This is a genomic window from Novosphingobium sp. IK01 (assembly GCF_033242265.1).
GTDB classification, from domain to species: Bacteria; Pseudomonadota; Alphaproteobacteria; order Sphingomonadales; family Sphingomonadaceae; genus Novosphingobium; species Novosphingobium pituita.
This window is the reverse complement of the sequence record NZ_BTFW01000001.1, coordinates 2965185-3420081: the sequence shown is the minus strand read 5'-3', so window position 1 is coordinate 3420081 and position 454897 is coordinate 2965185. Positions and strand designations below refer to the sequence as shown.

Here is a 454897-nt window from a genome sequence, read left to right as displayed (position 1 = left end):
GTGGCGCGTGATCGAACCGCTGTTACCGAATAAGCCCCGAGGTGTGCCGCGCGTCGATGACCGCCGCGTGCTGAACGGCATCTTCTGGGTGTTGCGGTCCGGCGCGCCTTGGCGCGATCTGCCCGAGCGCTATGGCCCGCGCACCACCTGCTACAACCGCTTTGTAAGATGGCGGAAAGCAGGAGTGTGGGATCGGATGATGGACGCCATTACCGCCGCCCACGACGGCGACATTCAGATGATCGACAGCACATCTATCCGGGCGCACCAGCAGGCTGCGACGGCAAAAAGGGGGATCGAGATCATTGTCTCGGTCGCTCCAGGGGTGGACTCACAACCAAAATCCACGCGGTCGTCGACGGGCAAGGCCTCCCGATCCGGCTGAGCCTGACCGCAGGACAAAGCCATGACGGCCAAGCTGCCGACCATCTGCTCAAACATGTCGGTGCCGGAACAATCGTGCTGGCGGACAAGGCCTACGATGCTGATCGCATCCGGGCGTCACTGCGTGAGAAGGGAGCGTTTGCCAACATTCCGCCCAAGGCCAATCGGAGGTCGAAACCGTACTTCAGCACGTGGCTGTACCGCGAGCGGAACCTGATTGAGCGCTTCTTCTCCAAGCTGAAGCACTTCCGCCGTGTCGCAACGCGCTATGACAAGTTGGCAGAAAACTTCCTCGCCATGGTCCAACTGGCCTCAATGCGGCTGTGGCTCCGTGTTTATGAGTCTACGGCCTAATATGGCTGGAAACTCAGAATAAGGTCGACCTTTTTGAGGATTTAGACCTGCCAAAACCGATCGATCCAGAGGAATTGCTAGCGCCAGCAGGAAGCTAACCGCAACGATTGATTAAAAGGCATCAATTACGTTGAATTTCCGCCTTAATTTCGAGATAAAGACCCGGGCTTCGACAGTTCAATTTTGCGGTTTTGGCATAATCCCCCCCATAAATGATAACATTACGATAATAGTCACCCCCTAAATTGAATTAACCACAGCTATCATGTCGCCAATCCGGGGTTCCGATGACCGCAAAGAGGGCGCATCTCGCCCAAAAAACTAATGGGGTTGAAGGGGCCGATGGCCCCTTCTTTTTCCCTTTTCTTCAAACGGTTTCGGCCAGGGCGGCTTCGACGGCGGTGAGGAAGCGGGGGTCTTGGCCGAGGGGGCCGAAGATGGGGGCCATGGCGAGCACGGCGCGCCAGTCTTCGGCGCGGGCGAGGAGGTCGGGGGCCAGGGGGTCGGTGATCGGCTGGTTCTGGCGGGCGGCGCGGGCGAGGAAGCGGAGCCAGGCGGCGATGGGGATGGCGAGGCGGTCGATCGGGCGTCCGGCGGAAAGGGCGTCGCGCACGGTGTCGAGCAGGCGGTAGGGCAGTTTTTGCGAGCCGTCCCATGCGATCTGCGACAGCAGGTGGCGGATGGCGGGGTTGGCGAAGCGGGCCAGCACGTCGTCGATATAGGCCGACAGGTTCAGGCCGGGAGGGGCCTTGACCGAGGGGGCGATGTCCTCGCGCATCAGGCGCTCGACGAAGGCGGCAAGGTGCGGGTCGGCCATGGCCTGCGCCACGGTTTCGTGGCCCAGTCCCAGCCCGATATAGGCGAGCGAGGAGTGCGCGCCGTTGAGCAGGCGCAGCTTGGCGGTTTCGAACGGGCGCACGTCAGCGGCGAAGGTCACGCCTGCAAGCTCGAGCGCAGGGCGTTCCCCGGCGAATGTGTCTTCGATCACCCATTGGGTGAAGGGTTCGCGCTGGATCGGCCAGGCGTCGTCCAGCCCGATGGCCTGCGCCACTTGCGCGCGCAGGGTGTCGTCGCTGGCAGGCGTGATGGAATCGACCATGGCATTGGGGAAGCGAACGGAATCTTCGATCCAGCGGGCGGTGTCGGGGTCGATGGCTTGCGCCAGAGCCAGGGTGGCAGCTTCCAGCTTGCGCCCGTTGTCGGCCAGATTGTCGCACGAGAGCACCGTCACTCCCGGCAGCCCGGCGCGGCGGCGCGCGGCAAGGCCGCGCACCAGCCAGCCGGTGAAGCTGGCGGGGGCATTGCCCGCAAGGCCGCTGGCCACATCGGCCCTGATCGCCGGGTGGGCAAAGTCGAGCTGGCCCTCGCCGGTCAGGCAATAGCCTTTTTCGGTGACGGTCGCGCTGATAATGCGGGTGTCGGGGCTGGCCAGCGCTGCGAGGATCGCCTCAGGCTCCGCGCCGGTCAGAACTTTGCCGATGGCGCCGATCACGCGATAGCGGGTCTGCGTATCGAGCAGGGCGAGCGTGTAGAGCCCGCCTTGCGGATTGAGCGCGCGGGCGACGCCCTGTGAGTGGAGGCTGACCCCGGTGATGCCCCAGCGCGGGTCGCTTTCCAGCAGGGTGTCGAACGCGGCGGCCTGATGGGCGCGATGAAACGCGCCCGGCCCGAAGTGGACCACCCCGGCGCGCATGGCCGAACGGTCCCAGCCGGGCCGCGCGACATTTTGCGGCAAAAGCGCGAGGGTTTCGGGAGAAAGCGCGGTCATGCCACCAACTCCGCATTCTGAACGCCGCCGGGCACTGGCAGGCCATAGGCCTTGCGCACGAGGCCGGTGGTCAGTTCCACGATCAGCTCGGCCGCTTCCCAATCGGCCAGCCGGTGTTCGACCACCAGCCGGGCGAGGAAGCCGCAGTCGATCCGCCGGGCGACATCGTGGCGCGCGGGGATCGAGAGGAACGCGCGGGTATCGTCGTTGAAGCCGACGGTGTTGTAGAACCCCGCGGTTTCGGTGGTCATCTCGCGGAAGCGGCGCATGCCTTCGGGGCTGTCGTGGAACCACCACGAGGGGCCGAGCTTGAGGCACGGATAGTGCCCGGCCAGCGGCGCGAGTTCGCGGGCATAGGTCGTCTCGTCGAGGGTGAAGAGGATGACCTTGAGCGCCGGTTCGTTGCCGAACAGGTCGAGCATCGGGCGCAGCGCCTCGACATATTCGGTCGCGCGGGGGATGTCCGCCCCCTTGTCGCGCCCGTGGCTGGCGAACAGGCCCGCGTTGTGGTTGCGCGTGGCGCCGGGGTGGATCTGCATGGTCATGCCATCTTCCAGGCTCATCCGCGCCATTTCGGTCAGCATCTGGGCGCGGAACAGTTCGGCCTCCTGTGCGTCGGCCTTGCCCGAGAGGACTTTGGCGAACAGCGCCTCGCACCCGGCGCGCGAGAGGTTGGCCGTGCGCGGGGTGAGGAAGCCGTGGTCGGTGGCGGTTGCCCCCATCGCGCGGAAATCGGCGCGGCGGCGGCGATGCGCGGCCAGATAACCGTCCCAGCGGGTGACATCCTCGCCCGAGAGCGTGGCAAAGCGTTCCATGTCGCGCGCGAAGGAATCGTGTTCGGGGTCGATCACCGAATCCGGGCGATACGTCGTCACCACATTGCCCTTCCAGCCCGAGGCGCGGATGGCCTTGTGGTGGGCCAGATCATCGCCCGCGCCTTCGGTCGTGGCCAGAAGCTCGATATTGAAACGCTCGAACAGCGCGCGCGGGGCAAAGGCCGGGGTGGCCAGCGCCGCACCGATCACGTCGTAATAGTGGTCTGCCGTGGTTTCATCGAGCACCTCCTCGATCCCGAACACTTCGGCAAAGACATGGCCCAGCCACATCGCCGAAGGGGTGCCGCGAAACAGGTGCCAGTGGGCCGCGAACGTGCGCCATGCCGTGCGCGGATCGGTATCGGGCACGACACCCCCGCGCCGGGGCACGGCCAGCGAATCGAGCGCGACGCCTTGCGAATAAAGCATGCGGAACAGGTAGTGATCGGGCGCCAGCAGCAGTTCGGTCGCATTGGCGAACGGGGCATCGGTGGCGAACCATTCCGGGTCGGTATGGCCATGGGGGCTGATGATCGGAGCCCCGGCAACCAGCGCGTAGAGATCGCGCGCGATGGTGCGGGTGGCGGGATCGGCGGGGAACAGGCGGTCGGGGTGAAGGGCGATTCTGGGCATGGGAACGGGGCCTCTCCAAAGGACGTTGGCCCTGATCTACCGGCTTGTGCCAGCGCTGGCAACGGTGTATCCGAAAGCCATGAGCCAGCTTGTCCAGACTGTTCCAGACGCCCTCCAGATCGCACCGGGCGATGATGTGGCTGTTGCCCTGCGCCCGCTGCGCGCGGGTGCCACCGTCGATGTGGGCGCCGGAGAGGGCGCGCGGCGCGTGACCTTGCGCGAGGCGATCCCTGCCGGGCACAAGTTCGCCCTCGCCCCGCTGGAACAAGGCGCGCCCGTCCACCGCTATGGCGCCCGGATCGGGCTGGCGAGCGCGGCGATTGCGCAAGGCGCGCATGTTCACAGCCACAACCTGAAGACCGCGCTGGGCGGCGAACTGGCCTATGCCCCCTCCCCCCGCACCGCGCCCGCCGCGCCGGTTGCCGATGCGCGGGGGGCTGATGCCCCCGGCTTCATGGGCTTTGCCCGCGCCGATGGATCGGTGGGCACGCGCAACGAGGTGTGGATACTGCCCACGGTGGGCTGTGTGGGCCGTCTGGGCGAGCGGCTGGCCCAGCGCGGGACGGCCATGGTCGACCTCATGCGGCGCACCTCCTTGCCGGGTCTGTCGATCGACGGGGTTCATGCGTTCAACCATCCGTTCGGCTGCTCGCAACTGGGCGCCGACCTCGACGGGACCGCCGCCATTCTGGCCGCGCTGGCCAGCAATCCCAATGCGGGCGGTGTGCTGCTGCTCGGGCTGGGGTGCGAATCCAACCAGCTCGACGCGCTGCTGGCGCGCATTCCCCCGGCCCGGAGGAAGCGCTTGCGGGTCTTGCGCGCGCAATCGGAAAGCGATGAATTCGCCGCCGGGGAAGCCCATCTGGCCGAACTGCTGTCGATCATGGCGCAGGACCGGCGCACCCCCGTCCCGCTTTCGGGCTTGCGCCTCGGGGTCAAATGCGGCGGCTCGGACGCGATGAGCGGGTTGACCGCCAACCCCCTGATCGGCCGGATGACCGACGCGGTGACGCAGGCGGGCGGCAGCGCGATCCTGACCGAAATTCCCGAGATGTTCGGCGCCGAAACCCTGCTGCTCGAACGCACGACCAGCCCGGAGGTGTTTGGCAAGCTGTCCACGCTGGTCAACCGCTTCAAGCGCTACTTCCTCGACCATGGCGAGCCGGTCTCGGAAAACCCCAGCCCCGGCAATATCGCCGGGGGCATCACCACGCTGGAAGAGAAATCGCTGGGCGCAGTGCAGAAGGGCGGGCAGGCCCCGGTCTGCGACGTGATCGACTATGGCGGGCAGATCGCCACGAGCGGGCTGACCGTGCTCGAAGCGCCGGGCAACGATGCCGTCTCGACCACCGCGCTCGCCGCTGCCGGGGCGACGATCACCCTCTTTTCGACCGGGCGCGGCACCCCGCTGGGCAGCCCCGTGCCCACGGTCAAGATCGCCTCGAACGCGGCGCTGGCCGCCCACAAGCCGGGCTGGATCGACTTCGACGCGGGCACGGTCCTCGCCATCGGCATGGAGGCCGCCGCGCAAGACCTGCTCGCGCGCATCCTGGCCATCGCCAGCGGCGAACCGGCCTGCAACGAGCGCAACGAGGAACGCGCCATCGGCATCTGGAAGCGCGGCGTCACGCTTTGAGAACCCGTCCCAAAAGTCCTCGGGTCGGGCTCTGAGAGTCTGATCCGGTTACAGCATCAGGCGGTTGCGGCCCTCTGCCAGATGCCAGCGCATCGAGAGCGCCGCACGCTCGGGATCGCTGTTGCGGATGGCGGCCACGATGTCCTCGTGCTCGCGGATCATGGCCTCGATCGCGCAGACATCGCGCGAGATGTCGATGCCTGCACGCATGATCTTCGCGACGCCCGACTGGATCGCATCGAAGCTGTCGAGGAAGGCAGCATTGCCCGTGGCTCGGGCAATCGCGCGGTGGAGCGCGATGTCTTCGGCATCGGCCCGCCCGCTCGAAAGCAGAGCCTTGCGCAACGCGTCGAGGCAGGCCGTGATCTCGGCCAGATCATCGAGCGAGCGGCGCTGGGCGGCCAGCCGCGCGGCTTCGGCTTCGAGCACGAAGCGCACTTCATACGTCCCCAGCGCGGCGGGCAGGTCGCTGGCAGCCATGTGCCGTGACAGCAGGCGCGAAGGCACGCGCACGAGATAGGACCCGGCGCCCGGCCTTGCCTCGACCACTCCGTCCGAGCCGAGGCGGGCCAGCGTCTCGCGGACAATCGTGCGCGAAACGCCCAGCGCGCGGGTCAGGGCCAGTTCTGAGGGAAGCCTGTCGCCAACCTTGAGCGACTGGGCCTCGACAAGCCCCAGAATGTCGACATAGGCCCGATCGACCAGACGCAGCTTCGACATAACCCTCTCGCCTTATTGCCCGAGGCCAGCGATAGGAGCGTTTGCCCGGCACGTCCACAGACGGCAGGCACAGAAGCGCGCGCGCTATGCTTCGAGCGCGGCGCGCAGCGGGTCGAGGTAGGCCGAGAAGTGCTCCCACTGGTCGACGCCGCTGCGATAGAGCGGCTGGCGCACCTGTTGCGAGCTGGCCGTGCGCACCGCGCGTTCGGTCTGGTGGAAGCGGATGCACCCCTCCTCGAACGGCAGGCCGAGGAAATCGAGCAGGCGGCGCACCTGCCCTTCGAGGTCGTCGACCACGTCCTCGTACTGCACGCGCAAAACTTTGCCCGGCAGCACGGTGTCCCAGTGGTCCATCAGCCGCACATAGTCGCGGTAGTAGCGCCCCACTTCCTCAAGCCCATAGGTGAACTCCTGGCCCTCGGCGAAGAGTTGCTTGAAGCCCGAGAAACAGCAGCCCATCGCGCTGCGGCGCGCGTCGATGATCCGCGCATTCGGCAAGATCGCGTGAATCAGGCCGATGTGGCGAAAATTGTTGGGCATCTTGTCGATGAAGAACGGCCTGCCAAGCTTGCGGTGAATGGCCGTATCGCGAACATAGGCTTCGCCCAGCGCGCGCCGCTCGTCGCGCGAAAGATCAGCCATGTTGGCCGGATAGGCCGAAGCCTGCCCCACCCGGCGCCGCCCGCCCAGCTTGTGCGCGAGGGCCAGGATATTGGGCAGTTCCATCGTGCCCTCGACCTGGCTGTGGCTGGCGAGGATCTGTTCGAGCAGGGTCGAGCCGGCGCGCGGCAGACCGACGATGAAGATCGGATCGGGCGCGGTGTGCCCCCCCTCGCCCAGCGCGGCGATGAAACCGGCGTCGCAAATGTCGATCTGGTCCTGCATCTCGCGCGCCAGACGGCGCCAGTCATAGCCGACTTCCTCGCGCTTGAGGCGGTTTCCGCGCTCGTAACAGGCAAAGGCGCGGTCGTAGAGCCCCCGGTCTTCCAGCGCCTTGCCCAGCGCGAAGCACAAATGGTAGCGGTCGGCCAGCGCGGTGCGGGGCTGTTGCTCCTGCGCTTCCATCTGCGCCAGTTCGGCATCGTCGAAGCGGTAGGTCTTGAGGTTGGCAAGGCTCCAGTAGGCCGCGCCGAAATCGGGGCGCAGGCCATAGGCCGCGCGATAGGCGGCGAGCGCCTCGGGGATGGCATCGACCGTCTTGAGGACGTGGCCGAGGGTCAGGTGATAGCCCGGATTGCGCGGATGATCGGCCACGCGCTGGCGATAATGCTCCAGCGCCGCGTCGAAATTGCCGACGGCAAGGTTCTGGTCGGCTTCGAGCGAGGCGATCATCATCGAGCCCGGATCGATCCGGCGCAAGTGCCGGGCCTGGTCGAGCGCCTCGGCGAATTTCTGCCGCTTGTTGAGCACGCGGGCATAGTCATAGCGCGCGCCGATATTGTCAGGCTCGATCGCGATGGCGGATTCGAGCAGAAATTCAGCCTCGTCGACAACCTGAAACCGCTGCGCGATCTCGGCCAGCAGGCGCATGCCCTCGGTATGGGTGGGGTTGGCCTGAAGGAACTGGCGGCACAGCGCCTCGGCCTGCGAGAGCCGGTTTTCCTGAATCATGCCCGCCACCCCGAGCAGGGGCGGTGGCAGGGCAGCCAGATAATCGTGCTGGGCCAGCGCATAGTCGGCCGCGTCGCCCTCCTGAAGCTCGGCCAGCCGCCGCCACGCGGCGGGCAGCGCCGCATTGGTGGCCACCGCGCCCTGATAGGCGGCCAGAGCGCCCGCCCGGTCGCCCTGCGCCAGAAGGCAGTGCCCGCGCTCCTGCAAGGCGCGGCCATGGGCGGGATAGAGCGCGAGAAGGTGATCGAGCGCGGCCAGCGCCCCGGCCAGATCGTCCTGATAGCGGCGCACCACCGCGTCGAGATAGAGGCCGTCGCGATTGTCGGGCTCGCGCCGGAGAACTTGCGCAACCCGCGCCCCCGCCCCGGCCAGATCGCCGCGCTGCATGGCGCCCTGAATGTCCCGGAGCAGGCCGGGAATATCGGCAGTCTCGAACGCAAGCTGCGTCATCGTGGCAGCATTTCCTTCCGCTTGCCGGGCGCCTGAGAGCCCGACCCTCGGACTCTGAGTTCGCCACCGGCGGCCCCCGGAATCAAGGCCTGATTTTCAGCAGGCCATCCAAAAAAAGAAACCGGTCAAAAAAGCGGGGCGGCCCCGCATGGCGCCGCCCCTTGCTGGCTTCAGAAGTTGTACGAACCGCGCAGGCCCACCGTCAGCGGGCGTGCGGTCGTCGTGCGGTATTCGCCCTCGGTCAGCGAGCGGAACAGCTCGGGCCGGGCATTGGTCAGGTTCTTGCCGTAAACTTCGAGCGTCCACTTGTCGCGCGAGACACCCAGCGAAATGTCGAGCATTTCATAGCCGCCCTGCCTGAGCGAGGTGATCTGCGGCGAGATCGGATCGCCGTTGTTGACGGTCACCCCGTTGTAGGTGACGGTCGAGCCCGTCCAGCGGATCGAGGTATTGGCCACGTCGGAAGAAATCGACGACGACACATGGCGCACGCTGGCCTGGATGAATGGCTTGAAGCCATTGGCCAGTTCGCGCTGGTAGCGCCCGGTAACCGAGAACTGGAACTTCGGGCTCATCGCCAGAGGGCTGCCCAGCGGCACCAGCGCCGAGATCGGCAGGACATAGTCGGTGACCTTGGAATCGTTGTACGAGAACGACGAATTGACCGTCAGTTCGCGCGTTGCGCGCCAGGCCAGATCGCCCTCGATGCCATGGATGCGGGCATTGAGAAGGTTGTTGGTGAAAGTCTGGTTCGAGATGTTCTGGTCGAACACCGACATCTGCACGTTCGTCCAGCGGATGATGTAGGCCGCCACATTGAACTGGAGCCTGTGGTTGAGCGCCGAGAGCTTCCAGCCCACTTCATAGTTGTTGACATGGTCGGGCCGGTAATAGCGCAGGCTCACGCATTCGGGGGTATTGGTGCGGCACGGACGGCGGTTGAACCCGCCCGGACGGAACCCTTCCGAATAGGTCGCATAGATCAGCGAGCCGCTGTCGAACTTGTAGGTCAGGTTCGCCTTGGGGATCACCCCGTTGTAGTGGGCCGGGCTCAGCCCCGCGAGGGTCTGTGAAAAGTCGGCACTGATGTTGTAGTAGGCGGGCGGATTGGCCGCCGCGCTGTAAGTGCCGGTGGCCGGGTCATAGACCCCGCGCGCGCCGCCAAAGCTGCCGTCCGAAGACCCGGTCATCGAGGCCGTCTCGCGATAATAGCGCGCGCCGCCGGTCAGGGTCAGGTGATGGGGGATGATGTCGATCGACACTTCGCCATAGACCGCGAACTGCTTGTCGAGACGATAGGTGTCGTTGAAGAACGTCACCTCGGTCGGCTTGACGCCATAGTCGTTGGCCGAAAGGCTCGGGTTGACCGAACGCGGATAGATGTAGCCGGCGGCAACCTGGGAATAGAGCCAGTCGGTGTTGTCGCGCAGCTTGTTGACATCATAGAACACGCCCAGCGTGCCACGGATCCGCTTGTCGGCGGGCGAAACGATGCGCAACTCGTTGGTCAGGCGCTTGTTGACGCTCTTGATCCGGTACGACTTGCCCGGCGTGTAGCAGGTGTTCCCCGCATTGCTCATCGAATTGTAATAGACGCCCGCGTCGCACTCGTAATAGGGCAGATAGAGACCGACGTTCGAATAGCCCGAATAGTCGGCGGTCTGCTGCGCCTCGTGGTGAACATAGGACCCGGCATAGAGCACCGTGAGCGCGCCGATCCGCCCGTTGATGTTGAGCGTGGTGACGTCGAAGTTGTCCTTGAGCGTGTTGGGCCCGAACTTGTGCACCTTGAGGTCGCCGATGTCGGGCTGGTAGTCGAACACGCCATCGGAAGTCAGCTTCTGGCGCATGTGCATGACATCGATCGACCAGTCGGGGTCGATCTGGTAGGTCAGCGCCGCGCGGAAGCCCTTGTATTCGGCGTCGTTGTAGTTGTTCTTGACGTAAGCGGCATTGTTGATCTTCTGCCGGATCGGCGGCGTATACCCCGAGCCGGTGCAGTTGGTGACCCCCACGCACGAAGCCAGCGCGCGCGAGACCAGCAGCGGGTTGCCCGTGGGCAATTGCCCGGCCTCGCCGACATGGCCATCGAAGGGCATCTGGTATTCGCCGTAGACATTGTCGATGTAGCCGCCCTGATGGTCAAAATAGCCGGTGACGCGCAGGGCCAGCTTGTCCTTGACGATCGGGATGTTGATATAGCCATCGACCTCGCCGCTCATCGCCGCGCTGTAGGTCGCCGAGACCGAGCCGTTGATCCCCCCGCCCCACCTGGTCAGGTCGGGCTTGCTGGTGATGTAGCGGATCGCACCGCCCATCGAACTGGCACCGAACAGCGTGCCCTGGGGCCCGGCCAGAACCTCGACGCGGTTGAGATCGACCGGATAGATATCGAGGTTGCGCCCCGGCATCGAGCTGGGCGCATCGTTGAGATAGAGCGCGACGTTGGGCTGAACGCCCACGGTGCCCATGAACTGCGCGCCGGGCGTATCGGACGAAAGGCCGCGAATGTAGATCGAGGACACACCCGGCCCGCGCGAGGCCGACCGCACGTTCGACATCTGCGCGACGAGGTCTTCAAGGTTCGAGACATGCAGGTCGCGCAGCGCCTCGCCGCCCAGCGCCCGAATCGCCAGCGGGATCTTGTTGGCCGCTTCCGAACGGCGGGTGGCTGTCACGACGATATCGGTCAGGCCGCCATTGTCGGTGGTCGCCGGGGCCACGGACGCGGGCGTTGCAGGCGCTACGGGCGCGGATGCGGCCTCCTGCGCCCAGGCCGAAGGGCTCAGCGCAAAGGCCAGCACCCCGGCGGCGGCCGACATTTTCAGATTGGTCCCCATTTTTGAACGGATCGGCGTTCTCGAACTGTTGCGTTCGCTCATGATGCATACCCTCACGATTGCTTGATTTTTTATGCAACAGGCCCCCCTCACCGAAACGTCACCGTTCGGCGGGCCAAGTCCAACAGTAAAAAAGATCACAGATCGGCTGCGCGCCCTGTTTCGCCTCGGATCATCTGCCCGATTCCGCAAACGCGCAGAAAAAATGTACACACATGAACATTGAATGCAACGAATATGTCCGCCAGCCCCGGCCCCCGGCACATTGCGGATGCAAAGTGTGTTTATGTGAAATAAACCACAACAATCAATGTGCTTGTGCGAGGCAAAGTGCCGAATCCAGCCGGCCAGGCCCATCATTACTGCAAATTATGCCCGGCATCCGGGTTTGCTGATCAATCGTCCCATAACCCGCCCCGCCCCTTCCGGCGGCCCCTTTCCAGGCGGGAAAATCAGCGTTCCGTGCGCCGTTCCCCTCTGCGCGATGCCGCAAGGTTCACATGAGAACATTAAATTGACACATGTGAACATATGTGATGTCATCCCCCTGTCCGTTCCTTCCCCGGCCCCTTGTCCGGGCCGGACCTGCCGGGGGACGCACCAATCCGATGTCTCCATACCCAATTGCCGGAAATACCCTCTGTTTTCGCTGCCCGCCGCCCGTGATGCGGCGATGGTCCCGATGGAAAACTTGCGGAGCGTTCGACGTGATCTCCAGGCCCTCTCCTTCCGGCGTGTTCCCCACGGTTCCTGCCCAAGCCTCTCCCGCAGACGCCGATCCCGTTCCTGCGGACAATGCCCGGCAGCGCCGCTTCATCGCCCGGCTGACCTTCATGATCTCGGGCGGCATGTTCATCGACGGCTTCATCCTGGGCGCGGTCGGCATCCTGATGCCCGGCATCACCGCCGACCTGAAGCTCTCCACCAGCTGGGAAGGCCTGATCGGCGCCTCGGCGCTGATCGGCATCCTGATCGGGGGCCCCATGGGCGGGTTGCTGGCCGACAGGATCGGCCGCAAGCCGATGTTCACGATCGACCTTGCGATTTTCCTGCTGGGCTCGCTCGCCCAGTATTTCGTCGTCACGCCCGGCCAGTTGTTTGCGGTGCGCCTCGTCATGGGCATTGCCATCGGCGCCGATTATGCCGTGGGCTGGCCGATGCTGGCCGAATTCGCGCCCGCGAAGATCCGCGGATTGCTGATGTCGGTCCAGGAGATCGGCTGGTATGCGGGCTATCTGGCAGCCTATGCGCTGGCCTGGGCGCTCACCGTCCACTTTACCGTCGACTGGCACTTCATCCTCGCGCTCAGCGCGGTACCGACGCTCATCGTCCTGCTCATGCGCTTCGGCACCCCGGAATCGCCGCGCTGGCTGATGAGCGTGGGCCGGATCGACGAAGCCGAAGCCCTCGCCCTTGAATACATGCACGAGGAGGAACGCCGCGACTTGCGCTCGACCAACCCGGGCGGTGCGCTCTCGTTCCGCCACCTGTTCGCCCCGCGCTATCGCCGCGCCACGGTGTTCACCTCGGTATTCTGGGTCTGCAACGTCACTCCCTATTTCGCCATCGGCACCTTCGCGCCGGTCGTGCTGCACAAGCTGGGACTGGGCGATGGCATGGCCGGGGGGCTCGCGCTCAACGGCATCGCGCTGCTCGGCGTGCTGGCCTGCACGGCACTGGTCGACCGCTGGGGCCGCCGCCGTCTGGGCATCCCGCCGTTCTTCATTTCCGCCGCCGCGCTCGTGCTGGTGGCGGTGCCCGGCCTGCCCAGCCTGTTCGTGGCGCTCGCGGCCACGGCATTCTTCTTCTTCAACGCCGTCTCGACCGCGCTGTGCAGCCTCTATCCGACCGAAGTCTTCCCGACCGAGATCCGGGGCGCGGGGGTCGGCTTTGCCACGGCCACCTCGCGCATTGGCGCGGCGGCCGGAACCTTCCTCCTGCCCATCGCGATGGAGCGTCTGGGCACGCCGCCCACGATGCTGATCGCGGCGGCCATCTGCGTGGCGGGAGGCATCGTGTCCCACCTGCTCGCCCCGGAAACCAAAGGGCTGGCGCTGGGCGAGGCTTCAGCCCCTGCCGCCCGCCCCCCCGCATAGACACCAGCCAGCCGCCAGCGGCCCCCTCGCATCCGCGATCAGGCGCTTATCCCAGATCGCGGACCAGCCGCGCGGCAAGGTCGCGGGCGGTGCGCGCCGCGCCCATCAGGGTGGCCGAGCCGGCCCCCGTCCAGTCGCCATAGCCAGCCAGCCAGAGGCGGGGTTCCCCGAGCGCCCGCTGATCCTCGACCCGGACCCGGCCATCCTCCTCGACGAGACCAAGCCCGCGCAGATGGTCGAGCGCGGGGCGGAAGCCCGTGCACCAGATGACGGCATCGACTTGCGTCTGCGTCTGGTCGGGCCAGACCACCCCGGTCCCGGTCATCCGCTCGAACGGCCTGACGGACACCAGATCGCCGCGTGCGCGGGCTTCCTTCACAGGGGGCACGACCACGATGTCGCCGATCCCGCCGACCGGCCCATCGGGCCTGGCCGCCTTGAGGCGCGCCACCGCCCGCTCGAACAGGACATGGCCATCCACCTCGTCGGGCAGGAACAGCGGCTCGCGCAAGGTGACCCAGCGCGCCCGCGCGCGCGGGGCAACTTCGGCCATGATCTGGGCGCCGCTGTTGCCCCCGCCCACGACAAGCACGCTCTGCCCGGCAAATGAATCGGGCCCCACATAGTGCGCAGAATGGATCTGCCGCCCCCGGAACAAGTCGCGCCCGGGAATATCAGGCACATAGGGATGCGACCATGTGCCCGTCGCGCTGACCACAGCGCGGCCCGCAAAGCATCCGGCGCCAGTCTGCACCACGAGCCCGTGATCGGCCCGCGCAATCGCCGTCACCTCCAGCGGGCGCCTGATCGGCAGGTCGAAACGGGCCTCGTAGCGTTCGAGATAGTCGATCACGTCATCGCGCGTGGGATAGCCCTCGTGCGCGGGCGGCGGCATCAGCCAGCCCGGCAGCGAACTGTAGCCCGCCGGGGAAAACAGCCGCAGCGAATCCCAGCCATGGCGCCAGGCCCCGCCCGCAGCCTCGCCCGCATCCAGAATGAGGAAATCGGCCTTCGCCCGCTTCAGGTAATACCCGAGCGCAAGGCCCATCTGGCCCCCGCCGACGATGATGATATCGTGCTTTTCCATGAGGTCAGGCTTGCAGCCTGCGCCGGACATCTTCAACCCGGACGATCTCGCCCCGAACAATTTCAAACGCGCGAGGCCGCATCGGCCTGTCCGTCGTCAGAACATTCGGCACAACTCACGGCGTAAATTAGCGGAGTGCGGGCCTCGTCTGGGGTTTGATGTTAGGCGGCGAGCTTGCGGTGTTGCAAGCGCCGATGCTCGATGGTCTGTCGTTTGATCCTTTCACGCTGTTTGATGATGGCGGGGGCCCTGCCGAAGTAGGCATCGGCGGACGTCACGTTGTTCAGGCTCTCGTGGTATCGCTGGTGATTGTAGTGCTCGACGAAGGCCTTGATCTGTGCCTCGAGGTCGCCGGGCAGGAAGTAGTTTTCCAGTAGGATGCGGTTCTTCAGGGTCTGGTGCCAGCGCTCGATCTTGCCCTGGGTCTGAGGATGACACGGGGCGCCGCGCACGTGGCTCATCTTGTTGGCCTCGATATATTCGGCCAGTTCGCCCGCGATGTAGCTGGGGCCATTATCAGACAGCAGCCTTGGCTGTAAACGTTCACGCTATTTGGCGGCGCACCAATCGCGGTGTTTGTCAGTTACCCAGCTCGATAACGAGGCAATCGCGGGCCGTCTGAACTATGGCGAGCGGTAAATGGAGGTGTCCAGGTGGCTATGGCTGGCTGCCCCTTAATTCTGCCCGAACCGCGTCGCCCTTAGGGCGTTAATGCTGCTGACCTGCCCCCCGTCAGTCCCTCGATCATAACGAGAGTCCAGCAGTTAAATACGATGCCCCCTGCGCCTGCACAAGCGCGTCGTGCGTGATGGCTTCGTCCTGCTCGAACGCTCGACGCGCTTGTGCAGGCGTTCGATTTCCCAAAGATGAGTGTGGCCGGACGTGGTTGTAATCGTAGCGCCAGATGGCCAGCTTCCGGCGGGCATCGGCCAGGCTGTCGAACAGTTCCTCGTTGAGGAATTCATCGCGCAGCGAGCCGTTGAAGCTCTCGATGAACCCGTTCTGCTGAGGCTTGCCCGGGTCGATGTAATGCCACTCGATCCCATTCTTGCCGGCCCATTCGAGGATGGCCCGACTGGTGAATTCGGTGCCATTGTCGCTGACAATGCAGGCCGGTTTGCCATAGAGCCGCACCAGCGTGTCGAGTTCACGCGCCACCCGGGCACCAGAGATGCTGGTATCCGCGATCAGGCACAGGTTCTCGCGGAAGCAGTCATCATTGATGGCCAAAATCATGAACTTGCGTGATGCGCCGAAGGTGTCGGACACAAAGTCCATCGACCAGCGTGCCCCCGGTGCCAGCGGCACGGGCATCGGCGTGCGGCTGCCCCGCGCCCGTTTGCGGCCACGCCGCCGCCGCACTGACAAGCCTTCCTCCCGATAGAGCCGGTAGAGCTTCTTGTGGTTCATGATCATCCCCTTGCGTTCGAGCATGATGCCGATCCGCCGGTAGCCAAACCGGCGGCGCTTGCCCGCAACCTCCTTCATGGCGGCACGGATGGCGCTATGGTCAGGCGGGCGTTCGCGCCGGGCTCGGCTTTGGGCCATGCCCCCGGCATGGCCGTCGCCTGCGCTCTTGGGATCGACACCAATCAGCACGCAGGCCCGGCGTTGCGAGATCTCATAGTCCCGCAACACCCGCCGCACTGCGTCCCGCCGCTGGCCCGGTGTCGTCAGACTTTTCCCAGCAAGTCCTTCAGGATCGCGTTGTCGAGCATGCTGTCGGCCAGCAGGCGCTTCAACTTGCCGTTCTCGTCCTCAAGCTGGCGCAGGCGGCGGGCGGCGGATACCTCCAATCCGCCGTATTTGGCCTTCAGCTTGTAGAACGTGGCCGTGCTCAGCCCATGTTTGCGGCAAACCTCCACAGTCGGCAGCCCGGCCTCCTGCTCCTTGATCATCCCGATAATCTGCGCCTCGGTGAAACGGCTCTTCCTCATGCGTCTGCTCCTTGCAGTTGGCAGACTCTACATCAGAATGAGGGATCTTTCGGGGGGCAGGTCAGAGCGCATTGGCCGCACCGTCCGCCCGCGCCTGGTCTTCGCCTTCGACGTGGGCCGCGCAGGCGTGGAAGCGACCACCAAATATGTGAAGCGCGCCATCACCGAAGGCTGGGACGCCAGCGCCATGCAGGTCCGCCCCGATGGCGAGGGCACCAAGAAGGACTGGAACGACCTTCTCAAGGACCACCTCGACTGGGCCGGAGACCCGGACAAGGCCCCACTCTCCGACTGGGCCTTCGACCAGTACCGCTACAACGGCGCCATCACCATCGCCGAAACCGCGCGCGACAAGGCCCGGCTGATGGCCGACCACAAGATGGCCGTCTCCTCGTTCGAGTTCCGCCACAAGAACCGCCTGTGGTCGTGCAAGGTCAGCTTCGACGAGGAGAGCGAAAAGCGCCGCATCGTGGTCGAGGAAATCGCCAACTGCGCGTTCCGCCTGCTCTATCGCGAGTTTGATGAGGTCGCCAGCGAGGCGACCTATTTCCTGCAAATAGACTTCCCCCTACAATCGGAAATCCACAAAGGGCCGCTTCTCTTCCGCAGCATGTGCGAACAGCGGCGAGTTCAAGAAGCGGCTCATGACCTGGGCCGCATCGTGGAGCGGAACCAGCGAGCAATTCGACCGCATCATCCGCAACCAGACCCGCAACCTCAAGGTCGTCGAGCCGATCAAGTTCACCGGCTATTCGCGCGACCATCGTGCCTGGGTGCTGGGCGACATAGCCGTGCGCGACGGCAAGCTGATCAAAATTAACGAGGAAAGCTATTTCGACCTTGGCCGCGACGCGGTGAAGCTCAAAAGCCCCGACCGCCTGCTCGACATCACCTACGACCCTGACCAGATCGACTTCGACTGGCTGCCCGATCTGTGGACCGCCTATGGCCCCAAGGGGCTGGTTGCCCTGGGCTTCTTCGTCATGTCGCTGTTCGCGGTCCAGATCCGCGAGCGCCACAAGTCGATCGGCTTCCTCGAAATCACCGGCGATCCGGGCGCTGGCAAGTCGACCATGGTGGAATTCCTCTGGAAGACCCTCGGGCGGCCCGATCACGAAGGCAACGATCCTAACAAGGGCACCGTGGTTTTCCTCGCCCGCACGTTCATGAAGGTATCCAACCTGCCGGTCGGCCTGATCGAGGGCAAGCGCGGCGACGATGACAAGCGCTCGGGCCAGCGCCAGTACGACTACAACGAACTGCTGGTGCTCTACAACGGACGCAACCCGCGCGGCACCGGCCAGAAGTCAGACGGCTACGAGACCCACGAACCGCCATTTCTGGGCACGATCTACCTGATGCAGAACGAGCGGATCGACGCGATCCCCGCCGTTCTGGAACGCCTGATGTCGATGAAGGTCGACAAGAGCCGATGGAGCGATGCGACGAAGCTGGCTGCCGTCCGCCTCGAACGCTGGCCGATCGAGCGGGCCTCGGGCACCATCGTTCATGTCGTGCGCAATGAAGGCCGGTTCCTGCCCTACTTCTTCGAACGCTTCGACCATCACGATACCGACATGCCCCGGCGTGTTCCGGGCCTCCACAATACCCGCCCGATCAAGTGCCACAGCCAGCTTGCCGCCGCTGTCGAAGGGCTGGCCCGGATATTTCCCAACTGCCGCCAGGAATGGATCGATGAGGCCGTTGCCTTCATCGACCAGATGGCGCTCGACCGGCAGCAAAGCTGCGGCGGTGATCATCCGCTCGTGGCCGAATTTTGGGAAAAGGTGGACTTCCTCATCAGCCGCGAGGATTCCACCGCCCACACCGAAGGCAAGAGCATCAACCAGCATCGCGACCGCGACCGGCTGATCGCGATCAACATGCCCCTGTTCGAGGCCCGCTGCCATCAGGCAGGCCTGCGCCTGCCCAACATGGACATCCTCAAGAAAGTGCTGCGCGGCAGCCAGTCCCACCGCTGGGTCGCCACCAAGAACGTGAACCGCCCAGACGGCAAAGTTCTGGTCTGCTGGGTCTTTGAGCAGCCCGCCAAGGCGGAGCGGATCATATGACCGCGCCCGCCCCTGCCCCGGCCAAGGAACCCCGCCGCGTCTGGCACGGCATCGAAAGCCCCGAGCCGCCCGTCGCCGCCGCCGACTATGCCGCCATCCGCGCCATGGCCGAGCGTATGCTCGAAGCCCGCCGCAAGCGGTTCCCCCAGCTGATCGCCGCTGGCCGCATGGAGGCAGGGGATGCCGCCGCGCAGATCGCGGTGTTCGAGGCGCTGGCCGCCGAATGGCGCTGGATGGCCACCGGCACGGGCGCGCCCGCCGATCACGCCATGCTGCCCGCGATCACCGCCGCCCTCGATACCAGCATCGCCACGATCGCCGAGATCGCGATGGAAGACGGCGGCCTCTCCATGGATCTGGCCGCGCAGGCCGAATGGGTGATCGCCATGGCCTGGCACCTCGAACCGGGCCGCCGCACCCGCGCCGCCCGTGCCCAGACCTTCCTCTGGCGCCAGCTCATCGCCGCCACGCCAGCCTCCCTTTCCCGCTGACCGGAGACTTCCCATGGCCTTCGCCGACCGCGCCAAAGTCGCCGCCTTTGCCCTCTGCTTCGGTTTCGCCTGGCACATGCTCGATCGCGTCATCGCAGGCTTCGCCCGCTGCCCGCTCGAAGGATGCCTGCCCTGGTGAAAGCACCCCTTACCCACAATGAAAGAGAAGCCCCACAAATGCACGAAAGACACCATACCCCAACCACTCTGGAGGGCCTCAAGAGCCGCGCCAAGCGCATGAAACGCGAAACTGGCTGCACGCACATCTCTGCCCTTGATGCCGTTGCCCGAGAAATGGGCTTCGCCCACTATTCTGCCGCCCAGGTCCATTTCACACAGATTGGTGGTGTGGAATGACCATGGAACATCTGTGCGACCTCATGTTCGACGCCAATGTGCGCTTCGAGGGAATCTGGCCCTTCCCCGTCTACAACCCACCCGAAAGTCTGGCAGATGCTTTGGGAGTTCACAGCGCCTTGCCTGAAGAGCTTCAATCGCTCGCCGCAAGTTATGATGAAGATCAGCGAGGCCACCTCTTTGAGGGCCTGTCGCCTGATTTCCTCGAGGCATACGAAGAACTCTGCTGCAATGCGTTCAATCGACGCATGTTCGGCTTCATCGCCGTTGCGGCAACCCCGGTGCTGACACCCACTGGCCACGGGTCTGCATCGTTCTCGTGGGGACATTACCATACAACCATCCTCTTCAACGAGACGATCGACGGCCTGCTGGAGACGGCTTCCCAATGGGCAGACCGAATTTCCGATGCCGACATGGGCCGCACCCCAAAAATGGGAGACGCTGCATGACAGACCGCAATATCGATGTGCGGAAATGCTGGACGCGCCCGGCCACTCCCTGTTCGCTCGTTCCGAACTGGGAAGGTGAATTCTGTGACTTCAACGATTGGGTGAATTCTGCGTCCAGACGTCTGACTGTCGCCAGCGACAGTATTGGAATGGATCTCTCCCCGATCTGTGTCGATACGCTGGGCAGACGATGCCACAACGGGCGAGACTTCATGCGCGCCCGTGATGAGGGCACATTCCCCGTCCGCTATTTCTTTGACTGCATATTGGCGGCAGAGGGGCCTACCGAATGATCCGGGTCCTTTTCCTTGCCCTGGCCCTCACCGCCTGCTCTCCGACAGGTCGCGACCCGCAAACCAACGAAAGCGCCGCGCTCGACATGATCCGCATGGGCTATGTCCAGTGGGTTGCCGCCTGCGCATGGCAGCATGGCCGAAATCACTCCCTCCTCGCCACTGCCATCCGCCGCTGCCAGATCGATCTCGGCCTGCGCCGGACATGCCGCCCCGTCCCGCATCATCGCCCCGAAAGGTGCGCCCCATGAGCCACGAAACCCCACCCGCGCCAGAGCGACTGCTCCGCATTCAGGAGGTCATGCACATGACCTCCCTGTCCCGATCCTACATTCATGCCAAGGTGGCGCGAGGAGAATTCCCCGCGCCGATCAAACTGGGCTACAAATGCACCCGGGTCGCGTCCCGGGACGTGGTGTAGGTTCTGACGGTAGCGCTGCTGGCCGGGCGCGCGCTTTCCATATAGCGCTGTAGCGTCCGGCCAGCAGCGCGGGTGGTCACCGCGATTTTCGGATAGGTTTGGGTTGCAAAGCTCGAACCTGGAGAACCACGATGACCGATTCCATGATGCACTTGCGCACGCTGGTCGAGAAGGCCCCTGACGCGGATATTTTGCGCGAGATGATCTCGTTTGCCGCCGGGCGGCTGATGGAGATGGAGGTGGGAGGCCTGACTGGTGCCGGTCACGGCGAGAAGTCTGCCGACCGGCTCGTCCAGCGCAACGGCTATCGCAACCGCGACTGGCACACCCGCGCCGGCACGGTCGAACTGCGCATCCCCAAGTTGCGTAAAGGCAGCTATTTTCCTGGATTTCTGGAGCCGCGCCGGATGGCCGAACGGGCGCTGACGGCGGTCATCCAGGAAGCCTACGTGCATGGCATCTCGACGCGCTCGGTCGATGACCTGGTCAAAGCGCTGGGCATGGATGGCATCTCCAAAAGCCAGGTCAGCCGCCTGTGCGAAGAGCTCGACCAAAAGGTGCATGCCTTCCTCGATCGCCCGATCGAGGGCGACTGGCCCTACCTGTGGATCGACGCCACCTATGTCAAAGTCCGCCAGAATGGCCGGATCGTATCCGTTGCGGTGATCATTGCGGTGGGCGTCAACAGCGACGGTCGCCGCGAAGTGCTGGGTATGGACATCGGCCCATCGGAGGCTGAGCCATTTTGGACGGCCTTTCTGCGCAAGTTGACGCGCCGGGGCCTGCGCGGCGTGAAGCTGGTGATCTCCGATGCGCATGAGGGCATCAAGGCGGCGGTCTCCAAGCTGCTGTGCGCGACATGGCAGCGTTGCCGCGTCCACTTCATGCGCAATGCCCTGGCCCATGCCGGCAAGAGCGGTCGCCGGGTCGTCTCGGCCTTCATCGGCACCGCCTTCGCACAGGAAACGCCCGAGGCAGCCAGCCAGCAATGGCGCTCTGTCGCCGACCAGATGCGTCCGAAGCTCCCAAAACTCGCCACCTTGATGGACGATGCCGAACCCGACGTGCTGGCCTACATGACCTTCCCAAAGGAGCACCGCGCCAAGTTGCACAGCACGAATCCCATCGAGCGGCTGAACGGCGAAATCAAACGCCGCACCGAGGTTGTCGGCATCTTCCCGAACGAGGCTGCGATCACCCGCCTCATCGGCGCCATTCTCATGGAACAGTCCGATGAATGGGCCGTCCAGCGTGGACGATACATGTCGCTTGAAACCATGGCGCCGGTGAGCGACAATCCCATCGTCGTGCTCTCGGCTGTGCCAGGCGCATGATCGGCTCAAGCTGATGCCGAATTTGGCGGTGGCCCAGATAAGCTACACCATGCCGTGGGACACGATCCACCGATGAACTGATCTCAGGACGAATTCGCTTTTTTGAACTATCCGACACGTCAAGTAGGAAACATCTGGAGAGCCTTGGCCTTCCTAAAATCGATCATAAGTGGGTTCGCCTTGCTATCGGAAGCGAAGGAAAAAAACTTGTATCTGGCGACATAGACTTCTTTGAGCCGAGTTTAAAAAAGGCTTCTTCGAAGATAAAGAATCGTATTCGGAGCACCCGATCTGGTATGTGCTGCAAAAGTCTGAGGAAAGTATATGGTATTGAGGTGATGTGCCTTGAGCACGTGCCTGATGAGGTTGCCGCTTGAGCGTGGTCCGATCAAATCTCATATCAAGATAGAAAGTTTCTCGATGATCAGCACTCAGTCGCCTAACGCCCAATGGTTGCATAACTGAACTCGAGATTCCAAGCCGAAGAAATGACGGGTATTGGTCGGGGCAGTTGTCATTCGCGGAGGTACAACGAATGGCAGTTTAGTCCCACGACGCCGCGTTCCGCTGCTGGCGGCAGCCGACCAAATCGAGCCGTTTCACAACGTGCGTCAGAGTGGCTTCCCTCGCCAGTTGCCGTCAATACGCGGCAGAGTTGCTTTACGACTGAAGCGGCAGGTTCGGTCCCCCTATTTCATTTCGATGCCATCATTGGCGCCCACCTGCTTGTGCCCCTGGCTTTCTCGGTTCATGCGTCTACCATGAACCGCGCCTACCTCTCCCTGCCCGCCACCTCAATTGGCACGCTTACCGATGCTGACCTCTTCGGCCGGCTGGCTGCAAAGCTCCCCTTTGCCCTCGAGCCAACCCAGCGCTCTGCCTGGGAGTATCAAATCCAGCACTTGCGCGAACTCGCGGCGGGTCTGCCCGAAGCCCATGCGTTCATGGAGTTCCTCATCCCCCGCATGGGCCGGCGTGCCGATTTGATCCTACTGACGAGCGGCGTTGTGTTCGTGGTCGAATACAAGCTGGGCGCGCGCCAGTACGATCGATCGAGCCTCGATCAGGTCTATGGCTATGGGCTTGACCTCAAACACTTCCATGAGACCAGCCACGGCCTGCCTATCGTGCCGATCCTCGTTGCCACCCATGCGCCACACGATGACGGTCGGATGCTGCAATGGGACGACGATGGCCTCGCGAAGCCCCTGGGCGTGAACGCAGCAGGCCTCCTCCCGGCAATCCAGAGCATTTGCCGCACTCATGCGCGCCAGCCGATCGACGCGGCGGCTTGGGAAGCTGGGCGCTATCGCCCCACGCCCACGATCGTCGAGGCCGCCCAGGCTCTCTACCGTGGCCATGCCGTCGAGGAGATCTCGCGCTCGGAGGCTGGCGCCGAAAACCTCACCCACACCGCGGACTACGTGGCTAATGCGATCGAGACGGCCAAGCGCGACAAGCGCAAGATCATCTGCTTCATCACCGGTGTGCCAGGCTCGGGCAAGACGCTGGCGGGGCTCAATCTGGCAACGGCACGCCAGCGGGCCCACAGCGACGAACACGCGGTGTTCCTCTCGGGCAATGGCCCCTTGGTCGATGTGCTGCGCGAGGCGCTGTCGCTGGATGCCGTGGCAAGGGCGAAAGAGGCCGGGCGCAGCACGTCCAAGACGGTGGAGGACCGCAACGCCGCAGCCTTTATCCAAAACATCCACCACTTCCGCGATGAAGCCCTAACCTCCAGCAGCCCGCCTAACGAGAAGGTCGCCGTATTCGACGAGGCCCAGCGCGCCTGGGACGTCGAGCAGACCTCGAAATTCATGCAACAAAAGAAGGGGCAGTTGGGCTTCTCGATGTCGGAGCCCGAGTTCCTGCTGTCAGTGATGGACCGCCACGATGATTGGTGCGCGATCATCTGCCTCGTCGGGGGTGGCCAAGAGATCAACACCGGCGAGGCTGGCATCGAGGAGTGGCTGCGCGCGCTGGAGCGGAGCTTCCCGCATTGGCAGGCGCATATCCCTGACAGCCTGGCGCATTCGTGCCGGCTGGCCGATGAGGTGACGGCGCCAGCGCTGCATCTCGCCACCTCGTTGCGCTCCTTTCGCGCTGAGCGCCTCTCGGACTTCGTCGGCCACGTGATCGCGGGCGATGCCGCGGCTGCGCGACAGGTCAAAGCGGCCCTGGCCAGCTTTCCGCTCTACATCACCCGCGACCTGGATCTGGCGCGGCGCTGGCTTCGCTCTAAGCGGCGAGGCGCTGAACGCATGGGCCTTCTCGCCTCGTCCAATGCTGCGCGCCTGAAGCCTCATGGCGTGTTCGTGAAGGCCAAGATCGAGCCCGCCAAGTGGTTCTTGGCGCCGAGCGATGATGTGCGCTCCTCCGACGCGCTGGAAGACGCCGGCACGGAGTTCGACGTCCAGGGTTTGGAGCTAGACTGGACCTGCCTGTGCTGGGACGCGAACTATCGCCGTGTCGACGATGCGTGGCAGGCATTGCAGTTCAAGGGCACCCGCTGGCAGGCCGTCAATGACGAGGCGCGCAAGGCCTATGTCGCCAATGCCTATCGCGTACTGATGACGCGAGGGCGCCAGGGCATGGTCGTGTTCGTGCCAGAGGGCAGCGAGGACGACGCCACGCGCGAGCCGGAAGTGTATGACGCCATCTATGCGTTTTTGGTTGAGTGCGGATTGGAGCCGCTGGCGTAAACCAAGTTCACATTCTGTCGCTAGAGCCCCGTCGCGGTCGCGCGTGACCCGCGATGGGGTACCCCCTGGGAAGGACCCGCCCTTTGCAATGCCCGAAATTTCGATTCTGAGGCCGTTTCAGACTCACCTTGGGGACTTGAGCTACTGGGGTAGCCTGAGACACGCAGCGGCGCTCTATGAGTCTAGAAATGGCAAATTCAGACGCGTCAACTAGGCCGTAGACTCATAAACACGGAGCCACAGCCGCATTGAGGCCAGTTGGACCATGGCGAGGAAGTTTTCTGCCAACTTGTCATAGCGCGTTGCGACACGGCGGAAGTGCTTCAGCTTGGAGAAGAAGCGCTCAATCAGGTTCCGCTCGCGGTACAGCCACGTGCTGAAGTACGGTTTCGACCTCCGATTGGCCTTGGGCGGAATGTTGGCAAACGCTCCCTTCTCACGCAGTGACGCCCGGATGCGATCAGCATCGTAGGCCTTGTCCGCCAGCACGATTGTTCCGGCACCGACATGTTTGAGCAGATGGTCGGCAGCTTGGCCGTCATGGCTTTGTCCTGCGGTCAGGCTCAGCCGGATCGGGAGGCCTTGCCCGTCGACGACCGCGTGGATTTTGGTTGTGAGTCCACCCCTGGAGCGACCGAGACAATGATCTCGATCCCCCTTTTTGCCGTCGCAGCCTGCTGGTGCGCCCGGATAGATGTGCTGTCGATCATCTGAATGTCGCCGTCGTGGGCGGCGGTAATGGCGTCCATCATCCGATCCCACACTCCTGCTTTCCGCCATCTTACAAAGCGGTTGTAGCAGGTGGTGCGCGGGCCATAGCGCTCGGGCAGATCGCGCCAAGGCGCGCCGGACCGCAACACCCAGAAGATGCCGTTCAGCACGCGGCGGTCATCGACGCGCGGCACACCTCGGGGCTTATTCGGTAACAGCGGTTCGATCACGCGCCACTCGAAGTCGGTCAAGTCATATCGGCTCATGCCAAGCCTGAATCAGATTTTGACGGAAGAAGAAAGTTCGAGCCAATGCCGCTATGCCGCTCGGCTGAGCAGGTCTGCAACGATCTGCCCCAAAGCCGAGGCCGAATTAGCAGATGGAACCGCTATATCCGGCTCCGGCTCAAAGCCCTCTTTGCTACCCAAATTGCGATAGGGGGTGACTTTGAGCAAACTCCCGTCGCTCACGACACTGACATGCTTGGACAATTTCATGAACGTGGTCCACGAACGAACGCCGGCGGCCGCCAGCAATGGCTTGTCGATGCGTGCATCGGGCGGCGGCGTCGGGACGCCTTCCTGCGATCGAGCCAAAGCCTGTTCGATGGCGCGACCCAACTCATCATGCGAAGGCTGGCTGAGGCAAGCCACTTGCTCATCGTCGATCCAAAAACCCGCCGCCGTCTTGTGCGACGCCGTCACAAACAGTTGCCCCTTGCGTTCATAGATGGCGGCCAGCTTCTTCATGCCTGCACTTTGCGCTCGAAGGGCGTGCCTGTCCACACGGTGGCCGCTGGTAATCTAGCATCACAGATTTATGGGTTCACGGCCTAGGTTTACACTTACACTATGGATAGACCGTAAGTGAACCGTAAGTGCCTCAAACCCGCAGAAATCCGCCATATCTTACACTTTCACTTACACTTACGGAAATACAATACATACATACAGGAACTGTCTCACGATGTGTGATTGCCTATGTGTGTCTATATAGGTCTGTCGATTTTAGCGTAATTTCCATCTAAAACGAATTAAACGATATTTTTCAATGACTTGGAACTTATGGTTGCATGCGTTTTTTCAGTTTAATCCGTTTAATCCGTTGCATATTTTGCGCATCTCCAGCGACAACGGAGTTCTATCGTGCCTGAATTTTCACTCGGAAAGATCGTCAAGGGAACCCCGGCCAAGAAGCTCTACGGATATGAGCAGGCCATCGAAGACCACGTCCCCGGAGGGCGGGCAGCCGTTAATGCAATGCTCGATCAGCTTGAAGATGGGGATGTCTGGTCTTTTCCGCGCCCGAGCGGCCTGCGGTACCACGACTTTTTGCACTTCCTCGGCGTGACCAGCAAGAGGACCGGCAGGCACTACAAGGTCAGCTTTTCCAGCGACGAAATCTCAGTCTGGATCGACTGGGTGATCAGTGATTATTCGTGATCGCAGGGGCGGGTGGGGCAGCGCCCCACCCGCCGATCAGTGGCGCGGCAACGGAACCCATGCCGCACGGCTTTCGCTACCAGAGAAACCGAAGTAGGTCACGTCCGCAGCCTTCGCCCCCGGCAGGCGTTTCAACACCTTGTTCCAGTTGGTGGACCACGGCGTGTTTGCCAGCAGGCGCTTGAGGCCATCAGAGTTGTTCGCGATCAGCAGGCCATCCCCGGTGTTGTCGAGCCTCAGCCCGACGCGCCCGAGCGCCCGCTGCGCGCACAGGGCGTTCGACAGCTCCCCGTCGCCGGGCACCTCGTTCATGGCATAGTCGATCAGCTCGCCCACGGTGAGGTCGCGCTTGCCAAGGGACATGTCCGCGCCCTTCACCACCTGCTGCAGGATATGCTGGAGGCAGGCCTGCTCGTCGGACATGCTCTCGACTTCGGCCTTGTCCTCGGCGAGATCGAACTGGGCCAGCCATGCCTCGGCCTGCTCCACCGTGACCTTGCTGTCGCTGGAGAGGCTGTAGGCGCCTGCCAGCAGGGCGCCGTACTGGTCGCCCGCGCGCTGCTCGCCGAGCTTGGCAGCGGCCACCATCGAGAAGATCTCGGCGTTGTGGCGGATCACCGGGGCGAGTGCGATGGCCCGTGCCTGATAGCGCTGGGCGTACTCGTCGTCGGCGAGGAACTGGCCGAAGCGGTTGAACTGCTCGAGGTTGTAGCGCTGCCGGTCAGCCTTCAATTCGACCACCGTGATGCGCGAGCGGTCGGACTGCTGCACGATGCTGGCATTGATCGAGGCGAACATGAAGCAGGAGCGGATCTGGAACGACAGGGCCGCCCCGGTGGTGGTGCCCTTGGCGATCTTGGCGCCGGTTTCGCTCGAGGACTGGCGCACCGTCTCGAGGATGCGCTGGATGCGCGCGACGGCTGTCTGGTCCTGCCCCTCGGCCTCGTCGAAGAGGACGGGCACGGCGTCAGAGCCAAGCGACTGGCGCAGGCCCGCCTCGGTGGTCGAGGATGCGACGGCGAGGCAGTGCTCAGGCCCGAACAGGGGCTTCACGACGCGGTCCATGACATAGGACTTGCCGGTGCCCTTGGCGCCGACCAGCCAGATGTGCGGGCGCCAGTTGAGGACGCCGCCGATGTGGGCGCAGACGGTCCAGCCAGCCATCATCACCGCGTCCAGATCGCGGGCGAAGGGCATGCGCTGAATGTGGTCGAGGTAGAGCTTGGCCTCGTTCACCGTGAGCGGCTTGTCGATGGCGGCGCGCATGGGCAGGCCGACCTCGTACACGAACCGTGACTTGACCGCACTGGGCGCATGTGGGGTGCGGTCAACGTAGGCGCGGTCACCACAGTGCAGGACGATGCGGCCATCATCCCACCACGCGCCACGGCCACGCAGCAGCTCCATCGAGAAGATGCCCTTCTTGGCACAGGCCCGCATCATGGCATTCATGGCGGCGTCAACATCGAAGGCGCCGCGCTTGCCGGTGTCGAAGTTGGAAGCCCAGAACGACAGGTCGGCCAGACTGAGCAGGTTGTTCTTGGTGTGGGCGCCAGCTGACAGCTCGACCACCTGCTGCGTCTCGCGGGGCAGGTAGTAGTAGCTGCCCTTGTTGTAGCCGAGGCAGAGGAACGGGAAATCGCTCTCGGTGGCGACTTCCTGCCGGTTGATGATGGCTTCGACGTCAACGGACTTGGCCGGGGCGACCGGCGGCGCCCAGTCAGGCGCCCTGTCGATCAGCTCGAGCAGGGCGTCCTTGTCGTTGTCCTCGACCGCGAGCCAGTCGCTGATGTCGCCCTTTTCGGGCAGGCCGGGCAGGTGCAGGATGCGGATGCTCTTGGCAATGCCCAGCAGCGCGGCACCCACCTTGTTGGCGTGTTTCGCGCCCGGCGCGTCGTTGTCGGGCACCAGCACGACGTCCTTGTCGCGCAAGATCTCGTTGTAGTTGTCCTGCCACTTCTCGGCACCGCCGGGGTTGCAGGTGGCGACAATACCGATCTCGGCGAGGTTATCGACGTCCTTCTCGCCCTCGACGATCAGCACGACGCCCTTGGCGTTGTAGGCGCGGGCAGCGTTGTAGAGGGTGCGGCATTCGGCGGGGACGGTTCTGGCCCATTCGTTGGGGCGGTCGGGATCGGGGCGGCGCTGGCTGAAACCCTTGGGTTCATAGCGCACAACCTGCATCAAGAGTTCGCCTGTGATGTGGTCGAAGTAGTCGTAAGTCGCCACGATCTTGCCACCGCCTTGCTTGGCCTTCCCGCCACGCTGGCTGCCCAAGTTGTCGTTGGCAATTGTGGCGGTGCCTCCAGCCGAGCGCGGACGGTGATGCGGCCCAGCATCGGGCCAAAGGCCGCGCGCCTTGATGGCATCAATCACTGTGAGCGGTTCGCAGCCTGCGTGGCAATGGACGAGAAGCTTGCCCTCTTTCCCGTCCGACACCTTGAGAGAGGCGGTGTTGTCATTGTGGGCAGGGCACCGCACCATATAGCCATCCCCCGACTCGCGGACGTTGGGGTCAAGCGCTTTTGCGACGTGGGCAGCCTGGCTCATACGGCGAACACCTCGTGCTTCACATCCTCGCCGGTACGGGCCTTCACAGCAGCCTTGATGCTATCGACGGTGATGCCGGTGCGGCGCCCGAACTTCACCTTGGTGAGTTCGCCCGCGTCCATCAGTTCATAAATGGTCGAGCGGCTGAGCGAGAGGACCTCGGCTGCTTTAGTGACAGAAACAAGCATCTGTTGCATGTGTGTGTCCATTCAGTTGACGATGGACGTACCAACTCTGCAGCGATTCGATCTCTGTCTAGATGATCTTTTCAAGTCGGCCACAACTATGCCGCCACCACAGTCCGGCTGGCCATGGTGGCGGCGAAGTGAACTGCCTTAGAGCGCTTAGGCGGCGTGACTGGCGAGGTGATCAGCCCAAGCCTGCATAATGCCCTTGCGCATCTCGAGATGATCGGTGCGCAGGTAGGCCGTCACCACGCTGTTGCCGATCTTGTGGGCCAGTGCTGCTTCGATGGCGTCGAAAGCAAAGCCTTGCTCTGCCGCCCAGTCGCGAAAGGTCGAGCGGAAGCCGTGGACGGTGAAGTGCCCGAGATCCATGCGCTTCAACACCGCCGACAGCGACATATCGGACAGGGCCTGGCCCTTGCTGCCGGGGAAAATCAGCAACGAATTGGCAAAACGCGGCATCGCCCTGAGCAGGGCCACAGCCGCGCTGGAGAGCGCCACTCGGTGTTCGCGCTTGGCCTTCATGCGCGTGGCGGGGATGACCCAGAGGGCCTTCTCCAGGTCGATTTCATCCCAACGCGCGCCACGCACTTCGCCCGAGCGCGCCGCCGTCAGGATGGTGAACTCGAGCGCCCGCGCGCCCATACCCTCGCGCGCCTGCAGAGCCGCCATGAAGGCAGGTGCCGAGGCATGGGGCATGGCCGGGTGATGGCGTACCGTCTTAACCTTGCCACGGCGCGGCAGGACCGCATCGAGCCCACCCTTCCACACCGCCGGGTTCTCACCCTCGCGCCAGCCGAGCGCCTTAGCGCTGTTCAGCACCGCCTCGATGCGCATGCGCACGCGGCTGGCCGTCTCGGGCTTCTTGGCCCAGATGGGCTTCAGGATCGCCACGACGTCGGCGGTGGTGATGGCATCGACCGTCTTGCTGCCGATCTTGGGATAGACGTAGGTCTTGAGCGTGTTGGTCCACTGCTGGATGTGCTTGGCATTGCTCCAGCCCGCTTCGTGGGTCGCGATATAGGCCTCGGCCACCTTCTGGAAGGTCTGCTGCTGGCGCTCCGTCTCGACTTCGGCAGCGCGCGCGGCGGCTTCTGCGGCCAGCCGCTCGGCCTCGCGCTCGGCCAGCGGGTCGATCCCATTGGCAACCTTCAGCCTCAGCTGAGCAGCAATGGCACGGGCCTGGGGCGCCGACAGCCCTACCAATGAGCCAAGGCCCATTTCGCGGCGCCTCCCACCCATCTGATAGCGAAACATCCAGCTTTTGGAACCCTTGCGGGTCACTTCGAGGTACAGGCCATCGCCATCGCAATGCGAGCCGGGGGCTGCTGACAGGATCTGAGTATTCTTCAAAGGCATTGAGCTACCCACCACTTGACCCACCACTGACGCGCCCATTGTGTGCGAACAGTGACGGAGATTAACGAACTGTGGTGGATATTATGCCTAGGAAATTCAGTGATTTACCAGATCATCAACGGACGTTCGCGGACGCTGGCAAATGGTGAAATGGCGGAGCGGGAGGGATTCGAACCCTCGATACGCTTTTGACGTATACTCACTTTCCAGGCGAGCGCCTTCGACCACTCGGCCACCGCTCCGCATGCACTGGAAGGCGCGCACTAGCCGCCTGTGCGGGGTTGCGCAAGGGCGGTTTGGGGGTCACAACGGCAAAATGTTGATGCGCTCCCTGTCTGGCCGTCTTTCGGCTTTTTTCTCCGTGGCTTCCGGCCTGGCTGTGATGGGGGCCTTGCCGGTCCTGGCCCATCAGGCAGAGCCCGTCATGCCGCCTTCGCCCACGCAGATCGTGGAGGCTGCGCCGCCCGGTGACTGGGTGGGGATTCCGGCCGATCACCTGCTGGTGGTCGATCTGGCGCCCGATGCCGCCGGTCAGGCCCGGCGCGTGATCATCCAGTTGATGAACGGGCCCTGGTCACAGGGGTGGATCGGCAATATCCGCAAGCTGGCCACCGCGCACTGGTGGGACGGGACTTCGGTCAACCGCGTGCAGGATGGCTATGTCGTCCAGTGGGGCGATCCCCTGGGGGATGACAAGGCCCGCGCCAAGCCGCTGCCGCCCGGTCTGCTCTCGGTCCCGCAGGGGGCCTATACGCTGACGGCGGGAGCGGCCCCGGCCTTTTCCGGGCCTCGGGTGGCCGATGGGGTCTATGCCGTTGCCGAACGGTTCTATCAGGGCTGGCCGATTGCCACCGGGCCGGGGGACGAGCCCGAAACCTGGCCGGTGCATTGCTATGGCAGCGTTGGTGTCGGGCGCGACATGCCGCCTGACAGCGGGTCGGGGGCCGAACTCTATGCGGTGATCGGCAATGCGCCGCGCCAGCTCGATCGCAACATTGCGGTGGTGGGCCGGGTGATCAGCGGGATGGAGTGGCTGTCGAGCCTGCCGCGCGGCAAGGGCGATGCCGGGTTCTACCAGAAGCCCGGGGAGCGCACGGCGATCACCAGCATCCGGCTGGGAAGCGATGTGCCCGGGCTGCCCGCGTGGCAATATCTGTCGACCGACAGCGCGAGTTTTGCCGCCTATCTCGATGCGCGGGCCAATCGGCGCGATCCGTTCTACGTGCGGCCTGCCGGCGGGGTGGATATCTGCAATGTGCCGGTGCCGGTTCGGGTGACACCCGCCCGCTGAAGGCAGAGCGCCGGTCCCGAAACCGGGACCGGCGAGATACCCTGCCCGGCCTGCCCCCGCCCGGCCCTAGATGCGGTCGGCCTGGGCCACGGCGTCGCTGGCGCGCAGGGCGCTGACGATGCGGGTCAGGTGGGCCAGGTCGCGGACTTCGAGATCGACCAGATAGGTGTGGAACGGGTTTTCGCGCTGGGTCATTTCGAGGTTGACCACGTTGGCGTGGTTGTTGGCAAAGATGCCCGCCATTTCGGCGAGCGTGCCGGGGCGGTTGTAAAGTTCGGCGCGGATGCGGCCCACGGCGCCGTCGGTGCGCTTGTCCCACGAGAGGTCGATCCAGTCGGCGTCGATGCCGTCGGCCAGCGTCTCGCAGTCGATGGCGTGGACTTCGACCCCCTGCCCCGGACGGCGCAGGCCCACGATGCGGTCGCCCGGAACCGGGTGGCAGCATTCGGCCAGCTTGAAGGCCATGCCCGGTGTCAGCCCCTGCACGGCGATGGCCCGTTGCTGGCGGCGCCACTCCTCGGGATTGGGCATGGTTGCGGTACAACCGGGCACGAGCGCTTCCATGACCTGAAGATCGTCGAGCTTGGCCGTGCCGATGGCGACCATCAGGTCTTCCTCGGACGTGAGCTTGAGCCGCTTGATCGCTTCGGCCAGCGCCTTCTTGCCGACCTGGGTGGGCAGGCGCTCGATGATCTCGTCGTAGAGCTTGCGGCCGATCAGGGCGACTTCGGCGCGTTCCTTTTGCCGGACCGCGCGACGGATGGCCGCGCGCGCCTTGCCGGTCACGGCAAAGCCCAGCCACGAGAGTTGCGGCTCGGAATTGCGGCTCTTGATGATCTCGACCACATCGCCATTGCCCAGCGGGGTGCGCAAGGGGACATGGCGGCCATTGATCTTGGCCCCCACTGCCTGCGCGCCCAGATTGGTGTGGACGGCAAAGGCAAAGTCGATCGGCGTGGCGCCCTTGGGCATCTGGAACAGCGCGCCCTTGGGGGTAAACGCGAAGATGCGGTCCTGATAGATCGCCATCTTGGTGTTTTCGAGCAGTTCCTCGGCATCGTGGCTGGCATCGAGGATCTCGACCAGATCGCGCAGCCAGCCCACTTCGCCATCGGGCGTCCCGCCCTGCTTGTAGGCCCAGTGGGCGGCCAGACCATATTCGTTGCGATGATGCATCTCGCGCGTCTTGATCTGCACTTCGACGCGGCGCGCGTTGTTGTAGATCAGCGAGGTGTGCAGGCTCTTGTAGCCGTTCATCTTGGGCGTGGAGATGTAGTCCTTGAACCGGCCCGGAATCATCTGCCAGGTCTGGTGGAGCACGCCCAGCGCCTTGTAGCATTCGTCGATGTCGTCGACGAGCACGCGGAAGGCCATGATATCGGTGATCTGCTCGAACGAGACGTGCCGCTCGGCCATCTTCTTCCAGATCGAATAGGGGTGCTTCTCGCGGCCCTCCACCTCGACCCGCAGGCCCGCCTGCGCCAGCGCCTGGCTGATCGAAAGGGCGATGTCGTCGACCTCGCCGCCGCCTTCCGCGCGGATCGCGGTCAGGCGCCCCTCGATCGTGGCATAGGCTTCGGGTTCGAGCTGTTCGAAGGCGAGAAGCTGCATCTCGCGCATATATTCGTACATGCCCACGCGCTGGGCGAGCGGGGCGTAGATTTCCATCGTCTCGCGCGCGATGCGGCGGCGCTTGTCTTCGCTCTTGATGAAGTGGAGCGTGCGCATGTTGTGCAGGCGGTCGGCCAGCTTGACGAGGAGGACGCGCAAGTCCTCGCTCATCGCCAGCAGAAACTTGCGCAGGTTTTCCGCCGCGCGTTCGCTTTCCGTCATCGTCTCGATCTTGGAAAGCTTGGTCACCCCGTCGACCAGCCGGGCGACATCGGGGCCAAACAGGCGCTCGATCTCCTCGACAGTGGCCAGCGTGTCTTCCACGGTATCGTGGAGAAGCGCGGTCATGATGGTTTCCTGATCGAGCTTCAGCTCGGTCATCAGGCCCGCCACTTCGACCGGGTGCGAGAAGTAGGGATCGCCACTGGCCCGCTTCTGGGTGCCGTGCTTTTGCACGGTATAGACATAGGCACGGTTGAGCATGGCCTCGTCCGCCTGGGGGGCGTAGGCCAGCACACGTTCGACAAGTTCATATTGGCGCAGCATTTCACCCCCTAGATGGGCGAAAGGCGGCATATTGGGCAAGGGGAAAGGATCAGGATTTGCGGCGATAACCGCGATCCTGGTGACTGGCCTGGTGTCAGGCGCGCGCGCGCGGCGCCCGGCAAGGCGCGGGACGATCCAGGCCGAAGCCCCGCCGCGCCAGAGATTCCTCAGCGAAGGCGGCATCGCGCGGGCGCCTCGGGAGCGGGAAAAATGGGGCTTGGCTGCATCCTTGCAGTCTCACCCGCCAAGCCTTTCCCGAAGATGGCCGAGCCGTTCAGGATTCGTATCGCCCCTTCCCGTCACACTGGCGCCTCGTCAGGCCGCACTCAGGCAGCAGCCCCGGCCTCCAGCAGCGGCACCTGCGGCGCTTCCTCGCCCAGCAGCCTCTCTCCGCGCGCATTGGCCCCGCGCGGATCGGGAAAAACCTCGACAAAGCGGGCATAGGGTACGAACCCCTGCCCCATGTAGAACGGCAAGGCCTGCGGCCCGTCGAGCGTGCAGGTATGCACCCAGACCCGCGTGACATCCTTGTCGCCCCAGGCCATCTGCAAGGCCCGACGCATCAGCCACTTGCCAAAGCCCTTGCCCGTCGCGCCGGGGATCAGGCCGAAAAAGGCGATCTCGGCCTCGCCCGCCTTGCGGAAATCGAGTTCGAGCATCCCCACTTCGACACCCGCCCGGTCGGCCACGGCAAAGACGTGGACCTGAGGATCGTGGATGATCGCGCCCAGCGCCGCATCGTCGAGCGCGAGGCGCGACCACCACAGCCACCTGGCCCCCACCCGGCGAAACAGCAGGCGATATTTGGCCAGATCGGGCGCCTTCCAGCGCACGAGTTGCAAGGGCACATCCTGTTCCGGCACCAGCCGCCGCAAGCTGGCGGGCGCTTCGCGCATTTCGAGCGCAGTGACCACCGCCGCCAGATCGCCGGCCGCCAGCGCATGGAATCCGGGCGCAAGGCGCGCGCCGTTTTCCGCAATAGCCATCAGCTCCACACCGCGCGCGGGGGCAGGCTCATCAGGATCGCGTCGATATTGCCGCCCGTCTTGAGGCCGAACAGCGTGCCCCGGTCGTAGACGAGGTTGAATTCGGCATAGCGCCCGCGCCATTCGAGCATGGCGGTCTCGTCCTGCGGCGTAAACGCGCTGCCCATCCGCCGCCGCACGAGGCGCGGATAAATGTCGAGGAAGGCCTCGCCCACGTCGCGGGTGAATGCGAAATTGGCCTCGAAGGCGGCTTCGTCGGCACATTCGAGGTGATCGTAGAAAATCCCGCCCACGCCGCGATGGACCTTGCGGTGGGGGAGGAAGAAGTAATCGTCGGCCCAGGCCTTGAAGCGCGGGTAATAGGCCGGATCGTGCGCATCGCAGGCCGCCTGGAAGCGCGCGTGGAAATCAGCGGTGTCGTCCGCATAGGGGATCGGCGGGTTGAGGTCGCCCCCCCCGCCAAACCACGCCTTGCTGGTGGTCAGGAAGCGGGTGTTCATGTGGACGGCGGGGACATGCGGATTGGCCATATGCGCGACAAGGCTGATGCCGGTGGCCGTGAAGGTCGGGTTTTCCGGGTCCGCGCCGTTGATCGTGCGAGCAAATTCGGGGCTGAACGTGCCGTGGACGGTCGAGACATTGACGCCGACTTTCTCGAACACCCGGCCCTTCATCAGGCCCTGCACGCCGCCCCCGCCGTTCTCGACCGGCTCGCCATCATGCTCACGCGCCCAGGGGCGATAGGAAAAGCGCGCATCGCTGCCCGCTTCGGCCTCGATCGCCTCGAAGGCGCCGCAGATGCGGTCGCGCAAGGATTCGAACCAGGCGCGGGCGCGGGCGGTTTGGTCAGTCCAGTCGGTCAATGCGATCTCCTTGGGTGTCGCGCTTGCCAAATCGGCGGGGCCGGGGCAAGAGGGGCTCATGGTTCCCCTTTCGTTCGCACCGTTCGAATTTGCCGGACACGAATGGCTCATGGGCCCTGCGCGCGCGCTGTTCTGGCCTGCCGAACGCGCGCTGCTGGTGGCTGACCTTCACCTTGAAAAGGCGAGCTGGTTTGCCCGCACCGGACAGATGCTCCCCCCTTACGACAGCCGCGAAACGCTTGGGCGGATCGATGCCCTTGCCCGTGCCACCAATGCCGCGCGCGTGCTGTGCCTGGGCGACAATTTCCACGATGCGCAAGGGCCCGCCCGGCTCGATGCGGTGGCGGCCGATCTGCTGGCCGATCTCGCCCACCGGCTGGACTGGGTGTGGATCACCGGCAATCATGACGAAAAAGATGGCGCCGCCCCCGGAACAATGCTGCCCGAGGTGGCCCTGCGCGGCATCGTCCTGCGCCACGAGGCCCGCCCCGGCGAGCCTGCCCCCGAACTCTCGGGCCATTTCCATCCGCGCCTGCGGGTTCCCGCGCGCGGGCGCACGGTCACCCGGCCTTGCGCGGTGATGAGCGAGCGCAAGCTGATTCTCCCGGCCTTCGGCGCGCTGACCGGGGGGCTCGACGCGGCCCATCCGGCGCTGATCGCGGCCCTGCAACCGGCGCAAACCATCACCGCGCTGGTGCCGACAGCCGCCCGTGTGGCCCATTTCCCACTCTGGCGGGCCCAGGCGGCTTGAAATGCGCATGATTGCCCCCCAGATTGGGCACCAAGGCCCTTTATCTGTCGCGCCATTATGATATGAGCGCGCGTTGAGTCTTTCCCAAGACACGACCACACCGGATCAACGTTCAGGAGAACACACTATAGCTCCCCCGCCCCGGCGCATGTTGGCGCCCCCCGTCAAGAGCGGCCCTCGCTACAATCACATGATCAACGTGCCCAAGGTGCGCGTGATTGACGAGAACGGCGAAAATCTTGGCGTGTTGTACACGCGCGAAGCGATCGAACAGGCAGCCGACGTGGGTCTCGACCTGGTCGAAGTCTCGCCCAACGCCGATCCGCCGGTGTGCAAGTTCCTCGACGTGGGCAAGTTCCGCTACGAGGCGCAGAAGAAGGCGAACCTCGCCCGCAAGAGCCAGAAGACGCAGGAGATCAAGGAGATCAAGATGCGTCCGAACATCGATGACCACGACTACGACGTGAAGCTGCGCAACGTGCACCGCTTCCTCGAAGACGGGGACAAGGTGAAGGTGACCTTGCGCTTCCGCGGGCGCGAGCTTTCGCACCAGCAGCTGGGCATGAACCTGCTCAAGCGCGTGCAGGAAGACGTGGTGGAGATCGCCAAGGTCGAAGCCTTCCCGCGCATGGAAGGCCGCCAGATGCTGATGGTGCTGGCCCCCAAGTAAGGCCAGCCGGACAGCAAGGCTCCGGTCAAACTGCAAGGCTGCGGGAAACCGTTGCAATGCTTTACAAAAAAGGGCGCATCCCGATCGGATGCGCCCTTTTTTCATGGCGCGCGCACGCTGGCCACCCCGCCGGGCAAGCCTTGCTGGACAGGCGCTGCGCGAGGGGGCAAAGAGAGCCCCGGACAACGACCATGGCCAAGCGCGACACCGACAGATCCGCCGCGAGACCAGCCGTACCGCCAACAGCAAGGCCCGCATCCGGGCCTGCTGGTGAATCGGCCTTCTCGCAAGGCGCCAGCAGCGTGCTGGGGTCGCCCTTGCGGCTGCTGGCGGGCACGCTGCTCTTTGTCGCGGGGGTCTTTGCGGTTTCCACGATCGGGTATGTCCGCGCCGGCTGGCCGCTGGGCGATGCGGCCTACATGGTGCTGCTCACGATCTTTTCGGTCGGCTATGGCGAAGTCCGCCCGATCGACTCGACGTTCCTGCGGCTGTGGACGACGATGACGATCGTACTGGGCTGCACGGGGATGATCGTGCTCACCGGCGCGCTCGTACAGGTCTTCACCCTGTTCCAGTTTCGCCGTCTTCTGGGGCTAGAGCGCATGCATAACGAAATCGAGCGGCTGTCAGGCCATACCATCATCTGTGGCTATGGCCGCATCGGCGTGCAACTGGCGCGCGCCCTGTCCGAAGCAAAGCACCCGTTCCTGATCCTCGAACGCACGCCCATCCGGGCCGAGGAAGCCCGCTCGCGCGGCTACCTGACCCTCCTTGGCGAAGCCACCAACGAGGACATCCTCAAACAGGCCGGGGTCACCCATGCCCGCGTTCTGGCCAGCGTCCTGCCCGATGATGCGACCAATGTGTTCATCACCCTCTCGGCGCGCAGCCTCAACCCCGATATCCAGATCATCGCCCGCGGCGAGGCGCCGAGCACCGAAAGCAAGCTGTTCCACGCCGGGGCCGACAAGGTCGTCCTGCCCACCCACATCGGCGCCGAACGCATCACCGAACTGATCCTGTTTCCCGGCACGGCCCCGGCGCTGGCGGAAACGCCGCCGATGGGCGAGGTCAAGCGCCAGTTCGTCGATTTCGGGCTCGACCTCGAAGTCGTCGCCTGCCCGGCGGGCAGCGCGCTGGTCGGTGCGAGCGTCCGCGAGGCCGAACGGCGCGGCAAGGGCGCCTATTTCATCGTGCGGATCGACCGCGCGAACGGACAGGAAATCCGCCATCCGGGCGAAGACGTGCGCCTCGAAGCGGGCGACAGGGTCATGCTGGTCCTGCGCGGCAGCCGCCTGTCGGCAGGCGCGATCTTCGCGGCCCCCGCCCATCCGCACAAGCTACGCCGCTAATTCTCCCGGACACAAAAACAGGGCCCCGGCCTGACCGGAGCCCTGTTTTTTTACGCCTGTCCGGGCCAGCTTCGCTGCGCCCGCGCGCGCCCTCAGGCGGCGTGGCGGTCGAAGCCGGACTGCTGGTGCCCGCCGCCCATGTTGAACCGGCCAATCGCCGAATCGAGCGTGCGAGCCTGATCGTTGAGGCTGCGCGCGGCCGCCGTACTTTCCTCGACCATGGCCGCGTTCTGCTGGGTCATGCGCTCCATTTCGCTGACCACGGTGTTGATCTCGGCCAGATCGCGGGCCTGGACTTCGGCCGAATTGGCGATCTCGTCGATGGTTTTGCGCAGGCCCCCGATCTGCTCGATGATGTGTTCGAGCGCGCTGCCGGTCTCGGCCACCAGCGTCACCCCTTGCGTCACCTGCTGCGAACTGGCGTTGATCAGGTTCTTGATGTCCTGCGCGGCCTCGGCGCTGCGCATGGCCAGCGAGCGCACTTCGCTCGCCACCACCGCAAAGCCCTTGCCCGCATCGCCCGCGCGCGCGGCCTCGACCCCCGCGTTGAGCGCGAGCAGGTTGGTCTGGAAGGCGATGCCGTCGATCACCCCGATGATCTGGTTGATCTCGGAAGCCGACCGCTCGATCTCGCCCATCGCGGTCACCGCATTGCGGACCACCCCGCCCCCGTCGACCGCCTGCTGGTCGGTCGAGATGATCGCGCGGCGCGCTTCTGCGGCGTTTTCGGCGGTCTTACGCACGATCGCGGTCACCGAATTCATCGCCGATGCGGTCTGTTCGAGGCGGGCCGCGCCGGTTTCGGTGCGATTGGCCAGATCGATCGAAGCCTGGTTGATCTCGCCAACGCCGATGCTGATCGTCCGGCTGCTGTCTTCGACCGAACGCATGATCCTGTGCAACGAGGAAACCGCGCCATTGAAGTGCCGCTTCACGTCGGCAAATTCGGGCGAGAAATTCTCGACGATCTGGGCGGTCAGGTCGCCATTGGCCAGCCGTTCGAGGTTCTTGGACACAGTATCGACGACAAGCCGGGTGCTCGCCTGATCCTGCGTGGTGCGCTCGATGCTGGTGCGCAAGTCGTGCTGCATCTTGCGCAGCGCCTCGGCCAGCGTGCCCACTTCATCGGCCTGCTCGATGGCCAGTTGCTGGTTGAGGTTGCCCTGGGCGATCCCTTCGGCAAACTGCGCGCAGCCGCTGATCGGCTGGGCCACGCTCGATGCCATGCGCCATGTCATGAAGATGGCGACCGCCGCGATGCCCATGCCGATCACCAGTTGCAGCAGGGTGTCCACGCCCGAACGGCGGCCAAGCTGGTCGGACAGCAATTGGGCATCGGCCATGACCATCGCGCGCGGAACCGAGATCAGCACCGCCCACGATGCATCGACACGGCCAATGCGGATCGGCGCATAGACCTGGAGGTTTTCGCTTTTGGGATCATCGAGCACGACCGACTTGCCCGCCGCGATGATGCTTGCACTGTTCGCCCAGGCCGGATTGGCCTGCGACGCGGCGCCCCCGATGGTTGCCGGATTGGCACTGTTGGCCACGATCAGCCCGCTGTCGTTGATCACCGCCACGGTGCTCTTGCCGCCATAGAGCGACTTGCTGACCTGATTGGCAAGGGTCTGGAGGAAATCGAGATTGTAGTCGGCCCCGGCCACCCCGCGGAACTGGCCGTTGATCATGACCGGAACCGACATCGTCGCCAGATAGACCTGCTTGCCCTGCACGATATAAGGCAGCGGCCCGAGCAGGTTCTCGCGGTGGGTGTTGTGGGGGTTGATGTACCAGGCGCCCTTGACGAGGCCGTTGGGATGGCGCGCGCTGCTGTCATATTCGACGAGCGGCTGGATGGCGATGTTGCCGTTCGCCGCGCGCGTCCAGTAGGGCAGGAAACGCCCGGTGGCGTCCGACCCCATCGCAGTGTCGTTGACATGCGCGCCATCGTTGCCATCGAGGCCATTGGGCTCCCAGGCCGAATAGGTGCCGTTGAAGCGCGGATTGTGTTCGAGCACGTTGCGCAGCACCGCGTTGAACTGGGCGCGCCGCTCGCCCATCGGCGTGCCCGAGGCGCCCGGTGCGGCCATCTGCTCGAAGCTGTTGGCCATGTTGCGCGCCGCATCGAAGGCCGTGTCGAGTTCGGACTTGATGAACCGCGCCTCGGCATCGGCCCGGTTTTGCAGGTTCTCGTTGACCTGCCCGCTGATCATGTCGGACACACGGCTGTTGACGTAACTGTGCGTACGGAACGTCGAAAACGTGCTGTATGCGACGAGAACAGCAAAGGCGATAACGATACAGGCCCCGGCCATGACCGCGATCTTGCCTTTGACCGAGCGTAGCATCGCAAATGATTTCAACATGAACGCGTCCTCTATGCAGCCTCTAAGCAGCCTCTCGGGCCTGTTTTCCGGATTCTGCATAGGATAGAGGGGCGGATATTTGTTGCTGCGGGGTCTTCGTAGAACTCCTGATCCCCCCTGCCCCGCCTCATACTGCCAAATCGGCGGCGAATGCTGCGCAGCGCAGGGTGCGCAAGTCATCTGCGGTTCAGCCGCAAGGGGCACCAATTCCGGGCATGGCGGCTCCCTCCCTCTCTCCCGGCGCAATCGCCCTCAACCGCTTCGGCCTTGGCGCGCGCCCCGAAGATCTGCCTCCCGCCGATCCGGCCCGCGCGCTCAAAGACCAGTTCGCCCGCTTCGAGATCGCCCCCGCCCCCTTTGCCACCCTGCCCGACGCAAGAGCCGCGCTTCAGGGCTGGCTGGCCGCGCGCAAGCAGGCCCCCCAAGCCCCCGCCACGGCGATCAGGGCGCTCTATCAGCAGGAAATCGGCGCCCGCATGGCCAGCGCGCGCGCCACCCCCGCCCCCTTCGTCGAGCGCATGGTCCATTTCTGGTCCAACCACTTCGCCGTCTCGGCCGACAACACGCAAGTCATGGCCCTTGCCGGAGCCTTCGAGCGCGAGGCGATCCGCCCCCATGTGCTGGGCCGGTTCGAGACCATGCTCCAGGCCGTCGAACGCCACCCGGCCATGCTGGTCTACCTCAATCAGGTTCCCTCGACCGGCCCCCACAGCCCCGCTTCAACCCGCGCCGCAGCAGCGGGGCGCAAGGCCCCCGGCCTCAACGAGAACCTCGCGCGCGAGATCATGGAACTCCACACGCTGGGCGTGCGCTCGGGCTATACCCAGGCCGACGTGACCGAACTGGCCCGCGCGATGACCGGATGGACGCTCGATGGCCTTGGCCAGCCCGGCACGCCCGACGGCACCGTGCCCATCGCCTTCCGCTTCCGCCCCGCCCGCCACGAGCCGGGCCCGCGCACGATCATGGGCCGCACCTATCCCCCCGGAACCGGCGAAAGCCAGGCCGCGCAAGCTTTCACCACTTTCGCCCACGCGCCGCAGACCGCCACCCACATCGCCACCAAAATGGCCCGCCATTTCGCCGGGGACACCCCGCCCCCGGCCCTCGTCGAGCGCCTGTCCCGCGCCTTCACGCAAGGGCGCGGCGACCTTCCCGCGCTCTATGCCGCCCTCATCGACAGCCCCGAAGTCTGGGCACCCGTCCCGCTCAAGTTCAAGACGCCGTGGGACTGGCTGGTCTCGGCCCTGCGCGGCCTCGATACCGATGCCCTTCCCGCAGAGCGCATCGCGGGCATGCTCGAAAAACTCGGCCAGCCGGTGTGGAAACCCGGCTCGCCCGCCGGATGGGACGATACCACCGCCAGCTGGGCGGCCAGCAATGCCCTGTTGCGGCGGGTCGAAATTGCCCAGCGCCTTGCCAGCCAGACCCCGCGCGATCCCGCGCACGACGCGCGCCGCCTCGCGCCCCTGCTGCTCCCCGGCGCCTGCGCGCCGGCAACCCTGGCCGAAATCGCGCGGGCCGAAAGCCCGGCCAGCGCGCTCGCGCTCCTGCTCGTCTCGCCCGATTTCCTGCGGAGATAGCCCGATGCCGCTGCCTCTCACCCGCCGCCGCTTCGTCGCCCTTGGTGCAGCAGGCCCGCTGCTCTTTGCCCCACGCATGACCTTCGCCCGCGCCGCCACCGACCGCCGCTTCGTGTTCATCATCCAGCGCGGCGCCGCCGATGGTCTGGCCACGGTGATCCCGCAAGGCGACCCCGCGCTGATGGGCCTGCGCAGCGAGCTGACGCCCGATCTTGCCCAATGTCACCGGCTCGACGGGTTCTTCGCGCTCTATCCGGCGCTGCCCCATGTCGCGCAGCTCTATGGCCAAGGGCAGGCGCTGTTCGTCCATGCCGTTGCCTCGCCCTATCGCGACCGTTCGCATTTCGATGGCCAGAACGTGCTCGAAACCGGCGGGACGCGGCCCTATGCCCGGCAGGACGGCTGGCTCAACCGCCTGCTGGCCCTGATGCCCGGAACCCCTCCCGGCCTGGCCCTCGCGCCCACTGTCCCGCTGGCCCTGCGCGGGGCCCATGCGGTCGAATCCGCCGCGCCGACCGGCATGGCCCTCCCCCCCGACGACCTGATCGCCCGGCTCACCACGCTCTACGCCCACGACGCCCAGCTCGCCCCGCTCTGGGCCGCCGCGCGCGAGGCCATGCCGCTCGATCCGGGCAAAGTCCGTCAGGATGCGGCCACCTTCGGCCAGATGGCCGCCACTTTCCTCGCGCGCGCCTCGGGTCCGCGCATCGCCATGCTCGAAACCGGCGGCTGGGATACCCACAGCGGACAGGCCGGGCACCTGACCGACCGGCTGCGCGCGCTCGACAGCCTGATCGCCGCGCTGCAAGCCGGATTGGGCACAGATGTCTGGGCACAGACCACCGTGCTCGTCGCCACCGAATTTGGCCGCACCGCCGCCGCCAATGGCACGGGCGGCACCGATCATGGCACGGGGGCGGTGGCCATGCTGCTGGGCGGGGCCGTCAAAGGCGGGCGGGTGATCGCCGACTGGCCGGGTCTTGCCCCGGCGCAGCTTCTCGACGGACGCGACTTGCGCCCCACGCTCGGGCTCGACAGCCTGATCACGCAAGCCGCCGCCGAGACTTTCGGCCTCGATCCGGCACGGGTGAGCCGGACCCTGTTTGATGATCCGGCGTTCAGTGGACCGGCCCTTGAATCCCCGGCCCGCAACTTGTTGTCAGGACTGGTGGCGGCCTGAAAAAACAGGCGCCGCCACCAGTCGATCCTGTTTCAGCCGTGGGCGCCGAAATAGTTGGCGATGGCCACCGCCACGCGCAAGTTGAGCGCATGGGCCCGCTCGATCGGGTCGATGAAGCGCGCACGGATCGCGCCATAATCCTCGCCCGCATGGTCGGGGAAGTCGCTGGGTTCATCGACGCAGAAATCGCCCACTTCCGGGCTTGCCGCCGGATAGGCCCGGCGCAACTGCGCGAGGGCATCGTCGACCCGCAGCGAAAGCACCATTTCGAGCACGTCGTCGCGGCTCACATCGTTCGAGCGCGAGAACGGTGGCACCTGCACCGCGCGCAGGAACATGTGCATCAGCAACGACAGGCGCACGGCCTGAAGCAGGCCGATATTGCGCCGCTCCGCATCGGTCACCAGATCGCGGCTCGAAGCCGTTCCGGGCACCAGCGCCAGCAGGCGGTGGAGCTTCATCCAGTCCACCCGCAGGCGCGAGGTCAGGCGGCGGAACACGCCCGAGCGGTCATCCTTGGTCAGATATTCGGCAAGCGCCATGCACGCCTGTTCGAGCTGGGTTTCCGTGCCGCGATAGGGGCGGCTGGCCCAATAGGCCGAATTGAACAGTTCGCCATGGGCGGCCACGGTCTTGATCGAGGCAAGGCCATTGGCCGCGCGCAGCAGCCGCACGAGCTGGCGCCCGCGCTCCGACTGGCCGAGCAGTTCGGCAATCGATTCCATCTCGTCGCCCGCCGCCGTGCCCGCGCCCGCGATCACGTTGACCGGATAGCCGATCTGCTGGAGGATCGCGTTGTGCGGGATCGCGCGGATCTGGCGCAGGCTCATCGAACGGTCCGCCGCGATGTCGGACTGGCGGCGCGAAACGCGGCTGCCGGTGGGCGTGAGCATGCCCAGGCCAAAGGCGGTCACCGCGCGGGCATAGGTCGCGCTCTTGAGGTGGTCGCGCTGGACGCGGCGGATCGCACGATAAAAGTCGAGGCTGAGGTCGGTGCGCGCATAGAACGGATCGCGCTCGACCGGGGCGAGCAGGCTCGTCTCGACTTCGGTGATCCGCGCGAGCGTGGCCAGCGCCAGTTCCTCGTTGCGGAAGAACAGGTAGCCATCGCCGCCCTGGAAGCTGGCCTCGGCCTCAAGCCTGATGCCCGCCTTGGTGAAGCGGCGGCGCGCCCAGCCGCTCAGCGGCCAGGTCAAACGGTCGGCAAAACCGGCCGGGTGGGCGCCGCGGCCCATCGATTCGCCATGGGTGTCGAACACCAGCGCGGCCACGTCGGTCAGCCCGTTGGCAACCATCGCCTCGGCCAGACGGCCCTGAAGGCGCTCGATCGCCAGCGCCGCCGGGATCTGGCCGATGAAGCGGCCCGCATCGGAAAAGCCGGTCTGGATCGAAACCCGCCCGCGCCCGCGCGCATAGGCGCGATAGGCTTCTTCAGCCAGCAGGGCTTCGAGGAAACGCCCCCCGTGTTCAAGCGCGGTTTCCGTCTCGAACAGCGGCGAAACGTCGACCTTGTCGTCGATCCCGAACAGCCTGGCGAAATAGAGCGCGGCCAGCACCGTCTGGGGCTGTTCGCACTCGGCAATCAGCATGCGGATCGGCGCATCGGCATCGATGTGGTGGATGATCTGCGCCATGGCCAGAAACTGGCGCATCGCGGTCGAGGTCTCGATGGCCAGCGCGGCAAAGTTGACGCGCAGCGGCTTCACTTCGGCGAGCAGTTCGCGCAGGCGCGAGATCGCGCTCTTGCTGGCGATGTCGAGCGTGCCTTCCGGGTCGATCCGGCGGCGCAGCGCGTTGTGCAACTGCGAGGCGTTCACGCGGAAGTGGATCCAGCCCATGCCCAGCCCGTCGGCGCGCATGGCCCCGGCCAGCGTGGCAAGGCCCACGGCCACGTCGGCATCGGTGGCCGCCGCCGCATCGGCTTCGAGCACTGCGATCAGCGGCTTGAGGCTGAGCAGCTTGGCCGGATCATCGGCGGTCAGGCGGTTGGCCGCCTGCGAGAGCGCCTCGGGCGCGGTGAGCGGCTGGGCGAAGAGCGCGGCCATCTCGCTGGCATGGACCTGCGCCGCATCGAGCGTGGCAAGCAGCGCGTGCTCGGGCGCAAGGCTGCGCAGGCCCGAGGCATACGTCCCCAGACGGCGCGCCTTTTCTTGCAGGCGGAACGAAATCGACGTGTGCCAGCCGATGTCGGTCCGGCCATCCATGTCATAGCCGACCCAGGTGGCGAAACGGAACGGCAGCGGGCGGAAATCGAGCCAGCGGCCCGGCCAGCGCTGATGCGCATGGGCCAGCAGGGTCGCATTGATGCGGTCGCGCGCGGCGCCTGCCCGCTCGATCGCGTCGCAGACCTCGCCATGCTCGAATTCGAGCGTGATCGCGGGCGCCTGCGTGGGCACGGTGCAAACGGTTGCAGCCAGCGGATCGTCGGCCAGCGCGGCGCTGGCCACGGCATCGGCCTGCGCCGGATTGAGCAGGAACGTGGGATGCGCGGTAAAGACCGCGTGAAGCAGCGGCTTTTCCCAGCGGGCGCGGAACTCGCTGAAGCTGTCTTCCTCGTTGAGGAGGGCGGCAACACGGGCCAGGTTCTCGTCCGGGCTGGTCGGCGCGAGCAGGCGGCGCAGGCGCGCGGCACGGCTTTGCAGCGCCTCACACTCCAGCTCGGCGACGAGGCTCTCCATGTCGTCGAGCCCGATCCCGCCATTTTCCAGCTCGCGCGAGAGATCGTGGCTCAACTGGAACACGGGATTGAACAGCGGCGTTTCAGCCGTCCGCTCATGAAGCTTTCGCAAACGATCCCTGAGCTTTGCGACAGTCTTCATCGCGCGAAATCCCCCTTCAGCCTGCGGCGCCGCACCGGTCCCTGAGCGTGACGCCGTTTTTGTTGATGGCCGCGTCTTTTTGCGCTGCACCATGTATGTCCTCGCTCAGTCCTTGCCGAGAGTCGAGGCTTCGCGTGCAAGACGCTCGATTTCGGCCTCGTCGGGCACGCCCTTGGGCACGACCCAGCTGCCCCCCACGCAGAGCACTCGGTCAAAGCCGAGCCATTCGGGCGCGGTGGCCGCGCTGATCCCGCCGGTCGGACAAAAGCGCGCCTGATAGAAGGGCGCGGCAAGCGCCTTGAGCGCGGGCAGGCCACCCGAAGTCGAGGCAGGGAAGAACTTGAAATGGGTGAGCCCGAGGTCGAGCCCGCGCATGATGTCGGCGGCATTGGCCGTGCCGGGCAGGAACGGGATGCCCGATTCCACCGCCGCCTGACCGAGGCGCTCGGTCAGGCCGGGCGAGACGATGAATTCGGCGCCCGCGTCGATCGCGCTCTTGAGGTCCGCCGGGTTGGTGACGGTGCCCGCGCCCACGATGGCGCCTTCAACGGCCTTCATCGCGGTGATCGCCTCCAGCGCGGCGGGGGTGCGCAAGGTCACTTCGAGAACACGCAGCCCGCCCTTGACGAGCGCACGGGCCACCGGAAGGGCATGGGCCAGATCATCGATCACCAGCACGGGAATGACCGGCGCGGTGCGCATGATGGCTTCGATAGGCTTCATGAACTCTCCCCATAAGCTGGCAAGCGAGGCAAGACGCGCGCCCGGAAAATCGGGCGGGCGCGCTGCATCAGGCAGGCGGGGAGACTAGCGGCTAAGTTGCGCGTTGTGCACCCGCCTCGCGGGGGAACGCATAGCTATTTCCTCAGACAAGAAATCCTTATCAGACGGCCGAGCTGAACTGATGGCCTTGTCCGCGATAGGCGTCGAGCAGGACCGCGACGGAGCGGTGATAGGGCTCGCTGCCGGGCAGGAGTTCGAGCCGCCCCCCTTCCAGACGGGCAAGGCCGCGCGCGATGAACGGATCGAGATCGGGCGCGATGGCCTCGCGGATGTCTGCTGGCAGGTCGACCGCCTCCTGACACAGCAGGGCCTCGATCAGCGCGGCGCGGCGCTGGTCCTCGGCGGTCTGGACCACCCCGCGCGTGCCGGGCAGGCGACCGGCCTCGATCGCCTCGCGATAACGCCCGGCGTTCTTCTCGTTCTGGACCAGCAGCCCCGGCCACTGGCTGACCGAGGACGCCCCCAGCCCGACCAGAACCGGCGCGGCATCATCGGTAAACCCCTGAAAATTGCGACGCAGCGTGCCGGCATGGCGCGCGCGGGCCATAGCATCGTGGGGCAGCGCGAAATGATCAAAACCGATCGTCTCGTACCCCGCCGCGCGCAACTGGGCCGAGCCTTGCGCGGCCATGGCAAAGCGCGCGCGCTGGCCGGGCAGCGCGGCGGCATCGATCCGCCGCTGGCGCGGGATCACATGGGGGACATGGGCATAGCCGAACAGCGCCATCCGGTCGGGCTTCATGGCGATGGCCGTGGCCAGACTGCGCGCGAGCACGTCCTCGTCCTGATGGGGGAGCCCGTACATCATGTCGAAATTGATCGAATCGACACCCGCCGCGCGCAAGCCATCCATCGCGCGGGCAATGTCTGCTTCGGGCTGGACACGGCCAATCGCGGCCTGCACGCGCGGATCGAACGTCTGCACGCCCAGGCTGGCCTTGATCACCCCCACGCCGCGCAGTGCGGTAAACCATTGCGGGATCAGGCTGCGCGGATCGAGTTCGACCGAAAGAACCGGGCGGTTGAGCTGGAAATTGAGCGTGAGCGTATCGATCAGCCGCACGAAATCGGTCGGCGAAATCGCGTTGGGGCTCCCCCCGCCAAAGGCGATGCGGGTGACCCTGGCGTCGGGCCCGATGGCACGGGCAACCAGTTCGATCTCGCGATGGAGCGCCGAAAGATAGCCCGAAAGGCGCGATCCGCGATTGGCCGCCCCGGTGTTGCAGCCGCAATACCAGCAGATTTCCTGGCAATAGGGGATGTGCAGATAGAGCGAGACAGGGCCCGACAGCGCGGCCAGCCCGGCCCGCTGGGCCTCTTCCATCGGCGCATCTGCAAATTCGGCCGCCGTGGGATAGCTGGTGTAGCGCGGCACGGGCCGGGCCAGCAATTCGGGATACCAGATCCAGTCGGCAAACCGCTCGCCCGAACCGGCGTTCGAAGCAGGAAACCGCGAGGCATTGGGGGGAGTATTGGGGGCAATAGCGGTAGTGATCTGCGCAGCTGGGCCTGCATCATGCGACATCGGGATCATCCTCCTCGTCGCAACAACTAGCCCCGCCTGCCCGCTTGCGCATTGCGCTATGGCAAATCGTGCAACACGGCGCGGGGCCGGAATCGCCCGGTTTCCGGGCAGGCGTCCCGCCCCGCCCGCCAATCTTCGCGCGCCCTGCCGTCCCCAGCACGACAAAATGCCCCGGCTCGCCACAGACCGGCACGGCGATCCCCGGAACGGTCCCGTCCTGCGCCTGAACCGGCGCGGGAAGCGCAAGCCGCCCGACCGCCACCAGCGAGGCTGCCGCAATGATCCCGAGGCGTCGCTCGCGCCTCACCGTGCAGACCTCACTGGGCAGGCCTCCCCGAGCCGTCGCTTACCTCGTCCTCGTCATCGATCAGGATGCGCGCGGCGGCCCCGTCGAGGTCGACGAACTGCCCCTTGCGCAACGCCCAGAAAAAGGCCGCCAGCCCCAGCAGCCCCAGACCCAGCGCAATCGGGATCAGGAAGGCCAGCGAGGTCATGCCCGCCCCTCTTTCCCGGCGTCATTCCCCGACGCCCCGCCCAGTGAAAGCCGCAGCGAATTGGCCACCACGATCAGCGAGGATGTCGACATCGCCACCGCCGCGATCAGCGGCGTGACCAGCCCGGCCATGGCCAGCGGCACGGCCAGCAGGTTGTAGGCAATCGCCATCGCGAAATTCTGCCGCACCACGCGCATCGTGCGCCGCGCCATGCGAACACTGCGCGGCAGGGCCATGAGCGAACCGGCGGTGAACACCACGTCGGCGGCCTGCCGCCCGACATCGCTGGCGCTGCCCGGCGCGATCGAGGCATGGGCCGCGGCCAGCGCGGGCCCATCGTTGAGCCCATCGCCCACCATCAGCACATGGCGCCCGGCCTGCTCAAGCCGCGCGATGGCCTCGTGCTTGTCCTGCGGGGAGGCATTGGCCTGCGCGGTCAGTCCGGTGGCCCGCGCCACGGCAGACACGGCCTCGGTCGTATCGCCCGAGAGGATCGAGCATTCGATGCCCAGCTTGCCGAGCGCAGCCAGTGCCGCCGCGCAATCGGGGCGCAAGGCATCGGAAAAGCCGATCAGCCGCACCGGATCGCTGCCAATGGCCAGCGCGGCGGCCATGCCGCCTGTCGAACTGGCTGGACGCCCGAGCGAGACTGGCATCCCGTTCCATGTCGCGCTCATGCCCCGCCCGGCGACTTCCTCCACCGCGTCGAGCGGCTCGGCCCGCACCCCGCGCGCGGCGAGCGCCTGGGCCAGCCCCTGCGAGAGCGGATGGCGGCTGTGGCTGGCAAGCGCGAGGGCAATGCCCGCTTCCGTCCCGCCCAGCGCGGCAATCGCCGCCGGGTCGGGCACCGGGCGTCCTTGGGTAAGCGTACCGGTCTTGTCGATCAGCGCGCGGTCCACTTCGGCCAGCCGTTCGAGGGCCGAGCCGTCCTTGACGAGAATGCCCCGCTTCATCAGCGCGCCCGCCGCCACGACTTGCGCCACCGGCACGGCCAGCCCGAGCGCGCAAGGGCACGTGATGATCAGCACCGCAATCGCGATGACCAGCGCATGATAGAACCCGGCCCCGGCCAGCATCCATCCGGCAAACGTGAGCGCGGCAAGGCTGTGAACCGCCGGGGCATAGAGCCGCGAGGCCCGGTCGGCGATGCGTACATAGCGCGAGCGCGACTGTCCGGCGGCCTCCATCAACCGCGCGATCTCGGCCAGCGCGGTATCCTCGCCAATCGCCAGAACCCGCACGTCGAGCGGCGCCTCGACATTGAGCGTACCGGCATGGACGCTCTCGCCCGGCCCGGCAGCGACCGTCGCGCTTTCGCCGGTCAACAGCGAGCGATCAAGGCGGCTGGTGCCCGCCACGACCACGCCATCGGCAGCCAGCCGTTCGCCTGCCGCCACGCGCATGACCATGCCCGGCGCCAGATCGGCGGCCGCCACCCAGTCGAGCACGCCCGCCTCGCTCACCACCATCGCGCCGGGCGCGGCCTGACGCAGCAGGGCATCGACCCCGGCGCGGGCGCGGTCGCGCATCATCGCGTCGAGCGCGCGGCCCGCCAGCAGGAACAGCAGCAGCATCAGGGTGCCGTCGAACCAGGCTTCGGCCCCGTGGGTCACCGTTTCATAGAACGAGAGCGCGGTCGCCAGCGTGACCCCGATGGAGATCGGCACGTCCATGTTGGTCCGCCCGCGCCGCAGCGCGCTCCACGCCGAAGCGAAGAACGGACGCCCGGCATAAACAATCGCCGGAACCCCGATGAGCGCGGAAAGCCAGTGGAACAGGTCGCGCGTGGCGCCCCCTGCCCCCGACCACACGCTGACCGACAACAGCATGACATTCATGCAGGCAAAGCCCGCCACGGCCAGCGGCGCGAGCAGGGGCCGCACCGCCGAAGGGGCCTGATCGGTCACGCTCGCACGGGGCTGGGCGGCAAATCCGGCCCCGGCCAGCGCCTCGACCAGCGCGGGCACGCCGACCTGCGGATCGTGGACGACCCCCACGCTGCGCGCGGTCAGGTTGGCGCGGGCGGCCTCTACCCCCGGCACGGCGGCAAGCGCCCGCTCGACTTTGCCCATGCAGCCCGCGCAATGCATGCCCGGCACCGACAGCGCGGTCTGCACCGGCGCGCCAGTTTCAGCCCCGCCCCCGCCTGCGCCCGGCTCCAGACTTGCCACCCGGCTCATGCGACATCTCCGACCATGCGCCAGAGCGCGCCGCCATGACGCACCGTCAGCTTGATCCGCCAGCGCCCGGCAGGCAGCCTTGCCTCATAACGCCCGGCCCCCACCGCATGGAGCGTAACCGCGATATCGTCGCGCAGGCCCAGCGGATGCTCGGCCAGCGCCGTCACGCGCGCCCCTTCGAGCGCGCGCCCTTGCGCGTCAGACAGTACCACCTCCAGCCCGCCATCGCTTCCGCGCGCGAGGGCGCCCTTCCAGCCCAGCTTGCGTTGCGCGCGTGCCTCGTCGAGCCAGCCGTTGAAATGCTGGCTGGCGACATAGGAATTCTCGACCACCGTCCCGCCGAACGTCGCACTGGCCAGCCGCGCCATCAGCACATTGACCGCGATCACCACGCCAAAGAACGTGACCAGAATGACCGCCATGTGCCGTCCGGTAAACGCGCGCGGTGGGCGCCTGCGCGCGATGGAACCATGCGTGGAATGGCCTTCAACAGACTGGGTCATCGGCCTGCGGCTCCTGCCTGCGGGATCATGAGGGGCATCATTGCGGGGCGCCATCCACCGGGCTCAAGGCGGCGGCCGGAGCGGCAAATTCGGTCTTCACGCGGTCGCCCGCAGCCTCCTGTCCGTCTGCGGCCTGCGCTTCCAGCCGGAAGGCAAACGATTGCGGACGGGCGGCCTTCTCGGGCACCACGACATAGACGCGCAGGCGCTCCGTGGTGTCCGCCGGCACGGTGAACGCCAGCGACGTGCGCGCGGCCGAGGCTTCCATCTCGTCGGTATAGATGCGCCCTTCGGGCAGGCCGTCGAGGCTCAGCCGCGTTGCACGCGGGCGGCCTTCCATGTTGCGCAGCTTGATGGTGAACCCGTCGCGCACCGATCCGTCGGACAACTGGACAAATTCCGGGTTGCGGTCACGCGCGACCGAAAGGTCGAGACGGCTGCGCTCGCCCAGCATGAACAGCAGGCCCAGCCCGATGGCGCTCCACACGCCCAGATAGACCAGCGTGCGCGGACGTAGGATGGCATGGAGCAGGCGCCGGGGCGCGGCGCCCGCGCGTTCCTGCTCGGCATCCTCCAGCGTGCAATAGTCGATCAGCCCGCGTTCCCGGCCCACCTGCCCCATCACCCGGTCGCAGGCGTCGATGCACAGCCCGCAGGTGATGCAGCCGATCTGCGCGCCCTCGCGAATGTCGATGCCGGTCGGGCAGACCGCCACGCACTGCTTGCAATCGATGCAATCCCCCACGGCACCGGGCAGGCGCTGGGCCTGCTTGAGCGAGCCGCGCGGTTCCCCGCGCCAGTCCTTGTAGGTGACGATCAGCGACTTTTCGTCGAGCATGGCCGACTGGATGCGCGGCCAGGGGCACATGTAGACGCAGACCTGCTCGCGCATGAACCCGCCGAGCCAGAAGGTCGTGAAGGTCAGCACAGCAACGGTCGCATAAGCCACGACAGGGGCCTGCCCCGTCCAGAATTCGTGATTGAGTGTCGGCGCATCCTCGAAATAGAAGATCCACGCGCCGCCCGTGGCAAAGCTGATGGCGAGGAAAATGGCCCACTTGGTCAGCCGCTTGGCCCATTTTTTCGCCGTCCACGGCCCGCGCGCAAGGGCCAGCTGGGCATTGCGGTCGCCCTCTACCAGCCGATCGACATGTTGGAACAGGTCGGTCCAGACCGTCTGCGGACAGGCATAGCCGCACCAGGCCCGCCCCACCGCGCTCGTCACCAGAAACAGGCCGATCCCGGCCATGATCAGCAGGCCCGCCACGAAATAGAACTCGTGCGGCCAGATCTCGATGCCGAACATGTAGAAGCGGCGATGGGCCAGATCGACCAGCACCGCCTGATGGGGCGCCCAGGGTCCGCGATCCCAGCGGACCCAGGGCGTGCCCCAGTAGACGATCAGGCAAAAAGCCATGACCGCCCACTTGAAGCGGCGAAAGCGTCCTTCAACCTTGCTCGGGCAGACCGGCTCGCGCCTGGCATAGAGCGGGGCCTCCGGGGACTCCCCCGAAGGCGAGGCGCTGGCAGGGACCAGCTTGAGCTTGGGATCGCTGGACATGATGCTTTCGCTTTTCTGCTGTTAAGGTGCGGGCTGCTGGTTGTCAGACGGCTCGGCGGCGGCCTGTTCGGGAAGGGCTTCACCGCCCCCGCGCGAATGGACATAGGCCGCCAGCATCTTGACAGTGACCGGATCGAGCCGCTGCCCCCATGCCGGCATCACCCCCTGGCGGGCATTGGTGACGGTCTGGGTGAGCGTGGCGCGATCACCACCATAGAGCCAGATGTGGTCGGACAGACGCGGTGCGCCCACCGCCCGGTTGCCCTCGCCGCTCTCGCCATGGCAGGCCGCGCAGTTGTCGGCAAAGATCTGCGCGCCGCGCGTCGAGGAGGCGCTGGGCTTTTCCTGGCCGCTGATCACGCGGACATGGCTGACCACATCCTGCACTTGCGCCGGGGTCAGGATGCCGTCGCGCCCGAAGGCGGGCATCTGGCTCATCCGGGTTTCCTCGTCGCCCGGATAGCGCACGCCGTGTTCGAGCGTCTGGTGGATGGTGGCGATGTCGCCGCCCCACAGCCAGTCGTCGTCGTTGAGGTTGGGATAGCCCTTCGAGCCAGCCGCGCCCGCGCCGTGGCACTGCACGCAGTTCTGCTTGAAGGCCGCCGCCCCGCCCTCGATGGCCGCGCGCAGCAGTTTGGGATCATTGCCCAGTTGCTCGATCGGGGTCGCCGCGATAGCCGCCCGCACTTGCGCGCGCGCCGCCTCGGCTTCCTTCAGATCCTTGGCAAGCGCGCCACGGCTGCTCCAGCCCAGCACGCCCGGCGTTGCCGAATGCAACCCCGGCAGCGCCGGATAGGCCACCGCATAGCCGACCGCGAAGGCGATGCAGGCATAGAACGACCACAACCACCAGCGCGGCAGCGGATTGTTCAGTTCCTCGATGCCATCCCATTCGTGGCCGACGGTTTCAACGCCGGTTGCCTCATCGATATGCTTGTCAGCCATCGTGATCCTCCGTGAAGATCGAAGCGGCCGCTTCCTGACCGGAGGCCTTGCCCCCGCGGCGGAACGGCCAGATGCACAGGCCCAGGAAAATCGCGGCCATCACCACGAGCGCCCAGCTGTCGGCAAAGTGACGCAGGAAGTCGTAAGTGCTCACTGGCCCTTCTCCCCCGATTGCTCCTGCGCGGCAGGGGCGTTCACGTTGACGAGCGTGCCGAGCATCTGGAGATAGGCGACGAGCGCGTCCATCTCGGTCACGGTCTTGGGATCGCCGTCGTAGTCACGCACTTGCGCGGTCGGCCAGCGCGTGGCGAAATCGCCCGCGTTGTCCGGGTCGGCCTGGGCGAGCAGGTCTGCGTTGGCCTTGGCCATCTGCTCGGGCGTGTAGGGCACGCCGGTGGTGTGCAGGGTCTGGAGTTCGGTGGTCATGTTCCCGGCCTCCAGCTTGCGCCCGGCGAGGAACTGGTAGGTCGGCATGATCGATTCAGGCACGACCGAACGCGGGTCCTTCAGATGCTGGACGTGCCATTCATCCGAATACTTGCCGCCCACGCGGGCCAGATCGGGCCCGGTGCGCTTCGAGCCCCACTGGAACGGGTGGTCGTACATCGATTCGGCCGCGAGGCTGTAGTGGCCATAGCGTTCGGTCTCGTCGCGGAACGGACGGATCATCTGGCTGTGGCACACATAGCAGCCCTCGCGGACATAGATGTCGCGCCCGGCCTGTTCGAGCGGGGTATAGGGGCGCATCCCCTCCACCTTCTCGACCGTGTTGTCGATCCAGAACAGCGGGGCGATTTCCACGATCCCGCCGATCGTCACCGCAACGAAGGCGAAGATCGCCAGCAGGGTGACATTGCGCTCCAGCGTCTTGTGACGCTCGACAATGCTGGACATGTCTTGGGTTCCTGTCTCTTCGCTGCGGGATCAGGCCGGCTGGGCCAGGATCGGACGGTCCTTTTCAGGATCGAAGGCGGCGTCGGTCATGGGCGCTTCCTCGCGCAGGTCGCCCCGGATGGTGCGCACCACGTTGATCACCATGATCACCCCGCCCGTCAGGTAGAGCAGCCCGCCAAAGGCACGCAGGGCATACATCGGGTGCAGCGCGGCGACCGTTTCGGCAAAGCTGTTCACCAGATAGCCGTCGGGCCCGTATTCGCGCCACATCAGGCCTTGCGTGATGCCCGCCACCCACATCGAGGCGGCATAGAACACGATGCCCAGCGTCGCGCACCAGAAGTGCCAGTTGACCATGCGCAGCGAATAGAGCCGCTTGCGGCCCCACAGGCGCGGGACGAGATAGTAGAGCGCCCCGAAGGTCACCATGCCGTTCCAGCCCAGCGCGCCCGAGTGGACGTGGCCGATGGTCCAGTCGGTATAGTGCGAGAGCGAGTTGACGAACTTGATGCTCATCATCGGACCCTCGAACGTGCTCATGCCATAGAACGCGAGGCTCATCACCAGCATGCGCATGATCGGATCGGTGCGAATCTTGTCCCAGGCGCCGTTGAGCGTCATCAGGCCGTTGATCATGCCGCCCCAGCTGGGCATCCACAGCATGACCGAGAACACCATGCCCAGCGTCTGCGCCCAGTCGGGCAGCGCGGTATAGTGAAGGTGGTGGGGACCGGCCCAGATATAGAGGAAGATCAGCGCCCAGAAGTGGATGATCGACAGGCGGTACGAATAGACCGGCCGCTCGGCCTGCTTGGGCACGAAGTAGTACATCATGCCCAGGAAGCCCGCGGTCAGGAAGAAGCCCACCGCGTTATGGCCATACCACCACTGCACGAGCGCGCCCTGCACACCGGCAAAGACCGGCACCGAGTGCGAGCCGAACACGCTGACCGGAATGTTCAGGTTGTTGACGATGTGGAGCATCGCCACGGTCAGGATGAACGAGAGGTAGAACCAGTTCGCCACGTAGATATGCGGCTCGCTGCGCTTGACGATGGTGCCGACAAAGACCGCCAGATAGGCCACCCAGACGATCGTCAGCCAGAGGTCTACGTACCATTCCGGTTCGGCATATTCCTTACCCTGGGTGATCCCGAGCAGGTAGCCGGTCGCCGCCAGCACGATGAACAGCTGATAGCCCCAGAACACGAAGCGCGCGAGGCCGGGAAAGGCCAGCCGCGCGCGGCAGGTGCGCTGCACGACATAGAGCGAGGTGCCGATCAGGGCATTGCCGCCGAACGCAAAAATAACCGCCGAAGTGTGCAGCGGGCGCAGGCGGCCAAAGTTGATCCATTCCAGCCCGAAATTGAGCTGGGGCCAGGTCAGCTCCAGGGCGATCCACAGCCCGGCGGAAAACCCGGCGATCCCCCAGAACACCGTGGCGATGACCGCCCAGCGGATCGGGTCGTCGTCATAGCGCCCCTGATCGGGCATCCGCAGCATGCCCCGAACCGCTGCATCGACGCTCTTGCCACTGATTGTAAACCACAATGCGAGCCCTGCCGCCAATGCGCAGATCGCCATGTGAATCGCATAGCCACGGTCGAGCGCCATCGCGCAGGCGACCACCGCCAAGATAAGCGCGCCGAACCAAAGCCCGGCGCGCACGAGAACCTGTTCCATGGACCCTTCCCTTCCATGTCGTTACCAAAGCAATCGCAGACCCGGCGAAATCGGATCAAAAATCACTCCAGATACTTGTTTTTATGTGCTTTTAAGTCGCCGACGAGATCTTCGGGTCTTAAAATACTCCAAGCATTTCGCAGTGCAATATTAAGGAACAGACTGCATTGATGCGAGTCAAATAACCCGACTGGTGACCCTATTGGTCCAAAGTCTGACGCCGGATGTTTCAATTTTGCGTTGCGTCAATGAAGCGAATCGCACTGGGCCCCATTACGACTTCAACGCCGGAGGGGACGGTGCCTGCGAGGGGCAGGCCGCCTGGGCGGTGCCCGATGAGGCTAGGCCCGGATAGTCCCAGGCCTGAATTGGCGAGGAAGATCTAATGAAGAAGGTTCTTGGCAACGCTCTTGGTGCTGCGGCTCTGGCCCTGGCGTTTGCAGCCCCCGCGATGGCCGACACGGCCTCTGATGCTGCTCTGGCCAGCGATGCCCCCGCCACTGCGGAAGCTGCGGCTGTCCCGGCGGAAACCGCTGCTGTCGACTCCACCCACGCCGTCCCGGCCCGTCCCGGCAAGTGGCAGGTGAAGCTGTTCTACACCGCCGTTCTGGCGAAGGGCAAGATCACCGAAGTCCGCAAGGACCTGATCGGCCTGCCCGCCGGTTCGCAGACCGACGTCAACAACAACACGGCGACGCCCACCCTGGCGATCGAATACTTCATCAAGCCGAACATCTCGGTCGAAACGATCTGCTGCTTCACCTCGCACCACGTGACCGGCACCGGCGCGCTGGCTGGTGCCGCGCTGGTCGACCACGTGATGATCCTGCCCGCGACGCTGACCGCGAAGTATCACTTCAACCTGCCCTTCGGCCTCAAGCCCTATATCGGTGCCGGTGGCGCGTGGTTCTTCTACATCGACGAACGCGCTGGCGCGACGGCCCAGGCTCTGGGTGCCACCCGTGTCCACATGAACAACAACGCCGGTGGCGTGGTTCAGGCCGGTATCGACATCCCGCTCAACAAGCAGGGCCTGAGCTTCTCGCTCGACGCCAAGAAGTACTGGGTCGACACCACTGCCCACTTCTACACCGCCAACGGCACCGAAGCCCTGACCACGCACCACACCCTCGATCCGTGGGTGCTGAGCGCCGGTCTGGCCTTCCGCTTCTGACAGACGCCCCACGCGTTCCCAAGCCGGGTGGAAACACCCGGCGCCTTGGGGACAGGGGCACAACAAAATCTGGAGCGGTGGTCCGAAGCAGTCGGACCGCAAACCGCTCTGACCGGACAAGCCCGCCGCATCCGTCGTGTGGCAGGCTTCAGGCGGGTCAAGCCAGGGTCTGGGATCCCCTGGTTTGGCCCGCCTGTTGGTTGTTTGTGCGCTTTGAGCGAGAGGGCGCAGGCTCCTTGCCTGACCGGGCCAGCCCGGATGGACTGGTCCTGACGGCCAGTGGAGGGCCCCGGATCAAGTCCGGGACGGCGATGCGTGGCTTTTTGATTGCCCGGCTCCGGGTTTGCCGGCCTTGATCGCGGCAGGGCAACAAGGCCCCTCACCCCAATCCGGGTAACCCCAATCGGTATGCCGATTGTGCGTCGCCCCAGACTTGATCCGGGGCGCTCCCATGAAACGGAGAGGGCCCTGCCCCCTGGTCAGCCAGCCAGAGCCAGCAGCGCCGGACGGTCGAGGATTTCGACATCGCGGCGCGCGGGGAGATCGATCACGCCCTCGTTCTTCAGCTTGGTGAACTGGCGGCTGACGGTCTCGATGGTGAGGCCCAGCACGTCGGCCACCTGCTGGCGCGAGAAAGGCAGCGTGAAGCGCGTGGCCGGGCCACGCGTGATCGGGGTGTGGCCGGATTCGGCCAGACGGTCCGACATTTCGAGCAGGAAGGTGGCGATCTTCTCGGGCGCGGTCTTGCGGCCCAGCAGCATCATCCACGAGCGCGTACGGTCGAGTTCGGCCAGCGTGCGTTCGAGCAGCTTGTGTTCAAGTTCGGGATGGCTGCGCGCGAAACGGTCGAAATCGTTGCGCGAGAACACGCAGACGCGTGCATCGGTCAGCGCAACCACGCTCGCCTTGCTGGTCTGCCCGAAAGGACGGCCAATGAAATCGGACGGATAGGCCACACCCACGATCTGCTCGCGCCCGTCCTCGGTGCTCGAAGTGAGCTTGAGGACGCCCTCGATCACATTGGCGACCAGCAGGGAATCGTCATCCTCCCAGATGAGCGGCTCACCGGCAGACACACTGCGCCGTCGCCCGAGTGCATTGAGCGCAAGAATTTCCTGATTGTCGAGGCCCGCGCAAATGGCGCGATTGCGTACAACGCAGGTTTCACAAGAAGACATGAGCTATCAATTAGCACCATGTCCGCCCTGCCACAATCGCAACTTGCACGGATACGGGGCGACAGAATGTCCCACCCCCCCCGGAAAAGGGGGGCGGCGCCGCGAGGCTGGCCGCCCGAGTTGGGGAGAAATCACGCGAAACGAACAGGGTTCCGGGTCAAGAGAACCTGTCCCCTCCGGGCGAGTACCGCTCTAGCCTCTTGTCGGCGGCCCGGCTTTGACCGAAGTCAACCGGACAGAAATTTCCAGAAAACCCAGACATTTCTATTGGGCGAAAACAAGGTGCGCGCCGCGTGGATGCTGTCGGGCGGATGCTGTCGGGCGGATGCTGTCGGGCGGATGCTGCCGGACAGATACTCCAAGTCAGACGCCTTGCGCGATTTCCACCGCATCGTGATACTGCCCGCGGAAGAACAGCAGCGGGGTGCCCTCCATCCGGGCATCCATCGCCTCGACCGCGCCCACCACCAGAAAATGATCGCCCACGTCGTCCACGCGCTCGATCGAACAATCGATCCAGGCCAGCGCATTGTCGAGCAGGGGCAATCCCGAGGGGCTGTGGCCATGGGCCAGTTCGGCAAACTTGTCGTCGGCGCGCGAGGCAAAGTGGCGGCACAAGTCGAGCTGGTCGGCGCCCAGCACGTTGACGCAGAAGCGGCCCGTGGCGGCAATGCGCGGCCACGAGGACGAGCGCTTGTCGGGGAAGAAGCCGACGAGCGGCGGATCGAGCGAAATCGAGGTGAACGAGCCCACCACCAGCCCGGTGCGCGCGCCCTGGGCATCGACCGAGGTGATCACGCAGACACCGGTCGGATAGGCGCCAAGAACGGTACGGAAATGCCTGGGATCGATCATCATGCCCTCGAAAAGATGCCGCAAAAAAATGTTGCAGCGCATCAATTGCCGATTCTGGCAACTTCCTCAAGCACGCGTTGCGCCCATTGCGGGCGGCAGATCAGCAGGTCGGGCAGCCAGGTGTCGGCATTGTTGTAGACCAGCGGCGAACCGTCGATGCGCGAGACATGCAAGCCTGCCCCCGCCGCCACGGCCACGGGCGCGCAATTGTCCCATTCGTACTGGCCGCCCGAATGAAGGTAGATTTCCGCCTCGCCGCGCACGACGGCCATGGCCTTGGCCCCAGCGCTGCCCATCGGCACCAGCTCGCCGCCCAGAACCTGTGCCACGGTGACCGCCTCGCGCGCGGGGCGCGAGCGGCTGACCAGCAGGCGCGGCACGGGGGCCATCGGGGGCAGCGCAGGCGGCGCGGCACTGTCGAGCACAAGGTCGAGCCCCGGCAGCGCCACGGCGCCCAGCGCGGCCTTGCCGCCCACGCTCAGGCCGACATGGACCGCCCAGTCTGCCCGGCCCTCGCCATATTCGCGGGTGCCGTCGAGCGGGTCGATGATCCACACCCGCTCTTTCGAGAGGCGCGCGGGCGTGTCGGCGGTTTCCTCGCTGAGCACGCCATCGTCGGGGCGGTGTTGCGCGAGGGCCTCCATCAGGAAGGCATTGGCCAGCACATCGCCCTGCGCGCCCAAGGCCTTGCCCTCGTGCATGCCCGCCGCGCGCAGATCCATCAGGATGCGCCCGGCTTCCTGCGCGAGGAAGCGCGCGAGTGCCACATCGTCCATGTTCATTCCCCCCCTTTTGATGCGTCCGGGTCAGATCGTCGGCATCCAGGCGCCGATCACGCGCTCGACGATCCGCTCGGCGGCTTCTTCGGGGGTTTCGCGCGTGGTGTCGACCCGGATTTCAGGGTTTTCAGGACGTTCGTAGGGGCTGTCGATGCCGGTGAAGTTCTTCAGTTCCCCGCTGCGGGCCTTCTTGTAGAGGCCCTTCACGTCGCGCTTCTCGGCCTCTGCGAGCGGGGTGTCGATGAAGACCTCGATGAACTCGCCTGCGGGCAGCAGGCCGCGCACCAGTTCGCGTTCGGCGCGGAACGGGCTGATGAAGGCGGTCAGCACGATGAGCCCGGCATCGGTCATCAGCTTGGCCACTTCGCCCACGCGGCGGATGTTCTCGATGCGGTCGGCGTCGGAGAAGCCCAGATCCTTGTTGAGCCCGTGGCGCACATTGTCGCCATCGAGCAGGAACGTATGCTTGCCCAGCGCGTGGAGCTTCTTCTCGACCAGATTGGCGATGGTCGACTTGCCCGAGCCCGAAAGCCCGGTGAACCACAGCACTGCGGGCTGCTGCATCTTGAGCGCGGCATGAGCCGTGCGTGACACGTCGAGCGCCTGCCAGTGGACGTTCTGCGCGCGGCGCAGGCTGTGGCGCAGCATGCCCGCCGCAACGGTCGCATTGGTGATCTTGTCGATCAGGATGAAACCGCCGAGCGTGCGGCTTTCGTCATAGGCCTCGAACACCAGCGGCTTGTCGGTGACAACTTCGGCCACGCCGATGGCGTTCAATTCCAGCGTCTTGGCCGCCAGATGCTCCATCGTGTTGACGTTGACGACATATTCGGGCGCGCGCACGGTCGCCGAAACGGTCTGCGTGGCCAGCTTGAGCCAATAGGCCCGGCCCGGCGTCAGGGCCTCGTCGGCCATCCACACGAGACTCGCCTCGAACTGGTCGGCGGCCTGGGGCGGATTGTCGGCCAGCGCGATCACATCGCCGCGCGAGCAGTCGATTTCGTCGGCAAAAGTCAGCGTGACCGATTGCCCGGCCACGGCCACGTCGAGGTCGCCCTCCAGCGTGACGATCCGCGCAACCGTGCTGGTCTTGCCAGAGGGCAGCACGCGCACGGCGTCGCCCGGACGGATCGAACCCGACGCGATCAGCCCGGCAAAGCCACGGAAATCGAGGTTGGGACGGTTGACCCACTGCACCGGCATGCGGAAGGGCCGCGCCTGATCGCGGGTGGACAGCACATCAACCGTTTCGAGATGCGCGATCAGCGAGGGGCCGGTGTACCACGGCGTGTTGGCCGAGGTGCTGGTCACATTGTCGCCCGCAAAGCCCGAGATCGGCATCGCAGTGAAGCTCTCGATGCCGATGCTGGCGGCAAAGGCGGCGTAATCGGCGACGATCTCGTCGAAACGGGCCTGGCTGTAATCGACCAGATCCATCTTGTTGACCGCCAGCACGATGTTGCGGATGCCCAGCAGGTGGCACAGGTAGGAATGGCGGCGCGTCTGGACGAGCACGCCCTTGCGCGCGTCGATCAGGATCACGGCAAGGTCGGCGGTCGAGGCGCCGGTGACCATGTTGCGCGTGTACTGTTCGTGGCCGGGGCAATCGGCGACGATGAACTTGCGCTTCTCGGTGTTGAAGAAGCGATAGGCCACGTCGATGGTGATGCCCTGCTCGCGCTCGGCGGCCAGGCCATCGACCAGCAGCGCGAAGTCGATCGCCTGGCCCTGCGTGCCCACTTTCTTCGAATCGCTTTCGAGCGCGGCCAGCTGATCTTCAAAGATCATCTTGGAATCATAGAGCAGCCGCCCGATCAGCGTCGACTTGCCGTCGTCCACCGACCCGCAGGTGATGAACCGCAGCATCGTCTTGTGCTGGTGGGTTTCGAGGTAGGCGTCGATGTCTTCGGCAATGAGCGCGTCGGTGACGTAGACCGGCTCGTCCTGAAGGGTGGTCTCGCTCATCAGAAATACCCCTGCTGCTTTTTCACTTCCATGCCCGCACCGCCCGCGTCCTTGTCGATGGCGCGGCCCTGGCGCTCGGACGTGGTGGTGAGCAGGGTTTCCTGGATCACTTCGGGCAAAGTCTGCGCCGTGCTTTCGACAGCCCCGGTCAGCGGATAGCAGCCGAGCGTGCGGAAGCGGATCGAGCGCATCACCGGGGTTTCGCCCGGCTTCAACGGAAAGCGTTCATCGTCGACCATCAGCAACATGCCGTCGCGCTCCACCGTCGGGCGTTCTTCGGCAAAATAGAGCGGCACGATCGGCACGTCGTTCAGATGGATGTACTGCCAGATGTCCAGCTCGGTCCAGTTGGAGATCGGGAAGACGCGGATCGATTCGCCCTTGTTCTTGCGGGCATTGTAGAGGCTCCACAGCTCCGGGCGCTGGTTCTTGGGGTCCCAGCCGTGGCTGGCCGTGCGGAAGCTGAAGATGCGTTCCTTGGCGCGGCTCTTTTCCTCGTCGCGGCGCGCGCCGCCGAAGGCCGCGTCGAAGCCATAGAGATCGAGCGCCTGCTTGAGCCCTTCGGTCTTCCACATGTCGGTGTGGAGGCTGCCATGGTCGAACGGGTTGATCCCGCGCGCCTTGGCTTCCGGGTTCTGGTAGACGAGCAGGTCCATGCCGCTTTCGCGGGCCATGCGGTCGCGCAGATCGTACATCGCCTTGAACTTCCACGTCGTATCGACATGGAGCAGCGGGAACGGCGGGGGCGCGGGATAGAACGCCTTGCGCGCGAGGTGGAGCATGACCGCACTGTCCTTGCCCACCGAATAGAGCATGACCGGGCGTTCGGCCTCGGCCACGACTTCGCGCATGATGTGGATCGCCTCGGCCTCAAGGCGCTGGAGATGGGTCAGCGTGGCGCTCTGCATGGGGGACGGCTTGCTCATGGGGCGCCTTTGGCACAAGGCGCCCCCGCCGGGACAGGGCGATTTGATTAAGCCCCGGAAAGCCAAACTATGGGCTGGCCTTCAGGTCGGAGCCAGAGTCCCGTCCTGCACGACCACCACCGGGCTGGTCGGCTGGGCCAGAGTGATCTGCTCAGCCTCGAAGCGCTCCATAACCGTGAGCAGAACGTCCTGACGCACCTGCATCGCATTGCCGTAATCGGGACCGGCCAGATAGGACCAGACCTCGATGGTCAGCGCACTGTCGCCCATGTTGGTCAGCGTCGCGCGCAGGCCTTCGTGGATGATCCCCTCGTTGCCCAGCAGCGTCTCGCGCACGATCTCCACCGCGCGGCGAACCTTGGCCGCGCTCTGGCCATAAGCAATGCCGATGGTCGGGTTGAACAGGAAGCGGTCGCGCGTGGCGTAGTTCTCGATCTGCCGCGAGGCGAAATCACCATTGGGGATGGTCACCAGCGTGCGGTCGTTGGTGCGGATGCGGGTCGAACGGATGCCGACATCCTCGACCGTGCCCGAAACCGTGCCCACCTTGCAGAAATCGCCCACCTGCACCGGCTGGTCGATGATCACGGTGACGCTGCCCACGAGGTTCTCGACCGTCTTCTGCGCGCCGAGCGCCAGCGCGATACCACCGATACCCAGAGCCGCGATGCCGGTCGTCACGTTGATGCCGAACGTGTCGAGCACGCCAACGGCGGTGAAGGCGAGCAGCAGGATCTTGGCCGCGCGACGCAGCAGCGTGATCACCGAAAGCACCTGACGGCGCTGGCGGCTGCGCATCCGCGCAATGATCACTTCGGCCACCGCGTCGATCAGGCGCAGCGCAAACCACACCAGCGCCACGAGCGCCACAATGCCCGCATAGCGCAGCAGCGTCTGCCGGGCGACAATCGCCACGGGCAGCTTTTCAGCCCAGATGAAGAACAGCATGACCGACAGGAACAGGCTGAGCGGCGAGAGCCCGACCTGGATGAACCGGTAGACCGGATTTTCCTGATGCCGCGCCATGACCTTGCGGGCGATGACCAGAACCAGCGTGGCCGCCAGACGCAGAACCGCATAGCTGGCCGCCGCCAGCCCCAGCAACAGCGCCCAGTCCGCCAGCGGCGCCCCGGCCACCATCCACGCAGTGTGAGCGGCATGGGCGCTCCCCTTGGCCACCGGAATATGGGCAACGGCCAGCGCGGAGAGGGTTTCGGGCGCCACGCGCCAGACCGCGGCGCCCGTTGCCGCAGCAGCGCCCGGTGCGCTGCGCGCGAGCAGGACAGGCACCTGATCACCGTTCACGGTGATCGTGCCCACGTCTTCGCGGTCGAGCGCCAGATCGTCGTTGAGATCGCCCGCCGGATCGCTCGAAAGTGCGCCGAACGACTTGAGCGTACCGCCCCGATCGAGCAGGGCTTGCAGGCGATGGGCCAGCACGGCCGCGCCGCGCGCCAGACGCGGATCATCGAGCCGCACGGCCATGTAGTGGGCCGCCCGGTCGTAATCGCGCTGGCCAAGGGCATCGATCAGGCCCGAGACCGCCGAGCGGGGATTGTCGCGGCCAAACGGGTCGGTCGGGACGGCAGGGGTGGTCGCGGTGGCCGCAGTGGCGGTGACCGTCAGCGCGTTGGAGGCTGCCAGCGCGGCAGGCGCGCCCCCCAGCCCGGTCAACCCAAGCCCCATCAACAGGGCCAGCCAGACGACCAGCACGCCAGCGGCGCGGGTCAGCGAACGAAACGGAGAAACACGAAGCAAGAAGCCTCCTGAAAAAGGGCTGCACGAAGCACGTCTTGCAGCCCTCAACCAGAGGCACGGGGATCAGGTTCCCCGTTTTTTTCCGTCACATCGCTCCAGCCGCGCCCGAACCGGGCCTTATTCCTCGCCCATGCGCAGGGCGGCGATGAAGGCTTCCTGCGGAATCTGGACATTGCCATATTCGCGCATGCGCTTCTTGCCTTCCTTCTGCTTTTCCAGAAGCTTCTTCTTGCGGGTGATGTCGCCGCCATAGCACTTGGCGGTCACGTCCTTGCGCATGGCCGCGATGGTTTCGCGGGCGATCACCTTGGCGCCGATGGCGGCCTGAATCGGGATCTTGAACAGGTGGCGCGGGATCAGGTCCTTCAGGCGCTCGCACAGCGCGCGGCCACGCTGTTCGGCCTGGGAGCGGTGAACGATCATGCTCAGCGCGTCGACCGGCTCGTTGTTGACGAGGATGTTCATCTTCACGAGGTCGCCCTCGCGCAGGCCGATCTGCTCGTAGTCGAAGCTGGCATAGCCACGGCTGATCGACTTCAGGCGATCGTAGAAGTCGAACACCACTTCGTTGAGCGGAAGCTCGTAGTTCACCTGTGCGCGCCCGCCGACATAGGTCAGCCCGGTCTGGATGCCGCGACGGTCCTGACAGAGCTTGAGGATCGAACCGAGATGCTCGTCGGGGGTGTAGATGGTCGCCTTGATCCACGGCTCTTCCATCGTGTCGATCTTGACCACGTCGGGCATGTCGGCCGGGTTGTGGAGTTCGACCGTCGAACCGTCGGTCATCGTCAGGCGATAGACCACCGAAGGGGCGGTGGTGATCAGGTCGAGGTCGTATTCGCGGCTCAGGCGCTCCTGGATGATTTCCAGATGGAGCAGGCCGAGGAAGCCGCAGCGGAACCCGAAGCCGAGCGCGGCGCTGGTTTCCATTTCGAAGCTGAACGAGGCGTCGTTGAGCCGCAGCTTGCCGATCGAATCGCGCAGCTTTTCAAAGTCTGCCGCGTCGGTCGGGAAGAGGCCGCAGAACACCACCGGCTGGACTTCCTTGAAGCCCGGCAGCGGTTCGGTCGCGCCGCCCTTGACGGTGGTGATCGTGTCACCCACGCGGGCCTGCGCCACTTCCTTGATCTGCGCGGTGATGAAGCCGATTTCACCAGGGCCCAGTTCGGCCAGTTGCTCGATCTTGGGGCGCATGCAGCCCACGCGGTCGATCAGGTGCTCGGTGCCGCCGGCCATGAACTTGACCTGCAAGCCCTTCTTGATGACCCCGTCGATCACGCGCACGAGAATGACGACGCCCAGATACGGATCGTACCACGAATCGACCAGCATGGCCTTGAGCGGCGCCTCGCGGTTGCCGCCCGGCGCCGGGATGCGCTCGACCACCGCGTCGAGCACTTCCTCGATGCCGATGCCGGCCTTGGCGCTGGCCAGCACGGCATTGCTGGCGTCGATGCCGATCACTTCCTCGATCTCGGCCTTGACCTTTTCGGGTTCGGCGGCGGGAAGGTCGATCTTGTTGATCACCGGCACGATCTCGTGGTCGTGCTCGATCGACTGGTAGACGTTGGCGAGCGTCTGCGCCTCGACGCCCTGCGCCGCATCGACGACCAGCAGCGCACCCTCGCAGGCCGCGAGGCTGCGGCTCACTTCATAGGCGAAGTCGACGTGGCCGGGGGTGTCCATCAGGTTGAGCTGATAGGTCTTGCCGTCCTTGCCCTTGTAGTCGAGGCGGACGGTCTGGGCCTTGATGGTGATCCCGCGTTCGCGCTCGATGTCCATGTTGTCGAGCACTTGCGCCTGCATCTCGCGCGCGCTCAGGCCGCCGGTGAACTGGATCAGGCGGTCGGCCAGCGTCGACTTGCCGTGGTCGATGTGGGCAATGATGGAGAAATTGCGGATCAGCGCGAGGTCGGTCATGGTGCGCCGTTAGCAGGCCGTCATGCCCCTGTCATCACGCACGATGCGCCAAACAGGGGGCAAAAACGAACAGGGCCGGGCGTTTTTCAACACCCGGCCCTTCTTATCTCCTGCTGCTCATGTGCTGCTGCTCATGTGCTGACCGGCTCAGCCGACCTTGCGCTGCATCGAGCGGTCGGGCAGCGGTGCGGGCGGCCTGATCTGGACCACCGCGATGCGTCCGTCGTCCCCGGCCTTGAGCGGCTCGGTAAACTCGACCCCCATGCGGTCGTCGTTACTCCACTTGCAGGTGCCCGAGACGACATGGCCATCGGCCAACTGGATGCGAAACACCGTTCCCACCGGCACGTTCCACAGCCCCTCGACCAGCGCGCCGGTCAGCGAGAGGTTGCGGATCACCCCGTTGTAGCTGTGCCCGCCATGTTCGAGCACGACCTTGCGCAGCATCGCCTGACGGCTGGCACGCGCCGAACGCGGCCCTTGCGCCACGGCGACCAGCCCGGTGGCCAGACGTTCGGTGGCATTGGCCGCCGAAAGCGGGCGCTCGTAGATATAGCCCTGGACGTGGCTGCATCCCAGCGCGCGCACGAGATCGAGTTCGTCGTGGGTCTCCACGCCTTCGGCGGTGGTTTCCATGCCCAGCGCCTCGGCCAGACTGACGATCGAGGCGATGATCGCGCCATTGCGGCTGCCCGGCTGGGTCGCCCCGCGCACGAAGGACTGGTCGATCTTGATCTTGTCGAAGGGCGCCGAGCGCAGATAGCCAAGGCTCGAATAGCCCGTGCCGAAGTCGTCGAGCGCGAGGCGCACGCCGATGGCCTTGAGCTGCTTGAACATCTGGTCGGTGCCCTCGTCGTTGTTGAGGAACACGCTTTCGGTGATTTCCAGTTCGAGCCGCGAGGCCTCCACTTGCGCATGGGCCAGCGCCGAAGTGACGATCGAGGGCAGCGCCGGATTGGCGAACTGCAAGGGCGAGACGTTGACAGCCACGCGCACGTCTTGCGGCCAGTGGGCCATGTCCTGACAAGCCGTGCGCAGCGCCCATTCGCCGATGGCCGCGATCATGCCGGTATCCTCGGCAATCGGGATGAACCGGGCGGGCGAGATATAGCCGTGCCGCGGGTGCTTCCAGCGCAACAGCGCCTCGAACCCGGTGATCCGCTCGGTCGCGGTGTGGACCACGGGCTGGTAGAACATCTCAAGGCCGCCATGGGCGAGCGCATCGCGCAAGTCGTCTTCAAGCTGGCGGCGTTCCTGCGCGTCGCTGTGCAGGTCGGCGGCATAGAAGTGATAGCGCCCGCGCCCGCCATCCTTGGCCGCATAGAGCGCAAGGTCGGCGTTGCGGATCAGCGCCTCGCTGGTCACCCCGTCTTCGGGCGAGACGGCAATGCCGACCGAAGCCCCGATCATCACCCGGCTGCCTTCGATCGAATAGGGCGCCGAGAGCTGCTCGATCACCTGACCGGCCAGATAGGCGAGCTGCTCGCGCTCGATCTTGCCCGGAATGATCACCTGAAACTCGTCGCCGCCCAGACGGCCGACCCGGCCCACCGTGCCGATCGCGCGTTCGAGGCGCTGCGACACCTGCTTGAGCAGTGCGTCCCCCGCCGGATGGCCGAGCGTGTCGTTGACCTGCTTGAAGCGGTCGAGGTCGAGCAGGAACACCGCGCAGGCGCGATGCTGGATCTGCGGCGCGACAAGGATCTTCTCCAGCGTCTGCGACATGCGCAGCCGGTTGGACAGGCCGGTGAGCGAATCGAACTGGGCCAGCCGCGTGGCATGTTCAGCCGAGCGGCGCTTTTCGGTCAGGTCGGTGCCCGAACCGCGGAAGCCCTGAAAATTGTTGAACGTGTCATAGGTCGGGCGGCCATTGATCTGCCACCAGCGCTCTTCCATGTCGGTAGCCGCGCGCACGGCCAGTTCGGCAAAGCTGGCGCGAGCCGAGAGATGGAAAGCCAGCGTGCGCTCCCCTTCCCCGGCCTGATCGGCCAGGTTGAACAGCTCGAAAAAGGGCCGTCCAATGAGATTTTCGACCGAACGCCCGAGAATCTGGGCCACCGGGCGCGACAGATAGGTGATCTGCCCGCGCCGGTCGGTCTCCCAGAACCAGCCCTGTCCGGTTTCCTCGTAATCGGCGAGAATCTCCTGCGCACGGGTCTGGATGCGGGTCTCGATCTCGGCAGCCTCGCGCTCGCGCTGCTCGATCTCGCGCTGGCGGAAATAGGCCGCCACCGACACCACCACCCCGATCGCGAGCGTGACCATCCCGCCCACGCGGCTGGCCGCACAGGCCACCCCGGCCCAGATCGCCACTTGCGCCACCAGCACCCCGGCCAGTTGCCCGCTCTCGAACACCGTCGCCAGCAGGGAAACCGTGACCAGCAGGGCCAGCCCCTGAAGCCAGGGCAGGCTGCCCATGGTCGCCCAATGGCCGATCGCGGCCCCGAACAGGACCATCGGCATGCCCACGGCCAGAACCATCATGACCATGCGCGGCGCCGTGCCGCGCAGCAATCCGCCACTTTCGACCCGCACCGCCAGAAGCCCGAGCAGCGCGAGCAGCACGCTGGTGGTTCCCAGCGACATCACGGTCCCGTCGGGCATGCCATTGGAAACGCCCAGTCCCGCCAGCCCCAGCGCCATCGGCAAGGCCATCTGCGGCCATTCGCGGGCGATCATGCGCACGCCCTTGCGCAGTGCGGGCGCATGACTGGACGGCATACGCTCGCGCCTGCGCTGCGTACGCCCGTAATCGCGGCGCTCGGCCTGCTGAAGATCAGCGGCGGGCTGCGGATCGGGTTTGGTCTGTTCAGCGGATACGTCTGCCATGTCCGCACGATGGCCCCGGGGGCTTTGAAAAAGCGTTAAGCACACCCCTGCCAAGGCCGGAAATCGGCAGGGCATTAATCCCGAAATGGAGCAAAAACGCCCAGAATCAGCACAGGCAGGTGCCAGCGCATCCCGGTCGGGGCGGTTCTGGCACCTGCCTGTGCGCCCGATCCCGACGGGTGCTCTGCCCTCTCCCCTCAGGCAGCCCGGCGCGGGGCGGCCAGCGCCTTGCGCGGGGCGGAAGACTGCGCTTCGAGACGGAAATGCGACACGAGATTGGCCATGCGGTCGGCCTCTCCGGCCAGACTGCGCGCGGCTGCGGTCGCCTGCTCGACCATCGCCGCGTTCTGCTGGGTCATCAGGTCGAGATCGTGCACGGTCTCGTGAATTTGCTGGATATTGGTGGCCTGGCTTTGCGATCCGGCGGCAATGCCGCTGGCCAGCCCGGCGATCTCGCCCACGCGGTTGACGATTCGCTCGAAGGTCTCGCCGGTCTGGCCCACCAGCGTCACCCCGCGCTCGACCTGCTCGGAGCTTTCACTGATCAGTTTCTTGATGTCGAGCGCGGCATCGGCCGAACGCTGGGCCAGCGCGCGCACTTCGGTGGCAACAACCGCAAAGCCGCGCCCGGCATCCCCGGCGCGCGCGGCCTCGACCCCGGCATTGAGCGCCAGAAGGTTGGTCTGGAAGGCGATCCCGTCGATCACCGCGATGATCTTGCCGATCTCGGAAGCCGAACGGTGAATGTCGTTCATCGCCCTGACCGCATCTTCAAGGACACTGCCGCCCTGTTCGGCGTCGCCATGGGCTTCCTGCACCGCACCATGAAGGTTGGTCGCATCGTTGGCCGTACTTCGCACGGCACTGGCCAGCGTGGTGATCGCCGCCGAAGCTTCCTCAAGGCTGGCCGCCTGCTGTTCGGTGCGGTGGGCCAGATCGTCGGAAGCCTGCCGGATTTCCTGCGCGCCCATGTCGACCGCGCGCGAGGTACTGGCCACTTCGCGCAAGGCATCGCTGACTTTGCCGCGCATCGTCTCCAGGTCGTGTTCGAGCCCGGCATAGGCAGGGGGCAGCCCGCTGACCGGGACGGTGAAATCGCCCTCGGTCATCATCTGCACGGCATGGCCGACATCGCGGATCACCGCCACGCGCTTGGCATCTTCGGCCTCGAAATAGGCCGAGAGCGCCACTTCCATGTCGAGCAGCGCCATTTTCACCAGACTCGCCACGGCCTCTGCCCGCCGCTTGCGCCCCAGACCGATCCCGCCCGACAGGAAACGCACGATCACCTCGTCGAGCACCGAAGCATAGGCCCCGATATACCAGCCCGGCTCCAGACCGATCCGCGCATGGACATCGCCGATGCGCTGCGCACGGCCTACATAATCAGCCCCCGGTGCGCCCGAGAACATCGCGTTCCAGTGTTCGACCTGCTTGTCGCGGGCATGGGTCATGGCCTGACGGGAACTGAAGAAGCGCGCGGTTTCCGGCGTTGCACCAATCCGCTCGTAGAGACGGTCGAGCGCAGGCACCGCAACGGTGTTCATGACTTTGGTAATCTGCGCGAAACGCGCCACATCGTCAGCCGTAATATTGAAGAACGCCAACTTCTTGTCGACGTCCTGCTGGGAGAGTCCCATGATCCGCTGCCCTTTTTCAAAAGTCGGGGCAAGTGTAGGCATCGCCTGGTCAACGGCTTTCGCACTGCGGCATAGGGAGTGCCCCGCAAGGGGCCGGTCATTTTCGGCCAAGACCCAAAGGAACCACGGCCCCGGCGCGCTCAGGCCATCGCGCCCGATGATGCCGGTCCGAAGCGGGCCACCATGTCGTAGGCCTCGCCCGGAAACACCTGCCGCACATAGGTGATCCGCTCGGGCCCGCGCCACGTCCACCGCTCGACACACAGGCACGCCGTCCCTGTCGCCACGCCCAGATATTCGGCCTCCTCGCCCCGCGCGGCCACGGCGGAAATGCGGGTTTCGGCCTCGGTCCAGGGCACGTGCTGCAACAGCCATGTGCCGGGTGCGACCGTGTCGAGATCGGCCTCGACAATATCGGGCACGGCCTGCGCGCTCACCAGGCGGAACTCCACCCCCAGCGGCGCGCCATCGGCCAGATGAAGCCCGTCGACCTGCATCAGCAGGCCCCCGCCCGCCAGCAGACGCTCCTGCTCGTCGGCAACCGCAGGCCGGACCCGGCGGCGCAGCAGGCGAAACGCATAGTCCTGCCCGCGCTCGCGCACTTGCGCGGCGATGTCGGGCACGTCGAGCACCATCGAATGCACGCGCGGGCGTGCCACGAACGTGCCCGCGCGCTTGCGCCGGTCGATCAGGCCCGCCCCGGCCAGCGCGGACAGCGCCTTGTTCACGGTCATGCGCGAGCAGCCATAGTCCTGCATCAGGTCCTGCTCGGTCGGCAGCCGATCACCGGGCGCCAGCGCCCCGCCCAGTATCCGCCCCTCGAAATCAGACCGGATGCGTTCGTGCAGCGGCATGGTCACGCGATCAGTCTCTCCAGCACGCGGGCATAGACCCGGCGCACCCGGTCGCGGGCGCGGTGTTGCCCGCCCTCTACCAGTTTCTCGCCATGGCGCCACACGCAGTCGATGGCCGAACGCCCGCCCGCAAACACGAAGCTGTCGGTGATCGTGTCGCCCTGCCGATGGAGCAGCGCGGGATGATCGAGGTCGAGGCTGACAAGATCGGCGGATTGCCCCACCGCGATGCCGCCCGCTGGCCCGGTGCCCAGTGCCGCGCTGCCGCCAGCCAGCGCCCCGGCGTACAGATCCGCGCCGGTCGAATGCCCGGCCCCGCGCGCCATCACGTTGCGCGCCCGGCGCGACAGCCGCTGGCCATATTCGAGCAGGCGCAGTTCTTCGGCGCAGTCGATCAGCACGTTGGAATCGCTGCCCACGCCAAAGCGCCCGCCCGCATCGAGAAACGGCGCCACCGGGAACAGCCCGTCGCCAAGGTTCGCCTCGGTAATCGGGCACAGCCCCGCCACCGCGCCGCTGCGCGCCAGGCCAAGGGTTTCCGCATCGGTCATGTGGGTCGCATGGACGAGACACCAGGTGCCATCCACCGGTGCATTGTCGAGCAGCCATTCGACCGGACGCGCCCCGCTCCACGCAAGGCAATCGGCCACTTCCTTTTCCTGCTCGGCAATGTGGATGTGCACCGGGCGATGGCGGGCGAGCGGCACGAGCGCGCGCAACTGTTCCGGCGAGACCGCGCGCAGGCTGTGGGGGGCGACCCCGACCACCGCATCGGGCAAGGCGCGCGCATGGGCCTGCGCCCCTTCGAGCAGACGCGCATAGCCATCGAGCGCATTGAGGAAACGCGCCTGCCCCGGTTGCGGCGCCTGCGCGCCAAACCCGGCATAGCTGTACAGCACCGGCAGCAGGGTCATGCCGATCCCGGTCTCGCCCGCCGCGCTGAGAACCGCGCCGCTCATCTCGGCCCGGTCGGCAAAGGGCTGTCCGTCCAGATCGTGGTGCAGGTAGTGGAACTCGCCCACGCGGGTAAACCCGGCCTCGAGCATCTCGACATAGGCCATCGCGGCAATCGCGCGCACGTCGTCGGGCGTCATGCGGTCGACGAAGCGATACATGATCTCGCGCCAGGTCCAGAAACTGTCGCTCGACACGCCCCGCCGCTCGGCCAGACCGGCCATGCCGCGCTGGAACGCGTGGCTGTGCAGGTTGGGCATGCCGGGCAAGGCGCAACGATGGCGCTCGTCCGCGTCACCAAGGGTTGCCCCCACCTCGATCGCGGCCACGCGACCCTGATCCAGCGTCACGCGGACATCACGCGCCCAGCCATGCGCAAGCCAACACTTCTCGAAAAACAACGCCATGGCCAAGACACTCACCCGGTTGACGCAGAAATTTGCGCCTGCCCTCTCTTTTTGTCTATACATTATTTTGGAACGGTGCAATCACCACGCAACACGACACGCACCGGGGATCGCGCCAGGCATGCTCACCGATACGATTTGGAAAAACGCCCGGCTTGCCACGATGAAGGGGGCGGCAACCGGTGCAGGCGACATCGGCGCCGTGGACAACGGCGTGATCGCGGCCAGGGATGGCCGGATCGTCTATGCCGGGCCTGCGGCCGATGCCCCGGCGCTCGACGCGCGGGAGATCGTCGATTGCGCGGGCCGCTGGATCACGCCGGGCCTGATCGATTGCCACACCCACCTGATCCACGGCGGCGACCGCGCCGCCGAGTTCGAGATGCGCCTCGAAGGCGCGTCCTATGAAGAAATCGCCCGGGGCGGCGGCGGCATCGTCTCGACCATGCGCGCCACCCGCGCGGCGAGCGAGGACGATCTTGTCGCCAGCGCCCTGCCCCGCCTCGACGCGCTGATCGCCGAAGGGGCCACGACGGTCGAGGTCAAATCGGGCTATGGCCTCGATGGGACGAGCGAAATCCGCATGTTGCGCGCCGCACGCGCGCTGGGCGCGGCGCGCCCGGTCTCGATCCGCACGACATTTCTGGGCGCCCATGCCCTGCCCCCCGAATTTGCGGGCAATGCCGATGGCTATATCGCGCTGCTGTGCGACGAAGTGCTGCCCCGCGTGGCGCAGCAGGGCCTTGCCGATGCGGTCGATGCCTTTTGCGAGGGCATCGCTTTCAGCCCCGAACAGACCGCCCGGATGTTCGAGGCCGCCGCGCGCCATGGCCTGCCGGTCAAGCTCCATGCCGACCAGCTTTCCAATCTGCACGGCGCGGCGCTGGCGGCCCGTCATGGCGCGCTCTCGGCCGATCACCTCGAACATTGCGACGCGGCGGGTATTGCCGCGATGGCGCGCGCGGGCACCGTGGCGACGCTGCTGCCCGGCGCCTATTACTTCGTGCGCGAAACCCGGCTGCCCCCGGTCGCCGCCCTGCGCGCGGCGGGCGTGCCCATCGCGCTGGCGACCGACTGCAATCCGGGCACGTCGCCGCTGACCTCGCTGCTGCTGACGATGAACATGGGCGCAACACTATTCCGCCTGACCGTGGCCGAGTGCCTGGCCGGGGTGACGGCCCATGCCGCCCGCGCGCTGGGCCTGCTGGCCGACCGGGGCACGCTGGAGGCCGGCAAGCGCTGCGACCTTGCCATCTGGGACATCGAGCGCCCCGCCGAACTGGTTTACCGCATGGGGTTCAATCCGCTCCATGCCCGCATCTGGAGTGGACAATGAATTCGATCCTGCTCGTGCCCGGCGCCGTTTCGCTGGCGCAGTGGCGTGACCTCTATCGCGGGGCGGCAGCGTCCCTCGATCCGGCCTGCGCGCCGCGCGTGGCGGAAAGCGCCGCTGCGGTCGAACGCATTCTGGCCCGGGGCGAGCCGGTCTATGGCATCAACACCGGCTTTGGCAAACTGGCCAGCGTGCGCATCGGCGACGAGGATCTGGCCACGCTCCAGCGCAATATCGTGCTCAGCCACGCCGCCGGAACGGGCGCGCCCTCGCCGGTGCCGGTGATCCGCCTGATGATGGGCCTCAAGCTCGCCAGCCTCGCGCAGGGCGCCTCGGGCGTGCGCCCCGAAACGGTCGCCCTGCTCGAAGCCATGCTGGCGCGCGGGCTGACCCCGGTGGTGCCCGCGCAAGGGTCGGTCGGCGCGAGCGGCGATCTTGCCCCGCTCTCGCACATGGCCGCCACGATGATCGGCGTGGGCGACATCATCGTCGATGGCGTGCGCCTGCCCGCCACACAGGCCCTCGAACAGGCCGGGCTGGCCCCGATCCGGCTTGGCCCCAAGGAGGGCCTTGCCCTGCTCAACGGCACGCAGTTCTCCACCGCCAATGCGCTGGCCGGGCTGTTCGAGGCCGAACTGCTGTTCCGCTCCGCCCTCGTCACCGGCGCGCTCTCGACCGAGGCGGCCAAGGGCTCCGACACGCCGTTCGATCCGCGCATCCATACCTTGCGCCGCCACGCTGGCCAGATCGCGGTGGCCGATGCGCTGCGCGGGCTGATGGCGGGCAGCGCGATCCGCGCCAGCCATCTTGAAGGCGACGCGCGCGTGCAGGACCCTTACTGCCTGCGCTGCCAGCCGCAGGTGATGGGCGCCGCGCTCGATGTCCTGCGTCAGGCCGCCACCACCCTCGAAATCGAGGCCAATGGCGTTTCGGACAACCCGCTGATCTTCCCCGAAACCGATGAAGCGCTCTCGGGCGGGAACTTTCATGCCGAGCCGGTCGCCTTTGCCGCCGACATGATCGCCATGGCCATCTGCGAAATCGGCTCGATTGCCGAGCGCCGCATCGCCATGCTGGTCGACCCGGCGCTGTCGGGCCTGCCCGCGTTCCTCACCCCGCGCCCCGGCCTCAATTCGGGCTTCATGATCCCGCAAGTGACCGCCGCCGCGCTGGTGAGCGAGAACAAGCAGCGCGCCTATCCGGCCAGCGTCGATTCGATCCCCACCTCGGCCAATCAGGAAGATCACGTCTCGATGGCCGCCCATGGCGCGCGCCGCCTGCTCGACATGGCGGAAAATGCCACTGCCGTTCTGGGAATCGAGCTTCTGGCTGCCGCGCAGGGCATCGATTTCCACGCCCCGCTGGCGTCGAGCACCCCGCTCGAAGCCGCACGCGCCACCTTGCGCGCGATTGTCCCGACACTGGAAGACGACCGCCATTTCCACCCCGACATGGAAGCGGCCAATGGCCTGATCCGTTCGGGTGCGCTGCTTGGCGGCACGGGCGCCACCCTGCCGGGCGTGGCATGAACGACTGGCTGACCATCCATCGCGGGGAGGCGCCGCTCGTCGTCGCCTTTCCCCATGTCGGCAGTGGCCTTGCCGATGTGGGCGACACATTCGTTTCGCCCTGGCTCGCCCGCCGCGATGCCGACTGGTGGGTCGATCAGGTCTACGCCTTTGCCGCCGATCTTGGCGCGACACTGGTCGCCACGGGCATTTCGCGCTCGGTCATTGATTGCAACCGCGATCCTTCGGGCGCCTCGCTCTATCCGGGGCAGGCGACGACCGAACTGTGCCCGACCACGACCTTTGATGGCGAGCCGCTCTATGCAGGTGCGGTGCCTGACGAGGCCGAGATCGCCCGCCGCCGTGCGCGCTGGTTCGATCCGTATCACGCAGCGCTCGAAGCCGAAATCGCCCGCCTGCGCGCCCGCCATGGCCGCGTCGTGCTCTATGACGCGCATTCGATCCGCAGCCATGTCCCGCGCCTGTTCGAGGGCGAGTTGCCGCAGTTCAACATCGGCACCAATGGCGGGCAAACTTGCGCGCCCGACCTGCGCGAGGCGATTGCCGAAGTCTGCGCCCAATCGGGCCACAGCCACGTCGTCGATGGCCGGTTCCGCGGGGGGTGGACCACGCGCCACTATGGCCGCCCCGAACGCGGCGTCCACGCGATCCAGATGGAACTGGCGATCCGCGGCTACATGGACGAGCCGGACGAACCCACCCCCGCCAACTGGCCGACCGCCTATGACGGGCCACACGCGGCCCCGCTGATCGCGACCCTGCAAACCATCCTGAAGGCCGCGCTGGCCTTCGCCCACCCGGAGGGCTGAGCCCATGTCCCGTATCGACAATACCCGCGTGATCAAGCCGGCCACCGGCACCGAGCTTTCGGCCAAGTCGTGGCTGACCGAAGCCCCCTTGCGGATGCTGATGAACAACCTCCACCCCGACGTGGCCGAGCGCCCGGAAGAACTGGTGGTCTATGGCGGCATTGGCCGCGCCGCGCGCAACTGGGAATGCTACGACAAGATCGTCGAGACCTTGCGTCGTCTGGAAGACGACCAGACGCTGCTGGTCCAGTCGGGCAAGCCGGTCGGCGTGTTCCGCACCCATGCCGATGCGCCACGCGTGCTGATTGCCAATTCCAACCTCGTGCCCAACTGGGCAAGTTGGGAGCATTTCAACGAACTCGACCGCAAGGGGCTGGCCATGTACGGCCAGATGACGGCGGGCTCGTGGATCTACATCGGCGCGCAGGGCATCGTGCAGGGCACGTATGAGACCTTTGTCGAGATGGGCCGCCAGCACCATGGCGGCGATCTTTCGGGCAAGTGGCTGCTGACCGCCGGGCTGGGCGGCATGGGTGGCGCCCAGCCGCTGGCGGCGGTCATGGCCGGGGCCTCGTGCCTTGCCATCGAATGTCAGGCCAGCCGCATCGAGTTTCGCCTGCGCACCGGCTATCTCGACCGCAGCGCCACGACCATCGAGGAAGCCATGGCCATCCTCGACGAGGCCAAGGCCACCGGCAAGCCGGTCTCGGTCGGCCTGCTGGGCAATGCGGCGGAAGTGCTGCCCGAACTGCACCGGCGCGGCATCCGCCCCGACCTGCTGACCGACCAGACTTCGGCCCACGATCCCTTCAACGGCTACCTGCCCGCCGGGTGGACCGTGGCCGAATGGATGGAAAAGCGCGAGAGCGATCCGGCGGCCGTGGCCAAGGCCGCGCGCGCCTCGATGGCAACCCATGTGCGCGCGATGCTGGCCTTTCAGGCCGATGGCGTGCCCACGACCGACTATGGCAACAATATCCGCCAGATGGCGCTGGAAGAAGGCGTCGAAAACGCCTTCGATTTCCCCGGCTTCGTGCCCGCCTATATCCGCCCGCTGTTCTGCCGGGGGATCGGGCCGTTCCGCTGGGCCGCGCTCTCGGGCGACCCGGAAGACATCTACAAGACCGACCAGAAGGTCAAGGAACTGCTCCCCGACAATGCCGCGCTGCACACCTGGCTCGACATGGCGCGCGAGAAGATCCATTTCCAGGGCCTGCCCGCGCGGATCTGCTGGGTGGGTCTGGGCGACCGCCACCGCCTCGGCCTCGCCTTCAACGAGATGGTCGCCAACGGGGAACTGAAGGCCCCGGTGGTGATCGGGCGCGACCACCTCGACAGCGGCTCGGTCGCCTCGCCCAACCGCGAGACCGAGGCGATGGCCGACGGGTCCGATGCGGTGTCCGACTGGCCGCTGCTCAACGCCCTGCTCAACACCGCGAGCGGCGCGACGTGGGTTTCGCTCCACCATGGCGGCGGCGTGGGCATGGGCTTCTCGCAACATGCGGGCATGGTCATCGTCGCCGATGGCACCCCCGATGCGGCCCGCCGCCTCGAACGCGTGCTGTGGAACGACCCGGCCACCGGCGTCATGCGCCATGCCGATGCGGGCTATCCCATCGCGCTCGATTGCGCGCGCGAAAAGGGGCTGGACCTGCCCGGCATCCTCGGGTGAGCCCGAAAGTGATCCCCATGACCCGGATGCGGGCCATGGCATGGAAAAACGGCGGGGGGACAACGCGCGAGATCGCCGTCTTCCCGCCGGGCGCGGGCATGAACGATTTCATCTGGCGGCTGAGCATGGCCACGGTCGAACAGGCCGGGCCGTTCTCGGCCTTTCCGGGCATCGAGCGCACGCTGGCAGTGCTCGACGGCAGGCTGTCGCTTGTCGGGGAAGGTCTCGCCGCCGAACTCGACGCCGCCTCTGCGCCGCTGTGCTTCGATGCGACCCGGCCCGTGCACGGCACCCCGCTCGGCGGCCCGGTGCGCGATCTCAACGCCATGGTCCGGCGCGGCGCCTGCACGGTGTCGATGGAGCGCCTGACCCACGGGTCTGTGGTAACGGGCGCGCCCGACCGCTTTCTCGTGGCGCTGAAAGACCAGACCTGCGACGGCATCAGGCTCGGCGCCGGAGACTGCGTGGTCGTCACGCAGGATCTGCGCCACGATGGCCCGGCCCTGCTGGTGACGTTCACCCCGAACCCTGCCTGCCCGAACCCTGCCTGAAAGCAAAAGGGCCTCCCCGTCTGCCGGGGAGGCCCTTTGCATTTCCTTTGGCGCAGCGGCGCTTACACGCGCATCGGCATCAGCACATAGAGCGCCGAGGCCTTGTCGTCCTTGCGGATCAGCGTGGGCGCTCCGGCATCGGCCAGATGAAGCTCGACCAGATCGCCGTCGATCTGGCTGAGGATGTCCTTCAGGTAATTGGCGTTGAAGCCGATCTCGAAGCCCTGCGAGGTGTAGTCGGCGGGGAGTTCTTCGGCAGCAGTGCCGTTGTCGGGGCTGGTCACCGAGAGCGTCACTCGGTCGGTTTCGAGCGCCATCTTGACCGCGCGGGTCTTTTCCGTGGCGATCGTCGCCACGCGGTCCACCGCTTCGTAGAAGCTGCGCGGATCGAGGCGCAGCAGCTTGTCGTTGGCAGTCGGGATCACGCGGGTATAGTCGGGGAACGTGCCGTCGATCAGCTTGCTGGTCAGCACGACGCCATGTTCGCCGCCCAGCGTGAAGCGCACCTTGCTGGCCGAAAGGTCGAGCAGGACATTGGTGTCGAGCACTTCTTCGAGCAGCTTGCGCAACTCGCCCACGCACTTGCGCGGCACGATCACGTCAGGCATCCCCTCGGCGCCCTCGGGGCGGGCCAGCGTATAGCGCGCAAGGCGGTGGCCGTCGGTGGCCGCAGCCTTGAGCACGTCGTCGGCGACGTGGAAGAAGATCCCGTTGAGGTAATAGCGGGTTTCCTCGGTCGAGATCGCGAAACGGGTGCGGTCGATCAGTTCGGCCAGCACGCGCGCGGGGATCTCGAAGCTGGTCGGCAGGTCGCCTTCCACGATCACCGGGAAATCATCGCGCGGCAGGGTGGGCAGCTGGAAGCGGCTGCGCCCGGCCTTGACGACCATGCGGTTGTCGGCGGTTTCCAGGCTCACCTGCGAGCCATCGGGCAGCTTGCGCGCGATGTCGAACAGGAGGTGGGCCGAAACGGTGATCGCGCCGGGCGCCTCGACCGTGACGGCAGGCATCGACTCGACAATCTGGAGGTCGAGGTCGGTCGCCATCAGGCGCACCGAATTGTCCGCCGAAGCCTCGATCAGCACGTTCGAGAGGATGGGAATGGTGTTGCGGCGTTCGACAACCGACTGGACATGGGACAGGCAGCGCAGCAGCGTCGCGCGTTCGATGGTCGCCTTCATTCTCGTCTCGATCCCCAGTGTCGATCCCGGCCCCCACGGCAAAACCGGAGGAACCGAAGCTGGACGGGCAGGCGCCGTCCGGGTTTGGTTGCACGACTCCAAGCCACGGAAGAGTGGCCGTTCGCGCGTTTCGGACCATCTTTCTTAGCGCGGCATGGCCTGCCGACAAGGCTCGGCATAAGGGGGAATGGTGAATCTGTGCATAAAATGCACCAAAACTTGCAAATAATACGGGATTGTCCGGCCGTCAGGGGCCCGGTCACTCCAGATCGCGCTGGCCGCTGAACATCATCGCGGTGGCGGTGATCCAGGCGGTGATCAGTTGCCAGCCCCGGCTGGTCACGCTCGCCTGGGCCTTGCCCGCCGCGTCGAGCGCCTCGCCCACGATCCGCAAGTCGCCCTTCGTTACCTCGGCGGCCGGGTTGTTGGTATTGCCCGGGCCAATGTCGAGCGCGCGGTCGATCACCGCGCTGCCGATCCCCTCGGCAGCCAGCCGCGCGTCGAGCGCGTCGCGGCCCATGCGGCCCCACGAATAGGAAAAATAGGCCTCGTGCTGGGGCATGGTCAGCAATTGATCATAGGCACAGGCATCGGTGATCGCCCGCACATCGGCCTGTGTCGCATTCGAGGCGGGCGTACCGGGCGTCAGGAGCGCGTCGGCCACGCGCTCCTCGATGCCCGGCGGCGCGGCCTTGACCGCGCAGGCCATGACCTCGGGCGGGCGCGCCAGAACGGTCGCCGGGGCAAGCAGCCCCGACGCCGCGCCAAGCAGCACCCACCCGGCAGGCCTCATGCAAACATCGCCATGCCGCCGTTCACATGCAGGGTCTGGCCGGTCATGTAACCGGCTTCCTTGCTGGCGAGATAGGCAACCGCCGCGCCGATATCCTGGCCCTCGCCCATGCGGCCCATCGGGATACGGGCGTTGAGCGCCTCCTTCTGGGCGTCGGGCAGCACGTCGGTCATCGCGGTGCGGATGAAGCCGGGGGCCACGCAGTTGACGGTGACATTGCGGCTGGCCAGTTCCTGCGCGAGGCTCTTCGACATGCCGACAAGGCCGGCCTTGGCCGCCGCATAGTTGACCTGACCGGGGTTGCCCGTCGCGCCCACGACGCTGGTGACCGAGATGATGCGGCCAAAGCGGGCCTTCATCATCGGCTTGGTCGCGCTGCGCATCAGGCGGAAGGCCGCTTCGAGGTTCACGCGGATCACCGCGTCCCATTCCTCGTCCTTCATGCGCATGGCGAGGTTGTCGCGGGTGATCCCGGCATTGTTGACGAGAATGTCGATCTTGCCCAGCGCGGCCAGCGCCGAGGGGACGAGCTGCTCGACCTGTTCGGCATTCGACAGGTCGCACGGCAACGCGACATGGTCCTGCCCATAGGCCACGACGAGTTCATCGCGGAAGGCTTCCAGCTTGCCCGGATTCGTGCCCGAAAGGGCAAGGCGGGCACCCTGGCGGGCCAGCGCGTGGCTGATCGCCGAGCCGATGCCACCGGCAGCGCCGGTGACCAGCGCGGTCATGCCGGTCAGGTCGAAAAGACGGTTTTCCATACATTTTGCTCCGAATGAGCGCGGCAGGAGCCCCCGGCCCCGCCGCGCCGGACAATCACAGACCCTTGGCCAGCGCCTCGATGTCGGCCATGGTGATCACGCTGGTGACGGCCAGATCCGCGCCCGCCGAGCGGGTGATCATCGGCGCGAGCACCTTGCCGCCCAGTTCGACGAAGGCTTCGACGCCCGCTTCCTTCATCGCGATCGCGCTTTCGCGCCAGCGCACGCGGCCCGTCACCTGCTCGACCAGCAGCGCCTGGACTTGCGCCGGATCGGTCACCACCGCAGCGGTGACATTGGCGAACAGCGGCACGCGGAAGGCCTGCGGCGGGGTGGCGGCCAGCGCCTGCGCCATGGCATCGGCGGCAGGCTGCATCAGCGGGCAGTGGAACGGCGCGGAAACCGGCAGCAGCACGCCGCGCTTGATCCCGAAGTCCTTGACCATGGCCACCGCGCGCTCGATCGCGCCCTTGTGGCCCGAAAGGACGACCTGACCGGGGTCGTTGTCGTTGGCCACGGTGCAGACTTCACCCTGCGCGGCGGCATCGGCCAGCGCCGTCGCCTTCTCGATGTCGGCGCCCAGCAGCGCGGCCATGGCGCCCTCGCCCACCGGCACGGCAGCCTGCATCGAACGCCCGCGCAGCTTGAGCAGGCGCGCGGTATCGGCCAGCGAGAAAGCCCCGGCGGCGCAAAGCGCGGTATATTCGCCAAGGCTGTGCCCGGCGACGAAATCGGCCTTGTCGGCCAGCGCGATGCCGCCTTCCTTTTCAAGCACGCGCAGCACGGCAATGGCATGGGCCATGATCGCGGGCTGGGCGTTCTCGGTCAGGGTCAGCGCCTCGTCGGGCCCTTGCGTCATGATCTCGAACAGCTTCTGGCCCAGCGCGTCGTCGACTTCCTCGAACACTTCGCGCGCGGCGGGGCTGGCAGCGGCGAGTTCGGCGCCCATGCCCACCTTCTGGCTACCCTGCCCCGGAAAAACGAATGCCCGCATGGTGAAATGACTCCGTAAAAAAGCTGGCGATCTCAAAAAACTCGCGCGGCCCTATTGACCCCGCGCCCGTCCTGCAACCCCGAAGGGGACAATCCGGTTATCGGCATCGTGCCCGATGTCGGCCCGGCCCAGAAAGGCCAGCCCGGTCCTGTCGCACCAGTGGCGTACCATCTGATCGACGCAAAAGCCAAAAGGCCTATCGTTTTCAGGCACCTGACTGACCCTGCCGATCCGCAGTCCGGCAGCCCCCGCCTGTTGCAGGCCCGCCGTCACATGGAACAGCAGCCGGTCGACGGCATAATCGTGCTCACTCACTTCCTCGACCATCACGACATGCCCGGCCAGATCCGGCATGACCGGGGTGCCCATGATCATCGCGAGCGTCATCAGGTTGAAGGCGACCACGGGCCGTGCCTCGCTCACCAGCGAAGGCTCCAGCCCCTGCGGATCACCCGCCAGCCAGTCGAGCACGCGCCGCACCGCCGCCTCGCCCCCGGCCCGGCGCAGATCGACCGGCATCGGCGCATGGACGGGCCGCCCGATCCCGGCGCGATAGAGCGCGGCCAGCAGCACGCCGCCATCCGAATAGCCCAGATAGGTCTTGCCGCACGCCGCCGCTCCCAGCCGCCCCATCGCATCCTGCGCGATCCGCCCCGCGCCATAGCCGCCGCGCGCAAACCATACCGCATCGACCGCCCGATCATTGGCGCATTCGACGAAAGCCGCGAGGCGCAGGGCGTCGCTTCCGGCGAAATGGCCCTCGCTGGCAAAGCACTGGTCGTGGAAGGCGATGGACAGGCCGGGAACTTGCCCAACGAGCGCTTCCACGCGCGCGGCATCGTCGCGGGTAAACGGGGTGGATGGGGCGCAAACGGCGATGTGGATCATGGGGTGTTCGTAGGGGGGCTTGCGTCTGGCGTCCATTCCCCTCCACCACCCGCTATCGCGGGCGGTCCCCCTCCCCATTGCATGGGGAGGATCAGCAAGGCCGGGGTTTGATCCTCCCCATGCAATGGGGAGGTGGCAGGCCGCAGGCCTGACGGAGGGGCCCGTCTTGTCACTGCCGCCCCAATTCCTGTAGGGCCTTGCGCCATGACCACCCAGACTGCCGAGCCGCTCACCGCCCATCCCTGGTTTTTCTGCGGCATCGGCGGATCGGGCATGTTGCCCCTCGCGCTGATCCTCAAGGGGGCGGGCGCGCAAGTTTCGGGGTCCGACCGGGGGCGCGATCAGGGCCGCAGCCCCGAAAAGTTCGCCTGGCTCGAAAGCCTGGGCTTCACCCTGTTCCCGCAGGACGGCAGCGGCTTGGCCGATCCGCGCCAGACACTGGTAGCTTCTGCCGCCGTCGAAGACACCGTGCCCGAAGTGGTCCGCGCCCGCGAACTGGGCTGTGCGCGGCTGTCGCGCGCGCAACTGCTCGCGCGGCTGTTCAACGCCGCCGATTGCGGCGTGGCCGTGGGCGGAACCAGTGGCAAGTCGACCGTGACCGGCATGATCGGCTGGATCCTGACCGCGCTGGAGCGCGATCCCACGATCATGAACGGCGCGGTGATGAAGAATTTTGCGAGTGCAGACGCGCCGTTTGCCTCGGCACGAGTTGGTCAGGGCGGCGTGTTCGTGTCGGAAGTGGACGAGAGCGACGGCTCGATCGCGCTCTACCGCCCGCGCGTGGCCGTGCTCAACAATGTGAGCCTCGATCACAAAAGCCTTGAGGAACTGCGTGTCCTGTTTGGCGATTTCCTCGCCGCTGCACCCGTCGCCGTGCTCAATGCCGACGACGCAGAGAGCCTCGCCCTGCGCCCGCGCGCCCGCGCGGCGATCACCTTCGGCTTTGCGCCCGAGGCGATGATCAGCGCGCTGCCCGAAAGCATCGTGGAAGGGCCGACCAGCCTTGCCGCCACGGTCATCGACCGCCGCGATGGTTCCACCGCCCCCCTCGCCCTCAAGGTGCCGGGCCGCCACAACCTCGCCAATGCGCTGGCCGCCCTTTCCGCCGCCAGTGCGCTGGGGGTTCCGCTGGCGCAGGCCGCCGCCGCGCTGGGCACGTTCGCGGGCCTTGCCCGCCGGTTCGACATCGTGGGCACGAGCGCCTCTGGCGTGACCGTGATCGACGATTTCGGACACAACCCGGAAAAGGTGGCCGCCACGCTCGCCACGCTCAAGGCCCATCCGGGCCGCGTGCTCGCGCTGTTCCAGCCCCATGGCTATGGCCCGCTGCGCCAGATGGGCGCGGAACTGGCCGAAGTCTTCGCCACGCGACTGGGCGCGGAAGACCGCGTGATCCTGACCGATCCGGTCTATTTCGGCGGCACGGTGGACCGCACCCAGGGCTCGGAACGGATCGTCGGCCTGATCAACGACCACGGCGGCCATGCCGAACACATCGGTGACCGCGCCACAGCGGGCGAAAGGCTGCTCGCCCTCGCCCGCTCCGGCACCCGTGCTGATGACCGTATCGTGATCATGGGCGCGCGCGACGACACCCTTTCTGCCTTCGCGCGCGACCTGCTGGCAAGACTGGCCTGAAATTCAGGCCAAAAAGGTCAGCGCAGCGTCTTTTCGAGCATGACGATGTGGGGGTCGCCCTCCACGCCATGGGCCACGAAGCCGCAATCCTTTTCCAGTTCGATCGCGGCATGGTTGGCGCGATCCTCGATCGCGATCACCCGCGTAAGGCCGCGGCGCTCGCCCTCGGCGGCGACAAGGTTGAGCATGCCCCAGCCCACGCCGCGCCCGCGATAGTCGCCGCGCACCGAGATCGCCACTTCGCCGGTTTCCATCTCGGCGTCGCAGGCCAGCACCGCCGAAGCGACAAGCTCGCCGGTCGCCTGATCGAAGGCCAGGAAGCTTTCCGTGCGCCAGTGATCGACATGGGTCATCGGCGCGAGGCGATCATGGTCGAGGTGGCCGGCAGCGGCCAGAAAGCGGAAGCGGCGGTCTTCGGGAAGGACCGCATCGAAGAACACGGCCAGCGCGTGCTCGTCCTCGGCAAAGGCCTGACGGACGCTGAGCGTCACGCCGCTGCGGGTCGGAACGGTCACCGCACGGGCGATCTGGGCCAGATTGGGCGCAGGAGTAGGGGCAGGCTGGGTCATTGCTTCGTCTCCCAAGGTCCGGACGATGATGGTCGCTTGATATGACCAATTCATTAGAATCGGCGCCGTGGTGGCGCCTTGACCTTGCGCAAAGGAAACCATCGTTTCCCGCGCCGCGCCATAGGGTTTTTCTTGCATTTCGGACCTCGTGAGCCTAAGCGCGCCCGGTTCCCTTGCGTAATCGGGGGAATGCCTGCGTGGGCATCCGGCCCGCATGGGCAGATCGGCCCTTTTGGCCCGCATCCTGCATGGGGCAGGCATGCGGAGAAAAGACCGGCGGAGACAACCGCCTGGCCGGAAACATCGAAACAGGAAGACTATTTCATGTCGACCAACCCGACGCGCGACGATTTCGCCGCGCTGCTTGACGAAACGCTCGGCGCTGCCGCCAACGGTGGCTTTGAAGGCCGCGTGGTCAAGGGCACCGTTACCGCCATCGAAAACGACAAGGCCGTCATCGACGTGGGCCTGAAGAGCGAAGGCCGCGTGGCCCTGCGCGAATTCGCCGCCCCCGGCCAGCCGCACGGCCTCAAGGTCGGCGACGAAGTCGAAGTGTTCGTGGACCGCGTTGAAAACGCCGACGGCGAAGCCATGCTGTCGCGCGACCGCGCCCGCCGCGAAGCCGCCTGGGACAAGCTCGAAGCCGAATTCGGCGAAGGCAAGCGCGTTGAAGGCGTGATCTTCGGCCGCGTGAAGGGTGGCTTCACCGTCGACCTCGACGGCGCCGTAGCCTTCCTGCCCGGCTCGCAGGTCGACATCCGCCCCGTGCGCGACGTGACCCCGCTGATGGACATGCCGCAGCCTTTCCAGATCCTCAAGATGGATCGCCGCCGTGGCAACATCGTGGTTTCGCGCCGCGCCGTTCTGGAAGAAACCCGCGCCGAACAGCGCTCGGGCCTGATCCAGAACCTCAAGGAAGGCCAGATCATCGACGGCGTGGTCAAGAACATCACCGACTACGGTGCGTTCGTGGACCTGGGCGGCATCGACGGCCTGCTCCATGTCACCGACATGAGCTACAAGCGCGTCAACCACCCCTCGGAAGTGATCGCCATCGGCGACACCGTGCGCGTCCAGATCATCCGCATCAACCAGGACACGCAGCGCATCTCGCTGGGCATGAAGCAGCTTGAAAGCGATCCCTGGGATGGCGTTGCCGCCAAGTACCCGGTCGGCGCCAAGCTGCACGGCACTGTCACCAACATCACCGAATACGGCGCCTTCGTCGAACTCGAACCGGGCATCGAAGGCCTGGTGCACGTTTCGGAAATGTCGTGGACCAAGAAGAACGTCCACCCCGGCAAGATCGTTTCGACCAGCCAGGGCGTCGACGTCATGGTGCTCGAAGTCGACAGCGACAAGCGCCGCATCAGCCTCGGCCTCAAGCAGGCCCAGCAGAACCCCTGGGAAGCTTTCGCCGAAAAGCACCCGGTTGGCTCGATCGTCGAAGGCGAAGTCAAGAACGCGACCGAATTCGGTCTGTTCATCGGCCTCGATGGCGACGTGGACGGCATGGTTCACATGTCGGACATCGCCTGGGGCATCTCGGGTGAAGACGCGCTGGCCCTCCACCGCAAGGGTGAGCAGGTCAAGGCCGTGGTCCTCGACGTGGACGTCGACAAGGAACGCATCAGCCTTGGCATGAAGCAGCTCGAAAAGGGCGCTCCGGCTGCTGGCGGCGTGGCCACCTCGGGTTCGCTGCGTCGCGGCGAAGTCGTGACCGTGACCGTGCTCGAAGTGCGTGACGGCGGCCTCGAAGTTCAGGCTGGCGACGATGGCGCCACCGGCTTCATCAAGCGTTCGGACCTGGGTCGCGACCGCGACGAACAGCGCCCCGACCGCTTCCAGGTCGGTCAGAAGATCGACGCCATGGTCACCGGCTTCGACCGTTCGAAGAAGCCCAACTTCTCGATCAAGGCCCGCCAGCTGGCCGAAGAAAAGGAAGCGGTGGAACAGTACGGTTCGTCGGACTCGGGCGCTTCGCTCGGCGACATCCTCGGCGAAGCTCTCAAGGCCCGCGGCTAAGAGACTTCCGGCTGATCCTGAGATTCAGCCGGGGTTCGCCCCGGCTGGCTTTCATGGCCACCAACACGAAAGGGCCCGCCCGGCTTGTCCGGCGGGCCTTTTTGCTGCCCGCGCCCCTCGCTTTGGGGCCCGGCAATCCCTACATCACGGGCATGACTGCTTCCTCCACGCCCTCGCGCGTCCAGCGCCTGCGCGACGCCACCCACGAGGCCCACGCCACGCTCGACAAGGCGCTGATGGACCGCGACAGCTTCGCCAGCCTCGCAGGCTATGCCCCGTTCCTGACCATGCAGCACGCGTTCCACCGCGATATCGACGCGCTCTATGCCGATCGCGCGCTTGGCGCGGCCTTCCCCGGCCTTGCCGCGCGCCGCCGCCTGCCGCTGCTCGAACAGGATCTGGCCGATCTGGGGCTGACACCCGTGCCCGCCGCGCCCGCCTTCGACGGATCGCTCCCTTTCGCCACCGCCCTCGGCTGGCTCTATGTCGCCGAAGGCTCGAATCTGGGCGCGGCGGTGCTGCGCAAGCTGGTCGCGCGGATAGGCCTGTCCGATACATTCGGCGCACGCCATCTGGCCCCGGCGCAGGAAGGCCCCGCCGCCCACTGGCGCGCCTTTGTCGAGGTGCTCGACGCCCTGCCCCTGTCTCCCGAAGAGGAAGCGCAGGCCATCGCCGGGGCCCGCGCGGCCTTTGCCCATGTCGCAGCCCTCGCCCACATCACTGCCCCCGCACCCGTCGCACAGGGCTGAATTTCGCGCCGCCCCGGCAAACCCGCACGCTCAGGGCTCCTCACAGGCTTTTGCTTTGCAGCATTTGCGCTATGAGGAACCCACCGGCTGCCTGACAGCGCCGGACGGGGAATAAGGCCCAGCCAAGGGGCCAGGAGCGGGGCGATGATCGAAATTCACCAGTTTGCCTGCCTGTCGGACAACTACGGCTATCTCGTGCACGACAGTGCGAGCGGCGAAACCGTGTGCATCGATACGCCCGACGCCGGGGTCTATCTGGACGAAGCCGCCCGGCGCGGCTGGACCATCACCCAGATCTGGAACACCCACTGGCACGCCGATCACGCCGGCGGCAATGCCGCGATTGCCGCGGCCACGGGCGCGACGATCACCGCCCCGGCCATCGATGCCCCCAAAATCGCAGGGGTTACGCGTACCGTCGACGGCACGCGCGAAGGCGGCGACACGGTGACGCTTGGCGCCTTCACCATCCGCGTGCTGGCCGTGGGCGGCCACACGCTCGGCCATGTCGCCTATGTCTTCGACGACGTGCCGCTGGCTGACGGAACGACCGGCACTCTGGCTTTCGTGGGCGATTCCCTGTTCGCGCTGGGCTGTGGCCGGATGTTCGAGGGAACCCCCGTCCAGTTCTGGGACAGCCTGTCGCGGCTCAAGGCCCTGCCTGCGGCCACCCGCGTCTATTGCGCCCACGAATATACCGCCAGCAACGCCCGCTTTGCCCTCCACGCCGATCCTGACAACGCCGCGCTGATCGCCTATGCAGGCGAAGTGGAAGCGCGGCGCGCACAAGGCCTACCCACCGTTCCCACGGTGCTGGCGCGCGAGGCAGCCACCAATCCTTTCCTGCGGGCCGACGATCCGGCCTTGCAGGCCCGCTGGGGCGGCGGCGATGCCGTGGCCACCTTTGCCGCCTTGCGCGCAGCCAAAGACAGCTTCCGCTAGAGCGCCGACCGAGAAGAGAACCGACCATGGCCGAAAGGCGTCTTACCCGCGTAACCTCGTTCGACGTCGCCGAAGCGGCGGGCGTGAGCCAATCCACGGTCAGCCGCGCGCTGGCCGGCGACCCCTCGATCAGCGCCCCCACCCGCCAGCGGGTGATGGAAGCGGCGCGCAAGCTCAACTATCAGGTCGACGAGAACGCCGCCCGCCTGCGCCGGGGCAAGACCGGCACGCTCGCGGTGGTCATGGTCTGCCGCCCCGGACAGGACCGCAAGGACCTCAACCCGTTCTACTACGCGCTGCTGGGCAGCACTTGCGCGGCAGCCTCGGCGCGCGGCTACGAAGTGCTCGTCTCCTTTCAGGACAGCGAGACCAATTTCTGGGGCCACTATCAGGAACGCCGCAAGGCCGACGGCATGATCGTCATCGGCACGAGCGAGAACACCGCCGCCTGGGACTATTTCGGCAGCCTGCCCGAGGGCAGCAACTGGGTCTGCTGGGGCGCCACGCACGACAGCTTCCCGTGGGTGCGCAGCGACAACCACGCCGGGGCGACGCTCGCCACGCGCCACATGCTCGTGCGCGGCTATCGGCAGATCGTCTGCCTGGGCTCGGAAACCTCGCCCCAGCGCCAGTTCAAGGAACGCTACGACGGCTATGCCGCGGCGATGAAGAGCGCGGGCCTCGAACCCGTGCTCCAGCGCATCGAGCGCGGCCTGCCCCGCGAGGAACAGGGACGCCTGGCCACTGCCGCGCTGATCGACAGCGGGCGTCCGTTCGACGGCCTGTTCGGGGTCAGCGACGAGATCGCGCTGGGCGCGCTCAAGGAACTGGCCAGCCGGGGCTATGTCGTGCCCGACCAGATCGGCGTGGTGGGCTTCGACGGCGTGCGCGCCGGGGCCTGGTCGACGCCGCCGCTCACCACCGTCGAATCCGACTTCGAGGTCGCCGGTTCGCTGCTGGTCGAACGGCTGCTGGCCATGATCGCGGGCGAGAAACCGGCCACGCAGCGCGTGCCCGTCCGCCTTGTCGTGCGCGGCTCCACCCGCCCCTGAAGCCAGACCGCAACAGACACATAAAACGCCGGGGCACGAAAAAGGCCGGGGAAGGATACCTTCCCCGGCCTTTTTTTCAAAGGATCATCACGAAACCGGTCAGATGGCCGGATCGTCGTCCACCGGCGAGTTGAACTCGTGCCAGAGGCCATTGATCACGCCGAAACCGACGGCCAGGCCGAGGCCGAGAACCCAGGAGAAATACCACATCGTCTTGTCTCCCTGTCTCAGTAGAAGTCGGGGTTGGTGCGCACTTGCGCCAGCGTCACGCGGCCACCCATCACCTTCATCACCCACGCCGTGTAGATCAGGATCAGCGGCAGGAAGATGATCGTGCAGATCAGCATGATGAACAGCGTGAGGTGGCTGGACGAGGCGTTCCACACCGTCAGGCTCGAGTTGGGGTCGATCGAGCTAGGCAGGATGAAGGGGAACATGCTCAGACCGACGGTGGCGATGATGCCGACCGTGGCCAGCGCCGTGCCGCCGAAGTTCATCCATGCCGCGCGGCGACCGATACCCGCCAGCGCCACCAGCGGCCCGACAAAGCCGAGCACGGGCGCCAGGATCATCCAGGGATGCAGGCCATAATTGGCCATCCATGCGCCAGCAGCCGCTTCGCTGTGGCTCATCAGCGGGTTCGACGGGCCCATGGTATCGACCGTGCCGACCAGCTTCATGCCCATGCCGGTCTTGGCGACCATGACACCGCCCAGTGCAAAGAGCACCAGCGTGGCAATCGCGGCGATACGGCCATAGGCGCGGGCGCGCTGGGCCACCGGACCTTCTTCGACCTTCACGGCCAGCCAGCCAGCCCCGTGCAGCACCACCATGGCCACCGAGAGCAGCCCGGCGAGCAGGGTGAAGGGCGTGAACAGGCCCAGCAGGCTGCCTTCGTAGATCATGCGCAGGTCGCTATCGAGACGGAAGGGCGCGCCCACCAGGACATTGCCGACCGCCACGCCGAAGACCAGCGCGGGCACGAAGCCGCCCACGAAGAGCGCCCAGTCCCAGCGCGTGCGCCAAGCCGGATCGGGCTTCTTCGAGCGGTACTTGAAGGCCACCGGACGCAGGATCAGCGAGGCCAGGACCAGGAACATGGCAAGGTAGAAGCCCGAGAAGCTGACCGCATAGACGAACGGCCAGGCCGCGAAGATCGCGCCAGCGCCCAGGATCAGCCACACCTGGTGGCCTTCCCAGTGCGGAGCGATCGAATTGATCACCTGGCGGCGTTCCTCGTCGTTGCGGCCCACGAAGGGCAGCAGCGCAGCCGTGCCCAGATCGTAGCCATCGGTCAGGGCAAAGCCGATCAACAGCACGCCCAGCAGCGCCCACCAGATCAGGCGCATGGTTTCATAATCGAGCGGGATATGCATCTCACTCTACTCCTTATTCAGCCGGAACCGGGGCAAAGCCCGCGTCGTGGTGGTCGGCATCAGGCGCATGCTCGATCGGACCCTTGCGGATCGAGGCGAGCATGAGGCGCACTTCGATCACCGCCAGCGTACCATAGAGCGCGGTAAAGCCCACGATGGTTGCCCAGATCTGCGGCACGGTCAGCGAGGACGCGCCAAGGAAAGTGGGCAGAACGCCATCGACGGCCCAGGGCTGACGGCCGATTTCAGCCACGACCCAACCCGATTCAATCGCCAGCCAGGGCAGCGGAATCATGCAGACGGCCAGCTTGAGGAACCAGGTGGAGCTGAACTGGCAAGCCGAGGCGCGCCAGAAAGCGATGGCGAAGAAGGCGATGAAGCCAAAGCCGATGAGGGCCATGCCACGGAAGAGGAAGAACATCGCGGTCACGTTGGGCACGGTGCGCCATGCGGCAGCCATGATCTGCTGGTCGTTGGCCTGACGCGGGTCGGCCACTTCACGCTTGAGCAGCAGGGCATAGCCGATGTCGGCCTTGTGCGCCTCGAAAGCGGCACGGGCGGCCATGTCGTTGCGGTTGACCTTGAGCTTTTCGACCGCATCATAGGCGATCACGCCGCTGTGGATGCGTTCGTCGGCCCGCAGGACGAGTTCACGGATACCGGTCACTTCGCCGCTGAGCGAACGCGTACCGATCAGGCCCATCAGGTAGGGAATCTTGATCGCCGCATGGGTGACGTGGGCATCGTTGTCGGGGAGACCGAAGGCGGTGATCGCAGCGGGAGCCTTTTCGGTTTCCCACATGGCTTCGATCGCGGCCAGCTTCATCTTCTGGTTGTCGGAAAGGGCATAGCCGCTTTCGTCACCGAGAACGACGACCGAGAGCGAAGAGGCCAGACCGAAGGCGGCAGCAACCATCATCGAGCGGCGCGCGATATTGGTGTACTTGCCCTTGAGCATGTACCAGGCCGAAACGCCCATCACGAACGTCGCGCCGCAGACATAGCCGGCGGACACGGTGTGGACGAACTTGGCCTGCGCCACGGGGTTGAACAGCACGGCCGAAAAGTCGGTCACTTCCATGCGCATCGTTTCGGGATTGAACGCGGCACCGGCGGGGTGCTGCATCCAGCCGTTGGCGACCAGAATCCACAGGGCCGACAGGTTGGTGCCCAGTGCGGTCAGGAAGGTGACGAACAGGTGCTGCACCCGGCTCAGGCGATCCCAGCCGAAGAACATCACGCCAACCATCGTGGCTTCAAGGAAGAAGGCCATCAGACCTTCGATGGCCAGCGGCGCACCGAAGATGTCACCCACGTAGTGCGAGTAGTAGGCCCAGTTGGTGCCGAACTCGAACTCCATGGTCAGGCCCGTCGCGACCCCGAGCACGAAGTTGATGCCGAACAGCTTGCCCCAGAAACGGGTGATGATCCGCCAGATGGGCCGCTTGGTGATCACATAGATGGATTCCATGATGACCAGCATGAACGACAGCCCAAGCGTGAGCGGTACGAACAGGAAGTGGTACATGGCTGTCAGCGCAAACTGAAGCCTGGACAATTCAACGACAGCCAAATCCATGGCGGTTGTCCTCAAGTTGGGCGTGCAATCCGGGTCTGTCGGGCTTATTGGGCCAGCTGGGAAGCGCCCGGACCACGCTTGCTACAAGTAGCAGTTAACAATAAGTGGCTTTAGAATATGATCGAGCGTGCCATGCCTTCGTCCTTTCGTCCGCGCCCCGATGGACGGGCCACGCTGTGGTGGGTGGCAGAATGCCTCGGCGCCATACCCGTCGCGCTCGGCCTCGGCCTTGCCCTCGATCAAAGTTTGGCGTCTTTTATCGCATCCCACTCTCCCCTTGCCGTGGTTTGCGTGCTGTTTTTGGCCGGTTCGCTCTGGCGTGCGCTGGCACAGGCCAGCGCGGCCCTGGCCGGGCAGGCCGCTGCGGCGCGGGCCAAGACGGCCTGGCGTCAGCATCTGTTTCCGGCCCTGTTGCCCACGCGACGCACGCGCGGACGCCTGATCGGCGAAGACATGCATCTGGCCGTGGAATCGGTGGCGGCGGGCGAAGGCCTTGTCGCCCGTTTCCTGCCCCTGCGCGGGGCGGTCGGGGTGGTTCCGCTTCTGGTGGTCGCAGCAGTGGCTCCGGCCAGTTGGGTTTGCGCATTGATCATGCTTGCCACGCTGCCTCCCTTCATCATCGGGATGATCCTGGCCGGTAGTGCCACCGCGCGTCGGGCGCAAGCGCATCATACAGCACTTTCAAGACTTTCGGGTCTTTTTATTGACCGTATCCGTACTCTCCCGACGATTCTTTCGCTCGGCGCGGAAGACCGCATCGCGCGCCATCTGGGACAGGGCGCGCGCGAAGTGGCCAGCCGCACGATGGCGGTCCTCGCGCTGGCCTTCACATCGAGCGCCATTCTCGAATTCTTCGCCGCGCTCGGGGTTGCCCTCGTGGCGGTCTACTGCGGTTTTTCGCTGCTGAACCTGCTCCCCTTCCCCGCGCCCGAACACCTGACTCTGGGCCGCGCGTTCTATGCCCTCGCGCTCGCGCCCGAATTCACCCTCGGCCTGCGCCGCCTCGCGGCTGCCTATCACGAAAAGCAGACCGGCGAGGCTGCCACCGCCGCCATGCGGGCCGAATGCGCGCGTGTCTGCGCCCTGCCCGAGCCGATTCCCGCCCCCCGCCTCTGGCAGGGACAGGGCGTGATTCTCGCCCATCCCGACGGCACGCGCATCGGCCCGCTCAACTGGGCCTGGGCCATGCCGGGCCTTCACGCGGTGACCGGCCCCACGGGCGCGGGCAAAAGCTCGCTGCTGGGCGCGCTGATCGGTCAGGTGCCGATCGCGGGCGGCACGATTGCCGTCGATGGCGCAAGTTTTGCCCCCGGATCGCTCAATCCGGCCATCGGCTGGGCGGGCCAGCAGGCCGTGTTCCTGCCCGGCACTTTGCGCGAGGCGCTCACCACGGGCCCTCAAGTGGATACCCCGGCGATGACCGCCTGCCTCGAAAGCCTTGGCCTCGGGCCGATGCTGGCGCGGCGCGGCGGGCTCGACATGGTGATTGACCATCGCGGTTCAGGCCTCTCGGGCGGCGAGCGGCGGCGGCTGGCGCTGGCCCGCGCGCTGCTTTCAGGACGCCCGATGCTGATGCTCGACGAACCCACCGCCGATCTCGACGAGGACAGCGCCGCGCGCGTGCGAACCGTTCTGGCACAGGCTGCACGGGAACGCATGGTCGTCGTTGCCAGCCACGATCCGGCGCTGATCGCCATGGCCACCACCCTGTGTCCGGTCACCGGATGGGAGATCGCGGCATGATCCCGCTGCTGCGCGAAGCGCTGGCCGGTCAGGCCCGTACCGTCCGTTTTGCAATCCTGTGCGCGATGCTGGCCGCGCTGGCGGGCGTGGGCCTGCTGGCGATTGCCGGCTGGTTCCTCGCCGGGGCCGCGCTGGCGGGGCTCGCCGGGCCGGTCGCGGCGCAAGGCTTCAACTACCTGATCCCCAGCGCCGCGGTGCGCGCGGCGGCGATCCTGCGCACGGGCACGCGCTATGGCGAGCGCATGCTCGGCCACCGCGCCGCGCTCTTTGCGCTGGCCGAGGTGCGCACCGGGCTGTTCCGCCGCGTGGCGGCCAGCGCGCTGGGCGGCGATGCCGCCGGGCGCAGCGGCACCCTCGCCACCCGGCTGGGCGCCGATGTCGATGCGCTCGAAGACGCGGTGATCCGCCGCGTGGCGACCACCGGCGCCTGGGCCGCCGCGCTCATCGGCCTGGGCGCGAGCGCCGTGATCGGCTGGGGCGGGCCGCTGGTCGTGGGCGCCGGGCTGGTCGCGATGCGGCTGGCCGGGCGCGGGATGGCCCGCGCCATGCTGCCCGGAGCCGAAGACCGCGCAGCGGCCACCCACGAAGCGCTGCTGGCCGATTATGCCGACATTGCCGGTCCTTGCGCCGATATTGCGGTCTACGACATGGGCCCGGCGCTCTCGACCCACCTCGAAGGCCTTGCCGCCGCGCACGAGGCCGCCCGCCACGATCTGGCCCGCGCGCAGGCCATGATGACCGCCACCCAGACCGTGCTGGCCGGTTTCGTGCCGCTGGGCCTCGTGCTGGTCGCGCACATGCGCGCACAGCCGCCTTCGATCCCGCTGCTGGCGCTCGCGCTGCTGGCCGCGATGGCCGCGCTCGAACCCTGGGCCGGGCTGACGATGATCGACATGCGCGCCCACCGCCTGCGCGCCGCGCAGGAGCGCATCGCCGCCCTCGACAGCGCGCAAGCGACTGCCGCCGCCTCCCCTGCCGTTGCCCTGTCCGAACACCCCACCCTCACCCTCGCCGGGTTGACCGTGACAGCAGGCCAGCGCGTGCGCGTGGGCGGCCCTTCGGGCGCGGGCAAGACCCGGCTGGTCGAAACGCTCGTCGGCCTGCGCCGCGATTGCCCCCAGCCGCTCGCCGTCGATGGCCACGATCCGCGCGCGCTGGGACTGGCCGCGCTGCGCCCGGCTTTCGCGCTGGCCGGACAGGACAGCACCCTGATCGCCGGAAGCGTGCGCGACAACCTCCTGCTCGCCCGCCCCGGCCTGCCTGAAGGCGCGCTGTGGGATGCGCTGGGCGTCGCCGCGCTCGACAACGTGGTGCGCGCCCTGCCCGAAGGCCTCGACACCTGGCTGGGCGGCGATGGGGCAAGGCTCTCGGGCGGGCAGAAGCGCCGCCTCGTGCTCGCCCGCGCGCTGCTGGCGGGCAAGCCCTGGCTCGTGCTCGACGAACCGAGCGAGGGCCTCGACCCGGCGACCGAAGCCACCGTGATCGCCCGCCTCGATGGCTGGCTGGCGCGCACGGGCACCGGGCTGGTCCTTGTCAGCCACCGCCCGGCCATGGCCGCGCTGGCGGGCGACAGGGTGGTCGATCTGGCCACGCCGAGCACCAGCCCGGCCCCAGAAATGGAAGGCGTGCCAGCATGACCACGCCTGAACCGGCCCTCGCGCTCGACCGCATCGACCACCGGATCGTCGACGAACTGCGCGTCGACGGGCGGCTGAGCATCAACGAACTGGCCCGCCGCGTGGGACTGAGCAAGACACCCTGTCAGGTGCGACTCAAGCGGCTGCTCGATTCAGGGGTGATCCGGGGCTTTCGCGCAGTGGTCGATCCCCAGAAGCTGGGGCTGGCCCATATCGCCTTCACGCAAGTCAAGCTGTCGGACACCCGCGAAAAGGCCCTCGAAGCCTTCCGCCGCGCGGTCCTTCAGGTCGAGGAAGTGGAGGAGTGCCACATGATCGCCAGCCACTTCGACTACCTGCTCAAGATCCGCACCGCCGACATTCTGGCCTATCGCCGGGTGCTGGGCGAGCAGATTTCGAGCCTGCCCAACGTGGCCAGCACCTCGACCTATGTGGCGATGGAAACGATCCTCGAACACGGGGCCTGACAGGAGGCGGCCTGAAGCCTTTCAGGCCGCCAGCGCATCCCCTTGCGCCCCGCGCGCCACCGGGGCGCGGGCCAGCCCCACGACCAGCGCGACGAGGATGCCGATCCCCGCCTGACCGAGGAAATTGGGCACGAAGCTGCCGATGGTGTCATGCAGATGGCCCCCGATGCTCGGCCCCAGCGCCGCCGAGGTCGAAACCACGGTCATCACCGAATAGAGTTCAAGCCCCGCGCGCCCGCCGAACCAGTTGCGCAGCAGGAGCGCCGTCCCCACCGTGGACACCCCGATGCCAATCCCGAACGTGAGCGCGAAGAAGCCGAGCGCCATGTCCGAGAGCGGCAGCACCAGCGCCAGCGAGGAAAAGGCCGAGCCCATCAGCGCCAGCACCGTCAGGCGCCGCGCATCGACCTTCTGCCCGGCCACCCCCGCCAGCGCCGCCGCCACCGCCGCCACGAAAGCCGCCGCCGAGATGAAGCCGGTGGCCTTTTCGGGCGAAATCGCATGTTCGAGCATGTGCTGGTAGGCGAACGAATGGACGGTCGTGTTGATCAGCAGGCAGGCCGTATAGGCCGCCACGACGATCCAGAACTGCCATGTGCCCAGCGCCGCACGCGCGCTCCAGCCCTCACTCGCCGTCTGGCCTTCCTGACCGGCGGCCCCGTGGATCGCGCCGGCCATGCGTTCATAGCGCCCGCAGACCACCGCCGCGAACAGCCCGAGCACCAGCGCCCCGGCGGCGCAGGCCAGCCAATAGAGCCGCCAGTCCCCCGTGCTTGCATGGATCGCATAGAACGTGAGCGGGCCGGTCACCGCGCCGATATTGCCCGCGGTGAAATAGAAGCCGATCGCGCTCGACCGGCGCCCCTCGAAGGCATTGCCGATGGCATCGACCGCCGGGATCGTCCCGCAGAAACAGAACCCAAGGCCCAGCAGCAGCGTGCCCAGCAGGTACATGCCCACGCCCTGCATCCACGCGAGCGCGATGAAGCCCGCAATCAGCTGGACCATGCCCGCCAGCAGCGTCACCGCCACCCCGAACCGCCGAATCACCGCCGCCGGCACCAGACTGGCCGCCCCGCAGGCAATCCCCAGCACGGTAAAGCCCATTCCCGCCTGCGCCCAGGTCAGGTGGAGGTCGGCCACGATCATCGGCAGGACCTGCCCCAGCGAATTGAACGTGGACGCCATGAGCAGGAAATAAAGCGCGGAAAAAGCGCCCAAGATCACGATACGCATCGACTGGAGGCCTTTTGCCGGAAGGATCGGGGAAGAAACAGGGTCAAGCCGCCACCTCGACAGGCAGCGCCCCCCATGCGGCCAGCACGGCCTCGCTCTCGACGAGGAGCGAGCAATGCTCGGCCATGGCCTTGAGCGCATAAAGGTGCAGCCCTTCGTCGAAGGCGCCGCAGGCGTCGGACACGACGAACGTGTGATAGTCGTGATGGAAAGCGTCGCGCGTGGTCGAATCCACGCAGCAATCGGTGGTCAGCCCGGTCATCACCAGCGTGTCGATCCCGCGCGCGCGCAACTGCTGGTCGAAGTCCGTGCCCGAAAAGCCCGAATAGGCAAGCTTGCCCACCTCGATGTCGCCGGGCTGCGGAGCGACCCGGTAATAGGCCTCGCCCCCGCTGCCGATCCGGCAGATCGCCTCGGCGCCGGGGGTGCCGCGCCGCTCCATCAGCGTGCGCAGCGCGTGGCTGTCGCTCTCGGGCCGGGTCATCACGCGCAGGAACGCGACCGTCACCCCGGCCCGGCGTGCCGCCGCGATCAGCGGCTCGATCCGGTCGATCACGCGTTCGGCCACGCCCATGTCGACCCCGCACTGGCCGACGACACCCTCGGGCGCGGCGAAATCGACCTGAATGTCGACCACCACCAGCGCCGTGCGCGCGGGCGCGATCATCGCGCCGGGGGCCCCGACATGGGGCAGCGTCTGGTCAGACATCAGCCGCGACCTTCACTTTGCCGGGAAAGCGCGCGCGCAGCACCGGCAGGATCTTTTGTGCAAAGACCGGCAGCATCGCGAGGTAATCGGGGAAAATCACCATGAGCCCGTCGAGCGCGGTCTTCTCGAAAATCTCCGTCAGGCGCGCCAGCACGGTTTCGGGCGAACCGGCCACATGCGGGGCCATCAGCGCCGAGCGCGCCTTGCGGGTGAAATCGTTCTCCTTGCCGATCTCGGCATCGAGCATCCCATAGGCGCGCAACATGCCGCGCAAGGTTCCCTCGTCGAGGCCCTTGCGATAGGATTGCACCATCGCCTCGGCCTCTGCGTCGGTCTCGCCGATGACCAGGATCATCATCGAATAGGTGCGGATGGCATGGCCCAGCGCGAGGGCATCGGCCTTGGCCTTGTGGGTATTGGCGACCAGTTCGTCGAGGCCGTTGCCCGCCAGAAACAGCGCATCCATGTGATCGGCGGTGAAGCGGATGCCCGCCTTCGAGGTGCCCGCACAGACGAGGAACGGGCGCTTTTCGGGCTTGGGCCGCGAGGTGCAGTCCTCCAGCGTGAAATACTTGCCCTTCGCGGTCACGCGCTCCTCGCTCCACAGGCGCTTGATGTCCTCGATCCATTCGGTCGCCAGAACATAGCGCTCGTCGTGGTCGACGCCTTCGGGCCAGGCCCCCATCTGGGCGAACTCGTCCTTGTAGGAGCCCGTCACCACATTGAGCCCGGCGCGGCCATGGCTGATCTGGTCGAGCGTGGCGATCATCTTGGCAGCCACCGCCGGGTTTTGCAGCAGGGTGTGGATCGTCGCCCAGACCCGCACGCGGCTGGTCGCCTGGGCAAGGCCCGCCATCATCATCGGGCTGTCGAGCGAAGATTCCCAATGCTCGATTTCGCCGCCAAAGCCCTTGAACTTGGCCATCGCCATGATGAAGTCGAGGCCCATGGCATCGGCCATCTGCGCGACCTTGAGGTTGTAGTCGTACGAACCGTCGAGCCGGGGCGAATTCTTCGAGATGATCCAGCCGCCATTGGCCATGGGCATGAAAATGCCGATGTCGCGCCCGCCGGTGTCGGACGGAAGGTCGAACGGGGCAACCTGGGGGATCGTATCGGTCATGACGGGTCCATGATAAGCGTGGAAAGGATATGTGGCGACGGGCGGGATCGCAGGCAAGCTAGGATGCGCGAAGGCTCCCTTCTTGTCTGTCCGCGCCCGAAGCGTTGAACGGCGCGCGCATGAAGCGCAGCTTGCGACAATTCCATGCGCGCCCCGCCAAGACAGCCTCTTGCCCGCTGCCCTACAGCCCGCCGACACGCCCAAGAAACAGAGGCACGAAACAAAGGAAATCCTGCATGGCAAACTGGTTCATCACCGGTACGAGCTCGGGCCTCGGGCTGGCTCTGGCCCGCGCGGCACTGGCGCGCGGCGATACTGTCGTGGGCACCGTGCGTGCGCAGGCCGATGCGCAGGCCTTTGCCGCGCTCGCGCCGGGCCGCGCCCATGCGATGAAGCTCGACGTGACCGACGAGGCCGCCGTGCAGGTGGTCGTGCGCACCGCGCAAGGTCTGGTCGGGCCTCTCGACTATGTCGTCAACAATGCCGGGCGCGGATTTACCGGGGCGATCGAGGAAACCAGCCTTGAGGACGCGCGCGCGCTTTTTGCGGTCAACGTGCTGGGGCCGATGGCGGTGATCAAGGCCGTGCTGCCCGCCATGCGCGCGCGCCGCGCCGGGCATATCGTCAACGTGACCTCGGTTTCGGGGCTGGCGGCCTGGCACGGCACCGGGCTTTACGGGGCGACCAAGTTCGCGCTCGAATGCCTCGGGCGGACTTTGGCACAGGAAGTGGCGCCGCTGGGGATCAGGGTGACCAACGTGGCGCCCGGCGGCATGCGCACGGCCTTTGCCGCCACGCGCCTGCCCGGCGCGGAACCGGTGATTGCCGACTATGCCCAGACCGCCCATGTCGCGCGGGCCGTCTTGCAGGACAAGCACGGCCACGAGCCCGGCTCCCCCGAACGCGCCGCGCAAGCGATCCTGACCGCGCTCGACGCGCCCGAGCCGCCCCTGCTGCTGCTGCTGGGCGAAGACGCGCTGCACTATGCCGAGCATGAATTTGCCGGGCTCGAAGCCCAGATCGCGCAGTGGAAGGACCTGACCCTCTCGATTGCCGCCGAGCCGGAAGTGGCCGGATCATAAAGCCGCCACCCCTTGCGGAAGGCCCCGACCTTGAGCCGGGGCCTTCCGCAAATCAGTTGGTAAACAGGGCCTTGCTGATCACCGCATGGACGCCCCAGTTGCCATTGGCGACCTGGCTGATCCCGAAATCGACCCCCACCGAGAGCAGCGAGATCGCCTCGTCCTCGCTCAGGTCGCGGATGGTCATCAGGAAGCGGCGGGCCTTGCGGAAAGCGTCACGCATGGCCGCGTCGATGGACGAGCGCTTGTAGACCTCACTCTGCGCCTTGCCGCCCAGCTCGCGCAAATAGTCCGGGTTGGAAAAGCCCAGAATCACGTATTCGGTGGGCGTCTCGATCATCGGATAGTCCAGCTCGCGCACATGGGGCGCGGCGGCCTTGGCCTTGTGCAGGATCACCTGGATCACCGCCGTCATCGAGCATTCGATGGCCGTGCCGCACAGCTCGCCATCGCCCTGGCTGGCATGGGGATCGCCCAGCGACAGGAGGCCGCCGGGCACCGCCACGGGCAGGAACACACTGGCCCCCGGCCCCAGCCGCCAGTTGTCGATATTGCCGCCGAAATTGGCGGGGGGAACCGAATCGACCAGATCGGAATGGGCGGGCGCCAGCGCCACCACCCCGAAATGGGGCCGCACGGGAATCTCGATGTCGCGCAGGACGTTGAAGTTCTTCTCGGTCGTCTCGGGATCGACCGGAACGCCCGGATAATCGTACATCGGGTGGATCACCCCCGAAGGGTCGGTCTGGGGCGTCCAGCGATAGTTGTAGACCGCATGGGCGACCGGCAGCCCGGCGCCCTTCTCGATCTCGTAGATCGTGATCACCTCGCGCGGCTTGGGTTCGGTGAGCAGTTCGGCATAGTGGAAGCCCCAATAGGCCGCCACGTTGCTGCCAAAGGCGCGCCCGGCAAAGCGCGGGTTGCGGCTGGGGCGCGGGTCGATGTCGAGGATGCGCACTTGCACGACATCGCCCGGCTCGGCCCCCGAAATGGCGATGGGCCCGGTGCAGATGTGGACGCCAAAGCCCTCGCCCGGCCCGCGCCCGACCACCGAAGCATCGAGCGGCCCCGCCCCGCGCCGGTCGATCACTTTGCCTTCTGCTGTCCAGCGATAGATCGCCTCGGCGGCCGGATCGCCGTCGATCATGCGTTCGGCGTCGTCGTTGGCGTGGTGGGTGAGCGTCTCGACGGTCACATAGTCGCCCGAGCAGACTTCGAGCGCGGGCTTGAGGGTCTTGCTGAAATAGCCCCAGTGGATCGTGTCGGGACGGACCGGCAGGGCATGGTGGCGCACGCCGCGCGCGGCATCGACCTGCACGTCCTCGACCAGCCCGTCGACCAGCCCCTCAACATCGCCGAGCCCTTCGCGGGTGGAGGGGGCGGCGCTGTCCTCGCGTTCTTCGGGGCGGCCTTCCTTCTGGGCGCTCGGGCGCCCGCGCCGGGGCGCCTCGCCCATGTCCTCGGGCAAGGCGCCGACCTTGCGATATTCGCGCGGGCTCATCGCGTAGCGTTCGCGAAAGGCGCGGCTGAAGCTGGCGCTGTCGTTGAAGCCCCATTGATAGAGGATTTCGGAAATCGAGCGCTGGGCATGGAGCGGGCTGCCCAGATCGAGGCGGCAGCGTTCGAGGCGGCGGAACTTCACGAACTGGCTGAAGCTCTCACCCGCGCTCTCGAACAGTTTTTGCAGGTAGCGCGGCGAGATGCGGTGTTCGGCGGCGATCTGGTGGATCGACAGGTTGGGATCGGACAGGCGCATCTCGATCGACTGGAACACGCGTTCGAGGATCGCCGCGCGCGCGCCCGCCGCGCCCCCCAGTTCCTTGACCGGGGCCTTGTCGAGCAGGGTAGCCGCGATGAATTCGGGCAGGGCCAGTTCGACCGGGCGGATCTGGTCGTCGGACACGTCAACGATGGTATCGGCGACCGAGCGCAACAGCGCGGAGAGCATGCGCCCGATGGCCTCGTCGGCGATCAGGTTGCTGATCTGCGAAGGCAAGGCCGAGCGCGAGCGCAAGGCGGGCAGCGCATGGGGCACCTTGACCAGCAGGAACCGGTGCTCACCCGCCAGATCGACCTGCGTGCGCGAGGCACCCCCGCCATAGAGGATGTCGCCTTCGGCAAGGTCAATGGTGGTGGTGCCCTGCCGGGCGCTCAACCGGCCTTCGAGCAGGAGCACCAGCCAGAAACTGGGCGCTTCCTGCGCCATGTCGATGGCCAGGGACTGGCCATTGCCCGTCACGCGGACAAACTGGATGCCCTGCCCGCTGGTGAAGCTCACCAGCTCGCCATAGAGGTCTTCGCTGGTCGCCTGAACTTCAAGGGAAACGCGGCGCAAGGCAAAGCGCCAGGCATCCTGACGCTGCTCGCGCGGGTAGGCATTGGTGGTGAAACGCAAGGAATGCTGCCCCTCGATGTGATCGGCCCTGAACTGGCCGACTGTTCGATACCGGCCTTGCCCCCGAGCTTACGCCATTGGCCGGGCCGCGCAATCCTGCGCAGCGCCCGGCCCGGGATGAGGGCAGATCAGGCCGCCGTCACCCGATCGGCCCCCTCCGTAAGCGCCGCAGCAGAAAGCCGGGCATGGGCGGCGGCATAGCGATGGACCAGCCACTTGTTGAACTGGCCTTGCGCGCCCTCCTGCCACGAATAGCGGCCACGCGGGGCAAAGCGCGAGCGCAGGCCCTGCTGGACGAGGCCGTCGACATGGAGATCCTGCGCGATGATATGGCCCGAGGCGCGGATGTTCATGTCGAGCTTGTGGTCGAAGGCCGGGTCGGCCATCGCGCCCGGCGCGAACAGGAAACCGGTGTCCATCTCCAGCGTTTCAGGCCCGGTCGGGCGCAGGATCAGGTAGATCACCATGTCGCTCATCATCACGAGGCTGAGCGTGGGCGGGATATTGGCGAAAGTCATCCGCATCCGCCCTTCATCTCTCAGGCCCGGAAACACCGGTAGCACGGCCTTTTGCGTGGCGTTGAAGCTGGCGTCGGCATGGAGCGTGCCGTTGAAGCGCAAGAAGCCGCCATCGGCCGGGTCGCTGTCGGGAAACTCGGCCAGCCCGGAAGGCACGAAATCGTGCAGCGGCCCGTGGTGCAGGCGGCTGGCATGATAGCCGTCGTTGTTGTTCTCGAACATGACCTTCCAGTTCCACGGCAGGCTCGGCGCGGGGTCGGGGCGCGGGCCTTCGGCACGGGCAAGGTCGTAGCCGGCGATGGCCTGTTCCACCCGGGTCAGGCGCGGGGCCAGCGGGGCGGCATCGGCATCGAAATTGATGAAGATGAAACCGTTCCACAGCTCCACCCTGAAATTGGGCAGGCCATACCGGGCCTTGTCGAAATTGCAGGTCTTGCCCATCGCGGGCGCGGCGACGAGCTTGCCCTCAAGGGTATAGCTCCAGTGGTGGTAGGGGCACAGGAAGCCGCGCGCATTGCCATGCCCCTCGGCCACCAGCATCGCGCGGTGCTGGCACACCGAGGACATCGCGCGGATCTCGCCTTCGAGCGTGCGCGCCACGACCACCGGCTCGCCCACCAGCGTGGTGGTGAAATAGTCGCCCGGATTGGCCACCCAGTCGGCCCGGCCCACGCAGAGCCATTCGTGATTGTAGAGCGCCTCCTTCTCGAATTCATAGAATTCCGCGCTGGTATAGCATTCGGGCGGCAGGGTCTGGGCATCGGCCAGATCCACCGCCGAACTTGCGAGCGAGCGAATGAAGCTGTCGGTAACGAGAGGCACGGGCTCAACTCCTGATGGCAAGGGGCACAGCATAAGGCAGGATCGCAGGCTTTCTAGAGTGCCCCGCCCGCTCGGGTCTTGAGCGGGGCACCCCGAATTCTTGAGTGCAGGCTTGCGCCCGCTTACTCGCGGGTGAAGTCTGCCGGAACTTTCGGCTCCGGCCCGGCCTTGCCCCAGAGCACGATCTCGTTGCCCCACGGGTCTTCGAAGGCGTGGTTGTAGCCGTTGAAGGTCGACCAGTAGTGGTTGCGCCACAGTTCCTTTGCCCCGCGCTGCGTGGCGGCGGCCAGAATGCGTTCGGCGCTGTCGTCGTCGCTGATCAGGATCCAGATGCGCGGCTTGCGGCCCGTGGTGGACAGGGCGCGGGGTTCGACCCCGGCGCTGTCGGGATGGGGGCGGGCATTGGCCGCATCGAAGATGCCCAGATGGAGGTTGCCGATCTGGCTGTCGGTGCCATCCGGGTTGGGGAACTGGCCGCCCGGAACCATGCGGTGATAGACGCCTGCGGGCTTTTCGTCGTTCTGCCAGCCGAACACTTCGGCATAGAACCGCGCGGCGGCGGCGGGATCATCGCTGGGCAGGTCGACGAAGATGAGCGTGTTGGGCATGGGTGCGATCCCCTTTCGTGAAATGCGGACAAGCAAAGGATGGCCGCCTTCTGGCGCGCGCCCGCGCGTCCGGCTTGGGCCAGCGCGCCCCGTTTGTTGACGCGCGCGCCATGACTTGGCCTGGGGCTGGCGCGCCCGGTGCTTCCCGCAGGCCAAGTCATAGGGCGCACGCAAACAAGACCCGGGCGCCCCCCTCTCCGACAAGGATCGCGGTTTAGTCCCCTATTCAATGAGGCACATGCATGAGCTTGGTCTGCAATCACGGTCGGCAGCGGGCAGAAACGGCGCCCGGCGCGCTGCACACTCTCAAAGCCACGCCCGAGACCGTGCACTGGGGCTATTTCTCGCCCTCGATCAAGCCCGCCCTCACGATCAAAAGCGGTGATCTGGTCCATGCCGAAGCGATCACCCACCATGCCGGCGATGCCCCCGACCTGATGTTCGACGAAGGCGTCGAGCGCATCTTTACGGAAATCGACCCGACCACCCGCGCGCCGGGCGTCCACATCATGACCGGGCCGATCTATGTCGAAGGGGCCGAACCGGGCGACATGCTCGAAGTGCGCTACCTCTCGATGGAGCCGCGCAACCCCTATGGTTCAAATCTGGCGGCCAACTGGGGCCATCTCTATCAGGAATTCGACGAGAAGGAGCGCGTGACGATCTACCGGCTCGACGCGCAGACCCAGACCGCCAGCGCGCTCTATGCCTACGATTTTCCCGGCAAGTACCTCGTTCCCGGCACGATCACCAATTGCCCGGTCTGCGACCGCCAGCCCGCACTGCCCGGCGTGACCATCCCGGCCCGCCCGCATCTGGGCACGGCGGGCGTGGCCCCGGCGGTGAACGAGCCGGTCAGCACGATTCCCCCCGGCCTCCACGGCGGCAACATCGACAACTGGCGCATCGGCGCGGGCGCGACGATGTACTACAAGTGTCAGGTCAAGGGCGGGCTGTTCTCGATCGGCGATCCCCATGTCAGCCAGGGCGACGGCGAGATTTCGGGAACGGCCATCGAAAGCTCGCTCAACTGCCTGTTCCAGATCATCCTGCGCAAGGATTTCGAATTCCCCTCGCCGCTGCTCGAAACGCCAAAACACTGGATCGTCCACGGCTTTGGCGACACCCTCGACCAGGCGATGAAATCGGCCTCGATGGACATGCTCAGGCTGCTCGACGAACAGGTCGGCCTTTCGAAGAACGATGCCTATTCGCTGATGAGCGTCGCCAGCGACTTTGGCGTGACCCAGGTGGTCGACGGCACGCTGGGCGTCCATGTCCGCGTCAACCGCGACATGTTCCCGGCCCGTGGCGTGGTCAAGGACCCCGGATAAGCCCAAAAGGGTCGCAACAGGAAAGTGGGCGCCGGGTACCAGCCGCCGGGCGCCCTTTTTTGTTCGGATCACCCGAGCCCCCAAACCTTTTTGCGCCACGCGACAAGACCGCCCGCGCGCAGCATGGCAAACCATCGGCCAAACCATCTGCCAGAAAGGATGCCAGCCTTGTCCGTGATCACTCCCCCCTCCCCCGATCTGGCGCCCGTTCTGGCGCCAATCACCAGCCGGGCCGCATGGCGCGGCGACCAGCTGAGCAAGGGGCAGGACTGGATCTATCCGCTGTCAGACGCCCAGATCGCCGAACTCGAAGCGCTGGGCACCCGCTTCATGGCCGAAAACCCCGACCTGCGCACGGTCCGAGCCGAGGATTATCCCCTCGTCGAAACCGCCACGGCCTGCGAGGAATGGCGGCAGGAAGTCGAATTCGGACGCGGCTTCGTGCTCGTGCGCGGGCTGCGCGCCGATCTCTATTCCGACGCGCTGTCGAGCGCGATCTACTACATTCTGGGCCTGCACATGGGCGATCCCATCCGCCAGAACGAGATGGGCGACCTGATCGACCATATCTATGCCACCTCCGACAAGACGATGGACGATCCCACCGCGCTGTCCTCGAAAGTGCGCGACAAGCTGGTCTACCATTCGGACAGTTCGGACATCGTGGCGCTGATGTGCCTGCGCGGCGCGCGCGAAGGCGGGGCCTCGTGCCTCGTTTCGGGCGCGGAAATCTACAACGAGATCCTGCGCCGCCGCCCCGACCTCGCCCCCCTGCTGTTCGAGCCGTTCCACTGGGACTGGCGCCGGCAGGATCACGAGGCCCCCGCCGATACCTACACCTCGCCCATCGTCAGCCTCGAACAGGGCGTGTTCAGCATGTACGCGGGCTCGCTCTATATCCTGACTGCCCAGGACTACGAGGGCGTGCCCAAACTCACCGACGACCAGATCGAGGTGCTGCGCCTCTTCGACGAGATCACCTACGAGCCGGGCATGGCCATCGAGATGGATTTCCGCCCCGGCGACATCCAGTGGCTGTCGAACTATGCCGCGCTCCACGCCCGCACGACCTTTTGGGACTGGCCCGAGCCGCAGCGCCGCCGCCACCTCCTGCGCCTGTGGCTGTCGAGCAAGGGCGCCCGCCCCGTCGTCGAAGGCTTCGGCAAGAACGGCGTCGTCCAGCACCGCGCCGCCCCGCGCGATGGCGGGGCCGAACACCCCGACGCGCATTTCGACGTGCGCGGCATGGCGGTGCCCCGGCTGATTTCCTGAGGCTTGATAACGAAGGGGCCATCGGCCCCTTCTCCCCCGCAAGCCGTGCAACAAGCCTTGCCCCGTGTTGTGTCGATGAAGAGCCTTGCCGACATATTCTCCTGTCCAGCCAGAACGGGGGCGGTGCCAGAGAAAACAAAAACAAATCAGCTGTGTCACCGCTTCCGGCCAGAGGCTGTGACACACAGCATTCGCTGGATGGAAAGCGATCCGGCGCCGCCGCGATTCGTCACCGCGCCAGTGCGGCAATCCCTGCGCGCAAGGGGCCGCGTGCGCTCAGCAGCGCCAGCCCCCAGGCGACGAGGCCCGTGACGATCACCAGTGCCAGCGTGAAGGCAGGGGCCAGCCCCCAATAGCCGGCCACAAGGCGCGCGCCCCAGGCCAGCCCGAAAGTCGTCAGCGTGGGCCAGCCGATCAAGCGCAGGAGATCGCCCAGCGCGCCGCCACCCAGCATCCCGTCATCACCCCGGCGCGCCTGCCACGCCGCCCAGCCCAGCGCCCCGGCCCAGCCCACGGCCACGCATGCCGTCGCCAGCGCCGCCGCCAAAGGCCCCTTGTGGGCCAGCGCCAGCGTGAGCCCCACGGTCACGAGCGCCGCCACCGACTGAATCCACAGCACGCGATCCTGCCTGTTCTCGATCACCAGAACGGCCCCGGCCACGGCAATCGGCAGGGCCGCCATGCGAGCGAGGCAAAAGACCGCGATAATCGGCCCGGCCCCGGCCCAGGCCGGCCCCAGAACGAGCGGCGCGACCAGATCGGACACCACCACCACCCCGGCCAGCGCGGGCCAGCACAGCGCCCCGAACACGCCCGCCATCCTGAGCCAGCCCGTTCCCGCGCCCTGTTGCCCCCCTGCATGTTCGCCCCGCGCATGTTCTGCCGCCAGACCTGTCGTCACCAGCAGGGTCGCAGGCTGCACGAACATGTCGGCCAGCGCCGTCACCAGCCGGTTGCCCGCGCGATAGAGCCCCGAAGCAGCAGGCGAAAAGACCGCGCCGAGCAGGAGATCGCCACTGTAATTGGCCAGAAACCCCACGATGATCGAGCCATAGCGGCTCCACGACCAGGCCAGCACCGCGCGCGTCGTCTCCGGGTCGGCGCGCGGCAGGTCGGGCAGGGTCAACACCATCCGGTAGGCGACGATGAAGATCAGCAGCCGCGCATAGACTTGCGCGACAAGCGCCCACAGCCCCCACCCGGCCAGCAGCAGCAGCGCCGCCCCCAGCCCGGCGCCGATCTCGGTCGCCACGGTGATCGCATAATAGCGCCGCACCTTTTGCCCGCGCAGCAGCAAGGCCTCTTCCCAGCCAGCCACCGCCGCCAAAAGGTTCGAGGGCGCCAGACAGAACAGCAAAAGCGCCACCCCCGGCCCGCGAAACAGCAGCGGCGCGGCCAGCCCCAGCCCCACCAGCATCGCCACCCAGCCCAGCGCGACCAGCATGTTGGCCGCCAGCCCCGCACTCGCCACGGCAGGCCCTTCGGCCTCGGGTGCCTTGAGCACATATTCGAACGGCCCGGTGTAGAGCATCGTGCGCGAAAGCGTGAGAAAGGCCGCCGCGATGGCAAAGACGCCGAAATCGGCGGGCATCAGCGTGCGCGTGGCCACCAGCGTAACGCCGAGCAGCGCCAACTGGCTGCTCGCCCGCGCGGCCATGGCGATCACCGCCGTCAGGCTTCCCCCGCGCGCCCACCGGGCCAGCCGCGCAGCGAGCCCCACGCGCATCAGGCCATCGGGAACGGCAGCCGATGAAGCCAGCCTCATCGCGCCACCTCCAGCAGCAGGCGCAGCAGCGTCCGCCCGGCATTGGCCCAGGTATAGCGCCCGGCCCGTGCGAGCCCCGCGCGAACCGCCAGCGCGCGCGTTTCGGGATCGTCGAGCGCGGCGATCTGCGCCAGCCAGATGTCGGGCCGGTCAGGGTCGGCCATCAGGGCCGCCGCGCCGCAAACTTCGGGAACCGCGCCGCAGGGCGCCGCGATCACCGGGCAATGGCACAGCATCGCCTCCACCGGGGGCAGGCCGAAGCCTTCGGTGCGCGAGGGGAACAACAGGGCCTGCGCCCCTTCGTAGAGCGCGCGCAACACGCTGTCGTTGCAGGGACCGGCAAAGACCGTGTTCTCGGGCGGGTGAAGCCCCGCCGCTTCGAGCGCGGCACGATCCGGGCCGACGATGACCAACTGGCGCGGCGGCCAGTCCATGCCCGCCCGGCTCGCCTCTCCGGCCAAAGCCATGGCCTCGAACACGACCTGGTTGTTCTTGTAGGCCTTCACGCTGCCGAACATCAGCAGGTATTCCCCGTGGATCAGCCCCAGCCGTTCCAGCGCGCGCTCGTCAGCGGGCACTTCGAGGATGTGATCGGCGCCATTGTGCAGGATTTCGACACGCCCCGAGCCGATCACCCCGAACCGGGTGAGATCCTGCCGCGAATAGTCCGAAACCGTCAGCACCACCCGGCTCGTCCGTGCCATCAACGGGGCCAGCAGCCGATAGCCGAGGCGCTGGCGCAGCGGATAGGAGCAATCGGGACGGCAGAATTGCGCGTCGTGCAGCATGAGCACCTTGGGCCGGTGGGTGACGGGGGCCAGATTGGCGAGATTGACCAGCAGGCTCCCCCGCGCGAGGCGAGGCAGGCGGCGCTGCTCCCACTTCTGGCTGGGGCCCTGGCCGTCTTCCTCGATGGTGATCGCGCGATAGGGCTCCTCGGGCGGGCAGCCGGATGGAACGATCAGCCGGACAGGAGGCCGCTCGTCAGGCGGCATCTGCGACAGCAGGCTGTCCACCTCGCGGATCAGGCGATCGGCCACGCGCGACACGCCATTGTGCTTGCCCGCGCGAAACTTGCCATTGAACGCGATGGGCCGCACGGCGCTCACATGCTTTCGATGCGGCGCGGGTCGATCCGCCCGCGCACGAGATCGACGAGCGCCATGGCATTGCCCCGCAAGCGCCCCAGCCGGTCGACATGCGGCTCGGGAAACCCGGCGCGCAGGACATTGCTGGCCAGATTGCGCCAGAGCAGCTTGCGCGCCAGCGCGCGCGGCATCGTCCCCTTGCGCAGGAGGTAGACGATATTGGCGACTTGCGAATAGCCGAGCCTGAGCCCCGATGTCCGCCCGCCCTTCACGCCGAGGTGGACCCCGGACACCAGCCCGGTCGACACCAGACGCCCGCGCCGCGCAAGGCGCATGGTGAAATCGATATCCTCCTGCCAGCCATAGAGCGGCAGCGCCTCGTCAAAGCGCAGATCGCCGACATCGGCCATGCGCAGCGCCATGTTGCAGCCATAGAGCGCCTCGCGCGGGATGATCGCGGGGTCGAGCTGCAAGGTCCGGGCCGCGATCATCGCCTGGGCCTGGGCGATCCCGAAGCCGCCATGGCGCACGCCATCGCCCACCAGATTGCCGGTGATCCCCGCAACATCGGCCTGACCTTCGAAAATGGCCTCTACCGCAGCGAGATAATCGGGCGATGGCACGAAATCGTCGTCGAAGAAGATCACCACGTCGCAGCGCCCGGCCAGCAGTTCGAGCGCGCGGTTGCGCTGGCGGCACAGGCCGCGCGCGGCCAGCGCCACTTCGGGGTGGAGCGGGCTGTCGGCAAGACCGGCAATGTCGGCCTCCGCCGCGCCGACGACGAGAACGCCGTCAGGGCGCCGCGACTGCCCGGCCAGAAGATCGATCGTCTTGCGCGCCAGCGCGGCGCGGCCAACAGTGGCAATGGCAACATGGATTCGCAGCATATGGCGCGCTGTCCCCTCGTTGAACGGGGGGTATTGGACGGCAGGCGCCCTGTCCGGTCCACGCGCGTTGGCTCCGTTACCGACCCACTAGCCCCGCCCGCCTCCCTCCACTCACAGCCGAAAACGCAGGAAAGGCAGGGAGAATCACCGGGAACAAGGGCCCCGCCGCATGGCCGGTCCGGCGCAATTCACACCCCATCCCGCTCGCACGCAGCGACGATTCGTGCGACGGGGGCCGTGTTCGCAGGCCACGAGCCCCCTCCCCCCAAAAAAAATTTGCCCCCGCAACGCAGCAATGCGGAATTTCCAAATGGCCCCGGCCCGTGTCGCGACGGTTTCGTCCCATGCATCTTGCACCCGCGAAGCACCGCCCCGGCCATCAGGACATCCCCGCCCCGCCCCCATCGCCGCATCGCCCCGCCCGGCATGGCCCCCCAAACCGGCGGCACCCGCCTTTCTGTTTCATAATCATGACATTGCTTGACATCAGTGCACAGACCGCACGGGGAGCCCGACCGCCAAGGTCTTGAAGCGGAAGAAAAACGGTGAACCTGCAATCAACCTTGTTCGCCAGCCACGACATTGTGCAGCGCAACGCACTTGCGCGCAGCGCGCGCGCCGGAAGCCCCGCAAACAGCGCCATGCGGCGCAACAGGATGCCTGTTGCGCCGCATCGGCCTGTAAAATCAGTATTATCCGGGGGTTTACAACACGACCTCGCTGTGAAAAGCCAGTGTCAGACGGTTGAACCGCAAGGGCCCCTGGAGCCCTTTCGGCAAGGCCGGACCGACAGGAGCATGGCGAAAACAAGCCGGGCCCTGTCCAACGTTCCAAAAGGAACATGCGGCACAAAGCCGCCAAAAAGAGAAAATGCCTCGAACTGCCGAAAACAAGGCAGGAGTCAAAAAGGCAAAATGTAGCGGGAGGGCCCGTGTCACGGCACAGTCCATGTCACAATAAGCCATGTCACAACAAGACAATGCCAAGGCCGGTAAAAAGGCCAAAAAACAAGGGTTGCAGGATGTCTACTCAATCATTTCGTGAAGACAGGTTCGTCTCATTCCATGACAGCCCCGCTGCCGAGAGCACTGCTGCGGCAAAGGGGCTCCTGATCGGCCTGGCCGTGAGCCAGGTGTTCTGGATCGGGTTCGCCCTCCTCGTTTTCTAGACCTTGCTTTGCCAGACGCCCGTCTGCGCAGGGGGAGATGTGTCAGACGCAGGCGCCTGGACGCGCTGTTGCCCATTCGTGCCGGGGCAGCAGTCATTGTGAAATGACAGATTGGTCCATGTCCACACGAGTATTCCCACACAAGTCGATGTAAGCCATTCGTGCCTCGGCACGGTCGGCTAATGCGTGCTTCGGCACGTATCGCGGGGAAAGTGCCGGGGGGCGCTTTCCCCGTTCGATATTGGGCCCCGTTCGATATTCCGGCCCCGTTCGGTCTTTCGCGTCAAAAGGCTCCACGCGCCAGCAGGACACTCGGCACCGTCAAGACCATGATCTGCAAGTTGAAGCGCAAGGAGCGGCTCCGGCGATAGTAGAGATCGCAAGCAACCCGGCGGCGATACGAGGTGTCATCCCGGCGCGCGACTTGCCACAGGCCCGTCACCCCCGGCCTGACCGCGCAATAGGCAGCAAAGTGGCGGCCATAGCGGGGCACTTCGGCATCGACGATCGGGCGCGGGCCCACCAGGCTCATGTCGCCGCGCAGGACGTTGATCAGTTGCGGCAATTCATCGAGGCTGCTCTTGCGCAAAAAACGCCCGAGCGTGGTGATGCGCGGATCGCGCTGCAACTTGTGGGTGGCCTGCCATTCGGCGCGGGCTTCCGCGTCGGTCTCCAGAACATGGCGAAGCCGGGCATCGGCATCGGTACACATCGAGCGGAACTTGAGGCAGTAGAAATGGCGCCCCCCTGCCCCCACCCGGCGATGGCGGAACAGCACCGGCCCCTTGTCGGACAGCCAGACCGCAGCTGCAATCGTGATCATCAGCGGCAGGAAGAACAGGAGCGCCGCCAGCGATACGCTCACGTCCACGAAGCGGATCCATCGCTCGCCCCCCCGCCATCGCTCGTCCCCCCGACGCGGCCCGGCATCGCCCGCGTCAGGTGAGGGCCCGACGGGGGTGTCCGCAAGCAGGCCCCTCGCAAGAGAGGGCTCGCCGGGCAAAAGGCCTTCAGGTCCGGTGCGGGCAAGGATGGCACGACGCGCAGCAGACGGCTCCACCGGCACGCAGACCGGCGTGGCGGTCCAGGGCACGGTGGCGACATTGTGACGATGATTCACGGTGACAGTCCCCATCATCGAGCGGCGCCGTTTGCGGCACCCGTCACGCGACGATAGGAAGTGGCGCCCGATCCCGTCAGCGCCGGATTAACCCAAGATGGTTCGTTAGCTGACGGCGATCAGGCCTGTCGGACCTTATGGGCGAAGCAGGAGCCAGATCACGCCGCCCCAGAAGGCGCCGCAAAACGTCACCGGGAAAAGGACACGAAACCAGCCCGGAAAGCGGGCCACAGAATCCCGTTCACGCCCCTGCGCGACGCCCTGAAAATGCCAGAGGAAGGAATTTTTTTCCATTGCACCAAACAATTCCATTTCCATCTGCGGCCATTCCAGAGGTCCACTCCGGCCCTTGCACACAGCCCTTGCCCCCGCACCGCAAACAGCCGCACGGACACTGCCGCCCCCTGCCCTACATCACGCGCGCTTAAGCATTCACCCCGAGCCGCCGCGGAAGGGCATAGGAACAAACCTTAGGATAAATACTTATCCTTATTGGTTCAAATCCGCCCTGCCATATTCTCGATTGTGGATGCAAGTCCATCGTGCATCGGCGTGGCATTCAGTCGCGGATTGCCCCTCGCAGCGGTTCGCCAAGAACCGGATAGCCATGGCCGGGCGGAATCATCAGCCACTCGCATCCCTCGCGCAGCACCATGCGCGGCGAGATCGGCACGACCGGAATGGTCTGCGCATGGGCCCGGCAGGCCGCGAAATCGGGAAAATCGGCCAGACGTTCGAGATTGCGGCGCGTGGGATAGATGATGTGGATCGCGCCCTTGTCGGCCAGCGCCAGCGCATCGCGCGCACTGGCCCAGAACAGCCGCCGGTTTTCGGTGCCATCGACGGCCAGATCGACCGCACCAGTCCCCAGATCGGCCAGATAGAACCGGGTATCGAAGATCCGCCCCGGCTTGTCGCGCGGCCACCAGCGGGCCCAGGGCACCAGCCCTTCGAGATCGAGCGACCAGCCAAACCGGGCAAGCACCGGCGCCAGCGCGCCCCCTTCCTCCACCAGCATCACTCGCGCGGCCCGGGCCGAAACCGCCGTGAAGGGGGCAGCCTCTCCGCTCGCGGCGACCAGAGCGACCAGCAAGCCTGTTTCCTCCAGCGTTTCACGCACGGCGGCGATCCTGCCCGCCACGTCTTCAGGGTCCAGCCCCGCGCCTTCGCGCGCCTTGCGCGCCATCTCGTGAACGGCCAGCGCACGGTCGGCAGGATCGACCTTGCCACCGGGAAAGACCGTCGCTCCACCGGCAAAGGCCAGACGGGACGAACGCTCGACCAGCAGGATTTCCGCAGCCCCCGTTTCCCGCGCATGACGGAACACGATCACCGTTGCCGCCGGCTCGCCCATGGAGGCTGCGGAAGGGGACGGGACAGGATCAGGAGGCGGATCGATCATCATGGCACCATGATGAGCCCGGCCCCGGCACTTTCCAAGCCCCGTTCCAGCCTTGACGGCGTGCCTGCCCGGCCACGAAAAAACGCGGCTTCCCGCAAGGGAAACCGCGTCTGATCGCAAGAGGCGGGGCTGCACCGGGCAGCCCCGTGCCCTCAGGCAGCGGGCTTGACTTCGGCCTGGGCCATCAGTTCGGCCAGTTCGCCAGCCTCGAACATTTCGGTCATGATGTCCGAGCCGCCCACGAATTCGCCCTTCACATAGAGCTGGGGGATCGTCGGCCAGTCCGAATAGGCCTTGATGCCCTGGCGGATTTCCATGTCCTGAAGCACGTCCACGCTGGCATAATCGACGCCAAGGCGTTCGAGAATCGCCACGGCGCGGCTGGAGAACCCGCATTGCGGGAACAGGGGGGTGCCCTTCATGAAGAGGACAACATCATTGCCCTTGACGATTTCGTCGATGCGCGCGTGCGTAGTCATGGTGGGATCGGTTCCTTTCGGCCCTTACTTGGGGGCGGCCGTGGTCAGTTGCAAGGCATGGAGCACGCCGCCCATGCGGCCGCCCAGCGCGGCATAGACCGCCTTGTGCTGGGCCACACGGCTCATGCCCGAAAAGCTGGGGGAAACCACGTGCGCGGCATAGTGATCGCCGTCTCCGGCCAGATCGGTGATCGTCACATCGGCGTCGGGCATCGCGGCCAGAATCATCGCCTGAATATCGGCGGCAGCCATCGCCATTACAATTCTCCCATCAACTGGCGGCGCGCTTCCACCGACTTGGCATCCATGGCAGCGCGAATTTCGGCGTCCGAGCTGTCCACACCCGCAGCGATCAGGTCGCCCAGAAGCTTGCGGATCACATCCTCGTCGCCCGCTTCCTCAAAGTCGGCCTGAACGACGCCCTTGGCATAGGCCTCGGTCTCGGCCTGGTTGAGCTGCATGCGTTCGGCAGCCCACTGGCCCAGCAGGCGGTTGCGCCGGGCATGGACACGGAACACCATTTCCTCGTCATGGGCGAGGTTGCTCGCAGGAATGTGCCCGCGGTCGTGAAAAGCGGTCATGGTCGTCGATCCCATCGGTGGTTCTCATTGCGGATAGTCACGCCATGCCCGCCTCGCAAGGGGGCGTGATGCCCCGAAGAAGGGAGAAACAGGGTGGCGCATGGCCTCAGGCAGCATCACATCAGGCTGGTGTTTCGACGAGTTCGGCGATCTCGAACGCGAAACTCTTCCATCCGCGCATCCTTGCCGCCTCTGCTGCGGGTGCGCGCTTGCGTCGGGCTTCCTCCAGCGAACGGGTATGGCCCCAGAACACCTCGGTCTTGCCGTTTTCCAGCTCGGCCACGATCCGCCAGTAGTGCGTAAAGCTGTCGTTCGTCGGCCCGATGGTCTTAACATAACCATCGGGCATTGTCGCGGTGAGATAGCGGCGCTTCTTCTTCATGGGACGGCTTCTTTGCGGCGTGCGGCGGCTGGAGGCAACAGGGGCAGGTTATGGCGTTGGGGCGCCGGGGGGAGCGGGCAGGCCGGTGTAGCTGGCCAGGAAGGCCAGTACGTCGGCGCTGGTGGCAATGATCTTGTCGATGGGCTTGCCCCCGCCATGGCCGGCCCCGGCTTCCACGCGCAGCAGGCGGGGACGCGGGCCGAGGGCGGCAGCCTGGAGCGCGGCGACATATTTGAAGCTGTGGGCCGGGACCACGCGGTCGTCACCCTCTGCCGTGGTGACGAGGATGGCCGGATAGTCGGCGCCCTCGCGGATGTTGTGATAGGGGGAATAGGCGCGCAGCACCTTCCAGTCGGCCTCGCGCGCGGGGTCGCCATAATCGTCGATCCACTGGCGCCCGCCGGTGAAGCGATCGAAGCGCAGCATGTCCATCACCCCGACATCGGGATTGGCCGCCGCGAACAGGTCTGGCCGCTGGTTGACCACCGCGCCGACCAGCAGCCCGCCGTTGGAACTGCCCTGGATCGCCAGCCCCCCTTTGGGCGTGATCCCCTGTCCGATCAGGTATTCACCCGCCGCGATGAAATCATCGAAGCTGTTCTGCTTGGCGGCCCGGCGCCCGCCATCGTGCCATGCCTCGCCGAATTCGCCACCGCCGCGAATGCCCGCCAGCGCAAAGGCGCCCCCCGCCTGAAGCCAGGCCATGCGAACCGGCGACCAGCCCGGCGTGGGCGTGATGTCGAACCCGCCATAGCCATAGAGCAGCGTCGGCAATGCGCGGCCTGCCGCCTTGCGGGCACGCACGAGGTAGAGCGGCACCATCGTCCCGTCGCGCGAGCGATAGCTGCGCTGCTCGACCAGATAGTCCGCCGGGTCGAAAGACAGACGCGGGCTGGCAAAGGGGCTGGCCTGCCCGGTCCGAAGATCGAATCGATAGATCGTGGGAGGCAGGTTGAAGCTGGAAAACTGATAGAAGGTTTCCGGATCGCCCGGCCGGCCCGAAAAGCCCGTGGCAACGCCGATGCCGTTGAGCGTGATCGCGCGGGCCGGTCGGCCCCGCAAGTCGGTCACCACCGCTGTCGTCGCGCCATCGTGCCGATAGGACAGGATCAGGCGATCCCCCACGACATTGCCCCCGGCCAGAACCCAGTCACGCGGGGGCACCACCACCCGCCAGCGCGCACTGCTCTCGTCTGCGACAGCCAGCGTCCGCCGGAACGGGTCGAGCCCGGAGCCTCCCGCCGGTCCGATGTCGAGTTCCGCAACCATGCCATTGGGCGCCCCGGCATCGGTGATGAACCACAGGCGGTCCCCCTGCCCCTCGACGATCTTCCAGTCGTTCCGGAAATCATCGACCAGCGGCAGCACCGGCCAGCCTGCCCCGGCCTTGCGTTCCAGCCCGCGCACGCCCCCGCGCAGATCGACCAGATGAACCATGCGCCGGGCCTGCGTGCCCTCGTCCGTCAGGATTACCGCCCAGCGCGAATCGGAGGTAACGAAGGCCTTGTGCCCCCACCCCGGATGATCGGGCGTCGCATAGACCAGCACATCATCGGACTGGGGCGTCCCCACGCGATGAAACCACAAGGCCTTGTTAGCCAGCACCGCGCCAAAGGCCTGCCCGCCGGGCGGGACCGGATAGCGTGAATAGAGGAAGCCCTCGTCGCCCACCCATCCGATCAGGCTGTCGTTCACGCCTTCGAGGCTGTCGGCCAGAACGCGCCCGCTGTGCACCTCGACCACGCCGAGCCTGCGCCAGTCGCTCCCCCCGTCCTGCTCGCCAAAGGCCAGATAGCGGCCACTGCGCGAGGGCACCCAGGCATCGAGCGCCCTGGTGCCATCGGCCGACCAGTCATTGGGATCGAGCAGCACGCGGGGCACTTGTGCCGCCCGGTCCTGCACATAGAGCACCGACTGGTTCTGCAAGCCGCTGTTGCGCAGGGTGAAATAGCTGTGCCCGGCCTTGCGCGGCAACGAAATGCGTTCGTAATCGAACAGGCTGCGGATGCGCGCGGCAAAGGCATCGCGCCCCGGCAGGCGCGCCAGAAAGCCTGCCGTCAGGCTATTTTCACGCGCGACCCAGTTGGCCACCTCGGGGCTCGTGCGCATGTCGGCTTCGAGCCAGCGCCAGGGATCGGCCACGTTCTGGCCAAACCGCGTCTCGACCACCGGATCACGCCGCGTTTCGGGATAGGCCTGCTGCAACGCTTCGGGCGCGGCCTGAAGCGGTCCAGCGAAAAGCAGGACCAATCCAGCCCCGGCCATTGCCCGATATATGTGTTCCATCACGCGAAACGGTCGAGCATGGGCGGGCGGTGCAGACAATCGGCAAAGCTGAAGGAACGAACCTGCAAGGGCGCGACAAGAGCCGCTTGGGGATGCTCGGCATTCATCAGAATCACGTCTGCCTCAGGCAGGACCGCCGAGCGCAAGGCGGCCAGCAACGAGCGCTGTTCATGAGCCCAGGCATCGACAAAAGCGACCCGACCGGCTGGATCCAATTCCTCCGGTACCCGCTCTGCCTGTGCATCGATTTCGGTCCAGCCCAGTTCGTAAGCGTCCTCACAAGCCTGCGCGGGCCCATCAAGATAGCGCAGGCGCACCAGAACCGCCAAACCGGCCTCGCTGGCAAAAGGGACGATAGCCAACCCCGGCGAACAATACCGCCCGCCATACCGTCGCGCCCCCTCCCCATCGAGCTTGCGCTGCCCGGCCTTGACCAATCGCCATACCCTCATGCCCCGACGCTAGGCCCGACCGCAAAATAGCGCAACGCCATGATGGAGGCGTGCCGCCCCCAAAAAAAAGCAAGGTCAGCAGGCGTTCCGGGGTTGAAGGGGCGATGGCCCCTTCGTCTTCCTTTTCCTGAAAAGAAAATGGGCGGAAGCCTCGCGGCCCCGCCCACTTTCTTTTGCCATTCAGAAGGAGCCGGAAACGGCCCCTTGCGATCAGGCGTTTTCGAGTTCGTCTTCGTCGGCAACCAGCACCGGACCCGAATCGAGGCCCTTGGCGGTCACGTCGCGGTCAACCAGTTCGATCACGGCGATCGGAGCGGCGTCCGAAGCGCGGTAGCCGGCCTTGATAATGCGGGTGTAGCCACCGTCGCGGTCGGCGAAACGCGCGGCGAGGACTTCGAACAGCTTCTTTTCCTGCGCTTCGTCGAGGATGCGCGCGTGCGCCAGACGACGGTTCGACAGGCCACCATGCTTGGCAAGCGTGATCAGCTTTTCGACGTAGGGACGCAGTTCCTTCGCCTTGGGCAGGGTGGTGGTGATCTGTTCGTGCTTGATCAGGGCGGCGGCCAGGTTGCGCAGCAGCGCAATACGGTGAGCCGAAGTACGACCCAGCTTACGCTGGCCCAGCTTATGACGCATAACTCATTCTCCGTTCGTAGGGGGGCCGTGTCAGGTACCCCGATCCAGGCTGAATTGACGGGCAGCCCGTTCCCGTTTGTGCAAAAACCGGCCCGCCACTGGGGCGCGCCGGTTTCCGCGAAAAGGCGCGAGGCTTAGCCCAGCAGCTCCTGTTCGAGCTTCTTGGCCATTTCCTCGATGTTTTCCGGCGGCCAGCCGGGGATGTCCATGCCCAGGCGCAGACCCATCGACGAGAGCACTTCCTTGATCTCGTTGAGCGACTTGCGGCCGAAGTTGGGGGTACGGAGCATCTCGGCCTCGGTCTTCTGGACCAGGTCGCCGATGTAGATGATGTTATCGTTCTTGAGGCAGTTGGCCGAACGCACCGACAGTTCCAGCTCGTCCACCTTCTTGAGAAGGTAGCGGTTGAGCTGGTTGGCATCGCTTTCCTCGGGCGTGTGGGCAGCGACGCCCGCCAGCGAGGGTGCATGGCCGGTGGGAACCTGGTCGTCGAAGTGGACGAACAGGGCCAGCTGGTCCTGAAGGATGCGCGCGGCATAGGCCACGGCGTCTTCGGGCGTGACGGTGCCGTCGGTTTCGACCGTCAGGCTGAGCTTGTCGTAGTCAAGCTCCTGGCCCACGCGGGCGTTGTCGACCTTGTAGGAAACCTGGCGCACCGGCGAATAGAGCGAGTCGACCGGGATGAGCCCGATGGGCGCATCGATCGGACGGTTCGACACGGCCGGGACATAGCCCTTGCCGCTGTCGCAGGTCAGTTCCATGTTGAAGGTCGCGCCTTCGTCGAGATGACAGATCACGAGATCCTTGTTCATCACCTCGATGTCGCCGGTCACGGCGATGTCGCCAGCCTTCACTTCGCCCGGCCCGATCGCGGAGAGCTGAAGACGCTTGGGGCCTTCGCCCTGCATCTTGAGCGCGATCTGCTTGACGTTCAGAACGATGTCGGTCACGTCCTCGCGCACACCGGCGAGCGACGAGAATTCGTGCAGCACGTTCTCGATCTTGATCGAGGTCACCGCCGCGCCCTGAAGCGACGAGAGCAGCACGCGCCGCAGAGCATTGCCAAGGGTGAGACCAAAGCCCCGCTCGAGCGGTTCGGCAACGAAAGTCGCGCGACGCTTCGGATCGGTGCCGGGCTTGATCTCGAGAGTGTTGGGCTTCTTCAGTTCCTGCCAGTTCTTGATGTTGACAGTCATGGAATTCCCCTAGGGTGTTACGAAGAGCGCCGGCAGTCGGCCCGAAGGCGCCGCAACCGGTCAGGGTATTGGGCGGGTGTGGCGCGCGTGGTACCTCGCGCGCCACTCGCCAAAAGGCAGGTCAGACGCGACGGCGCTTGGACGGACGCACGCCGTTGTGGGGAATCGGGGTCACGTCGCGAATGGCGGTGATGGTGAAACCAACCGCCTGAAGCGCGCGAAGGGCGCTTTCACGACCCGAACCCGGGCCCTTCACTTCCACTTCAAGGGTGCGCACGCCGTGTTCGGCGGCCTTCTTGCCGGCGTCGTCCGCGGCCACCTGAGCGGCGTACGGGGTCGACTTACGGCTGCCCTTGAAGCCCATCATGCCGGCGGACGACCACGAGATGGCGTTGCCCTGGGCATCGGTGATGGTGATCATGGTGTTGTTGAAGCTGGCGTTCACGTGCGCAACACCGCTGGTGATGTTCTTGCGCTCGCGGCGCTTAATGCGCTGGGGTTCGCGTGCCATGTGCTGAATTCCTGTCGAGAAACCGTTGGGGAAGATCCTGGGCCATCAAAGGCCGCGCAGGGATCTTACTTCTTCTTGCCGGCGATCGGCTTGGCCTTGCCCTTGCGGGTGCGCGCATTGGTGTGCGTGCGCTGGCCACGGACCGGCAGGCCCTTGCGGTGACGCAGGCCACGATAGCAGGCCAGGTCCATCAGGCGCTTGATGTTCATCGCGGTTTCGCGACGCAGGTCGCCTTCCACGGTGTGTTCGGCGTCGATCGCTTCACGGATCTGGAGCACTTCGGCGTCCGAGAGATCCTGAACGCGGCGGGCATGGTCGATGCCGAGCTTGTCGGCGATCTGACGGGCCTTGAACGAGCCAATGCCGTGGATGTAGGTAAGCGCAATGATCACGCGCTTGTTGGTGGGGATATTGACCCCGGCAATACGAGCCACTTGTTTCTCCGTTTGCTCCACAGGGCACCGAATCGAAGCCGGCACCCTATCTCATCGCGACAACACCCGCCGAAAAACGCCCTTCCACAGCCCCGCGCAACCGTTTACACCGGACTTGCAAAGACCTTCCTCGCTCGAGTGAAAGGCGCAAGTAGGATTTTTTCAGGAAAAGGTCAACCACAAAGGCGACAGGAGCGCATGCGGCCTCCCCGTAGCATCGGGGGCCGCAGCAGCTATGGACGCTTTATAGCCGAAAAGGGGGTCTGCGTCAAAGCGAGGTTACAGCTCCACCAACCGTTTCGTGCAGCGCCCCGCCCGACAGCGCGCCTCGCACTGCTAGCGAGTCGCACAAGCAACCGGTCAAGGGTGACTATCGTCTCCGAGCGCGGCATCGAAGGCGGCCTGTGCTTTCTTACGGGCCGCCGCTTCACCGGTCAGTGGCCTGGCCACCCCCGCTTTCGCCTGGACGGCCTTGTGCGCGACAGGGTGCGTGGCGGGGGACATGGCGATATCCGGTTTGCCGGGGCCGACCTTGGCCGGGTCCATTTTAACGGGCAGGGTTTTGCCGGCTTCGGGTTTTGCAGGGTTGGGCCCGGCAGACGACGGCGCAGCGGCCCCCAGCTTGGCCACAAGCCCGGCCAGTTGCTGCCCCAGCATGCGATCGACCGCAGGCGCGATCTGTTCGGGGCGATAGCGCATATAGCCGCCCACGACATATTCGACGAGAATCCGGGTTCCCGCCGTGCTTCCGGCCTTGAGCGTAATGGTCATGGTGCCCAGCAGCGCCTCGCTCTGCAAGGGGCCCAGCGCGCCGGTCAGACGCAAGACCGCCCCCGGCTCGGCATAGACGACCCGCATGTGCTGCACGCCGCCCTGTGCCCCCTTCCCCGCCTCCCCGGAAGCGGGAAGCCGCTCGCAGAAGCAGCCATCGGGAACCGGATCGAGGGTCAGATTGGCCGCGTCGCCCGAAAAGGTATGCTCGCCCGACCACCAGACCGCGGGGCGGACCAGCGTGCGCCAGACTTCGGCGGGAGGCGCGGCCACTTCGGCCACCTCGCGCACGACGAAACCGCGTTCATCCTGCATGGCCACTTCGGCCCGCGCCGCCGTCGCGCCCGCCAACAGCGCCGAGGGCGCAAGCAAAAGGGCGGCAATCCAGCCCGCCATCCCGCCGGGATGTCCTGACCGCATTGCCGCCCTCCTCATGTCTGTGACCTCCCGTACCCGCTTGCGTCAGGACCGGGAGCCTCGCGTTCAGGCCAGAATGGCCTCGATCGCTGCGGTCACCTCGTCCATCGGCGCCATGCCGTCGACACGGGCAACGATGCCGCGCGCTTCGTAGACCGGCAGGATCGGCGCGGTCTTGGCGCGGTATTCAGCCATGCGCGTGCGCACGGTTTCTTCGTTGTCGTCGGGACGACGCTTGAATTCGTGGCCACCACACTTGTCGCAGGTGCCCTCGACCTTGGGCTTCTCGAACGTGTCGTGATAGCCCTTGCCGCAGGTGGCGCAGGTGTAGCGACCGGTGATGCGCTCGACGAGCGCGTCTTCGTCCACTTCCAGTTCGATCACATGGTCGAGCTTGCGGCCACGGCTGGCGAGAATCGCGTCGAGCGAGATCGCCTGGGCTTCCGTGCGCGGATAGCCGTCGAAAATGGCGCCGGTGCCCGCGCCCATGGCGTCGAGTTCGTCACCGATCAGGGCCGAGACGATCTCGTCGGAGACCAGCTGGCCCGCTTCCATCACCGCCTTGGCCTGAAGCCCGACGGGCGTTCCGGCCTTGACCGCGGCGCGCAGCATGTCGCCGGTGGACAGCTGCTTGAGACCGTGGCGCTCCACCAGGCGCTGGGCCTGGGTTCCCTTGCCCGCGCCCGGCGGGCCCAACAGGATGATATTCACTCTGGCATTCCCCTCGTTCTGCCCGCGTCTTAGCGCAGGCGACCCTTCAGCTTGGCCTTCTTGATCAGGTCACCGTACTGGTGGGCATACAGGTGCGACTGAATCTGCGTGATGGTATCGACCGTCACGTTGACCACAATAAGCAGGCTGGTGCCGCCAAAGAACAGCGAACCCATACCTGTTTCGGCCATGATCCACTCGGGCACAACACAGACGAAAGTAATATAGCCAGCGCCCAGCACGGTGATCCGGGTGAGGACGTAATCAAGATAGTTTTCGGTGTTCTTGCCCGGACGGATACCCGGAATGAAGCCGCCGTTGCGCTTGAGGTTCTCCGCCGTCTCCTCCGGGTTGAAGACAACCGCGGTGTAGAAGAAGCTGAAGAACACGATGCCCGCCGCATAGAGCAGCATGTAGAGCGGCTTGCCATGGCCCAGATACTGGTTGAGCGCGATGATCACCTGGCCCCAGGTGGTGTCGGGCGAGATCGACTTGCCCGCAAACTGGGTGATGGTCAGCGGCAGCAGCAGCAGCGAGCTGGCAAAGATCGGCGGAATGACGCCGGCGGTGTTGAGCTTGAGCGGCAGGTGGCTGCGGTCGGCAGTCATCCCGCGCTGGGTCATGCGCTTGGGATACTGGATCAGCAGACGGCGCGTGGCGCGCTCGAAGAAGCAGATCACGACGACCACGCCCAGCAGCAGCGCGACGACACCCACGATCACGAACCCGTTGAGCTGGCCGGTGCGGCCCTGCTCGAACATGTTGCCGATGAACTTGGGCATCTGGGCGACGATGCCGGCCATGATGATCAGCGAGGTCCCGTTGCCGATCCCGCGCGAGGTGATCTGCTCACCCAGCCACAGCAGGAACATGGTCCCGCCGATCAGGCTGATGACGGCGGTGATGCGGAACAGGAGGCCCGGCAGCACGACGGCCTGAATGCCGCTCGATGCGCCATAGGCCTCAAGCCCCGTGGCAATGGCATAGCCCTGCACGGCGGTGAGGAACACGGCGCCATAGCGGGTATACTGGTTGAGCTTCTTGCGACCGCTTTCGCCTTCCTTCTTGAGGGCGGCGAGCGCGGGGTGAAGCGAGGCGGCCAGCTGCACCACGATCGAGGCGGTGATGTAGGGCATCACGCCGAGCGCGATCAGGCTCATGCGCTGGAGCGAACCGCCCGAAAAGGCGTTGAAGATGTCGAGAATGCCGCCGCGCGTCTGGTTGTAGAGCGATTCGAGAATCAGCGGATTGACGCCGGGCAGCGGCACGAAGCTCAAGAACCGGAACACGATCAGCGCACCAACGGTGAACCAGATGCGCTTCTTGAGCTCTGTCGCCTTCGAAAAGTTCGACAGGTTGAGGTTGCTGGCGATGTTGTCGGCGCGGGATGCCATGGTCGGGTATCAAGCCTTGCTGGGGCCCGAACGGCACGAAGGCCGCGGGCAGCGCGTCACTGAGGTACGAGAAAATACCATCAGGGCCATATAGGAAGGGCGCAGGGATGCAATAACCCCCGCGCCCGACCTTCACGTCATTTAAAGGCCTCAGGCCTCCGCAGCGGCCTTGACGACGGTCACTTCGACCGCGCCGCCGAGCTTTTCAACGGCAGCCACGGCGCCCTTCGAGGCACCGGCAACCTTGAAGCTGACCTTGGTGGTCAGTTCGCCCTTGGCCAGCAGGCGCACGCCGTTCTTGCCACCACGGGCCAGACCGGCAGCCTTCAGGGCCGCGTGATCGACCACGCCCGACACGTCGAGCTTGCCCGCGTCGATGAACTTCTGGATCGCGCCCAGGTTCACTTCGGCGTAGTCCTTGGCGAAGATGTTGTTGAAGCCGCGCTTCGGGATGCGCATGTGAAGGGGCATCTGGCCGCCTTCAAAGCCGTTGATCGAAACGCCCGAACGCGCCTTGGCGCCCTTCTGGCCGCGACCGGCGGTCTTGCCCTTGCCCGAGCCGATACCACGGCCCACGCGCATGCGACCCTTGCGGGCGCCGCCATTGTCGGAAATCTGATTGAGCTTCATAATCTGCACTCGCTTTCGCTTTTGTCGCGCTTGAGGAACGGGGCCCCTAGTCGATCAGCGCGGGTTTGTCACCCCCTGTCGGGCGATTCGCATGCGGTTCGGATGGCGTAAAGGCCCCGCCCTTCCAGACCCGACCACGAAAAAGCCCCGGAACCTTGCGGCCCGGGGCTCTTCCTGAAGGCTTGCCTTATGGCAACCGGGTCAGTCGACCACGGCCACCATGTGGGGCAGCTTGGCAATGGCGCCGCGCACTTCGGCGGTGTCTTCCACCTCGACGACGCGGTTCATCTTGCCCAGGCCCAGACCGGTCAGAATCTTCTTCTGATGTTCGGGGCGACGGATCGGCGAACCGATCTGCTTGATCTTGATCGTAGCCATGACCGATTACTCCGCGATGGCTTCGGCAGCGGCTTCGGCTTCGACTTGCGAAGCGCCACCACGGCCGAGCAGATCAGCAACCTTCTTGCCACGACGCTGGGCAACCGACTTCGGCGAAGTCTGGTCGGTCAGCGCGTCGAAGGTGGCGCGGATCATGTTGTAGGGGTTCGAAGTGCCGACCGACTTGGTCACCACGTCGTGAACGCCCAGGCTTTCGAAGACGGCGCGCATCGGACCGCCCGCGATGATGCCCGTACCGGCCGGAGCCGAGCGGACATTGACCTTGCCGGCGCCAAAACGGCCCTTGCCGTCGTGGTGCAGGGTGCGGCCTTCCTTGAGCGGAACGCGGACCATCTTCTTCTTGGCCGAAGCGGTCGCCTTGGTGATGGCTTCGGGCACTTCGCGGGCCTTGCCGTGGCCGAAGCCAACGCGACCCTTGCCGTCGCCGACCACGACGAGAGCTGCAAAGCCGAAGCGCTTGCCGCCCTTCACGGTCTTCGAGACTCGGTTGATGTGAACGAGCTTTTCGATCAGCTCCTCACCCTGTTCCTCGTCGTTGTTGTTGCGGCCACGACGGTCGTCGCGACGGCCACGGCCGCCACGTTCACCGCGTTCGCCACGCTCGCCGCCACGGCCACGACCGCGACCGCGACCTTCGCGCTGCTCACCACCGGTCTGTTCGACGACGGCAGTGGCTTCGCCCTGCAGGTTGGTTTCGTCAGCCATGATCAGAACTCCAGCCCGCCTTCGCGGGCAGCGTCAGCCAGCGCCTTGACGCGGCCATGGAACAGGTAACCGCCACGGTCGAAGACGACGGTGGTGACACCGGCTTCCTTGGCCTTTTCGGCGATCTGCTTGCCAACGAGGGCAGCAGCTTCGAGGTTGGCGCCGATCGACTTCTCGCCCTTCACCAGCGACGAGGCCGAAGCCACGGTGCGGCCAGCCGCGTCGTCGATGATCTGGGCGTAGATGTGACGGCCCGTGCGGTGCACGGAGAGACGCGGGCGGCCACCCGCACGCGCCTTGAGGGCGGTGCGGACGCGGCGACGGCGGCGATCGAAGAGAGACAGCTTTGCCATTACTTCTTCTTCCCTTCCTTGCGGAAGATGAACTCGCCGCGGTACTTGATACCCTTGCCCTTGTAGGGTTCGGGCTTGCGCCAGCGACGGATCTCGGCCGCAACCTGGCCGACCTTCTGCTTGTCGATACCCGAGATTTCGACCGTGGTGTTATCCGGGGTCTTGATCTCGATGCCTTCCGGCACGGCGAAATCCACGTCGTGGCTGTAGCCGAGCTGAAGCTTCAGGTTCTTGCCCTGAATGTTCGCACGGTAGCCGACGCCGGTGATCTGAAGGACCTTGGTGTAGCCTTCGGTCACGCCGGTGACGAGGTTGGAGACGAGCGTGCGCTGCATGCCCCAGAACGCGCGAGCGCGCTTGGTGTCGTTGGCAGGCTGCACCGAGATCGCACCGTCTTCGACGGCGTAGACGATCTCGTCGACCAGGCTCAGCGTGAGGGCGCCCTTGGGGCCCTTCACGGTCAGCTGACCGTTCGCGATGTCAGCGGTGACGCCACTCGGGATCGCCACCGGCTTCTTGCCGATGCGGCTCATCAGAACACCTCCGCGAGCACTTCACCGCCGACGTTGGCAGCGCGTGCTTCGGCGTCCGAGAGCACGCCCTTGGGCGTCGAAACGATGGTGATGCCAAGGCCGTTGCGCACGATCGGGAGTTCCTTGGAACCCGAATAGACGCGGCGGCCGGGCTTGGAGACGCGGGCCACATGCTTGATCGCGGGCTGGCCTTCGAAATACTTCAGCTCGATGCGCAGCTGCGGGTGGGCGCCGGTGGCGTCCTCGCTGAAGCCGCGGATATAGCCTTCGCGCTGAAGAACTTCGAGAACGTGCGCACGCAGCTTGGAAGCGGGCGAGAGGACCGAGTCCTTCTTCGCCTGCTGGCCGTTGCGGATACGGGTGAGCATATCACCCAGGGGGTCGGTCAATGCCATCGATGAGGCTCCTTACCAGCTCGACTTCGTCACGCCGGGGATGAGCCCCTTGTTGGCGAGATCGCGCAGTTCGACGCGGCAGAGGCCGAACTTGCGGTAGTAGCCACGCGGGCGGCCGGTGGTGTTGCAACGGTTGCGGACGCGCGTCGGGTTAGCGTTACGCGGCAGCTCGGCCATCTTCAGACGGGCAATGAGGCGCTCGGTTTCATCGAGCGACTCGTCGTCGGCAGTGGCCTTGAGCGCGGCATACTTGGCCGCAAACTTTTCAACGAGCTTCTTGCGACGCTCGTTCTTGTTGATCGAACTCAGTTTCGCCATGGACTTAAGCTCTTTCCTATGACTGGCTTCAGGCGGCCTGCGCCTGTTCGGCGGCTTCCTGCGGGAACGGGAAACCGAAAAGGCGAAGCAGCTCACGCGCCTCGTCGTCGGTCTTCGCGGAGGTGGTCACGATGATGTCGAGACCGCGCACCTTGTCGATCTGGTCGTAGCTGATCTCAGGGAAAATGATCTGTTCCTTGAGACCCATCGCATAGTTGCCACGGCCGTCGAACGACTTCGGGTTGAGCCCGCGGAAGTCGCGGATGCGGGGCATCGCGATGGTGATCAGACGATCCAGGAATTCGTACATGCGTTCACGGCGCAGGGTGACCTTGCAACCGATCGGCATGCCTTCGCGCAGCTTGAACTGCGCGATCGACTTCTTGGCCTTGGTGACAACCGGCTTCTGACCGGCGATCAGTTCCATTTCGGCGGCGGCGGTCTGGACCTTCTTCTTGTCCTGGCTCGCTTCGCCAACGCCCATGTTCAGCGTGATCTTTTCGATACGCGGAATTTCAAGGTCGTTCTTGTAGCCGAACTTCGCCTTCATCGCGGCAGCGATCTCGGCGTCGTACTTGCCCTTCAGGCGCGGAGTGTACTTGTCAGCCATCGATGGCCTCCCCGGACTTGACGGCCACGCGGACCTTCTTGCCATCGCGGGTTTCGAAGCGGACGCGGGTGGGCTTGCCATCCTTGTCGGCCACGGCAACCTTCGAGATGTGCAGCGGAGCCTCGAAGCGGTCGATGCCGCCCTGCGGGTTCGACTGGCTCGGCTTGCGGTGACGGGCAGCGATGTTCACGCCACCCACGACCACCTTGTCATCCTTGGGCAGAACCTGGAGCACGGTGCCCGTGCGGCCCTTGTCCTTGCCCGTGCGAACGACGACGGTGTCGCCCTTCTTGATCTTGGCGGCAGCCATTACAGCACCTCCGGCGCGAGCGAGATGATCTTCATGAAGCCCTTGCCGCGAAGTTCGCGGACCACGGGGCCGAAGATACGGGTGCCGATGGGCTCTTCGTTCTTGCCGACGAGCACAGCAGCGTTGCCGTCAAAGCGGATGACGCTGCCATCGGGACGACGAACGTCCTTCTTGGTGCGCACGATCACCGCGCGATGGACGTCGCCCTTCTTGACACGGGCGCGGGGCTGCGCCTCCTTCACCGACACCACGATGATGTCGCCGACGCTCGCGGTACGACGCTTCGACCCGCCCAGCACCTTGATGCACTGGACGCGCTTGGCGCCGCTGTTGTCCGCGACGTCGAGATTGGATTGCATCTGGATCATTGATCCGGTTCCTTCTCACTGGCTTGCCGGAACCAGTCCGGCAGTTCCAAAAACGTGACGCTCCCTAAGACCGAGAACGGACGTTTTGTCAAACGTCCGCTTCGATCGCGGCGGTCTTGCCGGCCTGAACCCGGTCGATAACCTTCCAGGTCTTCAGCTTCGAGTAGGGCGAAGTCTCTTCGATCCGCACCGTCTCGCCGGTCTTGAAGGCATTCGCCTCGTCGTGGGCGTGATACTTCTTCGAGCGACGGATGATCTTCCCGTAGAGCGGGTGCTTCACCTTGCGCTCGACCTTCACGACCACGGTCTTGTCGGTCTTGTCGGAAACCACGGTCCCGATCAGGATACGCTTGGGCATCGTGTGTCTCCTTAAGCCTTGGCAGTGCGAGCGCGCTCGCCCTGCAAGGTCTTGATCCGCGCGATGTCGCGGCGCACTTCCTTGATGCGCGCGGGACGTTCCAGCTGGCTGGTAGCCGCCTGGAAGCGCAGGTTGAACTGTTCGCGCTTCAGCTCGGCGAGGTCAGCAGTAAGCTGGTCGTCGCTCTTGACGCGGAGGTCTTCGAACTTAGCCATCATTCCTACTCCTTACTCGCCACCAAGGTGCGAAGTGTCGCCGAGGCGAGCAACGACCTTGGTCTTGATCGGCAGCTTCATCGCTGCGCGGCTGAACGCTTCGGCGGCCAGCGGGCCGGCGACGCCATCCAGTTCGAACAGGATCTTGCCGGGCTTCACACGAGCGGCCCAGTATTCCACCGAACCCTTGCCCTTGCCCTGGCGGACTTCGGCCGGCTTCTTGGTCACCGGAAGGTCGGGGAACACGCGGATCCAGAGACGACCCTGGCGCTTGATGTGGCGGGTGATCGCGCGGCGAGCCGCTTCGATCTGACGAGCGGTGACCCGTTCCGGTTCGAGGGCCTTGAGGCCGTACGAACCGAAATTGAGGTCGGTGCCGCCCTTGGCGTTGCCGTGGAGACGGCCCTTGAACGCCTTGCGGAACTTGGTCTTCTTGGGTTGCAGCATGGTGCTAGCCTATCCTCAAGCCTCAGCGCGCCGGACGGACGCCGGAAGTCTGTGCTTCCAGCATCAGGCGATCCTGCGCCAGCGGGTCATGACCCAGGATCTCGCCCTTGAAGATCCAGGTCTTGATGCCGATCACGCCGTAGGCGGTGTGGGCTTCGGCTTCGGCGTAGTCGATGTTCGCGCGCAGGGTGTGCAGCGGAACGCGACCTTCACGGTACCATTCGACGCGGGCGATTTCCGCCCCGCCGAGACGGCCGCCGCAGGTGATCTTGATGCCTTCGGCACCAAGACGCAGGGCCGACTGAACGGCGCGCTTCATCGCACGGCGGAACGCCACGCGACGGACGAGCTGGTCGGCAATGCCCTGGGCAACGAGCTTGGCATCGATTTCCGGCTTGCGGATTTCAACGATGTTCAGCTTCACGTCGCTGTTGGTGAGCTTGGCAAGCTTGGCGCGGAGCTTTTCGATGTCCGCGCCCTTCTTGCCGATGATCACACCGGGACGGGCCGCGTAGATCGAGATGCGGCACAGCTTGGCCGGACGCTCGATCACCACCTTCGAAATCGCTGCCTGGGGCAGGCTTTCGACGATGAACTTGCGGATCTGAAGGTCTTCCTTCAGCAGCTGCTGATAGTTGCGCCCTTCGGCGTACCAGCGGCTGTCCCAGGTGCGGTTGATCTGCAGACGCAGACCGATGGGGTTCGACTTGTGACCCATGGATCAGGCCTCCTCGACTTCACGGACGACGATCCGAAGACGCGAAAACGGCTTCAGGATGCGGGTCGACTTGCCGCGACCACGGGTGTGGAAGCGCTTCATCGTGATCGACTTGCCGACCGAGGCTTCCGCCACGACCAGCGAGTCGACGTCCAGGTTGTGGTTGTTTTCCGCGTTGGCGATCGCCGAGGCGAGCACCTTGCGGGCATCAACCGCCATGGCCTTCTTCGAGAAGGTCAGGACATTGAGGGCGTCTTCCGCCTTCATGCCGCGGATGAGGGCGGCGACCAGGTTGAGCTTCTGGGCCGAACCACGGATCGTGGTGTTGACCGCAAGAGCTTCCTTTTCACCGACGCGGCGGGGAGCTGCAGACTTGCTCATCAGCGCTTGCCCTTCTTGTCAGCGGCGTGGCCGGGGAAGTTGCGCGTGGGCGCAAATTCGCCAAGCTTGTGGCCGACCATCTCTTCGCTCACGGAGACGGGGATGAACTTCTGCCCGTTGTAGACGTTGAACGTCAGGCCAACGAACTGCGGAATGATGGTCGAACGACGCGACCAGGTCTTGATCGGGCCAGCGCGGCTGCCAGCATCCTGGGCCACTTCGGCCTTCTTCAGGAGGTGCAGGTCGACGAAGGGGCCCTTCCAGACGGAACGTGCCATGTGGTCTTACCTCTTCTTCTTCGCGTGGCGCGAACGAATGATGAACTTGTCCGTCTGCTTGTTGTGACGGGTGCGGGCGCCCTTGGTCGGCTTGCCCCACGGCGTAACCGGATGACGGCCACCCGAGGTGCGGCCTTCACCACCACCGTGCGGGTGGTCGACCGGGTTCTTCGCCACACCACGCGTCAGCGGGCGACGGCCAAGCCAGCGGTTACGACCGGCCTTGGCAAGGTTCTGGTTCGAGTTGTCGGGGTTCGACACGGCGCCGACGGTGCCCATGCAGTCGCCACGCAGGTAGCGCTGCTCGCCCGAGTTCAGGCGAACGATCACCATGCCGCGGTCACGACCGACCAGCTGCACGTAAGTACCAGCCGAACGGGCGATCTGACCGCCCTTGCCCGGCTTCATTTCCACGTTGTGGATGATGGTACCAACCGGCATCTGCGACAGGAGCATCGCATTGCCCGGCTTCACGTCGGTCTTTTCACCGGCAACCACCACGTCGCCAACGGCCAGGCGCTGAGGCGCCAGGATGTAGGCCTGTTCACCGTCTTCATACGTGATGAGGGCGATGAACGCGGTGCGGTTGGGGTCGTATTCCAGACGTTCGACGGTGGCCGGCATGTCCCACTTACGACGCTTGAAGTCGATGAAGCGGTACTTCTGCTTGTGACCGCCAGCAATGCCGCGCGAAGTCACGTGGCCCTTGTTGTTACGGCCGCCGGTCTTGCTCTTGCCTTCGGTCAGAGCCTTGACAGGCTTGCCCTTCCAGAGCGCCGACTTGTCGACGAGGACCAGGCCGCGACGGGCGGGGCTGGTCGGGTTATAGCTCTTGAGTGCCATGGTCTATGCCTTCGCCTCAGATACCGCTGGTGACGTCGATCGACTGGCCAGCAGCCAGGGTCACGACGGCCTTCTTGACGTCGGTGCGCTTGTAGGGCTTGCCCTTCCAGCGCTTGGTCTTACCCTTCTGGGTCAGCGTGTTCACCTTGGTGACCGTGACATTGAAGAGGGCTTCCACCGCCGCCTTGATCTCCGGCTTGGTCGCCTTGTCGGCAACCTTGAAGACCACGGCATTGTTTTCGCTCAGCAGCGTCGCCTTTTCAGTGATGTGGGGAGCCACGATCACGTCGTAGTGACGCGTGTCGATTGCGTCCTTAGCCATTGAAACGGGCCTCCAGCTTTTCGACAGCGGCGCGGGTGAGCACCAGCGTATCATGCTTCAGGATGTCGTAGACATTGGCGCCGATCGCGGGGAGCACGTTCACGCCAACGATGTTGCGGGCAGCGCGGGCGAAGCCCTCGTTGACCTGTTCACCGTCCACGACGAGCACCTTCTTGCCGAAGCCTGCCTTGGCGAGCGTGCCGGCCAGCACCTTGGTCTTGGCATCAGCCAGTTCCAGGCTGTCGACAACGACCAGACCGCCCTGCGCCTTCGACGACAGAGCCATCTTGAGACCCAGCGCACGGACCTTCTTGTTCAGCGAAACGCTGAAGTCGCGGACGCGCGGACCGTGGGCCTTGCCACCGCCGATGAACACGGGCGCCTTGCGGTCACCGTGACGAGCGGTACCACCACCCTTTTGACGACCGAACTTCTTGCCGGTGCGAGCCACGTCCGAACGCTCGCGAGCGCCACGGGCCGTGCCACGACGGTTTTCAAGCTGCCAGGTAACGACGCGGTGGAGAATGTCGGCGCGCGGTTCGAGACCGAACACGGCATCCGAGAGTTCCACGTCGCCAGCGGCCGAACCGTCCAGATTGAGGACCTGAACCTTCATGATTAGCCCTCCTGGCCTTCGGCAGCCACGGGAGCAGCCACTTCGTTGGTGTTGGCGGCCTTGAGGCCGGCCGGATAGGGCGCATCGCCGTGACGATCGACCTTGACCGAGTCACGAACGAGGAGCCAGCCGTTCTTCGCGCCCGGGACCGAGCCCTTGACGAAGATCAGGCCACGCGCATCGTCGGTGCGGACGACTTCCAGGTTCTGCTGGGTGCGCTGACGGTCACCCATGTGACCAGCCATCTTCTTGTTCTTGAAGACGCGACCCGGATCCTGGCGGTTACCCGTCGAACCGTGGGCACGGTGCGAGATCGACACGCCGTGGGTGGCGCGCATACCGCCGAAGCCCCAACGCTTCATGGCACCCGCAAAGCCCTTGCCCTGCGTGTGGCCGGTGATGTCGACGTACTGGCCGGTGACGAAGTGCGAAGCCGCGATGGTCGAGCCGACTTCGAGAGTCGCGTCGTCGGCGACGCGGAACTCGGCGACCTGCATCTTGAGCGGCACTTCAGCCTTGGCAAAGTGCTCGCGCTGCGGCTTGGCAACGTTCTTCTGCTTGGCTTCGCCAGCACCGAGCTGGAGCGCGACATAACCGTCACGTTCAGCGGTACGAACCGAAACCACCTGGCAATCTTCGAGCGACAGGACGGTGACCGGAACGTGCCGACCATCTTCCTGGAACAGGCGGGTCATACCCACCTTCTTCGCGATCACGCCGGTGCGCATGATCTCATACTCCTACAGAGGCCTGAGGGGGCCCATCCCCCAAAGGCGTGACAGCCCGTATGTGAAACGCGCCCCGTCCGGGCTGAATGCCCCTGCCTGAACAGGAGCGAACGGGGGACGCTTTCCCGGCCCTTTTCGAAGCACCCTCCGACGAGGAGCTTTCAGGACCGGAGGTATCCCTATGTCGCGGCGCCCTCGAAAGGGTCGGCCAAACCGGCCTCAGGGCCGGAAGAGATGGTGGATCCGAAGATCCAAAACTGGGAACCGATGAGGCTCGGTCGGGCCGCCCTCCCCGCCACTCTCGTGGGGGCGGGGCCAGGGCTTGCGCTGGATCAGGCCAGCTTGATCTCGACGTTCACGCCGGCAGCGAGGTCCAGCTTCATCAGCGCGTCGACAGTGGCAGCATTGGGCTGCACGATGTCCAGCAGGCGCTTGTAGGTGCGGACTTCAAACTGTTCGCGCGACTTCTTGTCGATGTGCGGACCGCGGTTGACGCAGAACTTCTCGATGCGCGTGGGCAGCGGAATGGGGCCACGAATGAGGGCGCCGGTGCGGCGGGCGGTGTCCGCGATTTCACCAGTAGCCTGGTCAAGCACGCGATGATCGAAGGCCTTGAGGCGAATGCGGATGTTCTGGGCTTCCATGTCCGTTTACCGATGCGAAAGAGCGAAAACAAAAACCAGCCGCCCTGCCCTCCGATCCCCTCCACAGCGGATGGGGAGAAAGCGGGACGACTGATCAAAAACCGATCGGCGAGAGACGCGAATCTCTCGCCGGTTCGGCGCCTATATTACTTCGTGATCTTGCTGACAACCCCCGATCCGACGGTACGACCGCCTTCACGGATGGCGAAGCGCAGACCTTCGTCCATGGCGATCGGAGCGATCAGCTTGACCGACAGGGTCAGGTTGTCGCCCGGCATCACCATTTCGGTGCCTTCGGGAAGGATCACTTCGCCGGTCACGTCGGTGGTGCGGAAGTAGAACTGCGGGCGGTAGTTGGCGAAGAACGGCGTGTGACGGCCACCTTCGTCCTTCGACAGCACGTAGACTTCGGCCGAGAATTCGGTGTGCGGAGTCACCGAACCGGGCTTGGCCAGAACCTGGCCGCGCTCGACGTCTTCACGCTTCACGCCACGAACCAGCGCGCCGATGTTGTCGCCGGCTTCACCCTGGTCGAGCAGCTTGCGGAACATTTCGACGCCGGTGACGGTGGTCTTCGAGGTGTCCTTGAGGCCGACGATTTCGACTTCTTCACCAACCTTGATGATGCCGGTTTCGACGCGGCCGGTCACCACGGTACCACGACCCGAGATCGAGAAGACGTCTTCCACGGGCATCAGGAAGGGCTTGTCGGTCGGACGGGGGGGCTGCGGGATGTAGCTGTCGACAGCGGCCATCAGCTCGTTGATCGAGTTCTTGCCGATTTCGTCATCGCGGCCTTCGAGGGCGGCCAGAGCCGAACCCTTGATGACGGGGATGTCGTCGCCGGGGAAGTCATACGACGAGAGCAGTTCGCGAACTTCGAGTTCGACGAGCTCGAGGATTTCCGGGTCGTCGACCTGGTCAACCTTGTTCATGTACACGACCAGAGCCGGCACGCCGACCTGGCGGGCGAGCAGGATGTGTTCGCGGGTCTGCGGCATCGGGCCGTCAGCGGCGTTCACGACCAGGATCGCGCCGTCCATCTGGGCAGCACCGGTGATCATGTTCTTGACGTAGTCAGCGTGACCCGGGCAGTCGACGTGCGCGTAGTGGCGGTTGGCGGTTTCGTACTCGACGTGGGCGGTCGAGATGGTGATGCCGCGTTCGCGCTCTTCGGGAGCCTTGTCGATGTTGGCGTAGTCGGTGAATTCGGCGCCGCCGGTTTCCGCGAGGACCTTGGTGATCGCTGCGGTCAGCGTGGTCTTGCCATGGTCAACGTGACCGATGGTGCCGATGTTGCAGTGCGGCTTGTTCCGCTCAAACTTAGCCTTGGCCATTGTTCAAACCTTCTATTCGCTTGTCTGTGAATTCTGCGGGGTACGGCACCCGACGGAATCAGGCGCCGCCCCTAGCCTGATCGTGACGATCAGGCAAGCTTCTCCTTGACCTCAGCCGCGACGTTCGCCGGGACTTCGTCATAGTGAGAGAACTGCATGGTGTACTGTGCACGACCCTGCGTGAACGAGCGGAGCTGGTTCACGTAGCCGAACATGTTCGCGAGCGGGACCATGGCTTCGACAACCTGGGCATTGCCGCGGCTGTCGGTGCCCTGGATCTGGCCACGACGCGAGTTGAGGTCGCCGATGACGTCGCCCATGAATTCTTCAGGGGTGACGACTTCCACGCTCATGATCGGTTCGAGCAGCTTGATGCCGGCCTTCTGGGCGACTTCACGCATGGCACCGCGACCGGCGATTTCGAAGGCCAGGGCCGACGAGTCGACGTCGTGGTAGGCACCGTCGTAGAGCAGGATTTCGAAGTCGATGATCGGGAAGCCGACGAGCGAGCCGGTAGCGGCCGTTTCGCGCATGCCCTTTTCAATGGCGGGGATATATTCCTTGGGAATATTACCGCCCTTGATTTCATCCTTGAAGATGATGCCCGAGCCGCGTTCGCCCGGAGTCACCTTCACCTTCACGCGACCGAACTGGCCGGTACCGCCCGACTGCTTCTTGTGGGTGTAGTCGATGTCGACGGCCTTGCCCAGGTATTCGCGATAAGCGACCTGCGGGGCGCCGACATTGGCTTCCACCTTGAACTCGCGACGCATGCGGTCGACGATGATGTCGAGGTGCAGTTCGCCCATGCCCTTGATGATCGTCTGGCCCGATTCGTGATCGGTCGAGACGCGGAACGAGGGGTCTTCAGCCGAAAGGCGATTGAGCGCGATGCCCATCTTTTCCTGGTCAGCCTTGGTCTTGGGCTCAACCGACAGCTCGATGACCGGCTCGGGGAATTCCATGCGTTCGAGAACGATCGGCGCACGTTCGGCGCAGAGCGTGTCGCCCGTGGTGGTTTCCTTCATGCCGGCCAGCGCGATGATGTCGCCAGCGTAAGCTTCTTCGACGTCCTTGCGGTCGTTGGCATGCATTTCGAGCATGCGGCCGACCTTTTCCTTCTTCTGCTTCACCGAGTTCAGGTAGGTGCCCTTCGAGAGCGTACCCGAGTAGATGCGGATGAAGGTGAGCGAGCCCACGAACGGGTCGTTCATGACCTTGAACGCGAGAGCCGAGAACGGCGCGTCGTCCTTGGGGGGACGGCTGTCCTTCTCGTCGCTGTCGACCTTGACGCCCTGGACGTCTTCGATGTCGAGCGGCGAAGGCAGGTAGTCGACGACGGCGTCGAGCAGGGGCTGCACGCCCTTGTTCTTGAACGCCGAACCGCAGCACACCGGCACGAACGAGTGGTTGAGCGTACCCTTGCGGATCAGCTTCTTGAGCGTCGCGGCGTCGGGCTCGGTGCCTTCGAGATAGGCTTCCATCGCCTCGTCGTCCTGCTCGACAGCCAGTTCGATCAGTTCGGCGCGATAGACAGCGGCTTCGTCCGCCAGGTCAGCCGGGATTTCTTCGTAGAAGAATTCGGCGCCGAGCGATTCGTCCTTCCAGATGATCGCGCGGTTGTTGACCAGGTCGACCAGGCCCTTCAGGTCGGCTTCGAGACCGATCGGAATGTAGAGCACGGCAGGCTTGGCACCGAGGCGGTCGATGATCGACTGCACGCAGTACTTGAAGTTCGCGCCGGTGCGGTCGAGCTTGTTGATGAAGCACATCCGCGGCACGCCATACTTGTCAGCCTGGCGCCACACGGTTTCCGACTGCGGCTCCACGCCGGCCACGCCGTCGAAGCACGCAACGGCACCGTCGAGCACGCGCAGCGAACGTTCGACTTCGATGGTGAAGTCGACGTGGCCGGGGGTGTCGATGATGTTGATGCGGTGGTCGTTCCAGAAGCAGGTCGTCGCGGCCGACGTGATCGTGATGCCGCGTTCCTGTTCCTGCTCCATCCAGTCCATGGTCGCGGCGCCGTCGTGCACTTCGCCGATCTTGTAGGACTTGCCGGTGTAGTAGAGGATGCGCTCGGTCGTCGTCGTCTTGCCGGCGTCGATGTGCGCCATGATACCGATGTTGCGGTAACGCTCGAGCGGATGGCTGCGGGCCATGGTGGTGTTCCTTGGGTTCGGGAGGGGCCGGATTGCTCCGGCCCGCCCCATATGGTTACTGTAGTGACCGTTTGAAGACGGTCACATGACCAGTTTTTCGGAAGCTTACCAGCGGTAGTGGCTGAACGCGCGGTTGGCGTCGGCCATACGGTGGGTGTCTTCGCGCTTCTTCACGGCGTTGCCACGGTTGTTGGCAGCGTCGAGCAGCTCAGCCGAGAGGCGAGCCGACATGGTGGTTTCCGAACGGTTGCGAGCCGCCGTGATCAGCCAGCGGATGGCCAGCGCCTGGGCGCGTTCCGGGCGGACTTCGACGGGAACCTGGTAGGTCGCACCACCGACACGGCGCGAGCGCACTTCGATGTGGGGCTTCACGTTGTTCAGCGCGTCATGGAACAGCTGAACCGGATCGGCCTTGGCGCGGGTCTGCATGGTGTCGAGAGCGCCATAGACGATGCTTTCGGCAACCGACTTCTTACCATCGAGCATGAGGTTGTTCATGAACTTCGACAGAACCTGATCACCGAACTTCGGATCGGGCAGAATAACCCGCTTTTCCGGACGACGACGACGAGACATCTTGAATTCCTTCTGATCGGGCCAGTTTAACCAGCCGGTCAATCCTGCGGAGGCGCCTTCAAATCAGACTGCCACCGCATGGCCACGATTACTTGGGACGCTTGGCGCCGTACTTCGAACGGCTCTGCTTGCGGTCCTTGACACCCTGGGTATCGAGCACGCCGCGCAGCACGTGGTAGCGCACGCCGGGAAGGTCGCGCACACGGCCGCCGCGGATGAGCACGACCGAGTGCTCCTGCAGGTTGTGGCCTTCGCCGGGAATGTACGAAATGACTTCGCGGCTGTTGGTCAGACGGATCTTGGCGACCTTGCGGAGAGCCGAGTTCGGCTTCTTCGGGGTGGTCGTGTAAACGCGGGTGCAAACGCCGCGCTTCTGCGGGTTCTGCTCCATCGCAGGGACCTTGCTCTTGGCCTTCTGCGGAACGCGACCCTTGCGGATCAGCTGGTTGATCGTAGGCATGAAGTACTCTTCACCTTGGTTGTGGCGCGGCCAGGAAAGGTGAAGGGACTTGCAAGTCTCACACGGTGCAAGGCCAATGCGCGCGACCATGGGCCGGGGGCATCCTTGCACCGGATGAGCCGAAGACACTCCACCCGGCCCAATCGGCACCGGGTTACTTTGACGGCCTGCACCCCCTTGGCCACCCTGATTCGCTCAGCGTGACAACCAACGGGAAGAGGGCCACCCATGGCGGATTTCCGCCACTTGCAGCCCTGTGCGCACCGGCAATGTTCAGCTCTTGTCTGGGCCGGAGCCGCCCGAAAACGGCACCGGATCGAGGGGCCCACTACGCCAAAGCCCCCCAAGGGTCAAGCGAGCACGATTTCGCTCGACCGGCATGCCCGGCTGTGAGAGCCCGGCTTTTCCAGCCTGCCAGACCTGTCCCTCCCGCCAGAGTTGCCGCGATGTCCGTTCCACCGCCCCTCTCTCCTGTCCTCATGGCCACAGAACAGCATCTCGATGCCCTTCTCTGCCCATCCGGGCCGGATGCTGGCCCAAGCAGCGGCTTTCTCGTGCTGGGCATTTGCGGCGCGCAAGGCAGCGGCAAGTCGACCCTCGCCAGCGCCCTGGCTGCAAGACTGGCCGCGCGCGCGATCCCCTGCGCCATTCTCTCGCTCGACGATCTCTACCGGACACGGGCCGAGCGGCAGGCCATGGCCCGGCAGGTCCACCCGCTGTTTGCCACGCGCGGCGTTCCGGGCACACACGATGTCGATCTGGGACTGGCCACCATCGCGGCCCTGCGGCGCGGGGAAAGCGTCGCCCTGCCCCGCTTCGACAAGGCCCGCGACGACCGCGCCCCGTCCGGCCAATGGCCGGTCATGCGGGCCCGCGTGCTGATTTTCGAAGGCTGGTGCCTGGGCCTTGAGCCCCAGAGCGAGGAAGCCCTGACAGAACCGGTCAACGCGCTCGAAAGGAACGAAGACCCGCACGGCATCTGGCGCAAGGCCGTCAACACGGCCCTCGCAGGCCCCTATCGCGCGCTCTGGGCGACCCTCGACAGCCTGATCTTCCTTGCCGCGCCCGATTTCGAAACCGTCAGGATCTGGCGACGCGAGCAGGAAGAGCAATTGCGCGCCCGAATGGCGGGCGACGCCTCACCCCGTGGCGCGGGGAGCGCCGCCGGACCGATGCCGGGACTGATGGACCAGACGGCCCTCGCCCGCTTCATGGCCCACTACGAACGCCTGACCCGCCATGCCCTGGCCACATTGCCAGCCAGGGCAGACCTCACCCTCCCCCTCGACCGTCAACGCAATCTGACACGCTGACAGACGGGGATTGGCCGATCAGGCCGGTCAGAGCGCCTCGCCCGCCGGGAAAGCGCCAAGCTGGCCCCCGTCCGCACCAAAGCGATCGACGATGGCACTGAAGCCACCCTGCACGTGCCCCATCAACGCGATCATCGCGCGCACGCCGCATTCGGTCAGACACACGAAAGTCCGGCGCCCGTCGCGGCCATCGTCCTCGCGCTCGACCAGCCCGCGTGTTTCGAGGATGCGCAGCCAGCGCAAGGCGGTGGTCGGCGGCACATTCGCGCCGATGCAGGCGCTGGTGGTGGGCACGCGGCGCCCCTCGCCAGCCGCGATGAACAGGTCGAGCAGGATGTCCCACGTCGGCTCGCCGAACAGGTCGGCGGCCAGGAAACGCTCGCGCTTGCGGCGGCTCTGATAGATTTCCCGCGCCACGGCCAGCGCTGTTTCAGGGATCGGGACGATCCGCGCGGCAGGCGCCTTGCGGCCGATTTCTATGGGTTGAGCCCCAGTGGCAGCAGGAACGCTGCGGAGCATCGAACGGACAGTCATGCCGGAACTCCCGGTATCAAGGCTGGGTGCGGCTCGTGGGTTGCAGGCGCCATCCGGCATAGCGACCGATCCTTCGCGAACGGGCCATATGGGCCCATGTGCCAAAGATCAGCAGCGCCAACTGGATCCAGAAGGGGCCCAGCGTCATCGCCCAGTAGGCCTTGCGCGCCATGTCCAGGTTCCACAGCTTCGCCCCATGCCCGATCAGCACGAGGACTTGCGCTGCGCTGACCGCCAGTGGCCAGGCCCGGTTGGCCCGCAAGGACACCAGCAAGAGGACGATGAAGGCCCATACATCGATCACCAGATGGCCCGGATTCACCGTAAACCAGGCAGCCTCACCAAAAAGGGCGTGATTGGCGACATCCAGAACGAATGTCGCGAGCAGGATCGCCGCCACGGATTGCTCGGGTTCGCCGCCCTTGCGGGCGGCGAACAGCACCGCGAAGATCAGCAGCAGACGAGGGATCCACAACGAAACCATGGCTCGTCACGACCTGCCCGTCATGGCATCACATCCCGGTGCCCGAGCCAAGTCAGGCCGCGCGTGGCAGAGCCGCGTCATCGGTCCCGTCAGGACTTTCGAGGAACACGGCTGCGCCCGGCGTTTCCTCGGGCGAGGTCAGCGTGGCGGTCTTGGGACATGCATCGTCGCCCCCCATCGTTTCAACCGCGATGGTCTGCAAACGGCCATGTACCCGTGCCAGTTCGCCCCCGGCGTCGACCATCGCCTGCTGGCTGCGCAGCAGGCGCATGAGCGCATCCTGCCCCAGGAACGGCGGCAGGCCGGCCTCGCGACGTGCGGTCACCATCGAAGAGAGCAGATGGGCCTGGCGGATCAGCGCCTCGTCAAGCGCGGCCTCCGCGCTCTGGAGATCGCGCGTCACCCGCATCTGGGCAACGGCATGGGTCATGCCAGCCTGAGTCTGATTCTGGGCCGACCGGAGACGGGGCCCCTGCTTGATGGCCGCAGCCTCAAGCATGTCCGAAATGCGGTCTTGTTCGGTCGTAATGTCGAGCGTCATCGTCAACTTGCCTCCTCACGGCGCCAGAAGCGCCGTCCCCATGTTGAAGCGGAAGACGTCCGACAGTCAGCGATCCACGATCCGGGACAGTTGCGAGAACATCGTCAAGCCACCCAGGACGGTGAGGATCATGATCATCGCGATCAGGGCCATGGCCACAAGCCGCATCAGGGTCCCGTGAGGTCCGTCGAACACTTCCGGAAGAACACGATAAGCGGATGCAGCCTGTTGGCCGGAGTCGCCAGAGTGGATGGTGACAGAACGATCCCCACCGTCCGTTTCACCATTCAATCTGATCAAGGCTCCATCGGCGAGATGCCCGTCATCCGGCACTGTCTGGTCCGGATACACCCCGACCGGATATTCCCCGTCTGGCAGGCCACCATGTGGAACGCTGCTGTCGAGGATTTCTCCATCCGATGGAACCGCTTCCTCCGAAGCCGAAACCTCATCGTGTTCTTCCCGGCCTTTGTGCATCGCAACCGGGTCATTGGCGACATCCGGCGATCCATATACGGGTTTTTCGTATGAGTTTCCGGGAGGTTCCTGCTCCAGAAGAACGCGATAGGCCTGCGCCACTTCCGCCCGCGAAGCGACCTGCAACTTGCCTCGCGCCAGCATGATCCGCTGGTCGACCGTATGGGGGGAAATGCCCAGAATTCGGGAAATCTCTTTCGAGGTCTTGTGCTGGATCAGCAAGTCCAGCACCGCACGCTGCTTGGCCGTCAGCGCTTCGAGTGAACCGTCCGATCGCGGCGGCAAGGTCATGATCCAGATCGTTCCTATCGGCTACGTGGTACGCTTGTCGCCCCCCGGGAAGGAAAGGTCAAACATACAGCCCGTCTGTGTACGGAAAATCGACATAAAAAGCTTCAAATGAGGGTATTAACATGGTTTCTGACGGGAAAGGGAGGCTTAACGATGGTCGGGCATGGGGATGAAACCGGGATTCGCGCAGATCGCGGATTCGCCTTCGGACAGGCGCCTTCTCCTTCCAGCCACCAGCCGGGCGCCGGGAATTGCGTTTCATGATACCCTGCGTGCGGTTCCATGACCTGGCATTCCTTTTCCGCGGCACACAGGATGAAGCCTTGAACCAGCGGACCATCTTTTCGGCATGCAGTGGCAAGATCCTGGCCTCGTGCCGGACGGCGATCGCCGTGCTGTTTCTGGCCGGGATCAGCCTCTCCTTCGACGAGCCACTGCGCTATCCGCAAGGCAGCCAGTGGGTCGCGATGACATATGTGATGTGGACCGTGGTCATGCTGGCCGTGGCCTGGATCGACTGGTGGCTCGACAGCCGCCTGGCCGCCCTGGCGCAGGCCGTCGACCTGCTGGCCCTGGCCGGCGCGCTCTATGTCGCGATCAGGCCGCACGGGGCCCTGAACGGGCCTTTTCTGGCCTTTGCCACCTTCCTGCTGATCGTGGCCCTTGCCCGGTGGGGCACGTTCGGGGTGGCGGTCTCCAGCCTGTTCCTGATTCTGGCGGCCACGGCGCCCGCGCTTCTGCTCAGCGCCCTCGCCACGGGCCCGGACCCGATGCATTTCCTGCGCGGGCTGGGCTGTATCGTGCTGGTCTCCGCGCTCGTGCTGTGGCTGGCCAGCCAGCAGCGGGGCATGCGCGTGGTCACCCTGGCAGAACCGGCCGGCGCGCCCGGCAACCGCCGCAGCCGGGTCCTGTCAGGCGCGCTCGACGAAGCCTGCACGATCATGCGTGCGCGCGGCGCGGCCCTGGTGGTGAGCTGGGGCGACGAACCCTGGATCGACGTGCTGGTCACGCGCGAGGGCATCGCGACCAGCGAAAGGCTGGGTCCCGGCCTGATGGCCGAAGCCCTGTCATCGCCCGTCCCGCCCACGATGTTCAACCTGCCCCGTCACCGCCGGATCGCCCTGATCGGTGAATATCGGCTCGAAGCCAGCCGCGAGGCCTTCAGCGTTCCGCTCGCCGACTTTCTGGAGGTGGACGAGGGCATCATGGCCGCGTTCAATTCGGTGTCGAGCCAGGGCCACCTGCTGGTCTGGGGGGTTCAGGGCATGGCGGTCGACGATCTGGCGTGGATGGCCGCGCTGGCGCGAGAAATCGGCCTGGCGCTCGACCGCGAGGAGATGGCCTCGCTTGCCAAGAATTCGGCGGTGACCGAAGTGCGCAATGCCCTGGCGCGCGACCTTCACGACAGCGTCGTCCAGTTTCTGGCCGGTACGATGTTCGGGCTCGAAGCCCTGCGCCGGCGCCTGCGCGAAGGCACCGACCCGGACGGCGAAATCGTGGCGATGAAGGAATCCCTGCGGCGCGAGCAGGGCCAGCTGCGGGTGATGATCGACCGCCTGCGGCGTGGCGAGGATGGCGACCGCACCGCCGATCTGGTCGAGGAACTGCGCGGGCTCGTCGATGAACTGGCCACCCACTGGCATATCAGGGTGCTGTTCACATCCGGCCCCGGCAGCCTTCCGGTCTCAATCCATCTTGCCTATGAATTCCGCCAGATGGTCCGCGAGGCGGTCGCCAATGCGGCTCGACACGGCCATTGCAACGAAGTATCGATTCACCTTGATCATGACGGTGCGAAGTTGATTGTCTCCATCATTGATGACGGTGTCGGTTTCCCCGAAGCAGGGCAACCCCGTCGTCCGCGCTCGATCAGCGAACGCGTCGTGGCCCTTGGCGGCAGGGTCCACATCACCGAGCAGACCGGCGGCCCCCAGCGCCCCGGCGCCAGGCTGGATATCGAAGTGCCCACGCGAGCTTACGCATGATCCCCATTCTGATTGCCGACGACCACGGCTTCATCCGTGCCGGTGTCTCCTCCGTGCTGCGGGGCAGCGAGTTCCGCGTCGTGGCGGCAACCGCCGGGGGCGAGGAAACGCTCGACGCCATCGCCACCCACGACCCGGCCATCGTGCTGCTCGACATCAACATGCCCGGCATGAACGGGGTTCAGGTGCTCGAAACGCTGCGTGCGCGTGGCGACAAACGGTCGGTGGTGGTGCTCACCGCCGAACTGACCGATCGCAACCTGCTGGCCGTGATGCGCGCGGGCGTGGAGGGGATCGTCTCGAAGGAAGGCGCCGGAGACGATCTGATCGATGTGCTCGAACGGGTCCATGCAGGCCAGAAGGTGATCCCGCCCGAACTGCTCACGCGCGCGCTCGATCTTTCGCTTCACCCCGAAGGGGCAGGCCCCCTCGACCGCCTGAACCCGCGCGAGCGGCGGATCGCCCGGCTGGTCGCGCGCGGCATGCGCAACCGCGACATCGGAACAGAGATGAATATCGGCGAGGGAACAGTGAAGGTCTATCTCCACGCCATGTACCAGAAGCTGGGCACCGAACTGGCGCTGCTGGCCGTCAACGACCCCGACACCTGACAGCCGGGGGACGGATAACCGGCCTTCGCTTACGCAAGGATACGCAAGCAACACTCCGGGCTTTGCAGGACGGGACATCCCGCCCCAAGACAGCGCAATGGCCCTGAGCAATGCCGAAAGACAACGACGCTATCGCCAGAAACTCAAGGCGCGCGCCTCGGGCGAAGCGGCGGGCGATCTCGTGCGGACCATGGCCGAGCGTGCCGCCACAGCCCTGTGGACGCTGGAAAAACACCGCTCGGGAGCACCGGAAAGCGTGGGTTCCGGCACGCCCCCGCGCGCCATCGCGCAAGATTTCGCGCAATTCCGGGCCGGGCTTGCCAGCCACCCCCGCGCCCTCATCGAAGCCTGCCGACAGGCCCTGGCCACGCGCGTTCCGCTCGACACACAGGACCGGCATCTTCTGGCCAGCCTGCTCGAAATCGATGCCGCATTACGGCTGCAATCTCTTCCGGCGGTCAATGCAGGCATACCCCCGGAATAAAAGGCACATTTATACTGCCATTTTGGTTTCTTTTCGGTAATACCGCCGGCCAGAAGCCTGCCGGGGACTGGACCCTTCGCCCAGGGGGGCAGGCTCAAGGGACTTTGCGATGATGGTTTCGACCGGATTTTCCGGCTGGATTCGCGCCGCCCTGATCAAGCGGCGCAGCTTGGGTGAGCAGGCAGCCCTGGGGACAGTCCTGGTGGCAGCCCCCGTGCTGCTGCGCCTGCTGATCGACCCCGTGCCCGCAACCATGCCATTCATGGCTTTCTGGCCGACCGTCCTGATCGCAACCCTCCTGCTCGACTTGCGCCAGGCCCTTGCCACGGTGGCCGTTTCCTTTTGCGTGAGCAAGCTGGTGTTCGGCGGGCAGGTCGTGTCGGTGGACTGGTGGGCGGGCCGGGCCATCACGTTCGTGCTCGCGGTCTTCTCGCTGGGCCTGCTGATCTGCACCGCCGTGGTCACGCGCAGCACGGTGCGCGAACTCGATGCGCTGGCCAGCCGGCAGGAATCCTTCAACCGCGAATTGCGCCATCGCACGCGCAACATGCTCGCCATCATCCAGGCGCTCTCGGCGCGCGGGCCGCGTGCGGAAAACCCGCTGGACTTCTTCCGCGAATTTTCCAGCCGTCTCGAAAGCCTGGCCAAGGCCAGCGACCTCCTGCGCATCGGCACCGAGGCCGAAGGCCGCCTGCCCGACCTGATCGAGCGCACGATCCATCCATTCGGTCTGGGCCGCCGCATCCGCCTCGAAGGCACCGCCTGTGTCATCCCCGACGAAAGCTGCATCCCCCTGATCATGGCCATCCACGAATTGTGCACCAATGCCATGAAACACGGTGCGCTCTCGACCGACAGGGGCCTGGTCGACTTGCGCTGGTTCCTGGGGCCCGACGGCAACAGGCTCTACCTGCTGTGGCGCGAAACGGGTGGCCCAGCGGTCAGCGCGCCGCAGGTCCAGGGCACCGGCTCGCACCTCCTGCGCGCCCAGCCGGGTATCGAGGCCGTCGACCTGATGTTCGATCCCAAGGGAGTCTGGTGCGAAATGCTGATCATCGGAGCCCGCCCCGAAGGCGCACTGGAAGTCGCCTGAATTCCGTGAATTGCAACCCCCGGCGATTGCGTAAGGGTGCGTCCTGAGCCGGTGAAACCAAGGCTGCACAGGCTCTAAAGTTCCGCCACGGAGGTTTCTGCGCGTTGCCGGACGAACCGGCGATGCGATGCTTGTCCCCGACGACAGTGATCGGGGGTGTTTCGACGTGGATCGGCAACTGCTGCGCCTGTTCCTGCGCAGATATCGCGGCAATCTCGTGCTGGTGGGCATCGCCAGCTTTCTGCTCAATGTCCTGGTCTTTGCCGGGTCGGGCTACATGATGCTGGTCTACGATTCGGTTTTGCCGAGCCGCAGCATCCCCACCCTCGCCGGTCTCTTCGCGATGCTGGTGCTGATCTACCTGTTCCAGGCAATCTTCGAAGCAATCCGGGCCGAGGCGCTGCTGGGCGTGGCCAACGGCGTCCACGACGACCTGTTCGAGGCGGTCCACTACGCCACCGTCACACGCCCCTTGCGCTCCGGACCCGACAAGGCCGACGGGCTCCAGTTCGCGCGCGATCTCGATTCGGTGCATGCCTTCCTTGCCGGGGCCGGGCCGGTCGCGCTGATCGACCTGCCCTGGGTGCTGATGTTCCTGATCGTGCTGGCTGCGCTGCACTGGTGGCTGGGGCTTACCGCATTGGCCGGGGTCATGGTGATGGCGGCGCTCGCGCTGCTCTCCAACCGGCGCACGCAGGCCGCCTCGCTCGAACTGGCAACGATCACCGGCCAGCGCTCTGCGGCCACGCTCTCGGAAATCCGCTTTGCCGAATCGGCCTTCGCCATGGGCATGCAGGACCGGCTGGTCGCGCGCACCTCGGGCTGGGAGGGGCAGTTCATCGCGGCGCAGTCCGCGCTCTCGCGCACGGTCTCGCGGCTGGGCGGCGCCAGCCGCACGTTTCGCCTGCTCCTGCAATCGATCATCCTGACGGTCGGCGCACTGCTGGTGATCGACGACCGCGCGAGCGGGGGCGTGATCCTCGCTTCCTCGGTGCTCTCGGGCCGGGCGCTGGCGCCGGTGGATTCAGCCATTGCCAACTGGCGCGGGCTGATCGCGGCGCGCAGCGGCTGGGGTCGGCTGGCGCAGGCAATCACCACGTTCCGCCGCCCGCCCGAACGCCACGTCACGCTCGACCGTCCGCGCGGCGAACTCGTCCTTCGCGACCTGTGGGTGGCCCCACCCGGCACCCAGAGGTTCACCGTGCAGGGCGTCTCGCTCCTGCTCCAGCCGGGACAGGCCCTGGCCCTGATCGGCCCGAGTGCAGCGGGCAAGACCTCGCTCGTGCGTGGCATCCTGGGCATCTGGCACCCGGTGCGCGGCGAAGTGCGCCTCGATGGCGCCACGCCCGACCAGTGGGACGCCGAAACGCTGGGCAATGCCATCGGCTATGTCCCGCAAACGGTCGACCTGATCGAGGGCACGGTCGGCCAGAACATCGCCCGGTTCGACCCGGCGGCCACGTCGGAAGGGGTGATCGCAGCCGCGCGCGCGGCCAGCCTGCACGAGGCGATCCTGGCCCTTCCCGATGGCTATGACACGCCTGTTTCGGCTGGTGGAGGGGAGCTTTCCGCCGGGCAGCGCCAGCGCGTGGGGCTGGCCCGCGCGCTCTATGGCGCCCCGCACCTGCTCGTGCTCGACGAAGCCAATTCCAACCTCGACGCGGCGGGCGATGCCGCGCTGTCCCACTCGGTCCTCTCGGTGCGCCAGCGCGGCGGGATCGTCATCATGATCACCCACCGCCCGGCCACGCTGGGGCCGATCACCCATGTCGCGGTCATGCAGAACGGACGCATCGTCGATTTCGGCGACCGCGAGACCGTCATGCAACGCACCCTGCCCGGCGGTGAACCAGCCACGCCCGGCGCGCGCCCGGCCCCTCCGGCTCCCGGCCGCCTTGCGCAGGAGAGCGCCCGATGAACGCCCCGCTCTCGCCAGACGCCATGCGTCAGATCCTTCCCGCGCTGTGGATCGAGGCAACCGATGTGCCCCGGCCCCATGCCTCGCGCCTGCTGGTGCGGCTGCTGGGCGCGCTGGCCGGGTTGCTGGTGCTGCTGTTCGTGCTGGCTGCCCTCGTGCCGCTGGGCGGGGCCGTGATCGGCGGGGGGCAGGTCGGCGTGGAAACCCGCGTCAAGCGCATCGCCCACCCGACCGGGGGCGTGATCGCGGCCATTGCGGTCGTCAATGGCCAGCATGTGAAACAGGGCGAGCTGCTGATGCGGCTCGACGACCGCGTGACCGGGGCCGATGCGACCTATTCCAACCTCACCGTCGAGCAGTTGCTCGCCCAGAAAGCCCGGCTCGAAGCCGAGCGGCTGGGGCTGGGTCAGGTTTCCTTCCCGCCCGAGCTGACGCAATCGACCAACCCTTCGGCGCGCAAGGCCATGGCCGACGAACAGCACCTGTTCGCCATGCGCCAGACCGAAGAAAGCCAGCTCCGCGCCCAGCTTGGCGCGCGCATCGTCCAATATGACCAGCAGATCGCCGGGCTTCAGGCCCAGATCGATGCCTTGCGCCAGCAGCGCCACCTGATCGAACCCGAACGGCAGGGCGTGCGCGACTTGTGGGACAAGCAGCTGGTCACGATCAACCGGCTCAACCAGCTCGAACGCACCGCCGTCGACATCGACGGTCAGGTCGCCCAGCTCCAGTCCCAAATCGCCCAGGCCCGCGCCCGCATCACCGAGGCGCAGGAACAGTCGATCCAGACCGTGCAGACCCGCCGCGTTCAGGCCGGCACCGATCTGGCGCAAGTGAACACCGCGCTCAACCAGCAGCAACTCCGCAAGGTCAGCGCCGCCGACCAGAAGGACCGCACCGAGATCCGCGCGCCCTATTCGGGCACGATCGAGAAAATCGCGTTTGCCGCCATCGGCGACGTGGTGCGCGCCGCCGAGCCGATCATGGAAATCGTCCCCGATCATGATTTGATGGTCGTGGAAGCCTCCATCGACCCGAACGACATCGATCAGGTCCACCCCGGCCAGACCGCGCGCGTGCGCTTTACCGCGTTCAACCGCGCGGCCACGCCGGAAATCCCCGGTCGCGTGATCTATGTCGCCACCGACCGCACCGACAATCAGGAGACCCGGCAGGCCTTCTACACCGTGCGGATCGCCGTCGATCAGGCCGCCATTGCGCGCGAGGGGCTGTCCCTGCGCAGCGGAATGCCCGCCGAATCCTACATCGAGACGGGCAACCGCTCGCTGCTTTCCTACGTCACCAAGCCATTGCGCGACCAGTTCATGCGCGCCTTCCGCGACAACTGAACCAGGGGGTTCGAACCATGCGTTTGACCACGCCACGCCCTTCGTGCGCCCGCAACCGACGCCGCGCCGCGCCTCTCGCCCGTCTGGCCCCCGCCTTCGCGGGCCTGCTGATGGCCCCATGCCTCCATGCGCAGGAGAGCCTGCCGCCAGCCCTGTCCGACTTGGCTCCTCCCGAAGCGCCCGAACCGGGCAGGCCGCTGTCCTTCACGCCCGATCTGCCCGCCGATACGCCCGCCGACATCGCGCAGGGTGCGCGTCAGGGCCAGTCGGTCACTTCGCTGGGCGAGGCCTTGCGCTATGCCTACTGGACCTCGCCCGCCGTGCTCGCCCAGCGGTCGGGCGCGCGCAGCAGCGACTGGGGCGTGGCGCAGGCCCGCTCGGCCTATGGCCCGCACCTCGACTATTCACTGACGTATGGCTGGACGCGCGACAACTACGAGATCGCCCCGGCCAATTTCCTCAAGCGCCATGGCTGGACCTCCACCGCGACGGCCATTCTGACCCAGCCGCTGTTCACCTTTGGCCGCACGCTCGCCTCCGAACGCGCGGCGCGGGCGCAGGCCGCCTATCAACGCGCCGTGCTCCGTTCGACCGAGCAGCAGGCGCTGTTCGATGCGCTCGATGCCTATGTCAGCCTGCGCCGCACGCGAACGGGGGTGGGCATCGCGGCAGACAACCTTGCCGCGCTCACCCGCGAGCTGACCGACAATCGCGCGCGCCTCAAGGCCCACGAAGTCACCGCAACAGACATCCAGCAAGTCGAGACCCGCGTGGAGCTGGGCCGCGTGCAATTGCTGACCGCCCAGCGCGACGCCGGAACCGCCGAGGCCACGTTCCTGCGCATGGTCGGCACCCGTCCGGGCGAACTGACCACACCCCCTGCCCTGCAACTGCCGGTTTCGTCGCTCGAAGAAGCCTATGTCTTTGCCGAAGAGCACAACCCCGTCGTCCTCGCCGCGCAGGAGCGCGAGCGCGCCTCGCGCGCGGCGACCGAAGGCGCCAAGGCCGACTGGCGCCCGCGGATCGATCTACAAGGGAGCGCAGCCCTGATGCCCTATTCCAACGGTTTTTCGAACTATTCCGACAGCTTGCGCCAGACCGAACTGCGCGGGGTGCTCACCATTTCCGGCCCCCTGTTCGACAGTGGCGAGCGCCACGCCCGCATCCGCGCCGCGCAGGCCGCCAACGATGCCGACTGGCGGCTGGTCGATGCCAGCCTGCGCGAAAACCGCGCCGCCCTCGCCACCGCATGGAACGACTGGCAGGCCCAGAGCGAGGCGATCGACCGCCTCCAGAGTGCGGTCGATTCGGCCCAGAAAGCCTACGACGGCGCCGTCCTTCAGGAACGCGCGGGGCTGTTCACCACGCTCGACGTTCTCCAGCTCGCCCGCGAACTGCTTCAGACTCGCAGCGCCTACAACGATGGTATTGCCGGGGCCTACCTCGCCAAGGCGCAAGTTCTCGCCGCGCTCGGCGTCATGGACAGCGCCTGGCTCCTGCCCGACGCCCCGCGCCACGATGCTGAACAGGAGGCCGCGCGCATTGCCGACAATGGCGATGTCCCGCTGCTTACCAGCGCACTGCACACGCTCGACGGCGTGGCCGAAGGGCGCGGGGGCCCGCGCCCGGCGCGCGATCCGGCCCATGCCACCACGATGCCCGCCGCGCGGATCGGGGTTGATGTGCAGCCTTGAAGAACAAAGGCGACGCACACCGAACATGCACACGAAAGCGCTGAGCGATGTTCGATCCCATTTCGTCATTCCCGCGCAGGCGGGAATCCAGCTTGCCTGCTCTGCTCGCCTGTACGGCCGTCGGAACTGGATCCCCGCCTGCGCGGGGATGACGAATGGAATGATTTAAAATCGCGGAGATCCCGGTTTGCTCACGCCAGCTAATGAAACGCCGGACATGCCAGCAAGCACCAGTTCCCGGGGGTCCGGGGGCGATGGCCCCCGGGTTTCACACTTCCTTTTGAAAAATCCGTCAGTTCTTCTGCGTGCGCAAATAGGCGATGATGTCCGCGCGATCGAGCGGGTCGGAGATGCCGCCAAACTGCATGTATGTGCCGGGGACCAGCGCCTGCGGATTGCGCAGCCAGGCGTCGAGGGTGGCATCGTCCCAGTGCCCGTTGGCATCGCGCAACGCCGCCGAATAGGCAAAGGCAGGGCGGTTGCGGCCCATCGGGCTGCCATAGATACCGTGGAGGTTGGGCCCCCCCAGATCCGGGCCGCCGGCATCGAGGGTATGGCAGCCCTTGCAGGGGCCAGCCTTGACCTCGCCGATTCGCGGATCGGCCACCTTGAGCAGCGCTGGAAGGGATCGATCAGCTCCCGCCGCCTTCAGGCGGGCATCGTGGGTATCATCGCGCGACGAGCAGCCTGCCAACAGAGCGGCCAGAACCATCGCCGCGACAGACAGGACCGAAGGAGCCTTGATCATCATGGCGCGCGCATAGCGACGGCGAGGAGCATCGCAAAGCGGGCGAAATGTCCCAGCGTGGAAAACCGGGGCCACGCTTGCGCGTTACGCAATGCAAAGCGCGCCCCCCCTTTTCAGTGCCGCAGCGAAAGTCCGACGCGCTCCATCCGGCGATAGAACGTGGCCCGCCCGATCCCCAGCAGACGCGCCGCGCTGCTGACATTGCCACCGGCCCGTGCCAGCGCCTGACGCAGAACCGCGCGTTCGCCATCATCGAAGCTGGCCGGGCCCGTCTGGCCAAGAAAATCGCCCAGCGGGCGTGGCTCGATATCAGCGCCAGTGGCCAGACGGAACTGCTGGCGCGCCGCCCGAGTCGCCCCGATCACGAGATCATCGCGATCCACGGCCAACAGGACATTGCCGCGCATTGCCTGATCGCCAGCACCGGCCAGAACGATTCGCGCATCGGAGTAACGGCGGCAGAACAAGTCGCGCTCGATGCTGCGGGCGGCATCCTGCACCAGCGCCCCGATGAGTGCGGCCATCGTGCGATCATGGTCCCCGCGCGCCGAGGAAATATCGAGCGCGGCGATCAGCCGTCCATCGGGATCGAAAATCGGCGCGTCCATGCAACTGACGCCCACGTTGCGACTGGCGAAATGCTCGTCGCGATGGATCGTGACCGCACACCCTTCGACCAGGCAGGTCCCGATGCCATTGGTGCCCTGCGCGGCTTCGGCCCAGGAAACCCCCGGTGTAAGCCCAATATCTTCGAACAGGGCCGCATCCGAATCGGTCGTCCGCCAATCGAGCACCACCCCGCCCGCATCTGCAATGATCACACAGGCCCCGGCCAGCCCGACGCTGCCGTGAAGCCTGTCGAGCACGGGGGCCGCCACGGTCAGCAATTCACCGTTCGAGGCCCGCAAGGTATTGAGCTCATTGTCGCCCAGCCGCTCTGCCGAAGCCTGCGGCGCGGAAGGGTCGAGCCCGTGATGAAGGGCCGAGCGGCACCATGAGGCGGCCACGGCGGAAACGGCGGCCCGCGAGGAATGCACAGCAGTCAGAACCCGCTCGGCATGCTTGAAACCAGGGCTCAATTCCGCATTCGCCATCATTGTCAGTGCCTCTCCATCGGCTGCGGCATCCTTCATGGCGGTTCTCTTCACCGCTCACTGTGCCGCCCTTGTTTATCTCGCGCGATTTTCCCCATTTGCAAGGCATTTTGCCCGCCGTCCCTTGCGTTTTGAGCAAATGAGATTTTCGCATGCACCTTTGTGCAACACCCTCCCGCCCGGACAAAAAGAAAGGGGGCCCGAAGACCCCCTTTCCTACCGTGGATGGCTGCCCCCCGATCAGGCTGATCGTGGCAAGCCCTGGGATGGTTCAAACGGTCGCATCGGCGCCGCCTGTGCCATCATGCATCAAGGTTTCGCGGGAGCCGTATAGGTCCCATCCTTAGCCGCATCCATCTTGGTCGACACGCCGGTGAAAGTGGTATTGAGCGCAGTGCCGAGCGAGCCCATGGCGGTGATGGCAGCGACGGCGATGAGAGCAGCGATCAGGCCGTATTCGATAGCGGTGGCGCCTTCGGTGTCCTTGATCAGCTTGCGAAAAAAGGTCATGTCCATGTCTCCTGAGATGCTTAACCCCAAGGCCGCTTTTTGCAGAAACCTCCTAAACATTGGTAAATGTACTCAGGAGAAACAGGTATTTGACGCTATGAAATCCCGGTCGAAGGTCTTGCCGATAGGTTAATTTATTCGCCGCCCGCCCGAACAGCCCTGTCAGCCGCGTCCGCGATAGGCGGCCACGCCCTGATCGGGGAGCCACAGGCCCTCGGGCGCGGCGCCGGACTGCCAGAACACGTCGATGGGGATGCCCCCGCGCGGATACCAGTAGCCGCCGATGCGCAGCCAGCGGGGCTTCATCTCGTCGAACAGGCGCTGACCGATGCCCACGGTCACGTCCTCGTGAAAACCGTTGTGGTTCCGGAACGAACCCAGAAACAGCTTGAGCGACTTGGATTCGACGATGCTGTCGCCCGGCACGTAGTCGATCACCAGATGGGCGAAGTCGGGCGCGCCGGTCACCGGGCACAGCGAGGTGAACTCGGGCGAGGCGAAGCGCACGAGATAGAGCGTGCCGGGACGCGGGTTGGGGACATAATCGAGCACCGCCTCTTCGGGCGAGGCGGGCAGCGCGCTCGACTTGCCCAGATGCAGGGGCGCGGAAACGGGAGGGGTCGACATGACGGGACAATCCTTTCTTGCGGTCGGCCTGTCTTGTGGCCGGCCTTTCTCATGGCCGAGCCAATGCACACCCTGCACCACCTGAGCAAGCCACCTGCTTGCGCGCAGCCGGGGAGGCATTATGCAGCGCGGGGCCGTGGCGACAGGATCCGACCCGGCTGGCCGGCACGACCGGCCTAATCCCATGGATACCATACGAGAGGCATTTCAGGGCAAGCCATGAGCGGCACGCGCGCATTCCAGCATTCTTCATCCCGCACACTGCTGGCCGGGCTTTTGCTCTGCACGCCGATGGGGGGCGCACTGGCACAGGCCGTTCCGGCGCCTGCCTCCACCGACAGCGCCGCGCCAACGATCCAGTTGCCTGCTGTTCCCGCGGCGGACGCTGGTTCCAGCCCCTCGGCAACGGCGGCGCCCGCGCCTGCGCCCGTCGTCCTGCCCCTGCCCGCCCCAGCCGTCAAAGTCAGGCCCGCAGCCAGGCCTGCTGCGGCAAAGCCGGAGCAAGCCCCGAAACCTGCGCCGGTAGCCCGGAAAGAGCCCGTGCCTGTCAACGCGCCTGTTTTAGTGCCGTCACCCGTCGCGAGCGAAGCGCCAACTGCCCTGCCCGAAGCTTCGGCTTCGCCCGAGACGGAAAGCCCTGCCCTCGCCACGCCCGAACCGGCGCCCCGGAGCGATGCGGACTGGTTGCCATGGGCAGGGGGCATTGCGGCGGTTCTGGCTCTGGGCGGACTGGTGCTGGGGCTCTCGCGCCGACGGGTGCGGGGCGAGGCTGCGCCAGACAGCCCCCCTGCGCCTGCGGCGAAACCCGAACCGGCGCCCGCCCCTGCCCCTGCCCCTCCACCTGCACCGACACCGCCCCCTGCGGCCAAGGCGCCGGAGGCTGCCCCGGTCGCGCAGGGCCTGAGCCTCGCGCTGCTGGCCGACCGGTTCACCGCCACGCTGGCCAATGCCACGCTGGCCGCGCGTATCGTGCTCACCAACCATGGCCGTGACGCGCTGGTCGACCTTGCGCTGTCGGGCGACATGACATCGGCCCATGCCTCGCGGCCCATGGATGAACAGCTGGGGCTGGCCGGGCCGGAACTGCCGCCGCTGGCCCAGATCGCGCGGATCGAGGCCGGGGCGAGCGTGACCGTGCCGGTCGAGATGCGCCTGCCGCTGGCCGCCGTGCTGGCGATTCGCGCGGGCGAGGCGCAACTGTTCGTGCCGATCGCGCGCGCCGCGTGCTGGGCGACCCGCGAAGACACCGGCGGGGCCGAGCACGCCCATGGCGCCTTCCTGATCGGCCAACCGTCTGACACGCCGGGCGCGCGTCTGGCGCCTTTCCGGCTCGATCAGGGGCCGCGCGTGTTCGATCAGGTCGACCAGCGGGTGCTTCCCCTTCCAGAGGCCCCCGCGCTGAGCTGAATCCATTCGCCTGAAACAGGCCCATCCTGAAACACGACAGGCCCGTCGATTGGCCATTTTTCCAATCGACGTGCCCGCTTGCCGGGCCTATTCTGGTTGCAAATGAACCCGCGCCAGACGGGTCGCAGGCAGGAGAATTTCATGGAACCGCTGGTCTCCACCCAATGGCTCGCCAACGAGATGGGTGCGAGCGATCTGCGCATCGTCGATGCCAGTTGCTTTTTGCCCGAACACAAGCGCGACGCCGCGCGCGAGTACGAGGCATGTCATATCCCCGGCACCGTTTTCATGGATCTGGGCAACCTTGTCGATGGGGCCACCGGCCTTCCCAACTCGTTGCCCTCGGCGGAAAAATTCGCCAGCCGCATGCAGAGCCTGGGGCTGGGTGACGGCAGCCGCATCGTCCTTTACGACGACAGCCCGATCAAGTCGTCGACGCGCGCGTGGTTCCTGCTGACCCTGTTCGGGGCGCAGAACGTGGCCCTGCTCGATGGCGGCATCGCCAAGTGGAAGGCCGAAGGCCGCCCTTGCGCGCAAGGCAACGAAACCCTGCGCCACCGCCATTTCACCGCCTGGAGCGACTTGCGCGCGCTTCGCTCGAAGGATCAGGTTCTCGCCAACCTCGCCAGCCATGCCGAACAGCTCGTCGACGCGCGCGGCGCGGGGCGTTTTACCGGCGAGGTCAAGGAAACCAACCCCGCACTGGCCAGCGGCCACATTCCCGGCGCGCGCAACGTGCCCTATGCCAGCCTCTTTGCGCCCGACGGCACATGGAAGGCGCCCGAGGCCCTGCGCGCGGCCTTTGCCAATGCGCAAGTCGACCTCGCCCGCCCGGTCATCGCCAGTTGCGGCTCGGGGATGACGGCCAATGTCGTGATCTTCGCGCTCCATCTCCTCGGCAAGGAGGACGTGGCGCTCTATGACGGCAGCTGGAGCGAATGGGGCTCCGACCCGGCGACGCCCAAGGAAACCGGCCCGGCCGAGCCTGTAACGGCCTGACCCTTCAGATCATTTGGGCCCAGACTTGCCGGGCGGCCCCTTTCCTGCTTTGCAGCAGGTCATGAGCGCCCCGACCGACAAGAATGTCTCCCGCCCCGCCACGCGTCCTGCCACCACAATCGTTGCCGCCGGGCGCCGCCCGGAATGGACCGGAACACCCGGCCATCCCGGCGCGGTGGTCAACCCGCCGGTCTGGCGCGCCTCGACCCATCTCTATCCCGACATGGCGACGCTCAGGGCCCATCCGGGCAACGAGGACGGGCATTTCTACTATGGCCGGCGCGGCGCGCCGACCCAGTGGGCGCTGGCGCAAGCGCTGACCGAGCTGGAACCGGGCGCGCAGCATGGCGGCACCGTGCTCTATCCTTCGGGGGTCAGCGCGATCTGCGGCGCGCTGATGACCGTGCTGCGCCCCGGCGATACCCTGCTGCTCACCGACAATGCCTATGAGCCCAGCCGCGCCATGGCGCGCGGGCTGCTGGCCGATCTGGGAATCAAGACGGTCTGGTTCGATCCGATGGACAGCGGGGCCTTTGCCGCGCTGTGCCCCGGCGCGCGCGCGGTCCTGCTCGAAGCGCCCGGCAGCCTGACTATGGAAGTGCCCGACATGCCCGCGCTGATCGGCGCGGCCAAGGCGCAGGGGCTGGCGGTTCTGGTCGACAACACCTGGGCCTCGCCGCTCGGCTTTGCCCCGCTCGCCCATGGGGCCGACATTTCCATCATGTCGCTCACCAAGCATGTCAGCGGCCATTCGGACGTGATGATGGGCTCCACCACCGCCGGCGCGCAATGGTATCGGCCGCTGCGCCTCAAGGCACAGGCCATGGGGCTGGTCGTTTCGCCCGACGACGCCGCGATGATGCTGCGCGGCCTGCGCACGATGGGGCTGCGCCTGGAAAAGGCGAGCGCCAATGCCCTCGCGCTCGCGCAGTGGCTTTCGGGCCGCGCAGAAGTGGCTCAAGTGCTCTGCCCGATGCTGCCCGGCTCGCCCGGCCATGCATTCTGGGCGCGCGATTTCACCGGGGGCTGCGGGCTGTTCAGCTTCGTCCTCAAGGGGGGCACGGCCCGCGCGCGCGACGCGCTGATCGACGCGCTCTCCCTGTTCGGCATCGGCTACAGCTTCGGCGGATTCGAAAGCCTCGCCACCCCGGTCGACCCGGCGGCGATCCGCACCGCCAGCCCCTGGCCCCGCCCCCGCGAGGATGGCACCCGCGAAGAGGCCGACCGCTTTGCCGTGCGACTGGCCATTGGCCTGGAAGACGTGGCCGACCTCATGGCCGATCTCGACAACGCGCTGGCCGCCTGGAGCGCGGCCCGATGACCTGGCTGACCCGGCGCAACGAGCGCGCGGTGGCCGAATTCGTCCGTTCGCTCGACGATATCGGCTTCGATATCGGGCACTATCATGTCTCGGTGCTCAACGCGGGCAAGATGGTGCTCGTCGTTTTCGCGATGATCATGCTGGCACGGCTGGGCAGCCGGCTGGCCCGCTTCTTCTTTGCACGGGTCCACGGGCTCGATTCGACCCAGCGCGTGCTGGGCGAAAAACTGCTCTCGCTGATGGTCTGGGCGCTGGCCTTCTTCATGGGCATCGACCTGCTGGGGATCAACTTCACCGCGCTCACGGTCTTTTCCGGGGCCTTTGGTCTGGCCATCGGTTTCGGTTTGCAGAAGACTTTCGGCAACCTGATCGCCGGGCTGATCCTGCTGATGGACCGCTCGATCAAGCCGGGCGACGTGATCGCGATCGGCGATGGCACCGTAGGGCAAGTGCGCAAGATCGGCATCCGCGCGGTCTCGGTGGCCACGCGCGACCACCGCGAATACCTGATCCCGAACGAAATCCTGATGACCACCCAGGTCGAGAACTGGTCCTATTCGAACACCCAGATCGTCATCTCGATTCCGGTGAGCGTGGCCTATGATGCCGATCTCGATCTGGCCGAGCGGCTGATGCTTCAGGCAGCACGCGCTGCGCCGCGCGTGCTGGCCGATCCCGGCCCCTCGGTGGCGATGTCCGCTCTGGGCGAAAGCGGGATCGACATGGTCATCTATGTCACCATCGCCGACCCGGAAGACGGCACAGCCAATGTGCGCAGCCAGATTCTCTGGGCGGTCTGGCGCCTGTTCAAGGAGCACGACGTCGAAGTGCCCTATCCGCAACGCGACCTGCGCCTGCGCGACACGCCCGCGCTGCGCGAATTCCTCAAGAGCCGGTCACCGGACTAGAACCAGCTGCGCTGCGACGCCCGCAGGGTGGCTGCGGCCCGGCGGCGCGGCCACTTGGGGCGGGCGATCTTCTGCGAAAGATAGATGCCCCCGTGGCCCGAGGCCAGATAGGCGGCCACGCACGCCACCACCAGCACCGGCCCGAGGCCGATCCCGAACAGTTCGAGCCCCATGACCGCGCAGGCCACCGGCGTATTGGCCGCCGCGCCCAGCATCGCCACCATGCCCAGCGCGGCCATGACCGGCACTGGCACCCCGAGCAGCGGCGCAAGCGCGCTGCCCAGCCCCGCCCCGATAAAGAACAGCGGCGTCACCTCGCCCCCCTTGAACCCGGTGGACAGCGTGGCCACCGTGAACACCAGCTTGAGCAGCCAGCTCCAGCGGTCGGGCGCGGCGGTGAAGAAGCCCGGCAGCGTCGGCGCACCGGGATGGGCCGCAAGGACGCCCAGCCCGAGATAGTCCTGCGTGCCAAAAATCAGGCTCAGGGCGATCACCAGAACCCCGCCGACCACCGGACGCCACAGCGCGCCGGGCACCAGTTTGCGCACGAAGGCGCCAAGGGTGTGATTGGCCTCGGCAAAAAGCCGCGCGACGAGGCCCACGGCGATCCCGGCCACCCCCGCCTTGAGCAAAAGCAGCGCCAGTGCGCGCGCCCCTTCGGACGGCAGGTCGAGATGGGGATAGGCCGTATGATGGATGCCCCACGAGCGACAGGCCGCATCGGCCACGAGCGCGGCCACCAGACAGGGCAAGGCCGCCGCCAGATCGAGCGTGCCGAGCGCGAGAACCTCGATCCCGAAAACCGCCCCGGCCAGCGGCGTTCCGAACACCGCGCCGAACCCGGCGGCCACCCCGCCCATCAGCAGCAGGCGGCGCCAGCCGCCGGTCAGCCCGAGCCGGTCGACGAAGCCATGGGCGAGGCTTCCGCCCAGTTGGACCGCCGTTCCTTCGCGCCCCGCCGAGCCGCCGAGCAGATGGGTGACCAGCGTGCCCAGTACCACCAGCGGCGCCATGGCCAGCGGCACCCCCGCGCCCGGCTCGTGAATCTCGTCGAGGATGAGGTTGTTGCCCCCTTCGGCCCGCGTGCTGAACCGGCGATAGAGCCAGGCCACCCCGGCCCCGCCCAGCGGCAGCCCCCAGAGCAGCCATGGCGCGGCAAAGCGCACCCGCGTGACCGCATCGAGCGCCCAGAGGAACCCGGCGCAGGCCGTGCCGACCACCAGCGCCATGGCCACAAGGGCCAGCGCAAAAGTGATCCGATGACGGTGAAGGGCAAGAAAAGCGCGCACGATTCCTCCTGATGCGAACAAGCTACAGGCAGGAATCATCAGCCTCCAGCCATCCTGAAAGAAGGGACGGCATCGGGCGGTTCGGCCAGGGGCCCGGCGGAAATCCATCGCCTTGGCGCGGCTATGGCCCCCAGGCCCCTTGGCGTCAAGCCCGGCGGGCGGGCAGGATCCCGGAGCCCCCTTGGCTTCAGACTTTCAGGCTCAGACTGGCCGGATCAGGTCGGCAGAATCAGACAGCCAGACTGCGCCCGCCGATGGCGGTGTGGCAGACGACGCAATCGCGGCCCAGTTCCTTGGCACTGTAGAGCGCTTCGTCGGCACGCAGGATCGCGGCGTCGATCCTGCCATCCGGACACTGGCTGATTCCGGCCGAGAAGGTGATCGTCCGGCCATTGACCTCCCCGACGGGTGCCACGCGAAGCAAATGGGCGATGCGCGCCATGATCCGGCTGGCCTCTTCCTCAAGGCATCCGGGCAGGAAGACGATGAATTCCTCGCCGCCCCAGCGCCCGACAAGATCGACCCGGCGGGTCTGGCGCGAAAGCACCCCGGCCAGGGCGGACAGGACGCGATCCCCTTCATCGTGGCCGAGCGTATCATTGACCGACTTGAAATAATCGATGTCGAGCATGACGACGCAGCCGCGCCCGCCCTCTGCCAGCACGGGTCCGGCCGCTTCGAGGAAACCCCGCCGGTTGAGCAGGCCGGTCAACGGATCTTCATTCGCCGCGACCTGCAAGGTCTGGATCTGCGTCCCCACCGAAACCGCCGCGCGATGCACCCCGGCATAGAGCGACTGGATGACATCCATGGCCGGCGGCAAGGCTGCCCCTGCGCCCGGCGAGGCTGGCATCGCATCGCGGGCATTGAGGCTCTCGGCAAGGGCATGAATCGGGTTGAGCAGCGCGCCGATTCCCACCAGCGCCCCAATCGTTCCGATCAGGGTGGCCAGCGTCAACAGCACGAAATCGGCCAGTTCCATCCGCCCTGTTGCCAGCCCCCAGATGCAATAGCTGATCAGCGGAAGATGCGTGGTGACGAAACACAGGGTGAAAAGCCGCATCCGCAAGGACCGGGGGAAGATGAAGGACGTTGCCAGATAAAAACGCATTCAGGTTTCCCTTCAAATCTTGCCCGAACCTGTATTTCTGTCCACCTTTTCGAATTATCCATATGGCACATCAACAAAATTTTCGGGAATCTGGTTAACGGGGCCAGACCCGAAGGCAGCATGTCCGGCCCGGCGGGCCAGCTTTCGGGCGCTCCGTGCGGCCCGTGGCAGCGTTAATTCTGCCCCGTTTCGTCGCTTTGCCCCGGCGAGGCTGCGGCGGCACCCGCAGCACGGCTAAAGTTCCCCTAGCCCCGGCCCAACCCATTCTCGCTGGCAGGATGGCGCGCGCGAGGCCACATGCGCCACCATGACTGAACCTGCCCATTTCGGAACCAGCGGAACCGTGTTTCTGGTCGGCGCTGGCCCCGGCGATCCCGACCTGCTCACCTTGCGCGCCGCGCGCCTGTTGATGAACGCGCAAGTCGTGGTCCACGACGGGCTGGTCGATCCCGCCGTGCTGGCCATGGCCCCGCGCGGGGCGCGCTTCATCTCGGTGGCCAAGCGCCGCGCGCGCCACACGATGCCCCAGGAAGAAATCAACGCCCTGCTCGTGCGCGAGGCGCTGGCCGGGCATGATGTCGTGCGGCTCAAGGGTGGCGATCCGTTCATCTTCGGGCGCGGCGGGGAAGAGGCCGAGGCCTGCCATGCGGCGGGCGTGAAGGTCGAAGTCGTGCCCGGCGTGAGCGCGGCGCTCGGCGCTTCGGCTGCGGCACAAATTCCGCTGACCCATCGCGACAATGCCTCGATCGTCTCGTTCGTGGCCGGGCAGTGCAAGGGCCTGTCGGAACAGAACTGGGCGGGGCTGGCGGGCGTTGGCCGCACGCTCGTGATCTACATGGGCGTGGCCAGCGCCGCACCGATCGCCGAAAAGCTGATGGCCGATGGCCTCGCACCGACGATGCCGCTGGCCGTGATCGAGAATGCGGCGCGTCCGCAGATGCGCGTGCTGCGCGGGGAACTGGCGGGGCTGGCCGATCTGGTCGCCCGGAACCATGTCAAAAGCCCGGCGCTGATCGTCATCGGCGAAGTGGCCGCGCGGGGAGATACCATGGAATTGCAGACGATTGTGGAGGCGGCCCGATGAGTGGGGACAAGATCAAGGTGATCACGGGCAGCGACTTGCGCAGCGGCGACGTGGTCTGGTGGACGGGTGAAGGCTGGTCGCGCCATGTCGACAATGCCGTGGCCGTGGAACACGATGCCGAGGCGATCATCGCGCGCGAAAACGCCAAGCAGGTGGTGACCGATACCCATGTGATCGACGCGACCATCGAAGCGGGCGCCGTGCGGCCCGCGCATATCAAGGACCGCATCCGCGCGCTCGGGCCGACCGTGCGCCTCGACCTTTCGCTCAAGCCTGCCGATCCGCAGGCCGGTACCTGGGTGATCTGACATGTACGAATATGACCAACACGATCAGGCCATGGTCGAGGCCCGCGTCGCCGAATTTCGCGGCCAGGTCGCGCGCCGCCTGTCGGGCGAGCTGACCGAAGACCAGTTCAAGCCGCTGCGCCTCAAGAACGGCCTTTATCTTCAGCTTCACGCCTACATGCTGCGCGTGGCGGTGCCCTATGGCACGCTCAGTTCGGCGCAGATGCGCGTGCTGGGCGACATCGCCGACAAGTACGATCGCGGCTATGGCCACTTCACCACGCGCCAGAACATCCAGTACAACTGGATCAAGCTGTCCGATGCGCCGCAGATCCTCGAAGACCTCGCCAAGGTCCAGCTTCACGCGATCCAGACCAGCGGCAACTGCATCCGCAACACCACGTCCGACCATTTTGCGGGCGCGGCAGCCGATGAAGTCGTCGATCCGCGTCCCTATGCCGAACTGCTGCGCCAGTGGTCGACGTTCCACCCGGAATTCGATTACCTGCCGCGCAAGTTCAAGGTGGCGATCATCGCCAGCGACACCGACCGCGCGGCCATGCGCCTGCACGACATCGGCATCCAGATCGTGAAGAACGAGGCGGGCGAAATCGGCTGCAAGTTCTTTGCCGGGGGCGGCATGGGCCGCACGCCGATGATCGCGCCGTGCATTGCGCAATTCGTGCCCGCGCTCCAGATGATCAGCTTCCTCGAAGCGGCGCTGCGCGTCTACAACCGCCATGGCCGCCGCGACAACAAGTACAAGGCGCGCATCAAGATCCTCGTCCACGAGATCGGGGTCGATGAATATGCCCGCCAGGTGCGCGAAGAATTCGCCCATATCCTGACGCTGGGCCTCGAACCGCCGCCGGCCGAACTCGAACGGATCAAGGCGATGTTCGTCGATCCGGGTCTTGAAAGCGGCCTGTCGGACGATCTCGACCTCTCCGATCCCGATTTCGCGCTCTGGGTCGACCAGAACGTCCATGCCCACAAGCAGCCCGGCTATGCGATCGTCACGATCAGCCTCAAGCCGGTGGGCGGCATTCCGGGCGACGCCACCGCCGATCAGATCCGCCTGATGGCCGATCTCGCGCGTGACCACAGCCTCGACGAACTGCGCGTGAGCCATGCGCAGAACATCGTGCTGCCCCATGTGAAGAAGGCCGATCTCTATCGGGTCTGGCAGGCACTCGTCGAAGCCGGGCTGGCCACGCCCAACCTCGACCTGATCACCGACATCATCGCCTGCCCGGGCCTCGATTATTGCGCGCTCGCCAATGCGCGCTCGATCCCCCTCGCGCAGAAAATCACCGACCGCTTCGCCGACATCGGGCGTCAGCGCGAACTGGGCGAGCTGAAGCTCAAGATCTCGGGCTGCATCAACGCCTGTGGCCACCACCACGCGGGCCACATCGGCATTCTGGGGGTCGATCGCAAGGGACTGGAAAACTACCAGCTCCTGCTCGGCGGCGCGGAAAGCGCCGATACCTCGCTCGGCACGATCACCGGGCCGGGCTTCTCGGAAGATGGCGTCGTCGATGCCATCGAGAAGGTCACCGACGTCTACCTCGCCCGCCGCGACGAGGGCGAGCGTTTCCTCGACACCTACCGCCGCATCGGCATGGCCCCGTTCAAGGAGGCGATCTATGGTTGAGACCGTTCTGCGCTACCGCACCGACGAACCCGTCGCCGATCCGGCCGTGACGGTCGATGCCTTTGGCGCGCAAGGCAATGCCACCGCCGTCCGCATCGAGCCGGGCGACGATGCGCTCGCGCTCGTCCCGTTCCTCGACCGGATCGCGCTGATCGAGGTCAACTTCCCCTCGTTCGGCGACGGGCGCGGCTATTCCTCGGCCCGCTCGCTGCGCGAACGCGGCTACACCGGCGAGCTGCGCGCAGTGGGCGACGTGCTGATCGACCAGCTCAGCCACATGCGCCGCTGCGGGTTCGATTCCTTCGCGCCCGACAAGCCGATCAGCCCGCAGGATGCCGAGGCCGCCTTCGCGACCTGGGGTGAAGTCTACCAGAAGACCGTCGATGGCCGCGCCCCGATCTGGGCCGCCCGCCATCCCGGTGCCCAGAAAGCCTGACACCATGACCAGTCCCGCCCAAGCCACGTCCCACGTGCCCGACCGCATCGACACGTCCCCCCGCTTCACCCCCGAAGAAGTCGCCGCGCTCAACGCGCGCTTCGACGGGGTCGAGGCGCAGGACATGCTCGCCGCCGTTCTGGCCGAGGGGATCGCCCAAGGGCGTACTGGGCGGGTCGCGGTCGTCTCCAGCTTCGGCGCGGAAAGCGCGGTCCTGCTCCACCTCGTGGCGCAGGCCGACCGCAATACCCCGGTCCTGTTCCTCGACACCCACAAGCACTTCCCCGAGACGCTGGCCTATCGCGACCAGCTGATCGGCAAGCTCGGCCTGACCGACTTGCGCGTGCTCGAACCCGATGCCGCCGTCGTGGCGAAAAAGGACGAGACCGGGTTGCGCTGGTCGTGGGACCCGGACGGCTGCTGCGAAATCCGCAAGGTGATCCCGCTGGCCCGCGCGATGGCCGGGTTCGATGCCTCGATCACCGGGCGCAAGGGCTTCCAGTCCTCGACCCGCGCTGGCCTGCCCCGCTTCGAGATCGACACGGCGGACGCCGCCGGACGGCTGAAGATCAACCCGCTCGCCAACTGGCCAAAGGACCGCCTCGAAGCCTATTTCGAGGCCCATGGCCTGCCCCGGCACCCGCTGGTCGCGCAAGGCTATCCCTCGATCGGCTGCGCGCCCTGCACCAGCAAGGTCGCGCCGGGCGAAGACCCGCGCTCGGGCCGCTGGAAGGGCTGGGACAAGACCGAATGCGGCATCCACGTCCCCGGCCACGGCGATCAGGCCAGCGAGGTCGGCCAGAGCAGCCCGCTCCCGCCCGGCTACGACCCGGTCTTCTGACCTTTTTGCTGAAATTTCCCGACCGGGTTGAAGGCATGCCTTCAGCCCGGTTTTCCTGTGCAGGCTGGGCAGACAGCCCATCCTTTGCCAAAGCGGGATGCGCCAGCCGATGGAAGGATACCCGCGCTTGTCCGCACAGCCGCCTGAAATAGCTCCCGCCCCGCTCTCGCCGCTGCGCCGGCGCCTGATGATGAGCCTGGTGACCGGCGCGCTGTTCATGGAAATGCTCGACGGCACGATCCTGGTCACCGCGCTGCCCTCGATGGCGCGCACGTTCCACACCACCGCCGTCGCGCTCGACATCGGGATCAGCGCCTACATGCTCGCGCTCGGCGTGCTGATCCCGGCCAGCAGCTGGATGGCCGACCGCTTTGGCGCGCGCCGCGTGTTCATGACCGCGATCACCATCTTCACGATTGCCTCGGCCCTGTGCGGCAGCGCGCGCTCGGTGCCTGCCTTCGTAGCCTTGCGCGTGGTCCAGGGGATCGGCGGCGCGATGATGACCCCGGTCGGACGGCTCGTGGTCATCCGCCATACCCCGCGCAAGGAACTGATCGGCACGATGTCGGCGCTGATCTGGCCCGCGCTGTTCGCGCCGGTGGTCGGCCCGCCCATCGGCGGCCTCATCACCGAACATCTGGGCTGGCGCTGGATCTTCTATTTCAACGTGCCGCTGGGGCTTGTCGCGCTGGTCGCCGCGTTCTGGCTGATCCCCGACGTGCGCGGCGCGCGGCGGCGGTTCGATATGACCGGCTTCCTCCTCACCGCGCTGGGCGTCTTTTCGCTCCAGATCGGCTTCGAGCGCGGCGCCCGCGCGCTTTCGGCCCCCGCGCTGGCGCTGATCGCTGGGGGGCTTGCCGTGCTCGCCCTCGCGCTCGTCCACATGCGCCGCAGCCCGCATCCCTTGCTCGATCTGGCCGCGCTCAAGACCCATTCGTTCCGCGCGGCGGTCAGCGGCGGCACCCTTTCGCGCATGGCCATCGGCGCGGTGCCGTTCCTGCTCCCGTTGATGATGCAGGCGGGCTTCGGCTTCAGCGCGGTCCATGCCGGGCTGTTCGTGGTCGCGCTGTTTGCGGGCGACATTGCGATGAAAAGCATGGTCGGGCGCATCCTGCGCCGCTTCGGCTATCGCCGGGTGCTGCTGGTAAACGGCGTGCTCTGCGCGGGGTCGCTGGCCTCGCTGGCGCTGATCGGCATCGCCACGCCTGCCCCGCTCGTCGCCGCGATGCTCTGCGCCAATGGCCTTGTCCGCTCGCTCCAGTTCTCGGCGCTGGCCACGCTGGCCTTCGCCGATGTCGACCGGCAGGGCATGGGCGACGCCAATGGCCTGTTCAACACCGTCCTCCAACTGGGTGCGGCAGCCGGGGTGACGGCGGCGGCCATGAGTGTCCACGCCGGGGGCCTGTTCGCCCGCGTCGCGGGGCTTGGCGGGGCTGGCGCGGATTACCGCTTCGCATTCCTCGTCATGGCTGGCCTCGCTCTTGTCGGCGTGATCAGCGTCTGGCGGCTTCCGGCGGAAACCGGGCGTTCACTGACCCACGCGGCAGCCTGAGAGCCCTGAAGAACAAGGGATACCGCAGGGGGCAGGGCCCCCTGCACCCCATTAGCTCTGGATGGGGCAGTGCCTCTGGCAAAGGCCGGGCATGGCAACTGGCGCCGCTTTCAAAGCCAGCCTTCTTCCTTGTACCAGGCTGCCGTCGCATGGAGCCCGATGGCCGTTTCCACTTGCGGTTCCCACAGCGAGGCGGGCGGACGCGCGCTTTCACTCACGGTCCAGTCCGGGTGGCTCATGTAGCTCACGCGGTCGGCGGTGAGCTTGGCCTTGTCGCCGCGAATCAGACGGTCGAGCTTTGCCGCCCATTCGAGCAGCCAGCGCGGCAGCGGCAGCGGCCACACGCGGCGCCCCATCGCCATGCCGATGGCGCGTGCAAGGGCAACCTGGTCCCAGCCCCCCGGCGTCCCGTCGTCGGGCTCGAAGGTCTGGCTCGTCACATCCTCGCCACCGGGGATCAGCGCGATCAGCAGCCGCGCCAGATCGCTGACATGGATCACCGAAGCGCGCCCGCCGGGCGGCAACGGGATGATCCCGGTCTTGGCCAGCTTGAACAGTTCGAACATCTCGGTGTCGCGCGGACCATAGATCGCCGGTGGGCGCACGACCGTCCAGTCGAGGCTGGAGGCCTTGACGATCATCTCGCCCTTGCGCTTCGACGTGCCATAGTCCGAAAGCTGCGGTTCGCGCACCGAGAGCGAGGAAACGTGGATGAACCGCTCCACCCCGCCCGCCAGCGCCGCGTTCACGACATTGAGCGTGCCGGTCACATTGCCTTCATGGAAACCGGCCATATCAGGCGCATTGACCACGCCCGCGATGTGCAAAACCACCCCGGCGCCCGACAGCAGCCGCTTGAGCGCCGGGCCATCGTTGAGATCGCCGCGCACCCATTCCACGCCCTCGCGCGCAGGCTGTTCGCGGCGGGTGAGAGCGCGCACTTCCACGCCCGAACGCGCGGCCTGTTCGAGCACGGCTTGCCCGACAAACCCGGTTGCACCGGTCACGGCGAGCAGCTCGCCCGGTCGCTGACGCAAGGCCATCATTCAGGAATTCTCACAAGAGGACCAGTTGGTCGCGATGAATAAGCGCCGAGCGCGGGGCATAGCCGAGGATGGCCTCGTGCGCCGACGAGGGATGGCCGATCAGGCGCACCGCCTCCCCGGCATCGTATTCGCACAGGCCGCGCGCCAGAACCTGTCCGTCCGGGCCTTCGACCGCAACGACATCGCCGCGCGCGAATTCGCCCTCGATCCGCGTAACCCCGGCGGCCAGCAGGCTGGCCCCACCGGCCAGCGCAGCGGCGGCCCCGGCATCGACATGGACCGTGCCGCGCATCCGCAGCCGCCCGCCCAGCCAGGCCTTGCGCGCGGTATGGCGATGGCGCGGGACAAACAGCGTGCCACGCCCGGTGCCCAGCGCGGCGCCAATCGGCGCAACCGGCTGCCCGTCGATGATCGCCAGCGCCATGCCCGCCAGTTCGGCGATTTCGGCAGCCTGCAACTTGGAAGTCATGCCACCCGAGCCCAGCCCAGAAGACGAACCGCCCGTGGCCATGGCATGGATTTCAGGGGTCACCCCCTCGACCACGGGAATCCGCACCGCGCCGGGCAGACGCGGATCGCGATCATAAAGCCCGTCGATGTCGGACAGCAGCAGCACCCCTTGCGCGGCGGCGGCCTGCCCCACGCGCGCGGCAAGGCGGTCGTTGTCGCCAAAGCGGATTTCTTGCGTGGCTACCGAATCGTTCTCGTTGATCACCGGCACGGCCCCGGCGGCCAGCAGGCGCCCGAGCGTGGCCGTGACGTTGAGGTACCGGCGGCGATCCTCAAGGTCTTCGAGCGTCAGCAGAATCTGCGCGGCGGTGATGCCATGGGTGGCGAGCAGTTCGGCCCAGAGGCCCGCCAGCGCAATCTGCCCGACCGAGGCGGCGGCCTGCGCATCGGCAAGGCTCCCCCGCCCGCCCTTGGCCAGCCCCAGACGCCGCGCGCCCAGCGCAATCGCGCCCGAGGACACCACGATCACGTCCTGTCCCCGCGCGCGCGCCGCAGCGATTTCGGCGACCAGCGCAGCCAGCCATTCGCGCCTTGGCTGCCCGTCCTTGCCCACCAGCAAGGCCGAGCCGACCTTGATCACGAGGCGCGGACAATGGGCCGATTCGGCGATGTGGGAAAGCTGACTGATGGTCATGATCGCGGCGGCTTAGGCCAAATGCCGCACGACGGAAAGGCACCTTGAAGCAATTGCGCCACGGGTCGGCGCGCCCCGGTGCAAAGCGTTCCGAATTGTCGGTTTGTTGCCGTCAGAACGGTGCCAGACCGCAACTCGGCCACAATTCAGACCGGGGACAATTCAGATAGGGGACCAGGGCTTGGCCTGCGCCGCATCCTCCACCTCGCCCATCGGGCGTTCGGTGGTGGTCGCGGCGGGCAGATAGTCGAGCACGGCGTCGAGCAGGTCGTCCATGCCCTTGCCCGTCGCGCCCGAGATCGGGAAGACCCGCGTAGCCCCCGCCTCCAGCAATTCGGCGCTGAACGCGCGGACCAGTTCGGCATCGACAAGATCGATCTTGTTGAGCGCAACCAGACGCGGCTTGTCGTCGAGACCCGCGCCATAGGCTTCGAGTTCTTCCTCGACGATGGCCAGCGCCTCGGCCGGGTCGGTGCCATTGATGTCGATCAGGTGGATCAGCACGCGGCAGCGTTCGATATGGCCGAGGAAACGGTCGCCGATCCCCGCCCCTTCGGCAGCGCCCGCGATCAGGCCGGGAATGTCGGCCAGCACGAATTCACGCGCACGGTGGCGCACCACGCCCAGTTGCGGGCGCGTGGTGGTGAACGCGTAGTCGCCGACTTTGGCCTTGGTGTTGGTGATCTGGTTGATGAAGGTCGACTTGCCGGCATTGGGCAGGCCGACAAGGCCCGCATCGGCCAGCAGCTTGAGACGCAGCCAGACGTACATTTCCTGGCCCGGCCAGCCCGGCCCGCACTGGCGCGGGGCGCGATTGGTCGAGGACTTGAACGAGAGGTTGCCGCGCCCGCCATCGCCGCCGCGCAGGAAGACCACGCGCTGCCCGGCTTCGGTCAGGTCGGCCAGAACCGTCTCGCGGTCGTCATCGAGCACCTGCGTACCGACGGGAACCTTGATCACCAGATCATTGCCCCCCGCGCCCGTGCGGTTCTTGCCCGCGCCGCCATGGCCGCGCTGGGCCTTGAAGTGCTGGGTGTAGCGGAAGTCGATCAGGGTGTTGAGGCCGGGCACGGCCTCGAACACGATATCTCCGCCCTTGCCGCCATCGCCGCCATCGGGGCCGCCATATTCGACGTACTTCTCGCGGCGGAAGCTGACCGCACCGGGACCACCGGTACCCGAGCGCACGAAAATCTTGGCCTGGTCGAGAAAGTGCATGAAAAAGCGTCCGGCAGTCCTGAGGCGGCACAAGCGGCGCGAAACGGGAAAAACCCAAACGCCAACTGCGCCACAGGCCCGCGTCCTGCCCTTCCCCTTGCGAACGGCGCTTGGGGGACAGGCTGGCAGCAGGCTGGCGATCATGAGGGATCGCGCAAGAGGCCCGATCCGGTCTGTTGTATACTGGTGGAGCCGAGGGGGATCGAACCCCTGACCTCGTCATTGCGAACGACGCGCTCTCCCAGCTGAGCTACGGCCCCGTTCCAGTATCTTCCGAAAGTCCGGCTGCCTTGCGGCTTCCTTGCTTCGGGAGCGCCGCCATTAGCGCGAGTGAGGAGCCGCGCCAAGAGCAAATTTCATCTTTTTTTCAGCTCCGGGTCGACAGCCTGCCGACCCGGAGCAACAGCCTTGCCTTGCCCGGGGGCCTCAGCCCTCGGTCGGCTCAGTCTTTCCCGCCCCGCTCGCAACCACGATCTGCGCGCCGGGCTGGGCGTCGCCATACTGGGCGTGCCAGGCCGCCACGTCGGAACGATAGGCGTCGTAGCGACGATAGAACGCGTCGAACACCACCTCGATGTTGGGCAGGCTGCGCACGGCAAAAGCCTCGAACTCGACCGGCTTCACGGCGGCGGCATCATGAGCCATCGCCAGCGTCGCATCGCAGAAATCGGCCAGCGTGGGCGGCAGCGCGAAGTGGTTGTAGACCGAGGTCATGTACTGTTCGCGCGGGCCCACGAACCGGGCGCCGTACTTCGCCTTGAATTCCTGGTCGATCGTGCGGTTGGCCTTGGCCAGCGCCTTGGCATGGGTCTTGAGGAAGGCGCGGTAGAGCGGCACGAGCTGGGCATGGCGCGCGCTCGTGCAGTTGAGCGCGGCGACATTGTAGGCCGAGCGCAAGTTCCAGATCGACTGGGCATCGCTGATGTTGCGATTGACCGACTGGCGCAGCCCGCTCGAATCGAGCGGCGGCACGGTGAGATTGGCGCTTGCGCCATTGGGCGGCACCGGCAGCGGCGGCACGGTCACCACCTTGCGCGGCGGCGGCGCGGCGGGCGGCGGCGGCGCGTGCGGGCCCGAGCAACCGGCCAGGGCCGCCGCCCCGACCAGTGCGGTTCCCCCCAGCGCCCGCATGGCCCGGCGGGCAATCGCCGACCGTCCGTTCGAAGCGGGCATTTCTGCGTTATTCGTAGCGCTTGCGCGCAGCATTCGTACCATGGACAGACCCCGGATCACTCTGCCGGGGCAAGCGGCCATCCGCCCGCCCCGCTCGTAGAAGCACATCACGATTGGTAAGCGATCTTTCCCGCAAAGGAAATGCCCGGCAACCACGAGGGCCACCGGGCATATCTTTTATCTCGGGAAATAACCGGGGAGCAACAGGTCGCTCAGCGGCGGTCGCCCATCAGTTGCAGAAGCGAGGTGAACATGTTCACGAAGTCGAGGTAGAGGCTCAGCGCGCCCATCACGACGACCTTGTCGGCATAGTCCGTGCCCGCGACGTAGGCATACTGTTCCTTGAGGCGCTGCGTGTCATAGGCGGTGAGCCCGGCAAAGATCAGCACGCCCAGGAAGCTGATACCCCAGGCCAGACCCGGCGAGGCCAGCCACAGGTTGATCAGCGACGCGATGATGATGCCGAACAGGCCCATGATCATGAAGCTGCCCATCGCCGACAGGTTCTTGCCGGTGGTGTAGCCAAACAGGCTCAGACCGGCAAAGGCGCCCGCCGTGGCGAAGAACGTCGCGGCGATTGAGGGACCGGTGTAGACGAAGAACAGCGACGAGAGCGACATGCCCATCACCGCGCTGAACGCCCAGAACAGCGCCTTGAGCGCGGTCGAGGACAGGCGGTTGAGGCCAAAGCTCATCACCATCACGAAAGCGAGCGGCGCGAGCACCACCAGCCAGCGCAGCGGCGTGCCGAAAACGGCGACGGCCAGACCGCTGGTCGCGAACACAAGCGCCACGAGGCCCGAGAGCAGCACGCCCGAAGCCATGTAGTTGTAGATCGAGAGCATGTAGCGCCGCAGGCCCGCGTCGAATGCTTCGCCACGCCCATAGGCACCCGACAGGCTCGGAGACGCACCGAAGCCCGTCTGCGAGGGCCGAGGATCGTTCCAGTTTGCCATGTGCTTGCACTTTCTCCGTTGCAGGCCAAAACGGCCCATGCGGCCAATATCGGCATTCCGGCCTCGCCTTTCAAGCGAAACCGGAACCGCAATCGTGTGACAAAATGTATTGGCCTGTCGCCGGTTTTCACCCCGCCGCGCGGGCGGCCTCGGTCATCTCGGCGCCGCGGTCGCGCGAACCGCGCAAGGTGTCCTCCATCAGGCGCACGAGACGATCATCAGCATCAAGAACGTTGAGGCCGACCTGGGTCGTGCCCCCCGGACTGGCCACGCGGCGGGCCAGTTCGCTCGGGCTATGGGGCGAAGCCGCCGCCAGCGCCGAAGCACCCTCGACCATGGCCAGCGCCAGACGGTCGGCCTGATCGCGCGGCAGACCCAGTGCAGCAGCCCCGGCCGCCAGCGCGTCGATCACCCGATAGACAAAAGCCGGGCCGGACCCGGCCAGCGCAGCGACCAGATCCATCTGGTCTTCGCCCGAAAGCCATTCCGTGCTGCCCAGCGGCGCCATCAGCGTCTCGATTTCCGCGCGCAGGTCCGAACCGGCGCCAGCATCCCTGTCGGCCACCAGCGCAATCGGCGACTTGCCAAGCGCCGCCGCCAGATTGGGCATGACGCGGACAATCGCCGCCGCCTGCGGGAAACGGGCCCGCAGCGTCGCCAGATCGACCCCGGCCAGGATCGAGAGCAGGATCGTGTCCTTGCCCACGAACGGCGCGACCGTTTCGGCGGCGGCAGGCAGGCCCTGCGGCTTGAAACCGAGCAGGACGAAGCGCGGCGGCGCCTCGCCCACCGGCGCTGCGCGCAGCAGGCGCACCCCTGCCGGAGCCTGGGGCAGATGGGGATCGACCACGGTGAAAGCCGCCGGGGCGATGCCGCCCGCCAGCCAGCCATCGAGCATGGCCCCGCCCATGTTGCCACAACCGAACTGAAGGAAGGAATAGGTCATGAGAATGCTTGGCTCCAATCAGGCCCCGCCCCGAAGGCAGGAATCAGGCTTCCCCGGCAGCATCGACCAGCGCGCTGGCCAGAGCCTCCGCCGGGCTCTTGTCGCCCCAGAGAATGAACTGGAAGGCAGGATAGAAGCGGTCGCACTCGTCGACCGCCGCCTCGATCGCCACTTGCGCCTGATGGAGGCTGAGCAGGCCATCGTCGCCCAGCATCAAGCCGTGGCGATAGAGCAGGACCGATCCATTGGACCAGATGTCGAAATGGCCGATCCAGACCTGTTCGTTGATCAGGGCCATGACCTCGAACATCGGGGATTTCTTGTCGTCGGGCACGCGGATGTCGGGCAGTGAAAGGATCTGGAGCACATGATCCTCGGGCCGCCAGATGCAGCGCAACTGGTAGGTCGCCCACGATCCCTGGACTTCGCCATGGATCTCGTCGTCCGAGACGAATTCGCAGGGCCAGCCGCGCGCCTCGAACAGCGAGGCGAGCATATCCACCGGCGCCGCGTCGTCGCGTTCGCTGTCTTCGTGGCCGGTTCGCATCATCACGCCCCCTCACACGGTGCCAGGACCGGCTTTTCCGTGGTTACCCTTCGATCCATCGCCGAGCCGACTGCCCCCGACAATCGAATGGTACCCAAGCCTTGGGCAAAACTCGACAAGGACGCGCAAAAGTTGTGGACAAGCGCCGGAGCAGAGCCTGCCCCCTGCCTCCCCATCGCCTGCCCATCGCTTCCATCCGTCCCTACTTGCCCGACACGCCGTCCATGACCTGCCCGGCGGGGCTGTCGAACTGGAAGGCGCTGACATTGCTGTGCCTGAGCTTGGCCACGAATTCCTGCGCGGCGGCATTGCTCGGGAACGGCCCGGTCACGAGACGATAGACCCGGTTCCACGAAGTCACATAGGCCTTGCGCCCGCGCAGCTCGCTCGCCTTGGCCTGAAGCCCGGCCCATTCCTTGCCCATCTTGGCGCGGTCGCCCCCGGTCAGCACCTGAACCCAGGTCCGCGCCGGGTTGGCGGCCAGACGGCGCGCTTCTTCCTTGGCCTTGCGGGCTTCCTCGGCCTTCTTGGCGTCGGCAGCCTTCTTTTCGGCAAGCGCCTTGCGCTCGGCAGCGGCCTTCTTCGCGTCGGCGAGCTTTTTGGCCTGCGCCTCCTTGCGGGCTTCGGCAGCAGCCTTGGCATGGGCCGCAGCGACCGCCGCGAGGTCCACCGCCGCAACCGGACGCTCCCGCTCTTCGGCAGGCGCCGAGAAACCGGCGAAGAGAGCGGCAAAACCATCGGGCGACGGGCTCGCCTCAGCCTCGGCAGCCGCCGCGCCATTTGCGCGCGCATCAGCCGGAGCCGCTACGGGCGATGGAGCCACTGCCGAAGCCGGGACCGAGGCGGGAATTGCCTGAATCACTGGCTGCGACACGAAAGTCGGCCCTCTGGGCGCCACAGTGGCCGCAGCGATCTGGGTCGGCGCGGCAGAAACCGGCGCTGGGACCGGCGCAGGGACCGGAGCGGGAACCGATGCGGGCGCGGCCTGCGCGGGCACCACCGATGGGGAAACCGGCTGCTGAAGAGCAGGCTGGGAAACCGGCGCGGGCGGCGGGGCCGGCACTTGCGTGCGAGCCATGGCCAGGCGCTGCTCCTCGGCGGCCTTGGCCCGTGCCAGACGGTCGCGTGCGCCACGCTCCTTGCGGCCAGCCGCAGCGAGCGCGACAGGCGCCGCCTGCTGCTCGATACGCGGCGGACGGGGATGAGCAAGGGCATAGGCCATGATCTGCGGATCATCGCGGCCAATGTCGGCGGCGCGCGGGAAGCGGCCGAAATTGGCGGCAGCGGCCTGCTGCGCGGCGGTCAGGCGGGGCAGATAGCGCAGATAGGGGGCAATCCCGGCGGCCAGTTGCGGCGGCATCGAGGCATTGGCCACGGTCACCGCCTGATCGGCATTGCCGCTGATCGCCAAAATGAATGTGCGCACACGCCACGCCGCACGGTCGGACCCGGCCAGTTGCGGCGCGAGGACTTTCTCGGCCTCGTTGCGATTGCCCGAAATCGCCAGGCTGAGCGCGAGGCGACGGGTCACCTCTGCATCGTTGGAACGGGCCAGCGACTGGCGGTAATATTGCTGGGCGAGGAAGTTGTCGCCGACCAGATCGAGCGCAAGCCCGCGATCAGCGGCAAAGTCTGCCGGATTGGCGCCGCCACGCTGGGCCTCGTCGAAGGCACGGATGGCGCCCAGCGGGTCCTTGGCGCGAACCAGCGCCTTGCCCATCTGGGCCTTGACCTGACCATTGCCCGGCGCGATCTCGTCGGCCCGGCGCAGGAAGCCGAGCGCGGCATCCATGTCGCCCAGCGCCATCGCGGCCGTGCCTGCATCGAGCAGCGCCTCGACATTGCGCGGATCCCGCGCGAGGCGGGCCAGCGCGGCGTTGAGCGCCTGACTCCCCCCTGCCGCAGTTCCCTCGCTTTCAGATTGTGCCGGAACCGGCTGGACGACCGGGCGCGACACGGTGGGGACCGGCGCGGTCTGCCGCACCGGCGCCGGACCATCGAGGACCGACTGCTGCGGCATATGCGCCAGATCCTGCGCGGCCAGCGGCGCCGCCGTCCCCGCCAGCAGGGCCGCAATCAGCCCCCCGGACAGAAGCGAGGTGAAAACGGGCGCCATAAAAACGGGCGATTGGGGGAGTCGAAGCATCATCGTGCGCGCCCATAACGCATCGCGGCTGAAGCCCAAACAACAAGCCGCCCCTCTTCCCTTGAAAAGCGGCGGCCTGTTGGTCCGTGAATCAGCGCGATGGCGGATTACTGGTTGTTCTGGCGACCCAGGAAGCGGGGGATGCTGAGCGATGCTCCATCCTCGCCGTCCTCGGCCTCCTCGGTGCGGGCCACCCCGCGCGACAGGTTGGCCATGCGCTCGAACAGGGTGCTGCCACCGCCGGTCGAGACACGCGGCGCCGGGCGCTCGGGCTCGCCAGCGCCAAGGCCGACACGCGGCGCGACGGGGGCCGGAGCCTGAACCGGGGCGGCGTCATAACCGGCTTCCTCGACACCCTCGGCGCCCAGATCGAGCGTGAGATCGAGAGGATCGTCGGCTTCGGGCGCGGCAGCCGGAACGGGCGGCGTGGCCGGGGCGGCATGCCAGACCGCCTGCGGCGTCACGGACGGGGCCGAAGGCGCGGCTGCCGTCGGCGCGGCGCCGAGCGGAACAGCCGGAGCTGCCGAAGGCGCGGGCGTGGCAATCGCCGGGCGCACCGGCTGGGCCGGGAACGCCGGGCCGCGCGCGGCGCCGGGCAGGTTGACCGGACGGGCGGCCTGTTCGGCCTGCTCCATGCTCTGCTCGATCCCGGTGGCGACCACCGAGACGCGGATCTTGCCGTTGAGATCGGGATTGAAGGCCGAACCCCAGATGATGTTGGCGTTGGGATCGACCAGTTCGCGGATGTGGTTGGCCGCTTCGTCGACTTCGAGCAGCTTCATGTCGTCGCCGCCGATGATCGAGATGATCACGCCCTTGGCGCCCTGCATCGACACGCCGTCGAGCAGCGGGTTGGCAATCGCGCGTTCGGCGGCCTCAAGCGCACGGTTCGGACCATCGCCCTCGCCGGTGCCCATCATCGCCTTGCCCATCTCGCCCATGACCGAGCGGACGTCGGCGAAGTCGAGGTTGATGAGGCCGGGCATGATCATCAGGTCGGTGATCGAGCGCACGCCCTGCTGGAGCACTTCGTCGGCGAGCTGGAAGGCTTCCTTGAAGGTCGTCTCGGCCTTGGCCACCAGGAACAGGTTCTGGTTGGGGATGACGATCAGCGTATCGACGTGCTTCTGCAGCTCCTCGATCCCGCTTTCGGCCGAGCGCATGCGGCGCGTGCCCTCGAACAGGAACGGCTTGCTGACCACGCCCACGGTGAGCACGCCCTTGCGGCGTGCGGCCTCGGCGATCACCGGCGCGGCGCCGGTGCCGGTGCCCCCGCCCATCCCGGCGGCGATGAAGACCATGTGGACGCCATCGAGCACGCGTTCGAGCTCGGGCAGGGTTTCCTCGGCGGCGGCGCGGCCCACTTCGGGGCGGGCGCCCGCGCCGAGCCCTTGCGTGATCGCGGGCCCGAGCTGGATGCGGTTTTCGGCGATGGAGTTGTTGAGCGCCTGCGCGTCGGTGTTGGCGACGACGAAATCGACGCCCTCGATCCCGGCGGTGATCATGTTGGCAATCGCGTTGCCACCTGCCCCGCCAACCCCGATCACCGTGATCCGGGGCCGAAGCTCGTCAATGGCCGGCGGTCCGATGTTGATGCTCATGGTTGGTCTCCCTTTCGGGTTGGGCAGTGGATGGGATGGGACACGGGATCGAACGCGAAATGCACAGCCGGGAAAGCCCCGGTTATGGTTGCAGACGACAATGGCACGGAACGTTTCATCGAATCAAAGCCGATCCGCGCTTTTCCACAAGATCGAATGCGGATTTTGCGCGGATATCCGCCGATCCGGTCGTCCCTTGCGACAAATGCGTAGCCGCCTCGCCCATCAGAAATAGTCCTTGAGCGCGCGCATGATCCGCCGCGACAGGCCCATCAGGCTGGTTGCCCCGCCATTTTGGCCGTTTACCGTCAGTTTGCGGATGTCGACCGGGTCGGACGCGGCATGGAGGATCAATCCAACCAAAGTGGATGAACTGGGCGTGGCATGGCCTTGCGGCAACCCCAGCATCGTCGGGGGCGAACCGATTCGAACCGGCCGCCCCAGCGCCGACTGGGCATAGTCGGCAAGGCCGGGCAATTGCGCCCCGCCGCCGGTCAGTACGACCTGCTGCCCGCGCGTGCCGGTAAAGCCCATGGCCTTGAGCGCGCGGCCCAGTTCGCCGGTGAACAGCCCCAGTTGCTGGGTGATCACCGAGATCAGTTCGGCACGCGGGATGCGGTTCTTGTCGTCGGCATGGCGGGCGAGCGGCCCTGCCCCTTCCGGGTCGCCCGGCGCGTTGACGGGGATCATCTCGCGATGGTCGGCCGGGCTGGCGATGGCCGAGCCCGACATGCACTTGAGGCGTTCGGCCTGATAGCGGCGGATGCCGAAGGCCGAGGCAACCGCATCGGTGATATCACCCGAACCGAACGGAAGAACCTGCATCCCCAGCAACATGCCCCCGGCATGAACCGAAACGGTGGTCACTTCCGCCCCGAAATCGACGAGCGCCACACCCAGATCGCGTTCCTCGGGCGTCAGGCAGGCGAGCCCGGCGGCAACTGGTGCGGCCACCACCCCATCGACCTTGAGATGGGCGTTCTCGACCGTCTCGCGGATATTGCGGATCGGCGCGCCATCGGCGAGCATGACATGGATATCAACCGCGAGGCGATCGGCATGGAGGCCCTTGGGATTGGGCACGCCGTGCGCGCCATCGAGCGTGTAGTGCGCGGGCTGGGCATGGAGCACGGTGCGCCCGTCGGGCTGGATCACGTTGCGCGCGCTCACCAGCAGGTGGGCGATGTCGTCGTCCTCGATCCGGCGCCCGCCGATCTCGACCTCGACCTGGGTGCTCGTGCTTTCAAGCCCCGCCCCGGCACAGCCGAGCAGGACCTGGCTGACCGAGGTATTGGCCATCTTCTCGGCGCGCTCGATCGCGTCGCGCACCGAATGGGTGGCGGCCAGCATATCGATCACATAGCCGCGCCGGATGCCCTGGCTGGCCCGGTGGCCCGAGCCCAGCACGATCAGTTCGCCCGCCTCCGACAGCCCGGCGATCATCGCCGAGGTGCGGAACGAGCCCAGATTGACGGCGGCAAAGACCTTGGTGATGCGGGGTGCGACCACGCGGACTTATTCCTTTGCCTTATGGGCGTTGGCGGCGGCCTTGGCTTTTGCCTTGGCCGCGGCGGCATCGCGCTGTTGTTCCGCCAGTTCATCGGCATGGCCGGGCACGAGCATGTAGGTGCGATCGTGCGCGCGCATGTCGAAGCTGGCGACCTTGCCGCCCAGCAGGCGGTTGACCCCGTCGAGACGGGCGAATTCGAGCAGGGCGGCGGCGGCTTCCTCGTCGCCTTCGGGCAGGGCGAGGACCTGCCCGGTCTTGAACGTCAGGTTCCAGCGGCGGTTGCCGATCCAGTCGGCCTGCGCGACTTGCGGTTCGAGCGCGGGGGCCGCATCGAGCAGGTGGTGAAGCTCGGGCACGCGCCCGGCAGCGCCCTCGCCCGAAAGCACGAACAGGCCCTTGGCCTTGGCCGGGGTGACAGGTTCGAGTTCGTGGCCGGTCTCGTCGATCAGCACGAGCTTGTCGCCCTTGCGCAGCACGCCATGGGGCGTGCGTTCGACCACATCGACCACGAGCGTATCGGGCAACTGGCGCGAAACGCGCGCGTCCTTGACCCAGGGCAGATCGAGCAGCGTCTCGCGCAGGGCCGCCACATCAATGCGCGACATGGCCTGGTCGCGCTGGCCGAGCACTTTCTCGAAGATCGTCTGCTCGCTCATGCGCTTGACCCCGCGCACCTCGACGCGCTTGACGTCGAAGCCCGCGTCGTGGGCCACGCGCGCCACTTCGCTCTCGGCCATGTCAGGCACGCCCATCATCGAGGCAACCGCCCAGCCCGCGCCCGCCACGGCAACGAGGATGACCGTCAGGATGATCCGGTGCAGCGTCTCGTCGCTGAAAGGCTGGACGCGCATGACATGGCCGATGGCCGAGCCGGTCTGCTTGCGCGCCGTCTGGACCTTGGCCTTGGCACCGCGCGTGGCGGCGGCCCGCCGCACGCCCTTGCCCCCGCGCCGGATCGTCTGCGCCATGGCTCAGCCCGCCTGCTTCTTCCGGGCCGCGGCGGCGGCGGCATCGGCCAGCGCCTCGGCCAGAATCGCCTCGACCAGATCGGGATAGTCCATGCCCAGATGGCGCGCCTGTTCGGGCACGAGGCTCAAGGGCGTCATGCCCGGCTGGGTGTTCACTTCAAGCAGGAACAGCCCCTCGACGCCGCGCTCGTCGTCCCAGCGGAAATCGGAGCGGCTGGTGCCCTTGCAGCCCAGAAGCTGGTGCGCGCGCAGGGCGATGTCCTTGCAGGCCTGCGCGATTGCGTCGGGGATTTCCGCCGGGCAGACATGTTCGGTCATGCCGTCGGTATACTTGGCGGCAAAATCGTAGAAGCCCGACTTGGGCTTGAGTTCGGTGACCATCAGGGCCTTGTCGCCCAGCACCGCCGTGGTCAGTTCGCGGCCACGGATGAACGGCTCGGCCAGCAGTTCGTCGAATTCCTGCCAGGGGCCGGACGCGTCGGGGCTGATCGGGTTGCCGTGGTTGCCCTCCGCCGTGACGATGGCCACGCCTACCGACGAGCCTTCGTTGACGGGTTTCAGGACATAGGGCCGCGCCAGCGGATCGCGCTGGTAGAGGTCGGCGGTCTTGACCACGCGCCCGCCGGGCATCGGGATGCCGTGGGGGACCAACGTCTGCTTGGTCAGTTCCTTGTCGATGGCGATGACCGAGGTGGCAAGGCCCGAATGGGTGTAGGTCAGCCCCATGAGGTCCATCATGCCCTGCACGGTGCCGTCTTCGCCCGGCGTGCCGTGGAGCGCGTTGAACACCACGTCAGGCTTGGCCTCGGCCAGTTTCTGCGCCACGTCGCGGCCCATGTCGATCCGGGTGACGGTGTGCCCGCGCCCTTCGAGCGCGCTGGCCACGCCCTCGCCACTGGTCAGCGAGACCGCGCGTTCGCTCGACCAGCCGCCCATGAGGACCGCCACATGAAGCCGGGGCAGCGTCACGGGCGCCCCACTCGCTTGATTTCCCATTCCAACTCCACGCCTTGCGTCTGTTTTACCCGCGAACGGACCTCTTCGCCCAGCGCCTCGATTTCACTGCTGGTGGCCTCGCCGGTGTTGATGAGGAAATTGGTGTGCTTTTCGCTCACTTGCGCGCCGCCAAGGGTGAGCCCCCGGCAGCCCGCCGCATCGACCAGCGCCCAGGCCTTATGGCCATCAGGGTTCTTGAAGGTCGAGCCGCCGGTCTTGCTGCGCAGCGGTTGCGAGGCCTCGCGCGCGGCGGAAATGCGGTCCATCTCGGCCTGAATGGCCTCAGGCTCGCCCGGTTCGCCCCGGAACCGTGCGGCAACGACGACCATGCCATCGGCAAGGTCCGAATGGCGATAGGTATAGCCCAGATCGGCAAGGCCCAGCGTATGAAGCTGGCCCTTGCGGTCCACGACCTCGCAATCGACCAGCACGTCCTTGACCTCGCGGCCATAGGCCCCGCCGTTCATTCGCACGAAGCCGCCCACGGTGCCCGGAATCGAACGCAGGAACTCGAGCCCCGCGATCCCTGCATCGCGCGCGGTGGACGAGACCAGAATGCCCGAGGCCCCACCCCCGCAGGTCAGCGTCACCGCGTCGCTGGCGTTCACTTTGGCAAAAGGCTTGCCCAGACGGATCACCACGCCCGGCACCCCGCCATCGCGCACGATCAGGTTGGAACCCAGCCCCAGCGCCATGACCGGCACTTCAGGCGCAAGCGCGGCGAGAAAATCCTGAAGATCGGCAACGTCTTTTGGCTCGAACAGCCAGTCCGCCGCCCCGCCCGCCTTGAACCAGACGAGCGGCGCCAGCGGCGCCTGCGCCGTCAGCTTGCCACGAACAGGAGGAAGCGCGCTCTCGCTCATGCCTGTTCCCGAAGCGCGGTGATCGCACCGGCCAGACCGGCGGCCCACTTGGTGATGTCGCCCGCGCCAAGGCACACGATCATGTCGCCGGGCTGAAGCTGGGGCGCCAGTTCGGCAGCGAGCGCATCGGCCCCGGCGATCTGGAAGGCCGCGCGGTGGCCGCGCGCCTTGATCCCCTCGACCATCGCGGCGCTGTCGATCCCCTCGATGGGCTGCTCGCCCGCAGCATAGACCGGGGCGGCATAGACCATGTCGGCATCGTGGAAGGCGGCCTGGAAATCGTCCATGTGGTCGCGCAGGCGGGTGAAGCGGTGCGGCTGGACAACCGCGATCACGCGGCCCCGCACGCCTTCGCGCGCGGCGGCCAGCACCGCGCGGATTTCGACCGGGTGATGGCCATAGTCGTCGATCACCGCCACTTCGCCGCCCGGCACCTCGACCGTGCCGACGCGGGTAAACCGGCGCTTGACCCCGCCGAACTTGGCAAAGCCGGTGCGGATCAGATCATGCTCGACCCCCATTTCCACCGCCACGCCAATGGCCGCGAGCGCGTTCTGGACATTGTGACGGCCCGGCATCGGCAGGACGATGTCCTCGATCCGCTGGAACGAGCCATCGCGCTGGCGCAGCACGGCGGTAAAGCGGTTGCCGCCCGGAATCGGGGTCACGCTCTCGCCGCGCACGTCGGCCTGCGCGGAAAAGCCATAGGTCACCACGCGGCGGTCGCGCACTTGCGGGATGATCGCCTGAACCTCGGGATGGTCGATGCACAGCATCGCCGCGCCATAGAACGGCACGTTCTCGATAAACTCGACAAAGGCGCGCTTGACCTTGTCGAACGAGCCGTAGTGATCGAGGTGCTCGGGGTCGATATTGGTCACGACCGCGATCGTGCCATCGAGACGCAGGAACGAACCGTCGCTCTCGTCGGCCTCGACCACCATCCACTCGCTGTCGCCCAGACGGGCGTTCGAGCCATAGGAATTGATGATGCCGCCATTGATCACGGTGGGATCGACCCCGCCCGCATCGAGCAGGCAGGCGACCAGCGAGGTCGTCGTCGTCTTGCCGTGGGTGCCGGCCACGGCCACGGTGTTTTTCAGGCGCATCAGCTCGGCCAGCATTTCCGCGCGGCGGACCACCGGAATGCGCGCTTCGAGCGCGGCGACCACTTCGGGATTGTCGCGCCTGACCGCCGTGGAGGTGACGACGACCTGCGCATTGGCGACGTTCTCGGCCCGCTGGCCGATCATCACCGGAATGCCGCGCGCGCGCAGCCCTTCGACGACATAGCTTTCCGCCATGTCCGAGCCCTGCACCGCATAGCCCATGTTGTGCATCACTTCGGCAATGCCCGACATGCCGATGCCGCCGATACCGACAAAATGGATCGTGCCGATCTCGACACCGACGCCCTTCATGCTTCGTTCTCCAGAGCCAGGGCCGCGCCCTTTTTCGTCACTGATGCACCGGGCGTTTCCACCCGGATCACATCCATCAGCGGCACCCCGCCAAAACCCTCGACCAGATCGGCCAGATCCTCGACCGCATCGGGAAGGCCGCAATTCCACGCGCCATGGGCCGCATTGCCCAGCGCGCCGGGGTTCATCGCCATGGCCTGAATCTGCTTGGCCAGCTCCTTGGGGGTGAACCCGGTCTGGCGGATCGCCCGCGCGCCGCCCGCCTTGACCATCTCGCGCGTGTTGGCGGCCTGATGGTCGTCGGTGGCGATGGGCAGCGGCACGAGGATGGCCGGGCGGCCCACGGCGGTCAGTTCGGCAATCGTCGAGGCGCCCGCGCGGCCCACGAACAGGTGCGCATCGGCCAGACGGCTGGCCATGTCCTCGAAATAGGTGCCCAGTTCGGCGGGAATCTCGTGGGCGGCATAGCGCGCGCGCACGGCCTCAAGGTCTTCCGGGCGGCACTGCTGGGTGACCTGAAGCCGGTGGCGCAGCGCAGGGGGCAGCATGGCAAGGCCGTCGGGCACCACTTGCGCGAGGACCGAAGCCCCCTGACTGCCGCCCGTCACCAGCACTCGGAACAGGCTGTCTTCAGTAAATTCGGGGAACGGCTGGCCGCGCAGGGCCAAAACTTCCGGGCGCACCGGATTGCCGACGAGGTGAACCTTGCCCGCATAGCGCGGCTCCAGCCGGTCGACCTCGTGATAGGCCGTCGCAATGGCGTCGACGGTCTTGGCCAGATAGCGGTTGACCCGGCCCAGCACCGCGTTCTGCTCGTGGATCACGGTCGGAATGCGCGCCGCGCGCGCGGCCAGCAGGGCGGGAAGCGCCGGATAGCCGCCAAAGCCGATCACGCAAGCCGGCTGGAAGCTTTCGAACAGGCGCAGCGCCATCGCCCGGCCCTGCCAGATCGCCCGCAAGCCCTTGAACAGCGCAACCGGGTTCTTGCCCAGACGCCCGGCGGGCAGGACATGGGCGGTCAGGAACTCGGGCTTGCCGGGAATCTTCGCGCCGCGCGCATCGGTAATCAGCGCGACATGGTGGCCGCGCCGGTGCAGTTCGGTCGCCAGCGCAAAGGCCGGGATCAGGTGCCCGCCCGTCCCGCCGGCAGCCAGTACGAAATGGCGCGAAACGCCCGGTTGCAGGTGTGTGGTCATTTGCGCGTCAGTTCGCCCAGGTGAAAGGTCTCTCGTGTCAGATAAGGGTTGCGGCGCGTTATGGCGAGCAGGAACCCGACGGACAGCAAAAGGGCAATGGTCGATGACCCGCCATAGCTGATCAGGGGCAGCGTCATTCCCTTCGAGGGGAACAGCTGAAGGTTGACGAGGATGTTGATGAAGGCCTGCCCCGCCAATTGCGCGACAAGGCCGGTCGCCGCCAGAATCGTGAACAGGTCTTCCTCGTCGACCAGCCGCAACAGGACACGCAGCACGATGGCGCAATAGAGGATCACCACCAGACCGCAGGCCAAAAGCCCGAATTCCTCGCCGATCACCGAGAAGATATAGTCGGTATGCGCCTCGGGCAACGCGTTCTTGCGCACGCCCAGCCAGAGCCCCGCCCCGGTCCACCCGCCCGCCACCAGCGTGCGCATGGCAAGATCGACCTGATCGAACTCCGCCCCGCCCGAGATGAAGTTGTCGATGCGGTGTGTGGCATTGGGATAGAACAGATAGGCCGCAACAACGATGCCGATACCCCCGACCATCGCCCAGGCCACACGGGACAGCGGCAGGCCCGAAAGCAGCACGAGCACGAACCACACGCCGCAGAACAGCACGGTCGAACCGAAGTCCGGCTGGGCCATGAGCAGCGCGCTGACCAGCCCGATCAGCCCCATCGACAGGCGGATCACCGGCATCTGCGCGTCGCGCACCTTCCACGAGAGAATCCACGCGACCGCGATGGCAAAGCCCGGTTTCAGGAATTCGGAAGGCTGGATGCCCAGAATCCAGCGCTTGGCGCCCTTGACCTCGCTGCCCAGCACCGGAACGAGCATCAGCCCGACGATCATCACCGCCGCCAGCAGGATCGCCGCGCGCCGCGCGGTCTCCTTGGGCAGCATCGAGGCGCCGAACATGGCCACCAGCCCGACCGCCAGCCAGCGCAAGTGCAGCCAGAAGAAGTGCAGGTCGCCCAGTGCTTTCTGATGGGTCGAAAGCCGGTGCGCGCTGGCCGGAGAGGCCGCCGCCACCGCGACCGTGCCCACCACCACCAGCGCCATGACCAGCCCGAGCAACACCCGGTCGATCTCGCGCCACCAGATCATCAGCTCGCTGCGGCGCGTGCGCCGGATGCGCGGGGCCTGTCCGCCACCCAGCACGGAAGGATCGCGCACGACCGGCGCCGTTCCTCCAGACACACCGGCTGCGACACCAGAATCAGCAGGCGCGGCCTTCGCCCCCGAAACCTTCGCCATCACCTCAGCCTTCCGCCGTGAGCGCCGCCACGATCTGGCGGAAACGGTCTCCTCGCGCCTCGTAGTCGCGGAACTGGTCGAAGCTGGCGCAGGCGGGCGAGAGCATGATCACATCGCCCGGCTGTGCCTGCTCCATCGCCGCGCGCACCGCATCGCCCAGCATTTCGGCGCGGGTGACAGGCATCAGCGGTTCGAGAATCTCGGCAAAGCGGGGGCCCGCCTCGCCAATGGTATAGGCATGGACGACATGGCCGAAATGGGGGGCGCAATCATCGAGATCGTCGCCCTTGGGAACGCCCCCCAGAATCCAGTGGATGCGCGGGAACGCGGCCAGCGCGGGCGCGGTCGAGGCCGGATTGGTCGCCTTGCTGTCGTTGACGAAGAGCACCCCGTCCTTCGTCGCCACCCGCTCCATGCGGTGAGGCAGGCCGACAAAGCTTTTCAGGCCGGCCTCGATCACCTCGTCGGTCAGGCCCAGATAGCGCACCGCGCCCACGGCCGCCGCCGCATTGGCGCGGTTGTGCGGGCCTTGCAGCGAGGGCCATTGCGCCTGGTCGCCGGGCAGTTCCACCCCGTCGATGAACGCGAATGTCGCGCCATCGGGGGCAAAGCGCAGCACGTCCTCGTCCATCTCGGCCTTCATGTCGACCAGCGCGAGGTGGCCCATGGCCTGCATCCCGAACAGTCGCGCCTTGGAGGCGACATAGCCCTCGAAACCGTCGTAGCGATCGAGATGGTCGGGCGTGATGTTGAGCAGGACGGCCACGTCGGCGTCGATCCGCTGGGTCAGGTCGATCTGGTAGCTCGACAGTTCGAGCACATAGACGCCGCCTGCGGCCAACGGCTCCTGTTCGAGGATCGGCTTGCCGATATTGCCGCCCATCAGCGCGGGAATGCCCGCCTGCGCGAGCAGGTGATAGGTCAGCGCGGTGGTGGTCGACTTGCCGTTGGTTCCGGTGATCGCCACCACGCGGTGCGCAGGCAGGCTTGCCCGAGCCTGCGAAAACAGTTCGATGTCGCCGATCACCGGCACCCCCGCCGCGCGCGCATGGGCGGCGATGGGATGGCGGTTGAGCGGCACGCCGGGCGAGACGACGACGCCCGCATAGCCGGTCAGATCAATCGCCAGCGGATCGGCCAGCGTCACCCGCCCTTCGAGGGCCACGCGCGGTTCCTCGCGCGCGTCCCACGCGGTCACCTGCGCGCCGCTGGCCAGCAGCGTTTCGACCGTCGCCATGCCCGAGCGGGCAAGGCCCAGCACGGCATAACGCTTTCCGGCAAAGGCGGGCGAGACGATCATCGCACCTTCAGCGTGGCAAGGCCGAGCAGCGCGAGCACGATCGAGACGATCCAGAAGCGGATCACCACGGTCGATTCCTTCCAACCGAGCTGTTCGAAGTGATGGTGGATCGGCGCCATGCGGAAGACCCGCTTGCCGGTCCGCTTGTAGACGAAGACCTGCACGATCACCGAGACCGCTTCCATCACGAAGAGGCCGCCCACGATGGCCAGCACGATCTCGTGATGCGCGGCCACCGCGATGACGCCGAGCGTACCACCCAGCGCAAGGCTGCCGGTATCGCCCATGAACACGGCGGCAGGCGGCGCATTGAACCACAGGAACGCCAGACCGGCCCCCATCACGGCGGCGCAATAGATCGCCAGTTCGCCCGCGCCCGGCACATGGGGAATGCCCAGATAGTGCGCATAGTCGGCGCGGCCCGCCAGATAGGCGATGATCGCAAACGTGCCGCAGGCAATGATCACCGGCATGATCGCCAGCCCGTCGAGCCCGTCGGTCAGGTTGACCGCATTGCCCGCCCCCACGATCACGAAAGCCGCGAACAGGAAGTAGAACGGCCCGAGCGGAATGTAGAGGTTGCTGAAGATCGGCACATAGAGGTTGGTTTCGGTCACCACCAGCCAGGCCGCGATGCCCGCCACGACGAATTCGCCCAGCAGGCGGACTTTGGCCGGAACACCCTTGTGCGCGTACTTGGTGACCTTGTCGTAGTCGTCGAGAAAGCCGATCAGCCCGAAGCCGAGCGTGACGATCAGGCAGGCCCAGACATAGCGGCTCGACAGGTCCATCCACAACAGCAGGCCGATCACCAGCGAGGTGACGATCATCAGCCCGCCCATCGTGGGCGTGCCACGCTTGGCGAGGTGCGATTGCGGGCCGTCCTCGCGGATCGGCTGGCCCTTGCCCTGCTTCATGCGCAGCATCAGGATGAAGCGCGGGCCGACCAGCAGCCCGAACATCAGCGCCGTCAGCAGCGCCGCACCAGCCCGGAACGACTGGTAGCGGAAGAGATTGGACAGGCCTTCATAGTGCAGCCAGTGCGCCAGCAGATAGAGCATTCACCGTTCCTTGGAGACCAGCGCCTTGACCAGCGCGCCCAGGCCTACCGAATTTGAACCTTTGACGAGGATGGCGTCGCCGCCTGCAATGCCGATCCGGGCGAGCATGTCGGCGGCCTCGGCACTCGTTTGCACATGATAGACTTGCGGCCCTGCGGCAAGCGAGGGCGCGTCGTTTTTCCCCAAGGCCCGCGCCAGTGCCGCCATTTCCGCGCCGACCAGAACGACATGATCGATCCGCGCGGCCAGCAGCGGCGCAGCCAGCTCGGCGTGATAGCGATCCTCGTCGGCGCCCAGTTCACGCATCGCGCCCAGCACCGCGATGCGGCGCGTGGCAGGCGTGGCGCCAAGACCGGCGATGGTCACCGCCATCGAGGCCGGATTGGCATTGTAGCTTTCGTCGATGAGCAGGGCCGTGCCGCTGCCGTCGCCATCTTGCGCGGGCACCTGGTGGCGCGCGCCGCGCCCGGCCAGCCCTTCCATTTCCGCCAGCGCAAGCCCCGCCGCGCCCAGATCGCCGCCCACCGCACGCACGGCGGCCATGACCGCGAGCGAATTGATCACCCAGTGATCGCCGGGAGGGGCGACCGTGTAGCACAGCTTGCCCGCGTCAGCGCCATCGCCGAACCCGCCAAGCTGGGCCGTCACCAGCGAGCCGCCGCTGCTGGCGGGAACCGAATCGAGCAGCCGCACATCAGCATGATCGCTGCGCCCGAACGAAACCACCCGTCCGCCGTGTGGCCCGGTGTGGGCCAGCGCAGCCTCGCGCAGAAGCGCAAAATGGGGGCTGTCGGCCGGAATGATCGCCACCCCGCCCGGCTCCAGCCCCTCGAAGATTTCGGCCTTGGCCTGCGCAATGGCCGCCTCGCCCGAAAAATGCCCGATGTGCGCGGGCGCGATGGTGGTGACGATCGCCACATGCGGGCGCACGAGGCGGGTGAGCGCAGCCAGTTCGCCCGCGTGGTTCATGCCCATCTCGAACACGCCAAAGCGCGTGCGCGCGGGCATCCGCGCGAGGCTGAGCGGCACGCCGACATGGTTGTTGTAGCTCTTGACCGAGCGATGCGCGCGGCCCCGGCTGGCGCGGTCGAGCGCGGCGAACAGCGCCTCCTTGACCGAGGTCTTGCCCGCCGATCCTGTCACCCCGACGATCCGCGCCTCGGGGGCCACGCGCGCGCGCGCCGCGCGCGCCAGCGCATCGAGCGCGGCGGTCGTATCCTCGACCAGAACGTGCGGATGAAGCACCGGCGTCTCGACCAGCGCGCCCGCCGCGCCCCGGCCAAACGCCCCCTCGACAAAGCGGTGGCCGTCCGCACTTTCGCCGCGCAGGGCCAGGAACAGGTCACCGGCCATCACCTCGCGGCTGTCGAACGCCACCCCGCCCACTTCGAACGGCGCCGAAGCGCGCCCGCCGGTTGCCCGCGCGATCTCCTCCGCGCGCCAGAGCGCCAGCGGGGTATCGTCCTCGGCCTCGACCGGCCAGGCGAGCAGGGCGGCGGTTGCGCTCATCAGGTCAGTTCTCCCACGCATTCGCGAGCCACCTGCACGTCGTCGAACGGCAGCACCCGCATCGCTTCGCCACGGCCCACGATCTGGCCCTGTTCATGCCCCTTGCCCGCCACCAGCACGATGTCGCCCGCGCCTGCCGCGCTCACGGCGGCGGCAATCGCGGCGCGGCGTCCGGCCACTTCGCGCACGTCGCTGGCAATCGTGCATCCGGCCATGACGGCAGCGCGGATCAGCCCGGCGTCTTCGCCGCGCGGGTTGTCGTCGGTCACGATGACCATGTCCGAACCGGCGCAGGCCGCAGCGCCCATCGGCCCGCGCTTGCCACTGTCGCGGTCGCCCCCGGCGCCCAGCACGGTGATCAGCCGTCCGCCGACATGCGGGCGCAGCGCGGCAATCGCCGCCTCGATCGCGTCGGGGGTATGGGCATAATCGACATAGACCGGCGCGCCCGCGCGGTTGATCGCCGCGCGTTCGAGCCGCCCGCGGACCGGCGCGAGCCGCCCGAGCGCATCGAGCGTGCGCGCGCCATCGCCGCCACTGGCGATCACCAGCCCCGCCGCGACCAGCGCATTGGCCGCCTGATAGGCCCCGATCAGCGGCAGGGTCACCTTGCGAACGGCGCCTTCGCATTCGAGTTCGAGCACCTGCCCGAGTTGCGTGGGCGTGCGCGAGAGCAGGCGGATCGTCTCGCCCTTCCCGCCCACGGTCATCAGCTTGAGCCCGCGCGCACGCGCATGGCCGATGGCCGCCTCGCTCCACGCGTCGTCCGCCCAGATCACCGCCGTACCGCCATCCCCGACCACTTCGTCGAACAGGCGCATCTTGGCGGCGAAATAGGCCTCCATCGTGGCGTGATAATCGAGATGGTCGCGGCTCAGGTTGGTGAAGGCCCCGGCGACAACGCGCGGCCCTTCGTTGCGGAACTGCGAAAGGCCATGGCTCGACGCCTCGTAGGCGACATGGGAAACCCCCTCGCGCGCGAGGCCGTGGAGGTTCGAAAGGAACGTCACGATGTCAGGCGTGGTGAGCCCGGTCGAAACGCTTTCCTGCGCCGTCGTCACCCCGAGCGTGCCGATCGAGGCCGCCGAAAAACCCGCCACATGCCAGAGCTGGCGCACCATCTCCACGCACGAGGTCTTGCCGTTGGTACCGGTGACGGCCACCACCACATCGGGCATCGGCTCGAAGAAGGGCGCGGCCAGATGGGCGAACAGGCGGCGGGGCTCATCGCTGGCGATGTGAAGCGCGCCCTCGACCACGGCCTGGGGCCGCGCGACGACGGCCACCGCGCCCGCGGCAATCGCGGCGGGAATGAAATCCTCGCCATTGACCTGACTGCCCGGAAAGGCCCCGAACACGGTGCCCGGCGCGACTTTGCGATTGTCGATGGCAAAGCCGGTCACATTGATGCCGTCGGCCTGCGCCCCCAGCTCAAGACCGGCCACTTTGGCCATCAAACCCAGATTCATTCACCATCTCCATTGCCGATCAGCGGCGAAAGGTCGGAAATATCCACGTCGCGGCTGGCATCGGGAACGACGCCGAGCAGCGGCCCGATGCGCGGCACCACGCGGCCCACGATGGGCGCCGCGTTCCAGCCCGCCGTGCGCTGGCCCGACGTGGCCGCCGTGCCATGGGGTTCGTCGAGCATGGCGATGACCACGTAGCGCGGCTTGTCCATCGGGAAGGCAGCGGCAAAAGTCGCCACCAGCGAGGTCTTGCGATAGCCGCCCGCCGCCGACTTTTCCGCCGAGCCGGTCTTGCCGCCGACACGGAAGCCGGGCGCATCGGCCTTGCGGCCCGTCCCGTCGACCACGATCATGCGCAAAAGCTGGCGCAGGCGCGCGCTGGTCGAGGCCTTGAACACGCGCACGCCCTCGGGAATGCGCGAGGGATCGAGCTTGAACAGCGTGGCCGGACGCCAGATCCCGCCATTGACGAGCGCGGCATAGGCACAGGCCAGATGGAGCGGGGTGACCGCGATGCCGTGGCCATAGCTGACCGTCATCGTGGTGATCCGGCTCCAGTCGCCTGCCTTGTTCTCGCCGCGCGGGAAGATCGGGAAGCCGCGCGCGGGCAGCTCGATGGTCGGGCGCCGGTTCATCCCCAGCGCGATCATCGTGCGCCGCAGGGCCGGGCCACCCAGCTTGTCGGCCACTTGCGCGGTCACGATGTTGGACGAATGGATCAGCGCCTCGGGCACGTTGAGCGAGGCCCCGAACGCGTGGCTGTCGTGGATCGTGCGCCCCGCGATATGGAGCGGGGTGGCCGGATAGCGCACCGACAGGTCGGTCACCACGCCCGCGTCGATGGCCGAGGCGATGGTGATCGGCTTGAAGGCCGAGCCCAGCTCGTAGACCTGGTTCGACACGCGGTTGAACACCAGATCGTTGAATGCGCGGTCGGAACGGTTGGGATTGAAGGACGGGAGCGAAGCCATGGCGATGACCTCGCCCGAATCGACATCGAGCACGATCCCTGCCGCGCCCTTGGCCTCGGTCTCGGCCATGCCGCGCGCCAGTTCGTCTTCGAGCGCCCCTTGCGCGCGCGCGTCGATCGAGAGTTCCACCGGTTCGCCGCGCCGCGCCGGGTCGAGCAGGCGCGGTTCGAGCACCTGCTCCATGCCGACATGGCCCTTGCCCTCTTCGTCGACATAGCCCAGCACATTGGCCGCAAGCGAGCCTTGCGGATAATAGCGCTGGTTCTCGCGCGGGAATTCGAGCGCGGGCTCGCCCAGCGCGAAGACTCGGTTGGCTTCCTCGGGCAGGACGCGCTTGCGCAAGTAGCTGCCCCGGCCCGACTTCAACCGCGCGACCAGATCCTTGTAATCGGCGTCGGGGAAAATCTGGACGAGCGCATGGGCCACTTCCTCGGGCGTCTTGACCAGCGGCGAGCCCGCCGCGCCCAGCGCCTTGGGATTGAACCACAGCGAATAGGACGGGAACGCGCGGGCCAGCGCCACGCCATTGCGGTCGGTGATCTCGCCGCGCGGGGGCAGCAGCGCATCGGCCAGCGAGCCGCGATCAGGCGCCTGCTCGAACAGCCCGAGCTGGGCGATGCGGACCAGCGCGGTCAGCGTCAGGAACACGAACCCCACGGCCACCAGCAGCACGCGCTTCTTGGCCGTCACCAGCGAACGCTGGCGCACGGTGGCCAACTGGCCACGGCCAGAGGCAATGACAGCCGAGGCGCTCAGCTGGTTCACCGGTTCGTTTTCACTCCTGCCTTGCGGGCCGACTTGTGCTCGCCGCCCGAGCGGGCGTCCTTCTTTTCGCCCTTAGTCGGGCGGGCGGATTCGCGGGAAGGCTTGGGGTGGGCCTTCTCCACCGTTGCCGCATGGGCCGGGGCCGAATGGGCGCGCTTTTCGCCCTTTTCGTCGCGGGAGGCCGGATGCGCCTTTTTCGCAGCGGTCTTTTCAGACGCGCGCGCCTCATCCTTGCGCGCTGACGCAGGGCGAATCGTGCCCAGCTTTTCGGCAAGGGTCGCCGTTTCCTGCGCATGGTCGAGCGCACGCGGGCGGCCCGGCCCGAGGTCTGCATCCCTGGCATCCGCGCCATGCGAGACCGGCTCGGCCTCGTGGGTTTCGGCCAGCTTGCGCACAGCGCCGTTTTCGGCCCGGGCCAGCCCCTTGGCCTGCGTGCTGCCAGACAGTTCGGGAAAAGCCGCCGGAGCGATCACCGTGTCATCCACGCTCGCCACCCGGATCGGCGCGGGGGCACCGGGATCGGCAGGCTTGCTGAGCGCGGCCAACTGGCGCTCGTTTTCGAGATACTGGCCCGCCGTGGGCGCGACATAGCCGAATTCGAGGTCGTTCCAGGCCTTGAGCTGCTGCTGGTTGGCGCGCGTCTCGAACTCGGTCTCAAGATACATCTTCTGCTGCTTGAGCGCGACGATCTGCCCCTCGGCGCGGTGAACCTGGCTGCGCAAGGCATTGACCCGGAACGAAAGCACCATGACCGCCGCCCCGCATACCGCGAGCAGGGCAAGCCAACCGATCGAACGCAGGCGCTGGGCAGACAGGATCATGCCGACACTCTCCCGGCAGGCACGCGCGCGGGGGCGGCACTTCGCCGCGCCCAGCGCAAGGTGGCGGAGCGGGCACGCGGGTTGCGCGCCTCCTCCTCTGCCCCCGGACGGATCGCCCCCGAAGGCTTGTCGAAAACTGCCGCAAAAGCCGCAGCCTGTGGCGGAAGGTGGCGCGAACCGGCAGGCGTCGCGCCGGCTGCTTCGCGCAGGAACTGCTTGACGATGCGGTCTTCCAGACTGTGGAAGCTGACCACGACGAGGCGCCCGCCCGGTGCCAGCAGGCCTTCGGCGGCTTCGAGCGCGGTGCGCAGCTCGTCCAGCTCGCCGTTCACATGGATGCGCACGGCCTGGAACGAGCGCGTCGCCGGGTCTTTGGGCGCGCCGGGCCGATAGCCGAGCGCCTTGCGCACCACGGCGGCAAACTGGCCGGTGGTGGTCAGCGGACGGGCCGCCACGATGGCCCGCGCGATCCGGCGCGACTGGCGCTCCTCGCCATAGAGATAGAGCACGTCGGCGATTTCGGCCTCGTCGGCCTCGTTGAGGAAATCGGCCGCGCTCATGCCGTCCTGCGACATCCGCATGTCGAGCGGGCCGTCGCTGGAAAAGGCAAAGCCGCGCTCGCGCTGGTCGAGCTGCATCGAGCTGACCCCGATATCGAGCACCACGCCCTGCACCTTGTCGACGCCCGCCTGCGCCATCGCCGCCGCCATTTCGGAAAACCGGCGCGGATGGAGCACCAGCACCGGCTCGCTCCCCGGATCGCTCTTTTGCGTCTCGGGCCAGAGGCGGCCCGCGGCAATCGCGTCGGGATCGCGATCGAAGGCATGGACGCGCGCGCCGGTCGACAGGATGCGCCGGGTATAGCCGCCCGCACCAAAGGTGCCATCGACGATCACGTCGCCGGGCCCAGGGGCGAGCGCCTCCATCACCTCGTCGAGGAGGACGGGAATGTGCGGGGCTGACGTGTCAGCGGCGGTCACTTGCGCTTCCCCTTCTGGGCTGCTTCGGCCAGCAGCGCGCGACAGGTCGCCTTGGCGCTGTCCCAGCCGCTGTCCATTTCGAACAGGACTTCAGGCGACCAGATCGTGAAAAATTCACCGCCGCCGTGGAAATAGAGGGCGTCGCTCACGCGCGCCTGCTCGGCCAGATGGTCGGGAAGGATGAAACGTCCGGATTCGTCAAAACTGGCACGCAGGAAACCATAAAGCTGGGCGGCACGGGTATCGGGGTCGAAATCCTCGCCACGCTTGAAGGCCATTTCCTCTTCGCGGGCGATGCGGGCAGGAAAGGTTTCGACGCGGGAGAGCCCGAAGCCGGTGAGGCAGGGGAACTTGTGGTGGCGGTCAAGGCAGAGCAGGCGCTGTCCCTGCGAGGCATCCTTCACGGTGGCGCGGAAATCGGCAGGCAGAACGAAACGGTTCTTCTCGCCTCGCGGCGAAAAGCCCTGCCCCCAGTAGTTTGACGGTGCTCCCGCCACGTCCCGTCACCACCTTGCCCGCCGGACAACAGCTTCCCGTCGCGATTGGCGCACACACCAACCGTGCCATCCCCCGCGGATGCGACATGACAAGCTTGTCCCTATGCGAACAATCTATCGCGGGAGTACCAGGGCGGAAAGGGGAAATTGCGGGAAGATGCGGTCATAACCTGATTCTTTTGCCATTTTTCATATTTCGCAGACCCTGCCCCTAGCACCGTTCATACATTGTTCCAGCCTGAAACCCGCAGTTTTCCGCCATTTCCCGAATCAGAGACGCATCCGATCCGGTTGATCCCGTATTTTCCCGCAAATGGCCCGAACCACCCCGTTTCACCGCCGCCCCATTCCCGCGTCGGTCGGCCCTGTCGGGATGATTCGCGATAAGAATCGCTGCTGTGCCAATCTGGCACAGCAATGGTCGCGCGAAGACAGGCCGCCCCGACTCCAACCGGTGACGGCAGGCGCGCGGACGCAGGCCCTTTATTGCTGCTGGGAAGGTTGCTGCGGCTGCGGCTGCTGCTGCTGCTGGGCCGAACCGCCACCGACCGGCAGTTCGGGCGCGACCCCCATGTCGACCAGCGGGTCGTTGGCGGTTTCCGTGGTGGCGCTGGCTTCGGCCGTGGGGTCGAGCGCCGCGGCGCGCGAGATCAGCTCCGCGCGCTCCATGATCACGTTGGCAAGGCTGATCAGCAGGAGGATGGCGCCCAGCCCGAACAGGCCAACCTGAAGGCGGTGGACCGCCTGGGCGCGCATCTCGCGCGAGGAAGGGCGCACATGGTGCACGGGCTCCACCGGGGTTACCCCCTGCCCGCGCAGCGCAGGGCCCTTGCCACCACGATTGCGATCACGTTGAAAACCCAGAAGCGCCATCGCGCGACTATAGTCGATTGCGCTTATTGCTCAAGCCAGGGGAACACCGGGAGCCCCTTGGCCTTGAGCCAGGCCGGATTGTAAAGCGAGGAGAGATAGCGGAAGCCCGTGTCGCACAGGATCGTGGCGACCCGCGATCCCGGCCCGAGCGCCTTGGCCAGCGCCACCGCGCCTGCCACGTTGATCCCGCTCGACAGGCCCAGGCACAGACCTTCCTCGGCAAGCAGGCGCTCGACCCAGTAGAGGCCTTCCTGATCGGAGATGCGGAACGGCGTGTCGATCGGCGCGCCTTCGAGGTTGGCGGTGATCCTGCCCTGCCCGATGCCTTCGGCGACCGAGGAACCCTCGGCCTTGAGTTCGCCATGGGCGTAATAGTTGTAGAGCGCCGCGCCGTGCGGATCGGCAAGGCCCACGGTGATCTTTTCGTCAAAGGCCTTGAGGCCCATGCCCGTGCCCGCAATCGTGCCGCCGGTGCCCGCCGCACAGATGAAGCCGTCGATCCGGCCTTCCATCTGGGCCCAGATTTCGGGGGCCGTGCTCTCGATATGGGCGCGGCGATTGGCGATGTTGTCGAACTGGTTGGCCCAGACCGCGCCGGGCGTTTCCTCGGCAATCCGGCGCGAGGTGTGGACGAAGTGGTTGGGGTTCGAAAACGGCGCGGCCGGCACGAGCACGAGTTCGGCGCGCAGCGCGCGCAGCGTGTCCATCTTCTCGCGCGACTGGGTCTCGGGCATGACGATCACGCTCTTGTAGCCCAGCGCATTGGCGACCAGCGCCAGACCGATCCCGGTGTTCCCGGCGGTTCCCTCGACGATGGTCCCGCCCGGCTGAAGCGCGCCGCGTTCCTCGGCATCGCGCACGATCCACAGCGCCGCGCGGTCCTTGACCGAGGCGCCGGGATTGGCAAATTCGCACTTGCCGAAGATGTCGGCACCCGCCGCCTCGCTGGGCCCCTTGAGGCGCACGAGCGGGGTATTGCCGATGAGGGAAAGGCTGTCGGGCGTGATCGCGGAAACCGTCATGACGCTTGCGTTAAGGCCCCTTGGCGCGAACGGCAACCTACTTGCGCTTGGGGGTGCTAAAGCTATTCGCGGCCCGCGCGCAGCGCCGCCCCGCCCGCAAAGGGCGCCAGCGCCACGGCCACGAGGCTGCATGCCGCCAGCAGGCCCAGCCCGCCCTCGCCCCCCGGCTGGAGCGAACCGGCCCCGAAGATCAGCAGCGGCACGGCCAGCGGAATGGCCAGCAGCCCGCCCAGCGCCGCCCCCGCGCGCAGACCTGCCGTCAGCGCCGCAATTGTCACCCCGATGGCCGCCAGCCCCGGCGTGCCGAGCAGCAGCCCCAGTTCGACCATCGCCAGTTGCCCGCCATCGAGCGAGAGCAGCCCCGCCGAAATCGGCGCGGCCAGCATCAGGGGCACGCCAAAGCTGATCCAGTGGGCCAATATCCGCACGAGCAGCAGCGCTTCCTCCGACAGGCCGCGCAAGGCCCACTGGTCGAACAGCCCGGCCTCGACATCGGGTTCGACCAGCCGGTCGAGCGGCAGGATCGCGGCCAGCAGCGCGGCCACCCAGATCACCCCGGCCCCGGTGCGCGCCAGCAAGCGCGCGTCGGGGCCCACCGCGAACGGATAGAGCATCGCCACGGCCAGAAAGAACAGCAAGGGCAGCGCCGCCCCGCCGCGCCCCTGCGCCCCGCGCACGAGCAGGACCAGATCACGCCGGAAAATCGGCCAGAGCCGCGCGATCATGCCGCGTCTTCCTCTTCTTCTTCATCTTCGTGCGGAGGCGGAACATGATCGGCCATGACCAGCGTCCTGATCCCCGCCAGTCCGAGCGGCTGGTGCGAGGCGATGACCACCAGACCGCCCCCCGCGCGGTGAGCCTCGATGGCCTCCTGCGCGCGCAGGGCCCAGCCGGTGTCGAGGCCGTTGAGCGGCTCGTCGAGCAGCCAGACCGGCGCGCCCGAGGCCGCCAGCCGGGCGAGCCCCGCGCGCTTCTTCTGCCCGGTCGAGAGATAGCGCACCGGCACGTCGAACAGGTCTTCCAGACCGAACGGATCGCCTTGACCGGCCAGGGTGCCGTCGATCGCCCGCCAGAAACCGAGCGCGCGGCCCAGCGGCTGGTGCCCGTCGAGCGCCAGTCGCTCGTCGATCAGCGCCACCCCGCCCTGCCGTGTCACATGCCCGGCATAAGGCCGCATGAGCCCGGCCAGAATGCGGATCAGGCTCGACTTGCCGATACCGTTGGGCCCGGCCAGATGGAGCGCGCCGCCCGCCTCGACCCGCAGCGAGACCCCGCGAAACAGGATGCGATCCCCGCGCCGGCAGGCAAGATCATGAGCGGCAAGACAAACCGGTTCCATGAGACCGGCCTTATGCCAAAGCCCCATCCCTGCCAAGCAAGCCCAAAGGTCAATCCCGCGCCGCCTCGCCTCGCCCCGTTTCGCCCCGGCGCCGCACCCGCCTGCGCACCAGCCCCGGCACCCAGCGCGCGGCCAGAGCCAGCGCCCGCGCGGTCGGCCCGACGGTCACATGAAGCCGTGCCCCGTGGACCGCGCGCCACGCGGCCTGCGCCACGACCTCGACCGGCGTAATTTCCAGCCCGGCGCGGGTGATCACGTCGCGGATCGTGTGGCCCGAGCCTTCATGCAGACTATGCCCGAGCAGCGGGGTCTCGATGAAACCGGGCATCAGGCTGCGCACGGCAATGCCGCGCCCGCCGGGCCCATCGGCGGCCCATTCGGCGTCGAGCGCCTCGGTCAGCGCGCGCAAGGCGGCCTTGGTCGCCGCATAGACCGACGTGCCCGGCGTGCCATAGAGCGCCGCCGCGCTCGCGGTGTTGAGCAGGCAGGGACGCGTTCCGCCCCCTCCCCCCGCCTGCGCCAGCCAGCGATGGGCCGCCCGCGCGCCCAGAATGGCCCCGGTCAGGTTGATGGCAACGATGCGCTCGATCTCCTCCGGGCTGCAATCGGCCAGATCGCCCCCCAGCGGCACCCCGGCATTGTTGGCGACCACATCGAGCGAACCGCCCGCCTGCGCCGCACAGGCCACCAGCGCCGCATCCCAGCCTTGCGCATCGCGCACGTCGAGCCGGTGTGCCGACCAGCGGGCCAGCCCGAGCATCGCCCCCGTCTGCGCCATGCCTGCCTCATCAATGTCGGCCAGCCCGACGAACCACCCGTGCGCGGCAAAGTGGCAGGCGATCGCCCGCCCGATGCCCGAGGCCGCCCCGGTGATGAAGATCGCGCGCGCGCGCATCATGAGCGGGCCATCAGATGACTGGACCATCAGAGCGCCGGATTGGCATAACAATGCCACGTAAACAACGCGAGCGCACCGCGATGCGGGCGCCAGTCTTCGGCCATCGCGCGGGTTTCGCGCTCGCTCGGGCGTTCGGGCAGGCCCAGGATCTTGCCCATGCCCACTTGCACGGCCAGGTCTCCGGCGGGCCAGATGTCGGGGCGCCCTTCGGCAAAGAGCAGGTAGATTTCCGCCGACCAGCGCCCGATGCCCTTGATCTGGACGAGCCGCGCGATCGCCTCCTCGTCATCAGCCGGCAGCGCGGCCAGATCGAGCCCGCCCGAAGCGACCAGTTCGCACAGCGAGCGGGCATAGCCCTGCTTCTGGCGCGACAGGCCGCAACCGCGCAGGGCTTCTGCATCAGCCGCGAGCAGCACCTCGGGCAGGATGTCCTCGCCCAGCAGCGCCTCCATCCGCGCCCAGACCGAAGCGGCGGCGGCCACGCTCACCTGCTGGCCCACGATGGTGCGCAGCAGCGTGCGATAACCGGTCGCCCGCACGCGCGGTTCGGGATAGCCCACTTGCGCCAAAGCGCCCGCAATCCGGGGGCTGAGGCCCGCCACATGGTCGAGCCCGGCCCGGATCGCCGCAACCGAAAGTCCCATGGCCGTCCCGCTTCCCTTCGCACTTGCCAACACTTGGCGCGGGCATTAGCAGCCGGACGGTCGGGCGAATAGAGACTACCAATCCTGCCCCCATGAGGAGTTTCCAAAATGCCGAGCCTTGTTGTCGTCGATCGTGCAGGTGCCGAAAAGTCCATCGAGGCCGACACCGGCCTGACCGTGATGGAAGCCATTCGCGATAACGGCTTCGACGAACTTCTGGCGCTGTGCGGCGGCTGCTGCTCGTGCGCGACCTGCCACGTCTATATCGACCCCACCTCGGTCAGCGGGCTGCCCGAAATGAGCGCCGACGAAAACGACCTGCTCGACAGCTCGGACAACCGCACCGACGCCTCGCGCCTGGCCTGCCAGGTCCCGGTCATCGATGGCATGAAGGTCACGATCGCGCCCGAAGACTGATCTTTCGGGCCCGGACGGGCACAAAAAAACGCGCCGGGTTTTGCACCCGGCGCGTTTTTTGTTGCCTGTGAGGCCCTTCAGCCGGTCAGAGCGAAAGCCCCGCCGTCTCGGGAAGCCCGGCCATGAGGTTGAGCGACTGCACGGCAGCCCCGCTCGCGCCCTTGCCCAGATTGTCGAGCCGCGCGACGAGGCGCGCCTGCGTGCCGTCCGCGCTCGGGATCACGCTGAGCGCGAGGCCATCCCAGCTGCCCGTGCTGCGGCGCATCAGGATCTCGCCTTCCGCCGGAGCGCCCAGGCTCACGCTGACGATCGGGCTGCCCGCATAGGAGGCGGCCAGCGCATCGTAGAGCGCCTCGCCCTTGCCAATGCCCACACCGGGCAGGGCTTCGAGCGAAAGCGGCACCTCGACAACCATCCCGCGCAGCGCAGGCACGACCGCCGGGCTGAACAGCGGCGCCACGGAAAGCCCCGCATAGGCCTTCATCTCGGGCACATGCTTGTGGCCAAAGGCCAGGCCATAGCCGCGCCAGGCAATGTCGGTATCGTCTTCAAAGCGCGCGATCAGCGCCTTGCCGCCGCCCGAATAGCCCGACACCGCATGGACCACATAGGGCCAGTCCGCCGGCAGCAGCCCCGCGCGCACGAGGGGGGCGACCAGCGCGATGAAGCCGGTCGGATAGCAGCCGGGATTGGCCACGAAGCGGGCATTGGCCACCGTCTCGTGCCCGATCACCTCGGGGAAGCCATAGGTCCAGCCCGGCGCGACGCGGTGCGCGGTCGAGGCGTCGATCACGCGGGTCGTGTCGTTGGCGATCATCGCCACGGCGGCGCGCGCGGCGGCGTCGGGCAGGCACAGGATCACCACGTCGGCGGCATTGATCGCCTCGGCACGGGCGCCATCGTCCTTGCGGCGGGCCTCCTCGAGGGTGATCAGCGAAAACTCGCCGCGACCGGCCAGCCGCTCGGCGATTTCAAGCCCGGTCGTCCCGACCGCGCCATCGATGAAGACCCGCGTGCTCATGCCGCCTTCTCCAGCCCGACCGGCTCGAGCGCATCGAGCGCGACATACCCGACCAGACCGCCATCCTCGTCCGCCGCGCCCAACTGGCCCCAGGCCCAGGCCCCCGCGATGTCGAGCACGGCAAACAGCGCGCCGCCCGGCAGATCGGCCAGAACCTCGCCATCGGCGCGGCCCGCCTTGCGCAAGGCAGTCGCCGCCTTGACCCGGTGCTCCATCGGCACGGCATAGTGCGGCACGAAGACGCGGCCTGCCAGACGCACATGGGCCAGATCACCCCGCACCGGCAGGTGCAGCGCATCGATCTTGACCGAAGGACCAGACAGGGCAAGTTCGCCTTCGGGCGCAAAAGCCGGAGACACGACAAGGACAGAATCGGATTGGGCGGACAAGAGCGGGTTTCCCGAAAATCGCAAAGGCGCGCGCTTAGCCGTCCTTCCCCCGCGATTCAAGGTTTGCGCGTATTTCGCCCGCTCAGCTTGCCCCAAAACGCGCCGAAACAAGCCCCCATGCCGCCCGCAAGCCCAGCGCCTCGCCCCCCTTCGGACGCCCCGGCATCGCCACCGGGCGCCAGGCGAAAGTGTCGAAATGGAGCCAGTCGATCCCCGCGCCGACAAAGCGGTCGAGAAACAGCGCGGCCACGCTCGATCCGGCAAAGCCGTTGCTGGGCGAATTTTGCAGATCGGCCACGTCGGACTTGAGCCATTCGCGATAGCCATCGTGGAGCGGCAGGCGCCAGCACGGATCGGCACAGGCAAGCCCGGCATCGAGCACGGCCTGCGCGGTCGCATCCTCGCGCGCGAACATCGCGGGCAGATCGGGGCCGAGCGCCACGCGCGCCGCGCCCGTCAGCGTGGCGAAATCGATCACCAGCGCCGGATTCTCCTCGCTCGCCCGGCTCAGCGCGTCGCCCAGCACGAGGCGCCCTTCCGCGTCGGTATTGGTTACTTCCACGCTCAACCCTTGCCGCGAACGCAGGATGTCGCCGGGGCGGAAGGCATTGCCCGAAACCGCGTTCTCGACCGCCGGGATCAGCAGGTGCAGCCGCACGGGCAGGCCCTGCCCCATGATGAGCCCAGCCAGCGCGAGGGCATGGGCCGCCCCGCCCATGTCCTTCTTCATCAGCGCCATGCCCGAGGCCGGCTTGATGTCGAGCCCGCCCGAATCGAAGCAGACCCCCTTGCCCACCACCGCCAGACGCGGATGGGCCGGGTCGCCCCATTCCAGTTCGATCAGGCGCGGCGCATGGGATCGCGCAGCGGCCCGCCCCACGGCATGAACCATCGGAAACTCGCGTTCGAGCGCCTCGCCACTGTGGACATGGAGCGTGGCCTGATGGGCCTTGGCCAGCGCGCGGGCCTCGGCCTCGAGCGCGGCGGGGCCCATGTCTTCGGCAGGCGTGTTGACGAGATCGCGCACCATGGCAACCGCCGCCGCCTCGGCCAGCGCCAGCGGCAGGGCATCGACGTGATGGGTGAGCAGCACGCGCGGGGCTTCCTCGCGGGCAGGCGCGGTGCGGTAGCGGTCAAAGCGATACTGCGCGCTCATCCAGCCGTAAAAGGCCGGGACGCAGCCCTCCCCGAGGCCAACCGGGCGATAGGTGCCGCCGGGCAAAGTCTGGGCGGCCCGTGCCAGACACCATGTCGAAAGCTGCGTCCGGTCGGCCACGCCAACCACCGCCTGCCATTCCTCGTCCCAGCCTTCGTGATAGGGCAGAAAGGCGACCTCGCCCGCCCCGCCCTCGAACTTCTGCGCCGCGAGCATCGCGCGGACGCCCTTGTCGTGCCCGTCCAGCCATTGCGGCAGACAGGCCTTGTCGACGATGTGGAGGGGGATCGCCTGCTGGTCGCGATCGGGCTGGATCAACGCGTTGGTATCGGTCATCGTGCGCACGACCTTGCCGCAGCATGGCGCCAAGAGCGAGAGGATTTTGCCCGTCATGGCACGAATTGCCCGATTGCCGTCGATTTCGGTTCTGCCGTCCCTGATTCCGGCCCTGATTCTGGCCCCCCTGTTTCTGGCCGCCTGCTCGCCCCATGCGCCGTCCGCCCCCCCGGCCTCTCCCTCCACCCCCGCCTCCACCGGGGCGGCCCCCGGCACGGAAGCGCCAACGGCCACCGCCAGCCCGCCCCCCCCCTCCCCGGAAAGCACATCCAAAACCCCGCTCGCCCACGCGACCAAGATCGACACCGACACCTATTCGTTCGAATATGGCTGGCCCGCCGCGCCCGACGCCGTGCCGCCCTTGCGCGCCTGGCTCGCCGCCGACGAAGCGACCGCACGCCGCCATCTCGTCGCCGAATCCGCCAGCGCCAAGGCCGATGCCGCGCGCGGGGAATATCCGTTCCACCCGCTGGGCCGGTGGCAGGAATGGCAGGTCCTGGCCGACACGCCCGGCTGGCTGAGCCTGACCGCCCTGATCGGCATCGACAGCGGCGGCGCCCACCCCAACTATGCCTATGCCGCCACGCTGTGGGACAAGGCCGCCGGGCAGCGTCGCAAGACGATCGACCTGTTCACCACGCCCGCCGCGCTCGCCACCGCGATCCACACGCCGTTCTGCGCCGAGCTCCAGGCCCAGCGCGCCCACAAGCGCGGAGGGCAGGCCTCGCTCTCGCAACCTTCGATGGACATGAGCGAATTTGACACCTGCCCCGATCCGCTCGCCCAGACCCTCGCGCTGCGCGCCGACAGCAGCGCCGGTTTCAACCACCTCGTCGTGCTGATCGCGCCCTACGAAGCCGGCCCTTATGCCGAGGGCACTTATGAAATCGCCCTGCCCGTCACCCCCGCGCTGCTGGCCAGCGTGAAGCCGCAATGGCGCAATTCCTTCACGCCGATACGCAAATCGGGCGGGTGATCCTCGCAATCGGCGCGCAAGCACGCTATCTGGGGTCCATGACCGACTATGTGACCGTTGACGACACCGAGACCGTCCTGCGCGACGGGACGATCAAGCTTCATGGCCCCGCAGGCTTTGCGGGCATGCGCAAGGCCGGGTGCCTCGCCGCCGAGATCCTCGACGCGCTGGCCCCGCTGGTACAGCCCGGCGTAACGACCGCCGCCATCGACGATGTCGTGCGCCAGATGACGCTCGACGCCGGGGCGGTGCCCGCCACGCTCGGCTATCGCGGCTATGCCCATTCGTGCTGCATCTCGATCAACCATGTCGTGTGCCACGGCATCCCATCGGAAAAGACCTTCAAGGACGGCGATATCGTCAATATCGACGTGACTCCGCTGCTCGATGGCTGGCACGGCGATTCCAGCCGCATGTATCTGGTCGGCGATGTTCCGCTCAAGGCCCGCCGCCTCGTCGACGTGACCTATGAATGCCTGATGATCGGCATCGAGCAGGCCCGCCCCGGCGCGCGGCTGGGCGACATCGGCGCGGCGATCCAGGCCCATGCCGAACGCCAGCGCTATGGCGTGGTGCGCGATTTCTGCGGCCATGGCCTGGGCCGCCTGTTCCACGATGCGCCCGAGGTGATCCACGCCGGCCGTGCGGGCACCGGCCCCGAACTGCGCCCCGGCATGTTCTTCACGATCGAGCCGATGATCAACCTGGGCAAGCCGGCGGTGAAGATCCTCGACGATGGCTGGACGGCAGTCACCCGCGACCGCTCGCTCTCGGCCCAGTTCGAGCATTCGATCGGCATCACCGAAGACGGCTGCGAAATCTTCACGACCAGCCCCAAGGGCCTCCACAAGCCGCCCTACGCGGTCTGACCTGCCCCCGTACAGGCCCCGAACAGGCTTTTGCGTCGGGAATGCTTAAAATATAGGCAGCCCTGCCTTATATTTGAGCATTATTCCATCACCCCGACGCAACAACCTGCATGATTTTATTCGTTGTTGGGTTGCAATCTTTCTTGGGGCATGCATTTCGGTCTTTCGTCCGAGCCTGCGATGGCCTAGGGCAATGGATTGAACAGTGGTGCGATTCAGATCAGGATCGCACCCGGTGACACAGGGAAGCCCGTCGCCTCCTTCGCAAGGCACGGCGCGGCATCAAGTGCAGGGGTCTAAAGCCGGTGAAGAAGATCGAAGCGATCATCAAACCTTTCAAGCTCGACGAAGTGAAGGAAGCGCTGCACGAAATCGGCGTCTCGGGCATCACCGTCACCGAAGCCAAGGGTTTCGGCCGCCAGAAAGGCCACACCGAACTCTATCGCGGCGCCGAATATGTCGTCGACTTCCTGCCCAAGGTGAAGCTTGAGGTCGTCGTGGGCGACGCCCTCGTCGACCGCGTGGTCGAAGCCGTGGCCGCCGCCGCGCAGACCGGCCGCATCGGCGATGGCAAGATCTTCGTGATCCCCATCGAAAGCGCCCTGCGCATCCGCACCGGCGAACGCGACAACGACGCGATCTGAACCAGTTCAGGCCGCATGACCGGGCCCTGCCTGCGCAAGGGCATGCCCGGCATGCGGCATACAAGCGGGGGTGGCCTTGGGACGGGCGGCCTCCAATTCCATACCACCCCTGAAAGCCCGGACAGATATTCCGGAACAACAGTAAGGACCAGCGATGGCAAGTGCAAAGGACATCCTCGCCCGTATCAAGGAAGAGGAAATCGAGTGGGTTGATCTCCGCTTCACCGACCCCAAGGGCAAGTGGCAGCACCTCACCATGGTGTCGTCGGTCCTGGGCGAAGACGAGCTGGAAGACGGCCTGATGTTCGACGGTTCGTCGATCGAAGGCTGGAAGGCCATCAACGAGTCGGACATGATCCTCAAGCCCGACCTCGACTCGGTCTATGTCGATCCGTTCTCGGCGACCCCGATGCTGATCATCAACTGCGACATCGTCGAGCCCTCGACCGGCGAACTCTACGCCCGCGACCCGCGCTCGACCGCCAAGCGCGCCGAAGCCTTCCTCAAGTCGACCGGCATCGGCGACACCATCTACGTCGGCCCGGAAGCGGAATTCTTCCTGTTCGACGACGTCAAGTTCTATGACGGCTACGATGGCAACGGCTTCAAGATCGACGACATCGAGCTGCCGACCAACTCGAACAAGGAATACGAAGCCGGCAACCTGGCGCACCGTCCGCGCGTCAAGGGTGGCTACTTCCCCGTCGCTCCGGTCGACAGCTGCGTCGACATCCGCGGCGAAATGGTTTCGACCATGCTCGAAATGGGCCTGCCCTGCGACAAGCACCACCACGAAGTGGCCGCCGCGCAGCACGAACTGGGCCTGACCTTCGGCACCCTGGTGCAGACGGCCGACCGCATGCAGATCTACAAGTACGTCGTGCAGCAGGTCGCGCAGGCCTATGGCAAGACCGCAACCTTCATGCCCAAGCCGATCATGAAGGACAACGGCTCGGGCATGCACACCCACATGTCGATCTGGTCGGAAGGCAAGCCCCTGTTCGCCGGCAACGGCTATGCCGGTCTGTCGGACATGTGCCTGTACTTCATCGGCGGTGTGATCAAGCACGCCAAGGCCCTGAACGCCTTCACCAACCCGACCACCAACAGCTACAAGCGCCTGGTGCCGGGCTATGAAGCCCCCGTGCTGCTGGCCTACTCGGCCCGCAACCGTTCGGCTTCGTGCCGCATCCCCTATGGTGCAGGCACCAAGGCCAAGCGCGTGGAATTCCGCTTCCCCGACGCGATGGCCAACCCCTACCTCGCTTACGCTGCCCTGCTCATGGCCGGCCTCGACGGGATCAAGAACAAGATCCACCCGGGCGAAGCCATGGACAAGAACCTCTACGATCTGCCCCCGGCCGAACTCTCGCTGGTGCCGACCGTGTGCGGTTCGCTCCGTGAAGCGCTGGACTCGCTGGCCGCTGACCACGACTTCCTGCTCGATGGCGGCGTGTTCACCAAGGACCAGATCGAAGCCTACATCGAACTCAAGTGGCCCGAAGTGTTCCGTTGGGAAACGACGCCTTCGGCCGTTGAATTCGACATGTACTACAGCTCCTGATCGGGAGCTGCCCGGCGGCGTCCCCACTTTGCGTGGGTGCGCTGCAAGGCGGCATGGAAACGACGCCCGGACCCTTGCGGTCCGGGCGTTTTTCTTTGGGGCCCGGTACGCCATGCTGCACGCGCTGCTGCGACAATGCTGCATCACGGCAAATTATCCACAGACCGCCCGGTCGCGGGGCAAACGGTTTGTCGCACACGGTGAAGCGTGGAACCGGGCGGTTCCACAATCGGGCACAATCCCTAAGGTAGGGCCATGCTTCGCACCGCCCTTGCCGCCCTGCTCGCCCTCCTCTCGATCGCCGCCCTGCCCGATGTGGCCCAGGCCCGCCTTCAGTGCGTGACTTATGCACGCCAGGTCTCGGACGTGCAGCTTTCGGGCAATGCGCGCGACTGGTGGGGCAATGCGGAAGGCAGCTATGCCCGCGGTCAGGCGCCCAAGGCTGGCGCCGTCCTGGCGTTCCGCGCCTCGCACGCGATGCCCTATGGCCACGTCGCCGTGGTCAGCAAGGTGGTCGATGCCCGCCATGTGATGCTCGACCACGCCAACTGGTCGCGCCCCGGCATGGTCGAACGCGGCGTCATGGCGGTCGACGTCTCGCCCGAAGGCGACTGGAGCGAAGTGCGCGTGTGGTACGGTCCGACCCATTCGCTCGGCATGCGCCCCTCGCCCGCTTTCGGCTTCATCTATCCCCACACCGAAACCGCCTCGGCTGATCTGGCCACCGACAAGGCGGAAGGCTGAGACCTTTCAACGGGTTTTACCGCTTGCGAGCATGCACGAACGGAACGGGCCGCCTCCATCAGGCGGCCTTTTTTGTGTCTGCACCTTTTGCGCTCTCTTGTGGTTTTGATGGCCTGAAACAGCCCGGCTTCACCCGCGCCAAGGAAGGCGGCGGGTTCACATCGCGTGGCGAATCTGGCGGCTGATGACGGTCACGTCGCTGTCCTGATCGAGCAGCGCGCGCGCCTGGTCGGGGCAGGCAAGGCCGGCCAGAACAGATGGCCCTGCACCATCTCGCACCCGGCCATATGCACCAGACGGCGCTGGCTCTCGGTCTCCACCCCCTCGGCCACGACTTTCATGCGCAGGATATGCCCCAGCGAGGCAATCGCGCTCAGGATCGACTGGGCATCACGATCGGTCTCGATGTTCTGGACGAACGAACGGTCGATCTTGATCCGGTCGAACTGGAACGCACGCAGATAGCTGAGCGAGGAATAGCCGATCCCGAAATCATCGAGCGCGATGCGGAACCCCATGCTCTGCAAGGTGCGCAGCAAATGCGCGACATGCTCGCTGCGGTCGAGCATGACCCCTTCGGTCACTTCGAGGATCACCCGATGCGGGTCGATGCCGGTCTCGTCCACCAGCCCGGCTATCGTTTCGACGAAGCCCTGGGCCATGATCTGCAACGGCGAAAGGTTGATCGAGATGTCGCAAGCGGGCCAGTCGCGACACTGGGTGAAGACCCGCCGCATCATCCACGTACCCAGCGGCACCATCAGGCCCGACTGCTCGGCAATCGGTACGAACACCCCCGGACTGATCGCCCCGCGCCGGGGATGCGGCCAGCGCAGCAAGGCCTCGAAGCCCGATATCCGCCGCGTGGCGAGGTCGACGATGGGCTGGAAACAGGCGTCCAGTTCATTGGCGGCCAGAGCGCGGCGCAAGTCGAGTTCCAGCTCGCGCTGCATCTGTTCGCTGGCGTCCATCCCGGTCGTATAGCTGCGGAAATGGGCCCGCCCGCCCTGCTTGGCCCGATAGAGCGCGATGTCGGCCCGCCGCAGCAATTCCCCCGGATCGTCGGTCTGGGCAGGCCCCCAGCTGATCCCGCACGAACAGGTCACCCCCAGACTGTGCCCGGCGATGATGAACGGCTCGGCCATGAGCCCGATGATCTGGCGTCCCAGGGCATTGGCCGCTCCCTGCCCGCCGCTCGCCCGCCGTAGCACGACGAATTCGTCGCCGCCCAGCCGCGCAATCAGGTCGCTTTCCGGCAGCCGTCCGCTCAGTCGCCGGGCCACCTGCTTGACCAGTTCATCGCCGACATGGTGGCCCATCGTGTCGTTGACGGTCTTGAAGGCATCGAGATCGATATAGGCCACGAAAACGTCGTCTTCCCCGCCCTCTTCGACCAGAACTGCCAGTTCGGCCTTGAGGCGCTCGACGAAATGGAGACGATTGGCCAGCCCCGACAACGCATCGTGGAGGGCGTTATACTGCGCCTGCGCCTCGCTCTCGACAAGTTCGCGCGTGGTGCGCCACATCCGCCGGACGATCAGCGTTCCGCCCCCCAGCGCCAGCAGGAACAACAGGATATAGGCCACCAGCAGTGGCGCGGTCCCCCGCCAGATGGAGGGGCCGGGCAATTGCGGGGTCCACAGGAAGAAGCCGACCGGCGTGCCATCGGCGCTGTGGGCCGGTATGCTGTTGACCGTCCCGCTGCGCGGCAGGGCCGCTGCGAAGCGAAAATCGGGAAGCAACAGGTCTGCCCCCACCCCGCGCAATATGGTGCGATCGATCATTCGCACGGTGATGAAATAGTCGGGCTCGCGGGTCAGCAGCGCGTAAGTCTGGTCAGGCACGATGGCCGCCGCCGTGATCAGGAACGGGCAGCCGCCCCGCCAGATGATCGTGCCCGCCCAGCGCGAGAGCGGTGCCCCACTCGACGCCATCGGCCAGAGCGTATCATCGAGTTGCCGGAACTGGCCGAGCTTTCCGGTCAAACGGTGATTGCGGCGCGCCGCCGCCAGAACCGCCTCGACCTGCCAGCGCAGCGCGCCATAATTATAGTCCGGCGCGAACCGGCCGAAACGCCAGGCCCGGACCAGCTTTCCGTCAGCATGAACCAGCATCGATTCCTGCGCGCGCTGGTTGGTCCAGGGGAAGCTCCCCAGTTCCCGGTCCATCCACGCCAGATCCCGCCCCAGCACGGCCCGGCGCATGGTTTCATCCCAGATCAACAGCCCCGTCTGGGCCACGATCAGCCCGCGCATCCGGCCTTCCAGATAGCGCGAAACCATGACCTGCTCTTCCTTGCGGGTAAAGGCATCGGCCACGTGGATCGAATGACTGAATGCGGCCAGCAGCGCCGCCGAAAGCGCCAGCAGCGCCGCAAAAGTGGCGCCGATGATCCAGCTCGTGCGCTGTTCTTCGCTCAACACGAACTCTCCTGGCCGACAGGCAGCCCATGCCACCGTCTTTTTCTGGCCGAGAGTGACGGGAGATTACCAAGAAATGGTTATCAAACTGATATTTGCCATATCGGTTCAAGAAATGACCTTCCACAGCACCTTCGGCACGAACAATCCGAAGGCAGGGAACCGCACGGCGGCCCCACAGTTTTCCTGACACAACAAGCGCCACATACCATTCTTGCTGCGGCGTAAACCCGTCATCAGAGGCATTCTGTCCGGTGCGGGCAACCTGTCTGGGGAGATTTTTCATGCTCTTGACTATCGCTCTTGTTCTGCTTGTCCTGTGGGCACTTGGCGTTTTCGCGTTCAAGGTGACGGCGGGGCTCATTCACATCCTGCTGGTCCTCGCCCTCATCGTCGGACTGGTGCAACTGTTCACCGGCCGCAGGGTGGTCTGATTCGCTCGAACCAGCCCCACTGGCCGCCCCTCAACGAGCCGCAGGGAGAGGGCATGTGCCCTCCCCTGCCGCCGATCCGTTGCATTTCACGACCCGTCTTGCCATTGTCGCACCCCGCCCATAAAAAGTTAGCCAACCTAACTTTCCCAATCGGAGTGAGCGCGATGCGCGAGAGCCTGCAACACTATATCGACGGCCAATGGGTCGATAGCCTGGGCGGTCGCCGCCACGAGGTGATCAACCCGGCCACCGAAGAGGCCTGCGCGGTCATCACGCTGGGCACGAGCGCCGACGTCGATCGCGCCGTGGATGCTGCCACCCGCGCCTTCGCCACGTTCAGCCAGACCACGCGCGAGGAACGCCTCGCCCTGCTCGAAGCCATCGTCGCCCAATACAAGAAGCGCATTCCCGATCTGGCCCGCGCCATGGCCGAGGAAATGGGCGCGCCCGTCAGCTTTGCCGGAACCGCGCAAGTGGGCGGCGGCCTCGGGGGCTTTATCGGCACGATGAAGGCCCTGGCCAAATTCGAATTCGTCGAGGATTACGGCACCTATCAGGTCGCCCACGAGCCGGTCGGCGTCATCGGCCTGATCACCCCGTGGAACTGGCCGCTCAACCAGATCGCGCTCAAGGTCGCCCCGGCGATTGCCGCAGGCAACACGATGATCCTCAAGCCTTCGGAAGAATGCCCCGGCAATGCCGCGATCTTTGCCGAGATCATGCACGATGCGGGCGTTCCGGCGGGCGTGTTCAACCTCGTTCAGGGCGATGGCCCCGGCGTGGGCACCGCGATCAGCAGCCATCCGGGCATCGACATGGTGAGCTTCACCGGCTCGACCCGCGCCGGGATTCTCGTGGCGAAGGCGGCTGCCGACACGGTCAAGCGCGTCCATCAGGAACTGGGCGGCAAGTCGCCCAACCTCGTCCTGCCCGACGCCGATTTCGCCGCACAACTGCCCGCCACGGCCTCGGGCCCGCTGGTCAACACCGGCCAGAGCTGCATTTCGCCCACCCGCATCCTCGTGCCCCGCGCCCGGCAGGACGAAGCCGTCGCCGTGGTCAAGGCGATGTACACCGCCGCCAAAGTCGGCGATCCGCTTCAGGAAGGCGATCACCTCGGCCCGGTCGTCAACAAGGCCCAGCACGAGAAGATCCGCGCCCTGATCCAGTCGGCCATCGACGAAGGCGCCCGCCTGGAATGCGGCGGCGTGGACCTGCCCGCCGAAGTCAACCGGGGCTACTACATCGCGCCCACGCTGTTTTCCGATGTCACCCCTGCGATGCGCATCGCCCAGGAAGAGATCTTCGGCCCTGTCGCCACGATCATTCCCTACGATACCCTTGATGAAGCCATCGCCATCGCCAACGATACCCCCTATGGCCTTTCGGCCTGCATCACCGGCGATCCGGCGCAGGCAGCCAAAATCGTGCCCGCGCTGCGTGCCGGGATGGTCGCGGTCAATGGCTGGGGCCCCATGCCGGGCGCCCCGTTCGGCGGCTACAAGCAATCGGGCAATGGCCGCGAAGGCGGGCTCTATGGCCTGCGCGATTTCATGGAAGTGAAGGCCATCAGCGGCATTCCCGCCTGAGCCCGCCCAGCCTGCACACCACAGGCATGAAAGGCCGTCCTCATCCGGGGGCGGCCTTTTTTTCGTGGTATCAGGCGCCCGCCTCGCGCAGTTCGGCCGACAGGCGGTCCAGTTCGTCCTTCATCTTCACCAGTCCCTCGACCGGCATGTCGATGGCCGCCAGAACATCGAGCGGCACGCAATCGACCGCCCGGACCAGCCCTGCCCCCGCCTCGGCCAGGGTTACGCGCACGACCCGCTCGTCGCGCGGATCGCGCCGACGGGCGACCAGTCCGGCGGCTTCCATCCGCTTGAGCAGCGGGGTCAGCGTGTTCGATTCGAGAAACAGCGCCTCGCCCAGTTCGCCCACCGTCCGGTCGACACCGCGTTCCTGCGCCTCGGCCAGCGCGACCAGCACCAGATATTGCAGATAGGTCAGCCCGTGCGGGGCCAGGATCTGCTTGTAGAGGCGGTTGAACGCGAGCTGGGCCGCATAGACCGAAAAGCACAACATGTTGGAAAAAGGCCGCCCTGCCGTGCCCGGCGCGAGCCGCTCGCCGGTTTGGGCCAGATGGGCCGCCAGAATCGGGCCGGTGGGAGAGGCCGGCATCGCGGGCTCTCCTGCTTGGGTCGGAAGGGTCTCGTCCATGACGCACGAGATAAATCGCACACGATCCAATCGCAAGGTCTTGACTCCGGGCCTGCTCAGCTCCAATTAGATCGCATGCGATTTAATCGTTATCGATATTAATGCAGGAAAGGATAGTTCCATGACCATCAAGCCCCTCTACACCGCCCATGCCCATGCCACCGGTGGCCGCGACGGCCGCGCCACTATCGCGGGCAGCGACCTTGCGATCACGCTGGCCACGCCCCCCGAACTGGGCGGCAATGGCGCGGGCAACAATCCCGAACAGCTGTTTGCCGCAGGCTATGCCGCGTGCTTCATCGGCGCACTCAAGTTCGTCGCCGGGCAGGACAAGGCGCTGCCGCGCGTTCCCGCCGATGTCGCGATTGATTCTGCGGTCTCGATCGGCACGCGCGATGAAGGCGGCTTCGGACTGGCCGTGATCCTGACCATCCACCTCCCCGGCGTCGATCCGGCGGCGGCCCAGGATCTGGTCGACCGCGCCCACGCGACCTGCCCCTACAGCAACGCGACGCGCGGCAATATCGACGTGACGCTCAAGATCGCGGCCTGACCCGCGGTATCGGCCCGTTCCGCCCGAAGCCTGTCAGGCCTCGGGCGGAACGGGATAGCTTTCCAGCACCGGGCCGAGCGCGTGGCGCAGCGGATCGAGCCAGCGGTCGAACAGCTTCCAGTGGTCGACCGCATCGGTGTAGATCGGGCGGCGCACCTGCTCCGAACTGGCCGTGCGCACCGCGCGGCGGTTTTCCCAGAACGACAGGCACCCTTCCTCGAAGGGCAGACCCAGATGGTCGAGCAATGCGCGCACCTGTCCGGGCGTATCGGCGACCATGTCCTCGTAGATCACGCGGTGCACCCGTCCGGGCGCGGCGCGGTCGAACGCGGCCATCTGGCGGACATAGGCGGCATAATAGCGGCCAATCTCGCTCAGGTCATAGCTGAACACCTGCCCGCGCGCGAAATACTGCTTCCAGCCCGAGAAACAGCAGCCCAGCGGATGGCGCCGCGCGTCGATCACTTTTGCCTGCGGCAGGATCATCGCAATCAGGCCCACATGCTGCCAGTTGTTGGGCATCTTGTCGATGAAGAAGGGCCGGTCTGTCTTGCGGTGGATCCGCGTGCGCTCGATATATTCCTCGCCCAGACGGCGGCAATCGGCCGGGGACAGCGCGGCCAGCGCGGTGGGGAAATCGGGAAATTCGCCGTCTTCCACCCGCCCTTTCAGGCGATCGGCGATCAGCATCAGATCGGGCAGTTCCATCGTGCCCTCGATCTGCGAATGGCTGGCGAGAATCTGCTCGACCAGCGTCGAACCGCTGCGCGGAAGGCCGACGACAAAGATCGGGTCGGGCGCCGCACAGCCCTGCCCCGCGCGGGTGTGCAGGAAGGGCGCGGTAAACAGCCCGGCGTGATCGGACACCGCACGTTCGGTGCGCGCCGGATCATAATCGAGCCCGGCGCGGCGCAGCGCATTGCCGCGTGCATAGTGGGCAAAGGCCTGCTCGGCCTGCCCCGCGTCCTCGTGGGCCTTGCCCAGCGCGAAGTGGAGCTGCGCGATGTCGTCCGCGCGCTCGTCGCCCACGCAATCGAGCGGAAGTGCCGCACGCATGGCCGCAATATCGGCTTCATCCAGCCGCACCGTCTTGAGGTTGGCGAGGCTCCACCAGGCCTCCCCGGTCGCCGGATCGAGGGCCGCCGCCCGTCGATAGGCCTCGACCGCAGCAGCCTGATTGCCCAGCGTCTTCTCGACATGGCCGAGGTTGAGCCAGACGCGCGGACGCCCCGAATCCTGGGCGATGATCCCGCGATAGAGCGCGCGCGCGCCCTCCTGATCGCCGATCCGCACCAGGAGCGAGGCCTTGAGCATGGCATGGCCGCCATGATCCGGGTCATCGGTCACCAGCCGCGCAGCATGGTCGAGCGCCTCGCCCACATCGGGTCCGAGTGCGAGCACGCGCACCAGCAATTCACGCGCCGCGACAAAGGCAGGTGCCCGCGCCACGGCGGCCCGCAGGGGATCGAGTGCCTCCTGCACTTCGCCCTTGCGCCACAGCACTTCGCCCAGCAGGCGCAGCGCCGCCGGATCGCCGGGTGCCGCGCCAAGGCGCTGGCGCAACATGGCGAGCGCCTCGTCCAGACGCCCCTCGCCCATGGCCATGGCCGCGCGCAGCAGGAGCGGGTCGCGCGAAGCAGCCTCGATGCCCTGCACTTCGGCTTGCGCAGCCTCCCCGGCTTCCCCGGCGGCGCGCAATTGGCCCGCAAGGGCATACCAGGCATGAGCGAGATCGGGCTTGAGCGCGACCGCGCGGCGCAAGGCGGCAATGGCCTGCCTGCGCAGCGAAGCGTCCTCCGCCTCCCCCTCAAGCGCGATCAGCGCAAGGCCCAGTTCGGTGAACGCGGCAGCCGCGCTCGGCTGATCCCTGACCAATGCTTCAAGCACCACGCGGGCCTCGTTCGGGCGCCCGGCCAGGCGCAAGGCCTGCCCTTCGATCAACAGTGCATGGGGATGGCCGGGTACGACCCGCAAAATCTCGCGCGCCTGGGCAAGGGCAATCAACGGCTGGCGGGCGAGGAGGCGTCCGGCATGAACAAGAGCTGCTTCGAGCGTGCCGGTCGCCCCGCCGGCGCCCGCAGCATCATTCCCCCGTGCAACGTCCCGAGCCATCGCCGTTTCCACCATCCGCAGCCGCCTTCCACATGGTCTCCGGCACCTGTTCCCCGGCGCCCGTTCTGTGCCGCAAAGCATGACAGGCCCGGAGGATTACGCAACCGCGAAACGCACCTGCACGCATCCAAATGATGCAGATGAGTACAATCTGCGATGCCAGATTGCGATTGCATATTGACAGTGCCGGATTCGATGGCACTATTCACTCCCGAACAGTCATGCACAATCATGCCGCAACGCGGTATGCCACACGACATTCCGGGGCTCATTTAATTCTATCCTTTGCTGCACCGGCGCGGTGCAGCGCACCGTTGCGACCACGGGTCGGGACGGCATGGTTCACCCGCGCCCGCCCGCCCTTCGCGGGCGATCACAGTTCACGCCGGAATGGCCCATAACAGCAAGATCACCAACGAAGTTTCAGAAAAGCATAAAAACACAATAACAAGAACAACACCGCCGTTTGCAGGAAAGCGGACAAACAAAAACGTCAGGCCATCAGGGGGCATGAAACAATGGTGTTTGAACGACGGGCGCCGATGAGGCGCATGCTCAGCATTCTGGGCGCCTCTACCGTCCTTTCCAGCATGGCCGTGCCGATGGCCGCTTTTGCCGCAGACGCCGCGCCCGACGCGGCCCCTTCACCCGAACAGGCACCTCCCGCCGCCACTGCAGCCACCCCTGCCGAACCCCAGAGCGGAGACGGCCAAAGTGCAGGTGGATTGGGCGAGATCGTGGTCACCGCCACGCACCGCGCCGAAAGCCTCCAGAAAGTCCCGATCTCGATCCAGGCGCTCGGCGCCGAAACGCTGGCCCAGCATCAGGTCACCTCGTTCGCCGACTATGCCGGCCTGCTGCCCTCGGTCAGCTTCTCTGGGCTGGGGCCGGGCCAGAGCGAGGTCTATTTCCGCGGCATCGCGGTCGATGGCGGCTCCCTCTCGACGAGCGGCACCTATCTCGATGACGTGCCGATTTCCGCGCCCGCGCGCATGCCCGAAGTCCACATCTACGACATCGAGCGCGTCGAGGCGCTCTCGGGCCCGCAAGGCACGCTCTATGGCGCCGGCTCGCTGGCCGGCACGCTGCGCATCATCACCAACAAGGCCAAGATCGGCAAGTTCGAGGCCGGATACGATGTCCAGGTCGATGCCTATGGCAAGGGCCAGCCCGGCGCCATGGTCGAGGGCTTCGTCAACATCCCCGTGAACGACAATATCGCCATCCGCATGATGGGGTTCTACGATCACGAGGGTGGCTATATCGACAACACCCACGGCACCTACACCTACCAGCTGGGCGACAACGACCCCAATACGACCTACACCGTCGACAATGCCGCGCTCGTCCAGAAAGACTACAACCCGGTCGACAGCTATGGCGGCCGCATCAACATGACGATCGAGGCCGGGGACTGGGCATTCTACCCCTCGATCACCTTCCAGCACCTCGATGCCAAGGGCTACTTCAACTACGATCCGCGCGTGGGTGACCTCAAGGTTCACGACTACAGCCCGACCGAAAACATCGACCGCTGGCTCCAGGCCTCGCTGACCATCAAGGGCAAGATCGGCGATTTCGACCTCGTGTCCTCGTCGGGCTACTTCAAGCGCAAGATCGACAACACCAGCGACTACACCTATTATTCGGTCCACTACGACCAGCTCGGCCCGGGCTATGAAAACTACCTGAAGTTCAAGGACCACAACGGGAATTTCATCAACCCGACCCAGTCCTACATCGGCCGTATCTGGCAGAGCAAGGTCACCCAGGAACTGCGCCTTTCGGTGCCCAAGTCGTGGGGCTTCGACTTCACCGTCGGCGCCTTCTTCCAGTACCAGAAGCAGTCCAACGACGACGACTACCAGATCCCCGGTCTCTCGAAGATCGATCTGGCCACTTCGTGCGACAATGGCTGCGAATGGAACCCGGCGATCAAGCGCGACGGTTTCTACAATGTCGATCTCGACCAGAAATTCCGCGACTACGCGATCTTTGCCGAAGGCACGGTCCCGATCACCTCGACCCTCAAGGCCACGGCCGGGGTGCGCGGGTTCAAGGCCAACAACTCGGTCTATGGTTTCTCGGGGGTTGCCTCGCTCGCGCTCGGCCTGGGCTGCACGCTGCCCTTCCCGGCCGACCAGCGCCTGACCTGCATCAACAACGACAAGCCCCACTACAAGGAAACCGGCGAGACCCACAAGTTCAGCCTGGCCTGGCAGGTCACGCCCGACAAGATGGTCTACGCCACCTATTCGACCGGCTTCCGCCCCGGCGGGGTCAACTCGCTGGCTGAAATGCAGGCTTACGAGGCCGACCGGCTGACCAATTACGAAATCGGCTTCAAGACCAACTGGAACAACATCCTGCGCTGGAACGCCGCGATCTATTATGAAAAATGGACAGGCATCCAGTACACGATCATTCCGCTCGGCTATTTCGGCAATGGCGGCACGGTCAACGCGGGCGCCGCGCGGGTCTATGGCATCGAGACCGACTTCAGCCTCAAGCTGGGCAAATTCACGATCAGCGGGTCGGGCGCCTACAACAACGCCGCGCTCACGCAGGATTTCTGCGCGCTCGATCCGGCAACGCTCGTCCCCTTGAGCAACTGCTCCGACAACCCCGATGCCGTCGCCGCCGCCAAGGGCACCCGCCTGCCCCGCCAGCCGCGCTTCAAGGGCCAGCTCACGGCCCGCTACGATGGCGACTGGGGCTCGGTGAAGGACTTTGCGCAATTGACGATGCACGCCCAGACGATGTCGACGTCCAACCTCGACACCTACAAGAACAGCCTTCTGGGCAATACCCCCGGCTTCGTCAGCTTCGACATGTCGGCCGGGATCTCGCGGGACAACTGGACGCTGACCGCCTTCATCGAGAACATGTTCGACCGGCGCGGCCAGCTTTCCAAGAACACCTTCTGCGCCATCGAATACTGCTCGGGTTCATCGCGCACGATGCCGATCAAGCCACAGTATTTTGGCCTGAAGTATTCGGTCCGCTACTGACCTGCATTCCGCTCTCCTTGCACCTTCCCCGTCGCGCCTGTCGCGACGGGGACTTTTCCCGCCACGCCGGTTCATGCGCACGGCCGGGAAACGAAGGAGAGCGCATCCATGTGATGCCAGATGGCCAAAAAAGTGCCTGACACCCGTGAATGGAGCTTGACTGTACATGGGCAATCAACAAGTCTCTTCCTGTAACGAAGGATGTCATGACGGGGGCGAAATCAGGGGCGGGGGCACACTTCGAACTGCAATTCTTCCCTCGCCATCAAGCCCTTCATTCACGGGATCACTTCCGCCCTCAGAACCGCTGCGGGCTGCCACATTCAAACCGGGGTCGGCCACGATGACGTTTGCTGCCATCAAGGGACGTTTCTTCGCAACTGCAACAATGGCTCTGGCCCTGCTCGCCACCGGCCAGGCCTCTCATGCCGCACCGATCGCGTCGGTCGAGCCCGAACAGTCCGAGGTGGCAAAGCTTGAGCCACCCAAGACCAGCTGGTTCTTCATCAACCGGGGCTTCACCGAGGCCTCCTCGGCGATCTACGATACCGCCACGGGCAAGCTGCTCGGCCATGTCGAGACCCCGCAGCTCACCGACCTCGCGCTCGATCCGCTCGGCAAGTTCTACTACGTTTCCTCCACGCTCTGGACCAAGGGCATGCGCGGCACGCGGCAGGACTATGTCTCGGTCTTCGACAGCATCGACCTCAAGCATCAGGCCGACATCACCATTCCTGGCCGCCTGCTGGTCGGCGGGCGCAAGCACAATTTCGTGATCAGCCCCGATGGGCGCTTTGGCTATGTCTACAACATGAGCCCGGCCTCGTCGGTCAACATCGTCGATCTCGTCGCGCGCAAGTTCGTCAAGACCATCGAGCTGCCCGGCTGTGCCAGCCTCACCCCCAATCCGGGCGTCGGCCTCTCGGCGCTCTGTTCCGACGGGTCGCTGGCCACCCTCGCGCTGACCGGCCCGAAAAGCGAGATCACACGCAGCGAACCGTTCTTTTCGGCGACCGACGATCCGATCTTCGACAACTACATCAACGATGCCACGAAGAACGAACTGGTGATGCTCAGCTACACCGGCAATGTCTATGTCGCCAAGCTCGGCGCCAAGCCGGTCGTTGCCGCGCCCTTCTCGCTTCAGGAAGCCGCCGGCGTGCCCAAGGGAACGACCGCTCCCAACACGGTCGACTGGTTCCCCGGCGGCAGCCAGCAGATGGCGCTCCACCGCGCCAGCGGCCAGCTCTACGTGCTGATGCACATGGGTGAATTCTGGTCGCACAAGGCGGGCAACACCGAAGTCTGGCAGCTCGACATGGCCAGCCGCAAGGTCGTCAAGCGCATGACCCTGCCCGAAGAAGCCCGCCAGATCGAGGTCACCCAGGAGGCCAGCCCTCGCCTGATCACGGCGGGCGAGGACGGCAACGTCTACATTTTCGATCCGGCCACCGGCAAGCAACTCTACAAGCTCGACCATGCCGGAAGCGGCGTGATCACGGTGGTTGAACCCAAGTGACGGATCTGGCCACCCTCACCCAGGCAGGCGGGGCACTCGCCCTGATCGGGCGCACCAGCGCGGTGGGCGTGGGGCTGATCTTCGCGGGCGCAGCAACGGGCAAACTGCGCCATCGCGCGCTGTTTCCTGGTGTCGTTGCCAATTATCGCATGCTGCCCCAGGGCCTCGTTGCGCCCGTGGCCATGATCTTGCCATGGGCCGAGCTGGGTCTGGGCTGCGCGCTGGCCGGTCTGGGCGTTTCAGGCATGGCCGGGCCCGCCCTGCCGCTGGCCAGCGCCTCGGCCATCGCGCTGCTGCTGGTCTTTGCCTGGGCCATGGCCATCAACATCGCCCGCGGCCGCAGCCATATCGATTGCGGCTGCGGACACAGCGCGCTGCGCCAGCCGCTCGGAAAGCCGCTCGTGCTGCGCAACATTCTGCTCGGGCTGCTGCTGGTTCCGGCCAGCCTGCCTGCCTCGACCGGACTGCGCGCCCTGCCGGACGCCGTTCCGGGCGCGGGCTGGGTCGCGCTGGGCGGCGGCTTTGCCCTGTTCCTTCTGTTTCACCTGTTCAACGCGATTCTGGCGCTGACGGCCATGGCTGCACCAGCCTTGCTGCGGTTCCCTCGCGCGGAGGTACAAGTTCGATGATGACGGCTCTGATCGTGTCGCAAGGGATTTCCTGGGTGGTCATCGCGCTGATGGGCCTGGCCTTGCTGGCCCTTGCCCGCCAGGTTGGCGTGTTGCACATGCGCGTGGCGCCTGCCGGGGCGCTGACCACCGCCGGTGGCCCCTCCGTGGGGTCGAATGCGCAGGCCGTGGCCGCCAAAACGCTCGATGGCGCTTCGGTGAGCGTGGGCGGCACCGCCCACGACACCCCGCTGCGCCTGCTGATGTTCGTCTCGGCCAGCTGCCCCTTGTGCAAGGCGCTGATCCCGATGGCCAAGTCCTTCGCCCGCGACGAGCGCGTGGCGCTGACTTTCGTGGGCGACGACACCCCCGAAGCCCAGCGCGAGATGATCGCCCGCCATGGCCTCGAAGCCTATCCGTTCATCAACGGCCCCGAAGTGGGCCAGGCCTATGCCGTGGGCAAGCTGCCCTATGCCGTGCTGCTCGACGACCATGGCGTCGTCCTCTCCAAGGGGCTGGTGAACAGCCGCGAGCATCTCGAAAGCCTGGTGATCGCCCATGAAATGGGGGTTCACTCGGTGCAAGACTATGTCGCCCGCATCCATGGTGCAGTTGCCTGAAAAGGCGCCTGAAACGCCACTCATCGAATTCAAGCAGGGGCTTCGATCATGATCCAGTTCAACGCCGACGCCATGGGGGAAAAGATGCTGCGCCGGTTCGCCGGGGGCACATCGCGCCGTGGTATTCTGGCCCGTCTGGGCGCCGCGCTGGTCGCCGCGCCGGTCTTCCCGGTCCTTCCTGTCAGCCGGGCGCAGGCCGCGCCCGCCAAGCCTGACCGCGCCTCGGAATCGCGCACGACGTTTGCCCGCGGCGCACAGGTGACCGACGACACCAAGTGCGATTACTGGCGCTATTGCGCAATCGACGGTTCGTTGTGCACCTGCTGCGGGGGCGGCATCCACACCTGCCCGCCCGGTGCCGAGCCTTCGCCGGTTTCGTGGGTCGGCACTTGCGTCAACCCCGAGGATGGCAAGTCGTACCTGATCGCCTATCGCGATTGCTGCGGCAAATCCTACTGCAACAAGTGCAACTGCGACAACGCCGACCGCGAGACCCAGATCTACGTGCCCCAGCTCAACAACGACATCATCTGGTGCTTCGGGACACAGAGCATGGAATATCACTGCTCTACCGCCGTCCTCGTCGGCGCAGCCTGACCGCGAGCCAGCACCCATGCGTACCGCTCGCATCGCCCTGCTGATCGCCACCGCCACGCTGAGCGCGGGTCTCGCCTCGCGGCTCAGCGCCGCCCATGGCGCGGGGGCGCCCGTCGCGCCGCAGGCGGTCATGGAAGACCCGAACCAGGCCCGCGTCGATTATATCGAGAACTGCGGCGGCTGCCACGGCGTCAACGGCAGCACCGTTCCCGCGCAGTTGCCCGAGCTGATGGGCCGGGTCGGCTGGTTCATGTGCACGCCCGAATCCCGCGCCTATCTGATCCGCCTGCCCAATGTTGCCCACAGCCACCTGCACGACAACGCCGAACTGGCCGACCTGATGAACTACGTCGTCTTCGTGCTGGGCGGCAACAGCGTGCCGGCCGGAACCAAGCCCTTCACCGCGCAGGAAGTGGGGCGCGAGCGTCTGCATGCGCTGTCCAATGCCTCGCTGACCGATGAGCGGCTGCGCCATGCCACGGCGGCGGTCAAACAGTGCCATGCGCCCGAGGATATCAAGTTGCTCTATCCGGGGTATGATCCGGCGACTGCGCACTGATTTTTTCCGAAGAAGAACAAGGGGGAAGGAAGGGGCCATCGCCCCTTCGACCCCATTCATTCCGGTGCATGGGTGCCTGCTGCGGTGGGCTCTTTTCTTCGGGGGGCGCCCGTTTTACCAATCGGGCATGATTGATCCTGCTGCCCGCTGTCATCCGCTTTATGCCGCCATGCCGACCACCGTGTTCGAGCATATGTCCGGCCTTGCCCGCGAAGCGGGCGCGATCAATCTGGGGCAGGGTTTCCCCGACGATCCGCCGCCTGCCGCATTGGCCGAGGCGGCGGCGCGGGCCTTGCGCGAACGGTCGCAGCAATATCCGCCCATGGCTGGCCTGCCCGAGCTGCGCGATGCGATTGCCGCGTTCTATCGGCGGCGGCAGGGGCTGGACCTGACGCGCGAGCATGTCATCGTCACCTCCGGGGCGACCGAGGCCGTGGCTGCCGCAATTCTGGCGACGATCCAGCCGGGCGACGAAGTTCTGGTCCTCGCCCCTGCCTATGATGCCTATGCGCCGCTGGTCCGCCGGGCTGGCGGTGTTCCGGTCTTCGTGCCCCTTGCCCCGCCCGCATGGGCTCTGCCCCTCGCCGCCCTTCGCGCCGCGATCACCCCACGCACCCGCGCGCTGATCTTCAACGACCCGCTCAACCCCACTGGTACCGTCGCGAGTCCCGCCGAATGCGCAGCCCTCGCCAACTTGTGCGTCGAGGCCGACCTGCTGGCGATCTGCGACGAGGTCTGGGAAATGGTCCGTTTCGACGCTCCTGCTCACCGCTCGCTGATGGCCGAGCCGGGCATGGCCGACCGCACGATTAAGATCGGTTCGGCAGGCAAGATTTTCGGCGCGACCGGATGGAAGGTGGGCTGGATCGTGGCCGATCCGGCCCTGGCCACCGTGGTCGGCCGGGCCCACCAGTTCCTGACCTTCACCACCCCGCCGATGCTGCAATGGGCGCTGGCCGAAGGGCTGGCCGACGATGCGATGATGGATCGGCAGGTGCGCGCCTGGGCTGCCTCGCGCGCGGTGCTGAACGAAGGGCTGGCACAGGCGGGCTTTGCCGTGCTGCCCAATGTGGCGACGTGGTTTTCCTGCGTCGATCTGGCGCGCAGCGGGATCGAACTTGACGACATGACTTTCGCCGAACGCGCCGTGCGCGAAGCGGGGGTGGCAACAATCCCGCTCTCCGCGCTGTGGGAAGGGCCCGATGCGCCGCGACAGATCGTGCGGCTGTGCCACTGCAAGCCAGCCGCCATGCTGGAGGAAGCGGTGAGGCGGTTGGCAGACTTCCACCAAGCCTGACAGCCTGCGTTCCTCCCCATGCAATGGGGAGGGGGACCGCCCGCGCAGCGGGTGGCGGAAGGGGCAGCGCTGCTTCCCCTCCGTCAGCCCTGCGGGCTGCCACCTCCCCGCAAGCGGGGAGGATCTTCAGGAAAGAAAGCGGGCCTACTGAAGCGTGGAGAGCCATTCGCCGATCATGGCGCGGCCTGCGGTGACGGCGCCGGCGCCGTGGCGGTCGTGGATGGCGCGCAGGCTTTCAGGGGTGTGGCCCGCTGCCGCGATGTCTTCGGGCGACTGCTCGACCCAGGCTTCGAAGCGCGGGTCTTCGCCCATTTCGGCGTGGAATTGCAGCGCCAGCACATTGCGCCCGCAGCGAAACGCCTGATGCGGGTAGACATGGCTCGACGCCAGCAGTTCCGCGCGCGGCGGCAGGGTGAAGGTGTCGCCGTGCCAGTGCAGCACCGGCACATCGGCCAGATGGCGCAGCGGGCTTTCCGCATCGAGCACCTCGATTGCGTGGAAGCCGACTTCCTTCGCATGGCCGCGATAGACATCCGCGCCAAGCGCCGCCGCGATCATCTGCGCGCCGAAGCAGACCCCCAGCGTCGGGCGGTCGGCTTCGAGGCGCAGCGCGAGGCGGCGCATCTGGCAGCGAATCCACGGATGCTCGGCCTGTTCATAGATCCCCATCGGCCCGCCCATCATGATCAGAAGGTCGGGCTCGCGCAGGTCGAGCGAGGAGAAGGCCGGATCACAGACATCGATACGGTCGACCGTATATCCGGCCTCCTCGATCGGGCGACGATAGCCCGCCACCCCTTCGTAGGGAACGTGGCGGATGATCAGGGCAGACTTCATGGGCTTATCGTGATCAAACCATGACAGGGAGGCAAGGCGAAAAAAGCGGGAATCAAAGCCCCAGTCGGCGGAAAAAATCCTCCCCCGACCGGGGCTTGTCACCGACCGGCCGCGCTGCACCCTGAAGCCGCCACGAAGGATGCGGCAGCGGCGGGACAGCGAGGAGGGATGCCGGGCGGGAGGAACGGAGGGCGGAAGGGCGGCGACGGCCCTTGGCAAGCGCGGTGGAAACGGACATCGTCGTATTCTCCTTTTCACAGGGCCGAACACGAACCTGGCCACGCGGCCTCATTTTCGTGCGCTTTAGCGTTTGGTCTCGCGGAGCAAGCTGGCTGGATCAAAAGCCGCGACCGGTTGGAGCCGATGCATCATCTCTACTCTTTTGGTTGATATTGGTCATTCGAGAAAAACTGAAGGGGGCCCAAGAATCCCTTTTGAGCCCCTCCCCATCCCGACAGGCCCAAAAAAGAAGGCCCGCCGGGCGCGATGGCGTCCGGCGGGCCTTGCCTTTCCTCCCCAGGAAAAGCGACAGTTTGCAAAGTGCGCTTCGGATATTCGCGCGGGCTCAGCGGCCCATGGCGCTCCCGAGGCGGTGATAGAGGTGCGAGAACTTCACCGATTCAGGCTTGTCCTCGATTTCCTTGAGGTAGTGCAGCACCGCCTCACGGATCAGCTTGAAGTCCTCGGTCGAAAGGACCGCGCGGGCACGAGCAGGTTCAGCCATTGTCCTTCTCCTGTACTTGGCTGTGGGTGGCCTTGCGTCGTTTTTGCCTATGGTCTGGCGATTAACGCTTTGGCCGTTTTATCCGGGTATTCCTACAGAACGCATCGCTTGATCCGTTTCACCGATCCGGCCCCGTACCGGGAAGTCCCGGAACCGGATCGGTGATGGATGATCAGGCAGCGGCGAACTGGTTCATCGTGTTGTCGGCGCCGCCAGCCTTGAGGGCCGCATCGCCAGCGAAGTATTCCTTGTGGTCGTCGCCGATGTCCGACCCGGCCATGGCCTGGTGCTTGACGCAGGCGATGCCCTGACGGATTTCCTGGCGCTGCACGCCCTTGACGTAGCCCAGCATGCCCTGTTCGCCGAAGTATTCCTTGGCGAGGTTGTCGGTGCTGAGCGCGGCCGTGTGATAGGTCGGCAGCGTGATCAGGTGGTGGAAGATACCGGCTTCACGGGCGGCATCGCGCTGGAAGGTGCGGATGCGTTCGTCGGCTTCTGCCGCCAGATCGGTCGTATCATAGTCCACGCTCATCAGACGGGCCCGGTCATAGGCGCTCACGTCCTTGCCAGCGGCAGCCCAGGCATCGAAGACCTGCTGGCGGAAGTTGAGCGTCCAGTTGAAGCTGGGCGAGTTGTTGTAGACCAGCTTGGCGTTCGGGATCACTTCGCGGATACGCGAGACCATCCCGCCGATCTGGCCGATGTGCGGCTTTTCGGTTTCGATCCAGAGCAGGTCGGCGCCGTTCTGGAGGCTGGTGATGCAGTCGAGCACGCAACGGTCCTCGCCGGTTCCCGGACGGAACTGGTAGAGGTTCGAAGGCAGGCGCTTGGGCTTCATCAGCTGGCCGTCGCGGGTGATCAGCACGTCGCCGTGACCGATCGCAGCCGGATCGACCGGATCGCAATCGAGGAAGGCGTTGTACTGGTCGCCGATGTCGCCCGCTTCACGGGTGAAGGCGATCTGCTTGGTCAGGCCAGCGCCGAGCGAGTCGGTGCGGGCCACGATCACGCCATCGTCCACGCCCAGTTCGAGGAAGGCGTAACGCACCGCGCGGATCTTTGCGAGGAAGTCGTCGTGCGGAACGGTAACCTTGCCGTCCTGGTGGCCGCACTGCTTTTCGTCCGAGACCTGGTTCTCGATCTGGATGCAGCAGGCGCCCGCTTCGATGAACTTCTTGGCCAGCAGATAGGTCGCTTCGGCGTTGCCGAAACCGGCGTCGATGTCGGCGACGATCGGAACCACATGGGTTTCGTGGTTTTCGATCTCGCTCTGGATCTTGGCCGCCTTGACCTGGTCGCCAGCTTCACGCGCCGCATCGAGGTCGCGGAAAAGCTGGTTGAGTTCGCGGGCGTCGGCCTGGCGAAGGAACGTGTAGAGTTCTTCGATCAGGGCCGGAACGCTGGTCTTCTCGTGCATCGACTGGTCGGGCAGAGGACCGAACTCGCTGCGCAGCGCCGCGACCATCCAGCCCGAGAGGTACAGGTAGCGCCCCTTGGTGGTGCCGAAGTGCTTCTTGATCGAGATCATCTTCTGCTGGCCGATGAAGCCGTGCCAGCAACCCAGCGACTGGGTGTAGTTGGCAGGGTCGGCGTCATAGGCAGCCATGTCGCGGCGCATGATCCCGGCGGTGTAGCGGGCGATGTCGAGGCCGGTGCGGAAGCGGTTCTGAAGCCGCATGCGGGCCACCGATTCGGCCGCGATGCCATCCCAGTGGGTGTTGGGGGTGATCGTGCGGTCGGCCTCGGTGATGGCTTGCTGGTAGGTCATGGCATCTATCCCTTCCGGTGACTTCGTGTCTGTTCCGTTGAGACAGGAAATAGGCAAACGGGGTGAGTCGCGGAATGCGCTCCGGGGTCTTGTTGTCAAACTTTACAGGTTATGCTTGTAAAGTTGTGCAGGCGTGACAAGATCGCCGCGCCACACTCTTTCGGAGCATCTCCCTTGGCGCGTCCTCCTGCCCCGTCCCGCCCGCTTTACCTCGGCCCGCGCATCAAGCGCCTGCGCCGCGAACTGGGGCTCACCCAGCAGGCCATGGCCGAGGAAATGGGCGTCTCGCCCAGCTACATCGCCCTGATCGAGCGCAACCAGCGCCCGCTGACCGCCGACCTCCTGTTGCGGCTGGCCGCGACCTACCGGCTCGACATGGCCGATCTGGCCGCACAGGAACGCGACGACCACGCCCGCCGCCTGGCCGAAGCGCTGCGCGATCCGCTGTTTGCCGAAATCGACCTTCCCGCGCTCGAAGTGGCCGATGTCGCCACCAGCTATCCGGGCATTACCGAGGCTTTGCTGCGCCTGCATGGTGCCCATGCCCGCGCCAGCCAGGCGCTGGCCGAAGGGCGCGAGGCCCATGCCCCCACCCCGGCCAGCGACCCGCAGGGCGAAGCGCGGCGGTTTCTGGCCGCGCGCGGCCACTGGTTCGCCACGCTGGAAGCCGAGGCCGAGGCGCTGGCCAGCGAGATCGAGGCGATTGGCCCGGCAACAAGCGACCGCCCCGCCGAATGGCTGCGCACGCGCGGGGTGCGGGTGCGCGCCATGCCCGCCAGCGTGATGATGGGCGCGCTTTCGCGCTATGACCGCCACAACGAGCAATTGCTGCTCGACGAAAGCCTCGGCCCCCAGCGGCGGCTGTGGCAGATCGGGCTGCATCTGGCCTATACCTCGCTGCGCACGACGATTGCCCAGATCGTGCGCGGCGAAAGCTTTGCCAGCGCGACGGCGGCCCAGCTCGTGCGGCGGGCGCTGGCCGAGCGCGGCGCGGCGGCGATCCTGATGCCCTACGACCGCTTTGCCCGCGCGGCAGAAGCGCAGGCCTACGACCTCGATTCGCTGGCCGGGTTGTTCGCCCTCGAATGGGTCCATGTCGCGCGGCGCCTCGCCACGCTGGCCAAGCCCGGACAGGAAGGCGTGCCGTTCTTTCAGGTGGAAGTCGACAACGCGGGCAATGTGGTGCGCCGCATGGACGGGGCGGGCTTCCCCTTTGCGGTTCAGGGCGGCAGTTGTCCGCTCTGGAGCCTTCACAGCGCGATGCAGCGGCCCGGCGAAATGCTCTGCCAGTGGCTCGAAATGCCCCATGGCGAGCGCTTTTTCTCGATTGCGCGCACGTTCGACAGCCCCGCCGGGCCGGGCCTTCCCCCGATTCGCCGAACCCTCGCGCTGGTCTGCGCCGCCCAGCACGCCGAGCGGCTCGTCTATGCGCGCGCCATTGCGGCCGAGCCGACCCCGGTGGGCACGACCTGCCGCCTGTGCCAGCGCGCGCAGTGCCTGTCGCGCACCCAGCCGCCGCTCGGGCGCGAGATTCTGCCCGATGACTATCGCAGGCTCGCCGTGCCGTTTGTGTTCAGCGAGAGTTGATTGCCCCTCCACCACCCGCTGCGCGGGCGGTCCCCCTCCCCATTTCATGGGGAGGATCTGGAATTTGATCCGCAGGGCTGACGGAGGGGTATTCCTTGCAGCCCGCGACCATGGCCGCTATCCGCGCGCTCGAACGCGAATCCCCGCGCAAAGGCGCCCTTCCCCTTGTCCACCATCATTCCCCTGGCCGACGTCGACCCGCAACTGGTCGAAGACCTGCTCGACACCGCGTTCGAGCCGGAACGACGCCAGCGGACGGCCTATCGGCTGCGCGAAGGGCTCGACTGGCTGCCCACCCTCTCGTTCGCCGCGCTCGACGATGACGAGATGCTCGCGGGCACGATCCAGTGCTGGCCAGTGGCGCTCACCACGCCCGAAGGCCGCCGCGTGCCGATGATCATGGTCGGCCCGGTGGCGGTCATGCCCGGCCTTCAGGGGCGCGGCTTTGGCCAGGCGCTGATGACCGCCAGCCTGACCGCGATCGACCCGCGCGCGCCGCTGCCCCAGGTGCTGATCGGCGATCCGGAATACTACGAACGCTTCTTCGGCTTCAGCAACGCCCACACCGGCGGATGGCAGCTTCCCGGGCCTTTCGAGCAGCATCGCCTGCTCTGCCGGACCGCCAATCCCGCCGTCCTGCCCGAACAGGGCGTTCTGGGGCCTTGGCGCGGCTGATCAAGTCTGGCATCGGCTGGGGCGTGCCTTATGAACCGCCCCCCGAACTCGCCGGTCTTTCGCTGAGCGAAATCGCCGCCCTGGCGCACGAGCGCCGCCTGCCCCCGCTCGACCAGTGGACGCCCGCGCACAGCGGCGAAAGCCACATGGTCATCCGCGCCGATGGCACCTGGCTGCACGAGGGCGGGCCGATCAACCGCCCGGCGATGGTCCGCGCCTTTTCCTCGCTGCTGATGCGCGATGAAAACGGGCAGCACTGGCTGGTGACCCCGCACGAGCGCCTCGCCATCGCGGTCGAGGATGCCGCCTTCATCGCCATCGACATGGAAGCCCGGCCCGATCCAACCCAAAGTGGCTCCGCGCAGGGCGGCACCGTGCTGGCCTTCCGCCTCAACACCGACGACATCGTGCTGTGCGGCCCGGAAAACCCCCTGCGCGTGGCCGGTACACCCGACCAGCCCGCCTTCTACCTCGCCGTGCGCCACGGGACGGAAGCGCGCCTCAACCGCAGCACCTATGCCCAGTTGATCGAACATGCGCTGGCAAAGGCCGGGCCCGATGCCGATCCTGCCCACCTGACGGTCGAAAGCCGGGGCGCGCGCTTCCCGCTCGTGCCAGCACTGATGCCAGCCCCCGGCGCATGAGCGCGCCATGAGCGCCAGCCTGTTCGAAACCCTGAGCGCGCTCCACCGCGCCGGCCACGAAGGCCCCGCGCCCGATCTCGTGGCCGACTGGCGCGTCGTGGCGCCCGAGAACCTGCGCCCGGCCGCCGTGCTGATCGCCGTGACCGACCGCCCCGGCCACCCCGACGGGCCGGGCGCGCTGCTGATCCACCGCCCCAGCCACATGCGCGCCCACCCCGGCCAGGCCGCCTTTCCCGGCGGCAAGATCGAACCGGGCGAAACCCCGGTGGAAGCCGCCTTGCGCGAGGCGGACGAGGAACTGGGGATCAACCCGGCCTGCGTGCGCGTGATCGGGCCGACCGACCGCTATCGCACGGGCACCGGCTACGACATCACCCCCGTCCTTGCCGTCGTTCCCGATGGCCTGCCCCTGCGCCCCAATCCGGCGGAAGTCGCCGGGTGGTTCGAGCCGCCGCTCGGCCTGCTGCTCGACCGCCGCGGCCATGGCATGATCACGGCCGAATGGAACGGCCAGCGCGGCAAGACCATCGAGATCCTCTGGCAGGGCCACCGGATCTGGGGCGTCACCGCCGCCATCATCGCCAATCTCGCCCGGCGCATCGCCTGGCCAACCGCCTGACAGTCCTGCCATGACCATGCCAACGCCCATTCCGACGCCGATGCCCCAAACGCTGCCCCCCGCCCCCTGGACCGCGCGCGCCGATCTGGCCGCGCTGGTCGCCGCGCTCGATCCTGAGGGGCTCGGCCTGTGCCGCTATGTCGGCGGCGCGGTGCGCGACACGCTGCTTGGCCTCGATGTGAAGGACATCGACATGGCCACCACGCTCCTGCCCGAACAGACGCAGGCAGCGCTGGAGGCCGCAGGCATCAAGCAGGTGCCCACCGGCATCGCCCATGGCACGATCACCGCCGTCCTGCCCGGCGGCCCGGTCGAGATCACCACCCTGCGCCGCGACGTGACCACCGATGGCCGCCATGCCACCGTCGCCTTCTCGCAGGAATGGCGCGAAGACGCCGCGCGCCGCGATTTCACCATCAACGCGCTCTATGCCGATCCCCGCACCCTCGCTGTCAGCGATTATTTCGGCGGGCTGGCCGATCTGGCAACGCGCACGGTGCGCTTCATCGGCGATCCCGAACAGCGCATCCGCGAGGATTACTTGCGCATCCTGCGCTATTTCCGCTTTCAGGCGCGGTTCGGCTCGCTGCCTGCCGACGCAGCCTCGCAGGCCGCCTGCGCGGCGCTGGCGCCGGGGATGAAAGGCCTCTCGCGCGAGCGGATAGCCAGCGAACTGATGAACCTGCTGGCCCTGCCCGATCCCTCGCCCACGCTGGCGACGATGGCCGGGCTGGGCGTTCTGGGCGATGTCCTGCCCGAGGCCGCCCCGGCCGACCTTCCCGCGCTGGTCGCCACCGAAGCGCGCGAAGGGGTGGCGCCCGATGCGCTGCGGCGCATGGCCTGCCTGCTTCCCGCCGATCCGCCGCTGGCCGAACAGGTCGCCGCGCGGCTGCGCCTGTCGGTGGCCCAGCGCAAGCGACTGGCCTGCGCCGCCGCGCGCGGGGCCGACGATGCCGGGCAGTCGGCGCGCGCGCTGGCCTATGCCCTCGGGCGCGAGGAGGCGCTCGACCGGCTGCTGCTGGCGGGGCGCTCCACGGCGGACCTGGCGGGGTGGGACATTCCGCGCCTGCCGCTCAAGGGCGGGCAGATCGTGGCGCGCGGGGTCGGCGCAGGGCCGGACGTGGCGCGCACCTTGCGCGCGGTCGAGGCGCGCTGGGTTGCCGAAGGCTTCCCCGACGAGGCGCGGGTGATGGAACTGCTCGACACGGTTCTGGCGCAGGCCTGAAACCCTTCAGCTCCCGCGCGCGTTCAGCCCTTCCACTCGCGCCGCTCCTGCGCGGCGCGAAGCACTTCATAGGCCAGTTGCAGCTTCTGGAATTCCGCCGCTGCGGCCTCGTCGCCGGGGCGGACATCGGGGTGAACTTCCTTGGCGCGGGTGCGCCACGCCTTGCGGATGGCATCGAACTCGGCATCAGGGTCGAGCCCGAGCGCTTCGAGCGCGCGCAATTCGTCGCGGCTGCGGCTGCCATCGCCCGGCCCGGCCCAGGCCTGCCACGAGGCCGCGCCATAGCCTGACGAAGTCTGCCGTTCGGCCTGTTCGCGCTGCTCGGCCTCTTCCTTGTCGAGGCCCTCGAAATAGTTCCAGCCGGCGTTGTATTCCGCCGCGTGCTTCTCGCAGAAATACCAGCGGTCGGGGCTGTTGGGCGACTTGGGCGCGGGGCAATTGCCCGGCTCGTTGCACCCGGCGCGGTCGCACAGACGCACGGCCGCCGCCTCGCGGGCGCTGCCATAGCCGCGCCAGCGTGGAAAACCCCAGTCCGTCGAACGTCCCTGCCGTGCCATCGGCGCACTGTGCCCTTCTTCACGAGCAAGGGCGCCCCGGATGACCGATTCCCGATCGTCCGGCGCGCCCCCAAACACTGTGCCCATAAACGCCCGAGAGTATCGGGCGCAAGGCTGTCGTGTCGTTCTTACTGGACCGTCACGGTCACCGCACGGCGGTTCTGGGCCCATGCGGCTTCATCCGAACCCAGCGCGATCGGGCGTTCCTTGCCATAGCTCACGACGTTGATGCGCGAAGCATCGACGCCCAGGCTCACCAGATAGGCCTTGGCCGAATTGGCACGACGCTCGCCCAGGGCGAGGTTGTAGTCACGCGTGCCGCGCTCGTCGCAGTGGCCTTCGATGGTGATCTGCTTGCCCGGATAGCGGGCCAGCCACTGGGCCTGGCTCTGGAGGATGGTCTGGCTCTGCGCATCGACGTTGAAGCGGTCGGTGTCGAAGTGAATCGTGTCCGAGGTCACCGAGGCGAGGAAGTCGGCCTGGCTGCCGGGCGTCGGGCCTGCGGGCGGCGGGGTGGTGGTGGTGGTCGCGGTCGGCTGCGGGGGCAGTTCGGCGGCGGTCTTGTTGGCAGCCGAATTCGACGAACAGGCGGCCAGCGAAACACTGCCGGCAAGCACAGTAACAGCAAGAAGCACGCGATTCATGGGGAGTCTCCTCAAGCGTGAAATGCATGTCTGCATCGCACAAATCGGATCGGTAAACGGGGTTCCCGCGTACCGGGTGGGGGGAAGGTTAAAAAGATCAGGGCAAGACCGGACCCCACGCGGGGTCCGAGGCATCGACCGGGGTATTGAGCTTGCGCAAGTTCTCGCCGGTCAGGTCGACCTGCCAGATGCTGGTGTGGCCACTGTTCTTCTCGGTGCGGAAGAACTGGACAATACGGCCATTGGGCGCCCAGGTCGGGGCCTCGTCCTGCCACGAATTGGTCAGGAAGCGCATGTCGCCCCCTTGCGGGTTCATCACCGCGATGCGCAAGTTGCCGCAAATGCAGGTAAACGCGATCTGGTCGCCGCGCGGGCTCCATTCAGGCGTCGCCGCACGGCCGCCAAAGAAGCTGATCCGGTGCTGGTTGCTGCCGTCGGCATTCATCACATAGACCTGCTGCGCGCCCGAGCGATCGCTTTCGAACACGATCTTCTGCCCGTCGGGGCTGTACGAGCCGCCCACGTTGATCCCGAGCGTGTTGGTCAGGCGCACGGGCGTGCCACCGGCGGCCGGGATGCGATAGATGTCGGTGTTGCCGCCCGTGGCCATCGAGAACAGCAGCGACTTGCCATCGGGCGACCAGCGCGGCGCGAACGTCGGGTTGCGGCTCTGCAAGACCAGGTGCTGCTGCCCGGTGCCGATGTCGTAGACATAGATGCGCGGGCTGCCGTTCAGGTAGGACAGATAGGCGATCTGCTTGTAGTCGGGCGAATAGCGCGGGGTGAGCGCGGTGGCCTGACCATTGGTGATGAAGCGGTGGTTGGCGCCATCGGAATCCATGATCGCCAGCTGCTTGCGGCGGTGATCCTTGGGGCCGGTCTCGGCGATATAGGCGATCTTGCTGTCGAAGAACGGATTTTCGCCCGAGAGACGCGAATAGACCATGTCGGCGCACTTGTGCGCGGCCCGGCGCCAGTCGGCGGGCTGGACGACATAGCCCTGACGCGCCAGTTCGCTGCCCAGCGCCACGTCATAGAGGTAGCATCCCACCGTCAGCCGCCCGTCGGGGGCCGCCCGCACGAAGCCCTGCACCAGCATCTCGGCCGAGCGCGCGCGCCATGTATCGAACGCGGGCGCGGTCACGTCGGGATAGGTGATCGCGGGCAGCGCATCGGGCCCGGTCGGCTTGAACAGGCCATTGTTGCGCAAGTCGTTGAACACCACTTGCGCCAGATTCTTGCCCAGCGCAGCCGTATTGCCGCCTTCGGCAGCCGTCGGCAGCGGATTGTCGGTCGGGAAGGCGGGGATGGCGACGCCCAGATCCTGCCAGGCGCCCTCGCCCGTCACCGAGCCGGTCAACCCGCCATCGTCGGAAGATTGCGCGGCCTGCGGCGCGCCCGAGGCGGGAAGAGCGGCCTGCTGGGCCAGGGCCGGCCCGACGCCAAGCGCGAGCGCCCCGGCACAGGCTGGCGCAAACAGGGACAGAACGCGAACCGAGAGGGTCAGACGCTTCATTGCGAGAGCTTCCAGTCAAAGCGGAACGCCGTCACGCGCTTCCAGCTGTTGTAATACTTGGGCGGCAAGTCGAAGGGGGCGGCCAGTTCCACCGCGCGGATCGCCAGTTCGGCGTGGCGGCGGGCCTGGGCACGGTTGGCATCGGTGATCCCGCTTTGCGAAACGACCACGGGGCGTCCGGCCAGCGAGCCATCGGGATTGAGGTTCCACGCCACCACCGTCACCAGCTTGTCCACGTCGACACCCGAAGGGCCGACCCAGTGCGGCTTGATCTGGCGCGAGATGCCCATGGACAGCGAGGCGCGCACATCCGGGCCGATGGTCTGGCCCGGCGGCGTGCGCGAAGTGCCCGGACTGGTCGAACCGGGAACCCCGGAGAGGAAATCGCTGCCGATGCGGCTGCCGCCGGTGGGGGCCTTGTGCGTGGGCGCAGGGCCTGCGGTGCCACGACCGGGCGCGGTTTCGCCCTTGCGCGGCGCCGGAGCGGGCCTTGCAGGCGCATGTTGGGCAGGCGCATGTTGGGCCGGGGCGTGCTGGACAGGTGCCGCACGGGCCGGTTCAGGACGCGCAGGCGCGGGCCTGGCCGGGGCAGGCGCCGGCTTTGGCTGGGGCCTCGGGGCCGGCCTGGGCGCGGGCTGCGGCGCAGGGCGCCGAGGCTCCGGTTTGGGCGGCTCCGGCTTGGGCGGCTGGGGCTTTGGCGGCGCCGGTTTGGGGGGCACCGGTTTGGGAGGCACGGGTTTGGGCGGTTCTGGCCGGGGTTCCGGCTTCGGCTGGGGCGGCGCGGGTTGCGGGGCCGGCTGGGGAGGAGCGGGCTGGGGAGGAGCAGGCTGGGGCGCGGGTTCGGGCGCCGCGGCGGCCTGCTGCTCGCCCAGTTCGGGCGCGACATCGGGCGCGGCCTGCGCATTGGGATCGGGCGAGGTCGAGCGGTCGGAAATCTCGTTGGAGAGCGTCACCACCATGCGCTCGGGCGGCGCCTTGACCGTCTTGCCCAGAGGTGAGAACGCCAGCGCGCCAATCAACCCGACATGGGCCGCCAGCGCCACGCCCAGCGCAATCGCTTCCTCGCGGCGGAACCCGCCACGCGGGGGCTCATCCGGGGAGGCAGACGCCGAAGAGAGGGGGATATGCGGGTCCATGGTGCTCAGGGGTTTGCCGAAGTGCCGTTGGTGACCAGCGAGATCTGCTTGAACCCGGCGGCGTTGAGTTCGCCCATCACCGCCATGACCCGGCCATAGTCGAGCCCCTTGTCGGCCCGCAGCGTGACCAGCGGCGCTTCGCCACCGGGCCGGGCCACACCGGCCAGCCGGTCGCTCAACTCGCCCGGCGCCAGTTCCTGGTCATCGAGGAACAGACGGCCCGCCGCGTCCATGCTGATGGTGATGTCGTCCTTCTTTTCCTGCAAGGCCTCGGCCTTGCTGTCGGGCAGGTCGATCGGCACGCCCGCCTTGAGCATGGGCGCTGTGACCATGAAGATGATCAGCAGCACCAGCATCACGTCGACCAGCGGGGTGATGTTGATCTCGGCCATCGGGGCTGCGCGCGAGCGACGGCGACGCCCGCTGCAGCCACTTCCCTGCCCCAGGTTCATCGCCATCGCTTACTGCTCCAGTTCGCGGCTCAAGGTGGCGTGAAAACGGTCGGCAAAGCGGAACAGGCGCGCTTCGAAGCGGTTCACCGCATTGCTGAAGCGGTTGTAGGCGATCACCGAGGGGATCGCGGCGAACAGGCCGATGGCCGTGGCGAACAGCGCCTCGGAAATACCCGGCGCGACCACCGCCAGCGACGAATTGGCCTGGGCGCCGATGTTGAAGAAGCTGTCCATGACCCCCCAGACGGTGCCGAACAGGCCGACGAACGGCGCCACCGAACCGACCGTGGCAAGGAAGCCCAGACGGCTCGAAAGACGGTCCGTCTCGGCGGCAATCGCGCTGTCCATGGCCGAGGACAGGCGCTGGCGCGTGCCTTCGCGGTCGATGGTCTTGCCCGCCGTGCTGCGGCGCCATTCCGAAAGGGCCGCACCGACCACGCGGGCGGAGGGGATGTCTCCCTTGCCAGCCTCCTTCTGGTAGACGTCGATGTCGCGCGCCTCCCAGAAGCCGTCCTCGTAGCGCTTCGAGCGGCGCGAGGCCCCGGCCATGTGCAGGCTGAACGAGACGATGATCATCCACACCCACACGCTGGCGAGCAAAAGCCCCCCCATCACGAGCTGCACGACAATGTCGGCATGCAGGAACAGGTCAACCGGGTTGAGCCGGGTGGGCACACCGGCGGTCGCACTCGCGGCGGCGGCAAGAAGGGCCAAAGTCATGATCGGGCTTTCTCAAAGTCCGTTTCGGGAAAGGACAGGGTGGAGTCTTGAGGCGGTATTTTCAGAGCAGGATTCAGGGCATCGAGAGCTTGATGCCACGCAGGCGAGAAACGGCGCGGACGGCCACCAGGCGCGACAAAGGCGACCCGAACGCGTGCGGCGCACAAAAGAGTTTCGTGCCTGAACGCCTGCTGAAGGAGGGTGCAACTTGCGCGCGTCAATGTATCAAGACGCGTTTCCACGCGCACCACATCGTCGAGCCGCGCCGGGCTGACATAGCGCAGGCCCATGTCGGCCACGGCAAAGGCGCCCTCGCCCGCCTCGTGGGCGGCGCGCTGGTCGATCCCGACCAGCCGCAGGAGGTCCGAGCGCGCACGCTCGAACCAGCGCAGGTAATTGGCATGGTAAACCATGCCCGAAAGGTCGGTATCCTCGTAATAGACGCGCACCATCAGCAGATGCGTCGCGCCATCGAGCCGACCGGAGGGAGCATCACCACTCATCATCAGCGTTCGTATGTCTCGCCAGAAAGGTCCGACAAAAACACTAGACCAGATTGCTGCATCGCAAAAGGTTCAGCGTGCCAGCATCGGCCCCAGCGGCGCGCCACCGAACAGGTGGACATGCAAGTGCGGCACTTCCTGCCCGCCATGGTTGCCCACGTTGGCCAGCAGGCGATAGCCCGGCTCGACCAACCCCAGATCGCGCGCGACTTTGCCCACCGCGCGCACGAACCCGGCGATCAGCGCCTCGGGCGCACGGGCCGAGAAATCGTCCCAGCTCACATAGGGGCCCTTGGGGATCACCAGCACATGAACCGGCGCCTGGGGTGCGATGTCGTGGAAGGCCAGCGCGAAGTCGTCCTCGTAGACGGTCTTGGAGGGGATCTCGCCGCGCAGGATCCGGGCAAAGACGTTCTGGTCGTCGTAAGGCAGCGTGGCATCGATAGGCATGGCAAACAGTCCTGTCCGGGGCACGAAATCGGGGGAAAGCACGGGCTCGGCCAACACGGCCTCAGTCGCGCGGACGGGCCGCCTTTTCGGCAAGGCCCGAAAGGCCTTCGCGGCGGGCCAGTTCGTCCAGCACACGCGCCAGCGGCACCGCGCGCGCATCGAGCAGCACCATCAGGTGAAACAGCAGGTCCGCCGCCTCCCCGACCAGTTCATCCTCGCTGCCCGAAAGCGCGGCGATGACCGTCTCGACCCCTTCCTCGCCCACTTTCTGGGCAATCTTGCCCAGCCCCTTGGCATGAAGACGGGCGACATAGCTGGTCGCCGGATCGGCCTGGCGGCGCGCGGCGACAGTGGCTTCGAGACGGGCGAGGATGGCGTTGCTCTGATCCATGGCAGGGGCATGAAGCCCTGCGCCGCGTGGGTCAAGCCTCGATGGCGCCCGATTTTCGCTTTGCGCTGCGGGGCGGTATCACCCGCGCGCGGGCAGCCCCGCCGCACGCAGGGCCGCGTGGGCCTGCGCAATCGAATAGGTCCCGAAATGGAAGATCGAGGCGGCCAGAACCGCGCTGGCATGGCCCTGCGTCACCCCGGCGACGAGGTGATCGAGGGTGCCCACCCCGCCGCTGGCGATCACCGGCACCGGCACCGCATCGGCAATCGCGCGGGTCAGGTCGAGGTCGTAGCCCGCCTTGGTGCCATCGCCGTCCATCGAGGTGACGAGCAGTTCGCCCGCGCCCAGTTTCGCCAGACGCTCGGCATGGACCAGCGCGTCGATCCCCGTGCCCTTGCGCCCGCCGTGGGTGAAGATTTCCCACTTGCCGGGCGCCACGCGCCGTGCGTCGACCGAGCCGACCACGCACTGCGCCCCGAACTTCTCGGCGATTTCACGCACCAGTTCGGGACGGGCGACGGCGGCAGAATTGACCGCCACCTTGTCGGCCCCTGCCAGCAGCAGCGCGCGCGCGTCTTCCACGGCCCGCACGCCCCCGCCCACGGTCAGCGGCATGAAGCAGACTTCCGCCGTGCGCGCGACCACGTCGAGCAGCGTGCCGCGCCCTTCGTGGGTGGCCGAAATGTCGAGGAAGCACAACTCGTCGGCCCCGGCGGCGTCATAGGCGCGCGCCTGTTCGACCGGATCGCCCGCGTCGCGCAAGTCGACGAAGTTGACGCCCTTGACCACGCGGCCCTCGGCCACGTCGAGGCAGGGAATGACACGGACGCGAACAGTCATGGCTGGGCCTCTTTCACAAATCAGGCTTCGGCGATGGCGATCGCGGCGGCCAGATCGAGTCGCCCGTCATAGAGCGCGCGGCCCGTGATCACGCCTTCGATGCCGCCCTGTTCATGAACCTTGAGCATCGCGATGTCATCAATGCCCTTGACCCCGCCGCTGGCGATCACCGGCAGGCGCGTGGCGCGTGCCAGATCGACCGTCGCCTCGATGTTGCAGCCCTTGAGCAGCCCGTCGCGGCCCACGTCGGTAAACAGCAAGGACGCCACCCCGGCGTCCTCGAAGCGGCGCGCCATCTCGACGATCGAAACGTCCGACACATCGGCCCAGCCCGCGGTGGCCACCATGCCGTCGCGTGCATCGACCGCGACCACGATCCCGCCCGGATAGGCCTTGGCCATGTCCTTGACGAACTGCGGATCTTTCAACGCCGCCGTGCCGATCACCACGCGCGAGACGCCCAGATCAAACCAGCCGTCGACCGCCACCGGATTGCGGATGCCGCCGCCCAACTGCACATGGCCGGGAAACGCCTTGAGAATGGATTCCACCGCCTCGCGGTTGCGGGCCTCGCCCGCAAAGGCGCCGTCGAGATCGACGACATGGAGGTAGCGCGAGCCGGCCTCGGCAAACAGACGCGCCTGATGGGCAGGATCATCGCCATAGACAGTGGCACGATCCATGTCGCCTTCGGCAAGACGAACGACCTGACCTCCCTTGAGGTCGATGGCGGGAAATACGATCATGGCCGCGCGCCTAGCATCGCTTGGCCCCCCGGCCAATGGCGAATGCAGGCTGAACCGAAAGAAGGGGCCAATGGCCCCTTCCCGCCATTCCCTACTCGTTGCACGCCCCCTTCGTCATTCCCGCGCAGGCGGGAATCCAGCCGCAACGCCGGTGCGCGCAACGAGCCCCGGAAGCTGGATCCCCGCCTGCGCGGGGATGACGACGTGAAGAGAGCAGGAGGAAGGGAAATGTCCGGGGACCCTATGCCCCCGGACACTCTTCATGCGGTCCGCGCTCAGCCCTTCTTGAGGTGGCGGCGGCCCAGCAGTTCGGCGATCTGCACGGCGTTGAGCGCCGCGCCCTTGCGCAGGTTGTCCGACACACACCACAGCGCCAGGCCGTTGTCGACGGTCGAATCCTCGCGCACGCGCGACACATAGGTCGCATAGTCGCCCACGCATTCGATCGGGGTGACGTAGCCACCGTTCTCGCGCTTGTCGACGAGCATCACGCCGGGCGCCTCGCGCAGGATGTCCTGGGCTTCGGCAGCCGAGATTTCTTCCTCGAATTCGAGGTTGATGGCTTCCGAGTGGCCGATGAACACCGGCACGCGCACGCAAGTCGCGGCGACCTTGACCTTGGGGTCGAGGATCTTCTTGGTCTCGGCGACCATCTTCCACTCTTCCTTGGTCGAGCCATCGTCGAGGAAGCTGTCGATGTGGGGGATCACGTTGAAGGCAATCTGCTTGGTGAACTTCTTGGGTTCGACCGGGTCACCCACGAAGATCGCGCGGCTCTGCTCGAACAGTTCGTCCATGCCTTCCTTGCCCGCGCCGGAAACCGACTGGTAGGTGGCAACGACGACGCGCTTGATCTTCGCCTTGTCGTGCAGCGGCTTGAGCGCCACGACCATCTGCGCGGTCGAGCAGTTGGGGTTGGCGATGATGTTGCGCGCGGTATAGCCGTCGATGGCTTCCGGGTTCACTTCGGGAACGATCAGCGGAACGTCCGGGTCCATGCGGTAGAGCGACGAGTTGTCGATCACCACGCAGCCCTGCGAAGCGGCCTTGGGCGCATAGATCTTGGTCGGCGCCGAACCGGCGGCAAACAGGGCAATGTCCCAGCCGGTGAAGTCGAAGTGCTCGACATTCTGCACCTTGAGCTTGCGACCGGTCTCGCCGAAGTCGATCTCGGTGCCCTGCGAACGCGAAGAAGCCAGCGCCGCGATCTCGTCGATCGGGAATTCGCGCTCGGCCAGGATGTTGAGCATTTCCCGGCCAACGTTGCCGGTAGCACCCACCACTACAACCCGATAACCCATGTCAGTTTCACTCCATGCGCAGGCACCCAATCGCGCGCCCGCTCTTTAACCGCTGGTTCCGACCAGCCAAGCGAAAGAGGCTTTGCCGCCCCTAACCTGTTATTTCCCGCTATTCGCGCCCGCAGTTCCCGCACCATTGCGGTCGAGGAAGCGGAACATCGTCTCGTAGAGATGCTGGCTCACCTTGGGGCCGCTGATGCGGTGCGTGTAGCCGGGATAGAGCATCATCTCGAACGGCACGGCCTCGCCCTGCATCTTGGCGATCAGGGCCGAACTGTTCTCGAAGACCACGTTGTCGTCGGCCATGCCGTGGACCAGCAGGAGCGGATCGCTGATCCGCCCGGTGTTCTCCAGCGCGCCCGCCGCCTTGTAGACTTGCGGATCGACCTTGGGATTGCCCAGATAACGCTCGGTATAGGCGGTATCGTAAAGCTCCCACTTGGTGACCGGGGCCACGGCAATGCCCGCCGCCCAGACACCGGGATGCGCTTCGAGCATCTTGAGCGTCATGTAGCCGCCATAGGACCAGCCGAACGTGCTCACCCGCGCGGGGTCGACATAGGCCTGCTGCTTGAGCCACCGGGCCCCGGCCAGCTGGTCCTCGACCTCGACCGTGCCCATCGCGTGCCAGATCGCGCTGCCGAAATCGACGCCCCGGTTTTCCGAGCCGCGATTGTCGAGCGCGAAATAGATATAGCCCCTGGCCACGATCGCCTGCGCGAGCGGTCCCTGCCAGCCCTTGTGGACCACGTTCGCGGTCGGCCCGCCATAGTGATAGGTGAAGACCGGATAGCGCTTGCCCGGCTCCATCACCGGGGTGATCATCATGTAGTGGAGCGGCGTGCCGTCAGCGGCCGGAATCGTGCCGAACGTGGCCGGGCGATGCGCGGCCAGATAGGGCGCATAGGCATGGTCGCCCGCCACCCGGTTTTCCTCGATCCAGGCCAGACGCTTGCCGGTCGCATCGGCCAGATAGGATTGCGGCGGCTGTGCATCGCCACTGCGCGTGACGATCAGCGCCTGCCCCTTGGCGTCCATGGTGGCGTGGTTGTCAAAGGCCAGATCGGTCAGGCGCTCGATCTTGCCCGGCGCCTTGAGCGACAGCGCATAGACCTGCCCCGCCAGCACGTCGTCCTTCGTGCCCGCGAAATAGACGCGGCCCGCCTTCTCGTCGACACCGACCAGATCGGTGACCACCCAGTCACCCTTGGTCAGTTGCGTCCAGACGCCATCCCTGAAACGATAGAGATGACCGAACCCGTCGCGTTCCGACCACCAGATCAGGCTGCCATCGTCGAGGAAGCGATAGTTGCTGCCAAGGTTCACCCAGCTCTTCGCGCGGGCCTGTTCGGTGAACAGCACGCGCGCCTTGCCGGTGGCCGGATCGACCGCCAGCATGTCGAGCCGGGTCTGCGCGCGGTCCAGCCGCTGGACATAGACGGTCTTGCCGTCCTTGGCCCAATCGACACGGCCCAGATACATGTCCTGGCGGTCGCCCAGATCGACCGCAACGCGATGCCCGCCATCGGCATCCATCAGCCAGAGCGAGACATCGGCATTCGCGCCGCCCGCCGCCGGATAGCGCTGGTCATAGGTGCGCGTGCCATCCGCGCCGATCGCCGCGCGGGTGACCACGCCCACCCCGCTCTCGTCGAAACGCTCGACCGCCAGACGCTTTTCGTCGGGCGACCACCAGAACCCGCTCATCCGCGAGAGTTCTTCCTGCGCGACGAATTCGGCCTCGCCCCAGTGGACGGTCGCAGCCTTTTCCTCGGGGCTGATCGCACGCGCCGGGCTCTTGCCGTCGACCGGCCCCACCCACAGGCGCGAATCGCGCACGAAGGCGATCCTGTCGCCTTGCGGGCCCAGACGCGGGTTCAGCTCGGCCCCGGTCATCCCGGCCACCTTGCGCACCGTGCCGTCGAGCCCGGCCAGCAGCAGCTCACCATCGAGCGGCACCATCACCGTCTTGCTGTCGCTGGCCCAGTCATAGCTGACGATGCCCTTGAGATCGCCGATGCGCTGGCGCTCGCGCTGCATCTTCTCGGCCTCGCTCAGCACGCGGCCCGACGACAGCTTGAGCGAATCGACCAGCATCGACCACGTGCCCTTCTGGCGGTCGAAGCCCCACAGGTCGAACCGCTCGCGGTCGTCCGCGCGGTTGCGCAGCAGCGTGAGATAGCGCCCGTCGGGCGAAAGCTTGACCCCGCGCGGGGTCGGCCCGTTGAGCGAAGGGCTGGCAAACACGCGTTCGAGGCTCAGCCCCGGAACCTTGGCGGAAGCGGTCATCGGGGCATCTCCGGCAGGAGCGGCATGAACTGCAAGGGGGGCGGAAACCAGGGCAGTTGCGATCAGCAGACAGGCAAGACGCATGGCAAAAAAGGTATCCCGAACAGCAAAAAGGCGTCCTGGCGGGTATGCCAGGACGCCTCTTTACGGGTTTTTCCGTGTCGCGGCGCGGGCTTTTAGCCCTCCTGGCCGGCGCGGACATCGCGCCGTTCAGCAATACGGGCGCTTTTGCCGGTGCGGCCGCGAAGGTAGTACAGCTTCGCACGACGCACCACGCCCCGACGGACGACGGTAATCGAATCGATGTTGGGCGAGTAGAGCGGGAACACGCGTTCCACGCCTTCGCCGAACGAGATCTTGCGGACGGTGAAGTTCGAGCCGAGGCCACGGTTCGAACGCGCGATCACCACGCCTTCGTAAGCCTGAACGCGGGTGCGTTCGCCTTCAACGACGCGCACGCCAACGCGCACGGTGTCACCAGCGCGGAATTCGGGAATGGTCTTGTTCGCCTTGAATTCGGCGATGGCTTCAGCTTCAAGCTGCTGAATCAGGTTCATTTTTCAAACGTCCTGCACTTTTTGCCGCGCGCCAGAGGCAGACTGGACCCGAGCGCCGACATGACGCTCCCAAAGATCCGGCCTGCGTAACCGTGTGTCTTCCTCGGACTGGCGTTGCCGCCACTCCGCGATTTTCGCATGATCCCCCGATCGCAGCACTTGCGGGATCGTGCGCCCTTCCCATTCCTGGGGGCGGGTATAGTGCGGATATTCGAGAAGCCCGTTTTCGAACGACTCTTCATGCCCGCTGGAAGCCGCGCCCATTACGCCGGGAAGCAGCCGAATGCAAGCATCGAGCAGCATCAGCGCGGCACATTCACCGCCCGAGAGCACGATATCGCCGACCGAGACTTCCTCGACCTGACGGCCCTCGAAAATCCGCTCGTCAAACCCCTCAAACCGGCCGCACACGAGGATCACGCCCGGGCCTGCCGCCAGTTCGCGCACGCGGGCCTGGGTCAGCGGCTTGCCGCGCGGGGTCAGGGCGATGACGGGGATGGTTCCAGCCCCTCCACCACCGACCCCTCCACCACCGACTTCGTCGGCGGTCCCCCTCCCCATTGCATGGGGAGGATCAACAAGGTCCTCCCCATGCAATGGGGAGGTGTCAGGCAGCAAGCCTGACGGAGGGGTCTGAGCCATCATCTCCCGTGCATGATCAATCGCCCGCGCCAGCACATCGACCTTCAGCACCATGCCCGCTCCGCCGCCAGCAGGCGTGTCGTCGACCGTGCGATGCTTGTCGTTGGCAAAATCGCGAATCTGGACCGCATCGAGCGACCACTTGCCCTCGCCCAGCGCGCGCCCGGCCAGGCTCACGCCCAGCGGGCCGGGGAACATCTCGGGATAGAGGGTAAGGACAGCAGCCTGAAAAGTCATTCGAAGGGATCCAGCAGGGAAGAGCGCCGCTTAGCCGCGCTTGCCCCCGCGCGCCAGCCCGCGATCAGGCCCGAGGGCAGCGAAAGCAGAGCCATAACCGCCACGAGCAGCAATCCGGCCCCCAGCGCCCGCTGGGGCGCGTCGTCAAGGCTGTCGTTGCTATCGGAGATCAGCAGCGAAACATACCCAACCAGCCAGAGCGTGGCCAAAGCCCCCGGCACCAGCAAGGCGCCCACAAACGCCAGCCTGCCCCGCGACCAGTCCTGCCAGTTGCGCGCGACAACCCGCATGGCGAGAATCTGGAAAACCGCCAGCAAGGCCAGCAGAACGATCAGCACAAGGATCGCAAGGACCACGGCAACACCCCGTTTCATGCACCAAGAGGCTGAAATACCTGCCCGGCGGGGGTGTGATGATCCTACTGTGCGTAGAGCGCGTCAATGACCAGGCGCTGGGCGTTCCATTCGGGAACCGCTTCTTCGCGCATGGGGACCATGAATCGCTTGCCATCGGGGCGCTCGATGTCGAGCACGTCACCCGCGCCATAATTGTCGACCGCCACGCACGTGCCCAGCACGGTGCCATCGGTCGAATGGGCGGGAAGGCCGATCAGGTCGGCATGGTAATATTCGCCGTCGTCCAGCGGCGGCAGCTCCGCGCGGGGGACGGTGAGCGCGGTGGAGCGAAGGCCTTCCGCCGCGTTGCGCGTGGTCACTTCGGCAAAGCGGGCAATCGCCCCGCCCTTGCCGTCGTCGCGCAGCTTGACGAGGGTGAGCGTGCCACCGTTGAAGGCCTTGTAGCGCTTCAGGGCGGGCACGCCCTCACCGAACAGCTTGAGGCGCACCTCGCCGGCCACACCATGCGCGCCGGCGATGGCCGCCAGCGTGACCGGACGATCGTGCGTCATGCCGTTCCGTCAGCCTCAGGCTTCAGCCGGCTCGGCAGCGGCAGCAGCCGCGGCTTCAGCAGCCGCTGCGGCCTTTTCAGCCTTGTCTTCAGCGCGTTCCTTGGCCTTCTTGCCGGGTTCGCCGCGCTGCGGGTTGTTGGTGGGGGCGCGTTCCTTGATGCCGGCCTTGTCGAGCAGACGGGCAACGCGGTCGGTCGGCTGGGCGCCAACGCCGAGCCAGTAGCGCACGCGGTCTTCGACCAGACGCACGCGGTCTTCGGCGTCCTTGGCGAGCAGCGGGTTGTAGGTGCCGACCTGCTCCAGATACTTGCCGTCGCGGGGTGCGCGGCTGTTGGAAGCAACGATCTTGTAGTAGGGGCGCTTCTTGGAACCGCCACGCGACAGACGCAGAGAAACAGACATTTACTTACCTTTCAAACAAACCGGGAATTTTTCGAAAATCACTTCTTCTTGAGCAGGTCGGCCAGATTGGAGGGAAGCCCCCCGCTGCCCAGGCCCGGCAGGCCGCCCATTCCGCCCATGCCACCGCCCATTCCGGCGCCACCAAGGCCACCGGGCCCGGCCTGCTGGTCAAGGCCCGGCATGGCTGCACCAAGGCCGCCCTTGCCGAAGAGGGCGCCAAGGCCCTTGAGCCCGCCCATCTTCTTGATCTGCTTCATCGCCTTGCCCATTTCCTGGTGCATCTTGATGAGCTTGTTGACATCCTGCACTTGCGTGCCCGAGCCCTTGGCCACGCGGATCTTGCGCTTGGCGTTGAGCAGTTCGGGCTTGGCGCGTTCCTTGGCCGTCATCGAACCGATGATCGCGTCCATGTGGAGCAGGACCTTGTCGTCCATGCCCGACTGGGCCATCGCCTGCTTGGCCTTCTTCATGCCCGGCATCAGCCCGGCCAGCGCGCCAAGGCCGCCCATGCGCTGCATCTGCTGAAGCTGCGTGCGCAAGTCGTTCATGTCGAACTGGCCCTTGGCCATGCGCGCGGCGAGCTTCTCGGCCTCGTCCTGCTTGATCGTCGCGGCCGCCTTTTCGACGATCGAGACGATGTCGCCCATGCCCAGGATGCGGCCAGCCACGCGTTCGGGCTGGAAGGTCTCGATGGCGTCGAGCTTTTCGCCGGTCGCGGCAAACTTGATCGGCTTGCCGGTGACCGCGCGCATCGAGAGCGCGGCGCCCCCGCGGGCGTCGCCGTCCATGCGGGTGAGCACGACACCGGTGAGATCGACCTCGCCGGCAAAGGCCTGCGCCACGTTGACCGCGTCCTGACCGGTCAGCGAGTCGACCACCAGCAGCGTTTCACGCGGGGTCGAGATGGCGGCAACGGCCTTCATCTCGTCCATCAGCGCCGAATCGACGTGGAGGCGGCCCGCGGTGTCGAGCAGCAGCACGTCGACCGCCTGCAGCTTGGCCGAACTCATCGCGCGGCTGGCGATCTCGACCGGCGACTGGCCCGGAACGATCGGCAGGGTAGCCACGCCAACCTGTTCACCCAGAACGCGAAGCTGTTCCTGCGCGGCGGGGCGATTGACGTCGAGCGACGCCATCATCACCTTCTTGCCGCGCTTTTCCTTCAGCAGCTTGCCGATCTTGGCGGTGCTGGTCGTCTTGCCCGAGCCCTGAAGGCCGACCATCATGATCACGACCGGCGGGGCCGCGTTCAGATCGAGATCGGCGGCCTCGCTGCCGAGCATCTCGACCAGCGCATCGTTGACGATCTTGACGACCTGCTGGCCGGGCGTGACCGACTTGAGCACCGACTGGCCCACGGCCTCCTCGGTGACGCGGTCGACGAAGCGGCGCACCACCGGCAGGGCCACGTCGGCCTCCAGCAGGGCGATGCGCACTTCGCGCATGGCGGCGCGGACGTCTTCTTCCTGAAGCGCGCCGCGTCCGCGCAGGCGGTCGAAGACGCCGCCAAGCCGGTCGGAAAGACTGTCGAACACGCGCAGCTCCTACATTGCCAAAACCAGCCCGGCCTTCCAGAACGCGAAAAACGCCGGTGGGCGAAACCTCGCCGACCAGCGTGCGCCTTGCCGAAAGAGCGGGGGCGTACAAAACCAAAAATCACGACATACCTCGGGCGAATCCCGAAATACGTCTGGCGGGGCCTTTACCGTGCCCCCATCCCCTTTGCAAGCACCCCCTTTGCAAGCCCTCTCATCGCGCCCTGATTCGAAATTCGCCGGGGAGAAGGCGAATGCCGCTTCGCCCCCCCGACACCCCCTTCTCCGCCCGGCAACATGGTGAATATAATTAACCACGCCATGCGAACTGTTAACTGATATTTTAAGATGGCTTACGTAGACAAGGGCCATTCCAGACAACAGACCATCGGATCTTCCCCCGCATGACGAGTCCCGCAGACACGAACGGCACCGCTGCGCGTGCGCCCGCCGGAACCCACCGGGCAGAGCGCGACATCGTGGCGCTGGGGATCATCGTGGCCGCCCTCATTCTGTTTGTCAGTTCGGGCGCAACCGTGCTGCCCCGCACACTCCACCACCTGCTGTTCGGTGGCGTGCCGGCTGATGCGGTCCTGTCCAACGCCTTGCTGCTCAACATCGCGCTGATCATCTTCGGCTGGCGCCGCTATGCCGAGTTGACCGCCGAAGTGCGCGAGCGGCGCAAGGCCGAGGACGCGGCCCGTCAACTCGCCTATACCGATCCGCTGACCGGCTGCCTCAACCGGCGCAGCCTCGATGGCGCCATTACCGCGCTTGTCGAGGAAGCCCGCAGCCAGGACAAGGCCGTCGCCCTGCTCGTGCTCGATCTCGACAAGTTCAAGCGCGCCAACGACCTTCACGGCCACCAGATGGGCGACGCGGTGCTGGTCGAAACCGCCAGCCGCCTGCGCGCGATCCTGCCCGAGGAGGCGATCATCGCGCGCATCGGGGGCGACGAGTTCACCTGCGCGCTTCCCTTCGAGGCCGCCCATCCCGAGACGGTCGAACTGATGGCCGAGCAGTTGCTGGTCACGCTGTCCGAACCGATCAGCCTTGCCGGACACGCGGTCGAAGTGTCCGGCTCGCTCGGGCTGGCCCGCAGCGACACGCCCGACATCGCGCCCCAGACCCCCTCGCCGCAAGTGGCCAGCCAGCTCCAGCACTTTGCCGATCTGGCGATGTATTACGCCAAGAGCTGCGGACGCGGGCGCTATGCGTGGTTCGAGCCGACGATGGAAAAGGAACTGCGCTTCCGCGCGGAACTGGAAACCGGCATCCGCGAGGGCATCCCGCGCGGGGAATTCGTGCCCTATTACGAAAAGCAGATCGATCTCGATACCGGCCGCCTGACCGGATTCGAGATGCTCGCCCGCTGGCATTCGCCGCGCTACGGCCTGATCGCACCCGACGTGTTCATTCCCGTGGCCGAGGAAATCGGCCTGATCGCGCCGCTCTCGGAATGCCTGATCCGTCAGGCCCTGATCGACGCGCGCGAATGGGATCCCTCGCTCACGCTCTCGGTCAACATCTCGCCGATGCAGTTGCGCGACCCATGGTTTGCCCAGCGCATGCTCAAATTGCTGGTGGAGACGAATTTCCCGGCCCACCGCCTCGACATCGAGATCACCGAGACCTGCCTGCACGAAAACCTGCCGGTCGTCCGCTCGCTGGTCGCCAGCCTCAAGAACCAGGGCATCGGCATCAGCCTCGACGATTTCGGCACCGGCTACAGCTCGATCGCGCAACTGCGCTCGCTGCCCTTCGACCGGATCAAGATCGACCGCAGCTTCGTCTCCACGCTCGATTCCTGTCAGGACAGCGCCACGATCGTCAGCGCGATCACCTCGCTGGGCAAGGGCCTGCGCCTTCCGCTCACCGCCGAGGGGATCGCCTCCGACGCAGTGCTGGCCGAATTGCGCAAGCTCGGCTCGTTCAAGGGACAGGGCTATCTCTATGGCCAGCCCCAGCCCGCCAGCGCCGTGCGCACCGCGCTGGCCGAGCAGGGCCTGCTCGCCCCTGCCCTCACCCAGCCCGCCCCCGCGCTGGTTTCGCCCCCCGTTTCCTCCGCGCCTTCCACCGCGCCCGAACCGGATCAGGCCCGCCGCGCCTGAGGCCTGCCTTGCGCACGCGCCTCTTGGCGCCTAGATCGCGCCGATGCGCATTCCCTTTCTCAAGATGCACGGCCTGGGCAACGATTTCGTGGTGATCGACGCGCGCGTCGAGCCGCTGGCGATATCGGCGGCGCGCGCTAGTGCGCTGGCCGACCGGAACACCGGCATCGGCTGCGACCAGTTGATCGTGCTCGAACCGTCCGAACGCGCCGATGTGAAGATGCGCATCTTCAACCCCGACGGCAGCGAAGTGGGCGCCTGTGGCAATGCCACGCGCGCGATCGGCCTCCTGCTCGCCCCCGAGCACGCCGGGCACACCCGGATCGAGACCGGCGGCGGCCTGCTCGAAGCCCATGCCACGAACAGCGGCATCGCCGTCGACATGGGCGCCCCCCGGTTCGACTGGGACGCGATCCCGCTCGCCTATGCAATGGACACGCTGGCCATGCCGCTGGGCTGGGAAACCCTTGAAAACCCGGTGGCGGTCAATGTCGGCAACCCCCATGCGGTGTTCTTCGTGCCCGATGCCGATGCGGTGGACCTCGCCCGGCTGGGCCCGGTCATCGAGAACGACCCGGTATTCCCCGAGCGCGTGAACGTCAATGTCGCCAGCCTGATCGGCCCCGACCACTTGCGCCTGCGCGTGTGGGAACGCGGCGCCGGGCTGACGCGGGCCTGCGGCACGGGCGCCTGCGCCACGGCCATCGCGGCCATGCGCCGCAAGTTGACGGGCCGCAGCGTCACGGTCGAGCTGCCCGGCGGCCCCTTGCGGATCGACTGGCAGAACAGCGGCACGATCCTGATGACGGGCCCGGCCACGACCAGCTTCGAGGGCGCCTTCGACGACGCCCGCTACCCGCTCTGAGGCCGTCTGCGCCGATGAGCCGGGAGAGTGCGCCCGCTCAGGTCGTGACGCTGGGCTGCCGGATGAACCTGGCCGAAAGCGAATCGATTCGCGCCCTGCTCGAAACCGACGGCGGGCACACGGTCGTGGTCAATTCCTGCGCCGTTACCGCGCAGGCCGTCAGCCAGTCGCGCCGCGCGGTGCGCCGCCTGCGCCGCGACCATCCCGAGGCCCGCCTGATCGTGACCGGCTGCGCGGCCACCATCGACGCCTCCGGCTTTGCCGCGATGGACGAAGTGGACGGGGTGATCCCCAACAGCGCCAAGCTCGACCCCGCGCGCTGGCAAGTGCCCGCCCCGCCCCCGCGCGCCCCTTCGGCGCACCACACCCGCGCCTTCGTGCCGGTCCAGAACGGCTGCGACCATGCCTGCACGTTCTGCGTGATCCCGCAAGGGCGCGGGGCCAGCCGCTCGGCCCCGGTCGCCGATGTCCTGCGCACGGTCGAAAGCCATCTGGCGCTCGGCGTCCACGAAGTCGTCCTTTCGGGCATCGACCTGACGAGCTGGGGTGCCGATCTTCCCGATGCGCCCCGCCTCGGCGAACTGGTCGCCGCGATCCTGCGCGCCTTCCCGGAATTGCCGCGCCTGCGCCTCTCCTCTGTGGACGGGGTGGAAATCGACGAGACCCTGCTCGCCCTGCTCTGCGAAAACCCGCGCGTGATGCCCCATGTCCACCTCTCGCTGCAATCGGGGGCAGACATGGTGCTCAAGCGGATGAAGCGCCGCCACACCCGCGCGCAGGCGCTCGATCTGGTCGCCACGCTCCACGCCCGCCGCCCCGAAATCGCCATCGGCGCCGACCTCATCGCCGGGTTCCCGACCGAAGACGACGCGCACCACGCCGACACGCTCTCGATCGTGCGCGAGGCGCGAATCGTCCATGGCCATGTCTTTCCCTATTCGCCGCGCCCCGGCACGCCCGCCGCGCGCATGCCGCAGGTAGACCCGGCCCTCGTGCGCGAACGCGCAGCGCACTTGCGCGAAGCCGTCGCGCAAGAACGCGCGCGCTGGCTCGCCTCGCTGGTGGGAATCCCCGCGCAAGTGCTTGCCGAACGCGACGGCAGCGGCCATGGCCCACACTTTGCGCCCTATCGCCTGCCCCCCGGCACGGCGCCGGGCACCCTCGTCACGCTGACACCCACGGGAATCGAAGAAGGAATGCTGGCATGAGTAGCGACAGCTGGTCGGATCGCCTGTTGGGCGGCTTCCGCAAGACGTCGGAGCGTCTGGCCGGCAACCTGGCGGGCTTTGGCGGCTCGACCCGGCTGACCGAGACCCAGCTCGACGATCTGGAAGACGCGCTGATCATGTCGGACCTCGGCCCGCGCGCAGCGGCCCGCATCCGCGCGCGGCTGGCCTCGGCCCGCTTCGAGGAAGGGCTCGACGACACCACCTTGCGCCAGGCCGTGGCCGACGAGATCGCCGCGATCCTGCGCCCGGTGGCCAAGCCGCTCGACATCGTGGCCTTCCCCCGCCCGCAGGTGATCCTCGTCATCGGGGTCAACGGCTCGGGCAAGACGACGACGATCGCCAAGCTCGCCCACCTGTTCCAGGAACTCGACTATTCGGTGATGCTGGCCGCGGGCGACACCTTCCGCGCGGCGGCCATCGGCCAGCTCAAGGTCTGGGCCGAGCGCCTTGGCGTCCCCATCGTGACCGGCCCTGAAGGGGGCGACCCGGCCTCGGTCGTGTTCGACGCGGTCAAGGCGGCGACCGACAAGGGCACCGACGTGCTGATCGTCGACACCGCCGGGCGCCTGCACAACAAGCGCGAACTGATGGACGAGCTGGCCAAGGTCCGCCGTGTTCTGGGCCGCCTCAACCCCGAGGCCCCGCACGATGTCGTCCTCGTGCTCGATGCCACCAACGGGCAGAACGCGCTTCAGCAGATCGAGATCTTCAAGGATGTGGCGGGCGTCTCGGGCCTGATCATGACCAAGCTCGATGGCACCGCGCGCGGCGGCGTGCTGGTGGCCGCCGCCGAGCAATATGGCCTGCCGATCCACGCCATCGGCGTTGGCGAGACCATCGACGACTTGCGCCCGTTCGACCCGGACCTGCTGGCCAAGGTCATCGCAGGGGTCTTCCAGTGACCACGAACACCACCAGGCCCAAGAGCGCGCCCAAGAGTTCCTGGGTCAACCTCGCGGTCGACTATGGCCCGCTGCTGGTCTTCTTCCTCGCCTATCGCCAGTTCAGCCCGCCCAAGGGGACGGGCACGGGCGTCGAAGTGGGCGCGGTGGTGGCGATCACCAAGAGCACGGTGGCCTTCATGGTCGCCACGGTCGTCGCACTCATCGTCTCGAAGTGGCGGCTGGGGCGGATTTCGCCGATGCTCTGGCTTTCGACCGTGCTGATCATGGGCTTTGGCACGCTCACGGTGTTTCTGGGCGATCCGTTCTGGATCCAGATCAAGCCGACGGTGATCTACCTGCTGTTTGCAGGGGCCCTGTTCGCGGGCCTCGCGCGCGGCAAGGCGGTCTTGCGGATGCTGCTGCAAAGCGCGTTCGACGGCCTCGACGAGGCGGGCTGGCGCAAGCTCTCGCGCAACTGGGCGTGGTTCTTCCTGTTTCTGGCCGGGCTCAACGAAGTGCTGCGCCACACCCTCTCGTTCGACGGCTGGCTCAGCGCCAAGCTGTGGGGCGTGAGCGCGCTCTCGTTCCTGTTCACGTTTGCGCAGATCCCGATGCTGCTGCGCCATGGCCTTGGCGGCGAAGAGGTCCGCGACGACGAGACCATCACCCCGCACGACTGAACCACGGGGAACCGCCTGAACCGCGTGCGCGTTACCCGCTTCACGAACCCACAACCGGGAGTGAAGGATACATGCGCCGTTCCATTCTTGCCGCCCCTGCCCTGATGCTGCTGGCCGGGGCCGGGCTGTCGGCCTGCTCGCAAAAGACCCAGGATCAGGCCGATGCTGCGGCCAGTTCCGCCGCCGACGATGCAGGCCGGGCCGCCGAAAAGGCTGGCGCGGCTGCCGACAAGGCGGCCGATTCGGTCTCGGATGCCGCCTCGAAGGCTTTCGACGACGCCAGCAAGGCGGCTGACAAGGCCGCCGATGAAGCCGGCCACAAGATCGACAAGGCAGCCGACAAGGCCAGTGTCGCCGCCGACCGGTTCGGCAACCGGGTCAAGCAGGGTGCCAACGAGGCCGACGCCGCGCTCAAGCAGTAACCCACACACGACAACGCCCGGAAAGCCCCTGCGGGCATCCGGGCGTTTGCGCGTCTTCCCTTGAAAAGACGTGTCAGATTTTGAGCTGGCTGCCCAGTTCGACCACGCGGTTGGTCGGCAGGCGGAAGAACTCCATCGCCCCGGCGGCATTGCGCAGCATCCAGGCAAACAGCTTTTCCCGCCAGATCGCCATGCCCGGCTTGTCGGACGGGATCAGCGTCTGGCGCGAGAGGAAGAAGCTGGTCTTCATCATGTCGAACGGCGTGCCGCACGTCGTCACCGTGCGCAGCGCGGCGGGAACGTCGGTCTCCTCAAGGAACCCGAAGCGCAGCTTGAGACGGTAGAACCCGTTGCCGAAATCCTTGACGTCCGCGCGCTCGGCCCCGTCGACATAGGGCACGTCCTGAATCTGCACGGTCAGGATCACCACCCGGTCATGCAGCACCTTGTTGTGCTTGATGTTGTGCAGCAGCGCCGAGGGCACGCCATTGGAGGCCGAAGCCATGAAGATCGCCGTGCCCGCCACGCGCGCGGCGCTCGAATGGGCCGACTTGGTGAAGACCTCCAGCGGGATCGACCCTTCGGCCATCCCCGCGCGCATCAGCGCCCGCCCGCGCGACCAGGTGGTCAGCAGCGTGAAGATGCTGATCCCCATGGCCAGCGGCACCCAGCCGCCATCGGGGATCTTGGTGAGGTTCGCCCCCAGATAGCCAAGGTCGATCGCGAAGAAGAGCGCGAGCAACCCGCCAGCCAGCACCGGGCGCCAGTTCCACAGCTTGACCAGCACCACGCCCAGCAGGACGTTGTCGATCATCATCGCCCCGGTCACCGCGATGCCATAGGCCGAGGTCAGGTTCGAGGAATGGCGGAACACCAGCACCAGCAGGACCACCGCCACCATCAGCGCGGTGTTGATCACCGGAATGTAGATCTGCCCCGCCGAGACACTGGTATAATGGATCGTCATGCGCGGGATGAAGCCGAGCTGGATCGCCTGCCGCGTGACCGAGAACGCGCCCGAGATCACCGCCTGGCTGGCGATCACCGCCGCAAGGCTGGCAATGATCAGCAAGGGCCACTGGAACCAGTCGGGCGCGAGATAATAGAACGGGCTGACCAGCGCGGCCTGCCCTTCGCGCATCAGCAGCGAGGCCTGCCCCAGATAGTTGAGCACGAGCGCGGGCAGCACCAGCGCCAGCCACGAGATGCGGATCGGGTTGCGCCCGAAATGGCCCATGTCGGCATAGAGCGCCTCGGCGCCCGTCACCGCCAGAACCGCCGCGCCCATCGCGAGGAAGCCCCGGAACGGATCGGCCGCGAACATCGCCACCGCATGATGCGGGCTGAGCGCAAGGATCACGCCGGGCAGCGACACGATGCTGACCAGCCCGAGCACGGCGATCGTGCCAAAATAGAGCAGCATGATCGGCCCGAAGAAGGTCGCCACGCGCTCGGTCCCGCGCCGCTGGATCAGGAACAGCCCGATCAGGATCGTCACCACCATCGGCACGACCCAGACCTGCATGCTCGGCTGGTAGACCGCGAGGCCTTCCATCGCGCCCATGACCGAAACCGCCGGGGTGATCATCGAATCGCCATAGAACAGCGCCGTGGCAAAGACCCCGAGCAGGACGATCCCGCGTCCCCAGCGCTTGCCCGCCGTGTGCTGGTTGATCAGCGCGAGCAGGGCCAGGCTGCCGCCCTCGCCCTTGTTGTCGGCCCGCATGATCACGGTGACGTACTTGAGCGTCACGATGATCATCATCGACCAGAACATCAGGCTGACGATGCCGTAGATGTGCGTCTGGTCGAGCGGGAGCCGGTGGTGCCCGGCAAACGTGTCGCGCAAGGCATAGAGCGGGCTGGTGCCGATGTCGCCAAAGACGACCCCCACCGCGCCCATGGCCATCTTGAGCAGGCTGGCATCGTGGCCATGATGGCCCCCGTGATCGCCCGAAACGGATTCGGCTTCCGCAGCAGCCGCCGGGGATGATCCCGCCTGGCCAGTGCCTTTCGTTCCCGCAGCGCCGACAGCAGCGGTCGAGCCCCCTGCGCCTTCTGCATCACCTTCGGCATTGTTCATGGCAAAGCTGCCCCCAGGCCACAACGGCCCTCAAACCACAATCTGGTATCAACAATCCTTCAACAGCCTGCAAAGCCGCCGAATCGAGCCGCGCTTAGCACCGGCGCCCAACATGAAGCAATGGTGACTGAAGACGGGCACAAAGCCCATCCCGACCAAATCTATTTCGCACTTGCAGCATTCGAGGCCGGGGCAGCCGGCTCTGACGGCGTACTTTCGGGGACTTTCGCGTGTTCACCACTTGTCGCTGGCGCTTGTCCACTGGCCGCGATCAATTGGTCGAGCCGTTGCAGGCGCAGGGCCAAATCCGCGCGATACGGCGCGTCGGCAGGGGCCTTGCGCAGCAGATCGGCCCACATCGCGCGCGCGGCGGCCAGCCGGCCCGACTGTGCCAGCGCCAGCCCCATGAAGAACGGCGGGCCCGGATGATCGGGCGCGATGGCCGCCGCACGGCGGAACGCGAACTGGGCGGCAGGCGTGATCAGCCCCTCGCTGTGGCCGACCAGCGCATTGCCGAGCGCCACCTGAATATCGGCATCGTCGGGATTGGCGCGCGCGGCCTTGCCCAGCAGGTCGGCGGCGGCGCGAAACTGGCCCTGACGGGTCAGCGCATCGGCCATGATCAGCCAGGCCTGCCCCTTGCCAAAGGCCTCGCCCATCTGCTGGCGCTCCTTGATCAGCGCGGCATCGGCCAGTTGCGGGGTTTCGGCAGGCGGCGTGGGCGCGCCGGGCAAGCCGGGATGCCCCTGCACGGCATAGCCTGCCAGCCCCAGCAACAGCGCCGCCCCGGTCACTTCCCAGCCGCTGCGCGGCAGGCGCAGGGCCAGCACCATCGCGCCAAACGCCAGCGCGGCCAGCCCCAGAATCAAAACCCAGATCATGCTTTCTCTCCGCCACCGGCACGCGTGCGGGTGCGCCGGAAACGGCCCCGCAGCAGGAGCGCGGCCAGCCCCAGAAACACCACCGGTGCGGCGAACAGCGGCCAGGTCAGCGGCTTTACCTGCGGGGTATAGGTCACATAGTCGCCATAGCGCGCGATCAGCCACTGGCGGATCGCCTCGGGGTCTTCCCCTTTGGCGATGCGCTGGCGCACCTCGTTGCGCATGTCGCCCGCCATCGAGGCGTCGGAATCGGCAATCGACTGGCTCTGGCACTTGAGACAGCGCAGCGTTTCCATCAGCGCCTGCGCCTTGGCCTCCTGCGCCGGATCGTCGAGCTGGCGATAGGCATAGGGCGCGGGCGGCAGGCTGTCCTGCGCCAGCACGGGTGCTCCTGTCGCCAGCGCAAACACCGCAGCCAGACCCACGAGACGGCGCGCGCTCACTTCTCGGCCTCCTTGAGCCCGGCATTCTTCAGGCCGGCCTCCTTCAGCTTGCCCAGGATCATCGCCACGTCATCGGGCATGATCGCGCCGATGTGCTGGTAGCGGATCACGCCATGGGCATCGACAACGAAGGTCTCGGGCACGCCGGACGAGCCGATGCCCATCTGCACCTTGCTCAGGTCGTCCTTGCCGATGCGGGCATAGGGATTGCCATTCGCAAGGAGGAAGCGGGCCAGATCGTCCTTGCGGTCGCGGATCGCCACGCCGTCGATCTCCACCCCGGCAGCGGCCAATTGCGCCAGTTGCGGCGATTCGGCGATGCAGGGCACGCACCACGAGGCAAAGACATTGAGCAGGCGCGGATGACCACTGGCAAAATGCGCGCTGTCGAGGCCGGGCCGCTCGTCGCTGCCGGGCGGCAGGTCGAAGGCGGGCAGCGGCTTGCCGATGAACGTGCTGGCCACCTCGCGGTCGCCGGGCCGGACAAGGCCATAGATCACCAGCGCCAGAAAGGCCGTGAACAGGACCAGCGGCAACCAGACCGCCAGCGCGGGGCGTCGGGGCGCGGGGTGATGCGGCGCAGGGCCTTGCGCACCCGTTTTCAAAGGTTCGCTCATCGCCCCTGCCTTTCCCGCCGGAACGCGATCTTGTCGACCGCCACCAGCCGCTTCACGTCGCGCGCCACGCGCCCGATCAGCGCGAGCAACCCGCCAAAGCCCACCAGCAGGCCCCCCAGCCAGATCAAGGGCACGAACGGCTTCCACCAGAAGCGCATCTGCCAGCGCCCGTCCTCGCCCTCTTCACCCAGCACGACATAGAGCTGGCCGTTCCAGCGCGTGAGCAGCGCCGATTCGGTGCGCGTGCCCGGCGGATTGGCAAACGTGCGCGCCTGCGGGTTGAGCACGACCGGCGCCCCCCCGGCATAGCGCGCCGAAACCGTGGCCTGAAGCGCGGTCCAGTTGGGCCCGGCGACCGGATCGATGCGGTCGAGGCTGAGCGCATAGGGCCCGACCTGACGGCTCTCGCCCGGATTGAGCGCGGCCAGCTTCTCGATGGAAAAGGCCGCCTCGCTCGCCATGCCCAGCAGCGCGACCGCGAGGCCGAAATGGCTGATCACCATGCCCCAGGTCGGCAGCGGGGTGCGTCGCAGATTGCGCCCGCGCAGCGGCAGCAGGCTGGCCACCGCCAGCCCCCCGCCAAGGCCCAGCCCCAGCGCAGGCAGCAGCGCGACATGGGCCGCAAAGGCCGCCCCGGCCCCGCCCAGCGCAACGAGCGCCGGGATCGCCAGAACCGGCGCCACGCGGCGTGCGCCATCGTCCTTCCAGCGCAAGAGCGGCCCCACGGCCATGACCACGATCATCGGAAAGGCGAAGATCGCCGAGACCGGGTTGAAATAGGGCGGCCCGACCGAAACCTTGACCCCGAACGCCTCGGTCAGCAGCGGATAGAGCGTGCCCACCAGCACGATGCCCAGAATGCCGCAGAGCATGACATTGTTGAACACCAGGCTCGCCTCGCGGCTGACGAAAGCAAAGCGCGCGCCCTCGGTCACCGTGCTGGCGCGCAGGCCAAACAGCAGCAGCGCGCCGCCGATATAGATCGCCAGCAGGATCAGGATGAAGCTGCCGCGCGTGGGATCGACGGCGAAGGCATGAACCGAAGTCAGGATGCCCGAACGCACAAGGAACGTGCCGACCATCGACATCGAGAACGCCACCACGCCCAGCATCACCGTCCAGGCCCGCAACGCATTGCGCGCGGCCAGCACCGACACCGAATGGAGCAGCGCGGTTGCCGCCAGCCAGGGCATCAGCGAGGCGTTCTCGACCGGGTCCCAGAACCACCAGCCGCCCCAGCCCAGCGTGTAATAGGCCCAGTACGAGCCCGCCGTGATCCCCAGCGTCAGGAAAATCCACGCGCCCAGCACCCAGGGCCGCATCGCGCGGGCAAAGGCCGGGCCGACATCGCGGGTAACCAGCGCGCCCACGGCAAAGCTGAAGGCGATCGAAAGCCCGACATAGCCCACGTAGAGCGTGGGCGGATGGAACGCGAGGCCGATGTCCTGCAACAGCGGGTTGAGCCCGGCCCCTTCGGGCGCGGGCTGGGGCAGGCGTTCGAACGGATTGGAGGAGAGCAGCAGGAACGCATAGAACCCGAGGCTGACGAAAGCCTGCCCGGCCAGCGTGGCGATCAGCGTGTCTTCCGCCAGCCGCTTTTCGACCAGCGCCACGAACGCGCCGCCAAGGCTCATGATCGTCACCCACAGGAGCATCGAGCCCTCGTGGTTGCCCCAGGCCCCGGCGATCTTGAAGATCATCGGCTTGGCCGAATGGCTGTTCTCGGCAACGAGCTTGACCGAAAGGTCGGTGGTGACGAACAGCCAGATCAGCGCGGCAAAGGCCAGCGCCACCAGCACGCCCTGCATCATCGCCACAGGGCGGATCACCCCGCGCAAGGCCGCGCCCCGGGGCCGCAGCGCAAGGGCGCCTGCAATCAGTTGCAATGCCGCGAGCGCGGCGGCCATCCACAGGGCGGCCAGACCCAGCTCGGCGATCATTTCGTGTCGGCCACCACGGCCTTGGCCTGGGCCGAGGTCATGTCCTTCATTTCGCGCGGCACATATTTCTCGTCATGCTTGGCCAGGAGGTTGTCGGCCACAAACGTTTGTCCTTCCATGCGCCCTTCGGCCACAACGCCCGAGCCTTCGACGAAAAGATCCGGGGTGATCCCCGAAAAGCGCACCGGCACGCGCGCCTTGCCATCGCCGACGATGAAATGGATTGTCACCCCGTCGGGCATCGTGCGGATCGAGCCTTTCTCGACCATGCCCCCCAGACGCACCGCGCGCCCCTGTTCGGGCGGATGGGCGACCAGATCGCTGGGCACATAGAAATAGCTGGCCTGTTTGGAGAGCGCCCAGGCTGCCAGCAGCCCCGCGCCAACCAGCGCGGCGAGCGCAATGACCAGCAGAACCAGTCGCTGATGCTTGGCCTTGATCGCGCTCATCTGTCCCTCTTGCCCTTATTGCGTGCGGCGTCGCGGCGGCGCTCGGCGCGCACCATCGCCCAGAGCGTCCAGCCCACCAGCAGCAGCGTTCCGGCCACCCCGATGGTCAATGCTGCGGCCACATAGTGCCATTGGTCCAGCCGTTCATGCATGATAATCGATTGTCCATACTCGCATGGGGGTCAGACGGGAGATCAGGCCATCGCCTTGCGGCGCAACCGGGCCTCGGCCTGGATCTGCGCCAGAAGCGTGCGCATCCGCGCCAGCACGACCCCGCCGAAGATGCACGAGAAGCCCAGCGCCGCCACCAGCAGCGGCCAGAGGAAGGCCGGATCAATGGCCGATTTGCCAAATGTGATCGAGGCGGGCTGGTGCAGGCTGTTCCACCAGACCACCGAGCGGTTGATGATCGGGATGTTGATCGCGCCGACCAGCCCGAAAATGGCGGTCACCCGGCTGGCCCCGCCGCCCGCCGCCGCATCGCGCTGCGCCGCGCCCGCCAGCGCGATATAGCCGAAATAGAGGAACAGCAGGATCAGGAAGCTGGTCAGCCGTCCGTCCCAGACCCACCAAGTGCCCCAGGTGGGCCGTGCCCAGATCGAGCCGGTGATCAGGCATAGCGCCGTGAACGCCGCCCCCGGCACGGCTGCGGCGCGCGCAGCGATGGCCGAAAGCGGATGGCGCCAGACCAGTTCGACGATGCTGGAAACCGCAATCGTGCTCCACCCGGCCATGCCCAGCCAGGCGCAGGGCACGTGGATGAACATGATCCGCACGGTCTGGCCCTGCAACTGGTCGGGCGGGACCACGAACAGGCCCCAGGCCAGCGCACCGAACGCAAGGACCAGCCCCAGTCCGAGCAGAAGTGGTGTCAACCAGCGGGCGAACCGCAAAAACCGGGCTGGATTGGCAAAACCGTGCATGGCGATAAATTCGTTGACCCTGACCGTCCGGCTGTTCCCGGCCCCTTGCTTCGCTGTGCCATCGCGCCCGAACGAGGGCAAGCGAAACAGCCGAAACGGACCATACGCCTTTGGGATGAGAAGGCCTTGGGAAGGGGGATAAAAACCGCGCCATGCGCGCTGGCGGCCTTGCCTTTCGCAAAGGCCGCGATCTTGTCGATCAAGAGAAATGGGGCGATCGAAGGGGTTCGAACCCTCGACCTCCGGTACCACAAACCGGCGCTCTAACCAACTGAGCTACGATCGCCACAACGGTGCCCAAAGGGCTTTTCCGTATCCCCGTCCGTGCCTTTCACAAGTGCTCGGTGCGGGTGAGCGCCCTTGCAACAATAAGCCGGGCTTGGGAAGCGAAAACTTGCATCCGTGGAAAACTTTTTCAGCGATCCGCCGCCTCGCCCCAGGCCCGCGCGACGATTTTCGGGCGATCCTGCCCCCCATCGATCAGCACGTCTTCCCCCAACACGCGGCCATCGATGCGCGCCTCGATCCGCGCACGCAGCCAGCGATCCTGCGTCACCACCTCGTCCGGCGCGAATCCGGGAAGGCCCTCGGGGCCGGTCCCCCCCTGCCCGATCGGCTGGCCAATCATCCGCTCGGCCCGCGCGAGCGGCAAGACCTCGGGCGCGAACATCGCCAGCAGCCGCCCCTGCCCCGCGCGCAACGAGGCCAGCGCGACCGGCGAAGTGCCCACCTCGGGCAAGGCGCAAAGCCATGGCGCCAGACGGGCCTGCAAGGCGGGCGTCATCCCGCGCACCGCGCGCAGCTCGCCCACATCGACCAGCGGGCGCCCCGCCGTCCGATAGGGATGCGCCGAGGCGAGATAGACCGAATCTTCCGCCCCTTGCGGCAGGCTTTGCGAATCGCTGTCGATCCAGTCGGCCATGGCATCGGCGAGCGCGCCCGCCTGCCCCGCCCCGATACCCAGCGAAACCATCAGCGTGCGCGCCTCCATCAGCCCCGCCGGGCGGGCGCGCAGGCTGCCATCGGGCTGGGCCAGAACCAGCGCATTGACGTTGAAGCAATTGCCCCCCGGCCCCACGCGCCAGACGATGGCCCCGCGCGGCACGGCCCATTGCCCTTCCCCCGACGCCACGCTCCCGTCGGCAAGGCCTGCCAGAACGCGCGCCTCCCCCTCGGCCAGCGCCCGCTGCGCGGCCCCTTGCGCCTCGGCATTGGCGGCAAGGCCGGTCGCCAGCCCGAGCCGGTCGAGCATCATCGCCGCCACGATGGCCATGACCGCCACCAGCAGCAGAACCGCCAGCAAGGCCGCCCCCCGCTCATCCTGGCGTTTCCGGCCTTCCCACAAGTCTGCCATCAAGGACACCCGACCGGCACGATCAGCCGCAAGGGGCCCGCCAGCCCCGCCGGGCGCAGTTCGATCTGCATCGCCAGCGGCAGGCCATCGGGTGGTGCCGTCCATCCCTGATCGCCCACGGCGCGCCAGACCCCCGCCCTGTCGCGCACCCACAGGCGCGGCGCGCTGGCCAGCGGCAGAACCGCCAGCGCCTCGTCCGGGGCGCCGCCATCGGGCTGTTCAAAGGCCACCCGCACCAGCGCCTGCCCGTCCCAGCGCCAGACCAGCTTTTCGAGAGGACCACGCGCCAGCCCCTCGGGATTGGGCCGACCACCGCGCACCAGTTGCACGAGCCCGCCCGCCCCGCCCACGCGAAAGGCCGGAACCGGGGCTCCTTCCGCATCGCGCGTGCCCAGGGCCTGCGCCTGCGCCAGATCGGCCCGCCAGAGCGCGGTGAACCGCCGCAGCCTTGCCGCCTCGCCATCATGGCGCAGCAAGACCTGCTCGCTCGCCACGGTCCCGCGCAAGAGGTCGATTCCCGCAAGGGCCAGCAGCGCGAGAATGCCCAGCGCCACCAGCATCTCGACCAGCGAGAACCCCGCGCTGCGCGCCGCGCGCCGCGCCCTTTCCCCGCTCTTTCTCATGGCCCCGACAGCCGCGCCGCGCGGACCAGCGCTGCCTCCCCCGGCGCATCGGCCAGACGCACCACGATCCGCGCGACCGCCACCCCATGGTCGCGCACCACCTTGCGCTGCCAGACGAAGCGCCGCCCGGCATTGACCAGTTCGCCCTCACCATCACCCGCCAGCACGGGATCAGTGCTCCACTGCGCGGCCAGATTGCCCGCCACAACCTCGCGCAGCAGGCGCCGGTCGAGGTCGCCACTACCCTGCAAACCCACCGCCGTCAGCCGCAGCAGCGCCAGAGCCGCCACGGCAAATACGGTAAGCGCCACCAGCACCTCGATCAGGGAAAACCCGTTGGGCACGGGGACAGCCAGCACGGGAACAGGCCCACCCGGAACCACGGCAGGTGCCCCCCTCATGGCGCGGAGCCCCCCGAAAGCGAGACCTCTCCGTCGCGCGCGAGCACGACAGCCACGCCGCCCGAATCCCGATTGGCGGATTCGCGCCCCTGCGGCGCAAGCCGGATGGTCATCGCCGCGCTGGCCATGCCCATGCCATCGAAGATCACCCGGCGATGGTCCTGCCCCCCATCGAGCCGGATCACCAGCCCCGCAGGCCAGGCCCTTGCCTGCAACGAAGCCTCCCCCGGCTTGGCCCAGACACCGCCTGCCCGGCGCGAAAAGGCATAGCCCAGCGGATCGACATCGACCGCCATGGGCTGCCCGCCGATCACCGCCGCATCACGCGCCGCGCCCAGACGCGCAGCCAGACGCTGCCCCTCCGACCGGGCGAGCCCATCCCCCCGCGAAAAGGACAGCACCACCGCCGAGGCAGCCAGCCCGGCAATGGCCAGCACGACCATCAACTCGACCAGCGAGAACCCCGCGTCCCGTCCCGAAAGCACCATGGCCGCAGAGTGTCGCCAGCCCCGCGCGGCCACAAGCCGGGCAAGGTCCGCTTTCGAGGCAATGGAGAGAAAGGAAGAGAAGGAATACCGCAGGGGGCAGGGCCCCCTGCACCCCATTATCTTTGGATGGGGTCGTGCTTCTGGCCATGTCGAGTATGGCAACCAGCGCCAGTTCCCGGGGGTCCGGGGGCGATGGCCCCCGGTTTAATATCTTGATTTTCTGTTTTTTAAAAAATTGCAAAGGGGACGAACACCGGGGCCATGTTGCGCATGGCCGCACATGTCAGCTTTCTTCTTCGTCACGCTGGGCGCGGATGAGCGGCAGGGCCTTGAACAGGGCCTCCAGCACCGCCGGGTCGAGCAGGGCGGAAAAGCGCTGTTCGTGACGCTGGATCCTGGCCTGCGCCTCGCGCACGAGCGCCGCGCCGGCCTCCGTCACGCGCAAGGCATGGCTGCGTCCGTCGGCCCTCTCGCGGTCGACCAGCCCGCGTTCCATCAGGCGCGAGACGATCGGCACCATGTTGGCGCGCTTGATCCCCAGCGTCTGCCCCACTTCGGTCTGCGAGCAGGCGGGATTTTCGGAAACGACCAGCAGCGCGGTCACTTCAGCCGGACGCAGTTCGAAATCGCCCAGTTCGCGCGCCAGATCGGCCATCATGACCGCCGAAGCCCGGCGCAACTGGTAGCCGAGCAACTGCTCGACCGAATTGGCGAGCAGACGGCCACCACCCGAGGCCTGAGGGCCGGATGAAGACGGGGAAAGCGAACTGTCGACCATGGACTTACCTTGATGAACACACCCGGCCAAGGCAAGGCGCCGGGCGCATGAAATGTCCTGCGAACACGAAAAAGGGCGGCCGGAGCCGCCCTTTCCTGTCTCCTGCCTGTCGGGCCGCATCGCAAGGATACCGGCCCGGACACAGCGGGCGGCTCAGCCCTTCTTGAGGGTGAGGCCACCGAAGCGCTTGTTGAACTGGGCAACGCGGCCGCCCTGGTCCAGCAGACGCTGGTTGCCACCGGTCCACGCCGGGTGCGAGGTGGGGTCGATGTCGAGAGCCAGCGTGTCGCCTTCCTTGCCCCAGGTGGAGCGGGTTTCGAACACGGTGCCGTCGGTCATCTGCACCTTGATGAAGTGGTAGTCGGGGTGGATGTTGGCCTTCATGGGACTGCTCCGATAAACCGCCGGTTCCGACCGGCAGCTGGGAAACGTAAGGGAATCTCGAAAGCGGCGCCCTTAAGCGAAAGGGCGACGCTTGTCGAGTCAGCAAGTCAGCTGTCGGCGATCATCGCGGTGAAGCTGCACTCGGTGGCGATCTTGTCGCCGAGCATGGCCTTGCCCGCGAACTTGCACACGCGCGAACGCTTCTGCGTGAACTCGACATGGAGGTCGAGCAGGCAGCCCGGTTCCACAGGGGTGCGGAACTTGGCTTCCTCGATGGCCATGAAATAGACCAGCTTGCCCGTCCCGGCCAGACCGAGCGTCTCCACCGCCAGCACGCCGGCCGCCTGGGCCAGCGCCTCGATCTGGAGCACGCCGGGCATGATCGGACGACCGGGGAAGTGTCCCTGGAAGAACTGCTCGTTCATGGTCACGGCCTTGATCGCATGGATCCGCTCACCCACGGTGAGCGAAACCACGCGGTCGACCAGCAACAGCGGATAGCGATGGGGCAGCGCCGCCATCACCTTGGTCACGTCGAACGACAGCGGTGCGTCCTGCACTTCCTCGGTCATCGTCAGATCCTGCGTGCCGGTCTTCAGCGGCCCACGGGCGGCTTGGCGCCGGCCGGCTGCTGCTGGGCGGCGGCCTGCTGGGCCTGCTGCTGGGCCTGCTGTTCACGCTGGGCGCGCGGCAGCCAGCCGGCGGGCGGCACGAGCTGGGCGGTGGGGATCAGCGCGTTGAGTTCGGTCAGGATGTCCTGGCTGATGTTGGCCGAAGGGTCGGCCTTCACGATGCTCTGAACGTCGAGCACGATGGTCGCCTTGCGCTTGGTCATGGCGCGCTGCGTGGCGTCCGAGAGCTTGTCGCTGATCTGCTCGATCACGTACTGTTCCGAGAGGCTCAGCGGTTCGAGGATCTGCTGGATCTCGCGCTTGCCGTCGTCCTGGATCTGCTGGATCTGTTCGAGCTGGGCCTGAAGCGCGGCGCGGTCGGCCTTGGGGTTCTTCTGGTCCGCCTGGAACTTTTCGGCCAGCGGCTTGAGCTGGGCGTTGATCTGGGCGCTGCGGGTGTTGGCCTGGTCGATCTGGGCCTTGTAGGTCACCGGGCGCTGCTGCTGGGCGGCCTGATAGGCAGCCGACGAGCCGACGATGGCCGAAGGGTTGGCAAAGGCCAGACCATTGGCGACGGGGCCGGTCGAAGCGGCAGGGGTCTGGGCCATGGCAGCCGGGGCAGCCGAGATCATCAGGCCCGCGATCAGGGCCGAGGCAATGCGGAGTTTCATCAGAACTGGGTTCCCACGTTGAAAGTAATGGGCTGGGTGTCGTCGCCATCGACCTTTTTCAAGACCTTGGCGAAGTCGATCCGGAACGGCCCGAAAGGCGAGTTCCAGTTGACGCCGATGCCGACCGAAATGCGCGGCTGCGGCGAATTGCCGACGTAGACTTCGTCGTACTTCTGGTAAGTGGCGTTGGCCGTGCCGTTCGAGGCACTGGCCGATGTCGTGATCTTGCCGGTAACCGCATCGGTATAGAGCACCACGCCCGAACTGGTGTTCGGCTTGGCCACGCCCCAGACTGCACCGGCGTCGACGAAGATCGAGGGACGCAGGCCCATTTCGCGCGCGCCCGCACCCAGCGGAATCTCCATTTCGGCGTGCCCGATGTAGTAGTACCGGCCGCCCAGCGCGTCGTCCGACCAGGAGTTGCGGCTGGTGGTGATGGCGCCGAAGGTTCCGTCCGAATTGCGGTTGTAGTACTTGCGCAGCACACGCGGGCCCACCCCGCGAATGTCGAAGCCGCGCATCTGGGGCTGACCCAGGAAGAAGCGGTCGGTCAGGCGCACGTCATCGATGGCCGGATCGTTGGAGCGGCTGGCCAGCGGAGCGATCGCCCCGCCCTCGCCGCGCAGGCTGAACACGAAACCATGGCCCATCGCCCAGAAGCGCGAGGCATTGGCCGTCACGCGGGCATAGCGCACCGACCCGCCCGGCCCGGCCACGTCGCCGCTCAGCGTCCACGACATGCCCTTGGTCGGGTGCATGCGGTTGTCGAGCGTGTCGCCCACCAGCGAGAGGCCGAAGATCGAGCTGGTGCGGTGGCCCAGCGCATCGCACAGGTAGCGACCGGCCAGCAGCGGGCTGCACTCGCCATTGAGGTAGTAGGTGCTCTGGTCGAGCGACACGTCGTCGATGTTGAACGTGTAGCGAGCAATCATCGACATATATTCGGTCAGCGGTACACCGGCGCGGATCTGGAAGCCAGTGGTGGTCTGCTGGTAGGTCGTGTTGCGGTTGGAGTTCAGGTAGTTGAAGCTGTTGTAGTCGCGCCGGTAGAGATCGACGCCCAGCGAGACGTTCTTGTCGAACAGGTAAGGCTCGACAAAGCTGACCTGGACACTGCGCGAGTAGTACGAATAGTCGACCGAGAGGCCGACCGTCTGCCCGCGCCCGCGGAAGTTGTTCTGGCGGATCGAGGCCTGGAAGATGAAGCTTTCGAGGCTCGAAAAACCGGCCGAGAGCTGGAGTTCGCCGGTGGGCTTTTCCTCGACATTGGCTTCGAGCGCGACACGGTCGGGCGAGGAGCCGGGCTTCTGCTCGACCTCGAACTTCTCCTGGAAGTAGCCGAGCGACTTGATGCGGTTGGACGAGCGCTTGATCTGGAACGAGTTGAACGCGTCGCCTTCGGCCAGGCGGAACTCGCGGCGGATCACCTTGTCCTGCGTCAGCGAGTTGCCGTTGACGTCGACCCGCTCGACATAGACACGCGGCGCTTCCGCGATGCGGAAGTTGATGCCCATGGTCAGGTCATCCTTGTTCCGCGCGAAGTCGGGCTGCACGTTGGCGAAAGCATAGCCGAGGCTGCCTGCCGTCTCGCTCAGGCTGTCGACGGTGTCCTCGACCATCTTGGCGTTGTACCAGTCGCCCGGCTTCATCGGCAGCTTGGTGACAAGCTTGTCGCCGTCGATCTCGCGCAGCTGGCTGTCGACCTTGATGTCGCCGAACTTGTACCGCTTCCCTTCCTCCACCACATACGTGATGATGAAGTCCTTCTTGTCGGGCGTCAGCTCGGCGACGGCCGAGACCACGCGGAAGTCGGCATAGCCGTTGGTCAGATAGAACTGGCGCAGCTTCTGCTGGTCGAAGGCGAGGCGATCGGGATCGTAGCTGGTGCCCGAGGAGAACAGACGGAACGCGCGGGCCTGCTTGGTCACCATCTCGGAACGCAGGACCGTGTCGCTGAATTCCTTGTTGCCGATGATGTTGATCTGGCGGACCTTGGACTTGGGCCCTTCGGTGATCTCGAAGACGATGTCGACGCGGTTCTGGTCGAGCATGACCATCTTGGGCTCGACCGAGGCGGCAAAGCGGCCCTGGCGCTTGTAGAGTTCGATGATGCGCGAAACGTCGGCGCGGACCTTGGAACGGGTGAAGATCTGGCGCGCCGAGAGCTTGATCTCGGGGAGGATCTTGTCTTCCTTGAGGCGCTTGTTGCCCTCAAGGATGATGCGGTTGACGACCGGGTTTTCCTTGACCTGAATGGTCACCGCGCCCGCCTTGTTGCGGACCTGCACATCGGAGAAGAGTTCGGTGGCGAACAGGTCCTTGAGCACCTGGTCGGCGGCGGCCTGCGTGTAGCGGTCGCCCTCGCGCAGGCGGATATAGGAACGGATCGTATCGGCTTCGAGGCGCTGGGCGCCCTCGATGGTGATCGAGTTGACCTGCTGGGCAGGTTCGGCAGAAGCCGCCGGGGGCGTGCCCTCTGCGGTGGATGAAGGCACCGCAGCAGACGCAGGGGCGGCCCCGGGCGCCACAGCCTTGGCAGCCCGCTTGGCCGATGCCTTCACCGGCGCCTGAGCCAGAGCCGTCGATGCCAGCGCCGAAGACGCCAGCAACGCAACCGCCATGCTGGAAGCCCGCGCAGCGGCGGGGGCGGTCAGGCTCGTGTACCGTTCAATCATCACCAAGCGCCATCCCGTCTGAATTCGCATCACTTCACCGCAGCGAAAGTCACCGGATCGGAGAATCCGACCCAAACTCCCGCAATACGGCGACCGCAGCCCTGTGCCCGATGCCGTTCAACCAATCAAGCAAGCATGCTGCCGGGCAGCGCATTACCCCCGCATCCTGTGGAAAATGCCAAAGGGCCACCCTGCTCCGGCATACCCGGGAAAACCCCTCTTGCTCACCCCACCCAGGCGGTCACCCGTTCGGTTTCCCGATCAACCGCCAAATATCTTCGCACCAAACAACTGCCGGGCCGTGCCCGATCCGAACAGTCCAAGCGAAGCCACATCATTGACCGTGACGATCAGCATGAGCGCCACGACCAGCGCCAGCCCCGTCCGAAATGCCCATTCCTGTCCGCGCGCACTGACCGGCCTGCGGAACACCGCTTCGGCCAGATAGAACGCCAGATGCCCCCCATCGAGTACAGGAATTGGCAAGAGATTGATGAATCCCAGATTAATCGAAATCAGCGCCACGAAGAAGACAAACGGCTGCCAGCCCGAGACCAGTTGCTCGCCCGAGAACTTGGCGATCTTGATCGGCCCGCCCAGTTCGCGAACCTCGCGCTTGCCCGTCACGATCTGGCCGATGCCCGTCACCATCATGTCGACGATGCCGGCCATCTGGCGCCCGCCATCAATCACCGCATCGACCGGACCGACCCGCACGACCTGCACACTGGCCGGGCCGATGCCGATGAAACCGATCTTCTGGACATTGCCGAACCGGTCGGCATCGCTGCGCGTGGTCGGGGTGATCGGCAGGGGAAGCCGCTTGCCCGCGCGCTCGACCACCATGTCGAGCCGCTCGCCCGGATGCTGGGCCACGGTCATCTTGATGTCGAGGAACGTGTCGACCTTGCTGCCGCCCAGCGCAACGATGCGGTCACCCACCTGCACGCCCGCCTGCTGCGCCGCCGAACCGGCCGAAACCGCGCCGACCACCGGCGAGACCACCAGCTTGCCATAGGCCAGCGTGAAGCCCGACAGGATGACAAGCGCGACCAGCAGGTTGGTGAGCGGCCCGGCCAGCACGACCAGCGCGCGTTGCCACAGGGCCTTGGCCTGGAACGTGCGGTTGCGCTCGGCAGCGGGCAGCGCCAGCCACTGCGCATTGGGCTTGCTCGTCGGGCTCATGTCGCCGGCAAACTGGACATAGCCGCCCAGCGGCAGCGCCGAAATCTTCCAGCGCGTGCCGCGCCGGTCGGTCCAGCCGATGATCTCGCGACCGAAGCCGATGGAGAAGACATCGGCCTTCACGCCGCACCAGCGACCGACCAGATAGTGTCCCAGCTCGTGCAGGAATACCAGCGGCCCCAGCACCAGCAGAAAACCTGCAAGGCTCCACAAAATGCCGGGCTGCTGCATCAACGAACGGGCTCCATACATTCTTGTGCGCGCAATCGCGCCTCGCGGTCAACCGCGATAACGTCTTCAAGTGTAACAGGCGCCACCGGGAGGCCGCGTGCCAGCACCTCTTCGACGCAGGCCACGATGCGGGTGAACCCGATCCGGCCTTCGAGGAAGGCGGCCACGGCGATCTCGTTGGCCGCGTTCATCACCGCAGGCGCGGCGCCGCCAGCCATCACCACCTCGCGCGCGACGCGCGTGGCCGGAAAGCGTTCCTCGTCGGGGCGGCGGAACGTCAGCTCGCCAATGGCGGCCAGATCGAGCGGATCACACGGCGTGTCCATGCGCGCGGGCCAGGCCAGACACGAGGCGATCGGCACGCGCATGTCCGAGGGGCCCAACTGCGCGAGCGTCGAGCCGTCGCGATATTCGACCATCGAGTGGATGATCGACTGCGGGTGAACCAGCACGCGCAGGCGCTCGACGCCAACCGGGAACAGGTGGAACGCCTCGATGAATTCGAGGCCCTTGTTCATCATCGTGGCCGAATCGACGCTGATCTTGGCGCCCATCGACCAGTTGGGATGCTTGACCGCCTGGGCCGGGGTGGCCCCGACAAGATCCTGCGCGCTCCAGTCGCGGAACGGGCCGCCGCTGGCGGTCAGCGTGATCATCCGCACATGCTTCGTCTCGTTGCCCGCAAGGCACTGGAAGATCGCATTGTGCTCGGAATCGACCGGCAGCAGCGTCGCACCGCTGCGCGCAACCGCCGCCAGCATCACGTCGCCCGCCGAAACCAGCGCCTCCTTGTTGGCCAGCGCCACGGTCTTGCCGCACTCGATCGCGGCCATCGTCGGGGCCAGCCCGGCGCAGCCGACAATGGCCGCCACGGTGATGTCGGCGCCGCGTGCGCAAGCCTCGACCAGCGCGTCGGGACCGGCAGCGGCCTCGACACCCGAACCGGCCAGCGCCGCGCGCAGCTCGTCAAGGCGGGCCGGATCGGCGACGACCGCCACGCGGGCCGAAAACTCGCGCGCGAGCGCGGCGAGCTGGTCGACCTGCGCATGGGCAGTCAGCGCCTCGACACGGAAGGCATCGGGATTGCGACGGACCAGATCGAGCGTCGAGGCACCGATCGAGCCGGTGGCGCCCAGCACGGTGATCGAGCGGGTCTGGTCGGAAAACGGGGGGGTAAGAAGGTCAGTCATACAGTTGCTCCCATCGCCCAGGCCGTGCCGACGATGATAGCCACCGGCAGCAGACCGTCGACGCGGTCGAAAAAGCCGCCGTGGCCGGGAATGAGGCGCGAACTGTCCTTCACGCCCGCCCGCCGCTTGAGCCAGGATTCATAGAAATCGCCCGCTTGCGCGGCCACGGCCAGGATCGCCCCCACGATCGCGGCCACGCCCACATTCGCTGTGTGAAAAGCCTGCGTCAGGCTGGGCCCGGTCGGCCCCAGTGCGCTCAGCATCCAGGCCCCGCCCAGCGTCATCAGCCCCATCCAGAGGCCTGCCGCCGCCATGCCGCCCGCCAGCCCGCTCCAGGTCTTGGACGGGCTGATCGACGGCGCGATCTTGGGCCCGCCCAGCGCGCGGCCGGTGAAATAGGCCCCGGTATCGGTGCAGATGACCAGCCCCATGACCACGATCAGCATGGGACTGGGCATCACGATCAGCGCCAGCGCGCCCCAGCCGATGTAGCAGGCCCCGCTGATCACCGCCGCGGTCATCCGCGCCGGATCACGCGCAACCCGCGCCACGAGGCGCACATATTCGCCATAGACGACCAGCGCGACGAGCGCGATGAACCCGTCGAGCACGAGCCCGCCGCGCCAGACCGCCAGCCCCGCCACCGCCAGCATGACCACCGCCGAAGCCAGCCGCACCGGCAGGTCCGACCGCTTGGCAGCCGGGGCTGCCGCCGCAGGTTTATCGTCCACCAAAACGCCGCTCCCGCGCCGCGAACTGGCCAACGGCCTCGCGCAAATGATCCGGGGTGAAATCAGGCCAGAGCACGGGCGTAAACACCATCTCGGCATAGGCCGCCTGCCAGAGCAGGAAGTTGGAGAGCCGCACTTCCCCCGAAGTGCGGATCATCAGGTCGAGCGGCGGCAGATCGGCGGTATCGAGTTCGGCGGCGATCGTCTCGGCGGTGATGGCCCCCTTGGCCGCCGCCTTGGCCGCCGCACGGGCGATTTCCTGCTGCGAGCCATAGTTGAGCGCGATGGCCAGCGTCATCCGGCCATTGCCTGCCGTCCGCGCCAGCGCATCGTCGATCAGGCCCACGATGTCGGGCGCGAGCGCGCGATAGTCGCCGATGATCTTGAGCCGCACGCCATTGCGCGCGATTTCGTCGATGTCGTTGAGAATGAAGGCGCGCAGCAGGCCCATGAGGTCGGAGACCTCCTCGGCCGGGCGCTTCCAGTTCTCGGAACTGAACGCATAGAGCGTAAGGGCCTCAAGCCCCATGTCCCCCGCCGCGCGCACGACCGCGCGCACGGCTTCCACACCCCGCTTGTGTCCAAACACGCGGGGCATGAAGCGTTTCTTGGCCCAGCGCCCGTTGCCATCCATGATGATAGCAACATGACGGGCGCCGGGGGTGAAGGCACCCCCGTCGCGGACCGGTGGCGCGGGAACCGGCGAGGCGCTCACTTGCCCAGGATTTCCTTTTCCTTCTGGGCAGCCGCTTCGTCGACGGCCTTGATGATCTCGTCGGTCAGCTTCTGGACTTCGGTTTCCAGACGCTTGCGGTCGTCTTCGGAAATTTCCTTCTTGGCCTCGTCGGCCTTCAGGGCTTCCATGCCATCGCGGCGCACGTTGCGCACGGCAATGCGGGCGCCTTCGGCATACTTGCTGGCAAGCTTGGCCAGTTCCTTGCGGCGTTCCTCGGTCAGGTCGGGGATCGGCAGGCGCAGGGTGTTGCCGTCGTTGATCGGGTTGAGGCCCAGACCCGCCGAACGGATCGCCTTCTCGACCGGACCGACATTCGAGCGGTCCCAGACCTGCACCGAAAGCAGGCGCGGCTCGGGCACCGAGACGGTGGCGAGCTGGTTGAGCGGCATGTGGCTGCCATAGACTTCGACGGTGACGGGATCGAGCAGCGCGGTGTTGGCGCGGCCCGTGCGCAGGCCCGCCAGATCGCCCTTGAGCGATTCGACAGCACCCTTCATGCGGCGTTCCAGATCGCCCTTGTCATACTTTGCCATGGATCAGGCTTCCTTCCGAACGATGGTCTGCGTGCCCTCACCGGCCAGCACACGGGCAAGATTGCCCTGCTCGCGGATCGAGAACACGACGATGGGGATGGCATTGTCACGGCACAGCGCCACCGCAGAGGCATCCATCACCTGAAGGTTCTGGGCCAGCACGGTGTCATAGTCGACCGTGTCGAAACGCTTGGCCGCAGGGTCCTTCTTGGGATCGGCATTGTAGACGCCGTCCACGCTGGTCCCCTTGAACAATGCGTCGCACTGCATTTCGGCGGCACGCAGCGCGGCGCCGGAATCGGTGGTGAAATAGGGCGCACCCACGCCGGCAGCAAAGATCACGACCCGGCCCTTGGCCAGATGGCGCTCGGCGCGGCGGCGGATGACGGGTTCGCAGACCTGGTCCATCTGGACGGCGGACTGCACGCGGGTATCGACACCCAGCTTTTCGAGGGCGGACTGCATGGCCAGCGCGTTCATCACCGTCGCCAGCATGCCCATGTAGTCGGCCTGGGCACGGTCCATGCCCTTGGCGGCGCCTGCCATGCCACGGAAGATGTTGCCGCCGCCGATCACCAGGCAGATTTCAAGACCAGTTTCCTTGGCCGCCTTCACTTCGGCAGCCAGCGCCGCCACGAAATCGGTATCGATTCCGAACTGTTGGTTGCCCATCAACACCTCGCCCGAAAGCTTGAGCAAGATGCGCTTGAACTTTGCGGGGCTGGTCATGGGACTGTCTGGTCTCGCTTCACTGGATTTCTGAAAGTTTACAGGCGAAAGATTCAGGCAGAAGGTATCCCGCCAGTCAAACGACCGGCAAGCCCCCACCCCTTTCATGCAGCGCCCTTATACGCAGCAGGCAAGCCATGCCAAGGGGCGCTTACGCTTTTCGCAAACGCAAACGTCCCCGCTGCAACAGGAACCCGGCGCATGGCCCGAAACGGGCCGACGACCGGGTCCCCGTCGCGCGGGGACGCCAGCAAGTTCATGCGCTTGCGCGCGAAAGCTTGCCCGAGAAGCTTACTTGAGACCGGCAGCAGCAGCCACTTCGGCCGCGAAGTCGGTTTCTTCCTTCTCGATGCCTTCGCCCAGCTGGAAGCGGACGTAGTCGACCAGCGCGATCTTGGTGCCGGCAGCCTTGCCAGCCGCTTCGACGACCTGGGCGATCGGGGTCTTGTTGTCCATCACGAACAGCTGCGACAGGAGGGCATTTTCCTTGGCATACTTGGCCACGGCGCCATCGACCATCTTGGCCTGCACTTCGGCGGGCTTGCCGCTTTCGGCAGCCTTTTCCGAAGCGATCTTGCGTTCACGCGCGATCAGCTCGGCATCGAGGTCGTCAGCGTTGAGCGCCAGCGGGAAAGCGGCAGCGATGTGCATCGCGATCTGCTTGCCGAGGGCTTCGAGAACGTCGGCCGGAGCTTCCGATTCGAGCGCGACGAGCACGCCGATCTTGCCAAGCGCGGGAGCCGCAGCATTGTGCATGTAGGGCACGACCACGCCATTGGTGACCGAAACGTGCTTGAGACGACGGACCTGCTGGTTTTCACCGATGGTCGCCACGTTGTTGGTCAGCGTGTCGGCCACGGTGCCACCGCCCGGATAGGCAGCAGCCTTGAGGGCTTCAACGTCGGCAGCGCCGGTTTCCAGAGCCACTTCGGTCGCCTTGCGCACGAAGTCCTGGAACTGTTCGTTCTTGGCGACGAAGTCGGTTTCCGAGTTGACTTCGACGGCCACGCCCTTGGTGCCCGAAACGGCCACGCCCACGAGGCCTTCGGCGGCGGTGCGGCTCGACTTCTTGGCAGCAGCGGCCAGACCCTTGGCGCGCAGCGCGTCAACGGCGGCTTCGAAATCGCCGCCGGCTTCGTCGAGGGCCTTCTTGCAGTCCATCATGCCGGCGCCGGTGCGCTCGCGCAGGTTCTTCACGTCAGCGGCGGTGTAAGCCATCGCGTTGGGTCCTTATGTCTGAAACGGGGTGAGGCCGCGGCAACACGCGCCGCGGCCCTACTTCATGAAACGGGACAATTCGGTGACGGACGGTGTGCGCCCCGCAAAAAGGCCGCCCTTCCGTCCCGTCATGCCGAACCGAAATCAGCCTTCGACGACTTCTTCGGCAACCGGCTCGTCCAGAGCGCCCATGTCCACGCCCGAAGCGAAAGCGGCGTCACGGCCACCCTTGGTCGCGGCAGCAGCCACGGCTTCGCAGTACAGACGGATCGCGCGGCTGGCGTCGTCGTTGGCGGGGATCGGGAAGGCGATGCCTTCGGGCGAAACGTTCGAGTCGAGGATGGCGACGACCGGGATACCCAGCACGTTGGCTTCCTTGATCGCCAGCTCTTCCTTGTTGGCGTCGATCACGAACATCACGTCGGGGATGCCGCCCATGTCGCGGATACCGCCGAGCGACAGTTCGAACTTGTCGCGTTCGCGGGTCAGCTGAAGGACTTCCTTCTTGGTGAGACCGGCGGTGTCACCCGAAAGCTGTTCTTCGAGCGCCTTGAAGCGCTTGATCGAGCCCGAGATGGTCTTCCAGTTGGTGAGCATGCCGCCCAGCCAGCGGTGGTTGACGTAGTGCTGGCCCGAAGCGCGAGCGGCCTGGGCGATCGGTTCCTGCGCCTGGCGCTTGGTGCCAACGAAGAGCACCTTGCCGCCGGCCTGGACAGTGGCCGAGATGAATTCGAGAGCGCGCGCCATCAGGGGCACGGTCTGCGACAGGTCGAGGATGTGGATGCCGTTGCGCGCGCCGAAGATGTACGGCTTCATGCGCGGGTTCCAGCGGTGGGTCTGGTGGCCGAAGTGGGCACCGGCCTCGATCAGCTGCTGCATGGTGACGACGGGAGCCGCCATAATCAATTCCTTTCCGGTTTCACCTCTGGGAAGCAGGAACCGCGCGGAGAAACCCGCTGCTGGCACCGGTATGTGCGCTTCCCATGTGGGATCGCCCGCTGTCACGTTTCCCGGCGGAATTGCCGCGAATCGCCGCATGGCTGGGGCGGCCCTTACCTCGCCCGGCCCGACAAATCCAGTCCAAATGGCCGGACGCCAAGTGGCCGGGCGTCAAATGCCGGGCAGATGAGAGCGACTTCGCTTCGTGCCCCCCCCTCATGCCCATCCGCTCTTGCGCGAGGCTCCCGATTCGCGCGCCGCGACTCGCCTGAAGGGCACACAGACCTTGCCGGCCAGAACGATCCGCTCCTTCCGCCACACCGGCCAGCGTCCTTGCCGATGCAGGAACCGCGAAAAATCGCTCGATTCCCGACCTATGGATGAACCCTTAGGGTGCGCCACCTGTCCTGCCAGATTCCGGTTGACGGATCGGAACAAAAGTGGAACATTGAGATCATCAACGGGGCCAAGAGGAACCGTTAACGAACGATCGAGTTATCCACAATGCAAGCGCATGCTGTCAAGCCAGGGCTACGCGGTAGCCTTCAGACGGCGGCCCGCCCCCTTGACCGGAAAGGCTTCTGCCATGCTCGCCATTCTTGCTTCGCTTGCCATTGCCGGCGCCGGTGTCGCGGCCATGGCTTCCATCGTGGCCACCCTCCACAGCCAGTGGCCCGCGATCCGGCGGCTTCTGGCCGATGCCCGAACGCTGGATGCCAATTCTCTGGAACAGGGGGAATGGCTGGATCAGGTTGGCGCCTTCGATCAGGTCGGCGCGCTCGACCATGCCGCCACGCTCGATCTCGACCGCCTGTTCCTCGCCCGGATGATCGCGGCCCAGTCCCCGGTCCTCCATCAGGCACCGGCCCTCCAGACGGTTCCCGCATGCGAAAAGGACGCCCTCGCGGACGTCCTTTCTTTCGCCGACAGCCGGCTCTTCATCGAGGCAAGCGCCCGGCGGGCCCCGGCGCGGACCGTGCGCCGCGCCCTCGCCCGCCCGCCTATGCCTGAGCTGAGCCGCCCGGCAGCGCGCCCCGCTGCCGCCTGAGCGCAGCATAGCGCACCACACCCACCGGAATGAGCAACAGATAGAGCGCGCAGATCCCCACCAGCGTGAGCCAGGGCTCGGTCAGCAGGGCGGCAAAGACCAGCCCGATCAGCGCAATCAGTTCAAGGCGGATCGTCCGGCGCGGACGGAACGAGGACCAGCCCGGCGTGGCCATGTTGGAAATCATCATGAACGCGATCAGCGCCGCCCAGACAGCGACGACCACCGGATGGCGAAACTCCTCGCGCCCGCTGGCGATCCACAGGTAGATCGGCAGGAAGGCAAGGCCAGCCCCGGCTGGTGCGGGAACCCCGGTCAGGTATCCGGCAGACTTGTGAGGCTGCTCCTCCATGTCGATCCGGGCATTGAACCGGGCGAGGCGCAGGGCACAGCAGACCGCCAGCGCCAGCGCGGCAAACCAGCCAAAGCGCGGCATCTGCTGAAGCGACCACAAGTAGAGAACGAGCGCAGGGGCCACGCCGAACGAGATCGCATCCGACAGGCTGTCGAGTTCGGCGCCAAAGCGCGATTGCGCCTTCATCAGGCGCGCCACCCGCCCGTCGATCCCGTCGAGCATCCCGGCAAAGATGATCGCCATGACCGCGCTGCGGAAATCACCGCCAATCGCGAAGCGAATGCCGGTCAACCCGCAACACAGCGCCGCCGAGGTGATCGCATTGGGCACCAGCGCGCGCAAGGTCAGCCCGCGCGGCAGGCGATGGCGTCCGAAATCCTCGCCGCTCACGCCTTCGGGCCCCAGATCCTCATCCCCGGCATCGCTGATCACTGGCTGACGCCCTCGATCAGCGGAGCATCGCCAATATCGGCCAGCACGGTTTCACCGGCCACCACACGCTGGCCGATCAGCACGCGCGGCTCGGTCCCGGCGGGCAGGTAGACATCGACGCGGCTGCCGAAGCGGATCAGGCCCACGCGCTGGCCTGCGGCCACGATGTCGCCACCCTTGACGAACGGCACGATGCGGCGCGCGACAAGGCCCGCGATCTGGGTGAAGCCGATCTTCACACCGTCGCTGCGCTCGACCAGAAAGTGCTGCCGCTCGTTCTCTTCGCTCGCCTTGTCGAGGTCGGCATTGAGGAACTTGCCCGGAATGTAGACCACGCGGCGGATCGTGCCGCCGATCGGCGCACGGTTCACGTGGACATCGAAGACCGACATGAAGATCGAGACGCGCGTCACCGGGGTCGGGTCCATCGCGGCGATCCCGCTGCCATCATCGGCCGAAAGCTCGCGCGGCGGGGCCACCTTCTGGATCAGCGTGATCAGCCCGTCGGCGGGCGCCACGACATAGCGGTCGTCGCGCGGGGTCACGCGCACGGGATCGCGGAAGAAGGCGAGCACGCCCAGCGTCAGGAACACCAGCGGCCAGGCCACGATGCTGCCGCCGAAGATCGCCCCGGCAAGGGCAATGGCGCCCGCAATGGCGCCGAACTTGCGCCCTTCGGGATGGATGGAAGGCCAGGACCAGCCGGCAGAGCCGCGTCCGCGATTGTCAAAAATGTCACCAGGCATGCGCGCGGGAATAGGCGCTGGCGCGCGCTACGGCAAGCGGCCCGCCACGCCCATGCACATCCACGCCCCGCGCAGACATGTCACCCCAACGCACGAGGACCGATTCCGCCCTTCCGGCCCTGCCGCAAACCCGCGGGGAGCCCCCACGCCAGCGACGCCACGAACAGGATCAGCGCCGCCTCGGCCGGATTGCGCAGGCGCCCTTGCGACTGATCGACCATTTGCGCGCCCAGAAAGACATTGAGCAACCAGGCACCGGCAACGATGGTCAGGAACAGGCGATCAGAATCGAGCCGCATCTTGCCCCGGACCAGCCGCCAGCCGGTCACTGCCATGGCCGCGAAACAGACGACAAAAAACAGCCCTGTCAGCAGCGACCCGGCCGCTTCAAGCAGATAGACCGGATCGGCCATCTGCCTGATCCACTCCTTGCGCGCATCGCTGGCGTAGATCAGCGACTGGCGCCAACCGGGCGAATCGCGGCCAATGCCGAGATAATCGACCGTGATCTTGGTCGTGTTGCCGCGCAGGAACACGGTTGCCGTATCCAGCGCAAAGGCCTTGGCAAATGGCACGGGATGCAGGCGCACCTCCCCCAGAAAACGCCCGAGGGGAATGCCCGCCTCCATCGCCTTCACATCGGCGGGCGGATCGATGCCATTGGCATTCTCGGTAATCAGCACCTTGCTGCGCAGGTTCCAGGCCAGATTGGCACTGCCCGAATTGTAGCCAGGATGCCCCGTCTGGACGGTAAAGATCGCCACCCATGCCAGAAACGGCGCCAGCGCCACCCCCGCCATGACATAAAGCCCCGGACGGCGCAGTTCGGGCCGTGCCCCCGGACAGGCCAGCGCCAGCGCGAAGCAGGCCGGCAACATCAGCAACACGACCGGTCGCGTCAGGATCGCCACCCCCAGACAGCCCCCTGCCAGCAGGAACAGCCCCATCGTCCGCCCCCGAATGGCGGCCAACAGCGCATAGAGCCAGACCACGCACAGCGGCGTCACGATCGCCTCGGTCACGAGTTGATGCGGAAAGGCCAGATTCTGCGGCAGAAAAGCATAGGCCAGCCCGCAAACCAGCGGCGCCTGCGGCCACGAAGATACACGCCCCGCCAATCGTGCCACCAGCCACGCAGCCAGCGTTGCCAGACCAATCTGAAGGCAGATCACCCCCGCCGCCCCCCACAGCCTCCAGGGCAGCAGCACGAAGAGATATTCCCCCGGCACGATCGGCGATCCGGTCATGGCGGGCAGCACCGCCCCTTTCAGACCGGCAAATTCCTTCAGGATGCGCAATCGCTCCAGCCCGCGATCACCCCAGTTGAAGGCCCGGAAGGCCCTCGCATGATCGTAGGCAAGAATGAGCAGATGGGTGAACAGGGTGATCGCCGCCACCCACGCCGCCTTCCCGCGCACGCCAGCATCGCGACGGGATGCAAGAGAGGGCGAAGCATACGAAGACAACACGGCGGCTCCCGGCATCATGAAGTGAAGCGCCACCATACGCGCGCGGCGGTGTATATTCTCTGAGAGCCCGACCCGGAGCAACCGGGCCATCCATGCCCCCCGCAGCGGCAATCCCTTCCTTTGGGGGGAAAGGGACGACGCGCGTCCAATTCAATCGCGCACCCAACCCGCTGCGATCTCGCCCCTATGCCCCTCAGGCGCCAGCGCGGCGCGCAGGGCTTCGAGCAGGGGCGGCAGCGCCTGCGTGAAGGCATAGGGCGGATTGACGATAAAAAGGCCCGCGCCGTTATAGATGCCGGGCTGGTCGCTGTCGTACAACCAGTGCTCCACCGTCAGAAACTTCGGGATGCCGAGCTGGCGCAACTGCTCCTTCCACCGCACATGCGTGGCGCGATCTTTCAACGGATACCAGATCACCGTCACGCCATGCGCCCATTTGCGGTAGGCGGCGGCAAGAGTGGCCGTGATCCGTGCGCGCTCATCCGTCTGCTCATAGGGCGGGTCGACCACCACCACCCCGCGCGGGGTGCGCGGCGGCACCATCGCCAGCCAGAGCTCGTAGGCGTCGCGCTCATGCACGGCAGCCGGTGTGCCGCGCATCGCGCCGCGCAGGGCATAGGCGTCCTCGGGATGTTTTTCGTTCAGGATCAGGCAATCCTGCGGGCGCAGAAGCTGCGCCAGAAATCGTGGCGAGCCGGGATAGAGGCGCGGCTCGGGCCCGACATTCACCGCCTGTACGGCAGCGCGGTAGTCGTCCAGCAAGGGGTTCGGGTCGGCAAAGGCCCGCAGCACACCCTGCGTGGACTCGCCGGTGCGCTGGGCCTGCTCGCCCTCAAGGTCGTACATCCCGCAGCCCGAATGGGTATCGATCAGGGTCAGCGCGCCCTGTTTGAGCTGCAAGGCCCGCACGAGCGCGATCAGCAGGCTGTGCTTGACGACATCGGCGCTATTGCCAGCATGGAAGGAATGGCGATAATTCATTGCAATTCAAGATCCTGACGATCGGGCTTCATACGAGTTGCTGGCCATAAGAGCCGAGCGCGAGGCGATTGGAGATGCTCGTTACAGAATCGGATGGAAACCTTCAAAGCACTTCTGCGCGGGGCCCCAAGGCCGCCCTGGCATGCGTCGACAGAGGTGGACCAACCGGCACCCTGAAGCGGACTCAGGGCTTAAATACCTGATATAAAACTTTCATTTCAGATCAGACTCTGAGATAAATGCTCCGGGGACGTCAACAGAGTTGATCAATAGAGAACACGCCGAGTAACGCCCGGGCGGGCGGGTGTGATCGGAGACGTGAGAATGGCAGAAGCGCAGCGCGAAACGGCAACCGGCCTGCCGCCATTCTGGACAGAGCCGCTCGATGCGACTTTTGCCGCGCTGAAGTCGAGCGATCAGGGGCTTGGCGCCGACGAGGCGCGCACGCGCCTGGAATCCTGCGGACACAATGTTGATGCCGTGCCGCGTCATACCTCCCTCGTGAGAGCCGTCGGGCGCCGTTTCCTCGAACCGCTGACCCTTGTCCTGCTGTTTGCGGCCGGCATATCGGCTGCGACCGGAGACGCCGCCAGCGCGGCCATCATCATCGTGATCATTGTCGTGTCGGTCGGTCTCGATGCCGTGCAGGAGGGTCGCGCCGCAAAGGCGGCGGAAGCTCTCAAGCAATCGGTCGCCTTGTCAGCCGAAGTGCTGCGCGAGGGCAAGTTTCAGACCGTCCCGGCGACCGACATCGTGCCGGGCGAAGTGTTCCGCGTGCGCACCGGCGACGTCATTCCAGCCGATGCGCTGGTCATCGAGGCCTCCAGCTTCACCGTCAACGAAGCGGCGATGACGGGCGAACCCTATCCGGTCGAGAAGCGCCGAGGCATCGTGGCGTCCCTCTCGGCCGCTGATGCAACCAATGCCCTCTTCAGGGGCTCTGTCGCCCAAACCGGCGAAGCCACGGCTCTCGCGGTCGCCACCGGCCGCAACACGGTGTTCGGTGCGGTTGCCTCGCTGCTGGCGGAAGATGCTTCCCCATCGCCGTTCCAGCGTGATCTGCGCGCGCTCGGTTTCGTCGTCGCCCGCGCCGCCGGCGTCCTCTCGGCTGCGGTGCTCACCGTAAACCTGCTGTTCGGCCGTCCCCTGATCCAGTCGCTGATGTTCGCCGTGGCGCTTGCCGTCGGCCTGACGCCCGAACTGTTGCCGATGATCACGACCGTGACCCTTTCGCGGGGTGCGGTGCGGATGGCCAGACGCAAGGTCATCGTCAAGCGTCTGGCCTCGATCCACGACCTGGGCGCCATGACCGTCCTGTGCACTGACAAGACCGGCACGCTGACCTCGGCCGAGATCGTTCTGGCCGGCAGCCTCGATGCCAAGGGCCAGAATGATCCGCGCGTCGCCGAACTCGCGGGCGTCTGCGCCGCATTGGCAGGAGATCGGGGGGCAATGGACGCCGCCTTGTCGACAGCGGCGCCTGGTGCCGCCGATGGCTGGACAGCCGAAGGGCGGGTCGGTTTCAGCTATGAGCGGAGGCGCGGCTCCGTGCTGGCCAAACGCGGCGATGAACGCGTGCTCATCTGCAAGGGCGCACCCGAGGCGATCCTTGACGTCTGCGACCGCAGGCGAGAAGGTCAGGCCACACCCGTGCTGGACGAAGCGGCGCGGTCGGCCATCACCGCCGAGCTGAAGCAGCTCGCCGCGCAAGGGCTCCGTGCCATCGCCGTTGCATCGAAGACCTGCACCATCGCTGGCGACGCGCTCCAGCCAGGCGATGAGAGCGGCCTGATCCTTGAAGGCTTTTGCACGTTCGCTGATCCTCCCAAGGCAACGGCATGCGACGCGCTCAAGCGGCTGGCTGCCGCTGGCGTGCGGGTGAAGGTCCTGTCCGGCGACGATCCGCTGGTCGTTGCCCGCGTCGCCGGGCTGGTGGGACTGACCAGCAAGGAGGTGCTGGCCGGACCGGAACTGGCGAAACTGAGCGAAGATGCATTCCGGGCGAGGGTCCAGGACGTGGATCTTTACGGTCGGCTGACACCGGACCAAAAAGTGCGCGTGGTGCGCGCCCTTCAGGCGAGGGGCGAAACTGTGGGTTTCCTGGGTGACGGCGTCAACGACGCGCCCGGCATCCGGGTCGCCGACATCGGCCTGTCCGTCGATGGCGCCACCGGCGTGGCGCGGGCTGCAGCGGATATGATCCTGCTTGCGGCCGATCTCAATGTCGTTGCCGATGGCGTCGAGGAAGGGCGCCGGACCTTCGCGAATGTCCTCAAATATGTCCGCATGGGATCGAGTTCGAACTTCGGCAACATGCTATCGATGGCGGCGGCCTCGCTCTTCCTGCCGTTCCTGCCCCTGCTCGCCACACAGATTCTTCTCAACAACCTCCTGTACGACCTTTCGGAGATCGGCATCCCGTTCGACACGATCGACACCGCCGATCTCGCCCGTCCGCAGCGCTGGAACATGCGTGGCATCGTCCGATATGCAGGCGTCATGGGGCCGCTGTCCTCGGTCTTCGACGGGCTGACCTTCCTCATTCTCCTCGCGGGTTTCCATCTCGCCGCGCCGGAGTTCCGCACGGCCTGGTTCCTCGAATCGATCGCGACGCAAATCCTCGTCGTCTTCGTGATCCGCACTCGCAGCCTTCCCTGGCAATCACCGCCCGACCGCCGCCTGCTGCTGTCCGCGTTCTTTGCCCTGGCCATCGCGCTGGCCGTGCCCTTCACGATCGCGGGGCGATGGTTCGCCTTCGGCCAACCCGGCCTTGTCGTTCTCGCCGCGATTGGCGCAGTGACCGCCGTCTATCTGGCCAGCGCCGAATTCCTGAAACGCTTTGCGGCCAGAACATAAAGCTGTTGCTGGCCGCACACGCGCAGGCAGGCACGAGCAGACTGTGCAAAAATTCGAGTTCAGCCCAGATCCGGCGCAACCGGAACCACGATACGGCCCCGGACTTTACCGGCAAGGAAGTCAGGTGCCGTCCCGATCACATCGGCAAGCGCGATCTCGTTCGTCATCTTCGCCAGGCGGTCCATGTCGAGGTCGCGAGCCAGCCCGGCCCAAGCCGCCAGACGTTTCGACTGCGGCGCCATCACACTGTCGACGCCCAGGAGCGAAACCCCGCGAAGAATGAAGGGCGCCACAGTTGCGGGAAGATCCATGCCAGCCGCCAGACCGCACGCCGCCACAGCGCCGCCATAGCGGATCGAGGCGAGCAGGTTGGCAAGAATCGTGCTGCCGGCGACATCGATTGCGCCTGCCCAGCGCTCTTTCGCCAGCGGACGGACCTTTCCGGACAGCTCGCTACGATCGACGATCGTCGCAGCACCAAGCTCGCGCAGATAATCGGCTTCCGTCGGCCGGCCCGTGATTGCCGCGACCGAATAGCCGCGCGCCGCCAAGAGGATGGTCGCAATGCTGCCGACACCGCCAGCCGCGCCGCTGACCGCGATTTCTCCGGCATCTGGCGTCAGGCCGTAGCGTTCGAGCGCATCGATGCAGAGCATCGCCGTGTAGCCCGCCGTGCCGATGGCCATAGCCTGGCGCAGGGAAATCCCCTCGGGAAGCGGAACCAGCCAGTCACCAGGGACACGCGCGCGCTGCGACAGCCCGCCCCAGTGCTTCTCGCCGACACCCCAGCCATTGAGGATCACGCTGTCGCCGGGCTTGTAGTCCGCATGCGTGCTGGCCGTAACGACCCCGGCAAAATCAATGCCGGGAACCATGGGGAAGCTGCGTACAACCGGCGAGGCTCCGGTGATGGCCAGGGCATCCTTGTAGTTGAGCGTCGAATAGGCGACCGCAACCTCGACATCACCTTCCGGCAGTTGGCTTTCGTCGACCTGGGTGAGGCGCACGACCTGTTGCTCGCCATCCTTGGCGATGAGGATTGCATCGAACATGAGAAGTCCTTTCAGGAGGTAACGAAACGAAAAAACTGGTCGGAAAAGGCGCGCAACGGCTCGGGGCTGCGTTCGAGCTTGGCGCGCAGGACCGCGCCTTCCCAGCCGATCCAGAAAAAGGCAGAAAGCTGGCCGGGATCGTGGCTCCTGGCGAGCGTCCCCTCGCTCTGCGCCCTGGCAAGGCAGCGCCGCGTCCGCTCCTGCCAGTCGGTCAGGACGGCCACGAGCTGGTCGCGGAACGGCTCGGGCAAGGCCCCCATTTCCTGGCCAAGGTTGCCGACAAGGCAGCCTTTGCGAAAACCGTGACGCGCCATGCCCGCTTCTGCCTCAAGCGTGAAAGCGCGAAGCCGTTCGAGCGGGGGAAGGTCGGCGTTCGATAGCGAGCGCTCGAGCATGCCCACGAAGAAGGTATGGTAGGCCTCGACGAGCTGGGCCCCGAAATCGGCCTTGCTTTTGAAGTAATGATAAAAACTGCCCTTGGGCACTTCGGCGCTACGCAGGATCTCGTCGACCCCGACCGCCGAATAGCCCTTCTCGGTCAAATGCTCGAGCCCCGCCCGGATCAGCGCCTGCCGGGCGCCGGCATCCTCGGGTTTCGACTTGGGCCGACCACGGCGTTTGGCTGGGGCATCGCTCATGGAAATTTAATAGACCGATTCGTCCAATAAATCTACTGCGAGTTCGGTGACTGCTTGATCTTTGCAAAACCCGTTCGAAATCAGCACGGCGCAGCGTCAAGTTGGGGGCTTGCGATCATACGCACCCCTTCCGCAGTCTCTTCATCACGATAGAGTGAGGTGAAGGGAGCCGGCTGGCCACCCCCACCAATGCGTTTAGCCGGGTGTCGCGGCCGAGCCGGCCAGCAGGCCACCGTCGATGACCACTTCCGTGCCGGTAACATAGGTTGCTTCGTCCGAGGCGAGAGTGACGGCGATCGCCGCGACTTCATCAGGCCTCCCGAACCGCTTGAGCGGTGTGTCGGCAACGAAAGCCCGCGCTTTGGCATCCCGGTCCGGACCAGTGCCCAGCATCGGCTCCCAGATTGGCGTCAGGATCGCGGCGGGGTGGATCGAATTGCAGCGTATCGTCCACCCCTGTTGCGCGCAGTAGAGCGCAACCGTCTTGCTGTGGTTGCGGATCGCAGCTTTGGACGAAGCATAGGCCGCCGCACCGGGTATACCGACCAGCCCTGATCGCGACGATATGTTGATGATCGAGCCCGTCCCTGCCCCTTTCATCGCGCCGATCGCATAGCGGCAGCCGAGAAACGTGCCATCCAGATTGACCCGATGAACCTCGCGCCAATCGGCAAGGCTGGCGTGTTCCGGATCATGAGGCACCATGCCCGCCTCAAATCCGGTTACGCCCGCATTGTTGACCACCACATCGGCCACCGGGACGGCCTTGGCCAAACGCGACCAGTCTCCTTCCTCGCGGACGTCGAGCGGCTCGAACCGACATCCAATTGCGGCAGCAGTCGCCGCCCCTGCGGCTTCGTCTATGTCGGTGACGATGACGACAGCCCCTTCCTCATGGAAGCGGGCTGCAATAGCACGACCAATCCCACGTGCCGCGCCAGTCACGACACACGTCTTATTTTCCAGTCTTCGCATGATGTTCTCGAAAACAGAGTCCAGTCGGCGGATCACTCCGCAGGTGTATGTCTTTCCGCTTCAGCGGTGACGCTGGATCATTTCGAAAACTCCCGATTACCCTCTCGTTCTACAGCATCGGCCCGGTAGCAGCAACTTCTCAAAACAAATCGTTCCCGGGGAAGGCCTTCAGGGGCAAACAAAGACGGGCTATGTCCGCTCCATGACGTTCAAGATCACGATCCCGGAAGACCCCACAGACGCGCACCGCAATGCCGTGCTCGCGCCGCTTCGATCCTATAACATCGCCCAGGCAGGAGACCCGCGTATCCGTCCGGTGGCGATCCTGTTGACCGACAAGCTGGGCGAACACGTTGGCGGCCTATGGGGGAAATGCGCTTATGATTGGCTTTTCGTAGAACTGCTGGCGGTCCCGGAGAATCTACGCGGGAAAGGTTGCGGCAAAGCTCTGATGGCGCAGGCCGAGAACATCGCACGCGCCAACGGTTGCATCGGCCTTTGGCTCGACACCTATGAATTCCAGGCTCGCGGCTTTTACGAGAAACTGGGCTTCGAAGTGTTCGGCACTCTGGACGATCATCCCATCGGTCAAAAGCGGTTCTTCCTGCGCAAGCGTCTCAGCAAAGGCCCGATCCCCGTGTCCTGATGCTTTTCGGGCCCTTGCGCCGCAACACAAAAACCGGCTTTTTCAGCCGCCCGTCAACGGGTTGGCACCAAAAGAAACCGGCTTTTAACCCTGGATCGTTATCCAGACCCGATGCGCCGAAATTCTTTTCCCAATCGTGGCTCGTCCAGCAGTCAACGCCGCGATAACCCGCTCCCACCGGAACAGGAACCTGTCCCTACAGCGGTCAAGGTGCTCGGCGCAGCTGCCATATTCGGGGCTATCGTGGGGCTGGGGTCCGTCTCGATAGGCAAAGGCGGCCCTGAACGGATTGCGTCATCGGCCAATGATCTGCCTGCAAAAGCAGACGCCCCCCATATCCGCCCACTTCAGGCCAGTGAACGCATTGAGCCGCTGGATAACAGCTTGCCTGCCAAAGCAGGCAAACCCCATGCCCGCCCACTTCAGGTCAGCGAACCGATTGAACCACAGGACAATAGCTTGCCTGTCAAAGCAGGCATATTGCGTGCCCGCCCCCCGCAGGCCGGTGACTATTGGCGGGGATGCAATGAAGCTCGGGCGGCAGGAACAGCCCCGATCTACCGTGATGAACCAGGCTATCGCCCCGAGATGGACGGAGACGGCGACGGAATCGCCTGCGAACCTCATCGCACCATGTGACCGTCACAGGTTCTTTCGATGCCAGACGCACTCTCGCGGACAAGGCGATGGCGAACGTGCATGAAAAGTTCGCCAGAATCAGCCGCAAAACCGGAGTAAGCACCAGCGATCATTGAAGAAAAAAGCACTGGTGGTGGACAGGGCTAGATTCGAACTAGCGTACGCTTGCGCGGGCAGATTTACAGTCTGCTGCCTTTAACCACTCGGCCACCTGTCCACACCAGATTTGCCGGTGCTGGGACTTCCTTTTTCAAGGACTTCCCGCTTTTGAATGGACTTTTTCGCTAGAAGCGAGCCAGTCCGTCCGGCCGAGTGAGGGCCATTTGGCGAACGATCGCTTGCCTGTCAATGGGGGGGGTGGCTAAGGGCGTGACAGTTTTTTGATTTTATACACAGGTGTTCGCATGCCCCGCCACGATGATGATAACAACAACCGCCAGGACAGTGGCAAGAAGGGACGCGCGCTGCGCGGGCGGGCCGGGCGCAACCAGGGGGGGCGCGGGTCGGGCCGCGGTTCTGCCGGGACCGTGCGGCTCTGGGGCCGCCACGCGATCGAGGCCGCCCTCACCAACCCCAACCGCACCGCCAAGAAGCTGTGGGGCACGCGCGAGGCGATTCAGGCCATGCTCGATGACCATGATGCTGAATTGCCGCGTGAACTGCCGGTGGAATATGCCCAGGCAGTCGATCTGGCGCGCCTCGTGGCGCGCGATGCACCCCATCAGGGTCTCGTGCTCGAATGCACCCCGCTCGACGATGTGGCGCTCGATGAAGTGCTCGAAGAGGCCGAGGGACGCACGCTGGTGATTCTCGACCAGGTGACCGACCCGCACAATGTCGGCGCGATCCTGCGTTCGTGCGCGGCGTTCGACGTGGCCGCGCTGATCACCCAGGATCGTCATGCCCCGCCCGAATCGGGCACGCTGGCAAAGTCCGCCTCGGGCGCGCTCGAAGTCGTGCCGTGGGTGCGGGTGGTCAATCTGGCCCGCGCGCTCGAATCGATTGCGGAAGCCGGGTACTGGCGCATCGGCCTCGACGGCGAAGGCCGCGCGACGTTCCCTTCGGCCCTGCCCGCCGGGCCGATCGCGCTCGTGCTGGGCGCCGAGGGCGAAGGCATGCGCCACAACGTGATGCAGCATTGCGATTCCATCGCCCGCCTGCCGATCAGCGGCGCGGTCGAGAGCCTCAATGTCTCGAACGCGGCGGCCATCGCCCTCTATGCCGCCGCCACGCGCGAGACGGCCGAGGACTGATCCTTTCGGCAGAAACAAAAAAGGGCCGCGTCGATCCTGTCGACGCGGCCTTTTTTGTGCGCAGCAAAGCTGTGGGAAAAACTTAGTTCACGGCGTCCTTGAGGCCCTTGCCGGCCTTGAACTTGGGCTGGGTCGAGGCCTCGATTTCCATCGGCTCGCCCGTGCGCGGATTGCGGCCCGTCGAAGCCTTGCGCTTGGCCACCGAGAACGTCCCGAAACCAACCAGACGCACTTCGTCGCCCTTGGACAGCGCCTGCGTAATCGCGTCGAACACGGCTTCCACCGCCTTCATCGCGTCGCCCTTGGGCAGGCCGCTCGCATCGGCGACAGCGCTGATCAGATCGTTCTTGTTCATGTGCGAAAACCCCTAGTTCTTATCGGAGAAAATGCCTTCGGACTCGTCTTTTCAGATTGCCGGGAAGAGAGCCGAGAAAGAAATGCGTGTCAAAGGCAAAAGAGCGCGATGACCCCAAATTATGCCCGGAATCCGGCATGTTCGCGCTCATGCAAAAAGCCGCACGCAAGGTCTGCGCGTGCGGCTTTTCGTGTTTCATGCCTGCATGGGAAAGCCTGAACGGGCTCCCCGAACGGTCAGTGTGCGGTTGCTCCCGCTGCCCCGCCCGGCGCGATCGGCGCGGCGGGTTGGGTGGCCAGATCGTCGGCCTCGGTCCATTCGATGGGCTCGACCGGGGCGACGAGCGCACGGGCCAGAACTTCGTCGACATGGGAAACCGGGATGATATCCAGCCCCTCGCGGATATTGGCCGGGATTTCAGCCAGATCCTTGCGGTTTTCCTCGGGGATCAGGACAGTCTTGATCCCGCCCCGCAGCGCAGCCAGCAGCTTTTCCTTGAGGCCGCCGATGGCCAGCACGCGGCCCCGCAGCGTGACCTCGCCGGTCATCGCCACGTCGGCGCGCACGGGAATGCCGGTCAGGGTCGAGACCATCGCGGTCACCATGCCGATGCCCGCGCTCGGCCCGTCCTTGGGCACGGCGCCTTCGGGAAGGTGGATGTGCAGGTCCTTGCGCTGGAAGATCGAGGGCTTGATGCCATAGGCCGGGCTGCGCGCCTTGACGAAGCTGAACGCCATCTGGACGCTCTCGCTCATCACTTCGCCCAGCTTGCCGGTCGTGCGCACGGCGCCCTTGCCCGGAACGGTCACGCTTTCGATGGTGAGCAGTTCGCCGCCCACTTCGGTCCATGCCAGACCGGTGACCGCGCCGACCTGGTTCTCCTCGTCGGAGACGCCATGGCGGTACTTGGGCACACCGGCAAAGTCGGCGAGGTTTTCGGGCGTGATCGTCACGCTCTTTTCCTTGCCTTCAAGGATCTTGCGCAGCGACTTGCGGGCCAGACGGGCCACTTCGCGCTCCAGCGTGCGCACGCCCGCCTCGCGGGTGTAGTAGCGGATGAGGTCGCGCAGCGCGGGCTGGGTCAGTTCGAACTCGCCCTTGCGCAACCCATGCGCCTCCACCTGCTTGTCCACCAGATGGCGCTCGGCGATCTCGACCTTCTCGTCCTCGGTATAGCCTTCGAGACGGATGATCTCCATGCGGTCGAGCAGCGGCTGGGGCAGGTTCAGGCTGTTGGCCGTGCACACGAACATGACATCCGACAGGTCGATGTCGAGTTCGAGGTAGTGATCCTGGAACTTGGCGTTCTGTTCGGGATCGAGCACTTCGAGCAGGGCCGAGGCCGGATCGCCGCGGAAATCCTGGCCGAGCTTGTCGATCTCGTCGAGCAGGAACAGCGGGTTGGACGTGCCCGCCTTGCGCAGGTTGGTCACGATCTTGCCCGGCAGCGAGCCGATGTAGGTGCGGCGGTGGCCGCGAATCTCGGCCTCGTCACGCACGCCGCCCAGCGACTGGCGGATGAACTGGCGCCCGGTCGCCTTGGCGATCGACTTGCCCAGCGAGGTCTTGCCCACGCCCGGCGGGCCCACGAGGCACAGGATCGGCCCCTTGAGCTTGTTGGTGCGCGCCTGAACCGCGAGATATTCGACGATGCGGTCCTTGACCTTGTCGAGCGCGTAGTGATCCGCATCGAGCACGGCCTGCGCGCCGGGAATATCCTTCTTGAGCTTCGAGCGCTTGCCCCACGGCAGGCCCAGCAGCACGTCGAGATAGTTGCGGATGACGGTCGCCTCGGCGCTCATCGGCTGCATGGTCTTGAGCTTTTTCAGCTCGGCCTGGGCCTTGGCGCGGGCTTCCTTCGACAGCTTGAGGCCGTCGATCTTTTCCTGAAGCTCCTGAATCTCGTTGGCTTCACCCTCGTCGCCGCCGCCCAGTTCGGACTGGATCGCCTTGAGCTGCTCGTTGAGGTAATATTCGCGCTGGGTCTTTTCCATCTGGCGCTTCACGCGGCCACGGATCTTGCGCTCCACCTGAAGCACGCCCAGTTCGCCCTCCATGAAGGAAAGCACCATTTCCAGACGCTTGAGCGCGTCGGTTTCCGAGAGCACGGCCTGCTTGTCGGCGACCTTGGCGGCAAGGTTGGCGGCGACCGCATCGGCCAGCTTGCCCGCGTCGTCGATGTCGCCCAGTTGCTGCCCGGCATCCTGCGGGAGCTTCTTGGACAGCTTGGCATATTCGGCGAACTGATCGACCACCGAGCGCATCATGGCCGAGACTTCGGTCCCGGTCATCGGTTCCGGCTCGATCGGTTCGACCTGCGCCATCAGCATGGCGCCATTGCCGCCAGTTTCGGCCTGAAGGGTCTTGAGTTCGGCGCGCCGGTGCCCCTCGACGAGCACGCGCACGGTGCCATCGGGCAGCTTGAGCAGCTGAAGCACCGAGGCGATCACGCCGGTTTCATAAAGGTCGTCGCGGTCCGGGTCGTCGCAGCCGGGGTCGAGCTGGGCGAGCAGGAAGATTTCCTTCGAGCCGGCCATCGCGGTTTCGAGCGCGGCCACCGACTTTTCACGGCCCACGAACAGCGGCACGACCATGCCGGGGAACACGACGATGTCGCGCAGGGGAAGCAGCGGGTAGAATGTCATGCGTTCAGTTGTCCGTCCCAGCTGAGAACCCAATGGCGAGCCTCAGGCCTTTCCACAGATATGATCAGGATATGGGGGCCCATGTCTGGCCCCGCAATGCCCAACGGGCAAGACGGCTGGGGATTGGCGAATTTCAGCCCTTCCCGCCCCCGTTTTGCACTGTCCGGGGCCCGATTCTTCAGGGAATCGGGTTTGCCGCCGGAGCCTGGCCGGGCGCAGGAGTGGAAACAGGCGGCGTTGTCGGCGCAGCAGGCTGCGCCGGGGCGGCCGGCCCGCCAGATGGAGCCGAGGCCGCAGGTTCGCCCGAACCGGGGGCTGCCGGCACCGGTTCGGCTGGCGGGGCGACCTTGTGCTTGTGCCCCTTGAGCTCGTCGATCTCGGCCTGGCGCTGGGCGAGGTAGGCGTTCTTGGTCGAAGTGTAGGGGTCGCTGCTCGCGCGGGCCTCGCGGATGCCTTCGTCGGCGGCCAGACGGTCGTTGAGCGAGCGCACCACGAAGGAGCTGGCCACGTAATAGGGGCTGCGCAGCGGGCCACCGACCACGAGCGGCAGGACCATGCGATCCAGTCCCAGACCGATGGCATCGCGCAAGGTCGTCGGGCCAACCAGCGGGATGAACAGGAACGGCCCCGGCTTCACCCCGTAATAGGCGAAGGTATAGCCGAAACCATTGACCCGGTAGGGCAGCTTGAAGGTCTTGGTCTTGGCCACGTCGAGCAGGCCGCCAATGCCGATGGTCGAGTTGATCCCGAAGCGGCCCACCGTTTCGGCAGCCTTGCCCGGATGGAGCTGGAGCAGGAAATTGACCGCGATGACCGGCTCGGTCAGGTTGGCAAAGAAGTGGCGCACGGCCGCACGGATCGGGCTGGGCACATGCTTCTTGTAACCCATCGCGGCAGGCTCGATGATCGCGTGATCGACCGACTGGGCGACCGAATAGCTCGCCATGTTGAGCTTGATCACCGGATCACCCGGAGGCGCCTTGGTGCGCCCTTCGACCACGATGGGGGCGCCCGTCGTCGTCTGGGGCCGGGCCGGGGTTGCCGGCGCGGGCGTTGCGGCGGGCTCCGAGGCGGTCGCTTGCGAAGACACGACCGGTGCGGCCTCAGGGGCGACCGGCGGCGGCGCGGCCATCGCAGCATCGGGGGCAGCATCGGGGGCACTCGCGCCAGCCACACCAGCCGGTGCCGGCTGCCCTTGCGCCGCCTGACTGGCATCCACAGCAGCAGGCGCTGACGCGTTCTGGGCTACACCGGTTTCGGTCGGCGCGGCACTGGCCAGCGCGGCGGCAAGCAATACGATCATCATGTCCCCGTCATAAGCCCCGCCACAATCGCTTGCAGGACACCCGTTTCATTGCGCAACGATCATGGCAGAACTACGGCCATGCCACAGGATCGGTCAAATGAGCGCCCCTGTGGCAGGACCAGACAGATCAGGGCCGAATCAGAACGGCAGCTTGAAGCCCGGCGGAATGCCCGCCGCCATCTGCACCTTCTGCATTTCCTCGCCCGCTGCCGCATCGGCCTTGGTGCGCGCGTCGTTGAAGGCCGCGGCCACGAGGTCTTCGAGGATGCCCTTGTCGGCGGGAACCAGCAGGCTGTCGTCGATCGAGACGCCGATCACGCGCCCCTTGGCCGAAGCCTTGATCTTGACGAGACCGCCACCGGCCGCGCCTTCCACCTCGATGCCGTCGAGGCGCCCCTGGGCGTCCTCCATCTGGCGCTGGATCGTTTCGGCGGCCTTCTGGGCAGCCTGGATCATTTCTTCCATGGACTTCATGCTTGTCTGCTCCGCGCAGGCTGCCAGGGCCGACGTTCGGCCGTGGCAGGGTTGGATTCGTCGAGAATTTCAGCGCCCGGAAAGGCTTCGAGCGCCGCGCGCACGAGGGGGTCGGCCCGCATCGCGGCCTCCGCCTCGGCTTCGCGGGCCTGTTTCGCCTCGACCAGGCTGGGCAGCGCCCCTGCTGCCGCTTCGCCATCGAGGCGTTCGACCAGCCACATTTCGCCGGTCAGGCCCTGCAAGGTCTTCTTGATGTCCGCCGTGGGGTCGCCTGGCAGGCCCGGCGCGAGCTGATAGCGCAAGGTGCCCCGGCGCAGTTCGATCAGGCGCACCGACAGGCGCATGGTCGCGCCCGTCAGCGGCGAGATTTCCTCGACCTGCTCGACAAGGCCTTCCCAGTCCATGCCCGCACCCACGCCGATACCGGCATTGGCATTGGCATTGGCATTGGCACTGGCACCGGGCACGAGACCGGTGGCGCCGGCAGGAGCCCCTTCTCCGCCCGCCTGCGCCGCAGCGGCAGCCGCTGCCAGCGCGGGCGCCTGGGCCAGCATTTCTTCCATCTTGCGCACGAGGCCGCCCGGATCGGGCATGCCCGCCGCATGGAGCGCGCGCAGCAGGGACATCTGCGCGGCCACGAGCGGATCGGGCGCGGTGCGCACTTCGTCGTGGCCCTTGAGCAGCAATTGCCACAGGCGATGCAACTGGCCCGCGCCAAGGTCTGCCGCCCAGCCTTCGAGCGCGGCGCTTTCCTCGGCGGAGCGGGCCTGTCCTTCCGGGCCGCTGATCTGGGTGACGGTGATCTTGTGGACGAGATCGAGCTGGGCACGCATCATCGCCACCGGTTCGATCCCGAGCGCGTACTGGTGGGCCACTTCCTCCAGCAGGGCGGGGCCATCGGCAGCCAGCAGGGCGGCGAACAGACGGCGCTGGAGCGTCTTGTCGGCAAGGCCGAGCATGTCGCGCACCTGCTCGGCGCTCACGCGGATGGTCTCGCCCTCTCCGCTTCCGGCAAGGTCGGCGTGGCTGATCGCCTGATCGAGGATCGAGAGCCCGTCGCGCGCAGACCCTTCGGCGGCGGCGGCGACCATGGCGAGCGCCTCGTCCTCGGCCTCGACGCCTTCTTCCTTGCAGACGTGGGCGAAATGCTGCGCGAGCAAGGTCGTCGGAATGCGCCGCAAATCGAAACGCTGGCACCGCGAAAGCACGGTGACCGGCAGCTTGTCGACTTCGGTCGTGGCAAACAGGAACTTCACATGGGCCGGCGGCTCTTCGAGCGTCTTGAGCAAGGCGTTGAACGCATTGCGGCTGAGCATGTGAACTTCGTCGATGATGTAGATCTTGTAGCGCGCCGAAACGGCAGCATAGCGCACCGCCTCGATGATCTCGCGCACGTCGTCGACGCCGGTGTGGCTGGCCGCGTCCATCTCGATCACGTCGATATGGCGCCCTTCGGCAATCGCACGGCACGGCTCGCACTGGCCGCAAGGGTCGATCGTCGGGCCGCCCTGCCCATCGGGGCCGATGCAGTTGAGCGCCTTGGCGATCAGGCGCGCGGTGCTGGTCTTGCCCACCCCGCGCACGCCGGTCATCAGAAAGGCGTGGGCCAGACGGTCGCGCCGGATGGCATTGGCCAGGGTCTGGACCATGGCTTCCTGCCCGATCAGCGCCGAGAAGGTCTGTGGGCGATACTTGCGCGCCAGCACGCGATAGGGCTGGGCCGGAGCGACCGGAGCCGCAACGGGAACGGGCGCCGAAACAGGGGTTGCCGCAGGAATCGCAGCGGCAACAGGCTCACCGAACATGGCGCCCTGCCCTGCCGCTTCAAGCTCAGCAGCACTGGAACCGGCATCCTGCGGCTCGGGCGCAGCGCCAAACATGTCGGTTGAATCAGCCATCGTGTCCCAAAGGTAAGCGCACAACGCGCAAATGTCGAAGGTGCGCGACGCGCTTTTCACCGGAACCGGTCCGTCCGGGGGACCGCATCGGCTGAAAATCAGGTTTGGGAAGCGACAGCGCGGAGCCTGAAGCCGGCAAATGCGGGCAGGGTCACCTGTGGCGCTGAAAGTTCGACGAGGCGGATCGAATGATCCATGTCGTCGAAGGAGCCGGGCGACCCGCCGCAATCCGTTGTGGCTGCTTCCTTCCGGACCTGACCAGGTTGGCGAACGCAAACGTCCGCCCGACTCCCGGCCCGGCCTATGGCGCCGGCGCGCGCCGATTGCAAGCGCCGGTTTTCATATCAGCGGAAATTGTCGGCGTAGCTCTGGATCTTGAGGCGATGGACCGGCGAAGGCGTGACGTGCACCTCGATGCCGTACTTTTCGGCATAGGCGAGCGCGTCGGCCTCGGAGGCAAACTTGAGCACGACCTGCTGCTGGGTGTCGCCGGAACCGGCCCATCCCATCAACGGATCGGGGCGCTTGGCCTCCGCCGGAGCGAATTCGAGGAGCCAATCGGCAATCCGGGCCTTGCCGGACTGCATGGCGTTTTTCGGGCGCTGGTAGATGCGTGCGGGCATGGGCGCTGCTTTCGGGCGAATCGCGGTGCAAATCAAGCAGAATTGCCGAAATCGCATTCAGACAGCGCCCGGAGCGCCCCCGCGCCTAGCGCAACATGCGCGCCACGAGCCGCTGAGCGGCCAGACTCACATCGTCCCAGGCCTCGGCAAAGTCCTCGTCCGTGCCGTAATAGGGATCGATCACCGCAGTTCCGGCCCGGCCCGGAACGAGGTCCATCAGCAGGCCGACTTTGGCCAGCGTGCGGCGCGGGGCAATCCGCTTCAGATCCTGAAGGTTCTGCGGATCGAGCGCGAAAATCTGGCCGAAGCGGACAAAATCCTCCTCCACTACCTGCCGCGCGCGATATTTCGAGATGTCGACCCCGTGGCGCAGCGCCTCGGCCTGCGCACGCGGGTCGGGCGGATTGCCGACATGCCAGCCACCGGTCCCCGCCGATTCGATGGTCACCGCCAGCCCGGCCTTGACCGCCTCTTCTCGAAAGGCGGCCTCGGCCATTGGCGAACGACAGATATTGCCCAGACAGACGAACAGCACCGCAGGCTGGCTCACCGCATTCCCTTCCCGTCGCAAAGCGCAAGATGCGGCCCCCTGACCGCCCCCTTGATTGCAGTGCAATAGAATACGCTGCAATGCAAAATGTCCAGCCCGAAGCCGGACTTCCCATCAGGCCACCTGCCTCGTTCCTAGCGCAACGGGACCAGTTCGGCGGGTGGCAGCGCCCCCGCGCCCGGCTGTTCGGACCAGTGGGCCACCGTCAGCACCCCGCCTTGCGCGCGCAGGCCATCGACATGGGCGGTATCGATCACCCCATAGACCCAGGCCGCGACGCCTTCCTCGCCCAGCGCGACCACGCCATCGGCGGGCATGCCACCCCCGACCGGCGCGGCATCGGGCGGGCCATAGACCCCGGCGGCCCCGCGATTGACATCGACGGCCGGCGACCATGGCGCCTCGCCCACGGTGGGCGACTGGACGACATAGCACTGCCCTTCGAGCGCACGGGCCTGGCTGCCGATGCGCACGCGCCAGTAGCCATGGAGCGTGTCGGTGCAACTGGGCACGAGCAGAACGTGCGCCCCGCCCTCGACCGCCGCGCGGGCGAGCAGCGGAAACTCGCTGTCATAGCAGATCGCGATGGCCAGCCGCCCGAGCGCGGTATCGAAGACCTTGATCCCTTCTCCGCCCGTGATCGCCCATTCCTCGCGCTCGAAGCGGGTCATCACCAGCTTGTCCTGCGTGGCCATGGCGCCGCTGGGCGCGAAGAGCCGTGCAGCATTGCGCACCGTGCGCGCATCATCGCGGCGCGGCGCGCTGGCGGCCAGGATGTAGACACCGTGGCGGCGTGCCAGATCGGCGTGCAGCGCATCGACTTGCGGCAGGAGCGCGGAAACCGTGTCGATCGACCCGGCCAGATCGCCCATCGTCGCCGGATCGAGGCTCGAAAGCTCCATCGCGCCATATTCGGGGAAGACCAGCAGCGCGGCGCCCGCCGCGACGGCCTCTTCCACCCAGCGCGTCAGCTTGGCGACATAGGCGTCCCAGCTTTCGAGGGAATCAATCGGATATTGCGCCGCAGCGACGGTAAAACGGGTCATTCGAAATGCCTGATCCAGTATTGCATGGTCTTGGGGCTTTCCTGCACCTCGCCATGCTCTTTCCACGACAGCTGCGTGGTCAGGCCCGGGACGAGGGCATAGCCCCGCTTGTGCCAGAAATCGTCGAGCGGGCGATAACCGGCAGGCCGCGCGGGATGGTCGGGCGCGCGCACCACGGCGGCAAAACAGGCCGCACTGGCACCCGCGCTGCGGGCCGCCGCCTCGCGCGCGTCGAAGAACGCATGGCCGATGCCATGGCCGCGGTATTCGGGCAGCAGCACGCTTTCGCCGAAGTAGAACAGCCGCGTCACATCGATCCCGCGCGCGGCGAAAGGTTCGCGAAACGCCGCCTTCTGGTGCATCATCGGGGCCGCCGTGGCCGCCCCGACAAGGCGCCCGCCACTCCCCTCGCCATCAAAAGCGGCGACCAGCACCGCACCGGGCGCGGCGGCATAGTCCCTGAGATAGTCCGCCTCGTAGGCCCGGTCCCCGTCGTAGAGATAGGGCCAGGCCGCGAAGACCGCGATCCGCAGGGCCGCCAGATCATCGAGCGCAGCGGCGATTTCCGCGCCGACCAGCGGGCGGACCGCAATGGTCATGCGCCGACCACCTGCGCGGTCCAGTCGGCGAGGTTGTAGTACATCGTCAGGCGGGTGATCTTGCCATTTTCGATGGCGAGGAAGGCCCCGGCGGGGAGCACATACGTCTGGCCCTGCGCCTCGGGCAGGCCTTCGTCGGTCGTCAGGTACTGGCCATGGACGACGAATTCGGCAGCAGCGCGGGTGCCATCCTCGCTGGCCATGAGCACGATGTCTTCAAGGCGTTCCTTGTAGCAGCGTTCCATGTGGCCCATGAACGCGCGGAAGGTGTCCTTGCCGGTCTGGCGCGCGCCCTGGTTGATGTCGTGCGCCACATCATCGGACAGGCAGGCCAGCATCCCTTCCCAGTCGCCCGCATTGAAGGCGCCATAATAGGTTTCCAGCAGGGCAAGCGTGGCTTCGCGCGACATCAGGCAAGGCTCCAGAACAATCGGATGATGGCCCACGCCTAGACCATCGCCGGGGCCCTCGCCACATACGGTTCCGGCACGCTGTATTGCCGCTGTGCAACAAGCGCCTTCCCCGCGCACAGGAAAAAGGCCGGGACACCGCTCAAGTGCCCCGGCCCTGTTTTCACGCCATCGAATGCGGCGATCAGCCGAACAGCTTGGTCGCCGTGTTGGCCACGCGGCGGCCCAGATAGCGCGCGCCGTCGAGTTCGGTTTCGCTCGGCTGTCGGCTGCCGTCGCCACCGGCAATCGTGGTGGCGCCATAGGGCGCGCCGCCGACGACCACTTCGTGACCCAGCTGGCCCTGGAAGCCATAGTCGAGGCCGACCACGGTCATGCCGAAGTGCTGCAGGTTGGTGATGATCGAGAACAGGGTGGTTTCCTGCCCGCCATGCTGGCTGGCGGTCGAGGTGAAGGCCGCGCCGACCTTGCCGTTGAGCGCGCCGGTCGCCCACAGGCCGCCGGCCTGATCGAGGAACGCGGCCATCTGCGAGCTGATGCGGCCAAAGCGGGTGCCGGTGCCCACGATGATGGCATCGTATTCGGCCAGTTCGGCCACGGTCGCCACCGGGGCGGCCTGATCGAGCTTGAAGTGGGCCTTCTGCGCGATTTCGAGCGGAACGGTTTCGGGAACGCGCTTCACGTCGACAGTGGCGCCGGTTTCGCGCGCACCTTCGGCAATGGCATTGGCCATGGTTTCGATGTGGCCATAGGTCGAGTAGTAGAGAACGAGAACCTTGCTCATTACACAGCATCCTTGGACAAGATGGAAAGGGGGACGAGACGGGATAGGGATCGCAGAAAAAGCAACCGCCAGAGCGGCGACGGGTTCCTTGTGCCCCACCCATACCTTTCCAGATAGAGCGATAAGATCGCACGAAATGTTCTAATTGATGGAAGACCCGCGCCGCGTTTGCCTTTCCCCGCATTTTCGCCTATGGGCGAAGCGGAAAATGCCCCGGCCTGAACGATGCAGCCGCCTTGCGGCTCCCTCGTGAGCCGGGGTTTCTTGTTTTGCCAAGGGGGCTTGCCAAATGCCCCCGCCCTTGCAGGAAGAAGCCGCATGTCGCGTCGCCGCCAGATCTACGAAGGCAAGGCCAAGATCCTCTATGAAGGTCCTGAGCCGGGCACCATCATCCAGTACTTCAAGGATGATGCCACCGCATTCAACGCGCAGAAGCGCGGCACGATCAACGGCAAGGGCGTGATCAACAACCGCATCAGCGAGTATGTGTTCACCCGCCTGTCGCACATCGGCATTCCCACCCACTTCATCCGCCGCCTGAACATGCGCGAACAGCTCGTGCGTCAGGTGGAAATCGTGCCGATCGAAGTGGTCGTGCGCAACGTGGCCGCCGGTTCGATCTCCAAGCGCCTGGGCATCCCCGAGGGCGAGCCGCTGCCCCACACGCTGATCGAATATTACTACAAGGACGATGCGCTGGGCGATCCGATGATCGCTGAAGAGCACATCGCCTGCTTCGGCTGGGCCAACAACGAGGAAATGCAGGACATCTCCTCGATGGCGATCCGCGTGAACGACTTCCTCGTGGGGATGTTCGCGGCGATCAACATCCGTCTGGTCGACTTCAAGCTCGAATTCGGGCGCATCTGGGACGGCGACTACAGCCGCGTGATCCTCGCCGACGAAATCAGCCCCGACGGCTGCCGCCTGTGGGACATGGTCACCGGCGAAAAGCTCGACAAGGATCGCTTCCGTCGCGACCTGGGCGGCGAAGAAGAAGCCTATCAGGAAGTCGCGCGTCGCCTCGGCCTGCTCGACAACGACGGCCCGAGCGAAGTGCTCGATCTTGGCGCCCACCGCAAGCTGCGCACCAAGAAGTAAGCCCTTTTTCCGGGCCACAACCAAAACAGCCGGGGTTCACCACCCCGGCTTTTTTGTGACCGCCCCTCCGTCAGGCCTCACGGCCTGCCACCTCCCCCGATCCTCCCCACATCGTGGGGAGGGGGACCGCCCGCGCAGCGGGTGGTGGAGGGGCTCCGACGCCGGAGAGAAGACGCAAGCGGGGATGATCCGGGGTGGCATTGGGCGTTTTATGCGGGCACAAGGCGAGGTGATGTCGTTTCGCGCACCGTTTTCGTTCGCCCTTCCCCTGCTGGCCCTGCTCGGCATGGGCGGGAGCCTGTCGCATCCCGCATGGGCCGCCCCGCCCGCGCCAGCCCCATGGGCGTTCGAGACATCGGACCTCGCCCCCGATCCGGCGTTCCGTTTTGGCCGCCTCGCCAATGGCATGCGCTATGTGATCCGGGCCAACCACACGCCCGCGGGCACGGCCATGGTGCGCCTCGACGTCGCGACCGGCTCGCTCGACGAAGGGCCGGCCACGCGCGGCTATGCCCATTTCATCGAGCACATGGCCTTCAACGGCAGCACCCATGTTCCCGAGGGCGAGATGGTGCGCCTGCTCGAACGCAAGGGGCTGGCCTTCGGCGCGGACACCAACGCCCAGACCGGCTTCGAGCAGACCACCTACATGCTCGACCTGCCGCGCGCCGACGACGAGCGGATCGACACCGCGCTGATGCTCATGCGCGAGACCGCCAGCGAGCTGACCTTCACGCCCGGCGCCGTCTCGCGCGAGCGCGGGATCGTGCTGTCCGAACTGCGCGACGGGCAAGGCTATGTCCTCGACAATTTCAGGGAGCAGATCGGCTTTCTCTACCCCCATGCGACCTATACCCAGCGCCTGCCCATCGGCACCGTCGCCAGCCTGGAAGCGGCCACGGCCAAGGGCCTCAAGGCGTTCTGGCAGGCCCATTATGGACCCGACAAGACCACGCTGGTCGTCGTGGGCGACATCGACCCTGCCGCGATCGAGGCGCGCATCAAGGCCCGCTTCGGCGACTGGCAGGCCGCCCCCGGTCAGGCCCGCCCGGATCAGGGCACCGTCGACCCCGGCCAGAAGGGGGCGAGCGATATCTGGCTCAACCCCGCGCTGTCCGAGCGCGTGTCCGTCTCGCGCCATGGCCCCTGGCTCGACGAGCCCGACACGCAAGCCAACCGCCGCGAGGCGCTGTTGCGCCAGATCGGCTATGGCATCATCAACCGCCGTTTCCAGTCGCTCTCGCGACAGGCCGATCCGCCATTTCGCGGCGCGGGCTTTGGCACCAGCGATGTGTTCCACATCGGCCGCACCACCAACCTGATCGTCGAAACGCCCGATGGCGGCTGGGCGCGCGGGCTGGAGGCCGCAGCGGGCACATGGCACGAGGCGATGACCATGGGCTTCACCCCGGCCGAAGTGGCCGAGCAGGTCGCCAACTTGCGCACCGCCATCGACAATGCCGCCGCGGGCGAAGCCACCCGCAGCAATGCCACGCTCGTCGCGCTGGTGATCTCGATGCTGCACGACGATACCGTACCCACCACCCCGAGCGGCGCGAAAGCGCGTTTCGCCGCCTTTGCACCCACGATCACGCCCGAAACCGTGCTGGCCGCACTGCGCCGCGAAGCGGTTCCGCTCGATGATCCGCTGATCCGTTTCCAGGGTCGCAAGGCGCCCGAAGGCGGCGTTGCGGCCCTGCGCCAGACCTGGGACAAGGCCGTGAAGGCCCCTGTCGTGGCCGCACGGGCCGCCACGGCCAGCACCTTCACCTATACCGATTTCGGCAAGCCCGGAACCATCGTGGCCGACAGCACCGACCCCGTGCTGGGCATCCGCACCCTGCGCTTTGCCAACGGGGTCATGCTCAACCTCAAGCGCACCACGCTCGAAGCCGACCGCATCCATGTCCGCCTCACCCTCGACGGGGGCGACATGCTCGCCACGCGCGAAAACCCGCTGGCCGTGACGATGGCGCCGATGCTGCCGGCGGGCGGGCTCGGCCAGTTCAGCCAGGACCAGTTGCAGACACTGCTGGCGGGCCATGCGCTGGGCAATACCCTGATCAGCCAGGGCGATGCCTTCACCGCCGGGGGCACGACGACCGGACCGGACCTGCTGCTCCAGCTTCAGCTTCTGGCCGCCCAGATCACCGATCCGGGCTATCGCCCCGAGGCCGAAGAGATGTTCCACCAGAGCATGACCAATGCCTTTGCCCGGATGGACGCCACCCTCGCCTCTGCCCTCGGAGCCCATCTCGGCGGAATCCTGAACGACGACGACCCGCGCTTCACGCTGCAACCGGCCCCGGCCTATCAGGCGCTGACATTCGCCCGGCTCAAGGCCGCGCTGGCCGACAGGCTGGCCCATGGCGCGCTCGAAATCGCCATGGTCGGCGACATCGACGAGAGCGCCGCGATTGCCGATGTGGCGCGCACCTTTGGCGCGCTGCCCGCACGCGACCCTGCGTTCGGGGCGTGGGAAGCCGCGCGCGCGCGTCACTTTACCGACCATCGCGGCCTTGCCGTGCTGCGTCACAAGAGCGCGGCCGATCAGGCCCTCGTGCGGCTGATCTGGCCGACGGCCGACAACAGCGATCCCGAACTGACGATGACCCTCAACCTCCTCGCGCAAGTGGCCGGGGTCGAAGTGACCGACAGCGTGCGCGAGAAGCTCGGCAAGGCCTATTCGCCGGGCGCATCGAGCGATCAGGACCAGTTCTACAAGGGCTGGGGTACGTTCACCCTTCAGGCCGGGGTCGATGTCGCCGATGTCGCGGCCACGCGCGCCGCGCTCGCCCGGACTGCGGCAGGCCTCCTCGCCCGCCCGGTCAGCGCCGACATCTTCACCCGCGCCCGCGCGCCGATGCTCGAACGCCTCGACAATGCGCTCAAGAGCAATGCCGGCTGGCTGGCCCTGACCGAACGGGCCCAGTCGAAGCCCGACCGGATCGCGCGGTTCCAGGCCGCGCGGGCCCGGCTCATGGCGCTCACCCCCGCCGACATTCAGGCTGCCGCCCGCCGCTTCCTCGATCCCGGGCGCGCGGTGACGGTGCTGGTCCTGCCCGAAGGAGCCCCGGCCCCCAAAGCATGAAAACAGCGGGCCCCAAACACCGCGAATCGGCGCAGCAAAGCTTGCCCTTCGTGCGCGGGGCGGGCATAGGCGCGCACGAGTCCCGATCGAGCGATCACCAGTTTCCGCCGTATATTTTGCGAAAGGCCCAAAGCCGATGAAGGTCCGCGTTCACGTCAGCCTCAAGAACGGGGTGCTCGATCCGCAGGGTCGCGCAATTCACCACGCGCTCGAAGGTCTGGGCTTTACCGGGGTGAGCGATGTGCGCGCCGGGCGCCTGTTCGAACTCGACGTGGCCGACACGACCACCGACGAACAGCTCGACGACATGTGCCGCAAGCTGCTGGCCAACATGGTGATCGAAAACTACCGCATCGAAAAGGTGGCCTGATGTCGTTCTCGTCCGCCGTCATCACCTTCCCCGGCTCGAACTGCGACCGCGACATGGCTGTGGCGGTGGAAGAGGTCTGCGGCGGCACTGTCCACCGCGTCTGGCATGGCGACGCCAGCCTGCCCGAAGGCCTTGATTTCATCGCCGTTCCCGGTGGGTTCTCGTATGGCGACTATCTGCGCTCGGGTGCCATGGCGGCCCGTTCGCCGATCATGAAGGCGGTTGTCGAGGCTGCCGGTCGCGGGGTTCCCGTGCTCGGCGTGTGCAACGGCTTCCAGATCCTGACCGAAGCCGGGTTGCTGCCGGGCGCGCTGATGCGCAATGCCGGCATCCGCTTCGTGTGCCGCGAAGTGCCGCTCAAGGTCGAGAACACGTCCTCGCGCTTCACCCAGCGCTACTTCAAGGACCAGATCATCACGATCCCGGTCGCCCACCACGACGGCAACTACTTTGCCGACGCGGAAACGCTCGACCGCCTCGAAGGCGAAGGCCAGGTGGCGTTCCGTTATGCCGAGCCGGTCAACGGATCGCAGCGCGACATTGCCGGGGTGCTCAACCAAGCTGGCAACGTGCTGGGCATGATGCCCCACCCCGAGCGCATGATCGAGGCGGCCCAGGGCGGAACCGACGGCCGCAAGCTGTTCGAGGGCGTTCTGGCCGGGCTCAACGTCGCGGCCTGACCGTTTCCAATCCCGTTCTGGCACGCTTTGCGCGCCGCCACCCGAGGCCGGGTGCGCGGCGCGCTTCGTTTTCAGATGAAACGGAAAATGCCTCCCGTCAGATTCCTGCAACAATCAGTCGTTATCCCGAAAAAAGGGGTATTCTGCGCGTATTCTGGGCGGAATATGACGAAACTGGCCCTTGCCGAAGCCGTGCGCTAGGCCGATAAGGCGCCATGACAGAGAGGTTACACCCCAGCGCTGGCAAGCTCCAGCGCATCCAGCGGAATGTTTTGGCCGATAGCGAGCGCCGCCTGCTGATTCGCATGTGCGCCCGCATGCCCGGATGGGTCACGCCCGACCGGCTGACCGCTTTTGGCCTGTTCGGTGCCGCGCTCGTCGGCGTGGGCTATGCCGCAAGCAACTGGGGCACGGGCTGGCTGCTGCTGACCTATCTTGGCTATGCCATGCAGTGGTTTGGCGATTCGATGGACGGCAGCCTCGCGCGCTTCCGCAAGATCGAGCGGCCTTCCTATGGCTACTTCATCGACCACAGCTGCGACGCGCTGACCATCCTGTTCATTCTGGGCGGCATGGGCGCGAGCCCCTACGTCACGATGGACGTCGCGCTCTTTGCGCTGGTCGGCTACCTGATGCTCTCGATCCACGCCTACCTGTCGGCACGCGTGCTGGGCGAGCTCAAGCTGTCCTATCTGGCCGCCGGGCCGACGGAACTGCGCTTCCTGCTGATCGGGCTGACCACGATGATGATGATCCTGGGCTCCGGCCCCGGCCTGTTCGGCACGATCTCGGGCTTCGACATCTTCGTGGGCACCGTGGCGGCGATCCTCGTCGTGCTCTTCGTGCTCCAGACCCTGGCCAGCGGCCGCCGCCTCGCCCAGCTGGGTCACTGATCCATTCCTCTGTCATAGCCTGATTCGAAACGACAGTTTCGGATCAGGCACCCAGAAAACGAAAACGCCGCGCCCGGAGCCCCGGAGCGCGGCGTTTCCGTATCCGGATCACTCGACCGTGACGCTCTTGGCCAGATTGCGCGGCTGGTCGACATCGGTGCCCTTGGCCACCGCGACGTGATAGGCCAGCAATTGCACAGGCACGGCATAGACCAGCGGCGCGATCAGCGGGTGAACCTTGGGCATCTCGATGGTGGCAAGGCACCCCTCGCCCGCCTCGGCCAGCCCTTCGGCATCCGAGATCAGCACGATCTTGCCGCCGCGCGCACGCACTTCCTGCATGTTGGAGACGGTCTTCTCGAACAGCGGGCCCGAGGGCGCCAGCACGATCACCGGCACGGCCTCGTCGATCAGCGCGATCGGCCCGTGCTTCATCTCGCCCGAAGCATAGCCTTCGGCATGGATATAGCTGATTTCCTTGAGCTTGAGCGCGCCTTCGAGGGCCAGCGGATAATCCGGCCCGCGCCCGAGATAGAGCACGTCGCGCGCAGGCGCGATCAGCGGGGCCATCGCGGCGATTTCCTCGTCATGGGCGAGCGCGGCGTTGAGCGCGGCGGGCGCCTCGGCCAGTTGCTCGACGATGGTTGCCTCCTCCCCGGCCGAGAGGCGCCCGCGCTTGACCGCCAGATGGGCGGCCAGTGCGGCCAGAACGGCCAGCTGGCAGGTGAACGCCTTGGTCGAGGCGACGCCGATTTCAGGGCCCGCGTGGGTGGGCAGCAGCAGGTCGGCCTCGCGCGCCATCGTGCTGGTCGGCACGTTGACGACGACCGCAATCGTTTGCCCGGCGGCCTTGCAATGGCGCAGCGCGGCCAGGGTATCGGCGGTCTCGCCGCTCTGCGAGATGAACAGCGCCAGCCCGCCCGGTTCGAGCACGGGATCGCGATAGCGGAACTCGCTGGCCACATCGATATCGACCGGCAGGCGCGCGAACTGCTCGAACCAGTACTTGGCCACCATCCCGGCATAATAGCTGGTGCCGCAGGCCACGATGGTCACGCGGTTGATGCTGGCCAAGTCGAAGTCGATCTGGGGCAGCGAGACGGTCTCCTCGACCCGGCGCAGATAGGAACGCAGGGTCTGGGCAACCACGATCGGCTGCTCGAAGATCTCCTTGAGCATGAAGTGGCGATAGTTGCCCTTCTCGATGGCCGCCGCCGTCGCGCCCGAGGCCACCACGGGCCGGGTGACCGGGTTGTTGTCGACATCGAAGACCTGCACGCCCTCGCGCGTGACGATCACCCAGTCGCCTTCTTCGAGGTAAGACACTTTCTGGGTGAGCGGGGCGAGCGCCAGCGCATCGGAGCCCAGATAGGTCTCGCCATCACCAAAGCCGACGACCAGCGGCGAGCCGAGGCGCGCGCCGATCAGGAGGTCGGGATGCTGGCGAAACGCGATGGCCAGCGCAAAGGCGCCGCGCAACTGGGGCAGCACCGCCTTGACCGCCTCGGCAGGGCTGGCCCCGGCCTCGACCTGCTCGGACACGAGGTGGGCGACCACTTCGGTGTCGGTCTGGCTTTCAAACATGCGCCCGCGCGCGATCAGCGCCTCGCGCAAGGGGCGGAAATTCTCGATGATGCCGTTGTGGACCAGCGCCACTTCGCCCGTCGCATGGGGGTGGGCATTGCTGGTCGTGGGGGCGCCATGGGTGGCCCAGCGGGTGTGGGCAATGCCGATCAGGCCGGGCGCCGGGTTGACCGCCAGTTCCTTGACCAGATTGTTGAGCTTGCCCTCGGCGCGGCGGCGCACGAGCTGGCCGTCGTGGACGGTGCAGACCCCGGCACTGTCATAGCCGCGATATTCCATGCGGCGCAGGCCATCGACCAGCCGGTCCGCGACTTCCTCCTTGCCGACGATTCCGATAATTCCGCACATGGCTTGGCCCAGACTTTCTTGTTCAGGATTGGTAGGGAATACGGATGCCCGGCATGATGGCCGGAAAATCCTTGGTATTTCGTGTCACCAGGATCGCCCCGCTGACTTGCGCGGTGGCCAGCACCACGGCGGCGGCAAGGCCAAGGCCCATGCGCGCCATGAGGTCGGCTGCGGCGCTGGCTATACGCCCGTCGAGTTCGACGATTTCGAACGGGGCGATTAATTCGCGGACATGATCGCGCGTTTCCATCGGCTCGGCCGCGCAGATTTCGGTCCAGGTCAGGCGCGAAATCCGGTGGCGCGGATAGCGCAGCAGTTCGGCCCGCGCCTGGGGCTTGCCGCGCAGCCAGTCGACCAGAATGCCGGTATCGAAGATGGGATCGGACATGGGCGCGCTCAGGCCTCCGGCACGCCGTCGCCCGCCGGGGCCTCGCGCCCCTGCCAGTAGCCCGCCCCGCGCGCGATCCAGTCCTGGCTCGACTTGCGCAAAAGGTGCGCCTTCACCGCCTCGCGGATTTCCGCCGCGCGCGAGCGCCCGCCCCGCGCAGCCAGCGCGTCGAGCTTGTCGATATCGTCATCGGGAATGTCGACCAGCGTGCGCACGAACGGCCCTCTCAGCAAAGTGATATCGCGATATCATATCGCGATATCACTTTGCAAGATGCCTCATTTCTTGCTGTCGGCCTTCTTGCGCTTCATCGCGTCATGGAAGCGGTCGGCCCAGCCCGGCTTGACCAGTTGCTCCCCGCGCACGAGCCGCAATTCGCCGTCCGACACATCGCGCGAAACCGCGCTGCCCGCCGCCACGATGGCGTCCGCACCGATCCGCACCGGCGCAATCAGCGCCGAGTTCGAGCCGATGAAGGCCCGCTCGCCGATCACCGTGCGATACTTGAAGTAGCCGTCGTAATTGCAGGTGATCGTGCCCGCGCCAATGTTCGCGCCCGCGCCCACATCGGCATCGCCCAGATAGGTCAGGTGGTTGGCCTTGGCGCCCTTGCCCAGCCGGGAGTTCTTCACCTCGACGAAATTGCCCACGCGGCTGCCTTCTTCCAGCGCCGCGCCCGGACGCAGCCGCGCAAAGGGTCCAACCGAAACACCACTCTCCACGCGGCACCCTTCGAGGTGGCAGAATGCATGGATCACCACATGATCGGCCACGGTCACGCCGGGACCGAAGACGACGTTCTGCTCGACCGTGACATCGCGGCCCAGCACCGTGTCATAGGCAAACCACACTGTCTCGGGCGCGACGAGGCTGGTCCCGTCGGCCATGGCCTGAAGACGGCGGCGGGCCTGCCAGCGGCCTTCGGCGGCGGCAAGTTCGGCGCGGCTGTTGATCCCGGCCACTTCGTCGGGATCGTCGGTAACGACAACCGCACAGGTCTTGCCCTGCGCATTGGCGACGTTCACGATGTCGGTCAGGTAATATTCGCCCTGGGCATTGGCATTGCCGACCTGATCGAGCAGCGCGAAAAGGTCCGCGCCCTTCACCGCCATCAGCCCGGAATTGCACAGCGTACACGCGCGTTCGGCCTCGCTGGCGTCCTTGTGCTCGACCATCTTGAGCACGCGGCCATCCTGCGCGATCACCCGGCCATATTGCAGTGGGTCTTCGGGCGCGAAGCCCAGCACGACGACAGCGGGCGCATCGGGGGCGTGCAGCCGCTCGATCATCGCGGCCATCGTCTGCGTGCGCACGAAGGGCACGTCGCCATAGAGAATCAGCACGTCGCCTTCGAAACCGGCCAGCGCCGCGCGCGCCTGCAACACGGCATGGCCGGTGCCCAGTTGCGGCTCCTGCACGGCAATCGTCGCGCTGTCGCCCAGCGCCTTTTCGAGCTGCTCGCGCCCGTGCCCGGCCACCACCACCTGCCGCGCAGGCGCCAGACCGGCGGCGCTGGCCATCAGGTGGGCCAGCATCGGTCGCCCGGCGATGGGGTGAAGCACCTTGTGCAGGTCGCTTTTCATGCGAGTGCCCTTGCCGGCGGCAAGAACGACAAGAGCGAGGGGCGCGGAGGGAGCGGACGGGGCGGCTTCGTGTGTCGAGGTCATGGCGCGCATCATTGCCAGCTTATCCTTGCAGTTTCCAGAACAGCCCGGCACTGAATGGGGCCATGAGCGAATTTCCTTATGCTATCGTTGGCTTCGACCTCGACGGAACCTTGTGCGACACGGCTTATGACCTGGGCACCGCGCTCAACCGCACGCTTGCCTTTGCCGGACGGACCACGTTCGCCCTGCCCGAGGTGCGCCGGTTCATCGGCGGCGGCTCGGGCCAGATGCTGCGCAGCGCGCTGATCGCCACGGGCGGCTGCGACGAGGAGGCCTTCCCCGCCCTGCAAGACCGGCTGTTTGCCTATTACAGCGAGGCGATCGCGGTCCACTCGCGGCTGTTTCCCGGCGGCGAGGCCATGCTCGACGATCTGGCCGCGCGCGGGGTGAGGCTGGCCGTAGCCACCAACAAGCGCGAGGTCTTCGCCCGCCAGTTGCTCGAAGAACTGGGCCTGATCGGGCGCTTTGCCACGGTGATCGGTGGCGACACGCTGGGCCCCGGCACGTCCAAGCCCGCGCCCGACATGCTGCGCGAGATGGTGGCGCGCTGCGGCGGCGGGCGCGCGGCCTTCGTGGGCGACACCACGTTCGACATCGGGGCTGCCCGCGCGGCCGCCCTGCCGGTTGTCGCGGTCAGCTTCGGGTTCCACGACCTGCCCCCGGCGGACCTGGGCGCGGACGCGGTGATCGACCATTTCGACGAACTCGTCCCGGCCCTCGCGCGGCTGGCCTGAGCGGCCCCCTTACCTCAGCAACCCCTTGCCTGCGGGCGAGAGCATCCCCACCATGGCTCTCATCCCCGCAAGTTAACGCCAGAGGAACAATCATGTCCCAAGACTATGTGCCCCCCAAAGTCTGGACCTGGGACAAGCCCAGCGGCGGCGCCTTCGCCAGCCTGAACCGCCCCGTCGCGGGCGCCACCCACGACAAGGACCTGCCTGTCGGCCAGCACCCGTTCCAGCTCTACTCGCTGGGCACGCCCAACGGGCAGAAGGCGACGATCATGCTCGAAGAACTGCTCGAAGCGGGCGTGAGCGGGGCCGAATACGACGCGTGGATGATCCCCATCATGGATGGCGACCAGTTTTCGTCGGGCTTCGTGGCGATCAACCCCAATTCGAAGATTCCCGCGCTGGTCGACCGCAGCGGCGCCGAACCGGTCCGCGTGTTCGAATCGGGCGCGATCCTGATGCATCTGGCCGAAAAGTTCGACATGTTCCTGCCGCGCGAAAACCCCGCGCGCGCCGAATGCCTGTCGTGGCTGTTCTGGCAGGTGGGTTCCGCGCCGTTCATGGGCGGCGGCTTTGGCCACTTCTACCACTATGCCCCCACGAAAATCGAATATGCGATCGACCGCTACGCGATGGAAACCAAGCGCCTGTTCGACGTGGCCAACCGGCGCCTTGCCGAAAGCCGCTTTCTGGCGGGCGAGGACTATACCATCGCCGATATCGCGGCCTATCCGTGGATGGGCGCGATCCATCGCGGCGACGCCTATGGCGATGCCGCCACGTTCCTTTCGATGCACGAATACGAGCATGTGGGCCGCTGGGTGGCCGAGATCGACGCAAGGCCGGGCGCCCGGCGCGGCCGCCTCGTCAACCGCACCGATGGCCTGGCCGAACGCCACGACGCACGCGATTTCGACGCGCTCGTTCCCACAGACTAACCCAATAAAACCCCTTCCCATTCGGCGACGTCCCGCTATAAGCGCGCCTCCTGCTGGGGCGTCGCCAAGTGGTAAGGCACCGGTTTTTGGTACCGGCATTCGCAGGTTCGAATCCTGCCGCCCCAGCCAGTCAGGCCCGCAGCCCGCTTCCTCGCTGCATGGAGGAACCCGGCTTGCCCTCCCCGGACATGGGACCAGACATCTCCGCCTGCCGCCCCTCCCTGCCAGCCCGTCCTTCGATGACCGCCGTTCTGGCCTGCAATCCCCATGCCGGGCATTTTCGCGCCGACCGCGTGGCGCGCTGGCAGGCTGCGCTCGAAGCGCAAGGTCATCGCGTCACCTGCCTCGACAGCCTCGTCTATGCGCGCGATCCGCGTGCGCATGAGGCCGACATGGTCGGCATCGTGGGCGGCGATGGCACTGCGCGCATGGTGGTCGAGGCCCTGCGCCGTGCCGCCCTTTCCCCGCTCCTCGCGATCATGCCCGCCGGGACCGTCAACCTGATCGCGCGGGAGATCGAGGCCAGCGGCACAAAAGCGAAAGACGGGGCGGAAGACGGGCAGGCCCGCGCGCATTACCACGGGCTGATCGACGGACAGGCCTTCCTGTGCTGCGCCTCGGTCGGGCCCGACAGCGCGATTGTCGCGAGGGTCACCCCGGAGCGCAAGGCGCGCTGGGGAAAGGCGGCCTATGTGCTGGCCGCACTGGCCCAGATCGCGCACTGGCCGCGCCCGCGCCTGGCCGTGACGGTCGATGGCCAGCCCCACGAGGCCGAAGCGGTCTTCGTGCTCAAGGGGCACTTCTATGCCGGGCCCTGGACGCTCGACCCGGCGGCCCGGCTCGACCGGGCAGACTTGCGCGTGCTCCTGCTGCCCCGTGCGCGGCGCCGCGACATCGCCCGGCTGGCGCTGGGCGCGCTGCTGGGTGCAGGAAGGGAGCGGATGCCGCTGGAAAGTCCGGCATGGCGCCGGTTTTCGGCCCACAGCCTGACCATCGCCAGCGCCGACGAGGGCCCCGTTCCCGTTCAGGCCGATGGCGACATCGTGGGCCAGACCCCGGTGCGCATCGCACTGGCCGGGGGCCCCCTTCGTTTCGACGCCCGGCTTCCTCCTCAATAGTCCTTGCTGGCGCGCACGCTTATCTGCTCGTTGCCCATCGTCGAAAGCGTGCCGAGCAGGGCGAGGAAGCGGGTCATGCGGAACTCGATCGAGGTCGCGTTATAGCCGCGCCCGTCGGTCACCAGCTCCATGTAGAAGCGCCGCCCCAGATACTTGCCCACCGCGATCGAGGTGCCGCGCCCGGTCGTGGCATCGGCGCCCACGATGCGCAGGCGGTCGAGCCCGATGGCGCTGCGCACCTTGTTGATCGGGTCCATCCCTCCCCCGCCGCGCAGCGAGGCCAGCGCGGCGGCCAGCTGCACCGCCTCGGGCGCGGAAATCTGGGTGATCGAGGTGCCGAACAGCAGGCGGCTGAGCAGTTCTTCCTCGGGCAGGCTCGGCGTCGAACTGAACGCGATGGAGGTGTGCGCCGCCGTCCCGGTGATGGTGATCGAGGCATTGACCCCGTTGGCATCCCCCGTCGCCACGATGTCGAGCTGCGGGTCGATCGGCACCGTGCCGGTAAAGCGGATGCGCCCGCGCGACAGGTCGAAGCGCTTGCCCGCAAATTCATAGGCCCCGCGCACCACTTCGGCGGTGCCGGTGATCTGCGGGGCGGCCGTCGTGCCGCGCAGCTGGATGTCGGCCCCCCATTCGCTGTCGAGGCCCATGCCGCGCACGGCGACGCGGTTTTCGGCATAGGCATCGATCATGAACGACCAGGGCGCGCTGGCTGCCTTGGGCGGCGCGGCATCGGCAGGCGCGTTGATCTCGCGCGTGGGAATCGTGGGCAGGTCAGCCGCGGCGCTGGCCTTGCCCAGCGCCCAGCTGGCCTGATCGATCCGCACGCGCCCGGCGATCACCCCGCCGGTCTCGTTCTTGATCACCCGCAAGGGGCCGGTGACAGTCGCGGTCATGTCGTCGCGGCGGATCAACTGGGCATTGCTGGCGGCCAGCCGCAAGTCGATCCCCACGCCCCTGGTCGCGATGTCCGACAGGTCGATCATCCCGCTGCCGACCACTTTGCCGCCATTGGCGGTGGTGCCCGAAAACCGCTGGAGCGCGAGGTGCGAGGCATCGAAACTGCCCGTCGCCTCGACATTCTGGACATCGGTGCCGATCAGCGAGGACCGCAGGCGCAGGCCCTTGGCGGCCATGGCCCCGGTCAGCACCGGCGCATCGAGCGTACCCGACACATGGGCGACCGCGCCGAGCGGGCCGGTGAAATCGAAGGCCTCGATTCCCGAGAGGCGCCAGAGCGATTCGGCCGGGCCGCTGTAGCGCACTTGCGCCTCAAGCCGTCCGCCGCGCAGGCGCTCGGACAGGGTGCCCCCGCGCGGCAGGTCGGCAATCGCGGCCTGAATACGCCCGCGCACGGCATCCTGGTCCTTGACCACCGCGCGCGTCTGGAGCGTGGCGGCATCGAGCTTGCCCACGAGATAGAGATCGACCGGATGCGAGGTGAGCACGAGGCCCGAGCGCGAGAAATTGCGCACCTTGATCGCCATCTGCCCTTGCGGCGCCCCGGTGCCATCGTCTTCAAAATCGATCAGGCCCGAGCCGACACCCCCCAGCCCCAGATCGGCGAACACGATATCGAGCACCGAAAGCGGCATACGCGAGACCTTGAGGCCCAGCTTCGTGTGCCCGCCGCCCAGATGCCCTTGCGCGATCAGGATGCCGCGCCCGAAGGTGACTTGCGTGGGTTCGAGGTTCCAGCCGCGCGCCAGCTTGCCCACGCTGGCAGAATCGCGGACCAGCACCAGACGGCGCGGCATGTCGACCGTGCGCCCGGCATAGTTGCCCGCGACATAGGCGATGATCCGGTCGTCCTGATAGGCGGCGGTGCCCTGAAGCGCGAACTGCGTGCCACGCCGCCCGGCGACCGAGGCCGTGACGCTGCCCGATCCGTTGACCAGCGTGGCGCTGGCCGCCATGCGGCCCACGAAGATCTTGCCCACGGCGATCCCCTGCGCGGCCAGATTGGCGTTGAGCGTGCTGTTGCCCTGCCCGAACAGCCCGTCGACATCGAGCTTGGCATTGCCGATGGCAATCGGCTTGTCGCCGCCAAATTTCGCATTGCGCGCCAGCAGCAGGGCCTTGACGGCCTGTGCGCCGTCCTGCGGGGCTAGATGGACCGTTCCGTCGATGCCTCCGCCATGCAGGCCGAGATCGCCACTGATCCCTTGCGCCCCCAGTTCGAGCCCGCCGGTCACGTCGGTCTGCCACACGCGCAGGAACTGGATCTGGAGCCGGGTGGGCTGGCCATGGCCGGAAAACAGCCCCATCGAGCCGTTGAACGTCCCCAGCCGCGACAGGCCTTCGACCGTAATCCCGATCCCCTGCGGAATCGGGGTGATCCCCAGCCGCACATCCCTGATTCCGGCGGCGGGCAACGGACTGTCGAGCACGATCTGGGCGTGGGGCCCATCGTGCGCCATCCGCGCATCGACGCTGAACGCGCCATAATCGGCAGAGCGCCCCGCCCCGATCACGCTGCCGGTGCCATCGCGGCCCAAAGTGCCATCCATCGTGAGCGAAAGCTTGGGCGCGGTGAGCGTGAACTTGCGCACCGAGGCCGGCAACGCCCCGCCCATGCGCGCGCTGCCCGCAAAATGCATGTCGCCCCCGGCCAGATCGGCCAGCGTGGCATTGTCAGACGGATGGAGCCGCCCGGCCAGATTGGCCTGAACCGACCAGGGCAGCGCGTCGCCGATCTTGAAGAGAATCTTGGCCGTACCGTCGAGCGTGCCGACATTGGGCACCCGCAAACCCCGCGCGGTGATCGGCCCGGCCAGCGCATAGCCGCCGCGCGCAAGGTCGCCGCGCAAGGTCATCCGCGCGTCCAGCCCCTTGAGATGGAGCGTGAGCGGGTCGGACGAAATCGTCTTGCCGTCCACCACGATGTCGCCCGCCAGCCGCGCGCCGGGCAGATAGGGGTCGATCGTCGCCTGCCCGCTGCGCAACTGCCGCGCCGTCAGCGCCAGCGGCACGACGAGGCGGTGGCCGTTCCAGCGCATGGTGCCCTCGGTGCGCAGCCCTTGCGCGGCATACGTCCCCGCCCTGAGGCTTTCCATGGTCAGCACATGGGCGAACGAAAGATCGGTAAAGGCCCCGTCGAGCGTGCCATCGAGGCGCACCGCGCCCAGCGCGATGTCTTTCGCCTGACTTCCGAGCAAGGCGTCAGGCCGGGCGACTTGCGCCCTGATCTTCACCTTTTGCGCGCGGTTGGCGGCCAGATCGAGCCCCCCTTGCGCCATCGCGCGGAACACCGGGCTGACCGCAAAGGCCGTCCCTTGCGCGCGGTTGGCCAGGAACGTGCCCTGATAGACGAGGGAAACATGCGGATCGTGGCGCTCGCCCGCCCCAGTACCGGCCCCCAGCGCCTGCGCGGCCATGCCCTTGACCAGATCGCCCGGATAGACCCGCCCGGCAAGGCGATAGGCCCCGCTGCGGTTGTCGAGCAGGAACCCGGCCAGCGTCCGGCCATCCTGCTGCGCCCAGCCAAACCCATGCCAGTCGGCAAAGTGGCCGCGCCCGGCCACCCGCACATGAATGTCGCGCCGGATCCCGCTCAGGCTGGCCAGCAACCCGTCGCGCGGGGCGTCATAGACGCCGCCCAGCTCGAAACGGTCACGGTCGGGCTGGCTGTCGAGGTGAACCAGCAGGCGGTCGTGCCCGCCCAGACGGCCCCGGACATCGACGATGGCCCGGCCCGCGCGAATATCGGCCCGCGCGCTCACGTCGATGTGGCGGCGCTGGCCGATCACGCCCTTGGCCACGGTCAGGTTTTCGAGCGCGAAACGGTCGATGCGGATGTCGAAATCGGGGAGGATCGGGGCGTTCGGATCGCCCGGATTCATCTTCGGCGTGCGCCAGAGCGTGCCGCGCCGAAAGACCAGCGTGCGAATGTCGAGCCCATGATGCAGCCACGAGAGCGGGCGCCAGTCCAGCTCCACCTCGGGCACGGTCATGAACCGCCCCTGCGGATCGGACAGTACAACGTCGCGCAGGGTCGAGGCGCCGAACAGCGAGCCGTCGATCCGCCCGATCCGCACCCGCAGGCCCGAGCCGGGCGTCACTTGCGCGATACGGTCGATCACGAAGCGGTGGCCGATGGCCGAATCGAGGATGACGAAAAGCGCGGCCAGCCCGGCCAGAACCACCATCAGCCCGGTCGCCAGACGGCGGGCCCAGCGGTTGAGGAAACCGCGTTCGGGCTGCTCCGAAGCAGCCTCCAACAGCGTCTCTGGCGTCTGCTCCATATCGGGCATGTCGGGTTCGTCGTGCGCCATCAGAACGCCTGCCCCAGCGCGATATAGACCCCCAGGCGGCTGTCGCCCGCCCGCGGATTGAGCGGGGTGCCCACGTCGATACGGATCGGCCCGAAATTGGTCAGGTAGCGCAAGCCCAGACCCGCGCCGATGCGCATGCCCGACAGCGTCGGATTGGCATGGGGGCCGATGGTGCCCGCATCGACGAACGGCACGAGGCCCACCGCCCCGCCCAGAAGCCCGGTCTTGACGCGCGCTTCGAGCGAAAATTCGCTGAGCGAACGGCCCCCGGTCGGATTGTTGCCCGCATCGAGCGGCCCGACCCGCTGATAGGAATAGCCGCGCACCGAAGCCCCGCCCCCTGCATAGAACCGCCGCGAGGGCGCGATATTGTCGAGCGTGGTCCCGGTGATCGAGCCGATCCGCGTGCGTGCGGCCAGAACGACCTTGTCGGTCACCTTCTGGTAGAGGCTCGCATCGAGCTGCGACTTCACATACGTCGAGCGGACCCCGTTGCTGGTCGAGATTTCGGGCGAAACCCGCAGCGACAGGCGCCAGCCCTTCGTCGGATCGAGCAGGTTGTCGCTGCCGTCATAGGCCCCGCGCAAGGGCAGTGCGGCGATGAAATAGGTTTCGCGCGGGGTGGCGTTCGACGTCGATTCGCGCGTGCCGACCAGCTGCACCCCGACCGAATAGGTCCAGGGCTTCTGGAAGATCAGCGTCGACTGTTTCTCCAGGCTCGCCGTGGCCGAGACAGTGCTGGCCTTGTAGGCCGGATCATTGATCGTCTGGGCATAGAGATCGGCGGTCAGGATCTGGTCGCGCTCGTGGAAATTGCTGCGGCGGAAGGTGAACCCGGCCAGCTGCTCGCGCGTGCCAATCACGCCGCGAAACTTGATCATCCCTTCGGGCGGGAAGAAATTGCGGTTTTCCCAGCTGGCCTCGACGCGCACGCCCTCGCCGCTCGAATAGCCCAGCAGGCCCGCGATCGTGCGCTGGGGCGCCTTGGCCAGCGTGACATCGACATCGACGATCCCCGGCGCACCCGGCGCGGGCGCTCGGGCCTCGCGCGCCTTGACCGTCGTCGTCGAGACGAGGCTGGTGGCCAGAATCCCTTCGCGCAAGTCGTCCATCTCGCTGAAGCGATAGGGATCACCGGGACGGAACCGGGCAATCCGGGCCAGATGGCGCGCGCTCATGTAGGCGGGCAGGTTGCTGGTGACCTGCCCGAACACATATTGCCCCCCGGTCTCGACCGGCAGCGTCAGGTTGCCCGTGTGCGGCTCGTGGTCGATCAGGAGGTCGGGCTCGCCCACTTTGGCAAAAGCATAGCCATGCTCGCCCAGCGCCCTGGTCAGGCTGTCCTTTTCGGTCAGGATCTTGTCCGAATTGATCGGATCGCCCGGCCGGATGTGGAATGCCGCGCGCAAGGGCCCTGCCTCGCGCGCCGCCGCCACGTCGCCAAGGGTGACATGGGCATACGTATATTGGGGGCCGGGCTGGATGTCGAACCGCACGACCGTGCTGGCCAGTTGCGCGGCGCGACGCGCACGGGAGGCCTCGGCGCTTTCGGCCTGACGCGCCGGGGCCGCAGTGGAGTCCGGTGCTGAAACCGGGGCCGGGGCTGAAGCAGAGGCTGCGACAGGCGCGGCAGAGGCGGCCTCGGCAGAAGCCGGCCGCTCCATCGACTGGGTCACGTCCGGGTCGTAGTAGCCATAGACACGCAGGATCTGTTGCAGAAGCTCGGCATCGTTCTTGGCCCGGCGGGTGAGCTGGGCAAGATTGTCCTCGCCATCGGCCAGCGTACCCAGCGCCGAAAGGCCCCGGAAGCGCTCCACGATGGCGTCCCGGTCGGCCATGACGGGATGATCGGGGTTCACCTCGGGCGGGAACGCCAGAATCACCCGCTTGCCGACCCGCACGATCGCGGCATCGGCGATCCGCGCGGGCTGGGCCAGATCATCGGCGTCGAGCGCCGCGCCCGCTTCGCGCGCCTGCTGCTGGAGATCGGCAATGTCCGCATCGGGAGTGAGCGGCTCGATGGGAGGAAGCTCGGCCGCGTCGGGCCAGTCGAGCGTGATCCCCGGCATCGGCGGCAAGGGCGGCAGCGGATCGGGGCTGATCAGCGCGGTGACATCGGGCGCTTTGGTGCGCGCGGCATCGGTATCGAGCGCCCAGGCATCGGGATTGTCGAGCGCGGAATCGGGAATCAGCGCTTCGAGCGCGGCATCGGCATTGCGCGACTGGGCACAGGCCGGCGTGGCCAGCAAAGGTGACAGGGGCAGCAACGACAGGGGCAGCGGCGCAAGCGCCAGCCCTGCCAGCCACCGCATCATGGAAGCGCGCAGGATGTCAGAGCGGCGGATAGCCTCTTCCGGCCAGTTCGGAAACCAGTTCGGGTTTGTCTCCCGACCCGCAGGCCAGCTCCCCGGCCCCCGCCAGCACGATGCGATCGATGGCGCGCGCCTGTTCAGCGGGTTCAAAGCCGTGCCAGCCATCGCGGCCCAGACGCTCCATCGGGTGATAGCGGACCTTGTATTGCATGCGCGCGGAACCCTCGACCCAATAGCCGAGGTAGACGTAGGGCAGGCCGATCCTCTGTGCGTGGAGGATGTGATCGAGAATGATGTAGTTTCCAAGCCCGCCGCGCGTTTCGTGATGTGGATCGTAAAAACTGTAGACCATCGAGAGCCCGTCACCCTGCTGATCGGTCAGGCAGGCCCCCACCAGTTTGCCCTTGCTGCCATCGACAGTGGGCTCCCTGTATTCGATCACATAACTTTTCACCGGCGTATGTTCCACCATGTCCGCGAAATCCATCTCGTCCATGGTGGCCATGCCACCGCCCGGATGCCGGGCGGCAAGGTAACGCCGCAAGAGGTCGAATTGTTCCGAGGTCGACCAGGGTTTGCACACCGTGGCGACAAGATCGCCATTCCGGCGCATTTCGCGGCGCTGCGTGGCCGAAGGGCGGAATTCCCCGGCCACCACCCTGACCGAGACACAGGCCGTGCAATCGACACAGCTGGGCCGATAGGCCACCCCCTGGCTGCGCCGGAAACCGATCCGGCTGAGCGCGTCGTTGAGGTCTTCCGCGCCCGGTCCCTGAAGCTCGGTGAAGACCTTGCGTTCCTCGCGGCCGGGCAGATAGGGGCACGGCGCGGGGCTGGTGACAAAGAAGCGGGGGAAGCGGACAGGCGCAGTCACGGCCGGGCAGTTCCTTCAGGCAGTTCCATGGCGCCACCGGGGGATCCGGTCGGGCGTGGTCGTGCAAACCTGCCTCGACCGGGCCATGTATTAAAGCCTATTAACCACGAAATCCGCACCGGGAGCAAGGCGGAAGCCGCCAATTGTCACCATCGTCGAGCCATCGGGCCAGACCCGTTCCAGGCCGGGACAGCCGACCTGGAACGGGTTAATGGCGCAGATCAGGCCAGTTCGACTTGCGTCACGTCATAGCCCCGGTCGCGCAGGGCATGGACGAGCAGGTCGATCTGTTCGCGGTTGCGCGCCTCGCACTCGATCTCGGCGGTCAGGCCCTTGGCCGGAAGCGAGGTGAAGATGCGCTGGTGCCAGACTTCGAGGATGTTGACCTGATGGCGGTTGAACTCCTCCACCACGTTGTAGAGCGCGCCCGGACGGTCCTGAAGCACGATGCGCAGGCGCCCGAGGCGGCCCGAACGGGCCAGATCGCGCAGCAGCACATTGGCCAGCAGGCGCGTGTCGATGTTGCCGCCGGTCAGCACGATGCCCACCTTGCGCCCCTCGAACATCGCGCGATTGGCCATGACCGCGGCAAGGCCCGCCGCGCCCGCGCCCTCGACCACGGTCTTCTCGATCTGGAGCAACAGCGCCAGCGCCGATTCGAGCTGCCCTTCATCGACCAGCACGACATCGTCGAGCAACTGGGCCAGAATGGCCGAGGTGAACTTGCCCGGCTCCTTGACCGCGATGCCCTCGGCCAGCGTATCCCCGCCGCAGGGCAGGTCGGCATGCTTGAGCTTGTCGTACATCGAGGGGAACAGCTGCGCCTGCACGCCGACCAGCCCGATATCCGGGTTGAGCGCACGGGCGACCGTGGCCATGCCGGTCAGCAGCCCGCCCCCGCCGATGGGAACGACCAGCATGTCGATGCTGGGCACGTCCTTGAGCATTTCGAGCGCGACCGTGCCTTGCCCTGCGGCCACCGCCGGGTCGTCGAACGGGTGGACGAACGTCAGGCCCAGTTCGCCTTCGAGCTTGCGCGCATGGGCATAGGCCTCGTCGAAGGTCTCCCCTTCGAGCACGACCTTGCCGCCCACGCTCTCGGTCTGCATGATCTTCACCGCAGGCGTCGTGCGCGGCATGACGATGGTGACCGGCACGCCAAGCCGCGTGCCGTGATAGGACAGCCCCTGCGCATGGTTGCCCGCCGAAGCGGCAATCACGCCGCGCGCGCGCTGTTCTTCGGTAAGCAGGAGCAGGGCATTGAGCGCGCCGCGTTCCTTGTAGGCGGCGGTGAATTGCTGGTTCTCGAACTTGATGTAGATCTCGGCGCCGGTGATACGGCTGAGCGTTTCGCTCCGCACGGTGGGCGTGCGCACGACCTGTCCCATAATTCGCCCTGCCGCCGCGTGGACGTCGGCAAGAGTCAGCGTCGCCTGCGGGGCGGGCTGAAGGGCGAGGTTCTGGCTATGGTTTTCCATGATGGAGCCCCTACTGCAAAGAAGGCTGCAAAGAAACCGTTTCCGGCCCCCTCCCCGCATCCCCGCCCCCGTGCCACGGCGGGGGTGGCGCGGCCCGGGAAAGCGGTTAAACAAGGCTTCATGACTGCACCCCTCACGACCCCGCCGCTCACGATCGCCTTCCTTGGCCTTGGCACGATGGGTGGGCCGATGGCCCGTCATCTGGGCAAGGCAGGCCACCGCCTGACCATCTTCAACCGCAGCGATGCCCGGCGCGAGGCCTGGATGGCCGCCAACCCCGGCCTTGCCGCGCGCGTGGCCGCCAGCCCCGCCGAAGCCGCGCAGGACGCCGACGCGGTGATCACCTGCGTTGGCAACGACGATGATCTGGCCGATGTCGTGCTCAGCCCCAATGGCGCGTTCACCACGCTGCGTCCGGGCGCGGTATTCATCGACCACACCACCGTTTCGGCGCGCATCGCCCGCCAGATCGCGGTGGAGGGTCGCGACAAGGAAATCCTGTGTGTCGACGCCCCGGTCTCGGGCGGGCAGTCGGGCGCGGAAAACGGCGTCCTCTCGATCATGTGCGGCGGGAGCGACAAGGCCATGGCCGCCGCCCGTCCGATTTTGTCGGCTTATGCCAAGCGGATCGTCCATGTCGGCAAGCCGGGCGCCGGGCAAACCACCAAGATGGTCAACCAGATGTGCCTGTCGGCCACCATCGCGGGCCTGTCGGAAGCCATGCGCTTTGCCCAGGCCGCCCATCTCGACCTCGACCGCGTGTTCGAGGCGATCTCGGGCGGGGCCGCGCAATCGTGGCAGATGGACAACCGTTGGGACACGATGGCCAAGGGCGAATTCGACTTCGGCTTTGCCATCGACTGGATGCGCAAGGATCTCGGCCTCGCCATCGAGGAAGCGCGCGGCCTTGGCGCGAGCGTGCCGACCACGGCGCTGACCGACCAGTTCTATGCCGACGTGCAGGCGCTGGGCGGTGGCCGTCAGGACACCAGCGCGCTGATCCGCCGCCTCCCCCTGCGCGGCCAGAAGCCCGCGTGAGGCCGCGTCTGACCGCCCGGCACACGGGCACGGCGGTTATCGCCATGATCGCGGCGGCCTGTGGGGCGGCCTGTGTGGCGGGTTGTGCCGCTCCGGCCATGGCCCGCCCGGCAGCCCCTCCGTCCGCCCCCGCCACCCTGCTCGACAACGTCCATGGCGAGACCATCGACGCGCAAGGGCAGGTCGAGGCGGTCAGCGGGTTGCTGTTCGACCAGACCGGAACGATCCTTCAGGTCTTCCACCCCGGCGACAAGCTTCCGAAGAAAGGCTTTGCCTATCATGTCGATGGTCAGGGCCGGGTGATCCTGCCCGGCCTGATCGATTCGCATGTCCATGTCATGGGGCTGGGGCTGGCCGCCCTCTCGCTCGACCTGTCGGACACGCATTCGCTGGCCGAGGCACTCGACCAGATTCGCGCCTTTGCCGCCGCCCATCCCGACCGCGCATGGATCGTCGGGCGCGGCTGGAACCAGGAAGCCTGGGGCCTGAAGGACAGCACCGGGGCCAGCCGCTTCCCCACCGCCGCCGAACTCGACGCCGCGCTGGGCGACCGTCCGGTCTGGCTCGAACGGGTCGATGGGCACGCCGGCTGGGCCAACAGCGCCGCGCTCAAGGCCGCAGGCATCACTGCCGGCACAAAGGCCCCGGCAGGCGGCACGATCCCCCACCGCGCTGATGGCAGCCCCGAAGGCGTGCTGGTCGATGCCGCGATGGACCTGATGACGCCGCACTTGCCCCCCCCGCGCGGGGCCGACCGCGACGCCGCGCTGGCCAAGGCCCAGTCGCTGCTCTTTGCCCGCGGGCTGACCGCCGTCGCTGACATGGGCACGAGCATCGAGGACTGGCAGGCCTTCCGCCGCGCGGGCGACGCCAACACACTCTACGTGCGGATCATGGCCTATGCCATGGGCATCGACCAGATGGCCCTGATCGCGGGCTCCGCGCCGACCCCGTGGCTCTATCAGGACCGCCTGCGCATGGGCGGGGTCAAGCTGTTCATGGATGGCGCGCTCGGCTCGCGCGGGGCCTGGCTCAAGGCGCCCTATGCCGATGCTCCCGCCACACGCGGCCTGCCGCAGATGAACGACACCCGGCTGGGCAACCTGATGAGCCGGGCGGCGATGGACGGGTTTCAGGTGGCGGTCCACGCCATTGGCGACGCGGCCAATGCCGCCGTGCTCCACACCGTCGACGATCTTTCGGCCACCTACAAAGGCGACCGCCGCTGGCGGCTCGAACACGCGCAAGTGATCGACGCGGCCGACATGCCGCTGGTGGGCCGCAACGGGGTGATCGCCTCGATGCAGCCCACCCACCAGACCTCGGACCGGCTGATGGCAGAGGCGCGGCTGGGGCCCGGACGTCTGGCTGGGGCCTATGCGTGGCAATCGGTGCTCAAGGCAGGCGGACGCCTCGCCTTCGGGTCCGACGCGCCGGTCGAGCGGCCCGATCCCTTTGCCGGAATTGCCGCCGCGATCAGCCGCGAAGGCCCCGATGGCCAGCCCGCCGGGGGCTGGCAGCCGCAGGAAAAGGTCAGCCGCGCCGCTGCGCTGGCCGCCTATACCACGGGCGGGGCCTGGGCCGGGTTTGCGCAAAACCGCTTTGGCCGCCTCGCGCCGGGCCTGCGCGCCGATTTCGTGCTGGTCGATACCGACCCGATGACCGCCAGCCCGCAGGCCATCGCGAAAACCCGCGTGTTCGAAACATGGGTGGGCGGCGGCAAAGTCTGGCCCGATGATCAGGCCGCGCCCGAAACCGGAAACCAGAACCGGGGATGACCGTTAGGAGCCCGACGCCCATGCGCCGGGTTCCCCCTCCCCCCGGACGCAGCGTTGCCGGGCTCTTTTCAGGGTGTTTCCCTCGCACCTGCGCCCGGCCCGGTCCCTGAAACAGAAACGGCGGTGGAGGCCCCCGGTCTTCACCGCCGCCTGCACCGCCGTTTTTACGTAATCAGGCCCTCGAATCAGGGCAGAAGATGGGTGGGCTCGCCCGGCATGATCCCCGCCTGCGCTGCCGCTTCGGCCTCGGCCCGCGCCTTTTCCTCGGCATCCTTGCGCTCGACGATGCGCATGAGGATCAGCGTGCCTTCGAACAGGATCAGCAGCGGCACCGCCAGCATCAGCTGCGAGACGACATCGGGCGGGGTGATCAGCGCGGCCAGCGCCACGATCCCGACGATCACATAGCGGCGCGCCTTGACCAGCGCATCACGGCTGACGATCCCCGCGCGGTTGAGCAGCATCAGCAGCACCGGCAGCAGGAACGAAACCCCGAACGCGAGGATGAACTGCATCACCAGCGCCAGATATTCCTCGATCCCCGGCAGGGCTTCGAGTTGCAGCCCCCCCTTGTCGCCCTGAAAGCCCACGAACCAGCGGAACGCAGTGGGCATCACGACGAAATAGGCCAGGCTCGCCCCCATCCCGAACAGGACCGGGGTGGCGATCAGGAACGGCAGGAACGCCCGCTTTTCGCGCGCATAGAGCCCCGGCGCGACAAAGGCCCAGAGCTGGTTGGCGATGACCGGAAAGCTCAGCAGGAAGCCCGCGAACAGGGCCACCTTCACGTTCACGAAGAACGCCGAATAGAGCTTGGTATAAATGAGCTTCCCATGCCCGCCGGGGAACGCCTCGCTCAGCGGATGGACGAGGATCGCCAGAATCGTGTCGACGAAATAGTACGAGATCGCCGAAGTGAGCGCGAGCGCATAGACACAGCGCAACAGGCGCGTGCGCAGTTCGATCAGGTGATCGAGCAGCGGCGCCTGGGTTTCGTCAATATCCTGAATCTGGATCACGGCGTGCCATCACTGTTCGAAGGGGCCCTGTTCGAAGGAGCGTTCGAAGGAACCGCCTCGGGCTGGGGCGAGCGCGGACGCTCGGCGCGCGCTTCGAGGGGGAGCAGCCGCCCCGGATCCGCCACCACCGGATCGGCCGCTACCGGCCCTGCCATGTGCAAGTGCTGGTCGGCGGCATCCGCAGGGGTCTGCCCGGCAGCCGCGGCCATTTCAGCCGCGCTGGCGGCCTGGCTCTCAGCCATGATCCGGGCGTTCTGTTCCTGCCACTTCTTTTCCATATCGGCCAGTTCCGCCTCGCGGATCATGGTTTCGATACCGGCCTTGAAGTGATTGGAAACGCGGCGCATCTTGCCAATCCACCGCCCTGCGGTGCGCAGCGCGAGGGGCAAGTCCTTGGGTCCGATCACCACGATCGCCACGATGACGACCAGCAGCAATTCGGACGGTGCAATATCAAACATCGGCGATCAGCCCCGATCCGTCAGAAGACGCGTGTCGCCGTTCAGGCCTTGGGGCCCTGCGACTGGTCGGCGCCAGTCTGTACCGGAGCCTGCACGGGAGGCTGAACAGGCGCCTGAACCGTGGGCTGAACCGGGGTCTGCTGGATCTGAGCAGGCGGCGGGGTGACCGGACGATCGGTCTCTTCGCTCATGCCCTGCTTGAAGCTTTTGATACCCTTGCCGAAGTCGCCCATCATTTCCGAAATGCGACCACGACCGAACAGAATCAGCACGACCACAGCCAGGATGATCAGGTGCGGTAGAGAAAGGCCACCCATTTCAAATTCTCCTTTGTCAGACCAGATAGGGCATGTTCCGCGCCTTCGCCAGCGGCCAGTGCCGATTTGTGTCGTTTACGCAGACCCCGCCTCCTGTTCGTCCTCTTCGCGGGTTTCCGGCTCGTCGCTGCCCATCAGCACGGCATAGGCCTCGTCCACCGGATCGAGCAGGCCCGCCGCACGCAATTCGCCGATGCCGGGCAGGTCCGCGCGGCTGCCCAGCCCGAAATGGGTGAGGAACGCGGGTGTCGTGGCATAGAGCGTCGGGCGCCCCGGCACCTCGCGGCGGCCCGCCACGCGCACCCAGCCCGCCTCCATCAGCACGTCGAGCGTGCCGCGCGCGGTCTGCACGCCGCGAATGGCCTCGATCTCGGCGCGGCTGACCGGCTCGTGATAGGCGATGATCGCCAGCGCCTCGGTCGCCGCGCGCGACAGGCGGCGCACCTCATCCTTCTCGCGCCGCAGCAGGTGCGCCAGATCGGGTGCGGTCTGGAAATGCCAGCGCCCGCCCCGCTCGACCAGATGGACGCCACGCCCGGCATAGTGCCGCGCCAGTTCGTCGAGCGCGCCGCGCACGTCAGCCCCACGCAGATGCCGCGAAATCTCCTCGCGGGTGAGCGGCTCTTGCGCTGCGAACAGCGTCGCCTCGACCGCGCGCACCAGATCGTCGGGCACTTCCCCGCTCATCGTGGCCGCACCAGCAAGGGGCCAAAGCATTCTTCCTGCACCAGATCGACCAGCCCCTGCTTGGCCAGTTCGAGCACGGCCAGAAAGCTCGACGCCAGCGCCGAACGCGCCAGTTGCCGCGCCTCAAGGCTGTCGAGCGTGGAAGCGGGCAGAAACGCGCGCAGATCGCGCCATTCCAGGCTCGTTCCCAGCATCGCCGAAATCCGCGCCAGCGCCGCCTCGAGCGTCATCACCGGCCTTTCGCGGACCATGTGAACGACCGGGCGATTGCGATGCTGCACCTGCCCATAGGCCTGGATCAGCGCGAACAGATCGGCCTTCCAGCGCGGGCGACGGGCGATCACGATCCCCTCGGGCGCGCCGCGCGCAAAGACATCGCGCCCCAGCCGGTCGCGCGCCATGAGCCGGGCCCCGGCCTCGCGCATCGCACCCAGCCGCTGCAACCGCAGTTGCAGGCGCAGCGCCAGTTCTTCCGGGCCGGGCTGCATCGCCGGATCGCGCGGCAGCAGCAACAGCGACTTGAGATAGGCCAGCCACGCCGCCATCACGAGATAATCCGCCGCCAGTTCGAGCCGCAGGGCCCCCGCGCGTGCAACATAGTCAAGATACTGGTCGACCAGTTCGAGGATCGAAATCCGTCGCAAGTCGACCTTCTGCCGCCGCGCCAGTTCGAGCAGCAGGTCGAGCGGCCCTTCCCAGCCATCGAGTTCGAGATAGAGCGCCTCGTCGCCCGCTGCGCGGCCTCCCTCGCCCTGGCTTTCCAGTCCATGACCAGCCAGCCCGTCCCAGCCGGTGTCCTCATTCAGGATCGGATCGGGCGCCATCCGCGAGGGTCAGGCGAGCGCCAGCAGCCTGTCGCGCCGTGCGATCAGGTCTGCCTGCAAGGCCGCGTCGAGTGGCACGGCCGCCGCTGCCGTGGGGGCCAGCGCGCGCGCCAGACGCTGCGCGCTCGCCTCGCCCATCGGCGCCAGCGCTTCGGCAATGCCCACCATGTCGTCCATCTTCGCCCAGCAATTGAGCGCGAGGTCGCAGCCCGCCGCCTGCGCGCGCGCGGCCCGTTCGGGCACCGTGCCCGAAAGCGCCTCCATGTCGAGGTCGTCGCTCAACAGCAGCCCGTCAAAGCCGATGGTCTTGCGGATCACCTCGCCCACCACGATCGGCGACAGCGTGCCGGGGGCCTGCGCGTCCCACGCGGTGTAGCGCACATGCGCGGTCATCGCGATGCCCGCGCCCGACAGCGCGCGGAAGGGCGCGAGGTCCAGCTCCAGTTCCTGCGCGCAAGCGGTCACGGTCGGCAATTCCTTGTGGCTGTCGGCCAGCGCGCGGCCATGGCCGGGAATATGCTTGACCACGCCCGCCACGCCCGCGCGGGCCAGCCCGTCAAGCGTTGCCCGGCCCAGCGCCGCCACCCGCTGCGGCTCGCGCCCCAGCGCCCGGTCGCCGATCACGTCGTGCGCGCCGGGCTGGCGCACATCGAGCAGCGGCAGGCAATCGACGCTGATCCCCGCTTCGGCCAGATCCATGCCCAGCGCCTGGGCATTGGCGCGCGCGGCCTCGATCGCGCTTGCGGGCGCCACGTCGTAAAGCCGGTCGAAGGCCTCCCCCGCCGGATAGGCCGCCCAGACCGGCGGCTTCATCCGGGCCACGCGCCCGCCTTCCTGATCGATCGAAACCAGCAGCCGGTCGCGCCCGTGGAGCGCGCGCAATTCGTCGGTCAGCGCCCGGACTTGCGCCCGGCTTTCGACATTGCGCCCGAACAGGATGTAGCCAGCCGGATCGGCATCCTTGAAGAAGGCGCGTTCATCGGCGGTGAGGACGAGGCCCGAAAGGCCGAAGATGGCAGGAAGCATGCCCCGCCATCCCGAATTTCCCGCAGCTTGGCAAGCCACCCCGCGCCCGCATCCCCGGACCTGAACGCGATCCTCCCCGCGCGCGGGGAGGGGAACCGCGACGCGCAGCGGCGTGGTGGAGGGGTTTTGTGCTTGTGCTGCGTCGCGCCCGGACGGAAGGCCCCCTCCACCGCCGTTCCGGCGGTCCCCCTCCCCACGGTGTGGGGAGGATCTTTATCGCGGTCAGCCTGCGGCGAGCTGCTGTTCCAGTTCGCCCAGCACGCGATAGCAGTCGAGCACTTTGCCCACCGAGCTGTTGGGCTCGCGCCCTTCGCGGATGGCGGCGATGAATTCGCGGTCCTGAAGCTCGATCCCGTTCATCGAGACATCGACATGGCTCACGTCGATGGGCTCTTCCCTGCCGTTCACGAGATCGTCGTAGCGGGCGATATACGTCGCGCTGTCGCCGATATAGCGGAAGAACGTGCCCAGCGGCCCGTCGTTGTTGAACGAGAGCGAGAGCGTGCAGATCGCGCCGGCCTCGCTCTTGAGCTGGATCGACATGTCCATGGCGATGCCCAGTTCGGGATGGATCGGCCCTTCGATGGCATTGGCCTTGACGATCTTGCCCGCCTGATAGGCAAACAGGTCGACCGTGTGCGCCGCGTGGTGCCAGAGCAGGTGATCGGTCCACGAACGCGGCTCGCCCTTGGCGTTGATGTTCCTGCGGCGGAAGAAGTAGGTCTGCACATCCATCTGCTGGATGGCGAATTCGCCGGCCCTGATCCGGTTGTGCACGTACTGGTGCGAGGGATTGAAGCGGCGGGTGTGGCCCACCATGCACACCAGCCCGGTTTCCTGCTGCTTGGCGACCACCGCTTGCGCGTCGGCCCAGCTGTCGGCCAGCGGGATTTCGACCTGGACGTGCTTGCCCGCCTCCATGCAGGCGATGGCCTGCGCGGCGTGCATCTGGGTCGGCGTGCACAGGATCACCGCGTCGACATCGGGCCGTGCCAGCGCTTCGCCCAGATCGGTGCCCGAATGGCGCGCGCCATATTTGGCCGCGACGGCAGCTGCCTGCCCGGCCTGACGGCTGATCACCGAAACGATTTCGACGCCGTCGATAGTCTTGAGGCCGTCGAGGTGCTTTTCGCCAAAGGCGCCGGCACCGACCAGGGCAATACGCATGAATCTACTCCTGAATCATTGCAAGGATGCCCGCCTTCAGGCGGGCGCAACTGCTGGTTCGGGCACCAGCACCAGATGCCCGATCGCGGTGTTCGAACAGGGAATGTGATAGTGACGGTGGAGCAGTCGCGTGCGCAGGCCCAGCGCCCCGCGCATGATCAGCCACATGACCATCTCGATCCCTTCCGATCCGGTCTCACGCAAGTATTCGATATGGGGAATCCAGCGCGCCGCATCAGACTCGCCCACGAGCATGTCCATGAAGGCGTTGTCCCACTCGCGGTTGAGCAGGCCCGCGCGCTTGCCCTGAAGCTGGTGGCTCATGCCGCCCGTGCCCCAGATCTGGACGTTGAGGTCTTCGGGGAAGCTCTCGACCGCGCGTTTGATCGCCTCGCCCAGCGCCCAGCAGCGGTTGCCCGAAGGAACCGGATAAGTCACCACGTTGACCGCCAGCGGCACGACCTTGACCGGCCAGGCCTCGGGCTGGCCGAACATCATCGAGAGCGGCACGGTCAACCCGTGGTCGACATCCATCTCGTTGATGACGGTCATGTCGAATTCGTCGAGGATCAGGCTCTGCGCGATGTGCCAGGCCAGATCGGGGTGGCCTTCCACGTCGGGCACGGGGCGCGGGCCCCAGCCTTCGTCGGCGGGCTTGTAGCTCTCGCCACAGCCGATGGCGAACGTGGGCACGATCTTCATGTCGAAGGCCGAGGCATGGTCGTTGTAGACCAGCACGATCACATCGGGCTTCTCTTCGCGCTCCCAGGCCTTTGTCCATTCGTACCCGTCAAAGATCGGGCCGAAATAGTCGTCCTGCGTCTTGCCCTGGTCGACCGCCACGCCCAGCAGGGGCACGTGGCTCGACGCGATACCGGCGGTAATCCGCGCCATGTCAGTTCTCCTGTCCCGGCGCCTTGCCGCTTGCAGCAGCAAGGTTGGCCCTGATCGAGCGGTTACCCTCGGGGCTGCGGCCCCCGTCCATCATCATCTGGCGATATTCGGGCCAGGTCAGGTCGGTCATCGTCGAGACCGCCTCGGCAAAGGGCAGCCCGTCGGTCGAGAACAGCTTGGACAGGAAATAGACATTGCCGCCCAGATCGAGCAGCGCGTTGTAATCGCGCGCGAGCAGGGCCTGCTTGGCTTCCTCGCTGATCTTCCATTCGTCGATATAGGCGCGCTCGTCGGCCTTGAACCGCGCGCGGTTGTCCGCCTTCATCAGGCTCATCGCGAACTGGTTGATATGATAGCCCCGGCGCGCCCGCGCGGCGGTATAGACGCGCGTGCCGGGAATATCGTCGAACTCGGCGAGATATTCGTGAATGGTCTGCGGCCGATTTTCCGGTCCTGCGGACGGTGTTTCCTCTCCCGATACGGTCATAGGCCCCTCTCCTTGAGCTTGCTGTCGAGGCGCGGGAACACGCGGCGGGCATTGCCCTCGAAGATCGCGTGGCGCTGCGCCTCGGACACGTCCAGCGCATCGACATAGCGCTTGGTATCGTCGAAATAGTGGCCCGTGGCGGGATCGATGCCGCGCACGGCGCCCACCATTTCCGAGCCGAACAGGATGTTCTTGGTCTCGATCACTTGCGCCAGAAGGTTCACCCCCGGCTGGTGATAGACACAGGTATCGAAGAACACGTTGTTCATCAGGTGCCCGTCGAGCGCGGGCTTTTTCAGCATGTCGGCCAGCCCGCGATAGCGCCCCCAGTGATAGGGCACCGCGCCCCCGCCATGGGGAATGATGAACCGCAAGGTCGGGAAACGGCTGAACAGGTCGCCTTCGAGAAGCTGCATGAAGGCGATGGAATCCGCCGCGATGTAATAGGCCCCGGTCGCGTGCATCGCCGGGTTGCAGCTGCCCGAGACGTGGATCATCGCCGGAACGTCGAGTTCGACCATCTTCTCGTAGAACGGGAACCAGAATTCGTCCGTCAGTGGCGGATGCCGGAAATGCCCGCCGCCCGGATCGGGGTTGAGGTTGCAGCCGATGAAGCCCAGTTCGTTCACACAGCGATCCAGCTCGGCGATGGAGCTGGTCATGTCGGCCTCGGGGCTTTGCGGCAGCATGCACACGCCCGCGAACGTCTCGGGATAGAGCGCCACGACGCGCGCGATCAGGTCGTTGCACGCCCGCGCCCAGGGCACGGCCACGCTCTGGTCGCCGACATGGGGGGCCATGGCGCTGGCGCGGGGCGAGAAGATCGTCATGTCCGCGCCGCGTTCCCTGATCAGGCGCAACTGGTTGGCCTCGATCGTCTCGCGGATCTCGTCGTCGGTGATCTCGGGGTAGGGCGGCGCCTGCTCGCCCGCCTTGAAGGCGGCCTTCTGCTGTTCGCGCCAGGCGTCATGCGCCTTGGGCAGAACGGTATAGTGGCCATGGCAATCGATAATCATGGTCATTGGGCCGGTTCCCTGGAAATGGCGGTGAAAGGGATAGTCTGGCCTGCCTGCGCGCGCTGGCGGGCCACGGTGCCGCGCGTCATCAGCGGCTCGACGCCGAGGTCTTCGAGCGTGCGCGCGGATTCCTCCATCTCGGCGGCGCGGCGCAGCCCGTGGGTGGTCATCCGCTCGATGTTGTAGGCCGCGCGGGACAGCCAGCTGTCGGTCTTTTCGCTGGCGTCGAGCGAGGCGAGCACCTCCTCGACGACCCCGGCGCGCGTGGCGGCCAGCATCATCTCGGCGGTCAGCGCCTCCACGCCCTTGACCATGACCGAGCGGATCATCTTGATCGCGCTGGCCCGGCCCACCTCGTCGCCCACGACACGGACATTGACGAAGCCCGCTTCGCCCAGCGCCTGCGCAGCCTCGGGCGCGGCGGGCCCGGAAACCAGCAGCGGCACCTTGAGCCGCGCCGGATGGACCGGGGCGAGCACCGCGACATCGACATAGCGCCCGCCCGCCGCCTCGACCGCATGGGCCGCGGCGCGCTTGGTCTGGGGCGCAACCGAATTCATGTCGCAGAACAGCGCGCCCTCGCGCAGCCACCCGGCGTAGTCCTCCGCCACGGCCAGCGCGCTGTCGGCGGTGACCAGCGAGAGCACCAGATCGGCGGAAATCAGCGCATCGCGCGCACTGGCACAGGCCACGACGCCTGCTTCCTCAATCGCCGCGCGGCGCGCCGGTGCAATGTCAAAAGCCTGGGCGCCAGCCTCCCAGCCCGCCGCGCGGGCAAAAGTGGACCCGGCCTCTCCAAAGCCGATCAGGGCAAGCATTCTCTCCATGCCCGACGTGATGCGGCCCGGCCCCCGCGCCTACAAATGCAAAGAACGCCAGCCCCATAACTTTATGCGAAGTCTTGCCCGGAAACCGTGCGCAACAGAGCCAGGAAATCGGCCTGCGGGGCAGTTGGCCGCCAAAGCGCGCGGTGGGTCAGGCCAATCGTGCGCCGGACCGGCACAGGCGTGGGCCGCATGGCCAGAACCCCGCTTTCCAGTTCGACCGCCAGTTGCGCCGGGCTGAGCAGGGTGAGCGCATCGGAGCCCACCAGCAATTGCCGCACGGTCAGCACCGAGCCACACTCGATGCCGACATGGGGCGGCGCCTCCCCGGTCACCGCGCGCATCATCGCCTCCCAATAGAGCCGCAGCGGGGTGTCGCCGCCGGGCAATATCCACGGGAAGGCACGCAAGGTTTCCGCGTCGAGCGGGCGATCATGGCCCGCCAGCGGATGCCCGGCGCGCATGATCAGCGCGGGCCGGTCCTCGAACACGGCTTCCTGCACCAGATCCTCGAACGCGCCCCCTTCGCGCAAGGCCCCCAGCATCAGGTCGATCTCCCCGTCGCGCAAGGGGCCGACCAGTTCGGCATGGCTGCCCTCGACCACGGCCACGTCGACACCGGGATGAAGCCGCGCGAACCGCAGGATCGTCTCGGGCAGCCAGCGCGCGCGCGACAGCGGCATGGCCCCGATCACCACGCGCCCGGCCACTTTCCCCTGATAGGCGGCCACTTCGTCGAGCCCGCTGCGCAATTCGGCCATGGCCAGGCCAAAGGCACGCGCGCGCCGTGCGCCCGCCGGGCTGAGCAGCACCGTGCGCCCGCGCCGCTCGACCAGCCGCTGCCCCAGCGCCACCCCCAGATCGGCCACCGCCCGGTGCAGCGAGGCCGCCGAGAGCCCGGTCGCCTCAGCCGCCCCGGCATAAGACCCGGCGCGGGCCAATGCGAGGAACGCGCGCACCTGTGTCCCCGTCACACGCGGAGAGCCGATATGGGCGATGGCCGCCTCGGCACGCGGGGCGAGCAGCAGCGCGGGCGCGGTCGCGGTCATGCCCGAGGCCCCGCGCTCGAACAGCGCGCAGCCCAGATCGGTTTCGAGCCGGGCGATGGCCTGGGTCAGCGCGGGCTGGGTCAGGTTGATCGCCCGCGCGGCGCGGGTCACGCTGCCATGGCGCACCGTGGCGGCGAGCGCGGCGAGGTGGCGAATGTTGAGGGCCGGTTCGGCGCGGGAATGGAACATGACCCAAAGACTTAGCATTTCCTTATGCCCCACGCCAAACATTGCATTTGGCGCCCGTGGCTGGCGGTTCCATGTCCGGTGCCAAGAAAATGTGGGAGAATTTCCGATGGCAGGCCCAAAGGCGGGTATCGTGGTGCAAAACATCGAGCGGGCCGATCCGGCCGTGATCGAGGGGCTGGCCGCCTGCGGCGTTGCCACCGTCCACGAAGCGCAAGGCCGCACCGGCCTTCTGGCCAGCACCATCCGCCCGATCTATCGCGGCGCGCGCATTGCCGGCTCGGCGGTGACGATCAGCGCGCCGCCGGGCGACAACTGGATGATCCATGTCGCCATCGAACAGATCAAGGCGGGCGACATCCTCGTGCTTGCCCCCACAAGCCCTTGCGAAGACGGCTATTTCGGCGATCTTCTGGCCACCTCGGCACAGGCGCGCGGCTGTCGCGGGCTGATCATCGACGCGGGCGTGCGCGACGTGCGCGACCTGACCGAGATGGAATTTCCCGTCTGGTCCAAGGCCATCTACGCGCAAGGGACGGTCAAGAACACGCTGGGCAGCGTCAACGTGCCGGTGGTCTGCGCCAATTGCGCGGTCCAACCGGGCGACGTGATCGTGGCCGACGATGACGGCGTCGTCGTCGTCCCGCGCGAAAATGCCGCCGACGTGCTCAAGGCCGCGCAGGCGCGCGAGGCCCATGAGGGCGAAAAGCGGCTGAAGCTGGCGAGCGGGGTGCTCGGCCTCGACATGTACAAGATGCGCGAGCGGCTGGAAAAGGAAGGCCTCAGGTACGTCTGAGCCGCAAAAGCCCCCTCCGTCAGCCCTGCGGGCTGCCACCTCCCCGCACAGCGGGGAGGACCCGATCCTCCCCATGCAATGGGGAGGGGGACCGCCGCCATAGGCGGTGGTGGAGGGGCTCTTTTCCCACACCACAAGGAACCCGCAAGCCATGACCACCGGACATTCGGCCCCCTGCATGTGGATGCGCGGCGGCACCTCGAAGGGCGGCTATTTCCTCAAGGACGATCTCCCCGCCGACACGCCCACGCGCGATGCGTTCCTGCTGGCGGTGATGGGCTCGCCCGATCCGCGCCAGATCGACGGGCTGGGCGGCGCCGATCCGCTGACCAGCAAGGTCGCCGTGGTCAGCAAATCGAACCGCGAAGGAATCGATGTCGATTACCTGTTCCTTCAGGTCTTCGTCGATCAGGCCATCGTGACCGACGCGCAGAACTGCGGCAATATCCTGGCCGGGGTCGGCCCCTTTGCCATCGAGCGCGGGCTGGTGGCCGCCACGGGCGAGGAAACCCGCGTGGCGATCTTCATGGAAAACACAGGGCAAGTCGCGGTGGCCACCGTCCGGACACCCGGCGGCGTGCCCACGTATGCGGGCGAGGCCGCGATCGACGGGGTGCCGGGCACCCATGCGCCGGTCCCGCTCGAATTTCGCGACACCGCCGGATCGAGCTGCGGCGCGTTGCTGCCCACGGGCCATGCCGTCGATGTGATACAGGGCGTGCCTGTCACGCTGATCGACAACGGCATGCCCTGCGTGGTGATGCAGGCGCAGGACCTGGGGATCACCGGCTACGAGGACCGCGACTGGCTCGATGCGGCCAGCGACCTCAAGACCCGGATCGAGGCGATCCGCCTCGAAGTGGGGCCGCTGATGAACCTTGGCGATGTCAGGGAAAAATCGGTGCCCAAGATGATGCTGGTGGCCCCGCCGCGCCATGGCGGCGCGGTCACCGTGCGCAGCTTCATTCCCCATCGCGCCCATGCCACGATCGGCGTGCTGGGCGCAGTCTCGGTGGCGACGGCCTGCCTGCTCGAAGACTCGCCCGCCGCGCAAGTCGCGCACGTGGCTGATGGCGCGCGCAAGACGCTCTCGGTCGAGCATCCGACCGGCGAGATGAGCTGCGTTCTGGAAGTGGACGAGGAAGGCGCGGTGCGGACCGCCGCCCTTCTGCGCACCGCGCGCAAGCTGATGGACGGCACGGTATTCGGCTGAATGCCGCCAAGGAGAGGATGACAAAGATGAGCGAACGGATCGTTTCCTGGCATGGCGCCCCGTCGAAGCCGGCCTACACCCCGCCGCCCGGCGCCATCGACGCGCATTGCCACGTCTTTGGCCCGATGGCGCGCTTCCCGTTCAGCGCCAAGGCCAAGTACCTGCCACAAGACGCCGGGCCGGACATGCTGTTTGCCCTGCGCGATCATCTCGGCTTTGCGAAGAACGTGATCGTCCAGGCCAGTTGCCACGGGACCGACAATGCCGCCACGCTCGACGCCATCGCCCGATCGAACGGCAAGGCGCGCGGCGTGGCCGTCGTCGATCCGGCGATTTCGGAAGAAGGGCTGGCCGCGCTCCATGACGGCGGCATTCGCGGCATCCGCTTCAATTTCCTCAAGCGCCTCGTCGACGATGCGCCCAGGGACAAGTTCCTCGAAGTGGCCAAGCGCCTGCCCAGGGGCTGGCACGTGGTGATCTATTTCGAGGCCGACATCCTTGAGGACCTGCGCCCGTTCATGGACGCCATCCCCGTGCCCTTGGTGATCGACCACATGGGCCGCCCGGATGTGAGGCAAGGGCCCGATGGCGCCGACATGAAGGCCTTTCGCGCATTCCTCGATTCGCGGCCCGACATCTGGTTCAAGGCGACCTGCCCCGACCGCCTCGATGCGGCGGGCGCCCCGTGGGATGCCTTTGCCCGTGCCGTCGCCCCGCTGGTGGCCGACTATCAGGACCGCGTGCTGTGGGGCACCGACTGGCCCCACCCCAACATGCAGAGCGCCATTCCCGACGACGGGCATCTGGTCGACATGATCCCGCGCATCGCCCCCACGGTCGAGCTTCAGCGCAAGCTGCTGATCGACAATCCGACCGCGCTCTACTGGGCGGACTGACCCGTTCCGCAGGGGGGATGGCGCGCGCCTTCCCCCTGTTTTCCTTTCTGTCCCGGCGTGTTATCTTCGGCGCCATGGCCGAGCCCTACTCCCTCGTGTTCACTGCCGCGCCCGAGCACATCGACGAGCTCGGCCACGTGAACAACGCCGTCTGGGTCCACTGGATGGAACAGATCGCCGTCAGTCACTGGGAACATGTCGCTCCGCAAGCCCATCGCGAGGCCACGATCTGGGTCGTGACCCGGCACGAGATCGACTATCGCGGCAATGTGAAGCTGGGCGAGAGCGTGACCGCCACCACCTTCATCCCCGATCCGCCCCATGGCGCGCGGTTCGACCGGCGGGTCGATTTCGCCAATGCGGCGGGCAAAATCATCGTCAGCGCGCGCACGACATGGGCGCTGCTGGACCGCGCGAGCGGGCGTATCTTGCGCATCACGCCCGAGATCGCCGCGCCATTTTGGGATGGCACCGGCGCCTGAACCCGCCTAAGGGGCGCGCCCATGACCACTGACCTTGCTCTTGCCCGTCTGGGCCGCCTTGTTGCCGCCACGCATTCCTGGGACGCCGCGCGCGCGGTCAAGACCTGGGCGCCGAGCGAGGACGACAAGGCGCTGATGGCCACGCGCGCGCAGGACGTGCTCAAGGTCATGGCCGGAAAGGCCGTCACCGCGCCGATGCTCAATGCCGCCTATGCCGTCCACCTTGCCCGCGGGCTCGATGCGCCGATCCATGTCGTGGAAGGCACGCTGAGCGTGGCGGGCGAAGTGGTGGCCGAGGATCACGGCTGGGTCATGGTCGGGCCGTGGCTGGCCGACATGGCGCTGTTCTCGCGCGCCTATGCGCCCGATGCGCCGCCGCGTCTGGCCGCCCATGTCCTGCGCGCGTTCGGCCCGAACAAGGGGCTCTATTGCGAAGCCTGGCGGCGCACCGCGCGCATGGGGCTGGGCTATGAACCGCGCCGCGTGCTGGGCGAGGATGAAGTGACCGCGCTGGTCGGCGAGGCGACCGCCAGCTTGCGCGCGCCGCAGGGCTGAATTTTTCCCCTCCACCACCGGCCCCTCCACCACCCGCTGCGCGGGCGGTCCCCCTCCCCATTGCATGGGGAGGATTTCAAGATCCTCCCCGCTTGCGGGGAGGTGTCAGCCCGTCAGGGCTGACGGAGGGGTATCAGAGCGGGTTGCCGTCCTTGTCGCGATAGATTTCGCGGCGGCCGACATGGTTGGCCGGGCCCACGAGGCCGTCCTGCTCCATGCGCTCGATCCATTTGGACGCGGTGTTGTAGCCCACGCCCATCTGGCGCTGAATCCAGCTGGCCGACGCCTTCTGGCTTTCGAACACGAGCTGGCAGACCTGACGGTACTTGCGATCCTCCGGGTTGTCCGAGGTATCGAGTTCATCGAACCCATACGAGCCTTCTTCGGGCTCCTCGGTGACCGAATCGACATAGTCAGGCTTGCCCTGACCGCGCCAGTGGTCGGCCACGCGTTCGACTTCCTCGTCGCTCACGAAGGGGCCGTGGACGCGGCGGATCGGGTCGGTGGCGGGCTTGTAGAGCATGTCGCCCTTGCCCAGCAGCTGTTCGGCGCCCTGTTCGCCCAGGATCGTGCGGCTGTCGATGCGGCTGGTGACGGCAAACGAGATTCGCGTGGGCAGGTTGGCCTTGATGACGCCGGTGATGACATCGACCGACGGGCGCTGCGTGGCCATGATCAGGTGGATGCCCGCCGCGCGGCTCTTTTGCGAAAGACGCTGGATCAGGACTTCGATTTCCTTGCCCACCGTCACCATGAGGTCGGCCAGTTCGTCGACGATGACCACGATCTGGGGCAGGACCTGATATTCGAGCTGCTGTTCCTCGAACAATTCCTCGCCCGTCTCGGGATCGAAGCCGACCTGGATGCGGCGACCCAGCGGCTTGCCCTTGCTTTGCGCCGCGCGGACCTTTTCGTTGAAGCCCGAGAGGTTGCGCACGCCGATCGACGACATCTGGCGATAGCGGCGCTCCATTTCCTCGACCGCCCATTTCAGCGCGCGCACGGCCTTGGCCGGCTCGGTCACCACGGGCGAGAGCAAGTGGGGAATGTCGTCGTAGGACTTGAGTTCGAGAACCTTGGGATCGACCAGAATCATCCGGCACTGCGCCGGGGTGAGCCGGTAGAGCAGCGAGAGCAGGATGCAGTTGAGCCCGACCGACTTGCCCGAGCCGGTGGTGCCCGCCACCAGCAGGTGGGGCATCGTGGCCAGATCGGCGACGATGGGTTCGCCCGCGATGTCCTTGCCCAGAATGATCGGCAGCAGGCCCTTGGCGTTGACGAACTTGTCGCAGCCCACCAGCTCGCGAAAGGCCACCATGTCGCGCACCGCATTGGGCAGTTCGATACCCATGACCGTGCGGCCCGGAATGGCCGAAACGCGCGCGGAAATCGCGCTCATGTTGCGGGCGATGTCGTCGGCCAGGCCGATCACCCGGCTCGACTTGATGCCCGGCGCGGGTTCGAGTTCGTACATCGTGACCACCGGGCCGGTGCGCACGGCGGTGATCTCGCCCTTCACGTTGAAATCGTCGAGCACGTTTTCGAGCAGGCGCGCGTTGCGTTCGAGGCCCAGCTTGTCAATCTTGGGCTGGCTGTTGACGGGCGGCTCCTCCAGCAACTCGATGGCCGGAAGCGCGAACTTGTCGAACAGGTCGTTCTGGCGCGCGGGGGCCTTGGCCGCCGGGGCCGGGGTGCGCTGGGGATCGGAAATCTCGGTCGGGCGGCGGGGCGCTGCCGCATCGGCGGGGATCACCGGGCTGCGCGTGTCGAACGGCACGTCGTCGTCGTGCCCGGCTTCGTCCTCGTCATCGTCATGCGCGGCCTGTCCGGTCTCGTCCGCCTTGGCCTTGGGCGCGCGGCGCTGGCGGGCGGGGATCGGCTCGCCATCCTCGTCCACGCGCGGGGCGCGGCGCAGCACCGCCGGAACGGTCAGCAGGCGCCGCCAGTCGAGCGCGAAGACACGCCCCCCCAGAAACAGCCCGGCGCCCAGCACAGCCACTGCCAGAACGCCGATGATCCAGCCCTGCGCCACCGGCACGAGATGGGCGAGCGCGCGAATCGCCGCCGCCCCCAGAAGGCCGCCCAGCCCGCCAAACCCGGCCGGAAGGCTCCCCCCCGAACCGGGCGCCAGCCCGCTGAACGCGAGCGAAAGCGCCGTGCCCCCCAGCATCATCGCCGCCACGAGCCCGAGCACCAGACGCCACCACGCCGGATCGCCGGGCGCGGCGCCTTCGTCGTCGTCATCGCCGGTGGTTTCGCCCACAGTCTGGCTCTCGTCGCCCGCTGCGGCCCACAGGCGCCGCCCGAAGACGAACAGCAAGGGCACGATCAGCACGCCGGGCAGGCCGAAGACCAGCAGCACGCGCTCGGCCGCCCAGGCCCCGCCCAGCCCCATCCAGTTCTCCACCGGGCTGCCCGAAGCGGTGCTGCCCGAAGGATCGGTCTGGGTATAGCTGGCCAGCGCAAGCGCGAGGAACGCCATCGCCAAAAACAGCGCGGCCCCGCCGATCAACTCGACACTGCGCCGCACGCTGCGGCGCAGGACAGCCCGCCAGTTGGGCCCGACACGGGTGCCCGGACGGTTGGAGATGAGAGCCCGCGATGCCATGATACCTGTATTTCCCTTCGCCCCCATCATCGCCCCAAGCCGCGACCGGGTCAAGAATCCTGCCAGAAATCCACGGTTTTCTGCGACTTGTCGCGCGTTCCTTGTCTGATCCGAAACTGTCGTTTCGGATTGTTCGGCACCGGCCCGCTCCCCCACCCGGCCTCCCTACGATAGTACCCTATGGGAGGCCGGGTGGGGGAGCGGGCCGGTGCCGAACCGAAATTCGCCTCTTCGGCGAATTTCGAATCAGCCACTCAGCCCATCTATCGCGGCCCAGCCATGGGCGGGCCCCTGCGGGGCCACCAGCCGCCGCGCGCGCGCCGCGTCCATGCCGCCCAGTGCCAGAACCGGCAGCGGGCAGCGCGCCGCCAGCAGGGCAAAGCGCAAGCCTCCCAGCACCCGCCCACCCGGATGGCTGCGCGTGGGGAACACCGGCGAAAGCAGCACCGCATCGGCCCGCGCGCGCACCGCCTGCCCGATCTCGCGCCCGTTGTGCGCGGTGGCAAGCCGCAAGCCAGACTGCGGCGGGCCCGGCACCCGCGCCAGCGTTCCGGGCGCGCCATAGCGTCCTTGCGCGCCCCGCCCACAAGGCGGCCCTGCCGCGATCAGCATCACGCCATGGGCCCGCGCCAGCTTGCGCAAGGCGGCAAAGCGTCGCGCCCGCGCGGGCGGATCGAGGTGATAGTGCCGGAACACCAGCCCGCTTGCCCCCCCCTGACCTTGCGCGCCGCGCGGCAGGCGCGCGAGGGCGCGGGCCAGAAAGGCATCGTTGCGCGCATCGCTGATCAACAGCAGGCGCGGGACAGGGTGGCGCTTTGCCATGGCCGCGCTATAGCACCGCGCCATGACCGGACCAGAGCCCATCCTTTCCTCCTCCTCGCCCGCTTTCTCTCCGCTTGCCGACGTGCGCGAGCGCATGGCGCAGGCTGCGCGCATCGCCCAGCGCCAGATCGGGGAGATCACCCTCGTCGCCGTCTCCAAGACCCACGAGGCCCCCGCCATCCGCCCGCTGATCGCGCAAGGCCAGCGCGTGTTCGGCGAGAACCGCGTGCAGGAAGCCGAAGCCAAGTGGCCCGCCCTGCGCGAGGAATGCCCGGACATCGCGCTCCATCTGGTTGGCCAGTTGCAATCGAACAAGGCCGAGGATGCGGTGCGGCTGTTCGATGTGATCCATTCGCTCGACCGCCCCTCGCTGCTGACGGCGCTGGCCCGCGCGATGGACAAGACCGGGCGCCGCGTGCCCCTGTTCGTCCAGGTCAACATCGGCGCCGAGGAGCAGAAGGGCGGCTGCGCGATTGCCGACCTGCCCGCCCTGCTGACGCAAGCGCGCCAGGCCGACCTTCCGGTGCTGGGCCTGATGTGCGTGCCGCCGGCGGGAATCGAGGCCGCGCCGTTCTTTGCCCTGCTCGACAAGCTGGCCGCCGACCATGGCCTCGAAGGGCGCTCGATGGGCATGAGCGAGGATTTCGAGGTCGCGATCCAGCTGGGCGCCACCCACATCCGCGTGGGCTCGGCCCTGTTCGGCGCGCGCGGCTGATACCGAAGCTGGCATCGGGCCTCACCCGTTCTCCGCAACGTAGAAAGCCCTGTTAACCGCACAAGTGCTTAAGCATTGATGCGGAGGCGGGCTTTCAGCGCGCCGCGCTACCCACCGGTCTAAGGCCTTGCCCCGATGGCCGCTCCCTTTTCGGGGGCGGCACGGGCAATGCGAGAGACTTGTGCCAGTATCCTACAAGCGCCGAAGGAAGGTTCCCTACCTGATCCGCAGGATACGGATCATCGCCGCGCGCGCGGGCATGCGCCAGCGCTTCGGGATGATGTATGCGGGCGCTGTCGTCATGCAGGCGCTCTCGATCATCATGGTCGCGCTCCACGACCTGTTCGACCGCTATTACGAGGGCGTCGGCTATCCGCTGCTGGTGGCCGCGCTGTTCCTTCAGGTCACGGTGGTCGCCTGCCTCGTGCTGTTCCGCTCGATCCTGATCGCCCAGCACCATCACGAACAGCACATGCGCGCCGATTCCGAGCAGGCGCGGCGGCGCACCGCCGAACTCTTCGCCATGACCGACATGCTCCAGGCTGCCGAAACCAACGAGGAAGCCGGCGCCGTGCTGATGGTCACCGCGCGGCGCCTGCTGCCCGGCTATGGCGCGGCGCTCTATGTGCTCAACAATTCGCGCGACCGGCTCGATCTGGCGCGCAGCTGGGATCTGGGCGGGGGCCATGTCATCACCGAATCGCTCGCCCCGGCCAATTGCTGGGCGCTCAAGCGCGGCAAGGCCCACCTCAACGCGCCCATCGAAGGTGGCCTGTGCTGCGCGCACCATGCCGGAAACAACTCGGTGCTGGAAATCCCGATGATGGCCGCAGGGCAGGTTCAGGGCCTGCTCGTGCTCACCCGCGAGGGCGCCCTCCATGGCTCGGACATTGCCGAAGAAAACGCGGGCGTGCGCAATCTGGGCCATGCGCTGGCCGATTCGATGTCGCTCGCGCTGTCCAACATCGCCCTGCGCGACCGGTTGCGCACACAATCGCTGCGCGATCCGCTGACCGGGCTCTACAACCGCCGCTACATGGAAGACACGCTCGAACGCTTCCTCGCGCTGTCTAACCGCTCGGGCAGCTCGACCGCGGTGATCATGATCGATCTCGACAACTTCAAGTCGCTCAACGACCAGCACGGTCATGCCAAGGGCGATTCGGTGCTGCGCGACGCCTCGGCGCAAGTCATGGGCGCGCTGCGGCCCACCGATGTGGTCTGCCGCTATGGTGGCGAGGAAATCATCGCCATCCTGCCCGATTGCCCGCTCGACGATGCGGCGGCCAAGGCCGAGCAGATCCGCCTGCGTATCCTTGCGCTCAGCGACATGCATGGCTGCCCGGTCAGCGCCTCGCTCGGCGTGGCCGCCATGCCCGAAACCACCGTGCGCGGCGAGGAGCTGATCCCCGATGCCGATGCCTCGCTCTATCTGGCCAAGGCCAACGGCAAGAACCAGGTCCTTGCCGCCGAGCGGGTCACCTCGGGCCTGACCCTCGCGCGGGTGAACCACGGCTGATCCACCCGGCGCGAAGCATCTGAAAAAGCGCCTTGGTGTCTGATCCGAAACTTTCGTTTCGGATCGTTCGGCACCGGCCCACTCCCGTCCCGAAGAACACGAAAACGTCCGGGGGACGTTTTCGCTGAGGGGGCCGACCTCCCAACGATAGTACCCTATGGGAGGTCGGGTGGGGGAGTGGGCCGGTGCCGAACCGAAATTCGCCTCTTCGGCGAATTTCGAATCAGACTCTTAATCGGCGGCCTGATGGCGCTTGAGTTCGTCGCCAACCAAAGTCACCACATGGAGCAGGTTGGTCGCCCCCGGCGTGCCGAAGGGCACCCCGGCCAGCGCCACCAGCTTCGAACCGGCCACCCCGAAGTCGTGGCGCAGGGCCATGCGCTTGCCCTTGGCGATCATTTCCTCGAAGCTGCCGATGTCCTTGGTGGCCACGGCATGGGCGCCCCACAGCAGGCCCACCTTGCGCGCGGTGCGCTCGGAAGGGGTGAGCACCAGCATCGGCACGCCGGGCCGCTCGCGCGCCACGCGCCGCGCGGTCGAGCCGGAGCCCGTGAACACGATGATCCCGGCAATCGGCAGGGTCTGCGCGATCGAGGCACAGGCCTGAGCCAGCGCGTCGGAGGTGGTAGGGTCGGGCAGGGTCTCGATGAAGTGGACCCGCGCGCCATAGCCCGGATCGCTTTCGACCTGCACGGCGATGCGGTTCATGATCGCCACGGCTTCCTCGGGCCAGGCGCCCGCCGCCGTTTCAGCCGAGAGCATGACCGCGTCGGCCCCGTCATAGACCGCATTGGCCACGTCGGACACTTCGGCGCGGGTGGGCGTGGGCGCCTCGATCATCGATTCGAGCATCTGCGTGGCCACGACCACCGGCTTGCCCTGGCGGCGCGCGCTTTCCACGATGCGCTTTTGCAGCGGGGGCACTTCCTCGGGGTTGAGTTCGACACCAAGGTCGCCACGCGCGACCATGATGCCGTCAGACAGCTCGATGATCTCTTCGAGGCGCGAAATCGCCGCCGGCTTCTCGATCTTGGCCATCAGCGCGCCCTGCCCGCCCATCAGGCGGCGGGCTTCGGCCACGTCCTCGGGACGCTGGACGAACGAGAGCGCGATCCAGTCGGCCATGTGCTCGACGGCAAAGGCCAGGTCGCGGCGGTCCTTTTCGGTCAGCGCGGGCACCGGCACGACCGCATCGGGCACGTTCACACCCTTGCGATCGGAGATCACCCCGCCCACTTCGGCCGAGCAGAGGATCGAGTCGGCCTCGGCCCGGATGACCCGCAGGCGCAGCTTGCCATCGTCGATCAGCAGGCGCTGGCCCTTCTGGAGGATGCCGAACAGCTCGGGATGGGGCAGGCAGACGCGGGTTTCATCGCCCGGTTCGGGATTGCGGTCGAGCGTGAAATGGCCCGAATGGCGGATCACCGCGCGCCCTTCCCGGAACGTGCCCACGCGCAGCTTGGGCCCCTGAAGGTCGCACAGCACGGTAATCGGGCGCTTCACTTTCGCTTCGAGCGCGCGGATATTGGCGATCGTTTCGGCATGGGTGGCGTGGTCGCCATGGCTCATGTTGACGCGGAAGGCATCGGCCCCGGCGTGGAACAGCTTTTCGAGCATTTCGGGGGATCGGCTCGCCGGTCCCACGGTGGCGAGGATCTTGACCTTGCGATCACGCTTGTCGGGCTGGGCCACGATGCGACAACTCCCTTTTTCTGAGCCCTTGGAGGGCTTCCAATCCCGGCTCGCTATGGCCTATGCGGGGGCAAAACCCAAGGGAACCTGAACCATGGATACGAATTACCCGGCGCCCAGCCCTGATCCTCTCGACTCCCTGCCCGATGCCGTGGCCGCCCAGGCCTTCCGCCATCTGGTCCGCCATCTGCGCCAGCGCCACGACGCGCAGAACATCGACCTGATGGGTCTGGCCGGATTCTGCCGCAATTGCCTCGCCGACTGGATCAACGAGGCGGGCGCCGGGCTCGACAAGGCCACCGCGCGCGAAGTGATCCACGGGCTTCCCGCCGCCGAGTGGAAGGCGCGCTATCAAACCGAAGCCACGCCCGAACAACTGGCCCGCATGGACGAAAGCCTGAAGAAGAACGCCGAAGTGCGCGGCTGACCACAGCCGATCGCATCTGGCCGCGATTCTATCCACAGGCCCCGCTTTGCCCGAATCCGCGCGCGCGGCTATCAGCACGCGCCTGACGGCCTCAAGCGGCCACCCCTTTTGAACATTTTCGGAGATTTCTCATGGCCGACGCCGCTGACGACCGCCTGCGCCTTCTGATCGAACGCATCGAGCGCCTCGAAGAGGAAAAGAAGGGCATCGGCGACGACATCAAGGACGTCTACAACGAAGCCAAGGCCGCCGGCTATGACGCCAAGATCATGCGCCAGATCGTCCGCCTGCGGAAGATGAAGCCCGACGACCGCCGCGAGATGGAAGCCATCCTCGACGTCTACAAGAACGCGCTCGGCATCGATTGATGGTTTGAAGATCCGAAACACAGTTTCGGATCGTTCGGCACCGGCCCGCTCCCGTCCCGAAGAACACGAAAACGTCCGGGGGACGTTTTCGCTGAGGGGGCTGGCCTCCCTACGATAGTACCCTATGGGAGGCCGGGTGGGGGAGCGGGCCGGTGCCGAACAGAAAATTCGCAAAAGCGAATTTTCTCAGCCAAGAAACCTCGCCAAAGCCACCGCCGCGAGATTGCCCAGCCCATGGGCAGCAATCGCGGCGGGCAGGCCCACCCTCACCCGGATGAAGCCGAAGACCAGCCCCGCCCACAATTGCGGCAGGACCATCGGCACCAGCGCCAGCGCGGCCCAGCCGCCCGGCCTCGGGTAATTGGTCAGGTGAAACAGCGCGAAGACCGCCGCCTGCACCGCAAACAGCCCCGGAAACGCGGTCACGAACCAGCCGGGCACCGCCCGCCTGCGCAGGGCCCACCAGCCCCCCGCCCCGCCCAGCAGCGCCAGCAGCGCCACCAGCAGGCTCAAGGGATGGGCCGCCCCGTCGCGCATCGTCCAGAGCGCGCCTGCCAGCACCACCAGCGCGCCCAGCAGAGCGAAGCCGCGCGGACGCCCGCCCAGCCAGCCGCGAAAGATCGCCTCTTCCCCCAGCGGCGCGACCAGCACGACCACCGGCACCAGCAGCATCGGCGAAACCTCGCCAAACGCCTCGGGCGCGGGCAGGCTCATGAGCTTCTGCCAGACATGCAGCAAGGGCCCCAGCACGAGCACGAGCACGGCCAGATAGAGCGCGCTCGCCCCCGCCCAGAGCGAGCGCCCCTCGCCCGAGCCGAGCCCGAGCGGGACCGACCAGCGCGGATGACGCAGAAAGGCAAGGAAAGCGCGCGCGGCGGAAACGAACGCGGAAACAAACGTGGTGAGGATCATGGCGCCCAGCCCTATCGCGCAAGGCCTTAACGGCAGGTGTGCCCGAACAGCCCGGCGTCATGGCCCAGCGTAACGGCAAAGCCGGGCATCATGGCAAACATTGCCGTTTTGCCCCGCTTGGGCTAGGGGGCTGGCCAAGACATCCCACCCCACAAGCCGCAAGAAGCAGGACCATGGCAGGCCATTCCAAATTCAAGAACATCATGCATCGCAAGGGCGCGCAGGACAAGAAGCGCTCGGCGATGTTCTCCAAGCTCAGCCGCGAAATCACCGTGGCCGCCAAGATGGGCATGCCCGACCCGGACATGAACCCCCGCCTGCGCGCCGCGATCAACGCCGCCAAGGCGCAGTCGATGCCCAAGGACAACATCCAGCGCGCGGTCGACAAGGCCAGCAAGGGCGACGGCGAGAACTATGAAGAAGTGCGCTACGAGGGCTATGGTCCGGGCGGCGTGGCCATCATCGTCGAGGCGCTGACCGACAACCGCAACCGCACCGCCACCAACGTGCGCACCGCCTTTGCCAAGAACGGCGGCAACCTGGGCGCTTCGGGCGCGGTCAGCCACGGCTTCGAACGCCTCGGCCTGATCGAATACCCCGCCAGCGTGGGTGACGAGGAAAAGGTTCTCGAAGCGGCCATCGAAGCGGGCGCCGACGACGTGGAATCGGACGAAGACCAGCACCAGATCTGGACCTCGATCGACAGCCTGCACCCGGTTAGCCGCGAACTGGAAAAGGTTCTGGGCGAAGCCGAAGCGGTCAAGCTGGCCTGGAAGCCGAGCCTGAAGACTTCGGTCTCGGTCGACGACGCGGCCACGCTGCTCAAGCTGATCGACGTGCTCGACGACGACGACGACGTGCAGACCGTCTGGGGCAACTACGAAATCCCCGACGACGTCATGGAAAAGCTGGGCTGATCGGCCCGGCGTGATGATGCTTATTCCATGATCATTCTGGGCGTCGACCCCGGCCTGACCTGCACCGGCTGGGGTCTCGTGGCCAAGGCGGGCAGCCGGTTGAGCCATATCGCCAATGGCCAGATCCGCACCGACGCCAAGGCCACCATGGCCCAGCGCCTGGTCGAACTCGACGCGGCGCTGACCGACGTGATCCTTCGCCACCGCCCCGATACCGGGGCGGTGGAAGAAGTCTTCGTCAACGTGAACCCGCAATCGACGCTCAAGCTGGGGCAGGCGCGCGGCGTCGCGATGCTCAGCCTCGCGCGCTCGGGGATGCCGGTCGCCGAATATTCGACCAAGGTCATCAAGAAGGCGCTGGTCGGCACGGGCGGGGCCGAAAAGCAGCAGATCCAGCACATGCTGAAAATCCTGCTCCCCGGCGTGAAGCTGGCGGGCGAAGATGCGTCCGACGCGCTCGCCGTGGCGATCACCCACGCCAACATGCTGGGCAGCCACCGCTAGGCTCCTCCCCTGTTGCGCCCGCGCGGCATCCCTGCCATAGGGAACAAACCATGATCGCCAAGCTTACCGGCATTCTCGACGACACCGGCCCGGACTGGGCCATCATCGACGTCAACGGCGTCGGGTATCTGGTCCATTGCTCGGGCAAGACGCTCACGCATCTGGGCGTGCGCGGCGACAAGGTGGTGATCCACACCGAAATGCAGGTGAGCGAGACCGACCAGCGCCTGATCGGCTTTGCCAGCGCGGGCGAGCGGGCGTGGTTCCGCCTGCTCACGGCGGTTCAGGGCGTGGGTTCCAAGGTCGCGCTGGCGATCCTCTCGGCGCTCTCGGCCGAAGAACTACAACGCGCCTGCGCCGGGGGCGACGCGGCGATGGTGGCGCGCGCCAATGGCGTGGGGCCCAAGCTCGCCAGCCGCATCGTCAACGAACTCAAGGACAAGGCCGGGGGCCTCGCCGGCCTCTCGGGCGGCCTGGGCGTGGCCGGAGAGGCCGGAGGGGCCGATATGGCGCTCCCGGCAGGCTCGGCCAGCATGGACGCCGTCTCGGCCCTGCAAAACCTCGGCTTCAAGCCTGCCGTGGCATCGAGCGCGGTGGCCTTCGCGCTCAACGAACTGGGCGAAGACGCCCGCCTCAACGACCTCGTGCGCGTGGCCCTCAAACGGGCAACAGGCTGATGCGCCCCCTCATCAGATCCTCCCCATGCAATGGGCCACACTCCATTCGATCCTCCCCATGCAATGGGGAGGTGGCAGCCCGCAGGGCTGACGGAGGGGCCCTCCCTTTCCCAAGCCACACCGCCCGAACCCCCTCCGCAAAAAACCCCTCGGTCAGCCCTTCGGCCTGCCACCTCCCCGCGCGCGGGGAGGATCGTGGGGTGTTTCCGTTCCGCCCTCTTCCACGCCTGGCGGACAATCTGGTTGCAGTGACCCTTTCATGACCGACAATCCGCTTCTGTCCGCCCAGCCCCAGGCCGAAGACCTCGACGCCGCGCTGCGCCCCAAGACGCTGGCCGAATTCGTCGGTCAGGAGGCCGCGCGCGAAAACCTGAAAATCTTCATCGAAAGCGCCAAGCAGCGGCGCGAGGCGATGGACCATGTGCTGTTCTTCGGGCCGCCGGGTCTGGGCAAGACCACGCTGGCGCAGATCATCGCGCGCGAGCTGGGCGTCAGCTTCCGCTCCACCTCGGGGCCGGTGATCGCCAAGTCGGGCGATCTGGCCGCGCTGCTCACCAATCTGGAAGCGGGCGATGTCCTGTTCATCGACGAAATCCACCGCCTCAATCCGGTGGTCGAGGAAGTGCTCTATCCGGCCATGGAAGACCGCGCGCTCGACCTGATGATCGGCGAAGGCCCCTCGGCGCGCTCGGTGCGGATCGACCTGCCGCCCTTCACGCTGATCGGCGCGACGACCCGGCAGGGCCTGTTGCAGACCCCGCTGCGCGACCGCTTCGGCATTCCGGTGCGCCTGCAATTCTACACCGTGGCCGAACTGGAACGCGTGGTGACGCGCGGGGCGAACCTGCTGGGCGTGGGCATCGATGCGGGCGGCGCGCGCGAGATTGCCCAGCGCGCGCGCGGCACCCCGCGCGTGGCCGGGCGCCTGCTGCGCCGCGTGCGCGACTTTGCGCAAGTGATGGGCGACGGGGCGATCACCCAGGGCCTCGCCGATCAGGCGCTGACCCGTCTTGAGGTCGATTCGCTCGGCCTCGATCTTCAGGACCGCCGCTACCTGATGATGATCGCCGACATCTACAAGGGCGGCCCGGTGGGTGTCGAAACGCTCGCCGCGGGCCTGTCGGAGCCGCGCGACACGATCGAGGAAGTGATCGAGCCCTATCTGATCCAGCTCGGCCTCGTCGCGCGCACAGCGCGCGGGCGCTGCCTCAACGACCGGGGCTGGCAGCATCTGGGAATCACCCCGCCCAGTGGCCAGGCCCCCGCGGGCACCCTGCCCGGCCTGTTCGATCCGCAGGACTGAACGGGCGCGCCCACCTGTCGGAAACGGCAACACTGGGCGCGCGGGAAGTTCCAGATTGGGACAGAGTTAACCCCACCGGTGCCTTTGCGGCAAAATATCGCAATCCAGAGGCGTCAAACCCGGTTAATGCCATGGACGCTGGGCTGCTGATCTGCGTTGTTCACAGGCACAGACGGGGAAGTGGCCTGTTAAGCGTTCGCTGCTAGACCCCGTTCACGAATTCGGCGCCCGAAGCAGTTCCGCTCCGGGCTCTAGCGAGAGCGATGATCATGTCGGTTAGGATGGCATTGGCGAAACTGGCGGCCTGCGCGGCAGGTGGCGCGGTTCTGGGCGGGGGCGCGGTTCACGTCTCCGAAGCGCCGTCCACCGGCGAGATCCACCATATCAAGCCGATCAAGATCAAGCAGGCCAAGCCGCGCCCGATCAAGCGCGTGGTTCACCGCAAGGTCCATCGCTACCGCAAGATCGTCGCCGCCCCGCCAGCGCCTGCCTGCGTGCCGGCGGCTCCCCAATATGCGGCCGCCGATCCGGGCCCCTACATGGCCCCTCTCCCGACCGATCCGGGTGGCAGCGGCGGCGTGCCGGTGGTCATCGGCGGGGGCCCCGTGGGGGGCTTCGGCGGCTTTGGCGGCGGGTTCTTCGGCGGGTTCTTTGGCGGCAGCGGTGGCGGCGGCGGGAACGTGGTGGTCTCCTCGACCAGCACCGGGTCGACGTCCACGTCCACCTCGGGCGGATCGACTTCTACCTCTGGCGGGTCCACGTCGAGCGGAAATGTTTCCACGTCCAGTGGCAACGTGTCCACCTCCAGCGGCAGCGTATCCACGTCGAGCGGCAATGTCTCGACCTCCAGCGGCAACGTGTCCACGTCGAGCGGCAACGTCTCGACGTCTTCGGGCAATGTCTCGACGAGCACGTCGTCCAGCTCGTCGACATCGAGTTCGACATCAACGTCGTCGTCGACCTCCACTTCGTCGTCCTCGTCGACGTCTTCCTCTTCGTCTTCATCGTCCAGCAGTTCGTCGAACGGAAGCACCAGCAGCGGGACCACCAACGGCGGCACCGACGTGCCCGAACCCTCGATGGTCCTCCTCTTCGGAGCCGCAGCCGCAGCACTGGTCGCGCGTCAGCGCTGGGGCAGGAGCCGTCAGGTGGCCTGAAACCACGGATCGGGCCCACGGCAGCAGTCGTGACCTGACGGTCTCCACGGGGGGACGGCTTTCGGGGGGAAGCCGTCCCTTTTTCGTTGGCCTGTCTGCATCGCTGCGCCGGGCCTGTTGCCCCCTCCCTGTTCCCCCCTCCTCACCCGCACAACGAAAAAGGGCGGCCCTTTGCAGGACCGCCCCTTTTTCAGATCAGCGACGGTGCGCTGGTGGCCGTCAGGCCGCCAGCTTGCGCAGCACGTAGTGCAGGATGCCACCGTTGTTGAAGTATTCCAGCTCGTTGGCCGTGTCGATGCGGCACAGGGCTTCGAAGGTGAAGCTGCTGCCGTCGGCGCGGGTGACCTTGACGGTCACGGTCTGGCGGGGCTGGAGGTTGGCGATGCCTTCGATGGTGAAGGCGTCGTCGCCGGTCAGGCCCAGGCTCTGGCGGGTCTGGCCGTCGAGGAACTGGAGCGGAAGCACGCCCATGCCGACCAGGTTCGAGCGGTGGATACGCTCGAAGCTCTCGACGATCACGGCGCGCACGCCGAGCAGGTTGGTGCCCTTGGCCGCCCAGTCGCGCGACGAACCGGTGCCGTATTCCTTGCCCGCGATGACCACCATCGGGGTGCCGTCGGCCTTGTACTTCTGGGCGACGTCATAGACCGCGCCCACTTCATCGCCATAGCGCGAGAAGCCGCCTTCGGTGCCCGGAACCATCTCGTTCTTGATACGGATGTTGGCAAAGGTGCCGCGCATCATGACTTCGTGATGGCCACGGCGCGCGCCGTAGGAGTTGAAGTCGGCCTTGGCGACCTGGTGCTCCTGGAGCCACTTGCCCGCCGGGCTGTCGGCCTTGATCGAGCCGGCCGGCGAGATGTGGTCGGTGGTGATCGAGTCGCCCAGGATCAGCAGCGGCTTGGCGCCCACGATGTCCGACAGCGGAGCCGGGGTCATCGTCATGCCCTCGAAGTAGGGCGGGTTGGCCACATAGGTCGAGCCCGCACGCCACGAGTAGGTTTCCGAACCCGTCACGTTGATCGCCTGCCAGTGCTTGTCGCCCTTGTAGACGTCGGCATAGCGGGCCTGGAACATCGGACGGTCCATGGCGCCAGCCATGACCGAGTGGACTTCCTCGTTGGTCGGCCAGAGATCCTTGAGGTAGACGTCCACGCCGTCCTTGCTCTTGCCGATCGGGGTCGTGGTGAAGTCTTCGACCACGGTGCCCTTGAGGGCATAGGCGACCACGAGCGGCGGCGAGGCCAGGAAGTTGGCGCGCACGTCGGGGCTGACGCGGCCTTCGAAGTTGCGGTTGCCCGAGATCACCGAAGCGGCGACGATGCCGTTTTCGTTGATCGCCTTGCTGATCGGTTCGGCGAGCGGACCCGAGTTACCGATGCAGGTGGTGCAGCCATAGCCCACGAGGTTGAAGCCGATCGAGTCGAGGTGCGACTGGAGGCCGGCCTTTTCGAGGTAGTCAGTGACGACCTGCGAGCCGGGGGCCAGCGAGGTCTTGACCCAGGGCTTGGGCTTGAGGCCGAATTCGTCGGCCTTCTTGGCAACGAGGCCAGCCGCGATCAGCACGCCCGGATTCGAGGTGTTGGTGCAGCTGGTGATCGCCGCGATCACCACGTCGCCGTCGCCGATGTCGTGGGCCTTGCCTTCGACCGGAACGCGCGACTGGGTCTTCTTGTAGACTTCGCCCAGATCCTTGTTGAACACGTCGTCCACTTCGGGGAGGACGACCTTGTCCTGCGGACGCTTGGGACCGGCGAGCGAGGGCACGACGGTCGAGAGGTCGAGTTCGAGGGTCGAGGTGAAGATCGGTTCGACCGAGGGGTCGATCCAGAAGCCCTGTTCCTTGGCATAGGCCTCGACGAGCGCGATCTGGTCTTCTTCACGGCCGGTCAGGCGCATGTAGTCCAGGGTCTTTTCGTCGATGCCGAAGAAGCCGCAGGTCGCGCCGTATTCGGGGGCCATGTTGGCGAGCGTCGCACGGTCGGCGAGCGTCAGGCCGGCAAGGCCGGGGCCGAAGTATTCGACGAAGCGGCCAACCACGCCATGCTTGCGCAGCATGTTGGTGGCGGTCAGCACGAGGTCGGTGGCGGTCACGCCTTCCTGAAGTTCGCCGGTGAACTTGAAGCCGACGACTTCGGGGACGAGCATCGAGACCGGCTGGCCGAGCATGGCCGCTTCGGCTTCAATGCCGCCCACGCCCCAGCCCAGCACGCCCAGACCGTTGATCATGGTGGTGTGGCTGTCGGTGCCGACGCAAGTGTCGGGATAGGCGACGAGGTTGCCGTCCTGGTCTTCCGATGTCCACACCGCCTGCGCGATGTGCTCAAGGTTCACCTGGTGGCAGATGCCGGTGCCCGGGGGAACCGCATGGAAGTTCGAGAGCGACTTGGAACCCCACTTGAGGAAGTCGTAGCGCTCGCCGTTGCGGTAGTACTCGATCTCGACGTTCTGTTCGAACGCCTTGGGGTGGCCGAATTCGTCGACCATGACCGAGTGGTCGATCACCAGGTGAACGGGAACCAGCGGGTTGATCTTGCTGGTGTCGCCGCCGAGCTTGGCGATGGCGTCGCGCATGGCGGCAAGGTCCACCACGCAGGGAACGCCGGTGAAGTCCTGAAGCAGCACGCGCGCGGGGCGGTACTGGATTTCAGCGCTGCTCGAGGGGTTCTTCTGCCAGTCGACGATCGCCTTGACGTCGTCGGCCGAAACGGTGAAGCCACCGTCCTCGAAGCGAAGAAGGTTTTCCAGCAGCACCTTCATCGAGAAGGGCAGACGCGAAATGTCGCCGACCTTTTCGGCGGCCTTCTTGAGAGAGTAGTAGGCGACGTTCTTGCCGCCAACATTGAGCGTGCTGCGCGTGCCGAGCGAGTCCTGTCCGACCTGGGTCATGGCTAAGCGAAATCCTCCTGCCGTGTTGCGAGATGACGCAGCCGCGAAAGTTTCGACCGGTTCCACCGGAACGGTCACGACATGCGCGGGATGGCCTCTCGTGAACGGCTGCCCCCTGCGCCTTCGCGGGGGCCCCGTCAAGGGCGGGATTTCGCTAAATTTGCGGGATTTGCCTTACTGCGACGCAATAGCAGAACTATTGTCTCAACATGGGTGCAGTTCGCCGCTCACACCCCTTCAGGCCATCGCATGACCCCTGGATGCACCGGGCTCAAACACCGTGCGCGACACCCCGCAAACCGGCCCGAATCGTCGCGAGCAGACCGATCCTATCGCAAATTCCGGCTTCCGCGACAGGAAACATCGCCTGCGAACAATCACGCGCGCGCTTCGTGCGCCTGAACCTGCCACTCAGAGCCCGACCCAAAAGTCCTTCGGGTCGGTTTGGCGTGTCTTTTGCGCCACCACGGCGTCGGCTGTTCGCCACGATGCTTCCAGCATCGCTGGGCTCTCAGCCTCCTTGTGGTGACCCAAAATCCCTCGCCAAACCTCCGCCGACCGACTTTTGGGTCGGGCTCTCACATCCCTTCAAGGGCTGTCGGCCCCGGCGCCTTTGTGCCTTCCCCACTCCCGCGCCGGGTGGCGAACACGCAGCCTGCCACGATCAGCACCACGCCACCCAGCGTGCCGCGCGTCAGCGGTTCGGCAAAGGCCAGCCAGCCCACCAGCGCAGCCCAGATGAACGCGGTATATTCGAGCGGCACCAGCACTTGCGCCTCGGCCCGCGCATAGGCCCAGGCCAGCAGCATCATCGAGGCCACCGCCAGCACCGCCCCCAGCGCCACCAGCCCCCATGCGAACGGCGCGGGCCAGGGCGCCCAGACCAGCGCCAGTGGCAACAGGATCAGCGCGACCAGAATGCTCTGGAAGAAAGCCACTTCGACCGGGGTCGCCACTTGCGCCTGACGCCGCTGCAAGACCAGCGTGAACGCATAGAGCACCGCCGAAACCAGAATCTCGATCAGTCCGCGCCAGCCATCGCCGCCCGGCGCATGGCCCAGTTCGTCCGCCGCGATCACGCCCACCCCGGCCAGCGCCACGAGAGAGCCCACCACGGCCCTTGGCCGCAGCCGCTCGCCCAGCGTCAGGGCCGCCAGATAGAGCGCGATCAGCGGCGCCACGAACGAGAGCGCCATGGCCTGGGCCAGCGGCATGCGCACGACCCCGTCGAAGTAGAGCGTCGACATCCCCGCCGTGAGCCCCGCGCGCAGGACATGAAGCCCCATGATCGCGCGCGGCGGCAGGCGTCCCCCGCGCTTGCGCACAGTCTCGCGCGCCCACCACGGCGCCATCAGCATGCTGCCGATCACACTGCGCCAGAAGATCGTGGCAAAGGCCCCCAGCACGATCGCCGCGGCCTTCATCACCCCGTCCATCACGCTGAAACAGGCCAGCCCGGTCATGGCGACCAGAACGGGCAGCATGCCGCCCACGGAGGAGCGCGCGCCCGAAGCGAGCGGCGACGAATGCGGAGCCGGGGAAACGGGCGCGGAAGGGGGGGAGACGGTCATGCCGCCTGCGCCATAGCGCCCCCCGCCCGCGGCGGCAAACTGGCCGGAAACGAAAACCGCGCCGTTCGTTTCCCCGAAGAACGGCAAGGTGGACGACAATCCGGCGCCCCGCCCCTTCAGGCTGATCAAATTCAGGCTGGCGAAAGCCTCCTTGCTTGATTGGCAGGGGGCCTTCGGGCAGGGATGACCCGAGCGCGCTGCCTTGCGCGACACGAATGGCTACAGGGATTTTCACACCGATGCACCCCCCGATCACCCGTCTCCGGACGCGCCTCTTCCAAAGCCGCGCCCTGATTCTGGGCAGCTTTCTCACCCCCGTCGCCGCAGCGCTCCCCATTCTGGCGCTCCCCGTCCTGCCCCAAGCCGCACAGGCCCGCCCGGCAGCCCGGGCGCAGGAAGACCACGGCCCGGTCGACCTGACCGCCCAGATGCAGCAGGCGCCAGCGCCCCAGCCCGGCGCGCACCCGGCCCCGCGCACCGGTTCTTCGGCGGCCACCCCGGCGGTGGAAGTGTCCACCCCGCCTGCGTCAAAGGCCGCGCCAGTTCAGAACACGGCGGCCCAGAACACGACAGGCCAGAATGCAGCCGCCCAGCCGCAGGTCGAGGCGCCGCCGCCCGTCGCCGTCTGGACGCTCGAAGACGCACGCGACCTGCTCTCGGCCATTCGCGGCATCGGCACCGAAGGCCTCTTCGCGCGCGACTACCAGCCTGCCGCGCTCTCGGCGGCGATTGCCCAGGGCGAAGGCGACGCGCTCAACCAGCTGGCAAGCAAGCTGTTCGTGTGGCTGGCCGAAGACCTGCGCGACGGGCGTACCCCGATGATCGACCGCGAACAGTGGTTCATCGTCGACCCCGACCAGGATCTTCACCCCAATTCGGCCCTGCTGGCCCAGGCCACCGAAAACCACGACGTGAAGGGCACGCTGCGTTCGCTCCTGCCCACGCACCCCGATTATGCGCTGCTGCGCACGATGCTGGCCAGCACGAAAGACCCCAAGCAGATCGCCATGCTGCGCGCCAACATGGATCGCTGGCGCTGGATGGCCCGCGATCTGGGCCTGCAATACCTGAGCATCAACGTGCCCGAGCAGATGCTCCGGCTCACCGTCAACAACCAGATCATCACCACCTATCGCGCCATCGTGGGCCGTCCGGGCAAGACCGCCACGCCCCAGCTGGCCGAAATGGTCCAGAACGTGGTGTTCAACCCGACCTGGACGGTTCCGCAATCGATCGTGAAGGGTGAAGGCCTTGGCGCCGACCTGCTGGCCCATCCGGCCAAGGCCAAGCGCCTGAACTATACGGTCAAGCAGTTCCCCGACGGCACGATCCAGGTCGTCCAGCAGCCCGGACCGACCAATTCGCTGGGCCGGGTCAAGCTCGACATGCCCAACGAATTTGCCATCTACATCCACGACACGCCCAACCGGACGCTGTTCGCCCAGACCAACCGCGCGCTTTCGCACGGCTGCATCCGCGCCGAACGCGCGACCGAACTGGCGATGACGATGGCCATTCTGGGCGCCGACCTGCCCAAGGACACGGCAGTCGAATACAGCCTCTCGGGCAAGTATACCAAGGTGCCGATGACCAAGCCCTTCCCGGTCTACATCACCTATTTCACCGTCGCGCGCGACGTGAACGGCACCCTGCGCAGCTTCTCCGACCTCTATGGCCGCGACCCCAAGGTCATCGCCAGCTTCGCCCAGCCGCGCCAGCTCCACACCACCCAGCGCAAGAGCAACGAAGCGGTGACCAAGCTGGATAATCCGCTGTAAGCCTTTGGAATTTCGCCCCTCCGTCAGCCCTTCGGGCTGCCACCTCCCCGCCATGCGGGGAGGACCTCAAGATCCTCCCCATGAAATGGGGAGGTGGCAGGCCGCAGGCCTGACGGAGGGGCCCTTTCAGGCAAATCCCAGACGGTCGGAATAGATCAGCCTCCCGCCCGCCAGCCGCGTGAGCGCCTGGGCAAAATCGGCCTCGGGCAAGGCAAAGCAGCCGTCGCTGCGCCCCAGCTTGCCCCATTTCTCCAGCATGTCGGCATTGGCATACCAGGCCGGATGGACGACGATGGCGCGGTCCTGCGCCATGGTGTTGTCGGGGTCCACGCCGGTCAGGCGGATCGAGGGGCCATATTTGCCGCGATACCATTCATTGGTGATGAAGGCCCCGCGCGAAGTGGCCAGGCTGTTGACCTGATTGGAAAAGACCTTGAGGAACCCGTCGTGTTCCGGGTCGGAGCCACGGCCATGGGCAACCAGAATCGATTGCACCCGCCCGGCTTCCAGATCGGCAAAGTGAAAGCGCGGCAGCGAGGACGGCAGCGCGAAATCGGCCACCCCGACCACGTCGCCATGCCAGAGCAGATTGGCCACCCTCGCGCGCTGGGCGGCGGCCAAGGCCAGAATCTTGCGGTGCTGCTCGCTCATCGACCAGGCCTGCGCAAAGACCCGCGTGGCAAGACCGCCCCCGACCAGCGCCCCTGCCACGGCGCCCCCGCGCAAAATCGCGCGGCGCGAAACAGATAGAGCAGAAACGGGCGAGTCGGGCAGCAATGTCATGAGGCCATTCTATACCCGGCCCCATGGAAAAATGCTGAACGAAGTGGCTCGGCTCAGCCCGATTGCGCACCACTCCGCACTGCCCCGCCCAGTTCCAGCAGGGCATCGTCATCGACGCGCATGGTCCGCCATTCGTTCATCATCCGCGCACCGAGCGCATGGTAGAAGGCAATCGAGGGTGCGTTCCAGTCGAGCACCGACCATTCGAGCCGCGCACAGCCCCGCTCGACCGCCAGCCGCGCCAGATGCTGCAACAGGGCCTTGCCCAATCCGGCCCCGCGCGCCTCGGGCCGCACGTAGAGGTCTTCGAGGTAGATCCCCGGCTTGCCCTCGAACGTCGAGAAATTGTGGAAGAACAGGGCAAATCCGGCCGCTTCCCCGGCGTTTTGCGCGATCACCACTTCAGCCATCGGGCGCGGCCCGAACAAGTGCCCGGCCAGCACCTCCTCGTCGAAGCGCACTTTGTCGAGCAGCTTTTCGTAGTCGGCCAGTTCGCGGATCAGGCTGGCGATCAGCGGGAGATCGTCGCGCGTGGCGGGGCGGATGGTGGCAGTCATGCTTGGGTTCCCGACAGGAAAAAGGGGTCAGGCGCTCGCCGGGACGAGGCCGTCGATGGAAATCCAGATCGTGCTGGCCCCCTCCCCGACGGGAGGGCGGGCGGTGACGAGGGCCCAGACATGGTCCCCCTCGCGCTCGATCCGTTCGCCGGTGACCAGATAGCCGAGCAGGACGAGGGCAGTGTCCTTTTCCGCCGCGCTCACCACGTTCCAGGCCCGCTCGCGGCTGGCGCCATCGGTTCCGCCGGTGATTGCACGCAGGAGGATCAGGATCTGGCGATGACGCACTTGCGCATCGGCACCCCGGCCCAGACGCTGCAAGGCCTCTTCCTGAAGGGTCAGCGCATTGAGGCTGAGCGGGTCGGCCTCACGCTCCGCATCGGCCAAGGCCAGTGCGCGGGCGGGGCTTTTGGCCAGCAGGGCCCAGGCCTCGCCCGCCTTGTCCCACTCGGGGATGGTCCCGCCCAGCCGCGCCCGGTTGGCAAAGCGCAAGGCGCGCGCATCGAGCGTGGCGTCCCCCGCCTCGAACCGCGCGAGGTCCGCCGCAAAAGCGCTTCCAGCCGCAGCAGGAACAGGGGCCGCGACCGCAGGCGCGAAAACGCCGGGAAGAGCGACCGCACCGACCAGCGCAAGCGCTGGCGCAAGGCCTTTCCATCCCGGCATTTTCTGGCCCGGCATTTTCAGGAACCCTGGCTTATTCAGCGGGCTCGCCCACGCGGGCCGCCGCCGCATCGGCTTCGGCTTCGAGCTGCGCGGCCTTCGCCTCGACCAGCGAGACGATGTGATCGAGCATTTCGTCCGACTGCACGGTGTGGTCGGTCACGCCCGAGAGATAGACCATGTGCTTGCCGTTGCCGCCACCGGTCAGGCCGATGTCGGTCTCGCGCGCTTCGCCCGGCCCATTGACCACGCAGCCCAGAACCGAGAGCGAGATCGGGGTCTTGATGTGCTGGAGACGCGCTTCGAGCGCCTCGACCGTGCGGATCACGTCGAAGCCCTGACGCGCGCAGCTCGGGCACGAGACGACGCGCACGCCGCGCGTGCGCAGGCCCAGCGTCTTGAGGATTTCAAAGCCGACGCGCACTTCCTCTTCGGGCTCGGCCGAGAGCGAGACGCGCATCGTGTCGCCGATGCCGGCCCAGAGCAGATTGCCGATGCCGATGGCCGACTTGACGGTGCCGCCGATCAGACCGCCCGCCTCGGTGATGCCCAGATGCAGCGGGCAATCGACCGCTTCGGCTAGGCCCATGTAGGCCGAGACCGCCATGAACACGTCCGAAGCCTTCACGGCGACCTTGTATTCGTGGAAATCGTGGTCCTGAAGCAGCTTGATGTGATCGAGCGCGGATTCGACGAGCGCATCGGGGCAAGGCTCGCCATACTTTTCGAGCAAGTGCTTTTCGAGGCTGCCGCCGTTGACGCCGATGCGGATGGCGCAGCCGTTGGCCTTGGCCGCGCGAACCACTTCGGCCACGCGGTCGGGCGAACCGATGTTGCCCGGATTGATGCGCAGGCAGGCCGCGCCCGCGTCAGCAGCTTCAAGCGCGCGCTTGTAGTGGAAATGGATGTCGGCGATGATCGGAATGCGCGAGGCCTTGACGATCTTGCCCAGCGCGGCGGTGCTCTCCACGTCGGGGCACGACACGCGGATCAGGTCGGCGCCCGCATCCTCGCAGCGGCGGATCTGGTCGATCGTGGCCACGGCATCGCTGGTCAGGGTGTTGGTCATGGTCTGGACCGTGATGGGGGCATCGCCACCAACCGGAACACTGCCAACCATGATCTGGCGGCTCTTGCGGCGCTCGATAGTGCGCCAGGGACGGATCTCGCTCATGGGGCGGCTTATACGCGCATGGTCTGCGCGTTTCCACCCTCAAACGGCCTGCTTTTCCTCAACCGGAAATCCGGCCCGATCATCGGGCCGGAATCAGGCCCGTGCGATCAGCTGCCGTTCGGACCGGTACCCGTCCGCCCGCCACCTGTATTGCCGCCGCCGCCCTGGGTCTGGCTGTTCATGCCGCCCGGAAGCGCGCCGACGGCGCCGATATTGCCGAACAGATCCTGGAAGAAGCTGCGGTGACGGCCCAGCGTGGGCGTGTTCTCGCGCACGGGGTGGATCGTGGGCACGCGGGTCAGGGTCTGGTGGCCGACCGTGCTGACATTGCCAGCCGGGTCGAAATCGATCTTGAGAATCTGCTCGCTGGTCGTGCGCGGACGCTGGAACGGCTTCTGCCGGGTGTCGATCGAGATGTAGTACCAGCTCTGCGGGCCGAACTGGCTCTTGAAGGTGGCCTGTCCCAGCGCATGTTCGACCGAAGTGTGGTTGTCGACGCCCGGCTCGATCGAATCGGTCAGCGCCTTTTCCATCTGGAACCCGCGATGATCGTGGATGCTGGCACAGCCGCTGGTGAGCGCGACCAGCAGGGCCAGCCCCGCGCCCTTCACGACCATCCGATTATCGCGCATTCCCTCAACTCCAACCCGAACCCGTGCAACAGGCAAACCGGTGCAAAGGCCCACTATGCCTTCGCGCGCCGGCGCCCTATACCCTGCCCAAGCCTTAGGGGCGAAACGGGTTGTCCGCAATGGCGGTTTCCCGATTGGCCACATTGGTCCACCCTGCCGGCCCACCCTGTCGGCCCACGCCATCAGGCAGCCCCGCGCTGCCTGCGAACGCCGCCTGCCAATGCCGCCCACAAACGAGGATGCCTCCATGTCCCTGCTCGCCCGCCTGATGGGCCGCTCCCACGACGAACGCGACGGCGTGCGCCCGCTCTGGCACCGCGTGGTCGAAATCGCCCGCGAAAAGGAATGGTACGCCACCTGCGGCGTGGCCGACAGCGTGGCCGGGCGGTTCGACATGATCACCCTGATCCTCGCGCTCGTGCTGCTGCGGATGGAGCGCGACGAGGCGCTGATCACGCCCTCGGTATGGCTGACCGAACTGTTCGTCGAGGACATGGACGGCCAGTTGCGCCAGGGCGGCGTAGGCGACCTGGTGGTGGGCAAGCACATCGGCAAGCTGATGGGCACGCTGGGCGGGCGGCTGGGCGCCTATCGCACGGCGCTGGCTGCCGATCAGGCCGAACGCGAACTGGCCCTTGCCATTGCCCGCAACATGACTTTCCGGCAGGAGCCGGCCCAACAGGACACCCCAACAGACGGCCCCTCCCCGCTCGCCCTGGCTCTTGCCCGCCGTGCCCGCGCCTTTGCCGCCGGGCTCGCGCTGGTGCCCGGCGACCGGGTTCTGGCCGCGGAGATCGGACGATGAACGAACAGGCAAGCCCCGAAAAGCAGCCCGAAAAGCAAGTGACCGAATTTTCCCGCATGGTGGACTTGCGCCAGATCACCGATGCCCCGCTCGTGCTCGAACCCGACGAAGCCGAACGCCGCCGTCTGGCCGCGCGCTTTGGCATCTCGGCCATCCACGCCATGCGCGCCCAGGTGCGCTTGAGCGTCGATGGCGCCATCATTCGCGCCGACGGCCGGCTCACCGCCGCGATCGACCAGGCCTGCGCCATTTCGGGCGAGGATTTCCCGGTCGCCATCAACGAGGCGCTGCACTTGCGCTTCGTGCCCGAAACGCAGGTCGAGGCCGAGCCGGACGAGGAAATCGAGCTGAGCGCCAATGACTGCGACGATATCCCCTATTCGGGCCTGACCTTCGATCTGGGCGAGGCCATCGCGCAAAGCCTCGCGCTCGCCATCGATCCCTTCGCCGAAGGGCCCCTTGCCGACAAGGCCCGCGCCGAACACAATCTGGCCGGAGACCCCGCCAGCGGACCGTTTGCAGCCCTTTCCGCACTTCAGAAAAAGGACTGATCCCGATGGCCCGCGGCCAGGACAACAGCGCGCCCAAAAATACGGCGCCTCAAAATACCGCTGCGGGCGGCCCCGGCGCCCGCGACCTGACGCGCGGGCCCATCCTCAAGACGCTGCTGTTCTTCTCGCTGCCCACGCTGGTCGGCAATATCCTGCAATCGCTCAACGGCTCCATCAACACGATCTGGGTCGGGCGGATGCTCGGCGATTCGGCGCTGGCGGCCACGGCCAATGCCAATGTGGTGACCTTTCTGGTCTTTGCCGCGGTATTCGGCTTCGGCATGGCCGCCACGGTCAAGGTCGGGCAGGCTTTCGGGGCCGGACGGACCGATGCTGCGCGGCGCACGTTCGGGACAGCGCTCGGCTTTTGCGTGGGGCTTTCGGCGGTGGTGTCGGTGGCCGGGTGGCTGGGCGCGCCGGCCCTGCTGCGCCTGATGGCCACCCCGGCCGACATCTTCGGCTTTGCGCAGGCCTACCTGCGGGTGATCTTCGTGGCGCTTCCGGCGATGATGATCTCGATCATGGTGTCGATGGGGCTGCGCGGGGCGGGCGACGCGAAGACCAGCCTCTATTTCATGATCCTCTCGGTCGTGCTCGATTGCGGGCTCAATCCGCTGCTGATCGGCGGTTTCGGCCCGGTTCCGGCCATGGGCATTGCCGGATCGGCGCTGGCGACGGCGATTGCCTCCTATGTCACGATGCTGGGCCTGCTGGCCTATGGCTACTGGCACGACCTGCCCTTGCGGCTGCGGCGGGCGGAACTGGTCTACCTGATCCCCCACGCCGACGAATTGCGCTATATCCTCGCCAAGGGCCTACCGATGGGCGCGCAGATGCTGATCGTGTCGAGCGCGGGGATCGTCACGCTCGGCCTCGTCAACCGCGAGGGCTCGATGGTGAGCGCGGCCTTCGGTGCCTCCTTGCAGGTGTGGACCTATCTCCAGATGCCCGCGATGGCCATTTCGGCCGCGCTGAGCGCGATGGCCGCGCAATCGATCGGCGCAGGTCTGGCCTCGCGCCTTGGCCAGATCACCCGCGCGGGCGTGATCCTCAACCTTGCGGTGACCGGCACGATGACCGCGCTGCTGCTGGCCTTCGACCGCCCGGTGCTGGTGCTGTTCCTCGGCTCGACGAGCCCGGCGGTCGACATCGCCCGCCATATCCAGATCCTTGCGAGCTGGAGCTACATCTTCTTTGGCATCACCATCATGCTGTTCGGCACGATGCGCGCAGGGGGCGTGGTCATGGCGCCGCTGCTGATCCTGGCTTTCGCGATGTTCCCGGTGCGACTGGGATTCTATCACCTGGCCTATCCGGCGCTGGGGCGCGATGCGCTCTGGCTGATGTTCCCGGTCGGCTCGCTGGTGACGGTGGCGCTGGCCGCCCTTGCCTATGCCCGGCCCGGCTGGCGCACGCGGGCGAGCGCCATTCCCCCCACGGCGCGCCTCGAAAGCGAGGCCGGCGCGGAATGCGCGGCCGAGGGAAGCCCCGGCTAGGCTGGCAAAAACGGAAAGGTGGGGGGATTTCTGTTGCCCGGCACCCCCCGGGCCGCTGGTATCACTTCTGTTGACCGGTGTGTCCAACCGCGCTTTCGCTTTGTAAGATCAGGCCGTTAGGCCGTCAGATTACGCGGCGAGAGCAAGTGCTTCGTTGTCGTTGGCACTTGTGAGTTTTGAGCCTTTAACGGGTTACTCAGCCCGGACGAAAACAGCGCTTTTCAACACACGTCGATCCTAGTTCGGCCCCGTCATCTGTTCCGCGCAAACGGAAAAGGTGGTGGAGCCGCCGGGTACCGCCCCCGGGTCCGCTGCGTCTATTGCACGCCGCAGTTTATCGTCATAGCCGGGTCAAACCCGGCAAAGCCCCATATAGGCATTCGCGCGGCGATGGGAAGACCTTCACGGAAAAAGCCCCTCCACCACGCGTTCCGCGCGGTCCCCCTCCCCATTGCATGGGGAGGATGCAGTCCTCCCCGCTTGCGGGGAGGGGGACCAGCCGCAGGCTGGTGGAGGGGCTCCCCCCCCAGATCAGCCTTTCGCCTTGAGCGCGTCGCGGATCTCGGTCAGCAGGTCCACCTCGCTCGGCCCGGTGGGCGCGGGCGGAGCGGCCGGTGCCTCGGGCTTCTTCACCAGGCTGTTGGCGCCCTTGACGATCAGGAAGATGATGAAAGCCACGATCAGGAAGTTGACCGACTGGGTGATGAAATCGCCATAGCCGATCATCGGCACGCCCGCCGCCTTCAGGTCGGCATAGCTCTCGGGGCTACCCTTGAACGTGGCGGGGATCGGCCCGAGGCGGATGAAGAAGCGGGTGAAATCCACGCCCCCGGTCACGAACCCGACCACCGGCATGATCACGCTCTCGGTCAGCGAGGTGACGATCTTGCCGAAGGCCCCGCCGATGATCACACCGACCGCCAGATCGAGCACATTCCCGCGTGCGATGAACGTCCTGAATTCTTCGAGAATGGCCATTTGCCCTACGTCCTTCCTTAACCAGATTTATGCATTGATTTCGCTGCGTTTCCGCATTTTCCGGCAGCGCTCTTCAAAAACGTCGCCACCGGTCAAAACGATTGCCTGCCCCCTTGATCGGACAGGCTGCCCCCCTATGTCCGATGGCCCCCCGCAATCGAGGATCGCTCCCCATGCCCACCGTATTCACCCGCTTTCTGCCCCGTCTCGTTCTGGTCGCCGCAGCGGCTGCCAGCCTCGCCGGTTGCGGGGTAAACTGGCCCCCGTGAGGGCCGTTTCACCAAACCTTAACCACGCCCGCCCGTTGATTGCCAGCGTGTTTCCAATTCGGCAAGATGCGAGGCCATATCGACCAACAACCTTGATCCGGCTCCCCTCTGCGCTATGTCACAGGGGCATCTGCAACGAGGTCTGTCTCCCATGTCCCGCATGTTCACCCGCTTCCTGCCCCGCTTTGCCCTGGCCACGGTGGCTGCGGCCAGCCTTGCCGGCTGCGGTGTCAACTCGATCCCCACGTCCGAGGAAAACGCCAAGGCCAAGTGGGCCGAGGTCCAGAACCAGTACCAGCGGCGCGCCGATCTGGTTCCCAACCTAGTCGCCACGGTCAAGGGCTATGCCAAGCAGGAACAGGATACGCTGGTCAAGGTGACCGAGGCGCGCTCGAAGGCCACCTCGATCCAGATCACCGCTGCCGACCTGACCGACCCTGACAAGGTCGCCGCCTACCAGAAGGCGCAGGGCGAACTCTCGCAGGGTCTTGGCCGCCTGATGGCCAATGTCGAGGCCTATCCCGACCTCAAGTCGAACGAGAACTTCCTCGCGCTGCAAAGCCAGCTCGAAGGCACCGAGAACCGCATCGCCGTCGCCCGCCGCGACTACAACGACGCGGTCCAGTCCTACAACACGACCATCCGCACCTTCCCGGCGGTGATCGGCGCCAAGGTGATCTATGGCGCCAAGCCGATGGTGCCGTTCCAGGCGACGACCCCCGGCGCCGAGGAAGCGCCCAAGGTGAAGTTCGACTAAACCACCGTGAACCGCCTCAAACTCCTGTGCCTCGGGATGCTCATGGCCGGGCTGGCGTTCCTCGCCGGTCCGGCCATGGCCCAGACATTCCCTGCGCTCAGTGGCCGGGTCGTCGACGAAGCCCACCTGCTCACGCCCGAGCAGGCCGGCGCGCTCGACGCCAAGCTGGCCGCGCTCGACCAGCAATCGCAGCGCCAGCTCGTCGTCGCCACGATTCCCGATCTTCAGGGCTATGAAATCGAGGACTATGCCAATCGCCTGTTCCGCACCTGGAAACTGGGCGACAAGGATCGCAACGACGGCGCCCTGCTGATCATTGCCCCCACCGAGCACAAAGTGCGGATCGAGGTCGGCTATGGCCTCGAAGGCATCCTGACCGACGCCCTCTCGGCGATCATCATCCAGCGCGAGATCGTGCCCCGCTTCAAGGCGGGCGACTATGCGGGCGGGATCAACGCGGCAACCGACCAGCTGATCGCCCAGCTCAAGCTCCCCGAAGACGAGGCCCGCAAGGTCGCCGCGCAAGCTGCCCTGCAACAGAAAAAGGCCAGTGAGCCCCATTTCGACGCGGGCACGGTCGTCTTCCTGGTGATCTTCCTCGTCTTCTTCGTGCTGCCCTTCCTGCGCGCGATGCGCGGGGGCGGGCGCCGCTATGGCGGGGGACCGGGCGTGTTCATCTTCCCCAGCGGTGGCTGGGGTGGTGGCGGCGGTTCCGACTGGGGCGGCGGCGGTGGCTGGGGAGGCGGCGGGGGCGGCTTTTCCGGCGGTGGCGGCAGTTCGGGCGGCGGTGGCGCCTCGGGAGGATGGTGACCATGCTGATCAGCGCGCAGGACAATACCCGCATCGCCCGCGCCGTAGCCAGTGCGGAGGCGCAGAGCGCGGGCCAGATCGTCACCGTGATCACCCCGCGCAGCGACAGCTATGCCGATGTCGCGCTGGCATGGTCGGCCTTTATCGCCTTCCTCGCGCTGGCCGCGCTCGAAGCCATGCCCGGTTTCTATGTCGGGCTGGTCGATCGGGCACTGGGCCTGTGGGCCAGCGAATGGACGGCGCGGTCCTATTTCGGGCTGGCGCTGAGCATCGCCGCGCTCAAGTTCGCCGGAACGCTGGCCGTGCTGCAATGGCAGAAGCTGCGCCTGTGGCTCACCCCGGCGCCGATCCGACACGCGCGCGTCCATGCCCGTGCGCTCGCCGCCTTTCGCGTGGGCGCGGAAAGCCGCACGAGCGGGCGCACCGGGGTCGTCCTGTTCGTCTCGCTGGCCGAACACCGTGCCGAAATCATCGCCGACCATGCGATTGCCGACAAGGTCGATCCCGAAGTCTGGGGCGAGGCGATGGCTGCCCTGCTCGGCCCCTTGCGCGAAAACCGGCTGGCCGAGGGCATGGAAGCCGCCATCGCCCGGATCGGCGCCGTCCTTGCAGAAACGACCCCGCGCATGGCCACCACCACCAACGAACTGCCCGACGGACCGATCCTGCTATGAGCCTTGAAGACGAATATCGCGACAACCCGGAGGAAACCCGCTGGGAAGGCCGCTTCATCGTGGCGCGCACGCGGGGCCGCTGGGAATATGTCGGGCGCAGCCGCAATATCCGCGCCGCCGTCATCCTCGCGATCACCGAGAACCGCGAGGTCGTGCTGGTCGAACAGTTTCGCGTGCCGCTGGGGCGCCCCTGCATCGAGCTTCCCGCGGGCCTCATCGGCGACGATGACAGCAGCGCGGGCGAAGACGCCGCCAGCGCCGCCGCGCGCGAGCTGGAAGAGGAAACCGGCTATCGTCCCGCGCGGATGGAAAGCCTTGGCGAATTCTGGTCCTCGCCGGGCATGGTCTCGGAAAGCTTCACCCTGTTCCGCGCCCATGGCCTGACCCGCGTTTCGGCAGGCGGCGGACTGGAAGACGAAGGGATCACCGTCCACCACGTCCCCCTCGACGCGATTCCCGCCTATATCGCCGATTGCCGCGCCAAGGGCATGGCTGTCGACGTCAAGATCCTCACCCTGCTGGGCCCGCAACTCCTCGCGGGATGAAAGCACGCTGCCGCGGGCGCATGAGCGGGGCAAACCCCGCCAGCGCCCCCAGCCCCAGCCGCGCGGCAACCTGCTCCATCGCCAGCGGCACCGCCACCGACAAAGCCCAGATCGCGATCATCACCGGCACCAGCGGCGCACCGGGCGCCAGCTTGAACACCAGCGCGCGCAAGACCGATCCGACCATGACATGAACGAGATAGATCGGCAGCGAATGACGCCCGAGAAAGGCCAGCAACCTGCTGTCGGCCCAAGTCGCCAGGCATAGCACCGCATAACATGCGCACAGGCTGACCGGCGCAAACAGGCTCCAGCGAATGTCGATCCCGCTGCGCACGCTGAGCCATGCGCCCCCCAGCGCCACCACCACCGCCGGAACGAACCACCCTGCCCGCACAGGCGGGAATCCGCCCCACCGGGCCAGCAGCGCCCCGGCAAAGAAGAACGCGGGCCAATAGGTCGCATTGTCGATGGTCACGCCCAGCGTATCGGGCGGAAGATCTGCCGCCAGCGCGGCCAGATTGAGGGCAAGGAACGCCCCGGTCATCAGCGCCACCCGCCCGCGCGCCAGCACCATCAGCGCAATGCACCCGATCAGGTAGAGCAGGAACCAGAAATGCTGGAGCGGGATCACCGGCAGCAGCACGAACTGGCGCAGCGTGATCGTGTTGTTGGCCCCCGGCACCAGCAGCAGCAAGACCCCGCTGATCCCCGACCACAACAGGTAGGGCCAGTAGAGATTGACCGCGCGCGGGGCGAAATCAGCCCAGGTCCGCACCCGATCCGCCAGAAAATAGCCCGAGACCAGAAAGAAGACCTGAACGTGAAAACCATAGGCCAGCCGGTCGGCCAGATCGAGCGCGAACCCCGGCGCAAGGTGGCCAGCCTGCACCATCCCGCGTGTCATGTGAAAAAAAGCCACGGCCAGGATCGCTATTCCGCGCGCGCCGTCGATACCCGACAGCCTTGCCTGCTCTCCCTGCTTGGCCACCATGCTTCTCCTGCCACCGAACGGACAGGACATGCTGGCCGATCAACCGCCTTCCGGCACGCGGGCGGTCCCCCCGATCATGCCACGAGTTCGCCCCGGCTGTCGATTGTTGCCGGCACGGGCCCGTCTTTTTGCCCGCCGGCACGGCGGCGGCGCCTTTGCCGAAGCTTGAACCAGGCCTGACAGGGACGCTCCACCCCCTGATGCACGGCTATCGCCAACCCGCCCATGGCCGCCGCCAGAGCCCCCAGCAACAGGCAATAGGCCCCCGAATCCAGACCGCGCGGCAAGGCCGAAATCAACGCCAGTCCGATGTTCTGATGCAGCAGATAGAGCGGATAACTGCTCAGCCCGATCCCCACCAGCGCCGGGCAACCCAGCCAGCGCATCGCATGGGGCTGCATGGCCAGACGGGTGAGCGCGCCCACGATCACCAGTGTCACGACCCCCTCTGCCGCCCCCTCGCGCGCGGCCTGCATCACGGCCACCGCCGCGAAGACCGCGCCATAGCCCGCATGCTCCCACCGGCGCGCCCATCCCTGTGCCCGCTGCAAGCCCTGAAGCACGACCCCGAAACACAGCAGGGGCAGATGGCGGGGAAAGAACAGCCAGCCTGCGACGCCACCGGACAAGCCGGTCCCCCACCCCCGGCCAAAGGCCAGCCGGTCGAGCGCCAGCAGGGCCAGAACGGCGCAGCCCCCCAGCGCGACATTGCGGACGAAATGCACCCTCCCCCCGACAAAGTAGATGGCGGCCGACCACGCATAGAAGCGCACTTCGGTAAACAGCGACCAGTAGACCGTGTCGATATAGGCCGCGCCGGGCCAGAACGGTCGCCAGAGCGCAGGATCGGTGAACGTGAGCGAGGGCAGGAAACCCGACAGCCCCGTGCGCCGCACTTGCGTGAACGGGGTATCGATCGCGTGCACGACGAGGAACGTCAGCACCGAGCACACCGCCATCGCCGGGACCAGCCGCACCAGGCGGCGCACGGCAAATTCGCGCCAGTCGGCGCTGCTTTGCAAGGTCCGCGCGATGACGAACCCCGAGATGATGAAGAACAGATCGACCCCCAGATGCCCGAGCCGCAGCAGGCCGGGCCGGGGCACGTCATACGGGACAAGCCCCGGAAACCGCCCCAGATAGTGATAGACCAGCACGGCCCCGATGGCGGCCCCGCGCATTCCGTCCCATTGGCCAAGCCGCCGCATGGGCGCCCCGGACAGACGGGACGGGCGGCTCATCGCCCCTCCTCCCTGCAATCTTCCTTCCCGCTGGGTCCGCCCCCCTCGCGCGAGACCGCGCGGTAGAGCCCCGCTGTGCGCGCGGCCACTTCGTCCCAGCGGAACGCATCGACGATCCTGCCCCAATCCTGCCGCGGGGACCGCCCGCTATCGGCGCCCCCGGCAAGGCGGTCCTGCCGGTCGGCCTCCAGCGCCGCGCGCAAGGCCTCCGCCAGCGCGGGCACATCGCCGCAGGGGAAATAGCATGCCTCGGGCAAACCCAGATTGCGGTTGGCCGCAATCGCGCTGGCCACCACCCGGTTGCCATAGGCCATGGCTTCGAGCAGGGCGATCGACAGGCCTTCATGGCTGGACGGCAGCGCGAAGACCCCGGCATGGCTGTACAATTCGGCCAGCGGACGCCCGCTCTGCAATCCGGCCAGAACGACCCTGGGGTCGGCCGCCGCACGGGCCTGCACCTGCCGGCAATAGGGGCTGTCGTGATCAGCACCGCCCACCAAAACCAGCCGGATGGCGGGATCGGCGATCTGCGCCAGTGCCTCGATCAGGTCGAGCTGGCGCTTTTCGGGCACGAGACGCCCCACGCTCAAAATATACCGCCCCGGTTCGAGCCCCAGAGGCCTGAGCGCCTCACATCCCGGCACGGGGCCTGCCACGCAGACCCCGTTGGGAATGTAGGCAAACGGACGCCGAAACCTGTCATCGAGCGAGGCGCGCAGCGAAGGCGAGATGACGATGCGCCCTTGCGAAAACCGCGCCCCCGCCGCCTCGCCCAGACGCAGGACCGCACGCGCAGCCGCCCCCCATTTCTCGCGGCGGTAATCCTCTCCATGGTGGGTCATGACGACCACAAGCCCGACCAGTCGCGCCAGTGGCGCCACGATAGAGGGGCCGATGGCGTGGATATGCACGATGGCCGGACGCCGCCAGGCGGCATAGGCCACCGCCAGCAGCGAATGGACCAGCGCCTCGGCCCAGACCACGCGCGGCGCCCACAAGGATCTGACCGTAATGTTCCGTCCGCGTTCGTGCCGCCCCGGCTGATAGGGGGAACGGGTGACGATCTCGACCCTGAGCCCCATGCGATCCAGTTCCCCGGCCAGCCTGTCGACGTGGTTTTCGACGCCGCCCTGCCCCTCGCCGACGCTGCGCAGACCGATCATCATGATGTCGGGCCGCGCCTTGCGCCTGCAAGAGACGGGCATGGCGGGCGCAGCGAGGGCCGCAAACGCCGCCATCGGGCGCCCGGCCATTTCGGCCCCGGCAGCCTGCGGCATAGCATCTGCGCCCTGAAGCCCCTCAACCCCGCCTTCTGCATGCCGGAGGCGCTCCGGGGACGCATGCCGCCCCCGCACGATCCCGCAAGGGACTGTCTGGATCGAATGGAACGCAGCCATGGTGTTCCCCTTTCCTCTTCCCGGCGCGGCCCCCTCTCCCGGGTTTACACACGCTCTGTTCTTATCGTTTGCTCCAAACCGCCCCCGCCCCACCGGACACGGCGAGACAGCCCCCTTGGGCAGCCCTTTCACGGGACGATGGAGAGCGAAGACGGGATGTTCGCGATAATGCCAGCGCCATGCCCAACAGGCGCCGGTCCCAAGCGACCCCTTAGAGCCAGAACCAAAAGTCCTGCGGGTCGGGCTCTCAGATCAAGCGCAAAAGCCCAAAAGATTGCCAGTCAATGCCTTAAAACACCCACATCCTGTCGATGCTAAGCTGAAAATCTTAGTTAACACCCTTAGAATTTAGGCGAATCGCTCCTGCATGTACACTCGCCCAGCTGCAAATATTTCATCCGTTTGCGATATAAATAACATGATGCAATCACACATTTCTTTCGCCTTCCTGCAAAGTCCGAGCAGGATCTTGCGGGAAAAGCAGGCAGGCCGTGCGCCAGGCGCGTGGCACATCGGTGCGGCGACGCCCGGGCAGGCACCACCGGGCATCTCCCCGCAGCCGACTGGAGAGCAGCAGGCTCAGGACATCGACCCGGAAGTGAAACACCCCATGACACCAGAAACAGCACACGATCGTCGTGAAAGTGTAGAGGTCGTTGTAATTGATCAGATAGGTGCCCGAGACATTCATCATCAGATACATCACCAGCCAGGCCACGCCGAACGCGCGCAAGTGATCGGCGATGCGTCGCGGGAAGGCCACGAGGCACACCGCCATCATGGCCGGGGGCAGTAGCGCCAGTACGAGGCCCACCGCCCCCAGATCGAGCAGGGTGTTGATATAGCCGTTGTGCGCGTGGCCGATCACGATCAGCTTGAGCTGCGCGAAATAGGCCTGCGCGCCCGCCGCCCATCCGGTTGCATAGCCCTGACCGATCAGGGGATGAAGGGCATAGAACCGCCAGGCCACCTCCCAGATCAGCGAGCGCCCCGACATGTCGCCCCCGCGCCCCACCGACGCGAAGACCCCGCCTGCGATCAGCCTCGACACCCCCGAGAGCATGACCAGCCCAACCAGCCCCGCCATGCCCAGCAGCAGCAGGCAACGCACCGCCCGCCCCATCGGAATGGCAAAGAACCACGCTCCGCCAACCGCCAGCGGGATGATCAAAAGCACTTTGGCCGATCCGCTCATCATCGCCAGCCCCATGCCTGCCAGCACGAGGCCCGGCCGCAGCCAGCGCCCGCGCAGGAAAACCCGGCCAAATGTAAGCAGGACAATGATCGCCAGAGCCAGCGTGCGGGCCAGTTCGTTCTTGTGGGCATACGAGCCGCGCAGGCGCCCGGCATGTTCCGCAACGCCGGCTTCCCCGGCCTGATGGACCGCATAGACCGGCAGTGCCAACCGCAAGGCCAGCGTGATCACGATCAGCCCGACGCTGCAATGGACCAGCACCCGCGCGATGTCGCGCGCCGGGATCGTGGTGGCAATCGCGCAGGAAACCATGACCGTGCCCACGAAGGCCACCGCGCGCCGCATCCCCAGATCGGGCATCGGGCTCCACAGCGGCGAGAGCGCAACCCAGAGCGCCAGCAGGCCATAGCCGACCAGCGGCGGACTGATGGACAGGCGCCCCTGCAACTGGCGCTGCACCAGCCCCCACAGCCCCAGCATGGCCCCGCCCAGATAGACCGCAATCCCCAGCGCCTGCACCATCGGCGCCTCGCCCACATCGCGGAAACTGCCGGAATTGCCCGACAGGGGACGCGTGATCGCGCCACTGAAATAGACGACAACGCAATAGACATAGAGCCGGGGCACGACGCCTGAGAGACTGAATGTCCCCTCGACCACCGTGGCCAGTCGCCAGGGCCTTTGCGCCCAGGGAACACGCCCATCCCCCTCGCTGCCCTGCGCGATCATCCGTTCCGCCGGTGCTCCATCGCACGGGCGAACAAGGCCTCGTAACGGCGCGATACGGCCTCGATCGCAAAGTCCCTTGCCCGTTCCCGCGCGCGCGCCGGATCGACAGGATCGGCCAGAGCCCGCGCCATGGCACGGGCCAGCGCGGCCACGTCGCCGACCGGAACCAGATGCCCGAAAGCCCCGGAGCCCAGAATCTCGGCCCCGCCGCCCGGCGCATCGGTGGCCACGACCGTCCGCCCGAGCGCGAGCGCCTCGGCGATCACATTGGGGAACCCCTCGAAGCGGGACGACAGCACGAAGAGGTCGGCGCGGGCCAGACAGGCCTCGGGCCGGTTGCGGAAACCGGGCATGTGAACCCGCCCGGCAATGCCCAGCGACAGGCACAGCGCCTCCAGTTCGGCGCGCAGCGGGCCTTCGCCAAGGATCAGCAGGTGGGGCGCACCTTCAAGACGGGCAAAGGCGCGCAGCAGGGTGGGATAGTCCTTTTGCGCAACCATCCGGCCCATTGCCACAATGACCGGCCCGGAAGGGGGCCAATCGCCAGACAGGTCTGGCTCGTGCTCCCTCCCGGTTTGGGGAAATGGCTCTGTTTCGGGAAATGGCACCGGGTTGAGCGTGGTCATGACCCGCTCGGGTGAGAGGGCGGCATAGGCGATGATATCCTGCGCCACATCGCCCGCGACACAGCCCACACCATCGGCCCGGCGATAGGCCGCCCGAAGCAGCGGCGGAAACAGCGCGCGGCGCAGGCGGTCGCGCCCGGCGATCTCGCGCGTGGTGTGATTGCGCACGAGGCAGGCCACCGCCGTGCACGGCGACCACAGCCGCGCGGCCCAGAGCCCGGCGACATTGGGGCCAAGCAGGGCCGTGGCCAGAAAAGCCGGGCGCCGCCGCCGCAACAGCATCCCCAGCCGCGGCCAGGCCAGCGCGGTAAACCGGCTGCCCAGCGCCACGATCTCGACGCCGGGCACAACCTTCTCGACCACCGGACCGCGCACCGCATTGACGATGATCGTGACCTTGCGCCCCTGTGCGTGCCAGTGATTGGCAAGCCGCACGAGCGCATTTTCTGCGCCGCCGCCATGGAAAGCGGGCATGTAGAGCAGGATCGGCACCTCTGCCGCGAGGGGCGGCGCCATGGCGCCATCGGTTTGACAGGCGTTTTCACCCGTCTCGTCGTGCACGCGCCAGTCGGCTGGTGCCCCCTGCCGCTGCGCAATCGCTCCGCCCATATGCCGCCTCCCGAGACCAGGGACTGCGCAAGGCGCGCCCTCGTTCGTCTTGCGGAAAGCCTATCGTAAATCAAACAGTCAACAAACAACCGTATTGGCACAAAGTTAAGTTCATGATTTGAAAACCACGATCTATATCCACCGCGACAATAAAGCAGGATTCGGGTCGTGATTCGATGTTGATTCGACAAACCCTGCTCTATCTGCCCGCCCAGATCGTGGCCCCTCTCGTCCAGTTCGCCTCGATTCTGGTCTGGGCTCGCCTGATGACCCCGCGCGACCTTGGTGTGGTCACGCTCACCATTGCGGTGCAAGAGGTTTATTTTGCGCTGTTTTTCGGATGGTGGCAGCGATACGTGCTGCGCTTCGTGCGCACGTTTGCCGACACCACCGCCCGGCGCCAGTTTCTGGGCTGCGAAACCCTCGCCCTGCTCGCATCGGGCGCCGCGCAAAGTCTGGCCGTGGTGCCACTGGCCGCAGCACTGGAAGGCGGCCTGCCCGATCCGGCCATGCTCGCGCTCGTCGAAGGGTTCATGATCACCCGCTCGACCAGCGCCTACTTTGCCGACCGTGCCCGTGCCGAAGCGCGGATCGCGCTCTACAGTCTCGTGCAGACTTGCGGGCCGATGGCCGGATTTGCCATCGGGGTGCTGCTGTTGCTGGCCCACGGCTCATCGGCGCAAGCGGTCCTGCTCGGCTTCCTGCTTGCCCAGGGCCTCGGGCTGGTTGCCGCACTGGCGATGAGCGATGCCTTGCGCCGTCCACCTGCATACGACCGCCCGGTTTTTCACACCGCCATCGCGTTCGGGGGCGCGGTGATGATCGCCACCCTGCTGGCCACGCTGGCCTTTGCCCTGCCCCGCTTCATCGTGAGCGGCGCGCTGGGCATGGCGGCGATGGGCACGTTCGCGGTGGGCTATGGGCTGGGCCTGCGCGCCTCGTCGTTTGCGGTCACGCTGGTGACGGCCGGGGCCTATCCGCTGGTAGTCCGGCGAATGGAACAGGAGGGGATCGAGGCCGCCTCTGCCCAGTTGCGGCAGAACATGGTGCTCGTGGCGCTGGCGGTCATGCCGGTGGCCTGCGGCCTGCTCGCCATCAACCGGCTGATCATCGACGTGCTGGTCGAAAGCCGCTTCCGCGAGGCGACTGCCAGCATCCTGCCGCTGGCCACGATTGGCGGGCTGTTTCGCTATCTGCGCGCGCACACCAGCGATCAGGTCTTCGCGCTGTGCCTGCGCCCCGGCTATGGAACCGCGATTGCCGCGCTCGACATCGTGGTGGCTGCGGCCTCGACATGGATCGGCCTGCGCTGGCTGGGGCTGGCGGGAGCCGCACTCGGGCCAATGATCTCGGGCCTGTGCACGCTGCTGGCCAGCTTCGCACTCTCGCGCAGGCGCTTCGGGTTTCACGCCCCGCTCGGCACTTTTGCGCGGATTCTGGCCGCGGCAACGCTGATGGGACTGGGCGTCCGGGCCATCCCGCTGGTCCATACCGCGCCGATGCTGCTGCTGGCGATCGGGCTGGGCGTGCTGTTCTATGGCGCGGCGCTGGGGCTGGCGATGCCGCGCGAGGCGCGCGGCCTTCTTGCCACGCTGGCAGCACGCCTGCGCGCCAGACGCGCGCAGCGACCGGCCTGAAAGCCCCCCCGCGCCCGCTCCCGCCCCCGAAAGTCCTGCTGCGATTCAAGTGCGCCGGGCGCCTGCCTAGTGCTGCTCCCATGGGCCTTTCAGGGAGCATCGCACATGGCATCACAGGATATGGGCGCCGACATCATCGTCGGCCAGGACTGGACCGATCTGACACTGGCCTATCCGGCGCTCGCCAATGTGCCCACGTGGATCCAGTGCCGGGGATCGGTGCCCGCGCTGGTCGCCTATTCGGCGTCGGGACAGGCCCCCGTCCAGGGCGGGTTCCTTGTCGGTCAGGGGGACGCCTTTGGTGGCAGCGCCCCGCACATCTGGGTGCGCACGCTCAACTACCCCACCATCATCACCGCAGGAGTGGCCTGACATGAGCATGGGCAATCTCGCCTTCGCGCAACTGGGCTCGCTGCGTACCCAGGCCGGACAGGCTCTCGACGCCGCGCGGTCCCCCGGCCTGCACTGGGCCGCGACCTATCGCGGGCCGCTGGCCGACGATCCCCTCGCGCTGGCGACCGCCGCGCCGGGTGTGACGATGGGCGCCGTGGGCGCTGGCACGACCATTTCGGGCGGGCTGGCCATTGCCAATACCGCCGCGCAGATCACCCGCCTTGGCGCCTGGCAGGCCACCTCCGACAGCGTGTTCATCGCCTCGGACCGAACCGGCGGGCGCATCCGCTTCAACCTGTTCGGCCCCCGCGTCGATGTGCGGGTCGCCCGTTCGACCACCAGCACGCGCGGTTTCTCGATTCTCGTCGATGGCAAGCTCCTGACCCGCACCCCGTTCGATCAGGCCGTGGCCGCCTTTGCCGCCAAGTCCACCGCATCGAGCGCGCGCCAGTGGATGCAGATCGACTTTGGCGCCAACACCCAGACTTATGCCCTCGTGCGCGCAAGTGTCGGCGTGGCAGGCACCGGCTATGCCGTGGGTGACACCATCACCGTTGCAGGCGGCACATTTGCCAGCCCTGCCGTGCTGCGGGTCACCGGGGTCAATGCCGGAGCGGTGACCAATGTCTGCGTGCAGACCCCCGGCTCCTACACGCTCCCGCCCAATGCCCCGCTCGCCCAGTCCACCACTTCAGGCAGCGGCACCGGCTTTCAGGCGACCGGCCCGATCTGGCAAAAACTCCAGAGCACCGCGACCAGACGCCTGATCGAGATCGTCTTCGATTATGGCACGATGTTCGGCGGGCTGACCCTGCCCCCCGGCAGCGCAGTGACCGCCGCCGATCCGGTCTCCTCGCCCAAGCTGGTGATCGCGGGCGACAGCATCACCGAATATCTGATGGCCGACTATGCGGTGGGAACATGGGCCTGGCAGGTGGCGCGGCGCCTGAACCTTGCCGAACGCTTCGTTCCCTATGGCACGGCAGGGCGGGGCTGGCTGATGAGCACGCCCTTTTCGCTCGATGTGGCCGGAATCATCGCCGAAGCGCCCGATTTCCTCGTGATCGCGCTGGGCACCAACGATGCGCTCGGCGCCGTCGATCCGGCCACGCTGACCGCCACCGTCACCGCCCGCCTCAACGAATTGCGCGCCGCCCTGCCCGCCGTGCGGATCGTGGTCGCCGGGCCTTTTGCCGGGGATGGCAGCGGAACCGCCACCGCCGCGATTGCCGCAGGGGTTGCCGCCGCCAATGCCCCCCAATGGCTGCGCTTCATCGATTTTCGCGCGCTCGGGGTCTATTCGGAAACCAGCCCCTGGGCCTGCGTCGGCAATACCCCCTCGACCACTGACGTTCACCCCAGTCAGGCCGGGCATGATGTGATCGGCGCGGCGCTGGCCCCGCTGATCGGGGCCGCGTTCAGGGAAATGGCGCTGGTCCTGTGAACCGGGAGTGGCTGCACGAAACACAACAAAATAAGAGAGTTAATGAAGGGGGCATGGCCCCCTTCACCCCATTATCCTTGGCGGACGTGGTGTCTGTGGCTATGGTGGGTATGACACCATGCTGCCGTTCGGGGGGCTAGGCTTCGCGCAGGCGCAGCATCAGCAAGGCTCCCGCCGCGGCCAGCGAACCCAGCGCCATCACCACCGAAACCGTCAGCAGCGACAAACCGGCGGCATGGAACAGCTCGCCCGCCAGAATCGGCGATCCTGCCGCCCCGATGCGCCCCGCGCCAATGGCAAAGCCCGTGCCCGTCGCGCGGACCCTGGCCGGGAAACCATGGGCAAAGGCGGCATAGAAACCGACCATCGCCGCATTGGTGGTAAAGCCCGTGCAGAACACTGCAAAGCGCCAGCCATCGAGCGAGGACGCCCCCAGACCAAACACGCAGACCGCCAGACTGCCCGCGACCAGCACACCAATCGTCGGCCACTTGATGCCGAAACGGTGCATCAGCAGGCCAAACAGTCCGCCCCCCAGCGCCCCGCCCAGATTGGCCCAGACCAGCACACTGGCCGCCTGTGCCTGCGTATAGCCGAAATCGGCGACGATCTTGGGGCTCCACTTGAGGATGTAGTAGAACGTCACGCAGTGGAACGCATAGCCCAGTGTGAGCAGGACCGTCGTGCCGACAAGGCCGGGCCGCAGGATGTCGAGCAGCCCCGCGCGTGCCCCCGCCGGTTCGACAGGGGGCAACGCAAGGGCGGCAGGAAGCCGGAAGGCCGCGAGCGAGCGGTTGATCCGTGCCAGCGCATCGGTCGGGCGGCGGGCGAGGAACCACGCGGGTGTCTCGGGCACGAAGACATGGACGAGCGGCAGGAAACAGGCCGTGGCCAGTGCGCCAAAGGCAAAGACATGGCGCCATTCCCCGCTGCGCAACAGGACAGCGGCGATCATGCCGCCCACCGTCGCCCCCAGCGGATAACCGATCACCATCAGCGAAAGCGCAAGACTGCGCCCCTTCACGCTGCTGATCTCGGCCACCACGGCATTGGTCGCGGCCAGCATGCCGCCGATGCCCAGCCCGGTCAGCAGGCGCCAGCCGCCCAGCATGGCCGGGCCTGTCGCGGTTGTCGCCAACCCCATGCCCAGGGTCATGACCACGAGGCACGCCAGGATCGTCGGGCGTCGGCCAAAACGGTCGGCCGCCCCGCCCATGACAATCGAGCCGAACCCCATCCCGATCAGCTCCATCGAGAGCACCACGCCCAGCGCATCGCGCCCCACCCCCCATTCGCGGGCGATCCCCGGCGCGGCAAAGGCACTGGACAAGACATCGAACCCGTCGAGCGCATTGAGGCCGATCATCAGGGCCACCGCCACCCACTGGCGCAGCCCCATCGGAGAATGATGGATTACCTCGCGCGGATCGTCACGCAGCCGATTGTCGAACAGCGAATCATCGCGCATCAGGCCTCTCTCTCCCGTGTCATGTGCTGGCCACCGTTGAGGTACGCCGTATTGTTATGCACTATAACACGATTCAGGCCTCTGGCTACTCGTGAATGCGGGAGAGCAATGCGATCAGGGTCTTGACCTCGGCATCGGAAAAGTTCCGCTTCACCCAGGCCTCGTGCTCGCCGATGGCCAGCTTGGCCCGCGCGAGCATGGCATGGCCTTCGGGTTCGAGGTGGAGCGCCTGCTTGCGCCCGTCGTGCGCCGAACGGTCGCGCCGTAGCAGGTGCTTGGCCTGAAGCCGGTTGATGATCGCCATTGTCGTGGCGCGGTCCATCTGGAGCCGCTGGGCCAGATCGGTCTGGGCGATGCCGGGATGATCATCGACCAGCCAGAGCACCGAGACCTGCTTCTGCGTGAGACCGAGTTCAGCGAACGTCTCGGTGAAATGGCGCAGGCAGACCCCGTGGGCAAGGCGGATGTGGAAGCCCAGAATGGCGTTGATCGCGCCGATATCGGCGCGGTCATGGTCCTGCTGATTTCCGCCCTGCGGATCGGTTTGCGCTTTGGTCATGGGGGGCTCCCCTGCCACTGCCGGGCCTGTCAAAACAAGTCGGGATGGCGCAGCATCAGCGCCTGCGCGAGGATCAGCGTCTTGGCATCGCTCAACCTGCCCGCCACGACCAGATCACGCAAGGCATCAAGACCCATCTCGATCACGGTGATGCATTCATGCTCGCCCTCGGCCCCGCCGCCTGCCCCCACGCGGTCGGTGGCGGCATAGCGGGCCAGGAACAGGTCGATCCGCTCGGTCGAAATCGGCGGAAGCGACCACATCTTGCACACCGGTTCCAGCGCGTCGAGGCGAAGGCCCGCCTCCTCCATCGCTTCCTCGCGGATACGCGCGGCCGGATCGATCCCGTCGAGTGCGCCCGCGATGGCCTCGATCAGCGGCGCCTCCCCCGCCTCCAGCACCGCCGCGCGCGGCTGGGTGATGACCATGCACGTGCGCCGCACCGGATCGTAGGGCAGCACGGCCACCGCACTGCCATTGTCGAGCAGATGCCGCTCCACACGGGCGCCATCGGGCATGGCCACCTCCAGCCGGTGCAGGCGATACCACCCATCATAGACCAGCGTGCGCCCGACGATCTGTGCGCTCTGGCCATTTGCGCCGGGGCTTGCGCCGCTCACGCCACCTTCTTTGCGATCAGGTCGACCAGCGCGCGCACATCGGTCAGCTTCTCGATCTCGTTCGAACGGATCTTGATCTCGAAGGCTTCCTCGACCGCAAGGATCAGGTTGATGTGGGTGAGCGAGGTCCAGTCCTCGACATCGTCGGCGGTCATGTCGTCGCGCAGCACGAGATCGTCATCAAAGAAGATATCACGAAAAATGCCGGTCAACGTGGTGACGATATCCTCGCGGGTCATGCTTGTCCTTTCCTTGAAACCTGTTCAGGCGGCTTGCGCCAGATCACCTGCCCCGGCACGCCAAACACCGTGGCGCCGGGTGGCACATTGCCGGTGACCACCGTGTTCATCCCCACCGTGGCCCCGTCGCCCACCTTGAGCTTGCCGACAATCCGCGCGCCGGGCCGCACGGTCACCCCGTTGCCGATCACCGGCACGTCGGTATCGTTGGAATAGCCGATGGTCACCTGCTGGTTCAGCCAGAAATCGGCGCCAATCGAACGCGCGGCGACAATCGTGGCAAAGCCGTGCTGAATGAAGCACCCCGGCCCCAGCTCGTCGATATAGAGCTGAAGACTGTCGAGGCGCGGCATCATCCAGCCATAAAGCCCGGCCAGCGGCAGCCGCAGATAGGCCAGATTGCGATATTCGCGATAATAGACCATCAGCCAGCAATGGCGCCAGAGCAGCGCCCCGCCCGACAGGCGCTCCTCCTTGAACAGGATCAGCGCCCAGCGGCGGATGTCGGCCCGGATCGGCGCATCGACAGCGCCGAGCATCACCGCCACAAGGCTCGGCCAGAGCCGCACCAGATTGAGCGCCACCCACCCCTGCTTGATCAGCCGCTTCATCACGCCCCCTTCATGCGCCCGGCTCGGGCACGATGCGGATCGCGCCAGCCAACTCCGCCGCGCCGTCCCGCCCCGCCAGATCGAACCGCCAGCGCGTGGCCCCGGCTGCCTCTTCTCCCGCACCGGCAAGACGCGCAAACCCCAGCCCGGCATAATGGTCGCGCACCATGCCATTGCGCCCGCTCGGCAGATAGAGCCCGTCCAGCGCCCGCGCGCCCATCGCCCGCGCCGCCTGCGCCAAGACCGCCAGACACGCCGCCTCGACCCCGCGCCCCAGCACCCGGCAGCTCATCAACCAGGCATCGAGGACCAGCACATCGGTCTCATCTGCTCCGGGCGTGGCCACCACAATCGCGATCACGCCATTGTCGCCATAGCGGTCGCGCAGGCGGAACTGGAGCACCAGCGCATGCGGATCGTCGATCAGGGCGGCCAGTTGCGCCTGCGTATAACGCCGCGTGGTCAGGTTGAACTGGTTGGTCTTGGCTGTCAGCTGGGCCGCGCGGGCAAGGCCGAGGCTGTCGACCCGCTGCCATTCGAGCACCATGTCGAGCCCGGCCAGATAGGCGCCCAGATCGGTCGCCTGCGCGCGCGCCGCCTCGCGCGCGGCCCTGGCTGCATAGAGCGCGGTGCGCCCGGCATCCTCCTGCGTGAGCGCCAGCGCCTCGAAATAGCCCGCCCGCGCCAGCCGCTCGGCATAGAATGCGGCATCTTCGGGCATCTCGGGCACGCGCACCATCGGCAGGGTCTGGCGCACCAGCTCGCGCTCGAACGGATTGTCGTCAACGAATACCAGCGCGTCGAGCCCGATACCGATCCTTTCGGCAATACGGCGCAGATTGGTCGCCTTGTCGTCCCAGTTGGCGAGGAAGGCGGTAATATGCTCGCGCCGCAACAGCATGTCGGGGTGCTTCTCGAACGGCAGCAGGGCATTGGCCTCGTCGTTCTTCGAACAGACCGCCAGAATGACCCCGCGCTCCATCAGGCCGAGCACATGGCGCTGGAACGCCAGAAAGGCCTCGCCCTCGGGGCTGCCCTGCCCCAGCGCGATCCCTTCCAGCCCGTCGTCGCCGATCACCCCGCCCCACAGCGTGTTGTCGAGATCGAGCACCAGACACTTGGCCGACCGCCCGCGCCGCGCCGCCACCAGCCGCATCGCCAGCTCGCCATAATGCTGCGCAGCAAGCGGCGAGACCTCCTGCCGCGCCTTGAGCCACAACACCCGGTCGTGCCAGACGGCCAGCCCGTCGGCCGCCGCCGCCTCGTCGAGCGCCAGCACATCCACCCCGGCCGCATCGGCCTCCCCGCGCAACCGCCGGTTGAACGCAGCGACCAGATGCGCCGGAGAGCCCGCCAGCCGATGCTCGTTCCCTCCCATCAGCGCGGGTAACCGGGGCAAGGCCGCCTGCTGGATCACTTGCGCGCCGGTCGCGCCGATCAGCGTGGCCCACCCCTCGCGCAGCCGGGCAAAGGTTTCCTCCAGCCGCACCTCGCCAGCCGGATCGACCCCCTCGCCCACCAGATGCCCGGCATCGAGCGCCAGCAACACGGCATCGGGCGCAAAGGCCCGCAAAGGACCATCCGCATCCATGATCTCGTGCCAATACTGGCCATACTCGCCACGAAAGATCTCAAGCGCAAAACCATGGCGCACCCCCGCCACCCGCAATCCGGGCAACAGATGATCAAGGCTGGCCGAGCCCAGCACCGCCAGCCGCAAAGGCGCAAGCCCCCCGCGCTCCAGCCCATCCTGCCCGAGGGAGCGCAACTGGCGATCCACCTTCAGCATCTGCGAAAAGGAAAGATCACGCTGTGCCAACAGACCAAGGCCCGCAGCGAGCGCCGCCTGCCCTTGCCCGGTTCCATCCTCGACAAGGGCCGGCAGATCGCTGCCGCGCACCAACCAGTCGAGCCCCCCAACTGCCCCCACTGCCATCGCTGTGTCTCCAACGCTCCGCGTCCAGGCGGGCCACTGATCCGGCCCGATGCGCCATATGGGCCGCATTTGGGGGTTCAGCACCAATCTCCTCGCTGCTACAATGCCCGCTGCATTGCGGCAAGGATGCACTGCAGCAAGGGGATCGCATTGAAAATCTGGCGTTGGGCAGCAGGCGGTGTGGCCGCTGCGGGATTACTGGCAACTGGCGCACTGTGGGCCACCGCGCCCAAGGCAGGCCCGGATCAAACCTTGCTTCCTCCCAAGACCCCTTACACGAAGGGCGCCTACTTCGCCTATTCGCAGCCCTGGGGCGCCGAACGCTCGGGCCTCACCAACTGGTGGTCACCGCTCGCCACCTCGATGGGCATCGACACCACGCACTTCCCCGACAACACCACCGCCCACTGGCGCTGGCCTCCCTTCGCCCCGCGCAACGGGCCGGGCGTGTGGTCGTACCAGGCGGTCATGCACGGCAACTATGATGGCGGCGAAACCGAAACCCCGATCCCGCCCCGCCGCGTCCATGATGTCCATACCTATACGCAGGACTTCGCCTGGACCATCGACGAGGCCCACGGCTCCGCCAATGTCCTGACCGAATTCTACCTGCGATCGAGCCCGACCGATTCGGAATCCAAGCTCCTTGAAGTGGGCTGGCTGCTCCACACCCCCGAACATTCGCGCAAATACTTCGAAGCGGCCCGCAAGGTCGGCACCTATACCGACCCGCAGGGCCGCACCTGGGACGTGCGGATCGACGCCAAATACTGCATGTTCGCCCCCCAGCAGCAGTCCGACATCCCCAAGGGCACCATCGACATGCGCGCCGCCCTCGCCTGGCTCCAGCAAACCGGCCTCATCACCGGCAACGAATGGCTCTGGGGCGTAGCCCTGGGCGCCGAAGCCATCTCCGGCACCGGCCAAGTCTCAATCCAGCACTGGTCCGTCAAACGAGTATGATGCACACTGAGCCCGCAAAATTCACCGGGGTTGTGTGCCTGACGCAACTTTTGCGTTCTGAACCGTAAGCAGGCACGCGGGATCACGCCCATTGGGCGGGGCGATTTACGGTATCGAAGTTTGCGGATGAAGGAGGAAGGGTTCGATACGATGGGCCTTGCCCGCCGGTCAGGTGACCAAGTGGGGAATCCTGTCGAGCGCCACCTGGAGGATTTTCTGATATGGGCAGGCTGTCGGCCATTGAATGCGGATCATGGTCTTCAATTCGACGACGCGGGCAGCGATCTTGATGAGGCGCAGGCGCAGCGTGTCGAACTGAAGGGCGCGCCAGACCGAGCGCTTGGGCATGGCGGCGCGCAGGCTCCACATCAGCCAATAGGCTCCCGCGTGGAGGAACAAGCGAAACTGGTTGGCGACAGCCCTGGTGCAGGATGTGCGGTCGGCAGCGAGGTGGGTTTTCCAGGATTTGATGTGATTCTCGGCCTGGCCACGGCGGCAATAGATCTGGGCACCTCCATTTACCGATCGGATTTGACAGCGAAGGCGTGATGACGGCGCACTGACCTGAGCGCGAGTGCTGAACCGCGCAATTTTCTCGGCATTTTGGTGTGCCAGCCTGGGTATGCGGGCCGGATATCCGCTTTCAGGCCGCAATTATCCGGCTGCTGCCCGCGTCTCGTGAAAGACCAGGCTGTGCATATTGAACGCCAAATTCGCGAGCGTGATTTTCGCCTCGGCGCGCTTGATGCCGATGGTGCGGATGAACAGGCCCATTTTGGCCTTGCTGATGCGCAAAAACATGCTCGACCTAGCAGGCTGCGGAAATAGGCCCTGTCTGGCGGGTCCTATGCCCCCGTTGATGCGATGCACGGCGGGACTGAGCCCCGTTTTCCGTCTGATGCGCGCCGATCCGGGCCTTTCACCTCCCATTTGGCGCTCACCGGGCGCATTTATCCTGTCGCCAGGAGCTTTGGCAGGCGCACCAAGTTGTAGGCGGCGGCGGTCAGTGTGAAGGCCCAGCCCACGCGCGGCAGCCCTCGGTAGCGAGTCTTGCGCAGATTGCCGCAGGTCTTGGCCCAGCCGAAGACCTCCTCGATCCGCTTACGGATACGGATGCTGGCGGCATAGCCAGTGTGCCGGGAGGTGCGGCCGTCGATGGCCGAACGTCGGTTGGCGGTGTTTTGCGCGACATGGGGCGTCACATTCAACGCGCGCAGATTGGCAACGAAATCGGCGGTGTCGTAGGCTTTGTCGGCGCCCAGCGTGATGCGGTGGCAGCCGTCCAGACGCTCCAGCATGGTCAACGCCGCCTCGCGCTCGGCGGTGCCTGTGGCGTGGGTCAACGTGGCATCGATCACTAGGCCGTGGCGGTTTTCCATCAACACATGGCCCATGTGGCACAGCTTTGCGGCTTGCCCACGTGCCTTCTTGAACAGGCGTGCGTCCGGATCGGTGGTTGAGGCATGGGTGGCATTGCTGCGCTTCTCGCCGTGGAAATCGCGTTCGACGTTGCGCCCTTTGCGTTTGGGCGGCAGCGGGTCGTCATCGTCATCGGAGCAGTCGCCCGCATCCTTGGGCGTGAAGCTCTTCATGCTGGCCCAGGCTTCGATCAGCGTGCCATCGACCGAGAAATGTTCATCTGAAAGCAATACTGAAGCGCCCCGGGTTTCCCGGAGGCATTTTCAATTGAGTCATGCAACCATATCGAGGGTCTCTCTGGCTGCATAGTAGTTTGCCTCGGCCTCGGCGGGCGGGATGTAGCCGATGGGGCCGAAAAGGCGCTGGTTGTTGAACCAATCCACCCAGCGCAGGGTTGCTATTTCGACTGCCGATGCGCTTGGCCATGACCTCTGACGCCAGATCACCTCGGTTTTGTAGAGGCCATTGATGGTCTCGGCCAAGGCATTGTCATAGCTGTCGCCGACGCTGCCGACCGATGGCACGAGGTTGGCTTCGGCCAGACGCTGGGTGTAGTTCATGGCGAGATATTGAACGCCCCTGTCGCTATGGTGGATCAGGCCATCTTCCGGCCCTGGCCTGCGGGCGTGTATCGCCTGTTCCAAGGCGTCCAGCACGAAGCCGGCGGTAGCCGACGTGCTGACCTTCCAGCCCACGATCCGGCGGGCATAGGCGTCGATCACGAAAGCTACATAAACGAAGCCGGCCCAGGTGTGGACGTATGTAAAATCGACCACCCACAATGCGTTGGGACGTTCAACGCGGAACTCGCGATTGACTTTATCCAATGGGCACGGGGCTTTCGGATTGCTGACCGTGGTGATCGTCGTCTTGCCACGCCGAATGCCCGCCAGCCCCATGGCCGCCATCAGGCGCTCCACGGTGCACCGGGCGACAGCCACGCCATCGCGCAGCAACTGGTGCCAGACTTTGCGCGCTCCATAGAGCCCGGAACTGGCCTCGTGGACGCGCTTGATCTGCGCCTTGATCTCGTCATCACGACGGGCACGCGCGGGGCGCCTGCCAGGATCGGCCAGGCGACGTGCATGTTCATGGTAGGAGGACGGGGCGATCGCCAACTCATGGCAGATCGGCTCGATACCCAGATCCTCACGATGGGCGTCGATGAACGACATCATCATTTCTCGCGGCGGTCGAGTATCCGTCTTGGTCAAGGGCGAACAGGTTGCCAATCGCGTCCTTCACGCAACAACGTGTTTGCCAGAACGATGATGCGCCGCATGACGGCGGTGATAGCCACCTTCTTTGCTTTCCCTGCATTTACGAACTGCTGATATTTGTCACGGAAATCATGATTGAAGCGAATGGCAACCAACGCAGGCATGTAAATTGCCCGTCGAAGTGATGCCCTACCACCAATAATCCGCTCTTTGCCTTGCCACTTGCCTGACTGTTGCGTCATAGGCGCAAGCCCAGCCAGAGCGGCGATCTTTTTGCTGTCGAGATGTCCAAGCTCTGGCATGTCGATCACCAACGTGGTCGCGGTCAATCTGCCGATCCCGGGAATGGTCATGAGGCGTCTGATGCGCTCATCAAGGGTGCCACGCTGCTGAGCGATCTGCGCAATCACTTGATCCAGGGCTTTGATGTCCGTGTCGATGTCATCGATCCGGCGGCAAAGTTGGTCCTTCACAAGCGGGTTGCTCGCTGTGGCGAGACGCGTCTTTGCGGTGATCTGATCTTTGACCATGGCCCGCCTAGCTGTCAGCAACTCTCTGAGATCATGAATATCTTCGCCTTCAATGCCTTGTGGGGCCAGATCAAGGACCACGCCCATTCGTGCCAACATCCTGGCATCAACGCTGTCGGTCTTGGCCAGACGGCCGATAGCCTGAGCAAAGCGCCGCGCTTGCTTCGGATTGACCTTGATGAAAGGCTGCCCCGCCAAGCTGAGGTATCGTTCAAGCCCACGATGATATGCGCCGGTCGCCTCGAAAACGACCAACACCCCCTTATTCTTACCCAGCCATGTGCATAGCTGGGCGAAACCCTCAACCGTGTTGGGCAGGCTGAGTGCTGCGTCTTGGGAATGCCAAAACGCATCCAGGCGGTCTTTCGACACGTCGATCCCGATGGTATCCTTGGCCATCTCTTCTTTCTACCTTTGCTTGTCGTTCGGGCCCGGAGCCCACGTATCCGTTCAGGTCGTAAGAAAAGACGGAGGCTCGCCAAACTCGACCGCGGTCCTGCAAGACCAAGCTCCGCACGGCGCCGCCTCCGCCACAACCCGGCACCGCAGCTGCGGTGCCGGGTTGTGGCTCCCTTTTGCCTCAGGAGCCGGGAATTCTCATAAGACAAGCTCCGCCATCGCAAAATACGCTGATGCCTTGCGCAGGATCTCGTTGGCGCGCCGCAGTTCCTTGACCTCGCGCTCCAGCAGTTTGAGCCGGGCCTGGTCATCGGCGGCCAGCGCCGCTGGTGCCGTTCGTCGGCTCGCCTCCTCACGGCACCAGCGGCGCAGAGTCTCGGCCGTGCAGCCAATCTTGCTGGCGATCGAGGTCATCGCCTCCCACTCCGAGCCGTAATCGGCGCGATGCTCGCCAACCATGCGCACCGCGCGTTCGCGGACTTCAGGTGAAAACTTGTTCCGGGTCTTGTTCATCACGAAAGCTCCTTCTCACAAATCGGAGCCTCCGGGAAACCCGGGGCGCTTCAACTTCACGGTCTTGCCCATGCAATGCGCGCCAATGACGGATGCGCCGTTCCAGCGTCCGTCGTGAGCCAAACTCGGTCTCTGGAGATCGGCGCCGCAGTTCCTCGAAGATTGCGATGGGCCGCAGCCCCGGAGACGCCTCTAACATGGGGACGACAATCTCTTCGAATATCCCCGCCAAGGGATCTGGGCGTCTGCGGCTGCGAGCGCTTTGCCTCTGGGATGGGAGTTCGCCGCTTTGCAGCAAGCGGTAGCCGGTGGCCGTGCTGAACCCGGCCTTTGCCGCCGCCAGAGCGACGGGCGCATTACGTCTGTTGGTCATGAAAAGTCTCACCTGATGATCATTGATGTGTCGACCGGCCACACGTCAGGTCCTCCTTCTGGGAAAACCTCATGCATAGCGGCCACCACGACCATCACAGACACTCTGAAACAGAATGCCTCCGGTGTGTTGGGATCGGCTCCGGGCTACGCCCCGCGCCGATCCCAACACACCGGATTCTCATCTTCATTGTCGCGCGTTCTCATCCAGATTGCCGTGCTACAGGTTCGCGGCAAAGTTAAGCTCAAGCCGATGTCGTCATGCCGCGAGTTTGGTCATCAGATCATGGGGGGCATGCCCCCCATGATCTGATGGAGCGATGTGTCCATATGCCTTTGCCGGGGTTCTGCCGGCAAGGGCGGAATGGGGCCTATGGTGGTTATAGTAGGTGAACCAGCGCGCCAGACCCGCCCGCAGTTCGCTGCCAGTCTCGAAGGTGTGGAGATAAACGCACTCGTATTTCACTGATCGCCAGAGGCGTTCGATGAAGACGTTGTCCATCCAGCGGCCTCGCCCATCCATGCTGATCCGCACCTCTGCTGCCCGCAGCACGCTGGTGAAGGCATGACTGGTAAATTGACTGCCCTGATCGGTATTGAAGATCTCAGGCTTGCCGTAGCGGGCCATGGCGTCCTGCAGCGCCTCGACGCAGAACCCGGCGTCCATCGTGTTGGATATGCGCCAGGCCAGCACCTGGCGAGTTGCCCAATCCATGATGGCCACCAGATACAGAAAGCCGCGCCGCATCGGCAGATACGTCACATCCGCGCACCACACTTGATTGGGCCGCGTGATGGCCAAATCGCGCAGCAGATACGGATAGATCCGATGCTCGGGGTGCGGATCGCTGGTACGCGGCCGTTGGTATATCGCCGCCAGACCCATCTTGGCCATCAGGCGCCGTACCCGGCGGCGACCAACGGCATGGCCCATCCGCTGCAGGTGACGAGCCATCTGCCGGCTGCCATACCACGGGCAATCCATGAACACTTGGTCGATCACGGCCATCAGCGCCAGCGTGGCGCCATTCTCCGGCACCGGCGCGTAATAATAGCCCGAGCGGCTGATGGAGAGCAGGCGGCATTGCGCCGTGATCGACAGGTCCGGGTTGTCGGGCTCGATCATCTTTCGCCTCCGATCCATACTCACCGACCGGAGGCGCGTGCCAAAAAATCTCGCTCCACCAGCAGTTGCCCGATCTTGGCGTGCAGTTTCTCGATCTCCGCCTCACTGGACGCCTTGGCAGCCTGATCGCCGCCGTCAAACAGGCTGGCCATGCCATCCATCGCCTGACGCTTCCATGCGCCGATCATCGTGTGATGCACGCCGTGCTTGGCAGCCAGTTCCGCCAGCGTCAAATCGCCCCGGATCGCTTCCATCGCAACCTTGGCTTTGAAATCCGCGCTGTAGCGCTTTCTCGTCGTCTTCATTCCGGTCCGTTCCTCAGGTCAGGCTGAGCTTATCACCCTGTCCAGAAAATCGGCACCACCTCACATCGAGATCATCAAACGCTCGGATGCCGCCAAGGGCTTCGTCATTCTGCCTCGCCGGTGGGTTGTCGAAAGGACCTTTGCATGGCTGGGCAGGTGCCGCCGCCTGGCCAAGGATTGGGAAAACACCATCGCATCTTCAACTGCCTGGGCGCTCATCGCTTCCATCCGCATGGTCAGCCGAAGAACCGCAACCTATTGCTGCGCATGAGAAACTTTCGGATCAGGCTCTCAGCCCTATCGACTTCGAACGCCAGGCGGGGGTAGCCTAAAGAAGCTTATCTCGGTGTCCATCAAACCGGCAGCAGGCCAATACCACCTCACCTCAACAACTCGCGAGCAAACTGGGCAAGAATCCTGGCACGGCTCCAGCGTTCTTCTGCGCGCTGGCGGGCGGTCTGGCCGAAGGCTTCGCGCTGGGCGGCGTCATCCAGAAGGGCTTCGATCGCTCCGGCAAAGCGCCTGACGTCGCCCGGAGGGGTGATCAGGCCGCAGCCTTCCATTTCGGCGGCAAGGCCAGTGCCCGGTTCGGCGGTGGCGGCGATGGCGCGGCCTGAGGCGAGCATGTTGGTGAGCTTGGAGGGGAGCACCAGGTCGGCGGCCCCGGCGATCTGGGGGAGGAGATGGACGCTGGCCATGCCCAGGAGGTCGGACAGGCGCTCGCGCGGTTGCAGGTCGTGGAACTGGATGTTGTCGAGGTCGACCGAGCTTTCGATCAGGCGCGCGCGGTTGGGGCCGTTGCCGCAGACAACGAACATCAGGTCCTTCCGATGCCGGAGCAGGCGCGCGGCCTCGACCACGATCTCGATGCCCTGCTTGTTGGCGATATTGCCCGAATAGATCGCCACATGGGGCCGCTCTATGCCCCATTCGGCCCGATAGGACGAAGGCCCCTCAAGGGGCACGACTTCATCGATATTGGCCCAGTTGCGGAATTCGACGATATGGTCGGCAGGCACGCCCTTTTCGCGCAGCTTGGCGCACATCTGGAGCGAAATCGTGCTCACGCGGTCAGCCGCGATAGCCCAACTCTCGAACCGCCGCGCCGCATGGCCCAGCATGCCGCCATCCTTGAGCAGGCCGGTAGCGAAAGCGGCTTCGACCTCGAAATCCTGGATATGCAGCCAGAACTTGGCGCCGGTCTGCCGCGCCACGACGCGCGCGGCCATCATCGAGATCAGCGAAGGCGCGATGCCGATCACGACATCGGGCTTGTTGCGGCGCGCTTCGGCCAGAAGCGTGGACAGAGCCCTTGCCGTAAAGGTCATATGGTGCAGCAGGCGCCGCTTGCCATCCGGATTCTCGGGCACATAGTTGGGCACGCGGACCACGCGCACGCCCTTCTCCACCGAAACCCGTGCCCCACCTCCGGCATAGGCCGGATCGACCTTCCACTGCGGGTAATAGGGCTTGGATGCAACGACCGTAACACTGTGTCCGGCTTGCGCCAGAAACTGCGCCGTGCCCGCCGTATAAGGCCCGATGCCGACCATTTCGGGCGCGTAATTGATACCCAGGATCAGGATGTTCACGAGATCAGACCTGCCAGACAAGAAGCGGGGGGAGCATTATCGTGGCGACCGGATCATCAGGCAGGAGCAACCGATCGCTCCTGCACGACATTGTCGAGAAACCACTGGTAGGTTTCGGCCACGCCCTGTTCGAGGACGACCGAGGGTTTCCAGCCCATCGCCTCAAGACGGCTCGAATCCATGAGCTTGCGCATGGTGCCGTCGGGCTTGCTGGCATCGAACACGATCTCGCCGGTAAAGCCGGTGACCCTGGCCACCAGTTCCGCCAGTTCGCGAATGGTCACGTCCTCGCCATAGCCGACGTTGATGTGGCTGAGCATGGGCTGGGTATTGGCCTCGTACACCTCCAGCGGGAGGTCGAGCACGAAGAGCGAGGCCTGCGCCATGTCGTCCACATGGAGGAATTCACGACGCGGCGTGCCCGATCCCCAGATTGCCACCTGCTTCACGCCATCACGCACGGCTTCGTGGAAGCGGCGGATAAGCGCGGGCATGACATGGCTGTTCTCGGGATGGAAGTTGTCCCCCGGACCATAGAGGTTGGTGGGCATCACGCTGCGATAGTCGGTGCCATATTGCCGGTTGTAGCTCTCGCACAGCTTGATCCCGGCGATCTTGGCGACCGCATAGGGCTCGTTCGTGGGTTCGAGAATGCCGGTCAGCAGCGCATCCTCGCGCATGGGCTGGGCCACGGCGCGAGGATAGATGCACGAAGAGCCCAGAAACAAGAGCTTGCCGACGCCTGCAGCAAAGGCCTGATGGATCACGTTGCACTCGATCATCAGGTTTTCGTAGATGAAGTCGGCCGGGTAGGTGTTGTTGGCATGGATGCCCCCCACCTTGGCCGCCGCCAGCACGACCGCATCGACCGGCTCGGCGGCGAAGAAGGCCTTCACCGCATCCTGACTGGTCAGATCGAGCTGGGTGCGCGTGCGTGTCACCACGTCCACCCCCCGCTCGGTCAGCTTGCGGGTGATAGCCCCGCCCACCATGCCGCGGTGGCCTGCAACGAAGACACGCATCGCCTTGTGCTCCCTTCAGGATTCCAGCGAGACCGGAACGTTGAAGCCATGCTGCTTGAGCAGGGCGTGACGCTTGGCGACCTTGAGATCCTCGGCGACCATTTCCTCGCACATGGTCTGGACCTTGATTTCCGGCACCCAGCCCAGCTTTTCCTTGGCCTTGGCCGGATCGCCCAGCAGCGTCTCGACTTCGGCGGGGCGGAAATAACGCGGATCGATGCGCACGATCACATCGCCCTCGGCCACCGAGGGAGCGTCCTGGCCGGTCACCGCGTCGACGATGCCGACCTCGTCGACGCCCTCACCCTCGAAACGCAGCGTGATGCCCAGGTGCGCCGCTGACCAGGTGATGAACTCGCGCACCGAATACTGGACGCCGGTGGCGATCACGAAGTCTTCGGGCTGGTCCTGCTGCAGCATCATCCACTGCATGCGGACATAGTCCTTGGCGTGCCCCCAGTCGCGCAGGGAATCAATGTTGCCCATGTAGAGGCACGGCTCGAGCCCTTGCGCGATATTGGCAAGGCCGCGCGTGATCTTGCGGGTCACAAAGGTTTCGCCGCGACGCGGGCTCTCGTGGTTGAACAGCACACCGTTGCACGCATACATGCCATAGGCTTCACGGTAGTTGACCGTGATCCAGTAGGCATAGAGCTTGGCCACGGCGTAGGGCGAACGCGGATAGAACGGCGTCGTCTCGCGCTGCGGAATTTCCTGAACCAGACCATAGAGTTCAGAAGTCGAAGCCTGATAGAAGCGGGTCTTCTTTTCCAGACCGAGGAAACGGATCGCCTCAAGCAGGCGCAGCGTCCCGATGGCGTCGACATCGGCGGTATATTCAGGAGCCTCGAAGCTGACAGCGACGTGGCTCTGCGCGCCCAGATTGTAGACTTCGTCCGGCTGGATTTCCTGAACGATACGCGTCAGGTTCGAGGTATCCGACAAGTCGCCATAGTGCAGCTTGAGATCAGGCGACGGAGTGTGCGGATCCTGGTAGATATGATCGATACGCTGCGTATTGAACAGCGAGGCACGGCGCTTGATACCATGCACCTCATAGCCCTTTTCGAGCAGAAATTCCGCCAGATAAGAACCGTCCTGGCCCGTCACGCCCGTGATAAGGGCAACCTTCTTACCGCTCAACGCCCGTTCCCTTCAATCATCGAAGACAGCCTGTCGACCGACAGCAAAGACCCCTTCGGGCTCGCCGTGCCACCAACCTCTCTGCCAGAGCTTCTTACAAACTATCTGCCATTAACAAGGCGCCCGTCAATGCCTTTATGCTGCATGTGCACAATTGCGACCAATTGAAGACATGACGAATTACTGCAAATACGGTGCAAAAATACATTAAAACAGGGCGCGCCCAACAAAAAAGAGGTGGCCGGGTTAGCCTGAACAGCGATTGGCCACCGATAAGTGGATCATCTGCCGGTGTCGTTTCATACGCCGGTGCGGGGCCTCATGGAAGAAGGGCGTAGCCCGACTGGAATGAGGCCCTGCACCGGCGGCCAAAAGTCATGCTGCCATTGTCGTGGGCAGATTGTCAAAATAGGATTGGTCGGGCGTTCGAGCAGCCAGGCTCGAATGGGGCCTCTTCTCGTTGTAAAAGCGCAGATACCGACCAATTCCGGCCCGGGCCTCGCTGACCGTGCCATAGGCCTTGAGATAGACTTCCTCATATTTGACCGATCGCCACAAGCGCTCGACCACGACATTGTCGCGCCAGGCGCCCCTGCCATCCATGCTTATGGCGATCTTCTCGCGCAGGAGTACACCAGTGAAGGCCATGCTCGTGAATTGGCTGCCCTGGTCGGTGTTGAAGATCTCCGGCCTACCATAGCGAGCGATCGCTTCCTCCAGCGCCTCAACGCAGAAATCGGCCTCCATCGCGATCGATACGCGGTGGCTCAGAACCTTGCGGCTGAACCAGTCGACAATGACGACCAGATAGACAAAGCCCCGGGCCATGGGGATGTAGCTGATGTCTGTTGCCCACACCTGACTGGGCCGTGTGATTGGCAATTTCCGCAGCAAATACGGGTAGATCCTGTGCCCAGTGGCGGGCTTCGACGTGTTGGGCCGGCGATAGATCGCCTCGATCGCCATCCTCTTCATCAAGGTGGCGACGTGGCAGCGCCCGATCGCGGTGCCGTCCTGACGCAGCAGGTCGCGCAGCATCCGGCTGCCCGCAAACGGGTATTCCAGGTGCAACTCGTCCATGCGCCGCATGATGCCCAGGTCGGTCGCGGACACCGGCGCGGACAGATAATACACGCTGCTTCGACTGATCCCCAGTTCCCTGGCCTGACGCGCCACCGGCAGGCTGTGTGACCGATCAGTCATCGCTTTGCGCTCGGCAACAGACCAGCTTTGCCGAGCGCGCCTGCCAAAAAATCGTTCGCAAGCGTCAGTTCACCGATCTTGGCGTGAAGCGTTTTGACGTCGACGGCAGGTTCCGCGTTCTCCGCGGCACTCTCGCCACCGAACATGCCCGCCGCCCCTTCCAGTAACTGGGTGCGCCAAGTCGTGATCTGGACACCTCCATTTACCGGTCGGATTTGGCAGCGAAGGCGTGATGAGGGTGGGCTGGCCTGAGCGTGAACACTGGAACACCCAATTTTGTCGGTATTTTACCGTCCCCGCCTCGGTATGGGGGCCGGGTTTCCGCCATTGAGGCGCAATTATCCCGCCGCCGCCCGCGTCTCGTGGAAGACCAGGCGGTGCATGTTGAAGGCCAGGTTTGCGAGCGTAATTTTGGCCTCCGCGCGCTTGATGCCGATGGTGCGGATGAACAGGCCCATTTTTGCCTTCTGATGCGCAAAGACATGCTCGACCCGGGCGCGAACGCTGGATTTGGTGGCGTTGCCGCGCCTGACATTGGCGGGCATCGGCTTTCCCTTGGGCTTCCTGCGGTGAATGCGGCTGACCCGACCCTGGGACTTGAGCCAACGCTCATTGCTCTGGCTGCGATAGGCGGTATCCGCCCAGACGTCCGAGGCGGTGTTGTCGTTGGTGACGACATCGCTCAACATCCGCCCATCGTAGCACGCACCGTCGGTGGTCTTGCCCTTGCGGATGAAACCGAAGGCCCGGCAAATCGCAATGCTGCTTTTGTAGCCAAAGCTCGGGATGGCGATATCGGCCTGCGGCCTGCCATCGGCGGTGGGGCGGGCCTTGGCGAACTTCAGCGTCCAGCGTGCATCGGTGTCCTTCTGCCGCGCCTTGGCCGGTTCGTCCGGCCAGATCTCGGCGGCGTTCTTGCCCTCTTTTACCGCCATTCGCTCGGCCTCGGTGTTCCTCTGCTTGGGCGCCGCCACCAGTGTGGCATCGACGATCTGCCCGCCCATGGGCAAATAGCCTCGCTCCTTCAACTGGCGGTCAAAATCAGCGAACAATCCGTCGAGCGCCCCAGCATTGGTCAGCCGCTCCCGGAACGTCCTGATCGTGTTGGCATCGGGCGTTGCCGCGCCAAGGTCGAAGCCCAGAAACCGCAACCAACTCAACCGGTCGCGGATCAGCCATTCCATGCGCGCATCCGAGACGTTGTTCTGCGCGGCAAGCACCAGCACCTTGAGCATCACCACCGGATCATAGGGCGGGCGCCCGCCCTTGGCTCCATGAGAGTAGGCCAGCGCCGCCGCCAATGTCGGCCGGAACGCTTCAAAGTCGATAACTTGCTCCAGAGCCTCCAGCGGATCACCCTGGGCAGACAGCCGCTTCATGTGATCCGATAAGCCGAAAAGCCCCGATTGACGCATCTGCCACTCCCATCGTCCCAGGCCAGTGAATCATCACAACCCTCAATTGACCAGCGGTAATTGGAGGTGCCCATCTGGTTAGCATTACAGTTGCATTTTTGTTTTGAGATGAGCGCGTCTGGCGGCGGCTTGATGCGCGCGTCGCCAACATGACCATGCGATGACGTAGGCGGGCTTGATGCGGCGCTGGGCAAGCCTGTTGGCGATGCGTCGGATTTCCTGGATGGACCAGCGGATCAGATTCTGTTGGTCCGCATCCTCGGTCTTTTTGGGGGCGTCGCGTCATTAGCGCGATATCGGATCACCGCCATCATGGCGAAGGCAAGCATGACGAGAGAGACGTGGCTATGCCAGCCATGCCACGACCGGGTTTCGTTGTGGTCGAGGCCGAGCTCGTTTTTGGCGGTCTCGAAGCTGTCCTCGATCGCCCAGCGATGACCTTCGACGGCTACGAGGGTCTGGATGCCCGTGCCAGCCGGGCACCAGGTCGTGAAGAAGGCAAGATCACCGTCGCTGATATTGCGGCGGATCAGAAGGCCGCGGGTCCACAGCCCTGATTGGGTCTCATCATATTCGTCGGCGTCGAGATCGGCGAGTTCGCAATAGGCCCAGTCGTGGAGCCGGGCGCCCTTCGTGCCCTCACCGGCAGAAAGGCGCTGCCATACCTCTGGTTCGAGGTCCCGTGCGATTTCCTGGGCTGTGCCGGCGACCACAGGTTTGCCAGCCCAGGAGCCGAAGCGGTGGTCCGATTTAACCCCGAGAACATAGCCTTTGCAGGCTCGGCGTAGAGTCTGTTCTACATCGCCGACGCCATACACGGCATCCGCCGCAACCCAGGAGAACGGCACTTCGGCTGCCAGCGCACGCTGTATCATTTGAACCGCGAGCGCCGGCTTGGTGGCAAAGGCTACAGCTTCAGGCACATGGGCAGCTACAAGCCGCGCGGGATCGCCGGTCCAGTTCTTGGGCAAGTACAGAGCGCGATCGATAAAGGCATGGCCCCGCGCCGACACATAGGTGGCGAACACGCCGATCTGGCAGTTCGTTATCTTGCCGGCCGAACCGGTATACTGACGTGCGACACCGCACGATGCCTTGCCGGGCCTGTCAGGAATTCCGTGTACGGGGCGGCCTAACAGGCTGCGGAAATAGGCCCTGTCTGGCGGGTCCTATGCCCCCGTTGATGCGATGCACGGCGGGACTGAGCCCCGTTTTCCGTCTGATGCGCGCCGATCCGGGCCTTTCACCTCCCATTTGGCGCTCACCGGGCGCATTTATCCTGTCGCCAGGAGCTTTGGCAGGCGCACCAAGTTGTAGGCGGCGGCGGTCAGTGTGAAGGCCCAGCCCACGCGCGGCAGCCCTCGGTAGCGAGTCTTGCGCAGATTGCCGCAGGTCTTGGCCCAGCCGAAGACCTCCTCGATCCGCTTACGGATACGGATGCTGGCGGCATAGCCAGTGTGCCGGGAGGTGCGGCCGTCGATGGCCGAACGTCGGTTGGCGGTGTTTTGCGCGACATGGGGCGTCACATTCAACGCGCGCAGATTGGCAACGAAATCGGCGGTGTCGTAGGCTTTGTCGGCGCCCAGCGTGATGCGGTGGCAGCCGTCCAGACGCTCCAGCATGGTCAACGCCGCCTCGCGCTCGGCGGTGCCTGTGGCGTGGGTCAACGTGGCATCGATCACTAGGCCGTGGCGGTTTTCCATCAACACATGGCCCATGTGGCACAGCTTTGCGGCTTGCCCACGTGCCTTCTTGAACAGGCGTGCGTCCGGATCGGTGGTTGAGGCATGGGTGGCATTGCTGCGCTTCTCGCCGTGGAAATCGCGTTCGACGTTGCGCCCTTTGCGTTTGGGCGGCAGCGGGTCGTCATCGTCATCGGAGCAGTCGCCCGCATCCTTGGGCGTGAAGCTCTTCATGCTGGCCCAGGCTTCGATCAGCGTGCCATCGACCGAGAAATGTTCATCTGAAAGCAATACTGAACCGCCCCGGCTTTCCCGGAGGCTCCTATTTGTGAGAAGGAGCTTTCGTGATGAGCAGGACCCGGAACAAGTTTTCGCCTGAGGTGCGTGATCGCGCGGTTCGCATGGTTGGCGAGCATCGCGCTGATTACGGCTCGGAGTGGGAGGCGATGACCTCGATCGCCGGCAAGATTGGCTGTACGGCCGAGACGCTGCGCCGCTGGTGCCGTGAGGAGGCGAGCCGGCGAACGGCACCAGCCGCGCAGGCCGCCGACGACAAGGCCCGGCTCAAGCTGTTGGAGCGCGAGGTCAAGGAACTGCGGCGGGCCAACGAGATCCTGCGCAAGGCATCGGCGTATTTTGCGCAGGCGGAGCTTGTCTTATGAGAATTCCCGGCTCCTGAGGCAAAAGGGAGCCACAACCCGGCACCGCAGCTGCGGTGCCGGGTTGTGGCGGAGGCGGCGCCGTGCGGAGCTTGGTCTTGCAGGACCGCGGTCGAGTTTGGCGAGCCTCCGTCTTTTCTTACGACCTGAACGGATACGTGGGCTCCGGGCCCGAACGACAAGCAAAGGTAGAAAGAAGAGATGGCCAAGGATACCATCGGGATCGACGTGTCGAAAGACCGCCTGGATGCGTTTTGGCATTCCCAAGACGCAGCACTCAGCCTGCCCAACACGGTTGAGGGTTTCGCCCAGCTATGCACATGGCTGGGTAAGAATAAGGGGGTGTTGGTCGTTTTCGAGGCGACCGGCGCATATCATCGTGGGCTTGAACGATACCTCAGCTTGGCGGGGCAGCCTTTCATCAAGGTCAATCCGAAGCAAGCGCGGCGCTTTGCTCAGGCTATCGGCCGTCTGGCCAAGACCGACAGCGTTGATGCCAGGATGTTGGCACGAATGGGCGTGGTCCTTGATCTGGCCCCACAAGGCATTGAAGGCGAAGATATTCATGATCTCAGAGAGTTGCTGACAGCTAGGCGGGCCATGGTCAAAGATCAGATCACCGCAAAGACGCGTCTCGCCACAGCGAGCAACCCGCTTGTGAAGGACCAACTTTGCCGCCGGATCGATGACATCGACACGGACATCAAAGCCCTGGATCAAGTGATTGCGCAGATCGCTCAGCAGCGTGGCACCCTTGATGAGCGCATCAGACGCCTCATGACCATTCCCGGGATCGGCAGATTGACCGCGACCACGTTGGTGATCGACATGCCAGAGCTTGGACATCTCGACAGCAAAAAGATCGCCGCTCTGGCTGGGCTTGCGCCTATGACGCAACAGTCAGGCAAGTGGCAAGGCAAAGAGCGGATTATTGGTGGTAGGGCATCACTTCGACGGGCAATTTACATGCCTGCGTTGGTTGCCATTCGCTTCAATCATGATTTCCGTGACAAATATCAGCAGTTCGTAAATGCAGGGAAAGCAAAGAAGGTGGCTATCACCGCCGTCATGCGGCGCATCATCGTTCTGGCAAACACGTTGTTGCGTGAAGGACGCGATTGGCAACCTGTTCGCCCTTGACCAAGACGGATACTCGACCGCCAAGGCAAATGGTGATGTCGTTCATCGACAGCCATCGCGAGGATCTGGGTATCGAGCCGATCTGCCGGGAAGCGCAGGCGACGGGCCTTCCGGGGGAAGGCCCCAAAGCCGAGCCGATCGCCCCCTCCTCCTATCATGAGCACGCGCGGCGCCTTGCCGATCCCGGCAGGCGTCCGGCCCGTGCTCGCCGGGATGACGAGATCAAGGCACAGATCAAGCGTGTCCATGAGGCCAGTTCCGGCCTCTACGGCGCGCGCAAAGTCTGGCATCAGTTGCTGCGTGATGGCGTGGCCGTTGCCCGGTGCACCGTGGAACGCCTGATGGCAGCCATGGGGCTGGCTGGCGTTCGCCGTGGCAAGACGACGGTCACCACGGTCAGTAATCCCAAGGCACCGTGTCCATTGGATAAAGTCAATCGTGAGTTCCGCGTTGAACGACCCAACGCACTGTGGGTGGTCGATTTCACCTACGTCCACACCTGGGCGGGCTTCGTCTACGTGGCCTTCGTGATCGACGCCTATGCCCGCCGGATCGTTGGCTGGAAGGTCAGCACTTCGGCCACCGCCGGGTTCGTGCTGGATGCCCTGGAGCAGGCGATCCACGCGCGGCGGCCGGGGCCGGAAGACGGCCTGATCCACCATAGCGACAGGGGTGTTCAGTACCTGGCCATGAACTACACCCAGCGCCTGGCCGAGGCCAATCTCGTGCCGTCAGTCGGCAGCGTCGGCGATAGTTACGACAACGCTTTGGCCGAGACGATCAACGGACTCTACAAGACCGAGGTCATCTGGCGACAGCGGTCATGGCCAAGCGCCTCGGCAGTGGAAATGGCGACCTTGCGCTGGGTTGACTGGTACAACAATCAGCGCCTCTTCGGCCCCATCGGATACATCCCGCCCGCCGAGGCCGAGGCAAACTACTATGCAGCCATAGAGACCCTCGATATGGTCGCGTGACTCAATTGAAATTGCCTCCGGGAAAGCCGGGGCGGTTCAAGGCCTTCCTGGCCAAGGGCATGTTCGTCAGCAACATCCACCAGAAGCGCCTGCCCAGACGGGTTCTGCCCGAACGGATCGCCCGGGCCAATGCCCGGCGCTCCAAGGTCCGCGCTCATGTCGAGCATGTGTTCGCCGGGCAAAAGCACCGGATGGGCCTGATCGTGCGCACCATCGGCATCGCTCGTGCAACCATCAAGATCGGCATGGCCAATCTGGTCTATAATTTCCAGCGCATGGCCTGGCTCGAGGGGCGGGTTGCGCCTGCATGAGGCCAAAACCCTCCCAAATGTGCAACTGATAACGCCGGAAGTCCTCCAGGATCAGGGAAAAGGCTCCAGCCCTGTGGCTTCCTCCACGCCACCGGCCAAATCCAGTGGTTTCTCGAGGCGTCCAGCTGCTCTATCTGATCCTGCATCGATCAGAGAAAGAATGGGTGATGCCGGCCCGAGAGTGGGCTATGGCAAAGGCTCAGTTCGCCGTCCTGTTCGGCGATCGTTTCGTTCGGGCCATGGCGGCCTGATGTTCAACCGCCGCCCCGTACACGGAATTCCTGACAGGCCCTGCCTTGCCCTGCTTGAGGAAACCGGTCTCATCAATCACCAGAACCGCGTCGTCTGCGGCGAGGGTCTCCACGACATATTCGCGCACGATGTCACGCAGCCCATCCGCGTCCCAGCGCCCGCGACCCAGAATGGCCTGTTGCCGCCATGGGCCAGGGTCTCCGGCCGCCTCCGCGCGCATCCAACCCGTCTTACGGCGCTCGTCATCCAGCAAGCCGTCCAAAAACAGGTTCGCCGAAGCCGCAACTCGCTCCTGCGTGAACAGCCCCCGCATGCGCCACTTCACATCGCGCAGCGAGGAAGCCCATAGCTCCAGCGCAGTCTCGATCGATGCACCCGTCATCCACGGCCTCCTTACCATGGAGACCTATTGATTCAGAGTTCCATGCAATGTGCAACTGTAATGCTAGCGTGGACATCAAACTGCTGTGCCAGTTCGGCCAGTGTCTTCTCGCCCTTGATCGCGGCCAGCGCCACCTTCGCCTTGAAAGCTGGACTGTGGTTCCGGCGCGGTCGTCTGCTCATTTCTGCTCCTGTCTGGCGGCCAACATGGCCCCCGTCAGGCAGAAAATCCACTTATTACGCTGTCCAGATTCTCCAGGCCACCTCTCTTTCGGGGGGTAGGTCAACCCCGCCGAGGTCAGATAGAGCAGCGCATTGACTGCCCTCGCGCATGTCCGTCGTGCGGCGACGACCGCCTCTTCTGGCCGGCGGGATAAAGGGCGCCAGCAACGCCCATTCACGATCCGTCATGTCGGATGGATAACGCAGCCCTTTGCGGCTATGCTCCTCCCGAGCGGTATCTGTCCATGCCATGATCCATCCCATATCTTCACAAAGACGACTGAATTACAACACACTGTTATCGCTAGCAACTTTCAGATCGGGCTCTGATATGAAGCATATACTTTATGTTTTTTTTGCTTTAACTCTTTCCTGTGGCATCTCATCGGTCGTGAATGCACAGATCAGGTGGATCGTGCCATCGCAGAATTTTCAGGAATCCGGGTCTACTACCGTCAATCCTGATCGAGGATTGTACAAGCAGTTAAGGTTCGACAACACGTTTTCGTTCGCGGTGAGCCCACAGGAAAAGAACGTCCGCATATATTTTGTGATAGACCAGTTCATCAACAAGCCTTTCGATCAAGACCAAATGACCGATTTCGGAAACAGTCTCGCAGCGATGGAGCGCACACATCAACGCGCAATTGTACGCTTCCTATATGATTATCCTTCTGCGGACGTAGTCAGTTCCGGTTTGAAGTCGCGCAATGCGCGAACTGCGCCTGCATCCTTGATGTCGATGCACATCCGCCAACTCGGCTCCGTGCTTGCCAGTCACCGGCGTGCGGTGTTTGCCGTTGAGTCGGGACTGGTCGGCTTTTGGGGCGAACAGCACGGCGACACCCCGGACAAACAAACCCCCAGCGCTATCGCTTCCGTGGTCGATCAGTGGCGCGTAGCACTTGCTGGCACCCAAATCCAGATTCTAGCCCGTTACCCGAAGGCACTGCAGGAACACATTGCCAAACAGCCGGACATTCTTGCGATTCAACCGAAGGTTGGCTTCTGGAACGATTGCCTTGGCGCGCATGACGATGTCAATATGCAGGTGCGGCAGGTTCCTATTGTCGAAGGCGAAACGTGCATGCTGGCGCCGCGGATAGATTACTCATGCAACACGATGATGGGCTATTTTCAATCGATTCAGCTGGACGAACTTCACTCTGAGTATTATCGTGACATTATCGCCGGATGGAAAATGCAAGGTTGCTTTAAGCAACTTGAGGAGAGGCTCGGCTATCGATACGTGATCCGTAAGGCCAAGCTGGCCGATGACGGCTCCGAAATTATGTTGCAGATCGATAATGTCGGGTGGGGACGATCGCTTGTCTCACGACCGCTGTATCTGGTCCATGACGGGCACAGGGTTCAACAAATCGGCGATCTCGTGGATTTTTATCCCGGATCGGTCAATCATTTACACATACACCTTAACGCGCCGTTGCCATTGAGCGGAGGAAGCATCACTCTGGAAACTGATGATGATGTCCAGTTTTCGAATACGACCGGGAATCTTATTTTCCATTTCAACTGAGATCATCGAGTCGAAAATTATATGCCAAATCTAAAATCGGCCCCGCAAGCTGTGCGCGGCGTTGTCTATATTTATGGCTCCCTGATGTGCGCTTTGGTTTTGGGCCTGATCTCTAGCAGCATGACCGCACGGCTGCTGACGCCGCGCGAACTTGGCCATTACCGCTTCGTCATCAGCTGCGTCACGGTTGCCGTCAGTGCCTCGACGCTAGGGCTATTCTCATCGGCCGGAAGCCTGTTGGCAGCGCCCGGAAAGCCGACGTTCCGCAGGATGGTCACGGGCGGCGCTAGCACGCAAGCCTGGTTTGTGACGGTAATAGCGGGGCTGTGCGTAGCGATCGTGCTGGCCACAAACCGGCCCGACAGCATATCAGCCGGATGGTTAGTGGCATCATTGCTGGGTGGGGTGATGGCCTGGCCGCTGCTGCTGCAGGAGACATTGCGCGCAAGAGGGAGCTTTCTTGGCCTCAGTCTGCTGAACGCCGGACCGCCGCTGTTATTTATCGCCCTGTTGCTTGCTTCAAAACTGAGCGGGATGGCGATAGATTCTATTCTCTGCTCTACATGCTATTTTCTGTCGCAAGGAGTTATCGCGGCGTTACTCGTTTTTCGCAGCGATTACGCCGCAAAGTTTGATCGCCTTGGCTATATTTATCTGTTCAAGCGCAACATCAACCTGGGCCTCAACGTTTATTGGGGGACGTTTCTGGCCGCGTTGACCGCGCAGTCGGGTATTTTCGTCTTGCAGGCATTCAGGACGCCCGAGGAAGTCGGGGTGTTCTCGCTCGCGCTCACCCTGACCGCGCCGCTGGCGCTTTTGCCGAGTACGGTGGGGACGGTGTATTTCAACCAGTTGCCCGGTTCGCCCAGTTTTCCCAAAAACGTAATCCGTTATGCTTGGTTAACCGCCACGTTGATCGGCATAGGTTTCTGCATTACCGTTCCATTTGCCATCCATATTCTTTACGGTGAAAAATATATATCAGTGACGTTGCCGTCGGAAATTTGCGGTATTGGAGCAATATTGCAGGGTATGGGGGATGTCTATAATCGTTATTACCTCGCCAACCGAGATACTAAATTTTTACTGAGAAATGCATTTATAGTATGCGTAACAGCGATTGTTCTTGGATTTGCTGCGGGAGACGTTTTTGGGATATTGGGGGCATCGCTTGCCAGAAGCTGCGCATCTTTGGTCTACGTTCTATCTCTCGCATACTATTACCACGTCGCCCGACGGCGGTTTTAGAGCCTGATCCGAAACTCAGTTGAGTGGTGTCAGTGGGTTAGCTTGACGCTAGCCCAAGCGGTTGATTCAGGTGGTTTTGCGAAGACTACCGGAGATCAACGATGTGGACCGACACCACTCGGGCGCAGTATGCCCGTACGGACCTTGCTTTGCCAAGTGATTTGACCGACGCGGAATGGGCGCTGCTTGAGCCGCTTTTGCCGCCGCCGTCGCATGTGGGGCGCCCGCGTAAGTGGCCGCTCAGGCGTATTGTCGAGGCGATCCTGTATCTGTTGCGCGGCGGTCTGCCGAGGCGGATGCTGCCACCGTGCTTTCCGCCTGTCTCGACAGTGCGGCGCTGGTTCTACCTGTGGCGGGACAACCGGCTCTGGTTGTCGCTCAATCATACCCTATTGCTGATCGTGCGCGAGACAACCGGGCGCGATGCCTCGCCCAGTGCTGGGGTTATCGACAGCCAGAGCGTCAAAACCACCGAAAGCGGTGGCCCCCGCGGCTACGATGCGGGCAAGAAAATCAAAGGCCGCAAGCGCCACATCCTGACAGACACCGATGGCAATCTGGTCCATGCCGTGATCCACACCGCCGATATCCAGGACCGTGATGGCGCGCCGCTGGTGCTGGCGGAGATCATCAAGCGGTTCCCATGGCTGCGCCATGTGTTTGCCGATGGCGGCTATGCGGGCGACAAACTCCGCCAGGCGCTGCGCCGGATCGGCAAATGGACCATCGAGATCGTCAAACGGTCCGATACGTCCAAGGGCTTCGTCGTCCTACCGCGCCGTTGGGTCGTCGAGCGGACGCTGGCATGGCTCAACCGAAATCGCCGTCTCGCCAAGGACTTCGAGCAAACCGTCGCGTCAGCAACCGCTTGGCTGTTCATCGCCTCGATCCAGCTGGGCACCTCCATTTACCGATCGGATTTGACAGCGAAGGCGTGATGACGGCGCGCTGGCCTCAATGCGAGCGCTTGAACGGCCCAATTTTCTCGGCATTTTGGTGTGCCAGCCTGGGTATGAGGACGGGGTTTCGGCCATTGAGGCGCAATTATCCCGCCGCCGCCCGTGTTTCGTGGAATACCAGGCGGTGCATGTTGAAGGCCAGATTGGCGAGCGTGATTTTCGCTTCGGCGCGCTTGATGCCGATGGTGCGGATGAACAGGCCCATTTTCGCCTTCTGATGCGCAAAGACATGCTCGACCCGGGCGCGCACGCTGGATTTGGTCGCGTTGCCGCGCCGGACATTGGCGGGCATCGGCTTGCCCTTGGGCTTCCTGCGGTGAATGCGGCTGACCCGGCCCTGGGATTTCAGCCAGCGCTCATTGCTCTGGCTGCGGTAGGCTGTATCCCCCCATACGTCCGAGGCGGTGTTGTCGTTGGTGACGACATCGCGCAGCATGCGCCCGTCGTAGCGCGCGCCGTCGGTGGTCTTGCCCTTGCGGATGAAGCCAAAGGCCCGGCAGATGGAGATACTGCTTTTGTAGCCAAAGCTGGGGATGGCGATATCATCCTGCGGCCTGCCATCGGCGGCGGGGCGGGCCTTGGCGAACTTCAGCGTCCAGCGTGCATCGGTATCCTTTTGCCGCGCCTTGGCCGGTTCGTCCGGCCAGATTTCGGCGGCGCTCTTGCCCTCTTTCACCGCCATTCGCTCAGCCTCGGTGTTCCTCTGCTTGGGCGCCGCCACCAGTGTGGCATCGACGATCTGCCCGCCCATGGGCAAATAGCCTCGCTCCTTCAACTGGCGGTCAAAATCGCCAAACAATGTGTCGAGCGCCCCGGCATTGGTCAGGCGCTCACGAAACATCCTGATCGTGTTGGCATCTGGCGTGGCCGCGCCAAGGTCGAAGCCCAGAAACCGCAACCAACTTAACCGGTCGCGGATCAGCCATTCCATGCGCGCGTCCGAAACATTGTTCTGCGCGGCAAGCACCAGCACCTTGAGCATCACCACCGGGTCATACGGCGGCCGACCGCCCTTGGCGCCGTCAGAATAGGAAAGGGCCGCCACCAATGTCGGCCGGAACGCTTCAAAGTCGATGACTCGCGCCAGAACCTCCAGTGGGTCGCCGTCAGCAGAAAGACGCTTCATGTGATCCGATAAGCCGAAAAGCCCCGATTGCCGCATCTGCCGCTCCTATCGTCCGAGGGCAGTGAATCATCACAACCCACCATTTGAATAGCGGTAAATGGAGGTGCCCAGCACGCTCCACCAGCAGTTGCCCGATCTTGGCGTGCAGTTTCTCGATCTCCGCCTCACTGGACGCCTTGGCAGCCTGATCGCCGCCGTCAAACAGGCTGGCCATGCCATCCATCGCCTGACGCTTCCATGCGCCGATCATCGTGTGATGCACGCCGTGCTTGGCAGCCAGTTCCGCCAGCGTCAAATCGCCCCGGATCGCTTCCATCGCAACCTTGGCTTTGAAATCCGCGCTGTAGCGCTTTCTCGTCGTCTTCATTCCGGTCCGTTCCTCAGGTCAGGCTGAGCTTATCACCCTGTCCAGAAAATCGGCACCACCTCAGCCCTTTGCGGCTATGCTCCTCCCGAGCGGTACCAGTCCATGTCATGATCCATCCCATCTCTTCGCAAAGACGGCTGAATCACAACGTACTGGTATCGTTCAACAACTTTCGGATCGGGCTCTAAGGCCGGAATGGTCACGCGGAACAGATCGATCCAGCCTGGCACTTCAGCGATCAGAAATCTGCCTATCGGACCTGGCGTCCTGTTCGCGACAGTGCCGCAGGATGCGCTCCGACCGATCAGGGGTGTTTGGAAGCTGGATACCGCGTTCCAGCAAGCCTAGCCTGTATTCCTCTATCGTCTTGATCTTTCTCGCGGGATTGCCCGCCGCGACCACATTGTCAGGAATTGATTTCGTAACGACGCTGCACGCGCCCACGACAACGTTGTTACCGATTTTCACCCCGGGCATGATCGTCACGGAAGAGCCGATGAACACATTGTTTCCGATTATGATGCGCGCAAAAACATTCAAACCAGGATGCTCATCCCTGAAAAGGCCAGAGCCACCATCATGCGTAATGAAGGTGGTTCCCTGAGCGAGGGTAACGTTGTCGCCAAGTTCGATAAGATAGGGCTCACTTCCAAAGTTAATCGCGCCCGTGAAGCGGTTTCTTGCACCCACTTTGACGCCGAGCAGTCGTGCACATGCAAGTGGCCTGCGGTATTCAGGCAGCATGCGCAGCAGCGCAAACAAAAGGATGCGTTTGATCATTGGAACGCCAACTTCAATATCCGGCTTTGCGCATGAGAATCAAAAAGTTGCATTCCCAATTGATAGCCTTTTTTCGCTATTTCATCTAGCATGGCAGGTTGGGACAGGGCAAAATCCATGAGCGCAGCGAACTGCGCAACATCATAATCCTGAGCCAGAAGCGCTGTCTTCTGATGGGCGAAGTGCCGCCCCACCTCGCCAAAACGCGTACTGATTATCGGGCGCCCGCTTGCCAGATACTCAGTAATTTTCTGAGGATATCGAGCAATATCCTGAGGCGTGTTACGCAACGGAATAAGAAGCGCTAACGCTCCCTTATATAGCGACAAAAGTTGCCCGTATTCGACGTTCGAACGAAGCGTTATACGGGAATTGGCCCTGCATGCAGCTTCGATCCGAGTGGACAGCGATCCATTGATGACCAGGACCAGATCGGCTTCGACATTCTCCATAGAATTGTACGCTTGTATCACAAACCAGATTACCTCTTCGTATGCCGAAGAAGCGCAGTACGCAAAATATGGTCGCTCCCCCACCATTGCGGGGATGCTCTTCATGACTTCGAACCGGAAGACTGGCGGGATGGAAACCACCAGGACCTCTTTGCCATTCGCGAGAACCATTTCTTTTAGCACTGAACTAATCGTTATGAATCTGGAAAATAGAGATGTCGCAAACAGGTCATACAGGAGGTCATTTATCTTACCGAGCGCTTTACGGTGAGATAATTGAGATCGGTTTTCTGTGACATGCACCACACATTTTGCGCCAATCAAGCGAGATATCAGATAATAAAATGGTAGATCGAGCGCAAATTGTGTGTATATATTGATGATTTTAACTGAATTATTCTTGGCAATGCGCATTATTTTTGCAGATTCGAAAAATACCGCAAATATTCGACGCAGTTGGCGTGTCAGCCAGCCTTCGAAACGAAATTTCCCTGACGAATTTATTACGGGAAAGTCAGCGTTGAAATTACGGGACTCGTCCTGGCGGAGTGGCGGATGACGATTCACAAAGATGATTTCGTATCCTAGCTCAGCCGTCATTTCGGCGAGCGCACGGTAACGATTTGCAGTGGCGGAATCGTTGCGAGGATAGCTCGACTGTCCGCAGAATAGAACTACCATCATATTACCCCATGGTAAGCATGCTGCCTTGCGATCAACATCACCTTGTTTTAGCCGGACTTCCCCCCTCCCTCAGCCTTTGCACCAACCGGCCTACGTGCAGGCCACTGCGCATCGACGTCAGAGAGACGCAACACAGGTGGTGCGCTAGTTTCAAGACGTATGATATTCCCGATACCATCTGACAAACTCCGCAACACCGGCACGCACGCTGGTGCTGGGGGCATACCCCGTAAGCGTCCGCAGCAATTCCGCATTAGCCCAAGTCGCAGGAACATCACCCGCCTGCATCGGCATCAGGCTCCGTTCAGCCTTGCGTCCCGTCGCGTCTTCGATCGCGTCGATGAAATCAGTCAGTTGCACCGCGTCGGAATTGCCGATGTTCACAACGCGCCACGGCGCTACGGGCGAGAGGCTATCACCCTCCGGGATCAGGCCCGCATCAGTCGGGCGCTCAGGCGGGACATCGATTAACAGTCGGATCGCTTCGACTAAATCGTCGATATAGGTAAAGTCACGCCTCATGTCGCCGTAGTTGTAGACATCGATAGGTCTACCCTCTAGGATCGACTTGGTGAATTTGAATAGTGCCATGTCCGGCCTCCCCCACGGACCGTAGACCGTGAAAAAGCGGAACATGGTTATCGGCAGGTCAAACAAATGCGCATAACTGTGCGCTATGTTTTCGGTGGATTTCTTGGTTGCCGCGTAAAATGACATCTGGTGGTCGGCACGGTCGGTTTCCCGATATGGCATCTCGGTATTCGCGCCGAATGCTGACGATGTGGATGCAAGCAGCATATGCTGAGGCGGATAGGCGCGAGCCGATTCCAACAGCTCGAACGTGCCGACGATGTTGCTTTCAAGGTAGGCGCGCGGGTTTTCGATGGAATAGCGTACGCCTGCCTGAGCGGCGAGGTGGATCACGACGTCGGGCCGTTCCGTTTCGAACAGTTCCATCAGGGCGCCCGGCGCCTCCACGTATTCCTGCACCATTCGGAAATATTCCGACTGAAGCAGGTAGCCCAAACGCCGCTGCTTGAGCGCCACATCATAATAGTCAGTCATTGCATCAAGCCCGATTACACGGAACCCGTCGCTGAGCAACCGTTTGGATACGAAATATCCGATGAACCCAGAGCAACCCGTTACTAGCGCTGTACGCATGCAATATTTCTCACTTTATTGTTATGCCGCAGAGAGCAACGCTTGCCGCGTCCATCCCGACACCATAAGCCGCTGCTCGCCTTGAAGGGCCGCCTCAGGCAAGGGCCCTTTGGGCCCGCAGCCAAGCCACTGTGATCTCGTTTCCTTGCCGCCTGGAAAACCGCAAATCATCACCCACGATGCTCCTCAGAAGCGCGGTATCGTGCACATTGTCGGTCGTCAGGTTTTTCAATCTGAAGGAGGTCATGGGAAATTTTACCCCGACCACTTTAGCGGCATCCCCGATCACGGCAAGCAATCTGAAGGCAGCCTTGGGAACGGTCGGCACCTTGTAAGGTACGAAAGCCGCAATTTCCGCCGCCCATTCCTTGACCGAATAGGCTGGCCAGTCCCCCAGATAGACCACCCTGGACCGACACGCCTCGACCCGATCCAACAGCGCGTGGATTTGGACCACGGTATTGCCGACATAGCCGTATGTTTTCATCATGTTGACATTGGCGATGTTCGCATAGCGCCTAGATAGGACCACATGGAAGAAGTCGGCGTAAGGCGTTCCAAACCACGGCCCCCATATCGACGTGGGTCGAATGATCAGCCACGGGTATGCGGGGTTGTGGTCCCTCAGGATTTGCTCGCCCACCACCTTGCTTTCGCCATAGGGCGTGTGAGGCTGGTAATCTGTGTCGGATGTTGGCGTATAGCCCGGCCGGCACACATACATCGACGAGGCAAAGATGGCCGGGCCAGAAAACCGGATCGCGTCCAGCGCTTTCAGCAAGCTCGCCACGCCATCGGTGTTGCTGGAATAATCGGCAAGTTCCTTGCCGCCCAGATCCGTCCGCGCAGCTAGGTGGATGACGCCATTCGGCCCGAACTTAGTGATCGCCTCGGTTAGCTTGGCACAGTCGCGGATATCGACGTCATGCCAATAGACATCATGCGCCCGGACTTTTGGACGAATCATATCGACGTTCATGATTTCGAGGCCCGGCACCATCGACAGAGCGTCGATGAGGTTGGTACCGATAAACCCCGACCCCCCAGTGACCAGAAGCCTAGTCGGTTCCATGCACAAGCTCCACGTAATGATTCTCATACCCATATGCCATCACTCTGGAGTGAAACATATTTTCGAAGTTTGACCGGACGTTATAGCGTACTTGCTCCGCCTCGTATTCGCGGACAGCCGCGAGGCTCCAGGCCAGCGATTGCGGGGATAGCGGATCGAACACCGTCGCGACGAAACCCTGGCAGCGGTCAATCACAAAGCGGTGCGAAGGGATTTCGGAAAGCAGCCCCGGCAATCCTGCGGACATCGCCTCCAGCAGGGAGTTCGCCAATCCCTCGGTCGATGAGGGAGATATGTAGCAGTCACTGGCCGCCAAGAATGGACGGATATCGGAGTGAAAGCCCATCAGGTGCACCTTGCCTCCGGCGATCTGGCGCAGCACGGGCATGTCCGGGCCGTCACCCACGACTATCAGGCCTACATCGGGAACCCCGGCTTTATCGAAAGCCTTCACTAGTTCCACGATCCGCTTTTCCCCAGACAAGCGCCCGACAAAAAGAAGATAATACCCACGCGGATCGAGCCCGAACGATTGCAGAATCTGATCCCGCTGCGGCTGACCTTGCAGATCGATAGGCTCGATCCCGTTGTTGACAGCCGGGAAGCACCTCCCCTTCTGGACAAAGTATTCGTCCTTGACGCTCTCCGAGCAGGCGATGGGACGATCAACAAAGCGCAGCACCGCATTGGAAGCTGCTATGATAAGCGGACCTTTCACAGGACCGTGAATAATCCTGTATTGCTGCTCGGGGAACACGTGCAGGGTATAGACCGATTTGGCCCTGCGCGGGCGGCTGGCCACCATCGTGAACAGCGATCTCGGGCAGTGCGCATGGACAATATCCGCCTCGGACGCATCCAGCAGCCGCTTGAATGCACCGATGCGCTCCATGGTACCCGAAATCAGACCGCGCGCATCGCCACCAACCAACGTCACCGGCGTTTCCGCGGCCGCGAACTCCCCGATCAGCGAATTTTCCCGCTCGGGCCTGAAGGTTACGATCTGGGGCACGAAACGCTCCCGGTCGAGATTCCTTACGAGGTTCAGCAGGATGCGGGTGGGCCCCTCGTTCACCAACGAGGAAATGGCGTATACGATCTTGATCGGCTTACGCGACGCCATCGTACACCTGCAAGAACTTGGTAGCCATTTCGTCGAGGCTGAACTTCGTGGCGATCGTCTTCGCGGCATTGGCTCCCAGTTGTTTCCTCAGGCGCTCGTCCCGAATGAGGAGATCCAGCTTGCCGGCCAAAGCCTCGGCATCGCAGGGCGGAATAAGAATGCCATTATTGCCGTCGTCGACGATCTCCGGCGTCCCGCCGTCATCGGTGGCAACTACGGGTTTGCCTTGAGCCATCATCTCCATTAGTGCGTTGGAGATCCCTTCCGCATGATGCGCGGGGTCCGTGCACAACACGCCGATGTCCACGCCAGAGATGAAAGTGTCGATCTCGCTCACGAAACCCGTGATATGCACGTCGCGGAGATCTCGTTGTATCGTGTAAGCCTTCAACGCCTCATGATCGTCACCCTGCCCCACAATGAAAGCCCGAAACGCAACGCCCTTGCCTTGGAGTATCGCCAGCGCGTCGATGTAGGTCCGAAAGTCCTTCTGCTTGTCCAGCCTGCCAATCATCGCAATCATTACCGGCCCCCGCTCGGTTGACGGCAGGGCGACCCGCTTCAACCGGGCGGAATCGAATCCGTTGTGAATGACGATTCGCTTTTCACGTGGCGTAGCGTAAGCAGCGTGCCCTGCTGCGGAATTGCTCACCACCCCCCTGCACAGCAAGAATCCTATCTTCATCGCAAACCAGTTAATCGAGAATCTTGCCGGCGGCTTACAATCGACGACGAAAGCCCCTATGCAAGGCTGCTTGGCCAGAAGGCACATGGGGGCGGCATAGAATACACTCATGAACGACCAAGGGTTGACTACACACGCCCCCTGAGCTTTGATTAACCTGTAAAGCTTTCCGAACACGGAAAAGTCTCTATTACTGGATCTGCTGATCTTTATAACATTGACGTTCAGCGAGAAAACCTCGGGATAGTCAACGCGATCATCTAGCAGAACGAGCGTTATATTATCGCCCCCTTGCCTGTTGATGCCCGCGATAAGCTGCACGATCCTACGCTCACGCCCGCCGCCCCAGAGCATGTCATTGACGATCACAATGTTGCGATGACGGACGGCGGGATCTGCTGCTCTTGACATTTTCATCACCTCGAAACCCGTTTAAATCCGACGCCCCCGCCGAAAAATCCGTAACACCACAGGCATATGAAAAGCGGGTGCTCGACGATGGAATAACTTATCGAAACGCACGCTATGAATAAAAACAACATCAAAGGACTGTTGGCAGAAAATTGTCTGCTTACAACATAAGAGCTGTATAATGTAGATGAAGTAAAAAAAACAAACCCTAATATTCCGAATCGGGCAAGAATTTTTCCAATCCCCGAAATAGATACAATATTATAAGATTCACGATTTGAAAGCATTTGCGACTCTTCCCCGCCATAACCAGTCAACGGGTTGTTGAGAAAGTCTGAAAAATCCATGGTGAATGAAAGAAATCGCTGCGCAGCAATGGGTTTATCCTTGTTCCAGTCCTGTGACGATTTATTGACAAGCTCCTTGATATCTTGTCCAGAAAGATCTTCAATTTTGGCTTGCATAAATGGCAGTGCCGAGACCGCAAAAATCATGGATGCTGCAGCCAGCGGAAAAATCAGAAGGCGATATCCGCTTGAAAGATCATGCCAAAATTTGAGCAATATGAATATAAATAAAATTGAATATCCAGTGGTAGACTGTGAGGAAATGATAGCTGCAACAAGTATAAAAGCCCTAAAATTTCTGCGGATTTTGAACTTCGTCCGATACAAGTTTATCATCAGCGCGACGTTGCACATTACGGAAAAGGCGCCAGGCTCCCAGCAGAATCCGCTATTCCTTTTAAAAAGCGCATCCACCCCTTCATTAATAAAAGTCTGTAAGACGATATAGGAATCCACGATGTCGCTATACGGCGCGCCGACCGTTATTCCCTTAAGGCCGTGGCGTATGGCGCCTGACGTCAGCGTATCAAATGACCAGATCACGACGGTGATTGCCGAGAGCGCGAATATCTGCAGCTCAACGTGCGTGAAAAACCGCCGCCCCATTGCTCTGACATAGCAATAGGATGATATGAAATTAAGAGGATAAAGAAGTAATTGCTTGGAATGGATGGAGCCGTAGATCATACTCTGCAAGAATGTCAGCGAAATATAAGCAAATATAAAAAATATGAACCTGTACGATATTCGTATAGAATATACAATGAAATAGATGCTGCTGAAGGCAGCAAGGATAACGGGACAGATTAAATCTTCCCAGGTAGCTAGCGATCTGGCAAAAATGGTAACGCCGGAAACTGAAAATATAAGAAAAAAGACGCTAATCGCCTCGAAAGTCCTGAAAAATTCTGATCTGCGGCCAACATTCACTGCTGCGCGACCATTCCGAGCAAAGAGTTGAGAGTTCATGTGTTTACTGACTATACTCGTTGCAGGCATGTGTGGCGGGACGACGGCAAGCATCGTGGCTACTCCTAATCCGCTTGCCTGCCGTGTAGCGAAACAGGGCTGGCAAACTTTCCAGCCATCTCGGTGGCTAATTTCGCCAGTATCTGATTGCGTCCCCAGCGCCGTTCGGCCTTGACCCTTGCTATTTTACGGTAGCCATCACGAGTGTGTTCATCATCTAGCAAGGCAACCAGCGACCTTGGCAAAACGGCGGCAGCCCCTGGCGGGACACAACATCCGCATCCGTCCAGTTCGTGCGCACCCCCGGTGCCCAGCACAGCAATCGCCAGCACTGGACCGCCGGAGGCGCGCATGCTTGCCACCTTCGAAAGCAGCACCAGATATGCGGTGTTGACAATTTGCGGCAACAAATGGCCGGTCGCCAGGCCAAGAAACTCGTTCAGCTTGTCCGCTGACTGGAGATCGAAGAACTTGACGTTCGACAGTCCAGAGGCCTCCGCCTCACGGCGATCTTTCAATGCCCCATTTCCACATATCACGAAGGTCAGATCATCACGATCCGCGAGCATGCGCGCCGCTTGGGGAATTATCTCCAAACCCTGCTTGTGCCCAAAATTTCCCGAGTAAAGCACCACATGTGGCGTCGTAATACCCCAATGTTCGCGGTAGACCGATGGTCCTGGAAGGGGACGAATATGATCTATGTTGACCAAATTACTGAACTCGACGGTTCGCCCCCCCTCCGCGCCAATAAGCAGCTTTTTGAAGTGAGCCGCGCGCAACATTTCCGGCACCGCCAGAGTGGTGAAACAGGCGTGATGGATCAACCTTCGCAGGCCGCTCGACTTGTTGGGCACGTAAAGCGGTACGCGATGAACGCGCCCCCGCGCCTTCTCCGTGCGTAAAACGCCCGGCGTGCGATATTCTTTCGCACCCTTCCACTGCGGGTAATAGGGCTTGGATGCAACGACCGTAACACTGTGTCCGGCTTGCGCCAGAAACTGCGCCGTGCCCGCCGTATAAGGCCCGATGCCGACCATTTCGGGCGCGTAATTGATACCCAGGATCAGGATGTTCACGAGATCAGACCTGCCAGACAAGAAGCGGGGGGAGCATTATCGTGGCGACCGGATCATCAGGCAGGAGCAACCGATCGCTCCTGCACGACATTGTCGAGAAACCACTGGTAGGTTTCGGCCACGCCCTGTTCGAGGACGACCGAGGGTTTCCAGCCCATCGCCTCAAGACGGCTCGAATCCATGAGCTTGCGCATGGTGCCGTCGGGCTTGCTGGCATCGAACACGATCTCGCCGGTAAAGCCGGTGACCCTGGCCACCAGTTCCGCCAGTTCGCGAATGGTCACGTCCTCGCCATAGCCGACGTTGATGTGGCTGAGCATGGGCTGGGTATTGGCCTCGTACACCTCCAGCGGGAGGTCGAGCACGAAGAGCGAGGCCTGCGCCATGTCGTCCACATGGAGGAATTCACGACGCGGCGTGCCCGATCCCCAGATTGCCACCTGCTTCACGCCATCACGCACGGCTTCGTGGAAGCGGCGGATAAGCGCGGGCATGACATGGCTGTTCTCGGGATGGAAGTTGTCCCCCGGACCATAGAGGTTGGTGGGCATCACGCTGCGATAGTCGGTGCCATATTGCCGGTTGTAGCTCTCGCACAGCTTGATCCCGGCGATCTTGGCGACCGCATAGGGCTCGTTCGTGGGTTCGAGAATGCCGGTCAGCAGCGCATCCTCGCGCATGGGCTGGGCCACGGCGCGAGGGTAGATGCACGAAGAGCCCAGAAACAAGAGCTTGCCGACGCCTGCAGCAAAGGCCTGATGGATCACATTGCACTCGATCATCAGGTTTTCGTAGATGAAGTCGGCCGGGTAGGTGTTGTTGGCATGGATGCCCCCCACCTTGGCCGCCGCCAGCACGACCCCATCGACCGGCTCGGCGGCGAAGAAGGCCTTCACCGCATCCTGACTGGTCAGATCGAGCTGGGCGCGCGTGCGTGTCACCACGTCCACCCCCCGCTCGGTCAGCTTGCGGGTAATAGCCCCGCCCACCATGCCGCGGTGGCCTGCAACGAAGACACGCATCGCCTTGTGCTCCCTTCAGGATTCCAGCGAGACCGGAACGTTGAAGCCATGCTGCTTGAGCAGGGCGTGACGCTTGGCGACCTTGAGATCCTCGGCGACCATTTCCTCGCACATGGTCTGGACCTTGATTTCCGGCACCCAGCCCAGCTTTTCCTTGGCCTTGGCCGGATCGCCCAGCAGCGTCTCGACTTCGGCGGGGCGGAAATAGCGCGGATCGATGCGCACGATCACGTCACCCTCGGCCACCGAGGGAGCGTCTTGGCCGTTCACCGCCTCGACGATGCCGACCTCGTCGACGCCCTCACCTTCGAAACGCAGCGTGATGCCCAGGTGCGCCGCCGACCAGGTGATGAACTCGCGCACCGAATACTGGACGCCGGTGGCGATCACGAAGTCTTCGGGCTGGTCCTGCTGTAGCATCATCCACTGCATGCGGACATAGTCCTTGGCGTGCCCCCAGTCGCGCAGGGAATCAATGTTGCCCATGTAGAGACACGACTCGAGCCCTTGCGCGATATTGGCAAGGCCGCGCGTGATCTTGCGGGTCACAAAGGTTTCGCCGCGACGCGGGCTCTCATGGTTGAACAGCACACCGTTGCACGCATACATGCCATAGGCTTCACGGTAGTTGACCGTGATCCAGTAGGCATAGAGCTTGGCCACGGCGTAGGGCGAACGCGGATAGAACGGCGTCGTCTCGCGCTGCGGAATTTCCTGAACCAGACCATAGAGTTCAGAAGTCGAAGCCTGATAGAAGCGGGTCTTCTTTTCCAGACCGAGGAAACGGATCGCCTCAAGCAGGCGCAGCGTCCCGATGGCGTCGACATCGGCGGTATATTCAGGAGCCTCGAAGCTGACAGCGACGTGGCTCTGCGCGCCCAGATTGTAGACTTCGTCCGGCTGGATTTCCTGAACGATACGCGTCAGGTTCGAGGTATCCGACAAGTCGCCATAGTGCAGCTTGAGATCAGGCGACGGAGTGTGCGGATCCTGGTAGATATGATCGATACGCTGCGTATTGAACAGCGAGGCACGGCGCTTGATACCATGCACCTCATAGCCCTTTTCGAGCAGAAATTCCGCCAGATAAGAACCGTCCTGGCCCGTCACGCCCGTGATAAGGGCAACCTTCTTACCGCTCAACGCCCGTTCCCTTCAATCATCGAAGACAGCCTGTCGACCGACAGCAAAGACCCCTTCGGGCTCGCCGTGCCACCAACCTCTCTGCCAGAGCTTCTTACAAACTATCTGCCATTAACAAGGCGCCCGTCAATGCCTTTATGCTGCATGTGCACAATTGCGACCAATTGAAGACATGACGAATTACTGCAAATACGGTGCAAAAATACATTAAAACAGGGCGCGCCCAACAAAAATGACAGCAAACAAGCATCGCAACCATCTAAATTATCAGGCACATGCAGCAAACGCCTTATGCCCGGAACAAATGGTGGAACAAGCCCCCTATCCACAAGGCCATCAAAGAGCACATGCCTCAATATGCCCCACACATCATAGTGGATAGCGCAACACCTGCCCCCCTCCAGTCCGGTCAACAGCAGAACAGACACAGAGCACCACATTCATCGCAACGCCCCTGCCCAGAACGCCCCATTCCGCGACAGGGATATCCATGGTTACTGCACTGCACCCAGCACATCCAAAATGGTGACATAAAACCACAGTTTACAAGACAAACAAATGGTTACTCAGACTTAAATCAATCGGATTGTGATTATTTTATTGCAGTTGCTGCACCGTAATGCAACGTACAAAACTGGTTGCGCAAGCAGTGCGACCATGCCATGCCGCACTGCCGCATTCAAATGCAGTCTCTGGGGGTAAAGTGAAAACTCTGCGATTCTCGGTTGTCATCCCTGCTCTTTTGATGTCGGCCTGCGCATCGCTTGAAGGGCATCATCTTGTTTCCAGCGGAGAACGGTACGAACCGGCCCCTGTAACAGCACCCTATACCCTTGACGTGGGCGACATGCTGCATGTTCAGGTCTATGGCGAAGCGACGATTGCCGGGGACTATGCCGTCGAAACGGATGGCAAGATCGACCTGCCCTTGATCGGCCGCATCGATGCAGCGGGCAAGACCGCAGCCGAAGTAGCCCAGAACGCCACCGCACTGTACGGCGCCGGATACTTGAAGGCCCCCAGCGTTACTGCCGAAGTCCGTGTCTATCGACCGTTCTTCATTCTGGGCGAAGTCGGGATGGCAGGCCAGTATCCCTATGTGCCGGGCATGACCGCACGCGCTGCCATCGCCGTTGCCAAGGGCTTCACCCCGCGCGCCAACACCAAGTTCCTGTTCATCCGCCGCGCGGGCAGCGATCACGAAGATGCTTTCAAGCTGACAGCAGCATTGCACATCTATCCGGGCGACACGGTGCGTATCGGTGAGCGCTATTTCTGAGCCGGGCCGCCTTGCGGCTTGCGGCATCCTGACGTCATTGTCGCAGCCATCGGCAGCGGTTTTGGCGAGCAGAGAACGGCACGCAGGCAAAAAAAGGCCAGTTTCAACCCCGTCCTTGCGGGCTGGCGCTTCGCGTCGGACCGGCCTTCTGGCCGGTCTGGGCGCCCTGCTTTGTGCAGGAGCAGCCTTGCCCGCGCATGCCCAGGTCGTGTCCGAATCCCTGCTGGTCGATGCCGATTATCCCAATGGCTTCCAGGTATACCGCCAGTTGGGGGTCACCGAAAACGGGGACGGCAGCCCGTGGGCGGCCAATGGCATCAAGGCTGGTTCCTTCACGATCATGCCCAAGCTGGGCACCGAAGTTGCCTCCACGTCCAACGCTTTCCAGAGTGAAACGGGTGCCATTGCCACGCCGTTCGTGACGATCAGCCCCTCGGTTCAGGCCTATTCGAACTGGTCACGCCACTGGATCGGTCTGGTCGCGGACGGTGATTTTGCGCGCTACATCGGGCATGCCCGCCGCAATGAAAACCGCTGGACGCTGTCGGCTTCCGGAGCCCTCAATCTGACCAGCGCGCTCTCGGCTACGGGGCAAGTCTCGGCCGAGCAGATCGCGCTCAACCGCTTCTCGGGCGAACTGAGCAACGTCGCAGCCTCGGTCGCCATCATTCGGCAGAAAACGGCTCTGGCTGGCCTCGCATATGCGATGGGCAAGGCCAAGGCTTCTGCCGGGGTCGAATTCTACAATCTCGACTTCCAGCGCATCCTGCTGAGCGATGGCAGCGCGTCCGACCAGTCGAACCGCAATCACAATGTGGTGCGCCTCAACGGACAACTGGAATACAGCCCGGTACCGGACCTGACCTTCTTCGTGCAGGGGCTTTACGCCCATTTCAATTACTACCAGTTGCTCAGCCCATCGCTGACAACCAGCAACTTTTCGAGCGTTCGTGGCGTCGCGGGTCTGCGTTGGGAGTTGCAGGGACTGGCCCGTGTCACTGTGGCTGGCGGCTATGCCCGGCGCAATTTTTCAGGGCTGGGGCTACCTGCGGTCGGGCGGGCGAGTGTCGAGGGGCGTGTCGAGATCTTCCCTTCAGCATTCACCACGCTGACGGTCGAGGCGATGCACCGCATGTCGGAAGCCCGCCTGATCGACTCCTCCCCGCTCATGCAGGATTCGCTGCATGTGCGCGCCAGCTATGAGCCGCGACGCAACCTGATCTTCAACGTGGACGGCAACACCCTGCGCCAGAATTACCTGCTGGCCACGCAAGTCAGCCGGATCCAGAGCCTGGCTTTCAGCGGGCGCCTGCTGGTCTCCCCGAACTGGGAACTGGGCGCGCGGCTGGTCCTGTCCAGACGTCATACCACCAGTTTCTCGACCGATTACGTCATTCAGGAAACCAATGGCGGTCTTTCCGCCACGTTCAAACTTTAAATCCGCACCAGACACATCAAGCTGAGCAGGCCCGACATGGAAATCGCAATTGCCCAACAGGACGAGTCGACGCTGGCCGAGATCATCTTGCGCGCGCGTGACGTTTTTTCGAGGCGCAAGAAAATCTTCTTCGCCGTTTCGGCAACCTGCTTCGTTGGGATCGGCGCGCTCGTGTTCGCCTTGCCCGCGCAATATGTCGCCATCTCGCACATCCGCATCGATCCCACCCGCGACCCGGTTGCCTCGCAGACGGGCGAGATCAAGACCGGCCTGACCGACGAGGCGATCCAGACCGAAGTGGCCGCGTTCTATTCGCTGGGCCTGGCCAAGAGCGTGGTCGACGACCTGCAACTGACCAAGGATCCCGAACTGGCCAAGACCAGTGTCCCGCTCAGCCAGGACGATTTGCGTGTCGTTGTCGCCAACACCCTGCTGCGCAACCTGACCGTCACCCGCGAACAGCAGACCTATGTGCTCGACGTGAGCTACAAGAACCACGATCCGGTCAAGGCCGCGCAGATCGCCAATGCCTTTTCCGAGCACTACATCAAGGGGGCCGTGGGCACGCGCACCAGCGTCGCGAGCGCCCAGGCCGAGTGGTATCAGCAGCAGCTCACAAAGTTGAGCAAGCAGATCAGCGAAGCCGACGATGCCGCCGCCCGGTTCAAGGCCGCCAATGGCCTGACCGTCAGTTCGGCGGCTGCCGGCAACTATGCCGGAACGCTCGCCGACCAGGAGGTCCCCGCGCTGGCTGGCAGCCTTGCCGATGCGGAATCGACGGCCGCTGCGGCCCGCGCCCAGTATCAGGCCGCGCTCGAACAGGCCCGGCGCCATGGTTCCGGCTCGGTCCAGGCCGTACTCGATTCGCCGGCCGTCACCCAGTTGAAAGCCCAGCGCGCGCAGATCGTGCAGATGCAGACCACGGCCAACGCCAACTATGGCCCGCTGCATCCCACCGCCCGGCAGAGCAACGCCAGCCTCGCCGATATCGACGCCCAGATCGCCTCGGAAAGCCATAAGATCATCTCGGCGCTCGGCTCGGCGGCCGTTTCGGCCCAGGCCCGTGCCGACAGCCTGCGCGGTGCGCTGGGCCAGATCGACCACGTCCGCAAGGACCAGGCCCAGGCCAGCGTGGAAGCCAATGCGCTCGACCGCGAAGCCGACGCCAAGCGCGATCTCTACAAGCAGCTGAGCACGGACGCCCAGACCAGCCTGCAATCGGCGCAGAACTCGATGTCGTCGGCGACCATCGTCGATCACGCGATCCCGCCGCAGGACCCGGCCTCGCCCAACCGTCCGCTGTTCCTCGTGCTGGCCGCCATGCTCGGGATCATGGCGGGCGCGGCGACCATCGCGGTGCAAGAAATGCTCTCGGGATCGGTGCGCAGCACCGACGACATCGAGAAGAAGCTTGGCCTGCGCCTGCTGACGGCGGTGCCTTCGGTCAGCGATCCGCGTCCGGCCTCGCTGATCGTCGGCAAGCCGACCTCGATCTATGCCGAATCCTTCCGCATCGCACGCACCGGCCTGTTCGGCTCGCGCGGGTGGCCCGAGGATTCCCCGGTCATCGCCTTCACCTCGTCGCTCCCGGCCGAAGGCAAGACCACCTCGTCGCTCGCCTTTGCCCGCTCGCTCGCCGACACCGGTCGCCGCACGCTGATCATCGATTGCGACGTGCGCCGCGCCGCGCTGCCCGGTGCCTCGGGCATTCCCGCGCGCGAACATGGCCTGACCGAATACTTGCGCGGCCAGGCCGAGATCGAGGACATCCTGATCCCCGCGCGTGACGACGATCCGCTCGCGATGATCCTGGTCAACGCCCCCTATTTCAGCGCCACCAACCTGTTCGACACCGAGCGGATGGCCAAGCTGGTCGAGTGGGCGCGCGCCAACTTCGATCAGGTCGTGCTCGACCTTCCCCCGATCGTGGGCCTGGCCGATGGCCGCTATCTGGCCGCGCTGGCCGACGTGGTGATCTTCGTGATCAAGTGGAACTCCACCCCGCTTTCGGCGGCCCGCAGCGCGCTCGACGCGCTTCAGGACATCGGCAAGCCGCCTGCCGGCGTGCTCGTCAACGCGGTGTCCGAAAACTCGGAAATGCTGGCCTCGGGTTATTACTACCTCAACCGCTATTCGAGCTATTACAACGACGCCAAGGCCTGAGGCCCGGAAGGAACCTGACCCAGCAGCCAGAGGATGCGGGGCCTGCTTTCCACAGGCAGCCCCCGCTCTCCCATGAGCAGGCCACACCACAGTCTGGGCGATCTGGCCCGCTACGGCGCCGCGCTGGCCGGAACAGCGGGCAGTTCGGGGGCCCAGTTCGTTCTGACCCTGGCCTTGCTCGGGCGCATGCCGCCCGCCGACTTTGCGCGCTTCTCGTTCCTGATGATCGTGAGTCAACTGGTCTGGGGACTGGGCGGCGCGCTGTTTTCGGCGCCACTGGCCAGCCTGCTGGCCCATCCCGACAGCACACGGGCGCAAATCTCCAGTCAGGCCGTGGTACGGCTCCAGCCGCTCTTTGCACTGGTCTGCGCGCTGCTTTCGCTGGCGGTCGCACTGCTGATTGGTGCAAAACTTGCCGAAAGCCTCGTCTATGCGGTGCTGGTGGCGGCGGGGGGCATTCGCCAGTTTTTGCGCGTGGCGGGCTACAGCGAGAACCGCCAGACCCGGATCGTGGGCTCCGACCTGCTCTATACGGCCTGCGTACTGACGCTGACCACGACACTTACCCTCCTGCACCGGCAGGATCTTCACCTCGTGCTGGGCATCCTCATGGCGGGGCATCTGCTCGGCCTGCTGCCCTTGCTGCGTCTGCTGCCCCAAGCGCTGGCGCAAGGCCCCACGCGGGCCTGCCTGGGGGAATACCGGCGGATCTGGCGCGAGGGCGCGGCATGGTCGCTGATCGGACTGATCGCCACCGAAACCACGGGCAATGCCCATAGCTACATCGTGACCGCGATTGCCGGGCCCGGCGGCTTTGCCGCGGTTGCGGCCAGCACGGTCCTTTCCAAACCGGGGACGGTCGCGCTCAATGCGCTGAGCGAACTCGAACGCGCGCGCATGGCCCGGCTGTGCGGCCCCGGTGACCGCGCGCGCCTGATCGCCACCCGCCGCCTGTTCCGTGCGGTTGCCCTTGCCGGCTGGCTGGCCACAGTGGGGCTGACCTGGGCCGCGCTCCATGGCTGGCCCCACCTGCTGTTTCACGACCAGTACGACCTGCATGCCTTGCGCGTGGCCGGGTGGCTGTGGACGACTGCCATGCTCATCCGCTGCCTCTATTTGCCCGAAGCGGTCGAAATGCAGGCACGCGGGGCCTTTTCAGACTTGGCCTGGCCCCGTATCCTCGGGGCTCCGCTCAGTCTGGCAGGCTCGCTCCTGCTGGTGCTGATGGCCCCGCCCGAATGGACGATTCTGGCCATCTGTCTGGGTGAAGGCCTCTCGGCCCTGCTGCTGCTGCGCGCCCATGGCCGCGTTGTGGCGCGGCAACAGGGGGCAAGACAGCAAGGAGAGCCTGCATGACGGTTTCTTCATGACAGTCACCGTGGCTATCAAGGCCCTCGACGAGGAAGCCCATATCCGCGCCGCGCTCGAAACAGCGCTGCGCGCGGTCGCACCGCTGGGCGGCCGGGTCGTGCTGGCCGATTGCGGATCGCGCGATGCCACGCTGGCCATCGCCCGGAGCCTTGCCGCGACCGCGCCCTTGCGCATCCTGACCCTCGCCCATCGGGAACAACGCTCGTGCGGGGCGGGCGCCCAGCTTGCCTACCAAGGTGTGGACACCCCCTATTTCTACCTGATGGATGGCGACATGCGCCTGCGCGAGGATTTTCTGGCACCCGCGCTCACCTATCTCGAAGCCCATCCCGGCTGTGCGGGCGTTGGCGGAACGGTGATCGAGACCCTGATCGCCAACGAGGAATTCCAGATCCGGCAGGCCGCCATGGCCCACGAGGCACACCGCCGCGAGGGACCGGTCGACCGGCTCGACGGGGGCGGCCTCTACCGCACCGCGGCCATCCGCGCGCTGGGCTATTTTGCCAATGCCAACCTGCAATCGTTTGAGGAATTCGACCTTGCCGCCCGTCTCGGCGCGGCAGGGTGGAGCCTCGCGCGGATCGACCGTCCGGCGGTCGAGCATACCGGCCATGCCACCAGCGGCTATCGCCTGCTCTGGCGGCGCTTTTCCTCCGGACGGATGAGCGGGGCCGGGCAAGTCCTGCGCGCGGCCCTCGGGCATCCGCACTGTGGCCGGGTGCTCCGCCAGCTCACGCCGGTGCGCGTGGGCGGCGTGATCGTGGGCTGGTGGGGGCTCGGACTGGGCCTCGCCCTGACAGGAGCAGGGGCCGGACAAGGCCCGGCACTGGTCGCACTGGTCGCATTGCCGGTGCTGTTCCTGAGCCTGCGGCGGCGCTCGCTGCGGCTGGGGATCTACTCGTTCTGCCAATGGAACCTGACCGCGCTGGCCATGATCGGCGGTCTCGCCCGCCGTCAGCGCGATCCTGCAAGCGGCGTCGAGGCCCGCGAGATCACCCCCGCCGTGCCGGGCGTTCCAGCGTAGCGGCCGCTATCGTTCGCAAGCGGTCCAGCATGGCCGGCCAGCCAAAAGTCGCGCGCGCCGCCTTCCCGACCGCCTCCCCCCGCGCGCGCAGCTCATCGGGCGAGCCTGTGGTCAACAGGGCAAAGCCCGAAGACACCGGATCGGCCGGATCGACCACCATCCCGCCGCGCCCTTCCAACCCGGCCACCCCTTCCAACATCGCCTCGACCCCGGCCATCGGCCAGACCAGCGGCAGGGTCCCTGCCGCCAGAGCTTCGAGCACGATCAGCGGGAAGCTATCGATCATCGAGAGATGAACCAGCACATCGGCCTCGCGCAGGGCCTGTTGCAGGGCCGCTTCGTCAAGCCAGCCAGTCAGCTCCACGCTGGCCCCCAATCCTTCGGCGGCAATCATGCGCTCGATCTGCGCCATTGTTTCCGGGTCCCCCCGCCCGATCAGGCGCGCCCGAAACGGTACCCCTGCCCGCGCCAGACGGGCGCAGACCTCAAGCATGCGCAGCGTGCCCTTGGCAGCGGAAAACCGGGCGGCATGGATCAGCCGCAGAGGGGCACCCGACACCGCCTGCCCCCCGGCTACAAAGGCATTTGCAGGCAGAAACGACCCCAGAACCGAAACCGGCACGCGAACGGGCAGACCGATTTCAGCCTCCTGCCCCGCAAACAGCAAGGCCATGCGATGCGCCCGTCCCAGCAGCGCATGCACCACCGGACGGACCACCCGATGCGTGACCAGCTTGCTGTTGGCGCCAAAATGGGGCGTGACCAGAACCCTGCCCCCGGCCAGTCGCGCCAGCACGACGTAGTAGGCCTCGGGCAGATTGCTGACCTGAACCCAGGCCAGATCGCACCCGCGCAAGGCCCGGCGCAAGGCCACCAGCCGCCAGGGCAGCAAGGCCATGGAGCGCAGCGGACGATAGGCTGTATTGGTCGAAAACTGGGTAATCGCGAGATCGTCAGCCCCGCGTGCCGCGGCAGCGACCCGGTCGCAGAAGGCTTCGAGGCCACCGGGCTGGGCGGGCGAACCGCCGATCAGGCAGATGCGCATGGCTGGCGCTCAGCCCCGCGCCGGAGCCGCGCGCGCCGTGCTGTCTGTCTCGTCACGATTGGCCCAGCCGAACAGGTCGCTTCCCCCCGATTCCGCCGCGCGCGAGCGCGGATTGACCGACCAGATCGCAGCGACGGTCAGCATCAGGAACACCTGCCCGATAGTGTCGCGGTCAAACAGGCTGCTCTCGGTGAAGTTGTGGCCGATGATAAAGATCATCATCGCCATCAGCAAAGCGCCGGTGTCCTGCTGCGCCTGACGCCAGCCGATCAGTCGCACAATCGGCACGACATAGGCCCCCGCGATCACCAGCAGGAAGCCGATCGGCCCGATGGCGGCAAGCAGGTCGAGATAGCCGTTGTGGCCCTCGGACACCTCCTGCACCCAGCCGAAACCATAAGTAAAAATCGGGCTGGCCGGGCCGATGTTCCAGAACGAGCCATAGCCGGCCCCCAGCACCGGATGGGCCACGATGAAGCGCCAGACCGCGCTCCAGATCTCGGTACGCCCGGTAAAGGTCATCGGGGTATTTATCAGGTGGCCAATCGCGGGGAGATAGAAGTTCTGCAAGCCGAACAGCAGCGTGGCCACCACCACCAGCCCGCCCACCAGCGCCGAGCGATACTGGTAGCGATAGTAGGAAAAGAAGGCTGCCAGCGCGATGGCCATCGCGCAGACCCCCAGCGAAGTCTTGGAATGGGACCGCCAAATGAAATAGCATGATGCCGCGATAACCGCGAATTGCGCGATCCGGGGTATCTTGCCGCGGTCAAACGCAAAGAACACGATGGTGAGCGCGCAGACCAGACCCGCCTGGTTCTTGTGCCCCATCACGCCATACCAGCTGCCCACGAACGTATCGTCGAAGTCGGCCACCCCGCCATGGATCGCGTGGACCGGATCGATCAGAACCGCTGCATAATTGAGCACCAGCATGACCACCAGCGCCACCCGCACCGTGGCCAGCACGGCAGGCCAGCGCATGTTCTGCACGATGACGAACACCGTCCACAGCGTCATGGCCATGAGCACGAAGCGCCGCACCGAAATCGAGGGTTCGATTGCCCAGGCGACACTCAAGCCACACCAGCCCACCGCCAGCAGCAGGGGCAGGGGCACGACCTTGAGGCGCTGGCGCACTTCCAGCCCGCGCACGGCAATGATCGCCGCAACCGCGACCAGCGTATACCCCAACTGGCGAATGAGCTGGCCACCACCTGCCACAGTGTTGCCATAGGTCATGTAAGGACCGAACAGCACGAGCGCGAGCAGGCCGACCAGTGCGGCATTGAGCACTTTGTCGAGGATCGGCCTGGCCGCCGTGGTCGCGGCGCGATGACGGCGCCTGCGCGGCTCTTTCGTGCGGCTCTCCTTCTCGCGCGAGGTGCCGTCCCGCGAACGGCCCGACCGCGAGGAAGAGACATCACGCGAACTGCCATCGACGGATCGGCGGCGACGGACCCGCCGACGCTCTCCCGACCGCTGCCCAGATCCGCCATCCGGCGGGACATCCGACGATACATCCTCTGGGCCTTGCGCCTGCATCACGGCAAAGCCGGGGCCTTCCCCGGCCGGCATATCCGGCTCCTGCCCGGTCTCGGGCGCCCCGTCCGGTTTGAATTCGGCTTCCATCACTCTGGCCCAATGCAGGTTTGCAGAAAACGGGCGATTTCCGCGCAGACACCCTCGCGGCCCGCCATATCGCGCGAAGGGCGCGCAGGGGGTGGCGGATGGGCGATCAGGCGCCGCAGATCGGCTGCATCGCGCGCCACGGCCACGCCTTCACGGCCACTCATCGCGCTGGCCGTGGCCATCTGGTGATCATTGCGATGCTCGCCCATCTCGACCGCGCGCGGGAACAGGATCAGGCTGCGCCCATGGCGCTCGGCCGTCAGGATCGTGCCAATCCCGGCATGCGAGACGATCACCCTGGCCCGGTCGACCAGCGGCTCGAATTCGAGCGGAGGGATGACTCGGTGCCATTCCATGTTCACCGGTTCATAGTGCGCGCGGCCGATCTGCGCGATCACCGGTTCGTCGAATTCCGGGGCCATCTCGTCCATCATGCGGATGAGGCGGTCGAACGGCAATTGCGTGCCGACAGTTACCAGGATCACAGGAGCGCGCCGCGATAGAGCATGGCCTTGCCATCGGCCAGATGCGGCCACTGGGTCAACCAGAGCGAGGTGAACGGACGCGCCACCCGGCCACTCAGAGACGGTTCGTCGGAATTGGCGATGCTGTCGACCCAGACCGTCCGCGCCCCCAGCAGGCGCGCCGCGATCAGGCAGAACAGGCCCGGCAAGGCCCCCGTCGTCACCACGACTCGCGGTCGCAAGCGCCAGACCAGACGCAGGCTGGCCCAGAGGCAGTGCAGCGAATTCATCACCTGATCGCGATTGCAATCGGGCAGAACTTCGACATGCGAAATTCCGTCGCGAACCGAAAGTTGTGAGTTGGTCGTAGCATAGACAACGTCACGACCATCGAACGCAGACCGAAGAAGCATCAGTTCGTCCCAATGCCCCCCACCTGATGCAATGGCTAGAATTCCGGTCATCGCACCTGCGCGTCTCAACATGTCTCGCTCTGTCTTGCATTGCAGCACGATCTCGACAACCCAAATCTTGCACACATCTCGCGCAAAAGAGAATGGGCCGCGCTTGCAGCGACAGGCCATGTACGGCATCACCGCCTGCACGTCCCTCGCCCAATCGCATTCCTCCCCCGCCCGATCAGGTCCAACTTCGCCCGCCATGACACCCCGCCGATCCTCGTCACGCTCCCGCCCCCGCACCCGTCGGGCCGCCCGGGGAGAGCGCATCTACGTGATCGGCGACGTGCATGGCCGCTACGACCTGCTGCGCCAGCTGATGCGCCAGATCGAGCAGCATTCGCGCAGCCGCAAGGACGCCGAAAAACTGCACGTCCTGCTGCTGGGCGACATCGTCGACCGTGGCCCGGAATCGGCCCAGGCCCTGCACTACCTGCACGACTGGACGAAACAGGCGCGCGGGCAGCACATGCTGCTGGGCAACCACGAGGACATGATGCTGCGCACCTGGCGGGGCGATGCGCGCACGTTCCGGGCCTGGATGCGCGTGGGCGGGCGCGAGACGCTGGCCAGCTTCGGCCTGCACATCGGGCGCGACGACGACCTCTACGATCCGCGCATCCTGCGCGCCGTGCGCGACAGCCTGCCCCACGACCTGATGACCTTCATCGGCACATGGGCGCTCACCGCGCGCTCGGGCGACTATTTCTTCTGCCATGCCGGGGTCAAACCCAGGGTGCCGCTCGACCGGCAGAGCAAGCAGGACCTGATCTGGATTCGCGACGAATTCCTTGCCGATGAAAGCGACCATGGCGCAGTGATCGTTCATGGCCACAGCATCTCCCCCAGCATAGATCGCCAACACAATCGAATCGGCATCGACACCGGCGCCTATCACACCGGAATACTGACCGCCGCTTATTTCGAGGACGATCAGACCGATTTCATCGCGACAGAGCAGGTTTCCGCCTCTTAATTGGTCAGTCCTTGTCATAAAATCCGCGCGACCCGGTGCCACAATTACGTTGACGCACTATGCTGCAATGCGGAATAGACTTTCCCGGTTATTGCGCCTTCCCGGCGCGAAGCCACCCATGAGAGCCTGTGCCAGCCTGACCGCTGGCGCAGGCCCGGCATCAACGCAAGCGTGAGTGATGGCACGATGAAGATTGCGGTTTTCGGTCTTGGATATGTTGGCCTGTCCAACGCGGCCCTGCTTGCGCAACACAACCATGTCATAGCGGTGGACGTGAACGCTGATCGCGTGGCCCTGCTCAATGATCGCAAGTCGCCGATCGTCGATGCGGAGCTGGAAGAATTCCTCGCCACGCGCGAGCTCGACCTGACCGCCACGCTCGACGCACAGGCCGCGCTGGCCGATGCCGACTATGTGATCGTGGCTACCCCCACCAACTACGATGTCGATACCAACAAGTTCGACACCAGTTCGGTCGAGGCGGTGATCGCCGCAACCATCGCAGCCAACCCCCATGCGACCATCGTGATCAAGTCGACCATCCCGGTCGGCTTCGTCGACGACGTGCGCGCGCGGTTCAAGACCGACCAGGTGATCTTCAGCCCCGAATTCCTGCGCGAGGGCCGCGCGCTCTACGACAATCTCCACCCCTCGCGGATCATCGTGGGCGAACGCTCGGAACGCGCGCGCGTCTTTGCCGACCTGCTGCGCGAGGGCGCGGTCAAGAAGGACATCGACATCCTCTTCACCGACGCGCGCGAGGCCGAAGCCATCAAGCTGTTCTCCAACACGTACCTCGCCATGCGCGTCGCCTTCTTCAACGAACTCGACAGCTATGCCATCGCCGGGGGCATGGACACGCGCCAGATCATCGACGGCGTGAGCCTCGATCCGCGCATCGGCAAGCACTACAACAACCCCAGTTTCGGCTATGGCGGCTATTGCCTGCCCAAGGACACCAAGCAGCTGCTGGCCAACTATTCGGAAGTGCCGCAGAACCTGATCCGCGCGATCGTCGATGCCAACCGCACCCGCAAGGATTTCCTGGCCGACCAGATCATCGCGAAAAAGCCCAAAAAGGTCGGCGTGTTCCGCCTGGTGATGAAGGCCGGGTCGGACAATTTCCGCCAGTCCTCGATCCAGGGGATCATGAAGCGGATCAAGGCCAAGGGCATCGAAGTGGTGATCTACGAGCCGACGATGAACGAGGACACCTTCTTCGGCTCGCAGGTCGTGCGCGACCTCGACACCTTCAAGGCCGAGTGCGACGTGGTGATCGCCAACCGCATGACCCCGGCCATCGCCGACATCAGGGACAAGGTCTTCACCCGCGACCTGTTCGGCTCGGACTGAGCGCAGCCAGCAGAACGGCGCAGGCCTCCTCCATCGCGCCATCGGCCAGCGCGGCAGTCTGGTCGGTGAGGAGGACGGGCAGACGGGGCATGGCGCAGGCCAGCCCCGCCGGCAAAAGGTGCGTGCCGGCAAATTCCGCCGCGGCCTTGGCCGCCGCATATTCGCGCAAGGTGGGCGGCGGCGCCTCGACATGGACCGACGAGGGGGCAAATGCGCCGACAAGGCTGCCGCGCAAGGCCCCCGCCAGCGTGACGAAACCCGCCACATAGACCGCGCAGAACCGCGCGAAGAGATCGTGCGAAAAACGGTCAAGCTGCCCGGTCTGGATGAAGGGCGAGGCAAAGTAATACAGGTGGCTCGGAGCCCACTGTGCCAGTGCCGCCAGATCATGAGCAGGCGGGCTGGCCGCATCGAACCGCGCCACCTGCACGGCCTGCGCCTCGGGCCCGTTCCATCGGTCGATCTGATCCGCCACCGCGCGCGCCTCGTCCGCGCCGGTGCGATAGGTCAGGCAGACTTGCGCCCCGCCCGCCGCCAGCAGCTTGGCCGCCACTTCGCCCAGCCCGCGCGAACCGCCCACCACCAGCGCCCGCTGTCCGGCAAAGGCGCCGGGCCGGACATGGGCGGCAATCGTCTCCATCCCCGCCTGAACCACGGGCGCCGCGCGCACCAGCGCGCGCACTTCACCCCGCGCATCCCCCGCCTCAAGCCCGAGCGTGAGCAGCGAAAACCGCTCGTCAAAGCGGCGGACCTGCCAGGCAAGGTCGCCATGGCCCGGTTGCGGATCAAACGTCAGGTCGAGCTGGGTGAACAGCGAATGGCGCCCCGGCGCCTCCATGCCCACCAGATAGGTCGTCGCCAGAATCAACGCGAGGTGCCGCGCTGGCAAGGCCGCCGCCAGATGCGGCAGGAGCCGCGCCAGCAAGACCGGATCACAGCCGACCCCGACCGTCCCGGCCAGATCGGCAAACCCGGCCGGTTCCGCCGGAGCGGCCCGGTGCGCGGGACCCCCGAAATCCCCTGTTCCGGTTGGCGCCCCGGCAGCCCAGCGCACGGTGATGCGGACCAGATCCTCGCCCTCGTCCCCCACGACGACCAGCCGCGCCCCGTCGGCCTTCTGCCCGCGGGTTTCCACCCGCGCCACCCGGCCCAGCCGCAACGGACGCAGGAACACCGCCTGAACCGCAGCCAGCGCGCGCGGCGCACCGGCCTGCGCCCAGAATCCGTCGAGCGCGCGCAGCAGGATGTGAACCCCATGGACCACCGGCTCGCCAAACTGAAGCCGCCGCGCGGCCAGCGGATCGACATGGATCGGGTTGGCATCGCCCGAAAGCCGCGCAAACGCGTGCTGATCTTCCAGCGAAAACGCCTTCATCGCCGTCATGCCTGCCCCTTTTGCCTTCGCGCCAACAATGCGGCGACACAGCAAGGGCCTAACGGGACGGGACGCCGCGCTCAACTGCTCTCGTGCGGATCAGGTCTTGTTCTGGCGCTCCCACGCGGCGATCCATTCGACGGTCTTGGCAATGCCGCCAAACGGATAGAAATGCAGGCGCACGCGGCCATGTTCGGGCCCCAGTTCGCGCGCAAAAGCCCCGACCATCCGGTCGGGCCCGGCGCTGCCCAGCAGGTTGCCGAGCGAAACCCCGTATTTCTTCATCACGCTTGCCGAAGCGCCCACCCCGCACCGCGCGGCAAAGCCCAGCAGACGCTTGATCCCGGCAGGCCCGGGAACCCCGATCCGCACCGGCGCGTCGATCCCGCGCGCGCGCAAGGCCGTGAGCCAGTCGAGGACCGAGCGCGCGTCAAAACCGAACTGGGTGACGATCAGCGGCGCCATGCCGCGCGCGGTGATCGCCGCGACCTTGTTTTCGATCGCCGCCCAGCATTGTACCTCGCTCATCTGCGGATGCCCGTCCGGGTGGCCGCCGATACCGATGGCGGTGATCCCGGCACGCTCGAAGGCGCCCGTGGCGATCAGCGCCGCACTGTCGAAAAACGGCCCCTGCGGCTCTGGCGGGTCGCCCGCGACGACAAAGCAGCGGCGCACCCTGGCCTGCTCCACGACAGCGGCCAGATAGGCCTCGAATTCCCCGGCATCGACGATCCGCCGCGCCGAGAAATGGGGCATCGGTTCGCACCCCAGCGCCCGCACGGCGACAGCTGCGGCCACCCTTGCGGCAAGCGCCTCGCCGGGCAGCCAGGGGATCGCGATGGGGGTTTGCGCCGGGATCATCGACGCGGCCTCGTGCAGGGCCCCGATGTCGCGCGCGGTCATTTCAAGCGAGAAGCCTTCGGTGATCCCCACCGGGGTCCGCTCCCAGTTGGGGTGGAGTTGTGCATATCCCATGGCGCATGCCTCTCCCTGATGGATCAGCCAGATGGAGTGGCAAGACGGGCGGCGGCCTTCCCGGCAAGGATGGCGCCGCCCGTCTTCCCGGTCAGGATCAGGCCACTTCGGCGGTGCGCCAGCCTTCGGCATAGGCCTCGCGCGCGACACGGCTGTAGGGCACCGGCGAGACGATGGCGCGCACCGCGATCTGCTTGTGCGGTTCGACGGTGGTCTTGGCCGTGCCACCGTTTTCCTCGCCCCAGACCACGCGCACTTCGCTGCCCACGGGGATCGACGGGTCGATCGTGGCGAGGCTGAGCGCCTGCTTCTCGTTGTAGGAATAGCCGGTGAACATCGAGAGGCCCACGGTCTTGCCCGCAGCGTCGATCACCCGGTCGTAGTTCGACGAGGCATAGTTGGCGAGCGGCACGTCGAAGAACTTGTACTGGTCCCCATCGGGATTGAACAGCGAGGCCATGATCGTGCCCATGTCCTCCGGGTGCCAGGCCAGTGTGACCTTGCGGCGCTGGGCGGCCGGATCAAGCGCGGCAAGCGCCTCGCGCCCGTGGAAGTCGTGGTCGAACTTCACGAACGGGCCATAGCCCAGCTCCCAGGGGTTGAGGTAATAGTCCTCGATCGAATCCCCGACAAACGAGCCGCCGATCGAACCGGTCGCCTCGTAGCTGTCGGCGCTGAGCCATTCGCGGAAACCCTTGAGCTTCTCGCCGGTGTAGATCGCCGGGAGCGGCGAGGGAATCCAGCCCGATTCCAGCGTGTTCGAAGGATAGGCGCGGCTGCCGCAGGCAATCAGGCCAAATTCCTTGCCCGCCTCCAGAATGGCCGCGCGGATTTCCTCCTGCTGGTCATAGGGGCCCCAGATTTCCAGCCCCGGCGCGCCCGACATGCCATGGCGCAGCGTGCGCACGGTATGCCCGGCGATGTGCATCGTGCTCATGTTGAAGAATTTGAGCTGTTCGAGCGGCCCGCCATGGAGCTTCTCGATCACCGCCCAGGCCTTGGGCCCCTGAATCTGGAAGCGCCATTCCTTGCGGACCACGGGCTTGCCCATCGGGCGCATCGGCGAACGGTCGTCGAGTTCGATCTGGCAGTCATAGCCCCCGGTCGCGGCATGATAGCGCAGCCAGTTCGAGGCCGGGGCGCGGCCCACGTAGGTAAACGATTCAGCCTCTTCCCAGAAGATGATGCCATCGCCGATCACATGGCCATAGGGCGTGGTGGGCACATATTGCTTGGCCTTGTTCACCGCCCAGCCCTTGGGGCTGTTGATCATCGTGTCCGAAAGCAGGCGCAGCGCGTCCTTCCCGCGGATGTAAAGGTTCACCATGTGGTGCGACTGGTCGAACAGCACCGCCGAATGCTGCCAGGCCCATTGCTCGCTCCGCCAGTTGGAAAATTCCGGCGCCACAACTGGATAGACATAAGCGCCAAGCTGCGAATTGCGCAGCATCTTCACGATATCGGGCACCGAGCCCAGCAGTTGGTCAAGGTTGGTCGCGGCCATCAGATCATCTCCCGAATGAAATTGGCTTGTTTGATTTTGTATGCAACACATACGATATTCCGACAGATTCGCAACGCCCAAACAGCAAAAAACACCAGATCGGGAGAGACACGCCTTATGACCGCCCCCCTTGTGCTGACCTTTTCCTGTGCCGACGTGCCCGGCATCGTCGCCAGCGTGACCGGCACCCTGTTCGAGCAGGGCGCCAACGTGCTCGAAGCCCAGCAATTCGATGATCAGGAAACCGGGCGCTTTTTCATGCGGGTCGTATTCGATCCGGGGGAAAAGAATGCCGAGGCCCTGCGCGCCGCCCTTGCCCCGCTGGCCGCGCGCCATGGGATGGAGTGGGGCCTGCGCGACACCACGCACAAGCGCCGCGTGGTGCTGATGGTCTCGAAATTCGACCATTGCCTGGGTGATCTGCTCTATCGCACGCGGATCGGCGAACTGCCGATGGAGGTCGTGGCGGTTGTCGGCAACCACCCGCGCGAGGCGCTTTCGATCTCGCTGATCGGCGACATTCCCTATCATCACCTGCCGATCACGAAGGACACCAAGCCGCAGCAGGAAGCACAGATCAAGCGCATCATTACCGAAACCGGCGCCGAACTGGTGGTGCTGGCGCGCTACATGCAGATCCTGTCCGACGATCTGGCTGCGTTCCTGGCGGGCCGCTGCATCAACATCCACCACTCGTTCCTGCCCAGCTTCAAGGGCGCCAAACCCTATCACCAGGCCCATGCGCGCGGGGTCAAGATGATCGGCGCGACCGGCCACTATGTGACCGCCGACCTCGACGAGGGGCCGATCATCCATCAGGATGTCGAGCCCGTGACCCATGCCGACCGGCCCGACGACCTCGTGCGCAAGGGCCGCGACATCGAGCGCCGCGTGCTGGCCGAAGCGGTCCGCCTTCACCTCGAAGACCGCGCCCTGCGCAACGGGAACAAGACCGTCGTGTTCAGGAGTTGACGCAAGCCGATGCCCCAAGGGGCGGGCCAGCGCGCTTTTCCCGTCGCCAGTCCGCCCGCCTTGCGCTAGGGATCCCGCAGGGGACCAGGGAGTGCAGAAAGCGCAAACCTTGGACATGCCGACCGACCGCCTGAAATCGATTGCCCGTGCAACGCCCCTTGCCGCGGCCTTGCTGTGCCTGCCATCCATGCTGGCCGCCTGCCACCGGCCCGCTCCGACTCCAGTGTCGGGCCCAGTGTCGAGCCCTGCGTCAACAGTGGCCGATACACAGCCCCCCGTGATCGCGCCCGGCGATCAGGCGCCCGAAGACAGCGCCGCGCCCTTTCGCGACGCGAGCCTCCCGTCCGATCCTGCCGCCTTTGCCCGCGCGCTGTTCGCCGACGACGGGATCGACGAGACCGTCTGGCTCAACGGCGACTTGCGCACCCGCTATTTCACCCCCGAACTGGCCGGCCTCGTCGCCGACACGGTCCACGACGACCCCACCCGCCTGCAATCGAATCCCCTGTGCCTGTGCAGCGCGCCCAAAGCCCTCGCCCCCACCGTGACCGCCACCGTGCTCGACGCCGACCGCGCACTGGTCCATGTGAAGGTTGCCCGCACGGGCACCACCGAAAGCCCGACCATTCCCCTCATCCTCGTGCTCTCGCAGGAGCCCGAGGGCTGGAAGCTGGCCGATGTGCTCTATCCCCAAAGCCACGAGAGCCTGCGCAAGATCCTCGCCAAGGCCAATGCCGACGACCTCGAAGTGCGCGCGCCAGTATGAAAAATGCCTATCCCGGTGTGAAGAACCCCGGCAAAGTCATGCCGGGGCGCTTGCCGCTGGCGCAACGCTTGCCATAATGGCCCCCATGAGCATGCGCGCGCCTTCCCTTCCCAGACCTTCTGTCAAATCGCCGGTCGATCTTCCCCGCAACACCATGGACGATGTCGACCCCGACGCCGCCCTGCTGGTCGACGTGCTCAAGCTGGCGACCTTCGTGGGCGCCCCGTTGCGCGGGGGCGTGGCCGAACCGCTCGGCCTTGCGCCGACCGACTTGCGCATCATCCTCGCGCTGGGCGGCGATGGCGAACTGGCCGGACACGAACTGTCCGACCTCATGGGTGTGCCGCCGATGAACGTGAGCCGCGCGCTCGTCTCGCTGCGCGCCAAGGACCTGATCGAGCCGGTCGAAGACCCCCACAACCGCCGCCGCAAGCCGTTCCGCCTGAGCGCGCAGGGACAGGCCATGTTCGCCCGCTCGGTCCCTGCGATGGCCGAGATGGGGCGGCAGCTTTTCGCCGATTTCGGCGCCCGCGACCGCGCGGCCTTCCGCCGCGCCGCCGCGCGCCTGCTCGCCCGCATGACCCCGTGGGAAGCCCCGCCTTCAGCAGACTGAGCCCCCGTCAGGTCACGCCAGACTTTATTCAGGCCGCGCGGGCGGCGTCGCTGGCAAGCTTGTCGACGCGCTCGTTCTCGGCGTGGCCGGCGTGGCCCTTCACCCAGACCCAGTCGATCTTGTGCGGACGCGCGGCGGCGACCAGCGCGCGCCACAAGTCCTCGTTCTTGACCGGCTTGTTGTCGGCGGTCTTCCAGCCGCGCTTCTGCCAGCCGAAGATCCACTTGGTGATCCCGTCGAGCACATACTTGCTGTCGGTGTGGAGCGTGACCTGACAGGGCTGGGTCAGGGCTTCGAGCGCGCGGATCGCGGCCATCATCTCCATGCGGTTGTTGGTCGTCTCCGGGTCGGAACCGGACATTTCCTTTTCATGCTCGCCCATGCGCAAGAGCGCGCCCCAGCCGCCCTTGCCCGGATTGCCCTTGCATGCGCCATCGGTGAAGATTGCAACCGCCTTCATGCCGCAAAAACCCCGGCGTTGGCCGGATCGGCATAGAATTCGAGGCGGCGGGCAAAGGCCATCGGGTCCTTGCGGGTGACGAGGGCATCGGCGGGCGTGTTGAGCCAGTCGAACGCGCGGCTCATCGCAAAGCGCATCGCGGCGCCCTGCGCCAGCACCGGCAGCGCGGCGCGCTCGGCAGCGGCAAGCGGACGCACGGCCTCATAGCCTTCGAGCAGGGCCTTGGAGAGATCGGGCCGGAACGTCTGCCCGCTCGCGTCAAAACACCAGGCCGCGTGGGTGACGGCCAGGTCATAGGCGATGATGTCGTTGCAGGCGAAGTAGAAGTCGATCAGCCCGGTGACCGTATCGCCCTGCATCAGCACATTGTCGGGGAAGAGATCGGCGTGGATCACCCCGGTCGGCAGGCCTTCGGGCCATTCGCGCGCAAGGCGGGGCAGATGCTGCGCAACAAGGGTGCCGAGCGCGGGATCAATGCTGGTCAGGCCCTCCTCGCCGCAGGCCTGTGCCAGACGCTGCCATTCGGCAAGGCCCATGGCATTGGCGCGGGTGGGCGCATAATCGGCAGCGGCCCCATGAAGCCCGGCCAGCGCGGCCCCCACCGCGCGGGCCTGCGCGGCGGTCGGCTCGCCCAGGCTCACGCCGGGCAGGAATTCGATGAGGGCCAGCGCCTTGCGCCCACGCGGGGTATCGACCTCGCGATAGAGCGCGCCCTCGCGGTCGTGGATCGAGCGCGGCACCGGGCAGCCGCGCGCGGCCAGATGGTCGAGCAGGCCGAGGAAATAGGGCAAGTCCTCGATCTCGATGCGGAATTCGTACATCGTGAGGATGAAGCGGACCGTCTCGCCCGGATGGTCACCGGCTGTTTCGATCAGCCAGTTGCTGTTGGAGACGCCTTCGGCAATGCCCTTGGCGCTGACGAGATCGCCCAGGCCATAGGGCGCGAGCAGCGCGGCCATGTCCTCCGCGCCGAGGTGGGTATAGACAGCCATGAAACCTTGAACTTTCAGCCGATGAGTTGGCGGGGAAGCTTGAACACCATGTGTTCCTCGGTGGTGGTCACCGTTTCTTCGGTGACCTCGCGCCATTGCGCGAGCCGCGCGACCACTTCGCGCACGAGCACCTCGGGAGCCGAGGCCCCGGCGGTGATGCCCAGCGTCTCGACACCGTCCAGCCAGGCCGGGTCGATGTCGTCCGCGCGCCGGATCAGGCGGGCGGGCGTACCCTCGCGCTCGGCCACTTCGACCAGCCGCACCGAGTTCGAGCTGTTGGGCGCGCCGATCACCAGCAGGAGCTGGCTGTGCGGGGCAATCGCCTTGACCGCCGCCTGCCGGTTGGAGGTGGCATAGCAGATGTCTTCGGCGCGCGGCCCCATGATGGCGGGGAAACGCGCCCTGAGCGCGGCGATGATGTGCCGGGTATCGTCGACCGAAAGCGTCGTCTGGGTCAGGAAGGCGAGCGGCAGGTCGGCGGGAAAATCGAGGGCTGCAACGTCCTCGACCGTCTCGACCAGCGTGATCACGCCTTCGGGCACCTGCCCCATCGTGCCGATCACCTCCGGGTGGCCATGGTGGCCCACGAAGAGGATGTGGCGCCCGGCCTCGACCTGGCGCTGGGCCTGGCGATGGACCTTGCTGACCAGCGGACATGTCGCATCGAGCCAGTCGAGCCCGCGCTGCGTGGCTTCCTCCGGCACGACCCTGGGCACGCCATGGGCGGAAAAGACCACCGGCTTGCCATCGGGCACTTCGTCCAGTTCCTCGACGAACACCGCCCCCTTGATCTTCAGATTGTCGACCACGTAGCGATTGTGAACGATCTCGTGGCGGACATAGACCGGCGCGCCATAACGCTCGATCGCGCGTTCGACGATCTCGATCGCCCGGTCGACCCCTGCACAAAAGCCGCGCGGGGCGGCAATGAGCAGGCGCAGCGGCGCAAGCTGCCTGCCTGGGGTGGCGACAGAGGCGCCTTGCTCGAAATCCGGGATGTTGACGGTCATGTCCGTGTCCTTAGCAGCCAGACCGGGGCAGGTAAAACGCGCCGTGGCCCGCGCCGCAAATCGCCCAAAGAAAAGCGCGGCGAAAAGCGCGGCGAAAAGCACCCTGATCCGGGCAGCGCCATTGCCCAAGCGCCGGGGGCTGGGTAGAGGAGGCGCTGCACGTCTTTGTTGCACACCCAGTGGGTGGCCCCTGTCGGCTGCCGATGCGCATTTTTAAGGATCCTGCCCTGATGACCGCCAAGCCCCGCGCTCTCACGCTTGCCAAGGCCCTGATCGGCACCACGCTGCTGGCAGGCGCGCTGGCAGGCTGCACCAAGAACTCGGGCGAACTGGTGATCGAGGACGGGGTCGGGGTCACGGCCCTGCGGTCGGCCTGCCCGATCGTCGAAATTCCCGAAATGACCGGCGACGTGACCCTGTTCACCGATCCGGCCCGCACCGATTCCGGGGCGCTCGATCTGGTCGCGACGATCACCAACGTGCGCAGCACCTGCAACGACCAGGGCGATCCGGTCACCAGCGACGTGACCTTCGATGTCCTGGCCCGCCGCCTCGACACCCACGGCGCGCGCCATGTCGAACTGCCCTATTTCTCGACCGTCATGCGCGGGGGCACCGCCGTGATCGCCAAGCGCGTGGGCACGGTCTCGATCGACTTCGCCGACGGACAGGACCGCGCGACTGGCCATGGCAAGGCCGGGGCCACTGTCGAGCGCGCCGCCGCCAGCCTGCCGCAAAGCGTGCGCAACCGCCTCGAACGCAAGCGCCGCGCGGGCGAGGCCGACGCCGCCGTCGATCCGCTCTCGCTGCCCGAAGTGCGCAAGGCCATCGCCAGCGCGACATTCGAACACCTGATCGGCTTCCAGCTCACCAACGCCCAGCTCGAATACAACGCGCGGCGTTGATGCAGGCCTGATGGGCGCGGGTTTCCAAGCCGGGCCAAGTCCGCTATTCGCGCGGACATGACCACGACTAGCCCCGTTGCCGCCCAGACGCTGTTTGCCCTTTATGCCGGCGTGATCGACGCCGCGCTCGATGCTCTCGAAGCGTCGGGCGCCCTGCCCGCGGGCCTGCCGCGCGGCGCGGTGACGTGCGAACCCCCGCGCGATGCCACCCACGGCGATCTGGCCACCAATGCCGCGATGGTGCTGGCCAAGCCCGCGGGCACCAACCCGCGCGCGCTCGCCACGCTGCTGGTCGAGGAACTGGGCCGCCACGACCGCGTGGTCTCCGCCGAAATCGCCGGTCCCGGCTTCATCAACTTGCGTCTCGCGCCGCAGGCCTGGCTCGACGAACTGGCGCTGATCGCCGCGCGCGGGGCCGATTATGGCCGCTCGACGCTGGGCGGGGGCACGACCGTCAACATCGAATATGTCTCGGCCAATCCGACCGGGCCGATGCACATGGGCCATTGCCGCGGCGCGGTGGTGGGCGATGCACTGGCCGCCCTGCTCGAATTTGCCGGGCACAAGGTGATCAAGGAATATTACGTCAACGACGCAGGCGCGCAGGTCGACGTGCTGGCCCGCTCGGCCCATGTCCGCTACCGCGAAGCGCTGGGCGAAGATGTCGGCGCGATCCCCGAAGGGCTCTATCCGGGCGACTACCTCGTGCCGCTAGGCCAGGCGCTGGCCGCCGAATATGGCGACCGCTTCGTGGGCGCGCCCGAGGCGGACTGGCTGGTGCCGTTCCGCAAGCAGGCCGTGGCCGCCATGCTGGTGATGATCAAGGCCGACCTTGCCAAGCTGGGCATCGTCCACGACCTGTTCTCCTCGGAAGCCGAACTTCAGGCCGCCGGCAAGCCCGAGGCCGCCGAAGCCTGGCTGCGCGCGCACGATCTGGTCTATGACGGCCATCTCGAAGCGCCCAAGGGCAAGACCCCCGAAGACTGGGAGCCGGTCGAGCTGCCGCTGTTCCGTTCGACCCGTTTCGGAGACGACCAGGACCGCCCGATCAGGAAGTCGGACGGCAGCTGGACCTATTTCGGCGCCGATCTTGCCTACCACTTCCAGAAGGCCGAGACCGCCGACGCCCTCGTCGACATCTGGGGCGCCGACCACGCGGGCACCGTCAAGCGCATCAAGGCCGCCGTCGCGGCGCTGACCGGCGCCGAAGGCAAGCCGCCCAAGCCCTTTGAAATCAAGCTCGTGCAGATGGTCCAACTGCTGCGCGACGGCCAGCCGGTAAAAATGTCCAAGCGCGCGGGCAATTTCGTGACGCTGGCCGATGTCGTCGACGAAGTGGGCAAGGACGTGGTGCGCTTCACCATGCTCACCCGCAAGCCCGACGCGCAGATGGACTTCGACTTCGCCAAAGTGGTCGAAGCCTCGAAGGACAACCCGGTGTTCTATGTGCAATATGCCCATGCCCGGATCTGCTCGACGCTGCGCAAGGGCGCTGCCGAAGGGTTCGCCCCGTCGGCGGACAATCTGAACCTCCTGGGGGACGAGGAACTGGCCATGGTCAAGCTGGCCGCGCAATTGCCGCGTATCGTCGAAGGGGCCGCCATCGCGCGCGAACCGCACCGGATCGCGTTCTTCCTCTACGATCTGGCCGCCGCGTTCCACGCTTTCTGGAACTTCGGCAACGACAAGCCCGAAAAGCGGTTCATTGTGGCACAGGATCCGGCCGTAACGCAGGCGCGCCTTTTCCTCGCCACGCAAATCGGGCAGGTTATCCGTAACGGGCTGGCCCTGCTGGGTGTCGAGGCCGCTCAGGAGCTTTGAGGCAATGGTGAACGGGGCATTCTCGGGTCAGGACAGTAATCAGGACAGCGGGCAGGACGGGGGCCAGAGCGGGGGGCAGTTCGGGGGCGGGCAGCCGCAGGGGCCGGACACCTCGTTCGGGCACGAATCCCCCGCCGCCGGCGCGCTCGATCTGGGCTCGCAGGATCGCCTGCCCTGGCTCGAAAGCGCCGACGATGTCGATCAGGACGACGAAGGCCCCGACAATGGCCGCCTGATCGCGCTGGGCGTGATTTCGCTGATCGTGCTGGCCGCGATCGTGGGCGGGGTCTACTGGTTCACCCACCGCGAGGCGCCAGTTGCCGCCGCAGACGGCAGCCTGATCGAAGCCTCGCGCGAGCCTTACAAGGTCGCGCCCAAGGATCCGGGCGGCAAGACCTTCCAGGGCACCGGCGATTCGAGCTTCAAGGTCAGCGAGGGCGAACATCCCGCCGCCGATCTGGCCGCCGGCACGGCCTCGAACGCTCCTATCGCCCCGCTGGCTGCGGCCAGTGAAAAGCCTGCGGAGAAGAATGCGGCCAAGCCTGCCGCCCCGGCTCCGTCCCCGGTCGTCAGCGGCGTGGGCGTGCAGGTCGGCGCCTTCTCCACCCAGGCCCTGGCCGAAACCGGCTGGTCCAAGCTCGTCGTCGCGCACGAGGAACTCAAGGGCATCAACCACCGCGTGATCGCGGGCAAGGCCGACATCGGCACGGTCTACCGCCTTCAGGCCGTCCCCGGCGATCTGGCCTCGGCCAATGCGCTGTGCAGCAAGCTTCAGGCAGGCGGGGTCAAGTGTCAGGTCAAGCGCTGAGCGCCGCTGAATACCACAACCACCTGATACAAGGGGGGTGAAGGGGCCGGTCAGCCCCCTCCCCTGCCCCTTTTTTCTACTTCCCCTTCCAGACCCCGGCGCGCTTTTCGACGAAGGCGGCCATGCCTTCGGCCTTGTCCTGTGTCGCACACAGCACCTGGAACGTGCGCCGCTCGGCCACGATCCCCTGATCGAGGGTCGTCTCGAAGGCGAGGTTGACCAGTTCCTTGACCGCAATGGTACCCAGCGGGGGCATGGCGGCAATCGCCTGCGCGGTCTTGAGCGCTTCGGCCAGAAGCTCGGCCTGGGGGACGACGCGGCTGACGAGGCCGCTGCGTTCGGCTTCGGCGGCATCCATCATCCGGCCCGTCAGGCACATTTCCATGGCCTTGGCCTTGCCCACCGCGCGGGTGAGACGCTGCGAGCCACCCATGCCCGGCGCGATGCCCAGGCGGATTTCGGGCTGGCCAAAGCAGGCATTGTCGCTCGCGATGATGAAATCGGCCATCATCGCCAGTTCGCAGCCGCCGCCCAGCGCAAAGCCGTTGACGGCCGCGATCCACGGCTTGCGCGTGGCCTTGACCAGATCGCGCGTCCATCCGGCGAAGAAATCTTCCGCGAAGAAGTCGGCGGCGGGCTTCTCGGCCATCTCCTTGATGTCGGCCCCGGCGGCAAAGGCCTTGTCGCCGCTGCCGGTGATTACCGCGCAGAGCTGGGCGGGATCAGCCTCGAAGGCGGCGAAGGCCTGCGTCAGGTCGGCCAGAACGTGCGAGGAGAGTGCGTTGAGCGCCTGGGGCCGGTTGAGCGTGAACAGGGTGACCGGGCCGTGGCGTTCGACCAGAATCGTTTCAAAAGGCGTTTCCGGGGTCATAGCGGTGTCCATTCCTCTTCATGCGGCAGGGGCGCGAAAATCGCCTCGACCATGCTGTCCTCGACATCCTCGGGCCGGGCAGGGTTCCAGCGCGGGGCATTGTCCTTGTCGATGATCACCGCGCGCACGCCCTCGGCGAAATCGGGAGTGAGCATCACCCGCGCCGCGATCCGGTATTCCATGGCCATGTTGGCGGCGAAATCGGGCAGCGCGAGGCTTTCCTGAAGCTGGCGCAGCGAGACCGTGGAGGAGAGCGGCGCGCGTGTCTTCAACGTCGCCAGCGTCTGCGTGGCCCACGGCGAAGGATCGCGGCCCAGCGAACGCCAGATCGCGGCCAGCGTATCGTGCACGAAATGCCGGGCGATGTCGGGCGCATAGGCCGCAAGCGGCGCCGCGCCGGGGTGAGTGGCCAGATCGTCGAGCACCGTGGCGACGGTCTCCCCGCCAGCGATCCGCTCCTTGGCCAGCGCCAGCGCCTCGTCGGGCAGGAAATGCGTGGCCAGCCCTGCCCAGCAGCATTCCGCGCCGTCGAGCCGCGCGCCGGTCAGCGCCATGAAGTGCCCCAGCCGTCCCTTGAGGCGCGAGAGGAACCAGCCCCCGCCTACATCGGGAAACAAGCCGATCCCGGTTTCGGGCATGGCCAGCCGGGTGCGCGCGGTGGCCACCCGCCAGCGCGCGGGCAGCGACAGGCCGACCCCGCCGCCCATGGTGATCCCGTCCATGAACGTGATGATCGGCTTCACATACGTGAACATCAGGTGGTTGAGGCGATATTCGGCGAGGAAGAACGCGCGGCCTGCGGCCCCGCCATCTTCGAGCGCGGACTGGCGCATCATCGCGATGTCGCCCCCGGCGCAGAACCCGCGCGAAAGGCGCGGGTCGCCATCCGGGGCAACGGCATGGTCGATGATCACGGCGGTGATCGAGGGATCGTCGCGCCAGGCCAGCAGGGCCTCCGTCATGATCTCGACCATGGGCTGGTTAAGCGCATGGAGCGCGCGCGGCCGGTTGAGCGAGAGCACGCCCGCCTGCCCGTTGCGCCTGACCAGAACTTCGCCCGTCATCCCGGACCATCCTTTCCCGTTCGCGCCGTCCCCCGGCGCCTCTCGCCGCCCACGATAGGACCCCCGCCCCCATCGCGCAAATGCCCATAATCGCCAGAGAGTTGCACAGTGCAAAAAAGGGGCCGCAGCGCTGGCTGCGACCCCTTTTTGGCCGTAATTCGAAAGACCCGGAGATCAGGCCGGACGGCGGGCGTACCAGCCATAGCCGGCGATCACGCCATAGCAGACCGCCGGAACGGCCAGGGCAATCGCCAGGCTGCCGCTCATGTCGGCAACGCTGCCGGTCAGCAGCGGCATGACCGCGCCACCAAAGATCGCCACGTTGATCAGGCCCGAACCATCCGCCGCGCGCGAACCCAGCTTTTCGCAGGCGAGGCTGAAGATCGTGGGGAACATGATCGAGTTCATCAGGCCGATGGCCAGCAGCGCATAGCCCGAAACCAGCCCCACGCTCTGGGTGGAAAGCAGGATCAGCGCAATCGCGCCCAGCGCATTGAACGCCAGCACCTTGCCCGGCGAAACCGCGCGCAGAACCGCCGAGCCCACGAAGCGGCCGATCATCGCGCCACCCCAGTAGAAGCTGATCAGCTTGCCCGCCGAAGCCTCGTCCAGACCCATGACATGGGCCTGCTTGAGGTAGCTGACGATCAGCGAGCCGATCGATACTTCCGCGCCGACATAGAGGAAGATGCACAGCGCCCCCAGCCCGAAGCGCGGACGCTTGAGCAGGTCGAAGCCGATCAGGCTGGCGTCCTCGTCGTGCTTTTCAACCGGCAGGCGGTTGCGGAACATCCACACCGCGCCCGCCACGATTGCCAGCACCACCGCAAGGCCAAGGTAGCCCTTCACGATCGCGAAGCTTTCCGCGGTGCGGTAGGCGTCGAGCGCCGGACCCGAGAGGTCGGCAGCGGTGACCTTGGCCAGACTGCCCAGGATCAGCGCCGAACCGGCAAAGGGAAACAGCGTGGTGCCCAGCGCGTTGAACCCTTGCGCGAACGTCAGGCGACCAGCCGCCGTCCTTGCGGGCCCGAGCAGCGAGATCAGCGGGTTGGCCACGACCTGCACGACCACCACCCCGCTCGCCAGCACGAACAGCGCCAGCAGGAACACGGCATATGTCGCGCTCTGCGAGGCCGGGATGAACAGCAGGCAGCCCACCATCATCGCCAGCAGGCCAGCCACCGCGCCGCGCATGTAGCCGATGCGCTTGACCAGCCGCGCGCCGGGGATGCCGATGACGGCATAAGCGGTGAAGAAACAGAACTGCACCAGCATCGCCTGCGTGTAGTTCAGCGTAAAAAGCTCTTTCAGCTTGGGGATGATCACGTCGTTGAGCGAGGTGATGCCGCCAAAGATGAAGAACAGGCCCATGACGAAAAGCTGCAACTGCGGTGCGTCGACATGGGAGGCATTCTGGGTGCCTTCGGGATTTTTGCCCGTCGCAAGATCGGGAGCAAGCGCCATTTTGTTCTCTCCAAACTTCCTCTTTCGCCCTCGACTGAACGGTCCTTTTGCGGGGACTCGTGCGGGTAGACCGCCCCTGACAGCGCGAGGCATGACAGCGATGCCACATTGTGAGCCCGAGCGCCAATGCAAACCGCATCAAGAGTTGTGGAAGCCGCCCTGTTGCGTCCCGTTTGCACCATCAGTCGGGGGCAAGCGCACCCTATACCCTTGAAAACCGGCCCCGCCCGATCCTTCGAAGGCCGGGGTTCGACCCAAGGTACAATTGCCCGGACACGCCGCGATGCGCATCTTTCACCAGGAAGCGCGGCGCAAAACCCGCGCAGAGTCATGTCGCAATGCGTCGAGAGCAGCACCCTTGCCTGCCTGGCCGCATTGGCGTCGCCAACCGGCGAATTTCAAGGAGAGGCCCATGTTGCAGGAAGCCATGTCCAAGTTCTCGGCCAAGAGCCCGATCAAGGAAAAGTTCGACAACTTCATCGGCGGCAAGTGGGTGGCTCCCGTTCGCGGCCAGTATTTCGACAACGTTTCCCCGGTGACCGGCAAGCCCGTGTGCCAGGTGGCACGCGGCACGGCCGAAGACATCGAACTGGCGCTCGATGCGGCGCACAAGGCCCGCGAAAGCTGGGGCCGCACCGCGCCTGCCGAACGCGCCCGGATCCTGCTGCGTGTCGCCGATCGCCTTGAGGAAAACCTCGACCTGCTCGCGATGGTCGAAACCATCGACAACGGCAAGCCGATCCGCGAAACCACCGCCGCCGACGTGCCGCTGGCGATCGATCACTTCCGCTACTTCGCCGCCTGCATCCGCAGCCAGGAAGGCTCGCTGGGCGAAATCGACAACGACACCGTCGCCTACCACTATCATGAGCCCCTCGGCGTCGTCGGCCAGATCATTCCGTGGAACTTCCCGCTGCTGATGGCCGCGTGGAAGCTGGCCCCCGCGCTCGCCGCCGGCAACTGCGTCGTGCTCAAGCCGGCCGAACAGACCCCGATGTCGATCCTCGTCCTGGCCGAGCTGATCGCCGACATCCTGCCCGAAGGCACGCTCAACATCGTCAACGGCTTCGGCGTCGAAGCGGGCAAGCCGCTGGCCACCAGCAAGCGCATCGCCAAGATCGCGTTCACCGGCGAAACCTCGACCGGCCGCCTGATCATGCAGTACGCCAGCGAGAACCTGATCCCCGTCACGCTCGAACTGGGCGGCAAGAGCCCGAACATCTTCTTCGCCGACGTGATGGACGCCGACGACGACTATTTCGACAAGGCCCTCGAAGGCTTTGCGATGTTCGGCCTCAACCAGGGCGAAGTCTGCACCTGCCCGTCGCGCGCGCTCGTGCAGGAATCGATCTACGAGAAGTTCATCGAACGCGCGGTCGCCCGCGTGCAGAAGATCCGCCAGGGCAGCCCGCTCGATCCCTCGACCATGAT

At 65.8% G+C, this 454897-nt stretch carries 423 protein-coding genes, 5 tRNA genes, 2 other RNA genes, 17 pseudogenes, 1 riboswitch and 1 other annotated feature (2 of these 449 only partly in view); of the genes and pseudogenes, 146 read left to right on the top strand and 301 right to left on the bottom strand.

Annotated elements, in window-relative coordinates; genetic code table 11:
• A protein-coding gene (locus SBI20_RS15855; RefSeq protein WP_317973651.1) for an IS5 family transposase occupies positions 1–738 on the top strand; the annotation gives its coding sequence in 2 pieces (ribosomal slippage) (positions 1–284 and positions 284–738; 768 coding nt in all); it begins 29 nt to the left of the window's first position.
• Positions 739–1105: 367 nt separating this feature from the next.
• Here the strand turns inward: SBI20_RS15855 and SBI20_RS15850 are convergent.
• On the bottom strand, positions 1106–2506 hold the full coding sequence (locus tag SBI20_RS15850) for a mannitol dehydrogenase family protein (RefSeq protein WP_317975925.1): 1401 nt from the start codon (positions 2504–2506) through the stop codon (positions 1106–1108).
• Complete coding sequence (gene uxaC / locus SBI20_RS15845) at positions 2503–3954, bottom strand: glucuronate isomerase (RefSeq protein ID WP_317975924.1); 1452 nt, start codon at positions 3952–3954, stop codon at positions 2503–2505. Before uxaC ends, SBI20_RS15850 begins: the two co-directional genes overlap by 4 nt.
• A 79-nt stretch (positions 3955–4033) precedes the next feature.
• Between uxaC and SBI20_RS15840 the strand changes: the two genes are divergently transcribed.
• Positions 4034–5590, top strand: a complete 1557-nt coding sequence (locus SBI20_RS15840; protein WP_317975923.1) for a UxaA family hydrolase — start codon at positions 4034–4036, stop codon at positions 5588–5590.
• Between the two features lie 48 nt (positions 5591–5638).
• Here the strand turns inward: SBI20_RS15840 and SBI20_RS15835 are convergent, their stop codons facing one another.
• The 3 genes from SBI20_RS15835 to SBI20_RS15825 form a co-directional block, all read right to left on the bottom strand.
• Positions 5639–6310, bottom strand: a complete 672-nt coding sequence (locus SBI20_RS15835) for a FadR/GntR family transcriptional regulator (RefSeq protein ID WP_317975922.1) — start codon at positions 6308–6310, stop codon at positions 5639–5641.
• 84 nt (positions 6311–6394) lie between these two features.
• Complete coding sequence (locus SBI20_RS15830; RefSeq protein ID WP_317975921.1) at positions 6395–8371, bottom strand: tetratricopeptide repeat-containing sulfotransferase family protein; 1977 nt, start codon at positions 8369–8371, stop codon at positions 6395–6397.
• A gap of 170 nt (positions 8372–8541) precedes the next feature.
• Positions 8542–11253: a TonB-dependent receptor gene (locus SBI20_RS15825; protein WP_317975920.1), complete on the bottom strand. Its 2712-nt coding sequence runs from the start codon at positions 11251–11253 to the stop codon at positions 8542–8544.
• A gap of 665 nt (positions 11254–11918) precedes the next feature.
• Between SBI20_RS15825 and SBI20_RS15820 the strand changes: the two genes are divergently transcribed.
• Entirely contained in the window at positions 11919–13307 is a 1389-nt protein-coding gene (locus SBI20_RS15820; RefSeq protein WP_317975919.1) for an MFS transporter, read from the top strand.
• Positions 13308–13353: 46 nt separating this feature from the next.
• Here the strand turns inward: SBI20_RS15820 and SBI20_RS15815 are convergent, their stop codons facing one another.
• From SBI20_RS15815 to SBI20_RS15805, 3 genes and pseudogenes are all read right to left on the bottom strand, one after another.
• Positions 13354–14394 carry an ArsO family NAD(P)H-dependent flavin-containing monooxygenase gene (locus tag SBI20_RS15815; protein ID WP_317975918.1) on the bottom strand — a complete coding sequence of 347 codons (1041 nt, stop codon included), beginning with the start codon at positions 14392–14394 and terminating at the stop codon, positions 13354–13356.
• A 161-nt stretch (positions 14395–14555) separates the two neighbouring features.
• Positions 14556–14930 (bottom strand): annotated as a pseudogene (locus SBI20_RS15810) (integrase core domain-containing protein); the annotation flags it as partial.
• 208 nt (positions 14931–15138) lie between these two features.
• Positions 15139–16331 (bottom strand): IS3 family transposase gene (locus tag SBI20_RS15805; RefSeq protein WP_411911491.1). Its coding sequence is split into 2 segments (ribosomal slippage): positions 15139–16073 and positions 16073–16331, totalling 1194 coding nucleotides; the frame shifts between segments, so codons are not numbered across the junction.
• Positions 16332–16975: 644 nt separating this feature from the next.
• Between SBI20_RS15805 and SBI20_RS15800 the strand changes: the two genes are divergently transcribed.
• The 9 genes from SBI20_RS15800 (at position 16976) to SBI20_RS15760 (ending at position 24453) form a co-directional block, all read left to right on the top strand.
• The gene (locus tag SBI20_RS15800; protein ID WP_317975917.1) at positions 16976–18403 is read left to right on the top strand and encodes a hypothetical protein; all 1428 of its coding nucleotides are present in this window, start codon (positions 16976–16978) and stop codon (positions 18401–18403) included.
• Positions 18400–18894, top strand: a complete 495-nt coding sequence (locus tag SBI20_RS15795; protein WP_317975916.1) for a hypothetical protein — start codon at positions 18400–18402, stop codon at positions 18892–18894. Before SBI20_RS15800 ends, SBI20_RS15795 begins: the two co-directional genes overlap by 4 nt.
• Positions 18895–18907: 13 nt before the next feature.
• Positions 18908–19033, top strand: a complete 126-nt coding sequence (locus SBI20_RS15790; RefSeq protein WP_317975915.1) for a hypothetical protein — start codon at positions 18908–18910, stop codon at positions 19031–19033.
• Complete coding sequence (locus SBI20_RS15785) at positions 19030–19251, top strand: hypothetical protein (protein ID WP_317975914.1); 222 nt, start codon at positions 19030–19032, stop codon at positions 19249–19251. Before SBI20_RS15790 ends, SBI20_RS15785 begins: the two co-directional genes overlap by 4 nt.
• On the top strand, positions 19248–19703 hold the full coding sequence (locus SBI20_RS15780; protein ID WP_317975913.1) for a hypothetical protein: 456 nt from the start codon (positions 19248–19250) through the stop codon (positions 19701–19703). Before SBI20_RS15785 ends, SBI20_RS15780 begins: the two co-directional genes overlap by 4 nt.
• Positions 19704–19992: 289 nt before the next feature.
• Entirely contained in the window at positions 19993–20247 is a 255-nt protein-coding gene (locus SBI20_RS15775) for a hypothetical protein (protein WP_317975912.1), read from the top strand.
• Positions 20244–20417, top strand: a complete 174-nt coding sequence (locus tag SBI20_RS15770; RefSeq protein ID WP_317975911.1) for a helix-turn-helix transcriptional regulator — start codon at positions 20244–20246, stop codon at positions 20415–20417. Before SBI20_RS15775 ends, SBI20_RS15770 begins: the two co-directional genes overlap by 4 nt.
• A gap of 131 nt (positions 20418–20548) precedes the next feature.
• Positions 20549–21751: an IS256 family transposase gene (locus SBI20_RS15765; protein ID WP_317973748.1), complete on the top strand. Its 1203-nt coding sequence runs from the start codon at positions 20549–20551 to the stop codon at positions 21749–21751.
• 761 nt (positions 21752–22512) lie between these two features.
• A complete protein-coding gene (locus SBI20_RS15760) occupies positions 22513–24453 on the top strand; it encodes a DUF2075 domain-containing protein (protein WP_317975910.1) in 1941 nt (646 codons plus the stop codon).
• 210 nt (positions 24454–24663) lie between these two features.
• On the opposite strand, the gene SBI20_RS15755 is transcribed toward SBI20_RS15760, so the two are convergent.
• Positions 24664–25430, bottom strand: a protein-coding gene (locus SBI20_RS15755; RefSeq protein WP_317973651.1) for an IS5 family transposase whose coding sequence is annotated in 2 segments (ribosomal slippage) — positions 24664–25118 and positions 25118–25430 — 768 coding nt in all. Because the reading frame shifts where the segments join, the coding sequence is not laid out codon by codon here.
• A gap of 51 nt (positions 25431–25481) precedes the next feature.
• Positions 25482–25913: a hypothetical protein gene (locus SBI20_RS15750; RefSeq protein WP_317975909.1), complete on the bottom strand. Its 432-nt coding sequence runs from the start codon at positions 25911–25913 to the stop codon at positions 25482–25484.
• Between the two features lie 396 nt (positions 25914–26309).
• On the opposite strand from SBI20_RS15750, the gene SBI20_RS15745 reads away from it, so the two are divergent.
• On the top strand, positions 26310–26606 hold the full coding sequence (locus SBI20_RS15745; protein WP_317975908.1) for a hypothetical protein: 297 nt from the start codon (positions 26310–26312) through the stop codon (positions 26604–26606).
• A 36-nt stretch (positions 26607–26642) separates the two neighbouring features.
• Here SBI20_RS15745 and SBI20_RS15740 read toward each other — a convergent pair whose 3' ends face one another.
• The 4 genes from SBI20_RS15740 to SBI20_RS15725 all read right to left on the bottom strand — a co-directional run bounded on the left by SBI20_RS15740 (position 26643) and on the right by SBI20_RS15725 (position 30942).
• Positions 26643–29090 (bottom strand): hypothetical protein, encoded by a 2448-nt coding sequence (locus SBI20_RS15740; protein WP_317975907.1) that lies wholly within the window; start codon positions 29088–29090, stop codon positions 26643–26645.
• Between the two features lie 62 nt (positions 29091–29152).
• Positions 29153–29353: a helix-turn-helix transcriptional regulator gene (locus tag SBI20_RS15735; RefSeq protein WP_317975906.1), complete on the bottom strand. Its 201-nt coding sequence runs from the start codon at positions 29351–29353 to the stop codon at positions 29153–29155.
• A 147-nt stretch (positions 29354–29500) separates the two neighbouring features.
• Entirely contained in the window at positions 29501–30724 is a 1224-nt protein-coding gene (locus SBI20_RS15730; protein WP_317975905.1) for a tyrosine-type recombinase/integrase, read from the bottom strand.
• 127 nt (positions 30725–30851) lie between these two features.
• Positions 30852–30942 (bottom strand) — tRNA-Ser (locus SBI20_RS15725).
• 182 nt (positions 30943–31124) lie between these two features.
• Between SBI20_RS15725 and SBI20_RS15720 the strand changes: the two genes are divergently transcribed.
• Positions 31125–31991, top strand: a complete 867-nt coding sequence (locus SBI20_RS15720) for a peptidylprolyl isomerase (protein WP_317975904.1) — start codon at positions 31125–31127, stop codon at positions 31989–31991.
• A gap of 66 nt (positions 31992–32057) precedes the next feature.
• Here the strand turns inward: SBI20_RS15720 and SBI20_RS15715 are convergent, their stop codons facing one another.
• The 3 genes from SBI20_RS15715 to hemF all read right to left on the bottom strand — a co-directional run bounded on the left by SBI20_RS15715 (position 32058) and on the right by hemF (position 35997).
• On the bottom strand, positions 32058–34148 hold the full coding sequence (locus tag SBI20_RS15715; RefSeq protein ID WP_317975903.1) for a RelA/SpoT family protein: 2091 nt from the start codon (positions 34146–34148) through the stop codon (positions 32058–32060).
• 326 nt (positions 34149–34474) lie between these two features.
• On the bottom strand, positions 34475–35134 hold the full coding sequence (locus tag SBI20_RS15710) for a GNAT family N-acetyltransferase (protein ID WP_317975902.1): 660 nt from the start codon (positions 35132–35134) through the stop codon (positions 34475–34477).
• The gene (gene hemF, locus SBI20_RS15705) at positions 35134–35997 is read right to left on the bottom strand and encodes an oxygen-dependent coproporphyrinogen oxidase (RefSeq protein WP_317975901.1); all 864 of its coding nucleotides are present in this window, start codon (positions 35995–35997) and stop codon (positions 35134–35136) included. The genes SBI20_RS15710 and hemF overlap by 1 nt, the downstream gene beginning before the upstream one ends.
• A gap of 58 nt (positions 35998–36055) precedes the next feature.
• Here hemF and pdeM point away from each other — a divergent pair, with 58 nt between their 5' ends.
• The 3 genes from pdeM to SBI20_RS15690 all read left to right on the top strand — a co-directional run bounded on the left by pdeM (position 36056) and on the right by SBI20_RS15690 (position 38770).
• The gene (pdeM, locus tag SBI20_RS15700; protein ID WP_317975900.1) at positions 36056–36748 is read left to right on the top strand and encodes a ligase-associated DNA damage response endonuclease PdeM; all 693 of its coding nucleotides are present in this window, start codon (positions 36056–36058) and stop codon (positions 36746–36748) included.
• Between the two features lie 148 nt (positions 36749–36896).
• Positions 36897–37418 carry a translation initiation factor IF-3 gene (infC, locus tag SBI20_RS15695; protein WP_317975899.1) on the top strand — a complete coding sequence of 174 codons (522 nt, stop codon included), beginning with the start codon at positions 36897–36899 and terminating at the stop codon, positions 37416–37418.
• A 302-nt stretch (positions 37419–37720) separates the two neighbouring features.
• Entirely contained in the window at positions 37721–38770 is a 1050-nt protein-coding gene (locus SBI20_RS15690) for a potassium channel family protein (RefSeq protein ID WP_317975898.1), read from the top strand.
• Positions 38771–38862: 92 nt separating this feature from the next.
• Here the strand turns inward: SBI20_RS15690 and SBI20_RS15685 are convergent, their stop codons facing one another.
• The gene (locus SBI20_RS15685; protein ID WP_317975897.1) at positions 38863–41139 is read right to left on the bottom strand and encodes a methyl-accepting chemotaxis protein; all 2277 of its coding nucleotides are present in this window, start codon (positions 41137–41139) and stop codon (positions 38863–38865) included.
• Positions 41140–41354: 215 nt separating this feature from the next.
• On the opposite strand from SBI20_RS15685, the gene SBI20_RS15680 reads away from it, so the two are divergent.
• On the top strand, positions 41355–42722 hold the full coding sequence (locus SBI20_RS15680) for a DUF1800 domain-containing protein (RefSeq protein ID WP_317975896.1): 1368 nt from the start codon (positions 41355–41357) through the stop codon (positions 42720–42722).
• 4 nt (positions 42723–42726) lie between these two features.
• Positions 42727–43902, top strand: coding sequence for a DUF1501 domain-containing protein (locus SBI20_RS15675; RefSeq protein WP_317975895.1), 1176 nt, complete (start codon positions 42727–42729; stop codon positions 43900–43902).
• A 32-nt stretch (positions 43903–43934) separates the two neighbouring features.
• Here the strand turns inward: SBI20_RS15675 and SBI20_RS15670 are convergent, their stop codons facing one another.
• The 12 genes from SBI20_RS15670 to ccoN form a co-directional block, all read right to left on the bottom strand.
• Positions 43935–46721 carry a phosphoenolpyruvate carboxylase gene (locus SBI20_RS15670; protein ID WP_317975894.1) on the bottom strand — a complete coding sequence of 929 codons (2787 nt, stop codon included), beginning with the start codon at positions 46719–46721 and terminating at the stop codon, positions 43935–43937.
• A gap of 105 nt (positions 46722–46826) precedes the next feature.
• The gene (gene eda / locus SBI20_RS15665) at positions 46827–47444 is read right to left on the bottom strand and encodes a bifunctional 4-hydroxy-2-oxoglutarate aldolase/2-dehydro-3-deoxy-phosphogluconate aldolase (RefSeq protein ID WP_317975893.1); all 618 of its coding nucleotides are present in this window, start codon (positions 47442–47444) and stop codon (positions 46827–46829) included.
• Positions 47445–47604: 160 nt separating this feature from the next.
• Positions 47605–49029: an oxygen-independent coproporphyrinogen III oxidase gene (gene hemN, locus SBI20_RS15660; protein WP_317975892.1), complete on the bottom strand. Its 1425-nt coding sequence runs from the start codon at positions 49027–49029 to the stop codon at positions 47605–47607.
• Positions 49019–49336, bottom strand: coding sequence for a hypothetical protein (locus SBI20_RS15655; RefSeq protein ID WP_317975891.1), 318 nt, complete (start codon positions 49334–49336; stop codon positions 49019–49021). Before SBI20_RS15655 ends, hemN begins: the two co-directional genes overlap by 11 nt.
• A gap of 10 nt (positions 49337–49346) precedes the next feature.
• Entirely contained in the window at positions 49347–49523 is a 177-nt protein-coding gene (gene ccoS, locus SBI20_RS15650; RefSeq protein ID WP_317975890.1) for a cbb3-type cytochrome oxidase assembly protein CcoS, read from the bottom strand.
• Positions 49520–51703, bottom strand: a complete 2184-nt coding sequence (locus SBI20_RS15645; protein WP_317975889.1) for a heavy metal translocating P-type ATPase — start codon at positions 51701–51703, stop codon at positions 49520–49522. The genes ccoS and SBI20_RS15645 overlap by 4 nt, the downstream gene beginning before the upstream one ends.
• Complete coding sequence (locus tag SBI20_RS15640; RefSeq protein WP_317975888.1) at positions 51700–52206, bottom strand: FixH family protein; 507 nt, start codon at positions 52204–52206, stop codon at positions 51700–51702. Before SBI20_RS15640 ends, SBI20_RS15645 begins: the two co-directional genes overlap by 4 nt.
• A gap of 37 nt (positions 52207–52243) precedes the next feature.
• Positions 52244–53767 (bottom strand): cytochrome c oxidase accessory protein CcoG, encoded by a 1524-nt coding sequence (gene ccoG / locus SBI20_RS15635; protein WP_317975887.1) that lies wholly within the window; start codon positions 53765–53767, stop codon positions 52244–52246.
• A 21-nt stretch (positions 53768–53788) separates the two neighbouring features.
• Positions 53789–54712, bottom strand: coding sequence for a cytochrome-c oxidase, cbb3-type subunit III (gene ccoP / locus SBI20_RS15630; protein ID WP_317975886.1), 924 nt, complete (start codon positions 54710–54712; stop codon positions 53789–53791).
• Complete coding sequence (locus tag SBI20_RS15625; RefSeq protein WP_317975885.1) at positions 54705–54866, bottom strand: cbb3-type cytochrome c oxidase subunit 3; 162 nt, start codon at positions 54864–54866, stop codon at positions 54705–54707. The genes ccoP and SBI20_RS15625 overlap by 8 nt, the downstream gene beginning before the upstream one ends.
• Positions 54863–55606, bottom strand: coding sequence for a cytochrome-c oxidase, cbb3-type subunit II (gene ccoO / locus SBI20_RS15620; RefSeq protein ID WP_317975884.1), 744 nt, complete (start codon positions 55604–55606; stop codon positions 54863–54865). The genes SBI20_RS15625 and ccoO overlap by 4 nt, the downstream gene beginning before the upstream one ends.
• 30 nt (positions 55607–55636) lie before the next feature.
• Positions 55637–57289, bottom strand: a complete 1653-nt coding sequence (ccoN, locus tag SBI20_RS15615) for a cytochrome-c oxidase, cbb3-type subunit I (RefSeq protein WP_317975883.1) — start codon at positions 57287–57289, stop codon at positions 55637–55639.
• A 385-nt stretch (positions 57290–57674) separates the two neighbouring features.
• Between ccoN and SBI20_RS15610 the strand changes: the two genes are divergently transcribed.
• Positions 57675–58463: an OmpW/AlkL family protein gene (locus SBI20_RS15610; RefSeq protein ID WP_317975882.1), complete on the top strand. Its 789-nt coding sequence runs from the start codon at positions 57675–57677 to the stop codon at positions 58461–58463.
• 479 nt (positions 58464–58942) lie between these two features.
• Here SBI20_RS15610 and SBI20_RS15605 read toward each other — a convergent pair whose 3' ends face one another.
• From SBI20_RS15605 to SBI20_RS15555, 11 genes are all read right to left on the bottom strand, one after another.
• A complete protein-coding gene (locus tag SBI20_RS15605; protein ID WP_317975881.1) occupies positions 58943–59641 on the bottom strand; it encodes a Crp/Fnr family transcriptional regulator in 699 nt (232 codons plus the stop codon).
• Positions 59642–60004: 363 nt separating this feature from the next.
• On the bottom strand, positions 60005–60496 hold the full coding sequence (locus tag SBI20_RS15600) for a flavin reductase family protein (RefSeq protein ID WP_317976161.1): 492 nt from the start codon (positions 60494–60496) through the stop codon (positions 60005–60007).
• A 41-nt stretch (positions 60497–60537) separates the two neighbouring features.
• Positions 60538–61278 (bottom strand): 3'(2'),5'-bisphosphate nucleotidase CysQ, encoded by a 741-nt coding sequence (locus SBI20_RS15595; protein WP_317975880.1) that lies wholly within the window; start codon positions 61276–61278, stop codon positions 60538–60540.
• Positions 61279–61302: 24 nt separating this feature from the next.
• Positions 61303–63240: a sulfate adenylyltransferase subunit CysN gene (gene cysN, locus SBI20_RS15590; RefSeq protein WP_317975878.1), complete on the bottom strand. Its 1938-nt coding sequence runs from the start codon at positions 63238–63240 to the stop codon at positions 61303–61305.
• The gene (gene cysD, locus SBI20_RS15585) at positions 63240–64166 is read right to left on the bottom strand and encodes a sulfate adenylyltransferase subunit CysD (RefSeq protein WP_317975877.1); all 927 of its coding nucleotides are present in this window, start codon (positions 64164–64166) and stop codon (positions 63240–63242) included. The genes cysN and cysD overlap by 1 nt, the downstream gene beginning before the upstream one ends.
• Positions 64167–64247: 81 nt before the next feature.
• Entirely contained in the window at positions 64248–65924 is a 1677-nt protein-coding gene (locus SBI20_RS15580; RefSeq protein ID WP_317975876.1) for a mechanosensitive ion channel family protein, read from the bottom strand.
• Positions 65925–66041: 117 nt separating this feature from the next.
• Positions 66042–67844, bottom strand: a complete 1803-nt coding sequence (lepA, locus tag SBI20_RS15575; RefSeq protein ID WP_317975875.1) for a translation elongation factor 4 — start codon at positions 67842–67844, stop codon at positions 66042–66044.
• A 147-nt stretch (positions 67845–67991) separates the two neighbouring features.
• Entirely contained in the window at positions 67992–70673 is a 2682-nt protein-coding gene (locus tag SBI20_RS15570) for an EAL domain-containing protein (RefSeq protein ID WP_317975874.1), read from the bottom strand.
• Between the two features lie 197 nt (positions 70674–70870).
• Positions 70871–72313, bottom strand: coding sequence for a globin-coupled sensor protein (locus SBI20_RS15565; RefSeq protein ID WP_317975873.1), 1443 nt, complete (start codon positions 72311–72313; stop codon positions 70871–70873).
• Between the two features lie 140 nt (positions 72314–72453).
• A complete protein-coding gene (gene hutC, locus SBI20_RS15560) occupies positions 72454–73167 on the bottom strand; it encodes a histidine utilization repressor (RefSeq protein WP_317976160.1) in 714 nt (237 codons plus the stop codon).
• A 2-nt stretch (positions 73168–73169) separates the two neighbouring features.
• Positions 73170–74528 (bottom strand): formimidoylglutamate deiminase, encoded by a 1359-nt coding sequence (locus SBI20_RS15555; RefSeq protein ID WP_317975872.1) that lies wholly within the window; start codon positions 74526–74528, stop codon positions 73170–73172.
• Between the two features lie 121 nt (positions 74529–74649).
• On the opposite strand from SBI20_RS15555, the gene hutI reads away from it, so the two are divergent.
• The 5 genes from hutI to SBI20_RS15530 are packed head-to-tail and all read left to right on the top strand — an operon-like array spanning position 74650 to position 80422.
• Complete coding sequence (gene hutI, locus SBI20_RS15550) at positions 74650–75864, top strand: imidazolonepropionase (RefSeq protein WP_317975871.1); 1215 nt, start codon at positions 74650–74652, stop codon at positions 75862–75864.
• On the top strand, positions 75861–77390 hold the full coding sequence (hutH, locus tag SBI20_RS15545) for a histidine ammonia-lyase (protein WP_317975870.1): 1530 nt from the start codon (positions 75861–75863) through the stop codon (positions 77388–77390). The genes hutI and hutH overlap by 4 nt, the downstream gene beginning before the upstream one ends.
• Positions 77387–78199 (top strand): N-formylglutamate deformylase, encoded by an 813-nt coding sequence (gene hutG, locus SBI20_RS15540; protein ID WP_317975869.1) that lies wholly within the window; start codon positions 77387–77389, stop codon positions 78197–78199. Before hutH ends, hutG begins: the two co-directional genes overlap by 4 nt.
• 4 nt (positions 78200–78203) lie before the next feature.
• A complete protein-coding gene (hutU, locus tag SBI20_RS15535) occupies positions 78204–79871 on the top strand; it encodes a urocanate hydratase (protein ID WP_317975868.1) in 1668 nt (555 codons plus the stop codon).
• Between the two features lie 17 nt (positions 79872–79888).
• The gene (locus tag SBI20_RS15530; protein WP_317975867.1) at positions 79889–80422 is read left to right on the top strand and encodes a HutD/Ves family protein; all 534 of its coding nucleotides are present in this window, start codon (positions 79889–79891) and stop codon (positions 80420–80422) included.
• Between the two features lie 62 nt (positions 80423–80484).
• Here the strand turns inward: SBI20_RS15530 and dnaN are convergent, their stop codons facing one another.
• The 5 genes from dnaN to SBI20_RS15505 all read right to left on the bottom strand — a co-directional run bounded on the left by dnaN (position 80485) and on the right by SBI20_RS15505 (position 85039).
• Positions 80485–81603, bottom strand: coding sequence for a DNA polymerase III subunit beta (gene dnaN / locus SBI20_RS15525; protein WP_317975866.1), 1119 nt, complete (start codon positions 81601–81603; stop codon positions 80485–80487).
• 259 nt (positions 81604–81862) lie between these two features.
• Complete coding sequence (locus tag SBI20_RS15520; protein ID WP_317975865.1) at positions 81863–82396, bottom strand: hypothetical protein; 534 nt, start codon at positions 82394–82396, stop codon at positions 81863–81865.
• On the bottom strand, positions 82393–83157 hold the full coding sequence (fabG, locus tag SBI20_RS15515) for a 3-oxoacyl-[acyl-carrier-protein] reductase (RefSeq protein WP_317975864.1): 765 nt from the start codon (positions 83155–83157) through the stop codon (positions 82393–82395). Before fabG ends, SBI20_RS15520 begins: the two co-directional genes overlap by 4 nt.
• 55 nt (positions 83158–83212) lie before the next feature.
• Positions 83213–84151 carry an ACP S-malonyltransferase gene (fabD, locus tag SBI20_RS15510; RefSeq protein ID WP_317975863.1) on the bottom strand — a complete coding sequence of 313 codons (939 nt, stop codon included), beginning with the start codon at positions 84149–84151 and terminating at the stop codon, positions 83213–83215.
• Positions 84152–84202: 51 nt separating this feature from the next.
• The gene (locus SBI20_RS15505; RefSeq protein WP_317975862.1) at positions 84203–85039 is read right to left on the bottom strand and encodes an LD-carboxypeptidase; all 837 of its coding nucleotides are present in this window, start codon (positions 85037–85039) and stop codon (positions 84203–84205) included.
• A 204-nt stretch (positions 85040–85243) separates the two neighbouring features.
• On the opposite strand from SBI20_RS15505, the gene SBI20_RS15500 reads away from it, so the two are divergent.
• Positions 85244–86677 carry a glutamate ligase domain-containing protein gene (locus tag SBI20_RS15500; RefSeq protein WP_317975861.1) on the top strand — a complete coding sequence of 478 codons (1434 nt, stop codon included), beginning with the start codon at positions 85244–85246 and terminating at the stop codon, positions 86675–86677.
• Between the two features lie 17 nt (positions 86678–86694).
• On the opposite strand, the gene SBI20_RS15495 is transcribed toward SBI20_RS15500, so the two are convergent.
• Positions 86695–87246, bottom strand: coding sequence for a GNAT family N-acetyltransferase (locus SBI20_RS15495; RefSeq protein ID WP_317975860.1), 552 nt, complete (start codon positions 87244–87246; stop codon positions 86695–86697).
• A gap of 189 nt (positions 87247–87435) precedes the next feature.
• Here SBI20_RS15495 and rpsA point away from each other — a divergent pair, with 189 nt between their 5' ends.
• The 4 genes from rpsA (at position 87436) to SBI20_RS15475 (ending at position 92014) form a co-directional block, all read left to right on the top strand.
• Positions 87436–89271, top strand: a complete 1836-nt coding sequence (rpsA, locus tag SBI20_RS15490) for a 30S ribosomal protein S1 (RefSeq protein WP_317975859.1) — start codon at positions 87436–87438, stop codon at positions 89269–89271.
• Positions 89272–89423: 152 nt separating this feature from the next.
• A complete protein-coding gene (locus SBI20_RS15485; RefSeq protein ID WP_317975858.1) occupies positions 89424–90020 on the top strand; it encodes a biliverdin-producing heme oxygenase in 597 nt (198 codons plus the stop codon).
• 144 nt (positions 90021–90164) lie between these two features.
• Positions 90165–90962: a hydroxyacylglutathione hydrolase gene (gloB, locus tag SBI20_RS15480; RefSeq protein WP_317975857.1), complete on the top strand. Its 798-nt coding sequence runs from the start codon at positions 90165–90167 to the stop codon at positions 90960–90962.
• A gap of 26 nt (positions 90963–90988) precedes the next feature.
• Entirely contained in the window at positions 90989–92014 is a 1026-nt protein-coding gene (locus SBI20_RS15475) for a LacI family DNA-binding transcriptional regulator (protein WP_317975856.1), read from the top strand.
• A gap of 99 nt (positions 92015–92113) precedes the next feature.
• Here the strand turns inward: SBI20_RS15475 and cydX are convergent, their stop codons facing one another.
• From cydX to SBI20_RS15460, 3 genes are read right to left on the bottom strand one after another with little or no spacing between them, the layout of a single operon-like run.
• Positions 92114–92224 carry a cytochrome bd-I oxidase subunit CydX gene (gene cydX, locus SBI20_RS15470; protein WP_317975855.1) on the bottom strand — a complete coding sequence of 37 codons (111 nt, stop codon included), beginning with the start codon at positions 92222–92224 and terminating at the stop codon, positions 92114–92116.
• Between the two features lie 17 nt (positions 92225–92241).
• Positions 92242–93390, bottom strand: a complete 1149-nt coding sequence (cydB, locus tag SBI20_RS15465) for a cytochrome d ubiquinol oxidase subunit II (protein WP_317975854.1) — start codon at positions 93388–93390, stop codon at positions 92242–92244.
• A 13-nt stretch (positions 93391–93403) separates the two neighbouring features.
• Positions 93404–94969 carry a cytochrome ubiquinol oxidase subunit I gene (locus SBI20_RS15460; protein WP_317975853.1) on the bottom strand — a complete coding sequence of 522 codons (1566 nt, stop codon included), beginning with the start codon at positions 94967–94969 and terminating at the stop codon, positions 93404–93406.
• A gap of 117 nt (positions 94970–95086) precedes the next feature.
• Here SBI20_RS15460 and SBI20_RS15455 point away from each other — a divergent pair, with 117 nt between their 5' ends.
• From SBI20_RS15455 to SBI20_RS15445, 3 genes are read left to right on the top strand one after another with little or no spacing between them, the layout of a single operon-like run.
• Positions 95087–96712, top strand: coding sequence for an ATP-binding cassette domain-containing protein (locus SBI20_RS15455; RefSeq protein ID WP_317975852.1), 1626 nt, complete (start codon positions 95087–95089; stop codon positions 96710–96712).
• On the top strand, positions 96709–98349 hold the full coding sequence (locus SBI20_RS15450) for an amino acid ABC transporter ATP-binding/permease protein (RefSeq protein WP_317975851.1): 1641 nt from the start codon (positions 96709–96711) through the stop codon (positions 98347–98349). Before SBI20_RS15455 ends, SBI20_RS15450 begins: the two co-directional genes overlap by 4 nt.
• Positions 98346–98816 (top strand): Lrp/AsnC family transcriptional regulator, encoded by a 471-nt coding sequence (locus SBI20_RS15445; RefSeq protein WP_317975850.1) that lies wholly within the window; start codon positions 98346–98348, stop codon positions 98814–98816. Before SBI20_RS15450 ends, SBI20_RS15445 begins: the two co-directional genes overlap by 4 nt.
• A gap of 21 nt (positions 98817–98837) precedes the next feature.
• Here SBI20_RS15445 and SBI20_RS15440 read toward each other — a convergent pair whose 3' ends face one another.
• From SBI20_RS15440 to SBI20_RS15430, 3 genes are read right to left on the bottom strand one after another with little or no spacing between them, the layout of a single operon-like run.
• Complete coding sequence (locus SBI20_RS15440; protein ID WP_317975849.1) at positions 98838–100052, bottom strand: MFS transporter; 1215 nt, start codon at positions 100050–100052, stop codon at positions 98838–98840.
• Positions 100053–100095: 43 nt separating this feature from the next.
• The gene (locus tag SBI20_RS15435) at positions 100096–100761 is read right to left on the bottom strand and encodes a cysteine hydrolase family protein (RefSeq protein ID WP_317975848.1); all 666 of its coding nucleotides are present in this window, start codon (positions 100759–100761) and stop codon (positions 100096–100098) included.
• Positions 100754–101884, bottom strand: coding sequence for an LLM class flavin-dependent oxidoreductase (locus tag SBI20_RS15430; RefSeq protein WP_317975847.1), 1131 nt, complete (start codon positions 101882–101884; stop codon positions 100754–100756). Before SBI20_RS15430 ends, SBI20_RS15435 begins: the two co-directional genes overlap by 8 nt.
• Before the next feature lie 236 nt (positions 101885–102120).
• Here SBI20_RS15430 and SBI20_RS15425 point away from each other — a divergent pair, with 236 nt between their 5' ends.
• Complete coding sequence (locus tag SBI20_RS15425; protein ID WP_317975846.1) at positions 102121–102966, top strand: oxidoreductase; 846 nt, start codon at positions 102121–102123, stop codon at positions 102964–102966.
• Between the two features lie 52 nt (positions 102967–103018).
• Here the strand turns inward: SBI20_RS15425 and SBI20_RS15420 are convergent, their stop codons facing one another.
• The 3 genes from SBI20_RS15420 to SBI20_RS15410 all read right to left on the bottom strand — a co-directional run bounded on the left by SBI20_RS15420 (position 103019) and on the right by SBI20_RS15410 (position 107309).
• On the bottom strand, positions 103019–105361 hold the full coding sequence (locus SBI20_RS15420) for an acetamidase/formamidase family protein (protein ID WP_317975845.1): 2343 nt from the start codon (positions 105359–105361) through the stop codon (positions 103019–103021).
• 128 nt (positions 105362–105489) lie between these two features.
• Positions 105490–106701: an aromatic ring-hydroxylating oxygenase subunit alpha gene (locus tag SBI20_RS15415; RefSeq protein WP_317975844.1), complete on the bottom strand. Its 1212-nt coding sequence runs from the start codon at positions 106699–106701 to the stop codon at positions 105490–105492.
• A gap of 122 nt (positions 106702–106823) precedes the next feature.
• Positions 106824–107309: a VOC family protein gene (locus tag SBI20_RS15410; RefSeq protein ID WP_317975843.1), complete on the bottom strand. Its 486-nt coding sequence runs from the start codon at positions 107307–107309 to the stop codon at positions 106824–106826.
• A 242-nt stretch (positions 107310–107551) separates the two neighbouring features.
• Between SBI20_RS15410 and SBI20_RS15405 the strand changes: the two genes are divergently transcribed.
• Both SBI20_RS15405 and SBI20_RS15400 read left to right on the top strand, forming a co-directional pair.
• Entirely contained in the window at positions 107552–108643 is a 1092-nt protein-coding gene (locus SBI20_RS15405; RefSeq protein ID WP_317975842.1) for an acetamidase/formamidase family protein, read from the top strand.
• 177 nt (positions 108644–108820) lie between these two features.
• Positions 108821–109915 (top strand): TauD/TfdA family dioxygenase, encoded by a 1095-nt coding sequence (locus SBI20_RS15400; protein ID WP_411911567.1) that lies wholly within the window; start codon positions 108821–108823, stop codon positions 109913–109915.
• Positions 109916–110144: 229 nt separating this feature from the next.
• On the opposite strand, the gene SBI20_RS15395 is transcribed toward SBI20_RS15400, so the two are convergent.
• From SBI20_RS15395 to rpsL, 44 genes are all read right to left on the bottom strand, one after another.
• Positions 110145–111680: an oligosaccharide flippase family protein gene (locus SBI20_RS15395; RefSeq protein ID WP_317975840.1), complete on the bottom strand. Its 1536-nt coding sequence runs from the start codon at positions 111678–111680 to the stop codon at positions 110145–110147.
• A complete protein-coding gene (locus tag SBI20_RS15390) occupies positions 111677–112789 on the bottom strand; it encodes a glycosyltransferase family 4 protein (RefSeq protein WP_317975839.1) in 1113 nt (370 codons plus the stop codon). Before SBI20_RS15390 ends, SBI20_RS15395 begins: the two co-directional genes overlap by 4 nt.
• A complete protein-coding gene (locus SBI20_RS15385) occupies positions 112786–113655 on the bottom strand; it encodes a glycosyltransferase family 2 protein (RefSeq protein ID WP_317975838.1) in 870 nt (289 codons plus the stop codon). Before SBI20_RS15385 ends, SBI20_RS15390 begins: the two co-directional genes overlap by 4 nt.
• A gap of 1451 nt (positions 113656–115106) precedes the next feature.
• On the bottom strand, positions 115107–115694 hold the full coding sequence (locus tag SBI20_RS15380; RefSeq protein ID WP_317975837.1) for a sugar transferase: 588 nt from the start codon (positions 115692–115694) through the stop codon (positions 115107–115109).
• 384 nt (positions 115695–116078) lie between these two features.
• The gene (locus SBI20_RS15375) at positions 116079–116261 is read right to left on the bottom strand and encodes a hypothetical protein (protein ID WP_317975836.1); all 183 of its coding nucleotides are present in this window, start codon (positions 116259–116261) and stop codon (positions 116079–116081) included.
• Between the two features lie 241 nt (positions 116262–116502).
• Positions 116503–117348: an NUDIX hydrolase gene (locus SBI20_RS15370; protein ID WP_317975835.1), complete on the bottom strand. Its 846-nt coding sequence runs from the start codon at positions 117346–117348 to the stop codon at positions 116503–116505.
• A 149-nt stretch (positions 117349–117497) separates the two neighbouring features.
• Positions 117498–117824 (bottom strand): Grx4 family monothiol glutaredoxin, encoded by a 327-nt coding sequence (gene grxD, locus SBI20_RS15365; RefSeq protein ID WP_317975834.1) that lies wholly within the window; start codon positions 117822–117824, stop codon positions 117498–117500.
• A 24-nt stretch (positions 117825–117848) separates the two neighbouring features.
• A complete protein-coding gene (locus SBI20_RS15360) occupies positions 117849–118082 on the bottom strand; it encodes a BolA family transcriptional regulator (RefSeq protein ID WP_317975833.1) in 234 nt (77 codons plus the stop codon).
• Positions 118082–118405 carry a DUF1476 domain-containing protein gene (locus SBI20_RS15355; protein WP_317975832.1) on the bottom strand — a complete coding sequence of 108 codons (324 nt, stop codon included), beginning with the start codon at positions 118403–118405 and terminating at the stop codon, positions 118082–118084. Before SBI20_RS15355 ends, SBI20_RS15360 begins: the two co-directional genes overlap by 1 nt.
• 121 nt (positions 118406–118526) lie before the next feature.
• Complete coding sequence (locus SBI20_RS15350) at positions 118527–118787, bottom strand: hypothetical protein (protein ID WP_317975831.1); 261 nt, start codon at positions 118785–118787, stop codon at positions 118527–118529.
• A 48-nt stretch (positions 118788–118835) separates the two neighbouring features.
• Positions 118836–121073 (bottom strand): prolyl oligopeptidase family serine peptidase, encoded by a 2238-nt coding sequence (locus SBI20_RS15345; protein ID WP_411911566.1) that lies wholly within the window; start codon positions 121071–121073, stop codon positions 118836–118838.
• Positions 121073–121510, bottom strand: coding sequence for an RES family NAD+ phosphorylase (locus SBI20_RS15340; RefSeq protein WP_317975829.1), 438 nt, complete (start codon positions 121508–121510; stop codon positions 121073–121075). Before SBI20_RS15340 ends, SBI20_RS15345 begins: the two co-directional genes overlap by 1 nt.
• A gap of 225 nt (positions 121511–121735) precedes the next feature.
• A complete protein-coding gene (rplQ, locus tag SBI20_RS15335; RefSeq protein WP_317975828.1) occupies positions 121736–122161 on the bottom strand; it encodes a 50S ribosomal protein L17 in 426 nt (141 codons plus the stop codon).
• Positions 122162–122295: 134 nt separating this feature from the next.
• The gene (locus tag SBI20_RS15330) at positions 122296–123357 is read right to left on the bottom strand and encodes a DNA-directed RNA polymerase subunit alpha (protein ID WP_317975827.1); all 1062 of its coding nucleotides are present in this window, start codon (positions 123355–123357) and stop codon (positions 122296–122298) included.
• A 121-nt stretch (positions 123358–123478) separates the two neighbouring features.
• Positions 123479–123868 (bottom strand): 30S ribosomal protein S11, encoded by a 390-nt coding sequence (rpsK, locus tag SBI20_RS15325; protein ID WP_008065643.1) that lies wholly within the window; start codon positions 123866–123868, stop codon positions 123479–123481.
• A gap of 65 nt (positions 123869–123933) precedes the next feature.
• The gene (gene rpsM, locus SBI20_RS15320; protein ID WP_317975826.1) at positions 123934–124302 is read right to left on the bottom strand and encodes a 30S ribosomal protein S13; all 369 of its coding nucleotides are present in this window, start codon (positions 124300–124302) and stop codon (positions 123934–123936) included.
• Between the two features lie 360 nt (positions 124303–124662).
• On the bottom strand, positions 124663–125493 hold the full coding sequence (locus SBI20_RS15315) for an SRPBCC family protein (protein ID WP_317975825.1): 831 nt from the start codon (positions 125491–125493) through the stop codon (positions 124663–124665).
• Between the two features lie 63 nt (positions 125494–125556).
• The gene (locus SBI20_RS15310) at positions 125557–126201 is read right to left on the bottom strand and encodes an adenylate kinase (RefSeq protein WP_317975824.1); all 645 of its coding nucleotides are present in this window, start codon (positions 126199–126201) and stop codon (positions 125557–125559) included.
• Positions 126202–126230: 29 nt separating this feature from the next.
• Complete coding sequence (secY, locus tag SBI20_RS15305) at positions 126231–127595, bottom strand: preprotein translocase subunit SecY (protein ID WP_317975823.1); 1365 nt, start codon at positions 127593–127595, stop codon at positions 126231–126233.
• Positions 127596–127745: 150 nt separating this feature from the next.
• On the bottom strand, positions 127746–128225 hold the full coding sequence (gene rplO / locus SBI20_RS15300) for a 50S ribosomal protein L15 (RefSeq protein ID WP_317975822.1): 480 nt from the start codon (positions 128223–128225) through the stop codon (positions 127746–127748).
• 201 nt (positions 128226–128426) lie between these two features.
• The gene (gene rpmD / locus SBI20_RS15295) at positions 128427–128603 is read right to left on the bottom strand and encodes a 50S ribosomal protein L30 (protein ID WP_317975821.1); all 177 of its coding nucleotides are present in this window, start codon (positions 128601–128603) and stop codon (positions 128427–128429) included.
• Positions 128604–128609: 6 nt separating this feature from the next.
• Entirely contained in the window at positions 128610–129329 is a 720-nt protein-coding gene (gene rpsE / locus SBI20_RS15290) for a 30S ribosomal protein S5 (RefSeq protein ID WP_317975820.1), read from the bottom strand.
• 2 nt (positions 129330–129331) lie between these two features.
• Positions 129332–129682: a 50S ribosomal protein L18 gene (gene rplR / locus SBI20_RS15285; RefSeq protein WP_317975819.1), complete on the bottom strand. Its 351-nt coding sequence runs from the start codon at positions 129680–129682 to the stop codon at positions 129332–129334.
• Positions 129682–130215: a 50S ribosomal protein L6 gene (rplF, locus tag SBI20_RS15280; RefSeq protein WP_317975818.1), complete on the bottom strand. Its 534-nt coding sequence runs from the start codon at positions 130213–130215 to the stop codon at positions 129682–129684. The genes rplR and rplF overlap by 1 nt, the downstream gene beginning before the upstream one ends.
• Positions 130215–130610 carry a 30S ribosomal protein S8 gene (rpsH, locus tag SBI20_RS15275; RefSeq protein WP_317975817.1) on the bottom strand — a complete coding sequence of 132 codons (396 nt, stop codon included), beginning with the start codon at positions 130608–130610 and terminating at the stop codon, positions 130215–130217. Before rpsH ends, rplF begins: the two co-directional genes overlap by 1 nt.
• A gap of 12 nt (positions 130611–130622) precedes the next feature.
• Complete coding sequence (gene rpsN / locus SBI20_RS15270; protein WP_317975816.1) at positions 130623–130928, bottom strand: 30S ribosomal protein S14; 306 nt, start codon at positions 130926–130928, stop codon at positions 130623–130625.
• 28 nt (positions 130929–130956) lie between these two features.
• Entirely contained in the window at positions 130957–131538 is a 582-nt protein-coding gene (gene rplE, locus SBI20_RS15265) for a 50S ribosomal protein L5 (protein WP_317975815.1), read from the bottom strand.
• A complete protein-coding gene (gene rplX / locus SBI20_RS15260) occupies positions 131531–131848 on the bottom strand; it encodes a 50S ribosomal protein L24 (RefSeq protein WP_317975814.1) in 318 nt (105 codons plus the stop codon). The genes rplE and rplX overlap by 8 nt, the downstream gene beginning before the upstream one ends.
• Positions 131848–132216, bottom strand: coding sequence for a 50S ribosomal protein L14 (gene rplN / locus SBI20_RS15255; protein WP_022675053.1), 369 nt, complete (start codon positions 132214–132216; stop codon positions 131848–131850). The genes rplX and rplN overlap by 1 nt, the downstream gene beginning before the upstream one ends.
• 88 nt (positions 132217–132304) lie before the next feature.
• Complete coding sequence (rpsQ, locus tag SBI20_RS15250) at positions 132305–132574, bottom strand: 30S ribosomal protein S17 (RefSeq protein ID WP_317975813.1); 270 nt, start codon at positions 132572–132574, stop codon at positions 132305–132307.
• An 11-nt stretch (positions 132575–132585) separates the two neighbouring features.
• On the bottom strand, positions 132586–132792 hold the full coding sequence (gene rpmC / locus SBI20_RS15245; protein WP_022675055.1) for a 50S ribosomal protein L29: 207 nt from the start codon (positions 132790–132792) through the stop codon (positions 132586–132588).
• 9 nt (positions 132793–132801) lie between these two features.
• The gene (gene rplP / locus SBI20_RS15240) at positions 132802–133236 is read right to left on the bottom strand and encodes a 50S ribosomal protein L16 (RefSeq protein WP_317975812.1); all 435 of its coding nucleotides are present in this window, start codon (positions 133234–133236) and stop codon (positions 132802–132804) included.
• Between the two features lie 22 nt (positions 133237–133258).
• Positions 133259–133954: a 30S ribosomal protein S3 gene (gene rpsC, locus SBI20_RS15235; RefSeq protein WP_191324404.1), complete on the bottom strand. Its 696-nt coding sequence runs from the start codon at positions 133952–133954 to the stop codon at positions 133259–133261.
• Between the two features lie 3 nt (positions 133955–133957).
• Positions 133958–134335 carry a 50S ribosomal protein L22 gene (gene rplV, locus SBI20_RS15230; protein WP_317975811.1) on the bottom strand — a complete coding sequence of 126 codons (378 nt, stop codon included), beginning with the start codon at positions 134333–134335 and terminating at the stop codon, positions 133958–133960.
• Complete coding sequence (rpsS, locus tag SBI20_RS15225) at positions 134335–134613, bottom strand: 30S ribosomal protein S19 (RefSeq protein ID WP_022675059.1); 279 nt, start codon at positions 134611–134613, stop codon at positions 134335–134337. Before rpsS ends, rplV begins: the two co-directional genes overlap by 1 nt.
• A 6-nt stretch (positions 134614–134619) precedes the next feature.
• Positions 134620–135456: a 50S ribosomal protein L2 gene (gene rplB, locus SBI20_RS15220; RefSeq protein ID WP_317975810.1), complete on the bottom strand. Its 837-nt coding sequence runs from the start codon at positions 135454–135456 to the stop codon at positions 134620–134622.
• Positions 135457–135472: 16 nt separating this feature from the next.
• Positions 135473–135778 (bottom strand): 50S ribosomal protein L23, encoded by a 306-nt coding sequence (locus SBI20_RS15215; protein WP_317975809.1) that lies wholly within the window; start codon positions 135776–135778, stop codon positions 135473–135475.
• On the bottom strand, positions 135771–136394 hold the full coding sequence (gene rplD, locus SBI20_RS15210) for a 50S ribosomal protein L4 (protein WP_317975808.1): 624 nt from the start codon (positions 136392–136394) through the stop codon (positions 135771–135773). Before rplD ends, SBI20_RS15215 begins: the two co-directional genes overlap by 8 nt.
• A gap of 2 nt (positions 136395–136396) precedes the next feature.
• Positions 136397–137122 (bottom strand): 50S ribosomal protein L3, encoded by a 726-nt coding sequence (gene rplC, locus SBI20_RS15205; RefSeq protein ID WP_317975807.1) that lies wholly within the window; start codon positions 137120–137122, stop codon positions 136397–136399.
• 332 nt (positions 137123–137454) lie between these two features.
• Positions 137455–137766, bottom strand: coding sequence for a 30S ribosomal protein S10 (gene rpsJ, locus SBI20_RS15200; RefSeq protein ID WP_011444906.1), 312 nt, complete (start codon positions 137764–137766; stop codon positions 137455–137457).
• A 146-nt stretch (positions 137767–137912) separates the two neighbouring features.
• Positions 137913–139103: an elongation factor Tu gene (gene tuf / locus SBI20_RS15195; RefSeq protein ID WP_317975806.1), complete on the bottom strand. Its 1191-nt coding sequence runs from the start codon at positions 139101–139103 to the stop codon at positions 137913–137915.
• An 89-nt stretch (positions 139104–139192) separates the two neighbouring features.
• Positions 139193–141265 carry an elongation factor G gene (gene fusA, locus SBI20_RS15190; protein WP_317975805.1) on the bottom strand — a complete coding sequence of 691 codons (2073 nt, stop codon included), beginning with the start codon at positions 141263–141265 and terminating at the stop codon, positions 139193–139195.
• A 105-nt stretch (positions 141266–141370) separates the two neighbouring features.
• Positions 141371–141841, bottom strand: a complete 471-nt coding sequence (gene rpsG, locus SBI20_RS15185; protein ID WP_022675066.1) for a 30S ribosomal protein S7 — start codon at positions 141839–141841, stop codon at positions 141371–141373.
• Between the two features lie 88 nt (positions 141842–141929).
• Complete coding sequence (gene rpsL / locus SBI20_RS15180; protein WP_022675067.1) at positions 141930–142301, bottom strand: 30S ribosomal protein S12; 372 nt, start codon at positions 142299–142301, stop codon at positions 141930–141932.
• Positions 142302–142780: 479 nt separating this feature from the next.
• Here rpsL and SBI20_RS15175 point away from each other — a divergent pair, with 479 nt between their 5' ends.
• Positions 142781–143614, top strand: a complete 834-nt coding sequence (locus SBI20_RS15175; protein ID WP_411911565.1) for a kinase — start codon at positions 142781–142783, stop codon at positions 143612–143614.
• Between the two features lie 27 nt (positions 143615–143641).
• On the opposite strand, the gene SBI20_RS15170 is transcribed toward SBI20_RS15175, so the two are convergent.
• The 4 genes from SBI20_RS15170 to SBI20_RS15155 form a co-directional block, all read right to left on the bottom strand.
• Positions 143642–144148 (bottom strand): MarR family winged helix-turn-helix transcriptional regulator, encoded by a 507-nt coding sequence (locus SBI20_RS15170; RefSeq protein ID WP_317975803.1) that lies wholly within the window; start codon positions 144146–144148, stop codon positions 143642–143644.
• A gap of 16 nt (positions 144149–144164) precedes the next feature.
• Positions 144165–144632 carry a hypothetical protein gene (locus SBI20_RS15165; protein ID WP_317975802.1) on the bottom strand — a complete coding sequence of 156 codons (468 nt, stop codon included), beginning with the start codon at positions 144630–144632 and terminating at the stop codon, positions 144165–144167.
• A gap of 52 nt (positions 144633–144684) precedes the next feature.
• Complete coding sequence (locus SBI20_RS15160; RefSeq protein WP_317975801.1) at positions 144685–145173, bottom strand: hypothetical protein; 489 nt, start codon at positions 145171–145173, stop codon at positions 144685–144687.
• A gap of 66 nt (positions 145174–145239) precedes the next feature.
• The gene (locus SBI20_RS15155) at positions 145240–145941 is read right to left on the bottom strand and encodes a helix-turn-helix transcriptional regulator (RefSeq protein ID WP_317975800.1); all 702 of its coding nucleotides are present in this window, start codon (positions 145939–145941) and stop codon (positions 145240–145242) included.
• 323 nt (positions 145942–146264) lie between these two features.
• Here SBI20_RS15155 and SBI20_RS15150 point away from each other — a divergent pair, with 323 nt between their 5' ends.
• From SBI20_RS15150 to SBI20_RS15120, 7 genes are all read left to right on the top strand, one after another.
• Positions 146265–147926 carry a sensor histidine kinase gene (locus tag SBI20_RS15150; RefSeq protein ID WP_317975799.1) on the top strand — a complete coding sequence of 554 codons (1662 nt, stop codon included), beginning with the start codon at positions 146265–146267 and terminating at the stop codon, positions 147924–147926.
• Positions 147923–148537, top strand: a complete 615-nt coding sequence (locus SBI20_RS15145; RefSeq protein WP_317975798.1) for a response regulator — start codon at positions 147923–147925, stop codon at positions 148535–148537. The genes SBI20_RS15150 and SBI20_RS15145 overlap by 4 nt, the downstream gene beginning before the upstream one ends.
• Positions 148538–148634: 97 nt before the next feature.
• Positions 148635–149021, top strand: a complete 387-nt coding sequence (locus SBI20_RS15140; protein WP_317975797.1) for a hypothetical protein — start codon at positions 148635–148637, stop codon at positions 149019–149021.
• A gap of 109 nt (positions 149022–149130) precedes the next feature.
• A complete protein-coding gene (locus SBI20_RS15135; RefSeq protein ID WP_317975796.1) occupies positions 149131–150114 on the top strand; it encodes a sensor histidine kinase in 984 nt (327 codons plus the stop codon).
• Between the two features lie 127 nt (positions 150115–150241).
• The gene (locus SBI20_RS15130; protein WP_317975795.1) at positions 150242–152032 is read left to right on the top strand and encodes a type I secretion system permease/ATPase; all 1791 of its coding nucleotides are present in this window, start codon (positions 150242–150244) and stop codon (positions 152030–152032) included.
• Positions 152029–153381, top strand: a complete 1353-nt coding sequence (locus tag SBI20_RS15125; RefSeq protein WP_317975794.1) for an HlyD family type I secretion periplasmic adaptor subunit — start codon at positions 152029–152031, stop codon at positions 153379–153381. Before SBI20_RS15130 ends, SBI20_RS15125 begins: the two co-directional genes overlap by 4 nt.
• A gap of 17 nt (positions 153382–153398) precedes the next feature.
• Positions 153399–155075 (top strand): TolC family protein, encoded by a 1677-nt coding sequence (locus tag SBI20_RS15120; protein ID WP_317975793.1) that lies wholly within the window; start codon positions 153399–153401, stop codon positions 155073–155075.
• 292 nt (positions 155076–155367) lie between these two features.
• Here the strand turns inward: SBI20_RS15120 and SBI20_RS15115 are convergent, their stop codons facing one another.
• From SBI20_RS15115 to queF, 4 genes are all read right to left on the bottom strand, one after another.
• A complete protein-coding gene (locus SBI20_RS15115) occupies positions 155368–155826 on the bottom strand; it encodes a c-type cytochrome (RefSeq protein ID WP_317975792.1) in 459 nt (152 codons plus the stop codon).
• 110 nt (positions 155827–155936) lie between these two features.
• A complete protein-coding gene (locus SBI20_RS15110) occupies positions 155937–156956 on the bottom strand; it encodes a GAF domain-containing protein (protein WP_317975791.1) in 1020 nt (339 codons plus the stop codon).
• Between the two features lie 270 nt (positions 156957–157226).
• Positions 157227–157427 carry a Flp family type IVb pilin gene (locus SBI20_RS15105; protein ID WP_317975790.1) on the bottom strand — a complete coding sequence of 67 codons (201 nt, stop codon included), beginning with the start codon at positions 157425–157427 and terminating at the stop codon, positions 157227–157229.
• Between the two features lie 162 nt (positions 157428–157589).
• Positions 157590–158054: a preQ(1) synthase gene (gene queF, locus SBI20_RS15100; protein WP_317975789.1), complete on the bottom strand. Its 465-nt coding sequence runs from the start codon at positions 158052–158054 to the stop codon at positions 157590–157592.
• Between the two features lie 564 nt (positions 158055–158618).
• Here queF and SBI20_RS15095 point away from each other — a divergent pair.
• The 4 genes from SBI20_RS15095 (at position 158619) to SBI20_RS15080 (ending at position 162689) form a co-directional block, all read left to right on the top strand.
• Entirely contained in the window at positions 158619–159461 is an 843-nt protein-coding gene (locus SBI20_RS15095) for a hypothetical protein (RefSeq protein WP_317975788.1), read from the top strand.
• A gap of 141 nt (positions 159462–159602) precedes the next feature.
• Positions 159603–160460 (top strand): 3-mercaptopyruvate sulfurtransferase, encoded by an 858-nt coding sequence (sseA, locus tag SBI20_RS15090; protein WP_317975787.1) that lies wholly within the window; start codon positions 159603–159605, stop codon positions 160458–160460.
• Positions 160461–160521: 61 nt separating this feature from the next.
• Entirely contained in the window at positions 160522–161781 is a 1260-nt protein-coding gene (gene metC / locus SBI20_RS15085) for a cystathionine beta-lyase (RefSeq protein ID WP_317975786.1), read from the top strand.
• On the top strand, positions 161778–162689 hold the full coding sequence (locus tag SBI20_RS15080) for a mechanosensitive ion channel family protein (protein ID WP_317975785.1): 912 nt from the start codon (positions 161778–161780) through the stop codon (positions 162687–162689). Before metC ends, SBI20_RS15080 begins: the two co-directional genes overlap by 4 nt.
• On the opposite strand, the gene SBI20_RS15075 is transcribed toward SBI20_RS15080, so the two are convergent.
• Together SBI20_RS15075 and SBI20_RS15070 are read right to left on the bottom strand one after the other, a co-directional pair.
• Entirely contained in the window at positions 162686–163978 is a 1293-nt protein-coding gene (locus tag SBI20_RS15075; protein ID WP_317975784.1) for a chloride channel protein, read from the bottom strand. The two genes, SBI20_RS15080 and SBI20_RS15075, sit on opposite strands and share 4 nt — an antisense overlap.
• Positions 163979–164000: 22 nt before the next feature.
• Positions 164001–164099, bottom strand: a riboswitch (Fluoride riboswitch).
• A 108-nt stretch (positions 164100–164207) separates the two neighbouring features.
• Positions 164208–165089 (bottom strand): GGDEF domain-containing protein, encoded by an 882-nt coding sequence (locus SBI20_RS15070; RefSeq protein ID WP_317975783.1) that lies wholly within the window; start codon positions 165087–165089, stop codon positions 164208–164210.
• A 307-nt stretch (positions 165090–165396) separates the two neighbouring features.
• On the opposite strand from SBI20_RS15070, the gene cobA reads away from it, so the two are divergent.
• From cobA to SBI20_RS15040, 6 genes are all read left to right on the top strand, one after another.
• Complete coding sequence (gene cobA, locus SBI20_RS15065) at positions 165397–166173, top strand: uroporphyrinogen-III C-methyltransferase (RefSeq protein WP_317975782.1); 777 nt, start codon at positions 165397–165399, stop codon at positions 166171–166173.
• Positions 166170–166481 carry a DUF2849 domain-containing protein gene (locus SBI20_RS15060; protein ID WP_411911533.1) on the top strand — a complete coding sequence of 104 codons (312 nt, stop codon included), beginning with the start codon at positions 166170–166172 and terminating at the stop codon, positions 166479–166481. Before cobA ends, SBI20_RS15060 begins: the two co-directional genes overlap by 4 nt.
• 1 nt (position 166482) lies before the next feature.
• Complete coding sequence (locus SBI20_RS15055) at positions 166483–168117, top strand: nitrite/sulfite reductase (RefSeq protein ID WP_317975781.1); 1635 nt, start codon at positions 166483–166485, stop codon at positions 168115–168117.
• On the top strand, positions 168110–168553 hold the full coding sequence (locus SBI20_RS15050) for a DUF934 domain-containing protein (protein ID WP_317975780.1): 444 nt from the start codon (positions 168110–168112) through the stop codon (positions 168551–168553). Before SBI20_RS15055 ends, SBI20_RS15050 begins: the two co-directional genes overlap by 8 nt.
• A gap of 4 nt (positions 168554–168557) precedes the next feature.
• A complete protein-coding gene (locus SBI20_RS15045; RefSeq protein ID WP_317975779.1) occupies positions 168558–169394 on the top strand; it encodes a phosphoadenylyl-sulfate reductase in 837 nt (278 codons plus the stop codon).
• Positions 169395–169521: 127 nt separating this feature from the next.
• Entirely contained in the window at positions 169522–170946 is a 1425-nt protein-coding gene (locus SBI20_RS15040; protein ID WP_317975778.1) for an MFS transporter, read from the top strand.
• Positions 170947–171056: 110 nt separating this feature from the next.
• Here the strand turns inward: SBI20_RS15040 and SBI20_RS15035 are convergent, their stop codons facing one another.
• The 31 genes from SBI20_RS15035 to SBI20_RS14885 form a co-directional block, all read right to left on the bottom strand.
• Positions 171057–171992: an NAD-dependent epimerase/dehydratase family protein gene (locus tag SBI20_RS15035; protein WP_317975777.1), complete on the bottom strand. Its 936-nt coding sequence runs from the start codon at positions 171990–171992 to the stop codon at positions 171057–171059.
• A 10-nt stretch (positions 171993–172002) separates the two neighbouring features.
• Complete coding sequence (proB, locus tag SBI20_RS15030) at positions 172003–173136, bottom strand: glutamate 5-kinase (RefSeq protein WP_317975776.1); 1134 nt, start codon at positions 173134–173136, stop codon at positions 172003–172005.
• 162 nt (positions 173137–173298) lie between these two features.
• Positions 173299–174354, bottom strand: a complete 1056-nt coding sequence (gene obgE / locus SBI20_RS15025) for a GTPase ObgE (RefSeq protein ID WP_317975775.1) — start codon at positions 174352–174354, stop codon at positions 173299–173301.
• 184 nt (positions 174355–174538) lie between these two features.
• Positions 174539–174614: transfer RNA gene (locus SBI20_RS15020), tRNA-Ala, on the bottom strand.
• Between the two features lie 166 nt (positions 174615–174780).
• Positions 174781–175527, bottom strand: a complete 747-nt coding sequence (locus tag SBI20_RS15015) for a hypothetical protein (protein WP_317975774.1) — start codon at positions 175525–175527, stop codon at positions 174781–174783.
• Positions 175528–175739: 212 nt separating this feature from the next.
• Entirely contained in the window at positions 175740–176483 is a 744-nt protein-coding gene (locus SBI20_RS15010) for a Bax inhibitor-1/YccA family protein (protein WP_317975773.1), read from the bottom strand.
• Positions 176484–176610: 127 nt separating this feature from the next.
• Positions 176611–177429, bottom strand: a complete 819-nt coding sequence (locus tag SBI20_RS15005) for a pyrroline-5-carboxylate reductase family protein (RefSeq protein ID WP_317975772.1) — start codon at positions 177427–177429, stop codon at positions 176611–176613.
• A 43-nt stretch (positions 177430–177472) separates the two neighbouring features.
• Positions 177473–177976 carry a type III secretion system chaperone family protein gene (locus tag SBI20_RS15000; protein ID WP_317976158.1) on the bottom strand — a complete coding sequence of 168 codons (504 nt, stop codon included), beginning with the start codon at positions 177974–177976 and terminating at the stop codon, positions 177473–177475.
• 202 nt (positions 177977–178178) lie between these two features.
• On the bottom strand, positions 178179–180092 hold the full coding sequence (locus SBI20_RS14995) for an SPOR domain-containing protein (RefSeq protein ID WP_317975771.1): 1914 nt from the start codon (positions 180090–180092) through the stop codon (positions 178179–178181).
• A gap of 137 nt (positions 180093–180229) precedes the next feature.
• The gene (gene ftsZ, locus SBI20_RS14990; protein ID WP_317975770.1) at positions 180230–181723 is read right to left on the bottom strand and encodes a cell division protein FtsZ; all 1494 of its coding nucleotides are present in this window, start codon (positions 181721–181723) and stop codon (positions 180230–180232) included.
• 225 nt (positions 181724–181948) lie between these two features.
• On the bottom strand, positions 181949–183232 hold the full coding sequence (gene ftsA, locus SBI20_RS14985; RefSeq protein WP_317975769.1) for a cell division protein FtsA: 1284 nt from the start codon (positions 183230–183232) through the stop codon (positions 181949–181951).
• Between the two features lie 6 nt (positions 183233–183238).
• On the bottom strand, positions 183239–184201 hold the full coding sequence (locus tag SBI20_RS14980) for a cell division protein FtsQ/DivIB (protein ID WP_317975768.1): 963 nt from the start codon (positions 184199–184201) through the stop codon (positions 183239–183241).
• A gap of 3 nt (positions 184202–184204) precedes the next feature.
• Entirely contained in the window at positions 184205–185170 is a 966-nt protein-coding gene (locus SBI20_RS14975; RefSeq protein WP_317975767.1) for a D-alanine--D-alanine ligase, read from the bottom strand.
• Entirely contained in the window at positions 185167–186060 is an 894-nt protein-coding gene (gene murB / locus SBI20_RS14970; RefSeq protein ID WP_317975766.1) for a UDP-N-acetylmuramate dehydrogenase, read from the bottom strand. The genes SBI20_RS14975 and murB overlap by 4 nt, the downstream gene beginning before the upstream one ends.
• Positions 186057–187481: a UDP-N-acetylmuramate--L-alanine ligase gene (gene murC / locus SBI20_RS14965; protein WP_317975765.1), complete on the bottom strand. Its 1425-nt coding sequence runs from the start codon at positions 187479–187481 to the stop codon at positions 186057–186059. Before murC ends, murB begins: the two co-directional genes overlap by 4 nt.
• A complete protein-coding gene (gene murG, locus SBI20_RS14960) occupies positions 187478–188677 on the bottom strand; it encodes an undecaprenyldiphospho-muramoylpentapeptide beta-N-acetylglucosaminyltransferase (protein ID WP_317975764.1) in 1200 nt (399 codons plus the stop codon). Before murG ends, murC begins: the two co-directional genes overlap by 4 nt.
• Positions 188674–189939: an FtsW/RodA/SpoVE family cell cycle protein gene (locus SBI20_RS14955; RefSeq protein ID WP_317975763.1), complete on the bottom strand. Its 1266-nt coding sequence runs from the start codon at positions 189937–189939 to the stop codon at positions 188674–188676. The genes murG and SBI20_RS14955 overlap by 4 nt, the downstream gene beginning before the upstream one ends.
• A 4-nt stretch (positions 189940–189943) precedes the next feature.
• Entirely contained in the window at positions 189944–191239 is a 1296-nt protein-coding gene (gene murD / locus SBI20_RS14950; protein WP_317975762.1) for a UDP-N-acetylmuramoyl-L-alanine--D-glutamate ligase, read from the bottom strand.
• The gene (gene mraY / locus SBI20_RS14945; RefSeq protein ID WP_317975761.1) at positions 191236–192300 is read right to left on the bottom strand and encodes a phospho-N-acetylmuramoyl-pentapeptide-transferase; all 1065 of its coding nucleotides are present in this window, start codon (positions 192298–192300) and stop codon (positions 191236–191238) included. Before mraY ends, murD begins: the two co-directional genes overlap by 4 nt.
• Positions 192301–193809 (bottom strand): UDP-N-acetylmuramoyl-tripeptide--D-alanyl-D-alanine ligase, encoded by a 1509-nt coding sequence (locus SBI20_RS14940; RefSeq protein WP_317975760.1) that lies wholly within the window; start codon positions 193807–193809, stop codon positions 192301–192303.
• On the bottom strand, positions 193809–195278 hold the full coding sequence (locus SBI20_RS14935; protein WP_317975759.1) for a UDP-N-acetylmuramoyl-L-alanyl-D-glutamate--2,6-diaminopimelate ligase: 1470 nt from the start codon (positions 195276–195278) through the stop codon (positions 193809–193811). Before SBI20_RS14935 ends, SBI20_RS14940 begins: the two co-directional genes overlap by 1 nt.
• Positions 195275–197014: a peptidoglycan D,D-transpeptidase FtsI family protein gene (locus tag SBI20_RS14930; protein ID WP_317975758.1), complete on the bottom strand. Its 1740-nt coding sequence runs from the start codon at positions 197012–197014 to the stop codon at positions 195275–195277. Before SBI20_RS14930 ends, SBI20_RS14935 begins: the two co-directional genes overlap by 4 nt.
• A complete protein-coding gene (locus SBI20_RS14925) occupies positions 197011–197835 on the bottom strand; it encodes a hypothetical protein (RefSeq protein WP_317975757.1) in 825 nt (274 codons plus the stop codon). Before SBI20_RS14925 ends, SBI20_RS14930 begins: the two co-directional genes overlap by 4 nt.
• Entirely contained in the window at positions 197832–198815 is a 984-nt protein-coding gene (gene rsmH, locus SBI20_RS14920; RefSeq protein ID WP_317975756.1) for a 16S rRNA (cytosine(1402)-N(4))-methyltransferase RsmH, read from the bottom strand. Before rsmH ends, SBI20_RS14925 begins: the two co-directional genes overlap by 4 nt.
• Positions 198812–199312, bottom strand: a complete 501-nt coding sequence (locus tag SBI20_RS14915) for a division/cell wall cluster transcriptional repressor MraZ (protein WP_317975755.1) — start codon at positions 199310–199312, stop codon at positions 198812–198814. The genes rsmH and SBI20_RS14915 overlap by 4 nt, the downstream gene beginning before the upstream one ends.
• Positions 199313–199795: 483 nt before the next feature.
• Positions 199796–200185 (bottom strand): hypothetical protein, encoded by a 390-nt coding sequence (locus tag SBI20_RS14910; protein ID WP_317975754.1) that lies wholly within the window; start codon positions 200183–200185, stop codon positions 199796–199798.
• A gap of 23 nt (positions 200186–200208) precedes the next feature.
• On the bottom strand, positions 200209–201207 hold the full coding sequence (locus SBI20_RS14905; RefSeq protein WP_317975753.1) for a cysteine synthase A: 999 nt from the start codon (positions 201205–201207) through the stop codon (positions 200209–200211).
• Between the two features lie 62 nt (positions 201208–201269).
• Complete coding sequence (gene ccmB, locus SBI20_RS14900) at positions 201270–201932, bottom strand: heme exporter protein CcmB (protein WP_317975752.1); 663 nt, start codon at positions 201930–201932, stop codon at positions 201270–201272.
• The gene (gene ccmA, locus SBI20_RS14895; RefSeq protein ID WP_317975751.1) at positions 201929–202546 is read right to left on the bottom strand and encodes a heme ABC exporter ATP-binding protein CcmA; all 618 of its coding nucleotides are present in this window, start codon (positions 202544–202546) and stop codon (positions 201929–201931) included. The genes ccmB and ccmA overlap by 4 nt, the downstream gene beginning before the upstream one ends.
• Before the next feature lie 49 nt (positions 202547–202595).
• Positions 202596–203471, bottom strand: coding sequence for an SDR family oxidoreductase (locus SBI20_RS14890; RefSeq protein ID WP_317975750.1), 876 nt, complete (start codon positions 203469–203471; stop codon positions 202596–202598).
• Positions 203471–204088, bottom strand: coding sequence for a DNA-3-methyladenine glycosylase family protein (locus SBI20_RS14885; protein ID WP_317975749.1), 618 nt, complete (start codon positions 204086–204088; stop codon positions 203471–203473). Before SBI20_RS14885 ends, SBI20_RS14890 begins: the two co-directional genes overlap by 1 nt.
• Positions 204089–204196: 108 nt before the next feature.
• On the opposite strand from SBI20_RS14885, the gene SBI20_RS14880 reads away from it, so the two are divergent.
• Positions 204197–204505 carry a 2Fe-2S iron-sulfur cluster-binding protein gene (locus SBI20_RS14880; RefSeq protein ID WP_317975748.1) on the top strand — a complete coding sequence of 103 codons (309 nt, stop codon included), beginning with the start codon at positions 204197–204199 and terminating at the stop codon, positions 204503–204505.
• Positions 204506–204590: 85 nt separating this feature from the next.
• Here SBI20_RS14880 and argC read toward each other — a convergent pair whose 3' ends face one another.
• From argC to SBI20_RS14865, 3 genes are all read right to left on the bottom strand, one after another.
• On the bottom strand, positions 204591–205526 hold the full coding sequence (gene argC, locus SBI20_RS14875) for an N-acetyl-gamma-glutamyl-phosphate reductase (protein WP_317975747.1): 936 nt from the start codon (positions 205524–205526) through the stop codon (positions 204591–204593).
• Positions 205523–205915: an SH3 domain-containing protein gene (locus SBI20_RS14870; RefSeq protein ID WP_317975746.1), complete on the bottom strand. Its 393-nt coding sequence runs from the start codon at positions 205913–205915 to the stop codon at positions 205523–205525. The genes argC and SBI20_RS14870 overlap by 4 nt, the downstream gene beginning before the upstream one ends.
• 82 nt (positions 205916–205997) lie before the next feature.
• On the bottom strand, positions 205998–207407 hold the full coding sequence (locus SBI20_RS14865) for a leucyl aminopeptidase family protein (protein WP_317976157.1): 1410 nt from the start codon (positions 207405–207407) through the stop codon (positions 205998–206000).
• A gap of 55 nt (positions 207408–207462) precedes the next feature.
• Between SBI20_RS14865 and SBI20_RS14860 the strand changes: the two genes are divergently transcribed.
• From SBI20_RS14860 to SBI20_RS14840, 5 genes are all read left to right on the top strand, one after another.
• On the top strand, positions 207463–208383 hold the full coding sequence (locus tag SBI20_RS14860) for a hypothetical protein (RefSeq protein ID WP_317975745.1): 921 nt from the start codon (positions 207463–207465) through the stop codon (positions 208381–208383).
• A gap of 38 nt (positions 208384–208421) precedes the next feature.
• A complete protein-coding gene (gene map / locus SBI20_RS14855; protein WP_317976156.1) occupies positions 208422–209252 on the top strand; it encodes a type I methionyl aminopeptidase in 831 nt (276 codons plus the stop codon).
• A gap of 305 nt (positions 209253–209557) precedes the next feature.
• Complete coding sequence (locus SBI20_RS14850) at positions 209558–209896, top strand: P-II family nitrogen regulator (RefSeq protein ID WP_317975744.1); 339 nt, start codon at positions 209558–209560, stop codon at positions 209894–209896.
• Between the two features lie 154 nt (positions 209897–210050).
• Entirely contained in the window at positions 210051–211460 is a 1410-nt protein-coding gene (gene glnA / locus SBI20_RS14845) for a type I glutamate--ammonia ligase (protein WP_317975743.1), read from the top strand.
• 255 nt (positions 211461–211715) lie between these two features.
• Positions 211716–212204, top strand: coding sequence for a CHAP domain-containing protein (locus SBI20_RS14840; protein WP_317975742.1), 489 nt, complete (start codon positions 211716–211718; stop codon positions 212202–212204).
• A 191-nt stretch (positions 212205–212395) separates the two neighbouring features.
• On the opposite strand, the gene SBI20_RS14835 is transcribed toward SBI20_RS14840, so the two are convergent.
• Positions 212396–214624, bottom strand: a complete 2229-nt coding sequence (locus SBI20_RS14835; RefSeq protein ID WP_317975741.1) for a putative bifunctional diguanylate cyclase/phosphodiesterase — start codon at positions 214622–214624, stop codon at positions 212396–212398.
• On the opposite strand from SBI20_RS14835, the gene SBI20_RS14830 reads away from it, so the two are divergent.
• From SBI20_RS14830 to SBI20_RS14820, 3 genes are all read left to right on the top strand, one after another.
• Positions 214593–214814: a hypothetical protein gene (locus tag SBI20_RS14830; RefSeq protein WP_317975740.1), complete on the top strand. Its 222-nt coding sequence runs from the start codon at positions 214593–214595 to the stop codon at positions 214812–214814. The genes SBI20_RS14835 and SBI20_RS14830 overlap by 32 nt on opposite strands.
• Positions 214815–214908: 94 nt before the next feature.
• Positions 214909–215058: a lmo0937 family membrane protein gene (locus tag SBI20_RS14825; protein ID WP_317975739.1), complete on the top strand. Its 150-nt coding sequence runs from the start codon at positions 214909–214911 to the stop codon at positions 215056–215058.
• Between the two features lie 164 nt (positions 215059–215222).
• Positions 215223–216647 carry an aldehyde dehydrogenase family protein gene (locus tag SBI20_RS14820; RefSeq protein WP_317975738.1) on the top strand — a complete coding sequence of 475 codons (1425 nt, stop codon included), beginning with the start codon at positions 215223–215225 and terminating at the stop codon, positions 216645–216647.
• 70 nt (positions 216648–216717) lie between these two features.
• On the opposite strand, the gene SBI20_RS14815 is transcribed toward SBI20_RS14820, so the two are convergent.
• Entirely contained in the window at positions 216718–217236 is a 519-nt protein-coding gene (locus SBI20_RS14815; RefSeq protein WP_411911532.1) for a MarR family winged helix-turn-helix transcriptional regulator, read from the bottom strand.
• Positions 217237–217396: 160 nt separating this feature from the next.
• On the opposite strand from SBI20_RS14815, the gene SBI20_RS14810 reads away from it, so the two are divergent.
• Complete coding sequence (locus SBI20_RS14810) at positions 217397–217828, top strand: organic hydroperoxide resistance protein (RefSeq protein WP_317975737.1); 432 nt, start codon at positions 217397–217399, stop codon at positions 217826–217828.
• 33 nt (positions 217829–217861) lie between these two features.
• On the opposite strand, the gene SBI20_RS14805 is transcribed toward SBI20_RS14810, so the two are convergent.
• Entirely contained in the window at positions 217862–219940 is a 2079-nt protein-coding gene (locus SBI20_RS14805) for a tetratricopeptide repeat-containing sulfotransferase family protein (RefSeq protein WP_317975736.1), read from the bottom strand.
• A gap of 542 nt (positions 219941–220482) precedes the next feature.
• Between SBI20_RS14805 and SBI20_RS14800 the strand changes: the two genes are divergently transcribed.
• The 7 genes from SBI20_RS14800 (at position 220483) to SBI20_RS14770 (ending at position 228151) form a co-directional block, all read left to right on the top strand.
• Complete coding sequence (locus tag SBI20_RS14800) at positions 220483–222951, top strand: TonB-dependent receptor (RefSeq protein WP_317975735.1); 2469 nt, start codon at positions 220483–220485, stop codon at positions 222949–222951.
• Between the two features lie 343 nt (positions 222952–223294).
• The gene (locus tag SBI20_RS14795; RefSeq protein ID WP_317975734.1) at positions 223295–224470 is read left to right on the top strand and encodes an amine dehydrogenase large subunit; all 1176 of its coding nucleotides are present in this window, start codon (positions 223295–223297) and stop codon (positions 224468–224470) included.
• Positions 224467–225099 carry a MauE/DoxX family redox-associated membrane protein gene (locus SBI20_RS14790; protein ID WP_317975733.1) on the top strand — a complete coding sequence of 211 codons (633 nt, stop codon included), beginning with the start codon at positions 224467–224469 and terminating at the stop codon, positions 225097–225099. The genes SBI20_RS14795 and SBI20_RS14790 overlap by 4 nt, the downstream gene beginning before the upstream one ends.
• Positions 225096–225698 (top strand): thioredoxin domain-containing protein, encoded by a 603-nt coding sequence (locus SBI20_RS14785; RefSeq protein ID WP_317975732.1) that lies wholly within the window; start codon positions 225096–225098, stop codon positions 225696–225698. Before SBI20_RS14790 ends, SBI20_RS14785 begins: the two co-directional genes overlap by 4 nt.
• Before the next feature lie 48 nt (positions 225699–225746).
• Positions 225747–226295, top strand: coding sequence for a methylamine dehydrogenase light chain (locus SBI20_RS14780; protein WP_317975731.1), 549 nt, complete (start codon positions 225747–225749; stop codon positions 226293–226295).
• Between the two features lie 16 nt (positions 226296–226311).
• Positions 226312–226854, top strand: coding sequence for a c-type cytochrome (locus tag SBI20_RS14775; RefSeq protein WP_317975730.1), 543 nt, complete (start codon positions 226312–226314; stop codon positions 226852–226854).
• 127 nt (positions 226855–226981) lie between these two features.
• Positions 226982–228151: an aminotransferase gene (locus tag SBI20_RS14770; RefSeq protein WP_317975729.1), complete on the top strand. Its 1170-nt coding sequence runs from the start codon at positions 226982–226984 to the stop codon at positions 228149–228151.
• 144 nt (positions 228152–228295) lie between these two features.
• Here the strand turns inward: SBI20_RS14770 and SBI20_RS14765 are convergent, their stop codons facing one another.
• The 3 genes from SBI20_RS14765 to SBI20_RS14755 form a co-directional block, all read right to left on the bottom strand.
• A complete protein-coding gene (locus tag SBI20_RS14765) occupies positions 228296–228988 on the bottom strand; it encodes a glutamine amidotransferase (protein ID WP_317975728.1) in 693 nt (230 codons plus the stop codon).
• 565 nt (positions 228989–229553) lie between these two features.
• Positions 229554–229712 (bottom strand): hypothetical protein, encoded by a 159-nt coding sequence (locus tag SBI20_RS14760; protein WP_317975727.1) that lies wholly within the window; start codon positions 229710–229712, stop codon positions 229554–229556.
• 172 nt (positions 229713–229884) lie between these two features.
• Positions 229885–231480, bottom strand: coding sequence for an isocitrate lyase (locus SBI20_RS14755; RefSeq protein ID WP_317975726.1), 1596 nt, complete (start codon positions 231478–231480; stop codon positions 229885–229887).
• Positions 231481–231654: 174 nt separating this feature from the next.
• On the opposite strand from SBI20_RS14755, the gene SBI20_RS14750 reads away from it, so the two are divergent.
• From SBI20_RS14750 to SBI20_RS14730, 5 genes are all read left to right on the top strand, one after another.
• Positions 231655–233067: a helix-turn-helix domain-containing protein gene (locus SBI20_RS14750; RefSeq protein ID WP_317975725.1), complete on the top strand. Its 1413-nt coding sequence runs from the start codon at positions 231655–231657 to the stop codon at positions 233065–233067.
• A 165-nt stretch (positions 233068–233232) separates the two neighbouring features.
• Positions 233233–233742, top strand: coding sequence for a GNAT family N-acetyltransferase (locus tag SBI20_RS14745; RefSeq protein ID WP_317975724.1), 510 nt, complete (start codon positions 233233–233235; stop codon positions 233740–233742).
• A gap of 23 nt (positions 233743–233765) precedes the next feature.
• Positions 233766–234386, top strand: coding sequence for a DUF1285 domain-containing protein (locus tag SBI20_RS14740; RefSeq protein WP_317976154.1), 621 nt, complete (start codon positions 233766–233768; stop codon positions 234384–234386).
• A gap of 7 nt (positions 234387–234393) precedes the next feature.
• Positions 234394–235005, top strand: a complete 612-nt coding sequence (locus SBI20_RS14735) for an NUDIX hydrolase (RefSeq protein ID WP_317975723.1) — start codon at positions 234394–234396, stop codon at positions 235003–235005.
• 40 nt (positions 235006–235045) lie between these two features.
• Positions 235046–236230: a CCA tRNA nucleotidyltransferase gene (locus SBI20_RS14730; protein ID WP_317976153.1), complete on the top strand. Its 1185-nt coding sequence runs from the start codon at positions 235046–235048 to the stop codon at positions 236228–236230.
• A gap of 23 nt (positions 236231–236253) precedes the next feature.
• Here the strand turns inward: SBI20_RS14730 and SBI20_RS14725 are convergent, their stop codons facing one another.
• The 19 genes from SBI20_RS14725 to ffh form a co-directional block, all read right to left on the bottom strand.
• On the bottom strand, positions 236254–236787 hold the full coding sequence (locus SBI20_RS14725) for a J domain-containing protein (RefSeq protein WP_317975722.1): 534 nt from the start codon (positions 236785–236787) through the stop codon (positions 236254–236256).
• 128 nt (positions 236788–236915) lie between these two features.
• A complete protein-coding gene (pal, locus tag SBI20_RS14720; RefSeq protein WP_317975721.1) occupies positions 236916–237431 on the bottom strand; it encodes a peptidoglycan-associated lipoprotein Pal in 516 nt (171 codons plus the stop codon).
• A gap of 97 nt (positions 237432–237528) precedes the next feature.
• Entirely contained in the window at positions 237529–238947 is a 1419-nt protein-coding gene (gene tolB / locus SBI20_RS14715) for a Tol-Pal system beta propeller repeat protein TolB (RefSeq protein WP_317975720.1), read from the bottom strand.
• On the bottom strand, positions 238944–240083 hold the full coding sequence (locus SBI20_RS14710) for an energy transducer TonB (RefSeq protein ID WP_317975719.1): 1140 nt from the start codon (positions 240081–240083) through the stop codon (positions 238944–238946). Before SBI20_RS14710 ends, tolB begins: the two co-directional genes overlap by 4 nt.
• Before the next feature lie 5 nt (positions 240084–240088).
• Positions 240089–240541, bottom strand: coding sequence for an ExbD/TolR family protein (locus SBI20_RS14705; protein WP_317975718.1), 453 nt, complete (start codon positions 240539–240541; stop codon positions 240089–240091).
• A gap of 3 nt (positions 240542–240544) precedes the next feature.
• Positions 240545–241255 carry a protein TolQ gene (tolQ, locus tag SBI20_RS14700; RefSeq protein ID WP_317975717.1) on the bottom strand — a complete coding sequence of 237 codons (711 nt, stop codon included), beginning with the start codon at positions 241253–241255 and terminating at the stop codon, positions 240545–240547.
• Complete coding sequence (locus SBI20_RS14695; RefSeq protein ID WP_317975716.1) at positions 241252–241761, bottom strand: YbgC/FadM family acyl-CoA thioesterase; 510 nt, start codon at positions 241759–241761, stop codon at positions 241252–241254. The genes tolQ and SBI20_RS14695 overlap by 4 nt, the downstream gene beginning before the upstream one ends.
• A gap of 69 nt (positions 241762–241830) precedes the next feature.
• A complete protein-coding gene (locus tag SBI20_RS14690) occupies positions 241831–242208 on the bottom strand; it encodes a histidine triad nucleotide-binding protein (RefSeq protein WP_317975715.1) in 378 nt (125 codons plus the stop codon).
• 61 nt (positions 242209–242269) lie between these two features.
• The gene (locus tag SBI20_RS14685) at positions 242270–242599 is read right to left on the bottom strand and encodes a phosphoribosyl-ATP diphosphatase (protein WP_317975714.1); all 330 of its coding nucleotides are present in this window, start codon (positions 242597–242599) and stop codon (positions 242270–242272) included.
• A gap of 78 nt (positions 242600–242677) precedes the next feature.
• A complete protein-coding gene (hisF, locus tag SBI20_RS14680) occupies positions 242678–243439 on the bottom strand; it encodes an imidazole glycerol phosphate synthase subunit HisF (protein ID WP_317975713.1) in 762 nt (253 codons plus the stop codon).
• Between the two features lie 20 nt (positions 243440–243459).
• Complete coding sequence (gene hisA, locus SBI20_RS14675) at positions 243460–244185, bottom strand: 1-(5-phosphoribosyl)-5-[(5-phosphoribosylamino)methylideneamino]imidazole-4-carboxamide isomerase (RefSeq protein ID WP_317975712.1); 726 nt, start codon at positions 244183–244185, stop codon at positions 243460–243462.
• 275 nt (positions 244186–244460) lie between these two features.
• Positions 244461–245486, bottom strand: coding sequence for an aspartate-semialdehyde dehydrogenase (locus SBI20_RS14670; RefSeq protein ID WP_317975711.1), 1026 nt, complete (start codon positions 245484–245486; stop codon positions 244461–244463).
• 99 nt (positions 245487–245585) lie between these two features.
• Positions 245586–247859, bottom strand: a complete 2274-nt coding sequence (locus SBI20_RS14665) for a S9 family peptidase (protein WP_317975710.1) — start codon at positions 247857–247859, stop codon at positions 245586–245588.
• Between the two features lie 92 nt (positions 247860–247951).
• Positions 247952–248332 (bottom strand): 50S ribosomal protein L19, encoded by a 381-nt coding sequence (gene rplS, locus SBI20_RS14660; RefSeq protein WP_317975709.1) that lies wholly within the window; start codon positions 248330–248332, stop codon positions 247952–247954.
• 3 nt (positions 248333–248335) lie between these two features.
• Complete coding sequence (gene trmD, locus SBI20_RS14655) at positions 248336–249211, bottom strand: tRNA (guanosine(37)-N1)-methyltransferase TrmD (RefSeq protein WP_317975708.1); 876 nt, start codon at positions 249209–249211, stop codon at positions 248336–248338.
• The gene (locus tag SBI20_RS14650; RefSeq protein WP_317975707.1) at positions 249208–249567 is read right to left on the bottom strand and encodes a hypothetical protein; all 360 of its coding nucleotides are present in this window, start codon (positions 249565–249567) and stop codon (positions 249208–249210) included. The genes trmD and SBI20_RS14650 overlap by 4 nt, the downstream gene beginning before the upstream one ends.
• Before the next feature lie 62 nt (positions 249568–249629).
• Complete coding sequence (rimM, locus tag SBI20_RS14645; protein WP_317975706.1) at positions 249630–250118, bottom strand: ribosome maturation factor RimM; 489 nt, start codon at positions 250116–250118, stop codon at positions 249630–249632.
• Between the two features lie 15 nt (positions 250119–250133).
• Positions 250134–250520 (bottom strand): 30S ribosomal protein S16, encoded by a 387-nt coding sequence (rpsP, locus tag SBI20_RS14640; RefSeq protein ID WP_317975705.1) that lies wholly within the window; start codon positions 250518–250520, stop codon positions 250134–250136.
• A gap of 38 nt (positions 250521–250558) precedes the next feature.
• Complete coding sequence (gene ffh, locus SBI20_RS14635; RefSeq protein WP_317975704.1) at positions 250559–252055, bottom strand: signal recognition particle protein; 1497 nt, start codon at positions 252053–252055, stop codon at positions 250559–250561.
• A gap of 404 nt (positions 252056–252459) precedes the next feature.
• Between ffh and SBI20_RS14630 the strand changes: the two genes are divergently transcribed.
• The 6 genes from SBI20_RS14630 to SBI20_RS14605 all read left to right on the top strand — a co-directional run bounded on the left by SBI20_RS14630 (position 252460) and on the right by SBI20_RS14605 (position 258246).
• Positions 252460–254166, top strand: a complete 1707-nt coding sequence (locus tag SBI20_RS14630) for a putative bifunctional diguanylate cyclase/phosphodiesterase (protein ID WP_317975703.1) — start codon at positions 252460–252462, stop codon at positions 254164–254166.
• A gap of 43 nt (positions 254167–254209) precedes the next feature.
• On the top strand, positions 254210–255031 hold the full coding sequence (dapF, locus tag SBI20_RS14625) for a diaminopimelate epimerase (protein WP_317975702.1): 822 nt from the start codon (positions 254210–254212) through the stop codon (positions 255029–255031).
• Between the two features lie 14 nt (positions 255032–255045).
• Positions 255046–256239, top strand: a complete 1194-nt coding sequence (locus SBI20_RS14620) for a MiaB/RimO family radical SAM methylthiotransferase (RefSeq protein WP_317975701.1) — start codon at positions 255046–255048, stop codon at positions 256237–256239.
• The gene (gene ftsY / locus SBI20_RS14615; protein ID WP_317975700.1) at positions 256236–257162 is read left to right on the top strand and encodes a signal recognition particle-docking protein FtsY; all 927 of its coding nucleotides are present in this window, start codon (positions 256236–256238) and stop codon (positions 257160–257162) included. Before SBI20_RS14620 ends, ftsY begins: the two co-directional genes overlap by 4 nt.
• Complete coding sequence (locus SBI20_RS14610; RefSeq protein WP_317975699.1) at positions 257159–257824, top strand: inner membrane-spanning protein YciB; 666 nt, start codon at positions 257159–257161, stop codon at positions 257822–257824. The genes ftsY and SBI20_RS14610 overlap by 4 nt, the downstream gene beginning before the upstream one ends.
• A gap of 71 nt (positions 257825–257895) precedes the next feature.
• The gene (locus tag SBI20_RS14605; protein ID WP_317975698.1) at positions 257896–258246 is read left to right on the top strand and encodes a hypothetical protein; all 351 of its coding nucleotides are present in this window, start codon (positions 257896–257898) and stop codon (positions 258244–258246) included.
• Positions 258247–258319: 73 nt separating this feature from the next.
• On the opposite strand, the gene SBI20_RS14600 is transcribed toward SBI20_RS14605, so the two are convergent.
• From SBI20_RS14600 to rpsB, 26 genes are all read right to left on the bottom strand, one after another.
• On the bottom strand, positions 258320–260329 hold the full coding sequence (locus tag SBI20_RS14600; protein WP_411911531.1) for a potassium transporter Kup: 2010 nt from the start codon (positions 260327–260329) through the stop codon (positions 258320–258322).
• 161 nt (positions 260330–260490) lie between these two features.
• The gene (locus tag SBI20_RS14595) at positions 260491–261210 is read right to left on the bottom strand and encodes a tetratricopeptide repeat protein (protein ID WP_317975697.1); all 720 of its coding nucleotides are present in this window, start codon (positions 261208–261210) and stop codon (positions 260491–260493) included.
• Positions 261207–261653, bottom strand: coding sequence for a cytochrome c-type biogenesis protein (locus SBI20_RS14590; protein WP_317975696.1), 447 nt, complete (start codon positions 261651–261653; stop codon positions 261207–261209). The genes SBI20_RS14595 and SBI20_RS14590 overlap by 4 nt, the downstream gene beginning before the upstream one ends.
• Entirely contained in the window at positions 261650–262270 is a 621-nt protein-coding gene (locus SBI20_RS14585; protein ID WP_317975695.1) for a DsbE family thiol:disulfide interchange protein, read from the bottom strand. The genes SBI20_RS14590 and SBI20_RS14585 overlap by 4 nt, the downstream gene beginning before the upstream one ends.
• Positions 262267–264210, bottom strand: coding sequence for a heme lyase CcmF/NrfE family subunit (locus tag SBI20_RS14580; protein WP_317975694.1), 1944 nt, complete (start codon positions 264208–264210; stop codon positions 262267–262269). The genes SBI20_RS14585 and SBI20_RS14580 overlap by 4 nt, the downstream gene beginning before the upstream one ends.
• Entirely contained in the window at positions 264207–264659 is a 453-nt protein-coding gene (gene ccmE, locus SBI20_RS14575; RefSeq protein ID WP_317975693.1) for a cytochrome c maturation protein CcmE, read from the bottom strand. Before ccmE ends, SBI20_RS14580 begins: the two co-directional genes overlap by 4 nt.
• Positions 264656–264811 carry a hypothetical protein gene (locus SBI20_RS14570; protein WP_317975692.1) on the bottom strand — a complete coding sequence of 52 codons (156 nt, stop codon included), beginning with the start codon at positions 264809–264811 and terminating at the stop codon, positions 264656–264658. The genes ccmE and SBI20_RS14570 overlap by 4 nt, the downstream gene beginning before the upstream one ends.
• A gap of 42 nt (positions 264812–264853) precedes the next feature.
• Positions 264854–265582 (bottom strand): heme ABC transporter permease CcmC, encoded by a 729-nt coding sequence (ccmC, locus tag SBI20_RS14565; protein ID WP_317975691.1) that lies wholly within the window; start codon positions 265580–265582, stop codon positions 264854–264856.
• A 209-nt stretch (positions 265583–265791) separates the two neighbouring features.
• A tRNA-His gene (locus tag SBI20_RS14560) sits at positions 265792–265868 on the bottom strand.
• A gap of 129 nt (positions 265869–265997) precedes the next feature.
• Complete coding sequence (gene gspK, locus SBI20_RS14555; RefSeq protein ID WP_317975690.1) at positions 265998–266936, bottom strand: type II secretion system minor pseudopilin GspK; 939 nt, start codon at positions 266934–266936, stop codon at positions 265998–266000.
• Positions 266936–267559 (bottom strand): type II secretion system protein GspJ, encoded by a 624-nt coding sequence (locus SBI20_RS14550; protein ID WP_317975689.1) that lies wholly within the window; start codon positions 267557–267559, stop codon positions 266936–266938. The genes gspK and SBI20_RS14550 overlap by 1 nt, the downstream gene beginning before the upstream one ends.
• Positions 267556–267960 (bottom strand): type II secretion system minor pseudopilin GspI, encoded by a 405-nt coding sequence (gene gspI / locus SBI20_RS14545; RefSeq protein WP_317975688.1) that lies wholly within the window; start codon positions 267958–267960, stop codon positions 267556–267558. The genes SBI20_RS14550 and gspI overlap by 4 nt, the downstream gene beginning before the upstream one ends.
• Complete coding sequence (locus SBI20_RS14540) at positions 267957–268448, bottom strand: GspH/FimT family pseudopilin (protein ID WP_317975687.1); 492 nt, start codon at positions 268446–268448, stop codon at positions 267957–267959. Before SBI20_RS14540 ends, gspI begins: the two co-directional genes overlap by 4 nt.
• Before the next feature lie 283 nt (positions 268449–268731).
• Positions 268732–269226 carry a MarR family winged helix-turn-helix transcriptional regulator gene (locus tag SBI20_RS14535; RefSeq protein WP_317975686.1) on the bottom strand — a complete coding sequence of 165 codons (495 nt, stop codon included), beginning with the start codon at positions 269224–269226 and terminating at the stop codon, positions 268732–268734.
• 153 nt (positions 269227–269379) lie between these two features.
• Entirely contained in the window at positions 269380–269610 is a 231-nt protein-coding gene (rpmE, locus tag SBI20_RS14530; RefSeq protein ID WP_191324140.1) for a 50S ribosomal protein L31, read from the bottom strand.
• A 107-nt stretch (positions 269611–269717) separates the two neighbouring features.
• The gene (gene fabZ / locus SBI20_RS14525; protein WP_317975685.1) at positions 269718–270182 is read right to left on the bottom strand and encodes a 3-hydroxyacyl-ACP dehydratase FabZ; all 465 of its coding nucleotides are present in this window, start codon (positions 270180–270182) and stop codon (positions 269718–269720) included.
• 23 nt (positions 270183–270205) lie between these two features.
• On the bottom strand, positions 270206–270892 hold the full coding sequence (locus SBI20_RS14520) for an OmpH/Skp family outer membrane protein (protein ID WP_317975684.1): 687 nt from the start codon (positions 270890–270892) through the stop codon (positions 270206–270208).
• Entirely contained in the window at positions 270892–273567 is a 2676-nt protein-coding gene (bamA, locus tag SBI20_RS14515) for an outer membrane protein assembly factor BamA (RefSeq protein WP_411911564.1), read from the bottom strand. Before bamA ends, SBI20_RS14520 begins: the two co-directional genes overlap by 1 nt.
• Positions 273568–273828: 261 nt before the next feature.
• The gene (gene rseP, locus SBI20_RS14510) at positions 273829–274986 is read right to left on the bottom strand and encodes an RIP metalloprotease RseP (protein WP_317975683.1); all 1158 of its coding nucleotides are present in this window, start codon (positions 274984–274986) and stop codon (positions 273829–273831) included.
• A complete protein-coding gene (locus SBI20_RS14505) occupies positions 274983–276173 on the bottom strand; it encodes a 1-deoxy-D-xylulose-5-phosphate reductoisomerase (protein WP_317975682.1) in 1191 nt (396 codons plus the stop codon). Before SBI20_RS14505 ends, rseP begins: the two co-directional genes overlap by 4 nt.
• The gene (locus SBI20_RS14500) at positions 276170–276907 is read right to left on the bottom strand and encodes a phosphatidate cytidylyltransferase (RefSeq protein WP_411911530.1); all 738 of its coding nucleotides are present in this window, start codon (positions 276905–276907) and stop codon (positions 276170–276172) included. The genes SBI20_RS14505 and SBI20_RS14500 overlap by 4 nt, the downstream gene beginning before the upstream one ends.
• Complete coding sequence (gene uppS / locus SBI20_RS14495; RefSeq protein WP_317976150.1) at positions 276894–277538, bottom strand: polyprenyl diphosphate synthase; 645 nt, start codon at positions 277536–277538, stop codon at positions 276894–276896. Before uppS ends, SBI20_RS14500 begins: the two co-directional genes overlap by 14 nt.
• Before the next feature lie 77 nt (positions 277539–277615).
• The gene (gene frr / locus SBI20_RS14490) at positions 277616–278173 is read right to left on the bottom strand and encodes a ribosome recycling factor (protein WP_317975680.1); all 558 of its coding nucleotides are present in this window, start codon (positions 278171–278173) and stop codon (positions 277616–277618) included.
• 3 nt (positions 278174–278176) lie between these two features.
• Entirely contained in the window at positions 278177–278902 is a 726-nt protein-coding gene (gene pyrH / locus SBI20_RS14485; protein ID WP_317975679.1) for a UMP kinase, read from the bottom strand.
• A gap of 291 nt (positions 278903–279193) precedes the next feature.
• Positions 279194–280120 (bottom strand): translation elongation factor Ts, encoded by a 927-nt coding sequence (tsf, locus tag SBI20_RS14480; protein ID WP_317975678.1) that lies wholly within the window; start codon positions 280118–280120, stop codon positions 279194–279196.
• A gap of 144 nt (positions 280121–280264) precedes the next feature.
• A complete protein-coding gene (gene rpsB, locus SBI20_RS14475; RefSeq protein WP_317975677.1) occupies positions 280265–281020 on the bottom strand; it encodes a 30S ribosomal protein S2 in 756 nt (251 codons plus the stop codon).
• Between the two features lie 625 nt (positions 281021–281645).
• Here rpsB and SBI20_RS14470 point away from each other — a divergent pair.
• The gene (locus SBI20_RS14470; protein ID WP_317975676.1) at positions 281646–282107 is read left to right on the top strand and encodes a hypothetical protein; all 462 of its coding nucleotides are present in this window, start codon (positions 281646–281648) and stop codon (positions 282105–282107) included.
• Here the strand turns inward: SBI20_RS14470 and SBI20_RS14465 are convergent.
• From SBI20_RS14465 to SBI20_RS14450, 4 genes are all read right to left on the bottom strand, one after another.
• Positions 282061–282891: a CDP-alcohol phosphatidyltransferase family protein gene (locus SBI20_RS14465; RefSeq protein ID WP_317976149.1), complete on the bottom strand. Its 831-nt coding sequence runs from the start codon at positions 282889–282891 to the stop codon at positions 282061–282063. The genes SBI20_RS14470 and SBI20_RS14465 overlap by 47 nt on opposite strands.
• Complete coding sequence (locus SBI20_RS14460; protein WP_317975675.1) at positions 282891–283640, bottom strand: phosphatidylserine decarboxylase; 750 nt, start codon at positions 283638–283640, stop codon at positions 282891–282893. The genes SBI20_RS14465 and SBI20_RS14460 overlap by 1 nt, the downstream gene beginning before the upstream one ends.
• An 80-nt stretch (positions 283641–283720) precedes the next feature.
• Positions 283721–285037, bottom strand: coding sequence for an ArnT family glycosyltransferase (locus tag SBI20_RS14455; protein WP_317975674.1), 1317 nt, complete (start codon positions 285035–285037; stop codon positions 283721–283723).
• 222 nt (positions 285038–285259) lie between these two features.
• Positions 285260–286090: a 23S rRNA (adenine(2030)-N(6))-methyltransferase RlmJ gene (locus SBI20_RS14450; protein WP_317975673.1), complete on the bottom strand. Its 831-nt coding sequence runs from the start codon at positions 286088–286090 to the stop codon at positions 285260–285262.
• 324 nt (positions 286091–286414) lie between these two features.
• Between SBI20_RS14450 and mgtA the strand changes: the two genes are divergently transcribed.
• Positions 286415–288946 carry a magnesium-translocating P-type ATPase gene (gene mgtA, locus SBI20_RS14445; RefSeq protein ID WP_317975672.1) on the top strand — a complete coding sequence of 844 codons (2532 nt, stop codon included), beginning with the start codon at positions 286415–286417 and terminating at the stop codon, positions 288944–288946.
• Between the two features lie 59 nt (positions 288947–289005).
• On the opposite strand, the gene acuI is transcribed toward mgtA, so the two are convergent.
• From acuI to SBI20_RS14430, 3 genes are all read right to left on the bottom strand, one after another.
• Positions 289006–289998, bottom strand: a complete 993-nt coding sequence (gene acuI, locus SBI20_RS14440; RefSeq protein WP_317975671.1) for an acrylyl-CoA reductase (NADPH) — start codon at positions 289996–289998, stop codon at positions 289006–289008.
• A gap of 11 nt (positions 289999–290009) precedes the next feature.
• Positions 290010–290636, bottom strand: coding sequence for an acrylate utilization transcriptional regulator AcuR (gene acuR / locus SBI20_RS14435; RefSeq protein ID WP_317975670.1), 627 nt, complete (start codon positions 290634–290636; stop codon positions 290010–290012).
• 195 nt (positions 290637–290831) lie between these two features.
• Positions 290832–291611: an SDR family oxidoreductase gene (locus tag SBI20_RS14430; protein WP_317976148.1), complete on the bottom strand. Its 780-nt coding sequence runs from the start codon at positions 291609–291611 to the stop codon at positions 290832–290834.
• 202 nt (positions 291612–291813) lie between these two features.
• On the opposite strand from SBI20_RS14430, the gene SBI20_RS14425 reads away from it, so the two are divergent.
• Positions 291814–292257, top strand: a complete 444-nt coding sequence (locus tag SBI20_RS14425) for a GNAT family N-acetyltransferase (RefSeq protein ID WP_317975669.1) — start codon at positions 291814–291816, stop codon at positions 292255–292257.
• A gap of 111 nt (positions 292258–292368) precedes the next feature.
• Positions 292369–292896 carry an excalibur calcium-binding domain-containing protein gene (locus SBI20_RS14420; RefSeq protein WP_317975668.1) on the top strand — a complete coding sequence of 176 codons (528 nt, stop codon included), beginning with the start codon at positions 292369–292371 and terminating at the stop codon, positions 292894–292896.
• A gap of 131 nt (positions 292897–293027) precedes the next feature.
• Here the strand turns inward: SBI20_RS14420 and SBI20_RS14415 are convergent.
• A tRNA-Tyr gene (locus SBI20_RS14415) sits at positions 293028–293113 on the bottom strand.
• A gap of 187 nt (positions 293114–293300) precedes the next feature.
• On the opposite strand from SBI20_RS14415, the gene rlmB reads away from it, so the two are divergent.
• Positions 293301–294149, top strand: a complete 849-nt coding sequence (rlmB, locus tag SBI20_RS14410; protein ID WP_317975667.1) for a 23S rRNA (guanosine(2251)-2'-O)-methyltransferase RlmB — start codon at positions 293301–293303, stop codon at positions 294147–294149.
• A gap of 82 nt (positions 294150–294231) precedes the next feature.
• Here rlmB and SBI20_RS14405 read toward each other — a convergent pair whose 3' ends face one another.
• The 12 genes from SBI20_RS14405 to wrbA form a co-directional block, all read right to left on the bottom strand.
• A complete protein-coding gene (locus SBI20_RS14405) occupies positions 294232–294504 on the bottom strand; it encodes an HU family DNA-binding protein (RefSeq protein ID WP_317975666.1) in 273 nt (90 codons plus the stop codon).
• Between the two features lie 236 nt (positions 294505–294740).
• On the bottom strand, positions 294741–297149 hold the full coding sequence (gene lon / locus SBI20_RS14400) for an endopeptidase La (protein ID WP_317975665.1): 2409 nt from the start codon (positions 297147–297149) through the stop codon (positions 294741–294743).
• A 178-nt stretch (positions 297150–297327) separates the two neighbouring features.
• Complete coding sequence (locus tag SBI20_RS14395) at positions 297328–298455, bottom strand: MlaA family lipoprotein (protein WP_317975664.1); 1128 nt, start codon at positions 298453–298455, stop codon at positions 297328–297330.
• A gap of 138 nt (positions 298456–298593) precedes the next feature.
• Positions 298594–298929 carry a YbaB/EbfC family nucleoid-associated protein gene (locus SBI20_RS14390; protein ID WP_317975663.1) on the bottom strand — a complete coding sequence of 112 codons (336 nt, stop codon included), beginning with the start codon at positions 298927–298929 and terminating at the stop codon, positions 298594–298596.
• On the bottom strand, positions 298926–300827 hold the full coding sequence (locus SBI20_RS14385; RefSeq protein ID WP_317975662.1) for a DNA polymerase III subunit gamma/tau: 1902 nt from the start codon (positions 300825–300827) through the stop codon (positions 298926–298928). Before SBI20_RS14385 ends, SBI20_RS14390 begins: the two co-directional genes overlap by 4 nt.
• Positions 300828–301027: 200 nt before the next feature.
• Positions 301028–301122: signal recognition particle sRNA small type (gene ffs, locus SBI20_RS14380), an RNA gene on the bottom strand.
• A gap of 49 nt (positions 301123–301171) precedes the next feature.
• Positions 301172–301450 carry an ETC complex I subunit gene (locus SBI20_RS14375; protein ID WP_317975661.1) on the bottom strand — a complete coding sequence of 93 codons (279 nt, stop codon included), beginning with the start codon at positions 301448–301450 and terminating at the stop codon, positions 301172–301174.
• 85 nt (positions 301451–301535) lie between these two features.
• Entirely contained in the window at positions 301536–302000 is a 465-nt protein-coding gene (locus tag SBI20_RS14370; protein ID WP_317975660.1) for a low molecular weight protein-tyrosine-phosphatase, read from the bottom strand.
• Between the two features lie 134 nt (positions 302001–302134).
• Positions 302135–303046: a carbon-nitrogen hydrolase family protein gene (locus SBI20_RS14365; RefSeq protein WP_317975659.1), complete on the bottom strand. Its 912-nt coding sequence runs from the start codon at positions 303044–303046 to the stop codon at positions 302135–302137.
• Complete coding sequence (locus tag SBI20_RS14360) at positions 303043–303645, bottom strand: GNAT family N-acetyltransferase (RefSeq protein WP_317975658.1); 603 nt, start codon at positions 303643–303645, stop codon at positions 303043–303045. The genes SBI20_RS14365 and SBI20_RS14360 overlap by 4 nt, the downstream gene beginning before the upstream one ends.
• The gene (locus SBI20_RS14355; protein ID WP_317975657.1) at positions 303642–304055 is read right to left on the bottom strand and encodes a ketosteroid isomerase-related protein; all 414 of its coding nucleotides are present in this window, start codon (positions 304053–304055) and stop codon (positions 303642–303644) included. The genes SBI20_RS14360 and SBI20_RS14355 overlap by 4 nt, the downstream gene beginning before the upstream one ends.
• A 184-nt stretch (positions 304056–304239) precedes the next feature.
• Complete coding sequence (wrbA, locus tag SBI20_RS14350) at positions 304240–304839, bottom strand: NAD(P)H:quinone oxidoreductase (RefSeq protein ID WP_317975656.1); 600 nt, start codon at positions 304837–304839, stop codon at positions 304240–304242.
• A 318-nt stretch (positions 304840–305157) separates the two neighbouring features.
• On the opposite strand from wrbA, the gene purC reads away from it, so the two are divergent.
• The 5 genes from purC (at position 305158) to SBI20_RS14325 (ending at position 310974) form a co-directional block, all read left to right on the top strand.
• Positions 305158–305940 carry a phosphoribosylaminoimidazolesuccinocarboxamide synthase gene (gene purC, locus SBI20_RS14345; RefSeq protein WP_317975655.1) on the top strand — a complete coding sequence of 261 codons (783 nt, stop codon included), beginning with the start codon at positions 305158–305160 and terminating at the stop codon, positions 305938–305940.
• Positions 305941–306172: 232 nt separating this feature from the next.
• Complete coding sequence (locus tag SBI20_RS14340) at positions 306173–309031, top strand: M16 family metallopeptidase (RefSeq protein WP_317975654.1); 2859 nt, start codon at positions 306173–306175, stop codon at positions 309029–309031.
• A gap of 136 nt (positions 309032–309167) precedes the next feature.
• Positions 309168–309401, top strand: coding sequence for a phosphoribosylformylglycinamidine synthase subunit PurS (purS, locus tag SBI20_RS14335; protein ID WP_317975653.1), 234 nt, complete (start codon positions 309168–309170; stop codon positions 309399–309401).
• A complete protein-coding gene (purQ, locus tag SBI20_RS14330; RefSeq protein ID WP_317975652.1) occupies positions 309401–310081 on the top strand; it encodes a phosphoribosylformylglycinamidine synthase subunit PurQ in 681 nt (226 codons plus the stop codon). Before purS ends, purQ begins: the two co-directional genes overlap by 1 nt.
• A gap of 215 nt (positions 310082–310296) precedes the next feature.
• Positions 310297–310974: a CDP-alcohol phosphatidyltransferase family protein gene (locus SBI20_RS14325; protein ID WP_317975651.1), complete on the top strand. Its 678-nt coding sequence runs from the start codon at positions 310297–310299 to the stop codon at positions 310972–310974.
• A gap of 108 nt (positions 310975–311082) precedes the next feature.
• Here the strand turns inward: SBI20_RS14325 and glmS are convergent, their stop codons facing one another.
• The 4 genes from glmS to glmU form a co-directional block, all read right to left on the bottom strand.
• On the bottom strand, positions 311083–312906 hold the full coding sequence (gene glmS / locus SBI20_RS14320) for a glutamine--fructose-6-phosphate transaminase (isomerizing) (RefSeq protein WP_317975650.1): 1824 nt from the start codon (positions 312904–312906) through the stop codon (positions 311083–311085).
• Between the two features lie 22 nt (positions 312907–312928).
• The gene (locus SBI20_RS14315; RefSeq protein ID WP_317975649.1) at positions 312929–313294 is read right to left on the bottom strand and encodes a PIN domain-containing protein; all 366 of its coding nucleotides are present in this window, start codon (positions 313292–313294) and stop codon (positions 312929–312931) included.
• Between the two features lie 8 nt (positions 313295–313302).
• Positions 313303–313509 carry a ribbon-helix-helix domain-containing protein gene (locus SBI20_RS14310; RefSeq protein WP_317975648.1) on the bottom strand — a complete coding sequence of 69 codons (207 nt, stop codon included), beginning with the start codon at positions 313507–313509 and terminating at the stop codon, positions 313303–313305.
• A gap of 63 nt (positions 313510–313572) precedes the next feature.
• Positions 313573–314961 carry a bifunctional UDP-N-acetylglucosamine diphosphorylase/glucosamine-1-phosphate N-acetyltransferase GlmU gene (gene glmU, locus SBI20_RS14305; protein ID WP_317975647.1) on the bottom strand — a complete coding sequence of 463 codons (1389 nt, stop codon included), beginning with the start codon at positions 314959–314961 and terminating at the stop codon, positions 313573–313575.
• 62 nt (positions 314962–315023) lie between these two features.
• Between glmU and SBI20_RS14300 the strand changes: the two genes are divergently transcribed.
• The 4 genes from SBI20_RS14300 (at position 315024) to SBI20_RS14285 (ending at position 317748) form a co-directional block, all read left to right on the top strand.
• Positions 315024–315695 carry an HAD-IA family hydrolase gene (locus SBI20_RS14300; RefSeq protein ID WP_317975646.1) on the top strand — a complete coding sequence of 224 codons (672 nt, stop codon included), beginning with the start codon at positions 315024–315026 and terminating at the stop codon, positions 315693–315695.
• Between the two features lie 92 nt (positions 315696–315787).
• Positions 315788–316630: a glutathione-dependent disulfide-bond oxidoreductase gene (gene yghU, locus SBI20_RS14295; RefSeq protein ID WP_317975645.1), complete on the top strand. Its 843-nt coding sequence runs from the start codon at positions 315788–315790 to the stop codon at positions 316628–316630.
• A 54-nt stretch (positions 316631–316684) separates the two neighbouring features.
• Positions 316685–316759: transfer RNA gene (locus SBI20_RS14290), tRNA-Gln, on the top strand.
• Positions 316760–316869: 110 nt separating this feature from the next.
• On the top strand, positions 316870–317748 hold the full coding sequence (locus tag SBI20_RS14285) for a diacylglycerol/lipid kinase family protein (RefSeq protein ID WP_317975644.1): 879 nt from the start codon (positions 316870–316872) through the stop codon (positions 317746–317748).
• Here SBI20_RS14285 and SBI20_RS14280 read toward each other — a convergent pair.
• From SBI20_RS14280 to SBI20_RS14265, 4 genes are all read right to left on the bottom strand, one after another.
• Entirely contained in the window at positions 317742–322022 is a 4281-nt protein-coding gene (locus SBI20_RS14280; RefSeq protein WP_317975643.1) for a translocation/assembly module TamB domain-containing protein, read from the bottom strand. The genes SBI20_RS14285 and SBI20_RS14280 overlap by 7 nt on opposite strands.
• On the bottom strand, positions 322022–324337 hold the full coding sequence (locus tag SBI20_RS14275; RefSeq protein ID WP_317975642.1) for an autotransporter assembly complex protein TamA: 2316 nt from the start codon (positions 324335–324337) through the stop codon (positions 322022–322024). Before SBI20_RS14275 ends, SBI20_RS14280 begins: the two co-directional genes overlap by 1 nt.
• Before the next feature lie 16 nt (positions 324338–324353).
• On the bottom strand, positions 324354–325208 hold the full coding sequence (locus SBI20_RS14270; protein ID WP_317975641.1) for an arginyltransferase: 855 nt from the start codon (positions 325206–325208) through the stop codon (positions 324354–324356).
• 221 nt (positions 325209–325429) lie between these two features.
• Positions 325430–326686, bottom strand: a complete 1257-nt coding sequence (locus tag SBI20_RS14265; protein ID WP_317975640.1) for a threonine ammonia-lyase — start codon at positions 326684–326686, stop codon at positions 325430–325432.
• Positions 326687–326806: 120 nt separating this feature from the next.
• On the opposite strand from SBI20_RS14265, the gene SBI20_RS14260 reads away from it, so the two are divergent.
• Entirely contained in the window at positions 326807–327724 is a 918-nt protein-coding gene (locus tag SBI20_RS14260; RefSeq protein ID WP_317975639.1) for an NAD(P)-dependent oxidoreductase, read from the top strand.
• A 98-nt stretch (positions 327725–327822) separates the two neighbouring features.
• Positions 327823–329502, top strand: coding sequence for an amidohydrolase (locus SBI20_RS14255; RefSeq protein WP_317976147.1), 1680 nt, complete (start codon positions 327823–327825; stop codon positions 329500–329502).
• A gap of 185 nt (positions 329503–329687) precedes the next feature.
• On the opposite strand, the gene tatC is transcribed toward SBI20_RS14255, so the two are convergent.
• The 12 genes from tatC to SBI20_RS14195 all read right to left on the bottom strand — a co-directional run bounded on the left by tatC (position 329688) and on the right by SBI20_RS14195 (position 339462).
• The gene (gene tatC / locus SBI20_RS14250; RefSeq protein WP_317975638.1) at positions 329688–330521 is read right to left on the bottom strand and encodes a twin-arginine translocase subunit TatC; all 834 of its coding nucleotides are present in this window, start codon (positions 330519–330521) and stop codon (positions 329688–329690) included.
• Positions 330518–330982: a Sec-independent protein translocase protein TatB gene (gene tatB, locus SBI20_RS14245; protein ID WP_317975637.1), complete on the bottom strand. Its 465-nt coding sequence runs from the start codon at positions 330980–330982 to the stop codon at positions 330518–330520. Before tatB ends, tatC begins: the two co-directional genes overlap by 4 nt.
• A 41-nt stretch (positions 330983–331023) precedes the next feature.
• Entirely contained in the window at positions 331024–331299 is a 276-nt protein-coding gene (locus SBI20_RS14240) for a twin-arginine translocase TatA/TatE family subunit (protein ID WP_317975636.1), read from the bottom strand.
• A 75-nt stretch (positions 331300–331374) separates the two neighbouring features.
• Complete coding sequence (scpB, locus tag SBI20_RS14235; RefSeq protein ID WP_411911529.1) at positions 331375–332016, bottom strand: SMC-Scp complex subunit ScpB; 642 nt, start codon at positions 332014–332016, stop codon at positions 331375–331377.
• Entirely contained in the window at positions 331983–332810 is an 828-nt protein-coding gene (locus tag SBI20_RS14230) for a segregation and condensation protein A (protein ID WP_317975635.1), read from the bottom strand. The genes scpB and SBI20_RS14230 overlap by 34 nt, the downstream gene beginning before the upstream one ends.
• 9 nt (positions 332811–332819) lie before the next feature.
• Positions 332820–333836, bottom strand: coding sequence for a beta-N-acetylhexosaminidase (gene nagZ, locus SBI20_RS14225; RefSeq protein WP_317975634.1), 1017 nt, complete (start codon positions 333834–333836; stop codon positions 332820–332822).
• Between the two features lie 222 nt (positions 333837–334058).
• Complete coding sequence (locus SBI20_RS14220) at positions 334059–335003, bottom strand: Gfo/Idh/MocA family oxidoreductase (protein WP_317975633.1); 945 nt, start codon at positions 335001–335003, stop codon at positions 334059–334061.
• Positions 335004–335039: 36 nt separating this feature from the next.
• The gene (locus SBI20_RS14215; protein WP_317975632.1) at positions 335040–335897 is read right to left on the bottom strand and encodes a class III extradiol dioxygenase subunit beta; all 858 of its coding nucleotides are present in this window, start codon (positions 335895–335897) and stop codon (positions 335040–335042) included.
• A 1-nt stretch (position 335898) separates the two neighbouring features.
• Positions 335899–336384 (bottom strand): protocatechuate 4,5-dioxygenase subunit alpha, encoded by a 486-nt coding sequence (ligA, locus tag SBI20_RS14210; RefSeq protein ID WP_317975631.1) that lies wholly within the window; start codon positions 336382–336384, stop codon positions 335899–335901.
• Positions 336381–337406 (bottom strand): amidohydrolase family protein, encoded by a 1026-nt coding sequence (locus SBI20_RS14205; protein ID WP_317975630.1) that lies wholly within the window; start codon positions 337404–337406, stop codon positions 336381–336383. The genes ligA and SBI20_RS14205 overlap by 4 nt, the downstream gene beginning before the upstream one ends.
• Positions 337403–338227 (bottom strand): NAD(P)-dependent oxidoreductase, encoded by an 825-nt coding sequence (locus SBI20_RS14200; protein ID WP_317975629.1) that lies wholly within the window; start codon positions 338225–338227, stop codon positions 337403–337405. The genes SBI20_RS14205 and SBI20_RS14200 overlap by 4 nt, the downstream gene beginning before the upstream one ends.
• A gap of 62 nt (positions 338228–338289) precedes the next feature.
• Entirely contained in the window at positions 338290–339462 is a 1173-nt protein-coding gene (locus SBI20_RS14195) for a LysR family transcriptional regulator (protein WP_317975628.1), read from the bottom strand.
• 106 nt (positions 339463–339568) lie between these two features.
• Between SBI20_RS14195 and ligK the strand changes: the two genes are divergently transcribed.
• The 5 genes from ligK to SBI20_RS14170 all read left to right on the top strand — a co-directional run bounded on the left by ligK (position 339569) and on the right by SBI20_RS14170 (position 343401).
• A complete protein-coding gene (ligK, locus tag SBI20_RS14190; RefSeq protein WP_317975627.1) occupies positions 339569–340255 on the top strand; it encodes a 4-carboxy-4-hydroxy-2-oxoadipate aldolase/oxaloacetate decarboxylase in 687 nt (228 codons plus the stop codon).
• Between the two features lie 151 nt (positions 340256–340406).
• Positions 340407–341468: a 4-oxalomesaconate tautomerase gene (locus SBI20_RS14185; RefSeq protein ID WP_317975626.1), complete on the top strand. Its 1062-nt coding sequence runs from the start codon at positions 340407–340409 to the stop codon at positions 341466–341468.
• A 26-nt stretch (positions 341469–341494) separates the two neighbouring features.
• Positions 341495–342364: an amidohydrolase family protein gene (locus SBI20_RS14180; RefSeq protein ID WP_317975625.1), complete on the top strand. Its 870-nt coding sequence runs from the start codon at positions 341495–341497 to the stop codon at positions 342362–342364.
• Between the two features lie 74 nt (positions 342365–342438).
• The gene (locus SBI20_RS14175; RefSeq protein ID WP_317975624.1) at positions 342439–342846 is read left to right on the top strand and encodes an acyl-CoA thioesterase; all 408 of its coding nucleotides are present in this window, start codon (positions 342439–342441) and stop codon (positions 342844–342846) included.
• A 21-nt stretch (positions 342847–342867) separates the two neighbouring features.
• Positions 342868–343401 (top strand): hypothetical protein, encoded by a 534-nt coding sequence (locus SBI20_RS14170; RefSeq protein WP_317975623.1) that lies wholly within the window; start codon positions 342868–342870, stop codon positions 343399–343401.
• A gap of 133 nt (positions 343402–343534) precedes the next feature.
• Here SBI20_RS14170 and SBI20_RS14165 read toward each other — a convergent pair whose 3' ends face one another.
• Positions 343535–346009, bottom strand: a complete 2475-nt coding sequence (locus SBI20_RS14165; RefSeq protein ID WP_317975622.1) for an FtsK/SpoIIIE family DNA translocase — start codon at positions 346007–346009, stop codon at positions 343535–343537.
• Between the two features lie 246 nt (positions 346010–346255).
• Positions 346256–346831 carry a thiamine phosphate synthase gene (locus SBI20_RS14160; RefSeq protein ID WP_317975621.1) on the bottom strand — a complete coding sequence of 192 codons (576 nt, stop codon included), beginning with the start codon at positions 346829–346831 and terminating at the stop codon, positions 346256–346258.
• 22 nt (positions 346832–346853) lie between these two features.
• Here SBI20_RS14160 and SBI20_RS14155 point away from each other — a divergent pair, with 22 nt between their 5' ends.
• Complete coding sequence (locus SBI20_RS14155) at positions 346854–347546, top strand: YggS family pyridoxal phosphate-dependent enzyme (RefSeq protein WP_317975620.1); 693 nt, start codon at positions 346854–346856, stop codon at positions 347544–347546.
• Between the two features lie 181 nt (positions 347547–347727).
• On the top strand, positions 347728–349065 hold the full coding sequence (locus SBI20_RS14150) for a GGDEF domain-containing protein (RefSeq protein ID WP_317975619.1): 1338 nt from the start codon (positions 347728–347730) through the stop codon (positions 349063–349065).
• Positions 349066–349296: 231 nt separating this feature from the next.
• On the opposite strand, the gene pyk is transcribed toward SBI20_RS14150, so the two are convergent.
• Entirely contained in the window at positions 349297–350757 is a 1461-nt protein-coding gene (gene pyk / locus SBI20_RS14145) for a pyruvate kinase (protein WP_317975618.1), read from the bottom strand.
• A gap of 94 nt (positions 350758–350851) precedes the next feature.
• Here pyk and SBI20_RS14140 point away from each other — a divergent pair, with 94 nt between their 5' ends.
• Together SBI20_RS14140 and SBI20_RS14135 are read left to right on the top strand one after the other, a co-directional pair.
• The gene (locus SBI20_RS14140; protein WP_317975617.1) at positions 350852–351184 is read left to right on the top strand and encodes a DUF1244 domain-containing protein; all 333 of its coding nucleotides are present in this window, start codon (positions 350852–350854) and stop codon (positions 351182–351184) included.
• A gap of 131 nt (positions 351185–351315) precedes the next feature.
• Positions 351316–351552: a DUF2312 domain-containing protein gene (locus SBI20_RS14135; RefSeq protein ID WP_317975616.1), complete on the top strand. Its 237-nt coding sequence runs from the start codon at positions 351316–351318 to the stop codon at positions 351550–351552.
• 186 nt (positions 351553–351738) lie between these two features.
• Here the strand turns inward: SBI20_RS14135 and SBI20_RS14130 are convergent, their stop codons facing one another.
• On the bottom strand, positions 351739–352464 hold the full coding sequence (locus SBI20_RS14130; RefSeq protein WP_317975615.1) for a CPBP family glutamic-type intramembrane protease: 726 nt from the start codon (positions 352462–352464) through the stop codon (positions 351739–351741).
• 173 nt (positions 352465–352637) lie between these two features.
• Between SBI20_RS14130 and SBI20_RS14125 the strand changes: the two genes are divergently transcribed.
• The 5 genes from SBI20_RS14125 to SBI20_RS14105 all read left to right on the top strand — a co-directional run bounded on the left by SBI20_RS14125 (position 352638) and on the right by SBI20_RS14105 (position 357022).
• The gene (locus tag SBI20_RS14125) at positions 352638–353381 is read left to right on the top strand and encodes a YebC/PmpR family DNA-binding transcriptional regulator (RefSeq protein ID WP_317975614.1); all 744 of its coding nucleotides are present in this window, start codon (positions 352638–352640) and stop codon (positions 353379–353381) included.
• A gap of 27 nt (positions 353382–353408) precedes the next feature.
• Positions 353409–353885: a crossover junction endodeoxyribonuclease RuvC gene (gene ruvC, locus SBI20_RS14120; protein ID WP_317975613.1), complete on the top strand. Its 477-nt coding sequence runs from the start codon at positions 353409–353411 to the stop codon at positions 353883–353885.
• Between the two features lie 50 nt (positions 353886–353935).
• Entirely contained in the window at positions 353936–354562 is a 627-nt protein-coding gene (gene ruvA, locus SBI20_RS14115) for a Holliday junction branch migration protein RuvA (protein WP_317975612.1), read from the top strand.
• A 259-nt stretch (positions 354563–354821) separates the two neighbouring features.
• Positions 354822–355865: a Holliday junction branch migration DNA helicase RuvB gene (ruvB, locus tag SBI20_RS14110; RefSeq protein WP_317975611.1), complete on the top strand. Its 1044-nt coding sequence runs from the start codon at positions 354822–354824 to the stop codon at positions 355863–355865.
• A 281-nt stretch (positions 355866–356146) separates the two neighbouring features.
• A complete protein-coding gene (locus SBI20_RS14105; protein WP_317975610.1) occupies positions 356147–357022 on the top strand; it encodes a PEP-CTERM sorting domain-containing protein in 876 nt (291 codons plus the stop codon).
• 219 nt (positions 357023–357241) lie between these two features.
• Here the strand turns inward: SBI20_RS14105 and acnA are convergent, their stop codons facing one another.
• Together acnA and SBI20_RS14095 are read right to left on the bottom strand one after the other, a co-directional pair.
• A complete protein-coding gene (gene acnA / locus SBI20_RS14100; protein ID WP_317975609.1) occupies positions 357242–359911 on the bottom strand; it encodes an aconitate hydratase AcnA in 2670 nt (889 codons plus the stop codon).
• A gap of 578 nt (positions 359912–360489) precedes the next feature.
• On the bottom strand, positions 360490–361581 hold the full coding sequence (locus SBI20_RS14095) for a DMT family transporter (RefSeq protein ID WP_317975608.1): 1092 nt from the start codon (positions 361579–361581) through the stop codon (positions 360490–360492).
• A 140-nt stretch (positions 361582–361721) separates the two neighbouring features.
• On the opposite strand from SBI20_RS14095, the gene SBI20_RS14090 reads away from it, so the two are divergent.
• Complete coding sequence (locus SBI20_RS14090; protein WP_317975607.1) at positions 361722–363260, top strand: L,D-transpeptidase family protein; 1539 nt, start codon at positions 361722–361724, stop codon at positions 363258–363260.
• A gap of 126 nt (positions 363261–363386) precedes the next feature.
• Here the strand turns inward: SBI20_RS14090 and SBI20_RS14085 are convergent, their stop codons facing one another.
• The 5 genes from SBI20_RS14085 to SBI20_RS14065 all read right to left on the bottom strand — a co-directional run bounded on the left by SBI20_RS14085 (position 363387) and on the right by SBI20_RS14065 (position 367066).
• Positions 363387–364043, bottom strand: coding sequence for a murein L,D-transpeptidase catalytic domain-containing protein (locus tag SBI20_RS14085; protein ID WP_317975606.1), 657 nt, complete (start codon positions 364041–364043; stop codon positions 363387–363389).
• A gap of 53 nt (positions 364044–364096) precedes the next feature.
• The gene (locus SBI20_RS14080) at positions 364097–364600 is read right to left on the bottom strand and encodes a GNAT family N-acetyltransferase (RefSeq protein WP_317975605.1); all 504 of its coding nucleotides are present in this window, start codon (positions 364598–364600) and stop codon (positions 364097–364099) included.
• Between the two features lie 27 nt (positions 364601–364627).
• Complete coding sequence (locus tag SBI20_RS14075) at positions 364628–365278, bottom strand: hypothetical protein (RefSeq protein WP_317975604.1); 651 nt, start codon at positions 365276–365278, stop codon at positions 364628–364630.
• A 16-nt stretch (positions 365279–365294) separates the two neighbouring features.
• On the bottom strand, positions 365295–366434 hold the full coding sequence (gene ispG, locus SBI20_RS14070; RefSeq protein WP_317975603.1) for a flavodoxin-dependent (E)-4-hydroxy-3-methylbut-2-enyl-diphosphate synthase: 1140 nt from the start codon (positions 366432–366434) through the stop codon (positions 365295–365297).
• Between the two features lie 107 nt (positions 366435–366541).
• Complete coding sequence (locus tag SBI20_RS14065; RefSeq protein ID WP_317975602.1) at positions 366542–367066, bottom strand: outer membrane protein assembly factor BamE; 525 nt, start codon at positions 367064–367066, stop codon at positions 366542–366544.
• 247 nt (positions 367067–367313) lie between these two features.
• Between SBI20_RS14065 and SBI20_RS14060 the strand changes: the two genes are divergently transcribed.
• From SBI20_RS14060 to SBI20_RS14050, 3 genes are read left to right on the top strand one after another with little or no spacing between them, the layout of a single operon-like run.
• Positions 367314–367871: a ubiquinol-cytochrome C chaperone family protein gene (locus SBI20_RS14060; protein WP_317975601.1), complete on the top strand. Its 558-nt coding sequence runs from the start codon at positions 367314–367316 to the stop codon at positions 367869–367871.
• On the top strand, positions 367868–368422 hold the full coding sequence (locus SBI20_RS14055; RefSeq protein WP_317975600.1) for a YceD family protein: 555 nt from the start codon (positions 367868–367870) through the stop codon (positions 368420–368422). Before SBI20_RS14060 ends, SBI20_RS14055 begins: the two co-directional genes overlap by 4 nt.
• Positions 368423–368427: 5 nt before the next feature.
• The gene (locus SBI20_RS14050; RefSeq protein ID WP_317975599.1) at positions 368428–369918 is read left to right on the top strand and encodes an MATE family efflux transporter; all 1491 of its coding nucleotides are present in this window, start codon (positions 368428–368430) and stop codon (positions 369916–369918) included.
• A gap of 56 nt (positions 369919–369974) precedes the next feature.
• Here SBI20_RS14050 and ssrA read toward each other — a convergent pair.
• Together ssrA and mscL are read right to left on the bottom strand one after the other, a co-directional pair.
• Positions 369975–370319, bottom strand: a transfer-messenger RNA (tmRNA) gene (ssrA, locus tag SBI20_RS14045).
• Positions 370320–370449: 130 nt separating this feature from the next.
• Positions 370450–370896 (bottom strand): large conductance mechanosensitive channel protein MscL, encoded by a 447-nt coding sequence (gene mscL, locus SBI20_RS14040; RefSeq protein ID WP_317975598.1) that lies wholly within the window; start codon positions 370894–370896, stop codon positions 370450–370452.
• Positions 370897–371325: 429 nt separating this feature from the next.
• On the opposite strand from mscL, the gene SBI20_RS14035 reads away from it, so the two are divergent.
• The 4 genes from SBI20_RS14035 to SBI20_RS14020 are packed head-to-tail and all read left to right on the top strand — an operon-like array spanning position 371326 to position 373951.
• Positions 371326–371922, top strand: coding sequence for a LemA family protein (locus SBI20_RS14035; RefSeq protein WP_317976145.1), 597 nt, complete (start codon positions 371326–371328; stop codon positions 371920–371922).
• A gap of 6 nt (positions 371923–371928) precedes the next feature.
• Complete coding sequence (locus tag SBI20_RS14030) at positions 371929–372732, top strand: TPM domain-containing protein (protein ID WP_411911528.1); 804 nt, start codon at positions 371929–371931, stop codon at positions 372730–372732.
• Positions 372733–372734: 2 nt separating this feature from the next.
• Entirely contained in the window at positions 372735–373406 is a 672-nt protein-coding gene (locus SBI20_RS14025) for a TPM domain-containing protein (RefSeq protein WP_317975597.1), read from the top strand.
• Positions 373403–373951, top strand: coding sequence for an NUDIX hydrolase (locus SBI20_RS14020; RefSeq protein WP_317975596.1), 549 nt, complete (start codon positions 373403–373405; stop codon positions 373949–373951). The genes SBI20_RS14025 and SBI20_RS14020 overlap by 4 nt, the downstream gene beginning before the upstream one ends.
• Here SBI20_RS14020 and SBI20_RS14015 read toward each other — a convergent pair.
• From SBI20_RS14015 to SBI20_RS13995, 5 genes are all read right to left on the bottom strand, one after another.
• Complete coding sequence (locus SBI20_RS14015; protein WP_317975595.1) at positions 373917–374945, bottom strand: acyltransferase family protein; 1029 nt, start codon at positions 374943–374945, stop codon at positions 373917–373919. The genes SBI20_RS14020 and SBI20_RS14015 overlap by 35 nt on opposite strands.
• A 74-nt stretch (positions 374946–375019) precedes the next feature.
• Positions 375020–376186 carry an acyltransferase family protein gene (locus SBI20_RS14010; RefSeq protein ID WP_317975594.1) on the bottom strand — a complete coding sequence of 389 codons (1167 nt, stop codon included), beginning with the start codon at positions 376184–376186 and terminating at the stop codon, positions 375020–375022.
• Positions 376183–377463 carry a glycosyltransferase family 4 protein gene (locus SBI20_RS14005; protein ID WP_317975593.1) on the bottom strand — a complete coding sequence of 427 codons (1281 nt, stop codon included), beginning with the start codon at positions 377461–377463 and terminating at the stop codon, positions 376183–376185. The genes SBI20_RS14010 and SBI20_RS14005 overlap by 4 nt, the downstream gene beginning before the upstream one ends.
• Positions 377464–378010: 547 nt before the next feature.
• Positions 378011–379507 carry an O-antigen ligase family protein gene (locus SBI20_RS14000; protein WP_317975592.1) on the bottom strand — a complete coding sequence of 499 codons (1497 nt, stop codon included), beginning with the start codon at positions 379505–379507 and terminating at the stop codon, positions 378011–378013.
• Positions 379504–380742 carry a glycosyltransferase gene (locus tag SBI20_RS13995; RefSeq protein WP_317975591.1) on the bottom strand — a complete coding sequence of 413 codons (1239 nt, stop codon included), beginning with the start codon at positions 380740–380742 and terminating at the stop codon, positions 379504–379506. Before SBI20_RS13995 ends, SBI20_RS14000 begins: the two co-directional genes overlap by 4 nt.
• Before the next feature lie 176 nt (positions 380743–380918).
• Between SBI20_RS13995 and SBI20_RS13990 the strand changes: the two genes are divergently transcribed.
• The 3 genes from SBI20_RS13990 to SBI20_RS13980 all read left to right on the top strand — a co-directional run bounded on the left by SBI20_RS13990 (position 380919) and on the right by SBI20_RS13980 (position 384216).
• Positions 380919–382379 carry an oligosaccharide flippase family protein gene (locus tag SBI20_RS13990; protein WP_317975590.1) on the top strand — a complete coding sequence of 487 codons (1461 nt, stop codon included), beginning with the start codon at positions 380919–380921 and terminating at the stop codon, positions 382377–382379.
• A 105-nt stretch (positions 382380–382484) separates the two neighbouring features.
• Positions 382485–382751, top strand: coding sequence for a hypothetical protein (locus tag SBI20_RS13985; protein ID WP_317975589.1), 267 nt, complete (start codon positions 382485–382487; stop codon positions 382749–382751).
• A gap of 1 nt (position 382752) precedes the next feature.
• Entirely contained in the window at positions 382753–384216 is a 1464-nt protein-coding gene (locus SBI20_RS13980; RefSeq protein ID WP_317975588.1) for an SGNH/GDSL hydrolase family protein, read from the top strand.
• Between the two features lie 136 nt (positions 384217–384352).
• Here SBI20_RS13980 and SBI20_RS13975 read toward each other — a convergent pair whose 3' ends face one another.
• From SBI20_RS13975 to SBI20_RS13950, 6 genes are all read right to left on the bottom strand, one after another.
• A complete protein-coding gene (locus SBI20_RS13975) occupies positions 384353–385684 on the bottom strand; it encodes an MFS transporter (RefSeq protein ID WP_317975587.1) in 1332 nt (443 codons plus the stop codon).
• An 85-nt stretch (positions 385685–385769) separates the two neighbouring features.
• Positions 385770–386243 (bottom strand): MarR family winged helix-turn-helix transcriptional regulator, encoded by a 474-nt coding sequence (locus SBI20_RS13970; protein WP_317975586.1) that lies wholly within the window; start codon positions 386241–386243, stop codon positions 385770–385772.
• A gap of 29 nt (positions 386244–386272) precedes the next feature.
• Entirely contained in the window at positions 386273–386863 is a 591-nt protein-coding gene (locus SBI20_RS13965) for an NUDIX hydrolase (protein ID WP_317975585.1), read from the bottom strand.
• Entirely contained in the window at positions 386860–387102 is a 243-nt protein-coding gene (locus SBI20_RS13960) for an acyl carrier protein (protein ID WP_317975584.1), read from the bottom strand. The genes SBI20_RS13965 and SBI20_RS13960 overlap by 4 nt, the downstream gene beginning before the upstream one ends.
• The gene (locus SBI20_RS13955; protein ID WP_317975583.1) at positions 387099–387713 is read right to left on the bottom strand and encodes an LbetaH domain-containing protein; all 615 of its coding nucleotides are present in this window, start codon (positions 387711–387713) and stop codon (positions 387099–387101) included. The genes SBI20_RS13960 and SBI20_RS13955 overlap by 4 nt, the downstream gene beginning before the upstream one ends.
• 10 nt (positions 387714–387723) lie before the next feature.
• On the bottom strand, positions 387724–389649 hold the full coding sequence (locus tag SBI20_RS13950; protein ID WP_317975582.1) for an HAD-IIIC family phosphatase: 1926 nt from the start codon (positions 389647–389649) through the stop codon (positions 387724–387726).
• A 252-nt stretch (positions 389650–389901) separates the two neighbouring features.
• On the opposite strand from SBI20_RS13950, the gene SBI20_RS13945 reads away from it, so the two are divergent.
• A complete protein-coding gene (locus SBI20_RS13945; protein WP_317975581.1) occupies positions 389902–390612 on the top strand; it encodes a hypothetical protein in 711 nt (236 codons plus the stop codon).
• A 168-nt stretch (positions 390613–390780) separates the two neighbouring features.
• On the opposite strand, the pseudogene SBI20_RS13940 reads toward SBI20_RS13945, so the two are convergent.
• From SBI20_RS13940 to SBI20_RS13910, 7 genes and pseudogenes are all read right to left on the bottom strand, one after another.
• A pseudogene (locus tag SBI20_RS13940) lies at positions 390781–391224 on the bottom strand (transposase); the annotation flags it as partial.
• Between the two features lie 42 nt (positions 391225–391266).
• Positions 391267–391413 carry a hypothetical protein gene (locus tag SBI20_RS13935; RefSeq protein ID WP_317976168.1) on the bottom strand — a complete coding sequence of 49 codons (147 nt, stop codon included), beginning with the start codon at positions 391411–391413 and terminating at the stop codon, positions 391267–391269.
• Positions 391414–391562: 149 nt separating this feature from the next.
• Positions 391563–392261 (bottom strand): annotated as a pseudogene (locus SBI20_RS13930) (IS5 family transposase); the annotation flags it as partial.
• Between the two features lie 42 nt (positions 392262–392303).
• A pseudogene (locus SBI20_RS13925) lies at positions 392304–393227 on the bottom strand (IS3 family transposase); the annotation flags it as partial.
• Positions 393137–393250 (bottom strand) — a sequence feature (AL1L pseudoknot). (Overlaps the previous pseudogene by 91 nt.)
• Positions 393242–394180 (bottom strand): IS110 family RNA-guided transposase, encoded by a 939-nt coding sequence (locus SBI20_RS13920; RefSeq protein WP_317973750.1) that lies wholly within the window; start codon positions 394178–394180, stop codon positions 393242–393244. Its footprint overlaps the feature before it by 9 nt.
• 208 nt (positions 394181–394388) lie before the next feature.
• Positions 394389–394693 (bottom strand): annotated as a pseudogene (locus SBI20_RS13915) (transposase); the annotation flags it as partial.
• A gap of 631 nt (positions 394694–395324) precedes the next feature.
• Positions 395325–396496, bottom strand: a protein-coding gene (locus SBI20_RS13910; protein WP_317975579.1) for an IS3 family transposase whose coding sequence is annotated in 2 segments (ribosomal slippage) — positions 395325–396226 and positions 396226–396496 — 1173 coding nt in all. Because the reading frame shifts where the segments join, the coding sequence is not laid out codon by codon here.
• 64 nt (positions 396497–396560) lie between these two features.
• On the opposite strand from SBI20_RS13910, the pseudogene SBI20_RS13905 reads away from it, so the two are divergent.
• A pseudogene (locus SBI20_RS13905) lies at positions 396561–396767 on the top strand (transposase); the annotation flags it as partial.
• A 109-nt stretch (positions 396768–396876) separates the two neighbouring features.
• Here SBI20_RS13905 and SBI20_RS13900 read toward each other — a convergent pair.
• The 7 genes and pseudogenes from SBI20_RS13900 to SBI20_RS13870 form a co-directional block, all read right to left on the bottom strand.
• Entirely contained in the window at positions 396877–398088 is a 1212-nt protein-coding gene (locus SBI20_RS13900; RefSeq protein WP_317975578.1) for a WcaI family glycosyltransferase, read from the bottom strand.
• 56 nt (positions 398089–398144) lie between these two features.
• Complete coding sequence (gene fcl / locus SBI20_RS13895) at positions 398145–399110, bottom strand: GDP-L-fucose synthase (RefSeq protein WP_317975577.1); 966 nt, start codon at positions 399108–399110, stop codon at positions 398145–398147.
• A 15-nt stretch (positions 399111–399125) separates the two neighbouring features.
• Positions 399126–400253 (bottom strand): GDP-mannose 4,6-dehydratase, encoded by a 1128-nt coding sequence (gmd, locus tag SBI20_RS13890; protein ID WP_317975576.1) that lies wholly within the window; start codon positions 400251–400253, stop codon positions 399126–399128.
• Between the two features lie 375 nt (positions 400254–400628).
• Positions 400629–401647: pseudogene (locus SBI20_RS13885) on the bottom strand (IS3 family transposase); the annotation flags it as partial.
• 147 nt (positions 401648–401794) lie between these two features.
• On the bottom strand, positions 401795–402871 hold the full coding sequence (locus SBI20_RS13880) for an IS5 family transposase (RefSeq protein WP_317975575.1): 1077 nt from the start codon (positions 402869–402871) through the stop codon (positions 401795–401797).
• 236 nt (positions 402872–403107) lie between these two features.
• Positions 403108–403977, bottom strand: a pseudogene (locus SBI20_RS13875) (IS701 family transposase); the annotation flags it as partial.
• A 168-nt stretch (positions 403978–404145) separates the two neighbouring features.
• A pseudogene (locus SBI20_RS13870) lies at positions 404146–404844 on the bottom strand (IS5 family transposase); the annotation flags it as partial.
• A gap of 56 nt (positions 404845–404900) precedes the next feature.
• Here SBI20_RS13870 and SBI20_RS13865 point away from each other — a divergent pair.
• The 4 genes and pseudogenes from SBI20_RS13865 to SBI20_RS13850 all read left to right on the top strand — a co-directional run.
• Positions 404901–405191 (top strand): annotated as a pseudogene (locus SBI20_RS13865) (transposase); the annotation flags it as partial.
• A 222-nt stretch (positions 405192–405413) separates the two neighbouring features.
• Positions 405414–406352, top strand: coding sequence for an IS110 family RNA-guided transposase (locus SBI20_RS13860; protein WP_317973750.1), 939 nt, complete (start codon positions 405414–405416; stop codon positions 406350–406352).
• Positions 406353–406366: 14 nt separating this feature from the next.
• Positions 406367–407329: pseudogene (locus SBI20_RS13855) on the top strand (IS3 family transposase); the annotation flags it as partial.
• A gap of 38 nt (positions 407330–407367) precedes the next feature.
• Positions 407368–407640 (top strand): annotated as a pseudogene (locus SBI20_RS13850) (IS5/IS1182 family transposase); the annotation flags it as partial.
• A gap of 292 nt (positions 407641–407932) precedes the next feature.
• Here the strand turns inward: SBI20_RS13850 and SBI20_RS13845 are convergent.
• The 3 pseudogenes from SBI20_RS13845 to SBI20_RS13835 form a co-directional block, all read right to left on the bottom strand.
• Positions 407933–408274, bottom strand: a pseudogene (locus SBI20_RS13845) (transposase); the annotation flags it as partial.
• 68 nt (positions 408275–408342) lie between these two features.
• Positions 408343–408456 (bottom strand): annotated as a pseudogene (locus SBI20_RS13840) (transposase); the annotation flags it as partial.
• 95 nt (positions 408457–408551) lie between these two features.
• Positions 408552–408747 (bottom strand): annotated as a pseudogene (locus SBI20_RS13835) (transposase); the annotation flags it as partial.
• 79 nt (positions 408748–408826) lie between these two features.
• Between SBI20_RS13835 and SBI20_RS13830 the strand changes: the two are divergent.
• The 3 genes from SBI20_RS13830 to SBI20_RS13820 all read left to right on the top strand — a co-directional run bounded on the left by SBI20_RS13830 (position 408827) and on the right by SBI20_RS13820 (position 412218).
• Entirely contained in the window at positions 408827–410032 is a 1206-nt protein-coding gene (locus SBI20_RS13830) for a DUF4874 domain-containing protein (protein ID WP_317975574.1), read from the top strand.
• Between the two features lie 51 nt (positions 410033–410083).
• Entirely contained in the window at positions 410084–411280 is a 1197-nt protein-coding gene (locus tag SBI20_RS13825) for a lipopolysaccharide biosynthesis protein (RefSeq protein WP_317975573.1), read from the top strand.
• Between the two features lie 101 nt (positions 411281–411381).
• Positions 411382–412218, top strand: coding sequence for an IS5 family transposase (locus SBI20_RS13820; protein WP_317975572.1), 837 nt, complete (start codon positions 411382–411384; stop codon positions 412216–412218).
• A gap of 106 nt (positions 412219–412324) precedes the next feature.
• Here SBI20_RS13820 and SBI20_RS13815 read toward each other — a convergent pair whose 3' ends face one another.
• The 12 genes and pseudogenes from SBI20_RS13815 to gmd (SBI20_RS13760) all read right to left on the bottom strand — a co-directional run bounded on the left by SBI20_RS13815 (position 412325) and on the right by gmd (SBI20_RS13760) (position 424663).
• On the bottom strand, positions 412325–413401 hold the full coding sequence (locus tag SBI20_RS13815) for an IS5 family transposase (protein ID WP_317975571.1): 1077 nt from the start codon (positions 413399–413401) through the stop codon (positions 412325–412327).
• Positions 413402–413477: 76 nt separating this feature from the next.
• A pseudogene (locus SBI20_RS13810) lies at positions 413478–413732 on the bottom strand (transposase); the annotation flags it as partial.
• A gap of 366 nt (positions 413733–414098) precedes the next feature.
• Positions 414099–414248: pseudogene (locus SBI20_RS17625) on the bottom strand (DapH/DapD/GlmU-related protein); the annotation flags it as partial.
• 260 nt (positions 414249–414508) lie between these two features.
• Entirely contained in the window at positions 414509–415648 is a 1140-nt protein-coding gene (locus SBI20_RS13800; protein WP_317975569.1) for a glycosyltransferase family 4 protein, read from the bottom strand.
• A gap of 150 nt (positions 415649–415798) precedes the next feature.
• Positions 415799–416812, bottom strand: coding sequence for an NAD-dependent epimerase/dehydratase family protein (locus SBI20_RS13795; protein WP_317975568.1), 1014 nt, complete (start codon positions 416810–416812; stop codon positions 415799–415801).
• 94 nt (positions 416813–416906) lie between these two features.
• Positions 416907–417884, bottom strand: coding sequence for an NAD-dependent epimerase/dehydratase family protein (locus SBI20_RS13790; RefSeq protein WP_317975567.1), 978 nt, complete (start codon positions 417882–417884; stop codon positions 416907–416909).
• The gene (locus tag SBI20_RS13785; RefSeq protein WP_317975566.1) at positions 417871–419007 is read right to left on the bottom strand and encodes a glycosyltransferase family 4 protein; all 1137 of its coding nucleotides are present in this window, start codon (positions 419005–419007) and stop codon (positions 417871–417873) included. Before SBI20_RS13785 ends, SBI20_RS13790 begins: the two co-directional genes overlap by 14 nt.
• Complete coding sequence (locus tag SBI20_RS13780) at positions 418994–420109, bottom strand: glycosyltransferase family 4 protein (protein ID WP_317975565.1); 1116 nt, start codon at positions 420107–420109, stop codon at positions 418994–418996. The genes SBI20_RS13785 and SBI20_RS13780 overlap by 14 nt, the downstream gene beginning before the upstream one ends.
• Positions 420109–421473, bottom strand: coding sequence for a hypothetical protein (locus tag SBI20_RS13775; protein WP_317975564.1), 1365 nt, complete (start codon positions 421471–421473; stop codon positions 420109–420111). Before SBI20_RS13775 ends, SBI20_RS13780 begins: the two co-directional genes overlap by 1 nt.
• An 11-nt stretch (positions 421474–421484) precedes the next feature.
• Entirely contained in the window at positions 421485–422498 is a 1014-nt protein-coding gene (locus SBI20_RS13770; RefSeq protein ID WP_317975563.1) for a glycosyltransferase, read from the bottom strand.
• A gap of 56 nt (positions 422499–422554) precedes the next feature.
• On the bottom strand, positions 422555–423520 hold the full coding sequence (gene fcl, locus SBI20_RS13765) for a GDP-L-fucose synthase (protein WP_317975562.1): 966 nt from the start codon (positions 423518–423520) through the stop codon (positions 422555–422557).
• 15 nt (positions 423521–423535) lie between these two features.
• Positions 423536–424663, bottom strand: coding sequence for a GDP-mannose 4,6-dehydratase (gene gmd, locus SBI20_RS13760; RefSeq protein ID WP_317975561.1), 1128 nt, complete (start codon positions 424661–424663; stop codon positions 423536–423538).
• A gap of 619 nt (positions 424664–425282) precedes the next feature.
• On the opposite strand from gmd (SBI20_RS13760), the gene SBI20_RS13755 reads away from it, so the two are divergent.
• The 5 genes from SBI20_RS13755 (at position 425283) to SBI20_RS13735 (ending at position 431938) form a co-directional block, all read left to right on the top strand.
• Positions 425283–425942 carry a polysaccharide biosynthesis/export family protein gene (locus SBI20_RS13755; protein WP_317975560.1) on the top strand — a complete coding sequence of 220 codons (660 nt, stop codon included), beginning with the start codon at positions 425283–425285 and terminating at the stop codon, positions 425940–425942.
• Between the two features lie 187 nt (positions 425943–426129).
• Positions 426130–427380, top strand: a complete 1251-nt coding sequence (locus SBI20_RS13750) for an outer membrane beta-barrel protein (protein WP_317975559.1) — start codon at positions 426130–426132, stop codon at positions 427378–427380.
• Between the two features lie 36 nt (positions 427381–427416).
• Positions 427417–429543: a GumC family protein gene (locus tag SBI20_RS13745; protein WP_317975558.1), complete on the top strand. Its 2127-nt coding sequence runs from the start codon at positions 427417–427419 to the stop codon at positions 429541–429543.
• A gap of 72 nt (positions 429544–429615) precedes the next feature.
• Positions 429616–430899 carry a polysaccharide biosynthesis protein gene (locus SBI20_RS13740; protein WP_317975557.1) on the top strand — a complete coding sequence of 428 codons (1284 nt, stop codon included), beginning with the start codon at positions 429616–429618 and terminating at the stop codon, positions 430897–430899.
• 22 nt (positions 430900–430921) lie between these two features.
• Positions 430922–431938 (top strand): glycosyltransferase, encoded by a 1017-nt coding sequence (locus SBI20_RS13735; protein WP_317975556.1) that lies wholly within the window; start codon positions 430922–430924, stop codon positions 431936–431938.
• Here SBI20_RS13735 and SBI20_RS13730 read toward each other — a convergent pair.
• The 4 genes from SBI20_RS13730 to SBI20_RS13715 are packed head-to-tail and all read right to left on the bottom strand — an operon-like array spanning position 431907 to position 435492.
• Positions 431907–432983 carry a glycosyltransferase family 4 protein gene (locus tag SBI20_RS13730; protein WP_317975555.1) on the bottom strand — a complete coding sequence of 359 codons (1077 nt, stop codon included), beginning with the start codon at positions 432981–432983 and terminating at the stop codon, positions 431907–431909. The two genes, SBI20_RS13735 and SBI20_RS13730, sit on opposite strands and share 32 nt — an antisense overlap.
• A 9-nt stretch (positions 432984–432992) precedes the next feature.
• A complete protein-coding gene (locus tag SBI20_RS13725; protein ID WP_317975554.1) occupies positions 432993–434615 on the bottom strand; it encodes an O-antigen ligase family protein in 1623 nt (540 codons plus the stop codon).
• Positions 434615–435100 (bottom strand): glycosyltransferase, encoded by a 486-nt coding sequence (locus tag SBI20_RS13720; protein ID WP_317975553.1) that lies wholly within the window; start codon positions 435098–435100, stop codon positions 434615–434617. The genes SBI20_RS13725 and SBI20_RS13720 overlap by 1 nt, the downstream gene beginning before the upstream one ends.
• Positions 435097–435492: a glucuronosyltransferase gene (locus SBI20_RS13715; RefSeq protein ID WP_317975552.1), complete on the bottom strand. Its 396-nt coding sequence runs from the start codon at positions 435490–435492 to the stop codon at positions 435097–435099. The genes SBI20_RS13720 and SBI20_RS13715 overlap by 4 nt, the downstream gene beginning before the upstream one ends.
• 319 nt (positions 435493–435811) lie before the next feature.
• On the opposite strand from SBI20_RS13715, the gene SBI20_RS13710 reads away from it, so the two are divergent.
• Together SBI20_RS13710 and SBI20_RS13705 are read left to right on the top strand one after the other, a co-directional pair.
• Positions 435812–436513: a metallophosphoesterase gene (locus SBI20_RS13710; protein WP_317975551.1), complete on the top strand. Its 702-nt coding sequence runs from the start codon at positions 435812–435814 to the stop codon at positions 436511–436513.
• A 186-nt stretch (positions 436514–436699) separates the two neighbouring features.
• Positions 436700–437866: a nucleotide sugar dehydrogenase gene (locus tag SBI20_RS13705; protein WP_317975550.1), complete on the top strand. Its 1167-nt coding sequence runs from the start codon at positions 436700–436702 to the stop codon at positions 437864–437866.
• Here the strand turns inward: SBI20_RS13705 and SBI20_RS13700 are convergent.
• From SBI20_RS13700 to ligM, 3 genes are all read right to left on the bottom strand, one after another.
• Positions 437838–439250: an SDR family NAD(P)-dependent oxidoreductase gene (locus SBI20_RS13700; RefSeq protein WP_317975549.1), complete on the bottom strand. Its 1413-nt coding sequence runs from the start codon at positions 439248–439250 to the stop codon at positions 437838–437840. The two genes, SBI20_RS13705 and SBI20_RS13700, sit on opposite strands and share 29 nt — an antisense overlap.
• A gap of 90 nt (positions 439251–439340) precedes the next feature.
• Positions 439341–440216 carry a methylenetetrahydrofolate reductase gene (locus SBI20_RS13695; protein WP_317975548.1) on the bottom strand — a complete coding sequence of 292 codons (876 nt, stop codon included), beginning with the start codon at positions 440214–440216 and terminating at the stop codon, positions 439341–439343.
• Positions 440217–440313: 97 nt separating this feature from the next.
• The gene (gene ligM / locus SBI20_RS13690; protein WP_317975547.1) at positions 440314–441720 is read right to left on the bottom strand and encodes a vanillate/3-O-methylgallate O-demethylase; all 1407 of its coding nucleotides are present in this window, start codon (positions 441718–441720) and stop codon (positions 440314–440316) included.
• 117 nt (positions 441721–441837) lie between these two features.
• On the opposite strand from ligM, the gene purU reads away from it, so the two are divergent.
• The 3 genes from purU (at position 441838) to SBI20_RS13675 (ending at position 444071) form a co-directional block, all read left to right on the top strand.
• Positions 441838–442692 (top strand): formyltetrahydrofolate deformylase, encoded by an 855-nt coding sequence (purU, locus tag SBI20_RS13685; protein WP_317975546.1) that lies wholly within the window; start codon positions 441838–441840, stop codon positions 442690–442692.
• Between the two features lie 256 nt (positions 442693–442948).
• Positions 442949–443458 carry a hypothetical protein gene (locus SBI20_RS13680; protein WP_317975545.1) on the top strand — a complete coding sequence of 170 codons (510 nt, stop codon included), beginning with the start codon at positions 442949–442951 and terminating at the stop codon, positions 443456–443458.
• Between the two features lie 91 nt (positions 443459–443549).
• On the top strand, positions 443550–444071 hold the full coding sequence (locus SBI20_RS13675) for a MarR family winged helix-turn-helix transcriptional regulator (RefSeq protein WP_317975544.1): 522 nt from the start codon (positions 443550–443552) through the stop codon (positions 444069–444071).
• A 28-nt stretch (positions 444072–444099) separates the two neighbouring features.
• On the opposite strand, the gene rnhA is transcribed toward SBI20_RS13675, so the two are convergent.
• Genes rnhA through ispH form a run of 3 tightly spaced genes read right to left on the bottom strand, consistent with a single transcriptional unit; the run spans position 444100 to position 446533 of the window.
• A complete protein-coding gene (gene rnhA, locus SBI20_RS13670) occupies positions 444100–444531 on the bottom strand; it encodes a ribonuclease HI (protein ID WP_317975543.1) in 432 nt (143 codons plus the stop codon).
• Complete coding sequence (thrB, locus tag SBI20_RS13665) at positions 444528–445523, bottom strand: homoserine kinase (RefSeq protein ID WP_317975542.1); 996 nt, start codon at positions 445521–445523, stop codon at positions 444528–444530. Before thrB ends, rnhA begins: the two co-directional genes overlap by 4 nt.
• Before the next feature lie 14 nt (positions 445524–445537).
• A complete protein-coding gene (ispH, locus tag SBI20_RS13660; protein ID WP_317975541.1) occupies positions 445538–446533 on the bottom strand; it encodes a 4-hydroxy-3-methylbut-2-enyl diphosphate reductase in 996 nt (331 codons plus the stop codon).
• A 230-nt stretch (positions 446534–446763) separates the two neighbouring features.
• Between ispH and SBI20_RS13655 the strand changes: the two genes are divergently transcribed.
• From SBI20_RS13655 to SBI20_RS13645, 3 genes are read left to right on the top strand one after another with little or no spacing between them, the layout of a single operon-like run.
• On the top strand, positions 446764–447438 hold the full coding sequence (locus SBI20_RS13655; RefSeq protein ID WP_317975540.1) for a hypothetical protein: 675 nt from the start codon (positions 446764–446766) through the stop codon (positions 447436–447438).
• A 57-nt stretch (positions 447439–447495) separates the two neighbouring features.
• Positions 447496–449259, top strand: coding sequence for an arginine--tRNA ligase (argS, locus tag SBI20_RS13650; RefSeq protein WP_317975539.1), 1764 nt, complete (start codon positions 447496–447498; stop codon positions 449257–449259).
• 4 nt (positions 449260–449263) lie between these two features.
• Positions 449264–450067 carry an SPOR domain-containing protein gene (locus SBI20_RS13645; RefSeq protein ID WP_317975538.1) on the top strand — a complete coding sequence of 268 codons (804 nt, stop codon included), beginning with the start codon at positions 449264–449266 and terminating at the stop codon, positions 450065–450067.
• Between the two features lie 76 nt (positions 450068–450143).
• Here SBI20_RS13645 and SBI20_RS13640 read toward each other — a convergent pair whose 3' ends face one another.
• The 3 genes from SBI20_RS13640 to SBI20_RS13630 form a co-directional block, all read right to left on the bottom strand.
• A complete protein-coding gene (locus SBI20_RS13640) occupies positions 450144–450938 on the bottom strand; it encodes an enoyl-CoA hydratase-related protein (protein ID WP_317975537.1) in 795 nt (264 codons plus the stop codon).
• Positions 450935–452002 (bottom strand): enoyl-CoA hydratase/isomerase family protein, encoded by a 1068-nt coding sequence (locus tag SBI20_RS13635; protein WP_317975536.1) that lies wholly within the window; start codon positions 452000–452002, stop codon positions 450935–450937. Before SBI20_RS13635 ends, SBI20_RS13640 begins: the two co-directional genes overlap by 4 nt.
• Positions 452003–452176: 174 nt before the next feature.
• Positions 452177–453466 (bottom strand): sugar MFS transporter, encoded by a 1290-nt coding sequence (locus SBI20_RS13630; protein WP_317975535.1) that lies wholly within the window; start codon positions 453464–453466, stop codon positions 452177–452179.
• A gap of 412 nt (positions 453467–453878) precedes the next feature.
• Here SBI20_RS13630 and adh point away from each other — a divergent pair, with 412 nt between their 5' ends.
• Positions 453879–454897, top strand: the 5' portion of a protein-coding gene (adh, locus tag SBI20_RS13625) for an aldehyde dehydrogenase (RefSeq protein ID WP_317975534.1). Its footprint extends 502 nt past the window's final position; the window shows 1019 of its 1521 coding nt (coding positions 1–1019); its start codon is at positions 453879–453881; its stop codon lies off the right edge, out of view.

Excerpts from the sequence above, each read along its gene's own strand:
- SBI20_RS15370 (WP_317975835.1), bottom strand. The coding sequence starts at position 117,348 with ATGATGATCGATCCGCCTCCTGATCCTGTCCCGTCCCCTTCCGCAGCC.
- fusA (WP_317975805.1), bottom strand. The coding sequence starts at position 141,265 with ATGGCCCGCAGCCATCCGCTCGAGCGTTACCGCAACATCGGTATCATG.
- SBI20_RS13815 (WP_317975571.1), bottom strand. The coding sequence starts at position 413,401 with ATGCGGCAATCGGGGCTTTTCGGCTTATCGGATCACATGAAGCGTCTT.
- SBI20_RS14020 (WP_317975596.1), top strand. The coding sequence starts at position 373,403 with ATGAGCCTTGAAGACGAATATCGCGACAACCCGGAGGAAACCCGCTGG.
- SBI20_RS14300 (WP_317975646.1), top strand. The coding sequence starts at position 315,024 with ATGAGCGAATTTCCTTATGCTATCGTTGGCTTCGACCTCGACGGAACC.
- SBI20_RS15610 (WP_317975882.1), top strand. The coding sequence starts at position 57,675 with ATGAAGAAGGTTCTTGGCAACGCTCTTGGTGCTGCGGCTCTGGCCCTG.
- SBI20_RS14620 (WP_317975701.1), top strand. The coding sequence starts at position 255,046 with ATGAGCCGGGAGAGTGCGCCCGCTCAGGTCGTGACGCTGGGCTGCCGG.
- grxD (WP_317975834.1), bottom strand. The coding sequence starts at position 117,824 with ATGACTACGCACGCGCGCATCGACGAAATCGTCAAGGGCAATGATGTT.
- gspI (WP_317975688.1), bottom strand. The coding sequence starts at position 267,960 with ATGAGGGGGGCACCTGCCGTGGTTCCGGGTGGGCCTGTTCCCGTGCTG.
- SBI20_RS15485 (WP_317975858.1), top strand. The coding sequence starts at position 89,424 with ATGACTGCTTCCTCCACGCCCTCGCGCGTCCAGCGCCTGCGCGACGCC.
- rplE (WP_317975815.1), bottom strand. The coding sequence starts at position 131,538 with ATGGCTGACAAGTACACTCCGCGCCTGAAGGGCAAGTACGACGCCGAG.
- SBI20_RS15720 (WP_317975904.1), top strand. The coding sequence starts at position 31,125 with ATGCCGCCTTCGCCCACGCAGATCGTGGAGGCTGCGCCGCCCGGTGAC.
- proB (WP_317975776.1), bottom strand. The coding sequence starts at position 173,136 with ATGACCATCAGTCAGCTTTCCCACATCGCCGAATCGGCCCATTGTCCG.
- SBI20_RS14340 (WP_317975654.1), top strand. The coding sequence starts at position 306,173 with ATGTCGTTTCGCGCACCGTTTTCGTTCGCCCTTCCCCTGCTGGCCCTG.
- rpsS (WP_022675059.1), bottom strand. The coding sequence starts at position 134,613 with ATGGCACGTTCCGTCTGGAAGGGCCCCTTCGTCGACCTGCACCTCCTG.
- ligA (WP_317975631.1), bottom strand. The coding sequence starts at position 336,384 with ATGACCGTATCGGGAGAGGAAACACCGTCCGCAGGACCGGAAAATCGG.
- rpsC (WP_191324404.1), bottom strand. The coding sequence starts at position 133,954 with ATGGGTCACAAGTCGAACCCCATCGGTCTGCGTCTGCAGATCAACCGC.
- ftsY (WP_317975700.1), top strand. The coding sequence starts at position 256,236 with ATGAGTAGCGACAGCTGGTCGGATCGCCTGTTGGGCGGCTTCCGCAAG.
- SBI20_RS14825 (WP_317975739.1), top strand. The coding sequence starts at position 214,909 with ATGCTCTTGACTATCGCTCTTGTTCTGCTTGTCCTGTGGGCACTTGGC.
- rplB (WP_317975810.1), bottom strand. The coding sequence starts at position 135,456 with ATGGCACTCAAGAGCTATAACCCGACCAGCCCCGCCCGTCGCGGCCTG.
- SBI20_RS13705 (WP_317975550.1), top strand. The coding sequence starts at position 436,700 with ATGAAGATTGCGGTTTTCGGTCTTGGATATGTTGGCCTGTCCAACGCG.
- SBI20_RS14205 (WP_317975630.1), bottom strand. The coding sequence starts at position 337,406 with ATGACCATGATTATCGATTGCCATGGCCACTATACCGTTCTGCCCAAG.
- argS (WP_317975539.1), top strand. The coding sequence starts at position 447,496 with ATGACCACGACTAGCCCCGTTGCCGCCCAGACGCTGTTTGCCCTTTAT.
- eda (WP_317975893.1), bottom strand. The coding sequence starts at position 47,444 with ATGAAGCCTATCGAAGCCATCATGCGCACCGCGCCGGTCATTCCCGTG.
- hutI (WP_317975871.1), top strand. The coding sequence starts at position 74,650 with ATGCTCACCGATACGATTTGGAAAAACGCCCGGCTTGCCACGATGAAG.
- rpsL (WP_022675067.1), bottom strand. The coding sequence starts at position 142,301 with ATGCCTACGATCAACCAGCTGATCCGCAAGGGTCGCGTTCCGCAGAAG.
- SBI20_RS14015 (WP_317975595.1), bottom strand. The coding sequence starts at position 374,945 with ATGGTGGCCAAGCAGGGAGAGCAGGCAAGGCTGTCGGGTATCGACGGC.
- SBI20_RS14130 (WP_317975615.1), bottom strand. The coding sequence starts at position 352,464 with ATGATCCTCACCACGTTTGTTTCCGCGTTCGTTTCCGCCGCGCGCGCT.
- SBI20_RS13975 (WP_317975587.1), bottom strand. The coding sequence starts at position 385,684 with ATGCGCGATGATTCGCTGTTCGACAATCGGCTGCGTGACGATCCGCGC.
- rplV (WP_317975811.1), bottom strand. The coding sequence starts at position 134,335 with ATGAGCAAGTCTGCAGCTCCCCGCCGCGTCGGTGAAAAGGAAGCTCTT.
- cydB (WP_317975854.1), bottom strand. The coding sequence starts at position 93,390 with ATGCATATCCCGCTCGATTATGAAACCATGCGCCTGATCTGGTGGGCG.
- SBI20_RS13675 (WP_317975544.1), top strand. The coding sequence starts at position 443,550 with ATGCGCGCGCCTTCCCTTCCCAGACCTTCTGTCAAATCGCCGGTCGAT.
- infC (WP_317975899.1), top strand. The coding sequence starts at position 36,897 with ATGTTGGCGCCCCCCGTCAAGAGCGGCCCTCGCTACAATCACATGATC.
- rpsN (WP_317975816.1), bottom strand. The coding sequence starts at position 130,928 with ATGGCGAAACTGAGTTCGATCAACAAGAACGAGCGTCGCAAGAAGCTC.
- SBI20_RS14820 (WP_317975738.1), top strand. The coding sequence starts at position 215,223 with ATGCGCGAGAGCCTGCAACACTATATCGACGGCCAATGGGTCGATAGC.
- SBI20_RS14430 (WP_317976148.1), bottom strand. The coding sequence starts at position 291,611 with ATGCGAAGACTGGAAAATAAGACGTGTGTCGTGACTGGCGCGGCACGT.
- SBI20_RS15055 (WP_317975781.1), top strand. The coding sequence starts at position 166,483 with ATGTACGAATATGACCAACACGATCAGGCCATGGTCGAGGCCCGCGTC.
- SBI20_RS14265 (WP_317975640.1), bottom strand. The coding sequence starts at position 326,686 with ATGGAAAACCATAGCCAGAACCTCGCCCTTCAGCCCGCCCCGCAGGCG.
- SBI20_RS15475 (WP_317975856.1), top strand. The coding sequence starts at position 90,989 with ATGGCCGAAAGGCGTCTTACCCGCGTAACCTCGTTCGACGTCGCCGAA.
- SBI20_RS14585 (WP_317975695.1), bottom strand. The coding sequence starts at position 262,270 with ATGAGCGAACCTTTGAAAACGGGTGCGCAAGGCCCTGCGCCGCATCAC.
- SBI20_RS13645 (WP_317975538.1), top strand. The coding sequence starts at position 449,264 with ATGGTGAACGGGGCATTCTCGGGTCAGGACAGTAATCAGGACAGCGGG.
- SBI20_RS13880 (WP_317975575.1), bottom strand. The coding sequence starts at position 402,871 with ATGCGTCAATCGGGGCTTTTCGGCTTATCGGATCACATGAAGCGGCTG.
- SBI20_RS14885 (WP_317975749.1), bottom strand. The coding sequence starts at position 204,088 with ATGGGACTTTCGGTTGCGGCGATCCGGGCCGGGCTCGACCATGTGGCG.
- SBI20_RS14505 (WP_317975682.1), bottom strand. The coding sequence starts at position 276,173 with ATGACTGACCTTCTTACCCCCCCGTTTTCCGACCAGACCCGCTCGATC.
- SBI20_RS14280 (WP_317975643.1), bottom strand. The coding sequence starts at position 322,022 with ATGGCGCACGACGAACCCGACATGCCCGATATGGAGCAGACGCCAGAG.
- SBI20_RS14980 (WP_317975768.1), bottom strand. The coding sequence starts at position 184,201 with ATGGCGCAGACGATCCGGCGCGGGGGCAAGGGCGTGCGGCGGGCCGCC.
- SBI20_RS15215 (WP_317975809.1), bottom strand. The coding sequence starts at position 135,778 with ATGGCTAAGGACGCAATCGACACGCGTCACTACGACGTGATCGTGGCT.
- SBI20_RS15460 (WP_317975853.1), bottom strand. The coding sequence starts at position 94,969 with ATGGATTTGGCTGTCGTTGAATTGTCCAGGCTTCAGTTTGCGCTGACA.
- dnaN (WP_317975866.1), bottom strand. The coding sequence starts at position 81,603 with ATGAAGGCGACCATCGAACGCGCGACGCTGCTGCGCTGCCTGTCCCAT.
- SBI20_RS15045 (WP_317975779.1), top strand. The coding sequence starts at position 168,558 with ATGACCAGTCCCGCCCAAGCCACGTCCCACGTGCCCGACCGCATCGAC.
- glmU (WP_317975647.1), bottom strand. The coding sequence starts at position 314,961 with ATGACCTCGACACACGAAGCCGCCCCGTCCGCTCCCTCCGCGCCCCTC.
- rpsB (WP_317975677.1), bottom strand. The coding sequence starts at position 281,020 with ATGGCGGCTCCCGTCGTCACCATGCAGCAGCTGATCGAGGCCGGTGCC.
- scpB (WP_411911529.1), bottom strand. The coding sequence starts at position 332,016 with ATGCTTTGGCCCCTTGCTGGTGCGGCCACGATGAGCGGGGAAGTGCCC.
- trmD (WP_317975708.1), bottom strand. The coding sequence starts at position 249,211 with ATGACTTTTCAGGCTGCTGTCCTTACCCTCTATCCCGAGATGTTCCCC.
- SBI20_RS15170 (WP_317975803.1), bottom strand. The coding sequence starts at position 144,148 with ATGACTGTCCGTTCGATGCTCCGCAGCGTTCCTGCTGCCACTGGGGCT.
- secY (WP_317975823.1), bottom strand. The coding sequence starts at position 127,595 with ATGGCATCCCGCGCCGACAACATCGCCAGCAACCTCAACCTGTCGAAC.
- SBI20_RS13950 (WP_317975582.1), bottom strand. The coding sequence starts at position 389,649 with ATGGCAGTGGGGGCAGTTGGGGGGCTCGACTGGTTGGTGCGCGGCAGC.
- SBI20_RS14140 (WP_317975617.1), top strand. The coding sequence starts at position 350,852 with ATGGATACGAATTACCCGGCGCCCAGCCCTGATCCTCTCGACTCCCTG.
- rlmB (WP_317975667.1), top strand. The coding sequence starts at position 293,301 with ATGCCCCGCCACGATGATGATAACAACAACCGCCAGGACAGTGGCAAG.
- argC (WP_317975747.1), bottom strand. The coding sequence starts at position 205,526 with ATGAGCACGCGGGTCTTCATCGATGGCGCGGTCGGGACGACCGGGCTT.
- mscL (WP_317975598.1), bottom strand. The coding sequence starts at position 370,896 with ATGGCCATTCTCGAAGAATTCAGGACGTTCATCGCACGCGGGAATGTG.
- SBI20_RS15120 (WP_317975793.1), top strand. The coding sequence starts at position 153,399 with ATGCGTTTGACCACGCCACGCCCTTCGTGCGCCCGCAACCGACGCCGC.
- SBI20_RS15710 (WP_317975902.1), bottom strand. The coding sequence starts at position 35,134 with ATGGCTATTGCGGAAAACGGCGCGCGCCTTGCGCCCGGATTCCATGCG.
- nagZ (WP_317975634.1), bottom strand. The coding sequence starts at position 333,836 with ATGCTTCCTGCCATCTTCGGCCTTTCGGGCCTCGTCCTCACCGCCGAT.
- ccoS (WP_317975890.1), bottom strand. The coding sequence starts at position 49,523 with ATGACCTCGCTGGCCTTCCTGATCCCGATTGCGCTGGGTCTGGGGCTG.
- rpsK (WP_008065643.1), bottom strand. The coding sequence starts at position 123,868 with ATGGCACGCGAACCCCAGCGCATTAAGCGCCGCGAGCGCAAGAACATC.
- cydX (WP_317975855.1), bottom strand. The coding sequence starts at position 92,224 with ATGTGGTATTTCTCCTGGGTTCTCGGCCTCGGCCTGGCCGTCGGTTTC.
- lon (WP_317975665.1), bottom strand. The coding sequence starts at position 297,149 with ATGACATTCTACCCGCTGCTTCCCCTGCGCGACATCGTCGTGTTCCCC.
- SBI20_RS14170 (WP_317975623.1), top strand. The coding sequence starts at position 342,868 with ATGACCACTGACCTTGCTCTTGCCCGTCTGGGCCGCCTTGTTGCCGCC.
- SBI20_RS15850 (WP_317975925.1), bottom strand. The coding sequence starts at position 2,506 with ATGACCGCGCTTTCTCCCGAAACCCTCGCGCTTTTGCCGCAAAATGTC.
- glmS (WP_317975650.1), bottom strand. The coding sequence starts at position 312,906 with ATGTGCGGAATTATCGGAATCGTCGGCAAGGAGGAAGTCGCGGACCGG.
- SBI20_RS13790 (WP_317975567.1), bottom strand. The coding sequence starts at position 417,884 with ATGGAACCGACTAGGCTTCTGGTCACTGGGGGGTCGGGGTTTATCGGT.
- SBI20_RS14125 (WP_317975614.1), top strand. The coding sequence starts at position 352,638 with ATGGCAGGCCATTCCAAATTCAAGAACATCATGCATCGCAAGGGCGCG.
- SBI20_RS14755 (WP_317975726.1), bottom strand. The coding sequence starts at position 231,480 with ATGACCTACCAGCAAGCCATCACCGAGGCCGACCGCACGATCACCCCC.
- rplD (WP_317975808.1), bottom strand. The coding sequence starts at position 136,394 with ATGAAGGTTCAGGTCCTCAATCTGGACGGTTCGGCCGCTGGCGACGTG.
- fcl (WP_317975577.1), bottom strand. The coding sequence starts at position 399,110 with ATGCGTGTCTTCGTTGCAGGCCACCGCGGCATGGTGGGCGGGGCTATC.
- mgtA (WP_317975672.1), top strand. The coding sequence starts at position 286,415 with ATGGCAGAAGCGCAGCGCGAAACGGCAACCGGCCTGCCGCCATTCTGG.
- SBI20_RS14780 (WP_317975731.1), top strand. The coding sequence starts at position 225,747 with ATGATCCAGTTCAACGCCGACGCCATGGGGGAAAAGATGCTGCGCCGG.
- murD (WP_317975762.1), bottom strand. The coding sequence starts at position 191,239 with ATGATCGTCTCGCCCGCCTTTGCCGGAAAGCGTTATGCCGTGCTGGGC.
- SBI20_RS14135 (WP_317975616.1), top strand. The coding sequence starts at position 351,316 with ATGGCCGACGCCGCTGACGACCGCCTGCGCCTTCTGATCGAACGCATC.
- cobA (WP_317975782.1), top strand. The coding sequence starts at position 165,397 with ATGACTGAACCTGCCCATTTCGGAACCAGCGGAACCGTGTTTCTGGTC.
- ccmB (WP_317975752.1), bottom strand. The coding sequence starts at position 201,932 with ATGATCGCGCGGCTCTGGCCGATTTTCCGGCGTGATCTGGTCCTGCTC.
- fabG (WP_317975864.1), bottom strand. The coding sequence starts at position 83,157 with ATGGAAAACCGTCTTTTCGACCTGACCGGCATGACCGCGCTGGTCACC.
- map (WP_317976156.1), top strand. The coding sequence starts at position 208,422 with ATGACCGACTATGTGACCGTTGACGACACCGAGACCGTCCTGCGCGAC.
- SBI20_RS15105 (WP_317975790.1), bottom strand. The coding sequence starts at position 157,427 with ATGACCTTTTTTCGCAAGCTGATCAAGGACACCGAAGGCGCCACCGCT.
- SBI20_RS15000 (WP_317976158.1), bottom strand. The coding sequence starts at position 177,976 with ATGCGAACCGGCCACGAAGACAGCGAACGCGACGACGCGGCGCCGGTG.
- SBI20_RS14630 (WP_317975703.1), top strand. The coding sequence starts at position 252,460 with ATGACGAGTCCCGCAGACACGAACGGCACCGCTGCGCGTGCGCCCGCC.
- SBI20_RS14450 (WP_317975673.1), bottom strand. The coding sequence starts at position 286,090 with ATGAATTATCGCCATTCCTTCCATGCTGGCAATAGCGCCGATGTCGTC.
- SBI20_RS15080 (WP_317975785.1), top strand. The coding sequence starts at position 161,778 with ATGACCTGGCTGACCCGGCGCAACGAGCGCGCGGTGGCCGAATTCGTC.
- SBI20_RS13935 (WP_317976168.1), bottom strand. The coding sequence starts at position 391,413 with ATGTTTTTGCGCATCAGCAAGGCCAAAATGGGCCTGTTCATCCGCACC.
- SBI20_RS14865 (WP_317976157.1), bottom strand. The coding sequence starts at position 207,407 with ATGACCGATACCAACGCGTTGATCCAGCCCGATCGCGACCAGCAGGCG.
- SBI20_RS13745 (WP_317975558.1), top strand. The coding sequence starts at position 427,417 with ATGGAAATCGCAATTGCCCAACAGGACGAGTCGACGCTGGCCGAGATC.
- SBI20_RS14770 (WP_317975729.1), top strand. The coding sequence starts at position 226,982 with ATGATTGATCCTGCTGCCCGCTGTCATCCGCTTTATGCCGCCATGCCG.
- SBI20_RS13820 (WP_317975572.1), top strand. The coding sequence starts at position 411,382 with ATGTGGACCGACACCACTCGGGCGCAGTATGCCCGTACGGACCTTGCT.
- SBI20_RS14470 (WP_317975676.1), top strand. The coding sequence starts at position 281,646 with ATGCTCGCCATTCTTGCTTCGCTTGCCATTGCCGGCGCCGGTGTCGCG.
- SBI20_RS14995 (WP_317975771.1), bottom strand. The coding sequence starts at position 180,092 with ATGGCGCCCGTTTTCACCTCGCTTCTGTCCGGGGGGCTGATTGCGGCC.
- SBI20_RS14275 (WP_317975642.1), bottom strand. The coding sequence starts at position 324,337 with ATGATGCGGTGGCTGGCAGGGCTGGCGCTTGCGCCGCTGCCCCTGTCG.
- SBI20_RS14765 (WP_317975728.1), bottom strand. The coding sequence starts at position 228,988 with ATGAAGTCTGCCCTGATCATCCGCCACGTTCCCTACGAAGGGGTGGCG.
- SBI20_RS14910 (WP_317975754.1), bottom strand. The coding sequence starts at position 200,185 with ATGGCGCTTCTGGGTTTTCAACGTGATCGCAATCGTGGTGGCAAGGGC.
- SBI20_RS15715 (WP_317975903.1), bottom strand. The coding sequence starts at position 34,148 with ATGCTGCGCCAATATGAACTTGTCGAACGTGTGCTGGCCTACGCCCCC.
- gspK (WP_317975690.1), bottom strand. The coding sequence starts at position 266,936 with ATGGCAGACTTGTGGGAAGGCCGGAAACGCCAGGATGAGCGGGGGGCG.
- murB (WP_317975766.1), bottom strand. The coding sequence starts at position 186,060 with ATGAGCGAGAGCGCGCTTCCTCCTGTTCGTGGCAAGCTGACGGCGCAG.
- SBI20_RS15595 (WP_317975880.1), bottom strand. The coding sequence starts at position 61,278 with ATGAACATGGACGATGTGGCACTCGCGCGCTTCCTCGCGCAGGAAGCC.
- SBI20_RS15605 (WP_317975881.1), bottom strand. The coding sequence starts at position 59,641 with ATGTCTTCTTGTGAAACCTGCGTTGTACGCAATCGCGCCATTTGCGCG.
- SBI20_RS14155 (WP_317975620.1), top strand. The coding sequence starts at position 346,854 with ATGACCGGACCAGAGCCCATCCTTTCCTCCTCCTCGCCCGCTTTCTCT.
- SBI20_RS15565 (WP_317975873.1), bottom strand. The coding sequence starts at position 72,313 with ATGGGACTCTCCCAGCAGGACGTCGACAAGAAGTTGGCGTTCTTCAAT.
- rplO (WP_317975822.1), bottom strand. The coding sequence starts at position 128,225 with ATGAAGCTCAATCAGATTTCCGACAATGGCGGCGCCCGCAAGGGTCGC.
- ligM (WP_317975547.1), bottom strand. The coding sequence starts at position 441,720 with ATGGCCGCGACCAACCTTGACCAACTGCTGGGCTCGGTGCCCGATATC.
- SBI20_RS13985 (WP_317975589.1), top strand. The coding sequence starts at position 382,485 with ATGGCATCACAGGATATGGGCGCCGACATCATCGTCGGCCAGGACTGG.
- SBI20_RS14055 (WP_317975600.1), top strand. The coding sequence starts at position 367,868 with ATGAACGAACAGGCAAGCCCCGAAAAGCAGCCCGAAAAGCAAGTGACC.
- SBI20_RS14230 (WP_317975635.1), bottom strand. The coding sequence starts at position 332,810 with ATGGCGCCCGATCCGATCCTGAATGAGGACACCGGCTGGGACGGGCTG.
- SBI20_RS15765 (WP_317973748.1), top strand. The coding sequence starts at position 20,549 with ATGACCGATTCCATGATGCACTTGCGCACGCTGGTCGAGAAGGCCCCT.
- SBI20_RS15670 (WP_317975894.1), bottom strand. The coding sequence starts at position 46,721 with ATGAAGACTGTCGCAAAGCTCAGGGATCGTTTGCGAAAGCTTCATGAG.
- hutC (WP_317976160.1), bottom strand. The coding sequence starts at position 73,167 with ATGCCGCTGCACGAACGCATCCGGTCTGATTTCGAGGGGCGGATACTG.
- SBI20_RS14760 (WP_317975727.1), bottom strand. The coding sequence starts at position 229,712 with ATGGCTGAACCTGCTCGTGCCCGCGCGGTCCTTTCGACCGAGGACTTC.
- ccmE (WP_317975693.1), bottom strand. The coding sequence starts at position 264,659 with ATGAGCGCGATCAAGGCCAAGCATCAGCGACTGGTTCTGCTGGTCATT.
- SBI20_RS14405 (WP_317975666.1), bottom strand. The coding sequence starts at position 294,504 with ATGAACAAGAACGATCTGATCAGCGCTGTCGCCGATGCGAGCGGCCTG.
- SBI20_RS14385 (WP_317975662.1), bottom strand. The coding sequence starts at position 300,827 with ATGGCTGATTCAACCGACATGTTTGGCGCTGCGCCCGAGCCGCAGGAT.
- SBI20_RS15815 (WP_317975918.1), bottom strand. The coding sequence starts at position 14,394 with ATGGAAAAGCACGATATCATCATCGTCGGCGGGGGCCAGATGGGCCTT.
- SBI20_RS14085 (WP_317975606.1), bottom strand. The coding sequence starts at position 364,043 with ATGACATTGCTGCCCGACTCGCCCGTTTCTGCTCTATCTGTTTCGCGC.
- SBI20_RS14160 (WP_317975621.1), bottom strand. The coding sequence starts at position 346,831 with ATGGCAAAGCGCCACCCTGTCCCGCGCCTGCTGTTGATCAGCGATGCG.
- SBI20_RS14580 (WP_317975694.1), bottom strand. The coding sequence starts at position 264,210 with ATGATCGCCGAGCTGGGTCTGGCCGCCCTGTGGATGGCCGCCGCGCTC.
- SBI20_RS15425 (WP_317975846.1), top strand. The coding sequence starts at position 102,121 with ATGGCAAACTGGTTCATCACCGGTACGAGCTCGGGCCTCGGGCTGGCT.
- SBI20_RS15685 (WP_317975897.1), bottom strand. The coding sequence starts at position 41,139 with ATGTTGAAATCATTTGCGATGCTACGCTCGGTCAAAGGCAAGATCGCG.
- acuI (WP_317975671.1), bottom strand. The coding sequence starts at position 289,998 with ATGTTCGATGCAATCCTCATCGCCAAGGATGGCGAGCAACAGGTCGTG.
- SBI20_RS15355 (WP_317975832.1), bottom strand. The coding sequence starts at position 118,405 with ATGACCGCTTTTCACGACCGCGGGCACATTCCTGCGAGCAACCTCGCC.
- SBI20_RS15570 (WP_317975874.1), bottom strand. The coding sequence starts at position 70,673 with ATGGCAGACGTATCCGCTGAACAGACCAAACCCGATCCGCAGCCCGCC.
- SBI20_RS14375 (WP_317975661.1), bottom strand. The coding sequence starts at position 301,450 with ATGCCCGCACGCATCTACCAGCGCCCGAAAAACGCCATGCAGTCCGGC.
- mraY (WP_317975761.1), bottom strand. The coding sequence starts at position 192,300 with ATGCTCTATCTGCTGGCGCACTGGCTGCACTATGAAGGCCTGTCCAAT.
- SBI20_RS14025 (WP_317975597.1), top strand. The coding sequence starts at position 372,735 with ATGCTGATCAGCGCGCAGGACAATACCCGCATCGCCCGCGCCGTAGCC.
- SBI20_RS15520 (WP_317975865.1), bottom strand. The coding sequence starts at position 82,396 with ATGAGGCCTGCCGGGTGGGTGCTGCTTGGCGCGGCGTCGGGGCTGCTT.
- SBI20_RS15795 (WP_317975916.1), top strand. The coding sequence starts at position 18,400 with ATGACCGCGCCCGCCCCTGCCCCGGCCAAGGAACCCCGCCGCGTCTGG.
- SBI20_RS14035 (WP_317976145.1), top strand. The coding sequence starts at position 371,326 with ATGTTCACCCGCTTCCTGCCCCGCTTTGCCCTGGCCACGGTGGCTGCG.
- SBI20_RS13775 (WP_317975564.1), bottom strand. The coding sequence starts at position 421,473 with ATGCTTGCCGTCGTCCCGCCACACATGCCTGCAACGAGTATAGTCAGT.
- murC (WP_317975765.1), bottom strand. The coding sequence starts at position 187,481 with ATGAAGGGCGTCGGTGTCGAGATCGGCACGATCCATTTTGTCGGTATC.
- ccmC (WP_317975691.1), bottom strand. The coding sequence starts at position 265,582 with ATGCACGGTTTTGCCAATCCAGCCCGGTTTTTGCGGTTCGCCCGCTGG.
- SBI20_RS14600 (WP_411911531.1), bottom strand. The coding sequence starts at position 260,329 with ATGAACAATGCCGAAGGTGATGCAGAAGGCGCAGGGGGCTCGACCGCT.
- SBI20_RS15070 (WP_317975783.1), bottom strand. The coding sequence starts at position 165,089 with ATGCGTTTTTATCTGGCAACGTCCTTCATCTTCCCCCGGTCCTTGCGG.
- rpsA (WP_317975859.1), top strand. The coding sequence starts at position 87,436 with ATGCCTGCGTGGGCATCCGGCCCGCATGGGCAGATCGGCCCTTTTGGC.
- SBI20_RS14935 (WP_317975759.1), bottom strand. The coding sequence starts at position 195,278 with ATGAATCTGGGTTTGATGGCCAAAGTGGCCGGTCTTGAGCTGGGGGCG.
- SBI20_RS14080 (WP_317975605.1), bottom strand. The coding sequence starts at position 364,600 with ATGACTGCCACCATCCGCCCCGCCACGCGCGACGATCTCCCGCTGATC.
- SBI20_RS15430 (WP_317975847.1), bottom strand. The coding sequence starts at position 101,884 with ATGACCGATACGATCCCCCAGGTTGCCCCGTTCGACCTTCCGTCCGAC.
- SBI20_RS15800 (WP_317975917.1), top strand. The coding sequence starts at position 16,976 with ATGACCTGGGCCGCATCGTGGAGCGGAACCAGCGAGCAATTCGACCGC.
- SBI20_RS14425 (WP_317975669.1), top strand. The coding sequence starts at position 291,814 with ATGACGTTCAAGATCACGATCCCGGAAGACCCCACAGACGCGCACCGC.
- SBI20_RS14105 (WP_317975610.1), top strand. The coding sequence starts at position 356,147 with ATGGCATTGGCGAAACTGGCGGCCTGCGCGGCAGGTGGCGCGGTTCTG.
- SBI20_RS14000 (WP_317975592.1), bottom strand. The coding sequence starts at position 379,507 with ATGATCGCGCAGGGCAGCGAGGGGGATGGGCGTGTTCCCTGGGCGCAA.
- rplP (WP_317975812.1), bottom strand. The coding sequence starts at position 133,236 with ATGCTGCAACCCAAGAAGACCAAGTTCCGCAAGGCGTTCAAGGGCCGT.
- SBI20_RS15010 (WP_317975773.1), bottom strand. The coding sequence starts at position 176,483 with ATGGCAAACTGGAACGATCCTCGGCCCTCGCAGACGGGCTTCGGTGCG.
- rplN (WP_022675053.1), bottom strand. The coding sequence starts at position 132,216 with ATGATCCAGATGCAATCCAATCTCGACGTCGCGGACAACAGCGGCGCC.
- ccoO (WP_317975884.1), bottom strand. The coding sequence starts at position 55,606 with ATGTCCAGCATTGTCGAGCGTCACAAGACGCTGGAGCGCAATGTCACC.
- bamA (WP_411911564.1), bottom strand. The coding sequence starts at position 273,567 with ATGATTGAACGGTACACGAGCCTGACCGCCCCCGCCGCTGCGCGGGCT.
- rpsQ (WP_317975813.1), bottom strand. The coding sequence starts at position 132,574 with ATGCCCAAGCGTATCCTGATCGGGACCGTGGTTTCCGACAAGACCGAC.
- fabD (WP_317975863.1), bottom strand. The coding sequence starts at position 84,151 with ATGCGGGCATTCGTTTTTCCGGGGCAGGGTAGCCAGAAGGTGGGCATG.
- SBI20_RS15750 (WP_317975909.1), bottom strand. The coding sequence starts at position 25,913 with ATGAAGAAGCTGGCCGCCATCTATGAACGCAAGGGGCAACTGTTTGTG.
- SBI20_RS15740 (WP_317975907.1), bottom strand. The coding sequence starts at position 29,090 with ATGGTGCGGTGCCCTGCCCACAATGACAACACCGCCTCTCTCAAGGTG.
- rimM (WP_317975706.1), bottom strand. The coding sequence starts at position 250,118 with ATGACGCACGATCGTCCGGTCACGCTGGCGGCCATCGCCGGCGCGCAT.
- SBI20_RS15640 (WP_317975888.1), bottom strand. The coding sequence starts at position 52,206 with ATGACCCAGTCTGTTGAAGGCCATTCCACGCATGGTTCCATCGCGCGC.
- SBI20_RS15455 (WP_317975852.1), top strand. The coding sequence starts at position 95,087 with ATGATCGAGCGTGCCATGCCTTCGTCCTTTCGTCCGCGCCCCGATGGA.
- SBI20_RS14420 (WP_317975668.1), top strand. The coding sequence starts at position 292,369 with ATGCGCCGAAATTCTTTTCCCAATCGTGGCTCGTCCAGCAGTCAACGC.
- SBI20_RS15825 (WP_317975920.1), bottom strand. The coding sequence starts at position 11,253 with ATGAGCGAACGCAACAGTTCGAGAACGCCGATCCGTTCAAAAATGGGG.
- SBI20_RS14550 (WP_317975689.1), bottom strand. The coding sequence starts at position 267,559 with ATGAGAAAGAGCGGGGAAAGGGCGCGGCGCGCGGCGCGCAGCGCGGGG.
- SBI20_RS13780 (WP_317975565.1), bottom strand. The coding sequence starts at position 420,109 with ATGAAAATGTCAAGAGCAGCAGATCCCGCCGTCCGTCATCGCAACATT.
- SBI20_RS14605 (WP_317975698.1), top strand. The coding sequence starts at position 257,896 with ATGCGCCGTTCCATTCTTGCCGCCCCTGCCCTGATGCTGCTGGCCGGG.
- SBI20_RS15830 (WP_317975921.1), bottom strand. The coding sequence starts at position 8,371 with ATGACGCAGCTTGCGTTCGAGACTGCCGATATTCCCGGCCTGCTCCGG.
- hisA (WP_317975712.1), bottom strand. The coding sequence starts at position 244,185 with ATGATCGTATTTCCCGCCATCGACCTCAAGGGAGGTCAGGTCGTTCGT.
- SBI20_RS15445 (WP_317975850.1), top strand. The coding sequence starts at position 98,346 with ATGACCACGCCTGAACCGGCCCTCGCGCTCGACCGCATCGACCACCGG.
- ruvA (WP_317975612.1), top strand. The coding sequence starts at position 353,936 with ATGATCGCCAAGCTTACCGGCATTCTCGACGACACCGGCCCGGACTGG.
- SBI20_RS14005 (WP_317975593.1), bottom strand. The coding sequence starts at position 377,463 with ATGCCGCAGGCTGCCGGGGCCGAAATGGCCGGGCGCCCGATGGCGGCG.
- SBI20_RS15405 (WP_317975842.1), top strand. The coding sequence starts at position 107,552 with ATGAGCTTGGTCTGCAATCACGGTCGGCAGCGGGCAGAAACGGCGCCC.
- SBI20_RS14360 (WP_317975658.1), bottom strand. The coding sequence starts at position 303,645 with ATGACCATTGCGGTCCGCCCGCTGGTCGGCGCGGAAATCGCCGCTGCG.
- thrB (WP_317975542.1), bottom strand. The coding sequence starts at position 445,523 with ATGGCTGTCTATACCCACCTCGGCGCGGAGGACATGGCCGCGCTGCTC.
- SBI20_RS14365 (WP_317975659.1), bottom strand. The coding sequence starts at position 303,046 with ATGACCCGTTTTACCGTCGCTGCGGCGCAATATCCGATTGATTCCCTC.
- SBI20_RS15165 (WP_317975802.1), bottom strand. The coding sequence starts at position 144,632 with ATGGTTTCGTTGTGGATCCCTCGTCTGCTGCTGATCTTCGCGGTGCTG.
- SBI20_RS15160 (WP_317975801.1), bottom strand. The coding sequence starts at position 145,173 with ATGACGCTCGACATTACGACCGAACAAGACCGCATTTCGGACATGCTT.
- purS (WP_317975653.1), top strand. The coding sequence starts at position 309,168 with ATGAAGGTCCGCGTTCACGTCAGCCTCAAGAACGGGGTGCTCGATCCG.
- SBI20_RS13655 (WP_317975540.1), top strand. The coding sequence starts at position 446,764 with ATGACCGCCAAGCCCCGCGCTCTCACGCTTGCCAAGGCCCTGATCGGC.
- rpsH (WP_317975817.1), bottom strand. The coding sequence starts at position 130,610 with ATGGCATTGACCGACCCCCTGGGTGATATGCTCACCCGTATCCGCAAC.
- purQ (WP_317975652.1), top strand. The coding sequence starts at position 309,401 with ATGTCGTTCTCGTCCGCCGTCATCACCTTCCCCGGCTCGAACTGCGAC.
- SBI20_RS15345 (WP_411911566.1), bottom strand. The coding sequence starts at position 121,073 with ATGGAACACATATATCGGGCAATGGCCGGGGCTGGATTGGTCCTGCTT.
- gloB (WP_317975857.1), top strand. The coding sequence starts at position 90,165 with ATGATCGAAATTCACCAGTTTGCCTGCCTGTCGGACAACTACGGCTAT.
- SBI20_RS13860 (WP_317973750.1), top strand. The coding sequence starts at position 405,414 with ATGGCCAAGGATACCATCGGGATCGACGTGTCGAAAGACCGCCTGGAT.
- SBI20_RS14810 (WP_317975737.1), top strand. The coding sequence starts at position 217,397 with ATGACCATCAAGCCCCTCTACACCGCCCATGCCCATGCCACCGGTGGC.
- SBI20_RS14670 (WP_317975711.1), bottom strand. The coding sequence starts at position 245,486 with ATGGGTTATCGGGTTGTAGTGGTGGGTGCTACCGGCAACGTTGGCCGG.
- SBI20_RS15135 (WP_317975796.1), top strand. The coding sequence starts at position 149,131 with ATGATGGTTTCGACCGGATTTTCCGGCTGGATTCGCGCCGCCCTGATC.
- SBI20_RS15315 (WP_317975825.1), bottom strand. The coding sequence starts at position 125,493 with ATGCGGTCAGGACATCCCGGCGGGATGGCGGGCTGGATTGCCGCCCTT.
- SBI20_RS14165 (WP_317975622.1), bottom strand. The coding sequence starts at position 346,009 with ATGGCATCGCGGGCTCTCATCTCCAACCGTCCGGGCACCCGTGTCGGG.
- SBI20_RS14860 (WP_317975745.1), top strand. The coding sequence starts at position 207,463 with ATGGCACGAATTGCCCGATTGCCGTCGATTTCGGTTCTGCCGTCCCTG.
- SBI20_RS15125 (WP_317975794.1), top strand. The coding sequence starts at position 152,029 with ATGAACGCCCCGCTCTCGCCAGACGCCATGCGTCAGATCCTTCCCGCG.
- SBI20_RS15440 (WP_317975849.1), bottom strand. The coding sequence starts at position 100,052 with ATGCGTATCGTGATCTTGGGCGCTTTTTCCGCGCTTTATTTCCTGCTC.
- SBI20_RS15175 (WP_411911565.1), top strand. The coding sequence starts at position 142,781 with ATGGCCACAGAACAGCATCTCGATGCCCTTCTCTGCCCATCCGGGCCG.
- SBI20_RS14840 (WP_317975742.1), top strand. The coding sequence starts at position 211,716 with ATGCTTCGCACCGCCCTTGCCGCCCTGCTCGCCCTCCTCTCGATCGCC.
- SBI20_RS14060 (WP_317975601.1), top strand. The coding sequence starts at position 367,314 with ATGTCCCTGCTCGCCCGCCTGATGGGCCGCTCCCACGACGAACGCGAC.
- pyrH (WP_317975679.1), bottom strand. The coding sequence starts at position 278,902 with ATGACCAGCCCCGCAAAGTTCAAGCGCATCTTGCTCAAGCTTTCGGGC.
- SBI20_RS15770 (WP_317975911.1), top strand. The coding sequence starts at position 20,244 with ATGAGCCACGAAACCCCACCCGCGCCAGAGCGACTGCTCCGCATTCAG.
- SBI20_RS15110 (WP_317975791.1), bottom strand. The coding sequence starts at position 156,956 with ATGAAGGATGCCGCAGCCGATGGAGAGGCACTGACAATGATGGCGAAT.
- wrbA (WP_317975656.1), bottom strand. The coding sequence starts at position 304,839 with ATGAGCAAGGTTCTCGTTCTCTACTACTCGACCTATGGCCACATCGAA.
- SBI20_RS13800 (WP_317975569.1), bottom strand. The coding sequence starts at position 415,648 with ATGATGGTAGTTCTATTCTGCGGACAGTCGAGCTATCCTCGCAACGAT.
- SBI20_RS14175 (WP_317975624.1), top strand. The coding sequence starts at position 342,439 with ATGGCCGAGCCCTACTCCCTCGTGTTCACTGCCGCGCCCGAGCACATC.
- fabZ (WP_317975685.1), bottom strand. The coding sequence starts at position 270,182 with ATGACCGAGGAAGTGCAGGACGCACCGCTGTCGTTCGACGTGACCAAG.
- hutU (WP_317975868.1), top strand. The coding sequence starts at position 78,204 with ATGTCCCGTATCGACAATACCCGCGTGATCAAGCCGGCCACCGGCACC.
- rpmE (WP_191324140.1), bottom strand. The coding sequence starts at position 269,610 with ATGAAGGCCAACATCCACCCCGACTACCACTTCATCAAGGTGCAGATG.
- SBI20_RS15790 (WP_317975915.1), top strand. The coding sequence starts at position 18,908 with ATGGCCTTCGCCGACCGCGCCAAAGTCGCCGCCTTTGCCCTCTGCTTC.
- SBI20_RS13635 (WP_317975536.1), bottom strand. The coding sequence starts at position 452,002 with ATGACGGGCGAAGTTCTGGTCAGGCGCAACGGGCAGGCGGGCGTGCTC.
- ccoP (WP_317975886.1), bottom strand. The coding sequence starts at position 54,712 with ATGGCTGACAAGCATATCGATGAGGCAACCGGCGTTGAAACCGTCGGC.
- hutH (WP_317975870.1), top strand. The coding sequence starts at position 75,861 with ATGAATTCGATCCTGCTCGTGCCCGGCGCCGTTTCGCTGGCGCAGTGG.
- SBI20_RS15450 (WP_317975851.1), top strand. The coding sequence starts at position 96,709 with ATGATCCCGCTGCTGCGCGAAGCGCTGGCCGGTCAGGCCCGTACCGTC.
- uxaC (WP_317975924.1), bottom strand. The coding sequence starts at position 3,954 with ATGCCCAGAATCGCCCTTCACCCCGACCGCCTGTTCCCCGCCGATCCC.
- SBI20_RS15375 (WP_317975836.1), bottom strand. The coding sequence starts at position 116,261 with ATGGAAATGGAATTGTTTGGTGCAATGGAAAAAAATTCCTTCCTCTGG.
- SBI20_RS14200 (WP_317975629.1), bottom strand. The coding sequence starts at position 338,227 with ATGGAGAGAATGCTTGCCCTGATCGGCTTTGGAGAGGCCGGGTCCACT.
- SBI20_RS15410 (WP_317975843.1), bottom strand. The coding sequence starts at position 107,309 with ATGCCCAACACGCTCATCTTCGTCGACCTGCCCAGCGATGATCCCGCC.
- SBI20_RS15005 (WP_317975772.1), bottom strand. The coding sequence starts at position 177,429 with ATGACCTATTCCTTCCTTCAGTTCGGTTGTGGCAACATGGGCGGGGCC.
- SBI20_RS14805 (WP_317975736.1), bottom strand. The coding sequence starts at position 219,940 with ATGGCTCGGGACGTTGCACGGGGGAATGATGCTGCGGGCGCCGGCGGG.
- rplC (WP_317975807.1), bottom strand. The coding sequence starts at position 137,122 with ATGCGCACCGGCGTGATCGCGAAGAAGGTGGGTATGACCCGCCTGTTC.
- hemN (WP_317975892.1), bottom strand. The coding sequence starts at position 49,029 with ATGTCGCATGATGCAGGCCCAGCTGCGCAGATCACTACCGCTATTGCC.
- purU (WP_317975546.1), top strand. The coding sequence starts at position 441,838 with ATGACCGCCCCCCTTGTGCTGACCTTTTCCTGTGCCGACGTGCCCGGC.
- SBI20_RS13955 (WP_317975583.1), bottom strand. The coding sequence starts at position 387,713 with ATGAAGCGGCTGATCAAGCAGGGGTGGGTGGCGCTCAATCTGGTGCGG.
- ispG (WP_317975603.1), bottom strand. The coding sequence starts at position 366,434 with ATGAGCGAGATCCGTCCCTGGCGCACTATCGAGCGCCGCAAGAGCCGC.
- tsf (WP_317975678.1), bottom strand. The coding sequence starts at position 280,120 with ATGGCTTACACCGCCGCTGACGTGAAGAACCTGCGCGAGCGCACCGGC.
- rpmC (WP_022675055.1), bottom strand. The coding sequence starts at position 132,792 with ATGATGGCTAAGTTCGAAGACCTCCGCGTCAAGAGCGACGACCAGCTT.
- SBI20_RS15775 (WP_317975912.1), top strand. The coding sequence starts at position 19,993 with ATGATCCGGGTCCTTTTCCTTGCCCTGGCCCTCACCGCCTGCTCTCCG.
- SBI20_RS14065 (WP_317975602.1), bottom strand. The coding sequence starts at position 367,066 with ATGCGCGATAATCGGATGGTCGTGAAGGGCGCGGGGCTGGCCCTGCTG.
- SBI20_RS15060 (WP_411911533.1), top strand. The coding sequence starts at position 166,170 with ATGAGTGGGGACAAGATCAAGGTGATCACGGGCAGCGACTTGCGCAGC.
- SBI20_RS15350 (WP_317975831.1), bottom strand. The coding sequence starts at position 118,787 with ATGAAGAAGAAGCGCCGCTATCTCACCGCGACAATGCCCGATGGTTAT.
- SBI20_RS13960 (WP_317975584.1), bottom strand. The coding sequence starts at position 387,102 with ATGACCCGCGAGGATATCGTCACCACGTTGACCGGCATTTTTCGTGAT.
- SBI20_RS15140 (WP_317975797.1), top strand. The coding sequence starts at position 148,635 with ATGGCCCTGAGCAATGCCGAAAGACAACGACGCTATCGCCAGAAACTC.
- SBI20_RS14735 (WP_317975723.1), top strand. The coding sequence starts at position 234,394 with ATGAGCGCCAGCCTGTTCGAAACCCTGAGCGCGCTCCACCGCGCCGGC.
- SBI20_RS14185 (WP_317975626.1), top strand. The coding sequence starts at position 340,407 with ATGACCACCGGACATTCGGCCCCCTGCATGTGGATGCGCGGCGGCACC.
- SBI20_RS15145 (WP_317975798.1), top strand. The coding sequence starts at position 147,923 with ATGATCCCCATTCTGATTGCCGACGACCACGGCTTCATCCGTGCCGGT.
- SBI20_RS13700 (WP_317975549.1), bottom strand. The coding sequence starts at position 439,250 with ATGACGGCGATGAAGGCGTTTTCGCTGGAAGATCAGCACGCGTTTGCG.
- lepA (WP_317975875.1), bottom strand. The coding sequence starts at position 67,844 with ATGACCGACCTCGCGCTGATCCGCAATTTCTCCATCATTGCCCACATC.
- SBI20_RS14010 (WP_317975594.1), bottom strand. The coding sequence starts at position 376,186 with ATGAGCCGCCCGTCCCGTCTGTCCGGGGCGCCCATGCGGCGGCTTGGC.
- SBI20_RS14395 (WP_317975664.1), bottom strand. The coding sequence starts at position 298,455 with ATGATGATCGTATTGCTTGCCGCCGCGCTGGCCAGTGCCGCGCCGACC.
- SBI20_RS13795 (WP_317975568.1), bottom strand. The coding sequence starts at position 416,812 with ATGCGTACAGCGCTAGTAACGGGTTGCTCTGGGTTCATCGGATATTTC.
- SBI20_RS15035 (WP_317975777.1), bottom strand. The coding sequence starts at position 171,992 with ATGATGGCCTTGCGTCAGCGACCGGGCGAGCTGCTCGCCGTGACCGGT.
- yghU (WP_317975645.1), top strand. The coding sequence starts at position 315,788 with ATGTCCCAAGACTATGTGCCCCCCAAAGTCTGGACCTGGGACAAGCCC.
- SBI20_RS14355 (WP_317975657.1), bottom strand. The coding sequence starts at position 304,055 with ATGTCGCGCGAAGCCACGCTTGCCCTGCTGGAAACCTATTATGGCGCC.
- rplX (WP_317975814.1), bottom strand. The coding sequence starts at position 131,848 with ATGGCTGCCGCCAAGATCAAGAAGGGCGACACCGTCGTCGTTCGCACG.
- SBI20_RS14050 (WP_317975599.1), top strand. The coding sequence starts at position 368,428 with ATGGCCCGCGGCCAGGACAACAGCGCGCCCAAAAATACGGCGCCTCAA.
- SBI20_RS14880 (WP_317975748.1), top strand. The coding sequence starts at position 204,197 with ATGCCGAGCCTTGTTGTCGTCGATCGTGCAGGTGCCGAAAAGTCCATC.
- SBI20_RS14665 (WP_317975710.1), bottom strand. The coding sequence starts at position 247,859 with ATGCGTCTTGCCTGTCTGCTGATCGCAACTGCCCTGGTTTCCGCCCCC.
- SBI20_RS15735 (WP_317975906.1), bottom strand. The coding sequence starts at position 29,353 with ATGCAACAGATGCTTGTTTCTGTCACTAAAGCAGCCGAGGTCCTCTCG.
- pal (WP_317975721.1), bottom strand. The coding sequence starts at position 237,431 with ATGAATCGCGTGCTTCTTGCTGTTACTGTGCTTGCCGGCAGTGTTTCG.
- SBI20_RS15505 (WP_317975862.1), bottom strand. The coding sequence starts at position 85,039 with ATGATCCACATCGCCGTTTGCGCCCCATCCACCCCGTTTACCCGCGAC.
- ruvC (WP_317975613.1), top strand. The coding sequence starts at position 353,409 with ATGATCATTCTGGGCGTCGACCCCGGCCTGACCTGCACCGGCTGGGGT.
- rpsG (WP_022675066.1), bottom strand. The coding sequence starts at position 141,841 with ATGTCTCGTCGTCGTCGTCCGGAAAAGCGGGTTATTCTGCCCGATCCG.
- rplS (WP_317975709.1), bottom strand. The coding sequence starts at position 248,332 with ATGAACCTGATTCAGCAGCTTGAAGCTGAAGCCATCGCCGAATTCAAG.
- SBI20_RS14090 (WP_317975607.1), top strand. The coding sequence starts at position 361,722 with ATGCACCCCCCGATCACCCGTCTCCGGACGCGCCTCTTCCAAAGCCGC.
- SBI20_RS15130 (WP_317975795.1), top strand. The coding sequence starts at position 150,242 with ATGCTTGTCCCCGACGACAGTGATCGGGGGTGTTTCGACGTGGATCGG.
- SBI20_RS14255 (WP_317976147.1), top strand. The coding sequence starts at position 327,823 with ATGGCCCGCCCGGCAGCCCCTCCGTCCGCCCCCGCCACCCTGCTCGAC.
- rpsE (WP_317975820.1), bottom strand. The coding sequence starts at position 129,329 with ATGGCTGACGAAACCAACCTGCAGGGCGAAGCCACTGCCGTCGTCGAA.
- SBI20_RS13830 (WP_317975574.1), top strand. The coding sequence starts at position 408,827 with ATGAAGCATATACTTTATGTTTTTTTTGCTTTAACTCTTTCCTGTGGC.
- SBI20_RS14220 (WP_317975633.1), bottom strand. The coding sequence starts at position 335,003 with ATGCGTATTGCCCTGGTCGGTGCCGGCGCCTTTGGCGAAAAGCACCTC.
- SBI20_RS14705 (WP_317975718.1), bottom strand. The coding sequence starts at position 240,541 with ATGGCGATGAACCTGGGGCAGGGAAGTGGCTGCAGCGGGCGTCGCCGT.
- rplR (WP_317975819.1), bottom strand. The coding sequence starts at position 129,682 with ATGGCAAAGCTGTCTCTCTTCGATCGCCGCCGTCGCCGCGTCCGCACC.
- SBI20_RS14195 (WP_317975628.1), bottom strand. The coding sequence starts at position 339,462 with ATGTTCCATTCCCGCGCCGAACCGGCCCTCAACATTCGCCACCTCGCC.
- SBI20_RS13725 (WP_317975554.1), bottom strand. The coding sequence starts at position 434,615 with ATGGAAGCCGAATTCAAACCGGACGGGGCGCCCGAGACCGGGCAGGAG.
- SBI20_RS14535 (WP_317975686.1), bottom strand. The coding sequence starts at position 269,226 with ATGGTCGACAGTTCGCTTTCCCCGTCTTCATCCGGCCCTCAGGCCTCG.
- SBI20_RS13920 (WP_317973750.1), bottom strand. The coding sequence starts at position 394,180 with ATGGCCAAGGATACCATCGGGATCGACGTGTCGAAAGACCGCCTGGAT.
- SBI20_RS13730 (WP_317975555.1), bottom strand. The coding sequence starts at position 432,983 with ATGCGCATCTGCCTGATCGGCGGTTCGCCCGCCCAGCCCGGTGGCCTC.
- SBI20_RS15675 (WP_317975895.1), top strand. The coding sequence starts at position 42,727 with ATGCCGCTGCCTCTCACCCGCCGCCGCTTCGTCGCCCTTGGTGCAGCA.
- tolQ (WP_317975717.1), bottom strand. The coding sequence starts at position 241,255 with ATGACTTTGGCCCTTCTTGCCGCCGCCGCGAGTGCGACCGCCGGTGTG.
- SBI20_RS15835 (WP_317975922.1), bottom strand. The coding sequence starts at position 6,310 with ATGTCGAAGCTGCGTCTGGTCGATCGGGCCTATGTCGACATTCTGGGG.
- metC (WP_317975786.1), top strand. The coding sequence starts at position 160,522 with ATGAGCGCCCCGACCGACAAGAATGTCTCCCGCCCCGCCACGCGTCCT.
- rpsP (WP_317975705.1), bottom strand. The coding sequence starts at position 250,520 with ATGTCTGTTTCTCTGCGTCTGTCGCGTGGCGGTTCCAAGAAGCGCCCC.
- SBI20_RS14940 (WP_317975760.1), bottom strand. The coding sequence starts at position 193,809 with ATGAGCGCAACCGCCGCCCTGCTCGCCTGGCCGGTCGAGGCCGAGGAC.
- glnA (WP_317975743.1), top strand. The coding sequence starts at position 210,051 with ATGGCAAGTGCAAAGGACATCCTCGCCCGTATCAAGGAAGAGGAAATC.
- SBI20_RS14690 (WP_317975715.1), bottom strand. The coding sequence starts at position 242,208 with ATGCCTATCGATGCCACGCTGCCTTACGACGACCAGAACGTCTTTGCC.
- hisF (WP_317975713.1), bottom strand. The coding sequence starts at position 243,439 with ATGACTGTTCGCGTCCGTGTCATTCCCTGCCTCGACGTGGCCGAGGGC.
- ccoN (WP_317975883.1), bottom strand. The coding sequence starts at position 57,289 with ATGGAACAGGTTCTCGTGCGCGCCGGGCTTTGGTTCGGCGCGCTTATC.
- SBI20_RS13740 (WP_317975557.1), top strand. The coding sequence starts at position 429,616 with ATGAGCAGGCCACACCACAGTCTGGGCGATCTGGCCCGCTACGGCGCC.
- tolB (WP_317975720.1), bottom strand. The coding sequence starts at position 238,947 with ATGAAGCGTCTGACCCTCTCGGTTCGCGTTCTGTCCCTGTTTGCGCCA.
- SBI20_RS14595 (WP_317975697.1), bottom strand. The coding sequence starts at position 261,210 with ATGATCTGGGTTTTGATTCTGGGGCTGGCCGCGCTGGCGTTTGGCGCG.
- SBI20_RS14685 (WP_317975714.1), bottom strand. The coding sequence starts at position 242,599 with ATGGATCAGAGCAACGCCATCCTCGCCCGTCTCGAAGCCACTGTCGCC.
- SBI20_RS14260 (WP_317975639.1), top strand. The coding sequence starts at position 326,807 with ATGACTGCACCCCTCACGACCCCGCCGCTCACGATCGCCTTCCTTGGC.
- SBI20_RS15385 (WP_317975838.1), bottom strand. The coding sequence starts at position 113,655 with ATGCTGCGAATCCATGTTGCCATTGCCACTGTTGGCCGCGCCGCGCTG.
- SBI20_RS15645 (WP_317975889.1), bottom strand. The coding sequence starts at position 51,703 with ATGAGCCGGGTGGCAAGTCTGGAGCCGGGCGCAGGCGGGGGCGGGGCT.
- SBI20_RS14775 (WP_317975730.1), top strand. The coding sequence starts at position 226,312 with ATGCGTACCGCTCGCATCGCCCTGCTGATCGCCACCGCCACGCTGAGC.
- SBI20_RS14240 (WP_317975636.1), bottom strand. The coding sequence starts at position 331,299 with ATGGGTGGCCTTTCTCTACCGCACCTGATCATCCTGGCTGTGGTCGTG.
- SBI20_RS14075 (WP_317975604.1), bottom strand. The coding sequence starts at position 365,278 with ATGCCGGGCCAGAAAATGCCGGGATGGAAAGGCCTTGCGCCAGCGCTT.
- SBI20_RS13695 (WP_317975548.1), bottom strand. The coding sequence starts at position 440,216 with ATGGGATATGCACAACTCCACCCCAACTGGGAGCGGACCCCGGTGGGG.
- SBI20_RS13995 (WP_317975591.1), bottom strand. The coding sequence starts at position 380,742 with ATGGGCGGAGCGATTGCGCAGCGGCAGGGGGCACCAGCCGACTGGCGC.
- cysD (WP_317975877.1), bottom strand. The coding sequence starts at position 64,166 with ATGAGCAAGCCGTCCCCCATGCAGAGCGCCACGCTGACCCATCTCCAG.
- SBI20_RS15015 (WP_317975774.1), bottom strand. The coding sequence starts at position 175,527 with ATGCCCGCTTCGAACGGACGGTCGGCGATTGCCCGCCGGGCCATGCGG.
- SBI20_RS14710 (WP_317975719.1), bottom strand. The coding sequence starts at position 240,083 with ATGGACCCGCATATCCCCCTCTCTTCGGCGTCTGCCTCCCCGGATGAG.
- tatB (WP_317975637.1), bottom strand. The coding sequence starts at position 330,982 with ATGTTTGATATTGCACCGTCCGAATTGCTGCTGGTCGTCATCGTGGCG.
- SBI20_RS14520 (WP_317975684.1), bottom strand. The coding sequence starts at position 270,892 with ATGAAACTCCGCATTGCCTCGGCCCTGATCGCGGGCCTGATGATCTCG.
- SBI20_RS13630 (WP_317975535.1), bottom strand. The coding sequence starts at position 453,466 with ATGGCGCTTGCTCCCGATCTTGCGACGGGCAAAAATCCCGAAGGCACC.
- uppS (WP_317976150.1), bottom strand. The coding sequence starts at position 277,538 with ATGGATGGCAACGGGCGCTGGGCCAAGAAACGCTTCATGCCCCGCGTG.
- SBI20_RS15760 (WP_317975910.1), top strand. The coding sequence starts at position 22,513 with ATGAACCGCGCCTACCTCTCCCTGCCCGCCACCTCAATTGGCACGCTT.
- SBI20_RS14815 (WP_411911532.1), bottom strand. The coding sequence starts at position 217,236 with ATGCCGGCCTCTCCCACCGGCCCGATTCTGGCGGCCCATCTGGCCCAA.
- SBI20_RS15435 (WP_317975848.1), bottom strand. The coding sequence starts at position 100,761 with ATGTCTGACCAGACGCTGCCCCATGTCGGGGCCCCCGGCGCGATGATC.
- SBI20_RS15495 (WP_317975860.1), bottom strand. The coding sequence starts at position 87,246 with ATGACCCAGCCTGCCCCTACTCCTGCGCCCAATCTGGCCCAGATCGCC.
- obgE (WP_317975775.1), bottom strand. The coding sequence starts at position 174,354 with ATGCACTTTCTCGACCAGGCCAAGATTTTCGTGCGCTCGGGTACCGGT.
- ispH (WP_317975541.1), bottom strand. The coding sequence starts at position 446,533 with ATGACCGTCAACATCCCGGATTTCGAGCAAGGCGCCTCTGTCGCCACC.
- rnhA (WP_317975543.1), bottom strand. The coding sequence starts at position 444,531 with ATGAAGGCGGTTGCAATCTTCACCGATGGCGCATGCAAGGGCAATCCG.
- SBI20_RS15530 (WP_317975867.1), top strand. The coding sequence starts at position 79,889 with ATGACCCGGATGCGGGCCATGGCATGGAAAAACGGCGGGGGGACAACG.
- fcl (WP_317975562.1), bottom strand. The coding sequence starts at position 423,520 with ATGCGTGTCTTCGTTGCAGGCCACCGCGGCATGGTGGGCGGGGCTATT.
- SBI20_RS14925 (WP_317975757.1), bottom strand. The coding sequence starts at position 197,835 with ATGATCCTGTCTGCCCAGCGCCTGCGTTCGATCGGTTGGCTTGCCCTG.
- SBI20_RS13715 (WP_317975552.1), bottom strand. The coding sequence starts at position 435,492 with ATGCTTCTTCGGTCTGCGTTCGATGGTCGTGACGTTGTCTATGCTACG.
- SBI20_RS14325 (WP_317975651.1), top strand. The coding sequence starts at position 310,297 with ATGACAGAGAGGTTACACCCCAGCGCTGGCAAGCTCCAGCGCATCCAG.
- ccmA (WP_317975751.1), bottom strand. The coding sequence starts at position 202,546 with ATGGAACCGGTTTGTCTTGCCGCTCATGATCTTGCCTGCCGGCGCGGG.
- ruvB (WP_317975611.1), top strand. The coding sequence starts at position 354,822 with ATGACCGACAATCCGCTTCTGTCCGCCCAGCCCCAGGCCGAAGACCTC.
- SBI20_RS14795 (WP_317975734.1), top strand. The coding sequence starts at position 223,295 with ATGACGTTTGCTGCCATCAAGGGACGTTTCTTCGCAACTGCAACAATG.
- SBI20_RS13640 (WP_317975537.1), bottom strand. The coding sequence starts at position 450,938 with ATGACCCCGGAAACGCCTTTTGAAACGATTCTGGTCGAACGCCACGGC.
- SBI20_RS15680 (WP_317975896.1), top strand. The coding sequence starts at position 41,355 with ATGGCGGCTCCCTCCCTCTCTCCCGGCGCAATCGCCCTCAACCGCTTC.
- SBI20_RS14540 (WP_317975687.1), bottom strand. The coding sequence starts at position 268,448 with ATGGTGCTTTCGGGACGGGACGCGGGGTTCTCGCTGGTCGAGTTGATG.
- SBI20_RS14285 (WP_317975644.1), top strand. The coding sequence starts at position 316,870 with ATGACCGCCGTTCTGGCCTGCAATCCCCATGCCGGGCATTTTCGCGCC.
- SBI20_RS13980 (WP_317975588.1), top strand. The coding sequence starts at position 382,753 with ATGAGCATGGGCAATCTCGCCTTCGCGCAACTGGGCTCGCTGCGTACC.
- pdeM (WP_317975900.1), top strand. The coding sequence starts at position 36,056 with ATGGTTCCCCTTTCGTTCGCACCGTTCGAATTTGCCGGACACGAATGG.
- SBI20_RS14800 (WP_317975735.1), top strand. The coding sequence starts at position 220,483 with ATGAGGCGCATGCTCAGCATTCTGGGCGCCTCTACCGTCCTTTCCAGC.
- SBI20_RS13970 (WP_317975586.1), bottom strand. The coding sequence starts at position 386,243 with ATGACCAAAGCGCAAACCGATCCGCAGGGCGGAAATCAGCAGGACCAT.
- SBI20_RS15395 (WP_317975840.1), bottom strand. The coding sequence starts at position 111,680 with ATGAGGCTGGCTTCATCGGCTGCCGTTCCCGATGGCCTGATGCGCGTG.
- SBI20_RS14570 (WP_317975692.1), bottom strand. The coding sequence starts at position 264,811 with ATGCATGAACGGCTGGACCAATGGCACTATGTGGCCGCAGCATTGACC.
- acnA (WP_317975609.1), bottom strand. The coding sequence starts at position 359,911 with ATGACCCAGGTCGGACAGGACTCGCTCGGCACGCGCAGCACGCTCAAT.
- rpsJ (WP_011444906.1), bottom strand. The coding sequence starts at position 137,766 with ATGGAAGCCCAGAACATCCGCATTCGCCTCAAGGCCTTCGATCATCGC.
- SBI20_RS13990 (WP_317975590.1), top strand. The coding sequence starts at position 380,919 with ATGTTGATTCGACAAACCCTGCTCTATCTGCCCGCCCAGATCGTGGCC.
- SBI20_RS15555 (WP_317975872.1), bottom strand. The coding sequence starts at position 74,528 with ATGGCGTTGTTTTTCGAGAAGTGTTGGCTTGCGCATGGCTGGGCGCGT.
- ftsZ (WP_317975770.1), bottom strand. The coding sequence starts at position 181,723 with ATGAGCATCAACATCGGACCGCCGGCCATTGACGAGCTTCGGCCCCGG.
- ccoG (WP_317975887.1), bottom strand. The coding sequence starts at position 53,767 with ATGTCCAGCGATCCCAAGCTCAAGCTGGTCCCTGCCAGCGCCTCGCCT.
- SBI20_RS14695 (WP_317975716.1), bottom strand. The coding sequence starts at position 241,761 with ATGATGAGTGGTGATGCTCCCTCCGGTCGGCTCGATGGCGCGACGCAT.
- SBI20_RS14215 (WP_317975632.1), bottom strand. The coding sequence starts at position 335,897 with ATGGCGCGGATTACCGCCGGTATCGCGTCGAGCCACGTGCCCCTGCTG.
- SBI20_RS15840 (WP_317975923.1), top strand. The coding sequence starts at position 4,034 with ATGAGCCAGCTTGTCCAGACTGTTCCAGACGCCCTCCAGATCGCACCG.
- SBI20_RS14905 (WP_317975753.1), bottom strand. The coding sequence starts at position 201,207 with ATGACGGTTTCCGCGATCACGCCCGACAGCCTTTCCCTCATCGGCAAT.
- queF (WP_317975789.1), bottom strand. The coding sequence starts at position 158,054 with ATGTCGACCCCTCCCGTTTCCGCGCCCCTGCATCTGGGCAAGTCGAGC.
- SBI20_RS15360 (WP_317975833.1), bottom strand. The coding sequence starts at position 118,082 with ATGGCGATGGCTGCCGCCGATATTCAGGCGATGATTCTGGCCGCGATG.
- cysN (WP_317975878.1), bottom strand. The coding sequence starts at position 63,240 with ATGAGCGAGACCACCCTTCAGGACGAGCCGGTCTACGTCACCGACGCG.
- dapF (WP_317975702.1), top strand. The coding sequence starts at position 254,210 with ATGCGCATTCCCTTTCTCAAGATGCACGGCCTGGGCAACGATTTCGTG.
- hutG (WP_317975869.1), top strand. The coding sequence starts at position 77,387 with ATGAACGACTGGCTGACCATCCATCGCGGGGAGGCGCCGCTCGTCGTC.
- SBI20_RS14830 (WP_317975740.1), top strand. The coding sequence starts at position 214,593 with ATGATCCAGCTCGTGCGCTGTTCTTCGCTCAACACGAACTCTCCTGGC.
- SBI20_RS15500 (WP_317975861.1), top strand. The coding sequence starts at position 85,244 with ATGACCACCCAGACTGCCGAGCCGCTCACCGCCCATCCCTGGTTTTTC.
- tuf (WP_317975806.1), bottom strand. The coding sequence starts at position 139,103 with ATGGCCAAGGCTAAGTTTGAGCGGAACAAGCCGCACTGCAACATCGGC.
- SBI20_RS14315 (WP_317975649.1), bottom strand. The coding sequence starts at position 313,294 with ATGTCCGATCCCATCTTCGATACCGGCATTCTGGTCGACTGGCTGCGC.
- purC (WP_317975655.1), top strand. The coding sequence starts at position 305,158 with ATGTCGCGTCGCCGCCAGATCTACGAAGGCAAGGCCAAGATCCTCTAT.
- SBI20_RS14180 (WP_317975625.1), top strand. The coding sequence starts at position 341,495 with ATGAGCGAACGGATCGTTTCCTGGCATGGCGCCCCGTCGAAGCCGGCC.
- SBI20_RS15115 (WP_317975792.1), bottom strand. The coding sequence starts at position 155,826 with ATGATGATCAAGGCTCCTTCGGTCCTGTCTGTCGCGGCGATGGTTCTG.
- SBI20_RS15600 (WP_317976161.1), bottom strand. The coding sequence starts at position 60,496 with ATGATCGATCCCAGGCATTTCCGTACCGTTCTTGGCGCCTATCCGACC.
- SBI20_RS14730 (WP_317976153.1), top strand. The coding sequence starts at position 235,046 with ATGCCCCAAACGCTGCCCCCCGCCCCCTGGACCGCGCGCGCCGATCTG.
- SBI20_RS15780 (WP_317975913.1), top strand. The coding sequence starts at position 19,248 with ATGACCATGGAACATCTGTGCGACCTCATGTTCGACGCCAATGTGCGC.
- murG (WP_317975764.1), bottom strand. The coding sequence starts at position 188,677 with ATGACCACACACCTGCAACCGGGCGTTTCGCGCCATTTCGTACTGGCT.
- SBI20_RS13755 (WP_317975560.1), top strand. The coding sequence starts at position 425,283 with ATGCAACGTACAAAACTGGTTGCGCAAGCAGTGCGACCATGCCATGCC.
- SBI20_RS15155 (WP_317975800.1), bottom strand. The coding sequence starts at position 145,941 with ATGACCTTGCCGCCGCGATCGGACGGTTCACTCGAAGCGCTGACGGCC.
- SBI20_RS15330 (WP_317975827.1), bottom strand. The coding sequence starts at position 123,357 with ATGACTGTCAACATCAAGAACTGGCAGGAACTGAAGAAGCCCAACACT.
- SBI20_RS15050 (WP_317975780.1), top strand. The coding sequence starts at position 168,110 with ATGGTTGAGACCGTTCTGCGCTACCGCACCGACGAACCCGTCGCCGAT.
- sseA (WP_317975787.1), top strand. The coding sequence starts at position 159,603 with ATGGAACCGCTGGTCTCCACCCAATGGCTCGCCAACGAGATGGGTGCG.
- ligK (WP_317975627.1), top strand. The coding sequence starts at position 339,569 with ATGGCAGGCCCAAAGGCGGGTATCGTGGTGCAAAACATCGAGCGGGCC.
- SBI20_RS14725 (WP_317975722.1), bottom strand. The coding sequence starts at position 236,787 with ATGGCACGGCAGGGACGTTCGACGGACTGGGGTTTTCCACGCTGGCGC.
- rplQ (WP_317975828.1), bottom strand. The coding sequence starts at position 122,161 with ATGCGTCATAAGCTGGGCCAGCGTAAGCTGGGTCGTACTTCGGCTCAC.
- SBI20_RS14390 (WP_317975663.1), bottom strand. The coding sequence starts at position 298,929 with ATGAAGTCCATGGAAGAAATGATCCAGGCTGCCCAGAAGGCCGCCGAA.
- rpmD (WP_317975821.1), bottom strand. The coding sequence starts at position 128,603 with ATGGCTACGATCAAGATCAAGCAGATCGGTTCGCCGATCCGTCGCCCC.
- SBI20_RS14890 (WP_317975750.1), bottom strand. The coding sequence starts at position 203,471 with ATGGTCCAGTCATCTGATGGCCCGCTCATGATGCGCGCGCGCGCGATC.
- SBI20_RS14955 (WP_317975763.1), bottom strand. The coding sequence starts at position 189,939 with ATGGCGAAGGTTTCGGGGGCGAAGGCCGCGCCTGCTGATTCTGGTGTC.
- SBI20_RS14785 (WP_317975732.1), top strand. The coding sequence starts at position 225,096 with ATGATGACGGCTCTGATCGTGTCGCAAGGGATTTCCTGGGTGGTCATC.
- frr (WP_317975680.1), bottom strand. The coding sequence starts at position 278,173 with ATGGCAAAGTATGACAAGGGCGATCTGGAACGCCGCATGAAGGGTGCT.
- SBI20_RS13785 (WP_317975566.1), bottom strand. The coding sequence starts at position 419,007 with ATGGCGTCGCGTAAGCCGATCAAGATCGTATACGCCATTTCCTCGTTG.
- rplF (WP_317975818.1), bottom strand. The coding sequence starts at position 130,215 with ATGAGCCGCATCGGCAAGAAGCCGGTGGCGATCCCGAGTGGCGTCACC.
- SBI20_RS14460 (WP_317975675.1), bottom strand. The coding sequence starts at position 283,640 with ATGCCTGGTGACATTTTTGACAATCGCGGACGCGGCTCTGCCGGCTGG.
- acuR (WP_317975670.1), bottom strand. The coding sequence starts at position 290,636 with ATGAGCGATGCCCCAGCCAAACGCCGTGGTCGGCCCAAGTCGAAACCC.